The organism is Sphingopyxis sp. YR583 (genome assembly GCF_900108295.1).
Lineage (GTDB): Bacteria > Pseudomonadota > Alphaproteobacteria > Sphingomonadales > Sphingomonadaceae > Sphingopyxis.
The window spans coordinates 2,161,160-2,597,850 of the sequence record NZ_FNWK01000001.1 but is presented as its reverse complement, the minus strand read 5'-3'; the positions used below and the strand labels follow the sequence as shown (position 1 = coordinate 2,597,850).

Here is a 436,691-nt window from a genome sequence, read left to right as displayed (position 1 = left end):
GTAAAGGGCCTCGTCGAAAAACCGCCGGTCGCCGAAGCACCGTCGAACCTGATCATTTCGGGCCGCTATATCCTGCAACCCGAAGTGATGCGCGTCCTCGAAAAGCAGGAAAAGGGCGCGGGCGGGGAAATTCAACTGACCGATGCGATGGCGACGATGATCGGCACCCAGCCCTTTCACGCCGTCACCTTCGACGGTGCGCGTTACGACTGCGGATCGAAGGCCGGATATATTCAGGCCAATCTGGCGGTCGCGCTCGGACGGCCCGACATGGCGGACGAAGTTCGCGCCTTCGCGGTCGATCTGCTGAAATAAGGCCGGCGGAGGCTCCACGCCCCCGCCGGATCGGCGATTATTCGCCCTCGATATTCGGTTTCGGGAAGGTGTCGGCGCCCAGGCTCTTGTACAATAGCCCGCCGACTGCGCCGCCGATCAACGGCGCGACCCAGAACAGCCACAATTGCTGGAGCGCGAGTCCTCCGACAACCAGTGCAGGGCCCGTGCTGCGCGCCGGGTTGACGGAGGTGTTGGTCACCGGAATCGAGATGAGATGGATCAGCGTCAGCGCCAGACCGATCGCGATCGGGGCAAATCCGGCCGGCGCCCGCCCGTCGGTCGATCCCATGATGATCCACAGGAAGAAGGCGGTGAGCAATATCTCGATCAGGACGCCCGACCAGATATCGTACCCGCCCGGCGACCCCTCGCCGAACCCGTTGGCGGCAAGGCCATTGGTCGCGAGGTCATAGGCGGGATTGCCGCTGGCGATATAGAAAAGCAGAAAGGCGGCGACGATCGCGCCGAGCACCTGTGCGACGACATAGAGCGGAATATCGCGCGCTTCGAAGCGTCCGCCCGCCCACAGCCCCACCGTGACCGCCGGATTGAGGTGACAGCCCGAAATATGGCCGATCGCATAGGCCATGGTGACAACCGTCAAACCGAAAGCAAGCGATACGCCGAGCAATCCGATGCCGACGTCGGGGAATGCCGCAGCGAGGACCGCGCTGCCGCAGCCGCCGAACACAAGCCAGAATGTGCCGATAAACTCGGCCAAACCCTTTTGGATATTCGTCATGATGACCCTCCTCCCCACCGGTGGCCTCAGACGCCTCCGGCGCGGGTCCATCCTATCAGGGTTGCGCGGTCGGGCAAGCCCTTGTCCGGGCGTGACGAATCAGGCCGCAGCGACCGTTTCGACGAAGTCACGCGCGCGCTGATGCAGCGAGAGCGCGGCCTCGGTCAGCCCCGCGGACAATTGGCCCAGCGACTGCGCGCCGTCGCCAACAGCGCTCGCGCCATGCCCGATCTCGCGAACGCGCGCGTCGATCTCGCGGCCGGCAAAAACCGCCTGTTCGACATAGCTCGCGATCGTCAGCGTCGTCGCGCTCTGTCCGTCGACCGCGCGGTCGATCGCGTCGGAAAAACCGTTGTTCGCGTCGATCGCCGTCTCGACCTCGACAAAGCCAGCGGCGACCTGTTCCACGATGTCGCGGATGCTGTCGACATATTGAGTGATGTCGCCCGCTGCGACACGCGTCTGGCTGGCGAGTGTCTTCACCTCCGACGCGACCACCGCAAAGCCGCGGCCGGCATCACCGGCGCGCGCCGCCTCGATTCCCGCGTTGAGCGCGAGCATGTTGGTGCGGCTCGCCATGTCGATGATCAATGCGAGCATCTGTTCGATCGACTGGCTCGCCGATTTCAACGCGATGGCCCGTTCACTGGCAAATTTGATCTTGCGATGCGCGTCGCCGCGAACCGCGCGCGCGCGCGATCCGTCGTCGACGATCCGCGCCATCGTCGCAGCGAGCGCATGGCCCCGATCGCCAAGATCCTGCAGTCCGGCAAGCGTCTGCGCCGTCGCGCCCGCAACGGTGACCGCGTCGCGTCCCGTCTGCTGCGCACGCTCGGACAAGGTGCCGGCGACCGCCTCGACCTTGCGCGCCATGTCGGACAGCTTCGCGGTAAGCGCGGTAATGTCCTGCTGAAACCGCCGTCCGGCATCGTCGATATGCGTTGCGCGCGATGCCCGTTCCTGCGCCAGTTCGACGTCGCGCAGCATCGCGAGCTTTGCGAGTTGCCCGCTGTCGAGCGTCTCGACAAACCGCCCCGCCCTGACGAGAATCAATTCCTGCTGCCCGGGCGACTGCGCCGCGATCCGCAGCAGATCGGTGGTCGATCGTGCGACATCGGCGACAGGGCATTGTTCGATCATCGAGGCAATCGAACCGCCGATCGTCGGGTTCTGCATCAGCGAAAACCAGAACGGACAGAAGAGCAGTTCGCGGACGCGCTGTTCACGAATGATGCCCACGGGTCGATCCTCGCCATCGACCACCGCGAGCGCGCGGAGCTGAGGATTACCGCGAAACAGGTCGATTACCTGCGACATATGCGCATCGGCGCCGATCGCGGACGCGTGGCCCGACGCTGGCGTAAAGGCATATGTCATAGCGTTCATTCGACTCTCTTCATTTGCGACCGTTCGCACTGGCCCTAGAGTCGCTTGGTAAACATGAATTTAACCATTTATTTCAGTGATGTGACACATGGCCGAAACCTGCCGTCACCCTGTCGCAATATCCTGTTCAGATCGAAAGGATTATGCGATTGCGCGGCGTTGGCGAGGAGAAGGAAATGCGCGCTATACTCATTGCGGCGATGGCCGCGCCCTTGCTCGCGGGCTGCGTCAGCGCAGTGAAAACGGTGGTCACCGCGCCGGTGAAAGCCGTCGGACAGGTCGCCGACTGGTCGACGACAAGCCAGGACGAAGCCGACCGCAACCGCGGACGCGAAATGCGCAAGCGCGAGGAGCAAATGGGCAAACTTTCGCGCCAGCGTGACAAGGCGGCCGAAAAGTGTCGCGACGGCAAAGAAGATCAGTGCCAGCGCGCCGAAGTCCTCGACCATGAGATCGAAGCGCTGATGGCGGCGCCGCGCTGAGTATCGAGCGCGCAGGCGAAAAGGATCATCGCACCCGGCGGCCCGTCCACACGACGCGTCCGACCAGTTGCACCGATCCCATCGGAAGGTCGTCCCAACTGCGATAGTGCGAATTGTCGCTGATCACCGAGATCCGCCCTTGCCCCGGCGCACGCGCGACACGCTTCACCATCAACACATCGTCCATGCGCAGCACATAGATGCCGTCGCGCAACCGCGCCGCGGCGTCGCCCCCGTCGACCAATATATCGTCGCCATCGTTCAGCGTCGGCGCCATCGAATCGCCCTCGACGCGAATGATGGTGAGCGCGCGCGGGTCGGCACCGAGGTCGCGCAGCCATTTGGGATCAAACGCGACCTCGCCCTCCACCGGTTCACCATCGACGCTCGCCCCCGCGCCCGCCGACGCACCGATCGCAAGCTTCGGCACCAGGATCATTCCGGGGCCGCGGACGCGCGCCGGAGTCGCGACGCGTTGCGACGGCCCGCCCAGCAAAGCCTCCGAAACCCCAAGATAGGCGGCGATGCGCGCACGATCCTGTTCGGCGAGCCGCCGTGGCGAACCGCGTTTTATATATTGCTGGATATAGGCGGAGTTGCGCCCGATCACCTGCGACAGGCGCGCATAATCGATGCCCTTTTCGGTCAAGAGGCGATCGAGCGCGGCGCGCGGATCCTGAACATAGTCGGCCATAGGTCGCTTTGGGCTGGTCCTTCCTATTTCGTTCCTAGCAAGAGGATTTTTCCTAGACAAGTAGGAAATGCAGCATCAAATAGGAAATATCCTATCGGGTGAGTCGCCCGATTTTGGGCGCAATCGGGAGGACATGATGGAGCGCAACCTGCTGCAACGGATCGAGACTTTTCTGAAGGAATCCGCGATGCCGCCGAGTGTGTTCGGCCGCGCCGCAGCGCGCGACCCGCGTCTCGTCAGCGACCTGCGTGGCGGGCGCGAACCCGGCCGCGATCTGATATGTCGCGTGGAACATTTCATGAACAAATGGCGCGCAGACCGCCGGGCGGGCCATGTCGCGCCACGCGGCGATCGACGCACGCGTGCCGGTCGCCGGATCGAGACGGGAGCAATGGCATGATGCGCTGGTCTCCCGCACAACCGGCACGCCCCGGATGCCCGCACCGGCGGCTTCGCAGCCTCCTCATACGCGAATTGCCGAATGGCGTAACGCCTGGCGCCTCAACCTTTCGTCCGTGGGCAAGTGCTAGCTTCGTCGGGGCGCGTCACATATTCCCCTGCACGCTCGAGACGGGCGATATCGAGACATTGCGGCGCGCGCTGCACGAGCGGCTCAGTACGATCGAATGGTCGCTGCCGGGGCACATCGTCGCCGATACCGCGGTCGAATGCGATACGAATCCGGATATGCTGCGGATCGAAATCCTGACGGTGGAGGATTAGGGCCTTAGCCGACCGATTGGCGCGTCATGCGCTGAAGCGTGCTGAGCGCGGCCTCGAGCGCAAAATCGATTTCGGGTTCCTCGGCGTTCGCGGCGTCGGGCACGGGGATCGCTGCCGTCGAAGGCGGCGCAGCTTGCCGGCGTCGCGTGAGCCCCGCCTCGAAACGCGCAACCATCGCGCCGAGCGATTTGTCGGCGGGATCGGGCATCGGCGGCGGCGACGTCATCTCGGCGGGCTGCAGCCATGGCGCCTCGCCGTCGAATTCCTCTTCGGGTGCCAGATCGGCGAGAACCAGTTCGTCTTCGGCTTCGGCCGCTTCGTTCGCGATCCAGGGATCGAGTTCGGCCACCTCATCATGGGTGCCGGTCGATCGCACCGGTCCCAGCCCACCCGCGGGCAAGTCGCGGCCCGCGCGGATCGGCGGGCGCGGCGGGTCGTCGGGATGCAGGTCGACACGGCGGCGCGTCAGTACGGGTTCGTCCTCATCCACCGCCATCGAAGCACGGCGGAAGGGATTGCGCAGCGGGGACAGTCCCGCCGTTTCGGGCTTTGCGATCAACAGTGCGACGAGGCCCGCGATCACCGCGGCAACCGCCGACATGCTGAACGCCAGCGCGAGTCGTCCGCCATTGCCGATCGGCTGGACGAAAAGATCGGAGAGTCGGTCGAGATAAAGGTTCCAGCTGATCGCCGAGACCCACGAAAAAGGCATCACGGCTGCGAACAGGAAGGTCAGCGCCGCAGCGCCAATCACCGCCGGAATCGCGGGCTGGAGCGCGCGCAGCAGCGCGATCGCTGTCTTCTTCGCCCGGTTCTCGCTCGTCTCTTCCATATCGTTCCAAATCCATCGGTCCGGTGGACCATTCATTCTCGCTTGCAGTCGCCGGCTCAGGCGCCCCGCAGCAATCGCTGGTAAACCGGCTCGTAACGTAAAATGTTTGATGACCAGTTACGATGACTTTCGACAAAAATACGTGCCGTTCGCCGTCGCTCTGGCCACATCGCTTTATTTTCCAGCAGTTTGGCAAGCGCTGCTGCAATCGCGGCGGGGTCGTCGGGCGCGAACAAGGTACCCGTGACGCCATCCTCGATCAACTCGCGGTGGCCGCCGACATCGGACGCCGCCACCAGCTTGCCCTGCGCCATCGCCTCGAGCGGTTTCAGCGGCGTGACAAGGTCGGTCAGCCGCATCTTCTTGCGCGGATAGGCGAGGATATCGATCAGCGAATAATAACGTTCGACTTCCTGGTGCGGCACGCGGCCGACGAAGTGGATATGCGTCACGGCGGGCGACGCCGCAGCCTGCGCCTTCAGCGCCCCCTCCATTGGCCCGCCGCCGACGAGCAGCAGCCGTGCCTTGGGCTGCGCCGCGACGAGCGCGGGCATGGCGGCGATCAGGTCGTCGATCCCCTCATAGTCGTAGAAGCTGCCGATATAGCCGATAACTGCGTCATCGACGGAAAGGCCCAGCCTGCCGGCAAGCGCATCGTCGCGCGGCGGCGGATCGCCGAACAGGTCGAGATCGACGCCGTTCGGCGAGACGGTAATTTTGTCAGGGTCGATCCCGCGCGCGATCAAATCGCCGCGCAGCCCTTCGCAGATCACGGCAACCGCATCGGCCGATTTCACCGCATGGGTTTCGAGTTGCTTGGTCAGCCAGTAACGCAGACTTCCTTCGCGACCGGTGCCATTGCCCACCGACGCATCCTCCCAGAAAGCGCGGATTTCATAGATGACCGGAATGCCGAGCTTCTTACCGACGCGTAGCGCTGCGAGCCCGTCGAGCACCGGCGAATGCGCGTGCAGAACGTCGGGTTTCCATTCCTTCGACAGCGCCTCGACGCGCTGCGCCAGCGCGCCAATCTCGCGCCATTCGCGGATCGGCGCACGCGCGGGCGCGATCGGCGGGGTGCGATAGAAGGTGAGCCCGTCGACCGTTTCCCCATCGGGCCCGGCTTCCGGGTGCCGCACGCCGGTGACCCCCGCGACCTCCCATCCCTTTGCGACCTGCGCCTTCATCAGCGCGCGCGTGCGAAAGGTGTAGCCGCTGTGCGCGGGCAAGCTATGATCGAGGACGTGCAGGATGCGGGTCATGGGCCAGCGCATTGACATACAAGCCTTAACGCGGCGTCAACCCCGATCGCGTAGCGGGAGCGGACATGGTCGACAATTTCTCCATTGCCTTGACGCACGTCCTGCTGGCGATCGCGCTCTGGCGCCTGCTTCACCGCGCCGACCTCGATCTCGAGGTGAGCCCGCGCGACGCATGGAAACGGCAGCGCGATGCAGAGGCTCGGGCGAGGGATTCATCGCCCGATGCGTGACCTCGCGTTCGTCGCCTTCCTGTTCGCCTTCATCGGGATCGGCTTTCGCAAGCCATTCCTGTTCGTGCTGTGCTTTTGCTACATCGACATCGTGGCGCCGCAGCGTCTGAGCTATTTCCTGATCAACTCGATCCCGATTTCGCTGATCGTCTTTGGCCTGGCGGTTGTCGGCTGGCTTGTCGCCGACGACAAGCGCGATACGCGCTGGTCGGGCCGACAAACGCTGCTGGTGGCACTCCTGTTTTATTGCTGGATGACGACGGTCAACGCCGACTTTCCGGTGGAAGCAGCCGATAAATGGAGCTGGGTATGGAAGGCGCTCGTCTGGGCGATCTTCCTGCCCCTGACCTTGCGAACCAAGCTGCGGATCGAGGCGCTGGCGCTGGTCCTGCTGCTCTCGGCCGCGTCGATCGCGATCGCAGGCGGAATCAAGACCGCTGCGGGCGGCGGCGGCTATGGCTCGCTGCAATTGCTGCTCAATGAAAATTACGGCCTGTACGAAGGCAGCACCATGTCGACCGTTGCCGTTTCGATCATCCCGCTGATCCTGTGGTACCGGCGGCACGGAACGATTTTTCCGCCCGACTGGACGGTCTCGCTCTTCTGCTTCGCGCTCGTCTTCGCCTGCGCGCTGCTGCCCGTCGGCACGCAGACGCGAACCGGGCTCATTTGCCTTGTCATTCTCGCGATGTTGTCGCTCCGCGCGGTGAAGCACCGCTTTCTCTATATAGCCGGCGCGGGATTGCTCGCCGTCGCCGCTATTCCCTTTCTGCCGCAAAGCTATACGGAGCGGATGGAAACGATCCGCGGCTACAAGTCCGACCAGTCCGCCTCCACCCGCGTTGCGGTTTGGGCGTGGACTTGGGAATATGCGAAGGAAAACCCCTTCGGCGGCGGTTTCAACGCTTACCTGCAAAACCATGTGCGCGTCGAAAAGGAAGCGGGCGCCAACGAGGACAGCGCGAGCGTTTATGAAGAAAAATCGCGCGCCTATCATTCGAGCTATTTCGAGATGCTGGGCGAGCAGGGCTATCCCGGCACCGCTCTCTGGCTGATCCTCCATCTCAGCGGACTTGCGCAGATGGAACGCATCCGGCGACGATATCTGAAGACGCGCCGAGGCGAAGAACAATGGATCGCGCCGTTGGCGACGGCGCTCCAGCACGGCCATATCGTCTATCTGATCGGGTCGCTCTTCGTCGCCATCGCCTTCCAGCCCTTCATTTACATGATGCTGGCGCTCGAAATCGGACTGACGACCTATTGTCGTCGCCGCGAGAAAGAAACCGGATGGCGGCCGCTGACGATGCAGCCGATGGCGCGAGCATGACCGCGGCCGTCCCCCCCGGGCGGATGCTGCCGACCCTCACCGGGCTGCGCGGTTTCGCGGCGCTCGCGGTGCTCCTTTATCATATCCGCGGCGGAATGACGGGCTTCCTGCCCGATCGGGTCATTTCGGTGTTGGCGCAGGGCTATCTGGCGGTCGATCTGTTTTTCGTCCTGTCGGGTTTCGTCCTGTGGTGGACCTATGGGGGCGAATTTCGCGATAGGGGCATGCGCGCCGCGCCGCAGTTCATCGTCCGGCGATTTGCCCGCATCTTCCCGCTGCACCTCGCGATCCTGTCGGCGATGGTCCTTTTCGCCGCGGCGCTGATCGTCAGCGGCCGCGACCCGGGCGAGCATTACAGCTTCGCCGAACTTCCCGCCCATTATCTGCTCGTCCAGAATTGGGGGTTCAGCGACCGCCTGGCGTGGAACGATCCCGCCTGGTCGATCTCGACCGAATGGGCGGCCTATCTGCTGCTGGCGATCACGGGCGGCTGGATGTCGCGGCTGCCGCGCGGCGCGTGGAGCTTTCCGTTGCTGATCGTCGCGATGGCAGCCGGTCTCGGATGGTGGTTCGCGGCGGGCGGCCACGCGAGCATCGGCGACGATATTCCCGCGACCGGGCTGCTGCGCTGCCTCGTCGAATTCGGCATCGGCATCCTTCTTTGCCAATGGTGGACGGCGCAGCGCGAAAGACCCGGTGGCACGGCAATCATCTACGGCACTGCGCTCGCCCTCTCCGGCATCGCCGCGCTTCTGTTCGGCATGGCGGGATCGCAGCCTGCGGCCATACCACTGATAATGACCGCTATCGTCATCCTCGCGCTGCAAGCCTCGACGACGGCGCGGCCGATGCTTTCGGGCCGGTTCGCGCAATGGTTGGGCGACATCAGCTATGCCGTCTACCTGTCGCACTTCTTCCTTTGGATCCTCTTCAAGCTCTTTTTCGTCGATGATCCGGCGCTGGTCCATCCAGCCAAGATAGCCGGCTTTGTCGTCCTGACGCTGGCGGCTTCGCATCTTTTGCACATCGCGCTGGAGGTGCCGGCCCGGCGCATGACGCAGCGGCTCGGCGACCGTCTGCTCGCCGCGCCGCGCAGGTTCTTCGCAGCAAGCCGCAGCGAGACCTGACCAACCGATATCCGGCCTGCGGGAACCATCGGCGGCGGAAAGGCGCTATGGTTCCATGTCCGCACCGCGCCTTGTCCATGTCGACGACAGCCTGCCCGGTATAAGCCGGAGGCGCTCGGGCGTCGGCTGGCTCTACCGCGACGCCAAGGGGAAGGTCATCCGCGACCGCGACGAGATCGACCGTCTCAACGCGATCGCCCTGCCCCCGGCCTATGAGGATGCGTGGTTCTGCCCCGCGCCGAACGGCCATATTCTCGCGACCGGCTATGATGCGCGCGGGCGCAAGCAATATCGCTACCACCCCGATTTCCGTATGGCGCGCGAGGCGGACAAATATGATCGCTGCGCCGCTTTCGGTCACGCGTTACCCTTGCTGCGCGCGCGCCTCGAAGGCGATCTGAATCGCCGGACGTTGTGTTCCGAGCGCGTCGTCGCTGCGGTCGTTCGGCTGCTCGATCTCGCCGCGCTTCGCGTCGGCAACGAGCAATATGTCGCCGCGAACAAAAGCTTCGGCGCGACGACGCTCCGCCAGCGCCACGCCAAACTGTCGGGCAAGACGCTGCGCCTCAAATATACCGCGAAGGGCGGCGCTAAGCGCGAGGTGACGATCAGCGACCGCAGACTGACGACGCTCGTTCGACGGCTTCAGGATCTTCCCGGCCAGAGGCTCTTTCAATATGAAGATGGCGGCGATCTGTGCGCCGTCGCGTCGGAAGATGTGAACACCTATATCCGTGAGGCGATGGGCGGCGATTTCAGCGCGAAGCATTTCCGTACATGGTCGGCGAGCGTCGAGGCTTTCGCCTTTCTCTACGATGCCCCCGCACCGCCGACTTTGAAGGCGATGCTGCAACATGTCGCCGACCGCCTCGGCAACACCCCGGCGATCGCGCGCAAGGCCTATGTCCACCCCGCGATGCTCGCCGCGGCGCAGGCGCGCGAAGACTTCGCGTCCGAGGTCGGCCACCTGCCACGCGCCACGCGCTATCTTTCGCGTTACGAACGCGGATTTTTGACCTATCTGGAGCAGGCGCCCGCGGCCGCGGTGCTGCTTCAATCCGCCTGATCCGAGACAAAAGGACCCGACGTGACTTTCTCCATCCTCGCCGCCGCGACCACCGCCGCCCCGAAAGCTGCGCCCACAAAGGCGGCCGCGACCGACCCGCTAGCCGACCTCCAGCGCTATTGGGACCTCAGCGTCGCGTGGGTGAACAGCCACTGGCTGCAGATCGGCATCGCGATCGGCGCAGGCCTGCTCATCTATTTCATCCTGTCGATGGCCCGCAGCTTCGCGCTCAAGCATGCGCAATCGGCCGAGGGCGAGATGACGCTGACGCACATCGCCGGGCGTGTGATCCACAAGACCAAGTCATCGGTGCTCGCGATCGTCGCGATCCGCATGGTCGCCGCCTATGCGCAACCGCCCGCGGTGATCATGCAACTGATCCAGTTCGTCTTCACCGTCGCGGTCGTGCTGCAGGTCGCGATCTGGGCGCGCGAGATCGTCCTCGGGCTGATCCAGCGCCGCGCCGCGGAAGGGAACAACGAAACGCTCAGCAACGCGATGGGGATCATCCGCCTGCTGATCAGCATCGCCTTGTTCGCGATCGCCGCGATCGTCATCCTCGACAATATGGGGGTCAATGTCACCGGCCTCATCGCGGGCCTCGGCATCGGCGGCATCGCGATCGGCCTCGCCGCACAGGGCATTTTCTCCGACCTCTTCGCCTCGCTGTCGATCATCTTCGACCGCCCGTTCCGCGTCGGCGAGACGATCAAATATGACACGAGCACCGCGACGGTCGAGCGCATCGGGCTTAAGAGCACACGCCTCCGCTCATTGAACGGCGAGTTGCTCGTCATCTCGAACACCAATTTGCTGAGCAAGGAGATCACCAATTTCGCGCATCTCCACCGCCGCCGTATCACCTTCCAGATTGGCGTCATCTATCAAACGACACCCGAAATGCTGCGTGATCTGCCCGCCCTGCTCGAGGAACAGGTTGTTGCCGGGGGCCATGAATTCATTCGCTCGAGCTTCCTGACCTTCGGCCCGTCGAGCCTCGATTTCGAGTTGCTCTTTGACGTTTTCAGCGACGAATTCGACAAGGTAGCTGCGGCGCGCACCGATGTCGCGATCCGGCTGTTCGAGGCGATGGCAAAGTCAGGATATGAATTCGCCTATCCGACGCAAACTACCTTTACCGCGGCGCCCGACGGGACGATGATCATGCCCTATCCCGAGTCTCCAAAGCCCAGGGCATCGGCGGCAAAGGCAGCCAAGGCCACCTGACGCTACGGCGCCGCGGCCGAGGGCGTTGGCCCTTGTGCAACGCCGCAAGAGAGGCCTAGAACGCGCCCCGAACCAGCTATTGAGGGGATGAACATGGCCACCATCACGCCGCAGGAACTGCAGACCAAGGTCGGCGAGCATCTGGGCACGTCCGAATGGGTGCTCGTCGATCAGGAGATGATCAACAAGTTCGCCGACGCGACGGGCGATCATCAGTTCATTCATATCGACGAGGAAAAGGCGAAGCTGACGCCGTTCGGCGGCACGATCGCGCACGGCTTCCTCACCCTGTCGCTGTTGCCGATGCTCGGCGCGAGCACCGACGGCCCCAAGGTCGGCGGCGTCAAGATGGGCGTCAACTACGGCTGCAACAAGGTCCGTTTCCTGTCGCCCGTCCGTTCGGGCAGGCGCGTCCGCAGCCATGTGAAGCTGCTCGAGCTCGAGGAAAAGCGCCCGGGTCAGTGGCAGCAGATGAACGAAGTGACCGTCGAGATCGAGGGCGAGGAAAAGCCCGCGCTGATCGCCGAATGGATCAGCCAGTTCTTCGTCTAAAGCATAGCTTTGCCGGCGGACCTCCCCCGTTAAGATAACCGGAACCAGAAAGAAGGACTCCCAACATGCGTGACGCAGTCATCGTCTCCACCGCCCGTACCCCGCTCACCAAGGCGGCACGCGGCTCGTTCAACAACACCCTCGCCCCGACGCTCGGCGCCCATGCCGTCCGCGCCGCAGTCGAGCGCGCCGGCATCGAAGGCGGCGAGATCGACGACGTTCTGTTCGGCGCCGCGATGCAGCAGGGGTCGCAGACGATGAACGTCGCGCGCCTGATCGCGCTGCGTGCCGGCCTGCCCGTCACTGTCCCCGGCATGTCGATCGACCGCCAGTGCTCGTCGGGCCTGATGACCATCGCGACCGCCGCGAAGCAGATCATCGTCGACCGTCAGGACATCGCGGTCGCTGGCGGCATCGAGTCGATCTCGAAAGTCAGCGGCAGCGGCAAGGTCTTCATCGAGACCGACGCCGAACTGATCGCGATGCACAAGGACACCTATATGCCGATGATCGGCACCGCAGAGGTCGTCGCGAAGCGCTACAACATCAGCCGCGAGCTGCAGGACGAATATTCCCTCCAGTCGCAGCAGCGCACCGCAGCCGCGCAGGCCGCGGGCAAATATGACGACGAGATCGTCGCCTGCCCCGCCACCATGGCGGTCGTGAACAAGGAAACGAAGGAAGTCACCTTCAAGGACGTTGTCGCCGACAAGGATGAGTGCAACCGTCCCGACACGACGCTCGAAGGGCTTTCGAGCCTGAAGCCGGTGATGGGCGAAGGTTTCTCGATCACCGCAGGCAACGCCAGCCAGCTCGCCGACGGTGCATCGGCCTGCGTCGTCATGGAAGCCAAGGTCGCCGAGAAGAAGGGCCTTCAGCCGCTTGGCCGTTATGTCGGCATGGCCGTCGCGGGCACCGAGCCCGACGAAATGGGCATCGGCCCCGTGTTCGCGATCCCGAAGCTGCTCGAACGCTTCGACCTCAAGATGGACGACATCGGCCTTTGGGAACTCAACGAAGCCTTTGCCGTGCAGGTTCTCTATTGCCGCGACCAGCTCGGCATCCCGAACGAGCTGCTCAACGTTAACGGCGGCTCGATCTCGATCGGCCACCCGTTCGGCATGACTGGCGCGCGCTGCGTCGGCCACGCGCTGATCGAAGGCAAGCGCCGCGGCGTCAAATATGCCGTCGTCACCATGTGCATCGGCGGCGGCCAAGGCGCGGCGGGCCTGTTCGAGGTCTTCTGATTTGCGTTTGAACGCTCCGCGTATCGAGCCGGTCGACTTGGGCCGGCTCGATGCCGACCAGCGCGCCGCGCTTGAACCCTTCCTTGCCCCAGATACCGGTGTGGTTGGGGGCAAGGTCGGGGGCGGCAAGATTCTCAACATCTTCCGCACCCTTGCCCACGCGCCCAAGGCGCTCACCGCCTTCCTCGGCTGGGGCAACTATATCCTTTCGAAGCGCAATGCGCTTTCGCCCCGCGACCGCGAACTCGTCATTCTGCGCACCGGCTATAATTGCCGTTCGGGCTATGAGTGGACGCAGCACAAACGGATCGGCCTAGACTGCGGGCTCACCGAAGACGAGATCGCGCGCATCAAGGCCGGGCCCGACGCCGACGGCTGGAACGACCTCGACCGCGCGATGCTCCGCGCCACCGACGATCTGACCGGCAATCATTTCATCACCGACGCAAGCTGGGCGGCGCTGGCGCCAATCGGCGACAAGGGCCGCATGGACCTGGTGATGACCGTCGGCCAATACACGCAAGTATCGATGATTTTGAACAGCTTCGGCATTCAGGTCGAGGACGGCTGGACCGTCGACCCCGACCTCAAAGCCTGAAATTTAGGAGAGAGACATGAGTGGTATCGGTGTGATCGCAACGCTGCGCGTCCTGCCCGGCAAGGAAGCCGAATTCGAAGGCGTCTTCGCCGAGCTCGCTCCTGCGGTGGCCGCGAACGAGCCGGGCAACAGCTATTACAAGCTGTTCCGCACCGCCGAGACCGGCGTGTACAAGGTGCTCGAATGCTATGACGACGACGCGGCGGTCGAAGCGCACCGCGCCTCCGACCATTTCCGCACCCTCGGCGCAAAGCTCGGCCCCTGCCTCGCCGGCGCGCCGGAGATCGAGCGGCTGTCTGCTGTCTGATTGTCTGTTGAAGGCAGGACGGCCGGTAACGACCGTTGCTGACGGTAGGCCTCCTACACCTCGTCATTCCCGCGAAAGCGGGAACCCAGCGATAGGCCAGCCGACGGCCGCTCTGGGTTCCCGCTTTCGCGGGAATGACGAAGGTGGGAACGTCCGCTTCCCAACCCTAAGCAGCGCGTATCACCTGACCTCGGCAATCTCCCCCGACCGGTCGCCCAGCACATAGCGCGGCCCCGCCCCGCGCTGCGCGGCTTTGTCCTCTCGATTGTAGAGCCCGCATTTTTTCAGCGACAGGCATCCGCAGCCGATGCAATTGCCGAGCAGTTCGCGCGTGCGTTCGAGCGATGCGATCTGCGCGTCGATCCGCGCGCGGAGGCCGGTGCTGATCCGCGTCCAGTCGGCCCCATTCGGCGTCCGCCCCGCAGGGAGCCGCGCCAGCTCAGCGGCAATTTCCTCAAGACTCAGCCCCAATTGCTGCGCGATCAGGATGAACGACACGCGGCGAATGTCCGCGCGCAGGAAACGCCGCTGGCCTCCCCCGGTCCGCAAGGCCTCGATCAGCCCCTTCGCCTCGTAAAAGCGGATCGCGGATACCGCGACCCCGGTGCGCGCGGCGAGTTCCCCGATAGCGATCAGGTCCGTCCGGTGCACAATCTTCGCTCCTGCTTTTCGCTTGATCTAAACCTGACTTGAGCTTTCATAAGCCGGGCGTCAACGCGAATCAGGAGAAACAAGGTGACGCACCCTTTCATTGAGCATGTAAATCTGACGGTCAGCGATCCCGACCGCACCGCTGGCATTCTTTCGGCGATCTTCGGCTGGCACGAACGGTGGCGCGGCCCCGCGCGCGATGGCGGGCGGACGATCCATCTCGGCAGCGACGCCGCCTATGTCGCGCTCTACACTGGTCCCGACGGCGAGCATGCCGATGCACGTTACCCCAAGGGCGCGCCGCTCAACCATGTCGGGGTGCAGGTCGACGATCTCGATATGATCGAGATGCGCGTGAAAGCAGTCGGGCTGACGCCGTTCAACCACGGCGACTATGAACCCGGTCGCCGCTTCTATTTCTTCGATCCCGACGGCATCGAATATGAGGTCGTCAGCTATGCCGAGGCACGTCTACGCTGAGCCGCGCAACATCGGGCGCCCTGCCGCGTTGATCGATCATCGGGGGGCATGAAGGAGCCTTTCGATGAGCGACGACATCAAGAAACAATTTTGGAAAGCCCTGGCCGACAGCCCCTATGTCATGCTCGGTGCAACCGGCGAGCGCGAACATCATATCCCGATGAACGCGCAGCTCGACAAGGATGCAAACAGCGCCTTCTGGTTCTTCACCGCGACCGACAACCGCCTCGCGGGCGGCGGCCCGGCGATGGCGCAGTTTTCGGCAAAGGGCCACGACCTGTTCGCCTGCATCTCGGGCACACTGGTCCGCGAAAGCGACCGCACGGTGCTCGACAAGCTATGGAACAACAGCATTGCGGCCTGGTATGAAGGCGGCAAGGATGATCCCAAGCTCGTCCTGCTGCGCTTCGATCTCGACAACGCCGAAATCTGGACCGCCGACCCGAGCATCAAGGGCCTGCTCAAGCTGGCGACGGGCATGACGATGAAGGAAGGCGAACTCGGCAAGCATGCCGAAGTGGCCCTCTAGATTCCGATCCGGCCTTCGCGATATTCGAACCCGCCCTCGCGGTCGCGCTCCAGCAGGGCGGGACCGTCGAGGTCGACCCAGCGCGCACGCTGCGCCAGCACGAACGCCGGCGCGATCGCGAGGCTGGTCGAGAGCATACAGCCGACCATGATCGACAGTCCCGCCGCGTCGGCCGCATCGGCGATCTTTAGCGCCTCGGTCAACCCTCCTGCCTTGTCGAGCTTGATGTTCACCCCGTCGTAGAAGGGACCTATGCGCGCCACGTCGGCGGCTGTCTGGCAACTTTCGTCGGCGATGAAGGGTAAGGGCGAGTAGATCGGATCGAGCAAGGCGTCGGCGCCGACTGGAACCGGCTGCTCGATCATCTCGACCCCCATATCGGCAAGCGCCTCGGTCTCGCTCAATATATCGACCCCACCCCAACTTTCGTTCGCATCGACGATCAGCCGCGCTTCGGGTGCGCCCTTTCGCACCCCGGCGACGCGAAGCCGGTCGCCCTCTCCGGTCAGCTTGATCTTGAGCAATCGATAACCGTCGGCCGCCGCGGTTGCGGCCTGTTCGGCCATGGCACCCGGCGTTCCAAGCGAGATGGTATAGGCGGTGACGCGCGATGTCGGCGCGCCGTCGCATCCCGCGACCTGCCAGAGCCGAAGACCGCGCTGCCGCGCTTCGAGATCCCAAAGCGCGCAATCGAGCGCGTTCCGCGCCGCGCCTGGCGCCATCATCTCCTGCACCGCCGCGCGGGCATCGGCGGCGCCCATCTCGGCGATATGCGGCGCGGTGCGCAATATCTGGTCGCGGCATGTCGCGGCGTCCTCGCCCAGATAATAGACCGGCGTGCCCTCGCCGCGCCCGTAGGCCCCGTCTCCCGCGACCTCGGCGACGACGACATCGACATGCGTCTTCGATCCGCGGCTGATCACGAACGCCCCCGCGACCGGCCAGCGTTCAACACGTGCGCTTTTCAGTTGGATAGCCATGCGGGGACAGTAATGAGGGAAGCGATGACCGGCAAATCCCTTTCCGAACGCATCGGCGATCTCGGCCACCGTCTCGCGGTCGAGGCGCACGCCGCCTGGCTCGCCGCGCGCGACACGCGCGTGCCGATGCTCGCGCGCATCCTCGCAGTCGCGGTCGCGGCCTATGCGCTGTCTCCGATCGACCTGATCCCCGATTTTATTCCCGTGCTGGGCTGGCTCGACGACCTTGTCATCGTACCACTCGGCCTGCTCGTCATCCGCCGGCTGATCCCCGCCGCGCTCTGGAGCGAACTCCACGCGGCGGCCGAGGCCGCCAGCGCGCGTCCGTCGAGTCGCGCCGGCATGATTTTCATTCTGCTGCTCTGGGCCGGGCTGCTCTATATCGTCTATTGGTCGGTGCGGACGTCCCCATGGCATTGAAGGGCTGACAGAATCCGGTGCGAACCGCCGTGCGGCTCAGGGTGCGGGGTTGGAGAGGTTCAACTGCGCCGCCCGTTCGAAGATTTGCGTCAGCACGGGCTCGGTATCGGCGACGCGCATGGCGACGTGGAATTCAACCGGCGCGAGCGCGGGCATCGCATCGATCTGTACCAGCGTCCCCGCCGCCACCTCGCCCTGCACCATCGGCTGCGGAAAGATACCGATTCCGCCGCCCGCCTTTGCAATGTCGATCATCGTCCGCGCGTTATTGCAGAGGTTGAGCGACTTTTGCGCGATACGCGACGCCTCGATCGCTTCGCGCATCCTGCCGTGGATCGGCGAATGGCTGGCGAGCGACCAGACGGGAAGCGTGGTGTCAGCCGTTGCGAACATCGATGCGACTGCGGGGCTGGCGAGCCAGACCAGTTCGACCTCACCGATCGGGCTGGTCTTGAGTGCCGGGTGCGCGATCGGCCCCGCGGCGAAAGCCATGTCGGTCCGGCCGGTCAAAAGCTGCTGGATCAGGTTGGCAGTGAGGTCGATTTCGATTTCGAGCCCGACATGGGGCATATCGGCCTTGAGCCCCGCCACAAACGCAGGGAGGCAGCTTGCGGCCGCGATTTCGCCCGCACCGATGCGGACGACACCGCTCGCCTCGCCATAGCCCCCGCTGCCGAGCAACGCGACCTGCATGTCCCGGAGCAGCGGGTCGCAATCGCGCACCAGCTTGCGCCCAGCCGCGGTGAGCGACATTGCACGGCCTTCGCGGCGGAAGAGCGCTGTTCCTAGGCGCTGTTCGAGTTCGCGCATCCGTGCCGACACCGTCGGCTGCGTCGTATTGAGCCGCTCGGCCGCGGCCGAAAAGGTACCGAGCCGGTCGATCCAGAGCAGGGTTTCGAGATGATAGAGAGAGACGCGATTGATAGACATCGTCTATGTATAATCCAAAAATCGAACAATTAGAATTAATGGATCAAATGCGCCAATGTCAGCGCGAAACCATTCAGGAGAGCCGTCCCATGGGGAAAAAGCAATATCCCGACGCCGCCGCCGCCCTCGAAGGATTGCTCTTTGACGGTATGCAGATTTGCGCAGGCGGATTCGGCCTTTGCGGCATACCCGAACGGCTGATCGATGCGATTCGCGACGCGGGAACCAAGGATCTGACAATCGCGAGCAACAATGCCGGGATCGACGGCGAAGGGCTCGGCAAGCTGCTCCGCACGAAGCAGGTCAAGAAGATGATCAGCAGCTACGTCGGCGAGAACAAGGAGTTCGAGCGGCAGTATCTGGCGGGCGAGCTCGAGGTCGAATTCTGCCCGCAAGGGACCCTCGCCGAACGTTGCCGCGCGGGCGGCGCAGGCATTCCCGGCTTCTATACCAAGACGGGCGTCGGCACGCTGGTTGCTGAGGGCAAGGAAGTGAAGAATTTCGACGGGCAGGATTATATCCTCGAACGCGGCATCTTCGCCGACCTTGCGATCGTCAAGGGGTGGAAGGCCGACGAGAGCGGCAACCTGATTTTCCGCAAGACCGCGCGCAACTTCAACCAGCCGATGGCGACCGCCGCGAAGATCTGCGTCGCCGAGGTCGAGGAAATCGTGCCGACCGGCAGCCTCGATCCCGACAGCATCCACCTGCCCGGCATCTATGTGAAGCGCCTCGTCCTCGGCGCGCCTTACGACAAGAAGATCGAATTCCGCACGACGCGCCCGCGCGAGACCGCGTGATGCGCAGCTTCGCCCTTACCGCCGCGCTGCTCCTTGCCGGGTGCGCGAGCGCGCCGGCAGAGGTGGCGACGGCTCCGGCTCCGCCGCCCGCCCCCCTGCCGGCACCTGCTCCGGCGGAAGCCGCCAAGCCGCCGGTGGCGCTGCAATATCTCTATGGTTCGCCCGAAGCCGCTGTTGCAGTGCGCGCGACCAATGCACGGATCGCCGATTATGGCGTTTGGCGGGTGAAGCTGCGGCCAAAGGATAGCGTCGTTCTTGCTTCCGGCGCGGCGATGGACGCGCCAACGTTCGAGCCGTGCGGCAACAAGCCGTTTGCGGCAGTGTTCGACGCCGACGAGACGTTGATCTGGAACCTCGGGCCGATGCGCTACTTCGCTGAGAAGGGCACCGCCTTCGACGTCAAGGTCTGGGACCAGTGGGAAAAGACCGGCGCGGGCAAAGCCGTCGCGATGCCGGGCACCGTCGAGATGGTGAACGCCCTGCGCGCGGCAGGGATCACCGTGATCGCCAACACCAACCGCAGCGCCGCCAATGCCAAGGGCAGCGAGGATACGCTCCGCGCCGCAGGGCTCGGCGAATTCAAGCATGGCGAGACCTTGTTCCTGATGGGCGACGATGCCAGCGGATCGAGCAAGGACGGGCGCCGCGCCACGATCTCCTCCAAATATTGCGTCATCATCCTTGGCGGCGACCAACTCGGCGACTTCAGCCAGCAGTTCAACGTCAAGGACCTGCCCGCCGCACAGCGCATGGCGCTGGCGACGAGCACCGGCGCCGCCACACTCTGGGACAAGGGCTGGTTCCTGTTCCCCAACCCCGTCTACGGCCCGTGGGAAAAACTGGGCTGGGACGACGCCTTCCCCTCCGACAAGAAATGGGAGCCTAACTGACATGGCCTGGACGCGTGATGACATGGCGGCGCGCGCCGCGAAGGAACTGCAGGACGGCTATTACGTCAACCTCGGCATCGGCATCCCGACTTTGGTCGCGAACCACATTCCTGCGGGGATGACGGTCACGCTGCAGTCGGAAAACGGCATGCTCGGCATCGGCCCCTTCCCCTATGAGGGCGAAGAGGACGCCGACCTGATCAACGCGGGCAAACAGACGATCAGCGAGCTGCCGCAATCGGCCTATTTCAGCTCGGCGGACAGCTTCGCGATGATCCGCGGCGGGCATATCGACCTGACCGTGCTCGGTGCGATGGAGATTGCCGAAAATGGCGACATCGCGAACTGGATGATCCCGGGCAAGATGATCAAGGGCATGGGCGGCGCGATGGACCTCGTCGCCGGCGTGAAGAAGATCATCGTCGTGATGGAACATAATGCCAAGGACGGCAGCCCGAAATTCATTCCGGCGTGCACGCTGCCGCTGACCGGCAAGAATGTCGTCGATATGATCGTCACCGACCTGGCAGTATTCAAGCGCGACGACCATGACAGCCCGTTCAGGCTGATCGAATTGGCGCCGGACGTCACCGCCGAGGAAGTCGCCGAAAAAACGACAGCGCATTATATTGCATAATGTCGCGGCCAATCCCGGCACCGCCTGGCTGATTGTCGGCGGGTGGCTGTCGGTTCTGGCCGCGCTGCTGCATATCGCCTGCATCTTCGGCGGCCCCGACTGGTATCGGTTTTTCGGCGCGGGCGAAGGCATGGCACGCGCGGCGGCGCGCGGCGACCTGCGACCCACGCTGATTACACTCGCGATCGGCGCGGTTCTGATGGTCTGGGCCGCTTATGCCTTTTCGGGCGCCGGTTCGATCCCGCGCCTGCCGCTGCTGCGGACGGGGCTGGTCGTCATCTCCGCCATCTATCTGCTTCGCGGGCTCATTTTCGTGCCGCTCCATATCTGGCGCCCGCAACATAGCGACAGTTTTGCGATATGGTCTTCGCTGATCGTCCTTGTCTATGGCGCGGCTTACGCCGCCGGGACGTTCAAAGCGTGGCGCCATCTTGCGCCCTGAGGGGTGACGACAGAGGAAGTCGCGGCTAAGACGGCGGCCAATCATGAGGTCGCAGTTTAAAAAGAAATCGAAAAAGCCAGTGTTCACCTATCTCGTCGCGATCATCGCGCTGGGGTTGGCAGGCTGGTTCGGTGTTCACGCGCTTGGCGGAAAGCACCCGCTTGCGAGCGTCGCAATCCCCATCAAGGCACCCGAAAACCTGCCCGACACGCCCGACGAATGGCGCGGCCGCATCGACTATCGCGCGCTCGACCGGCAACTCGCCGAGCTGTCGCAGCGGCCAGAGATGGCCGGGCTGGCGGTGGCGGTGGTCGAAGACGGCAAGCTCAGCTTTGTGCGTACCTATGGGGTCGCCGACAAGTCGACCGGGGCGCGCGTGACGCCGCAAACGCTGTTCCGCTGGGCCTCGGTTTCCAAAACCGCGACGGGCGTGCTCGCGGCCGCACTGGCGACGGACGGCACGATCGATCTCGACCGTCCGGTCGCCGCTCTCGGCACGTCGCTACGCTTGCCGGGGGGCGCCGAGGCGCGGGTCACGCTGGACCAGCTACTCGCCCAACGTTCGGGCCTCACCAAAAACGCCTATGACGAAAAGCTGGAGGAAGGGCAGGATCCCGCCGCGCTGCGCGCCAGCCTCGCCGGCGCGCCGCTGCAATGCGACCCCGGAACCTGTCACACCTACCAGAATGTCGCCTTCGACGCCGCGAGCGAAATATTGGCGCGCGCGGCTAACGAGCCGTTCGGCGACGCGGTCGAGGACCGGTTTTTCCGCCCGCTCGGCATGGTGAGCGCGGGCTACGGCCGCGATCGGCTGACGAGCGCCAAGGATTGGGCGAAGCCGCATCGCGGTGCGCAGATCCGTCCGATCAAGGAGGCCTATTGGCGTGTTCCCGCTGCCGCAGGCGTCGAAAGCGATATCGTCGATTTCGCGACATGGATGCAGGCGATGATGGGGAAGCGCCCCGATGTGCTACCGGGTCCGGTGCTACAGCTTGCCCATCGTCCGCGCGTCGGCACCGGGCGGCTGTATGGCGGCCCCTTGCGCGCTGCCATGGGCGACGCGTCATACGGCCTTGGCTGGCGGAGCTTCACCTATGGCGGCAGCAGGCTCGAAGGGCATTCGGGTGCGGTCGAGGGCTATCGCGCGACGATGATTTTTGAACCGTCGACGCAAACCGGCGTGGTCGCACTATGGAACAGCGATTGGGGATTTCCGTTCCGCATCCCGTTCACGGTGATCGACAGCTATCACCGGCGCGCCGATGCGGGCTGGCTCGACCTCAGCGAATTGCCCCCGCCGGCCGCCGGCGCCACCAAGCCCAAACCGGTCGCCGCAAATCCGAAAGGCTAACCGCCTTTCCCCCTGTCCGCGGCCTGTGTATGAAGCGCCCGGACGAGATCGGGAGGAGATTGATCGATGCGCGTACTGCTGACCGGATCGTCGGGTTGGCTGGGGCGCTATCTGGCTCCGCTGCTCACCCAAAAGGGGCATGAGGTCACCGGACTCGACGTTGTGCCGGGAGCACACACACAGGTGATCGGCACGGTTGCCGACCGTCCATTGATCGACCAAACGATGGGCGAGCACGGGATCGAAGCCATCATCCACGGCGGCGCGCTGCACAAGCCCGACATCATACGTTATCCGCGGCAGGCATTTGTCGATGTCAATGTGACGGGGACGCTGAACCTGATCGAAGCGGCGGTCGCCGCGGGCAATGACCGCTTTCTCTTCACCTCGACAACGTCGCTGATGATCCGCAGCGACGTGCGCGCGGGCGCGGGCAAGGCTGGCGCATGGTGGATGGATGAGGATTTCGGTCCGATCGAGCCGCGCAATATTTACGGCATCACCAAGCTGGCGGCCGAGCAGGCCGTGAAACTGGTCCATCGCGAACATGGCATCAACGTCGCGATCCTGCGTACCGGCCGCTTCTTTCCCGAGGACGACGATACGCATGCCGTGCCGAACGGCCCAAACCTGAAAGCAAACGAATTGCTCAATCGCCGCCTGACGGTCGAAGATGCTGCCGCGGCGCATCTCGCGGCGCTCGAGGCGGCACCGCAGATCGGCTGCGACACCTTCATCCTTTCGGCGCCGCCGTCCTTCACGCGCGACGACGCCGAAGAACTGGCCAGCGACGCACGCGCGGTGATCGCGCGCCTCCATCCCGACGCGGCCGGACTCTATGCTGCCAACGGCTGGGTGCTGCCCGAGACGATCGACCGCGTCTACGACCCGTCGCGTGCCGAGCGCCGGTTCGGCTGGCGCGCGAAGAGCGACTTCGGCAGCGTGCTCACGGCGCTCCGCGACGGTACCGGCCTGCCTTTCGCGCACGACCCCGATTACACCTCCCCCATCATCGCACAGGAGCGCGAAGCATGTATGTGCTGATCACCGCCAACCGCAATTATTCGAGCTGGTCGCTGCGGCCGTGGATGCTGATGCGTGCGCTGGGGATCGCGTTCGAGGACCAGATCGAGCCCTTCACCAACCCGATCAACTATGACGAGTTTCGCAGTTTCTCACCGACCGGACAGGTGCCCGCGCTGCTCGATGAAGGGCGGACTGTTTATGATTCGCTCGGCATAACGCTCTATCTTGCCGACCGGCACGAGGGCGTCTGGCCGACAGACCCAGATGCGCGCACTTGGGCGCAATGCGCGGCCGCCGAAATGCACAGCGGTTTTTCAGCGCTGCGCAACGACTGCACGATGAACGTCGGCGTGCGCGTGACACCGAAACCGCCATCGGGTGCGCTACGGCTCGACGTCGCGCGGATCCGCGAGTTGTTCGCCGAAGGCCTGTCACGCTTCGGCGGCCCTTTCCTTGCGGGCGACCGCTTCACCGCGGTCGACGCCTTCTTCGCCCCCGTCGCTTTCCGCATCCGCACCTATGGTCTCGACGTTGGAGTCGGACAGGCGTGGGTCGACCATATGCTCGCGCAGCCCGCGATGCAGGATTGGGAACGGCAGGCGCTCGCCGAAAGCTGGCGCGAGGAGAGCCATGAAGCCGAATTGAAGGCGGCCGGCGCGATCACCGCCGACTATCGCACCGCCTGATCGGCAAGCGCCTCGCGCACCACAGCGATTCCGGCGTCGCGCTGCGCCCTCAGTTCCGCCTTCAGTTTCGCCGGATCGCGCGCGAGGACAAACCCGAAGCTGACACCGCCTTCCTTGCCGATCGTCGCATGGTGGAGCTTGTGCGCCTGCACCAGCCGCTTTGCATAGCCGCGCCGCGGCACCCAGCGAAAATAGCGCTGGTGGACCAGCCCGTCGTGTACGAGCGTGTAGATGATGCCGTAGAAGAGGATACCAAGCCCGATCCATGTCCCCGGCTCCCAGGCATCCATGCCCATGATCATCGGGCTGCCGACCGCGAACATCGAAATGCTCATCGCCGCACCGACGAGACCGAACAGATCGTTCTTTTCCAACATCTTGTCATGCGGCTCGTGATGGTCGCGGTGCCACGCCCAGCCAAAGCCGTGCATGATATATTTGTGGCTCGCCCAAGCGACGCATTCCATCGCCACGACGGTGGCAAGGATCAGAGCAATGATGGCGAGCGTCGACATGGACGCATTATAGGCCCGTTGCTGAAGCGAGGCCACCTAGATCCGGGATGGCAAAGAGGTGAGAGATGGGAGAGACCTCGCGACCGAAAATTGCGTTTTCGATCGCCACTCGCTTGCATTGTTGTTCCACAAGCGTAAGTGAACCCGCATGACTCGGCCCCGCACCCTTTATGAGAAAATATGGGACGCGCATGTCGTCGAACAGCGCCCCGATGGCACCGCCTTGATCTTCATCGACCGTCACCTCGTCCATGAAGTCACCAGCCCGCAGGCGTTTGCGGGGCTTCGCGCGACCGGCCGCACGGTACGCCGTCCCGACCTGACGCTCGCGGTGCCCGATCACAATGTACCGACCACGGCTCGGCTCGATGCGAACGGCAACAAGCTGCCGATCGCCGACCCCGAAAGCGCGGCGCAGCTCGCGGCGCTCGAAAAGAACGCCCCCGAATTCGGCATCCGCTACATCGACGCGGTCGCACCCGAACAGGGCATCGTCCATGTCGTCGGTCCCGAGCAGGGCTTTTCGCTGCCCGGCACGACGATCGTCTGCGGTGACAGCCACACCGCGTGCCACGGTGGCATCGGCGCGCTCGCCTTCGGCATCGGGACGAGCGAGGTCGAACATGTGCTCGCGACGCAGACCCTGCTGCTCCAGCCGTCGAAAACGATGGAAGTGCGCGTCGAGGGCGAAGTCGGCCCCGGCATCAGCGCGAAGGACATCATCCTCCACATCACCGGCGTCATCGGCGCCGCGGGCGGCACCGGCCATGTCATCGAATATACCGGCAGCGCGATCCGCGCGCTGTCGATCGAGGGCCGCCTGACCGTCAGCAACATGGCGATCGAGGGCGGCGCGCGCGCGGGCCTGATCGCGCCCGATGAGACGACCTTCGCCTATATCAAGGGCCGTCCTTATGCACCGAAGGGCGCCGACTGGGACGCTGCGGTGGTTTACTGGACAAGCCTCGCGACCGATCCCGGCGCGACCTATGACAAGACCGTCATCATCGACGCGGCCGACATCGCGCCGAGCGTCACCTGGGGCACCAGCCCCGAGGATGTCGTGCCGATCACCGGGGTGGTCCCTGCCCCCGACAGCTTCGCCGATCCGTCGAAGCAGACCGCGGCCGCCAAATCGCTGGCGTATATGGGTCTCGAACCGGGCACGCGGATGCAGGACGTGCCAATCGAGAATATCTTCATCGGCAGTTGCACCAACAGCCGCATCGAGGATCTGCGTGCCGCCGCTGCGGTGATCAAGGGGCGCCACAAGGCCGACAATGTCCGCTGGGCGATCGTCGTCCCGGGATCGGGACTCGTGAAGGCGCAGGCCGAGGCCGAGGGTCTCGACCGCATCTTCACCGACGCGGGGCTTGAGTGGCGCGAGCCCGGCTGCTCGGCATGCCTTGCAATGAACCCCGACAAGGTGCCCGCAGGCGAACGCTGCGCATCGACGAGCAACCGCAATTTCGTCGGGCGTCAGGGCCCCGGCGCACGCACGCACCTCGTCAGCCCCGCGATGGCGGCGGCGGCGGCGGTGACGGGCAAGCTTACAGACGTCAGGGAGCTCATGGCATGACCCCGCTCGACAAGGTCGAAGGCCGCGCGATTCCGTTCGGGCTCAAGAATATCGACACCGACGTCATCATCCCTGCGCACTGGCTGAAGACAACGACGCGCGAGGGCATGGGCCGCGGCGCGTTCGAGGCGATCCGCAAAGACCCCGACAATCTGTTCGACAGCGCCGAATATAAGGGCGCGCCGATCCTGATCGCGGGCGACAATTTCGGTTGCGGGTCGAGCCGCGAGCATGCCGCATGGGCGCTCGGCGACCTTGGCATCCGCGTTGTGATCGCGCCCTCTTATTCGGATATATTCTCGGGCAATGCGGTCAAGAACGGCATCCTGCCCGTTGTCTTGCCGCAGGCGGCGATCGACCGGCTGATGGAGGTCGCGGCGACCGATCCGGTGTTCGTCGACCTCGAGCATCAGACCGTGACGACGCAGTTTCAGGACCGCTTCACCTTCGAGATCGATCCGTTCCGCAAGATGTGCCTGCTCGAGGGGCTCGACGAGATTTCGCTGACCGAAAAGAGCGACGCGGCAATCGGTGCCTACGAACGGCAGCTCGACGCCGATCGGCCGTGGATGCGCCCCGCTGCATAGGGCTTATAGAACACCATAGAGGAGAAGATGATGAAGGCTCTCTTGTCGACCGCAACCGGCGGCCCCGAAACGCTCCAACTGGGCGAGCTGCCGCGTCCGACCGCAGGCAAGGGCCAGATCGTGATCGATGTGAAGGCCTGCGCGGTCAACTTTCCCGACGTGTTGATCATCGAGGATAAATATCAGTTCCGCCCCGAACGCCCGTTCGCGCCGGGCGGTGAAGTCGCTGGGCTCGTTGCCGAAGTTGGCGAAGGTGTCACGGAGTTCAAGGTCGGCGACCGGGTGATTGCGGGCTGCGGCAACGGTGGAATGTCCGAAGCGGTCGCGGTTTCCGTGCACAATGTCTACCACCTTCCCGAAGCGCATGGCTTCGCGGAAGGTGCCTCGTTGCTGATGACCTATGGCACCAGCATCCACGCGCTGGTCGATCGCGGGCATATCGAGGAAGGCGACACCTTGCTCGTCCTCGGCGCCTCGGGCGGTGTCGGCATCGCGGCGGTCGAACTCGGCAAGGCGTTCGGTGCGCGCGTCGTCGCCGGCGTGTCGAGCGAGGAAAAGGGCGAAATCGCCCGTCAGGCGGGTGCAGACGAGGTTGTCGTCTATGGCCGCCAGCCGTTCGACAAGGACCAGTCGAAAGAACTCGCCAACAAGTTCAAGGAAGCCGTCGGTCCCAATGGCGCCAATGTGATCTATGACGCGGTCGGGGGCGATTATGCCGAGCCTGCGCTGCGTTCGATCGCATGGGAAGGCCGCTACCTCGTCGTCGGTTTCCCCGCCGGCATTCCGCGCCTGCCGCTCAACCTGACCTTGCTCAAGAGCTGCGACGTCGCGGGCGTGTTCTGGGGCGCGTTCGTGATGCGCGAACCCGCGCGCAACCGCGCCAATATCGCGCGCCTGTTCCAGCTTTGGGAGCAGGGCAAGATCCAGCCGCGCGTCACCGAAAGTTTCCGCCTGGAGGATGGCGGCAAGGCGATTGCCAAGCTTGGCGACCGGACGGCGGTCGGCAAGCTGGTCATCACCATCTGAAATATCGCCCCGACCCTGCGCTGAGCGGAGCGCTACGCGCGCTCGCCGCGACCGGGCGGGTCGAGGTGCGCGTGACGCCCGGCGCGCGGCGCGAAGACATCCGCGTCGAGAACGGCTCCATACAGGTTCGCGTCACCGCGCCGCCCGCCGACGGCGCCGCGAACGAAGCCGTGCTACGCCTGCTTGCCGCGGCGCTCGGCCGTCCGCCGCGCGATCTGACGCTGCTTCGCGGGGCATCCTCCCGCATCAAATTGATCGGAATTGCGACGAGTCGATAGCGCGGAGTTAACCAATTGGCAGGGGCACGGCGCTATAGATGGAGGCTGGACTAGCTGGGGCCAAGGTGGAGCTATGGCGAAACGCCGACCGAAACGCGAAGAAGGTGACGCGAGTATCGCGAATATTTCGCGTACCCGCCGTGCTCAGCTCGTCGCCGAATTCGAGGGCGAATTGGGCATCGACCACAAGGCGCGCGCCAAGGCGGCCGAGGCCGAACGCCGCTGGATCGCCCGCAAGACCTTCATCGTGTGGACGATCGCCGTGATGTTCTTTGCCATCGCGTGCCAGAAATTGTGGCTCATGGGCCAGGACGTCGACGTGCCCTTTTCCGACATCAACCCCGTACACAGCCTGTTCGGCGAATAACGCGAAGACAAAAAAAGGGGCCGCGATCGCTCGCGACCCCCGCTTGTTCCGCAAAGCCGATCAGTAAACGCGCGCCTTCGGCTTGATATATTCGACATCGTCCGAGAGCGTATATTCGTGGACCGGGCGATAATCGAGGCGAACGCCGCCGCCCTTGCCGCCCCAGCCGTCGAACCATGCGACTGTGTGCTTCATCCACGTCGCATCGTCGCGATTCGGGAAATCCTCGTGCGCGTGGGCGCCGCGGCTTTCCTTGCGGTTGAACGCCGAATGCATCGTCACCGTCGCCTGGCTGATCAGATTGTCGAGCTCGAGCGTTTCGATGAGGTCGGTATTCCAGATCAGGCTGCGGTCGGTGACGTGAACGTCGTTCATCCGCTGATAGGTTTTGGTGAGCTTTTCCCTGCCCTCCGCCATCAGTTCGTCGGTGCGGAACACCGCGGCGTGCTGCGACATGGCGCGCTGCATCTCGGTGCGGATTTCCGCCGTCGGCGAGCCGCCGTTCGCATTGCGGAAATGGTCGAGACGCGCGAGCGCGATGTCGGCGCTGTCCTTGGGCAAGGCGGCCTGCGCGGCGCCGGGCTTGAGGATTTCCTTGAGGCGGTGCCCCGTCGCGCGGCCAAAGACCACGAGATCGATCAGGCTGTTCGAACCGAGGCGGTTCGCGCCATGGACCGACACGCATGCCGCTTCGCCGACCGCGAACAGACCTGGGACGACCGTGTCAGGGCCATCCTTGCCGAGCGTGACGACTTCGCCATGATAGTTACAGGGAATGCCGCCCATATTGTAATGGACCGTCGGCACGACGGGGAGCGGCTGGCGCGTCAGATCGACGCCCGCGAAAATCTTGCCGCTCTCGGTGATCCCCGGCAGGCGCTCGGCGAGCACCGCGGGATCGATATGGTCGAGGTGCAGGTAGATATGGTCGTTGTGCGGACCGACGCCGCGGCCTTCGCGGATTTCGAGTGCCATCGAACGCGAAACAACGTCGCGCGACGCCAGATCCTTTGCCGAGGGGGCGTAGCGTTCCATGAAACGCTCGCCTTCGGAGTTCGTCAGATATCCGCCCTCGCCGCGCGCGCCCTCGGTGATGAGGACGCCGGCGCCGTAGATGCCGGTCGGGTGGAACTGGACGAATTCCATATCCTGAAGCGGCAAGCCGGCGCGCAGCACCATGCCGCCACCGTCGCCGGTGCAGGTGTGCGCCGAGGTCGCGGTGAAATAGCAACGGCCATAGCCGCCGGTCGCGAGCACGACGGCTTGGCTGCGGAAGCGGTGGATGCTGCCATCTTCCATGCACAGTGCGATGACGCCGCGGCATACCTTGCCGTCGGGGCCGTCTTCCATGATCAGGTCGAGCGCGAAATATTCGATGAAGAAGTCCGCGTCATATTTCAGCGACTGCTGATAGAGCGCATGGAGCATCGCGTGGCCGGTGCGGTCCGCCGCGGCGCAGGTGCGCTGCACCGGCGGGCCTTCGCCCATATTCTGCATATGGCCGCCGAACGGGCGCTGATAGATGGTGCCGTCCTGGTTACGCGAAAACGGCACGCCGGCGTGCTCAAGTTCGTAAACCGCATTCGGGGCTTCGCGGACCATATATTCGATCGCGTCCTGGTCGCCGAGCCAGTCGGAGCCCTTGACGGTGTCGTACATGTGCCACTGCCAATGGTCGGGCGAATTGTTGCCGAGCGAGGCGGCAATACCGCCCTGCGCCGCGACGGTGTGGCTGCGCGTCGGGAACACCTTGGTGATGCAGGCGGTCTTCAGTCCCGCTTCGGCGCTGCCCATCGTGGCGCGAAGGCCCGAGCCGCCGGCGCCGACGACGACGGTGTCATAGATATGGTCGATGATCTTGTAGGCGTCGGTCATCTTACATGCCCCCCGGAGCAAGCCCGGCGGCGGGCGCAAGCGCGATGCGGATGATGGCGAAGATGCCGTAAGCGGCGCCGCCGATCGCGTAGAAATTCAAAAGGACGAGCGACAGGATCCTGGTCGCTTCGCCGTGGACATAATCCTCGATCATCACCTGCAGCCCGAGCTTCAGGTGCCAGAAGACGCTGGCGGTCAGCAGGATCAGTGCGAGCGCGACCGTCGGGTTCGACGCCCAGCGCAGCACCGCAGCATGATCGCCGAGCGGCAGACGGAACATCGAGACGACGAACCAGACGACAAGCAGGATATTGGCGAGCGCGGTCAGGCGCTGCTGGATCCAGTGGTGCGAGCCATGGTGCGACGAACCAAGTCCGCGCACGCGGCCGAGACGCGTTCCGTTACCCATTGAGCGCCTCCGCAGTTGCATAGAGCCATACCGCGGCGGTCGCGGTGATCGATCCGATGAAGATCAGCGTCGACCAGAGCTTGTTGGTCTTGAGCTCATAACCCGCGCCGGTGTCGAGCACGAAGTGGCGCAGACCCGAGAAGAGATGCTGAAAAAAGGCCCAGGTCAGCCCGATCAGCACGACCTTGCCAAGGAGATTGGTGATCTGGTGGACGGTGCCGATTTCGGGGCTGGGGTCGTGCCACACGCACGCAATGAACGCCGCATAGGCCTCCGGGCCCGCAGCAAGCGCGCCCAGCCAGCCGAGGAACATCAGGCCGCCGACGATCGCGAGACCATCGCCACTGACGCGGTGGAAGATGGAGACCGCCATTGCGGGGGTCCATTTATACACCTGTAGGTGCGGAGAGCGCGGACGCGCACTCGGTTGATTGCCAGCCATATCAGCCCTGTCCTGACTCTAAACGGTCGATGCGGTGCCGGTAAGCCTTCCCGCCGCGATATGCAATTGCTTAGGAGCGTAGGGGATTAATTCGGGTGATTTCGTGGGGCGCGAGCGATGTCGACCGATAGCTGCCACCATCAAGTTCGTCATCCCGGCGAAGGCCGGGATCTCAACCTCTCGGATTTACACGCCGGCGAGATCCCGGCCTTCGCCGGGATGACAGATGGGGGAACGGCAGTTCTCCACCCCTAAGCAGACGCGTCTCCAAAAAAGGGCGGCACACGGCCGCCCTCTGGAGTCCGGTCATTCCCGGAATGACGCATTGATTTGCCCTACGCTTTCAGCGCGGGGAAATGCGTCACTTGATCTTGCCGCGGTTCGCGTAAAGTAACGCCGCGATCACCGCCGCCGAGCCGATGCCGAGCCCCGCGGCAGCAGCGGTTTTCCAGCCGCGCTTGCCCTTACCCGCGTCCTGATCCGCAGCCTGCGCCGCTTCGGCGGCTTCGCGTTGCTGCTGGCGCTCGCGCGCCGCGCGCAGGACTTCGTTTTCTTCTTCCGGTTCGCCGTCTTGGGGCGGCGGGGGAGGTGCCACTGGGTCGGTCATCGTCTCTCTATGTCCTTTTGTCTTTTGTCAGGCGAGCGCCTGTTCGACAGGCACATAATCGGTTCCGACCGCTTCGGCTACGGCCTCGAACGTCACCTTACCATTCCAAACGTTCAAACCCTGCGCAAGATGCACGTCGCGTTTCAAAGCGTCTTTCCAGCCGAGATCGGCGATACGCAGCGCGTGCGGCAGCGTGACGTTGTTGAGCGCATAGGTGCTGGTGCGCGCGACCGCGCCCGGCATGTTCGCGACCGCATAATGGACGATGCCGTCGACCACATAGGTCGGGTCGGCGTGGGTCGTCGCATGGCTCGTCTCGAAGCAGCCGCCCTGATCGATCGCGACGTCGACGAGTACCGAGCCCGGACGCATCGTGCCGAGCATCTCGCGCGTGACGAGCTTCGGCGCTTCGGCACCCGGGATCAGCACCGCGCCGATCACAAGGTCGGCCTCTGCGACGCACTCGGCGAGGTTGGCGCGGTTCGAGAAGCGCGTCTTGGCGCGCGCTTCGAAGAAGGTGCCGACGCGTTCGAGCACTTCGGGATCGCGGTCGAGGATGGTGACGTCGGCGCCAAGGCCGGCGGCCATCTGCGCGGCGTTGAAGCCGACGACGCCGCCGCCGATCACGCAGACCTTGCCCGGCGCGACGCCGGGGACGCCGCCGAGGAGCACGCCGCGGCCGCCGTGCGCCTTTTCGAGCGCGGTCGCGCCGGCCTGAATCGACATGCGGCCCGCGACCTGGCTCATCGGCTTCAGCAGCGGCAACCCGCCGTGCGGGCTGGTGACGGTTTCATAGGCGATGCAGACCGCGCCCGATGCCATCAGGTCGCGCGTCTGGTCGGGGTCGGGCGCGAGGTGGAGATAGGTGTAGAGGATCTGATCGGGGCGCAGCATCGCGCGCTCGACCGGCTGGGGTTCCTTGACCTTCACGACCATCTCGCAGGTCGCGAAAATCTCTTCGGCGGTCTGGACGATCTCGGCCCCCGCTTCGACATAATAGCGGTCGTGCGCACCGATGCCTTCGCCGGCGCCGGTCTGAACGAGGACGCGGTGGCCGTGGACGACGAGTTCGCGCGCGCTTTCGGGGGTCAGGCCGACGCGATATTCGTGATTCTTGATTTCCTTGGGGGTGCCGATGATCATGGTCGCTCTCCGATTTTGGATGTCGTCGTCGATCGACTGCGGCCGCCGAAAACTTGTCGGCGTTTTTAGCAGAAATGGCTCGCGAGGTGCTTGCATATCCTACGCATATTCGCGACATGTTTGCACGATTTTGGCGTGAAATGGATCGATGACGCACAATGATTGATCGGATCGACGTGAAGTTGCTCGACTTGCTTCAACGCGGCGGCCCGCGGCCCGCGGCGGAGCTGGGCGAAGCGGTCGGGCTGTCGGCGTCGGCATGCCACAGGCGGATACGGGCGCTGGAGGCTGCGGGGATCATCACCGGCTATACCGCGCGGCTGAATCCCGAGAGCATCGGCCTGGGGCTCGACGTGTTCGTCGATATCAGCCTGACGTCGCAGAGCGAGGAGGCGCTGACCGCGTTCGAGAGCGCCGTGAAAAGTTTCGACGAGATTCTCGAATGCCAGCTTTTGTCCGGGGCGTCCGATTACCGGCTGCGCGTCGCAGCGCGCAACGTCGCCGATTTCGACCGGCTGCACCGCCATTGCCTGTCGCGCCTGCCGGGCGTCGCGGCGATGCATAGCGCCTTTGCGTTGCGCACGATCAAGGCGTTCGAGGGTTATCCTGTTTCCTCCCCTTCGACCGGCGCCGAGGGCAAGACGTCGCTGCCGGGTTAAGGTCGCCTTTACCATTTCATCGCATATCCCGTTCACCAGTTTCGCACGATGCATGCGAGCGACAGACTCGCGCCAGTTGGGATGGATCAGGGAAGCCAAGACGATGGTGAAGGAAAATCCGATTCACAAGCAGCAGATCGATCCCGTGCCGATGGCCGATCGCTTCCCCTATTATGATCTCGACGGGGGCCTTGCCGCCAATGCCGCCGAGATCCACGCGATCATCGCCGGACGCGAGGATGCGGTCGCACGGGCCTATTGGGACGCATTCAATGCGCTGCCCGGCGTCGATCGCAAGGTCGAGGGCGAGCTTCTCGATTCCTATATCCGCGGCAGCGCGCGTCACACCTTCACCAAATATGCCGATGCCGCCGGGCAGGAGGTCGCGACGATCGCGTGCCAGAACGCCCATATGGCGCGGCGCGTGAAGCTCCCCCTTGCTTCGGTGATGTCGTGCATCGCCGAAAGCCAGCGGCTGACGATCGAATATGTCGTCGAGGCCTGCTTCGGCGACGCCGAACGGCTGGCGCGGCTGACGAGCGCGGTGAACCGCCTCGCCCTGCTCGAATTCGATATCATGCAGCGCTATGCCAACAAGCTGGATCGCGCGGTGTTTTCGAGCGAGCGACAGGCGCTCGCTGGCGATTTCGACCGCTCGATCGCCTCGCTGGTGCAGGACACCGACGGCGTGCGCGATCAGCTCGCACGGCAGGCAGCCTCTGCCGATCAGGCGGCGAAAGGCATGATCGCGAAGACGAGCGAAGTCGCCGCGGCCTCCGAACAATCGGCGATGGCGATGCGCGAAGCGGCGTCGACCGCCGCCGGCCTGATCCGCGCGATCGAGGATGCACGCAGCGAAGTCGAGGCTTCGGCCAGCGTCGCGACGCGTGCGTCCGAGCAGGCGGGCGAAGCGGTCGCCATGTCCGAAACGCTGTCACACCACGCCGAATCGATCGAATCCATCCTCGGCCTGATCCGCGAGATTGCGGGCCAGACCAACCTCCTTGCCCTCAACGCCACGATCGAAGCGGCGCGCGCGGGCGAATCGGGCCGCGGCTTTGCCGTCGTCGCGCAGGAGGTAAAGAGCCTCGCCAACGAAACGGCACGCGCGACCGACGATATCGCGGGCAAGATAACCGCGATCCAGCAGGCGACGCGCGGGTCGGTTTCGGCCAACCAGTCGATCCGGCAGACGATCGTCGAAGTGCAGCATTCGGCGCAGCGCATTCGCGACGCGATGGACGCGCAGGCACAGACGGTCACATCGATTACCGCTGCGGTCGACGAAACCGCGCTTGCCGCCGACAGCATGTCGTCGACGATCGCGAGCATCCGCAACGATTCGGGGATGGTCGCGAACGAGATCAGCGTGCTGAGCGACGAATTCGCCAAGATGGGCGGCCGCCTGCAGCAGCTCGAACGGGCCGCGAGCGAATTCAGCCGCCGCGTGGCGTAAGAGAGCCGCCTCACCCGCTTGGCAAGCCCCGCGCCGCTGCTTAAGGCGGGCGCATGACGACGCATATCCTGATTACCGGCGCGAGCCGCGGCATTGGCGCCGCAATCGCCGAAGCGCTGACCACCGACGCGACCAAGGTCGTCGCCTTGTCGAGCGGCGATGGCGACCTGTCCGACCCCGCGGTGCCCGACCGGCTGTGGCAGACGAGCCTCGACCGGCTGGACGGACGCATCGATGTGCTCGTGAACAATGCCGGGGTGTTCGAGGCCAACCCCCTCGACAGCGATGACGCCGACTGGCTCGCGAACTGGAGCCGCACGATGCAGGTCAATCTGACCGCAAGCGCGCAGCTATGCCGTCATGCAGTGCTGCACTGGCAGGACGCCGGCATCCCTGGCCGCATCGTCAATATCGCCAGCCGCGCCGCCTATCGCGGCGACAGCCCCGCGCACTGGCACTATGCCGCGTCGAAATCGGGTATGGTCGCGATGACCAAGACGATCGCGCGCGCCTATGCAAAGGACGGAATCCTCGCTTTCGCCATCTGTCCTGGCTTTACGATGACAGGCATGGCCGAGGACTATCTGGCGAGCCGCGGCGGCGACAAATTGCTCGCCGACATCCCGCTCGGCCGTGTCGCCATGCCGGACGAAGTCGGCGAAATGGCGCGGTGGTGCGCACTCGACGCCCCCGCATCGATGACCGGCGCTGTGCTCGACGTCAACGGCGCAAGCTACGTCCGTTAAGCGATGAGCTGGATCGTCTCCCTACCCTGCACGCGCGCCGAGGCCGAAGCCCTGTCGGGCGAAATTCCCGAACTCGACGCGATGCCCGAAGCGCCGGTCGTGGTGACGCGCGAGATCGACGAGGATGCGGGGCTGTGGCAGCTCGACGCCTATATGGACGACAGGCCCGGCGCGGCGCTGCTCAAACTGCTCCAGTCGTTCGCGCCGAGCGCGAAAGGCAAGAAGCCGCTCGTCGAGGAGTTGCCCGAAGAAGATTGGGTGACGCTGTCGCAGCAGGGGCTCGAACCGGTGCAGGCCGGACGATTTTTCGTCCATACAAGAAGCCATGCCGACCGTGTCCCCCCCGGCACGACATCATTCCTGATCGATGCGAGCCAGGCGTTCGGAACCGGCGGGCACGACACGACAGCGGGATGCCTGGCGATGCTCGACCGGCTGGCGCGCCAAGGAGCAAGCCCGCGCAACATCGCCGACATCGGCACCGGCACCGGGCTGCTCGCCTTTGCCGCCATGTCACTGTGGCCGCGCGCGAAGACGATCGCGTCGGATATCGACCCCGCGAGCATCTTCGTGACACGCGACAATGCCGCGATCAACAACGTCTCGCTCGGCCGTGGGGGCGGGCGGTTGGCGCTCGCGATTGCGCCGGGGACCGACCATCCGGCGATCCGCCACCGCGCGCCTTATGACCTCGTCATCGCGAACATATTGGCGGGGCCGCTGATCACGCTGGCACCCGATATTGCCGCCGCGACTGCGCCCGGCGGGCATGCGATCCTTGCAGGCCTGATTGCACGCCAAATGGAACCGGTGCTCGCCGCCTATCGCGCGCAGGGTTTTCGCCTTGCCGCGCGCGGCGGCAGCGCCGAATGGCCGTGCCTGTTGCTGATCAAACGCCGCCGCTATGGCTGGCGCCGCAAGGAACGCGCGTTCCACCGCGCCAGCCCGTCAGACGCCAGTTTCGGGAGCTGGTAGGCTTAAGCTTTCGCCGTCGCATAATCCTGTGTACCGCGCGTGATCACTTCATCCTCCGGCAGGAAATCGGCGATCGGGATCGGCGGCAGCGCGGCGTTTTTCGCGTAGAGCGGCGCGAAATCGGTGTTCACCGTCGTGTCGAGCAGCTGGTCGAGGCTGTCGATGACGAAATAATTCTGCTGGAAATCGTCGATCCGGTAGTCGGTGCGCATCACCCGCCCAAGATCGAAGCCGATGCGGTTCGGACTGTCCGAATCGAGCGCGAAGACGCTTTCGGCGAAGGAGGAGACGATCCCCGCGCCATAGATGCGCAGCCCGCCCGCTTCACGGATCAGGCCGAATTCGACCGTATACCAGTAAAGGCGCGCAAGCTGCTTCAGCGCGTCGAATTTCAGGCTTCGCAGGCCACCCTCGCCGTACGCGACCATATAGTCCGCGAACACCGGGTCGGCGAGCATCGGGACATGGCCGAAGACGTCGTGGAAGACGTCGGGTTCTTGCAGATAGTCGAGCTGTTCGGGCGTGCGGATGAAATTGCCCGCGGGAAAACGGCGGTTCGCCAGATGATCGAAAAACACATCGTCGGGGACGAGCCCCGGAACGGCGATCACCTGCCACCCCGTAGCGGCCATCAACCGCGCGTTGAGTTCGCGATAATCGGGGATGCCCGGCTTTTCGAGGCGCAGCACGTCGATCCCGCGCAGGAACGCGTCGGCGGCACGGCCGGGCAGCATATCCGACTGGCGCGCGAAAAGGCGATCCCACATCGCATGTTCGTCGGCGGTGAAGGCGTCCCAATTCTGCGAAATTGTCCAATCGGCCGCGGCACCCGGCGGCGGCGTGTCATGGACGTGGGTAAACTGGCTTTCCATAAGCACGCTTCTATCATCAAAATGGTTTCAAGTGAAACTTTATTCGCCGAGCGCCACGACCGATGTTGCAAGCCGGTCGACCTCGGCACGGTCGTGGCTGACATAGAGGATCGGCAGTTTGAGCTCATCGCGAATCCGCTCGATCACCACCATGATATCGCCGCGCCGCGCGGCGTCGAGCGACGAGAGCGGCTCGTCCATCAGCAGGATTTCCGGGCCCGCAAGCAAGGCGCGACCGATTGCGACGCGCTGCGCCTCGCCGCCCGACAGGCTGTGCGGCCAGCGATCGAGCAGATGGGCGATACCAAGAAATTGGACCGCCTCGTCGAGGCTCAACCAGCGATTGGCGGAATCGGCGAGATCGTGCCCATAAGTCAGATTCGCGCGCACGCGGCGGTGCGGAAACAACCGGCCATCCTGAAAGACATAGCCCACGCGACGCGCCTCCGGCGGCAGATCGATCGTGCCGTCGAACAGGGTTCGCGCGCCGATGCGGATATGGCCTCGGTCGGGCTTGAGCAGTCCGGCGACCATGTTGAGGATGCTCGTCTTCCCCGCCCCCGAAGGACCGAACAGCGCAGTGAGCCCCGGCCCGGCGGTGAAGCGCGCCGCGATCGTCCGGTCACCGAGACGGCGGGCGACGTCGATATCAATCGCCATGCCGCTGCCTTTCGCCATGGGTGCGACGCACGAGCCATTCGGAGAGGATTAGCGCGCCGAGCGACAGAGCGACGGACAAGAGCGCGAGCCGCGTCACCATCGCCTCGCCGCCCGGCACCTGCAGCGCCGAATAGATGGCGAGCGGCAGCGTGCGCGTCTCGCCCGGGATGTTCGACACGAAGGTAATCGTCGCGCCGAACTCGCCGATCGACCGAGCGAAGCCAAGCACGAGCGCCGCGAGCACACCGGGGAGCGCAAGCGGCAGGCTGATCGTCCAGAAGCTGTGCCAAGGCGTTGCGCCCAGCGTGCGGGCCGCGCCCTCGAGCCGCCGGTCGATGCCCTCGATCGACAGCCGCATCGCGCGCACCATCAGCGGCAGCGCCATGATCGCGGCCGCCAGCGCGGCGCCGGTCCAGCGGAACATAAGGGTCACGCCGAACCAGCTTTCAAGCCAGCGTCCGACGGGGCCGAGCGGCCCTAAGGCGATGAGCAGCAGCCAACCGGTGACGACCGGCGGCAGGACGAGCGGCAGGTGGATGATGGCGTCGAGGACGACGCGGCCGGGGAAGCGATAACGCGCGAGGACCCACGCGAGCGCGAAGGCCACCGGAAGCGTGCCCAGCACCGCGACGCCGCCGACCTTCAGCGACAGCGCGACGATTCCCCACTCCTCGGGTGACAGCATCAGGGAGCCGAGAAGCCGTGGCGGACGAAGATGGCGCGTCCTTGTTTCGACAGCAGGAACGCGCGAAAGCCAGCGGTATCCTTGTGCCGCGACGCCTTCAGCACCGCCACCGGATAGCGGATTGGCGGATGGCTCGATGCGGGGAACGTTCCGACGATACGCACCGTTTTGGAAGCGCGTGCATCGGTCGCGTAGACGATGCCGAGCGGTGCGGCGCCGCGTTCGACAAGCGCCATCGCGGCGCGGACATTCTCTGCCGGGGCGACCTTGGCTGCGACGCCGGTCCAGACGCCGAGGTGCGTGAGCGCGGTCTTCGCATATTTGCCCGCAGGGACAGCGGCGGGATCGGCGAGCGCGAGCCGGCCGGTGCCAAGCGCTTTTGCCAGCGGGAAACCGCGCGACGGGGTCAGGCGCACCTTGCTGGCCGCGGGTGCGATCAGGACGAGCCGGTTGCCGAGCAGCGTCGTGCGCGTACCGGCGCGGAGCAGCCCGGCCTTGGCAACGGCATCCATCCATTCCTCGTCGGCCGACAGGAACAGGTTCGCAGGCGCGCCCGCAATGACCTGGCGCGCGAGCGCCGACGATGCGGCGAAGGAGATCACCGGCTTCGCATGCCCTTTGGCCGCCCAGGCATTTGCCGCCTCGGTCAATGATTCCTGCAAGCTGGCCGCCGCCAGCACCACCGGGCCGCGTTCCTGCGCGAACGCCGCAGGCGAGACGAGCAACGCGGCGAGGAGGACGAACAGGTGGATGATGCGGGTCATGCGCAACCTATAGGCGCGCCGGTGCCTTCGTCGCAACGCCAAGCCAGCGTGCGGCGCGCGGCAGGCGGGGGAGAACGAGACGCTCGGCGATCCAGAGCAGGATCAGCGAGGCGGCAAGCAAGGGCAGCAGCGCGGCGAGGATCAGGATCAGCGCCGCGACGCCCTTGAGCTTCGCGGGGTCACGCGCGGCCGGCGGCGCGCCCAGCGCATCCTCGGGCTTGCGGCGCCGCCACATCAGGAAACCCGAAATCGCGAGCGTGAACAGCGCAAGCGCGGTGGCGACGCCGATCAGCTGGTTGGCGAGGCCGAAGAGCTGCCCCTCGTGCCACGCGATGCCATAGCCGACGGCGCGGTCGATCGCGTGTTTCTCGGCAAAGCCGCTGCGCGCGACTTCGAGGCTCGTTTCGGGGTCGTAGCTGACCTTGCGCACCAGCGGCCGGTTCTGGGTCAGCGTGGTCAGCGTCCAGACATTGCCGTTGGGCGGGCCGAAGGCGTTGGGCGCGCCGGGCGGCTGGATGATCGCGGGCGCGGGCATCTGTTCGCTGCGGGCGCGGAGCAGGATATAGTCGAGACGCGCGCGCGGCGGTGGCCCGGTGGGCGCCGCCGCTGCCATCGCATGATGATCGTGCGCGGCGTGCGGGTTGGCACCGCCCTTCCAGTCCTGCACTCCCGATACCCAGCCCATTTCGGCGCGGAGGGTGCGAAAGCCGCTCGCCCAGACCTCGGTCCATGGCAGCGCGGTGAAAAGCAGGACGAGCGCGAGGCCCGAGACCCAGAAGCCGGTGACGGCGTGCAGATCGCGCAGCGCCGCGCGGCCGCCGAGCGAGAACCGCGGCCAGAGCACGCCCGCCGCGCCGCGTCCGCTTGGCCACCAGAGGTAGAGGCCGGTCAGGATCATCACGATCGCCCAGCTCGCGGCGAGCTCGACGAGCAGGCGGCCGGTGCGGCCGATCAGCAGCGTGCCGTGGATGCGCGAGAGCCAGGCGGAGATGCGCTGATCGGGGTCGGCCGCACCGATCACGCGGCCCTGCGGCGAGACGGCGACATCGCGCATTCCGCCGCTTCGCAGGCCGATATGGACCACCGCCGCGTCGCCGGGTGCTTCGGGGAGGCGGTAATAATGGAAGCTCGCACCCGGATTGGCCGCGAGCGCGGCGGCGACCTGCGCATCGGCATCGACCGCGCCCGCAGTCGGCAGACCGCGCCATGCGCGCTCCTCCCACCGGTCGATCTGCGGTTTGAACAGATAGGCCGCGCCCGTCGCCGACAGGATCAGGATGAAGGGGATGACGAACAGCCCGGCATAGAAATGCCAGCGCCAGATCGTGCGATAAAGCGGAATCCGGTTGATGTCGGTCATCCCCTTTCCTCCCCTCTAGAAGCGCGCGCGGATACCGGCGGAGACCGCGCGGCGCTCGACCGGATAATAGATTGCCGATGCCGCCGATGTTGTATTCGACGGCGACGTGGCGGCGATCACGGCGCTGATGTCGCCGATCGCCTTCTTGCCGGTGATATTGCGCACATCGACAAAGGCGTCGACCCCCTCGGCAATCCGGGCGCCGCCGGTCACACCCAGCAAGGCATAGCCCGGCGTGCGGACCTGATTGCGATAATCGGCGAACGGACCGTTGGGCACCCACTCGACGTTCGGCGCGATGTGCAGCGCATCGCTTCCGATCCGTGCCTCGGCGCGATAGACGTGACGCGGCACCACGGGGAGGCGATTGTCGCCGAACTCCGCATCGTGGCGGAATCGGAAGTCGCTGTAGGTATAGACCTGCCGCAACCGTAGCCAGTCGGCCGGCGCGATTTCCAGCGCGGCCTCGACTCCCTGATGCAAGGTGCGGTCGGCGTTGAACGTCGCCGCCGGAATGCTGGCGTTGGTCGTGAATTGGAGCATTTCGCCCTTCAGCGTCGAGCGGTAAAGTGCAAGATCCCAGCTGACGATCCCGGTCTTGCCGCGCGTCCCGACCTCGGCCGTCCACGCGCGCTGCGGACGGATCGTCGAGACGACCTGGCTGACCGGCGGGGTGCCGATATTCTGGAACACTTCGCCGAAGCCCGGAAATTCCGCCGAGCGGCTGTAGTTGGCGAAGAACTGCACCGTTTCGCTCGGTTCGAACAACAGGCCGAATTTGGGCGAAAAGGCGTTGAAGTCGATCCCGCCGTCGAGCGAAGTCGACAATTTGACGTCACGCTTGCGATAGCCGTCGGCATAGACCCCGCCCGCGATCAGCGTCAGCTGCTCGATCGGCCGCACGCGCACCTCGCCGTAAAGATTCGCGGTGCGCGCACGCTGGTCGGCGTCGAACAGCAGCGCGCCGGTGCGCCCCGCGATATTGACGAACTGACGCGCGCGCGTCTTGCCGCGGCGCAACTCGCCGCCCAGCGTGACCTCGACCGGCCCGCTCGCATAGTCGGCGCGGAAAAAACCGCCGAGATCGAGCGAGTCCTGATCGATCACCTGAAAGATCGGGTGATAGAGCGACTTGGCGTTGACGAAGCCGCCGACGTCGAGCTTGAACGCGCCCCAGTCGAACGACGTGCGGTTCTGGAGCCGCAGCGACACGATGTCGCGCGCCTGATCGCCCGCCACCGCCGCCGCACTCGCCGCGCGCGGGGTGGTCAGCGCCTGATTATAGGTCAGCGCGCCGGGGATTTCCTGCTTGATGTCGTTATAGCTGGCATAGAAGCGCGTCGATACGACATCGCTCAGCTTCAACCCGACATTGCCGTGGAATCGAAAGCTGCGGCGCTGCACATGGTCGCGGTCGCCGTTCGAGGTGTCGGCGCTGATCGCGCCCCACGCATCGACCCGGTCGCCCGCGACACCCGCCGACACCAGCCCGCGATAGCTGTCGAAGCTACCGACGTCGCCGCGCAGGTAGAAGCCCTCCGCCGTGCGCCCGGTCGGGGTCACGCCATTGACCGCACCGCCGAGCGTTCCCGCACCGAAGCGCAGCGCATTGGCGCCGCGATACACCTCGAGATGGTCGAAGAAGATCGGTTCCAGCTCCTGGAAATCGCCATTGTCGTCGGCGAGGTTGATCGGCACCCCGTCCTGAAGGAGCGTGAGCCCGCGCATATGGAAGCCGCGCGAGAGGCCCGAGCCGCGGATCGAGATGCGCACCTCCTGCCCGTAGCGCGGCTGGAGATAGACGCCGGGCGAGAAAGCGAGCGTGTCGCGCAGGCTGACGACCGATTTGTCGGCATAATCCTTGTAAGACACGACGTCGGTACCGCCGGGCGTTTCCGCTGCGCGCGCTTCGGCGGCGTCGGTGGCGGTGGGTGCGGTGACGATGATGGTGGAATCGGCGTCCTCGGCATGAGCCGGCGCGGCGACGAGACAGGTCGCGAGCGCCAGCAACGGCGCCGCCCCTTGGATACGGGTTTTCATGTTTATTCCTTCGCTGAATGCAGTTACGGGCCGCGCCGCGCGAGAGCGCGGGCAGCCGGTCAGGCTGGATCAGGCGAAGGCGGGTGGTCCGGTACTCGGCGGCAGCGGCGACGCAATGCCCGGCGCAAAGCCGAGCGAACGGACCGCGACGGGGACGGGTTCAACCGCGGTCGGCGCGGCGGCGAGGATGGGCACGTCGGGCACGATCGGCGCATTGGCGAGCGCGCCCCAAGGGCAATGCTGCTGCGCCTCGCCCGCATCGTGGCTGCCGGCCTTTTCGCCAGTCTTTTCAAACTCGATGGTCATCGTGCCGCCGGGGTTGGCGGGGTCCGAACAGATGCGAACGGTGATCGAGCCGCCGGCATCGCTCTCGATCATCCAGCCCGGTGCGACGAGCACCCGCGCGGCGAGCGCGAGGAGCAGCGGCACGAGCAGCAGGATGCCGGGACGGCGAAAGACAGCGAGCAGGCTCACGCTGCACGCCTTATGGCGCGCGCCCGATGCTGGCAAGCGGACAGATTGCCCTACTACCCCAAATTATTCGGCCGGCGTCTCGTCGGTCTTCTTGCCCGTGCGCGTCCACGGATAGAGGAACTGGCCCCAATAGCTGCGCGGCACATCCTCGGGGATGCCGTAATTTTCGGGCCAGCGGTCCTTGGGCAGATGGAAGGTGCCGAAGAGCTTGTCGATCCACGGGAAATGGATCGCGAAATTGACGTCGAACGCCTCACGCTCGAGCCCATGATGCCAGTGGTGGAAGCGCGGCGTCGCGATCCAGTGGCCGAGCCGGTTGAAATTGCCGCCGACATTGGCGTGGAGCAGCGACGACCACACATAGACGAAGCCGATATAGGCCTGCATCACCGACGGCGCGAAGCCGAGCGTGAACAGCGGCAGCGAGGTGATCGAGCGGAGCAGGATGATTTCGACGAAATGCATCCGCGATCCCGCGAGCCAGTCCATCGATTTCGCGCTGTGGTGCACCGCGTGGAAGCCCCAGAGGAAGGGGTAGCGGTGGAAGGTGCGGTGGAAGAAATATTGCGCCAGATCCGATGCCACGACGACGATCAGGAATTGCACGATCCACGGCAGCGACGCGACGGTGGCGCGAAACGCCTCCCAATTGCTCGTATTCTCGTTGATGATCGTCGAGGGTGCGAGCGCGAGGAAGCCCAGCACCTGCACGAACATCGTGCTGACGAGATAATAGAAAAGATCCTCGCGCCATTCGGTGCGGAACAGGCGCTGCGTCCGGCGGTGCGGGAAGGCGCGCTCCAAGGGCGCGAACATGAAGCCGGTGACCAGCAGGTTCACGACGAAAAAGTCGAGCCCGAAGAAAATGCCCCAGTCGCGCGTTTCCTGCGGCTGGACGTTCGAGCCACCGACAAGGATCGCGGCAAGCCCGATCATCAGCGCGGTGAGGCCGAGCACCTTGCGCGGGCGCAGCAGCAGGCTGAGCAAGGAGAGGCCGTAGCTGACGAGCAACGTGGCGTGAACGACGCCGCGAAAGCCGCCCCAATCCTTGAGGATTTCGAGCTCGGGGGTCGCGAACCAGTCGGGGAAGCGCAGCGCGATCACCATGAAGAAGCCGGCGATTGCAAAGAGCAGCCCGAAAAAGCCCGAAAGCCATCCGCTGCCGAACCGCCGCACCTCGGTATGCGATTCGAGATCGCGCATCAGATTCTGAAGATAATCACGCTTTGCCATGTAGTCCCCTCACAGCATTTCCGCCGCGCCGTCCGTGATGGCGCGCACGGCTCTATATCACCGGAATTTCGTCTTCGTCATGCCGGACTTGATCCGGCATCCATTACGGCACCGGCGCCATGGACCCCGGATCAAGTCCGGGGTGACGAGCGTGCTATTGTTCATCCCGCCGCGGCGACAATCTCCGCCCATTCGGCTTCGTCGATCACGCGGATACCGAGGGCACTCGCCTGTTTGAGCTTCGATCCCGCACCCGGTCCTGCGACGACAAGATCGGTCTTCGCGCTCACGCTACCTGCAGCCTTGGCGCCGAGCGCTTCGGCCTGTGCCTTCGCTTCGTCGCGGCTCATCGTTTCAAGCTTGCCGGTGAAGACCACCGTCATTCCCGACACCTCGCTTTCGCGCGTCTCGACCACATAAGGTGGCGGCGAAACCTCGCTGAAAAGATCGTCCCACAATTCCCGGTTGTGCGGCTCGTGGAAAAAATCGCCCAGCGCCTCGGCCACTGCCGGCCCGATGCCGTCGGCACGCACTTCGAGAATGGCCTTGATCGCCTCCATCTTGCGCGTGACAAACTTGCCGTCCGACTCGCCTTCGGCCTGCGGATTGGCGTCGAGATAGGCCTGAATTCCGGCCGCCTTTTCGGGCAACAGCGCGATATCGCCGAGCCCCTTCAGCAAGTCGCGCGCGGTCACCGCGCCGATATGACGGATGCCGAGACCGAAGAGTAGCCGCGCCGCGTCGGGCTGCCGCTTCGCCTCGATCGCGGCGAAAAGATTGTCGACCGACTTTTCTTTCCAGCCCTCGCGCCCGAGCAGGTCGGCGCGATGGGCCTTCAAGCGGAAGATGTCGGCGGGGCCCTTGTCGAGCCAGCCGAGGTCGAGGAACTCCTGGATGCTCTTCTCGCCCAGCCCCTCGATATCGAGCGCGCCGCGGCTGACGAAATGGCGCAGGCGCTCGAACTTCTGCGCGTTGCAGATCAGGCCGCCGGTGCAGCGCACATCGACTTCGCCCTCCTCGGCAACCGCCTCGCTGTTACAGACGGGGCAATGGTCGGGAAAAATGAACGGCGGGCGGTCCTCATCGCGGGTGAGGTTTTCGACGACCTGCGGGATGACATCGCCGGCGCGCTGGATGACGACGCGGTCGCCGGGGCGTACTCCCAATCTGCCGATCTCGTCGCGATTGTGGAGCGTGACGTTCGACACGACGACGCCGCCGACGGTGACGGGGGTGAGGCGCCCGACGGGCGTCAGCTTGCCGGTGCGGCCGACCTGGACATCGATCGCTTCCAAGGTGGTCTGCGCGCGTTCGGCGGGGAATTTATGCGCGATGGCCCAGCGCGGTGCCTTGGCGACGAAGCCGAGACGCGCCTGCCAGTCGAGCCGGTCGACCTTGTAGACGACGCCGTCGATATCATAATCCATCTCGGCGCGGCGGCGCTCGATCCCGGCATAATGCGCGAGGATATCCGCGACGCTGTCATAACGTTTGAGGAGCGGCGAGACCGGCACACCCCAGCGTTCGATCGTCTTCATCACGTCAAACTGGGTTTCGGCGGGAAGCGCGCTGACCTCGCCCCAGCCGTGCGCGAGGAAACGCAAGGGACGCGATGCCGTGACGCTGGCATCCTTCTGGCGCAGCGAGCCTGCCGCGGCGTTGCGCGGATTGGCGAACTGGCGGACGGTGGCGGGATCGAACGCCTGCTCGCGCTGGGCGGCAAGCGCCCGCCCCTCCTCCATCAGGCGTTCGTTGAGCGCCGTGAAATCGGCCTTTGCAATATAGACCTCGCCGCGAATCTCGAAGACGTCGGGCGCGGCGCCGTTCAGTTCCTGCGGGATGTCGGCGATATGGCGGACATTGGCGGTGACATCCTCGCCGACGCTGCCATCGCCGCGCGTCGCGGCCTGCACCAGCCTGCCCTTTTCATAGCGTAGCGAGCAGGAGAGGCCATCAATCTTGTCCTCTGCGGTCATCGCGACCGTCGCGTCGGCGGGGAGGTTCAGAAAGCGGCGCACACGCGCGGCGAATTCCTCGACATCCTCACCCGAAAAGGCATTGTCGAGGCTCATCATCCGCTGCGCATGCGTGACCTTGGCGAGCGGCGAGCCTTCGACGGCGGCGCCGACCGCGTTGTTCGGGCTGTCCGCACGGATCAGCGCCGGAAATGCCGCTTCGAGTTCGTTGTTGCGGCGGACGAGCGCGTCATAATCGGCGTCCGAAATCTCGGGCGCATCCTCGGCATGATAGCGTTTGCTGTGATAGGCGATCTGTTTCGCCAGCCGCATCAATTCATTGGCGGCGTCGGCCTGCGACAGGGATTCGATTTCGGTCATGCACGGGTCTTTGCCACCGGCTTGAACTCGGCGCGAGTACCAAATCCCGCAATAAGCGGACGCCCCTTTGCGATCGCCTCCCGAACCGCCGGCAGCTGCAGCGAGGCGGCGTGCGCCTCTTTGGTTTCCCACAGCTCGAAGATCCAGATCGCATCGGGGTTGGCACTGTCCTCACCGATCAGATAGGCCATGTTGCCGGGCATCGCGCCCGTTCTCTCGGAGAGGATCGCGACCAAAGCGGCGCGCTGCCCCGGCTGCGCCATCATCTGCCCGATCAGGCCATATTGGGGAACAAGCTCTTCCATTCGCGCCTCCAGCGCCTTGAGTTGACCCGCCGGCAGCAGCGCGGTTGCCATCGCCAGCATCGCTGCGAGATGTTCGCGGCGCGTTGAAACTTGACGAGACATGCCGATGCTCCTCATCCATCCGGCAACCGTGCACATTTGCGATTGCGGATAGTGAATGCTTGGCGCTGTGGACTATTGCCGGGCGTATATGCCATTTTGCACGATGCTCTTTTTCCATCGGCGAAGACCACCATCAACTCGCCCTCTGCCGCTTTTTCTCGCCACTTCGCCCAATAGGCGCCATCGAGATTCTTCATCAACTTGGCGGAACCGCCGTTGAGGGTGATCCGGCCATCAATAATGGGCTCGTCGATAGCCACGCTGAACATCGGCGGCATACCGCACCCCGCGAGCAACGCCGCCAGCGCGGCGAGCTGATCACATCGGTCCATCATTTCGCGATCGCCAGCACATGCACCTCCCGGCGAATGCGGAAACCGAGCGATTCATAGAGCGCAATCGCGCCGGCATTGTCGGCATAGCTGTGCAGAAAGGGTGTTTCGCCGCGCGCGACCATCTGGCGCATGACATGCCCGATCAGCGTCCGCGCGAGCCCGCGTCCGCGGCAATCCTCCCATGTTGCGACGCCGCTGACCTCCGCCATGCCGGGCACGAGAATGCGCTGCCCCGCCATCGCGAGCAGGCGGCCATGTTCACGGATGCCGAAGAAGGGGCCGTAACGATGCGTCTTCGTGCCCCAGGGCCCGGGCTTCGCATGGTCGGCGAGCGAGGCCATTTCGGCGGCGTCATCGTCGCCCAGCGGGACGATTGCGGGTTCGCCGGCACGCGGCGGCGGCGCTCCTTCGGCGACCATCTGGGCGAGCACCGCACGTTTCACTTCGCGCGTTCCGGGGGGCAGCGGCCAGGGCTCGGGCTCGACGATCCAGATTTCGTCGGTATCCGGAACGAGGGCGGCAAGCGCAGCCTGTGCTTCAGCGTCGGTGTCGGCAGCCGCGCCGAAGACGCCATAACCGCGATCGATCCGTACCGCCTGGCCATCGCCCTCGGCCAGATGCGCTTGCCGGCCGGTGAGCATGGTCCAGACCGGACGATCGAGCGGATGCGATGCGGTCATTCCGCCGTTTCCAGCAGCCTTTCGGCCTGTGCTCGCGCCTCGGCGGTCACTTCGGCGCCCGAGAGCATGCGCGCGATTTCTTCGCGGCGGCCCGCTTCGTCAAGCTGATGGACGCTGGTCCGCGTCACCGTGTCTTCGCTCGACTTGGCGATGATGAAATGCGCGGCGCCTTTCGCCGCGACCTGCGGGCTGTGCGTCACCGCGAGCAATTGCTTGCCCGCTCCCGCCAGCCTTGCCAGCCGTTCGCCGATCGCACTCGCGACCGCACCGCCGACGCCGCGGTCGATTTCGTCGAAGATGATCGTGTCGGCGCCGCCCTCTTCGGCGAGCGCGACTTTCAGCGCGAGAATGAAACGCGAGAGTTCGCCGCCCGACGCGATCTTGGCGAGCGGCGCAAAGGGTGCGCCGGGGTTGGTCGAGATAAGAAACTCGACGCGGTCCATGCCTTCCGGGCCCCAGCGCTCGGCGGGGAGGCGCTCGACGAGCGTCTGGAAGCGCGCGGCATCGAGCTTCAACGGCACGAGTTCGCCCGCGACCGCGGCGTCGAGGCGCGTTGCTGCCTTGCTGCGCTGATCCGAGAGCGCGGTCGCCGCGTGGGTGTAGGCCGCAGCGGTTTCGGCGACTGCGGTTTCGAGCTTCGCGAGCCCCGCGCTGCCGCCCTCGATCGCATCGAGCCGCGCGGCGAGCGTGCCGGTCAGTTCGGCGAGCTCGTCGGGCTGGACGTTATGTTTGCGTGCCATCGCGCGGAGTTCGAACAGCCGCGTTTCGGTCGCCTCGAGCCGTTCGGGATCATATTCCATCGCGCGCGCGGCTTCGTGCAGCTTCGTCTCGGCCTCGTCCGCCTCGATGATCGCGCGGTCGAGCGCGGCCAGCGCCTCGGCGAGCAAGGGATGATCGCCCGCAAGCCGGTCGAGCCGCCGCGCAGCGCCGCGAAGCTGTGCGGGCCCGCTGTCGCTGCCCTCGAACGCCTCCATGATCGCGCCAAGGTCGCCGGCGACCTTTTCACCCTTTTGCATCGCCGCGCGCGCTTCGGAGAGTTCGGCGTCCTCGCCGGGTTGCGGCGCCAGCGCCTGCAATTCGGCGACGCAATGTTCGAGCCATTCGCGATCGCGTTCCGCCTCTGAAATCGCCATGCGCGCGGCGGAAAGCCTGTCCTCGGCGCTGCGCCATGCGGCGTGGGCGGCGGCGACACCGCGCGTATCGGCGCGGGCATAGGCGTCGAGCAGCGCGCGATGCCCGGCGGGCGCGAGCAGGCCCCGGTCGTCGTGCTGGCCGTGAATTTCGACGAGATGGCTGCCGACCTCGCGCAGCAGCGCCGCCGAACAGGGCTGGTCGTTCAAATAGGCGCGGCTGCCGCCATCGGCCTTCAGTGTGCGGCGGATCAGCAGGGGCTCTCCGCCTTCCATCGCAATTTCATTTTCGGCGAGCAGCGCGGCGAGCGCGGTGCCGGAGGCGGGCGCGACGAAGCTCGCCGTCACCTGCGCCTTGTCGCTCCCCCGCCGCACGAGCGCGTTGTCGGCGCGCGCGCCGAGCGCGAGGCCCAGCGCGTCGAGCAGGATCGATTTACCCGCGCCCGTCTCGCCCGTCAGCACGCCCAGCCCGGCCTCGAAATCGAGATCGAGCCGTTCGATCAGAACGATGTTGGCGATGGAAAGCGCCGTCAGCATGCCCTGCCCATACCGCAGAACAAAGGCAGAATCTATGCGCTCGGCGCGTTCTTCTGCATCAGCTTGTAGGCGCGCTGATACCATTCGTTGCCCGGATAGTTGGCACCGAGCACCGCGGCCGACTTCTTCGCCTCGGCGGGGATGCCGAGCGACAGATAGCATTCGGTCAGGCGATAGAGCGCCTCGGGTGCGTGGCTGGTCGTCTGATATTTGTCGATGACCTCGCGGAAACGGATCGATGCGGCGAGCCAGTTCGAGCTGCGCTGATAGAAACGGCCGATTTCCATTTCCTTGCCGGCAAGATGATCCTGCACCAGATCGACCTTCAGGCGCGCATCGGCCGCGTAGCGGCTGTCGGGATAGCGGCGGATCACTTCGCCGAGCGCGTTCGACGCCTGCTGCGTGATCTTCTGGTCGCGGGTGACGTCGCTGATCTGCTCATAATAGCTGAGCCCGATCAGATAATAGGCGTAGGGCGCGTCCTTGTTGCCCGGGTGAATCGCGAGAAAGCGCTGCGCGGCCTCGATCGCCGGGGTATATTCGCGGTCCATATAATAGCTGAACGAGCTCATCAGCTGCGCGCGGCGCGCCCAGGGCGAATAGGGGTGCTGGCGCTCGACCTCGTCGAACAGCGCGGCGGCAAGCCCGTACTGGCGGCGCTCGAGCCGGTCCTGTGCCGCGCGGTACAGCGTGTTAACGTCGCGCGCGACGTAGCGCGTATCCTTCTTGACCCCGCCGCCTCCGGCACAGGCCGCCAGCATGGGCGTAATCACGAATGCGGCGGCGAGCAGGCGCATGGTCGCGCGCGAAGGGGTCTTGTGAGTCATGCGCGCGGTATAGACACAGCGCGGATGAACGCAAAATAAATGATGGGGGTCCGGCTGAGCTTTACGGCGTCTTGACGACACAGCCTTGCGGAGCGCCGGCCGGCGCGGGCACGCGGCGCGCAGTCTTGATCGTCACTTGCGGGTCGAGCATCTGACCGACCATCACCCCTTCGCCCGCGGTCGGCGAGATAGGGGCATTGAAGATCGCCTCGGCGATGTCGGCGCCGGCAACGATTTCGCCGAACACCGCGAAGCCGACGCCGTCGCCACCCGGCGCATCGCTGTCGAAGCCCTTGATGTCGGAAAGGAGCAGGAAAAAATCGGTCGTGGCGTCGCCGGGATTGAGCCGCGCCATCGACAGCGCGCCCTTGCAATTCGTCAGGCCGGTGGTTTTCGTCGGCTCGTGCGCGATCGGAGGGAAATTTTTGCGCGCGTCGCCGCGATTGCCAGCCTGGATCAGCTGGTTTGCCGGGCCCCAGCTTTTCGTCGAGCGATAGAATTTGAAGCCGTCCATCCGCTTGGCGTCGACATAGCGAAGGAAATTCCCGGCGGTGACCGGCGCGCGCTTGTTCTCGATCCGCACGGTGATGGTGCCCATGTCGGTGACGAGCGCGACATAGGGCCGCGTATCGGCCTCGATCACCGGGGTAACGGGCGCGGGCACCGGCGGCAGCGTCGCGGGCGGCAATTGCGTCGCCTGCGGAGGGACGGGGGTCGATTGGGCGGCAAGCGCGAGCGCGGCGATAAGGGTCAGCATGGCGCCGATCATAAACGCAAGTGCGCGGCCGACGCGAGCGGTTTCAGACGAGCTGGCGCCGGCGGCGGAGCCAAAGCCTGATTCCGCTGAGGCAGAGCCAGAGCGTCACGACGCCACCCGCAAACACCAGCAACCGACCGGCAAGGCCAAATGCCTTTCCCGAGTGGAGCGGATACTGCCATGCAAAAAACGCGTCGCCCGCCGTCGTGCCGTTATCGTGCCGTGTACCGACGATCCGGCCGTCGTTCATCGCGACATAATGCCAGAGCCGTCCCTGATCGTCGCGGTCACGGGTATCGAAGGTGCGCACGGCATAGACGCCATGATCGGGGAAGATGCGGACGCTGTGAACGGGCTCCCCGCTTTTGCCGACGACACGCGCAATCGCGGCGTCGACATCGATTGCCGGAGCGGTTTCGGGAATATCGGCCATGCCTTCATGCAGGCGCCCGGTGATCGGCGAGACGAGCGCAACCGCTTCGCGGCTGTCGTCGGGCCAGGCGAGCGTGACGCCGGTAACGGCGAGCACCAGCGTCACCGGCAGGAACCAGAGCCCCCATGCACGGTGCGAATCGAACAGGCGCTTCAGGCTGCCGGGGCGCCCGCCGGTGCGAAAGGCGCGCAGCCAGTGCATGCCTTTGGGAAAGGAGAGCGCGACCGCGACGCCATGGTCGATCACCCACAGCAGCGAGACGAGCCCGAAAAACCACATCATCCACGGTCCCGCGAGCAGGTCGATATGGAGGCCATAAATGATGTCCATCACGTGCCGCCGGTCGAACTTGATCGCGCCGCTTTCGCGCCAGCCGAGGATCGATCCGTCGCGTGGATCGGCAAAGACCTGTATCGGGCGCGGTGCGCCGTCGATGGGCGCGCGGCCCATCATCCACAGGCTGTCGCCGGCATGGCCCGGCATTTCGATCATGTTTGGCGCGAAACCCGGCAACGCGCGCTCGGCCGCCTTTATGGCAAGGTCGACGGGCGCGACGCGGTCCGACGCGGGGACCGTCCGCCAGTCGGCGTTGAGTGCGCTATCGAGCTCGTCGTAGAAGGTGACCGCGATGCCGGTCGCGGCCAGCAAGGCCAGCCACAGCGCGGCGATCAGCCCGAACCAGCGATGCCACAGCTTGAGGGCGTGGCGCGGCCGCCGACGGACAGCCGCGCCGGCCATCAGAAGCGGATAGACGCGGTCAGGCGGACGTTGCGGCCCGGTTCGGGGAGGCCCGACACGATTGCATAGTCGGGCAATCCGAGCTGGCCGTAATCGGCGACGCTGGCGTGCGCGATGTAGCGCTTGTCGAACAGATTATAGACCGCCGCCTGCAGTTCGAGCCGGTCGGTGCCGAACGGGCGCCAGCTACCGAACAGGTCGACGGTCGTATAGCCGGGCTTGTCGATGAACTGCGTTTCCGAAATGTCGGCGGGATAGAGTTGCACTTCGCGGAACAGCACCTCGATATTATTGAGGTCTTCATAGCGCGTCAGCCCCGCGCGGAAGTTGAAATAGTCGCTCGGCTGGAAACCGGCGGTCACCGCCCAGTTATCGCCCATCGAGTTGCCGAGCGCGATATGCTCATACCCCTCGATCCGGTTGCCGTTGAGGCGCGAATCATAATGGTTGTAATAGGCGTCGATGCTGAAAGGTCCGGTGCGATATCCGGCGCGAAGTTCGACACCCTTTGATTTGAACTTGCCGACATTCTCGTAATAGACCGCGTCCTGTGCAGGCTGCGAAGCATCGCGGCCGAGCTGGTCGAGAATGACATTCTTGATCGTCATTTCATAATAAACCGCCGACGCGGTGAAGCCGCCGAGGTCGTATTTCACGCCGCCCTCGAGATTGTCGACGCGTTCGGGCCGCAGCGTCGGCGACAGCGACAGGCGGCCCGGGCGCTTTTCGAGCGTGAAGGCGTCGCCGATTTCCTCGCCGCGGAACGCCTCGGCGAAACCGGCATTCAGGCTGAGACCGGGGACGATTTCGAATTCGGCGCCGATATTGAAGCTGAGGCCGTCGCTCTTGGTGCCGGTGCGATAGGTTTTCTGATCGAGGTCATAGGCATCGTAACGCGCGCCGAAGCTGATCAGCAGCGGGTCGGCGAGGCGCCAGTGATCCTGGACGTAAACGCCCATCAGCGATCCCTTTTCGGTGAAGCTGCCGATATTGGGATCCCATGCCCAAGGCTGCCACATCGCGGGCGCGCCGAGATATTCGCTCGTCACCGCGTCGCGGCGATGCTCGGCGCCGACGGTGATGTCGTGGTTCGCAATGGCCAGCTTCGCACGCACGTCGAAGCCGTAGGTTTCGATCTCGGCGCCATAGAGGCCCCAGCGGTCGAAGCGATCCTGCGAGAAATTGGTGCGCGTCCAATAACCCGTCGCCTCGACGCCGACGCCGCTGTCGCCCTGGAAGCCATAGTTCAAAATGGCGGTCTGGCGCTTGCCCTTCGCGTCGAACAGGCGATCACCCGCGAGTACCGGCCAGTTCGGGCGCTGGCCGAAGCTGCCGCGTTCGCGGCGCTGTTCATAGCTGGCGGTGATCCGGTGGCCGCCGCCGAGTTCGCCGCCGACCTTGACGAAGCCGAGATTCTGCTCGGCCCCGGTCGCAAGCTGGCGCACGCCGTCGCCATCCTTGTACGGGTCGCGGTTCACATGGACGTAGGAGGCGAGGATGCCGATATCGCCCGCAATGCGGCCATAGACCGTGCCGCTGAGCTTGTATCCGTCGTTGCTGAACCAGCCTGCCTTGGCGATGCCGCCAATGTTGCGGCCGTCCTGCAGCATGTCGACGGCGTTGCGCGTGCGGAAGCGGATCGCACCGCCAACCGCGCCGAAGCCCGCGGTCGCCTCGCCCGGGCCCGCCTGCACATCGACGGTTTCGAGGATTTCGGGCTCGATCGTCACGCGTCCGATATGGTGGAACAAAGTGCCGCGCTGCGGCGCGCCGTCGATCGTGACGTTGAGCAGAGAATCCTCAAGCCCGCGGACATAGATTTTCTGGGCAAGCCCAACGCCGCCGCCGACCGATACCGACGGGACATTGCGGAACAGATCGACGAGATCGTTCGCCTGCGTGACCTCGATCTCCTTACGATCGATCTCCACGTCCGTCAGGGCGCCGACGACGACGATATCGCCGACGAACTCGCCTTCACCTTCCTGTGCATAGGCGGCGTGACTTGCGAGCGAGAGCATCGCTGCGGTGCTGGTCAGGATCGTCGTGCGAATTGTCATTTATGCCCCCGCAAGTTGAATGTTCGGGGCGTCTTAATCGCTATTGCGAAACAATGTCAATAATTCGCCCGCCGCGAAAAATGGGCAGGGCGCGGCCGACGCGCGCTCCGGGCTTCCGCTTTCGCGGGAATGGCGCTCAGCGAATGGGAGCTTCCCACCAAAACAAAAAAGGGGCCGCCCTTCGGCAGCCCCTCCTCTGTTCGGTCAACGGAAGGACTTAGTCCTTCAGGAAGTCGGGCACATGGCCCTGATCTTCCGGACCGTCTTCCGAGCGCTCGCGGCGCGGGCCGCGGTCGCCGCGGCCTTCACCGTCGCGACGCGGACCGCGGTCGCGGCCACCCCGGCCACGGTCGCCGCCGTCGCGGCGCGGGCCACGGTCGCCGCGCGGTTCGCGGGGTTCGCGTGCCGGGCGGGTGTCTTCGAGTTCCTCGCCGGTTTCCTGATCGACGACGCGCATCGACAGGCGAACCTTGCCGCGCTGGTCGATCTCGAGCACCTTGACCTTGACTTCCTGGCCTTCGCTCAGGACGTCGGCAACCTTCTCGACGCGCTCATTCTTGATTTCGCTGACGTGGACGAGACCGTCCTTGCCGCCCATGAAGTTCACGAACGCCCCGAAATCGACGAGGTTGACGACCTTGCCGTCATAGATCTTGCCGACTTCGGCTTCCTCGACGATGCCGCTGATCCACTTGCGGGCCGCCTCGATCTGGTCGAGGTCGCTCGACGAGATCTTGATCAAGCCTTCGTCGTCGATGTCGACCTTGGCGCCGGTGGTCGCGACGATCTCGCGGATCACCTTGCCGCCGGTGCCGATGATGTCGCGGATCTTCGACTTGTCGATCTGCATCGTCTCGATACGCGGTGCGTGTGCCGACAATTCGCTGCGGGTTTCGCCGAGCGCCTTGTTCATCTCACCGAGGATGTGAGCGCGGCCTTCCTTGGCCTGGTTGAGTGCAGCTTCGAAGATCTCGCGCGTGATGCCCGCGATCTTGATGTCCATCTGCATCGTGGTGATGCCTTCGGACGTGCCCGCAACCTTGAAGTCCATGTCGCCGAGGTGATCCTCGTCACCCAGGATGTCGCTGAGGATCGCATAATCCTTGCCTTCGAGGATCAGACCCATCGCGATGCCCGAGACGGGACGCTTGATCGGCACGCCGGCGTCCATCATCGCGAGCGAACCGCCGCAAACCGACGCCATCGACGACGAGCCGTTCGACTCGGTGATGTCGCTGGTGAGGCGGATCGTGTAGGGGAACTCGTCCTTCGTCGGCAGCACGGGGTGCAGCGCGCGCCAGGCGAGCTTGCCATGACCGACTTCGCGGCGGCCCGGCGCACCGAAGCGGCCGACTTCACCGACCGAATAGGGCGGGAAGTTATAGTGGAGCATGAAGTTCTGGTACGACAGGCCGTTGAGGCCATCGACCATCTGTTCGCTTTCCTTGGTCCCGAGCGTTGCCGTAGCAATGGTCTGCGTTTCACCGCGGGTGAACAGCGCCGAACCATGCGCGCGGGGCAGGAAGTGCGTTTCGGCGACGATCGGACGGATCTGCGTCGTCGTGCGGCCGTCGATGCGCTTGCCGTCCTTCAGGATGGCGCCGCGAACGATTTCGGCTTCGAGCTTCTTGGTCAGCTTGATGCCGGCCATGACTTCCTGCGGGCTGAGGCCATCGGCAGCGAAGCTTTCCTTCGCCTTCGCGCGCGCTTCGTTGAGCGCGTTCGAACGGGCCGACTTGTCGGTCAGCTTGTAGGCGGCGGCGATGTCCTTGCCGATCAGCTTCTTGAGCTTGTCCTTGATCGCGGCATTGTCGTCGCCGGCGGCGACTTCCCACGGATCCTTGGCAGCCTGTTCGGCGAGCTTGACGATCGCCTTGACGACTTCCTTGCACGCGTCATGCGCGAACAGGACGGCGCCGAGCATGATTTCTTCCGACAGCTCGTTCGCTTCGGATTCGACCATCATCACCGCGTCGTAGGTGGCGGCGACGACGAGGTCGAGGTCGCCTTCGGCAACCTGTTCGTCGGTCGGGTTCAGGATATATTCGCCATCGACATAACCGACGCGCGCGGCGCCGATCGGGCCCATGAAGGGCACGCCCGAAATGGTGAGCGCGGCCGAAGCGGCGACCATCGCGAGGATGTCGGGTTCGTTGTGGCCGTCATAGCTCAGAACCTGAGCGATGGCGTTGATCTCGTTATAGAAGCCTTCGGGGAAGAGCGGGCGGATCGGACGGTCGATCAGGCGGCTGACGAGCGTTTCCTTTTCGGTCGCTCCGCGTTCACGCTTGAAGAAGCCGCCCGGGATGCGGCCGGCGGCCGAATATTTTTCCTGATAGTGGACGGTGAGCGGGAAGAAATCCTGCCCGTCCTTCACCGACTTCGCGGCGGTCACGGCGCACAAAACGACCGTTTCGCCCAGCGTCGCCATCACGGCGCCGTCGGCCTGGCGGGCAACCTTGCCCGTTTCGAGCGTCAGCGTTTCACCGCCCCACTCGATCGATACTTTTTTCACGTCAAACATGTGGTTTCCTTCGCCCGCCGGGCCCTATGCCGGGCGGGGCCTCTGATTCCGGGCAATCCGGCCCGGGGCGGTCTAGGGCGTCCGTCTGCCCCGATGGCGGTCCCGCCGGATGCGGGAGCGGCCCTGCGGTCCCGCACTTTGCACGGGACCAATATGACAGCGGCCCCGGAAATCCGGGGCCGCCAGAAATTCTTATTTGCGGAGACCCAGCTTCGCGATGAGAGCCTGATAGCGACCCTCGTCCTTCTTCTTCAGATAGTCGAGGAGGCTGCGGCGCTTGTTGACCATCATCAGAAGGCCGCGGCGGCTGTGGTTGTCCTTGTGATTCGCCTTGAAGTGATCGGTCAGGTTGTTGATGCGGTCGGTGAGGATCGCAACCTGGACTTCCGGCGAACCGGTATCGCCCTTTTCGCGGGCATTGTCCTTGATGACTTCGGCTTTGCGCTCGGCGGTAATCGACATATTCAAAACTTCCTTCGAACATCCTTGCTTAAACGTTGAAGCCCCGGATGACTTTCAGCGTTCCCGCCAAAGCCTCGATCAGGGCGACGGGACGCATATCGCTGTCCCTTCCCCAATAGAGCCCGTCATCCGTGCACCCCCCGGTCCAGACGCGACCCTGACGGATCGCCCCTGCCGCTTCCGGGGAAAGGTTCAGAGCCGGGATGTCGACCAGCCCTGCCTCGAGCGGCAGAATTACTTCTGATTGCGCGGCCCCTTGGCCGAATGCGTTCAATTTGTCCAGCGAAATCGCCTGTTCGAGCGCGAACGGCCCGGCCCTGGTGCGGCGGAGCATCGTGACATGCCCGACGCTGCCGACGGCGTGCGCGATGTCGCGCGCGAGGGAGCGGATATAGGTGCCCTTCGAGACATGGGCGGTGAGGGTGATTGCATCGAGCCCCTCCCCCGCCCCACCGTCGTCACCCCGGCGAAGGCCGGGGTCTCCCCGGCTCGGGTTTGCGCCGTCAATGGTGAGATCCCGGCCTTCGCCGGGATGACGAATGGAGAGCGAATGCACAGTGACGCTGCGCGCCTTCATCTCGACCGCTTCGCCCTTGCGCGCGCGGTCATAGGCGCGCTGGCCGTCGATCTTGATCGCCGAGTAGGCGGGCGGAATTTGCTCGATCGGTCCGGTGAAGCGCGGCAGCACCGCCTCGATCTCGGCCAGTGTCGGACGGACGTCGTTCGTCGCGACGATCTCGCCCTCGGCGTCGAGCCCCGCCGTTTCGGTCCCGAACGCGATAGTGAAATCGTAAATCTTGCTCGCGTCGAGCATCCGGCCGCAAAGCTTGGTCGCCTCGCCGAGCGCGATCGGGAGCACCCCCGACGCCAGCGGATCGAGCGTGCCACCATGACCGACCTTGACCTTGCCCAGCCCCGCCTCGCGGCACACGCGCTTCACCGCGCCGACCGCCTGTGTCGAACCGAGGCCCACGGGTTTGTCGAGAATGATCCAGCCGTTCATCCCGCGCCGCTACGGCGCGGGCCAATGCCTGTCAATTTTGCGTGGCCTTTTCAGCCTTGCGCTCGGCCTTCGAGGGCGGCGGCGGCGAGGTCACGAAGGAGGAGAGCTGGCAGCGTTCGCCGCGGACGACGATCGACGAAAATTTGTCGAGCCGTCCGGCACCACGCGTTTCAAAGCCGATCGCCTGCGCGAAATCGAGATCGCGGCAGAAGCCGGCGAAGGTGCCATAATACCAGTCGTTACCGCGGCCCCGAATCCAGATGCCGCGGTCGCGGTCGGCCTGCCAGTTGCGGATCGTGCTGTCGCTCGGAAAAACGATGCTCGATTCGACGCCGAGCGCGCGCGGTTCGGCTGCCGGCTCGGTGGCCGCCGCTGCCGAAAGGGGGAGCAGCATGGCAGCCAGGGAGAGTGCGAGATTCGGTTTCATATTCTGTCTTTCGGTCGGTGTAACCCTTCCCGATGCGCGGGATAGCAACGCCAACCTGAACCGGCACTGACCCGAAGGCACCCGCTCGACAAACCCGGCCCAGCTCGACCGAGCTCTCGCGCACCAATCGGACGTCAGGAGAAAATATCCCGTATCGCGTCGGCCCGGGGCTCGGCGGGCCGCGCTCGCCGCCGGCGATACTGGATGATGGCAGCCAGCATCGCGATCGCGCCACCGCTACCGCCCATTACCACGGTGCCGTAGAGATTGATCCGGTCGTCAAAGGCGAGAAGGCCGAAAAACCACAACCCCGTCGCCAGGATCGAAGCGATAATCGTCGCTCGAATGATCCCGTCGTCCGATCCCCCAAAACTCGCGCGCCGGCGATCGATAAGCCATCCAATCGCAAAAATGGCGAGGCCGTTCGCTGCCGTGACTGCAATGTTGAGCAGGATCTGGATGCCGGTCACATCTTCCCCTGCGTCCATTCGCTGGCGAGCAGCGACCAGAGGCCGGTGTCGCGGATATAGCCGGTCCAGGTGATCCGTTCCGACCGCAGCACGCCTTCCTTGGTAGCGCCGAGCTTGGCGACCGCAGCCTGCGACCTTTTGTTGCGCTCGTCGATGCGGAATTCGATGCGGCGGATGCCGACCGCGAACGCATGATCGAGCATCAGGCGCTTGACCCGACCGTTGAGGCCGGTGCCGCGTACCGCAGGGTGGATGAAGCTGTTGCCGACCTCGACTGTCTGTGCCGTCATATCGGGGCGCAGCCAGGCGGTCATCCCGACGAGCGTGTCGCCGTCCATGATCGCATAAGGCATGCGACCGACGCCGCCCGTCAGCACGTCGAAGCTCTTGTCGAAATGGTCGGGATCGAAGCTCGATGAATAGATCGGCCAGATGTCGGCATCGGCGGCGCAAGCGATACGCAGCGCCTCACGATGCGCTTCCGTCAGCTTGACCAGCCTGAGATCGCCATCGGCGAGGTCGACGTAGAGCCCGTCAAGCATCGGCGAGCACCGCGGCGGCTTCGCGCCGCTTCGCCATGAAATGCCGCCGGCACATTGCGACATAGCGGTCGTTGCCACCGATCTCGGTCTGCGCGCCCTCGACCACCGCGCGGCCGCTTTCGTCGACGCGCAGGTTCATCGTCGCCTTGCGCCCGCACTCGCACACCGCCTTCAATTCGACGAGCGCGTCGGCGATCCCGAGCAGCGTCGCCGAGCCGGGGAAGAGCTCGGCCGAAAAATCGGTGCGGAGGCCATAGCAGAGCACGGGAATATTCATCTCGTCGGCGAGCCTTGCGAGCTGCAGCACCTGCTCGCGCGACAGGAATTGCGCCTCGTCGACAAGCAGGCAAGCGAGCGGGCGTTCGGCGTTTTCGGCGTTCACAGCGGCCCAGAGGTCGCTGTCAGGATCGAATTTATGCGCCTCAGCCATCAGCCCGATCCGGCTCGTCACCTGCCCCACCCCGTAACGGTCGTCGAGTGCCGCGGTCCACAGCATGGTTTCCATCCCGCGCTCGCGATAGTTGAAATCCGCCTGCAACAGCGTCGTCGATTTGCCGGCATTCATGCTGGCATAATAGAAATAGAGCTTGGCCATGGACGCCGCGATACCGCGCCGATGCGTCGCCGTCATCCGAAGAGTCGGCGCATCGCTTGACTCCCCCCTCGCCGCTGTCATGCTGCGCACAATAATGCAGCACAATCAGTGGGGGAGAGCTGCCGATGCGCCTGATGCCGATCAGCGATGCGATGTTCCTGGTGGGCGAAAGCCGCGAGATGCCGATGCACATCGGCGGGATCAATCTCTACACCCTGCCCGACGACGTCGACGAGACCGACTGGCTCAACGAACAGCTCACGCTGCTGCGCCAGTCGGAAGGACTCCGGCGCCCGTTCAGCGAGGTGCTGAAGCTGACTCCGCTCGGCCAGTACGGGCCGATCCGGCTCGAACCCGACCGCGACATCGACATGCATTACCATGTCCGCGCGTCGGCGCTGCCGAAGCCCGGGCGCTACCGCGAGATGTTCGAGCTCGCGTCGCGGCTCCATTCGGGGCTACTCGACCGGACGCGCCCCTTGTGGGAAATCACCCTGATCTCGGGCCTGCCGAACCGCCAGATCGCGACCTTCAAGAAAATCCACCACGCGCTGATGGACGGCGCCGCCAGCATCCATTTCTATAATTCGATGCTGTCGCCCGATCCGAAGGAGCGCCGCAGCGCCTCGCCGCTCTCGGTCGAGGCCTATGAGGCGTACAAGCGCAAATTCCCGGCACCCAAAAAAGCGCCGCGGCCGAGCCTGACCGATATCGCGGCGATCGGCGAGTTTCTGAAGGAGCAATGGGGCAACAGCGTCGGGGTGACCAAGGCGCTCAACCAATATGTCGCGGCAATGTTCGGTCTCGGCGGCGAAGGGCTCGTTACCCCTTTCGCGGGCGTGCCGCGCACCAGCTTCAACCGCAACATCACCGGCGCGCGGCGCTTCGTCGCGCAAAGCTGGTCGCTGGAACGCGTGCGCCGCGTCGGAAAAGCCTATGACGGGACGATCAACGACGCGGTGCTCGGTATGTGCGCGGGGGCGATGCGCAAATATCTGCAGTCGCTGAACGAGCTGCCCGACAAGCCATTGAAAGCCATGGCGCCGGTGTCGATCCGGCCCAAGGACGATATCGATTCGGGCAATTCGGTCGCGTCGGTGACCGCCAATCTCGCGACGCATATCGACGATCCGGCGACGCGCATGGCGGCGATCCAGGAATCGATGAATTCGGCGAAGGCGCAGCTGCGCGCGATGACCGCGGCGCAGATCCAGCTTTATACCGCGATCACCAGCTTTCCGATGATGCTCACCGCGCTGACGCGCACCGCCGACAAATTCCCGGCCTATTCGGTGACGATCTCGAACGTCCCCGGCCCGCGCGAACAGATGTACTGGAACGGCGCGCGATTGGACGGCATGTATCCCGCGAGCATCCCCGTCGACGGCATGGCGATGAACATCACCCAGGTATCGAACTTCGAGAATATCGACTTCGGCATCACCGCCTGCCGCCGCAGCGTACCGCATGCGCAGCGAATGATCGACTATCTGGAAGAAGCGCTGGTCGAACTGGAGGCCGCGGCGGGGATCAAGAAGGGAAAATAGGGCGCCGACCTTCCGAAACCGTGGGTCCGGACGATATCAAGCCTCGTCGCCCTCACCGCTCGCCAGGTCGCGCGCCACCTTCGGATCGCGCAGCAATTTTTCGATGTGGCTCGCCTCATCGAAGCTTTCGTCCGCGAGGAATTTCAGCTTCGCGGCGTATTTCATCCGCACCTTCGACGCGACGGTCTTTTGCAGATAGGCGGTGTTGGTGCGCAGCGCCTTGAGCACCGCGTCCTCATCCTTGCCGAGCAGCGGCTTCACGAACACGGTCGCGTGGCGCAGGTCGGGCGACATGCGGACTTCGGTGATGCTGACCGGATGGGTCGCGAGAACATCGTCATGGACGTCGCCGCGCGCGAGGATTTCGGAGAGAAGGTGGCGCACCTGTTCGCCGACGCGCAGTACGCGAACCGACGGGCCGCTATCGTTTTTCCGGTCCTTTTCGCTTTTCATCGCCTAACCCCTTGCCTCTTCATCCAGTTTCGCGATGATCCGCGCGATCGAGCGCATATTGCGCGCAGTGCCCTTGTGGCCAAGCCGGCGTTCGATCAGGCGCGGATGCAGTTTGCTGTCCGCCGCCCCGTCGCCGAAATCGATGTGGAGTGCCCGGTCGCCGAGCGCGAGACGCTCGTTCGGCCGGACGCGGTGGTCGGTCGCCAACGACTCGAACTGCTCGCCCGTCGGCTGCCCATCGAGGAACATCGTGTGGACGATCCTGTCCTCGTTGGTGCCCGCGAACGGGTTGTCGGCAATGGCCGCCGCCAGCTCGTCGCGGCTGCGGACCAGCGCCGCGCTCGTCATGTCGAAGCGATCCTCGACCATCATCGACAATTTCTCCTCGAGCCCGCGCGTCGGCCGCGCGTCATGGTCGAACAGCACATTGCCGCTCGCCACGACGGTCTCGACATTGCGAAAGCCCTCGGCCTCGAACGCCGCGCGCAGGTCGGCCATCGTTAGCCGGTTGCCACCGACGTTGATGCTGCCGAACAGGGCGACGTAGCGCGCCATGGTGCCGCCCTTCCCGCTATGCGGAGCGGAAGCCCGTCAGAGCGTCCGGTCGCGCAGCTCGACTTCGAAGACTTCGAGATTGTCGCCCGCCTTGATGTCGTTGGTATCCGACAGCACGACACCGCATTCGAGGCCGGCGCGCACTTCGGCGACGTCGTCCTTGAAACGGCGGAGCGACGCGATGGTCGTCGCCGACACGATGACGTCGTCGCGCGTGAGGCGTGCATGGAGCCCCTTGCGAATGACACCTTCGAGCACGAGCAGGCCCGCGGCCTTGTCGCGCTTGCCGGCGGGGAAGACTTCCTTGACCTCGGCACGCCCGACGACGGTTTCGATCCGCTCCGGACCCAGCTCGCCCGCCATCTCTTTGCGGACCTCGTCGGTCAGGTGATAGATGACGTCATGATACATGAAGCGTACCTTTTCGCGCTTCGCGATATCGCGCGCCTTGGCGTTCGGGCGGACGTTGAAGCCGATGATCGGCGCCCCCGTTGCCGCCGCCAACGTCACATCGCCTTCGGTGATCGCCCCGGCGCCCGACTGGAGCACACGGACCTTGATCTCGTCGGTCGATATCTTGTTCAGCGCGTTGACGATCGCCTCGACGCTGCCCTGCACATCGCCCTTGATGACCACCGGATACTGAATGACGTTCGCCTTGTCGGCGAGTGCCTCGAACATGCCTTCGAGGCTGACCGGCGCCTGGACGGTGCGCTTGCGCGTCGCCTGTTCCTGACGATAGGCAGCCACTTCACGGGCGCGCGCCTCATTTTCGACGACGGTCAGCGTGTCGCCCGCCATCGGCACACCGCCGAGACCGAGGACTTCGACCGGCATCGACGGCGTCGCTTCCTTGATTTGCTTGCCATGATCGTCGACGAGCGCACGAACGCGGCCGCTTTCGGCGCCGCAGACGAAGATGTCGCCGACCTTCAGCGTGCCGCGGCGGACGAGGATCGTCGCGACCGGGCCGCGGCCCTTGTCGAGCTTGGCCTCGATCACCGTGCCTTCGGCGGCGCGGTCCGGGTTCGCCTTCAGTTCCATGATCTCGGCCTGCACCGCGATCGCGTCGAGCAGCTTGTCGAGACCGGTCTTCTTGAGCGCCGAGACTTCGACATTCTGGACGTCGCCGCCCATTTCCTCGACCACCAGCTCATGTTCGAGCAGGCGTTCGCGGACGCGCTGCGGGTTCGCGCCTTCCTTGTCGACCTTGTTGATCGCGACGATGATCGGCACGCCGGCCGCCTTCGCATGGTTGATCGCCTCGATCGACTGCGGCTTCAGCCCGTCGTCGGCGGCGACCACGAGGATGACGATGTCGGTGACATTCGCACCGCGCTGGCGCATCTCGGTAAAGGCTTCGTGGCCCGGCGTATCGAGGAAGGTGATGACGCTGCCGTCCTTTGCCTTCACCTGATAGGCGCCGATATGCTGCGTAATGCCGCCGGCTTCGCCCGCCTGCACATTCGCGCCGCGCAGCGCGTCGAGCAGCGACGTCTTACCGTGATCGACATGACCCATGATCGTGACGACCGGCGCGCGCGGCTTCAGATGCGCGGCATCGTCGACATCTTCATCGTGACGGATGTCGATGTCGCCTTCGCTGACGCGCTTGATCTCGTGCCCGAATTCGGTGACGAGCAGTTCAGCCGTATCCTGGTCGATTACCTGGTTGATCGTGACGGGCATGCCCATCTTGAACAGCGCCTTCACCAGGTCGCTGCCCTTTTCGGCCATGCGGTTCGCCAGTTCCTGCACCGTGATGCTTTCAGGCACGACGACTTCGCGGACCTGCTTTTCGCGCGGACCCGACGAGGTCATGTGCGAACGCTTTTCCTTTTCGCGGGCGCGCTTCAGCGCCGCGAGGCTGCGCGCCCGTGCGCCCTCGTCATCGTTGAGCGCGCGCGTGACGGTCAGCTTGCCAGACTGGCGGCGGTTGTCGGTGCCGCGGTTCGCTTTCGGTTCGGGACGCTTGGGTTCGGGGCGCTTCGGCGCTTCGACCGGCGTAAAGCGGCGCGGCGCCGGAGCGGCGCTGGTCGTCGCCGGTCGCGGCGCAGCCGGAGCCGCTTCGCCCTGCGGCTCGGCAGCGGCGGCTGCAGCGGGTGCTTCGACGGCAGCCGGTTCAGCGGCAACGGGCGCCGCGGGGGCCGGCTCGGCCGCCTTGGCGGCAGCCTGCTCGACGCGCGCTTCGGCGCGGGCCTTTTCTTCTTCGGCAGCGCGCGCACGCGCGGCTTCGTCGCGGCGGCGATTTTCCTCGAGCGCCGCCATGCGCGCTTCTTCGGCTTCGCGCAGAAGCTGCGCCTGACGTTCCTGACGCGACATCAGGCTGTCATTCTCGCTGGCGCGGGGCGCGGCAGGCTTCGGCGCGGGCGCAGGTGCCGGAGCAGGTGCGGGCGCCGGGGCGGCCTCGACCTCTTCGACCTCGGGGGCCGGGGCGGCTTCGCCCGGACGACCGAGCACGCGGCGGCGCTTCACCTCGACCACCACCGTATTGCGGCGGCCGTGGCTGAATTGCTGCTGCACCTGTCCGGCCTCGACCGTCCGCTTCAGCCCCAGCGGCTTGCGGGTAAGGGTCGGCTTGTCCTGTTCGTCGCTCATCTAAACTCTATTTTCCTTCAATACGCGCCCGACGCGTCGGAAACCGTATCGGAATCCGTGGACGCCATCTCCTCACCCACTTTGCGGGGATCCGTGTCCCCCGCGGAGCGGGAATCCTCAGGTGAAACGCGGTTGGCCGCGTCCCTACTCCATCCGGTGAAAAACTGCCAGCGGCTCAAATGCGCCAGCACCCGGTCGGCGGCGCGGGCGTCTACAATCGCCAGATGCACCGCATTCTCTCGCCCCAATGCCATAGATAGGGATTGCCGGTCCACCGGCAAGATCATCCCTTCGCGGCCGGAGCCTTCGTCCTCTTCGCCGACCCGCCACGCCTGCGCCAGTTTCTTGCGGCCGTCCTCGCCCGCGTCGCTGGCATGCAGCAGCAGGCGAACTTGCCCGCGGCGCGCCGCCTGCTCGATCTTTTCATTGCCGCTGATCAGCGTGCCCGAACGCGATTCAAGTCCCAACCGGTCAAGCGTCGCACGCATCAACTGCGCCTCGATCCGTTCGCCGAGGTCGTCGGGGATGGAAATATTGCCTTCGTGAAGCGCGCGGGCAAGCCCGCCCTTCAGCTTGCCCTTGGCCTGCGCGGCTTCGAGCGCGACGCGGTCGACGCCGATCCACGCGCCGCGTCCCGGCGCCTTGGCATGGACGTCGGGGGCAATGCTGTTGTCGGGGCCAAGCGCCAGGCGCACGAGCTGCTCCGCCGGCGAAACCTCACCGGTTACGACACAGCGCCGCTCGGGCACATGCTGGCCGCGCCCCTTTGCGCGGTCGGTTTCGGTCAGCTGATCATTGCGCGGGGTCCGCATCGGCGGCCTCCCCGTTTTGCGGCTCCGCCGCAGTTTCCGGTTCATCGTCGAACCAGTGCGCACGCGCCGCCATGATGATCTCGTTGCCCTGCTCTTCGCTCAGGCCATATTCGCCGAGCACGCCGCCCTTGTCCTCGGCGCGCTCGCTGCGCGCCGGGCCACGACGGTTGTCGGTGCGCTTCTTGGCGATCAGTTCGTCGGTCGCGAGGTCGGCGAGATCGTCGAGCGTCTTGATCCCCGCCTTGCCGAGGATGACGAGCATCGCTTCGGTCAGGTGCGGGATGTCGGCGAGCGCATCTTCGACGCCAAGTTCACGGCGCTGGGCGCGCGAGGCCTCCTCGCGGCGCTCAAGCCCTTCGGCGGCGCGGCTCTGCAGTTCCTGTGCGAGTTCGTCGTCGAAGCCTTCGATGCTAGCCAGTTCGTCGATCGAGACATAGGCGACTTCTTCGAGTTCGCCGAAACCTTCGGCGACGAGCAGCTGTGCGAGCGTTTCGTCGACATCGAGCTCTTCCTGGAACATCGTCGAACGCTCGACGAATTCGCGCTGGCGCTTCTCGCTGGCGTCGGCCTCGGTCATGATGTCGATCTGGCTGCCGGTGAGCTGGCTGGCGAGACGAACATTCTGGCCGCGGCGGCCGATGGCAAGGCTGAGCTGGTCATCGGGAACGACGACTTCGATACGGCTGTCATCCTCGTCGATGACGACGCGCTGCACCGTTGCAGGCTGGAGCGCGTTGACGACGAAGGTCGCGGTGTCTTCGGACCAGGGAATGATGTCGATCTTTTCGCCCTGCATTTCCTGGACGACCGCCTGGACGCGGCTGCCCTTCATGCCGACGCATGCGCCGACGGGGTCGATCGAACCGTCATAGCTGATCACGCCGATCTTCGCGCGCGAACCCGGATCACGGGCGGCGGCCTTGATCTCGATGATGCCGTCGTAGATTTCGGGGACTTCCTGCGCGAACAGCTTCTTCATGAAGTCGGGGTGCGCGCGGCTGAGGAAAATCTGCGGGCCGCGCGTTTCGCTGCGCACCGACAGGATCAGCGCGCGGACGCGGTCGCCGACGCGCATCAGTTCGCGCGGGATCTGCTGGTCGCGGCGGATGACGCCTTCGGCGCGGCCGAGGTTGACGACGATGTGGCCGAATTCGACCGACTTCACGACGCCGGTGATGATCTCACCCGCGCGGTCCTTGAATTCGGCGTACTGGCGCTCGCGATCGGCTTCGCGGACCTTCTGGAAGATCACCTGCTTCGCCGACTGGGCGTCGATGCGGCCAAGGTCGACCGCCGGCAGCGGGTCGACGATGAAGTCGCCGATCTTGGCGTCCTTCTGCAGCTTCTGGCCGGCAGCCAGATCGACCTGCTTGAAATAATCCTCGACCTGTTCGACCACTTCCACGACGCGCCACAAGCGAAGGTCGCCGGTCTGCGCATCGAGCTTCGCACGAATGTCGTTCTCGGCGCCGTAACGGGCGCGCGCGGCGCGCTGGATCGCTTCCTCGATGGCCTCGATGACGATGCCCTTGTCGATCATCTTCTCGCTGGCGACGCTGTTGGCAATCGCGAGGAGTTCGGCCTTGTTGGCGGAAATGGCAGTGGCCATCAGTCCTGTCCTTCTTCTTCCATTTCGTCGGCGCCCTCGATCGAGAGCGGGACGGTTGCGGCAATCAATTTGTCGGTGAGAACCAGCTTTGCGGTGTCGATCGCGTCGAACGGCAGCTTGTGCTCCACACCTTCCTTATCCGAAATCGTGACGACATCGCCGTCGATACCGATCAGCTCGCCGTTGAAGCGCTGGCGACCGTCGCGCTTTTCCTTGAGCGCGATCTTCGCCTCGTGCCCCGCCCAGTCTGCGAAGTCGGCGCGGCGCGTCAGCGGCCGGTCGATGCCGGGCGACGAGACTTCGAGCCGGTAGGCGGCATCGATCGGATCCTTGCCCGCTTCCTCAAGCGCGTCGAGCCGATCCGAGATGCGGCGCGACAGGTCGGCGCAATCGTCGATCGTCAGCTGGCGCGTTTCGGGCCGCTCGGCCATCACCTGCAGCGTCGGGTCGCTCTCGCCGCCAAAAAAGGCGACGCGCACGAGCGCAAGGCCCATCGCCTCGGCTTCGGGCGCGATGATCGCATTGAGGGTGTCGAAATCGACCAAGCTATGTTTCCAATCCGGATGACCGGAAAGCATGTGGGTATAGCCGTCGCGGCCCGCGGCCCCGACGTCCCAACTGGCTAACCATGTCAAGAAGTAGGGCGCATATAGGCTTTGGCTCGTGAGTCGGCAAGGGGAGAATGGAAGATCGGGAACGACGCCGGCGCTTGCCCCGCGCCGCGAGCTGGGCAAAAGGGCGGGCATGACGGAAACCACCACGCCGCCGCAGCCGCCCGCCGCGGCATCTCCTGCCGAAGCCTTGCTTTCGATCGCCAATGTTCGCGTCATGGCGGACGACGCATGTATCCTGGACCTTCCGGCGCTGACCATCGGCGCGGGCGAAAGTGCCGCCATCCTGGGCGCCAACGGATCGGGCAAGTCGACGCTGGTCAAGCTGATCACGCGCCAGCTCTATCCGGCCTATGGCGCCGACGTCCGGATTTTCGGGCAGGATAGCTGGAATGTTTTCGACCTTCGCAAACTGCTCGGGATCGTATCCACGACCGAACAGCTCGATTTCGATGCCGACCCGCCGCTCGAAGCGCTCGACTGCGTCGTCTCCGGCTTTTTCGCCTCGCGCGGCCTCTGGGCGCATCAGCATTATACGCGCGAGATGGTCGACGCATCGCTCGCCGCGTTGGAGGATGCCGGTGCCAGCCACCTGATCGGACGCAGCATGGCGAGCCTTTCAACGGGCGAAGCCCGCCGCGTCCTCATCGCCCGCGCGCTTGCGCACCGGCCGCACGCGCTGCTGCTCGACGAGCCATGCGCCGGACTCGACCCCGCAGCGCGGCATCACTTCCTCGACATGCTGCGCGGGATCGCACGCACGGGCATCACGCTGCTGCTCATCACGCACCATATCGAGGAAATCCTGCCGGAGATCGACCGCATCATCATGCTGCGCGGCGGGCGGCTCGACCGCGACGGCGCGAAAGGAGAGCTCTTGACGAGCGAAACGCTGACCGGCCTTTTCGGCCTGCCGATCGAGGTCACGTCGCGAGGCGACTGGTACGACGCCGCCATCCGTCACTTGCCATAATTTTTCCATCGGATAGGCAGGCGTCCATGTCGTTCGATAGCGAAATAGAGGCGCTGGCCCACGACCATGTCTTCCTTGGCAAACGCCATGACGAAAATGCCCGCCGCACTTTGTGGGTGGTTGCGCTTACTGCGGTGATGATGGTCGGCGAGATCGCCGCGGGCCTTGCATTCAACTCGATGGCGCTGCTTGCCGACGGCTTCCATATGGCGACACACGCGGGCGCGCTCGGTATTGCCGCGATCGCCTATGCCTATGCGAAGCGCCACGCCCACGGCCGCCGCTACAGCTTTGGCACCGGCAAGGTCGGCGACCTCGCGGGCTTTGCCTCGGCGCTCGTGCTCGGCATCGTCGCACTCGGCATCGCGTATGAATCGGCCATCCGTCTCGTCAATCCCAGCCCGGTCGAGTTCGGCGAGGCAACGGTCATCGCGGTGATCGGCCTCGGCGTGAATATCGTCAGCGCCTTGCTGCTCGGCCATGGTCACGATCACGGGCACGGACATGCGCACAGCCATGAGCACGACCATCATGGTCATGCGCACGATCACGCCCATGAGAAGGACAATAATCTCCGCTCGGCCTATCTGCACGTCGTCGCCGACGCGCTGACCTCGGTGCTCGCGATCGCCGCATTGCTCGGCGGGCGCTATCTTGGGTGGGTTTGGCTCGATCCTGCGATGGGCGTCGTGGGGGCGATCGTGATCGCGGTCTGGTCCTGGTCGCTGATACGCGACACCGGCGCGGTGCTCCTCGACGCGACCGACACAAAGCTGGAGGACGAAATCCGCGCGCTTGTCGAAGCACCCGGCGACGTGAAGATCATCGACCTGCATGTCTGGCGGGTTGGCCCCGGTGCGCATTCGGCGATCATCAGCGTCGTCGGCGCGACGCGCGATGCGATCTGTGCCCGGGTCAAACAGGTCCATGAAATCGAACATCTGACGGTCGAGATCCGCTGACGCGGCGCCGGCCGCCGACGCCTAATCGACCCGCTCGACCTCGATATGCGGCCAGCGTGCCGCGAGGCGTTCCGCCCAGCGCTCGTAAGGCCACGGGATCACTTCCTGATCGAACCAGAAGAGCCGCGCCCCTTCCAGATCATAGAGATGAACCTCGTCGTCGCTTTCGTCCTGCCGGACGATACGAAGCTTGCCGATACGCGACGGGTGAATACGCCCCTCGTCGCCGCCGCTCGCGCCGATGCGTCCCTGCCACCAGACAAGGTCGCCCGTCGCAGGGTCGATGAAACTGCCGCGGTTCGGGTTGGCGAGCATCTTGAGACCCGCGCCGAGCGCGACCAGCGCCCCGATGGCCTGCGCCAGCGGCACCAGCCAAGGCGCGCACTCGCGCCCGTCGTCGCTGCAATTGTCGGCCGGATCGATCGTCGAACCCGCCCAGAAAAAGAAAAGACCGAAGGTGAGCAGCAGCCACATCCGAAAATCGGTCCGCGCGCTGCGCCGATAGGATGGAACGGTGTCGGTCATCACCGCCGATTTAACGCGAGAACCTCAACGCTTGGCTAATGGGCCCATGCCTTGTCGATGCGGCGGACGAGGATGAAACATTTTGTTGGCGTTTCAGCGTATAAGGCAAATCGACCCCGCGACCGCGAATCGCGCGCGACGGGGATGGAATTTGACACACGCATGAAGCCCGAACTGTCCTTGACCGCCCGCTCGACGTGGCGTGACCCCGTGCCGGAAAAGCCGGCGGGGCCGGGGCGCGCCTTTTGGGCGGCGATCATCGCGGTGGTTTCGGTCGCCTGTCTCGCCTTCGTGCTGACGAGCGGACCGTTTCGCGCTCCCCGATTCTTCGGTCCCTACAGCGTATCGGTGCCGTTGAGCTTCAAAGCCTATGATCCCGAACGCTGGGCGATCATGAATGCCGAGGATTACGCCGAAGCGCTGAAGATCGACCCGACTTTGCCTAACCCCGACAGCGTCGGTTATGGCGACGCTGCGGCGATGCCGCCGACCGACCCCGCCATGCTGCGCGACGAGGCTTTCGTGGGGCCGCCCGCGAAACCCTATGTTTTCCAAGGGGTCACCGCGCTCGACCGCGAGCGTGCGCATTACTGCCTGACCGCCGCCATATATTATGAAGCGGCGTCGGAAACCGACGACGGGATGCGCGGGGTCGCGCAGACGGTGATCAACCGCGTGCGCCACCCGAGTTTCCCGAACACCGTGTGCGGGGTCGTTTTCCAGGGCTCGCAGCGCGCGGGCGTGTGCCAGTTCACTTTCAGCTGCGACGGCGCGATGGCGCGCACGCCCGAACGGCGCAACTGGCTGCGCGCCAGCCGCATCGCCTCGGCGGCGCTCGGCGGCTATGTCTTCCCCAAGGTCGGGCTCGCGACCCATTATCATACGCAGGCGATCTGGCCGCGCTGGGGCAAGAGCCTGGTGATGACCAATATCGTCGGCGCGCATATCTTCCACCGCTGGCGCGGCCGCTGGGGCATGCCCGACGCATTTCGCGCGCTCTATCTGGGCCGCGAGCCCGTTCCCGGCCCCTATCTGCCGCTCGCGCAGCAGCTCGCGATCCTCAAGGGTCAGGGCCTTCCACCCGGAGCAGGCCCCGCGCCGATGCTCACGGGCACCGGCGCGCCGCTTCCCGACGTCGCGCCGGCGCCGTTACCCGGTACGCTCACGCCCGCCGCACCAACCACCACCCCATCGGCCGCCCCGCCCGTGGCAGCGCCGTCTTACACCGATCCGCGGCTCAACCAGTCGGGGCAGATCCGCGAGGAATTCAGCAAAAGCGGGGAGTGGAAAGGCTGAGCCTTTCGGCTTAGGCTGTCCCAATCATAACGGGAGGCCAGCATGGGACATGTCAAAGGCATCGGCGGATTGTTTTTCCGGGCGCGCGATCCCGAGGCGCTCAGCGCCTGGTACCGCGAACGGCTGGGTGTCGGCGGCGGATGCAGCGCCGACGACAGCGTGCCGCCTAACCAATGGGTCTGGAATGTCACGGCGGGACCGCTGGTTTTCGCGCCCTTCAAGGCCGACACCGATTATTTCCCTGCCGACAGACAGCATATGCTGAACCTGCGCGTCGACGATCTCGACGCCGCGCTGGCGCCGTTCCGCGAGGCGGGTGACGAGATCATCACCAAGGACGAATGGGACGATCCGGCGACCGGGCGATTTGCGCGCGTCCACGACCCCGAAGGCAATCCGATCGAGCTTTGGGAGCCGCCGACGAGTTGAATCCTCTATCCGCTGAGGCGGACGCGGCACCGGCCCGCTCCCCCACCCGGCCCCCCACAGAGTATCCTGTAATGGGAGGCCGGGTGGGGGAGCGGGCCGGTGCCGCGTCCGCCGTCAGGCGAAGATAATCAACGTCCCTGGCTGCGCCAGCGCTTGACGACGCGTTCGAGGATTTCGGCTTCGCCGCCGGTTTCGCGCCACAGCTTCGAGAAGAGCGGATCGCTTGACGCGGGCCGCTTTTCTTCCTCGAGCGTGTCGAGATAGACGCGGATCGGGATCGACACGCCTTCGCCGCAGACGATGCATTCGCGGTTGCGCAGCGCCGGGATCGAATCGATGAAGCCGCGCGCGCCTTCGGGCATCGCAGCCTTCACGAAATGCTGGTCGCGTTCGTTGTTGAGACGCATCGAGATGATCGTGCCGCACTGCGAAAGCACACCTTCGGCAAGATCCGACGGACGCTGGGTGATGAGGCCCAGCGACACGCCATATTTACGGCCTTCCTTCGCGATCCGCTCAAGGATCTTGCGAACCGCCTGTCCCTGCCCGGTGTCCTTCGACGGAATATAGCGATGCGCCTCTTCGCAGACGAGCAGGATCGGGCGCTGCGGCTCGCCGCGCGACCAGATCGCATAGTCGAAGATCAGGCGCGACAGCACCGCGACGACCACGCCGGTAATATCGGACGGAACGCCCGACACGTCGATGATCGAGATCGGCCGGCCGTCCGACGGCAGGCGGAAGATCTTGCCGAGAAAACCCGCCATCGTGTCGGCGACGAGCATGCCCGAGAACATGAAATTATAGCGCGGATCGGCGCGCATTTCCTCGATCTTGCCCTTGATGCGCATGAACGGCGCGGACGAGGTCGCCTTGTCGAGCTTGCCCATCTCGTTCTGCAGGATGTTGAGCAGGTCCGAAAGCAGATAGGGGATCGGCGAATCGACCGTGATCTTCGTCATGCCCTCGGCGAGCCGGTTCTTCGTTCGCGCCTGGAGCAGGCAGCGCGCGAGAACATCGCAGTCGGCCTGACGGTCGCGGCCTTCGGCGGTGACGAACACTTCGCAATGTTCTTCGAAATTCATCAGCCAATAGGGCATGGCGAGATTGTCGACGTCGAACAGCGCGCCGGTGCCCTTGAAAGCAGCCGAATATTCGCCGTGCGGGTCGACCATCACGATATGGCCCTGCGGCGCGAGTTCGCAAATCTTGTGCAGGATCAGCGCGGCGCTGGTCGATTTACCCGTACCGGTCGAGCCGAGCAGCGCGAAATGCTTGCCGAGCATCGCATCGACATAGAGCGATCCGCGAATATCCTTGGTCGGGTAGACGGTACCGATTTCGACATGCGCGCGCTCGTCGGCGGCGTATATCTGCTTGAGATCGGCGCTGGTCGCGGCAAAGACCTGGCTACCCGGGATCGGGTAGCGCGTCACACCGCGCCGGAAATTGTGGATGCGACCCGTAATCTTTTCTTCTTCGCCTTCGCCGAGGAAGTCGATCGTCGCAACGATCAGCCCTTCGCCGCGCTCGTGCAGTTGCTGGTCGCGGATGCTGGCGATCAGCCAGATATTGCCGACACGCACCTTGACCTGTGCCCCGACCTGCCCCGCCATTGCGACCGCGGCATCGCTGGACGACGACAATTTGCCGATCACCGTTGCATCGAGAAGGATGCGCGACGCCGACCCCGAAATATCGACGACTTCGCCGATCATCAGATCGTCGCGATGATGGTTTGCGACTGGCGCCACCGGCGCTGCCACACCGCCGCCCGCGAGCCTGACGTGCTGCGCCGCCGTCAAATCACCGGCGCTGAATCCGCCGCCCTGCATATCCATGTATCCGCCCCGCCTGTTATGATCCCGGGCCGGGTATCGCAGCAGAGGGTAAATAGGCCGTGAATGATGGCTAGCGGCGACGGAAAATAGCCGACGCGCCGTAACCGAGCACCAGCGACAGGAACACCGCGGAAAGGCCGTAGAGAAAGCCGTGCTGCTGCGCCGCGAGAGCGACGAAGCGTTCGAAACCAGCCTTGCGGATCTGGACGTCGCGCGATGCGACGGCGAGCACCCGCCCGCGGCTGATCAGATAGGTTTCGGCGCGATAGGTCCCCACCGGGACGCGGGCAGGCACAGGGATGCGCGCACGATAGAGTACGCCTTCGGTGATTTCGACCGCCGAGGGGTTTTCGACGAACAGACCCGAGCGGCGATAGAGGTCGGTCAGGCCCGCCTCGAAGCGTTCAAGCTTCTTTGCCTCCGAAAATCCGCTGGGCGACATCGACAGATTGGCGAGGCCGAGTTCGAAGATCGCCGCGGTGCGCTCGTCGACCAGCTTGTCGATCGGGCGCGACGATCCGATCGCGTAGAACCCCGGTGAGGTCCGCAGTCGAATGCTGCTGGCGTTGACCCAGATCCCCGCAACACGCCGCTTTTCGCGCAACACGATCGGCCGCACGGGTCCTTTCAGCACGACGACGATGTCGGCGCGGTCGTCGGGCAGCCGCTGACCCGGATAGAGAATCGCACCGAACAACAGCAATTCCTCACCGGTGAAGCTGTACTGGATATCGATCGCGCGGCTCGACACGTCGGGCACCAGCCGCGGATCGGCGGCATGCGCGTGCGCTGGCAGCAACAGAGCTGCGAGAGCGACGAGCAAGGCGCGCAGCGCGATCATTGCACCGTGTAGATTTCTTCGGGGCGGATGAAGAGGTCGACCCCCATGCGCAGCGCGACGAGCAGCACGATCGCCGCGAGCGCCATACGCAGATATTCGGGCTTCACCTTTTGCGCGAAACGCGCACCGATCTGTGCGCCGACGACGCTTCCGAGCAGCAGCAACCCCGCCAGCACGATGTCGACCGCGCCGGTCGTCATGGCGTGGACCATTGTCGTCGCGATCGTCACGAACAAGATCTGGTACAGCGACGTGCCAACGACGACCTGCGTGCCCATGCCGAGAAGATAGAGCATCGCGGGCACCATGATGAATCCGCCGCCGACGCCGAGCAGCATCGTCAGCACCCCCCCGATGATGCCGAGCAGAAGCGGCGCAAGCGGCGAGATATAAAGGCCCGAGCGATAGAAGCGCCAGCGGAGCGGCAGGTTCGCGACCATCGGATGATGGCGCCGCTTGCGCGCCGGCGCAGGCAGCCCGTCCTGCGCGGCGCGAAAGCTGCCCCAGGCTTCGCGCCCCATGAACGTACCCACGGTCCCGAGCAGCGCGACATACAGGATGTTGATCACCGTATCGATCTGGCCCCAGGAGGTGAGCAGTTCGAACAGCCCGGCACCGATCAGCGAGCCGATAAGGCCGCCCGCGACAAGCACGCCGCCCATCCTCAGATCGACCCCGCCGCGCTCGAGATGCGCCATCACCCCCGACACGCTTGCGCCGGTCACCTGCGTCGCCGCCGATGCCGCCGCGACCGTCGGCGGGATGCCGTAAAAGATCAGCAGCGGCGTTGTCAGGAACCCGCCGCCAACGCCGAACATGCCCGACAGGAAACCCACCCCGCCACCCAGCAGGATGATCACCAGCGCATTGACCGAAAGATTGGCGACTGGGAGGTAAAGATCCATGGGCCCCGAAAGCGTATCAGCGGCGTAAAACTGCGCCGAGTCCCGCGACCCTAGAGCATTTTATCGCGGCGGGGAATCGGCTGGGGCGGCTATTTTTACCTGCGATCAGAAGTCGCTCGCCAGCGTCAGCGCCAGACCGCTTTCCGGACGCGCATCGCCCGCGACGCGCTGGCGCCAGTCGAGCGCAATCCGGCTGCCTTCGCCGACCTCGGGCAGGCGCAGCGTCAGCCGCGGTCCGACATCGACCCGCGCCGCGCCCGGCTGCACGGCACCAGCCGCAAGTGCGCCGAGGCGAAGCGGAGATGTGTCATCGGGACCAAGGCGGCGATCGACGACGATGGCGCCGTCGGCAAAACCGTCGCGCCGCCGCGCCCCGACGATGCCCGCCTGCGCATAGGCGTCGAGCCGGAAACCGGCGGGAAGCGCAATCTCCGATACGCCGCCGCTCGCCATCATGGCCAACGCGGTGCGCCCCTCTTTTCCTGCGGCAATTCGCTGCTCGATCGCGACATCGACCGGCACATGCGCAAGCGGAGCCAGAGCAAGGCCAAATGCGATCTCGCGCTGCTGCGGCCGCTGGATAGCCATCGTCGCGCGGCCATAGGCGCGAACGCGCCCGCCATCGCCAAAGCCATAGCCCAGCCGAAGGCCCGCCTGACTTCCGCCAAGCTGGCTTGCCGCGCCGAGGGGGCCGGGGGCGGACCCGGACCCCTCGCGCAAATAGACCCAGCCGGCGAGCGCCCAGCCCCCGAGCTGCCGCTGGATCCAGAAAGGCTTGCCCTGCCCCGGATCGGAATGTTCGGCGCGCGCGAGGGGAAACCATAGCGCGCTGCGCACCGGGGCGGCGGAGCGGGTGGAATCGACCGGCAAAGATGGCAGCAGCCGTGCGATCAGCGAAAGGCGAAGAGCATGACGGTCGGCGCCTGTGCTACCGCCAACGGGCCCGCCTTCGGCCAGCGCCGGCATTGGTGTCCGCCGCGCGGGGACCGCCGCGACGACGGGTGACACGCTCACTCGCCGATATGTCGAGGCCTGCTGCCCATCGGGGCGCGCCACGAGCGGGCTCCCCAGTGTCGCGTCATTCGCCGCAAAAGGCGACGGCGGCGACCACGGCGCCTCGGCGTTGTCGAGCGCAAAGGAGGTGGCGGGGTTCCACAGCATCATGATCCGCAACACAATCCAGCCCCCGACGCACAGGAGCAGGAAGCGCAGCGCCGGCGCGTCGCGGCGCACATCGGGGGATCTCGCGCTCATCGCGCCGGCATCTTTGCAAAGCCGTCTTCGTGCGCGGCTTCGTAATCGGGATGTTCAGTCTTGTCCCAGACGACTTCGCCCGACCGTAACATCCGCCAGTAGAGGCCGACCGCGCGGCGCGCGGCGAGCATCGCGACCACATTCGCGAAAAAGGCACGCGGCAGCGAAACCATCGCCTCGCGCAGACCGTACCAACCGGCCGTAAAATGCCCGCGCATGCCGATCCGCCAGCATAGCATCACGGCATTGAACGCCAGCAACAGCCGCATGCCGTCACTCAGCTCGACCGCCTGCCACCCCATCAGAAACTGCCCTGCCCAGCCCGCGACCGTCAGAACCAGTCCCGCATAAGCGGCAAGCAGGACAAGCGCGGAAAGCGGGGCGCGGCGGTCGCGCCACAGCATCCAGCGCGCGATCCACGCGCGGCCGGGACCGGAGCCGGCATCGGTGGCGGGGCGCCCTGGTCCGAGCCAGCCAAGATGGTCCCATCCCGCAAGCGCGATCCCCGCGATCCAGCGCGATTTCTGCCGCACGGCCTTTTCGATTTCTCCCGGAAATGCGCCGCGCGAGACGATCCGGTCACCCGCGGGTCCGACCGCGTCGACAAAGCGCGTTGAAAGGCCATAGGCACCGATAAGCATGCCGATCTCATAATCTTCGGTCAGGCTGTCGCGGCGGAAAGGATCGCCGCCGCGTTCGAGCGCAAGCAACGCCAGTGCGGTACGGGTCAGCGCGCAGCCGACTCCCGCCGATGGTAGCGGCAGGCCGAGGCGCGAACGAACGACCAGTTCCTTCCCGTGCGCTTCGGCAAACTCATCGCCATAATGCCCGCCGATCCAGCGTTCGCTTCGCGTGATCAGGGGCACGACGGGAATCTGCACCATCGCATTTTCCCCGAGATAGCGGCGATAGAGCGCGAGCTCGCCCGGATGAACATGATCTTCGCAATCATGCAGGACGATGGCGGCGAAACGCATGCCGTCGGCACGTTCATCTTCGCCGAGCGCCGCCCACAAGCAATTGAGATTGTCGCCCTTGGTCGTTGGCCCTTCGCGGCCGCCGACGACAAGCCGAAGCCGACGGTCGCGGGCGATGATCGGCGATATCGCAAAAAGCGTCGCGGCATCGTTGGGATAGCAGCCGACGTAGATCCGGAAATCCTCGCCTTCCCATGCTGCGAGCGTGCGATGCAGCATCGCGGGCAGCGCCTTGGCTTCATCCCACGCGGGCACGAAGACTGCGAAGCGCCCCTCGATCGGCGGCGCGGCCGGGACGAGCGACGATCTGCGGCGGCGGGTAGCCATCCACAATGCATCGAACAGCAGGTCGTCGAGCCCGAACAACAGGATTCCGACCGACGCGAAAAGCATCAGTTCGTAGCCAGTGCCCAGCACCAGCCATTCCAGCCATGCGGTCGACAGCTCCAATGTGCTAGCCCCGCCCCCACCGATGGCCTAATGCCATCAATATCCATAGTGCTAGTGAAGAGAGCAGATTTGTAAAGGCGCGCCGCTGCCCGCCTCTAATCGTCAATTTTTCTGACAAAATAAGGAAATAGCTTACCGATGACCCGCAGTTTTCCGCCACGTTCAGCATTGCGTGAGTTCCTCGCGAGTGAAAGCGCGGGCGGAATGCTTCTTATTTTCGCAGCCATTTTGGCGATGATTATAGCCAATTCACCGCTGGCAACACTTTATCACGGTGCGATTCACATGGTGACCGGGCCGGTACTGACCGACAAGCTCGGGCCGATGACGGTCCATCTGTGGATCAACGACGGACTGATGGCGATCTTCTTCCTGCTCGTCGGGCTGGAGATAAAGCGCGAATTCGTCGACGGACGACTAGCCAGCTGGGATCGGCGGCGGTTGCCGTTCATCGCGGCAGCGGCCGGAATGGCCGTGCCGGCGGTCATTTATATCCTCTTTGCGGGAGGCACGCCGGGGCTCGCACAAGGCTGGGCGATCCCGGCCGCGACCGACATCGCATTTGCGATGGGCGTGCTCGCCCTGCTAGGCAAGCGCGCGCCGACCTCGCTCAAGCTGTTCCTCGTCACCGTCGCGATCGTCGACGACATGGGCGCGGTGGCGATCATCGCGCTTTTCTATACCGCGAAGATCAACCTGCTCGCGCTCGGCGCGGCGGCGGTCATCCTCGGCCTCATGTTCGCGATGGGGCGCCTGCGCGTAAAAAGCCTGCCGCTCTACCTGCTGATGTTCGCTTTCCTCTGGTACGCGATGTTGCTTTCGGGTGTCCACGCCACGATCGCGGGAGTGCTGGCGGCCATGGCGATCCCGTTCGAGCACACCCCGGGCGCCCCCGACAGCGCGCATTCGCCGCTTCACAAGCTCGAACACGCTTTGCACCCGTGGGTCGCCTTTGCGATCGTGCCGCTTTTCGGTTTTGCCAACGCGGGGGTCGATGTCCGCGGGCTGGGTGTCGATCAGCTATTCGCGCCGCTGCCGCTCGGGATCGCGGCGGGGCTGTTCCTTGGAAAACAGATCGGCATCTTCGGCAGCGTCTGGCTGGCGGTGAAATTGGGGATCGCGGGCCGGCTACGCGGCGCGACCTGGCTTCAGGTCTATGGCGTCGCGATGCTGTGCGGCATCGGCTTTACGATGAGCCTGTTCATCGGCGGGCTCGCCTTTCCGGGCGATGCGTTGCTGGTCGAGGAAGCGAAGATCGGCATATTGATGGGGTCGCTGTTCGCGGCACTCGCGGGTTACGCCGTCTTGCGCTTCGCACCGCTCCATCCCGATCATGACGCGACCGAAAGCCGGTCGGACGCCGAAATCGCCGCCGACGGCGATGTGCGTGACACGAGCGAAAGCAGCGGTATAGCCGCGTAATGCGTAAATTCATCGCCCTGTCGCTGGTCGCCCTCCTGTCGGGTTGTGCCGCGAACGAGACCCGCCCCTCCGCGACCAAGCCCGATCTAGCATCGCTCGACGTCCGCCGCACACCGGCTTCGACCAAGGCGCTCGACGAGATCGCATCCGCCTATCTGCGGCTCAGCCTCGAAATCGGAACGCACGAGCCCGGCTATATCGACGCCTATTATGGCCCGCCGGAGCTTCAGAAGGCGGCCGAGGCGGCCCCGCGCGACAAGCCGACGTTGCTCGCCGCGACGCGCGACCTGATGGCTGAGGTTGACGTTGCGGCACGGCGGCTGTCCGATCCGCTCGCCAAGCGCCGTGCCCATTTTCTACGCGCGCAGCTTCGCGCCGCCGAAACGCGATTGCAGATGATGCAGGGCACGCGCTTTACCTTCGCCGAGGAGGCCGAACGGTTGTTCGGGGTGCGGCCGCGGTTGAAGCCCCTCGCCAGCTACGACGCCGAGCTCGCGAAGATCGAAGCCCTCGTCCCTGGCGAAGGCGCGCTCGCCGACCGCGTCGAAGCCTATCTCGATGCCTTCACCATCCCGAAGGAACGGCTGCAAAAGACCTTCGACGCCGCGATCGCGCGTTGCCGCGGACGCAGCATGGCGCATATCCCGATGCCCGAAGGCGAAAGCTTTCGCCTCGAATTCGTCACCGGCAAGAGCTGGAGCGGCTACAATTATTATCAGGGCGGCTACCACAGCCTGATCCAGGTCAACACCGACCTGCCGATCCGCCTGTCGCGCGCGCTCGACCTCGGCTGCCACGAGGGGTATCCGGGGCATCACCTGCTCAACATGAAGCTTGAAGAGAAATTGGTGAAGGAGCGCGGCTGGGCCGAGTTCAGCGTTTACCCCCTCTACAGCCCGCAAAGCCTGATCGCCGAGGGCAGCGCCAATTACGGCATCGACCTCGCCTTCCCCGAAAGCAGCAAGGCCGACACCGAGCGCGACGTCCTGATGCCGATTGCCGAAATCGCGGTGCCGTCCGATGATCGTTACTGGCAGCTTTTGGCCGCGATCAAACGCGCGTCGGGCGCGCGGCTGACGATCGCGCAGCAATATCTCGATGGCGTGATCGACCGACCGACGGCTGTGGCGCTAACCCAGAAATATCTGCTCGTCTCCCCTAAGCGCGCCGAGCAGTCGGTGAGCTTCACCGATCAGTATCGCAGCTATGTGATCAACTACGGTCTCGGCGAGACGATGGTGCGCGCCTATGTCGAACGCGGCAGACCCAGCCGCGACGAGATGTGGCGGCGCATGGCAAAGATCGTCAGCGAACCGACCTTGCCTTCGGATCTGCTCGCACGCTGAGCCGCTAGATATCGAGGATAATCTTGCCGAAATGCGCGTTCGACACTTGATGGCGAAATGCGTCGGCAAGATTTTCGAGCGGAAAGTGCCGGTCGAGGACCGGACGAATGCCGTTCGCCTCGACCCCCGCGATCATCGCGAGTTGCTGTGCGCGGCTGCCGACGGTCAGCCCCTGCACGCGCAAATTCTTGCTCATCAGCAGCGCGGTCTTCACCGGCCCGACAATCCCCGCCAGCACCCCGATCAGTGCAACATGCCCGCCAACACGCGCCGCGAGCATCGACTGGTCGAGAGTGCCCGCCCCGCCGATCTCGACCACCGTATCGACCCCGCGCCCGCCCGTCAGTTCGAGCGCCCGGGCGCCCCACGTCGGCACCTCCTTGTAATTGATCAGCTCGTCGGCGCCGAGCGCCTTCAATCGTTCGAGCTTCGCGTCGGACGAACTTGTCGCGATCACGCGCGCGCCCGCTGCCTTGGCAAATTGCAGCGCGAAGACCGATACCCCGCCGCTGCCCTGAATCAGCACGGTCGAGCCCGGCTGGGTGACGCCGTCGACGAACAGCGCGCGCCATGCGGTCAGCCCGGCGCAGGTGAGCGTCGCCGCCTCGGCCGCCGACCAGCCCTCGGGAGCACGCGTGAACCAATGCCCGGGCGTCACCACCACTTCGCGCGCATAGCCGTCGATGCCATCGCCGGGAACTTGCGTGAAGGCGCTCGCCGGCGGCGCGCCGTCGGCCCAATAGGGAAAGAAGAGCGACACGACGCTGTCACCGACTTTATGGTCGGTCACGCCCTCACCCACCGCCTCGACCGTCCCTGCGCCATCGGACATCGGGATACGGTTTTCGGCGGTCGGGATCATCCCGGCGACGACCGCAAAATCATGGAAATTGAGCGACGATGCGGCCAGCCGCACCCGAATCTCGCCCGGCCCCGGATCACCGGGGTCGGGAAGATCGGCCAGCGTCAGATTATCGAGGGAAGCGGGGGCGCGAAGCTGGACCGCCCGCATCACTCGGCCGCCATCGCCATTTCGACGCGCTGCGGGCCGCGGATCACGCCGCCGGGGGTCGGGCCCTGCATTGCGCCATCCTTGAACGTGACGACGCCGGACTTGATCGTCGCGACATAGCCGTCGGCCTTTTGCAGCAGGCGCTTGCCCCCTGCAGGCAGGTCGAAGGCGAGCCAGGGTTTGCCGAGCTTGATCGCGTCCATGTCGATGACGTTGAGATCGGCGAGATAGCCCGGCGCAAGCACGCCGCGATCTTCGAGCCCATAGAGCATTGCGGTATCGCGGCACTGGCGCTTCACGGCCTGTTCGAGCGCGATGCGATGGCCTTTGCGATCGCGCACCCAATGCTGGAGCATGAAGGTCGGCGAAGCGGCGTCGCAGATCGTCCCGCAATGCGCGCCGCCGTCGGACAGGCTGTTCACCGTGTCGTCCGACGCCTGCAGATCCTCGAGGAAATTGAGGTTGCCGTCGCGATAGTTGAGGATGGGGAAATAGATGAAGCCCTTGCCGTCATCCTTCATCAGCAGATCATAGGCATATTCGGAGGCACTGACACCCGCCCCCGCAGCGCGATGGGCGATGCTCTCATCCATCCGCGGTTCGTAGTTGAAATCGGGGTCCATTTCGAATTGGACCGGCCAGCCTTCGGCGACGACCTTCAGGAAGTCGAGAATGTCACTTTCGGGCCAGATATTGGGCTCGTCGATCATCCGCTTCCTGAACCCTGGATCTTTCAGATGCGCGAGTTGCTGGTCCCACGGCAGGTCGATGATCTCGTTCCATGCCGGCTTGAAGCGGAACGGATGCACCGTCCCCTGCCACGCCATGATCACCCCGTTGCCGCGCAGCGCGATCTGCGCGACGATGTTCGCGCCGGTCGCGTTCTGTTTGCGCATTTCCGAAATCTGCTCTTCGAGCGGCAATTCCTTGGCGATCGACTGGAGCGCGGCGAAAGTCACCGGCAGGCCCGTTTCGCGGCTGAGATCCCCCATCCACTGAAACTCGTTCCACTCGCGTTTCATGTCGCTCGCCATTTCGAACACGCCGTAACCGACGCGGCCCATTGCGCGACCGATCGCGACCAGTTCTTCAGCCGTAGCCGTGGTGCCGGGGACGAGTTCGCCGTCGATCGATTTATGCAGCACCGTGCGGCTGGTCGAGAAGCCGAGCGCCCCTGCCCGCACGCCTTCCTCGACGATGCGCGACATTTCGGCGATGTCCGCGTCGGTCGGGATCGCGCCGGGCTTTTCGCGGTCGCCAAGCACATAGGCGCGGACGGCGCCGTGCGGCACATGGCACGCGACGTCGACGGTGCGCGGCAGCTTTTCGAGCGCATCCATATATTCGGGGAAGGTTTCCCAGTCCCACGACATGCCTTCGGCGAGCGCGGTGCCGGGGATATCCTCGACGCCTTCCATCAGCGAAATCAGCCATTCGTGGCGGTCGGGCTTGGCGGGGGCGAAGCCGACGCCGCAATTGCCCATGACAACAGTGGTGACGCCGTGCCAGCTCGACGGCGCCATTTCGGCATCCCACGTCGCCTGTCCGTCATAATGGGTGTGGACATCGACAAAGCCGGGGGTGACGATCTTGCCGCTGGCGTCGATCTCCTCACGCCCCGCGCCGAGCTTTTCGCCGACCGCGACAATGCGGTCGCCGTCGATCGCGACATCCGCGACAAAGGGCACTCCGCCCGAACCATCGACGACGGTGCCGCCACGAATCACCAGATCATGCATGTCCGCTCTCCCAAGCTTTTTGGCCATATTTTTTAGTTTCACCAAGAAACCTATCATCAAAATCGGGATATGCAAATAAGTGCGCGGACGGCGCAGGGAAGCGCTATGGTGGCGCAACAAAATCATTGGGAGTCGATGCCATGATCCGCCCGCTTACCCTTGCTATCCTGCTCGCCGTTTCAGCAACTCCGCTCGCCGCCAAAGACGCCGGCCCAAACTATAAGAGCGCCCTCGCCGATCCGGCGCGTCCCGCGGCCGACCGCGAACGCGACACCGCGCGCAAGCCCGCCGAACTGCTCGCGTTCGCCCAGATCGCACCGGGCGAGAAGGTCGGCGACTATGTGATGGGCGGCGGTTATGTTACCCGCCTGCTCGCAGCCGCGGTCGGCCCGACCGGCAAGGTCTATGCCTTCCAGCCTTCCGAATTCATCGCCTTCAAGAAACAATATGGCGACGATCAGGCGGCGGTCGATGCCGCCTATGACAATGTCGATGCCGTCGCCGGACCGTTTGCGGCGCCCGCATTTGCCACACCGCTCGACACGATCATCACGGTGCAGAATTTCCACGACCTCTATCTGAAGCCCTTCCCCGCCGGGACGGGCGACAAGGCGAGCGCCGCACTGTTCGCGGCGCTGAAGCCCGGCGGGACGCTGGTCGTCGTCGACCATAGCGCCGCCGAGGGCAGCGGAACGACGCTGTCGGACAGCCTGCACCGCATCGACAAGGCGGCGGTGGTCGCGGTACTGACCAAGGCGGGTTTCAAGCTGGAGGCCGAAAGCGACCTCTATAAACGCACCGACGATCCGCGTACCGCGAACGTCTTCGACAAGGAAATTCGTGGCAAAACCGACCAGTTTGCGCTGCGTTTCCGCAAACCGGGATAACAGAATGACCAGCGACGACGAAGATTATGTCTATGACGAGGCAAGCGGCGAATGGCTGTCCGCCGGCGAAGCTCGCGAGCGGGCGGCGGCGGCATCCGCCGGTCCCGAGGTGCGCGACGCCGTCGGCAACTTGCTGAGCGATGGCGACTCGGTCGTGCTGGTCAAGGATCTGACCGTCAAAGGCGCGGGGCAGACGCTGAAGGTCGGCACGGTGATAAAGTCGATCCGCCTGACCGGCGACGATCAGGAAATCGACTGCCGCCACGATGGCATCAAGGGCCTCGTCCTGCGCGCCGAATTTGTCCGCAAGCGCTAGAGGGTCTCAACGTTGCAATATCTCTATCTCGGCATCGCAATCGTCGCCGAAGTGATCGCTACCTCATTCCTCAAGCAAGCCGACGGTTTCCGGAACCTCGGCCCGTCGCTGATCATGGCGGCGGGCTATATCGTCGCCTTCTATTTCCTGTCGTTGGCGCTGCGCGATATCCCGACGGGCATCGCCTATGCGATCTGGTCAGGGGTCGGCATCGTCCTGATCACCACCGTCGCCTGGATATTTCAGGGCCAGCGCCTCGACGCCCCCGCGATGATCGGCATGGCGCTGATCGTCGCGGGAGTGGCGGTTATGAACATCTGGTCGAAGACGGCCGCCCACTGACGGACGGCCGCTCCGGCGTTCAGGAAAACAGGCCCTTGCGCGGCCCCAGATAGCCGAACAGATAGGCCGCGACCTTGCGCATCTGGATTTCTTCGGCCCCCTCGGTGATGCGATAGCGGCGGTGGTGGCGATAGATATGCTCGAACGGCTTGTGCCGCGAGTAGCCGATGCCGCCATGCACCTGCATCGCGCGGTCGGCGGCTTCGCAGACGAGCCGGTTCGCCCAATAGTTGCACATGCTCACCTTGTCGGAGAGGGTGCGCTCGACCTCCTTGTGCGGGGTGTTGTCCATGTCCCAAGCGGTCTTGCGGATCAGCAGGCGCAGCATCTCTGCCTGTGTCGCGAGCTCGACGAGCGGGAACTGGATCGCCTGATTCTTCGCCAGCGCCTCACCGAAGGGCTTGCGCTCGCGCGCATATTTCACGCTCTCCTCGATGCAGAAGACCGCGGCGCCGAGCGATGACGCCGCCTGCCGGATGCGGTTCTGGTGGACGAAGCTCTGCGCGATCGACAGCCCGCCGCCCTCGGGACCGAGCCGCGCGTCGTCGGGCACCCACACATCGGTGAAGGTCATGCGCGGGTGGTCGGTCGGCATGTTGAAGGTCCACATATATTCGTCGACCGTCATGCCTTCGGTCCCGGTGGGAACGAGCAGGCAGGTGATGCCCTTCGCATCGCCATCCTCGCCGCTGGTGCGGCAGAAGGTCGCGCAATGCGTCGCGACATGCATGCCGGTGATCCACATCTTGCGGCCGTTGATCAGCCATCCGTCGACGCCATCGCGGGTCTCGCGAACGGCACGCGTTTCCATATGTGTCGCGTCGGATCCATGGTCGGGTTCGGTCAGCCCGAATGCGGTGCGGCGCTTGCCCTCGAACCCGCCGAGGATGAATTCCTGCTTCTGCTCGTCGCTCGTGCCGAACTGCTCGAACATCTCGACGAAGGGGAAGTTGCCGACGATGCTATGCTCGTTCTGCAAATCGTTGTGGAGGCCGAGCCCTTTCGCGGCGAAATGTTCGCGGATCACCGCCATCCACAGGTTCGACCCGTCCTTGCCGCCATATTTCTTGGGGGCCGAAAAGCGCCAGTGGCCCGCGGCATCGGCCTTGCGCGTCGCCTTTTTCAGCAGCTCTTCCCAATCGTGGCGCGGCAGACCCTGATTGTCCCAGTCGGTGCGGCTGTGTTCGCGGCGATGATCGAAGAAGCGGATATTGTCGTCGGCCAGCTCGAGCGGCTTGATCTCGGCGTCGATAAACGCGTCAAGCTCGTCCAGATACGCCTGCAGGTCGGCGGGCATTGCAAAATCCATGTCTCTCTCCCTTATCCTATTATCCCCGCCATTCGGCGCGCGCCGCGGCCAGCGCGGCATATTTCGGGCTGTCGATCGCGCATTTGTCGAGCATATCGCGACGCAACCTTGCGAGCAGACCGGGTTCGGCAAGCGTCGAGGCTCCCGACAGCATGGCTTCCGCCAGAATCTTGTCCTCCGCCCGCACGCCGGCATCGAGATCGCGCATCACGATGCCGAGCGCGTTCATGGCGACCACCGCTTCGAATTTCGCATGGCCTTGCGTCTGCGGCTTGATCGATTCCTCGATCCAGTCGCGCACCGCCTGCACGATTTCGCGGTTCGTCGGCTCGCCGTCCGGCGTCGGAGTGGCTGCGGGCGATGGCGGCAGCGCCCTGTCCCGTTCGTTCCCCGGCGCTTCTTCTTCGAGCAGCAGTATCAGATCGAGTTCCTGCTCCGCTGTACGCCGGCCGATGACGACGCGCTCGACCGTCGGGTCGGCGCCACTGCGCCACGCCTGTCCCATCTGCAAACAGCCGAGCGCCCACCACAGGGTCCGGTAGACGAGCCAGAAGCGGAAGCGGGCACGGTCGACCTTACCCCCGCCAGCCGCTTCATAAGCGGTGAAATAATCGTCGAGGCTGCCGACCCCGAACGCCGGCGTGTCGAGCCGCCCGAACCGCCACACGGTCATGCAGCCAAAGGCCAGATCCTCATGCGCGTCGCCGCGGTGTGCAAGTTCCCAGTCGAGTACGGCCGCGAGGCCGTCTGCATCGACCATGACATTGCCCATCCGATAATCGCCATGAACGAGCACGGGGTTCGCGGGTTCGGGCAGATGATCCTCGCACCAGCGGATCGCGAGGGCGATCACGGGCCGATCGCCGCCATAGGACAGGAAGCGCGCCTTCAGTTCCGCGAGCGCCTCCGCCGTGTCCATCAGCGGGATCGCCGCCGGGATCGTAGCGGAAGGAATCGCGTGGATGCGCGCCAGTTCGCGGCCGAGGTCGGCGAGCAGCGACGGCGGCGGGTCGGCGAGAATTTTCGCCGGGTTCACCTCGGCGATCACGCGCCGCATCACATAGCCGGTGCCCATGCCGTCGCCGGCTTCGAGCACGCCGACGACTTCGGGCGCCTTCACCCCAGCATCATGCGCCGCGATGACCAGCGCCGCCTCGTCGGCGTGGCCATAGGGTCGCCCCGCCATATAGTCCGCCGACGGCGCGCGGCGCAGAACATAGCTGCTTCCGGCCCAGTCGAACGCCCAGCTTTCCATATTCGCGCCGCCCGACAGGCGAGCGAGCGCGGAAAGTTCGCCGGGATGGGCGACGCGGGCCATAAAGGCGGACAGCAGTTCGGCGAGGTCGTTCATTACTTCCCCTTGCTAAGTATTTTCGGGTGCTGCAACCCCGTAATCCCGCTAGGGCGAGGCCGCCGCAAGAAAGCGCAATTTTCGCCGCAATGCACGGCGAACCCGAAATGGCCGGCATCAGCCCGCGTGTTCGCGGCCCCGCTCGATCACCGCCAGCCGGCGCGACTCGACCTCTTCGGCGCGAACCCCGCGGTTTGCCGCGGTCGAGCGTTCCTGTTCGAGTGCGAGTCCTTCCGCAAAGGCCAGCGCATAACCGTCATCGATAAGGCGCTTATATCCGCGGACCATGGCCGGGTCGGCGGTTGCGATGTCCCGGGCGAGCGCCTGCGCAGCCGGCAGCAGTGCTTCGGGCGCTACGACGCGGTTCACCAAGCCCCAGTCCCGTGCTGCCTCGGCCCCCAGAAAATTGCCGGTCAGCGACAATTCCTTCGCGCGGCCAATGCCGATCAGGCGCGACAGTTTCTGCGACAGGCCCCATCCCGGCATCACGCCGACGCGGGCATGCGTGTCGGCGAAGCGCGCGTTGGTCGAGGCGATCAAAATGTCGCACGCCAGCGCGACTTCGAACCCGCCAGTGATCGCCACCCCGTTGATCGCACCGATCACCGGCTGCGGACAGAGTTCGATCGCCTTTACCGGATTTTCGTCCGCATCGGTCGCATTGGCGGCGCCAAGGTTGCTTGTGTCGGCGCCCAATTCCTTGAGATCAAGCCCGGCAGTAAAGGCTCGCTCGCCAGCACCGGTCAGGACGATTGCGCGAATGCTTTCATCGGCCGCCAATTCCCGCATTGCCCCGGCCAGCTCGCCACGCAGCGCCCGCGATAATGCATTCATCGCCTCGGGACGGTTAAGCGTAACGGTGGCAACGGCGTCGTCGCGTGCGACAAGAACCAGAGACATCAGGCAATTTCTCCCCAGGATCGATAATCGTCGACATGGGTATTGGACCGGCGAAAGCTTGTGAAGCTCATGCTTGCCGACAGGTCGAGCGCCTCGACCTGATGCCACCAGCCGACGGGAAGGAAAATCGCTTCGCCCGGACCGATGATCGCCTCCAGCACCGGCGGCGTCGCGGCATCGCCCTCGCCTGCCGGCAGCGCCTCATTGCCCCAGCCGGAAAAACAGTGCCGGCTGTTCTTCATGCGATCGAACGCCCACGGCGGCGCCATGCGCACGCGCTTGCGCCCCATGACCTGCACGAGCAGATTGTTGGTGAGGTCGTGATGCCAGGGGGTCAGCGTCCCCTTGGGGCCCAGCCAGAAAAAGCCGTCGCGGTCGCGGGGTTCGAGCAACGCGATCGGCGCCATATCGTCCCACAAGGGTGCCAGCGCTGCCGCGTTGGTGCCGCTGTTATAGGCGGTAAGATAGATGTCGTTGCTGGCTTCGTCCTTGCGAAGCCAGTCGATCAGTTCGGCGAAGCGGACAAGGCGTCGGTGGTCGTCCTTCGCCAGCTCATAATCGGGGCTGCGGTCGCGTTCGACCTGCGCTTCGACGACGGCACCGCCCGCAACCGCCGCAAAATGGTCGAGCGACCAACGGGTTAGCGCCGACCAGTGCCCGATCAGGCCGGTGAGCTTCGCGGGGCGGTTCGCTTCATAATGATGGCGATAGAAAGTGTCGGGATCGGGCGCGTCGAGCGTATCGAGCGCGAAGCCGCCTTCGGCCTCGCGCGCCAGCCGATCCTGATTGGCGAGCAGCCAGCGCTGTTTCGCCATGCGCGCCGCCTGCCGGCGCAGCATCGCCGCCATCGGATCCTTGGCGAGCCGGTCGATTTCATATTTGGCGGCAGCAGGCGACACGCCCCCGGCGACAAGCCGCGCGTGCAGGGCGACATCTTCCTCGCCAGCGGCGAGACCTTCGGCAAGCAGGGTGCGTTTGTCGGGTTGGGACATGCAAAAACTCCTCGGCCCGCTCAAGGACATCGGCATGACAAAAAGATGACAGCCTAATCCCCTGCCGGCCCCTTATAATCGGGCCCATAGACCGCTGCACGGAAATCGCGATGCAGCGTGCCGTCATAGGGCATCTTCTGGACGAAGAAGACCGCGGTAAGCCTGTTCGCCGGGTCGACCCAGAAGAGCGTCGAGGCTGCGCCGTCCCAGAAAAATTCGCCGACTGCGCCGCGATTTTCGGCCGGGATTTGGGGAGGCGATTTGCGGACCGCGAAATCGAAACCGAAACCGACCGCCCCCTTGCCGGGGAGCCATGCGCGTTTGGTGATCGCCGGATCAAGCTGGTCGGTCGCCATCAGCTTTACGGTCGAGGATTTAAGGATGCGCACGCCGTCGAGTTCACCCCGGTTCAGGAGCATGCGCGCGAAACGCTGGTAATCGTCGAGCGTCGACGCGAGGCCGAAGCCGCCGGGGGTTAGCGCATGATCTTCGAAATTGAGCTTGCGGGCGGCGGCAGCGTCCTGCTGAACGAGCTTGCCCTCCTTCATCACATTCATCGCGGCAAAGCGGGGCAACCGCGCGTCGGGCTGGCGCCAGGCGGTTTCGGTCATCTTCAGCGGCAAGAAGATATGCTCACGCACATAGTCGGCGAACGGCTGTCCCGAGAGTTTTTCGACAAGTGCGGCCTGAACGTCGACCGCGATGCTATATTCCCACTGCGTGCCCGGCTGATAAAGCAACGGCACGGCGGCGAGGCGCTTGCTCGCTTCCGACAGCGGGATCGTCAGCGCGAGCGGGTCGGCCGCGACATAGGCATCATGCGCGGGGGTCGGTCCGGCGCCATAGACGAAGCCCGCGGTGTGGCGCAGGATGTCGCGAACGGTTATCGGACGTTCGGCGGGCACGTAGAGCGGTTGGCCCGCCGCATCCTTGCCCGCATAAACGCGCATATCGGCATATTCAGGGAGATATTCGGAAAGCGGATCGTCGAGACGGAACTTGCCCTGTTCCCAAAGCTGCATCAGCGCGACGCCGGTCACCGGCTTAGTCATCGAATAGATTTGCGCGATCGTGTCGCGGCGCATCGGGCGCTTCGCTTCGCGGTCGGCCATGCCGGCGCTACCGAAATAGACCTCGCGCCCATCCTGCCAGATCAGCGCCGATGTCCCCACGGCGCGCTCATCGGCGATCATCGCCTTCAGCGCCGCATCGATTCGCGCCTTGTCGATTTTCAATGTTTCGGCGGGGGCGGCTTGCGCGTGCAACGGAGAGAAGGGCGCCACCGATGCCGCACATGCCAGCATCATCGCCAGTGCCAGTCGCTTGCCGCGCATATCGCCTCCCCTGTCCCGACCCGTCACCGCGAATCCATACACATCACATGAGATCGGGCGCGGCAGGTCAATCCGAATAGGTCTGCGAAAACTATTCGGTCGCGGTTGCTTCTGCCGCTGTCAGGCTGCCGTTCTGGATCAACCATTGTGGATAGTCCACCTGCACCGATGCCATGATCCGGTCGATCGCGGCGGAAACCTGTTCGCCCTCGGCATCGCGGTCGCGCTGGACGATCACGCGGCGCGCCTGTCCATCGATCAATACGCGATCGCGCGGCAGCAATTCTCCGACGGTCAGGCCCGCAAGAATCGCACGGCTTTCCTCTTCGCGCTGTTCGAGCGTCGTAATGCGGCGATTGAGCTGTTCCTCCACCTGCACAGCGGCATTGGTCTGTTGCCGGAGTTGGACGATATTGACGCGCACCTCGCGATCGAGTTCGGTGCCGATTTTCGCCGCGAGCTCTTTGTCGAGTTGCCCGGCATAGCGATCGACGAGCACGACGCCGTCGACGGCAACTGCATCGCTTTCCATGCGGACGTTAAGACTGTCGACCCGGTCGCTTTCGCCTAGGAGCGCCCGCAGTTCAGTCTGCACGACCGACCGGGCGCGCACTTCGCCGGCAAGACTGTTGAGGGTCAGCGCGAGCGGAATCGACAATATGCCAAGCGTCGCGACGATCCCTGCGACCTGCAGCGCGGTATGCTGCGGGGTCAGCGATGGGCCGAAATGGTTGAGCCGAGCGACGATCGTCGCGGCAAAGGCAATCGCCAGCGTATTGGTAAGGAACAGCAGCGCCGCTCCCATGGCAAAGTCGAACCGGCCGGTGACGAGCCCAAAGCCGACCGTCGACAGCGGCGGCACCAGCGCGGTCGCGATGGCTACGCCGACCATCACGCCCGAGAGTTTGCGCATGATCGCGTAAACACCCGCGATCCCGCCGACGACCGCGACGCCGAGGTCGAGCAGCGTGGGCTGCGTCCGCGCGCGCAATTCGGGCGTCACGTCGCGGATCGGCGACAGCCAGATGATCAGCATCGCGACGAGCACGGCAACCGCCATCCCGGCGGCCAGCGTCACCAATGAACGGCGGATCAGATTGCTTTCGAGCGTCGCGAGGCCGAAGCCGACGCCCATGATCGGACCCATCAGCGGCGACACGAGCATTGCACCGATCACGACGGCGGTCGAGCTTTGCAGCAGCCCGAGCGTCGCGATCATCGCCGCGAGGATGATGAGCAGGAGGAATTTCTTGTCGAGCCGCGCGTCGCGCGCGACGCTCGCCAGAATCAACGAGCGGTCGAGGGCGTCGTCGCCCTCGACCGCGTCGTCGTGATGATCGTCGTTCCGGGCTGCCCGCCGGCCGCCCGCATTGAACGGGGCATCGCCGAGACCGGGCACTCCGGGGTGATCGCCGGTCACGGCGGATCAGATCTTCGCCGTCAGGTCCGGAACAGCGCTGAAAAGATCGGCGACGAGGCCGAAGTCGGCGACCTGGAAGATCGGGGCGTCTTCGTCCTTGTTGATCGCGACGATCGTCTTCGAATCCTTCATGCCGGCGAGATGCTGGATCGCGCCCGAGATGCCGATTGCGAAATAGACCTGCGGCGCGACGATCTTGCCGGTCTGGCCGACCTGATAATCGTTGGGGACATAGCCCGCATCGACCGCAGCGCGCGAAGCACCGAGCGCGGCGCCGAGCTTGTCGGCGAGCGGGACGATGACTTCTTCGTACTTCTCGCTCGAACCCAGCGCACGGCCGCCCGACACGATGATCTTGGCCGATGTGAGTTCGGGGCGATCCTGCTTGGCGATTTCGGCACCGACGAAGCTCGAGATGCCGGCGTCGCTGCCGCCGCCGACGGCTTCGATCGTCCCCGAACCGCCCGAGGTCGCGGCCTTGTCGAACGCGGTACCGCGCACGGTCAGGACCAGCTTGGCGTCCGACGATTCGACGGTCGCGATCGCGTTGCCGGCATAGATCGGGCGGGTGAAGGTCTTCGGACCCTCGACCGACAGGATTTCCGAAATCTGCATCACGTCGAGCAAGGCAGCGACGCGCGGCGCGATATTCTTGCCGGTGGTCGTCGCAGGCGCGAGGAACGCATCGTGACTGCCCATCAGGTCGGCGATCAGCGGCGCGATATTTTCGGGAAGGTTGTTCGCAAAGGCGGCGTTGTCGGCGACATGCACCTTGCCGACGCCGGCGATGCCAGCGGCTTCCTTGGCGACGGCATCGACGCCAGCACCTGCGACGAGCAGATGGACTTCGCCGAGCTTCGATGCGGCGGTGACCACAGCAAGCGTGGCGTCCTTGACGGCCTTGCCGTCATGTTCGACCCAAACCAGAGTTTTCATGAGTGCACTCCCAGCGCTTTCAGCTTGGCAACCAGTTCATCGACATCGGCGACCTTGATGCCGGCCGAGCGGGCGGCGGGTTCGCTGACCTTGACCACCGTCACGCGCGGAGCGGTATCGACGCCGTAATCGGCGGGGGCCTTGGTATCGAGCGGCTTCGATTTCGCCTTCATAATGTTCGGCAGCGAAGCATAGCGCGGCTCGTTCAGGCGAAGGTCGGTGGTGACGATCGCGGGAAGCTTCAGCTTCACCGTTTCGAGGCCGCCGTCCACTTCGCGCGTCACATTGACGCTGTCGCCATCGACAGCGACCGCGCTGGCGAAGGTGCCCTGCGCCCAGCCGGTCAGCGCTGCGAGCATCTGGCCGGTCTGGTTGTTGTCATCGTCGATCGCCTGCTTGCCGAGGATGACAAGGCCGGGCTGTTCGGCGTCGGCGATGGCTTTCAGAATCTTGGCGATCGCGAGCGGCTCGACGGCGTCGTCGGTCTGCACGAGGATCGCGCGGTCGGCGCCCATGGCAAGCGCGGTGCGCAGCGTTTCCTGTGCCTTTGCCGGGCCGACGGAGACCGCGACGATCTCGGTCGCGACGCCCTTTTCCTTGAGGCGGATCGCCTCTTCGACGCCGATCTCGTCGAACGGATTCATCGACATTTTGACATTGGCCAGATCAACGCCCGTGCCGTCGGCTTTGACCCGCGGCTTCACGTTGTAATCGAGTACCCGCTTCACGGGGACGAGGATTTTCATAGCTTCAAAAGCTCCTCTCGAAAAATTGTGCACTGCGCCATAATTGGCGTTTACGTAAACGTCAACTAGCAGTCCCCGAAACCCCTTCTCCCTTGAGGGGAGAAGGATAGGGAGCCTTATCGCCGCAGGCGATTAGGCAGACTTGGATGAGGGTGGCCGGCGCCTTGCGCCGCGCGAGCTTGCGGCTCGCAACCCCTCACCCAGCTTCGACTAGGCGGCAAGCCGCCAAGTCTCCGCATCCCTCTCCCACAAGGGGAGAGGGGGGAATCTTATCACGCGACCGCGCGAACTTCCGCGACGATCTTCTTTGCCGCGTCGCCGAGATCGTTGGCCGCAACGATCGGCAGACCCGAGTTGGCGAGGATATCCTTGCCCTCCTGGACGTTCGTGCCTTCGAGGCGGACGACGAGCGGAACCGAGAGGTTCACTTCCTTCGCGGCGGCGACGATGCCGTCGGCGATGATGTCGCACTTCATGATGCCGCCGAAGATGTTGACGAGGATGCCCTTCACGGCGGGGTCCTTGAGGATGATCTTGAACGCCGCAGTGACCTTTTCCTTCGAAGCGCCGCCGCCGACGTCGAGGAAGTTGGCGGGGAATTCGCCGTTCAGCTTGATGATGTCCATCGTCGACATCGCGAGGCCGGCGCCATTGACCATGCAGCCGATGTTGCCGTCGAGCTTGATGTAGGCGAGGTCATATTCCGACGCCTCGACCTCGGCCGGGTCTTCTTCGGTCAGGTCGCGCAGCTCGGCGAGATCCTTGTGACGGAACATGGCATTGCCGTCGAACGCCACCTTGGCATCGAGCACGAGCAGCTCGTCGCCGTTCGCGCCTTCGCAGACGGCAAGCGGGTTGATTTCGATCTGTTCGGCATCGGTGCCGAGGAACGCGGCGTAAAGACCGCCGAGGACCTTCGCGGCCTGCTTCGCAAGATCGCCTTCCAGCCCGAGCGCTGCGGCGACGCTGCGGCCGTGGTGCGGCTGGATGCCCGTTGCGGGGTCGATGGTGATGGTGTGGATCTTTTCCGGCGTGTCGTGCGCGACGGTTTCGATGTCCATGCCGCCCTCGGTCGAGGCGACGACCGCGATGCGGCTGGTGGCGCGGTCGACGAGCAGCGCGAGGTAGAATTCCTGCTTAATGTCGGCGCCGTCGGTGATGTAGAGGCGGTTGACCTGCTTGCCAGCTTCGCCGGTCTGGATCGTCACCAGCGTGTTACCGAGCATGTCCTTGGCATGCGCTTCGACTTCCTCGATGCTCTTGGCAAGGCGAACGCCGCCCTTCGCATCGGGGCCCAGTTCCTTGAACTTGCCCTTGCCGCGGCCACCCGCGTGGATCTGCGACTTCACGACATAGAGCGGCCCGGGGAGCTGCTTCGCCGCGGCGACTGCTTCCTCGACGCTCATCGCGGCGATGCCCTTGGGGACAGCGACGCCAAATTTCGCGAGCAGTTCTTTTGCCTGATATTCGTGGATGTTCATGAGGTCTGCCGGGCCTTTCGACTCTGGAGCGGGGAGAAGTTTGGCGCCGCATAAGCACAAGTTCGCCCGTAACGCTACCCCCGCGCCCCCCAGATATTCTTGTGCGCCGCAAAGGCTGTCGACGAGCCGGTCCGTCTTCGGGATAACGGCGCGCGCACGAGTCGATGATGGCCCGAGCTGACAATCGGGCGGCGCTGCCGATCGGGATGAGGGAGCCGAAGATGCAGATAAAACTTCCGCTTTTGGCGTTTCTGGCATTCGGCGGCCCCGGTGCGGCATCGGCGCAGACCAGTCAGGCGCTCGATATTCGGGTCACCGAGGCGCCGGATATCGTCCGCGTCGGCGCCGCCGATCAACTCGTCTACGAACTGCATCTTACCAATTTTGCCAGCCTGCCGCTGCGGCTCGACCGGCTTGTCGTGAAAAGCGGTGAGAAGGGAATACCGCTCAAGACCTATGCCGACGACGAACTGGCGAAGGCAATCGGGCTCGTCGGCCCCGCCGAGGCCGATGCGCGAGTCCTTCCGCCCGGCCGCCGCGCGGTTCTCTATATCAATGCGCCCGTCGCGGCCGGACTGACGCGCGGCAGCATTTCGCACGAACTGACGCTGGGCAAGGTCGGGGCCGACAGCGCCAGTTTCACGATTTCGGGCGGCACGGCATCGCCAGCCACCGCGCCCCTCCCCTGCCTGTCGTCGCCGCTGCGCGGCGGGCCATGGGTCGCGGTGTATGACCCGGGGATGGAGCGCGGCCACCGCCGTGTCTTCTACGCCACCGAAGGAACCGCCACCCTGCCCGGCCGCTTCGCGATCGATTTCATGAAGGTCGACAGCGGCGGAAAATTATCGTCGGGCGACGCCAATATCCCGGCGAACCATCATGGCTTCGGCGCCGAGGTGCTCGCGGTCGCCGATGGACGGGTCGTTGCGGTGCGCGACGATGTGCCCGATCCTCCGTCGGTCAAGGGCCGCGAGAACCCGGCGATCGCCGACGCGAGCGGCAATTATCTCATGCTCGATATCGGTGGCGGGCGCATCGCGACCTATGAGCATCTGAAGCAAGGCGCGCCGGTCAAGGCGGGAGATCGGGTTAAGGCGGGTCAGGTCGTCGGCTTCCTCGGCTTCACCGGACAGGCGAGCGCGCCGCACCTGCATTTCCATCTCGCCGACCGGGCATCGATCCTGGGCGCCGAAGGCCAGCCTTATGTCTTCGCATCTCTGACGCGTCTGGGACAATATGCGGCGATCGACGATTTGTTCCGCGGCGAGGCATGGCCGCCCGCCGAGCCCCCGGAGACGGTACGAAACAGCTTCCCGCCGCCGAACCTCGTCGTCCGCTTTCCGGGCGACTGATCGCCTAGCGCAGCGCGCAGAGCGCCGCCGAGCTGGTCGAGACGGTCAGGATTTCGGGATCCTTGAGCGCGCGGACCTTGCGGAAGAACTGGTCGAGCGTCAGGTCGGTGACATGCTTGTCCTTGAGGCTGCCGAGCGCCGACAGACGGCGGAGCTGGAGCAAGGACAGCCGGTCGACCATGCGTTCGGCCATGCACGCTGACATCGCTTTCGACAGGCCGGCGTTATTGAGGCCGGTGCGCAGCCGTGTCTCGGGCGTCGCACAGCCTGCGAGCGCGAGCGAAAGCAGGACCAGCGGCAGGACAGCAAGTTTCATCGGCGATTACTTTCCGTGATATTCGGCGACGGCGGACGAGACCGACTGCATCAGCGCCATGCGCGCAGGGATGCTTGCAGTGGTGCTGCCCATCATCACGACGATCGCATAGCGGGTGCCATCGGGCGCGGTCGCGATGCCGATATCATTATAGCCCGCGGTCATCCCGCCGAGATTCTGGCCGGTCCCGGTCTTGTGCATGAATTGCCAGCCCGGCGGCAGCCCGGCCTTCAGGCGCCTCGGCCCGCTCTTCGTGCGGCCGAGCACGCCTTGCAGATATTCGGTGGACTTCGGCGACAGCAGGGTTCCCCGCGCCAGCCGCGTCAGCGCGCTCGCGATCGCGGACGGGCTCGCACCGTCGACCGGGTTCGCGAGATAATTGTTCATCGCCGCCTGGCGCGTCGCGGCGGGCAGTGCGGCGCGCGCGCCTTCGAAATTGCGGCCGACCGAATAGCTTTGCTGCCAGGTCAGCCCTGCGGTGCCAGCCTGCAACAGGCGCTCGCCGGGACCGAAACGGATCGATCCGAGATCCTTTTTCGTAATGAAGGCGCGCACCGCATTGGGGCCGCCGACGGTGCGCAGCAGGCTGTCGTTCGCAAGATTGTCGCTGTGCGTGATCGCGGTTTCGATCAGATCGCGGACGCTCATCGTGACCGAACCCTCGGACCGCACACGCGCCGCGAGCGGCTGATGAAAGACCACCAGATCCTCGGGACCGATGCGGACGCGCTGATCCAGCGTCATCCGGCCCTGATCGACTGCATCGAGCACCGACAAGGTGACCCAGAGTTTCGAAACGCTCTGCTGGGGAAAAAGCTCGGCGCCGCGCTGCGAGAGCGACCATTCGCCATCGATGCGCTGCACCGCGATACCCGTCTTGCCCGGAAAGGCGCGCCACAGTTCGAAAATGCGATCGTTGAGACCAGCGGGAGCACGGCCAAACCCGGGATCGACAGGCCCCGAGGGACGCGGCATCTGCGACCGCACCGGCTGTCCGATCGGAACGGTGACCGCCCCCGCGGGGCCGCGCACCGCTTGTTGCTGTTGTTGCTGCGCGCGCGGCTGCGGAACGATCGCGGCGCTACTGACGCAGCCCGCGAGTACCGTGGCTCCCATCGACACGGCGAGGAGCGGCCTGCCGGAAAAGCTGAACTTCATTCTAACCCCGCACCTGCGACTTTATATATCCGTTGCCCGACCCCTCTCGGGCCCCTTCCTCGTCTCGCAGGCGCCCGGGGCGGGCCAGCGATTTGCGGTGAATGATTCTTCTGCCGCGACCAATGGCGGGAACCGGACCAAGTTCAGGGCGCGGGCCGCGCCCGCACCATGTCGGGATAAAGCCGCTTCAGCGCCGCCAGTTTCGGCGCGTCCCAGCGGAGGATATAGCCGTTCGACGGGTTGCGGCGCATGAAATCCTGGTGATTGGGCTCGGCGGGATAGAAGCGCTTATACGCCTCGACCGGCACGACGATCGGCTTGGCGAAATATTTGCCGCGGCCGATTTGCGAGAGATAGGCGGTCGCGACCTGCCGCTGGCCGGCGTCGAGCGGGACGATTGCAGCGCGATATTGCGTGCCGCTGTCGGGGCCCTGACGATTTTTCAGCGTGGGATCGGCAACGACCGAAAAGAGAATACGAAGCAGGCTGCCATAGCTGACCTGCGTCGGGTCATAGACGATGCGAACAGCCTCCGCATGGCCCGACTTGCCATCATGGGTGAGTTCGTATCGGGCGGTGGCGGCGCTGCCGCCATGATAGCCCGATTCAACCGAAATCACGCCCTTTACGTTGGAAAAGACGCCCTCGACGCCCCAGAAGCAACCGCCCGCGAGCACCGCTGTCGCGCGCTTCGCGTTGACGGCGGGGTCGACCAGCGCCGCGGGCAGCTTGACGACGCTTTCGGCCTGGGCGGGGGCGCATTGCGCGACGATCGCGCCTGCGACCAGCGCCGTGACGGCGCGAAGCGAAAGGCTGCGCCGCAGCGGCGTCACGCCGGGATCGGAAGCGCCGGCTGGTTGAGAATGATGTAGGTCGCGCCAATCGCGAAACCAGCGAGCATGGTCAGAAACCAGTCGGAGCGGAGCATGGAGAGCATGGTGGCCTCTTTTTTTCATATCTGTCGATTCGCGGTCAGGACCGCTTTGGTTACACCGACGATATGGAGCGCCCCGACCAGCCGTGCAGTGCTGACAGTCACCCTTAAAGGAAATGACTTACTATCCGGTGAACCGGGCGGTTAACCGCCGTTCATGTGCAGATAGGCCCGGCGTCAGCGATTACAAGACCGATCGGTACAAAATAATCTTGCGCAGATCATTTTGTACCGGAGGCACGTCAGCTGAGCGCGGCACACGCCTGCTGGATGCGCACGCACGCTTCCTTCAGCACCGCTTCCGACGTCGCATAGGAAACGCGGAATGCCGGCGACAGGCCAAAGGCGCCGCCATGCACAGCCGCGACCTTGGCGCTGTCGAGGAAATAGTCGATCAGCGCTTCGTCGCTGTCGATCAGCTTGCCGTCGGGGGTCTTCTTGCCGATGCAGCCCGACGCGTCGGGATAGACATAGAAAGCGCCGTCGGGGACGGGGCAGTCGAGCCCCGGCGCGTCGTTGAGCATCGCGACGACCATGTCGCGGCGCTTCTTGAACGCGGCGTTGCGATCGTCGAGAAACTGCTGCGGTCCGCCGAGCGCGGCGGCGGCGGCCGCCTGCGCGATCGAACAGGGGTTCGACGTCGACTGCGACTGGAGCTTGCCCATCGCCTTGATGATCCAGGCGGGACCGCCGGCATAACCGATGCGCCAGCCGGTCATCGCATAGGCTTTCGAACAGCCGTTGACCGTCAGGACGCGGTCGATCAGGTCGGGGCAGCGCTGTGCGAAGGTCGTGAATTCGAAATCGGCGTACCAGACATGCTCGTACATGTCGTCGGTCATCACCATCACATGCGGATGGCGGCGGATCACTTCGCCGATCGCGTCGAGCTCTTCGCCCGAATAGGCGGCGCCCGACGGGTTCGACGGCGAGTTGAACATCACCCAGCGCGTCTTCGGCGTGATCGCGGCGTCAAGCTGCGCGGGCGTGATCTTGTAGTTCTGCGCCGCGGTGCCTTCGATGATCACCGGCGTGCCGCCCGCAAAGGCGACGATGTCGGGATAGCTGACCCAATAGGGCGCGGGGATGATGACCTCGTCGCCCGGATCGACCGTCGCGACGAGCGCGTTGAACAAAGTATGCTTGCCGCCGACATTGACCGAAATCTGGTCGAGGCCATATTCGAGGCCGTTATCGCGGCGGAACTTGCCGCGGATCGCTTCCTTCAGCGCCACGGTGCCGTCGACGAGCGTATATTTGGTCTGTCCGTTGCGGATCGCCTCGATCGCCGCTTCCTTGACGAAGTCGGGTGTATCGAAATCGGGCTCGCCGGCGCTGAGGCCAATCACATCGACACCCGCGGCTTTCAGCGCCGATACGCGCGCGGTCATCGCGAGCGTTGCCGACGGCTGGATGCGGTTGAGGGCGGCGGAGACATGGGGCTTCAGCGACATGACGATATCTTCCGTGGCTTGCGCGGTCGGGCTGCAAAAGGACAGGAAATTGCGCGCGGCCGCGCCTAAAGCGTCTAACCGATATTCGCAAGCGTGCAGCTTGATAATTTACCTATGCAGCAGGCAGGTCAGCCTATCGGGGATGCCGCAGCGTCGGCTAGCCGTGCCGGGATCAATCCGCGCAGCGAATTGCCGATGAAGAATCCGCTCTCCAGATCCGCGAGCCGCAGGTGCGATTCGACCGCGCGCCCCTTGTCGATCAGTTCGGCGCGCAGCACGCCCGGGAGCAGTCCGAGCGCAAGCGGCGGGGTGAGCAACTGCCCCCCGCGTTCGACGAAGATATTGCTCCAGCTTCCTTCGGTGACGAACCCCGGCTCGTCGACGAAGACGACTTCGGCCGCGCCGCTCTCGTGCCGCGCGTGGTCATAGGCGGCGCGCAGGCTGGTCTTGTGCGTCAGCCGGAAATCGTCCGCACTCAAAGGCGCCGACCGCACCGCCACCGGAACCGGCAGTTCGGCAAGCCGCGGCAGCGGCGACGCCTCGATCGCGAGCGCACCCGACGGCGCGAGCCGCATCCGCACCCGCGCGGCATGGCGCAGGCGAAAAGTCGCCGACTGCAAGCTGTTGCGCGCGCCATGGCGGTCGAACACGAAGCCGAGCGACGCCGCGCTCGCCTTCATCCGCGCCAAATGCCCCTCGAGCCGCTGGACCCCGTCCACGGGGTCGAAAAACATTGTTTCGATGAGGTCGAAGCTTTCCCCCGCTGCGCCCACAAATTCCCCCTTGGCCAGACATTCGCGCCACTCTTCAGCCGGTTCGCTATCGGCGACGATTCCGGAACCCAGCCCCAGCGTGGCGCAAGGCGGACCTTCCCGCAAGCCGCTTTGCGGTAACATGGCGGGAAAGACGAGCGTCCTTATCGCGACATTGAACGCCGCGTCGCCCCCCGGCTCGATGAAACCGATCGATCCGGTATAGATATCGCGCGGCCCCTCTTCGAGTTCATCGATAATCTCCATCGCGCGCACCTTCGGCGCGCCGGTGATCGACCCGCAAGGAAACGCCGCGCGCAGCACGTCGACCGCCCCGGCGCCCGCGGGCAGCCGCGCGCTGACATCCGACACAAGCTGATGGACCGTCGGAAAGCTTTCGACGCGAAACAGATCGGGCACCGCGACCGATCCCGGCACCGCGACGCGCGACAGATCGTTCCGGATCAGGTCGACGATCATCAGATTTTCGGCGCGCTGTTTGGGGTCTTGGGCAAGCTCGCGCGCCGCGCGCCGGTCGGCCTCGGGATCGGCGAGCCGGGTCGCCGTACCCTTCATCGGCCGCGCCACCACATCGCGTCCGCGCAGCGCGAAAAACAGTTCCGGCGACAGCGAGGCGATCGCCTGGTTGCCGGTCCAGATGAAACCGCCATACCCTGCGCGCGCCGTTTGCCGTAGCCGCGCATAGACGGCGAGCGGATTGCCGAGCACGGGGACATCGGTGCGAAAGGTCAGGTTGGCCTGATAAATGTCACCGGCGCGAATATAAGCCAGCACTGCTTCGACCGCCGCCATATAGCCGGTGCGGGTGACACCCGGTTTCGGGCGGCCCACCCATGCCGACGCGGGGTTGGGGAGCAGGCCGGGTACCGCGTCGGCGTCGATCCGCTGCAGCCCGGCGAACAGCCCGAACCACCCCAGCGGAGCGGCCGCGGCCCCGTCACCAACTGGCCCGCGCCATGCTGGCGCCAGTCCCTTGCCCGCCTCATACGCCAGGTAGCCTGCGGCATAGAGCCCTCGCGCCTCCGCAGCTTCGAGCGCCGACAACAAGGTCGGCATGTCGGCCGCCGAATGGACGGTGAGAATCTCGACCGGGTCGACAAACAGCCGCGCCGCCACGGCGCCGTGCATGCGCGCGTCATCGAGCAGCACGAAAGGCGCGCAGTCCGGACCCGGAAGAGGAATTGCATCACCGCCCGTCATCGCTATCTCGCCATCTCTAATTCAGGGCAGCCGATCGTGCGCGAGCCGCGATCAGCGGTCGCGCTTCATGCGGATTGAGCGACCGCCCTCGATCGTAGCAAAATAGCTACCCATCGACGCGACCTTGATCTTCACTTTCTGCCCCGGCTTGGGCTGGCGCGGCAGATTGGCCGATTCGATCTGCACCCATATGGTGCCGTCCTCCATCGCCAGCCGATATTTGCCCGACTGGTCGGTGCTGACGCTGCGGATCACGGTATCGATTTCCTTGATCTCGTCTTCGTCACCGCCGAAAACCCCTCCAAGCTTGGGGAAGGAAAAACCGAACAGCCCGCGGCGCGTCTTCTGTGCGGTCTCGCGATCGGTGAAGGTGATTTCGCCCGCCGCTTCGGCCGCTGCAAGTTCACCCACCTCGCGGTCGAAACAGGCTAGACGCCCGGCGGCATCGACAACGCCGCGGCAGGCATAAAGCTCGCGGATTTGTATCGGTTGCGAGCGCAAATCCTTGTCCTTGACCATCGCAGCCGTAGCAGCAGCTGCGCAAGCAAGAAGAATGAATAACACTGCAAAGCGTTGAAATTGCGGCATAATGCCCCCCTTCGATAACATGCCGCCGTGACTAACCGCCCGGCCGCCCCGCCGCAAGATAGCGGTAACGACGGCTATGTCACTCGGAGGCGCTTCGCCGGGCGATGCGGGAGCGGACCATGCGACCGGCCGCGCGGTTCTTCGCCAACCGCCACGGGATGGCGCGCCGCTTAGCGCTCGCGGCGCACGCGGATCGAAGGCCGTCCCTCGAGGCTGAGGAAATAGGTGCCGAAGGACGCGGTCTTGATCTCGATCTTCTGCCCGGGGCGCGGCGCCAGCGGCATCCGCTTGTTGTCGATCTGCACCCAGACCGAACCGTCCGCCATCGCAATGCGGTAACCGCCGTCCTTCGTCATCGATGCCGAGGTGACGGTGGTTTCGACGCTCTTGACCTTCTCTTCCTCGTCATCGCCGCCGAAAAGACCGAAGTCAGGGAGGTCGAACCCGAACAGGCCGCGCCGCGTCTTCTTCACCGTTTCCTTGTCGGCAAAGCTGATTTCGCGGTTCGTATCGGCTGCCTGCAATTCGCCGACCTCGCGGTCGAAGCAGGCAAGGCGCGCGGAGGCGTCCGCGATGTCGCGGCAGTTATAAAGTTCCTGTATCTGTGCCGGGCGCGGGGGCGGCGCCTTGTCCTTTGCCGCAACGGGAATCGCGAAGCCGAGGAGGACCAGCGCGCCGGTCAGGCGCAAAGACAAATGCAGCATGCGATCCTCCAGAACAAAGACGGCCTTGCCTAGCCGCCGCGCCGCAGCGCCGCAAGCGAGCCGGTTGCAAATCGATGCTTGCTGACCCTAGTGTAAAGAAGCCCCGAAATATTGAGAGGATTCCAGCCCCCGATGGACAGCCGCTTTTCCTGGTCGACCGATTATCGCCACCCCACGGCCTGGGATCAGGAGTTTGCGCCGCTGTCGCTGCCCGACATGCTCGCCGCCAGTGTCGCGCGAAAGGGCAATGCCCCGATGCTCGACTTCCTCGGCCGCCAGTTCGGCTATGCCGAGGTTGCAAGCGGCGTCGCCCGCGTCGCGCGGGGGCTGCAACAGCGCGGTATCGGCAAAGGGAGCCGGGTCGGCCTGTTTCTGCCCAACGTCCCCCATTATGTCGCGGCCTATTATGGCGCGCTTGCCGCGGGGGCGACGGTGGTCAATTTCTCGCCGCTCTACACGGTCGCCGAGCTTGAAGCGCAGGTCGAGGATTCGGGCACCGAGATGCTGTTCACAATCAGCGCCGCAGCGCTGCTGCCCACCGCGCTCCGGGTGCTCGACGGATCGAGCCTCAAGCAGCTCGTCGTCGGTTCGGTCGCCGGCGGATTGCCGACCGCCAAATCGATCCTGTATCGCCTGTTCAAGCGCAGCGAAGTCGCAGCCCTGCCAGAAGATCCCCGCGCCATCCGCTTTTCCGAGCTCACCGACAATGACGGCAAACCCGATCCCGTGGCGATCGACGCCGAAAAGGACGTCGCACTGATCCAGTATACGGGCGGCACGACCGGCACGCCCAAGGGCGCCAAGCTGACCCACCAAAATCTGACCGCCAACGCGCGGCAGGTGAATACGATCGATCCCGACCATGGCGCCGAGGATCGTATCCTCGGTGTGCTTCCCTTCTTTCACGTCTTCGCCAGCACCTGCGTCCTCAACCGAACGGTGCTGAACGGCGGCACGATCACGATGCTGCCGCGTTTCGACGCAAAGCAGGCGCTGGAGGCGATCACGCGGACGAAGACGACCGCGTTGCCCGGCGTGCCGACGATGTATCAGGCGCTGCTCGATCATCCCGACCTAGCGAAAACCGACTTCTCCTCGCTGCGCGTCTGCATATCGGGCGGTGCGCCGATGTCTGCCGAGCTGCGCGAAAAATTCGTCGCAGCCACCGGCGCCTCGCTGGTCGAAGGCTATGGCCTCACCGAAAGCTCGGGCGTCGTTGCGACCAATCCCTATGCAGGCCCCGTCCGGCCGGGCACGATCGGCCAGCCGATACCCGCAACGCACATCCGCCTGCTCGACAAGGAAGACCCGTCGAAGCACGCCCCTGATGGCGAACCCGGCGAACTCGCGGTCAAGGGACCGCAGATCATGCAGGGCTATTGGAACCGTCCCGACGCGGACAAGGACAGCTTCACCGACGACGGCTGGCTGCGCACCGGCGACGTCGCGGTGGTCGAGGAGGACGGCTATATCCGCATCGTCGACCGGCTGAAGGACATGATCGCGGTCGGCGGCTTCAAAGTCTATCCGAGCGTGATCGAGGCGCATCTCTACGAACATCCCGCGGTGAAGGAAGCGATCGTGCTGGGCGTCCCCGACGCCTATCGCGGCGAAGCACCCAAGGCCTTCGTCACACTGGAAGACGGATTCGATGTCAGCGGCGAGGCGCTCGCCGCCTGGCTCAATCCGCAGCTTGGCAAGCATGAACGGGTGAAGGCCGTCGAAGTCCGGCTGAACCTACCCAAGACGATGATCGGCAAGCTCGACCGGAAGGCGTTGCGCGCGGAAGAAGGCGCGTAGCTGCATCCCGCTGATGCGACAAAAGGCAGCAATGTTATGTTGTAACCTTTGTCATGTTATGCCATATCAAGTGCCACAGTTGGACCAACGGAGAATCGGGTGACCCATGTCGCCAGCCATGCCCCTGTACTGACGCGCCTCGGCGCGGTGGTCCGGGCTGCGCGCGATTCGCGGCCGCTGACCTCGCTCAGCGGCGACCAGCTCGCGATGGGCCTGTCGGGCCTCTGCCTCGTGCACTGCCTTGCGACGACGGTTTTCTTTGCCTCGATCGCCTCGGTCGGCGGGGTTTTTCTCGAAAATCACCTGTTCCATGAGATCGGGCTGATCGTTGCGATCGGTTTTGCGCTGATCACCCTCGTCTCGGGCGTGCTCAGCCATGGCTATATGATGCCCTTCGCGGTCGGCAGCTTCGGGCTTGGCATGATGGCGGGCGCGCTGTCGCGGCCGCATGACGGCAGCGAAGTGATCGCGACGATGATCGGCGTCGCCGTCGTCGCGCTCGGCCACGACCTCAACCGCCGCGCGCGGCACTGATCCCACCGCATCGGAGATGTCCGCAACTTGCGGGCGCGCCCCAAACAGCCTACATTGCTGCGATAGTTAGCGCGGGATTTCCCACGCTCCGAGGAAACCCCAATGGGCAAGCATGATCATCCGCACGTCGAGGCCAGCGGCGCCTCGCTCGCCAAGGCCGCGCAGACTGCGCTCGAAGGCGCGGGCGAAGCGTGGACCGATATGCGCGCCGAGATTTTCGACGCCGTCGCGGAAATCGGCAAGCCGGCGAGCGCCTATGAAATCGCCGACATCGTCTCGCAGAAACGCGGCAAGCGCGTTGCGCCGAACAGCGTCTATCGCATCCTCGACCTGTTCGTCGCGAACAACCTCGTCCGCCGGGTCGAGAGCGCCAACGCCTTTGTCGCGAACAGCCATCCCGGCTGCCTGCATGACTGCATCTTCCTGATCTGCGACAGTTGCGGCACCGCGGTGCATGTCGACAACGACAAGATTTCGGGCGGCGTCCGCGCCGCGGCCGAGGCCACGGGCTTCGCCGCCGAACGCCCGGTGATCGAGGTGCGCGGCAAATGCGCCGAGTGCCAATAAGGTGAGCCGCCGCGCTCCACCGGACACGTAGGACGTGATCGGGGGGCTTCAGCATTGGATCGAAGCACAGCGGGCCCGGCCGCCGGCACCGACGCGTGCCTGGGCGTGGACGCTGGCGCTTGGCATCGCGACTCTGCTCTTCGGCCTCTATCTGGGGCAGGTCTTTCCGCAAACAGGGCATGACATCGCGCCCGGCTATGGCGCCCCAGTGCTCGCGTTCGAATTTGCGGGCGGTCAGGCCGATCTCGAGGCGATCTTCGGTTTTTACACCGACCCCGAACAGGTGACGCGCCTCGCCGCGATGCGGACGGGGAACGAACGCGACTATCTCTACATGCTGCTCTACGCGAGCTTTCTCGCCAGTGGCTGCATCGCACTCTGGCGCGAACTCCGCGTCCGTGCGCTCCTTGCCGCCGCCGTGCTGCCGGTCGCGGCGGCGCTCAGCGATGCGTATGAAAACTGGCTGCTCTTCGACATCCAGGCCGCTTTCACCCTCGGCGACTATTCGCCCGCGATGGCGAGCCTGCCCTATCCCGTTGCCGCCAAGTTCCTGTTGCTTGCTTCGACGAATGTCGTGATCGGCGCGGCGGCGACGCAGATCGGACGCTGGTGGGCGCTGTTCGGCACCATTGCGATCCTCGCCACGATCCCGACCGCGATGGCGATCATCACCCCTGCTGCCTTCGCCTGGGCGCTGATCCCGTCGGCGGCGGGCGGCTGGATTCTGCTCCTTGCGCTGGCTGCGGCGGGCAGATGGAAGGCGGTCGTCCGCAAACGCCCGCTTGTCGACTTGGGCGCCTCCGCGCCCGTCCCCGGCGAACCGCGAGCCGCTTCGCCCACCCGCCACATGTTCGGCCGCCGCCGCACCTGACCCCTTGTCCACCCCGGCAATGCGGGTCTAGGGAGGCGGCGAATCCCGAAAAAAGGGCGAAAGGCTGCACATGAACACCGTCATCATCCGCGAAGACGATCTGATCGAAACGATCGCCGACGCGCTCCAGTACATCAGCTATTTCCATCCGATGGACTATATCCGTGCGCTCGGCGCCGCCTATGAACGCGAAGTCTCGCCCGCGGCGAAGGACGCGATGGCGCAGATCCTGTCGAACAGCCGCATGTGCGCCGAGGGACACCGGCCGATCTGCCAGGACACCGGCATCGTCACCGTCTTCATCAAATGGGGCATGGACTGCCGCCTCGACAGCCCGCGCAGCCTGCAACAGGTGGTCGATGAGGGCGTGCGCAAGGCCTATCTCCACCCCGAAAACAAGCTCCGCGCCTCGATCCTCGCCGACCCGGCGTTCAGCCGCGTCAACACCAAGGACAACACGCCCTCGGTGCTCAACGTCGAAATGGTCCCCGGCAACAAGGTCGTGATCGACGTCGCCGCAAAGGGCGGCGGCAGCGAGAATAAGTCGAAGTTCAAGATGATGAACCCGTCCGACAGCATCGTCGACTGGGTGCTCGAAATGGTACCGCAGATGGGCGCCGGCTGGTGCCCGCCCGGCATGCTCGGCATCGGCATCGGCGGCACCGCCGAAAAGGCGATGCTGCTCGCGAAACAGTCGCTGATGGACCCGATCGACATGACCGAGCTGCTGGCGCGCGGCCCGAGCAACCCGACCGAGGAACTGCGCATCGAGCTCTATGAAAAGGTCAACGCGCTCGGCATCGGTGCACAGGGGCTCGGCGGCCTCGCGACCGTGCTCGACGTCAAGATCGCCGACTGGCCGACGCACGCCGCGTCGAAGCCCGTCGCGATGATCCCGAACTGCGCCGCGACAAGACATGCCCACGTGACGCTCGATGGCAGCGGCCCCGCCTTCCTCGAACCGCCGGTGCTCGCCGACTATCCGCAAATCGACTGGGCGCCCGACAAGGCGGCGATCCGCGTCGACCTCGACAATCTGACCCCCGAAGTGGTGGCGAGCTGGAAGCAGGGCGACCGCATCCTGCTCAACGGCAAGATGCTGACGGGCCGCGACGCCGCGCACAAGCGGATCGCCGACATGCTGGCGAAGGGCGAAGAACTCCCCGTCGAGTTCAAGGGCCGCGTCATCTACTACGTCGGCCCCGTCGATCCCGTCGGCGAGGAAATTGTCGGCCCTGCTGGCCCGACGACCGCGACGCGCATGGACAAGTTCATGGACATGATGCTCGACCAGGGCCTGCTCGCCTGCGTCGGCAAGGCCGAACGCGGCCCTGCTGCAACGCAATCGATCGCGAAGCACAAGAGCGCCTATCTTATGGCCGTCGGCGGCGCCGCCTATCTTGTCTCGCGCGCGATCAAGGGCAGCAAGGTCGTCGGTTTCGCCGACCTCGGCATGGAAGCGATCTACGAGTTCGAAGTGAGCGACTTCCCCGTCACCGTCGCGGTCGACAGCGAAGGCCAGAATGTCCACGTTAATGCGCCCAAGCTGTGGCAGAAACGGATCGCGGACGAAGGGTTGCTGGAGAAGGCGTGACCCTGCCCTTGTAAGACGCGCGGTTACAAGGTGACGGCGGTAACAGCCGCAGAATCTAGTCCTATGAGGTTGATCCCACTGAAAGGATCAACCCCATGGACGAAGATAATGAAGCAGCGATACTGAAAGCCCGATCGCGGCGAAACCGCGAACAACGCCTTCAAAATTATCCGTCACCCCGGCGAAGGCCGGGGTCTCGCCCTCTCGACCTGAAACCTCCGCAACGGAGAGATCCCGGCCTTCGCCGGGATGACGATATATGGAGCCAGCATCCATGTCGAACCACGAACCGATCGACCTCTACGCTCCCCATTCGCCCGAACAGATCGCGCGCACGCTCAAACGGATCATGGACGACCCGATGCCGGACGCGAAAGCGCGCGTGTTCGGCAAGGGCAGCGAGCGCGAGATGACGCTGCGCTATCGCCAGCGCAATATGCGCACCAATATGGAACCGACACTCGACGCGGTGATGGAATCATATCAGGGCGGCACGCGGATCACCGGCACTTTCGGCACGCCCCCCGAAGCGCGCTATTTCCCTTATATGTGGGTCGGCTTTCTCTCGCTGTTCGTGATCGGCGGCGTCCTCGCCTTTCTCTATATCCCGGATGCCGGGCTGTTCGCGACCATCTTTGCCGGTATCCCGCTTCTGATGATCTTTGCTGGCCTCGCCGCATTCCGCGCGCAGTCCGACCCGGCGGAAGACAAGGCTAAAATCCTCGCCTTCCTCGCACGCGAAATCGACGCCCGTCCGCTCATGTAACGGCCGGGTAACGGCTAATACCCGGCACGCGCTTGCCTTTCCCGACTGATCGGGCACAGTGCTTCGTATACGAAGCAGGCAGGGGACGCAGGATGGATTTCCGCAATTTCGAACGAATGAACCGCCGCGACATGCTGCGCGGTACCGCGATGCTGGGTGCAGGCGCCGCGTTCATGCAGCCCTTGCCGCTTTGGGCGCAGTCCGGGTCCATGGCGGACATCCGCAAGGCGGCCGAGGCGGGCAAGGACGCTTCGATCAAGCGCATCCGCGACTGGATCGCCCTGCCCTCGATTGCCGCCGAAAACCGCAGCATGCCCGAGGGCGCGGCCTATATGGCCGAGCTTGCGAAGGATGCGGGCTTCACCAATGTCGAGATCGTGCCGACCGACGGCCATCCCGGGGTGTTCGGGACGATCGACGTCGGCGCCAAGCGCACGCTCGGCATCTATTTCATGTACGACGTCAAACAGTTCGACCCCGCCGAATGGTCGTCGCCGCCGCTGGAGGGCAAGATGGTCGATCGCCCCGGTTTCGGGCAGGCGATCATGGGCCGCGGCGCGGTGAACCAGAAGGGCCCCGAGGCGACCTTCCTCGCCGCGCTCCACGCGATCCGTGCGGCGGGACGCAAGCTGCCCGTCAACATCGTGCTGGTGTGCGAGGGCGAGGAAGAAATCGGCTCGCCGCACTTCCGCCAGATCGCGACCAAGCCCCACATCCTCGCGGCGCTCAAGAAGTGCGAAGGCATTTTCATCCCCTTCGCGTCACAGGGCAAAACCGGCAACGTTACCGTCAACCTCGGATCGAAGGGCATCATCGAACTCGAACTGATCGCGAGCGGCGAAAAATGGGGCCGCGGGCCGAAAGGCGACGTCCATTCGAGCCTCAAGGCTATGGTCGACTCGCCCGCCTGGCGCCTCGTGCAGGCGCTCCAGACACTCGTCACCCCCGATGGCAACAAGCCCGCGATCGAGGGCTGGTACGAGAATGTCCGCCCGCTGACCGACCGCGAGAAATCGCTGATCCGCGAAGCCGCGAAGGCGGGCGACGAAGCCGCACAAAAACAGGCGCTCGGCATCACGCACTGGATCGACAATCTCTCCTATCCCGACGCGCTTACCCGCCTTGCGCAGGAGCCCACCGTCAATATCGAGGGGCTTGTCGCGGGCTACACCGGCCCCGGCGGCAAGACCGTGTTGCCGGGCAAGGCGGTCGCGAAGCTCGACCTCCGCCTCGTCCCGAACCAGACGCGCGCCGAAGCCGAAAAGAAGCTGCGCGCGCATCTCGACAAGCATGGTTTCACCGACGTCGAGGTCAATGTTTCGGGGGGCTATGATCCGACCGAGGTCGCCGAGGACAGCCGCCTCGTCCGCTCCGAACTCGCGACCTACAAAAAACTCGGCATCGCGACGAGCATCAACCCGCGCATGGCCGGAAGCTGGCCGGGCTCGACCTTCACGGCTCCGCCGGTGTCGATCCCCGCGGCACATTTCGGCATCGGCCACGGGTCGGGCGCGCACGCCCCCGACGAATATTTCCTTATCGATTCGACCAACCCCAAGGTCGCGGGCCTCGTCGACGCAACGATGGGCTTTGCCGAATTCCTCTATGTGCTGGCGGCGATCAAATAGGAGGCTGGGCGAGGATTTTAGAAACCATACACCAGGGTAAAGCGCGTCTGGGTGTCGACGCTTTCGATGCCCGGCGGCGGGCTGGTGTCGATTTGCGCCGAATAGGCGACGCGTGCCGACAGTGCGCCGGTCAGCTTGGCGCTGAGCGCGGTCTGCGAGCTGGTCGAGCCGTTGGCCTCTCCGATGATCGTCGATGCGACCTGCGTCAGCCGCAAGGTCGGCGATATCTGCCAGCCGAAATCGAGGCCCGCGAGCGCGGTCAATTCGGTGTCGCTTGCGCCGGTTACGAAATCGGTCTGACGGAACGCCGGCCCGCCTTTCAGGCTGAGCGTCATCTTCTTGGTGTCGACCACCTTGTAACCGAGCCCGCCCGACAGGTTCCAGCGCGTGTCATAGCCAAGGATCCGGTCATGCTCCCAGCGGCCGAGGCCATAGGCAAAGGTACGGTCGTTGATCCGGTATTGCGGTTCCAGCTCCGCCAGATAGCGTTCGACCGACGTCTGGCCGTTGGTGCGCTGATAATCGGCCTGCGCGCGCATCTTGTGCGTCCAGTCGATTCCCTTGCGCGCCAGCGCCAGGCCGGCGCTCAGCCCGACGGACTCGGTGTTGCCGCTGCTCTGCGACGCGCCGATCTGGCCCTCGCCCTTCCAGCGCTCCCAGAATTTTGCCGCCGCCAGCTTCGCGCGTTCGGCCGCCGCCGCCTCGTCGCGTAGCCGCTTGCGTTCGGCACGATAGGCGAGCAGCCGCTCCTCGATCTCCGCCGCATTTTCGGGGTTGGTTTCCTTCGCCAGCTTGCCGACCGCCTCGACATCGGCGTCCTTGGCGCTCGCTATTGCCGCCGCGAGCATATTGCCTATCGGGTCGGGCGGCGTTTCCGGCGGATGCCCGCTGCGGTAATAGGCGAGCAGCGCGTCGATCTCGCCGATATTGGCGGGATTGGTCCGCCGGGCGAATTTGGCCACCGCCTCGACATCGTCATTGTCGCCGCTCGCAAAGGCGGCGTCGATCATCGCGCGCACCGCGACCGGCAGTTCGGGATCGAGCGGCACGAGCGCAGTCGGGATCGGATTGGCGAGCACTGGATCGACGAGCAAGGGGTTCGGCTGGATCGAATCGTCCGGATCCTGCGTCGCGTGCGCCGACGGAACGACAAGCGCAAAGGGCAGGCAAAGCGCGGCCAGTCGGGGGAGAGCTGTCACCGAAGACGTCCTTCTCTGGGGGCAGAAGCCGGGTTCGTTCGATCGTCCGCGCGGGGCCAGTGCGCGAGCGGTGCGCCCCTATAACCCGAATGTTGCTGGCATTTCCACCCCGCCTGCCCCATTTGCAAATCTATGGTCATCGCGCTCATCGCCATTTTCTGCGCCGGGGTCGGCAATTTCGCAATGCATCGCGCCTTCATGGAAAGCGACGATCCGCTGATCCAGCAGATGGTGAAACCGCTCGCGGACAAGGTCGGGCCGAACATCACCTATGTCTTCGAATTCCTGTTGCTGGTCGGCGCGATGGCGATCGCGACGCGGAACTGGTTCACCGCGCTGATGCTCTATGGCCTCTACACGATCTTCAACGCGATGGCGTTCAGCTGGATCATGCAAAGACCGAGATAAACCGTGGCTACCAGGCAGGCCCGCTGATCGGCAGGCCTTGCGCCTCGAGCTGGTCGAGCACGCCCTCCTCTTCGGCAAGGATGCGCAGAGGAACGACCGCCAGCGTGGCGCCGGGTTGCACCGTCGCGTCGCGGATCGCCGCGACCCATGTCTGGCGCAGCTCGGGGCCGAAGCTGTCGTTCGTCCACGGCCAGCAACGCCCAAGCGCCTCTTCGAGCGGGTTCGCCATCACCGCGGGCACGTCGAATTCGGTCCAGGCGCGGCCGCGGTCGGTCACGACATCGCCGCCCGCCTCAGCCGCCGCCATCGCGGCTTCGAGACAAGGGATATGCGTCTCGGGCGCCGCGGCGAACAGATTGTCGAGCATATCCTCGCCGCGTACTTCGCCGACCGGCCGGGTCTGGATCTTCGATTGCCGCGCCGCCTTGCGCACGACATCGGAGGCGTCGTCGGCGCTGTCCTTGTTGAAGGCGAGGCGCTTCGACAGCAGGTCGAAGGCCGTCATCAGGAAGTTCGAGCGCGCATAATCCTGACCGAAGCGCGTTTCGAGCGCGCGAAGCCGCTTCATCTGATCGCTGTTCAGATAATCGGCGGCGACGCGGCCCTTGGGCAATTTGGTGAGTCCGCCACCCTTGAAGATCAGCCGCAAGATATCGCCGGGCGATACCTTCGCCTTGGTGCCGAGAATGACGCGCTGTGCCCGGTCGGTCGCACCTTCGAGCCGCTCCGGACGCCATGGCGTCGCTTTCGGCACAGACGCGATCTCGCCGACGAGGATGACGACGCCGGTGCGCGTCTGGATCGTCCACATCGGCGCACCCGAACGGCGCGCGGTGACGACGATTTCGTCATTGGCCTGATCGGTGAGCACCGGCTCGCTTGCCGAAACGGGGATCGGCATCGCGGCGATCGCGACGCCCAACCAGAAGCCGAACCGTATCACGCTATCCCGTGATACCACCACACGCCATCACGGTCCTCGCGCTTCACGCGGCCCTCGACTTCGAGCCGCTTCAGATGCGCAAGCGCCTCACCGGTTGCGAGGCCCTGATTATGCTCGCCGATCGGGCGGTTGAAGAGAAGAGGAAAGCTGTCGACCGCGCGCATCGGTGCCTTCGCCGCGGCTTCGGCCAGATTGTAGAGCCGCATGCGATGTTCGTCGCGCAGCGCCATCAGGCGGACGTGCAGCCCCTTGAACGGCTCGCCATGCGCCGGACAGGTGACGACATCGGCGGGCACGGTCGCGAGCAGCTTGTCGATCGACGCCAGCCATTCGCCCAGCGGATCGGCATCGGGTTCGGTGATGTTGACCGACACGTTCGAACTGATCCGCGGCAGCACCTGGTCGCCCGACACGAGCACGCCCTCTTTCTCGTTCCACAGACACGCATGTTCGGGGCTGTGCCCCGATCCGGTGACAACGCGCCACTGGTGCCCGCCCATGTCGAGCCGTTCGCCATCCTCGATCCGCACATAGGAACGCGGTAGCGTGAAGATCATGCGCTGGAACATGTTCCAGCCGCGCGAGCGCTGCGTCTCGATTGCGGCCTCATCCCACCCTGCGGCGCGCGACTGCGTCAGCACCTCGTCGGGTGCCGTATCTGATGAATCGGCGACGATCGCGCGCGCGGTGAGCATCTCGCCGCGCGTCATCCACAGCTTCACATCTTGCTTCTTCGCGATCCAGCCCGCGAGGCCGATATGGTCGGGGTGCAGGTGCGTGCCGATGACGCGCGTGATCCGCTTGTCCTTCAGCGCGCCGGCGTAGAGCGCCTTCCATGCGTCCGAGCACATCGTCAGGCAGATGCCGGTATCGACCACGGCAACACCGTCGCCATCATCCAGAAGCCAGCTGTTTATATGGCCGAGCGACCCCGGCATCGGGATGCGCGCCCAGCTGATCCCGTTGGCGATACGGATCGTCTCGCCCGGTCCGGGCGCAGCCTCGCCCCACGGATAGGTCAGGCCCGCATGGCTCGTCGCGGTAAAGCTGTCGTCCTGGGTCAACGAGGCGTCCGGCGAGCCGCTGGCCGCCGGAATATTATCCTCGTCCGTCCCCGCCATGCGTCAGGCTTCGCCGTCGGTTTCGGCTTCCTCGGCGGCACGCGCTTCGGCAGCCGCGGTGCGTTCGGCGCGCAGTTCCTCGAGCAGCGCTTCGCGGTCGCCTTCGAAACGGCTGTCTTCGGGGGCCTTGATGCCTGCCTTCTTTGCCGCCTTGGCGACGAGCGCGTCGAGTTCGCGCTGCGAGCAGAGGCCGAGCGTCACCGGATCCTTGGCGACGATGTTCGCGCTGTTCCAGTGGCTGCGGTCGCGGATCGCGCCGATGGTGTTGCGTGTGGTGCCGATCAGCTTGCCGATCGCGCCATCCGACACTTCGGGGTGGTTCTTCAGGATCCACGCGATGCCGTCGGGCTTGTCCTGACGCTTGCTGACCGGGGTGTAGCGCGGACCGCGGGTACGACGAATCGTGTCCTGCGCCTGCTTGCTCATCTTGAGCTTGTAATTGGGATCCTTCTGGCCCTTGTCGATCTCTTCCATCGACAGTTCGTGCGCACGGACGGGGTCGCGGCCGGTATATTTGGTCGCGGCGGTCTCGTCGGCGATCGCCTGCACTTCAAGGATATGGATACCGCAATATTCGGCGATCTGGGCAAAGGTCAGGCCGGTGTTGTCGACCAGCCAGGCGGCGGTCGCGTGCGGCATCAGCGGGGTGGCGTCGGCAGTGGCCATGACGAAAAGTCTCCAAGCGGAAATAATAAGGGCCGCCCCTCGCGGGGCGGCCGTTCGGCGGCTGATGTAGACCTGTTTGGCCGATGGAGCAAGTGGACGCTTGCTCGACGAGTTTTTCGGTAACGGCCGTTAGCGAACCTACTGCTTGTCGGCTGCCCCTGCCGCGGCGGGCTGCCCGTCATTCTCCGCAGCAGCAGCAGCGGCAGTTGCGGCATGGGAGACCTGAACGACCGCTTTCATGATCTCCGGCAGATGCGCCAGTTCCTTTTCGGTGAGCGCAATCGATGTCTCGCGCAGCTCGGCCATCTCTGCGGCATATTCCGCCCTGTCCTTGAACACGCCGTTATAATACATCATGCAATTGACGAAGGCGCCGGTCCGGTAAAAGTCCAACCCCTGCGAGCGCCGGCTCAACTGCATCAGCGCGGTCTGCAAGGTGCTGCTGAATTCGACTTTCGTTTCTTTCTGGGCCGCCGATGCCGCGGTTTGTGAATAGACCGCTTCGGCAACGTCAGGCGAAGGCTCGGCACAGATTTTTTCTTCGCCGAAGACCAGTATCGTGCGTCGATCCGCACGCGAGGTCAGGACGGACATCTTCTGTTCGCCGGAATCGCCCATACGCACTCGATCCTCGATCAGGGGATTGGTCGATCGCGAAGAAAAATGGCGACTGCCGCAACCACCGACAACCAACAAGATCGCCGAGGCCAATAAGAGTTTGCGCGCAAGAGAATGATCCATGTCTTCGCCCCTCCCGATATTTTTCGATAGACCCATTCTAAAGGAGATATCGATATCGGCGCGACGACAACATCGTCTGTTCCAGCGCCACAACGGCGCGAAATTCCAGTAGGGCGCTACGCCCCCATCGCCACAAAACCCGGCTCGGCCTCAACCCGCGCGATCCAGCGCTGCACCGCCGGATAGTCGGCCAACGCGAACATCCCGCCCTCTTCGGCGACATGCGTGTAGGCATAGAGCGATATATCGGCGAGCGAGAGGTCCTGCCCCGCCAGCCAGTCGTGCGCCGCAAGATGCTCGTCCATCAGCTTCAGCGCCGCCGCACCCGCCGCTTGTTTTGCCGGCACCTGCGCGCGCTGGAAGTCGGTAAAATTCGCCTCACCGATCCATTTCATCCAGAAGCGCAACGTCGCGACATTCGGCTCGTGATTATATTGCTCGAAGAACATCCAGCGCAGCATGTCGGCGCGCTCGAACCGGTCATAGGGGATCAGGTGCGTGCCATCGGCAAGCCAGAAACAGGCGGCATTGCTCTCGGGAAGGAAGCGATCGCCAACCTGCAGCACCGGGATGCGGCCATTGGCGTTGACCTTGGCCAGGAAGTCGGGCGTCCGCGTCTCGCCTTTCATAATATCATATTCGCGCCGTTCGATCGGATATTCGAGCAGCGCAGCAGTCAGGCGGATCTTGTAGCAATTGCCGCTCGCGGCATATTCGTGAAGGATCGGCCTGTCGCCCATATCAGCCCCCAAATCGATGAATCGCCGCTGTCCCCCGACACTGCGGCGATGCCTCTATGCGGTGCGCACGCGATGCCCGCAAGCGGCGGTTACGGACCGCAACGCCACAGCCCGGCGAAGACGCGCTGCGCACCGTCGGCGCGGTCGGCGGTCAGCGTCGCCGGCCGCGGGGGCGATTCGCCACCACCCTCTGCCGGTCCGACCAGCGCGACGCGCAGTTGCAGCCCCTTGGCAAAGAATTTGGTGCCCTTGACCATCGCATCGAAGCCGCCGTTCGCCGACACGGCTTCGATCGTATCGCCGACCTTCACGATCCCGCGCGACGGATCGGCCGAGCCGACATCGCCCTGTGCCAGCAAGATCGGCGGCGCAGCCGCTTCGGCGGCGAAGCTGCACGCAAGTTCGCCCTTTAGCTTCGCTCCGCCGACATCGGCTTCGGTCAGCGCGGTCAATTCGATCGGCGACCCGTCGCCGCCGCGCGTCGGGATATCCGTCGGCTTGATCGCGGGCACCGCGGGTTCCGCTGCCTTCCCTTCGGGTGCGACGTCGCCGTCATAGGAGGCGGTCGGTGCCTTTTCGGTTTCGGCGGGCTGCGAGCAGGCTGCCAGGGCAAGCGCGATAGTGGCGGCGGGAAGGAACGGGTGACGCATATTCATCGGGGGAGACTATCCTCTTTTGACGTGCCCCCCGATCCTCCAACCGCTGATCGATATCGAATGTTCCCTCGCTTCACCCGACCGTCAGCACGATCTTCCCCACATGTTCGCCCGCCTGCATCCGCGCGTGCGCGGCGCTGGCATGGGCGAGCGGGAAGGCCTGATCCATCGCGGGCTTCCACCCACCTTCGGCGAGACGCGGCCAGAGTGTGCGATGAATCTCGTCGGCGAGCAGCGCCTTGAAGTCGTCGCTACGCGCACGAAGCGTCGATCCGGTCAGCGTCAGCCGGCGGCGCATCACATGCGCGATGTCGATTTCGACCATCATCCCGCGCTGGAAGGCGATCGTGACATGACGCCCATCCTCGTCGAGGCAGGCGAGGTTGCGCGGCAGATAGTCGCCGCCGACCATGTCGAGCACGACGTTGACGCCCTTGCCGCCGGTAAACGCCTTCACTGCTTCGACATAATCCTCGGCCGAATAGTCGATCGCGAGATCGGCACCGAGCGCAGTCGCCGCGGCGCATTTGTCCGCGCTGCCGCAGGTCACGATGATCTTGATGTCGAACAGCTTGCAAAGGCCGATCGCGGTCGTCCCGATGCCGCTGGTGCCCCCATGGACGAGCACCGTCTCGCCGTCGCGCACATAGCCGCGCTCGAAAAGATTATGCCAGACGGTGAAGACCGTTTCGGGCAGCGCCGCCGCCTCTTCCATAGAAAAGCCCTTCGGTACCGGCAGGCAGCTTCCGACCGGCGCGACGCAATATTCGGCATAGCCGCCGCCCGCGACAAGCGCGCACACCGCCTGCCCAAGGAGTTCGGGATCGCCGCCCGGTCCGATCGCGGCGACCGTGCCCGCAATCTCCAGCCCCGGCAGCTCCGATGCGCCCGGCGGCGGCGGATAATAACCCATGCGCTGCAGCACGTCGGGACGGTTCACCCCTGCCGCCGCGACGCGGATCAGCAGTTCGCCGGCTCCGGGCTGCGGCACCGGCCGCGTTTCAGGCTGCAGGACTTCGGGCCCGCCCGGCTCGCGAATGGCGATGGCGGTCATTTCAACTGGCACGCTCGTCACTTGGTAAAATCCCCCACTGGTCCGATCATTCCCGCACCCCTGCCCCGCCTTATTGACAGTGCGGCGACACGGGTCAACAGTCGCGCGCCTTTTCAACTTCAGGGACCAGGAGGATGCGCCATGGACGATGACGACCTTCCCCGCCGCCGCGACGATGTGCTCGCGGCGCTGACCAGACAGCCCCTCGATCCGCTGTCGGTCGACGAACTGGGCGAACGGATCGAAATTCTGGAAGCCGAAATCGAACGAGTAAAGGCGCATCGGAGCGCCGCGACCAGCCACAAGGCGGTCGCCGAAGCCTTGTTCAAAAAGAACTGAAAAGGATCGCCGACGCTCCCGCGAAATCGAGTGGGAGGAGCGCCGGCGCCTTCGCCCCTTACGCGACCTCTGCGTAACGAAGCAGGTCGATCATCCGGAAGTCGTCGCCCTTCTTCGATGCGTCGACCGTCGGCAGGAAGGGCTGCCATTCGGGATCTTGCGAGAGATAGGATCCCTTGTCGCCTTGCAGTAACCCAAGGAACACCTCGGTGACGATCCGTGCGCCGACCGGCCCCAGCCGCTCGCCGTTCTGCGTCACCTGCGCCTCGCGCAAGATATAGAACCAGAGTGGCGTCCGGTCGTCGAAGCCGTGCGGTTTCAGGTCCGACAAATCGCCCTTCGACAATTCGGGCAGCTTCATCGCGCGCGCCACCCGCTGTCCCGAAGGCAGCGAGAAGGTCAGGTGGCGCAGCAGGTTGCGCTGTGCGAGCGAGGCCGGGTTCGATTTCGGATCGGGGTTGGGGACCACCGATCCCGGAAGGCGGAACAGCGACGTCGACAGGGTGGAGTCGATCTTCTTGTTCGGCCGGACATTGCCGTCGCTGAAATCGAAGAAGGTCGGCCAGTCGACAAAGCGCCGCGGCGCGCGGCAGCCGCCCGACAGATCGTCGGGGTCGTTCGGGTCCGACGGGGTTGGCGTAAAGATCATCGCGAAAAAGGGATTGCCCCCGTTGCCGGTGAAATTCGCGCGGTACGACGGGCGCACCTGACTGTGCCCGAACCGGTAGGCCGCGACCGAAAATTCGACCGGGATGTAAGGCTCGTTGTGCCAGCTATAAAATTTGCGGCCGTTGGTCAGCACATCGTCGACCACCGCATCGCCGCACGTCTTGCGCAGGAATTCGTGGACGATGATCCACTGATAATGCCAGCGCACGATCCGCTGCGCCTCGGCGAAAATCTCGTCCGATCCGGTCAGCTTGATCTTGGTCTTCACATATTCGACGACCTGGTTGTGGAACTTCAGGAAGGCGACCTGAAGCTGGCTGATGATCAGATTTTCGTCGTCGCGCGGGTCACCGATCAGCGCGACCTTCTGGCTGTTGCGCGGCACGTCGAACTTGTTCGCGGTGCCGGTCGGTTCCAGCAGGAACTTGCCGCCCTTGCCGCCCCCCGTATCGTACAGATGCGGACTGCCGCCCGGCCCCGCACCGTAAACATTGTCGAGCCCGAGGCTGGGGGTGCGGAAATTGGCGATCTGTTCGGGATCGACCTGCCGCTCGAGGCTGGAGGTCGGGTCGAACGTCATATCGTGGTCGAGGAACTGGCCGAGGAAGGTGAATCCCGCGGTCAGCGTTGGATTGTCGCTATTCTTCGCCGACAGCGCCGGGTTGGTGATCAACTCGGCGGGGGTCTTGGTCAGATTGTCCTTGGCATCCATGATGCCCCCGGCCTTCCCGATCTCCATCAGCGCGGCGCGCACATCGGGGGTATCGGCGGCAAAGGGCGGCAATTCGCCGAACATGCGGCCAAAGCGGCCGGTGTCGGAATATTTGGAGCGCGGCGGAACGATGTCGCGCGGATATACGCCGTGACGAGGCATGGCAGTCTCTCCTGTTGGTCAACTATGTTTTTAGGTTTTCGGGACGATCCGCCTCCCAAGGCTGGGGCTGGCATCCGCTGTTTTAGGTGCGACACCTGACGCGAATATCTGCACCCCGGCGCGCGCGGCCCCAAGATTTTAGATGACTAATTCTGAGTTAACATGCCGGGTCGCGGCGAAACTGCGACGGGACGAGACGTAACCGCCTTATTCGGCTTCGGTGCTGAGTCCGAGTTCGGGAATGCCGATCGAGCGCCGGCCGCCGAAATCGGCGCGGACAACGATAACGCCCTGCTTTTCCATATATTCGACCAGCCGCCGGATGCGTCCCGGCGAGCGACTGCCATAGGCGCGGCCGAGGATTTCGTCGTCGGGGCAGGGTTCGCCGTCCATCGCGGCGCGCGCGATCTGCAGGAACGGCGCGAACATGTCGTGCGGCAGCCGGTCGGCAACAGCGAGCATCTCGCGCCAGCGCGGCTCGGACGGATCGAACACCCCGCCCTTGGCGAGCGCGAAGCGGCGACGGAAGGCGGCGAGGTCGAGCGGAACCTTCTTCAGCTTCTGCATCCGGCAGCGCACCGAAAAATCCTGATAGAGGAAGGATTCGGGCTGGAACGCGCAATCGGGGTCCGCCAGCATCTCCTGCAACGTGTCGATCACCACCGCGTCGCTCTGCTCGGCTTCCTCGACCGCCTCGAGGATATCGAGCACGGGCGGCGCATCGAGATCTTCGTGCAGCCCCTCGCTTGCCGCGATCCGCTCCAGCACTTCGCTCGCCGCGACCGGCTCGGGTTCGGGCGCAAAGAAACGCGGCTGCGCGGGCGCTTCCAGTTCGGTGAACAGCATCGAGCGCATATCCTCGCCCCCTGCCGACGGCAGCGGCATCAGCCCGTGCGTGCCAAGCCGCGTCGAGGTCTGCGTCGACCCGATGCGCACCGCGATCGGCCGCCGCGAGATGGCGGGGCCGAGCCCGAGGAAATGCCCGCGTTCGAGGTCTCGGATCGCCTCGGCCTGCCGCCGCTCCATGCCCAGCAGGTCGGCGGCACGCGCCATGTCGATGTCGAGGAAGGTGCGCCCCATCAGGAAATTGCTCGCCTCGGCGGCGACATTCTTCGCGAGCTTCGCCAGCCGCTGCGTCGCGATCGCGCCGGCAAGGCCGCGCTTGCGCCCGCGGCACATCAGGTTCGTCATCGCCGACAGGCTCGCGCGGCGGACATTGTCGGCGACGTCGCCCGCGACGCTCGGCGCGAACATCTGCGCCTCGTCGACCACGACCAGCGCGGGGAACCAATGCTCGCGCGGCGCATCGAACAATGCGTTCAGGAACGCCGCGGCGCAAGTCATCTGCGCCTCGATATCGAGCGACTCCAGGCTGAGGATGATCGATGCGCGATGCTCGCGGATGCGCGCACCCATCGCCGCGATCTCGCGCTCGTTATAGTCGCCGCCGTTGATCACGACATGGCTGTACGCGTCGGCAAGCGTCACGAAATCGCCCTCGGGATCGATCACGATCTGCTGCACCAGCTCGGCGCTTTCCTCGAGGATGCGGCGCAAAAGGTGCGACTTGCCCGACCCCGAATTGCCCTGCACGAGCAGGCGCGTCGCGAGCAGTTCCTGCACGTCGATGCGCACGCCCTGCCCGGTGCTGTCGGTCCCGATGTCGATGCTGGTCTTCACAGCCGCCGCCCTATCGGGCGCCCTCGCGAAAGACAACCGGGCGGGTCTTCGGATCGCCGGATTTTGCCTGACCACCTTGCCAAGCGGCGCGAACCAGCCAAAAGGGCGGCATGGATTTCGACGACCAGCTCCGCCGCTATTTCGGCACCGCCGACTTGGCCGCCATCCACCCCGAGGCGCACGCTGCGGGCACCGAACGCATGCGCGTCGATTTCGGCCTCGAGACAAACCCCGGCCGCCGCTTCGCGCTGTGGGCGCTGATGTATATGCTCGGCGTCGCTCCCGATCTGGACGTTGCGTTCAAGGATGAGGACGAGCGCAACTCGGCGCGCGACTTCATGGATATGGTGGATCGGCAGCTCAGTGCTGATCCGCCAGCATAGGAAGAGCCTGCCTTGAGTCGCCGCGAACTTCTCTTGATGCTGGCCGCATGGGCCATAGTTTCGGCTCTGATTTTCACTCTTGGTATGGGTTTCGCGGGCGGATTGGAAAGTGTCATCTCGCCTCCATCGGGAGATCCGGTTTCGATCGTCCTCGCGGCGATCGTCTGGGTTTTCATCCTATTCCCGGTGGTGGCTATTCCGCTGGTCCTTATGCGCGGGCCGAAATAGCGAGAGGCAATCCGGCATGCGCGAAGAGCAAATCCTCAACGTCCCGTTAACCATACCGCAACCCCCGTCATCGTAATTTCACAAAGCCGACCGCTTTTCCCTTGCGGTGGGGCGGCGGCATCGCCACGTTGCATTTCTAAGGGGGCCGCCATCTCCCCGGCCTGGTCCCCGCAAGGAGATGAATGACCATGCCGTCTTTTTCGGAAAGCCTCGAAAAGACCCTCCATAACGCGCTAAAGGCCGCTTCGGAGCGCCACCACGAATATGCGACGCTCGAGCATCTGCTCTACGCGCTGATCGACGACGATCATGCCGCCGAAGTGATGCGCGCCTGCGGCGTCGCGCTCGACGACCTGCAATCGGCCGTCGTCCACTATCTCGATACCGAACTCGACAGCCTGAAGGTCGAGGGCCACAGCGATCCGTCGCCGACGTCGGGCTTCCAGCGCGTCGTCCAGCGTGCGATCCTGCATGTCCAGTCGTCGGGCAAGGATGAGGTGACGGGCGCCAACGTCCTCGTCGCGCTCTTCTCCGAACGCGAAAGCTATGCCGTCTATTTCCTGCAGCAGCAGGATCTGACGCGTCTCGACGCGGTCTCCTACCTCAGCCACGGGGTCGGCAAGGGCGGCAAGCCCTCGCCGCAGGCCGAGCCCGAGGAGAAAGAAGAAGCGAAGGAAAAGGCCGACGGCAAGTCGAAGAAGGAAACCGCGCTCGACCAGTTCACCGTCAACCTCAACGAGAAAGCCAAGGTCGGCAAGGTCGACCCGCTGATTGGCCGTAGCGCCGAAGTCGATCGCACGATCCAGATCCTCTGCCGCCGCAGCAAGAACAACCCGCTCTATGTGGGCGATCCCGGCGTCGGCAAGACCGCGATCGCCGAAGGCCTCGCGCGCAAGATCATTGAGGGCGACGTGCCCGAGGTGCTGCTGCCCGCGGTCATCTATTCGCTCGACATGGGCGCGCTGCTCGCCGGGACTCGTTACCGCGGCGATTTCGAGGAACGGCTGAAACAGGTCGTGACCGAACTCGAAGGCCTGCCGCACGCGATCCTGTTCATCGACGAGATCCACACCGTCATCGGTGCGGGTGCGACGAGCGGCGGCGCGATGGACGCGTCGAACCTCCTGAAACCCGCCTTGTCGGGCGGCGTGATCCGCTGCATCGGCTCGACGACGTACAAGGAGTTCCGCAATCATTTCGAAAAGGACCGCGCCCTGCTCCGCCGGTTCCAGAAGATCGACGTGATCGAACCGAGCCTCGAGGATACGAAAAAGATCCTCGCCGGTCTGCGCAGCGCGTTCGAGGCACATCACCAAGTGCGTTATACGCAGGAAGCGATCAATGCTGCGGTCGACCTGTCGGCGCGCTACATCAACGACCGGAAATTGCCCGACAAGGCGATCGACGTGATCGACGAAGTCGGCGCGATGCAGATGCTGGTCGCCCCGTCGAAGCGCAAGAAGACGATCACCGCCAAGGAGATCGAGGCCGTGATCGCGACGATGGCGCGCATTCCGCCCAAGTCGGTGTCGACCGACGACAAGGCGACGCTCGCCAGCCTCGAAACCGACCTCAAGCGCGTCGTCTTCGGCCAGAATACCGCGATCGAGGTACTCTCGTCGGCGATCAAGCTGAGCCGTGCGGGCCTGCGCGATCCCGACAAGCCGATCGGCAACTATCTGTTCAGCGGCCCGACCGGCGTCGGCAAGACCGAGGTCGCCAAGCAGCTCGCGTCGATCATGGGCATCCCGCTCCAGCGTTTCGACATGTCCGAATATATGGAACGCCATTCGGTCAGCCGCCTGATCGGCGCGCCTCCGGGCTATGTCGGTTACGATCAGGGCGGCCTGCTCACCGATGCGATCGACCAGAACCCGCATTGCGTGCTGCTGCTCGACGAAATCGAAAAGGCGCATCCCGACCTGTTCAACATCTTGTTGCAGGTCATGGATCATGGCCGCCTGACCGATCATCACGGCAAGACGGTCGACTTCCGCAACGTCATCCTGATCATGACGACCAATGCGGGCGCGAGCGACATGGCGCGCGAGGGCATCGGTTTCGGTGCGTTCACGCGCGAGGATGTGCAGGAGGAAGCGGTGAAGAATCTCTTCACCCCCGAATTCCGCAACCGCCTCGATGCGATCGTGCCCTTCGGCTATCTGCCGCCCGAAGTGGTCGCGCGCGTCGTCGACAAGTTCATCCTGCAGCTCGAACTGCAGCTTGCCGACCGCAACGTCCACATCCAGCTCGACGATGCGGCGCGTGAATGGCTGACCGGCAAGGGCTATGACAAGCTCTATGGCGCGCGTCCGATGGGCCGCCTGATCCAGGAAAAGATCAAGCAGCCGCTCGCCGAGGAACTGCTCTTCGGCAAGCTGGTCCATGGCGGCGAGGTCAAGGTGAAGATGAAGACGGGCGAGGATGCCAAGGTCGGCAATCCGCTCACCTTCGAAATCACCCCCGCCGCGCCAAAGGCCGGCAAGGGCAAAGCCAAGGGCAAGGCCGAGAAGGCCGCGGAATAACCAACCTGCTCCCCTCCCGCTTGCGGGAGGGGCAGTGAGGCTTGCGGGCTTGCCCGCTAGCCGCAGCGGGGAGGGCTCGGCGACGCTACAGCCCCTCCCCAAACCCCTCCCGCAAGCGGGAGGGGCTTACTGCCCTCGCAATTTGGCGCCACATCGCCTATATCGCTCTTATGTACGACTATGTCTCCGTAACCGCCGCCGACGCTGCGGCCCCCGCCCGCGTTCGCGACGGCACGATCAAGCTCCACGACGAGGCGGGCTTTGCCGGCATGCGCAAGGCCGGCCGCCTGTCGGCCGAAATCCTCGACGCGCTCGTTCCCTTCGTCCAGCCGGGCGTGACGACGGCGGCGATCGACGACCTCGTCCGCACGATGATGCTCGATGGCGGCGGCATCCCCGCGACATTGGGCTACCGCGGCTTCACGCACAGTTGCTGCACCAGCATCAACCATGTCGTCTGCCATGGGATTCCCGACGACAAGCCGGTGCGCGAGGGCGATATCGTCAACATCGACGTCACCAGCATCGTCGACGGCTGGCACGGCGACACCAGCCGCATGTATCTGGTCGGCGACGTGCCGATCAAGGCGAAGCGCCTCGTCGAAGTCACTTACGAGTGCCTGATGCTCGGAATCGAGCAGGCGAAGCCCGGCAACCGCATGGGCGACGTCGCACACGCGATCCAGCAGCATGCCGAGCGCCACCGCTATTCGGTCGTCCGCGATTTCTGCGGCCACGGCCTCGGCCAGATGTTCCACGACGCCCCCGAAGTGGTCCACGCCGGCCGCCCCGGCACCGGTCCCGAACTTCGCCCCGGCATGTTCTTCACGATCGAGCCGATGATCAACACCGGCAAATATGCGGTGAAGATGCTCGCCGACGGCTGGACCGCGGTGACGCGCGACCGCTCGCTCTCGGCGCAGTTCGAACACAGCATCGGCATCACCGAAACCGGCTGCGAAATCTTCACCGCCAGCCCCAAGGGTCTGAACGCGCCGCCTTGGGCCTGATCGACACCGCGGTTTGTATTTCGTCATCCCGGACTTGATCCGGGATCGATGATTTCCCGCGCCGCGCTGATCTTCGTGGACCCCGGATCAAGTCCGGGGCGATGACGGGGAGAGCCCCTCACCGCTCCCCCCATTTTCCCGCTTGCACCTCTGCGTCTTCGCGCGCAGTCTTGACGTTAACGTCAACGATAGGCGTCGGGAGAGAATGGGATGGCGAAACGGGTCTTTACGGCCGCGCTGCTGGGCTGCGCTGCTTTGGCATTGGCTTCATGCAATGCGTCGAAGAATGACAGTATCTCGGGCGGCGGATCGCTCGACGAGGCCGAAAAGGCCAGCGAGACCTTGCTCAAGACCGGCGGCAACGGCGATAACTGGGCCGGCATCGGCTACAGCTATGACGAGCAACGCTTCAGCCCGCTGACCGACATTAACGACAAGAATGTGGGCGAGCTCGGCATCGCCTGGACCGCCGACCTCGACGATGCGCGCGGGCAGGAAGCGACCCCCGTGGTCGTCGACGGCGTGATGTATGTAACCCATGCCTGGTCGAAGGTCAGCGCATGGGATGCTGCGACCGGCAAAGAGCTGTGGAAATTCGATCCCAAGGTTCCAGGCGAACGCGCGGTTTCGGCCTGCTGCGACGTCGTCAACCGCGGCGTCGCGGTGTGGGGCGACAAGGTCTTTGTCGGCGCGCTCGACGGCCGCCTGATCGCGCTCGACAAAAAGACGGGCAAGGAATTGTGGTCGACGCAGACCTTCGACACCTCGAAACCCTACACGATCACCGGCGCCCCGCGCGTCGTGAAGGACATGGTGCTGATCGGCAACGGCGGCGCCGAATTCGGCGTGCGCGGCTATGTCACCGCCTATGACGCCGACACCGGCAAGGAGCGCTGGCGCTTCTACACCGCGCCCAATCCGAAGAAGGAAAAGGATGGCGCAGCGTCGGACGACATCTTCGCGAGCAAGGCCAACGCGACCTGGTCCGACAAGGGCGAGTGGCAGACCTCGGGCGGCGGCGGCACCGTGTGGGACGCGATCGTCTACGACAAGGATCTCGACCAGATCTATCTCGGCGTCGGCAACGGCAATCCGTGGAACCACGGCACGCGCTCGAACGGCGAAGGCGACAACTGGTTCCTCTCGTCCGTCGTGGCGCTCGATGCGACGACCGGCAAATATAAGTGGCACTATCAGGAGACCCCGGCGGAGACGTGGGACTATACCGCGACCCAGCCGATCATCCTCGCCGAGCAGGCGGTGAACGGCAAACCCGTCAAAGTGCTGTACCACGCGCCGAAAAACGGCTTTTTCTTCACCATCGACCGGTCGAACGGCAAGCTGATCGACGCAAAGCCGTTCGTCGACGGGATCAACTGGGCGACGGGCTATGATCTCGCCACCGGTCGCCCGATCGAAAATCCCGAGGCCCGCTTCTACAAGACCGGCAAGCCCTTCATCGCGATCCCCGGCGCGCTTGGCGCGCACAACTGGCATCCGATGAGCTACAACCCCGCGACGGGCCTGGTCTATATCCCCGCGCAGCAGATCCCGCAGGGCTATCTCGCCGACATGGACGAACTCGACAAGCGCAAGGTGCTGGGCTTCAACGTCGGCACCTCGCTCAACAAGACGATGCTGCCCGACGACAAGGCCGCGTTCCGCGCCGCCATCGCCGCGACCACCGGCCGCCTCGTCGCCTTCGATCCGCGCACGGGCAAGGTCGCGTGGAGCGTCGATCATCCCGCCGCATGGAACGGCGGCACGATGACCACTGCGGGCAATCTCGTCTTCCAGGGCACCAGCCTCGGCCGCTTCCGCGCCTATGCCGCCGATACGGGCAAGCAACTGCTCGACCTCGACATGCAGTCGGGGATCGTCAGCGCGCCCTCGACCTTCCGCGTCGGCGGCGTCCAGTATATCGCCTTCCAGACGAGCAAGGGCGGCGCCTTCCCACTCGTCGCCGGGGTTGCGGGCGGCGCGACGCGCAAGATCCCGAACATCCCGCGCCTGATCGTCATGAAGATCGGCGGCACCGTGAAACTCCCCGCCCCACCTGCTTCGGCGGCGCTCGCATGGAACCCGCCGCCGATGACCGCATCGCCCACGCAGGTCGCGGCGGGCAAGGCGCATTTCGGGCGCTATTGCATCGTCTGTCATGGCGACAGCGCGATCGGCAACGGCTTTACCCCTGACCTTCGCGTCTCGGGCACACTCGCCAACGCCGATGCGTGGAAGGGCGTCGTGATCGGCGGCGCGCTGAAAGACCGCGGCATGGTGAGCTTCGCCAATGTGCTGACCGCGCAAGATGCCGAGGCGATTCGCGCCTATGTCATCGAGCGATCGAACTGGACCAAGGCGAACCTGCCCGACGCATCGGCCCCGATGGGACGCTGACTGCTCAAAATTTAGGCAGCTAGAGAACGCCGTTGCCCACCCCTTGGGCAGCGGCGTTCTTTCGTTTCAAATTTCTTACCGAAAGCGCGCGATTCGCCAATTGGCACGGCTTTTGATTGGTGCAAGATGGCGGGACATCGCACCGACTCGACGGCAGACCGGACCAGGCACGCCTGATCCGGCTTGACGCGCAAGGAGCGGCGGCCAGCCCAAAGGGGGACGAAAAGCGTGAAGAAGATTGAGGCGATCATCAAGCCGTTCAAGCTCGACGAAGTGAAGGAAGCGCTGCACGAAGTGGGTGTCAGCGGGATCACCGTCACCGAGGCCAAGGGGTTCGGACGGCAGAAGGGTCACACCGAACTGTACCGCGGCGCCGAATATGTCGTCGACTTTCTGCCCAAGGTGAAGCTCGAAGTCATCGTCGAAGATTCGATGGCCGAACGTGTGGTGGAGGCAATCGCCGCCGCCGCGCAGACCGGCCGGATCGGCGATGGCAAGATCTTCGTCATTCCGGTCGAAACCGCGCTCCGCATTCGCACCGGCGAACGCAACGAGGACGCGCTTTAATCTTTCGCATTTTTCGAAAACCCGACAACCCCCGGCACGCCGGACCATTTCGCAAGAAGGAAGCATAGACGATGGCTACGAAGCCCAAGGATATCATCGCGCGGATCAAGGAAAACGACATCGAGTGGGTCGACCTGCGCTTCACCGACCCCAAGGGCAAGTGGCAGCACCTGACCATGGTCGCCTCGATCCTCGGCGAGGACGAACTCGAAGACGGCCTGATGTTCGACGGTTCGTCGATCGAAGGCTGGAAAGCGATCAACGAGTCGGACATGATCCTGAAGCCCGACCTCGACGCCGTTTATGACGACCCCTTCTCGGCCACCCCGATGCTCGTGATCTTCTGCGACATCGTCGAGCCGTCGACCGGCGAAGGCTATGCCCGCGACCCGCGCACGACCGCGAAGCGCGCCGAGGCCTATGTCGCCTCGACCGGCGTCGGCGACACCGTCTATGTCGGCCCCGAAGCCGAATTCTTCATGTTCGACGACGTCCGTTTCGAAACCGGCTACAACAAGTCGGGTTTCGAGATCGACGATATCGAACTGCCGACGAACACCGGCCGCAGCTATGAAGGCGGCAACCTCGCGCACCGTCCGCGCGCCAAGGGCGGCTATTTCCCTGTCGCGCCGGTCGACAGCGCCGTCGACATCCGCGCCGAAATGGTTTCGACGATGCTCGAAATGGGCCTGCCCTGCGACAAGCATCACCATGAAGTCGCCGCCGCGCAGCACGAACTCGGCCTCACGTTCGGCACGCTGACCGAAACCGCCGACCGCATGCAGATCTACAAATATGTCGTGCACCAGGTCGCCCATGCCTATGGCAAGACCGCGACCTTCATGCCGAAGCCGATCAAGGACGACAACGGCAGCGGCATGCACACCCACATCTCGATCTGGGAAAAGGGCAAGCCGCTCTTCGCCGGCAACGGCTATGCGGGCCTCAGCGACATGTGCCTCTATTTCATCGGCGGCGTCGTGAAGCATGCCAAGGCGCTCAATGCTTTCACCAACCCGACGACGAACAGCTACAAGCGTCTCGTCCCCGGCTTCGAAGCGCCGGTGCTGCTCGCTTACTCGAGCCGCAACCGTTCGGCCTCGTGCCGCATCCCCTATGGTGCTGGCGCGAAGTCGAAGCGCGTCGAGTTCCGTTTCCCCGACGCGATGGCGAACCCCTATCTCTGCTATTCGGCACTGCTGATGGCGGGCCTCGACGGCATCCAGAACAAGATCCACCCCGGCGACGCGATGGACAAGAATCTGTACGATCTGCCGCCCGAGGAACTGAGCGAAGTTCCGACCGTCTGCGGCAGCTTGCGCGAAGCGCTCGACAGCCTGCTCGCCGACCACGACTTCCTGCTCAAGGGCGACGTGTTCAGCAAGGATCAGATCGAAGCCTATGTCGAGCTGAAGTGGGACGAAGTCTATCGCTTCGAACAGACGCCGAGCCCGGTCGAATTCGACATGTACTACAGCGCCTGACCACTGGGGGCATGTAGAAGGGCGTCCGGTTCGGGGGAACCGGGCGCCCTTTTCCTTTTTTCGCGCCACGCGGCAGATTTGGTAAATCGGCGGGGTTGCGGTCCACAGCAACGAATGGCAGGTTGCATCCAAGGTGGGCTATGGCTGAAAAAGGCTGTTTTTCTATGCGGATGCGTGTCTTACTTGCCCTCACTCCCTTGGCTCTGGCTTCATGCGGCGGCGGTGGCAGCGGCGGAACCCCGCCCGCTACCAACGCTCCACCCACCTTCACCTCGCTCCAGACCGCCAGCGTCGCGGAAAACACGACCGCCGCCTATCAGGCGACCGCAAGCGATCCCGATGGCAATGCGTTGACCTTCGCGATCGATGGCGGCGCCGACGCGGCCCGCTTCTCGATCACCACGGCAGGGGCGCTCCGCTTCAACGACGCCCCCGATTACGACCTGCCCGGCGATGCCAATGGCGACAATGTCTATACCGTGCAGCTACGTGTCAGCGATGCGCGCGCCAGCGCGACGCAAACGGTGAATATCACCGTCACCAACAGTCGCGAGGGCATATCGGTCGCGCGCGTCGGCACCGGCTTCAGCCAGCCCACCTATGTGCTTGGCATCCCAGGCAGCAACGACGTCTATGTGCTGGAAAAGGCCGGCCGCGTTTACCGGCTCACCCCCTCGACCGGCGTCAAGACGTTGCTCTTCACGGTCGGCGACCTGTCGACCGACGGCGAGGGCGGGTTGCTCAGCATGGCGCTGCTGCCCAACCCGGCGAATTCCGACCGCTTCATGATCTATTGCACCAATGCCGCAGGCGACATTGAAATTCGTGAATATGGAACCCTATCCGGAACACCGCGCGTGTTGGCGAGGCTGACGATACCGCATCCGGGAGCGAGCAATCATAACGGCGGCTCGATGGTCTTTGGTCCCGACGGCTTTCTCTATGTCGGCACGGGCGACGGCGGCGGCGCGGGCGACCCCGGCAACAATGCCCAGAACCCCAATTCGCAGCTCGGCAAGATCTTGCGCATATTCGTCGTGCCCGATCCCTATGCCGGGGCCTCGGTTCCGTCGGACCGCGATTTCTTGAGGCCTGCCCCCGGCAATCCCTATATCGGCGGCGGCGGCGATCCCTATATTTATGCGATTGGCCTCCGCAATCCGTTCCGCACCTCCTTCTCGGGCACGTCACTGATCATCGGCGATGTCGGACAGGGCGCGGTCGAAGAGATCGACCTTGTCACGACGACGCAGTCCGGGCTCAACTTCGGCTGGCGCTTCAAGGAAGGGACGCAGCCCTACACCGGCACCGCGCCGGGCGGTCTTACCGATCCCGTCGCCGAATATGGCCATGGCAGCGGTCCGCGACAGGGCAATTCGATCACGGGCGGCTACGTCTATCGCGGTCCGGTGACATCGCTCGCCGGCCAATATGTCTTCGCCGATTTCGTGTCGGGCAATATCTGGTCGGTGCCCTTCTCCAGCTTCGTACCCGGGCAGACGCTCGCGTCGTCGCGCTTCGCGCGGCGGAACGAGGATTTCGCGCCGGACGCCGGCACGGTCAGCTCGATCGCCTCTTTCGGTGAAGACAGTTCGGGCAATCTGTTCCTTGTCAGCATCAACGGGGACATTTTCATGGTGCGTCCGGGCTAAGCGCTTGCGGCCCATCGAGGGGCGAGGCAGAAGGAAGCGATCCCAGAGGAGCCCTCCATGAAATCAATGCCTTTTGCCGCTCTCGTCGCCCTCCAGCTCGCGTGCGCTCCGGCCGTGCAGGCCAAGCTGTCGAAAGCCGAAAGCGCAATGACGAAGACGGTCGACGCCGAGCAGGCGCGGAGCCTCGCCCTGCTCGAAAAGCTCGTCAACCAGAACAGCGGTTCGCAAAATCTAGAGGGCGTCGAAAAGGTCGGCGCGATGATGCGCGCCGAACTCGAACCGCTCGGCTTCAAGGTCGAATGGAAAGACATGCGCGACACCGGCCGCGCCGGGCACCTGATCGCGACGCACACCGGCAAATCCGATGCCAAGCGCCTGCTCCTCATCGCGCATCTCGACACGGTGTTCGAACCCGACTCACCCTTTCAGAAATTCGTCCGCAAGGGCGATATGGGTGAAGGCCCCGGTGCGGGCGACGACAAGGGCGGGATGGTCGTCATCGTCGCGGCGCTGCGCGCGATGAAGGCCGCCGGCACCCTCAAGGACGCCAATATCGAAATCCACATGACCGGGGACGAAGAGGATTCGGGCACCCCGATCGAAAAGGCGCGTGCCGACCTGATAGCCGCCGGCAAACGCAGCGACGTTGCGCTCGATTTCGAAGGTCTCGTCCGCGACAATGGCGCCGACATGGGATCGATCGCGCGCCGTTCGTCGGATAGCTGGACGGTCACCGCGACAGGCAAGAGCGCGCACAGCTCGGGCATCTTCAGCGCCGCGGCGGGCGACGGTGCGATCTATGAACTCACGCGCATCATCCAGCGTTTTCGTACCGAGCTTCCCGAGCAGAACCTGACCTTCAACGTCGGGCTGATCGCCGGCGGGCAGCAGGCCGAACTCGACGCCGGCGGCATCCGCGCCACCGTCAATGGCAAGACCAATATCATCGCACCGATTGCGGTCGCGCGCGGCGACCTCCGCGCGCTGTCGCCCGAACAGATCGAGCGGGTGAAAGCAAAAATGGCAACGATCGTCGCCGAACACGCTCCCGGCACCGATGCGAAACTCAGCTTCGATCCCGGCGGCTATCCCTCGATGGCGCCGACCGACGGCAACCGCGCCTTGCTCGCGAAACTCAACGGCGTGAACCGCGACCTCGGGCTCGCCGAAATGGCGCCGCTCGATCCGCTCAAGCGCGGCGCGGGCGACATCAGCTTCGTCGCCGCCGACGTCGACGGGCTTGCGGGACTGGGGCCGTACAGCACCGGCGACCATGCGCCGGGCGAAGCCGTCGATATCCCGAGCATCGCCCGCCAGGCGACGCGCGCCGCCATATTGATGTCACGCCTTTCTGCTGAAAAACGTTAAACTGCCGCCTTTGGCAGTTGGCCGCGCTTGATTCATCGGGCACAGTGATTAGGTAGCAATCCAAGACGGAATTGACCGCCGATGGGAGAAGAATGATGAGCACCGAAACGCACCTCAAACAGAATTACATCGGCGGCCGCTGGGTCGACAGCAAGGGCGGCAAGCTCCACGACGTCATCAACCCAGCGACCGAAGAGGCGGCCTCAACCGTCGTGCTCGGGACCGCCGCCGACGTCGACGACGCCGTCGCCGCCGCGAAGGAAGCCTTCAAGAGCTTCTCGCAGACGACGCGCGAAGAGCGCCTCGACCTGCTGAACCGCATCGTCGAAGAGTACAAGAAGCGCGCACCCGACCTCGCCAAATCGATGGCCTCGGAAATGGGTGCGCCGGTCAGCTTCGCGGGCACCGCGCAGGTCGGCGCCGGCATCGGCGGCTTCCTCGGCACGATCGCCGCGCTGAAAGACTTCAGCTTCACCGAAAAATATGCCGCGGGCATGATCGCCTATGAACCGATCGGCGTCGTCGGCATGATCACCCCCTGGAACTGGCCGCTCAACCAGATCGCGCTGAAGGTCGCCCCCGCGCTCGCCGCCGGCAACACGATGGTGCTGAAGCCGTCGGAAGAATGCCCCGGCAACGCGGTGATCTTCGCCGAAATCCTCGAAGCCGCGGGCGTTCCCGCCGGCGTCTTCAACCTCGTGCAGGGCGACGGCCCGACCGTCGGCAACGCGATCAGCGCACACCCCGGCATCGAAATGGTGAGCTTCACCGGCTCGACCCGCGCCGGCATCCTCGTCGCCAAAGCGGCGGCCGACACCGTCAAGCGCGTCCATCAGGAACTCGGCGGCAAGTCGCCGAACATCGTCCTGCCCGACGCCGATTTCGCCGCCGTGCTGCCCCCGACGGTGCAGGGCGTGCTCGTCAACACCGGCCAGAGCTGCATCGCGCCGACGCGCATCCTCGTCCAGAAGGACCGCGAGGCCGAAGCCGTCGGCGTCATCAAGGCAATGTTCGACGGCACGCAGGTCGGCGACCCGCAGGCCGAGGGCGGCCACATCGGCCCCGTCGTGAACAAGGCACAATATGACAAGATTCAGGGGCTGATCCAGTCGGCGATCGACGAGGGCGCGACGCTCGAGACCGGCGGCACCGGCCTGCCCTCGAACGTCAACCGCGGCTATTATATCAAGCCGACCGTCTTCTCGGGCGTGACGCGCGACATGCGCATCGCCAATGAAGAGATCTTCGGCCCCGTCGCAACGATCATGGCCTATGGCGACCTCGACGAAGCCGTCGATATCGCCAACGACACCGAATATGGCCTGTCGGCGGTGGTTTCGGGCGATCCCGCCAAGGCAGCCGAAATCGCGCCGAAGCTGCGCGCCGGCATGGTCGCCGTCAACGCATGGGGGCCCGGCCCGGGCGCGGCATTCGGCGGTTACAAGGCATCGGGCAACGGCCGCGAAGGCGGCGTGTTCGGCCTCAAGGACTTTATGGAAGTAAAGTCGATCAGCGGCATTCCGGCCTGATCTACGCCACAGCCTGATTGACGTCGGGGGCGTAGCGGTTAAGCGGGCGGGATGACCACCCGCTCACCGCTCGCCCCCGACTCATTTCCGGCCCTCCCCGACATCGCCGGGGTCACGCGCCGCGTCGCGCGCGCGCATTACAAGAATTGGGACCGCTGCGACCTCACCTATGTCGAGCTTGCACCCGGCACGACCGTCGCGGGCGTCTTCACGCGCAATATCTGCTGCTCGTCCGAGGTCGAACTCGGCCGTGAGCAGGTCAAGGGCGGCAAGGGCCGCGCGCTGATCGTCAACGCGGGCAACAGCAACGCCTTTACCGGCTATCGCGGGCGTGAGGCGGTCGAACAGATCATGCAACAGGTCGCGGGCCACCTCGGCTGCGACGCGAACGAAGTCTTCGTCAGCTCGACCGGCGTCATCGGCGTGCCGCTGCCCAAGGACAAGGCGCGGGCCGGGGTCGAGGCCGCGCTCACCGCACAGCCCTGCTCGTGGGAAGCCGTCGCCGAAACGATCGGAACAACCGACACCTTCGCCAAGGGATCCGCCGCCAGCGCGATCGTCGGCGGCACGACGGTGCAGGTCGCCGGCGTGGTCAAGGGATCGGGCATGATCGCCCCCGACATGGCGACGATGCTCGGCTATATCTTCACCGACGCCGCGGTCGCACCCGCGCTGTTGCAGGAGATGCTGAGCGAGGCGACGGGCGGCAGCTTCAACAGCATCACCGTCGACAGCGATACTTCGACCAGCGATACGGTGCTGCTCTTCGCGACCGGACAGGCGGGCAATACGCCGCTCACGACCCGCGACGATCCCGGTGCCGACGCGCTCTACGCGGCGATCCGCGAAGTCGCGCTCGACCTTGCGCATCAAGTGGTGCGCGACGGCGAAGGCGCGTCGAAATTCATCGAAATTCAGGTCACCGGTGCGACCAGCGACGACAGCGCGAAGCGCGTCGCGCTAGCCATCGCCAATTCGCCGCTGGTCAAGACCGCGATCGCGGGCGAAGACGCCAATTGGGGCCGCGTCGTGATGGCGGTGGGCAAGGCCGGCGAACCCGCCGACCGCGACCGGCTCGCGATCCGTTTCGGCGACCATTGGGTCGCGAAGGACGGCCTGCCCGTCGATGGCTATGACGAAGCGCCGGTCGCGGCGCATCTGAAGGGCCAGGACATCCGCGTTGGCGCCGACCTCGGCCTTGGCGAAGGCCGCGCGACCGTGTGGACCTGCGACCTCACCCACGGTTACATCAGCATCAACGCCGACTATCGGAGCTGACAGCATCCTGTTACGGGGCCTGCGCGCAATACAGCGCGCAAGCCACAGGAGGCCGTCATGGTACGCAAAAAAGACTTCGCCGACCTGCCCTGCTTTCGAGACCAGCTCGAAACGGCGTAAGGGTTACCCTTCCGAAACGCAGGTCAAGCGGGGACACCGCTTCGTCCACGGCGACAAGGAACTCATCGAAAAACTCGGCCGCAAGGATCCATGCCCGTGCGGATCAGGGCAGAGGTTTCCGCAACTGCTGCCTGACATCGGGCCGGTTTCGACGGTTCCGGGCGCCATGACTATTGGCGCGACTGACCGATAAAAAGCAAACCCCGGCGCCGGTTATCCGGCGTCGGGGCCTTCGCTTACAGCGCGCCTTCGAGCCAACCCTTGAGCGCGCTCTTCGGCGCCGCGCCGACCTTGGTGTCGGCGATCTCGCCATTTTTGAACAGGATCATCGTCGGAATGCCGCGCACGCCATATTTGCCCGGCGCATCGGGATTTTCGTCGATGTTGATCTTGGCGATCACGACCTTGCCCGCGAGTTCGTCGGAGATTTCCTCGAGCGACGGGCCGATCATCTTGCACGGACCGCACCATTCGGCCCAGAAATCGACGAGCACCGGCGTGTCGCTGTCGAGCACGTCCGACTGAAAGCTCGCGTCGGTGATGGCTTTGGTACCCATAGTCTGAACTCCTGAAATATCGTTGGTCCCAAACTAGGGCGTCGGCGCGTCGGGCTCAAGGGTTGAACCCGGCAAATTCGCCTTGGTTGCGAGCAAGCCCGGCTTGTAGGCGTCGAGCAAGGCATTGCCGAGCAGGATCAGCCGGGGCGCCGCCGTATAGAGTAACGCAGCCTCCACCCGCTTTCCGGCGAAAACCACGCGAAGCGCATCGCGGTATGCCGCCATCTGACGCAGATAGGCGGGCGCGACCTCCGCGACGGTCGCGGGCACATGGCGCCCGGTCTTGTAATCGATCACGGTCACTACATCCTCGGTCACCAGCAGCCGGTCGACGATCCCCGCGACGACCACGCCATCGACGACCGCCGATAGCGGAACTTCGGCGAGGCTCCCCGGCCCGAACAAGGCGGCGTGCGCCGGATCGGCAAGCACGGCCAGCACCTCGTCGACCATCGCCATGCGTGCGCCATCATCGAGCGTCGTCGCCTGCGCCGAAAGCCAATGCAACGCCGCGGGACGCCGACGGTCGGGCGAAACGGGCGGCAGCCGCTCGAACAGCGCGTGCAGCAACAGGCCCCGCTCGACCGCTGCGGTTCGTTCGCCCCCCTGCGGCGGCGTCGCGACATCGTCCGCGCCCAATGCCGATGGCGCGAGCGGCCGCGGCGGGCGCGCTTCCTCGGGCGCCGGCATCAGCGCCCAGCCGGGAATCGCGACAGGGGGCGCTACCTGTTTCGCCTTGTCCTTCGGCGGGCGCGCCCATTTCTTCGGCTGCACCGCATGGACGCGGCGCTGTCCCCAGCGCGGCCCGGCGTCCTGCCATTCGGCGCCCATGCCCGCCATCACCGCCTCGACCGCGCTATGCCAGTTGTTCGCGGGCAGTTCGTCGGATTTCCGGGTGCCCGTAACGACCAGCAACTCCTCGGCGCGCGTCATCGCGACATAGAGCAGCCGCCAATGTTCCTGCAGCTCGGCGCGCTGCTTCGCGTCATGCGCCTCGGCGACGGGGCCGTGCCGTTCCTCCTTGCCCAGCCCGAACGCGGGCAATTTGTCCCACTGGCGCAGCGACAGGTCGAAGCTCGTCCGCTTCGACTGCGGATCGTCGGTCGCATCGGCGAGGATGACGATCGGCGCTTGCAGCCCCTTCGACCCGTGGACCGTCATCACGCGCACCACGTCGCTCCGTCCCTCGGTCTGGCGCTTGATGTCGGCGGTGCTCGCGTCGATCCGCGTCAGGAAGCCGAGCAGCGAGGGCACCTCCAGCCGCTCGAACGCCAGCGCCTGCGACAATAGTTCGTCGATCGGATCGCGCGCCTCGCGCCCCAGCCGGCGGTAGAGTTTGCGCCTCCCGTCGATCGGTCCCGACAATATGCGCTCGAGGAAACGGAAGGGCGTGGTGAAATCGGCCATGCCGAGCAGGTCGCGCAGCCCCGTCAGCGTCTCCTCCGGCGTATCGGCGCCCGGCGCGCGTAGCGCCTCCCACAGCGATCCGGACCGTGCATGGGCCAATCCGAACAAACGCTCCTGATCCCATCCGAACAGCGGCGAGACGAGCAGCGAGGCCAGATTGAGGTCGTCGAGCGGCTGCACCGCAAAGCGCATCGCCGCGAGCAGATCCTGCACGGCAAGCGGCTGGGTCAGTGCAAAGCGGTCGACCCCCGCAACCGGGACATGCAGCGATTGCAACCGCGCAACGATCCGCGCCGCAAGGTCGCGGCGGCGACGGACGAGGATCAGGATGTCGCCCGGCGCGACGCTGCGCCCATCCTTGCCGTTCGCGATCCAGTCCTGCACCTCGTCCGCGATCGCGCGCGACAGGCGCAGGCTCGCGGGGTCGTTCGCCGCGGCGAGTGGGTCGCGCGCGGGCGCATCGTCGCCATCCTCGCCGACGTCTTCTTCCACCGCGTCGGCATCCAGCGCCTTGCCCACCGGCAGCGGCTGCCACAGCTCGACGCGCCCCGGCCGGTCGCGATGGAAATCGGCGGGAAAGTGCGGCGGCTCGTCGCTGTCGAGCCCCATATGCTGCGCCGCATCGCCCGCAATCCACGCGTCGACAACGTCGAGCACCGCGGGGCTCGATCGGTAATTGGTGACGAGGTCGACGTCCTCGAACGGCCGTCCGCTTTCCTCGGCGCGCTGCCCAAAACGCAGCCGCGCCGCCTCGAAAGCGGCCGGCTCGGTCCCCTGAAAGCCGAAGATCGCCTGTTTGCGGTCGCCGACGGTGAACATCGTGCGGATGCGATCGTCCTTCGCGCCCTGCCCGGCGAAAAACTCCTCGGCGAGCGACAGGATGATCGCCCATTGCCGCGCGTTGGTGTCCTGCGCCTCATCGACCAGAATATGGTCGGTGCGCTGGTCGAGCTTGAAGCGCACCCATTCGCCGAAATCGCCCTGATGCAGCAGGCCGCTTGCCAGACTGATCAGATCTTCGAAATCGGCAAGCCCCGCCTCGCGCTTGGCGAGCGCATAGGCTTCGGCGAACCGGCTCCCCAAATCCCACGCCGCCGCCAGATCGTCAGCAACCCCCATCGCGATCGCGGTGGCGAGCAAGGGCTGGGCTGCTGCGACGATCCGCGATGCGGCGCCGAGGCAATCGTTCATCCGCCCGTTTTCCTTGGCGAAGTCGGCGCGAATGTCGCCCGTTCCCGTGACGAAACAGCCGAGCAACGCGCCCAGCATCACCGTCCGCGCCGCGCCGTCGGCCGCCAGCCAGTCGCCCATCAGTTCGGCGCGCGCCGTGCCGGTCTTCGTTCCCCACGCCCGTCCGCTCGCCGCCACGTCGGCAACATCGGCGTCGGCGATCATACCTCCGGCAAGCATTGCCGCCTGCCAGTCTCGCGCTTCCCCTTGCGGCAGGCCGAGCGCATCGCGCACATCGGCTCGCTTCGGTGCCAGCCGCGGCATATGGACCGCGCCAAAGCTGCTCGCGCAGCGCGCGAGAAAGGCGATGGCCGCATCCTGCCCCATGCGCCGTGCCAGCATCGCCGCGACGGCGCGCATCGCGTCGCCGTCGGCATCGGACTTCGCGAGCAGCTTGCCCAGCACGTCGCGCTGCAATGCGCTCGCCTCACTATCCTCGAGCGCACGAAATCCCGGCAATATCTTCGCCTCGAGCGGAAAGCCCGCGAGCAGGGTCTGGCAGAAGGCGTGGATCGTCTGGACGCGGATCGCACCGGACGCGCTGTCGATCACAGTCGCGAACAGCGACCGCGCGCGGTCGAGAATGCCCGGCTGATGCACATCGGCGCCGAGCGCCTGCAAATCGGCGCGCAGATCGAAATCATTCGCACGCACCCACAAAGCCAGCCGCTCGTGGATGCGGTGCGCCATTTCGGCCGCGCCCGCCTTGGTAAAGGTGATGCACAGAATCGCCTCGGGCGACACGCCGCCGAGCATCAGCCGCAGCACGCGCGCCGACAGCACCTGCGTCTTGCCCGTCCCCGCGGAGGCGCCGAGCCAGACATGATCCTCGGGATGCGCAGCGGCGGCCTGCCCCTCGTCGAGCGTCTTCAGAAGCTTGGCGGGATCGATCATGCCGCGTCCCCCTCGCCCAAATCGCGGTCGCCGCGCCCGAACCATTCGTCGCGGCGCATCAGCTGGTCGAAATCGCTGTAGCGCGACCCCGGATCGCCCGGCGTAAAGGGTTCGGAACCAAGCAGGAAGCGCGTGCTGAGATCGGCGAGCGCGTCGGCGGCGCGCGCGATCGCGTCTTCCGCGGTCTTGAGTTCGCGGCGGCTGCCATGCGTTGCCGATATCTTGCCCTCGGCGCCCTTCGCCCGGTCGCGCTTGAGGCTCCAATATTCGAGCGCACCGACCGCCGCGGCGTCGATCCCTTCGACCTGCCCCGCTTCGGCAATCAACCCCAGCAGACCGAGCTGGTTGTCGAGCCCTTCCGCCGCCGCACGGCCCGATGGCGCCGCGCCGCTTTTGTAATCGACGATCGCAAGGCCCCCGTCGGCCATCCGGTCAACGCGGTCGGCCTTACCGTGCAGGCGGATACCGCCCGTCACCACCGCGCCGCGCGCCTCGGTCGCGACCGGCCAGCGCTCGTCGCGCGCCACCCACACTGTCTCCGCCGCCCAGCGCAAGGACGGAACGATGCGCGGCAACCAGAAGGCGCGCGCGAGGGCGTCGAGCGCAGGATCGGCTTCGAGTGCCGTCAGTTCCTTTTCCAGCGCCGCTTCGGTCATCCCCGCACGCTGCCAATCCTCGAGCAGGCGGTGAATGCGCGTGCCGAACCATTTGGCGTCGGGCCCGCTGCTCAGCGGATCGAGTTCGGACAACCGCAGGATCTTCGCGGCGTAAAAGGCGAAGGGATCGCGCGCGAGCTGATCGACTCCGGTGACGCTGATCGCATCGGGACGGGCATCGGCGGGCGGCGCGGGATGCGGTTTGGCGGCGGGTTCGCTTGCGCCCGGCGGCACATCCAGCATTGCGGCAAGCGCCGTCACCGGCTGCCCGTCGATTTCGGCTTCGGGAAGGTCGCCCGCGAGCGCGCCAAGTCGCAGCCAGAAACGCGAAGCGACCGCAGGGTCGCCACCGCTCCGCTGCGCGCGCGTCACGACGACCTCGCGCGCTGCAAGCGCGCCCACGAAATCATGCGCCGCCGCGCCCTGCTGCCGCTCTGGCGCGGGCAGCCCGAGCAGGCGGCGGATGCCCGGCGCCAACCAGGCGTCGGGGTTCGTCGCCTGCGGCCAGCGCCCTTCATCGAGCCCGCCCAGGATCATCAGGTCGGCGCGCTGCAACCGTGCTTCGAGCAGACCCCAGATGAATAATCGCGGATGCCCGCCATAGGGCGGCCGCACATTTTCGCTGCCGATGAGGTCCGTCAGCATCGCGGGGAAATCCTCGGCCGCGATCAGCGCGGGGCCGTCGCTGCGCGCCAGCGACCAGCGATCGAACAGGTCGGCGAGCTGCCGCCCCGCCGGCCCGGCCCACACCGCCTCGCCGGTCAACCAGCCGAGTGCCGCCTGCAGCGCCGCGAGCAAGGTTCCGGGCGGAGCCGGCGCGCCATTGCCGAACGGCGCGAGCAATGTACCGAGCCCGTCGGCCACTGCCGTCCACCAGTCGGCAAATTCCGCCGCATCTTCCTTTCGCGCCGCCAGCGCCGCGACACGCGTTGATACGCCGTCCCATCCCGGCGTCAGCCCGGGCTCCCGCAGCAGCAGGTCGAGCCGGCGCACCCGATCGAGCCACGCAAGCCGCCCGTCGCCCTTGCGCACGAGCGGATGGCCCAGCACCGCGAGCAGCCGCACCGGATCGAAGCGCGCAGCCAGGTTCGCGAGCGACAGCAACAACGTGCCCGGCGGCAATTGGCCGAGCGGGCGCCCCGCGCTGTCGTCGACCTCGATGCCCCAACGCAGCAGCGCGCTCGCGACACGCTCGGCGAGCCCACGATCGGGGGTCACCAGCGCCGCGGTGCGCGTCGGCGTCTCCAGCGCATGGCGCATCATCAGTGCGATTCCCTGCGCCTCCTGACCGTCGTCGGCGAAGGTAGCGGCGCGGATCCCCGAAATCCCGGGGCTCAGATCGCCCGCCTGCTGCCACCGCGCGGTATAGGCGGCGGGCGCGAAGAGCAGCGAAGTGAACGCGCCGCGCGCCTCGGGACCGTCGAAGGTCGACGCCGCTTCCCACGCCTGCACCTCGCCGCGCGACACGCCCATGCGCCCCAGCAGCAGCTTCAGATGATATTGCGGGTGCGTCTCGAGCGGGCGCTCGTGGGGCTTTTCGGGATCGGCCTTCACCGGCCCGAGCGCCTCCCACTCCTCGTCCGCCATGCCAAGGTCGAGCCCCGGCAGCACGACCATGCCGTCGTCCAGATCGGCAACCGTTCGCAGCAACCGTGCGATCGCGGGCGCAGCGGTGGTAACGCCGGCCGCGACGACGAAGCGCGCGGGCGGCGCCAGCCGCCAGCCGCGGGTTACCCGATCGAGCAGGCGGTTGCGCCGGTCGGCGCGGTCGATCTGCCCGGTCGAGACGAGCATCGCCGGCCATTTTTCGACGAGCAACGACAGCCGCCGCCACGATGCCTGCCAATGCCCCGCAAGATCGCCGAGCGCGCTTTCGATATCGGCGAGCCGCGCGGGCGCGATCTCTTCATAATATAGCTGGTCGATCACCCGCCCCAGCCCCTCGGCGAGCTGGAACGCGGCCGCGCCGGTGATCGGATCTTCGCCGGCAGGATTATGTTTTTCGATCAGCCCCGCGAGCATCAGCCGCCGCTTCAGCGCGTCGATCGCGGGCGGAATCGCATCGCTCTCGTCGATCGGATCGAGCGCGAGGGCAACGCTTTCATCGAGGTCGGCGTCGCCGATCACTGCAAGCCGCGGCATCAGCAGCCCGGCGGCGCCCGCGCGCACGAACGCCGACTGCACCGCACTCCGCGCGCGGTTGCTCGGCAGCACGATCAAGCCCTGTGCAAGCCCGAGCGCGCCATCGGCATAACGGTCGATCAACCCCGCCGCGAGCGCATCGGCGAAGGCCCGCTGGACCGGAATGGAAAAGACGGTCGGTTTGGCGTCAGCCATCCGTCAGCGCGGCTTCGGTCGGCGCGATGCTCGCCGGGGTGCCGACATCGAACCACTGGCCCATGTGCGACAGGCCGTACAGCCGTCCCGCCGCGATCGCGCGATCCCACAATATGTTGGTCGAAAACGCCCCCTCGGGCGCACCGTCGAGCAGCCGCGGCGAAATGAGCTGTATGCCCGTATAGACGAAAGGCGCGATCCGTCCCGGCTTGCGGCGCGACAGCTTGCCGTCGCCATCCATATGAAAATCGCCGCGCCCGCCATGCCCCGTGGCGCTCGCCTGCCGGATCAGCAGCAACAGCGCGTCCATCCGCTCGCCATCCCAATGGCGCGCGAGATGCTTGATGCTGTCCTCGGGCCCGTCGGTCCAGATATTGTCGCTGTTGACGATCAGAATCGGGTCGCCGGTCAGTTGCGGCAGCGCCTTCACCATCCCGCCACCCGTTTCGAGCAATTCCCCGCGCTCGTCCGAAACCGCGATCGTGAAGCTGCGCTTTTGCGCCGCCAGATGCGCTTCGAGTGCATCGGCGAGATAATGGACGTTGACGACGACATGCTCGACCCCCGCCGCCTCGATCCGGTCGAGGCTGTGGTCGATCAGCGCCTTGCCCGCGACGCGCACCAGCGGCTTCGGACGCGTCGCGGTCAGCGGGCGCATGCGCTTCCCGATGCCCGCCGCCATCACCATCGCGCTTTCGATCTTCACGCTCACGACCAGGCCTCCGCTCGTTTCGAAGCGGGGACATTGGCGTCGAACCATTGCCGAACGGGGACAAGCGCCGGATGTGCCAGATCGCGTTCGAGCAGCCCCCACATCCGCGGCTGGAAACTCCGGTAATGCGGCTTGTTGTCGCGCTTCCACAGGCGAACGAAGACGCCCAGGATGCGCGTGTTGCGCTGCGCCGCCAGCGCCCAATAGGCGCGCTCGATATCCTGTCCGGTGGCCGCCTGATAACGCGCGAGCATCGCCGCCTCGACCGCCGGGCTCACGTCGCGCCGCGCATCCTCGAGCACCGAAGCGAGGTCATAGGCCGGGTGTCCGACCAGCGCGTCCTGGAAATCGAGCAGGCCGTAATGCGCGATGCCGTCCTTGCCGCGCACCAGCATGATATTTTCGGCGTGATAGTCGCGCAGCACGGTGACACGCGGCAGGCCGTCGGTTTCGACCGGCGTCAGCACTTCGGCCCATGCGGCGCGGAAGGCATCGCGGTCGACCTCGATGTCGAGCGCCGGGCAATACCAGTCGCTGAACAGCATGACCTCGTCGAGCCATTGATCGAGGCCATGCACGGGCAGCCCGGCCATCGGCGGTCGCGCATGGAGATGGACGAGCAGGTCGGTCACGCCCGCATAATAGTCAGCCTCGGTATGCGGCGCCGCGTCGACCGTTTCGCGCAGCCGCACATCGCCGAAATCGTCGATCAGCAACAGGCCCCGCTCCAGATCGCGCGCGAGGATCGTCGGCGCGGTCAGCCCCTGTTCGCACAGAAATTCGGCGACCGCGATGAACGGCCGCGGGTCTTCGTGCGGCGGCGGCGCGTCCATCAACACCGCCTGCCGGTCGCCATCGACGACGCGGAAATAGCGGCGGAACGACGCATCGCCGGCGAGCGGCAAAATCTGGGCATCGCCCCAGCCGTGCGCGGCGAGAAAGGCGGGCGCATGAGGGGGCGGAATCATCGGAACGGCCATCTTGCTCCCCAAGCCGCAGGCACATCGGCTGTCAAGACGCGCGCGTCGCCCTCACCCGAAATCCTCAAGCGCAGCGCCCCCGGCCAGACGTCGCCGCCCAACCGCTCGGGCCATTCGATCAGCAGCGCGCCGTCGTACAGATAATCGTCGAGCCCGAGCTCGATCAGCTCGTCTTCGTCCTCGATGCGATAGAGATCGACATGCGCCACGGCCAAATCGACCTCGGGCGGCGCATAAGGCTGGACGATCGCAAAGGTCGGGCTTGGCGCCTCGCCCACAAGCCCGCGCGCCTTCAGCATCGCGCGCGCCAGCGTCGTCTTGCCCGCGCCAAGATCGCCCGACAGCAGCACGACATCGCCCGCCGCCAGCGCCGCTCCGATCGCCGCACCGATCCGCTCGGCTTCGACCAGATCATATTGCATCGAAAAATCCGTCATGCGCCGCGCGGAAGGCTGATCCGCACGAGCGTGCCCTGTCCCTGCTCGCTGACCACTTCCATCGTCCCGCCGTGTGCCGCGACGAGCTGGCGCGCAAGCGCAAGGCCGATGCCCCCCGTCGCCGTGCCCGCCTGTTGCCCCTTGGCGACCGCAACGGCCGCCTCGGGCATGCCGGGGCCATTGTCGGATACGATGATATCGACGCCGCGCGCATCGCCATCGGCATGCAACAGCACGCGTCCGCCGTTTTTTCGCAATGGCGCGGTGAAGCGCACCGCATTGTCGAGCAGCCCGGCGACCAGGCGCGACAAACGCGGCGCATCGCCATCGATCTGCCCGAGGTTCGCGGAAATATTGCCGACAAGCTCGACCTTCTCGCTATCGGCAAAGGCCTTGGCATCGTCGAGCGCGGCTTTAAGCAGCACGCCGATCTCGACCGGCGCGCGCTCGATCGCCAGCGTACCCGCCTCGCCCTGCGCCAGGTCAAGCACATTGTCGATCTGGCGCGAAAGCACCGCGACCGAATCCATGATCGCGTCGATATAGGCGCGCTGCTGATCGCCGAGCTTGCCGGCATATCCGGCTTGCAACATTTCGCCGAAACCGCCGATCGAGGTCAGCGGCGTCCGCAGTTCATAGCTCATCCGCGACAGGAAGGCGGTCTTCGACTTGTCGGCCGCCTCCAGCGCTTCGTTGCGCTCGCGCAGCGCCCCCTCCATCTTCCGGCTCGCGGTGATGTCGAGCATGATGAGCAGCGCGTTGCCGTCGGGCAGCGGGATCGACGCAAAATCGAAATGCCGCCCGTCGGCGAAACGAACCTCGCCGACGCGCTGCTGCCGTTCGAGGGTCGCGGCGCGGATGACTTCCTGCACGATACTGATCTGGTTCGGTTTCGCAAGCCGGTCGGCAAGCCCGCCCATCAACGCATCGACCCGCGGATGCGCCGCGAGCGTCGGCTCGTCGATACCCCACAGGCGACGGAAACGCTGGTTCCACAAATGCAGTCGCCCGTCGGGTGCAAAGACCGCCACCGCCTCGAACAGATTGTCGAACGTCGCGGTCCGCACGCGCAGCAACGTGTCTCGCGCCCCGGCCAATTGGACCTGCTCGGTCTTGTCCTCGGCGATCAGCAGCAACCCGCCATCGGGTGTGGGCTGCGCAACGACGTGCAAATGCGTGCCATCGCGCAGCAGCCAATCCTCTTCGCTCGCTTCGGCTTTAGCGAACCAGTCGACATGCGCCTGACGCCATTCGGGATAGTTACGCACCTCGGGCGTCCGTCCGCTCTCGCGCCAGGCATCGAGCAATCGCGCGAACGGCAGCGCCTCGGCGACATCGTCGGCCTCCAGCCCGAACAGGCGGCGGAACGGCAGATTGGCAAAACTGAGCCCCTGATCGGGCCCGAACTGCGCGACCGCCGCCGACAATCGATCGAGCAATTCGCGCTGGGTATCGACAAAGCGGCGATGCGCCCCGCGCTCGGTTTCCAGTTCCTGAATGTCGATCGCATATCCGGCGACGCCGATCACGCGCGCCCCCTCGGGCGCCAACGGCACATCGACGACGCGCATGATCCGCCGTTCGCCCTGGATGGTCACGGGTATCGTGCGCATTTGCGCCGAACCCGCGATGCGCGCTTCGTCGGCGGCTTCGGCGGCGCTGATGCCCGCAACGGTCTCGCACAGCTCGATCCCGCCATCGATCACCGCGACCGCGCTCTTCGCTTCGACCGCGCGGACATAGGCGTTGTTCACCAAGGCGAGGTTGAGGTCAGTGTCGCGGAACCACATCGGAAAGGGGGCCGCCTCGATCAGCCCCGACAGCGCCTCGAACGCCGCCATCGCCTCGTCGCGCTCGCTGCGTGCATGCGCCAGCGCCTGCTGCCCATCGGTCGCATCGCTCAGCCACAGCAGCACGCCGCCGGGTCCGCCGACCGCCTGCGGCGCGGCGGCGCCATGGACGATGATCGTGCGGCTGCTTCCGTCGGGTTTCAGGCTCAGCGAAAACGGCTTGGCACCGCGCTGCGCGCCGAGGATCGCCTGCCGCAGCGCGTCGTGGCCGACGGCATCGAGCCCGCTGCCCAACCCGCGCAGTTCGTCGAAATTCCGGGGTCCGCGGTCCAGTCCCAGCCAGCGCCCAAGCCGTTCGCTCGCCTCGATCCGCCAGTCGGCGCGCACGATGACGGGAAGCTGGGGTGACGCCTCGACCAGGCTGGCGAGCCGTTCGGCCTGTCCCGCCACGAACGCCGAGCGCCGCTGCATCGCAATCCCGCGCACCGTCGCCCACACACCGGCGATAAACCACAGCGCCGCGAACAGACCGAGGGCGAACGTCAGCTCCGGGGAAAGCGATCCGCTCATCCCGCTTCAGGTCCATGTTTGTCCGGATATCCCGCGCGCATGATCGCCTGCCCTAAAGACGATGGAGTCATGTTTCAATCGCATGTCATACGGATCGGCGCGCCGCATCATCCGATGGGCGCGCCGTCCACAGTTTTCTGACCGTTTCGGCCGGTGTCGTCTTCGCCGTCAGGCGAAGAAATCAATAGCGGTAATGATCGGGCTTGAACGGGCCTTCGACCGGAACACCGATATAGTCGGCCTGCTTCTGCGTCAGCTGCGACAGATGCACGCCCAGCTTTTCGAGGTGCAGCGCCGCAACCTTTTCGTCGAGATGCTTGGGCAGGACATAGACATCGTTCTTATACTGCTCGCTGCGCGTCCACAGCTCGATCTGCGCGAGCGTCTGGTTGGTGAAGCTCGCCGACATCACGAACGACGGGTGGCCGGTCGCGTTGCCAAGGTTCACGAGGCGCCCCTTCGACAGGATGATGATCTGCTTGCCGTCGGGGAATTCGACCAGGTCGACCTGCGGCTTCACTTCGGTCCACTTGTAGTTCGCGAGCGCCGCGATCTGGATCTCGCTGTCGAAGTGACCGATGTTGCAGACGATCGCCATATTCTTCATGCCCGCCATATGTTCGGCGGTGATAACGTCGGCGTTGCCGGTCGCGGTGACGAAGATGTCCGACCGCTTCACGGCTTCGTCCATCGACACGACCTCGAAGCCTTCCATCGCCGCCTGCAGCGCGCAGATCGGGTCGATTTCGGTGACGAGGACACGCGCGCCGCCGTTGCGGAGCGACTGGGCCGAGCCCTTGCCGACGTCACCAAAGCCGGCCACCGTGGCGACCTTGCCTGCGAGCATCACATCGGTGCCGCGACGGATCGCGTCGACCAGCGACTCTTTACAGCCATAAAGATTGTCGAACTTCGACTTGGTGACGCTGTCGTTGACGTTGATCGCGGGGAAGGGCAGCTCGCCCTTCTTGGCGATGTGGTACAGGCGGTGGACGCCGGTCGTCGTTTCTTCCGACACGCCCTTGATCGCCTTGACGGTCTTGGTCAGGTAGCCGGGGTTCGCGGCAACGAACTCCTTCAGCGCGCGCTGCATCTCGATCTCTTCTTCATTCTCGGGGGCCGGCATCGTTTCGCCGGCTTCGAGCTTCGCGCCCCACAGCGCGAACATCGTGGCGTCGCCGCCGTCGTCGAGGATCAGGTTGCAGGTCGTGCCGTCTTCCACACCCCAGTCGAAGATGCGGCCGACATAGTCCCAATAATCGGCCAGGCTTTCGCCCTTCACCGCGAACACGGGGACGCCCGACGCGGCGATCGCGGCGGCGGCATGGTCCTGCGTCGAGAAGATGTTGCACGTCGCCCAGCGCACTTCGGCGCCGAGCGCGGTCAGCGTCTCGATCAGCACCGCGGTCTGGATCGTCATGTGCAGCGAACCGGTGATGCGCGCGCCCTTCAGCGGCTGCGCCGCGCCATATTCGGCGCGCAGCGCCATCAGGCCCGGCATTTCGGTTTCGGCGATGTTGATTTCCTTGCGCCCGAAATCGGCGAGGGCGATGTCGGCTACGACATAATCGCGGGCGTCGGCGGCGAGAGTGGCCACGGGGATTCTCCATATTGGCAATACGACCGCAGGCGAGCGGCCACGAAATTATCTTGCGCGCCCTAGCCGAAACGCCGCTCGCGATCAAATATAAACTTTTCTTTATATCGCATGCGAAACACCGTCCGGCGCCGAACAACGGCCGAACGAATCGGCGCGCAAAATGCACGTCGCTCGTGAAAAAATTTTTGCAGGCCGCAATTGTGACAATCCGCGCCTCCCAATTGTGACACGGAGTCGCAAAGCCCAAGATTCTGAAAATCCTGACTTATAATGCGCCTTGCGTTCAGCTTAATTCCTGATTGTGACAAAAGTGTTACAAACCCCCGGAAATATTGACTTTTCCTGCGTTGCACGAGAAAATCGGCTCAAGTTTTCGGGGAGATACGAAAGATGAAAAAAATTCTGCTGCCGCTGATCGCTCTGGCCATTTCGAGCCCCGCCGCGGCGCAATCGATCGTCGTCGTCACGGCACCGCAGGCCGATTCGGACACGCTTCCGGTTGCCTTTGCCGAACTGAAGGCGGGCGAAAACCGCGCGGTGGTCGACAAGCTGACGGGCGACACCACGCTCGATGCGCGCGATCCCTCGCGCCTGATCAATCTCGGGACCGCTTACGCTCGTCTGGGTCGCACCGCCGAAGCCGCCGCCGCCTTTGACAATGCAATCGGCAGCCCGATCCGCTACGATGTCGAACTGGCCAATGGCGACTATGTCGACTCGCGCTGGGCGGCGCGCACTGCGCTCGCGAACCTCAATCAGGGCAAGCCGCTCCTCGCGCTGGCGCGCTGATAGTCGAGGTTAGGCCTCGCCGCCTTCCGTCGTAAGCAAGCGGGCGTCCACTCCCGCTTCGGCAAACGCCGCCTGCCACCGTTCGGCGGGCGGCGTTTCGAACAACAGGGCATCGCTGCCCGGCGTCACATGCCAGCCATGGCGAACCATCTCGCCTTCGAGCTGCCCCGACGACCAGCCCGCATAACCGAGTGCGACCAGCCAGCGCGACGGCCCGCGCCCTTCGCCGATCGCGCGCAATATGTCGTGCGAGCTCGACACCATCCAGCGGTCGCTGACCTGCACCGCGGCCTCGCCGCCCCAATCCCGGCTATGCAAGACAAAGCCGCGCGAGGGTTCGACCGGCCCGCCAAGGAACACGGGTTGCTCCAGCGGGCGATCATGCTCGATCTCAAGCTGGTCGAGCACCGCACCGACCGTCATGCCGTCGATCGGTTCATCGATGCCGATGCCCATCGCGCCTTCTTCGTCATGGCTGATCATCGCGATCACCGAATGCTCGAAACGGGGATCGCCGATTCCGGGCAGCGCAAGCAGCAGCTGGCCGGTGAACCAGGTGGGGTCTGTGTCCATACGCGACATCATGCCCCGTTGCGGCGGCCCGGTCCAGCCCTTCGCGCAACCATCCCGCCGCGCTTGACTTGGCGACCCGCGCACCCGATGTCACCGCCACCATATCCCCTCGAGTGAAAGGATGCCGACCATGACGATCCAGACCGGAGACAAGCTCCCCGACGCGACCTTCGTAAAGGTCACCGAGAACGGCCCCGAACAGGTGACGACCGCCGACTATTTCAAGGGCCGCAAGGTCGCGCTCTTCTCGGTTCCCGGCGCCTTCACCCCGACCTGTTCGGCCAAGCATCTGCCGGGCTTCGTCGACAAGGCCGGCGAACTCAAGGCCAAGGGCGTCGATGAAATCGTCTGCACCGCGGTCAACGACGCCTTCGTGATGGGCGCATGGGGCAAGAGCGCCAGCGCCGGCGACAGCGTCACCATGCTCGCCGACGGCAATGGCGCCTTCGCCGACGCGGTCGGGCTCACCATGGACGGCACCGCCTTCGGCATGGGCAAGCGCGGCCAGCGCTTCTCGATGATCGTCAACGACGGCGTCGTCGAACAGCTCAACGTCGAAGCACCCGGCGAATTCAAGGTGTCGAGCGCCGACCATATGCTCGAACAGCTTTAAGGAAATCGGGGGCGGTCCGGCACCGGGCCACCCCTCTTCCCTTTTGTCATATTTTCGTGCAACAGCGTCGCGATGACAGTGAACTCATCGCAAGAAACCACCGATCCCGCCGCCCTCGTTGAAGGGATCATCGCCGAGCTTCAGGACAAGTTCCGCACCTCGGTCACCAATCTCAAATCCGCCATCGCCGACTATGTCCGCGACCGCACTTTGCCGCCGGCCGACGCCGCGGCGAAGGGACTGTTCGACTATCCCGCGATCCGCCTCACCACCACCGGCGAGCAACGCGAGGGGCAGACCGCGCACAATCTCGCCTTCGGCCAATTCGAACGCGCAGGCACCTTCGTCACGACAGTGACCCGCCCCGATCTGTTCGCCGACTATCTCCGCGAACAGCTCACCCTGCTCGCGGAGCATTATGACATCACGCTCGAAGTCACCCGCACCGGGCAACAGATCCCCTTCCCTTATGTGCTCGACGCCAGCGACGGGTCGGACATGGGCGGCGTCACCCCGCTCGAACTCGCGCGCCACTTCCCGACGACCGAGCTCGCGGACATCGGCGACGAGCTTGCCGACGGCCTGTTCGGCGCCGACCCCGCCGCGTCGCAGCCGCTTGCGCTGTTCGACGCGCTGCGCACCGACTTCAGCCTCGCGCGCCTCCGCCACTATACCGGCACCGCGCCCGAGCATTTCCAGCGCTACATCCTGTTCACCAACTATCACCGCTACGTCGACGAATTCGTCGCCTGGGCGGGGGCGCAGGTCGGACAAGGCCGCTACACCGCACTCGCAGGCGCCGCAGGCCTCTATGTCGACCAGCCCGGCGTCAACGCCAGCGCGCTCGTCGCCGACAGCGCGTGGCGACGGCACCAGATGCCCGCCTATCACCTGATCGCGCCCGACGGCGGCGGCATCACGCTCGTCAACATCGGCGTCGGCCCGTCGAACGCCAAGACGATCTGCGACCATCTCGCGGTGCTGCGTCCCGAGGCATGGCTGATGATCGGCCACTGCGGCGGGCTCCGCCCCAGCCAGCGCATCGGCGACTATGTCCTCGCCCACGCGTATCTGCGCGACGATCATATCCTCGACGCGGTGCTGCCGGTCGCCATTCCGATCCCGCCGATCGCTGAAGTGCAACAGGCATTGGCAAGCGCCGCCGAGGCGGTCTCGGGCGCGACCGGCGCCGACCTCAAGAAACGCATGCGCACCGGCACGGTCGTCACCACCGACGACCGCAACTGGGAACTGCGCTACACCGACAGCGCGCTGCGCTTCTCGCAGTCGCGCGCAATCGGCATCGACATGGAAAGCGCAACGATCTCGGCGCAGGGCTACCGCTTCCGCGTGCCCTACGGCACCTTGCTCTGCGTCAGCGACAAGCCGCTCCACGGCGAACTCAAGCTGCCCGGACAGGCGAACCGCTTTTACGAGGAAGCGATCGCCGCGCACCTCCAGATCGGCATCCGCGCGTGCGAGACGATGCGCGACGAGGGCGCCAAGCTCCACAGCCGCAAACTCCGCGCCTTCAACGAACCGCCCTTCCGTTGAGCGCGGCGCCGGACCGTTCGCGCTCCATCGCCGGCCGCGTCGCGATCGTCACCGGTGCCGCGAGCGGCATGGGCCGCGCGACCGCGCTGCTCCTTGCCAGCGAAGGCGCGAAGGTAGCGGTCACCGATCTCGACCTCACCGCCTGCCAAGCCGTGGCTGATGAAGCCGGACCGAGCGCCAAGGCCTTCGCGCTCGACGTCGCCGACGGTGAGGCGATCAAACGCACCGTCACCGCAATCGCCGAACATCTCGGCGGCATCGATATCCTGATCAACAACGCCGGCGTCTCCAGCTTCGCCCCGCTCGACGCCGAGGATGAATATGAGGCGATCTGGCACCGCGCGCTCGCGGTGATGCTGACCGCGCACCAGCGCATGGTCCGCGCCGCGCTGCCTTACCTTCGCAAGAGCGACGCGCCGCGCATCGTCAACATCGCCTCGACCGAAGGGCTCGGCGCGACCCCCGGCGATACGCCCTATGTCGCCGCCAAGACCGGCGTCACCGGCCTGACCCGTGGCCTCGCGGTCGACCTTGGCAAAGAGGGCATCACCGTCAACTGCATTTGTCCCGGCCCGATCCGCACCGGCATGACCGACAAGGTGCCCGAGGAGGACAAGGCCGTTTTTGCGAAACGCCGCACCGCGCTCCGCCGCTATGGCGAACCCGAAGAGGTCGCGCATGTGACGCTCAGCCTCGTGCTGCCCGCGGCGAGCTACATCACCGGCGCGGTGATTCCCGTCGACGGCGGGCTGATGGCGCGGAATGCGTAAGGGGCTGCTTTGGGGTGGGGAGCTGCCATCTCTATCTTCGTCATTCCCGCGAAAGCGGGAACCTAGAGCGGCCGTCGGCGGGCCTATCGCTGGGTTCCCGCTTTCGCGGGAATGACGAAGTATAGGAGGCCGAACGTCCGCAATCGGTCGCCAACCGCCATTACTTCCAGATCAGCTGTGATCAATCGAACCGGGGTGGCGCAATGCCGTTTCCAACGCTCATTCTTCCTCGACAGGCCCGGGCTCCAGAAAGCCCCGCTTGCATATCGGGCTGTCGTCGCCTGCCAGGCAATCCGACCAGCGATATAGTTTCTCGATACGAAGCACGGGGCCGTCCGCCCCGCCGCCGCCCATCCCGATATATTGCTTGCCGGTGACCCGGCCGATGATCGTGACATTGGTGTGCGCCTGCACAAGCTCGGGGTCGTAACCGCCCGATCCGCAGGCGACGAACGCCTGATAGGTCGGTTCGGCGGTCCAGCGCGGCTCGCCATGATCGCCGCTGCGTGCGAAGAGGATCGTCAGACAGCGCCCGTCGATGCCATAAATCGCGCCGGCCCAGCGTACCAATTTGCCGACATGCCGTTTGTCCAGCGCCTCGTCGGGCACCAGCGGCGTAACTTCGACCGCGCGGAGCGTTTCGATTTCGCGCGAAGCTTCGTCCTGCTCGTCGCTGGCCGCCGGCGCCGCCTCTACAGGCTGGCTCCTTGCGGCTACCGACGCGCCGAACGGCGCCAACATCAGGGCCACGAGCGCTATCGCCGGCTTCCATTGCATGCCTGGCACGTCCCGCGGCCCGTTATTTGCCCGCCTTGTCGCTAACCGCCTTGATCACCAGCGCCTTGTCATCGACCAGATAGCGCTTCGCGAGTGCCTGCAGCTCAGCCGGCGTCGCCGCCTCGACCTCGCCAATCCCCTTTCGGCTACGGTCGAGGCGATCGGCGTGGCTCGCCGCTTCCGAAACATAGTTGAGCCAATAGCTGTTCTCGCGCCGCGATTTCACCATCGCTTCGAGCAGCGGCTTGCGCGCGCGGTCGAGCAGGTCGGGATCGACGGGCTTGTCGCGCAATTCTCCCGCGATCGCGAAGATCGCCGCGCGCGTCGTTGCCAGATCCTTGTAATCGACATTGCTCGCCGCAAAGAGGTGACCATAGCCCGGAAACTCGTCGGACAGGCTCGCGGCCGCGCCGGGGCTATAGCTTTCGCCAAGCTTCTCGCGCAGTTCCTCGGTCAGCATCAGTTGCATCACGCGCGACAACAGGGTGAGCTGCATCGCCTCGGCAAGGTCGCTGTCGTCGCGCGCCGGCCAATAGACGCGCAGTTCCGCCTGTTCGGTAGGCCCCTTGTGGATCAGCGTGCGTTCGCTGCGGTCGGCCGCATATTGCCGAACACGCGCGTCGACGCGCGGATCGAAGGCCGCACGCCGCTCGGGCAGCGCGCCAAAGGTCGCGGCAATGGCGTCGATAGCCGACTGTTCGCCGATATCGCCGACGACGCCGATCTCGATCGCGCCATGCGCGAAACTGTCGGCGATGACGGGCTTCAGTTGCGCCCAGTCGAGCGCCATCACCTTTTCGAGCGGCGGCGTCTGCGCGCGCGGATCGTCATTCGCGAGAATGCCGCCGACGTCGCGGCCGAGCACCGCCGCCGGAGTCGCGTCGTTCGCGGCATATTGCTGCGGCAACACGCGGCGGATCAGCGCGAGTCCGTCGGCGCGATAGCCGGGGTGGGTCAGGTACGCCGCCATCAGCTTGGCCTGCAACGCGAAATCCTCGGGCGAGGTCAGCGCCGACCCGCCAAAGGCATCAGTCGAGTTGCCGAACACCGGGCTGATCGTCTTGCCGGCAAGGATCGAGCGCAGATCGTCGAGGCTGTGCGCCTCGAGCCCGCCGAGCATCAGCGAGCCCGCGAGCGATACCCTGGTCGGATCGTCGCGCGTCGCGAGCAGAGTGCCGCCGTCGACGCGCAGCGACAGCATGACCTTGTCCTTCTGGAAATCGGTCGTCTTGATGTTAAGCATCACATTGTTCGCGAACCGGATGCGGCGGATGCCCAGATCCTCGACGCGTTCGTCGCTGACGATTTTCCCGGGCGTGCCGAAACTGTCATAGGCGAAGGCGGCGTTGGCCGCCTCGGTCGGCGCGGCGACCGCGACCGTTGTCGACGCCTGTAGATCGGCGAGGATCGCGGCCGTACCGCCCTCGATCGGTTTTTTCGCCGAGACGCGCGCGAGCGGCGCGCTCAGCCCTTCCATCCGTTTGCGAAAGGCCGCGCTGACCGCCGCCGCGGTCAGCGAAGGCGCGGTCGCCTCGAACAAAATCTGCGAGGTTTCGGGGCGAACGAAGACGAAATCCCCATCGGCCGCCGCGATCAGCGTGTCGGCCAGACCGTCGCTGCGCCGCGTCGTGACCCCCGCGACGGCATTTTTGAGCGCGGTGCGGCGGTTCGCGACCTGCTCGTCGACTTCGGCCTGCGTGAAGCCATGCTCGACGGCACGGCGCTGTTCCTGCTCGACGAGCGCGAGCGCCTCTTTCCAAGCGCCCTCCTTGGCGACCGCGCCGATGGTGACCTGATCGAATTTCTTCCAGCCCTCGGCATCGCTGAAATAGCCGGTCAGGATCGGCGAATCCTCGTTCAGCGCGATCTTCGCAAGACGGCGGCTGATGATCGCTTCGCCGACATCTTCGGCGAGCTTGCGCGCGCGCTTCGCCTTGGTGTCGGACTCGTCGACCCAGGGTTTGAAGCTCGCAATCGTCACCGAATCCTGGATTGCGGGATCGATGAAATCGTCCGCGGCGGCGGCGCGCTTATAATCGACATTGCCGATATCGGGGTCGGGACCGGCGGGGCCGCGCCCCTTCCAGTCGGCAAAGCGCGCCTTGATCTTCGCCTCGACCGTCGCGGGATCGAAATCGCCGACCATCACCAGCGTCGCGCGCTCGGGACGGTAATAGCGGTCGTAAAGGTCGCGGATGCGCGACGCAGGGGCGGTCTTGATCACCTCTTCGGTGCCGACCGGGATGCGGTTCGCGACGTTCATCCCCTGCATCTGGAAATCGAGCTGGTCGATCAGGTTGCGCAGCTGATAGGTGTCGCGCGCGCGCCGCTCGGACAGGATGATCCCGCGTTCGCGGTCGACCGCGGCGGGATCGATGGTCAGATTGCCGCCCGTCTCGCGCATCAGCATCAGCCCGGTGTCGATCAGGTCGTCCGACGCATTGGGCAAGTCGAGCTTGTAGACCGTCTCGTCGAAACCGGTCGAGGCGTTGGTGTCGGCGCCGAATGCCAGCCCCTTGCGTTCGAGTAGCTTGATCATTTCACCCTCGGGCACATTGGTCGATCCGTTGAACGCCATATGCTCGAGAAAATGGGCAAGCCCGCGCTGGTCCTCGGCCTCGGCAAAGCTGCCGACCGCGAAGCGCATGCGCAGCACGACGCTGTCCTTCGGCGTCGAGTTTTTCAGCAGCGCATATTTCATCCCGTTGGGTAGCACGCCGAAGACGATGTTCGGATCGACCGACACGTCGCTCGCCGCGAAGTTCCACGCCTTGGCCGCCTCGCTCTGCGGATTGGCTGCGACCGGCACCGCCGCTTTGACAGGCGCTTCCTTCGCATAGGCGGGAGCGGTGCTGGCGATGAGGAAGACGAGGGGCGACAGCGCGGTCGAAGCGCGCCGGACAAGGGATTTGGTCATGCACCAGATGTGGCCACCGCCCTTCGGGCGGTCAAGCGCCTGTTACGCGACCCGGCCGATGCTTTCGACAGACGACGTCTTCGCACGATCGGCGGCTTTCGCCGCATAGAGCGCGCGGTCGGCGACTTCGAGCAATTTGCGCGCGCTGTCGCCATGCTCGGGCCAGTTCGCGGTGCCGATGCCGGCGCCGACACCGATTGATCGGCCGCCGATGCGATAAGGCGCGGCAAGCGCGGCGAGAACATGGTCGGCGAGCGAGGTTTTGAGCAGGATCGAACCGGCGGGCACGAGGATCGCGAACTCATCGCCCCCCTGCCGCGCGACGACCGCATGGTCGCCGCACGCGCGGCGGAGGCGCTCGGCCAGCTCGCACAACACACCGTCGCCGATGGCGTGGCCGTGCTGGTCGTTGATCGGCTTGAAGCCGTTGAGGTCGAGCAACGCGATCGCGAACGGGTTTGCCGCATCGCCTTTCGCAATTTCCTCGTCGAGCCGCATGTCGAACTCGCGGCGGTTGGCGAGGCCGGTGAGCGGATCGGTGTGTGCGAGGTCGCGCATCTGGTGCTGGAGCTGGAGCAGGTCGATCAACTGGTCGTGCTGCTGCAGGATCATGCGGAGCAGGAAGATCGTCGCGACGACGAGGCTTGTTCCCGCCGCAATTTCGGGCGGGTTGCCCGAGGTCAGCATCAGGAACGAGATCGGCACCAGCCCGATGAGCAGGTTGATGAAGGTCGCAAGGCGGATCGACGACAGGCAATAAGCGGTCGCCAGCGAGCCCATCGCCATGATCATCGCATAGTAACTGTGCGTCGCGGGCGGCGCGGCGAGCCAGTTGATCACCGTCCATGCGCTGCACATCGCGCCCGTCGTCCCCGACAGCCACATCGATTCCTTGATCATCCGCCGCGCGCGGCGGAGGCTCATCCGCCGGCCGCGGTTGTGGATCAGGAAGACGAAGCCGAGCAGGCCGACGATCGCGAGCGTGACCGGGAAACCGATGCGGACGATCGGGTGAACCGTGTCGACCCCGGCATAGATGGCGGTCGGCGTCGTCGCCGCCAGCATCAGGAACAGCATCGGGGTCAGCGTTTCGACGCGATTGGCGCGCAGCAAGGCGACATCGTCCCGAATCGCGTCCGGAATCGGCGGAAAGAAGCGCGTGCGCAGCCAGTGATAGACCCCCGTCATGGAGGGGGGATAGCAATGCCGGGTAAAACAGAAGTTAAGGAATGAAAACCTGTCTTATCACTCACCTAACGGCTCCACACGATTGCGTGGCTTGCGAAATATTAACCATGTTTGGCGATAGCGACCGCCATATTTTTCGTGCCCGACGGGAGCCACACCATGTCCTATCCGATGTCGCCGCTGATTTCGCCCACCGCTTCGTCGACCGTGCCGATGCCCGCGGCCGACCCGACGCTTCCGCAGAATGATACGCCGGCGCAGCAGGCGGCGCGCGCGGCACAGCTCACCGCGACGCAGGCCGTCTATACATGGACGACCGACGTCCCGACCCTGCCCGGCGTCCCGCTCGCCACCAGCGTGCCAAAGAATGACGAGCCGACGATCGCCTGGTTCGTCATCCTGATCGGCGTCGGGCTCGACATCGTGCGCAACGCGCTGACGGTAAAGCTCGGCGGGGTCGACAAGGGCGAACTGACCAACCCGCGCGCCGAATATGAGGCCGCCCTGGTCGAATGCGACGCGATCGAAGCATCGGCGGCAAAGATCGCGGCCGAGCATGGCGTCCACACGGGCGGCAATATCTTTGAGCGCATCGTGGGCGATGTCGAGAATGCGGTCGCCGCAGCCGAACGCGATGTGCATGTCGCCTTGCTCAAGGGTTATAAGGACCGCCTCGAAGATCTGATGAAAGTCGAGGATGCCGACGGTCTCGGCAGCAAGACGGTGCGCAGCATCGAAGCCTATCGCGCGCTGTTCGCGACGCTGCCCGTTCCGGGCGTCAGCTATATGTTCCAGGACGACAGCGAGTTCGCGCGCCTGCGCGTACAGGGTCCGAACTGCATGTTGATCACCGCGGTGGGCGACGCCCTGCCCGCCAACTTCCCGTTGAGCGCAGCGAAATATAGCGCGGTGGTGAACGGCGATACGCTGAGCGCCGCGCTCGCCGATGGACGCCTCTTCATGCTCGACTATGCCCCGCTCGCCCTGATCGACCCCGGCACCTATGGGACCGAAGCAAAATATATCTGGCAGCCGATGGCCTTGTTCGCCGTGCCGCCGGGCGGTTCGTCGCTCGTTCCCGTCGCCATCCAGTGCGGACAGGATCCGATCGACTTTGCGATTTTCACCCCCTCGCCCGTCGCCGACAAGATATGGGGATGGGAGATGGCGAAGTTCGTCGTGCAGGTCGCCGACGGCAATTATCACGAGCTGTTCGCGCATCTCGCGCGCACCCATCTGGTGATCGAAGCCTTCGCGGTCGCGACGCACCGCCATCTGGCCGAGGTGCATCCGGTGTGGGCGCTGCTCGTCCCGCATTTCGAGGGCACGTTGTTCATCAACGAACAGGCGGCAACCTCGCTGATCGCGGCGAACGGTCCGATCGACCATATTTTCGCGGGCACGATCGCGTCGAGCCAGCTCGCCGCGGTCGATGCGCGTCTCGCGTTCGATTTCTACGGCAAGATCCCGCGCGCCGACTTTGCCGCGCGCGGCGTCGATGTCGATTCAGCCCTCGCCGACTATCCCTATCGCGACGACGCCCTGCTCGTCTGGGACGCAATTCACGAATGGGCGCGGCAATATGTCGGTCTATATTATGCGCATGACGCCGATGTCGTCGCCGACACCGAGCTGACTGCTTGGGCGACGTGTCTCGCGGGCGAGGCCAAGATCAAAGGCTTCGGCACGATCTCGACGCGCGCGCAGCTTGCCGAAATCTGTACGATGGTGATGTTCACCGCGAGCGCGCAGCATGCCGCGGTCAACTTCCCGCAAAAGGATATCATGGCCTTTGCCCCCGCCGTCACCGGCGCGGGCTGGCAGGCGGCCCCGAACGGCCAGCGCGGACACGACAAGACGGGGTGGCTCGCAATGATGCCGCCGATGGCGCTTGCGCTCGAACAATTGAACGTGCTCGAACTGCTGGGATCGGTGCATTATCGCCCGCTCGGCGACTATCGCAGCAACGCCTTTCCCTATCCGGCCTGGTTTCAGGATTCGCGCGTCACGGGCACCGAAGGGCCGCTGGCGTGGTTTCAGGCGGCGCTCAAAGACGTCGAGGCGGAAATCGTCGCGCGCAATGCCGAGCGGATGCAGCCCTATCCCTATCTGCAACCGAGCCTGATCCCGACCAGCATCAATATCTGACGCAAAAAAGAACCCCGGCGAAAGCCGGGGTTCGTACGTTCGGTAATGAGGGCATCCGGCCTTCGCCGGATCAGCTGCCCTTTTTCTTCCGGTGGCTTTCGAGGTCGAGCACCGCATTCTCGCTGCCCTCGGGCAGCAGGCCCAGTCGGCGCGCGACTTCCTGATAGGCTTCGACTTCGCCGCCGAGGTCGCGGCGGAAACGGTCCTTGTCGAGCTTTTCGTTCGTCGTCATGTCCCACAAACGGCAGCCGTCGGGGCTGATCTCGTCGGCGAGGATGATGCGGCTGAAATCGCCTTCATACAGCCGCCCGAATTCGAGCTTGAAGTCGACGAGGCGGATGCCGACCGCGGCGAACATGCCCGACATGAAGTCGTTGATGCGGATCGCCATGTCCTGGATGTCGTGAAGCTCGTCCTGGCTGCACCAGTTGAAGCAGGCGATATGCTCTTCAGCCACCAGCGGATCGCCGAGCGCGTCGTCCTTGTAGCAATATTCGATCAGCGTGCGGGGAAGCTGCGTGCCTTCCTCGATGCCGAGGCGCTTCGACAGCGTGCCCGCGGCGACGTTGCGCACGATCACTTCGATCGGCACAATCTCGACCTGCCGGATCAGCTGCTCGCGCATGTTGAGGCGGCGGATGAAATGGGTGGGCACGCCGATATTGCCGAGCAGCGTGAAGACATGCTCCGAAATCCGGTTGTTGAGCACGCCCTTGCCGCTGATCGTGCCCTTTTTCTGGGCGTTGAACGCGGTCGCATCATCCTTGAAATACTGGATCAGCGTGCCCGGTTCGGGGCCCTCATAGAGGATCTTCGCTTTGCCTTCGTAAATCTGGCGGCGACGGGACATGGGCGCAAACTTTCTGTCGGAACCAAATGAATGGCCCCGGCAAAGCGACTCAGCAGGAGGCGCGCCGCCGGGGCGATGGGGCGCCTATAGCGACAAAGGTCGGGCGCGTCATCCCCGCCATGACACCCTTTGCCTTACGTTTACGTAAAGTGCTTGCTTTGGACGCCATCGCTTGCAACGCTGCGCCGGAAACCAAGGAGAGAGATGGATGAGCTTCGACCAGATTCGCCTCGACCGCCACGAGGGCATCGCACTGCTGACGCTGCACCGGCCCGACCGGATGAACGCCTTCACCACCGAAATGATGATGGAGATCGTCGCCGCGCTCGACGAATGCGACGCGGACGACGGCGTGCGCGCGGTGATCTTCACCGGATCGGGCGACCGCGCCTATTGCGCCGGCGCCGACCTCGGTCAGGGCGCGGCGACCTTCGATTATGACAAGCGTACCGACAAGCAGGCGATCCTGCCCGACGGCATGTCGGCGAGCCCGGTCGCCGAAGATGGCACGATCGACTGGTCGCACCCGCTGATCCGCGATTCGGGCGGCCGCGTGTCGATGCGCATCTTCGACTGCAAAAAACCGGTCCTGGGCGCGATCAACGGCGCCGCGGTCGGCATCGGCGCGACGATGACGCTGTCGATGGACGCACGCCTCGCGAGTGAGACCGCACGCTACGGCTTCGTCTTCGCGCGTCGCGGCATCGTCCCCGAGGCGGCGTCGAGCTGGTTCCTGCCGCGGCTTGTCGGCATCCAGAATGCCGTCGATTGGTGCTATTCGGGCCGCCTGATCGATGCCGCCGAAGCGCATGAAAAGGGCCTCGTGCAATCGGTCCACGCCCCCGGAGATCTCGTCGACGCCGCGATCGCCAAAGCGCGCGAACTCACCGAGCATAGCGCCCCGGTCTCGGTCGCGCTCACCCGCCACATGCTGTGGCGGATGCTCGGCGCACCGCATCCGATGAGCGCGCACCGCTGGGACAGCCGCGTGATCTTCGCACGCGGACGCAGCGCCGATGCCGCCGAGGGCGTGTCGAGCTTCCTCGAAAAGCGACCCGCCAACTTCACCGTCAGCGTCGCGGACGACTACCCGTGGTTCGCCGAGTTCGAGGATACGCCGCCCTATAGCTGAGACCGCGACCGCGATCAGGCGGCGTTATAAACGCGCCGCCCGCGCTCCGCGGTCATGCTGTGCGTGCCCTTCAACGCCAGCGAACGCGCGCGGATCGTTTCGACGCTATGCCAGTTCGCCGTCACCCGCTCGGGCGAGAATTGCACGGTCACATAGCCGCGATCGGCGGTATTCGCCCATTTGAGCTGCGGCGAGGAGCGGCGGAGCGCGGTGACGCGCGCCTCATCGGAAACGCCGCGAATATAGCTTTCATATCCGGGCGAGGTCACGCTCTGCCCGGCGATTTCGATCCCCGCCGGGCGGCCGTCCTCGGCGAGGTCGAAAGCCCAGGCGTTGTGCGTGTCGCCGGTCAGCGTGACCAGATCGGCGTCGGCGCGCTGCGCCGCGGCCAGCAGGCGGCTGCGCGCAGCGGGATATCCGTCCCACGCGTCGAGGTTGAGCGGCAGCCCGGCCTTGGCTGCGAGTTGCCCCGCCTCGACCCGGCGACGGACATAATCGGGCTGTTCGCCGCCAAACCAGTCGCGCGTTTCGGGCGGGGTAAACAGCGTACCCATCACCACCTGCTGCGCGCAGACCTGCCAGCGCGTTCCGGCTTTTGTCGACGCGGCGAAGCCGTCGAACAGCCACTTTTCCTGTTCGGTGCCAAGCATCTGGCGCGCAGGGTCGCGATAGCCGGTTTCGGCGAAGGTCTTGAGCTTCGCTGCGGCGTCGCCGCCGCCAGCAACAATCTCATCGACCTCGAACTGGCGATCGCGCGCCGTCACGCGCGTTTCGGGAAGGAAGATCGTCGCGAGATCGCCAACCTGATATTGGCGCCAGCGCTTGTCGGCGACGGGCATCCACTCGTAATAGGCGCGCTCGGCAGCGGCCATGCGCGCGGACCATTCGCCCTCGCCCTCATTGTGATTTTCGGCACCGCCCTTCCAGACGTCGTTCGCGAATTCATGATCGTCCCATTGCGCGATCATGGGAAAAAGCTGGTGCAGCTTCTGCAGGTCGGGATCGGTGCGATAGGCGGCATAGCGCAGCCGATAGTCGGCGAGCACGACGATCTCGTGCGCGGGCTGGATCTCGCGCCCCGGAAGGGCGTCCTTGGCCGAGGGATAGTCGCCGACCTTATATTCATAGAGATAGTCGCCGACATGCGCGACGAGGTCGATGTCGCCGCGCGCCGCGGCATGGCCATAGGCGGTGAACCAGCCGAACGGCATGTTCGAGCAGGAAAAGAGCGCCAGATTGAACGCCTTGGTCGATCCCTGCGGCAAGGTACGCGTGCGGCCGGTCACCGACTTGCTGCCATCGGGAGCGACGAAACGGTAATGATACCAGCGGCCGGGCTTCAGCCCGTCGACGACCAGCTTCGCGGTATGGTCGCGCTCGCCTGTCGCGACGACGCTTCCGCCAGCCACGACCTTCGAAAAATCCTCGCGCTCTGAAACTTCGGCGGTCAGCGTCACATCGTTCGCCGCCGCATAGCGCGTCCACAGCAGCACCGAATGTGGCCCGGGTTCGCCGCTCGCGACGCCATGGGTAAAGCCCTGCGCCATCATCGCGCGCGCCGCACCGGGCAGCGACAGCGCGGCGAGGCCCGCTGTGCCGAGCTTGATGAGCAAACGGCGATCGATTTCGTTCCACAGCTGATGCATCGCATATCCTCCCGCGTCGCCGGGTCTGTGGCCGGTCTTTGTTACAGCTTCGCGCCTATCCGCTGATCCCCAGTGCCAACAACAGCAGCATGAACCAGATAACCGAAAACAAGCTGAAAAACAGAAGCAGCGCCGCGCGCACGAGCGATCCGAATCGCGACGAACGATAAGCGCCGCGAAGCTGGCGATACATGTGAAACGGCACGTACAGCATCGCGAAGAAGGTCGCGATATCGCCAAAGATCGTCAGGTTCAGCAGTCGCACCGCAACGAACAGGAGCAGCATGAAGCTGATCGAATAAGTGACGAAGACGAAATGGTCGTAGGTGTGAAAGCGGCGGCTGAACGGAAAGAGCAGCCACATGAAAGGCAGCGACAGCGGGATCAGCGCCCAGGCGAATTTATAGGCGTTCGCCTGCAATTTATAGAGGACGAGCGCCGGGTTCGCGAACGCCTTTTGCAGCCCGTGATCGATAAAAGCGACGCCGGTATCGATCTTGTTTTGCGAAATGAAATCGGCGCTCGTCCGCACCTGCGCGACGGGGCTATCGAGGACCGGCGGCCCTGCAGCGCGGTCGGCTGCGCGCTCGGTCTTGCTGCGGCTGCGCGCAACGCCGAGATAGTCGGCACTTTTCTGAAGCACCTCACGTTCGGCCTCCAACTCGCGGCGTTGATCGGCCGGCAGATTCTTTCTGACAAGCTGGGCGTCGATCCGGTCGACTTCGGCCTGCATGCTGTCCTTGATCGCGGTCGTTCGCGTTTGTTCGGCGACGGCTTCATCGAAACCCATGCCGTTGTTCAAGCCTCTGCCGAAATCGCCGCTGCCCACCATCGCGAGCACCGCATAGGTCAGGAAGACCGCAAACAGGAACAGCGCGAGCGGTGATATGAAGCGCGCGCGCTCGCCATGGATATAACGCCGCGTCAGGTCGCCGGGGCGCCACGACAGCAGCGGCAATGTGTTCCAGATCTTGCCCTCGAAATGGAAGATCGCATGGACCAGGTCGTGGCCGATCGCCCCGAAACTGCGGTGTACGTCGGCGCGCTGCCCGCAATGGTGGCAATGCGAGCCCTGAAGGCTCGTACCGCAATTGAGGCAGCGCAGCGGCGCATGACCATGGTCGGCGCCGCCGTGTCGCGGCTCGACCGCATGCCCTGCCAAACCGGCAGTCACCGCCGCCCCGATGCCTTCGATATCCCCGCTCATGGCGCCCTGCCTAAAGCCGCGTGCGACAGCGCGCAACGGGGCTTTCGAGAGTCACGGAAAACGTGATAGTGGCCGCGCCATGAACGCCGAAGCCCTGACCGCCCCGCCGATGCCCGGCGACGCCGCCGCCCTGATCGCCGACATGGGCGCGCGCGCGCGCATCGCATCGAAGGCGCTCGCGCTCGCGCCGACGGCGGACAAGGCGGCCGGACTGGTTGCGGCGGCGGCGCAAATCCGCGCGCGTGCCGCCGACATCCTCGCCGCCAATGCCGAAGATATGGCCGCCGGACAAAAGAACGGCCTGTCGGGTGCGATGCTCGACCGGCTGCGGCTCGACGACGGGCGGCTCGCCGCGATCGCCGATGCGATCGACGATGTCGCGGCGCTGCCCGATCCCTCGGGTGCCGAAATCGACCGTGTGAGGCGCCCCAACGGCCTCGTGCTCAGCCGGGTGCGCGTGCCGCTCGGCGTCGTCGGCATCATCTATGAAAGCCGGCCGAATGTGACCGCCGACGCCGCGGCGCTCGGGCTGATGTCGGGCAATGCCGTGATCCTGCGCGGCGGCAGCGAAGCGGTGCATTCGAACCGTGAGATCCACGCGGCCTTCGCTGCGGGGCTGGTCGAGGCCGGACTGCCCGCCGACGCGGTGCAACTCGTGCCGACGCAGGACCGCGCCGCGGTCGGGGCGATGCTCCGCGCGCAGGGCCTGATCGACATCATCATCCCGCGCGGCGGCAAGGGTCTCGTCGCACGCGTGCAGGACGAGGCGCGCGTCCCCGTCCTCGCGCACCTCGACGGGATCAATCATCTTTATATCGACGGCGCCGCCGATCCGGCGAAAGCCGTCGAACTGGCGGTCAACGCCAAGATGCGCCGCACCGGCGTCTGCGGCGCGACCGAGACGATCCTGATCGACCGCGCCTACCCCGCGCCGCTCGCCATCGTCGACGCGCTGGTCAAGGCGGGCTGCGAAGTGCGCGGCGACAAGGCGGTTGCGGCGCTCAGCCCGCACGTCGACCCCGCATCGACAGGCGATTGGGACACCGAATATCTCGACGCGATCGTCTCGATCGCCATGGTCGACGGCCTCGCCGGCGCGCTCGCGCATATCGACACGCATTCGAGCAGACACACCGACGCGATCGTCACCGAGGACGCCGCGACCGCCGAGCGTTTCCTGACCGGCGTCGACAGCGCGATCGTCATGCACAATGCCTCGACGCAATTCGCCGACGGCGGCGAATTCGGCCTCGGCGCCGAAATCGGTATCGCCACCGGCCGCCTCCACGCGCGCGGCCCCGTCGCGCTCGAAGGGCTGACCACCTATAAATGGCTGGTGCGCGGCACGGGACAGGTCCGGCCCTGACGCGCCGAATCCCCACCGGCCTCCTCGGCGGCAGCTTCAATCCCGCGCATGGCGGGCACCGCGCGATCAGCTTGAACGCGATCGACGCGCTCGGGCTCGATGAGCTCTGGTGGCTCGTCTCGCCCGGCAACCCGCTGAAGCCCAAGGCCGGCATGGCCTCGCTGCCCGCCCGCCTCGGTTCCGCCCAACGCGCCGCGCGGCGGTCGCCGATTCGCGCGACCGCGATCGAGGCCGAACTCGGCACGCGCTACACGATCGATACGCTCAAAAAGCTCGTCGGCCGCTACCCGAACCGGCAGTTCATCTGGATCATGGGCGCCGACAATCTGGTCCAGCTGCCCGAATGGCGCGACTGGCGGGAAATCGCGCGATTGATGCCGATTGCGGTTATCGCGCGTCCGGGCTATAATGGCCGGGCCCATGCCGCGCAGGCGATGGGTTGGCTTCGGCGCTTCGTCCGGCCCGCGGACCAGAAACTTCACTGGACGGACTGGAGACCGCCTGCCCTCGTGTTCCTGCGTTTTTCGCCCGATGTGCGATCCGCAACTGCAATACGGCAGGCCAACCCCCGCTGGTTCGAACGCTATGCTGGCCGCGCGCTGCGCGACCCGCTGACGCATTCGCGGCTAGTGGATTCGAACAGGAAAGGACGCATTTGATCTCCGCCACCCAGGATGCCGCCAAGGGCGCCGCATCCGCCAACGACAATGTGGACGCGCTCCACGCTCTGATCCTTCACCAGCTGGACGAGGATCAGGCCCAGGAAACCATTTCCATCCCGCTTGCCGGCAAGAGCAGCATCGCCGATCATATGGTGATTGCGAGCGGCCGGTCGACGCGCCATGTCTCGGCGATTGCCGAGAAACTGGCGCAGCGGATCAAGCAGGAAGCGGGCCGCCAGGTTCGCGTCGAAGGCTTGCCCAACGCCGATTGGGTGCTGCTCGACGCGGGCGACGTCATCGTCCACCTGTTCCGCCCCGAGGTGCGTAGCTTCTACAACCTCGAGCGCATGTGGTCGTTCGGCGACGCGCCCCCGGTTGCAGCAGCGAATTGACGTGACCGCCGCCTGAAGGTTAGGCGGCGGATATGTTGCTGCACATCATCGCGCGCGGGCGCATCGGGCGCGGGCCCGAGGCCGAGCTGGTCGAGCGCTATATGAAGCGCGTGACTTGGGCGCAGAAGATTTCGGAGCTTCCCGATACGGGCGGTCGCATGCCCGCCGCGGCAGAGAATAGCCGTACCATCCTGCTCGACGAGGGCGGCGACCAGATGTCGTCGCTCGAATTTGCCAAATTGCTCGAAAAATGGCGCGACGGCGGCGTGCGCGAAGCGCGCTTCTGCCTTGGCGCCGCCGACGGTTTCACCCCCGAGGAACGCGAGGGCGCCGACAAGGTCATCGCCTTTGGCCGTGCGACCTGGCCGCATCTGATGGCGCGTGCGATGCTCGCCGAACAATTGTGGCGCGCGACCAGCATCGTCGCGAACCACCCCTATCACCGCGAAGGTCGCCAGTGAGGCGCGCGCTTTCCGCCATCGCGATCGCGGCCGTTTTTGCGGGCGGCGCGCTCGCGCTGGCGCAGAGCGACATCTTCGATCCGCAGGCGATCGCCGCGCGCGAACGCAGCCAGTTACTCGCCGCCAAGCAGCAATCGGCGGCGGCGATGGCGCGCAGCGCGCTGCTCGAAAAACAGGCGGTGGCCGCAGTCAGCGAGGCCGACCGGCTCAAGAAACGCAGCGCAGCGCTCGCGGCGCGCATCCAGTCGGCCGAAGCCGACATCAGCGCCGGCGAAGCGCGCGTCGCGCTCGTCACGCGCCGCCTCTCGGCGCAGCGCGCACGGCTTGCGCAGCAGCAGCAGCCTTTGCTCGAACTTGCCGCCTCGCTCCAGCAATTGAGCCGCCAGCCGCCGGTCAGCGTGCTCGCGCAGCCGGGATCGCTGACCGACATGGTGCATGCGCGCGCGGTGATCGACGCCGCCATGCCGGTGATCGAGCGCCGTACCGCCGGGGCGCGACGCGAACTCGCCGCGCTGCAGACGATGCGGCAGCAACAGGCGGTGGCGCTGCGGGCGCTTTCGACGAGCAAGACACAACTCGCAGCACGGCGCGACGCGCTGACGCGACTCGAGAATGAGGGCCGGCTGCGCTCGCGCGAATTGATGAGCAGCGCGCAGCTCGAGGCCGACCGCGCATTGGGGCTCGGTGAGAAAGCGCGCGATATCGTCGATCTGATGGACAGCCTCGAAGCCGACAGCGCGGTGCGCGCCGAGCTTGCCCAGCTCGCCGGGCCGCTGCCGCGCCCGCGCAATCCCGAGGGTAGCGTTATGAGCGCCGCCCCGCCCGCAGCCGCCGCCGAGGCCGAACTGACGCAGGGCGCCTATCGCCTGCCCGTCGTCGGGCGGATCGTCGCGGGGCTGGGCGAGGTCAATGAAAGCGGCGTGCGGTCGCGCGGGGTGACGATCGCGGCGCGCCCGGGCGGCCAGGTCGTCGCGCCCGCCCCCGGCCGCGTCGGCTTTGCCGGCGATTATCGCGGCTATGGCAAGATCGTCATCATCGACCATGGCGGCGGCTGGGTCTCGTTGCTCACCGGCATGATCGCGCTTTCGGTCGGGGTCGGCGACACGCTCGACGCCGGGGCGCCGGTCGGTCGCGCGGGATCGGACGACAGCCGCATCACCGTCGAGCTGCGCCGCGCCGGACGCCCGGTCGATATCGTCGCGATGATCGGCTGATCGCCCCCGGTTAATCGCCCGTTAGACCGGCGTGCCGCATACGGATGCCACGCTTGACGCCCGCAGATTTGCTTAGGAGGATGGCGTACCGGGGATTATAAGGCGGGATTGCTCTCGCGTGACTGAAAGACGCCCATGACCGAATCGACCAAGACCACCGCGTCCGGAACCCCTGCATCGCCTCGCCGCCGCTTCGCCTTGTGGCAGGGCGCGGCCGCGCTTTCGACGCTGGCGCTCGTACCGCTCGCGACCGGTGCGATGGCGACCGTCGATTCGAAGACGCAGGAAGAAATTTCGCGCTTCATGGACGTCTATCTCGAGGTCAAATCCAACTATGTCGAACAGGTCGACGATTCGAAGCTGATCGAAGGCGCGATCAACGGCATGCTCGCCAGCCTCGATCCGCATTCGGGCTATCTCGACGCGCGCGGTTTCTCGAACCTCAGAACCCAGACCGACGGCGAATATGGCGGGCTGGGCCTGTCGGTGACGATGGAAGACGGCGTCGTGAAGGTGATCGCACCGACCGCCGACACCCCGGCGGACAAGGCCGGGATCAAGGCCGGCGACTATATCACGCATATCAACAAGGAACTGATCTTCGGCCTGACGCTCGACGAAGCGGTCGAACAGATGCGCGGTAAACCCGGCACCAAGATCGACATCACCGTCGTGCGCGAAGGGCAGGACAAGCCGATGGAGCTTTCGCTGACGCGCGAGATCATCGACCTGAAGCCCGTCAAATGGGAAGTCAGCGGCGACGTCGGCGTGCTCACCGTCACCAGCTTCTCGGCCGACGCGACGACCGACCTCAAGGCCGCGATGTTCGCGGTGGAAAAATCGCTCGGCAAGAAACCGCGCGGCTGGATCCTCGATCTGCGCTCGAACCCGGGCGGGCTGCTCGACGAGGCCGTCGGGATCAGCGACCTGTTCCTCGAACGCGGCGAGATCGTCTCGCAGCGCGGACGGAAAAAGGGCGACATCGAACGCTATTTCGCCGAACCCGGCGATCTCGCTGGCGGTGCGCCCGTCGTCGTTCTGATCGACTCGGGATCGGCTTCGGCTTCGGAGATCGTCGCGGGCGCGCTGCAGGACCAGCACCGCGCGGTCGTGATGGGCGAACGCAGTTTCGGCAAGGGATCGGTGCAGACCGTCCTGCCGCTGACCGACACCACGGCGCTGCGCCTGACCACCGCGCGTTACTATACGCCGTCGGGCCGCAGCGTACAGGAAGGCGGGATCGAACCCGACATCCGCGTGCCGCAGATTTCGGATCCCGATTATGCCTCGCGGCCGAAGTTCCGCGAAAGCGACCTGCGCCGTCACCTCGTCAACGAAAAGAAGGTCGACAACGGCCTGCTCGAAAAGGACGAAAAGGCCGATCCGCGCTTCACCGCGACCGCTGCCGAGCTCAAGGAAAAGGGCATCGAGGACTTCCAGCTTCACTATGCGCTGCAGACGATCGGGCGGATCAACCCGGGGGCGCCGCGGATGGCGCAAAGCGGCAAGCCGCCGGTGAAGCCCGCCAAGCCCACCGCGCGCAACTAAGAGGACGCGGCACATGCTGAACTCGCGCCTCGCCGCGCCCGTCGTCGCGTTCCTCGCGCCGCTGCTCCTCTATGGCGGCGCGCTGGTGTCGCAATATGGCTTCGGCCTCCACCCGTGCGAGATGTGTTACTGGCAACGCTGGCCGCATCAGGCGGCGATCCTGCTCGCGCTGCTCGCGCTGCTGCTTCGCCGGAACGACAAGGCGATGCGCACGCTGACCCTGCTCGCGGCGATCGCAATTGGCATCAGCGGCGCGATCGGCGTCTTTCACGCCGGGGTCGAATATGGCTTTTGGGAAGGCATCACGACCTGCGCGACCGGCGGCGCCGGCCCGGTGTCGCTCGACGCGATTATGAACGCGCCGCTGATCCGCTGCGACACCGCGCAATGGACATTGTTCGGCGTGTCGCTCGCGGGTTTCAACGCGATCTTCTCCCTCGGCGCGGCGGCGTTCGTCTTGACCTTGCTGCGCCGGAAGACCACATCGGCGACATGAGCAAAGCTGGTAAAAACGCATCGATGATCCGCGTCGACCAGGCGGGCGAATATGGCGCGACGCGCATCTATGCCGGCCAGCTCGCGGTGATGGGCGACCGCCATCCGATGGCGCGCGAGATCGCGCATATGGCCGAGCAGGAAGAGCGTCACCGCAAATTCTTCGACGACATGATTGCCAAGCGCGGCGTTCGCCCGACCGCGCTACAGCCCTTCTGGAACGTCGCGGGTTTTGCCCTCGGTGCCGTGACCGCCGCCATGGGCCCGCGCGCCGCAATGGCGTGCACCGCGGCGGTCGAGACCGAGATCGATCGCCATTACAGCGACCAGCTCGACGAACTCGGCGACAGCGACCCCGAACTCAGCGCCGCGGTCGAAGATTTCCGCGCCGAGGAACTCGAGCATAAGGAAGCCGCACTCGCGGCGGGCGCCGAAAGCGCGCCGGGCTACCCGATCTTGAGCTTCGCTATCCGCGCGGGTTGCCGTGCAGCCATCGCGCTGTCGAAACGTATCTGATACACTATCGCACGCACCGTTCATGGCGGATGCAGGGTCGCGGTGCCAAGCCGCACCAAATTGACAAAGGATGATCGAGATGACCCGCCTCCCCCTGTTCGCGCTGATCCTCGCCGGCAGCGCCGCCGCCATGCCCGCCGCGGCCCAGCAGCAGACGGTCGATGCCGAAAAGATCAATCAGGTCATCGTTTACGGCAATGACAAATGCGAACAGTCGAGCCCCGACGAGATCGTCGTCTGTAACCGCCTGCCCGAAACCGAGCGCTATCGCGTTCCCGAGATGCTGCGCGGCAACCCCCTCGACGTGCGAAACGAAGCCTGGGCGAACAAGGTCGTCGCGCTCGAACGCGTCGGCCGCTTCGGCACCGACAGTTGCTCGCCGACCGGGCTCGGTGGCTTTACCGGCTGTACGCAGGCGCTGGTCGCGGGTGCGAAGGCCGAACGTCAGGCCGCGAACAAGACCGACTGGCAGGCGATGATCGCCGACGAACGCGCGAAGCGCATCGCCGGCATCGACGCTGCGGCGGACGAAGTCGAGGCCGCCGTCGTCGCCGAGGAACGCGCACTCGCCGAACGGCAGAAGGCGGCAGAAGAACTCGAACGTCAGGCCAGCGGCCAGGCCCCCGCGCCGACCGCACCCGACGAGGCGGACGCACAGCCGCTTCCGACCCCGCCGAAGCACTAATCCGCCTCCCTTCCGAAAACCCCTTTTTCCGCCTCCAAAAGGCGGCACATCCTGCCAAAATTGCAGCATTTTTGCGGCCTAGCGCGATTCAGTTGCGAATCCGCGCCGAACCGAGTGCAAAAATTAACGAATCGCTGGCAGAGTGTCTTGACTTGGGAATTTTTGGGGCAAAACGTGCGGTTCTGGGAATCGCCAGCCTAAGGGGGCTGTAACATGGCATCAACATTTGGACCGCGCCTGTGGAGGCGCACGACCGTCAGCGTGCCGCCGGCACGGAGTCTTGGTCGCCGGATGACATGGCATGCCGCTGCCGCCCTCCTCGCTTTTGCCGCCCTTCAGATCTGGCTCGTGATGGGCGCGGTCGCCGCGGGAGCGCCGTCGGCCTTCATCGTCGTCGCGCTGATCATGTTGCTCGCGCTGGCGCTTCCCGTCGCGCGCTCGACCGAACGGCATTGGTATAAGCTCAGCCGCCAGGCGCTCGCCAGCTGGGGTCTTCATGCCCGCTTCCGCCGCGACGTCCGCCGCCTGTGGGTCGCCGCGCTGACGCTGCCCTTCCTGTGGATCAGCAGCGCCACCGTCGCAACCGACGCGATCGCCGCGATCATCAAGTAAGCCGTCCTGGCCGGGTTTGACGCTGACCCGCGTGCCGTATAGGGCGCGGGGATGCTGACCGTTTCCGAAGCCCTCGACCGCGCGCAGATGCTGTGCGACGCCGCGACCAAGGCTGGCGCCGATGCCGCCGACGCGCTCTATTATTGCAATGCCGCGACCTCGGTCTCGATGCGGCTTGGCGCGCTCGAGGATGTCGAGCGGTCGGAGGGGCAGGATATTTCGCTCCGCGTCTTCGTCGGCCAGCGCAGCGCGAGCGTGTCGACTGCCGACATGGACGCGGGCGAACTCGCCAAGCTGGTCGAACGCTGCGTCGCGATGGCGCGCGAGGCGCCCGAGGATCCCTATGCCGGCCTCGCCCCCGAAGAGCTGCTGTCCAAGGGACCAATTCCCGATTTCGACCTCGACGATGGAAGCGAAGCCGATCCCGCCGCACTGCGCGAGGCCGCGCTGGCGGTCGAGGAAGCCGCGCGCGCCGTCGCGGGGGTTACCAACAGCGAAGGCGGCAGCGCGAGCCACAGCCGTACCCGCTTCGCGCTCGCGACCAGCCACGGCTTTGCGGGCGGCTATGGTTCGAGCGGCCACAGCCTGTCGGCGAGCGTCATCGCGGGCGAAGGCGCGAACATGCAGCGCGACTATGGCTGGCACAGCGCACATCATTTCTCCGACCTCGAAAGCACGGGCGAGATCGGTGCGCGCGCCGGCACCCGCGCGGTCGCGCGCCTCAATCCCGGCAAGGCGCCGAACGGCAAGCTTCCCGTCATCCTCGACCCGCGGATCAGCGGCGGCATCATCGGCCACCTGCTCGGCGCGATCGCCGGACCCGCGATCGCGCGCGGGACGAGCTTCCTGCTCGGCAAGGAAGACCAGATGCTGTTCGACAGCAGCATCGTCATCCGCGACGAACCCCACCGTCTGCGCGGCCTGCGCAGCCGCGCTTTCGACGGCGAGGGCCTGCCGACCGCGGCACGCGACATCGTTGCCGATGGCAAGATCACCGGCTGGCTTCTCGACACCGCATCGGCCAAACAGCTCGGCCTGACCCCGACTGGCCACGCCAGCCGCGGCGGCGGCGCATCGGGCGTCGGCGCCAGCAACCTGCATCTCGCGGCAGGCAGCGCGACGCCCGCGGCGCTGATGGAAGGCATCACCGTCGGCGTCTACATCACCGAACTAATAGGCCACGGCGTCAACCCGGTCACCGGCGATTACAGCCGCGGCGCCTCGGGCTTCCTGATCCGTCACGGTGCGCTCGCCGGGCCGATCGCGGAATTCACGATCGCCGGCAATCTGGTCGATATGTTCGCCGCGCTGATCCCTGCGAACAATCTGGAATTCCGGCACGGCACCAACGCGCCGACGCTGCGCATCGACGGTATGACCGTCGCGTCGAGCTAGGACCACGGCAATGCTCGGCCGCAACCTCGAAGCCGCGATCGCTGCGACGCGCGAAGTCGGCGACATGGCGATGGCGCGCTGGCGCGGCGAGGGGCAAGCGGTCAATGTCTGGAACAAGTCGCACGACAATCCCGTTAGCGACGTCGATCTCGCGGTCGATGCACGGCTGAAGGCCGTGCTCGGCGCGATGGCGCCCGAAGCTGGGTGGCTCTCCGAAGAGACCGCGGACAATGAGGCTCGCCTGTCGTGCCGCGCGATGTGGTGCGTCGACCCGATCGACGGAACCCGCGACTTCATTCGCGGCCGCCCCGGCTGGTGCGTGTCGGTCGCGCTGGTGATCGACGGCACGCCCGAGTTCGGTATCCTCTACGCGCCCGCGCTCGACGAATTATGGGTAGCGCAAAAGGGCCAGGGCGCACTGCTCAACGGCGAGACCCTTCGCGCGAGCCAGCGCACACAGTTTCCGGGATCGCGCGTTCCAGCCGATGCGCTGCCAAAGGTCGATAACGATCTGGTCGTCGTGACCAAGCCGAACAGCATCGCGCTCCGCATGGCGCTCGTCGCCGACGACCGCGCCGACCTCGTCGCGACGTTGCGATGGGGATTCGAATGGGACGTCGCCGCCGCCGCGCTCATCGCAAGTGAGGCGGGGGCGACCGTTACCGACGCCTTCGGTGATGCGCTGAAGTTCAATACGCCTCGCGCGCAGGCCTTTGGCGTCATCGCCTGCGCGCCGGGGATTCATGCGGCGGTCGTCGACCGCTTGCGCGATCGCGCGGTCGCACTTACATCGCATTCGTGACCAGCCGTTCCGACACGCAATCCACCGCAGTTCGCTTGACTTTCGGGGCGACTCACCCTAACTGCGCGAGCATTCCGACAGCCTGACCGGACGGCGAAGCGCTCGCATGCGCATCGTGGTCCGTTTTTTGCGTTGGAAATTCAGACGCTTTGAGATGGGGCCGTTTGCCTGCGGCCCTGTGGAGCAGGAGAAAGTTACCAATGGCACGTATCGCGGGCGTCAACTTGCCCACCAACAAGCGCGTGATCATCGCGCTCACCTATATCCACGGCATCGGCCGCAAGAGCGCGATCGACATCGCCGACAAGCTCGGCATCGACCACACGCGCCGCGTTCAGGATCTTTCGGATGCCGAAATCCTGCAGATCCGTGAAACGCTCGACGCCGACCACACGGTCGAGGGTGATCTTCGCCGCAACACGGCGATGAACATCAAGCGCCTGATGGACCTCGCCTGCTATCGCGGCCTGCGTCATCGCAAGGGCCTTCCGGTCCGTGGCCAGCGCACGCACACCAATGCGCGCACCCGCAAGGGCAAGGCCAAGGCGATCGCCGGCAAGAAGAAATAAGGTCTGAGCGCGTCCATCCGGGCGCGCTTCCTTATTTCCCCAGCCGGGGCAGCGGCCAACGCCCGCCACCGGCCATTCAGGATTAGGACAGGATTATATCATGGCTCGTGAACCGCAGCGCCTTCGTCGGCGCGAACGCAAGAACATCTCGTCGGGCGTCGCCCACGTCAACGCGACCTTCAACAACACGATGATCACCATCACCGACGCACAGGGCAATGCGATTGCCTGGTCGAGCGCCGGCATGATGGGCTTCAAGGGAAGCCGCAAGTCGACCCCGTATGCCGCGCAGGTTTGCGCCGAAGACGCGGGCAAGAAGGCCGCCGAACATGGCGTCCGCACGCTCGAAGTCGAAGTCAAGGGCCCCGGCGCTGGCCGTGAATCGGCTCTGCGCGCCCTGCAGGCGGTCGGTTTCCACATCACGTCGATCCGCGACGTGACGCCGATCCCGCACAATGGCGTCCGCCCGGCCAAGCGCCGCCGCGTCTGACGACATTTTCGGACGCGCCCCACTATCGGGGCGCCGTCCGCGCAAAAATCCTCGCTGGACTGGCAAGCCGACCCCTGCCCGTCCCGCCCAAAGCAAAGGGAAGTCTATGACTGTCAATATCCGGAACTGGCAGGAATTGAAGAAGCCCAGCAACCTGGAAATCAAGGCTGGCAGCGACGGCAAGCGCAAGGCGACCTTCGTCGCCGAACCGCTCGAGCGCGGCTTTGGCCTGACGCTCGGCAACGCGCTGCGTCGCGTATTGCTCTCGTCGCTCCAGGGTGCGGCTATCACGTCGATCAAGATCGAGAACGTGCTCCACGAATTCTCGAGCCTCGCCGGCGTGCGTGAAGATGTCACCGACATCGTCCTCAACGTGAAGCAGATCGCGCTCAAGATGGAAGGCGAAGGCCCGAAGCGTCTTCAGCTTTCGGCGACCGGTCCCGCGACCGTCAAGGCCGGCGACATCATGGTGTCGGGAGACATCAAGGTGATGAACCCGAACCACGTCATCTGCCACCTCGACGATGGTGCGACGCTGAACATGGAACTCGTTGCCGACACCGGCAAGGGCTATGTTCCCGCGACCGCAAACCGTCCGATCGACGCGCCGATCGGCCTGATCCCGGTCGACTCGCTTTACTCGCCCGTGCGTCAGGTCGCCTACAAGGTCGACAATGCCCGCATCGGTCAGGAACTGGACTATGACAAGCTGAACCTGACCGTCGAAACCGACGGCACGGTGACCCCGGAAGACGCCGTCGCTTACGCCGCGCGCATCCTCCAGGACCAGCTCCAGGTCTTCGTCCACTTCGAAGAAGCGATGAACGACAGCGGCATGATCGGCATGGCGGCTCCATCGACCACCGCCGACGAGTCGGACGTCAATCAGCTCAACCGCTTCCTTCTCAAGAAGGTCGACGAGCTCGAACTGTCGGTCCGCTCGGCGAACTGCCTCAAGAACGACAACATCATCTATATCGGTGATCTCGTTCAGAAGACCGAAGCCGAAATGCTTCGCACGCCAAACTTCGGCCGCAAGTCCTTGAACGAAATCAAGGAAGTGCTGTCGTCAATGGGCCTGCGCCTCGGCATGGACATCCCCGGCTGGCCGCCGGAAAACATCGAGGAAATGGCCAAGAAGCTCGAACAGGAACTTCTCGGCTGATCTTGCGCCCCGGCTTCGGCCGGGGCCACCAACGGGAATGGGTCGGCCCGCAATCGACCTGGCTTGGGGTACCAGAAGGGCCCCATCAAAGTACTACTTTGATGGGAACCCGCTAAACGGCCCCTCTGACAAACGAAGGAATGGATTATGCGTCATAAATCGGGTGGCCGGAAGCTTCAGCGCACGAGCGCGCATCGCACGGCCCTGTTCCGCAACATGTCGGCTTCGCTCATCAAGCATGAGCAGATCACGACGACCGTCGCCAAGGCGAAGGAACTGCGTCCCTATGTCGAAAAGCTGGTGACCCTCGCCAAGCGCGGTGGCCTCGCCAACCGCCGCCTCGCGAACAGCCGCCTGCTCGACGACACGCAGCTCAAGAAGCTGTTCGACGTCCTCGCCGAACGTTACAAGGACCGCAACGGCGGCTACACCCGCATCATCAAGGCCGGCATCCGCGCCTCGGACGCGGCTCCGATGGCCGTCATCGAATTCGTCGATCGCGACGTCGATGCCAAGGGCCAGGATTCGGGCCCGGTCGAACAGTATGACGACGAGGTCGAAGCCGCATAAGCGCGCTTTCAGCGACACAGGATCAAGGGCGGCGTCCGAAAGGATGGCCGCCCTTTTTCATTTTGTCGTCATCACTGGAAATAAGGCGGAACAGGATCCGACGGCGATGGCGCGACACCTTGTGCGCTCACGATCAATCCGCGGCTGATCATGTAGTCTACCCGTGTCCGGCCCTGAAAGCCGGTAAAAGGAAGCGGCACCCCTTGGACGCCATCGGGTATCAGCACGACACCATATGTGCCTCGATCCTGAGAAAACACGTAATCCTTGGGGACATAGGCCGGACACCGAGGAATGGTGATGGCATAACGCATTTCGACGCGCTCGCCGACTGCCATATCACCTCTGTAAACATGCAGGATGCGAAGCGTACCGATACCCTGCTTCGCCGTCGTGATCGAACGCTCGACCACAGCATAAACGATCGCCTTTGCACCGCCTACCTGTGCCCGGAAATCCTCCTCGCGTTGCGCAACTGCTTTGGGGTGCACGTTAAGCGGCGGACAGGCCAGAGCCGCAGTCGGCGCGGCCAGCAATGACAGAATGATCAATCGTTTCATCGGCCTTCCCCGGAGACGAAGATAGCGCGCGATCATCAACATCTCGTAAAGGCGACTCCTCCGAGATGATCGAGGCGATTGACACAGGATCCGTTATATCCGATATTTCTGTTATGACAGAAATTACCGAACATACATCGAAACTGTCACCCGCCGCGACCGAGTTCATTCTCCATTGGGGCAATCTCGGCGGCCAGTGGGGCGTCAACCGGTCGGTGGCGCAGATCCATGCGCTGCTCTTCATTTCCGACCATCCGCTCCCTGCCGAAGACATCGCAGAGATGCTCGGGCTTGCACGTTCGAACGTGTCCAATTCGATCAAGGAGCTGCTCGGCTGGCGGCTGATCGAACGAGTCCCCTTGCTCGGCGACCGGCGCGACCATTTCACCGCCGAAAAGGACATATGGGAAATGGTCACGCGGATCGCCGCAGGTCGCAAGGCCCGCGAGATCGATCCCGCCGAGGCGGCATTGAAGGCATGTGTCGCGCGCGCGGCAGGCGATCCGCAATTGAGCGGCGAGGCCAAGGCACGCCTCGCCGATATGCTCGACTTCGTCACCACGATGGGTCGCTGGCACGACGAGATGCTGAACGTGCCCAAACCCGCACTGATGCGGCTGATCAAGCTCGGCGCCGGGGTGACGAAGCTGATCAACTGGCGCCCGGGCAAGAGCAAGGACGCCGGATAGGAGGTCAATGATGCGGGGCGTAGCAAAGCGCGTAGCCGACACCGAGGGCATTCCCGCGCACGAAAGCGACGATGCGACCACCGACGATCGCTTCCGCCGCCTTGTCGCGCGCGCCGCTTGGGACGCGCTTCCCGAAGACGTCCGTCGCCGCTTCGCCAAGCCCCTCTCCGGAACGGCGGTTGCCACCTATCGCGGGGAAATTGTGTGGACGCGCCTGTCTCGCGCGGGGTGGCTGCTCGCGCAACTCTGCCGCCTGTTCGGTGCGCCCCTGCCGACGAGCGAAAGCGGCCCCGCACCAGCCGCCGTCGCGGTCAGCGCAGACCGCAAAAGCGGTGGGCAATGCTGGACGCGGCTTTATGGCCGTGTGCGCGGCCATCCGCAGGTGATCCACAGCGTCAAGAGTTTTGCGGGACCATCGGGACTCGAAGAGCATATCGGCGCGGGGTTCGGCATGGCGCTCACCGTGACGGCAGAGGCCGATGCGCTGATCTTCACCTCCGACCATTATTTCTGGCAGGCGGCAGCGGTGCGGCTCCGCATTCCGCGCTGGCTCTCCCCCGGCACCACGGTCGTGACGCACCAGCATCTGGGCAGCGGCCGGTTCGCCTTCGACCTAAAGGTCACGCATCCGCTGCTTGGCGAGTTGCTCAATCAGCACGGGCTGTTCCGCGATGCCTGACGGACCGATCATCCTGTTCGACGCCGAATGCGTGCTATGTTCGGTCAATGCGCAGTTCGTGCTGCGGCACGACAAGGCCGCGCGCTTTCACCTCGCGTCGATCCAGGGCGAAGCGGGCGGGCTGTTGTGCCGCGAACATGGCCTCGACCCGAGCGATCCGACGACGATTCTGGTGATAGACGGCGCGCGCGTCCGGCGCGACAGCGATGCGGTACTGGCGATCTACGAAGTTCTCGGCTGGCCGTGGCGGCTGGCTTCGTCCTTCCGCCTCGTTCCCGCATTTCTTCGCGACCCGGTTTACCGGTGGGTCGCCCGCAACCGCTACCGCCTGTTCGGAAAGCGCGCGACCTGTTGGGTGGCGCCACCGGAGTATCGCAGCAGGATATTGGCATGAAGATTTTGATTCTCGGCGGCTATGGCGTGTTCGGCGGTCGCCTCGCCGAACTGCTCGCCGATATGCCGGGCCTCGATCTCTACATCTGTGGTCGTGATCTTGGCCGTGCCGAACGTTTCTGCGCCGCTTATCGCGGTGTTGCGCGCGTCCATCCGCATCTGCTCGACCGGCGCGATATCGGCCCGGCGCTCGCCGACCTCCGGCCCGACCTCGTCGTCGACGCATCGGGACCGTTTCAGGACTATGGCGCCGACGGTTATCGAGTGGTTGAGGCATGCATCGCGGCGAAGGTCGATTATCTCGACCTTGCCGACGGCGCCGATTTCGTTTTCGGCATCGACCGCTTCGATGCGGCGGCGAAAGCGGCAGGCATTTTTATCCTGTCGGGCGTCAGCAGCTTCCCCGCGCTCACCGGCGCGGTGCTGCGCGAGATGGCAAAGACGATGGACATCCGCAGCGTCGAAGGCGGGATCGCACCTTCGCCTTTTGCGGGCATCGGGCTCAACGTGATGCGCGCGGTCGTCGGCTATGCCGGCGCGCCGGTAAAGTTGCGGCGCGGCGGCAAGGACGGCCACGGTATCGGTCTCGCCGAGAGCCTGCGCTATACCGTCGCAGTGCCCGGCCGTTTGCCGCTGAGGAACATCCATTTCTCGCTTGTCGATGTCCCCGACCTCCAGCTCATCCCGCGCGCGCGCCCCGCGCTTACCGATATCTGGATGGGTGCTGGGCCGGTGCCCGAAATCCTTCACCGCATTCTGAACCTGCTCGCCAAGGCCCGCGCGCTCTTTCACCTGCCATCGCTCGAACCCTTATCGCGCCTCTTTTATGCGGTGCTCAACCGCATGCGCTTCGGCGAGCATCGCGGCGGCATGTTCATCCGCGCGCGCGGCCTCGACGGAGGAAATATGGTCGAGCGGAGCTGGCATCTTTTGGCCGAAGGCGATGACGGACCCTATATTCCATCGATGGCGATCGAGGCGATCGTCCGCAAATTGCGGGCCGGCGACCGGCCGGCGGCGGGCGCGCGGTCGAGCGTCGATGCGCTCACCCTTGCCGATTATGACGCGCTGTTCGACGGCCGCTCGATCCACACCGGCTTCCGCAGCGAGGAGCCAGGCGCCCCGCTCTATCGCCAAATCCTCGGAACCGCCTTCGACGCACTACCGCAGCAACTCCGGTTGCTTCACGGCAGCGGAACCGAACGCCGATGGCAGGGTCATGCCGAGGTGCGCCGCGGTACGGGTCTGCTCGCGCGTCTGGCCGCCGCGATCGTCGGCTTTCCCAAAGCCGCCGACCGCGTGCCGGTGACGGTCGTCTTCACCCCCGAAAAACATGGCGAGCGCTGGACCCGCGACTTCGGTGGCAGGCGCTTTGCTTCGCTGCAGTCGCGCGGCACCGGGCGGAACGACTATCTGCTCGTCGAACGCTTTGGTCCGCTATGCTTCGCCATGGCGCTCGTAGTCGAGGACGGGCGCCTCCATCTCGTCCCGCGCCGCTGGTCGGCGTTCGGCATCCCGATGCCGCGCTGGCTGATGCCCGACGGCGCCAGCTTCGAAACCGAGGTCGATGGCGCCTTTCGGTTCGACGTGGAAATCGCGGCGCCGCTCGTCGGGTTGATCGTCGCCTATCGCGGATCGCTCGCGTCCGCCTGACGAAGATCAAATCCCCTTGTCCGCTTCTTGCCGATGCTTACATACCGGCGCACGATAATTTCCCCCACAGAAAATGAGGATCGCCTTGCCATGTCCCGTAAAGCCCTGTCCGCGCCGCTGGCGCTGGTTGCCCTGACGATGCTTCCGGGTGCGGCACAGGCGGCCGATGCCGCGGCGACCTCTGCGACGGCCAAGGCCCTCGCCTATCCCGACACGGCACGCGGCGACACGGTCGATCCCCAGTTCGGGGTGAACGTCGCCGATCCCTATCGCTGGCTCGAGGACGATGTGCGCGTCAATCCGAAGGTCGCCGACTGGGTTGCGGCGCAGAACAAGGTGACCGACGCCTATCTGGACACGCTGCCCGGGCGCGACACCTTCAAGAAGCGGATGACCGAGCTTTATAATTACGAACGCTTCGGTCTGCCGACCAAGGCCGGGACGCGCTATTTCTACAGCCGCAACGACGGGCTTCAGCCGCAGTCGGTCCTGTACGTCCGCGAAGGGCTGAAGGGCGAAGGCCGGGTCCTGATCGATCCCAACGCATGGGCGAAGGACGGCGCAACCGCGCTCGGCGAATGGAACCCGTCGGAGGATGGCAAGCATCTCCTCTATTCGGTACAGGATGGCGGCACCGACTGGCGCATCGTGCGCGTCAAGGATGTCGCCACGGGCCAGGATCTGTCCGACGAGGTTCGGTGGGTCAAATTCTCCGCGCTCGACTGGGCAAAGGACGGAAGCGGCTTTTATTATTCGCGCTTCCCCGAACCCAAGGAAGGCGAAGCCTTTCAGTCGCTCAACGAGAATCACAGCGTCTATTTCCACAAGCTCGGGACGCCGCAGAGCGCCGACGTGCTGATCCATGCCACGCCCGACAAGCCCAAGCTCAACAACAGCGCTGTCGTTACCGACGATGGCAAATATCTGCTCGTCGTCGGCTCCGAAGGGACCGACGAACGTTATGGCCTGACGCTTTATCCTATCGGCAAGACCCGCGGAAAGCCGATCACCCTCGTCGACGATTTCGCGAACAATTGGGAATATGTGACCAACGAGGGCACACGCTTCACCTTCCTGACGAACAAGGGCGCGCCGCGCCAGCGGCTGGTGTCGATGGACATCAAAAAGCCCGCGCAGCTGACCCAGCTCGTTGCCGAGAGCGAGGACACGCTGGTCGGCGCGTCGCGCGTCGGCACCCGCATCATTCTCTCCTACCTCGGCGACGCCAAGTCGGAAGCGCGCATGGTCGCGCTCGACGGCAAGCCCGTCGCCAACATCAAATTGTCCGATATCGGATCGGCTTCGGGCTTCGGGGGCAAGTCCAGCGACTCCGAAACCTTCTATGCCTTTTCCAGCTACGCGCGGCCGACGACGATCTACCGCTTCGATACGCAGACCGGAAAGAGCGAGATTTTCGCCGAGCCGAAGCTGACCTTCAAACCCGACGACTTCACCGTCGAACAGCGCTTCTACAAGTCGAAGGACGGCACCGAAGTGCCGATGTTCGTCGTGATGAAAAAGGGCCTCGACCGCAGCAAGGGGTCGCCGACGCTGCTCTATGGCTATGGCGGGTTCAACGTCTCGATGACCCCCGGCTTCTCGCCCACGCGGCTTGCCTGGGTCGACAAGGGCGGGGTGCTCGCGATCGCCAACCTCCGCGGCGGCGGCGAATATGGCAAGGCGTGGCACGATGCCGGCCGGCTCGACAAGAAGCAGAATGTCTTCGACGATTTCATCGCGGCGGGCGAATATCTGATCGCCGAAGGTCTTGCCGGCAAGGGCCAGATCGCGATCGAGGGCGGATCGAACGGCGGGCTGCTCGTCGGCGCGGTGACCAATCAGCGCCCCGACCTGTTCGCCGCGGCACTGCCTGCGGTCGGCGTGATGGACATGCTGCGCTTCGACCGCTTTACCGCCGGCCGCTATTGGGTCGACGACTATGGCTATCCGTCGAAAGAAGGCGATTTCAAGAATCTGCTCGCCTATTCGCCCTACCATAATATCAAGGACGGCCGCGCCTATCCGGCGGTTCTGGTGACCACCGCCGACACCGACGACCGCGTCGTGCCGGGGCACAGCTTCAAATATACGGCGGCGCTCCAGCACGCGAAAGCAGGCGACAAACCGCACCTGATCCGCGTCGAAACCCGCGCCGGTCACGGTAGTGGCAAGCCGACCGACAAGATCATCGCCGAGGCGGCGGACAAATATGCCTTTGCGGCGAAGTGGACGGGGCTCAGCGTCGAATAATGAGCTACGCCCTCTCCTTCTCCGCGACCGATCCCGCCGCGCTGTGGGCGGAGGCAGGCGATGCCGCCGCCGCACTCGTCGCGGGCGAGCGCGATGGCATCGCCAATATGGCGAATGTCGCGGCGCTGATCTGGCAGGCGATCCCCGACCTCAACTGGGCCGGCTTCTATCGCTTCGACGGGACCGAGCTCGTCCTCGGCCCGTTTCAGGGCAAGGCGGCGTGCATCCGGATAGCGCTCGACAAGGGCGTTTGCGGTGCCGCCGCGCGGCTGCGCGCGACTCAGCGCGTCGAGGATGTCCACGCCTTTCCCGGCCATATCGCGTGCGATGCCGACAGCCGCAGCGAACTCGTCGTGCCGGTGATCGCGAACGATCGACTCGTCGGGGTGCTCGACCTCGACAGTCCGCTTCCAGCGCGCTTTACGGCGGCCGATCAGGCCGGTGCCGAGGCGCTGGTCGCGCGGATCGCCGCCGCGCTCGCCACCTAGGCCCTGACCCAAAACGGGACGCATTCTTCAGGGTTAACGGATTCGCGACGAATCGCTAATTTTGCTAACAAACTGTTAACCAATCGGTTCGGTCCGAGGGAACAGGGAGTTTGGCATGCGTACGATCGTGTTGTTGGGAATGGCCGCAGGGTCGTTGTTGCTGGCGGGACGCGCCGGCGCCGAACAGCCCGCGCTCGACTATGGTGTTCCCGCCGATCCCGACGTCCGCGTCTACACCGGCTATCCCGACCGCGTGCCGAGTGAAGTCGAATATCGCCGCGTCTCGGGCTATGATGCCGAGGGTCGCTGGACCGGCACCTGGGACGGCACTTACGAGACATCCGACGGCCGCCGCTACGAAGGCCGTTATGAAGGCACGGTCGAAGGCCATGGCGCCGGCTATCCGCCGCCGCCCGCTTACGATCCCACTTATCAGGGTGGCTATGACCCCCGTTACGACGAAGAGATGGAACGCCGCTGTGGCCGGGGGGGTACAGTGGGCGGCGCGGTTGTCGGCGGGCTCGTGGGGGGCGTCGCCGGCAACCGCATAGCCGGACGTGGCGATCGCACCACCGGCACGCTGATCGGCGCCGGGGTCGGCGCCCTCGCCGGCTCGGCAATCGGCAACGCGTCGGACAAGAAGAAGTGCGACGAATATTGGTCCAGCCGCACTGTCCGCTATCGCCATGACGGTGGCCATTATCAGGGCGGATATTATCCCGGCGGATATTCGACGAGCTATCAATATGGCGGCTATGGCTATTACACGCCCGGCGTCGTGGTCACGACGATCATCAACGGCGCGCCGGTCGTAACCGAAACGGTCGAAACGTCGACCCGCACCTATTATGAAAATGTGCCGGTGCGGAAACGCTATGTCGCGAAGAAAAAGTGGAAGCCGAAACCCAAGGCCGCCCCGCGCTGCGTCTGCTGAAATTACCAATAGGTCTGGTCACCTATACTGGTCCCAAGGCCCGTCGTCCTAACAGACGGCGGGCTTTTTCCATGCCGGACTCGGCTCGCCGCGCGCTAGCCACGGTTCAGCGGCGCGAAAGCATCGCCGACGTAGAACGCCGACATTGCGGGCCGGACCGTCCGGGGCCCCTGCAGGGAGTTTCCCTCGATGCGTAGACTGACCAGTTTCACCACCGCAGCCGCGATCGTCCTGACCTCTGTCGGGCTGAGCGCCGTTCCTGCCGAAGCGCGCGGGCGCCATCATGGCGGCTGGGGCTATCGCGACCGCGACAATATCAGCACCGGCGATGTGCTCGGCGGGCTGCTTATTATCGGTACGATTGCGGCGATCGCGAGCTCGGTCGGCAAGGACAAGCGCGAGCGCGCGCCCGATTACCGGTACGAGCCGCCCTATCGCGGCGATGACGATCGGCAGGAGGTTCCGCGTTACGAACCCGATGCGCAGAACGACACCACCCCTGGCGCCTATGGCCGCGGCGAAGCTGAGGGCCGTGCCGCCGACGCGTGCAGTTGGGCGGTCGAAGCCGAGATGGGCGACGACGCCCGCGTCGACAGCATCACCGGGACCGAGGCCTCGGGCGGCGGCTGGTACGTCACCGGCACCGCCTCGCGCCTCGGCGGCGAGGTGAAGAGCTTTGGCTGCAGCTATCGGAACGGCCGCGTCGTCGACGTCAATTTCGGCTGACCCGAACGCAATAGCGGCAAAAGGCCTCTCGCCCCGCGGCGAGGGGCCTTTCCTTTATGAACGCCAGCGAAACCAAGGCTGAACGCCAGATAAGCGTCGGGTTCAGCACGGCGTCACGGCCCCTGCGGTACACCATCCTCAACAGGCCGCGAAACGCCGCCTGCGCTTTTGAGGAGACCGAACCATGGCTATCAAGACCAATCTGACCAGGGCCGCAATTGGTGCGGCCACCGCCGGCGCGATGCTGATGAGCGCCGCCCCTGCCGCCGCGCGCGATCGCTATGACCGCGACGGCATCAGCGCAGGCGAAATCATCGCCGGCGCCGTCGTGATCGGTGGCCTCGCGGCGATCCTGTCGAGCGGCAACAACGACCGTTACGACCGCGACAGCCGTTATGACGATCGTTATCGCGGCCGCTACGACAACGATGCCCGTTACGGTTATGGCTATGATTATAACCGCTATGGCAACAGCCGCAGCGCGGTCAGCCAGTGCGTCAACTCGGTCGAGCGCGGCAGCCGCCGTTATGGCCGCACCGACGTTACCGAAGTGACGAGCATCGATCGCAAGCGCGATGGCTATCGCGTCAAGGGCCGCGTCATCGTCCGCGATGGTTACGGCGGACGCTGGGGTCGCGGCGGATCCTATGACAAGGGCAAGTTCACCTGTGACATCCGCTATGGCCGCGTCCAGGACATCCGCTTCTCGGGCCTCGGCTAACCTGCCCTTCCCCGATCAATCGGCCCGCCCGTGTTCCAGCACGCGGCGGGCCTTTTTGGCGACATCTCGCCATATCACGCCGTCCGTTTTGCCGGACCAGAGCAAAATCGCCATGCCATCCGCCGGCCTCTCTCGCCCAAATAACCTGTCGATATTATCAAACACGCTATACGAAAATTTACCTTCCTCGTTTAGGACTCGTACCGGGACCAATCAGTTAACCGTCCGAGGTGGGAATCGGGCGGCAGTTGTTGAGTCGCGCATGTCGAATCCCGAGGCCTCCCCTGCCTCACCGTCACCGGATGAAAAACGCCAGCCACGGCAGTCGCGGCTGGTCAAGGCGGCGCTCGGCTGTCAGCGGTTGGGCCGGTTCGACGTCACGCTTCGCAACGTCTCGCTGACGGGAATCGGCGGACAGGGCCCACATATTCTTCAGATCGGCGAACGAATGACGGTGTTCATGCCGGGGCATGAGCCGATGATGGGAACCGTGCGCTGGGTCGCGGGAACCCGCTTTGGCATCCAGACCGACCGCGAAATCGAGACCATTCGCTTGCGCGTCGCACATAACGACCAGATCGTTGCCGCCGACAGCCGCGCCGATTTCCAGATCATCCCGCCGCCGCGCGTCGACACATGGCGCCCCGGACTCACGCGCGCTACAAACCTGCCGGGACAATTTGGGCGGAAGCGCTGACAAGGGTCCGTTTAGGGGTGGAAAGCGGGCGTTTCCGCGTTCCACCTTCGTCATCCCGGACTTGATCCGGGATCCACTGCAGCGCTGAAGTCATGGACCCCGGATCAAGTCCGGGGTGACGAGGATGGAGGGCCGCAATCGGCGGTCAACCGACACTGGATCAGCGCCGACAAATCACGCCGCGAAGAAAATCTAAATTGCAAATGACTCGCAGTAACATATAAGCCCGTCAGCCGCCGCCTATTGGGCGCGCTGGAAAGGGATATGATGTACGCCTTTGTCGACCGGCCAGTGGAAAGTCTCTGCAATGGCGGGCGCTTCCTGCTGTGGGCGATGCGCGGCTGGGTTTCGGCGTCCGAGCGCGGTCGGTGTCCGCCGCAGATGCTGTTTCGCGGTTTTGCTGCGGTCGATGCCGCTGCGGCGCTTCCCGATTTCCATATTGCAATGGCGCTGCTAGCGGGCGACGCGGTCGAAACGCTGGCGCTCGCACCGATGCCATGCCTCCAGATTTCAGAGGATGAAGCAATTCTGCTTGGACTCTGGCGCGATTTTTCGCTTGGGGATCCTGCAAATGCTCGCACGACGCTGGCCTTGCTGGCCGAGGGAGACAGCGTCGGCCCGATCGCCAAAGCGATGGGCGCAGCGATCGACAGGCTGATTGCGGCGGGATTCGATATGTCGGCCCTCGCAGCCGGCACCATGACACATCAGGAAAGTTCAAAGTGATGAGTGACCGTATTGCCGAAGCCGCCAAGCTGGCCCCCTCCGCCTCGCTGACCGTCGAGGAGGTGCGTTCGGTGCGCCACTGGAACGAGCATCTGTTCAGCTTCACGATCACCCGCCCGCCGAGCTTTCGCTTCCGCTCGGGCGAATTCGTGATGATCGGCCTGCCGGGCGAAGGCCGCCCGCTGCTCCGCGCTTATTCGATCGCCAGCCCCGCCTATGCCGACGAACTGGAATTCCTGTCGATCAAGGTGCCCGATGGCCCGCTGACCTCACGGCTTCAGCTGATCCAGCCGGGCGATCCGGTCTATCTTGGCCGCAAGCCGACGGGGACGCTCGTTGCCGACGCGCTGACGCCCGGGCGGCGGTTGTTCATGCTTTCGACCGGCACCGGCCTCGCGCCCTTCCTCAGCCTGGCGCGCGATCCCGATATCTACGATCGCTTCAATCAGATCGTGATCGTCCATTGCGTGCGGCAGGTCAGCGACCTTGCGTTCCGCGAAGAGCTGGAAAGCCAGCTTGCGGGCGACCCGCTGGTGCAGGATCAGGCGCTGCTGCAGTTCCACTATCTGCCGACGGTGACGCGCGAGCCCTTCCACACGACGGGCCGTATCGATGCGCTGATCGAGGATGGCTCGCTCTTCGGTCACCCGCTGACCGGGCCGACCGAGTTTGATCCCGCCACCGACCGCATCATGATGTGCGGCAGCATGGCGATGATCCGCGACCTGCAGGCCCGCTTCGAGGAACTGGGGTTCAAGGAAGGATCGAACGCCGCGCCCGGCGACTTCGTCATCGAGCGCGCATTCGTCGGCTAAGGCCCAATCCTGTCAGGGCTTGTCGGCGTAAGCCTTCACCAGATCGAACATATAGTCGCGTCCGACATAGACCGAGCGCACTTCCATGCGCTCGTTGAGGCCGTGCGCGCCATTGCCGTCGGGGTCGCCCCACATGCCGGGAATGCCATAGGTCGGGATGCCGGCCGCGCCGAGGAAAGTCGCGTCGGTATAGCCATTGGCCATCGACGGGATGACCTTCAGCCCCGGCCAATATTTGTCGACGAGCTTTTGCATCGGCCCGATGATCTTCGGGTCGAGCGGCGGCGCCGGCGGCGCGGGGCGTTTCGGCGGCAACTGGGTGATGGTGACGCCGGGATCGCCGATCACACGTCCGAGTTCTTCCTTGATCGATTCGATGCTGTGCCCGGGAAAGATGCGACAATTGATGTTCGCACCCGCGCGCTGCGGCAACGCGTTCCGGGCGTGCCCGCCGTCGAGCAAGGTCGCAACACAGGTCGTGCGCAAATTGCTGTGGAGGAAGGGATCCTTGTTGACGATGGCTTCGGCCGCCTTGTCGGCCGGGTTCTTCGCCAGCGCGACCATCGCCTTGCCCGTCTCGTCGCCGCGCGCAGCGCCGGCTTCGGCGAAGAAGCGCCGCGTCGTGTCGGTCATTTCGACCGGGAAGTCGTAATCGTCGATCTTCGTCAGCGCGCGCGCGAGTTCGTAGATCGCGTTATCGGGGACCGGGGCCGAGCTGTGCCCGCCGGGGTTGCGCGTTTCGAGGCGGAAATTGGCGAAGGTCTTTTCGCCGACCTGCACCGACTGGCCGATGACCTTGCCTTTGCCGTCGCTGTCGCCGCCGCCGCCCTCGTTGAGCGCGAATTCGGCGTCGATCAGGTCGCGCTTGTTCGCGGCGAGCCATTCGATGCCGTTGAACGCGCCATTGGTCTCCTCGCCGCAGGTCAGCGCCATTTTGACGGTGCGCTTCGGCTTGTACCCCGCCTGCTGGAACCGGATCAGCGTGTCGACCCACACCGCCGCTTGCGACTTCACGTCAGCGGTGCCGCGGCCATAAAAATAGCCATTTTCTTCGACCATCACGAAGGGGTCGCGCTCCCAATCTTCGCGCTTCGCCTCGACCACGTCGATATGGGCGATCAGCAGGATGGGTTTCGCGGTTTTGGACGTGCCCGGATAAACGGCGACGAGGCCGCCCTCCTTCGGCTTGTCGGGGGTCGCGAACAAAGTGAGCTGGCTTTCGGGAATGCCCGCCGCCTTCAGCCGCGCCGCCATCCGCTCGGCGGCGAGCGTACAGCTGCCCGACGACAGCGTCGTGTTCGTTTCGACCAGCTCCTTATAAATGTCGCGGAAGGCGAGCTGGTCGGGCCGCGGCGCCGTATCGGCAGCCATCGCGGGCGCCACGACGAACAAGGTGGACGCCAGCAGCGCCGACAGCTTTTTGATCATTATTTCCCCCGTTTCGATTGCCTTGAAGGGAGCAGAAAGCGCGTGCGACTGCAAGCCGCGATGCGCAGCCCCTTGCGCCGTGAGGCGCTTTCGCGCAATCGGGTGTGCGTGGGGGACAGGAGCCAGCGTGACGAAACTAGATGACCACCCGCCCGGGCTGGTGGCGCGCGGCGTGCGCCGATTGCTGCTTTTGCTATACCGGCTGCGCGGCTGGAAGGCCGTGGGAAGCGTGCCGGAACCGCGGCGCTTCGTGCTGATCGCCGCGCCGCACACGAGCAACTGGGATTTCGTCAATTTCCTTGGCCTTGCGGCCGACCTGAAAATGAAACCGCGTTTCATGGGGAAATTGTCGCTGTTCCGCTGGCCGCTCGCGGGGTTCATGAAGCAGATGGGCGGTATTCCGGTCGATCGACGCGGCGGCACCAACGTCGTGCAACAGATGGTCGACGAGTTCGCCCGCCGCGCCGAGTTCATCCTGACCGTCGCGCCCGAGGGAACGCGCGGCAAGACAAAGAAATGGCGCACCGGATTTTACCAGATCGCGCTTGCGGCGAAGGTACCGCTCGTTGTCGGCTTCATGGATTACAGCAAGAAAACGGGCGGCCTCGGCCCCCTGATCTGGCCGACCGGCGACTTCCGCGCCGACATGTTGAAGCTGCTGGAAACCTATAAAAATTGCATTCCCAAATTTCCCGAGCGCGCGGTCCAGTCGATCGATGATATAGTCGGCACCGACGAGGAACCGGATATGCGCGCATGATCGATGCCCTTTTGCTGCTGGCGATGAATTTCGCGGGATTGCTCGGCGTGATCCTGATCCTGTGGGGCATTTCGGTCATCATCCGCGACGTGTCGTTCATCGACGCCTTCTGGGCCTTCGGAATGGTGCTGCTCGCATGGGGCACATGGTGGCAAGTCGGGGCCGAGGCGCCGCACGCGAAGCTGCTGCTCGGCCTTACGACGCTATGGGGCCTGCGGCTCGCGATCCACCTGACGATCCGGTGGGCCGGCCACGGCGAAGATCCGCGCTACAAGAAAATTCTCGCGTACACGGGGGAAAAACGGAAGTGGAGCTGGGCAAAGACCGCGCTCGTCATGGTTTTCCTGACGCAGGCGCCGTTACTGTTCATCACCTGCCTGCCCGCACAGCTCGGCATATGGGCAAGCGCGAACGACCCGCAAGCGATCGGCATCGCCGGATGGATCGGCGCTGCAGCGGCGCTGGCCGGCATTGCGTTCGAGAGCATCGGCGATGCGCAGCTTGACGCATTTCGCAAAAATCCGGCGAACAAGGGCAAGGTACTCGATACCGGATTGTGGCGTTATACGCGGCATCCCAATTATTTCGGCGACGCGCTGACCTGGTGGGGCATCTGGCTCGTCACGCTCGACCTCGGCTGGGGAACGGCGCTCGCCAGCTTGATCGGGCCGGTTTTCCTGACCTTCACCCTCACGCGTTGGTCGGGCAAGGCCCTGCTCGAGAAGGGCCTGCACAAGACGCGGCCCGATTATGCCGCTTATGTCGCCCGCACCTCCGGATTCATTCCGTGGCCGCCAAAGACCAGGGCCTAGGCGGCGACGAAACCGCGGCCGACGTCAGCGCGCTCGGCGATGCGCCACGTATTCGTGCCATTCTGATTGCTGCGGCGCGTGAAGGGCGCAGCGTCAGCTATTCCGAGCTTCTTGGCGATCTGGGCTTTCGTTTCACCCGGCCCAAGATGCGCGCAGTGTGCCGGACGCTCGAAGAGGTCGATCGGCTGAGCGCGCTCGACGGCGAACCCGACCTCGCGGTGCTGGTCGTGCGCGAAAGCGACCGTCTGCCGGGACAGGGCTGGTGGGTCGGCGGAACCGCGCTGCTGCTCGGTTACGATGGCCCATGGGAGGGCGCCGCGGCGGCACGTTTCATCCGCGAACAGCAGCAGGCGGCGTTCGATTTTTGGGAGGGCCGATAACGGCCCTTCCTATACGCGGCATCGGCGCGCAGGGCGCGTTACGCCCGCGACCGGGTCAGCCGATGGACGGGGCCAAATTGCGCGATTGCGGCGCCGACAAATGGCAGCGCGACGAGCCAGAGACGCACGCCCGTCACGCCGAGCGGGCTTGCGATGCTGATCGCGGCGGTGGCGCCGAGCCCGGCGCAAATGAGGAGCAGCCCGACGATCAGCCGCCAGTGCGGTACCTCGCCGCTGTCCTTGCTCGCGCGTTCATGCCGCGCGAAGAGCATGATCAGCGGAAAGAGCGCGGCGATATAGAGAATGAACCAGACCGGACGCGCGAGCCACCATGACGCGCTTCCCGGCTGCACATCGAGCCCGACGCCGCCGAGCAGCCAGGCCGCGACCATGACAAGGACAAAGGCGGTGAGGTGCCAGAGGTAGATCGTCATGATCATGCCGTTGACGAGCACGACAGCCGTCCAGATACGCAGATTGTCGAGCATCCGCCGTCCCGCGGGTTCGAGCGCGAGCGCAAAACCCGCCTGCGCAGTGCCGAGCGCGAGCAGCGCGAGCGTCGGCGGCATCGAATTGCTGAGGCCAGCGCCGGGCACGCCGATCATCGCGACCGGATAGGGTCCGAAGCCCACCAGCAGCCCAAGCGCAGCCAGCCCGCCGATGCCCCAAAGAAGCGCTCTGCCCGGTGCCAGTCGTCCCTCGCTCCACGCAAAGCCGAGCTGGTGGATCGCGAGCCAGACGAAGGCGAAGTTGAGGAAATTGACGTAAGGTATGTGGAAGTGCAGCGCCGCGACATCGATCGCGACCGCGCCCGCAACAAACGCCCAGAAGGAGCCGAAGCCCCAACGCTTCCACACCCTCCATGTTAGCGGCACGACTGCGGCGACCATCAGATAGACCGACAGGAACCAAACGGGGATCAGTGCAAGCTGCGCCGCCATCGCGACGATGCCGCGATCGATTCCCGCGAGCGTCCCGAACATCGCGACGAGCGTCCAGATCAGGAACAGCGGCAGCACCGGATTGATCAGCCGCTGGAGCCGCCCGCTGTACCAGCTTTCATAGCTTCCGCCTTTGCGCTGCGTCGCAGCCCACGACATGCCGTTCGAAAAGCCGCCGACGAGGAAGAAGAGCGGCATGACCTGAAAGCCCCAGGTCAGCCACTGCGTCCACGGCAATATGCCGAGCAAATGCCCGCCCTCGACCGCGCCGTCCTTCATATAGGGAGCGGCGACGAGCCAATGGCCGACGACGACCGCAAGAATCGATAGCGCACGAAGGAAATCGACGTAGCGGTTGCGCTCGGGCGGAGCCTGCCCGGCCATCTCGCTTGCGCGCGACCAGATGCTTTTGCGAATGGTGCCAGTGGTTTCGCTCAAGATACCGTCCCTCTCCCGGTGAATATCCCAAGCTAGTGACGCGCCGCGCCAACGCAAGCCTTTGCCTTGGCGCGCCAGCCTTGCTATCGGCTCTGCGCAATGGCCAGTACCACCGACGATCCCGACAATAACGAACCCGTCCCCGGCATGATCGATACCCCGTTCGACAGCGCGCTGTCCGAACGCTATCTCGTCTATGCGCTGTCGACGATCACCGCGCGCTCGCTGCCCGATCTGCGCGACGGATTGAAGCCGGTCCACCGGCGCCTGCTGTGGGCGATGCGCGCGATGCGGCTCGACCCGAGCCAAGGCTACAAGAAATCGGCGCGCGTCGTCGGCGACGTCATCGGCAAATTCCATCCGCATGGCGACACTGCCGTTTACGACGCGATGGTCCGCCTCGCGCAGGATTTCTCGCTCCGTTATCCGCTCGTCGACGGCCAGGGCAATTTCGGCAATATCGACGGCGATAACGCCGCGGCGTACCGCTATACCGAGGCGCGGCTGACGCGCGTCGCGATCGACCTGATGCAGGGGCTCGACGAAGGTACGGTCGATTTCCGGCCGACCTATAATGGCGAAGATGAAGAGCCCGAGATCATGCCGGGGCTGTTCCCGAACCTGCTCGCCAACGGCGCGAGCGGGATCGCGGTCGGCATGGCGACGAACATTCCGCCGCACAACGCTGCCGAAGTGATCGGTGCGGCGCTGGTGCTGATCGAAAATCCGCGCGCCGAGCTTTCCGAGCTGCTCGAACATGTCAAAGGCCCCGATTTCCCGACCGGCGGCATCGTCGTCGACAGCCCGGAGACGATCGCGCACGCCTATGAAACCGGGCGCGGCGGTTTCCGCGTCCGCGCGCGCTTCTCGACCGGCAAGCTGGAGACCGGCGGCTGGGAAGAGAGCGGGATCGAAAAGCAGTCGGGCGGAACCTGGCAACTCGTCATCAGCGAGATTCCTTACGGGGTCGCCAAAGGCAAGCTGATCGAACAGATCGCGCAGCTCATCGCCGACAAGAAGCTCCCGATCCTCGAGGATGTCCGCGACGAAAGCGCTGAAGATCTGCGCATCGTGCTCGAACCGAAGAGCCGGAATGTCGATCCTGACGTGCTCAAGGACAGCCTGTTCCGGCTGACCGACCTCGAAAGCCGTTTCGCGCTCAATCTCAACGTCCTCGACGCGACGCGCACGCCGAAGGTGATGGGGCTGAAGCAGCTGCTCACCGAATGGCTGCAGCATCAGATCATCGTCCTCGTCCGCCGCGCACAGCATCGGATTGCGAAGATCGACGACCGGCTGGAGCTGGTCGCGGGCTATATCATCGCCTTTTTGAACCTCGACCGGATCATCGAGATCATCCGCACCGAGGACGAGCCGAAGCCGGTGATGATCGCCGAATTCATCCTGACCGACCGGCAGGCCGAAGCGATCCTCAACATGCGACTGCGCTCTTTGCGCAAGCTTGAGGAGATGGAACTGAAGCGCGAGCAGGCCGACCTGACCGCCGAGCGCGAGGAGCTGGCCAAGCTGATCGAAAGCCCCGCGCGGCAAAAGACGCGGCTGCGCAAGGATCTGGAAAAGCTGCGCGACGTCTATGGCCTCGAAACGCTGCTCGGTGCGCGGCGCACGACGATCGCCGAAGCCGCTCCGACGCGCGAAATCCCGCTCGATGCGATGATCGAGAAGGAGCCGGTGACGGTGATCCTGTCGAAACGCGGCTGGATCCGCGCCCAGCGCGGCCATGTCGCGGCCGATCAGTGGAGCGAATTCAAATTCAAGGAAGGCGACGAGCTGCTGTTCGCAGCGCACGCGCAAACGACCGACAAGCTGCTGGTCGCGGCGAGCGACGGGCGTTTCTTCACCGTCGGCGCCGACAAATTGCCCGGCGGGCGCGGATTCGGCGAGCCGCTCCGGCTGATGGTCGACATCGATCCCGAGGCGCGGATCGTCGCGATGATCCCGGCGAGCGCCGACGGTCGGTTGCTGCTTGCGTCGACGAGCGGCCATGGCTTCGTCGCCCAGATGGCCGAGGTCGTCGCCGAAACGCGCAAAGGCCGCAATGTCGTCAATCTGAAACCCAAGGCGGTGCTTGCCGTCGTCCACAAGATCGCGGCGAGCGACGACAGCGTCGCCGCGGTCGGAGAGAATCGCAAGCTGGTCGTCTTCCCGCTCGCCGAGGTGCCGGTGATGGCGCGCGGTCAGGGCGTGATGCTGCAACGCTATCGCGACGGCGGGCTGTCGGATGCGGTGAGCTTTGCGTTCGCCGACGGGCTGAGCTGGGCGATGGGCGGTGAAACCGGCCGCACGCGGACCGAAACCGACCTTGCGCCCTGGCGCGTTGCGCGCGGAGCCGCCGGCCGGATGCCGCCGACCGGTTTTCCAAGGAACAATCGCTTCGGCTGACCGCAATTCCGGGTAGCCGTAAATCCCTTCTTTACTTCCCGTGACCTAGGCAATGGTCAATGGGGAAAGGTCGCACAAAACCCTCTGTTATGCCTATCGATAGAACCGGCGAAGACCGGCCTTTGTTGTTCGTCGGCTGGATCGACGCGTTGCCCGTTCCGGCCGCGTTGATCCGACCGATGGCGCGCGGCAATTTCCGGCTCCACGCGAGCAATGCGGCCTTCGACCGGCTGAACCTGTCGCCCGCAGGGGCCGAGGCGCCGATCGAATTGCTGCGCGCGATCGAACGGGCCTCGCAATTTTCCGAAGAATCGCAGGAATTTTCGTGCCAGCTCGGCGACGGTCCGGCGGCACGCGACCTGCGCGGATCGATCGGGCCGCTGCCGACCGAATCGGGCGACGACGGGCTGTTCCTGCTGACCCTGATCGACCGGACGCAGGAAATGATGACCGAGCGCAATTTGCGCCGCGAACTCGTGTCCGACAGCCTGACCGGCCTCCCCAACCGCGCGGGGTTCGAGGAACTGGTCGAGCAGCGCGCGCGTACCGAGGGCCCCGGTGCCGACCATGCGATCCTCCTGCTCGACCTCGCACGGTTCAGCCGCATCAACGAACATATCGGTCCGATGGCGGGCGACGAGCTGATCATCACCGTCGCCCGGCGGCTGAAATCGAGCCTGCGCAGCGGCGACATATTGGCGCGCACCGGCGGCGACGAATTCGCGATATCGACCCGCGTCGCGGGCGGGCGCGCCGATGTGCGCGAAATGGCACGGCGTATCCGCGGCTGTTTCGACCACCCCTTTCGCATCGGCGAACTCAAGGTCAGCGTCGACTGTGCGCTCGGCTGTGCGATTCAGCCGGAAATTGACACCGATATCGCGGACCAGATCCGCCATGCGCAGATCGCGCTCAAGCGCGCGAAACAGACCGACCGCATCGAAATCTATGAACCCGAAGCCGCGATGCTGTCGGACAACCGCTTCGGGCTTGAGACCGAGTTGCGCAACGCGATCGAGGAGGACCGGCTCCACCTCGCCTTCCAGCCGCTGATCGAACTGTCGAGCGGCCGCGTCGCCGGGTTCGAGGCGCTCGCGCGCTGGGACAACAGCAGCGGCCATTCGGTCTCGCCGACCGAATTCATTCCCATTGCGGAGGATTCAGGCCTGATCGTCCCTCTAGGTCAATGGGCGATCGGCAAGGCCGCGGCCATACTTGCCGACTGGGACCGGCAGAATGGCGGCGCGGTCGTCGACGCCTATTTCTCGGTCAACGTCTCGGCGATCCAGCTGGTGCGCGACGATGTCGCCGCAGTGGTGCGCGAGGCGCTGGAACGCGAAAAGATCGGCGGCGAACGGCTGATGATCGAACTCACCGAAAGCGCGATCATCGGCGACCCTGACCTTGCGCTGTCGGTACTCAGCGAGCTGAAGGCGCTCGACGCGCGCGTCGCGATGGACGATTTCGGCACTGGCTATTCGAATCTCGCCTATCTGCAGCGCCTGCCGATCGACGTGCTCAAGATCGACCGCAGCTTTGTCGAACATATGGTCGACGACCGCGACAAGGTCGCGATCGTCCGCACGATCCAGAGCCTCGCCGAAGTACTGGGGATGAAGACCACCGCCGAAGGCGTCGAGACCGCCGACCAGGCGCGGCTGTTGTCGGCGCTCGGATGCGATTTCGGGCAGGGGTTCCTGTTCGCGCGGCCGATGGATGGTCAGGCAGCGCTCGATTACTGGCGTCAGTCCCTGGTGCGGCCGATCTTCTGATCGACAAGCTCCGCGACGCGCGTGGCGTCGGGGAAATCCTCCGCAACCCATTCGGCCTCGACCGCTTTCAGGATGCGCGCAACCTCCGGGCCCGCAGCAACCCCGCGCGCGACGATATCGCCGCCCTTCAGCGGCATCTCGGGGACGGTCCAGTCCGACAGCGCTTCGACAGCTGCCCTCGCCGCATCCACATCGTCGGCTAACAGATGCACATCGCGCGCGGCGTCGACACCGATCGCATGGGCGAGTTGCCGGACCGGACGCCTATTGTCGGCGCGATGCCTGCCGAGCAAAGCGAGATGCTTGCGCTGCCGCGTCGACAGGCGGAGCCGGCTCGCAACCTGTTCGGCGATGGCGGCGTCGGCGGGAAGCAGCGCCGCGAGACGCCGCAAAGGTGCGGCGGTGGCGTTCGATGCGCCCTCATTCGCGACCAGACGATCGAATGCCGCCGCGAAATCCGCGTCGAGTTCGGGCAACAGCACCGCGAAAATGCCGTCCGTCGCCATTTGCCCGACGATGCCGCGTGGATCGGCGAGCGACAATATCTTGAGCAGCTCGTCGGCGATGCGCTCGCGCGACAGGCTCTTGAGCGACTGCCGAGCGGTCACGACCGCGGCGTGGCTGACCGGGTCGAGCGCGCCGCGCCCGAAACGCGCCGCAAAGCGATAGAAGCGCAGAATCCGCAGATGGTCCTCGGCGATGCGCGTCGCCGCGTCGCCGATGAAGGCGACGCGTCCCGTTTCGAGATCGGCGAGACCGCCGAACCAGTCGTCGATCGTACCGCTATCGATATCGGCGTAGAGCGCATTGATCGTGAAGTCGCGCCGCGCCGCATCGTCGCGCCAGTCGTCGGCGAAGGCGACCGTCGCACGGCGACCGTCGGTTTCGACGTCGCGGCGCAACGTCGTGATCTCGTGATGATCGCCGCTCGCGATCGCGGTGACGGTGCCATGCGCGATGCCGGTCGGAATGACCTTGATCCCGGCCGCTTCGAGCCGCTGCGTCACCTGTTCCGGCAGAAGCGGGGTCGCAAGGTCGATATCGGCGACAGCGAGGCCGAGCAGCGTATCGCGCACGGCGCCGCCGACCGCCTTGACCGCGCCGCCGTCGGCGGTGAGCGCGGCGACGATGCGGCGAAGCCCCGGGCGCTCGCGCCACTCGGCGACGGGCAGCATGGTCACCGGTGCCACCCTGCGGGCAAGCGCCGCGCCAGATTGATGATGATTCCCGCCGTCACGCCCCAGATCCGCCGTCCCTGCCAGTCCATGTCGTAATAATGGCGGTCGTGTCCCTGCCAGTTCGCATGCTGGCGCGCATAATTGTCGGGATCGAACAGGATGTCGAGCGGCACCTCGAACCAATCCTCGACCTCGTCGGGATTGGGGTCGAGCGGAAGGTCCGGAGGGATGACGCCAAGCACCGGGGTGATCAGATAGCCGCTGCCCGACCGATAGGCTTCGGTCGCACCCGCGACCATGACGTCGCGGCGGTGGAGCCCGATCTCCTCCTCGGCCTCGCGGAGCGCGGCGTCGATCGCGTCGCGATCGCCCGGGTCGATCTTGCCGCCCGGGAAGGCGACCTGTCCTGCATGGCTGCGCAGCCATTGCGGTCGCTGGGTCAGGATGACGCCGGGGTCGGGGCGATCGGTGAACGCGATCAGCACCGCGGCGTCGCGCAGCGTCGGCATACCGAGATAGCTCTCGTCCTCGCCCGCATCGGGCAGCAGATTGTCGAGCGCCACGCGCAGCTTTTCGGAGAGCATCAGGCGTCGACCAATGGAAAGCGCGCGCCGTTCGACCATATCGCTGGCGGATCGCCCTCGGCCAGCGCGATTTCGACGATCTCGTAATAGAGCGCACGGTCGATGCGGGCTTCCAGCCCATTGCCGATCGTGCCGCGGACGTGGAGCCGCGGATCGGGGCTGTCGGGATCGCGGCCAAAGCTCAGCACATGGTCGGGCCCGGCCATGACCAGATCGTCGGTATCGAGGCGAAAGACGAGCTTGCGCGTGCGACCCTCACCTTCGCTCTTCATCTCGACGGCCCGGAAGGGCGTATCCTCGACCGCGATGCGGAGCTTCTCGGCAGGAGTGACGAGCACATGGCTGCCGTCGGGTTCGCGGCGAAGAATTGTCGAGAAGAGCTTTACCATCGCGTGGCGGTTGATCCGGCCGCCTTCGTGATACCAGCTACCGTCAGCGCGGATTTCCATCGCGCTGTCGCCCTCGCGCTCGGGGTGCCACCGATCGACGGGGGGCAGTTTGCGCGCAGCGAGCAGTTCGGCCGCCTCGGTCAGCGAAAGCTGCGAGAAGTCCTTGGGAAGCGAGGGAGCCGGAGTGACCATCCACCCGACATAGGCGGAAGGGCGGCGGGCGCAACCCCGCGGGATCAGCGCGGGCCGATCATCCCGGCTCCGCGAGGCAGATCGTGGCCGTTGACCGCCCGCGCGAGCAGGCGCCGTCGCTCGAACGGCCCCGGCAAATCCCATTCAGCCGTCGCATCGGCGTCGAAACCGAAGAAGCGACCATAATATTCGGGGTCGCCGATCATCATCAACGCGCTGTCGGCGCGGGCCTCCGCGGCGTCCAGCATATGCGCCATCAACGCGCGGCCATGCCCGCCGCGCTGGACGTCGGGACGCACTGCCACGGGGCCGACCATCACCAGAGGCGTCGCGGTGCCGTCGCCCGCACGATGCGCGACGGGCCAGCACTGGATCGTCCCGATCAGCGCGCCGTCCTCGACCGCAGCGAAGCTCAGTGCCGGAACCGCATCCATGCCGTCGCGGATGCGGTAGGCGGTTCGTCCAAAGCGATCCGCTCCGAAAGCAGCATCGAGGAGATTCTCGACCGCCTGCGGCTCGATATCGGACAATGGAAGTAACTCGACCAACGCGTACCCTTTCGCTAATGCGGCGGCGCTTTAGGGTCGCGGGTCGGCAATGGAAAGCCGAATATCGCGCTCGCTCGACAGGAAATTCTTGTGACCGATACATTGTGGCTGGAAGTGACCGGGCTGACCGCCCAAGTGCTGACCGGCATCTATTCTGAAGAAACGCACCTGCCGCAGCCGCTGCGCATCTCGGTGCGCGCGAAGCTGGCGATGGCGGATCATTATGAGCCGACGACGCCGCTCAGCCGCTCGAAAAATTATATGCACCTGAAATTCGCCGCGACCGAAGGCATCCCCAAGGATGTGCATTTCGTCCTGATCGAAAGCGTCGCCGACCATATCATCGACACGCTGTTCCTGCAGGACGAGAAGGTCGAGGAGGTCGAGGTGAAGATCGTCAAGCTCGCCATCGCCGAGGAAGGCGAAGAGATTGGCATCACGATGCGGCGGGTACGGGAATGACCCAAAAGCTCGCTCTCGTCACGGGCGGGCTCCACCGCGTCGGCGCCGCCATCTCGGCGCGGCTCGCGCGCGAGGGCTATGCGCTGGCGATCCACAAGCGCAGCCCGGGCGATGCCGACCCGGTGCTGGCGGACGCGCTCGCCGAGACTGGCGCGCTGAGTCACCGCTTTGCCGCCGACCTCGCCGATCCGGCCGCGGTCGACGCGCTGATCCCCGCAGTGATCGAAAAATTCGGTCGCGCCCCCGACCTGCTCGTCAACAATGCCGCGCTGTTCGCCGAGGGCGAATGGCCCGACCTGTCGGCCGCAACGCTCGCTGAAATGATGCAGGTCAATCACCATGCGCCGGTGGTGCTCGCAAAGGCGCTGGTTGCGGCGAGCGCGGGCCAGCGCCCCGCGATCGTCAATATCGTCGACCAGCGCGTCGCCCATCCGGTGCCCGACCAAATCGCCTACAGCCTGTCGAAATCGGCGCTGTGGCAGGCAACGGCGACGCTTGCGGTCGCCTTCGGGGGCCGCGCGCGCGTCAACGCCGTCGCGCCCGGGCTGACGATGGCGACCGACGATTATTCGGCGGCGCAGGTCGAGCGGCTGGCGACGCTGATGCCGCTGGGCGCGCTGCCGACGCCCGCGCAGATCGCCGACGCGGTCGTCTATCTGGCACGCGCCGAGGCGGTGACGGGGCAGACGATTTTCGTCGACGGCGGCGCACATCTCGCGCCGATGGCGCGCGACTTCGTGGCACTGGAGCGCGACTAGCTCAATAAATATGCACCGCCTTGGTGACGAGATAGCCGTCGAGCCCTTCGGGGCCGCTCTCGCTGCCGAAGCCCGATTCCTTGATCCCGCCGAACGGCATGTCGTTCGCCGAGATCACGAAGCTGTTGATGCCGACCATCCCGCTTTCGATCCCGTCGGCGACGCGATTGATGCGGCGGCCATTCTCGGTAAAGGCGAAGGCGGCGAGGCCATAGGGCAGCCGGTTCGCCTGTTCGAGCGCCTCTTCCTCGGTGCCGAACGGGCGGATCAGCGCCATCGGACCAAAGGGTTCGTTGTTCATCGCGTCGGCGTCAAGCGGCACATCGGCGATCGCGGTCGGCTGGAAGAAATAGCCGTCGCCCGTCGCCTCGCCGCCCGCGATCACGCGCGCCCCCTTTGCAGTCGCGTCGGCAACCAGCGCTTCGAGCGCCGGGATACGGCGCGCATTGGCGAGCGGGCCCATCTGCGTATCGGCGTCGAGCCCGCTGCCGATCTTCACCTTCTTCGTGCGCTCGGCAAAGCCCTTCACAAACGCGTCGTAGATCCCCTCCTGCACATAAAAGCGTGTCGGCGACACGCAGACCTGGCCGGCGTTGCGGAACTTCTGCATCACAACGCGGTCGAGCGTCGCTTCGAGGTCACAATCGTCGAAGATCAGCACCGGCGCGTGACCGCCAAGCTCCATCGTGATCCGCTGCACGCGGTCGGCGGCGAGTTTCATCAGATGCTTGCCGACCGCGGTCGAACCGGTGAAGCTGACCTTGCGGATCACCTCGCTGCCGAGCAAGTGGCGGCTGATCATGTCGGGGTTGCCGTAGACAAGCTGGACGACGTCACCCGGAATGCCCGCATCGGCGAGGCAGCGCATGATCGCGCTGGTGCAGCCGGGCGTTTCCTCGGGCGCCTTGGCGATCACGACGCAGCCCGCGGCGAGCGCGGGCGCGATCTTCTTGACCATCAGATTGACCGGAAAGTTCCACGGGCTGAACGCCGCAACCGGACCCACCGGCTGGCGAAGCACCATTGCGCGCTGGCCCGCCGGACGCGGCGCGACGCGGCCAGAGATGCGCTTTCCTTCTTCGGCGAAATATTCGAGCAGCGACGAGGCCGACAGCACCTCGCCGCGCGCCTCGGCGATCGGCTTGCCCTGTTCGAGCGTCAGCAGCGTCGCGATATGGTCGGCGCGCTCGCGGATGATCCCCGCGGCCTTGCGCATCAGCACGGCGCGCTCGTCGGGCGTTTTCGCACGCCACACCGGCCAGCCGCGTGCAGCGGCGGCGAGCGCCTCGTCGAGGTCGGCCGCGGTTGCAACCGGCAATTCGGCGATCGTGCCCGCTGTTGCCGGATTATAGACCGGCCGCGCCTCGCGTCCCTCGCCGCTTCGCCAGGCACCATTGATAAAGAGCTGGAGGTCGGCGTCGTAGGTCGCGGTCATAGTAGATCCTTGGTCGAGGAAATGGGGGATGGCGGCGATATAGGATGTCTCAGCGATAGTTAAAGCTGATGCTGATCCGTTCGCCCTTGCCCGAATGCGGCATGACCTCGTGACGCAGCCAACTTTCCCATAGGAAGACGCGGCCTGCCGCGGGCTCGGCATAGACGAAGGGCAAAAGATACTCGGGCGCCTCGTCGGTGCGTCCCGGCGCCGCCATCAGCATCGCAAGCCGCGGATCCTCCAGCTTGAGCGCACCCGACCCCGGAGGGACGGCGACATAGAAAGTGCCCGACACGATGCTGTGCGGGTGGATATGGCCGCTGTGCGTGCCGCCGGGTTTCAATATATTGACCCACAGGCTGTCGAGCTTGAGCGGCTTCGCAAGATCGAAGTGGCACGCCTTGGCAAAGGCCTTCACTTCCTTGTCGAGCAGGCGTTTCAAATCGTGGAACGCGGGGTCGCGCTCGGGCAGATCACCAAGCGAAGCATAGCTCGTATAGCCCTTATAGCCATGATCGCGGCTCCAGCGTCGTCCCGCGCCATCCTCCTCGGCAAACAGGCGGCTGCTTTCCTCCAGCTCCTCGAGCAGGTCGGGCGTGCCGATATCGGACTCGTAAAAATTGGTGGCGAAGAGCGTGCGAACGGGCATGATGCGCGCAAAGCACAGCCAATGTGCAAGAGCAAGGGAGACGAGGATGGCCGAGTTTGAACTGATCGCCGACGGATTGCGCTTTCCCGAGGCACCGGTGGTGATGGACGACGGCAGCGTCATCGTCGTCGAGATCGAGGCAAAGCGCATCACGCGCTGCTGGCCGGGCGGACGGAAAGAGGTGATCGCGACCCCCGGCGGCGGCCCCAATGGCCTTGCAATCGGCCCCGACGGCAAGCTTTACTGCTGCAACAACGGCGGGTTCAACTATGTCGAATCGAACGGCTATCTGGCGCCGCACGGCATCGCCGACGATTATTCGGGCGGGCGGATCGAGCGCATCGATATCGACACCGGCGAAGTCGAGATATTGTACAAATCGGGCGACAATGGCGTCACGCTGCGCGGCCCGAACGACATCATGTTCGACGCGCATGGCGGCTTCTGGTTCACCGATCATGGCAAGGTCGATTATGAAAAGCGCTGCCACGACATCGTCGGCATCTTCTATGCCAAGGCCGACGGCAGCTTTATCGAGGAAGTCATTTTTCCGTCGAACAATCCCAACGGTGTAGGACTCTCGCCTGACGGCAACACACTTTATGCCGCCGAAACATACACTTGCCGCCTGATGAAGTTCAACATCACGGCACCCGGCAAGGTCGACGACGCCGCGGGCCCCGGCGGCCCCGGCATCCCGCTCTATCGCCCCGCGGGTTATAAATTCTTCGACAGCCTCGCGATGGAGGCGAATGGCAATATCTGCGTCGCGACGATCGGCGAGTGCGGCATTTCGGTCGTCGGCCCCGACGGGTCGCTCGTCGAATTTTTCGCGACCGACGACATCTTCACCACCAACATCGCCTTCGGCGGGCCCGACCGGCAGGATGCCTATATCACCCTGTCGGGGACGGGCCGGCTCGTGAAGACGCGCTGGGCCAGGCCGGGGCTGCAACTGCAGTACTGACCCCGCGCCCCATTGGGGAGGCGAGGATGAGAATGATCTGGGTGGCGGCGCTGCTGATCGCGGCGCCAGCCCATGCGCAGGGACTGAATGCCGAACAGGCCGATGCGATCGTCAAGGGCTGCGCCGCGCATGCGCGTGCCAAGGGACAGGGCCATGCGATCGCGGTCGTCGACCTCGGCGGCCATCCGGTCGCGATGTGGCGGATGGACGGCAATGCGTTCGGCATGATGGACTTCTCGCTCGAAAAGGCGCGCGCGGTCGCTGCCTGGGGTTTCCCGACGAGCGGAATGGAGGAGGCAGCGAAGGGCACCCCGGGATTCGCCGACGCGCCGCATGTCGTCACGGTGCTGGGCGGCGTACCCGTTTTCAGCGCCGACGGCCGCACCCGGCTCGGCGGCGTCGGAGCGTCGGGCGAAGCGCCAGCCGACGATGCCGCTTGCGCCGCCGCCGGGATCGCGGCAGCAGGACTGAAGTCGGAGCGCGCCCGCTGACCCTCGTGGCGCGCTCTCCGCAACAGGGAGCGCCGCGATGCATGAGGAAACCCACGCCGTCACGCGGATCGGCTGGCTGCGCGCCGCGATCCTCGGCGCCAACGACGGCATCGTCTCGACCGCCAGCCTGATTGCGGGGGTCGCAGCCGCTGGCGTGTCGCAATCCTCGATTCTCGTCACAGGCACCGCGGGCCTCGTTGCTGGCGCGATGTCGATGGCGGCTGGCGAATATGTGTCGGTAAGTTCGCAAGGCGACGCCGAAAAAGCCGACGTCGAGCTGGAGAAGCGCCATCTCGCGGCCGACCCCGAATATGAGCTCGAGGAGCTGACCCAAATCTATCAGGAGCGCGGGCTCGATCGCACCCTCGCCGAACAGGTCGCGGTGCAACTCACCGCGCACAATGCGCTCGACACCCATTTGCGCGACGAGCTGGGCATGACCGACGCGATGGCCGCGCGGCCGGTGCAGGCGGCGGCGGCTTCGGCGGCAAGTTTTGCGATCGGCGCTGCGTTGCCCCTCGCAACCGTCTTCGTCGATCAGGGCACGTCATTGCCATGGACCGTGTCGGCGGCGTCGCTCGTCTTCCTCGCGATCCTCGGCGCGCTCGGAGCCAAAGCGGGCAATGCGCCGATGCTGCGCCCGGTAGTCCGCGTCACTTTCTGGGGCGCGATGGCGATGGCGGCAACGATCGCGATCGGATCGCTGCTCGGGACGACGGTGGGTTAGCGCCGCTCCAGCCACTCTCGAAGCGCGACGGCATTGTTCCGCTCCTCGCTCTTCGCGGCATAGAGCAAGGTCACCGGGCCCGCCTGCGCCGCCGCGTCGAGTGTAAAGAGCGCAGCCTTCACCTCCTCGCCGCCCGCATCGAGTTCTGCGAAATAGTCGCGCCGGAACGCATCCCACGCCTCGTCCGAATCGGCGGTCTCGCCGTGGAATTGCTTGCGTAGCCTGTCGCTCGGCGACAGCGGCTTGAGCCACGCCGCCAGCGCCGCCTTTTCCTTCGACACACCGCGCGGCCACAGCCGATCGACGAGGAAGCGCGTGCCGTCACCGGGACCGGCCGGTTCGTGAATGCGTTTGACCGCGATTGTCAGGGACGATGCCATCTGTATGACTATCGGTCATCCCGCAGCCGCGGGCAAGCCAATCGGAGGGGTCCGGACATGAGCAGAGCTGGCTGGGCGATCGACATCGATCGCGACGATATCACGCAGGCAAATTTGGTCGATGATCCGGATGCGTCGCTCGCGCCGGGACAGGTGCGCGTGCATCTCGACAGCTATGCGATGACCGCAAACAACATCACCTACGCCGTGTTCGGCAAACCCGCCGGCCTGTTCGGAAACGACCAGGGCTATTGGGATTTCTTTGCCGAGCAGGGCGTGCCGGGCCGCCTGCCGGTGTGGGGCTTCGCGACAGTGACCGAAAGCAATGCAGACGGTGTCGCGGTCGGCGACCGCTTCTACGGCTATTATCCGATGGCGGAGACCGCCGTGCTCACCGTCGGCAAGGCGGGGGCCGGCGGCTTCACCGATGTGACGGCGCGGCGAACCACCCTTCCCCCCATTTACAATAATTATCAGCGGATCGAGGCGCTGCCCGATTATCGCGCCGCCGACCATGATTATTGGCCCGTCTTTCGTCCACTCTTCCTCACCGGCTGGCTGATCGCCGACCAGTTCGAGGATGAGGGCGATTATGGCGCCGACCAGATCCTGATCGCGAGCGCATCGAGCAAGACCGCGATCGGGCTCGGCTTTTCGCTCGCGCAGCGCAAAGGCCACCGCCCCGAAACGATCGGCCTGACCAGCAAGGCGAATGTCGCCGACCTCGACGCGCAGCGCATCTACGACCGCGTCATCGCCTATGACGATATCCTGACGCTCAATCCCGGCACCGCGTCGGCGCTTGTCGACATGGCGGGCAATGGCGCGGTGACGCGCGCGGTGCACAGCCATTTCGGAAACAGTCTCAAGGCCTCGATCATCGTCGGCAAGTCGCACTGGGACGCCGACGCTGGACAGGCCGCACTCCCCGGCCCCGAACGACAGGGCTTTTTCGCGCCCGGCCGCAGCCAGAAGCGTATCGCCGACTGGGGCGGCCCAGCGTTCGGGCAGAAGATCGCCCAGGCGTGGCTCGCTTTCATGGACGTTGCGCCGCGGCTGACTTCGGTCGATAAACGCAGCGGCGGCGATGCGGCGCTCGCTGCCTATCGGGAGATGCTCTCGGGACAGGCCGACCCCAAAAAGGGGATCGTCGTCGTTCCATGAGGGTCGCATGAGCAGTCCCTTTCCCCGCCGCACGAAAGGATGGACCATGCTTCGCACCCTCGTCTTCGCTGCCTCGCTCGCGCTCCTGCTCCCGGCGGGAGCGGCGCTGGCCGAAACGCCCAAGGCCGCACCCGCGCACAAACCCGACCTCGCCGACCGCGTCGCGGGCACCTATAAGGGCGACATCATCTCCGACGCGCGCGGCTCGTCGAAAAGCGGCGTGACGATCACCGTCACGCGCACAGGGCCGAACAAGGTCGAGATCAAGTCAAGCCACGCGCGCATCCCGACCGTCACCATCCCGCTCGAAAAGGCGATGGACGCGATCCTCGCCGCGAGTGGACCTTCGGTGTTCCTGCTCGACACGGTGCGCTCGCCCGACAAGCTCGATCTGACGATCGACGACGCGAGCTGGTCGGGTAACCGCGTTGCAACGCCGGTAAAGAAATAAGGATTGCCTCTCTCATATGACTTACACGACCGTTATTTTCGACTTCGGCGGCGTCATCACCGCGTCGCCTTTCGAAGCCTTCAATCGTCTTGAGGACGAACGCGGCCTGCCGCGCGATTTCGTCCGCCGCGTCAACGCGGCCAACCCCGACGGCAATGCCTGGGCGAAGTTCGAGCGCGCCGAGATCGACGCCGCGGCCTTCGACACCTTGTTCGCCGAAGAGGCGCGCGCGCTGGGACATGAACTGGAAGGCGAAGCCGTGCTTGCGGTGATCGCAGGCGCCGTGCGGCCGGCGATGGTCGCGACGCTTGATACGTTGAAGGCGCGCGGCTTCACCATCGCATGCATCACGAACAATGTACCGGGCGGCAAGATGGGTATCCGCGGCGCAGGGATGACGCGCAGCGAAGAGGCGGCGATCGAGGTCGCCGATATCATGGCGCGCTTTGCGCATGTGATCGAATCGAGCAAGGCGGGCGTACGCAAGCCCGATCCGCGGATTTACGAAATGATGTGCGAAAAACTCGGCGTCGTGCCCGCCGAATGCATCTATCTCGACGACCTCGGCATCAACTGCAAACCCGCGGCGCAGCTCGGCATGCACGCAATAAAGGTGACAAGCGGAGAACAGGCGCTTGCCGATCTGTCGGCAGCATTGGGAATGGAATTGCCCTGACGATCGGCCTTACATCGCACCCCGGTGACAGTTTGGGGTGGCGAAGTACGGCCGCTCTCGGCTGTCACCCGCCGTTGCTACGGATCCATTTCTCGACGACGGGAGCGATCTCCTCGCGCCATTTGCGGCCGTTGAAGATGCCATAATGACCGACGCTCTTCGCCATCAGATATTTCTTCTTTTCGGCGGGGAGCGCCTTCGCGATCGTCAACGCCGCCTTGGTCTGGCCGATCCCTGAAATATCGTCGCGCTCGCCCTCGATCGCGAGGATCGCGATATCCTCGATCGCGCCGACATCGACCGGCTGCCCGCGATGCATCATCTCGCCCTTTGGCAACAGGTGGCGCTGGAAGACGATATCGACCGTCTGGAGGTAGAATTCGGCGGTCATGTCGCACACCGCGCGATATTCGTCATAGAATTCCTTGGTCTTGTCCGCGCTCTCGCCGTCGCCGTCGACCAGATGTTTGAACATCTCCCAATGGCTCATCATGTGATTGCCAAGGTTCATCGACATAAAGCCCGCGAGTTGCAGGAAACCCGGATAGACGCGGCGTCCGGCGCCCGCATACCAGGCGGGCACGGTCGCTATCACATTTTCCTGGAACCAGGCATAGGGCCGCGTCGTCGCATGTTCGTTGACTGCCGTCGGCGCCTTGCGCGTGTCGATCGGCCCGCCCATCATCGTCAGCGTCTTTGGCCGGCACGCATGCTTGTTTGCCGCCATGATGGCAGCCGCGGCGAGGCTCGGCACCGACGGCTGGCAGACCGCCAGCATATGCGCACCCGGCCCGATATGCTCGAGCCATGAAATCAGGTAATCGACATAATCGTCGAGGTCGAACTTGCCCGCCTCCAGCGGCACGTTGCGCGCGTCGCGCCAGTCGGTGATCCACACGTCGTGGCCGGGCAGCATGCGCTCGACAGTGCCGCGCAGCAGCGTCGCATAATGGCCCGACATCGGCGCAACGATCAGCAGCTTGGGTGCGTCTTTCGATCCCTTGTGCTTGAAATGCTTGAGCTGGCCGAAGGGCTTGCGCGCCTCGATCGCCTCGGCGACGCGCACCGTCTCGCCATTCACGACAGTCTCGTACAGCTCGAAACCCGGTTTGCCGCGCGGAGCGGCGGCATGCGCGAACACTTCGAGCGCCGAGGCGAACATCGGGCTGCCGCTGAAATAGCCGAGCGGATTCGCCGGGTGCTGCATCGCCTGCGCCCCCGCCGTCGCGAGCGCACTCGCCCCGGCAAGCCAGTTTTTCTGCATGTCAAACGCGTGATAAAGCATGTTCAGATCGTTCCTTGCGTGACCCCGGCGGCGCTCTTCGGCGCCTGCGCGTTGGTTAGCAGTCTAGGGGCTCGATCTCATTGTGCAATGCATCAAAATCATTGCGGGGCGTGCCGAATGCGAATATTTGGCGTGAAGCGGCGCAAGGTGCGCCGATGGAGTGACTATGTCTGAGATTGCGGGCAACCGCTAACATCCCGGCGAAAACGGGATGTGCGCTGCGTGCCGACCCCCGGTCGGTGCGCTGTTGTTGCATGCAAAATCCGGACATATCCCATGAACATCTCGAAAGCGGAGCAGCGTATGCTCCATGTGCTGGCGCAAGGCGGCATGATCCGTCATCGCCGCGACGAAAGCGGCCATATCATCGAGGCGCTGTGCTTCACCCGTGACGGGCATGTGCTCGCCAATACCGGCCTGTCGCTGTTCAGCCGCCTGCGGCGGCGCGGCTTCATCGGGTCGCAGGGCGGCGCGCCGTACCGCATCACGCAGGCGGGACTGCGCGCCGTGCGCGCGCAGCTCGATAACCGCTGACAAAGGGGGAGCGCGGCGGCGGCCGCCGCGCTCCCTTACAGCGCTGCTTCAAAGCGCTTGAAGCAGGGGCGCATTCTGCGTCGTTGAGCGCGGCCACGCGCGCTGCTAGGGCCGATGCGATGGCCAGCCAACCCGATCTGTCCGCTGAAAAAGCGACCGCCGAACCCCGCCGCAAACTCGGCAGCCTGCGCATGGTGTGGCACTACGCCAGCCGCTATCCGCTCCAGCTGGTCATCGCGGCGATCGCGCTCGGGATCGCTGCCCTCGCGACGCTCGCCATTCCCTATCAATTCAAGGAAATGATCGACAGCGGCTTCATCGCCGGCGGAGGAAACGTCGCGCCGCATTTCCGGCTTTTCTACGCCATCTGCGTCGCGCTCGCGGTCGCGACCGCGCTTCGTTTCTATTTCGTGAGCTGGCTCGGCGAACGCACCGTCGCCGACATTCGGCAGGCGGTGCAGCAGAACCTGCTACGCCTCGCCCCCGGCTTTTTCGAGGAAAACCGCCCGTCCGAAATCGCCTCGCGCATGACGTCGGATACCGCGATCATCGAACAGGTCGTCGGCACCACCGTCTCGGTGGCGCTCCGCAACATGGTGATGGGCATCGGCGGCATCATCTATCTGTTCAGCCTTTCGCCCAAACTCACTGCGGGCATCTTGCTCGGTATCCCCGTCATCATCCTGCCGATCGTTCTCCTCGGCCGCCGGCTCCAGAAGGTCTCACGAACCAGCCAGGACCGCGTTGCCGACATCGGCGCGACTACCGCCGAGCAGATGGGGGCGATGAAGATCGTCCAGGCATTCGGTCAGGAAGCGCGCGAAGCCGATCGCTTCTCGATCGCGGTCGAAGCGAATTTCGCGACCGCCAAGCGTCGCATCCGCCTGCGCGCGATCATCACCGCGACGGTGATCGGCCTGCTGTTCGGCGCAATCACCACGTTGCTCTGGTACGGCGCCGAAGGTGTCGCCGCCGGCACGATCACCGGCGGCACGATCGCCGCTTTCGTTCTGACCGGGGGGCTCGTCGCAGGGGCATTCGGTGCACTCACCGAAGTCTATGGCGATCTGCTCCGCGCTGCGGGCGCTGCCGAGCGGCTGAGCGAACTGCTCAATGCCGAAGCCAGTATCGCGCCGCCCACGAACCCCAGCCGCTTTCCCGAACCGCCCGTCGGCACGCTCGAATTCGCAAATGTCGAATTCCACTATCCGACCCGGCCCGACGCACCGGCGCTCCATGATTTCAGTCTCGCGATCCGCCCGCGCGAAACCGTCGCGATCGTCGGTCCCTCGGGCGCCGGCAAGTCGACGCTCTTCCAGCTCGCCGAGCGTTTCTACGATCCGCAGCGCGGCCAGATCCTGCTCGACGGCGTGCCGCTGATCGACGCCGACCCTGCCGATATCCGCGCCCGTCTCGCGATGGTGCCCCAGGAAACCGTGATCTTCGCTGCCTCGGCGCGTGACAACCTGCGTTACGGCAATTGGACCGCAAGCGACGACGAGCTCTGGGAAGCTGCGCGCGCTGCCAATGCCGAGGAATTCCTGCGCAAGCTGCCGCAGGGGCTCGACACCTTCATGGGCGAAGGCGGCGCGCGGCTTTCGGGCGGCCAGCGCCAGCGCGTCGCGATCGCGCGCGCCCTCCTCCGCCGGGCACCGCTTCTTCTCCTCGACGAAGCGACCTCGGCGCTCGACGCCGAATCCGAAAAACTGGTGCAGGATGCACTCGAAACGCTGATGGCCGACCGCACGACGATCGTGATCGCGCACCGGCTCGCGACCGTGCGCGCAGCCGACCGCATCGTCGTCATGGACGACGGCCGCATCGTCGAAGAGGGCAAACATGACGAGCTCGTCGCCGCCGACGGCCTCTACGCCCGGCTTGCCCGGCTCCAGTTTCAGGACAAGCTCGCAGCCGCCTGAGATAATTGCAACCGACCGAAGGAATGACGATGCTCTACGATCTGACCGTACCGGCCTTTCAGAATGGCCTGAAGGCCCTGTCGGGAGAATTGGCGAAGGCGAGCGCATGGGGCGCCGCCAACGGCATCGGCGAATTGCAGTTCGCGGTGGCGCGGCTTGCCCCCGACATGTTCCCTCTCGCCTCGCAGGTCCGCTTTACCTGTATACAGGCACTGCAACCGCTCAACCGGCTCGGCGGCGTCGCGATCCCTGAGCTTTCCGAGGATGCGACCGACTTTGCCGGGATGCAGGATCAGATCGCCGCTACACTCGCTTTTCTCGATACCGTCGACCCCAGCTCGCTCGGGCAGGATGGCGACAGGCCAGTCAGCTTCGACCTGCCGAACGGCATGGTCTTCGACATGAGCGCATTCGACTATATCCGTGACTGGGCGGCGCCCCAGTTCGCATTCCACCGTGTCGCCGCCTATGCCGTCCTGCGCCATATGGGCGTGCCGCTCGGCAAGGCCGATTATGTCGGCTATATGATGCGTTATCTGCGGCCCGGAACGGCGCCCGCCGCCTGAAGGACAGCGAGCGCCAAAAAACTCAGATCAGACCGGAATAATTCTGAATTCCGGGAAAACCGAGCTTGGTTCCGCCATTGCGCCGAATTGCGCCGATGGCTTCATCGACACGAAGGTAACGCGCCCGTGCGTCGGGTTCGAGCAGGATAGCCGCCGGTTCCGACCGGTCGGCGGCCTCTTTGACCAGCATGCCCAGTTGAGCCAGGTCGACGGCCTCATTGTTCCAGCGGATCACGTCGGCCGTATCGATCGTCACGCGGTTTTCGTCGAGAACCTCGGCGTGCTCAGGCGGCTTTCCCGGCAGCGTCAAGTCGACACTGTGCGTCGGCGGCGGGATGGTGATGATGAACATCACCAGCATTACCAGCATAACGTCGATCAGCGGCGTCGTGTTGATATCGGGATCCCCATTGGGATCGGCGCGAAAAATGCTGCGATGGAACATGCTGCGGCGTTTGCGCATCGTCTCTCTCCCGCTCGGGGAAAGTGCGCCGCGAATGACGGGCGCCCACCCCCGCATCAAGGGCCGAACCATTCCGCGCCCCATACGTAATGGTATATCATAAAACTTCACGGGCAAGCAGAATATTGGCGCTGAAAAGCCACCGCCACACAAAGCACGCATAAAGAAAGGGCGGCACCTTTCGGTACCGCCCCTCTTTTCTTCCAGTCCCTGTCGGGAGCGGAAACCAGTCTTACATGCCCGAGTTCGGACCGTAAGTGATTTCCACGCGACGGTTCTGGTCGTTGCGGACGCCGTCGGCGGTCGCAACGGCCGGACGGGTTTCGCCGAACGCCTGCGCGCTGATCGAGCCATCCGAGATACCGCGAGCGGTGAGATAGCTGCGAACCGCGGTGTTGCGGCGTTCCGACAGGCCGACGTTGTACTTGGCCGAACCCGAACGGTCAGCGTGACCGGCGAGCATGACCTGCGTACCCGTGCAACCACGGTTGTAGGCGCTGATCGCGTTGTCGAGCGTCGAAGCCGCTTCCGGCGTGATGTTCGACTGATCCCAGTCGAAGTACACGATGTACGGTCCGGGTGCGCATTCCACGACCGGCGGCGGCGGCGGAGGCGGCGGGGGCGGCGGGGGCGGCGGGGGCGGGGGCGGCGGAGCCGGTTCCACCGGAGCCGGAGCGCCACCGAAGTTGAACGTCAGCGTGCCGAGGATCGAGTGCGAACGGAAGCGCGTCGAAACGTCGCGACCGAGCTGGTCGACCAGATCAAGGTTGTCGGCATTGAAGAAACGATACTTCAGGCCAACGTCGATCTTGTCGCTCAGCGGAGCGCGGACGCCCGCGATTGCCTGCCAGGCAAAGCCCGTGTCCGAATCGTCAAGGAAGTTACCGGCATAAACCGGCTCGACCGAAACGCGGGCAACACCGGCACCACCGCCGATAAAGCCCTGAAGGCCGTCGTCGTCACCGAAGTCGAGCAGGCCGTTGACCATGAAGCTCAGAGCGTTCGAATCGCCGGCGAGCGGAACCGAACCGGTTGCGAGGCCGCCGGTGCCGTTCACGGTCTGCGGGATGCCGGGAGCCGTGAAGCGGCCCGACTTGATGTCGGCTTCACGATAGCCGACTTCGACTTCCGCGCGGAAACCGCCGAAGTCATAACCGACGGTGCCTTCGAAATCATAACCCGCACGATGATCGAGCGTACCGGCATTGTTGAAGGTGCCGATATCGAGGTCCAGATCCTCGACGAGCATTGCGCCTGCACCAACACCAACATACCAGGAGTTGTCGCGCGCCAGAACGGGCGACGCCAGGGTGGTGGAGGCCAACGCCAGAGCGACGGCAAGCTTCCTCATAGTAATTCCCCTTTCAAATTGAGATATACGTCTCGGCAGACGTCCTACTCGCCGCTTTGGTTCCGTGCAAGCTAACAAATCGTCAATATGTTGCCAAAAAGTCGCACTTGTTATGCCAATGATCCCAAATTCAGCCTGAAATCAGAAGACCCTGCGCGGCGAGGTGGAGGATCAATGTGGAGATTACGCCACGCGCTTCGGAATCGACTATCACCCCGCCGGATGGCGCCCCCATAGTCGCCGGCGGCAGCCATGTTCCGCCATCGAACCGAAGCTGCGCGCCATCGGCCAGCCGTGTCGCTCTCATCCCTTCGCGGGGCGGTGCAAATCGCCATCCGCCCCCCGTATGAATTGCAATCCTGTTCCCCTGGCCTGCCCACGCGCCCGTCGCTGCCGTCCCGACGATCCAGCATTGCCCCTCGGTGGGATCTTCGGGTGGCGCATCAACCGGTCCGGCCTCGACGGCCGCATGGACCAGCGCGTCAAGCAGGGTCAGGGCCTCGTTATGCGTTATCTCTTTCTGCGCCTGTCCTGCCGCAAGTAACGGTAACGAGAAGCGGGGCGTCGTCGGATTCGTCATAATTCATCCTTTTACGTCAACGACAAAGACAAAGGCGGCGAAAGCGCGAAATCCCCCACCTGGCGAATATCGATCGCGCAACCGGGCGGCATCATCGCCAGCTCGTCGGCATTGATATGCAGGGTCGGGGATGGGCTTTGCCACGGACCGACGCCCGGGACGGATGGCGACAGCGCGATGCGCCACTCCTCGCGGCTTTCGCCGAGCGGCTGATCGACATGATCGCGCCACCCCGCATCCACGCGGCCGCGCCGGACCCAGCTGACGACAACGCCATCCGCACCATCTGCGCGGACCCGGCCGTGCGTGGGCGCTGGCGGTTGCAGCGCCCGACCGGAGGCGGGTACAGCGACTTCACTCAAAATTGTGCTGCCCCGCGGCGTCCACTGAAGAATTGCGCCACCCCCCTCCGCCAATCCCGCGATCGGCTCGGGCAACATCAATAGCGCCGGATCGTCGAGCAGGACAAAGGACGATCCCGCGAGATGCAGCATGTCGCATTCGGTTCCGGCGCGCCCGCGCAGCAATCGCGACAAGCGCCAACGCCCGGGTTCGACGATGTCGGCGACACCGAACTGCAGCAATTCTCCACCCACCATTGCCCGGTTCGCTCCGCCCAGCAGCGCCATATCGTCGACCGATTCCAGCACCATCGACGGATTGACCAGCTGGACCTCGACACTGTTGGAAAGGTCGAACAGATAATCGCTTCCCGGGCCCAGCGGCGCGGCAAGATGCCCCAGGGCGCTGACCGGTCGCACCGTGCCGACGGGGATCGGCTCGGCACCCGCCGATGCCACGAACCAACAATCCGCGCCGCGCCAGCCGTCGTTGCTGCCCGCCGCGGCAATCAACAGCCGCGGCGCCGACGCGGCCGGGCTCCCGATATTGGGAAGATCGAACAGGCAGACCGCCCCGATCGCATCGGGCCAGTCGGGCGCGCTCACCGGAATCCCGGGCGTTGCCGGAAGATCGGCCAACGGAAGCGGCTCGTGGCGCCTCAATTCCAGCAAGATTTCGTTCCCGCGCACGGCCCTGCCCGCCAGCCGCCAGCGGCTGCCATCGGCCATTTCGACGATATGCCCAACCGTGAGCGCAAGCGCCGCAAGGTCGGCGCGGCATATCAATGTTTCGCGCCCGTCTGCGGCGGCCGCCGCCAGCCGCTGCGCCAGCGCCCGCGCCGAAGCCGCGGGCAGCACGGCAGGCAAGTCGATCCGTTCCTCGCGAACGCCGCCGCCCGCCACCTGGCTCGTCTGCTGGCCAAGTTGATAATCGCGTCCGGGCTCATAATGCCGCAGCCGGATGCATCCGGGCAGCACCGACAAGGGCGCGCGACGATGCTCGATCCGCTCGTCTTGCGCATTACTCCGCCCGGCCTCGCAAAAATCGGCGAGCGCGAGCGGTTCGCCGACGGATGCCGACGGCGCCAGCGCCCAGTCGCCGGGCCCGTTCATCACACGAACGCCATCGACCTCGAACAGCGGCGCCAGCGCGTCGCGCAAGCGGTCGCCCGATGCCGCATAACCTGCAAAGCGCCATTCACCGTCGCATCGCGCGCTTTCGCCAGACAATATGTTACCGACCTGTCCGGCGTCGATGTCCCCGACATCGGCTTCGACCTCGAAGGTCAGCGACGGAATGCGGTTGCCGAACGCACCCAGCTCCAGCTCCTCGAACACCGCATAGGCACAGCCCCGAAACGCGCTCGCCGACGCGATGCCCAGCGCGGACGCGATCAGCGGATCGACCGGCTGATCCTCGCTTCCATTGTGCCAGCGAAAGGTGCAGCGCTCCTGAAATGTCCCGCTCGACCCGCGCAACAGATTGCCGTCCGCCCATATGCGCCCGATACCCCCGATCGGCCGCGACGACAGCGCGACCGCGATCGATACCGCATAGCTGTACTCGGTCGTCGACGGCCGCCCTTTCCCTCCGCCGCGCTTGTTTCGCCGTTCGATCAGGTCGGTCGCCCATATCACATTTCCCGCGACGCGCATCGTCCCGAACAATTGCGGAATCTGCTGACCATAGGTCGACGCCTGAACCTTCAGATCGGCCAGACGCGGCCCTTCGCGCCCCTTGGGCCTGAAAACCTGTGCGTCGACCTGCTGGCCCACCGCAGCACCGATCGCGGCGCCCACCGGGCCTCCGACAATCCCGCCGACCACCGTCAGCACCAGCGTTGCCATAATGCGCTCCCCGCAAATTGATTACCGTGTCTCCAGCCGCCAGCACGCCGCCTCGCCGATCGCATCGAGCGGCGTCTCGACCACCCGCCGCAAACCCGCATGAGCGTGGACGAAGCTGGCGCTCCCGAGGATCGCGAGATGAAGCTGCCCCGCAGGATAGGCGATCAGCGCGACATCGCCCTCGCGCCGCTTTCCAGCCGCCGGAACGAAGCCCGCATCACCCAATCCCGCTTCGACCCAATCGCGCGACCAGCCGCGCAGCGGATAGCCTCGCGGCCGCTCCAGCACGCATCCCGCCGCCGTATACGCCGCCCACACCAGCCCGACGCAGTCGAGCCCCGTCGCCGGGTCGCTCCCCTGCGGCCGAAACCGCGCGCCCGCCATTCGGCGCGCCGCCGCAAAGGCACGCACGCCTGCCTCATCCACCGGGATAACGCGTCAGCAGATCATTGCCTGGAAGATGCGCCTCGCCGCGAAAATTGACGGCGTTGGCAAAGCGATCGCGGCACGTCGCAAGCTGCTTGTCGCATCCCTGGGTGATCCGCACGCGCATCGGCCCCGGAACCGCAAAAGCGGGCGCCTCGGCCAAATGCAGCACCGCCGCCTCGACCGCGATCACCGGGCTGGACAATCCGCTGTTGGCGCCCTCCATCCACATGAGCTCGCCGAAGGCCATCCCGGGCGCGGCGATATCGAGCGTCGCCATGCGCCCGTCGACCGCCACGACACGCCTCGCCTGCGTCAACGGCGCCAGGTCGACCCGGCACGCGCGGTCGCCCATCATCGCACGGCACGACGGCGATGTGGCGGGACACACCGGCTGGTCGAGCAGCCGCGTCACGCCCTGTAGTTCGGCAGCGAAGGCAGGCCCGCGCCGCTCGATCGCGCCCAGCGATCCGCGCGCGACCGTAACCGGGGCCGTTTCGGGCGCGCTCCAGTCGGTCACGAACAGCTCCAGCTCCGCTCCGTCCCAGCGCCCGGCGTCCAGATCGCGCGCAGCGATCGCGTCGCTCGTGACGGCCCCCTCCAGGTCCATCGTCGCGACATCGAGGCTGTCATTCGTATCGAGCGCCGACGGCTTCATTCCCGGCGCCGCCCGATAGGGGATTCCGCCCACGATCAGGTCGCGGTCGTGCGAGGTCAGCCCGACGACCACCCCGTCGCGGCGCGCCAGCCGCCAGCACCATGCCAGCGTCACCAGCTCTTCGCGCAGCCACCCCGGCGCCGCGCGCATCACGTCGGGCATCACCATGGCGCGCGCACCTCGACCAGCGGCACGCTCGCGATCTCGCCGGCAAGGAAGGTCGCACGGCTCACCTCCAGCCGGTCCTCGGCAAAGCGCACCGGCACGTCGAACCGGAACCCCGCACGCACCGTCACCCCGACCGCCGGCGCAATGTCGAACAGCACCTCGCCCGCATCGGTCATCAGAAACGCCGCCGTCTCCAGCCCGTCGACCGACACCCGCACGCTGCCATCGACCGGCAACCGGATGCCGCGCACCTGTCCTGCGTCGCCGGATCCGTACCGCTTCACCAGCGCGAACTGCCGCCGCAACCCGTCGCCCGTCCCGAGCATCTGATCGTCCGGTCCCGGCAATCCGCCGTCGGCAGCCGAGCTGCAATCGAACGGATCGCGAAAGCGGAACGCGCGCGCCGCACCGCGCCGCGCACGGAAAAAATCGACGAGCGTCCGCACATCGGCCTCGGACCGGATTCCGGGCCCCGCGTCATAACGCATCCGCGCTTCCGCCCATTCGCTCGCGCGCTGCTCGTGCCCCGACGGCGAACTCACGATCTGCGTCGAAAACTCGGTCTGGGCCATCGCCTCGCGTCCGATCGAAAGCGGAAAATCCGCCGTATCGAAAGCCTGCACATCATCCTCCCCGTCGAATGTTACAAACCCGTCGCGCGCAACCTGCGGCAGCGCCCAGACAAAGCTGCGCGCGACCCCGTTTCGTCGCGCCGCGTCCGCCGCATCGGCTATCACCGCCCACTGCGCGCGATCATCCTCGCGCAACACAAATCCCGAAAAATATTGCTGTTCCGCAATCGGATAGCCGAGCCGCAGCGCCATCGCGGCGCGCGCGCTCGCGGTCTCCGCCCCGCGCCCGCCGGTGACCCAGTCATAATCCTCGAGCTGCAATATATCGAACGCCGGCGCCGCCCACCCCAAGGGCACATTGGCCCGCCGCACCGCTGGTGCCGCCGGGTCGAGCACCGTCGGCAGATAGACGAGCAGATAGCTCGTCAGCTCCGCTGCCCCCGCCTCGTCGCGCGCAGCCGCAACCAGCGCTGCGGTCGAGGTCGCGAGCAATCCGCCAAGCGCATCGAGCATCGCGAGCTGCGGCGCGCCAAGCGCCCCGCGAACATCGGCAATCGCCACGCTCGACGGCCCGAGCGCCGCAGTCGTCGCGACATCATAGGCGCAGATCCGCCCGCCGGCAGCGATCCACCACCAGGGCTCGCCGACCTGGAACTTCACCGGCAACCCCGCCGCCACCGCGACCTGCACAAACGCCCGCGCGACGAGCTGCAAATATCCCATCGCCGCCGCATTCGCGGGCGACAGCAGGGTCGACGGCGGTTCCCATCCGGTCAGCGCGGGCGAACCGTCACTTGCCCGCTGCTTCCAACCGCCCCAGCAATAGGCATCGAACAGCTCATAGGAGAGCGACCAGATCACCCCTAGCCCCGCCTCCCGGCACGCCGCCGCAAATCCCGCATGCCACGCCGCGCACGGCGCATTGAGCACGCCCCCCGCCAGGCTCGCGTGAAAATCGCCGCCCGCCGTCTCGAGCCGCATATAATGGCTCATCCCGACATAATGGACGACATCGCCGCGATAGCCCAATTGCACCATCTGCCGGACCAGCCGCGCCGGGGTCAGATGATAGCTGTCGTCATATCCGCTCGCGATGCCAAGACCCTGCTCGGGCATCACCACATCGCCGATCGCCAGCACCGAACCCGATCCCGAGCAGGCGATCTCGCTCATCTCGGCCCAGCCCGCGACCGGCGCGCCCAGCACGCCTTCGCTGCCATCATAGCTCGGCGGCACCAGCGAAATGAACATCCGGTCGATATCACCCGCCCACACGGGGTCGGCCTCGTCCGGCAACAGGAAGCCACCATCGAGCGCATCCAAATCGAGGCTGACGACGGCATCCTCGCCCGTCCCCTCGGCATAATTCCACAACCGGACATACCAGGCGCGGGGGCTCCCCGTCGCATCGCGCCCCTCGATCGTCAGCGTCGGCCCGTGCAACGCGTCGAGCGGCTTCACTCCGCCCGACCGCCAGCGAAATCTCAGTTGAACATGGCGAAAATCGCGGCGCGTCTCATAGGCGAGCAAGGGATGATCCCACCGGTCCTCCGCTTCCCATATCAGCCCCGCCAGATCCTGCTTGCGATAGAATACCGCGTCAACGCGCAGCGCCCCCGGCGTCTCGCTCGTCACGCACGCCATCATCGGCCGCGCGAAATCGACCGTCCAGAAGCGCGGGTCGAAGCGTTTCAGCCAGCCTTTGCGATGATGCGGCTCGGCGGCCGCGACAAGGGCCCAGCCCATCAATCCTCTCCGCTCGCCACCGCGCGCCGCACAGCGCGCGCCAACTGCCGTCCGGTCTGCACCAGCCGCTGCGGCTCGCTCCCCGTCTGCCCATGCACATTCACCGTGATCGCGATATTGCGCACTCCGCCATTGCCTGCGGCCTCGACCCGCCCGCTCGCGGTCGGCACGAACAGCTCGGGCCCGCGCTCGCCGACGCGATAGGCGCGCCCGGCGCTTACCGGTCCACCGGTCGCCCGCCCCGGCGCCCCGAACAGCGCCATCGCGATCGAGGTGCCGAGCGACAGCAATCCCCCACCGCTCCCGGCCGATCCGCCGCCCATCGCAGCGCCGATCCCGTTCGAAATCGCCGCGCGCGCAATGTCCGCCATGACCGACAGCGCGAGGCGCTTCAGATCTTCGAACCCCATCTTGCCGCTGACGATCGCGCGCGACAGCGCCCGCTCGATCGCGCGCCCACCGGCGTCGGCACCCGACCCCAGTGCCCCCTCCAATTCGCCGCGCAACGCCGCGATATCGCGCCGGAACGCGCCGGTGTCGGCGCGCACCGCCACCAGCATCTCATCGACCTCGTCACCCATCGGGAAACCTCTCCATCATCGCCGCCAGCGTCGCGCCGTCAAAGGGCCCTTCGGCCTCTTCTCCGGTCCAGCCTCCCAGCGCCGCGCGCACATCGGCCGGCGTCGCCGCCCAGAACTCATCGGGGCGCCACCCCGCGACGCGCGCCATCACACCCGCAAGCTTGATCGCCGCAGGCCCCAGCCGATCGCCGTCCACGTCACCGTCCCTGCAATATCTGCCCCAGCAGCATGCGCAGCGCCGGCGTCACCCCCGCCAGCCCTTGCTGGGCGATCGCCTCGCCCACCGCATCGCGCGTCAGCGTTTCGGGCCGATCCTGCACGCAATGCCAGAACAGCGCGGCAAGCTCGCCTAGCCCCAGCCGTCCTTCTGCCGCCCGCTCGACCAGCGCGAACAGCGGCCCAAGCTCGCTTTCGGCCGCGACCAGCGCGGCAAAGCTCGGGCGCAGCAGATAAGCGCGCCCACCGATGCGGAACGCGGCCTCGCCGCGCAGCGCATTCGCGGTCACAGGCTTACCACCGCGCCGCTCGATTCCAGGTTCAGCGTGTAATTGCGCTCGCCATTATAATCGCCGGCATAATCCAGTCGCGTGACCAGGAATCGCCCGCGCAATCGCTCGCCGCTTTCGAAACTCAACTCATAATCGTCGATGATGCCCGAAAGGGCATGGCCGCGCAGCCGAAGCTCGGCATCGGACCCGGTGAAAATGCCCGCCGCGCTCACCGAAACCGATCGCACCCCGGCGCCCGACAACAGCTCGCGCCAGCCGCCCGAATCCTTTGTCGTGACGTTCACCGCCTCGCCGTTCACCGACATCTGCGTGGTCCGCAGGCCCGCAACCGTGCGATAGGTCGGCGGCGCTTCGCCATCGCCGATCTTGAGCAGAAAATCGCTCCCATTTTCAATCGCCATCGTCTAATCTCCTCGGGGAAAAAACACTGCTAACGGGGAGTCGCAGGATGCTGATCACAACATTGCTTTTGGCCGCCATGGCGCAGTCGCCTTCGGCGACCGTCGACACGACGCGCGCCGCTTTCACCAAATGCCTGCGCGCCGACATGAAAAAGGCGCTCGAGGCCAAGATGGAAGAGGCCGAATTTGAAATGCAGGTGAAGTCGAACTGCGGGCCCGAACGCGACGCCTTTCGCAAGGCGGTGATCGCGCTCGGTCGATCGGGCGGCGATTCCGAAAAGGTCGCCGGCGAAGACGCCGACATGCAGATCGACGATTATCACGCCAATTTCACCGACAAGTTCAAGGACTATAAGTCGACGAACACGATGCCGGGCGAATGATGGCCTGACTCGATCCTGTCGGCGGCAAAGCGACTGGTTCGGGACCGAACGTCCCGTTTTGCCGCCGTCACGCGATTACGCCGCCAGACAGCGGCACCGCACGATGATTTCGTGACGCCAGCCACCATCGCGCGCGAAGCTGAAGCGCGTCCGTATCGTTCGGGCACCGACCACCGTCCACGCGCCGGCGGGTCCGCGCAAGGAAGCGACGACGGCTTCAACGCGCCCCGCAGCCTTGTCGTCGGCCGCGCTGCCTATCCCAATCAGGGTCAGCGTCAGGCGGATTTCGCGCCCCGCTCGATCCTTCGTCCCCCAGTCGCTGCCCTCCGTAGCTCCGATCGTCACATAGGGTGCGCTCGCACGCGGCGGTGTCCCGTCGAAGATCCCGTGCACCATCCCCGTCAGCGCATCGTCGTTCGCCAGCAACTCCAACGCCCGCCCGCGCAGCGCGATCGCCGCGCCGCCCGTCATCGCCCGCCGCCCAGCGTCAAGCGCCGCCACGGTTGCCACAGCGCCGCGATCGCCGCCGGCGGCGCAATGGCGGCGCCATCGCGCGCCTCGTGCAAATGCTGGGTCATGCGCAATATGCCCTGCCGGATCGCCTCGGGAATGGCATTCGCCCCCTCCGCGATCCCGGCACGATAAGCCACGCGCGCCCGCACCGCATTGCCCGCGCCGACCATGACGATGCGGGCCGTACCGTCGATATCGACCGACATGCGGTAATCGCCGTCGCCAAGGTCGCTTTCATCTCCATCGGGAAAGATCAACGCCACGCTTTCGATGCCCACGACCGGCCGGGCGGACGGTTGCACTGTCCCGTCTTTCGGGGGCAGGATTTCCTCCCCGATCCGGACGATCAGCCACCGACCGATAAAGGCCTCGCAGATATTCGTCGCCGCACGCACCAGCCCGGCAACCACCGCATCGTCGACCGTCGCCCCCAACCGCAGCCAGCTGCGCGCTTCGTTCAGGCTCACCGGTGCCTCGCCCGGCAACAGGCTCTCCGCCATCACCGTTCCTCCACCCGGATCGTCACCGATCGCTCGTCGATCTGACCGTCGCTCAGCGTGACACGGTTGGCGACGCGATAGACATGCCCCGCGATCCCGCCTGCAAGCGTCGCGGTCGATTGGGTCAGGTCATGCGCAGCGCCGGCCAGTGTCAGGCCGCCGTCCTCGTCCGGAACGATCGTCCACAGGCTGCCGACCACCGCCAGGCCATCGGGATAGGCGATGCTCCAGTCGAATTCGAAATCGATCCGGGAATCCGGATCCTTCACCATGATCGTCATCGATAAGTCTCCCGGTCAGGGTTTTCGAACCGTCACGCGGCGGTCGGTGCGGCGCGCGATGGGAAGCGGCGATTGGGTCGCGGCCGGTTCGGGGCCGCCCCATTCGCTGGGCATGTCGCGCCGCGTCGCGTCGCCGATCGCGCGCGACGACAGGGCCTGCCCGCCAATCATGCCCCGCCCTCCAGCATCGCGATCCGCGCTTCCTGCGCCGCGATCAGGAACAGCGTCAGCTGGTCGGGCCGGATGCCGAAACGGCTCCCGCCTTCTTCGGCCCAGGCGTCGTGGCACAGAAAGGCATAGGGTTGGTCGCACGGCGCGGCGGACGATCGATCGCACAGGCCTTCGCCGGCCATGATGTCCCAGACCGCCTGCGCGCGAACGCCGAAATGATATCGGGCGCTGTCCTCGCCCTTTGCTGCGATCGCATCATTCCATTGATAGAAACCGAGTTCGGCGACGATCCGGCGCGCGGCCGCCAGCTCGGCGCCCGTCATCGATCCGCGCCATCTTTTCTCGCGCGCATCGGAGGTGTTGATCGCACCGCTAGCCGAATAGACGACCGACCAGCGCCCCGCGCCGTTGCCCAGCGACTTGCTGTTGTCGCTCCCCGGGCGGACATCCGATGCGGTGATCGCACAGGACAGGGTGCCGGCGACCCAAAACTGCCACGACGGCCCGCCCGTCGACAGATAGGCGGCGCCCGTCATCTCGTTGACGATTTCGAACCGGTCGTCCGCCGAACCATAACCCACATAGGCCTTGCGTCCGGTCGGGTCGGAAAAGGTCAGCGAGTTCGAACCGCTGCCCCGCGCCGCCGCCGTGTCGAGGCGCAGGATTTCGCCAGAGGATTTGACGTGCAGCCGCGCCGCCGGTGCCGCTCCCGCGCCGGTGCCGATCCCCACATGGCCGCCGAGCGGGTTGAGTGCGATCGGAAAGGCGGAGCCGGTATAGCCTCCATTGTCCTGCTTGCCCTGCAGCCACAGCGCATAGCCCATCGGCGCCGGCCCGCCCCCCAATGCGAGCGCGGCGGTCGAATCGAATTTCAGCTCGGCGCCGCCGCCCGCCGCGTTGAGGGCGGGGCTGGAGGCGGCCCCCAATACCGACAGCGGCACGGGTGGATCGCTCCGCCCGATCCCGACGCGCCCGTCCGAAGTGATGCGCATCCGCTCGGCACCGCCGACGGCCAGCGCCAGCGTGTTGCTGCCCGGACGAAAGACGCCGGTGTCGAGGTCGCCGGTAAAGCTGATCGCGGGCGCCGCCGCGCTGCCGCCGGGCACCGACAATATGCCGCCGAATTGATGCAAGCCCGCCGCGCCCTGAAAGGGCAATGTCGCCAGCGGCACATTCACCCAGCCGGCCCCGCGCCGGACGGTGATCAGATCACCCGCAGCGCCCGTCGCCACTTCGGCGTGCGTCGTCGACAACGGCTGCTTGCCATCGACCGCGGCGCCCAGCGCGGTCATGCCGTCGTCGAGCGCGGCGCGCGCGCCATCGCTCGCCGCATACCAGCCGGCACCGACCGTCAGTGCAATCGTCTTGAGCCCCGGCGCGAAATCGACCGGGGCACCGCCGGCCGACGACGCGGCAACGCTGTCGCGGACCAGCCGGCCGCTCGTGTCGATATGACCCAGCCCGGTTTCCCACTGGCCGGGCTGGGCGATCCCGGCGACCGCATAATGAAATGAAACGCCGGCCGGCACGGCTCCGGCAAAGCGGCGATGGCCGGGCACTGCACCGGTGGGCGTCAGCGGCCCGGTCCCGCCTTCCTGGCACATCTCGCGCACCATATCGGCGAAAAAGGGGGTCGGCATGGCAGGGCCATCCTTTCCAATATCGATAGGAAGAAATCGGCGCCCGACCCTTCACCGAAAGGGAAGGCTGTCGGGCCGGGCGCCCCTCGCGCGCCAGCGCTATCAGCTGGCGGCGAACTTCATCAATTTGATGGCCTGCGAATCGATGATCGCACCGCCCACCCTTTTGGTTGCATAGAAATGCACAAAGGGCTTGTTGCTGAACGGATCGCGCAGGATCCGCGTCTCGCCACGGTCGGCAACCAGATAGCCGGCGCGGAAATTGCCGAAGGCGATCGACAGGCTGTTCGCGCCGACGTCGGGCATGTCCTCGGCTTCGACCACCGGATAGCCGAGCAGCGTCGCCGCCTGCCCTTCGACCATCCCCGGCTGCCAGATAAAGGCGCCATCGGTCGTCTTGAACTTGCGGATGCGCGCCAGCGTATCCGAATTCATCACCCAGCACGCGCCCTGACGGTACGGCGCCTTCAGCGAATGGACGAGCTCGACCAGCTTGTCCTGCGGGTTCGCCGCCGGAAAGGCGCCCGCGGTCCCCGTCGCCAGATATTGCAGCGACCCGAAGGCACGCACGCTGTCGACCTCGTTCGTCGCCGTATAGGTCAGGAAGCCCTTGGGTCGGTTCGTGCCGTTGCCGTTCACGAAGGCGCTGCCTTCCGCCACCGCGAACTCGCGGCCGAGCTGCTCGGCCAGCCAGTCCTCGACATTGAACATCGCGTCGTCGAGCATCGCCTGGCTCGCCGCCGGATTGGCGTAGAGCTCGCCCGATGGCGGCGCGATCTCGGCAAAGCTGCGCGTCGCGGTCTCGGGCCGCGCCGCGGTCTCGCCGACCCATCCCATACCGAACGATCCCGTCGCGACCAGCTTGCGGTATCCGCTCGTCCCCGTCTGCACGACCGTCGCGATGCTGCGGATCGGCGACAGCGTCTTCAGCGTCGCCGCGATGCTCCCGTCGATCTCGCGCGGCACCGCAAAGCCGCCCTCGCCGGCACTCGCCCCCGACAGGCTCTTCATCTCGACGCCGGCATCGATCCCGCGCCGCAGGTAGCGATCAACAAAGGCCTCGCGCGCCGGATCGGCCGCCTTCGCGCCGTCGAGCGGCAGCCGCGACGCCGCCACCGCCTGCGCGTCGACCTGCGCCTTCAGCGCCGCCACCGACGCCTTCAGTTCGTCGACCGCCTCGGCCGCCAGCACCGCATCGAACGCCCCGTCGAGCGCGTCCGCTTTCACTTCCATATCGTCCATGCGTTTCACTCCTTCACCACCTGAATCACCCGCGCCAAAGGCTGCATCGGCGCCGCCACCAGACTTACTTCGGCCAGATCGAGCGCCACCAGCTCGCGCGGGTTCACCCCGCGCGCCGCTGTCACCCGATATCCAAAGCTCAATCCCGTCAGTGCGCCACTTGCGACCAGCTTCGCCGCCGCCGGATGCGTCACCCGCGCCACGACGCGCAGCCCCCGCGCATCTTCGGCCAGCGTCTCGATCATCCCGATGCTGGCGCCCGGCCGATGCTGCCAAAGCAAGGGCACCGCGCGCGCAGCCTGCAAGCTCGCCGCAAAGGCCCCCGCGCGCACCACATCGCCGCCGCGATCGACCCGATCGAACACCGAAGCATAGCCCGCAAAGCGCACACTCATTTGAGCAGCCCCGCAAACCCCAGCTTCATCGCCAGCCCGACGACGAGCAGCGCCAGCATTCCGCGCACCGCCCAATCGACGATCGCCGCCCACACGCTCTTCTTCGCATCGCGCCACGCGCCGAGCAGCTGCCGCAAATCGCTCACATCATCGCGCGCCGCCTCGTCGGCGAGCCCCAGCCGCGCCAGCGCCCGCCGCGCGCCCAGCTCGCTCGCTTCCTCGACGACCGCGCGCAGCAAAGCCGCATCGGGCGCACTCGTCCCCGCCAGCGCGATCAGCCGCGCCAACGCCTCGTCTTCGTCCATGTCGCTATCCTCATGAAATCCCTCCCCCTTGGATGGGGGAGGGTTGCGCAGCCTTGGCAGCTTGCTGCCTAGGCGAAGCTGGGTGGGGGTGGCCCGCTACCGGCGAAAACTAACCCACGCCCAACAGCGCCTTCTTCTCGTCCGCGCTCAGCCAGTCCGCCGCCGAAACCTCGCGCCACAGCGCCATCCGGTCCTCGGCCAGCGCCGGCACCCGATCCAGATCGACGCGCAACTCGGCCCCGGGAAACCACCCCGACAACCCCTGCGCCACCGCCCCCAAAATCTTCGCGCAGAGCGGTAGCACCGTCAGCCGCCACAGCGCGCGATTGGCCTCGCGATAATTGGCATAGGTCGCATCCCCCGGCAGCCCGAGCAGCATCGGCGGCACCCCGAAAGCCATCGCAATCTCGCGCGCACTCGAATCCTTCAGCGCCAGAAAATCCATCTCGGCGGGCGAGAGCGACAGCGCCTGCCATTTCAGCCCGCCCTCGAGCAGCAACGGCCGCCCCGCATTCGCCCCGCCCGCAAAACTCTCGGCCAGTTCCTCGCGCAGCCGATCCACTTGCTCCGCCGACAAGGGCATCCCCTTGTCGCCCGGATCATGCACCAGCGCTCCCGAAGGCCGCGCCGCATTCTCGAGCAGCGCCGCGTTCCACTTGGCCGCTGCATTATGCGCCGCGATCGCCCCCGCCGCCGCGCCCAGACACCCGGCGCCATAATGATCGTCGAGCGGATGCAGCGCCTTCACATGCACCACCGCGACGCGCCCCGCGCCATCCTCGGCGGGCAACACAACGCCGCTCCCGCCTGCCCCTTGGCCACCCACCTTGTAGCGATAGGCCACCGGCCACCCGCGCGCGTCGGCCTCGACCGTCACCCGCTCGGGCCGCAGCGCGAACAGCTCGGCCGGTGCGCCCGCGCCATCGGCCAGGATCTGCACATAGCCATTGCCGTGCAGCAGCAACTGCGACGCCAAAGTCTCGACCAGCCCCTGCCCGCCCGACGCCGCCGCGACGAGCGCCGCCAGCCCCGGATCGCTCGCCACTACCGGCGCGCTGCCCGCCGCCTCGGCCACCAGCCGCACCGCCCGCTGCACGATCGCATTGGAAAGATATCCCTCGCGCACCTGCGCTTCCCAACTCATCGGCGCGGGCGCGCTCCAACTCCCATACACACGCGACAAAGCGGGCCGCGCAGGAAGCTGCGCGGCCTTGCGGCCAAACCAGTTCATGAAAGTCTCCTCCGAACACCACAATCTCGTCATTGCGAGCGTAGCGAAGCAATCCAGAGCGGCTTGTCGCACCGTGGATTGCTTCGCTACGCTCGCAAAGACGGACGAATCAAACCCGCGTTATTCCCGGCACCTTCCCCTTCCGCCGCCCCTCCAGCAAAGCCGCCAGCGCCCAAACGCACGCATCCGCCCGATCGGGCGAGCGCCCCGGCCCGGCATAAGCGCCGCCAACCTGCAACCCGCAAAGCTGGTCCTCCAGCGCCGCGAACACCGCAGCATGCACCACATCGCCGCGCTCGTAGGCGATCGCCACCGGCTCCGCGCGCCGTGCCTTGCCGACGCTCGCATGCACCGGCACCACGGGCAGCGCGCAGTCGGCCTGGCGCAGCGTGCCTTCGACCATCTCGCCGCCCATATTGCTCTCGGCCACCACCCGGTCGGCGCCCCAGCGCGCCGCTGCCGCCGCGACCGCCTGCGCCCACATGGCGGGCGGCGGCGTCTCGACGCTCGCATCCTCGACCACCGCGACCCGCCCATCGCGCAGCAACGCCGCCACCACGATCCCGCACGCATCGCCATGCGCCGTCGCTGGCGGATCGACGCCGATCACGACGCGCACCGGCTTGCCGATCTCATCGGCCCCGATCCGGCACCGCTCGATCAGCCCGCGCGTCCACAACGCACCCTCGATATCCTCCAGCAGCTCACCATCCAGCTCCTGCCGCCCCAGCCGCGTCCCGCCATAGCTTTCCAGCATCGCGCTCACGAAATAGGCCGGCAGCCACGGATTGTCGCGCGTCCTCCCCAACGTCTCAGCCAATCCCGGCGCTGCCAGCACCCGCTGCATGACCGCATTCACGCGCGGCGTTGTCGTCACCACGGCACGCGGCCGCTCGCCGAGCCGCAGCCCGAGCACCAGATTGTCCCACGCCGCCTCGCCGCGGCGCCATTTGGCCAGTTCGTCGCACCAGGCGAAATCATGTTCGGGCCCTCGCAATTCCTCGCCCGCCTCTGCCGAATAGAGCGTCGCGACCGCCCCGCTCGCGAAGCGCAGTTCGCGCCTTCCCTTCACCCAATGCGTTTCCTCTCCCGAACGCGCCACCGCGATCAAACCGCTTGGCCCATCGATCATCACGCGCTGCCCGTCGGCCTGCGTCGCGGCGACCAGCGCGATGCGCGCGTCGCCATGATTGCGTGCAATCTCGCTCACCCATTCGGACCCGGCGCGCGTCTTGCCGAATCCACGTCCCGCGCGGATCAGCCAGATGCGCCAGTCGCCCGGTGGCTCGCGCTGGCCGTCATTCTCGAACCCGTACCAGCGCGCGATCAGTTCTGCCTTTTGCCCTTCGGTCATTCCCGACAACAACAGCCGCAATTCCTCGGCGGTCATCCGTCTCGCAATGTCCAACAGGTCGCCGGAACGCCAGCGCCGCGTCGTGGCATCGGTCGCAGTCAGGTCTGCACCCGTGATCTTCATGCCGGCTCGGGTTCTCCGGAGGGACCGTCCGGAGGCAGCAGCGATGGCTGCCCGTTCGCGACACGCTGGCGTTCGATCATACGGATGCGCCTGATCAGCACCTCATCGGTTTCTTCCTGCGTTGCGATTTGGCGTGCTTGCGGCTTGCGGCCGCGCGCCTGCCCCTGCCGCACGCTTTCCCGATGCAGACCCAATATGCGGATCGCCTGATCGACGGTCATTTTTTCGACCAGCGCCACACGCTCATCCAGCGTATCGAATTGGATTTCGCCGACGGCTTCCAACGCACGCGCAACCAGCGCGGTCTCCAGCCGTTCGTAACCGATGTCGAGCGCGGCCTGCCATGCCTTGGCGAATTCGGCGTCGCGGCCGCGCAGCTTATAGGCCGACGTCGGCCACATTCCTGCCGCCGCGCTGGCGCGCCGGATATTGCAGCTCGCGGCCAATTCGGTCAGAAATATGTCGCGCTTTGCCTTGGTCCACGCGTTCGCCCGGCCCTTCTTGGCCTGCACCGGCCGATGATGCTGCGCCCCGATCTTGTCCTCCCGCTCATCCATCGCCCACCTCCAAAACGAAAGGGCCGGAATACCCTCCTGAAAACGGAAGGCGCCGGCCCGACTCGCAATTCTTCATGATGTGATACTTGTGCCATATCAGCGTGACGATGTCAATATAAAATAACCCATATGGTACATTATCGCGGAAATCGACGGTTGGGTGCCGTTCGCCTGCGCTTGTCAAAGCGCCGACGCCCAACTATCGCACGCGCCATCATTCCCCGGGGGTGCCCGACCGGCGGGCATCGTCACCAAAGATTGCTTCCGCTGAGTCCGTTCCCCGCCACGCCGCCAGCCGCGCCTCCTGCCGCACCCTATGTCGAACAACTCAACATCGGGGCGGGACGCCGCACGCTCGCCATCGGTCTTGCGATCGCGATTGCGGGACTCATGCTCCTCCTGCTGCTGTCGTGGGGCGCGGAAAAGCCGCCCGGCAAAAAGGATGAATTCGTCAGCGTGGTGAGCCTCGAAGCCACCGAAATGCCGAACGATGCGGCCGACGAAAGCCAGCCGCAGCCCGCACAAGCCGAGGAACAGGCCCCGTCGCCGGAGCCCGTCCCGGACCAACCGCAACCGCTGCAACACCCCGCACCGCTACCACCGCCGCCCGTCGTGCCAAAGGCCGCGCCGCCGATAGCGCCGCCGGCATCGCCAGCGCCTGCCAATCCCCCGATCGCGGCGCGCCCGCCGACCGGACGGGTCTATGGACCGCCCAACACCGGCGGATCGCCCGCCTCGCGCGACTCCGAACGGGTGGGAACAGCTCCCAATGGCGAGCCGCTTTATGCCGCCGCCTGGTATCGCGAGCCGAGCGACGACGAATTGCGCGGCTATCTCTCGACCGCCAGCGGCCCGGGCTGGGGGCTGATCGCCTGCCGGACGGCACCCGATTACCGCGTCGAGGATTGCGTCGGGCTCGACGAATATCCTGCCGGCTCGCAGATCGAGCGCGCGGTGCTCGCGGCCGCGTGGCAGTTCAAGGTGCGGCCACCGCGCGTCGGCGGCCGTTCGATGGTCGGCGCGTGGGTGCGCATCCGGATCGACTACGGCACCCGGCGTCGCTGACCGGACGTCGACCCGCGCCCCCCGTCAGCTCCCGATCGGGGCCAGGCCGTCCATGATTGCTGTCAGCGCCAGCGCATTCTCGCGCTCCATCGCGCTGTGCCCGGCATTGGTGACGACATAGGTTGCGGGTTCGCTCCCCGCATCGCGCAGCGCCTCGACCAGCCGCGACGCCTGCGTCAGCGGGCACACCTCGTCGAAGCGGCCGTGGACGATATGCACCGGGATCGACGCCAGCGTGGCGATATTGTCGAAGAAATGCCCTGCCGGGATGAACAGCTCGTTCGCGAAATAATGCGCCTCGATCTGCGCAAAGCTCAGCGCGAAATCGGCCTCGCCGAACTTGCCCGTGTCGGCCGTCTCGGGGATCATGTTCGAGATGACGCCTTCCCACAGCGACCAGGTCAGCGCCGCCTTGAGCTGCCGCTCCTTCTCGACCTCGTTCACGGGGACCATGTCGAAAATCGCCTTGTACGATTTCATCACGTCCTTGCGCTCGTCGATCGTCAGCACCGACAGCAGCGCGGCCCATTCGCCGGGATATTTCATATAGGCGCCAGGTTCGGTCAGCCCATAGGGGTCCGCCTCCCACGTCGCGGCATTGCCCTGGTACAGATAGAGAAGATCCTCGGGCGCGCCCAGAAAGATGCCGCGCAGGATCAGGCTCGCGGTATGTGTGGGATGCGCGATCGCATATGCCATCGCAAGCGTACTCCCCCAACTCCCCCCGAACACATGCATCGGCCCGTCGATTTCCAGCTCGCCGCGCAATTTCTCGATATCGCCGATCAGGTCGGCGGTGGTGTTCTTTGCCAGCGCGACCGCCGGGCCCGCCGACGCCACGGTCGGCTCGCTCTTCCCGCAGCCGCGCTGGTCGAACAGGATGACGCGATAGCGCTTCGGATCGAAGAAGCGCGCCATGACCGGCGCGCACGCACCGCCGGGGCCGCCGTGGAGGAACATCACCGGCTCGCCCGCCGGATTGCCATATTCTTCCCAATAGATGCGGTGCGCCGGCTCGCGGTCGACCTCGAGCCAGCCGAAGTTCAGGCACGGCGGCTGCGGATAGACCCACGCGTCGCCGATCTTGCTCGATGCCTGCAACCGCGAAAAATCCATATCCGACGCCTTATCCGGTGACTCGGCCGCCAACCGGACCGCGATGCCCGACTTAACCTGCTGCACGGCCATGTCCACCGCCGGCTTCCAGGGCGAGGTCCGCCGCTTCAACAAGTTGACCCGCTCAGGCGAAACGTACAGACCTGCCCCCTCATTCAAATAGGGGCGAATCTTCATGCGCAAACTGGCCATCCTCGGTGCAAGCCTGCTCGTACTTTCCTCGCAGCCCGGCTTTGCGCAGGAAGCGTCCGCGCCCGACGGCGAAACCGCCAGCGCCGCGCCCATGTCCGCCTCCGCCGCCGGCAGCGCGCGGCTGGCCCCCGAACGCCGCCTCACCGGCGACGACCTCTTCGACCTCTCGATCGCCGCCGATCCACAGATCAGCCCCGACGGCCGCCACATCGCCTATGTCCGCCGGTCGAACGACATTATGTCCGACCGCGCGGTCAGCTCGATCTGGCTGATCGACACCACAACGGGCGAGGAAACACCCGTTGCAGGCCGCAGCGGCGGCGCCTTTTCGCCGCGCTGGTCGCCCGACGGCAAGCGCCTCGCCTATGTCTCGACCGAGGGCGGCAGCCCGCAGCTCTGGGTGCGCTGGATGAACGGCGGCGAAGCCGTCCGCCTGACCGGCCTTCCCACCAGCCCGTCGAGCCTCGCCTGGTCGCCCGACGGCCGCTCGCTCGCCTATTCGATGCTGGTCAAGGATGCGGGACCGAAATTCGGCAGCGCGCCCGCGAACAAGCCCGAGGGTGCAAACTGGGCCGAACCGCTGGAGGTTCGCGACCTCCTCACCTATCGCGCCGACGGACAGGGCTATGTCGAACCGGGGTTCGAAAAGATCTTCCTCGTCCCCGCAACGGGCGGCTCGCCGCGCCAGCTCACCTTTGGCCCCTATCATGACGGCGGCCACCTGAGCTGGTCGCGCGACGGCCGCACGATCTATTTCGCCGCGAACCGCAAGCCTGATTGGGAAAACGACCCCGTCGAAAGCGAAATCTACGCGCTCGACGTCGCGGGCGGCACCATCACCGCACTCACCGACCGCAACGGTCCCGATGCCAACCCAATCGTCTCGCCCGACGGCGGCAAGATCGCCTACCTCGGTTTCGACGATAAATTGCGCGCTTATGAAAATACCCAGCTCTACGTGATGAACCGCGACGGGTCGGGCAAGCGCAGCCTCACCGCCAATTGGGATTATGGCGTCGATGCGATCCTATGGGCCGCCGACGGCAAGTCGCTCTACGCGCAATATGACGATCATGGCGAGACGAAGGTCGCGCGCATCGGTCTCGACGGCTCGGTCCGCACCGCCGCGACCGGCCTTTCGGGCGGCGGGCTCGACCGTCCCTATACGGGCGGCAGCTTCACCGTGTCCGACGGCGGCGCGATCGCCTTCACCGGCGGCACCGCGACGCGACCGGCCGAGGTGCAGCTTGCGCGCGGCGGCAGCACCCGCATCCTCACCGACCTCAACCGCTCGCTTCGCGAGGTCAAATCGCTCGGCGAGGTACGCAAGATCACGGTTGCCTCCAGCCACGACGGCAAGACGATCGAAGGCTGGCTGACGCTGCCGCCCGGCTATCGCGAGGGGCAGCGCGTGCCGCTGATCCTCGAAATCCACGGCGGACCGTTTCAGGCCTATGGCGGTCATTTTTCGACCGACAATCAGCTTTACGCCGCAGGCGGCTATGCCGTCCTCTCGGCGAACCCGCGCGGTTCGACCAGCTATGGCGCGGCCTTCGCGAACGAGATCGACAAGACCTATCCGGGCAACGATTATTTCGACCTCATCTCTATCGTGGATCGCGCGATCGAACTCGGCGTCGCCGATCCGAATGCGCTGTTCGTCACCGGCGGGTCGGGCGGCGGCGTGCTCACCAGCTGGATCGTGGGCAAGACCAACCGCTTCAAGGCGGCGGTAACCCAAAAACCCGTCATCAACTGGACGACGCAGGCGCTCACCGCCGACGGTTCGGCGCTGTTCGGCCCCTATTGGCTCGGCGCCCAGCCGTGGGAAAAGCCCGAACTCTTCTGGGCACGATCGCCGCTGTCGCTCGTCGGCAACGTCGAAACCCCGACGCTCGTCATCGTCGGCGCCGAGGATTATCGCACCCCGGTCAGCGAATCCGAACAATATTACACCGCGCTGCGCCTGCGCGGCGTGCCCACCGCGCTGATCAAGGTTCCCGGCGCCAGCCACGGCAGCATCGCCGCGCGCCCGTCGCAATCGGCGGCCAAGGCCTCGGCAATCCTCGCCTGGTTCGAAAAATACAAGAAGGGCTGGACCCGGCCTGCGACTGACGCAGCCGGGAAATAGCCCGGCGATCCCGCCTCCGCTTTGGGGTGGGAAGCGGACGCGATTAACTAGGCGGGCCGATCGGGCGAACGGAACACTCGAAAGCTGCAATAGCCGTTCATCTTGTTGAACTTAAAAGCAGTATCTCCGATCTCAGCCCCCGGACCGCTGTCGAACGCCTCGCGGGGCCAAACAAGCTCGGCAAGACTTGCAAGGCGATTGATTTCGCGCGAGTTTGCCGATTGAGCCGGCTCAAAGCGGTTCAGAAGCGATCGTGCTAGGATGTGCGTTTCGGGCGCACCTGAGCAGCGCTTTTCGACGATGGGAAAACGGACTTCGTAATATCGGATAATGCCCGCTTTATCAGAACCCAAAAGCGCATAGCCACGTCGCTCACCAAGCTGAAAATTGAAAACTTTCATCTTGAGCTTGAATACGTCTCCAGCTGATTCTGTGCTGACCGGCGCGTCCCATCCTTGACCAAACGACGAGGTATATCTTAGTGCCGCGTCTTCGCTGACGAATAGGCCGCCTGAATGCTCCTCCGCTGAGGCGTAGCACCACCCTGAAATCGCAATAGCGGCGAGTAAGCCTGCACCACCAATTAGCCTCACCATAACCACGGCTGCCCCTGTCAGGAATTATTACAATCTTCTGTCAATGTTTGGGCGCGTCCGCAATCGGTCGTTTCCTGCCGTTCCCATTTCCATTTCTGCCGAGCAGATCTGTGGCTGACCGTCCGCAATCGTTCGAAACCCCATTGGACGCACAACAAGCGCAAAACCACTTGCGCTAAAATTATATCGATCCGATTTCAATGGCTTAAGATTATATCGTGTACGATATAATCGGCTACGCTTGACTACACATAGCGACTCACCTAATTACATCGTACCCGATCTAAACGGATACGACTTACAACCCCGAAAGGAACCTGATCATGGCTGACAAAATTCTCTTCTCCGGTACGACCCACGTCAAAGGCGGCCCCGACGGCTACGCCCGCAGCACCACCGACATCCTCGACCTCGCGCTGCCGCAGTCGCACCCCGCCGCCGAAAACCTCTTCGCCGCCGCCTGGTCGGCTTGCTTCATCAGCGCGCTCGAGCTCGTCGCCGGACAGCGCAAGGTCAAGCTGCCCACCTCGCCCGAGGCCGACACCACGATCGACGTCGTGAGCCGCGATGGTGGCTTCGTCCTCCGCGCCCGCCTCGACATTTCGGTCCCCGGCATCGAGCGCGACGTCGCACGCGAGCTGGTCGACGCCGCGCACAAGGTCTGCCCTTATTCGAAGGCGGTCGAAGGCAATATCGACATCGAACTCAATCTCGCTTGATTGAATATTATCGATCGGGCGGCGATCTCCCCGCCGCCCGGTTGACACCCGCGAATTCCGATTTCATCGTATCCGCTTGAATTTTCGGACATTCACCAAGGAACCCCAATGACGAAATCGCCCGCCCCCGAACGGCCCAAGCTCGGCGAGTTCCTCTGCTTCGCGGTCTATTCGGCGAACCTCGCCTTCGGCCGCGCCTATCGCCCGATCCTCGAAAAGCTCGGCCTGACCTACACCCAATATATCGTGCTCGTTGCCTTGTGGGAGCGAGACGATCAGACCGTGGGCGAACTCGGCGACAAGATGTTCCTCGAATCGAACACCCTCACGCCGATCCTCAAGAAGCTCGAACAATCGGGCTTTATCGAACGCCGCCGCGATCCCGCCGACGAACGGCAGGTGCGCATCCGGCTGACACCAAAAGGCAGCGAACTGCGCAGTCACGAGATCGGCAACGAACTGTTCGATGCGACCGGCCTCGGCGACAGCTTCTTCGACGTCCAGAAATCGGTCGCCAAGCTGCGCGACAATCTGATGGCTTCGCTGGACGACTGATGCCGCTTACGCCGCGTCGTGAAAGATCACGCCCAGCGTGTGCCGCCGCCCCGACCGGATTTCGCTGACCCCGTGACGCATCGCAACGCGGTAATCGCCGCGGCTTCCCCGTACCGGCCGCACATTCACCGCGAACAGCACCGCATCGCCCTTCGCCAGCGGCACAACCGCCGCGCGCGATTGCATCCGCGGCCGTTGTTCGGTCAGCACGAATTCGCCGCCGGTATAATCTTCCCCCGGCGCCGACAGCAGCACCGCGACCTGCAATGGAAAGACATGCTCGCCATACAGATCCTGATGCAGGCAATTATAGTCGCCCGCGCCATATTGCAGCAGCAGGGGCGTCGGCCGCCGTTGTCCCGCTTCATGGCACCGCGCGAGGAATTCGGCATGATCGCCCGGAAAGCGCACCGCCATCCCCATCCGTTCGTGCCAGCGGTTCGCGATCCGCGCGAGCTCGGGATAGAGCGCGCTCCGCAGCCCGGCGACCAGCGGCGGCAGCGGATAGGCGAAGTAACGATATTCGCCCCGCCCAAAGCCGTGCCGCGCCATATGCACATGGCTGCGAAACCCCATATTCTGTGCATAAAGCGCCGCGGTCGCGTCGCATTGGGCGCCGCTCAGTAGCCGGGGCAGCACGGCCCAACCTTCGCGATCGAGCGCCGCAGCGATATTGTCGTCGATGATGTGCGTCATGCCGATGCCATCGCATCCAACGCATCGCGCCGCGCCCCGTTTCTTGCGCTCAAATCAGCAGCCGGATTTCACCGCCATCCGGGCCGGCCAGCGCAGCTCATAGGTCACCAGAAACCCGTCATGGTCCGACAATTGCGGGCCGCTATCGCCACCGTCGAACAGCGCCTCGACGCGGATCGGTCGCACCGTCACCTCTTCGCCATCGGCAAAGAATTGCAGGTCCTGCGTGTCCATCCACGGCGCGTCGCCGTCCCATGACATCTTTACCTCGCACGCCGACGCGGGATCGACGCACACTTCATGCACCAGGGTCAGCGGATGATATTCGGAAAATTCGGCCCAGCGATCCTCCGAATGGCGCATGTTGAAATCGCCCCCGAAAATCAGCGGTACCGCCAGATCCTGCGTCCGCGCGATGAAATCCGACGCCGCGATCGCCTGCCGCGCATGCGCCTCGCCGTCGCGCGCCTCGGACACCCCCGACGCGCCGCGCGAATTCATATGCGTGTTATAGATGTCGATCGGCGCGGGCACCCCCGGCATGGCAATCCGCGCCAGCATGACCCCCTTGTTCGACAGGCAGTCGAGCCCCGCGCAAGCGCGCCGGCCATAGGCGTCGAGCGCGGTCTCGACGATCGGATAGCGCGACGCGATCGCCAGTCCGCCGCCGACCAGCTTGATCCCCAACTCGCCCTTCAGCGGCTTCGCCTTGCCCGCCATCTTCTCATGGTCGGCGATATAGGGCTTCGTCGTGCGCCGCGGTCCCGGTGCAATCGCTGGATAGCCGCTCGCTTCGACCGCTCGCTTCGCCGCACCGCTGAACATCTCCTGAAACAGGATCACGTCGGGTCCGGTTCCGCCTTCGCGCATCGCCGCCAGTCGTTCTCCGATCTGTTTCAGCTCTGCCGACCGCCCCTTGCGCGCCGGCCAGCCGAGCCCCTCCAGATTATAGGTGAGCACCGACAGCGTCGCGGTCGCCGATTGCCCGTCCCCGGCCAAACTCACCGGCACGGCGGGCGCCGCATTACACGCCATCACGCGCAGCGGCGGCTTCGGCCCGCACGCGGCGAGCGCCAGCGCGCAAGCAGCGGCCAGCGGACGCCAGGAAATCGAAACGGGCAGGTTGGAAATCACCACACGCCCCTAACGCACTCGGCGGCAATCGTCACCGCCCGGCGGTTCACAATGCGCTCCATCATGCTAAGGCCCGGTTTCCAAACCCGAAAAGGGAAACCAAACCATGCCCCTCCTCGCCGCCCCCGCCCTCATGCCGCTCCTGATGCTCGCCGCCCAATCGGCCGAAGATATCGTCGATGGCGGCGATCCGCCGTGGAGGGGACAGATGCAATGCACCGTCACATGGAATGACACTGGCGGCATGGACGATGCGTGGACATTGGCGGTCGCGAGCGACACGAACAATATGAAGCTCGCGATTGCCGCCCGCGCCACCTCCGCCGACCCCAAGCCGCTGGCGAAGGACGAAACGCGCGAACTTACGCCGCGCAAGGCAAAGCTGGAAATCGCGGGCATGGGCGGCGGCGAGGTCGAAGTGACCAGCTTCGCGATCGGCGAAGATCGCATGTGGCACGACGTCCCGCTCGGCCATGTCGAAAATCTCGACAAATTCCCCGCCGACTTCGCGCTGAGCCTCACCTTCGAAAACACGAAACCGATGAAGGTGGAAATGCGCGACTTTGTCGGCGCGCGCGCCTATCTCAAACGCTGCCTCGACCGCTGATCAACGGAAAGTCCCCCATGTCCCGCTCTATCGCCGCCGCTCTCCTGCTCGCTGCCACCGCCGCTGCGCCCGCTGCGGCGCAAACGGGTATCGACGCCGCGAACCTCACGCAGACCGTCCGCACCCTCGCCTCTGACCAGTTTCAGGGCCGCGCGCCCGGCACGATCGGCGAGGAGCGCACCATCGGTTATCTGATCGGCCGGCTTCAGGCGCTGGGGCTCGAACCCGCGGGCGTGGGCGGCGGCTGGACCCAGCCCGTGCCCCTGCTCCACACGCGCGTCGGCACTCCGACGGCGCTCGGCTTCGACCGCAAGGGCACGGCGACGCCGCTGACCTTCGGCACCGACATCTATCTCTCGACGCTCCAGCCGAAGGACCAGGCGGTTGTCCAGAACGCTCCGCTCGTCTTCGTCGGTTACGGAGTCAGCGCCCCCGAACGCGGCTGGGACGATTTCAAGGGACAGGATCTGAAGGGCAAGGTCGCGGTCTTCCTCATCAACGACCCCGATTTCGTCGCGAAGAAAGGCGAGGACAGCTTCGGCAAGTTCGGCGGCCGGACGATGACCTATTATGGCCGCTGGACCTATAAATTCGAGGAAGCATCGCGCCGCGGCGCGATCGCCGCGCTGATCGTCCACGACACCGACGGCGTGGGTTACGGCTGGAACGTCGTCAAAGCCCCCGGCGGTGAAAATTACGGCCTCGTTATGCCGCCCGAAAAGGTCACGAGCCTCGCGCTTCAGGGCTGGATTTCGGGCGAAACCGCGACGAGGCTGTTTGCCAACGCCGGGCAGGATCTCGCGAAGCTGCGCACCGCCGCACGCCGCAAGGATTTTAAGCCCATCGACCTTGGTACCAACTTTAACGCCGCGCTCCCTGTTACGCAGGAGGTCGTGCAGAGCCAGAATGTCCTCGCAAAAATCCCCGGCGCCAAGCGCCCGGACGAGGTCGTGATGTACGGCGCGCACTGGGACGCCTATGGCGAAGGCGCGCCCGACGAAAAGGGCCGCATCTACCGCGCCGGCGCCAATGACGACGCGCTGGGCGTCGCGGGCCTGTTCGAAATCGCGCGGCTGTTCAAGGCGGCCCCCGCGCCCGACCGCACGATCGCCTTCGCCTTCTGGACCGCCGAGGAACGCGGGCTCCTAGGCTCCGAGGCCTACGCCCAAAACCCGATCTTCCCCGCCGAAAAGACCGTCGCCAACTTCGGCCTCGACATCCTCCAGACCGCAGGCCGCGCAAAGGACGTCGTCCTCGTGGGCAAGGGCCAGGGCAGTCTCGAGGACGATCTCGCGCGCGTTGCGGCGACGCAGGGCCGCACCGTCTCGGTGGAGAGCCTTCCAGAACGCGGACTCTTCTACCGCGCCGACCATTTCAGCCTCGCCAAGCGCGGCGTCCCCGTCCTCCTGATGATGGGCATCGCGGGTGCCTCGGACCTCGTCGAAGGCGGCAAGCCCGCCGGGCAGGCGTGGGTCGATGCCTATACCGGCAAATGCTATCATCAAGCCTGCGATGCGTGGGACGAAAGCTGGAACCTCGACGGCGCGGTGCAGGACATCTCGGTCTTCTACACGATCGGCGACGAACTCGCCCGCTCGGCCAAATGGCCGGGCTGGAAGGACGGCAGCGAATTCAAGGCCATCCGCGACCAGAGTGCCGCGTCGCGGAAATAGGCGGGACAGCGGCATAAGCCACTGAAATATTATTGCGCCCGGCCCGGCGCTGCGCAACAAGCCTGCCATTCGATAGGAGACCCCGATGCGCTTTGCCGTTGCCCTGATGCTGCTTCCCGTCCTGCCCTTCGCCCCGATGGCCGCGCCCGCCTTCGCGCAGGCGGCACCGCAAGCCGGCGCGCAGGATCAGGCACTGCTCCAGTTTCTCGATCGGGCGTTCGAAGAACGGCTCGGCCTCAGCCCCGAATCGCAGACGCAGCTCGGGCTCAAGACCAACTACAACAAGCTCGACGATTACACCGACGCCGCATCGCTGCGCGAGCAGGAGCTCGCCGAGCGCCAGCTCAAGGACATGCACGCGCGCTTCAAACCCGACCAGCTCGGCGAGAGCGCGCGCGTCAGCTACCGCCTGTTCGAATATGAGGTCGAACGCGGCCGCGAATCGCTCCGTTTCCGCAAGCTGCGCTTCCCCGTTTCGACCAACGGCAGCCCCGCGGGTGCGATCCCGGTGCTGCTCATCAACAATCACAAGATCGACAGCGTCGCCGATGCCGAGGCCTATATCGCCCGCCTGCGCGACACCGACCGCGTGATGCGCGAGGTCGCGGCGACGATGCGCGAACAGGCCGCGGCGGGGATCGTCCCCAACAAGGTCAATTTCGCCCCTGCGCGTGCCGACGCGCTCAAGGTGATCACCGGTGCACCCTTCGGCAGCGGCGCCGATTCGACGTTGCTCGCCGACTTCCGCAAAAAGGTCGATGCGCTCGATGCTCCGGCGGCGACCAAAGCGCAGTTGCTCGCCGATGCCAGCGCCGCGCTGACCGGACCGTTCAAGCACGGCTACACCACGCTGATCGCCGCGATCGACGAGATCGAGCCCCAATCGAAGGGCAATTTCGGCGCGTGGAGCCTTCCCGACGCCGCCGCCTATTATGCCGACCGACTGAAGAGCTCGACCACCACCAACCTCACCGCCGACCAGATCCACGACCTCGGCCTCGCGCAGGTCGCGGCGATCCGCGGCGAGATGGAGGCGATCAAGCGCGAGGTCGGCTTCACCGGCACGCTCGAACAATTTTTCGACCACATTCGTACCGACCCGCAGTTCAAATATCCCAACGACGAGGCCGGCCGCGAAACCTATCTCGCCGACGCCCGCGCGGTGATCGCATCGGTCATGGACGCCGCGCCGCGCTATTTCCGCGTGCTCCCCAAGGCGGCGCTCGAAGTCCGCGCGGTCGAGAAATGGCGCGAGGGGACGGCGTCGACCGCCTTCTACAACCCGCCCTCGGCCGATGGCACGCGCCCCGGCATCTATTATGTCAACCTCGTCGACATGAACCAGACGCAAAAGGTGCAGGTCGCTGGCATCGCCGCGCACGAAGGCGCGCCGGGGCATCATTTCCAGATCGCGCGCCAACAGGAACTCACCGGCATCCCCAAATTCCGCAAGTTCGGCGGTTACGGCGCCTATATGGAGGGCTGGGGACTCTATTCGGAACGGCTCGCGAACGAGATGGGCGCCTACAAGACCCCCTATGACCGCTTCGGCATGCTGTCGCTGCAGGTGTGGCGCGCGATCCGCCTCGTGCTCGACACCGGCATCCATTCGAAGCGCTGGACGCGCGAGCAGTCGATCGCCTATTTCAAGGCGAACAGCTCGGTGTCCGACACCGACATCGCGCGCGAAGTCGACCGCTATTTCAACTGGCCGGGTCAGGCGACCAGCTACATGGTCGGCCAGCTCAAGATCGCGGAGCTTCGCAAACGCGCCGAAAGCGAGCTGGGCTCCCGCTTCGACATTCGCGACTTCCACGAAGCGGTGCTCAGCGAAGGCGCGCTGCCGCTCGATATTCTCGAAGAGCAGGTAACGCGCTATATCGCGGCGAAGCAGAAATAGGATCGGCGGTTCCGGCACATGAGCGGCGAAAAGATCTTCATCAGCGCGAACGATCTGCTCGCCGACTCCTTCCGGCTCGGCATGCAGGTGCTGGACAGCGGCTTCCAGCCGACGCATCTCGTCGGCATCTGGCGCGGCGGCGCGCCGGTCGGGATCGCGGTGCAGGAACTGCTCGACTATCACGGCCAGCATTGCGACCATATCGCGATCCGCACCTCTTCCTATCACGGCATCGACAAGCAGGACGCGCACGTCAAAGTCTTCGCGCTCGGCTATCTCATCGACACGCTGAATCCGGAGGATCGCCTGCTTGTCATCGACGACGTTTTCGATAGCGGGCGCAGCATCCGCGCTTTCATCGCCGAACTGAAGGCGCGCTGCCGCCACAATATGCCGCGCGACATTCGCATCGCGACCGTCTGGTTCAAACCCGGCCGCAACGTCACCGACCTCCGCCCCGATTTCTTCGTCCACGAAACCGACCAGTGGTTGATCTTCCCGCACGAGGTCGATGGACTGACGGTCGACGAGATCCGCCAGCACAAGCCCGAGGCCATGATCATCCTGCGCGAGGAGGGCAAGTCCGATGCCTGATGGTTTTACGTCAGCGGAAGAGCGTGCCGCCTTTATCGCCGCGCTGCCCAAGGCCGAACTTCACCTTCATATCGAAGGTTCGCTCGAACCCGAGCTGATGTTCGAACTGGCACAGCGCAACAAGGTCGCGATTCCCTTCGCCAGCGTCGAGGACGTGCGCGCCGCCTACGCCTTCTCGAACCTCCAGGATTTTCTCGACATCTATTATCAAGGGATGGGCGTCCTCCACAGCGAGCGGGACTTCTATGACCTGACCGCCGCCTATCTCACGCGCGCCCACGCCGATGCCGTCCGCCACGTCGAAATCTTCTTCGATCCGCAAGGCCACACCGACCGCGGTGTCGCCTTCGGAACCGTAATTGCGGGCATCACCCGCGCGCTCGACGATGCCCGGACGAGCTACGGAATGACGTCGAAGCTCATCATGTGCTTTCTCCGTCATCTCAGCGAAGCCGAGGCCGAAAAGACGCTCGACGAAGCCCTCCCCTTCCTCGACCGCATCGATGGCGTCGGCCTCGATTCCTCCGAGGTCGGCCACCCGCCCGCCAAATTCGAACGCGTTTTCGGACGCGCCCGCAGCCTCGGCCTCAAGATCGTTGCCCACGCAGGCGAAGAAGGCCCGCCCGCCTATGTCCATGAAGCGCTCGACCTCCTGAAAGTCCACCGCATAGATCATGGCAACCGCAGCCTCGAAGACCCCGCCCTCATCGCGCGTCTCGCGGCCGAGGGCATGACGCTCACTGTCTGTCCGCTTTCCAATCTCAAGCTGTGCGTCGTGAACGACATCACCGCGCACCCACTCAAGACGATGCTGGACGCTGGCCTGAAGGCGACGATCAACAGCGACGACCCCAGCTATTTCGGCGGCTATGTGAACGCCAATTATCAGGCGGTCGCCGACGCGCTCGACCTTTCGAAGGACGACATCGTCACGCTCGCGCGCAACAGCTTTGCCGGCTCATTCCTGAACGAAACCGGCAGGGCGAAACATCTCGCTGCGATCGACGCCTACGCCGCCGCGGCCTGAAGGAACGACGGCCGGCCACTCTAAAGCGGCTGCGCACCACTGCCGGGCTATCCGGATAAAACCCCTTGCCAAGCATGCGCTACAAATGTAGCACGCTACAAATGTAGCGCATGAGGTGAGTCGTATGTTGTCCAGTCTGCCCCCACGGGAACGCGAAATCGTCGATATTCTCTATGAGCGTGGCGCATCGACCGTGACCGAGATCGGCGAGGCGCTCGCCGATGAGCTTTCAGGATCGGCGATCCGCGCGATGCTGAAACGGCTTGAGACGAAAGGCTTCGTAGCACGCGAACAATCCGACCGCGGCTTCGTCTACGCGCCGAGCGTGTCGGACAAGACCGCGCGCAAGTCGGCGCTGTCACAGGTCGTGCGCGTCTTCTTCAACGGATCGGCGACGAGTGCCGCGGCCGCCCTGCTCGGCATGCAGGACGAGATGAGCAATAGCGAACTCGACGAACTCGAACAGATGATCGCCAAAGCGCGCGAAGGGAGAGGGTGATGCTGATCACCGCCATATTGCTGAGCCTAGCCTGGAAATCCGTCGTCGTAGCGGGGCTGACGCTCGGCCTGCTCCGCCTCGCGCGGTGGCGTTCGGCCGGTGAGCGATCGATGATCGCGCATGCGGGTCTCGTTGCCTTGCTCGCATTGCCTGCCGCGATCCTGTTGCTGCCGCAATGGGCCCCGCTCCCGGCCAGCTGGTCGTTCGAACAAGCCGTTCCGATCGCGCAGACTGCAACAACAGGGGGATCGGCGATCGATCCGGCACCCGCCGCGACGTCAGTCCCTGTCGCGGTCGATAGTGCCGGATCGACGCCGATTGTCTTTTCGTGGAGCGAGCTTGCCCCCTTTCTCTATCTTGCCCCGCTCCTGCTGCTATCTGGAGTGATGGCACTCGCGGTGGTGCGACTGTTCGCGATGCGCGGACGCGCTGAGATACTGGTCGAGGGGTCGTGGCTGTCGGCGCTGGCCGAGGCACAGCGGCGCATGGGGTTCAAACATGGCACCGCACTGTTGGTCAGCAAGGAATTGCGCTCGCCAATCAGCTGGGGCGTACTGCGCCCGACGATCGTGCTGAGCCCGAAGGCGGTCGCCGCGTCGGATGAGGCCGAGGCGATCATCGCGCACGAACTGGCGCATGTCGCGCGGCTCGACTGGGCGAAGCTGCTCGGCGCGCGCATCGCCTGCGCGGTTTTCTGGTTCAATCCGTTCGTATGGATGCTGGCGCGCGAAAGCCATCAACTGCGCGAAGAAGCCGCCGACGACGCGGTGCTGATGGCAGACATCGACGGACCCGATTATGCGACGCTGCTCGTCGGCGCGGCGCGACACGACAATCAGGGCACGCTGCTTGCCGCGCATGGCGTCGCGCCCGGCAAAGACAGTCTGAAGCGCCGGATCACCCGCGTCCTCGACGGCAGCCTGAAGCGTGGGCCGGCGAGTGCAAGCTGGATGTTGATGAGCCTTGTCGTGCTCGCAGGCATCACTGCGCCGCTCGCCGCATTTTCGGCGACGGCCAAGCCAGAGGCGACCGAAGCAAGCCGCACGTCTGTCGCATCGACCACCCGAGCAGCGACAATCACCTCTTCCTCCTCGGCCGCCGCGACCAAGGGTGCGAATGATACGGCCGCAGTGGCGAAACCGTTGAGCGCCGAGGAACTGGTGAGCATGCGCGCCGTCGGCGTGACGCCCGAATATGTCGCGGAGATGCGCGAACATAAGCCGGCAATAACCGCCGACGAAATTATCGGCGCTAAGGCGGCCGGGGTCGATCCCGCCTATATCAAAACGATGCGCGGCATCTTTCCTGGGACCGATATTGACGAGTTGGTCGGCGCGGCCGCGCTGCATATCGAGCCGCGCTTTGCGCGCGACATGAAAAGCCATTTTCCCGATATCAGTATCGATGACGTGATCGCCCTGCGGGCCATGGGCATCGACTGCGACTTTGTAACCGATATGCAGAAGGCTGGCGTGAAGATGCGCAGCGCCGACGACGCAATCGAACTGCGTGCGACGAGCGGATTCCGACCGGTTGCAAAGCCTCGCCCCGCAGCGACACCGCGCCCGGTGGCGAAAGCGGTACAGAACGGCAATGTTGCGATCGTCGATCTGGAACGCGGCGTAATCGAGGCACGCCGAGCCGACGGCCGAACCGCGCGGATCGAATTCCCGCAGGCGCCCGAACCACCCAAGCCGCCCGTTCGCGACTGACGCCCGGACATTCGTCCGCAGCGACCGACGATTAATCGAAACCTGATTCAAAATTGCCGCTGCGGCGGCGAGCGATGACGCTCGCCCGGCGCACGGAGGGAGGAGTGCACCCGATGAAAGCCCTGTATCTTGCTGGCGCCGCCGCGCTGACCTCGATCCTTGCCTGTTCGGCACCGACCGCCGCCGCCAACCCGCTCGTACTGAACGACATCAGTTGGGTCGCCGAGTCCGCGGGCGGAAAAAAGGGCGCCCCGCGCGTCCGGATCCAGCACAGGAAGTCCAGCAGCGACCAAAGCCTTGACGGATCGCGCCCCTATTTCACACCAGCCGAGGCAGCGCTGGGGCGGACGACGCAAGGACCGGTCAGCTTTACCGTGATGCATGATGCTGGAACCTTGTCGTGCACCGGCATATTGAACCGCGCTTTCGAAGGAAGGGGGGAGTGTCGCTTCACGTCCGATCCCGCGTTCGAGCATGCACTCAGCGAACGCGGCCTGTCACCCGATCATCGTTCCACCCTGCTCGCGATGTTGCTCGTCGATGCGACGATCGAACTGGCCGACGGGCTCACAAACGAGGGGGTACGGCCAAAGGACGCCGACGACCTGATCGCGGCGGCGGCGCTCGACGTGCGGCCTGAATATGTGCGCGATCTGAAGTCAGAGGCGCTGGTGCTCACCGACGTCGAGGATGCGATCGCATGCAAGGCACTCGGCGTCGACGGCGCCTATGTGCGCGGGCTGGCCGCGGCGGGTTACAGAAAGCTTAGCGCCGACGAGGTCGTCGGCATGAAGGCGATGGGCGTGACCGGCGAATATGCGCAGGCGATGAACCGCGCGACGGGGGGACTGTCCAAGTGAAACGACGGATCAGTCTGATCGCGGTTGCGGCCACGCTGTCTACGCCCGCGCTGGCGCAGGAGGCCGCGGCTCCGACCGGCAACACCCCCCCGCCCGCATCCACCGAAGTGCCCGCTGGCGGGATCAGCAACGCGGCGCGGCAGGTCTATACGCCCGCCGACTTCGCGCGCTACGCACCGAACAACGCCTATGACATGCTAATCCAGGTGCCGAGCTTCCAGATCCGCGACAACGAGAATCTCCGCGGACTGGGGCAGGCGACCGGCAATGTGCTGTTCAACGGCGAGCGGCCGTCGAACAAGGCCGACGACATGTACACCCAGCTGTCGCGTATCCCCGCCAGCAATGTCGAGCGGATCGAGATCGTCGACGGCGCGACGCTCAATATTCCCGGCCTGTCGGGACAGGTCGCCAATATCGTATATCGCGCCGACGCCTTTTCCGGGCAATTCTCGTGGAAGCCTGAATTCCGCGCGCATTATACCGATCCGCTGTTTACCCGTGCCGATGTGTCGGTGCGCGGCCGCACCGGGACGATCGAATATGAGGTGGCGCTGAACAATGACGATTCGGCGCGCAGCGGTGCGGGCGGGCCGACCCTGATCTATGACGGCGCGGGCAATATCACCGAACGGCGCAAGGATATCTGGAACACCCATTACGACACGCCAAAGCTGTCGGGGCGGATCACCTGGGATCCGGTGGGCGACACCGTTGCGAACCTCGGCGGCCATTATCAGCGGAAATATGACCGCTATTATGAGGATGGCGTGCGCATAGGCTCGGGCCTGCCCGACCGTGTCCGCACAGTATATGAAAATGCCGACAGCTGGAATTATGAGGTCAGCGGCGACTATCAGTTCGGCGTCGGGCCCGGGAAGCTGAAGCTGATCGGGCTCCGCCGGTTCAGCCACGAGCCCTACCGGCAGGAAATCGTCACCACCACCGAAGGTGGCGTCGCTACGGGCGACCGTTTTGCACAGACCGGCGACATTGGGGAGACGATCGGGCGCGGCGAATATCAGTGGAAGATGTTCGGCGGCGACTGGCAGCTCTCGGGCGAAGCGGCGTTCAACACGCTCGACAATGTCGCATCGATCGCGGTGCTGGGTCCAACGGGGACGTGGGTCGACCAGCCGTTCGACGGCGGCACCGGCGGCGTGAGTGAGGATCGCTACGAAGGGCTGCTGAGCTTCGGGCGCAAGCTGACCGACAAGCTGAACTTCCAGATCATCGCGGGAGCCGAACATTCGACAATCACGCAGACGGGCATGAACGGCCTGACGCGCAGCTTTTTCCGGCCCAAGGGATCGGTCTCGCTTGCCTGGACACCGTCGCCCGATTTCGACGTTTCGGTGAAGCTGCGGCGGCGCGTGTTGCAACTATCCTTTTATGACTTCCTCGCGCGCGCCTTCCTGAATGACGGGAACCAGAATGAGAGTAACAACGACCTTCGGCCGCAGCAGGACTGGACCTATGAGGCCGAGATCAACAAAAAATTTGGTGCGTGGGGCTCGACCAAGGTTATATTGATCTACCGCGACGTCGAGGACCGCGTCGATGTGATCCCGATTGGCGCCAATGGTGAGGCGGTCGGCAATATTGCAAAGGCAAAAGCGGGCGCGATCGACTGGACGGCAACGATCAATCTCGACCCGGCCGGGATCAAGGGAATGCGGCTCGAGCCCCGGATGCTGCTGCAGAAAAGTTCGCTTCGCGACCCCTTTACCGGAGAGAAGAGGCAGTGGAATGGCTTTACCGACACGGTGATCAGCCTCGGCCTGCGCCACGATATGCCGGCGAGCGACTGGGCATGGGGTGGTGACGTAGAATATTCGCATTACCAGCCCAATTACCGGCGTAACCAGGTCGACAAGGTATGGGAGGGGCCGGTCTGGGCGTCGGTCTTTGTCGAGCATAAGGATGTGCTCGGCCTGACGGTACGGGCGTCGGTCCGCAATATCGCCAACGCGCGCTCGAAACGCGACCGGACGGCCTATACCGGCGTTCGCGGGGAAAGCCCCGTCAGCTTCGTCGAGGAACGCGACCGGCTGATCGGGCCGATCTTTTCCTTTTCTGTACGCGGCAAGTTTTGACCGGCTAAGGGAGTTCGATGGTGGCGCGCCGGATCAAAATCTATTTCGACGGCGGGTGCAGGCCCAATCCGGGGCGGATGGAAACCGCCGTGGTGACAGGGGGAGCGGCAACGGTCGTGCGCGACGCCGGGATCGGTAGCAGCATGGATGCCGAGTGGCTGGCGCTGATCGCAGCGCTGCGGTTGGCGTATAATCTGGAGCTGACGAACTTCGTCCTGCTCGGTGATGCCGCGGCAGTGGTGGAACAGGCCAACGGTATCGTGCGGGCGCGGGGAGAGGCAGCGAACCATCTCGCCACTTTCCATGCACTCGTGGGAAACGGGCCGGCGCCGATCGTGCGCCATATCAAGCGGACGCAGAATCTGGCGGGAATCGCCCTCGCGCGAGGGAAATAGAGCGCGGAGGATTGTCAATCGACATCACGAGTTGTTAAGCGCCGCGCGCCTATCCTGGCTGCCCCGATGGAAGACCGGCGCGTTGAAGCAAACCTATCCCTTACCCGTGCATCATAGCTGGCCGCTCTATGAGCGCGATCGGTTTTTCGAGCTTGGGCAGTTGCACGGCGACGAGATGCTCGATCCGGTCCCCGATCTGGACGACATCGTGGCACCGATGCGGCCGGCCCGGCTGGGCCGTTGGGAATGCGATCTGACCGACAATAACCGGCTGAGCTGGACCAAAGAGGTCCATGATATTTTCGGCATTCCGCGCGGCGCGACTGTCAAACGCGAAGAGAGCGTCGCGCTCTACTCCGAAGGGTCACGCGCGGCGATGGAGAAGCTGCGCGCCTATGCGATCAAGCATCGCCGTGGCTTCACGCTCGATGTCGAAATCAGGCCGGCGCAGGCGCCGCGTCGATGGATGCGACTGATCGCAGCACCGGTGTGCGCGGGTGACGAGGTGATCCGGCTGCAGGGCCTGAAATTCATCGTGCCGGGTTCGAACGGTCCCGAATTTTGAACCGGTCGAGCAGCCGGGCCTGAGAAACCACCGTTCTGACAGTATTGATGGCAGCTTTCGTTGACGCGGCCGCGCGTGCGGCGCAGTCGATATGTGACAGTCGTTGAAGGCGCCAATGGGCCAGCACGCCTGATTCTTCCGTTCCTTCCCGAAGGCTTTTGCCCCGCATATGAAGTTTTTTAATCGGTTTGCGTCGGCCGCGCACAATATGGCCATCGACCTGGGTACCGTGAACACCGTGGTTTATGTGCGCGACAAGGGCATCGTCCTCAACGAACCGTCGGTCGTTGCGCTGGAAACACGCGACGGCGTGCGGCGGGTCAAGGTTGTCGGCGACGAGGCGAAGCCGATGATGGGCAAGACCCCCGACAATATCCAGGCGATCCGTCCCCTGCGCGACGGCGTGATCGCCGACATCGACGTCGCCGAACAGATGTTGAAGCATTTCATGGACAAGGCGCAGGGCGGTGCGAGCCGTTTCATGCAGCGCAGCCATGTCGTCATCTGCGTGCCGTCGGGTTCGACGATGGTCGAACGCCGCGCGATCCGTGACGCCGCGAGCAATGCCGGCGCGGTGTCGGTGCAACTGATCGAGGAATCGCTTGCCGCCGCGATTGGTGCGGGACTGCATGTCACCGAACCGCGCGGGGCCATGGTCGTCGATATCGGCGGCGGTACCACCGAGGTCGCGGTGCTGTCGCTGAGCGGCATCGCCTACAGCAATTCGGTGCGCGTCGGCGGCGACAAGATGGACGAGATGATCTCGTCGTCGATCCGCCGCAGGCACAATCTGATGGTCGGCGAAATGACCGCCGAGCGGGTGAAGTTGACGATCGGCTGCGCGACGCCGCCCGTCGGCGACGGAATGGTCATGGGCGTGAAGGGCCGCGACCTCGTAACCGGCCGCCCTGCCGAGGTGCAGGTGACAGAGGCCGAGATCGCCGAAGCGCTCGCCGAACCGGTCGGCCAGATCGTCAGCGCGGTGCGTGCCGCGCTCGAACAGACACCGCCCGAGCTGTCGGCCGACATCATCGACGAAGGGATCACGCTGACCGGCGGGGGAGCATTGCTGCGCCGGATGGACGACGCGATCGCACGCGCCACGGGGTTGCCGGTCGTCGTCGCCGACGATGCGTTGATCTGCGTCGCGATGGGCGCTGGCCGCGCGTTCGAGGATCGTGCCTATCATGGTGTTCTGATCGCCGCCTGATCTACGTTTTCCGACGGACCGCGCGAAAGTCCTGTTCGCAACCGGAGCCAGAGACAGCTAAGGCTACCCTGTCGATGGGATCGGCTGTCGCTGGGAACCCACGACGGCTGCAACCGGCCTGAGACCGCCTTTGCAAGCTTCGGCGCTTTCCTATTTTACCCGCCGCCCTATATCCTGCGCAGTCTATGACCCGCGCCCGCGTCCTCCTTCTCACCGCCGCCCTCGGACCGCTCGACTATCGCGTCCCGCGCGAGAGCGAAGCCCCGCTCGGCAGCGTCGTCGTCGCGCCGCTCGGTCCACGGCGCCTCGGCGGCGTGGTGTGGGAGGATGCCAGCTTCGGCGCGCCCGAAGCGGTCGGCGACAATCGCTTGCGCAATCTCTACGAAGTCGTGCCCGTGCCGCCGATCGCGGCGCCGCTGCGCCGTCTCGTCGAATGGACCAGCGACTATTATCTCGCGCCGCCGGGCTCGGTGCTGCGCATGGTGTTGCCGGGTGTCGCCTTCGCCGATGCGCGGCGACCGATCGTCGAATATCGCGCCACGGGCGAATTACCCTTCCGGATGACGGCGCAGCGAACGGTGGCGCTCGAGGCGATCGGCGAACGGCAGGGCATGGTGCGCGAACTGGCCGCGCTCGCCGAGGTCAGCGACGCGGTGATCCGCGGGCTCATCAATACCGGCGCGCTCGAGGCGGTGGCCGTGTCAGCCGATCAGCCCTATCCCGAACCCGACAGCAGCTTCGCGCGCCCCGATCTCTCTGACGAACAGAGTGTCGCCGCCGCGCAGCTTAAGGACGCGGTGCACGCCGGGAAATTCGATACGCTGCTGCTCGACGGCGTCACGGGGTCGGGCAAAACCGAAGTCTATATGGAAGCGATCGCCGCAGCGATCGATGCGGGCAGGCAGGCGCTCGTCCTGCTCCCCGAAATCGCGCTGACCGAACCGATGCTGACGCGCTTTACCGCGCGCTTCGGCTGCGAGCCCGTTGCCTGGCACTCGGGGCTGCGCTCGGCCGAGCGTCGGCGTGCCTGGCACGCGATCGCATCGGGCGACGCGCGCATCGTCATCGGTGCGCGTTCGGCGCTCTTTCTCCCCTACGCCAATCTCGGCGTCATCGTCGTCGACGAGGCGCATGAGACGAGCTTCAAGCAGGAGGATGGCGTCCATTATCACGCGCGCGACGTCGCGGTGATGCGCGGGCATTTCGAGGGGCTGCCGGTCATCCTCGCGAGCGCGACCCCCGCGCTCGAAAGCCTCGCGATGGTCGAGGCGGGGCGTTATCGCCATATCCAGCTCCCTGCGCGCTTCGGCGGCGCGACCCTACCGGATCTTTCCGCGATCGACATGCGGCAGGATCCGCCCGACCGCGGCCGCTGGCTTGCACCGCCGCTCGTCGACGCGCTCGCCGACCGGCTCCAGAAGGGCGAGCAAAGCCTGCTGTTCCTCAATCGCCGCGGTTTCGCTCCGCTCACGCTCTGCCGGACCTGCGGCCACCGCATCCAGTGCCCGAACTGCACCGCATGGATGGTCGAGCACCGCCTCGTCCATCGCCTCGCCTGCCACCATTGCGGCCATGTCATGCCGCCGCCGCGGCTCTGCCCTGAATGTGAGGACGAGGACAGCCTCGTCGCCTGCGGCCCCGGGGTCGAGCGCGTCGCCGACGAGGTCGCGCTGCGCTTTCCCGAGGCAAGGACAGCGATCGTCACGTCGGATACGCTCTGGTCGCCTGCAAAGGCGGCCGAATTCGTCGACAATGTCGAGGGCGGGTTGGTCGATATCATCATCGGCACCCAGCTCGTCACCAAGGGCTATCATTTCCCGAACCTCACGCTCGTCGGCGTCGTCGATGCCGATCTAGGGCTCGACGGCGGCGACCTCCGCGCGTCCGAGCGCACCTTCCAGCAGATCGCGCAGGTTGCGGGGCGCGCCGGGCGCGGCGTGAAGCCGGGTGAGGTGCTGATCCAGACGCGCGTCCCCGAGGCGCCGGTGATGGCCGCGCTCGTCGCGAATGACCGCGACGGCTTCTATTCGGCCGAAGCCGCGGCACGGAAATTTGCGGGCGCGCCGCCCTACGGCCGCTTTGCCGCGCTCGTCATCTCTTCGGAAGATATCGAGGTTGCGCGCGGGCAGGCCCAGCGCTTGGGACAGAAGGCGCCCGTCGCCGAAGGCCTTGCCGTCTATGGCCCCGCCCCCGCGCCGCTCGCGATGCTCCGCGGCCGCCACCGCTTTCGCCTTCTCCTCCACGCGCCGCGCAGTTTCGACCTGCAGGGCACGATCCGCGATTGGGTGGGCAGCATCGATTGGCCATCGAAGGCGCGGCTCGCGATCGACATCGATCCCTACAGCTTTGTCTAACCCGCAGGTGGGTTTACAGTCTGCCGACGCGCTGGCAGCATCGACGAAAGAGCTGGGGGAGCTTTTTCATGATCAGAATATGGGCAATGGCCGCGGCGATAGCGGCGGCGCTGGTTGCAACAACGGCCGAGGCACGCTGGCTGCGCGCCGAAACCGACAGCTTCATCATTTACAGCGAGGGTAGCGACAAATCGCTGCGCGAATTCGCCTCGACGCTTCAGCGGTTCGATGTGGCGCTCCGCATCCTGCTCGACGTCAAGGACCGGGGCGAGACGAACCGATTGCCCATCTACCTGCTCGTTTCGACCGGAGAGGTCGCGAAACTCTACACCGGTTCGCGTGAGTCCTCTTTCGTCGGATTCTACCGAACGGGGCGTGAGGGCAGCTTCGCGGTGTCGCATCGCGAAAATGGCGGTCGCTCGCGCGGCACCTCGGCGTCGCAGGAAACATTGTTCCATGAATATGCGCATCATTTCATGAAGCGCTATCGGACCGGCGCGTTTCCGGCGTGGATCATCGAAGGTTTCGCCGAATATTATTCGACCGTGGATTTCAACAAGGATGGCAAGGCACTGATCGGCAAGCCCGCTTATGGGCGGGGTTACGGGCTTGTCCAATTGCCCCAGATCCCGGTTGAGGTCCTTCTCAACACCGACCCCAATTCGCTGAAAACGACGGGTCAGGTCGATGTCTATTACGGGCGTGCCTGGCTCTTGACGCATATGCTGTTCCACAACCCTGAGCGCGAAGGGCAGTTGAGCGCCTATGTCCGCGCGATCAACGCGGGCGTCGAAGCCCGTGAGGCGGCACGCGTCGCCTTTGGCGATCTCAAACAGCTCGACAGGGATCTGGCGATCTACCTCCGTCGTCCGCTCAGCTATCGCGAGACCAGGGATGCGATCCCCCTTCCTACGCAGGTCTCCGTGACCGCGCTTTCACCCGGCGAAGATGCTGTCATTCCGCTGAGGCTCGCACGACTGAACAGCCGCGGCGAAGACGGCAGCCCGATCCGCGACAGCTTGCGCGCCCTTACCGCCACGCACGCCAATGATGCCGCCGTTTGGTTCGAATATGCCGCCGCAGAATGGGCGCTCGACGAGGAGGTTCGCGACCTCGCCACGGTTCGCAGCGCCGTCGATCGCGCCCTCGCGATCAAGCCCGACCATGTTCGGGCCAACGTCCTGCTAGGCGAGTTGCGGATGCATGAACTTGAAAAGAAGGGCGATTATGAAGATACGAGCTGGCGCACCGCACGCGAACCGATAGCGCTCGCGAACAGGACCGATCCCGACGACCCGCTACCGCTCTATCTCTATTTCCAGAGCTTCCTCGCGCAGGGCAAATCGCCACCCGTCATTGCCATCGAGGGTCTCGAGCGGGCATTCCAGCTCGCCCCCGAAAATATCGAGATGCGGGTCGCCTATGCTTTTGCGCTCGCCAATCGCGGCCAATTCACATCGGCCATCAAGCTGGCGCAATCGATCGCATTCGACCCGCATATCGGCGCACAGGCCCGGCCGTTTCTCGAACAATTGCTTCGGATGCGCCAGGAGCGCCAAGGCATGGCTCCCCTTGTCGCAACCGAATCACCCGATCAATAGTCGGGCTCGTCGCCCGCCATCACCTGCGCCGCCTGCCCGGCCAGCCAAGCCATCGCCGCCGCCCAGGGCTGGTGCCCATGGCTGATCCGCGCAACGCCCAGCTCCGCCAGTTCCTTGTGCGTCGGCCCGCCTTTGCCGCGCAGGATGTTAACCGGCAGCGGCGATGCGTCACAGATCGCGCCGATGCATTTCGGGTCGAGCAGGAAAGGTACGAACAGCGACCCCGCGCCGGCATTGGCATAGGCGCGCGCGCGTTCGAGCGTCGCTGCGACAAGCCTGCCGCCGTCTTTCGCAGCATCCTGTCCGCGAAATGTGTCGCAGCGCGCATTGACGAAGATGCCGGTATCGGCGGCGGCGCGATAACGCCGGCCGGCCTCGGTCATGGAAAGCAGGTCGGTCGCGCCCGGCAGCCGGTCTTCCATGTTGATCCCCGCCGCGCCCGCGGCCCGCGCGCGCGCGACGGAAACGCCCACCGTGGCAGGATCGGCGCCATAGCCCGCCTCCATGTCGATCGTGACGGGCAGGTCGGTGACCGACAGGATGCGGTCGAGATTCTCGAACACCTCCTCAAGCGGAAAATCCTCGCCGTCGGCGCGCCCTTGGGCGCCGGCGACGCCGAAACTGCCCGTCGCGATTGCTTTCGCTCCCGCCGCGGCGACCGCCTTTGCGCTCCCCGCGTCCCAGATATTGACGAGAATCAGCGGGTCGCCGGGGATGTGCAGCGCGCGAAAGGCGGCAATCTTGTCGGTCATTTCTTCATCTCCTCATCAAATACATCTGCGGGAACAGGACAGATAAACGGCAAAACTTCAGACGGTTGATGCCGCGGTCCGGCTTGATATAGTCGCCTCGCGAAAATTTACCGGGGAAAACAAATGATCGCATTTCTGAAAACCGCGCTGCGCGGCGGCCTTGCCGTTGCGCTGCTTGCCTTGAGCAGCACGGCCCACGCCGAATGGTGGGAAGCCGAAACAAGTCATTTCATCATCACGTCCTAAAGCACGAAGGAGGATGTCGAGCGCTTTGCAACGCGCCTTGAACGGTTCGACAACGCGCTGCGATACATGCAGGGGCTTCCGATACCGGGGCCCGACATCGGTCAATCGAACAAGGTTCGTGTCTATCGCTTCGGCGGCATCGACGACATCGGCCGCCTCGCCGGTAGCGCCGGCGTCGCGGGTTTTTACATTCCGCGTGCGGGAGCAGCCGTTTCCTTCGTTCCGGCGGTCGAGGAACAACGCGACCGTTTCAGTCGCCATCTGGACCAGCGCGAGATCAACCAGAAAACCGCGCTGACCGCCGAAGGCATATTGTTCCACGAATATGTGCATCACTTCATGCTGCAGAAATTCAGCACCGCCTATCCGCATTGGTATGTCGAAGGCTTTGCCGAACTCTATGGCACGCTTGAACTGCTCGACAATGGGGCCTTCCGGGTCGGCAACGTCCCGCAGCACCGCGGCGACGACCTGTTCGAACTGCCGGGCATCCGGCTGACGCGCTTGTTCGATCACAAAAAGCGGCTCGACGGGCAGGAATATTTCCAGTCCTACTCGTTCGGCTGGATGATCGCGCACTATCTGAATTTCAACAAGCCGCGGCAGGGACAACTCGCACAATATCTGAAAGCGCTGAATGCGGGTGAAGACAGCCTGACGGCGGCGCAGCGCGTATTCGGCGACCTCGACAAGCTGCAAAGCGAACTTCGCAAATATAAGAGCGGGCCCTTTCCGACGCTCGACGTCAAGCCGGTCAATTATGTCGCGCCGAAAGTCGATATCCGGCGGCTGACGCCCGCCGAGGAAGCCGTCATCAAGGCGCATATCCGCACCCAGCGCGGAGTCTCCGAACGCCAGGCGCGCACCGTGGCGAACGAGGTGAACGGCATGGATACGAAATATCCCGACAGTCTGGGCGTGCAACTGGCGGTCGGCGAAGCCTATGTCGATGCAAAGGAATTCGCAAAAGCCGAAACGGCTCTGAAACAGGCGCTTGTTCTCGAACCACAATCGCAGGACGCACAGATATTGATGGGCGGCCTGTTCATGACCCGCGCCAAGGAGGAAAAGAATCCGGCCCTCTACGCCACGGCGCGCAAGTGGTTTGCCGAGGCATATCGGCTCGATCCCAAAGATCCGCGCGCGGCGATCGGCTATTATATGTCCTACTACGAGGCGAAGGAGCCCATTCCGGAACCGGCAATCATCGCACTGGAAAGCGTGTTCGAATATTCGTCCTATGACGATGGCTATCGCATGGTCCTCGCACGCCAGCTGCTCAACGAAAACAAGGGCAAGCTGGCCCGGTCGGTGCTCGCTCCACTCGCCTTTTCGAGCCACAAGCAGGAAAAGGCGAACAAGGTCGCCAAGGTGGTCGATGAAATCGACGCCGGACAGATCGACGCGGCTCGCTCCACCATGGCGAGCATCTTTGCCGATCAGGAAAAAGAGGACAGCTGACCGCATCGCGTTGTCACCGAAAGGCGCCGGACGGTATTTCGCGACGTCCGGCGCCATTTTCGCATCAACGCCCTTCGCGTTTCAGCAATTCTTCCTTGATCGGCAGGCCATAGGCATAGCCGCCGAGCGTCCCGTCGCTGCGCACGACGCGGTGGCACGGAATCAGCACCGCAACATTGTTCGCACCATTGGCGCTGCCCGCCGCGCGCACCGCCTTCGGCTTGCCCACGGCGGCGGCAATATCGGCATAGCTGCGCGTCTCGCCTGCCGGGATCTTGCGCAATTCACGCCACACCGCTTCTTGAAAGGCGGTTCCCTTCACGTCGATCGGGATATGGTCGAAGCCGTTCACCGGTGCCTCGACCGCCGCGATCACTTGCTTCAGCAAGGCCTCGAACTCTTCGCCACCCTCGATCAGGCTTGCCGCCGGAAAACGCTCCTCGAGCGCCTCCCGACCTTCGTCGAACGATAGACGGCACACCCCCTTCTCCGTCGCTGCGACGAGCATGTCGCCTAGGCTCGTCGGCACAACCGCCCAATGGATCGTCGTGCCCTTGCCGCCGTTCACCCACGCCGACGCGGTCATGCCCATGCGTCCTTCCATATTCTCATAGAAACGCGACGGCCCCGAAAAACCTGCATCGTAGATCGCGTCGGTCACCCGGCGGCCGTCGCTCAGCGCCTGCCGCGCACGTTCCTCGCGCAACGCGCGCGCATAGGCCGCGGGCGAAAGCCCGGTTTGGCGGGTAAAGACGCGCTGGAAATGCGTCGGCGAATAGCCCGTGCGCGCGGCAAGATCGCCGAGTGCGAGCGGCTCCTCGCTCGTCTTGATCGCCTGGATCGCCGCGAGTACCGCACCTTCGTCGCGCGCGACATCATCGGGCAGGCAGCGCTTGCACGGGCGCAACCCCGTTTCGCGCGCCGTCGCGCCGTCTGCGAAGAAGCGGACATTGTCGCGTAACGGATGCCGCGCGGCGCAGCTCGGCCGGCAATAGATACCCGTCGTCAGCACGCCGGTCACGAAACGCCCGTCCAGCGCGCGGTCGCGGCGCTGCACCGCCGCCCAGCGATCGTCGTCGGTCATCAGGTCGGCGCTCATGCTGCGTCCCTTTCGATTCGCGCGGCGAAACAGCCATGCGCGGCGTTATGGGCATCGATATAGGAAATGCCCATGTCGGCGAACAGATCGCGGATCGCACCATCGACCTCGCCCGGTCCCGCGAGCCGGGCGCTCTGCAACATGCCCCCGGCATCGAAGGCGCGGAGCGCGAGCGGGCGCCCTTCGAACACTGGCGGCAGTTCGTCGCGATAGCTCGCCGCCCCGACATCCGGACGCACATAGATCGCATAGGCGCTGCGATAGGGCGTTTCGACGTCGTGGCTGGTGTGGTGGAGCAGAATCAACGCCTCCCCCGCCCGCGCATCTTCGAGGCTGATACGGCATGGAAAACCGCGATCGGCTGTAGCCGTCACCCGGCGCGCGTTGATCGCAGCAAGGCCGGCATCGTCGAGCGCGAAAAGCGGTGCGAAGAGGTCGGGGTCCAGCCCCCGGATCGCATAGGTCATCGGAACATCCTTTCTCGGCTGTTGGACATTCCTGCCACGGCACGATTCCTGCTGCGTCCCGATGCTTGCGTTCAAACATTACGGCGCAAGTGTATTACTGTATTATATCATTGACTCACCATGATGAAAAGCGCACGCTCCCGCGACAAATTGGGGAACCCGCATGGCCACCATCGACGCATCGATAACCTCCGCACGCTCTGCGCGCCGCATCGATTGGCTCGGGCGCAGCGCGACTTTTTGCTATCTCGCCATTGCAGCGGGCCAATTGCTCTTCGTCGCCTTCATCCTGCTCTATTATTATCCCCCGACGCTGGCCGGCAATTTTGCCGCGTGGAATGAAAAGCCGATCATCAAGGGCTTTGTGGCGGGCGACACGGCGGGCAATCTCTTCTTTGCGGTGCATGTTCTGCTTGCGGCAGTCATCACCTTTGGCGGCCTCGTGCAACTCGTCCCCGCGATACGGAACCGCCGGCCCGCGCTCCATCGCTGGAACGGCCGGCTCTATATGCTGTGCGCGCTGGCGCTCGCGATCGGCGGGCTATGGATGACATGGGGTCGCGGCACCTGGCTCAACACTATCGGTGCTATCGGCATCACGCTCGACGCGCTGCTGATCACGGGCTTTACCGCACTCGCTTGGCAGGCCGCACGCCACCGGCAGTTCGCCGACCATCGCCGCTGGGCGACCCGCCTGTTCGCCGTCGCAAGCGCAGTCTGGTTCATGCGCGTCGGCTATATGGCATGGGGACTCGCGACCGGCGGCGCGGGGATCGGCAAGGCGATGGACGGTCCGTTCGACCTGTTCCTCGCCTTCGCCAATTCACTGCTGCCACTCGCGATCGCCGAAATCTATCTGCGCGCCGGCGCACGCGGGACGCCGCTCGCGCGGCAGGCGACCGCCGCGCTGCTCGGCGTCAGCGGTCTTGTCATCCTCGCGGGCAGCGCCGGGGCGTGGATGGTGATGTGGGGACCATATATCTAGCCGCCCTTGCCTTCGCTTCCGGGCTGGCTAGTGTGCGCGCCATGACCCGCCTCCTCGCGCTGCTGCTCGCCCTCTTCGCCCTCTCGCCGTCACTGTCTGTCCCGGCCCGCGCCGCCGACGATATCAGCGCCGCGTCGCGCAGCGTCGTGCGCGTCGTCACCGTTGCGATGGTCGATGGCGAGGTCGTCGGCTTCGGCCACGGCAGCGGCATCGCGATTTCGCCGACGCGTATCGTCACCAATGCGCATGTCGTCGAATCGGCCGCCAAATATCCGGGCAATGTCGCCCTGGGTGTCGTCCCGTCCGAAGGACAGAAGAGCTTCGCCGGCAAGCTGATCGCGATCGATACCGCGCGCGACCTCGCATTGATCGAGATTACCGAGGGCCGCCTGCCCGCCGCCGCGATCTACACCGGCCCGCTCGATTCGGGTGCCGACGTCGTCGCCTTGGGCTATCCGGGCAACGTCGACCTCGCCACCGCGCGCAGCGCCAATGACTATATAACTCCGCGGACCCCGACGCGGAGCGAAGGCAATATGTCGAACATGCAGTCGGTCGACGGGGTCGCGATGCTGATCCACACGGCCAAGATTTCGCGCGGCAATTCGGGCGGGCCGCTCGTCGACCAGTGCGGCCGGATCACCGGGATCAACACCGCAATCACGCGCGCCGACGACGGCGACTCGCCCTTCGCCTTTGCGATCGCCGGTCGCGAACTCATGCGCTTCCTCGCCGACGCGAACCAGCCCTATACGAGCGTTGGCACAACCTGCGTCTCGATGGCCGAAGCCGACGCCCGCGACCGCGCCGCGATCGACGCCGAAGCGCGCGCGAGCGCCGAGGCGAACGCTGCCAAAGAAGCCGCCGCCAAACTCGACCGCGATCTCAAGCAGGCGCGCGCCGAGGAAGACGCGCTCGCGTCGCGCGAGAATCGCATCGCACTCGCCGGCGTCTTCTTCGTCATCGGCGCGCTCGCCGCCGGTGCCGGCCTGATGTTCTATAACCAGAAGAATCTGCGCAACGCGAAGATCGCGGGCGGTGCAGGCGCGGTGCTGATTCTCGGCGCGGCGGTGCTGTTCGTCACGCGCCCCGACGCACATGCCGAGATTGCAGAGGAAACGGCCGCCGTCGCGGCGACCGGTGCACCCAAGCTCGCGCAGGGCAATTTCCTCTGCACGATCCGCCCCGACCGCAGCCGCATCACCGTGTCGGCGACGACCGACGTTCCGATCGCGATCGGCAAGGGCGGCTGCGTCAACGGCCGTACCCAATATACGCAGGGCGCAGACGACCGCTGGCAGCGCATCCTCGTGCCGAACGACGAGGCGACCGTGACCGTCGCGTCGATCGATGCAACGGGGCGCGACTATCGCGTCGACCGCTATCTGCTCGATGCCGAGACGATGACGAAGGCGCGTGAGACGCGCGCGGCAATTACCTTGAAGAGCTGCACTGCCAATCCCGACGAGCTTGCGGGGCTTGCGGCGCAACAGGATGCGATCCGCAGCGCGCTGCCAGCCAGCCCGAACGAGCGGCTCGTCTATCGCTGCCAGCCCGCGAGCGGCGCGGCGGTCAAGCCGGCGGCCGCGCCTTGAGCCGATAGCCGGCGTTCGCGCCGACCCAGATATAATTGCTCATCATCTCGCCGGCGAATTGACCGTCGACCGTGCCGACCTCGAGGTGCAGCGGATCGCCCGGCTTCGCATAGGCGTAAGCGCAGGTCTTTCGGTTCCACAAAGTCGCGACGAGCTCGTTGCGATACAAGATCGCATAACGCTTGTTATCGGCCGCCGGATAGGGAGCCCGGCCGCTGACGATGCGAAAGCCCGCCATATAGGCATCGTTGACGACGCCGCAGAGCGCGTCGCCCTCGCGCGTCGCGGTCATGCGCAGTTCGGCGGCAAGCGAAGGGCTGTCGCTGAGCGCGGTGAGCTGGCGCACCTGCACCTTGCCCCCGGCGCCTTCGTTGAGCCAGGTCATGATTCGGCAGGTGCGTGCGGCCGTGTCGGGATCGTGGCACTGGACCTTGCCCGCACGCGCATCGGCGAGCGAGTCCTTCACCGGCTTGTACGCCGGATCGATGTCGAAATCGGTCGCCGAAACCAGCAACAACATGGCAAGCAAAGACATGGCGGTCCTCCCCGAAGAAAGGATGCGGCCGAGAGGTTGAAATCGCGTTAGCTCGTCAGGGCAGCGCATCCACCCAGCGCGTCAGCAACGCCTGTGCGGTTGCCGTGTAGGCCAGTTCGTGCCCGATCCCCGCGACACGCGCCACCGTCGCATCGGGGCTCGCCCGCGCCAGCCGGTCCAGATTGTCGGGCTTCACCAGCGTGTCGGCATCGCCGTGCATCAGATAGACGGGCGCTTTCACGCCCGCCAATTTCGCGGCATTGTCGAACCGGTCGCGCACCAGCCAGCGCGGGATGATCGACACCTGACTCTGTACCACCGAAGGCAGATCCGAAAAGCCCGACACGAGGATCAGCGCCGCAATATCGTTCCGCTGCGCGACTTCGGTCGCCGGACCCGATCCGATCGAATTGCCCACGACGACGATATCGCGTCGCGGTACGCCCGCATCGGCGAGCAAGCGCATCGCCGCCTCGCCGTCCCGATAGAGGCCATCCTCGTTCGGCGAACCGGGATTGCCGCCATAGCCGCGATATTCGACGAGCATCAGCCCGTGCCCCGCCGCCGCCGGCCCGCGCGTCGCCTCGATCGCGCCCAGCATATTGTCGCCATTGCCATGGAAGAAGAGGATCGTCTTCCGGCCCGCCGCCGCGGGGCGAGAGAGGGCCGAGAGCCGCAAGCCGTCATCGGTGCTTGTATGGATGAGCCGAAACCCCGCAGGCGCCGTCTGCGGGTATTGGGATGGCGCGGGAAAGAGGATGCGGCGCTGTTGCGTGTAGAGCAGCGCCGTCGCGACGAGCGCGAAGACGAGCAGCGCGATGGAAAGGTTCAGGGCCAGTTTCATTGCCCGCTCAGCGCGCGCGCCACGCGACGCGTATCTCCCTTATCCGCTCCTTCGCGGCGGCATCGGCCGCCGCCTTGCCGCTTTGCGTCGTGACCTTTTCGTGAAGGTCGTTCAGCGCAATGGCGTCATCCTGCGAACAGACGTTGTCGGCCGGCCCGCCGCCCTTCAGATGATAGCCTTCGGTCACGCACTGGCCGTCCAACGTCGCGAAGCAGGACCCCCCGGCCGTGATCGCAAAGTCCATCGGCGGCATCGGCGTCGCCTTCAGCCCCTTTCGCTCATCGTCATAAGCGAAATTGCACCGCTCGTCGGTGTCGTCGTTCATCAGGCACATGCAGCGGGCATCGGCCAGGCCGCGAAGGCGGGCAATCTTCGACTGCTGGTCCTCGAATGGCTGTTGCTCGCCAGCTCCGCCGCCACAACCGGACAACAGCAGCATCGAAAGCGCAGCGAAGGCGATACTCGACCTCACGCCGCGCACGCCTTGAACAGCATCAGCGTCCGCTCGCGCGCCAGATCCGCGCTCGCCTCGTGATAATCCTTGCGCCGGTCGCTGTTGAAGCCATGCCCCGCTTCATAGACGAAAATCTGCGCGGTCGGGTGATCCTTTGCGATCAGCGCCTCGACCCCCTCCATCGGAATGCCGTCGTCGAAGCGGCCGAAATGCGCGATCGCTGCGCATCGGGGCGCCTCGTCCTTGAACATCGTCGGGACGAGGCTCCCGTAAAAGGCCGAGGACGCCGCGAGGTCGAGGCTGATCTGCGCCATCCGCCAAGCGACCGACCCGCCATAGCAATAGCCGGTGATGAACACCGGTCCTTTCCCTTTTAATGCGTCGATGCACGTCTGCGCATCCTTCAAGCTCTGCTCGAACGGATGCAGTTCGCGCGCCAGCTCAACCGCACGCTGGAACTGCGGCCCCGAATAGTCGCTCTCGAACCCCGCATGCTCACGGTCGAACAGCGCGGGCGACAGCACCTCATAACCTTCTGCTGCATATTCGTCGCACATCTCGCGGATATGGTCGGTGACTCCGAAGATTTCCTGGATCAGCACCAGCCCGCCGCGCCGCTCGCCCGTGGGCTGGGCGTGATAGACCGCGATCTCGGCTCCATCGTCCATCGTCATCCGGATCATCTCGCCCATCTTGTACCTTCCTTCGACGTCATATTTTTTGGTTAGCCCGTCCCTATCGCACGAAGGTGCAAAAGCAATCGCCCGCCCGCCTTGCATTGCAACAAAATCGTTGCTAGGCGCGCCGCGACTTCGCGTGGGGGGCATTCGACGAATCTCCCCCCGGAAAAGCGCGACCCATCCCCCACGGGATAGCAACAAAGGACTTTCACGCGTGGAGAATTCCGGCGGCATTCAGGGCAACATCACCGCGGGCCTCGCGGGCCGTTACGCAGTTGCTTTGTTCGATCTGGCGCGCGAATCGAACGCGATCGACGCGGTCGCCAAGAGCCTCGACCTTCTGCGCAGTGGCCTTGCCGAATCGGCCGACCTGTCGGCGCTGATCGCCAGCCCGGTCGTCGGCCGCGCCGATGCCGCGAACGCCATCGCCGCGGTCGCCAAGTCGCTGAAGCTCGATTCGCTGACCGCAAAGTTCCTCGGCGTCCTCGCCGAGAATCGCCGCCTCGCCGATCTGCCCAAGATGATCGACGCGTTCGACGCGATCGTCGCCGACCACCGCGGCGAAGTGACCGCAAAGGTCACCAGCGCGCACCCGCTTTCGGCCGCGCAGCTCAAGGAGCTGACCGCGAACCTCAAATCCCGTGTCGGGCGCGACGTCACCGTCGACACGACCGTCGATCCCGCCATCCTTGGCGGCCTCGTCGTCCAGCTGGGCAGCCAGCTGATCGACGGCAGCATCCGTACCCGTCTCAATAGCTTCGCACAGGCGATGAAAGGCTAAACCATGGAAATCCGCGCCGCTGAAATCAGCAAGGTCATCAAGGACCAGATCGCCAATTTCGGCACCGACGCAACGGTCAGCGAAATCGGTCAGGTTCTGTCGGTCGGCGACGGCATCGCCCGCGTCCACGGCCTCGACAACGTCCAGGCCGGTGAAATGGTCGAGTTCGCCAACGGCGTGCAGGGCATGGCGCTCAACCTCGAAGCCGACAACGTCGGCATCGTGATCTTCGGCAGCGACGCCGAGATCAAGGAAGGCGACACCGTCAAGCGCACCGGCACGATCGTCGACGTTCCCGTCGGCAAGGGCCTGCTCGGCCGCGTCGTCGATGGCCTCGGCAACCCGATCGACGGCAAGGGCCCGATCAAGGCCGAGAAGCGCATGCGCGTCGAAGTGAAGGCGCCGGGCATCATCCCGCGTACCTCGGTTCACGAACCCGTCCAGACCGGTCTCAAGGCGCTCGACGCGCTCGTCCCCGTCGGCCGCGGCCAGCGCGAACTGATCATCGGCGATCGCCAGACCGGCAAGACCGCCGTCGCGATCGACACCTTCATCAACCAGAAGGAAGCCAACGCCGGCGATGACGAGAGCAAGAAGCTCTATTGCATCTATGTCGCGATCGGCCAGAAGCGCTCGACCGTCGCGCAGATCGTCCGCCAGCTCGAAGAAAATGGCGCGATGGAATATTCGATCGTCGTCGCCGCGACCGCGTCGGAGCCCGCTCCGCTGCAGTTCCTCGCACCCTACACCGGCTGCACGATGGGCGAATATTTCCGCGACAACGGCATGCACGCCGTGATCGTCTATGACGATCTGTCGAAGCAGGCCGTCGCTTACCGCCAGATGTCGTTGCTGCTCCGCCGCCCGCCGGGCCGCGAAGCCTATCCGGGCGACGTATTCTATCTGCACAGCCGCCTGCTCGAGCGTTCGGCCAAGATGAACGCCGACAATGGTTCGGGCTCGCTCACCGCGCTGCCGATCATCGAAACGCAGGCGGGCGACGTTTCGGCATACATCCCGACCAACGTGATTTCGATCACCGACGGCCAGATCTTCCTCGAAACCAACCTGTTCAACGCGGGTATCCGCCCCGCGATCAACGTGGGTCTGTCGGTGTCGCGCGTCGGCTCGGCCGCGCAGACCAAGGCGATGAAGAAGGTGTCGGGCTCGATCAAGCTCGAGCTCGCGCAGTATCGCGAAATGGAAGCCTTCGCGCAGTTCGGTTCGGACCTCGACGCGTCGACGCAGAAGCTGCTCAACCGCGGCGCGCGCCTGACGCAGCTGCTGAAGCAGCCGCAGTTCCAGCCGATGCCGTTCGAAGAGCAGACCGCGTCGATCTTTGCCGGTACCAACGGCTATCTCGACAATGTCGCGACCACCGACGTGTCGCGCTACGAAGGCGCGATGCTCGCCTATCTGCGCAGCGATCATGCCGACGTGCTGAAGACGATCCGCGACACCAAGGACCTTGGCGACGACGCCAAAAAGGGTCTGGTCGCGGCGCTCGACGCCTTCGCCAAGATCTTCGCTTAATCGCTTTCCGCATCCCGGCCCGGCCGGGACGCAAAGAGGGGCTTAAATGGCTTCGTTGAAGGAACTCAAAGGGCGCATCGTCTCGGTCAAGTCGACCCAGAAGATCACCAAGGCCAAGAAAATGGTCGCGGCTGCCAAGCTTCGCAAGGCGCAGGCCGCGGCCGAGGCCGCGCGCCCCTATGCCGAGCGTCTCGAAGGCGTCGTCGCCAGCCTGGCGTCGAAGGTCGGAGGGTCGGATTCGGCGCCGCAGCTGCTCGCCGGCACCGGCAAGAGCGACACGCATCTGCTCGTCGTACTCAACAGCGACCGCGGCCTCGCCGGCGCGTTCAACTCGAACATCGTCAAGGCCGCGCGCGACAAGGCGCTCGATCTGCAGGCGCAGGGCAAGAAGGTCATCTTCTACCTGATCGGCCGCAAGGGCCGTCCGGTGATCGCGCGCCTGTTCGCCGGCCAGATCGTCGAGCTCTACGAGACGACCGGCATCCGCGACATCGGCTTCGATCAGGCGCACGAGATTTCGGCGAAGGTGATGGAGATGTACGAAGCGGGCGTCTTCGACGTCGCGCATCTCTTCTACTCGAAGTTCCGTTCGGCGCTCCTTCAGGAAGCGACCGGTCAGCAGCTGATCCCCGTTCCCGCCCCTGTCGATGTTCCGGCATCGAGCGGCGCGGCGGTCGAATATGAACCCGACGAGGAAGCGATCCTCGCCGACCTGCTGCCGCGCAACATCACGATCCAGATCTTCAAGGGCCTCCTTGAAAACGCCGCATCCGAACAGGGTGCGTCGATGACCGCGATGGACAATGCAACGCGCAACGCGGGCGATCTGATCAACAAGCTGACCATCGTTTACAACCGCACGCGTCAGGCGGCGATCACCACCGAACTCATCGAAATCATTGCCGGCGCCGAAGCGCTGTAAGCTATCCAAGCAAGGAAGAAACCAATGGCTACCGCTCCCGCTGAAAAGAAGGCTCCTGCCAAGAAGGCCGCCGCGCCCAAGGCTGCTGCGCCGAAGAAGGCTGCCGCTCCCAAGGCTGCAAGCACCGGCACCGCCACGGGCCGCATCGCTCAGGTTATCGGCGCCGTCGTCGACGTCCAGTTCACCGGCCAGCTCCCCGCGATTCTGAACGCGCTCGAAACCGACAACAACGGCAACCGCCTTGTCCTCGAAGTCGCGCAGCACCTCGGCGAGAACACCGTTCGCACCATCGCGATGGACGCGACCGACGGCCTGACCCGCGGCCAGCCCGTCGTCGACACCGGCGCGCAGATCTCTGTCCCCGTCGGTCCGCAGACGCTCGGCCGCATTCTCAACGTCATCGGCGACCCGATCGACGAACGCGGCCCGGTGAACGCCACCGCCACCGCGCCGATCCACGCAAAGGCCCCGGAATTCGTCGACCAGTCGACCGAAACGAGCATCCTCGTCACCGGCATCAAGGTCATCGACCTCATCGCGCCTTACGCAAAGGGCGGCAAGATCGGCCTGTTCGGCGGCGCGGGCGTCGGCAAGACCGTTCTCATTCAGGAACTGATCAACAACATCGCCAAGGGCCATGGTGGTACGTCGGTGTTCGCGGGCGTCGGTGAACGCACCCGCGAAGGCAACGACCTCTATCACGAGTTCCTCGACGCCGGCGTTATCGCCAAGGACGCCGACGGCAACCCGACCCCCGAAGGTTCCAAGGTTGCGCTGGTGTTCGGCCAGATGAACGAACCCCCGGGCGCCCGTGCCCGCGTTGCGCTCTCGGGTCTGACGATCGCCGAATATTTCCGCGATCAGGAAGGCCAGGACGTGCTCTTCTTCGTCGACAACATCTTCCGCTTCACGCAGGCAGGTTCGGAAGTGTCGGCACTGCTCGGCCGTATTCCTTCGGCCGTGGGTTATCAGCCGACCCTGTCGACCGACATGGGTGCGCTGCAGGAACGCATCACCTCGACCAACAAGGGCTCGATCACCTCGGTGCAGGCCATCTACGTTCCCGCGGATGACTTGACCGACCCTGCTCCGGCAACCTCGTTCGCCCACTTGGACGCAACGACGACGCTGAACCGCGCGATTTCGGAACTCGGCATCTATCCGGCGGTCGATCCGCTCGATTCGACCAGCCGCGTTCTGACCGCCGCGATCGTCGGGCAGGAGCATTACGAAACCGCTCGCCGCGTTCAGGAAACGCTGCAGAAGTACAAGTCGCTGCAGGACATCATCGCGATTCTCGGGATGGACGAGCTTTCGGAAGAAGATAAGCTGGTCGTCGCCCGCGCGCGCAAGATCCAGCGCTTCCTGTCGCAGCCGTTCCACGTCGCCGAAGTCTTCACCAACATCCCCGGCAAGTTCGTAGCGATCGAAGACACGGTGAAGTCGTTCAAGGCAGTAGTCGACGGCGAATATGATCACCTGCCCGAAGCGGCCTTCTACATGGTCGGCGGCATCGACGAAGCGGTCGCCAAGGCCGCGAAGCTCGCCGAAGACGCGTAACACACCTACACCCCTCCCCATGCGGGAGGGGTTTAAGGACATATCATGGCTCTGAAGTTCGAACTCGTCACCCCCGCCCGCCTTGAGCGGACCGCCGACGTCCATATGGTCACCGTCCCGGGGACCGAGGGCGATTTCTCGGTGCTCGAAGGCCACGCGCCTTTCATGGCGACGCTCCGCAACGGGCCGCTGACCATCTATGCAACCGCCGGCGCCGCGCCCGAGGTGATCGAGGTCGAAGGCGGCTTTGCCGAGGTTAACGAAGCGGGCCTCACCGTCCTTGCCGAGCATATCGCAAGCTGATTGCTTCCGCCGTCCACGGCGATCAAAAGCCCGCATCCGCGCCGGATGCGGGCTTTTTTTGCGCCCACGCCAAATCGCGCCGGGCATTAGGACAATTTCAAAGTTTCCGATTTATTCACCGTGTCGGATGGGGGTTCGCCTGCACTGGCAGCGACGCTCCCGAAGATATGGAAGCAGGATAAACCGATGAGTGCATTCGGACGCCGCCCCGGAACCGCTGGCCGCCCCGCCTTTGGCGTAGCGAAGCCGATGCAGACTGGTCCCGGCGTGCCCGGCGGAACGCAGTTCCCCGCGATCGACACCCCGGTCGATATCCCGCAGATGCCGTCCAACATGACGCCCGAAGAAGAGGCGATGGAGCGGCTAAACCAGCGGTCGACCGCCGAAGCGATGGAACCCGAAAAGGCGCAAGGGTTCGAAGCCAGCGTCCACAAGATCAAGGAACAGGTTCTGCCTCGGCTGCTCGAGCGCGTCGATCCGGAAGCGGCCGCGACGCTCAACAAGGACGAGCTGACCGAGGAATTCCGCCCGATCATCCTCGAAGTGCTAGCTGAACTGCGCATCACCTTGAACCGCCGCGAGCAGTTCGCGCTCGAAAAGGTGCTCGTCGACGAACTGCTCGGCTTCGGCCCGCTCGAGGAATTGCTCGCCGATCCAGACATTTCCGACATCATGGTCAACGGACCGTACCAGACCTATATCGAAAAGAAGGGCCAGCTGGTCATCGCGCCGATCCAGTTCCGCGACGAACAGCATCTGTTCCAGATTGCCCAGCGCATCTGTAACCTCGTCGGCCGCCGCGTCGACCAGACCACGCCGCTCGCCGACGCCCGCCTCAAGGACGGCAGCCGCGTCAACGTGATCGTGCCCCCGCTTTCGCTGCGCGGCACCGCGATCTCGATTCGTAAATTCTCGGCCAAGCCGATCACGCTCGACATGCTCTGCCAATGGGGCGCGATGAGCCAGAAGATGTGTACCGCGCTGAAGATCGCGGGCGCCAGCCGCTTCAACATCGTCATCTCGGGCGGTACGGGCTCGGGCAAGACGACGATGCTCAACGCCCTCTCCAAGATGATCGACCCCGGCGAACGCGTGCTGACCATCGAGGACGCCGCCGAACTTCGCCTGCAGCAGCCGCATTGGCTGCCGCTCGAAACGCGGCCCGCGAACCTCGAGGGCAATGGCGCGATCCACATGGGCGACCTCGTGAAGAACGCGCTGCGTATGCGTCCGGACCGCATCATCATGGGCGAAGTCCGCGGCGCGGAGTGTTTCGACCTCCTCGCCGCGATGAACACGGGTCACGATGGCTCGATGTGTACACTCCACAGCAACAGCCCGCGCGAATGCCTCGGCCGTATGGAGAACATGGTTCTCATGGGCGACATCAAGATCCCGAAGGAAGCGATCTCGAAGCAGATCGCCGACTCGGTCGACCTGATCGTCCAGATCAAGCGCCTGCGCGATGGTTCGCGCCGTGTCACCAACGTCACCGAAGTGATCGGTATGGAAGGCGACGTCATCGTCACGCAGGAACTGTTCAAGTTCGAATATCTGGACGAGGACAAGGACGGCAAGATCGTCGGCGAATATCGCGCGATGGGCCTGCGCCCCTATACGCTGGAAAAAGCGCGCCAATATGGCTTCGACCAGCCCTATCTCGAGGCTTGCCTGTAAGGCTTAGCGGCCACTCAGCCAGAACGCCGTCGCGAACAGCGCGACGGCGGCCGACGCAAGCGCGATCCCGCGCCAGGGCATGAAGCCCACCTGCTCGACATCGCGGCGGTTGTTGCGGCGCCAGCTCGCGACCTCCGCGACGCCGAACAGCACCGCGGCACCAATGCCAACCAGCATGGACACTTGCATTGCCGCGCATCCCTTCGCAAACAGGGGCCTTCCCCTGGAGAGAGGTGCCCATATGCGTTCCCTATTGTTGCTTGCAAGTGCCGCCGCCCTGATCGCCGTTACCGCAACCGCGATGCAGCATGGCGGGCATGACGCTCACGCCGCGCACAAGGCGCAGGACGCGATCGCGGCTGCGGTCGCCGCCCCCACCCGCTCGGCAACGAATACGCCGCGCGACACATATCGCCACCCCGCCGAAACGCTTGCCTTCTTCGGCGTGAAGCCCGGCGACACGGTCGTCGAACTATGGCCCGGCGGCGGCTGGTACACCGAAATCCTCGCCCCGCTCGCCAAGTCGGGCGGCGGTACGCTCTATGTCGCGGCACCGTGGGAACGCGGTCTTAACAGGATCAAGGAAAAGCAGGCGGCCGACGCGGCCACCTATGGCGCGGTCAAGCTCGCCGAGTTTCCCGCCACCGGCGCCGGCGACAAGGTTCCCGACGGCAGCGCCGATGCCGTGCTGACCTTCCGCAACGTCCACAACTGGCGTTTCGGCGGCGCCGACAAGACCGCCGATGCGTTCAAACAGATTTTCGCGATGCTGAAGCCCGGCGGCACGCTTGGGGTTGTCGAGCATCGGCTCGATGAAAGCGACGATAGCGCGAAGGAAGAAAAGTCGGGCTATATGAAGAAAAGCTCGATCGTCGCCTTTGCCGAGGCGGCGGGCTTCAAGCTCGCGGGCGAGAGCGAGATCAACGCCAATCCCAAGGACACCAAGGATTATCCCAAGGGCGTCTGGACGCTGCCGCCGAATCTGACCGAGGGCGAAACCGACCGCGCAAAATATATCGCAATCGGCGAATCGGACCGCATGACGCTGAAATTCGTAAAGCCGGCGAGCTGAAACACTTCGAGTCCATAGACCCGGCGCTGCTACTCAGCGCCTATGCGCAGGGCATTTTCCCGATGGCCGACGGGGCGGACGACCCGTCGGTCCATTGGGTCGAACCGCGGCTGCGCGCAATCCTGCCGCTGGACGGCTTTCACCTGTCGCACAGCCTGAAGAAAGTCCTCGTCTCCGATCGCTTCCGCGTCACTACCGACACCGCCTTTGCCGACATGGTCGCGCTCTGTGCGCATCCCGCGGACGACCGCCCTACGACGTGGATCAACCCCGTCATCAAGGCGAGCTACGACCGGCTGTTCCAGATCGGCCATGCACACAGCGTCGAATGCTGGCAGGGCGGCGAGCTGGTGGGCGGGCTCTATGGCGTGACGCTCGGCCGCGCCTTTTTCGGCGAGTCGATGGTCAGCCGCGCGCGCGACGCGTCCAAGGTCGCGCTGGCACATCTCGTCGCGCGGCTCATCACCGGCGGCTGGAAATTGCTCGACTGCCAGTTCATCACGCCGCACCTCGCCAGCCTCGGCGCGATCGAAATCCGCCAGGCCGACTATCTCGCGCGGCTCTATTCGGTGTTGGCGGGGGGCGACGGCGCAGCCTTGGGTGCCGGAACAACGGGCGGCGCCACCGGCGCTGCGGTGCCCTCGCCGCCATTCGTCGCCGGCGACTGGGGCGCGCTCGATGCCTTGGGCGCGGCAGCGGCGCCCGATTTGGGTGCCGACCGCGCGACGGGTTCGCCGCCGGGATATGTCATCGCGCAGCTTTTGACGAACACGTCATAGATCGGATGCTGGATCACGTTGCGGTCAGGCCGCTCGCGGAAAATCCAGCCCGAGAAGACGCGGCGCCATTTGTCGTCGCGCTGATCCTGTACCGTCAGTTGGACGAACGCGCCCGTCTCGGGCGGGTCTTCCCACGGCGCGGTCTGTTCGCAAGCACGCAGTCGCACGATCGCGCGGCCCACCCGTGCAGATTCGCCAGGCTTCATCTCGAGATCGCGGACCAGTCCGTTGCGTTTGTTGAGCAGGCCAACGACGGCGACGCGTTCGGCCATCGGCGTGGCGCCCTCGATTCCGCCGACTTCCTGCGGCACGCGTTCCGATTTTGCGACCGTCGGAACGGTGGCGCTGCTGCCAGCTTTCGACGGTGTCCGGTCGCAAGCGGTCAGCGCGGTCGCAGCCAGAAGCGCGATCAGCGCGGTCGAAATCTGGCGCGGCACGCTGGGCTTCACTCGGCGCCGGGCCGCCAGGCCTCATAGTCGCCGGTCGCGGCAGCGCGCTGCCCCCCGCGTTCGAGCGCACCTGCGGGGCGGTAAGCGCTCGTGCTGCCGGTCAGATTCGCGGTCGGCTCCTTTTCCCACGCACGCGGAGCGGGCAGGACGTCGGTCGGCAATTCGTCGAACGTGCCGTGCAGCCAGCCGTGCCATTCGGGCGGCACGCGGCTCGCGTCGTTCGATCCATTATAGATCACCCAGCGGCGGCCGCCCTTTTTCGCGCGAAAATAGCGGTTGCCGAGGCTGTCCTCGCCCACCTTCGTGCCGGTGCTCCAGCTGTTCAGCAGCGTGCCGACGGTCGCACCGTCCCACCAGGTAAAAATTTTGCCCAAGATGCTCATGGCGTGGCGTTTACAGGCAAGGCGGCGCGGTCCGCAAGCCGCAAACCGCGCGCGCTGGCGCTATTTCGTATCTTTCCATGTGATCTTGGCACTCTCATCGATACCCAGCTTCGCCGCGGTGCCGCCCGCCAGTTCAAGCACCGCCGAAACCTCGCCGCCGCTCACCACCGGTTCGAGCGATTCGGGGATCGTATTCTCGGCGATCCGGTCGATGCTGCCGTCGGCGCGAATGAAGAACATATCGAGCGGAATCAGCGTGTTCTTCATCCAGAAACTACCGATTCGCGGCTTCGCAAAAGGAAAGATCATGCCGCCGTCCGCAGGCAGGCTCGTTCGGAACATCAGCCCGCGATCCTGTTCTTCGTCGGTGCGCGCGACCTCGACGTTGAATTTATGGTCCTGTCCCTTTGACGTGATCGTCACGGGGATCGTTGCGACACTCTCTTCTTCGCTCGCATCCCCGCTGCACGCCGCCATCGGCAGCGCGAGCGACAAAGCAAGGGCGGTCAATATGGCGCGCATTGGCGTATCCTCGTCCCGACTGAATTTCGCCCGACCTAATCGAGCCCCGCTTCGTCGTCCAGCGCCGCCAGCGCCGCGTCGTCTCCGGGCGGGACGGCAAGGATACGCCGCGCGATCGTCATGCTGTGCCCCGCCCGCAAAAAGGCGGCGATCTGCCGCTCACGCAGCTTGGGATCGTCGATCGCGCGGACGGCAAAGGGTCCGAACCGCCGTCGCCGCGCAAAGCCGACCGCCGCGGCCACCACAGCCCCCTCAGCCGTCTCGATCGCCTCGCCGCTGTCCTCTTCGGCGATCCCGTCGACAAAGAGCTGCGCCTTGACCCGCCGCACGCCCAGCCCGCGCCGCGTCATCGCACCCGCGCGCATTGCGGCATATTGGCGGTCGTCGAGATAGCGCAAACGCTCCATCCGGTCGGCGATAGCCTCGCACGCCGTCATGGCGTCAATTTCGTCTACCCATTCGGATTCACGGACTTTTCTGGCCAGATAGCGCGTCAACTTCGCCCGGCTCGTCGCGAATCGCGCGACATAGGCGAGCGCCAGCTCGTCGAGTTTTGCTGCGCCGAGAGGCCTTTTCGATCGGTCGGGCGGGGCGCGATGCTTGGGCATGTGCCATGTTTGTGCCACAGTCGGGCCCGATTGAGAACGATCAACACCGCCATATCGGGCCATAACGCCCGGAAATGGGCGATTGTTCTAAACAACACAGGGCTCGCGCACGGTACTATGGCTTCAAAAGATGACATGCTTGTTGCCGCGCGGCCCGTTTCACGGGATGTCGCACCCCTTATGACCGATATGATCGCAACACAGGCGGACGAACTGACGTCGACGCCGACGCTCTGCGCCCAGCCGCGCCGCTTTTCGGACTTCGCCACCGTCGGCGAAGCACTCGACTATGCCGCTGCCGGCACGCGTGGCCTCAATTTCCACGATCCGCGCGGCAAGCTCGTGCGACCCTATCCGTACAGCGAGCTCAAGGCCGACGCGCTGCTGGCTGCCTATCGCCTGATCGCGGCGGGGGTGAAGCCCGGCGACCGCATCGCGCTGATCGCCGAGACGGGCGCCGAATTCGCCGCGCTGTTTTTCGGTACGATCTACGCCGGTGCCTGGCCGGTGCCATTGCCGCTGCCCACAAGCTTCGGCGGCCGCGATTCCTACGTCGGCCAGCTCGTCGTCCAGCTTTCGAGTTGCGACCCGACGATGCTCTTCTTTCCGCCCGAAATCGCCGCGATGGCGGCCGAAGCGGCTGAAAAGGAAGGCGTCCAGCCCGTCGACTGGAGCGAATTCGAAAAGAAGCCTGCACCCGTCACCACGCTCCCCGAGCAGAAGAGCGACGAAACCTGCTATCTTCAGTACAGCAGCGGCTCGACGCGCTTTCCGCACGGCGTCGCAGTCACCCACGCAGCGCTGCTGAACAATCTCGCCGCGCACAGCCACGGCATGGAAGTGCGTGACAGCGACCGCTGCATTTCGTGGCTTCCCTGGTATCACGATATGGGCCTCGTCGGCTGCCTGCTCTCGCCCGTCGCCAACCAGGTGTCGGTCGATTATCTCAAGACCGAGGATTTCGCGCGTCGTCCGCTCGCGTGGCTCGACCTGATCAGCCGCAATGAGGGCACGACGCTCAGCTATTCGCCGACATTCGGCTACGACATCTGCGCGCGCCGCGTGTCGAGCCAGACGCATGTCGCCGACCGCTTCGACCTGTCGCGCTGGCGCGTCGCGGGGAACGGCGCCGACATGATCCGCCCTGACGTGATGCAAAGCTTCGTCGACGCTTTCGCCGACGCCGGGTTCAAGGCGAGCGCCTTCCTGCCGAGCTATGGCCTTGCCGAAGCGACGCTGGCGGTCAGCATCATGCCCCCAGGTGAAGGCATCGTCGTCGAACTGGTCGAGGAAACCGAACTGTCGGGCGCCGCCAATGATTCGGGCCGCCCGACGCGTTACCGCGCGATCGTTAACTGCGGCCGCGCCGCGCGCGACATGGTGATCGAAGTCCGCGACGAGGCGGGCAACGCCCTGCCCGACCAGACCGTCGGCAAGGTGTGGTGCACCGGCCCGTCGCTGATGACCGGCTATTTCCGCGACCCCGAATCGACCGCCGCCTGCATGAAGGACGGCTGGCTCGACACCGGGGACATGGGTTATTTGTCAGACGGTTACATCTATATCGTCGGCCGCGCCAAGGACATGATCATCATCAACGGCAAGAACCATTGGCCGCAGGATATCGAGTGGGCGGTTGAGCAGCTTCCGGGCTTCAAATCGGGCGACATCGCGGCCTTCGCGATCACTGCGCCCGGCGGCGAGGAAACCCCCGCAGTGCTCGTCCAGTGCCGCACCAGCGACGAGGCCGAGCGCCTTGCGCTGCGTGAGACGATTCGCGACCGCGTCCGCGCAATCACCGGCATGAATTGCCTCATCGAACTGATCCCGCCGCGCACGCTGCCGCGCACCAGTTCGGGCAAGCTCAGCCGGTCGAAGGCGCGCGCGCAATATCTGGCTGGCGAAATCCAGCCTTTCGCGATCGCTGCCTGATCAACTCGCTGAACCGTCACGTTTTTCCTGTCCCGGCAAGGGACAGAAAACGATGCTTTGACGGGGGCCTTGGTTACCTTCGGGTAATACCCGCGCGCTAAACCTGCGGGCGTGAAAAGCCTGCTGACCGATCCAATTGCTGCCGAAGTCATTCCTGCGCGGACCCTGTTGGGGCTGGGGCCGCGCGACCAGGACATCGGCAACCTTCGCCAGCTCCAGCTCGCGCCGCTCCGCGGCCGCGGGTCGCTGCGCCTGTTAATGGGCATGGGCATGGCGCTTGTGGCCGCTTTCACCATGATCCTCAGCGTGCCTTTGCCCGTCGCGGCCGGGTGGCTGGGCGGCGCGCTGGTTTTCGGCCTGTGGTCGTACAGCAGGTTTCGGAACCTTCCGCTTGGCGACCCAAAGCTTTCGGGCGTGGCCGAATACCGGCTGTGTACGCGCCACGCGCTCTATTCGGCGGTCCTCTGGGGATCGCCCTTCTGGTTGCAAGGCATGACGCCGACGCTCGACCATGTCCTGTCGATGTGGACGATAGCCGTGCTGATGATGGTGACGCTCTCGATCGTCGCGCACAGCGTGCCGCTGGCTTGCGTGCTGTTCATCGCGCCCGTCACCCTTTCGGCAGCCGCCGCACTGGTGCGCGCAGGGGCGCCGCAATTGGCGGCCGTCGCACTCGTCGCGGGGCTGTTGCTCTGCGCCTTCTGCGTGCGTTTTGCACAAAGCCATATCCGCTTCCGCCGCGCCGAAGAGACGCTGCACGAAAAGACCGAAACGGTCAGCTTGCTGCTGCGCGAATTCGAGGAAACCTCGGCCGACTGGTTGTGGCAGACCGATAACAGCCGCCGCCTCGTCCACGTCTCGCCGCGCCTCGCCTATGCGCTCGGCGGCACCGCCGAGACGCTCGAGGGCGTCCCGCTCCTGCAGGCGCTGTCGGGCGATGCTTGGGAAACCGGCCTGTTTCCGAAAAGCCTGCACGACATGGCCGAACGGATGAAGCGGCGCGAAAGTTTTTCGAACCTGATCGTCCCCGTAACGATCGGCGGCCTGCCGCGCTGGTGGGAATTGTCCGCCTCGCCGCGCCTCGACGAAGCGGGCAAATTCCTCGGCTTTCGCGGCGTCGGATCCGACGTTACCGAAAAACGCGCAACCGCCGAACAGATCGCCAAGATGGCGCGCTTCGACAATCTGACCGGCCTGCCCAATCGCCTCAGCCTGAACGAAGATCTGGCGCGCGCGCTGGCCCACGCCGTCGATGCCAAATCCCGCTGCGCCCTGCTGATGATCGACCTCGACCGGTTCAAGGCGGTCAACGATACGCTGGGTCACCCGGTCGGCGACAAATTGCTCGCGCAGGTGGCGGCCCGGCTCAAGGGGTTGATGGAACGCGGGATGACGTGCGGGCGTCTCGGCGGCGACGAGTTCGCTGTCGTGCTCCACAATCTCGCCTCCGCCGACAGCGCCGAAGATCTTGCACGGCGGATCATCACGACGATCAGCCGCCCCTATGTGGTCGATAATCACCAGCTGTTCGTCGGCGCCAGCGTCGGCTTCGCGATCGGGCCGACCGACGGCGCAACAGTCGAGACGCTGACCCGCAACGCCGACCTTGCGCTCTATAAGTCCAAGGACAAGGGCGGCAATGTCGTCGCCGCCTATGTCGCTTCCTTGCACGCACAAGCCGAGGAACGGCGCGTGATGGAGCAGGAATTGCGCGGCGCGCTCGAACGCGGCGAATTCGAACTCTATTACCAGCCTGTGGTGACCGCAGCCGACGGCACGCTGAACGGTTTCGAGGCGCTGATCCGCTGGAACAACCAGAAGCTCGGCAATGTCTCGCCCGGCCGCTTCATCCCGCTCGCCGAAGATGCACGCCTGATCTCGCCGATCGGCGAATGGGTGCTGCGCACCGCGTGCCGCGAAGCGATGAAATGGCCATCGAACCTGAAGGTCGCGATCAACGTTTCGGCCGACCAGCTCACCGATCCCAGCTTCGCCTCGGTGGTCGTCTCGGCGCTCGCGCAGAGCGGGCTATCGCCGCAACGGCTCGAGATCGAGGTCACCGAAAGCGTGTTCCTGCGCGACGGCGGCGGTGCGGCGCAGCTTCTCGACCAGCTGATCGGACTCGGCATCCGACTGTCGCTCGACGATTTCGGTACCGGCTATTCGTCGCTCGGTTATCTGCGCAAGACGCAATTCTCGACGATCAAGGTCGACCGCAGCTTCGTCGTCGGCGCCGCGAAAGGCAGCATCGAATCGATCGCGATCATCCGCGCCGTCGTCGCGCTCGCCGACAGTCTCGGCATGTCGACGACCGCCGAGGGGGCCGAGACCGAGCTGGAGGTCGAAACGCTCCGCGCCTTTGGCTGCAGCAACATCCAGGGCTATTATTATGGCCGCCCGATGCCGGCGAGCGACGTGCTGACCCTGTTCCGGGCGCCCGAATCCGCGGACAGCGCGGCTGCCTGACGGCGACAGACTGAGAAGCACGCGGGTCCGGGAGCGACAAGCCGAACCGCCCGCACGACGAATTGAACGTCTTAACAAAAGGTTCCCCCATCCACCGCATCGACGGCGCAACTCGTCGCTATGCGGTTGGTAGGCTGTCCAAGCCATTGCAAAGACCCTGCAACGCTTGAAGACAAGCCTCGGGGGTCGCATTTCATGCTCTATCGTCGTTACCTGGCAGCCGCCATCGCGTCTGTGATGACCGTCACCGGCCTGCTCGCAAGCGTTCCGGCTGCTGCCCGCGACTATCTGCAGTGCGTTCCATTTGCCCGCGCCGAATCGGGCGTCGAAATCCGCGGCAATGCCAAGACCTGGTGGTCGCAGGCCGCCGGCACCTATCAGCGCGGCGAAGAGCCCCGCAAAGGCGCCGTGATGGCCTTTGCAGGCACCAGCGGCATGCCGATGGGCCATGTCGCCGTCGTCAAGAAGATCGTCAGCGACCGCGAAATCCTGATCGACCATGCCAATTGGTCACCGATCAACGGACGCCGCGGCCAGATCGAACGCAACGTCCGCGTCGTCGACGTCAGCGGCGCCGGCGACTGGAGCATGGTCCGCGTCTGGTATGCCCCGATCGGCGACCTTGGCCTGCGCGCCAACCCGGTGCAGGGCTTCATCTACGCCGACGGCGCACCGAACGAAGCGCCGAGCTTCAAGGCACCCGTCTGGGCCCAGAACGACTGGAAACCCGGCAACGGCCTCGAAACCGTCGCCGCCTCGCTCGGTCAGTAAGCCCGAACGACCTTCAATCCGTCGCCTTTGCGCACATAAAGAAAGCCCCGGATCGCTCCGGGGCTTTCTTTATGTGCCGTGATGCCGGGTTATTCAGGCTTCTTCGTCGCCTTCGCCCGCGGCAGCATCTTCGAACCAGGCTTCGACCTCACCCGACAGCTTGATCGTCATCGGCTGGCCAAAGCGGTCCTTCGACTTGCCCGCAGCGACGCGGATCCAGCCTTCGGAGATCGAATATTCCTCGACGTCGGTACGCTCCTTGCCCTTGAAGCGGATTCCGATGCCGCGCTGCAGCACCTCCATGTCGAAATGGGGCGAGCGCGGATTGGTCGACATGCGGTCGGGGGGCGTATCGGTCATAGCTATATTTCCCAAAAAATGATGGCGCGGCCCTAGCTGGACCGCGCCATCATCGTCAATCGTTGAGAAGCGGCACCGAGGGACCGGTGCCGCGACCTCAAACCTAGAACCCGGCCTTCAGCGTCACGAAGAACTGCTGCGGCGCGCCGGTCAGCAACGTCTGGCTGTCGCCGCGGTTGGCAAAGCCGTTGGTGCCGATCGTCGAGACATATTCCTTGTCGAACAGGTTCGTCGCATTGGCCTGGATCGAGATGCGGTCGTTCAGCCGGTATCCGATGCTGGCGTCGACGATCACGAACCCGCCGACCTCGGCGTCATTCTCATAGGAATAATAGCGTTTCGACGTGTAGTTGGCACCGACGCGCGCGAAGAAACTGCCGTTGTCCCAAGTGATCTCACCCTTGCCGAGATGGCGCGGCGAGTTGACCACCGTCTTGCCCGCGGTCGCCGCAACCACCGCGCCCGCGGCGTTGACGACGTCGTCCTGATATTCGGAGTCGTTGTACGCATAGGAAGCGAAGAGCGAGAGTTCGGGAGTGACGCGGAACGTCCCTGCCGCCTCGACGCCCCACGAGCGGACATCGCCGACATTGCTGAGAATCGCCGGATTGCCCTGAATGCCCGAACCATTGGCGAAGGCGATGATGCGATCCTTGAAGTCGACATAATAGCCGGCGATCACACCCTGGAAGCGCGGCGACTTGGTACGGAAACCGAGTTCATAGGTCGTCGAGGTCTCGGGCTTGAGGTCGAGCGCGTCGAAGCCTGCCTGCGTCGTGGCGAAGGGACCGCCCGTCGCCGACGATTCATAGGCGCGGATATTCTCGGTATAGCTCGCGAACAATTCATTATCGCCGTTCAGGCGATAGAGCAGACCCGCCTGCGGCAGGAACCAGTCCTTCGCCTCGGTCTTCCCCGACGCCAGCCCGCCGCTGACGACGGGAGTCGCACGGTTGGTGACGCGCAGCCCCTTCCAGCCCGCATTGATCTGGAAGCTGCCGAGGTCGAGCGTGTCCTGAACATGATATTGCAGCGTCTGGGTGTTGAAATCGAACTCCCACTGCGTCGCCAGCGGATCCTTCGGGAATTTCAGGCTGCTGCGGTCCGGAGCTCCGGTCGTATTCCCGAGGCCATAGAAACGCCGCGCCTGATTGAAGGCATTATCCTCGTACCACATGCCGATTTCGAACTTGTTGTCGCCGACCTCGAACAGACTGGAGGTGACGATGCCATAGCGTTCGATGTCATATTCGGTGGTGCGGATCGTCATCGGCGCGCCGCCCGGCGTGGTCACATAGGGCGTGAACCACAGGCCGCGGCCCTTGTTGCCGTGGTAATAGCCCATCGCCTTCAGCGTCCAATATTCGCCGAGCGGTGCCTCGACGCCGACACCGGCCAGCCAGTCCTTGCGCAGGCCGGCAGCGTCATAATAGGCGTCGTCGACCGTCCCGACCGGCGCCGGGAACGCCTGACCTACGCCGGCATAGGGCGCGGTGAACGGCGTGCCGAGCGGCAGGCTGCCGCTCGCGACCGCCGCGTCATAGGCGGCGCGGGCGACCTGATTCTGATAGACTTTGGCGACCTGGAGCGCGAGGTCCCAGTCCTTCGCGAAATTATCCCACTGATAGCCGAGGCGGCCGATCATGTCGGCGGAGAGATCCTGATAGTCATTCTCGCGGCGGTTCGAATAGTTGACGAAGCCGAAGAACTGGCCGTCGCCGACCGGCTGGACGATGCGGAAATTGACCTGATCCTGGCGCTGGACGCCATTGCCTTTCCATTTGTCGGCGTCCTGCCAGGCATAGCTCAGCGACAGGCGCGGTCCGCCGGGGGCGATTTCGCCGCTGTCGATCCGCGCGAACAGGCGCTTGGTGTCGTCGCTGCCATAGGTGGCCGACGCCTCGATGCCGAGTTCCTCGGCCGGTGCGCGCGAGAAGAATTCGATCGTGCCGCCAAGGTTGCTCGTCGATGCCGCTGCCAGCGAACCCGCGCCCTGCGCGACTTCGACGCGGCCGACATTTTCGCTGATGATCGCGCGGCTGATGTGCAGGCCATTGTGGTTGCCATAATTCATGTCGCCGAGCGGAACGCCATCGAGCGTGAAGCCGAGCTGGTTCTGGCTGAACCCGCGGATCGAGATGCGCGCCGACCATTCATAGGCGCCGAACGGGTCGGCCGCCTGGAAATTGACCCCCGGCAGCTTGTCGATGGCCTTGAGCGGGCTGATCCCCGAAACTTCGAGCGCGATGTCGGCAGCGCCGAGTTCCTGCACCTGCCGCGCCTGCCCCTGACCGAGCACGACAATCTCTTCGACATCGCCGCCTTCGGCGGCGGCGTCGACCGCGGCCTCTTCGGCGAAGGCCGGCGTCGCGGCCAGTATGGCAAGCGCAGCGATCGAAGCGGCCCCGGCCCGCAGGCGGTTCCTGAACTGAATGGTCATCGATGGATCCCCTTTTCCCGGTCGCGAAATGGCGCCTGGGTCGCGGGGGCATTAGGCGGGCGATATTGCGGCGCTGCGGCGAAGGCATGACAGCGCGATGACGGAAAGAAGAAGGATCGGCGGCAGTCGCGTCGTCCGGCCGGCGGGAACCTTCGGAATAAGTCGATGCGTGAAAAGTTCGTCTCGCAATGGACCATATATCGACATGGAAAAATCATCACCAAGAACTTACTAAAGAAAAATTTTAGTTAACTCTTTTGAACCGACTGTAAGAGATTCCGCGTTATCCAGATAAGTTACTGGTTTAGATAGTTAGTTAATGGCAATTAATTTCAACAACAAAGGGAACTTTTCAGTTCGTTCGAGAATCTGGGGGCTAGGGACCAGACCATGTACGGAAGGGGATATATTATGCCTTTGTCCTGTCTTGAATTCCGCCCAGCCCATCTCATCCTAATCCCGGCGTGCTTCGCGCTCGCGGCGTGCGAGTCATCGGGCAGTTACCGCGTGGGTAGCGTCGGTAGCGGCGGCACCTCTGGCACGGTCGGCCCGACGGGCGCTGCCGGGCCGACCGGCGCAACCGGCCCGGCGGGTCCGGCAGGCCCGGCCGGTAGCGGTCTTGGCCTTGGCGATGCCGGCGCACTCGCCGTTGGCGGCCTTGTCGGCCCGAGCGGCATTGCGGGAACCGGCCTTCTCGCCAACACCGGCGATCCCGCCGCCACCAATCCGGTGATCGGCAATGTGCTCGTGAAGACGGGCGGTCTCGTCAATGTCATCGCCGACAAGGGCCTGTTGCTCGCGAGCGCGGTCGATGGCAAAGTTCCCGGCAACACCAATCTGGTCGGCACCGTCGTCGGCGTCGTCAAAAGCACCGGCGTCGCACTCGTCCAGACGGGCAGCGGCCAGCAATATCTGGTCGACGGGCTCGCGGCTGCGCCGGGCCAGCTGATCACCGCGACGATCGGCAAAGCCACCGCAATCGGCAGCCCCAATGCCTCGCCGCTGATCGGCGCGAGCATATTGTCGCCCGGGCAGCAGAATGGCAGCCTGCTCACCGTCGGCGTCGGATCGGCGGGCCAGCTCGTCACGCTCCAGCCCGGAGCAGGCGGCAACCTGCTCGGCGGCGTCACCGGAGGCTTGACCGGCGGCACAACGGGTAGCCCGACCGGAACACCCATCACGCTCGTCAGCAACGTCGTCACCACAGCGACCGGCGCGCTTGCACAAGTGGGCGGCGGCGTCACCGGTGGCACAGCGGGCGGCGGCACGGCGGTCGATCCCGTCACCGGGCTCGTTACCGGCGTGACCGGCACCGTCGGGGGCGTCCTCGGCGGCCTGAAACCGAAACGCGGCAACTGAAGCCGCACCCGATGCGCCCATTGCGCAACGCCTGCATCGCGGCGGTGGCGGGAGCCCTGCTCCTCCCCGTCGCGGCGCTCGCGGCCCAACCCGCGGCGACGCCGCTCGACGGCCGCCCGCCCCTCGCCCCCGATCGCAGCCGCGACCCGCTTCCCGATCCCGAGGCAAAGCCTCTTTCGCTCGGCAAGGTCGAACTCGGCGCGCGACCCGATATCACCATCCGCGAAATCCGCTTCGTCGGCGCCGGCGTGCCCGCCAATGTCGGCCGCGCGGCGCAGCGCTTTGTCGGCAAGCCCGCATCGGCCGACAATCTGGCGAAACTCGCCGCGGCGATGACGCGCGCATATAACCGCTCCAGCGTCGCGCTTTTCACGCTCGTCATTCCCGAACAGGATCTGTCGGGCGGCGTCGTCACCGTCGCATCGGCCGAAGGCTATATCGGATCGGTGACGCTGAGCGGCGAGCGTGAGAGCGGCCCCGCCCCCCTCGTCGGGAAAATGGCCGGTGGGCTCGTGGGGCAGCGCCCGCTCCCGCGCGCCCGCTTCGAACGCGCGCTCGGCAACATCGCCGACATTCCCGGCGTCACCGTCACCCCTTCCCTGGCGCTCGGCGGCGCGCAGGGTGCTGTCGCGCTCGACCTCGCGGTTGACGCGAAGAAATCGACGATCGGGCTCGGCTTCACGACGCGCACCAGCCAATTCGTCAACGACGGCATCGTCGAGGCGAATGCCCGCGGTTCCAGCCTCATCCGCAGCGGCGACGAAACGCGGCTCACCGGCGCTGCGGCGGTAAACCTCAAATCCCTGCTCTATCTTGCCGCCAGCCATTCGACCCCGATCGGTGCCAGCGGCACACGCGCCGAACTGTCGGCCGCGGCGCTCCGCACCCGCCCCAAAGGGCTCGCGATCGATGGCGAGGCGTGGAGCGCGGGCTTCGGCGTCACCCATCCGCTGATCCGCGCGTCCCGGCGCAACCTGCTGGCCTCGGCGCGCATCGACTATCTCGATTCGAAAAACGCGCTCTTCGGTTCGACGATCGCGGCCGAAAAGACATGGACCGCAAGCGGGAGTCTCGCCTTCCGGCTCAGCGAGGAGCGCACCGTTGTCGGCGCGCGCGTCGGCGGCGCAAAAGGCCTCGACATCGCGGGTGCGCGCGTCGATCCCAGCGTCGGGGAGACCGGTTTTGCCTATGCCGACGCCAGCCTCGAGGCGAATCAGGTGATCGGCAAGGCGTTTGTCGCACGCGCCGCCGCAACGGGGCGCTGGACGCGCGACCGCCTGCCCGCCGCGCAGCGGTTCAGTGTCGGGGGCGCCACCTTCGGCCGCGCGTTCGAGGACGGGCTGGTCAACGGCGACCGGGGCTATGCGGCGTTCGGCGAACTGGCGTTGCGCCCGCTACGCCGCGGCAAGCTGGCGAAGAGCGAGATATACGGCTTCGTCGACTATGCCGACGTCACTTTGCTCGCGCGCACGGCAGTCCCGCGCACCGGTTTCGAACTCGGCAGTTGGGGCGGCGGCGTGCGTCTGGCCTATGCCGAAAACGCGACGATCGGCCTCGAACTCGCCGATCCGTGGAAACAGCCGGTTCCCGGATATGATCAGGATCTGCGCGTCGCGCTCAGCTGGAAATTGTCGCTTCGCCCATGATCAGGGGATCGAGCGTCGCGGTGGCGGCATGAAGCCTGTCGGCGAGGGGATAAAGCTCCCGCTCCTCGCGCTCGACCCGCGTCGCCAGCGCGCCGAATATCGCGATCGTTTCGCGGCAGAATTCCTCCCAGCGCGCCGCGACGCGCTCCGCGGTCCAAAGGTCGTCATAAGCGACATATTCTGCCGCAAGATCGCCCATTTCCAGTTCGAATTCCCGCGTGATGTGCATCAGGTCCGGGTCACCGGTCGCCCGCAGTCGTGGATAGAGGATCCAGTCCTCGCATTTCAGGTGGCGCACCAGCGTCTCGCGAAGCATGCCGCGCGCCGATGCCAGTTCGGTCAACTGCGCGGGACCGGGCGCTTGGAGCAAGTCTGTCACAATCCGCGCAAGCGCGATCAGTGCCGAATGTTCGGCGCGCAGTCGCTCCATTTCGCGGCTCAGAGGCATGATTGCTCCAGCGATACGAGCGGTCCCTCGATACCATTTTGAGGGCAGTCCGGATGGAATGCAAATCGATATTGAGAAAATCCGGAACATGCGAAGGCGTCCGTGCCGCGAGCGCGCTGGCCCGTATCAAGGTGTAGCTGGCCCGATCGATGGGATCGGCGCCGTGAACCGCCTTGTCAAAAGGGGGAGCACGCCATAGGACCGATCTTGAGAATTCATCGCAATAACAGCGGCCCATCATATGCAGCGATCGACCATCCGCGCATGGTTCCTCGTCCACAAATGGACGAGCATCATCTCCACCGCCTTCCTCCTGATGCTATGCGTCACCGGCCTGCCGCTGATCTTTCACGACGAAATCGACGCGCTGACCGAAGCGGCGCCGCAATATGGCCTGCCCGGGGTCGGCTCCTCGAGCGAAGCGCCGGGCCTCAGACCGCTCGACGAAATGCTGGCGAAGGCACTCGCCGCGCGACCGGGTGAGGTTCCGGTCTTCATGGCGTTCGACAACGACAATCCGTCGATGACCATCACCACCGCCCCCCGCCCCGGCTCGCCCGACAGCGAGATGACCATCCAGCTATGGGACCGCTCGACGGGCCTCGCGACCGGCGCGGTCGACGAAAGCGGCGTCATGCACTTCATTCTCCAGCTTCATACCGACATGTTTCTCGGCCTGCCGGGAATGCTCTTCCTCGGGCTGATGGGGCTGCTCTTCGTGATCGCGATCGTGTCGGGGATCGTGCTTTATACCCCCTTTATGCGCAAGCTCGACTTCGGCACCCTGCGCACCTCGCGCAGCCGCCGCGTCAAATGGCTCGACTATCACAATCTGCTCGGCATCGTCGCGCTCGCCTGGATGACCGTCGTCGGCGCGACCGGGGTGATCAACGCCTTCGCGACCCCGATCTTCGCGCAGTGGCAGACGACCGAACTCGCCGACATGGTGCGCGCCTATGATGGCAAGGGCGCGGTTCCGCCGTCGCGCTATGGCTCGATCGACAGGGCGATGGCGGCGGCGCGCCGGGCGGTCCCCGGCAACAACCCGCAGTTCATCGCCTTTCCCGGCGGGAACTTCAGCAGCAAGCATCATGTCGCCATCTTCTTTCAGGGCGCGACGCCGCTGACCGAGCGGTTGCTCACTCCGGCGCTCGTCGATGCCGAGACGGGCGAATTCACCGCCGCGCGCTCGATGCCCTGGTATGCGCAGGCGCTGTTCGTGTCGCAGCCGCTCCACTTCGGCGACTATGGCGGGCTGCCGCTGAAGATCCTGTGGGCTATCCTGACGCTCTTCACGATCATCGTCCTTGGCTCGGGCCTCTATCTCTGGCTAGGCAAACGCCGCGCCGGCACCGATGCGCTGGTGCGCGAGGTCGAGAGCGGCGGCCTGATAGCGCCCGCCGAATGAGAAAGCCGCATAGCCTGCGCCGGATTTTCGCCGTCCCGTTGACGCTGGCGCTGCTCAGCGTCGGCGGCCTCGTCATCGCGCTCACCGGCGACGGCTGGCGCGACGGCGCGGCATGGCTCGCGCTCGGCGTCCCGGTGCTCGCGGTCGGCTGGGCGATGAAGACGCGCCGCCGCTAGACGCAAAAAAGGGCCGCGAGGCTTGCCCCGCGACCCTTGATGATCCCGTGGACCGGGATCAGAAGCGCTTCGTCACCGTCGCGATGATCCGGCGCCCTTCGGCGAAGAAGCAATTGGCAAGGCCCGTGCAGCGGCCCGCATAACGCTTGTCGAAGAGATTGCTGCCGTTGACCGCAAAGCGCCAGCCCGGAAGGTCATAGTGCAGCGTCGCGTCGAACAGCGTCACCGCGGGGCTGGTGAAGGTCGCCGGAATGACGATCCCGCTCGGCGTCGTCACCGTCGCCCCCGGCAGCGCGACGACGCCGTTGCTGTTGCTGAGATGGCGCACGCCGACGCCGCCGCCTGCGCCGCTGCGATGCGTGTAGTCGACGAACAGCGACGCCTTGTGCCGCGGCTGCGCGGCAAGGCGTCCGCCGACTTCGGCCGGATTGTTGCTCTCGGTGACCTTCGCGTCGAGATAGGTGTAGGACGCGTTGATCGACAGCTGCTGGCGGATGCGCGCGACGACTTCGAGCTCCAGCCCCTTCGATGTGACTTCGCCCGTCTGGACCGAGAAGCCCGGATTGACCGTGTCCTGCGTCAGCACATTGCTCTGCCTGATGCGATAGATCGCGCCGGTCGCGAAGATCTTGAAATCATCGCTCATGTTGCGGCCGTCGAACTTGACCCCGGCCTCGATCTGCTTGCCCTCGCTCGGATCGAAGGCGCCGCCGCCGAACGTCTGGCCGACAAGCGGCTGGAACGAGGTGGCGTAGCTGATGTACGGCGCGATGCCGCTGTCGGTCACATAGGTCGCACCCGCGCGCCAGGTGAATTTCTTTTCCTTAACCTCGGGGAAGGCGGCGCCGGTCGCATAATTGTTGATCGTCATCCAGTCATGACGCCCCGACAGCGTCAGGATCAGATTGCCGATATGCGCCTGGTCCTGCAGATAGACGCCGGTCTGTTTCAGTCGCTGGTTGGTGAAATCGAACAGCGAGGTCGGCGCCGGGATCGGCGTGCTGCTGTACACCGGATTGAACAGGTCGATGCTCGTCGCCCCGAGGAAGGCGAACGCCGACTGCTCACGATAATTGCGATAGTCGAGACCCGCGAGGATATGATGCTCGATCGCACCGGTGCCGACCTCGGCATCGAAGCGCGAATCGACCGCGAATTGCTGCACATCGTCGGCGAAGGGGAAGTTCGACCGCGTCACGGTGCGGTTGTCGGCCGCCAGCCCGTTCGCATAAATGATCTGCTGATATTCGCTGTAATCGCTCCAGCGGGCGTTCTGTGTGAAGCGCAGCGCCGACGAGAAACGATGCGTGAACTCGTAGCCGAGGCTCCACTGCTCGCGGCGATAGAAGTTGTAATCGGGCTCACCGAGGTTGACCCCGCGCGGAACCTTGCCGAGCGGATTGGGCACGAGCACGCCGACCGCCGGAAGGAAGCCGTTGGTGTCGCCTTCGACGCGGTCCCACTGATAATAGCCGAGCGCGGTGATCTTGGTGTCGGGGCCGATGTCGAACGCCACCGCGGGCGCGACATAGGCGCGGCGCGCGGTCACGAAATCGGTCTGGCCGTCGCGGTCGCGGTACAGGCCCGTCAATCGCGCGGTGAGGCCGTTCGCCAGCTCGCCGGTGATCGTGCCTGCGGCCTGCTTGAAATCGTCGGTGCCATATTTCAGCTGGATTTCGCCGCTGGTGCGCGACGAGGGGCGGCGGCTGGTGAGGTTATAGATGCCGCCCGGCGGGGTCGTGCCGTACAGGACGCCTGCGGGCCCTTTCAAAATGTCGATCGCCTCGAAGCCATAGAGATCGACACCGACGTTCGAGATCGTCGAGCTGACCGGCGCCTGCAGCCCGTCGACATATTGGACGGGGATGAAGCCGCGCAGCGTCAGGAAGTCGAAACGCAGATCGGGGCCGTAATTTTCGCCGACGATGCCCGCAGTGTAACGCACCGCCTGCTGCACATCGACGAAGTTGAGCATGTCTATCTGGTCGCGCGAGATCACCGACACCGATTGGGGCGTCTCGATCAGCGGCGCGGTCGTCTTGCTCGCGGTGATCGCGCCCGAGGGGACGAAGCGGCGGGCAGTGACGACGATCGCCCCGTCGTCCTGCTTCACCGCCTCGACGCCGCCCTCTTCGGCAACTTCGGCTTCGGCGGCTGCGTCTTGCGCCCATGCAGCCGACGGCGCCCACGCGGCCCCGGCCATCAGCAACGCACAAGTGCGAAGGGCAAGCCCGGTGAATCTGCGCATTTCCATACCCCTTAAACTTGATCGGTCCTTTCGTTGCGGCTAAGGCAAATGCGAGTGATTTGCAATAAGCCTGCGATGAAGCAGCCCATCATTCAGGCCAAAAACCCGATTGATCGGGCCACGGCGGTGCAAAAAGCGAAGGGAAACGGGCGATGAGCGACATCGATAACATCGCGGGCCTCGAGGCTATTCTTGGCAAGGCACCCCCGGCGGTGAGTCTCAAGGTCATCGATCATGTCGATGCCACGGCGCGGCGCTGGCTTGCCGCGTCGCTGCTCATGTTCGCCGGGTTTGGCGACAGCGACGACATCGCGATCACACTCGGCGGCGGCGACGCGGGTTTCGCGGCGGCCGATGCTGCGACGCTGTCGGTGCCGCTCACGGCGCTCGACGATCCGGCGCTCGCGGTGCCGGGGACCAGCTTCGGCTCGCTCTTCCTTGTTCCCGGCATCGGCGAGACGCTGCGCATCAATGGCCGCGTCGCCGCCATCGACGGCGGTGCCGCGAAAATCGCGGTCGAGGAATGCTATGTTCACTGCGCCAAGGCACTGATCCGGTCAGGTTTCTGGTCTGCCACGCCGACGAACGCCGCCCCCGACGCTCCCCATGCTTTTGCCGCCGAAGCCTGCTTCATGGCGCTGGCGACGATGGATGCCGCGTGTAACGCCGACCTCAGCCCAAAGGGCGACCCTGCGGGCGCGATGGCGCATGTCACCGGCGACCAGCTCTGGTTCGCGGACCGCCCCGGCAACCGCCGCACCGACAGCTTCCGCAATCTCATCGTCCAGCCGCGCATCGCGGCGGCGATGCTGATTCCCGGTGCGTCGGCGGTCGCGATCGTGCGCGGTGCGGCGATGCTCACCGACGATGAAACCGCGCGCGCCAGCTTCGCGGTGCAGGGAAAGATACCGCTGCTCGCGACGCGCGTCGACAATGTAGACATCGCGATCCGCCCGAGCGCCGCACTCGCGCGCGCAAAGCTCTGGCCCGCCGCGGCCGCGCCGGCCGATATCAAACCCGCAAAAATGTTCGCCGAGCATGTCCGGCTCAACAAGGACAAGGGGATCGGCGCGCGCCTCGCCGGCGCCTTCGTCTCGGTGCCCGGGCTGATGCAGCGCGGGCTCGACAAGGATTACAAGGACAACCTCTACTGAGGGATCCTTGACGGACGCCCGCGCCCGCTCTCGACATTCGGCGTCGGAACATCGGACGCGCGGACGATCGACGATACCAAAGAGCTGATATCCCGCGCCGTCCGTTCCGGGCTCAGTGCCAGAGCCTGCTAGCGAGCCGCTACCCGGCGTCTTGCCCGCTCGCGCCGTCTTTCCGCCTTGCGGTCTGATCCCGCGGATGGGCGAACGCGCGCGCCTTTCATTACGATACCAATTAGATACCAAAATATTCCGTCTCCGAGATTTATCGCCCATTTATTGCGTAAAATGGCGCTTGACGTTTAAATTGGTATGTCTAATGTCCCCTAAAAATCAGAGCAATAATTGATTTTGGCATTTTTGGAGGGAGAATTAACATGACCAATGCAAGATATCTGCTTGCCTCGGCCAGCATTGGTACATTGCTTTTTGCCGCCAGCGCAGCCCACGCGCAGGCGCCAGCCCCGGCCGCCGCCGATACGGCGGAGAGCGAAATCGTCGTCACCGGCATCCGCGGGTCGCTCCGCGAAGCGATCGACGCGAAGCGCGATCTCGCGGTCATCGCCGATGTCGTCACCGCCGAAGATGTCGGCAAATTCCCCGACAAGAATGTCGCCGAGGCGCTCCAGCGCGTCCCCGGCATCGTCGTCAATCGCGAGTTCGGCGAGGGCGAGCGCGTCTCGCTCCGCGGCACCGCGCCGAACCTCACCAAGACCCTCCTCAACGGCCACAGCGTCGCGACCGCCGACTGGTTCATCCTCGATCAGGTCGCCTCGACGCGCAGCTTCAACTATCTGACCCTGCCCGCCGAAATCATCGGCCGCCTCGAAGTCTACAAAAGCCCGCAGGCCGATGTCGAGGAAGGCGGGGTCGGCGGCACGATCAACGTCATCACGCGCAATCCGCTCGACCTCGACCCGCTCACCCTCTCGGCCTCGGCACAGGCCGCCTATTCGGACCTGTCGGGTAAGGTCGACCCGCAGGTCTCGGGCCTCATCAGTTGGAAAAATGCAGACGAAACCTTCGGTGTCCTCGTCGGCGCCATCTATCAGAAGCGCCGCACGCGCCGCGACGGCCTCGAAATCTTCGGCTACCGCTCCTTCCCCGTCGGCGGCGGGCAGAGCGCGCTCGTCCCGACGCTGATCGGCTCGACGATGTTCGAACAGGACCGCGAGCGCTACGGCGCCAATGTCGGTATCCAGTTCCGTCCGTCGGACGAGCTCGAAATCAACATCACCGGCCTCTATTCGCGCTTCAACGCCGACAACTTCAACCAGAATTATATCGCCTGGGGCGAGCAGGCGCTCGCCGGCGGCGGCACGATCAGCAACGCCGTGGTCCGTGACGGCGTCGCGGTCTCGGGCAATATCGCTTCGGCGACCGGCGGCACGACGGGTTTCGGCGTCGTCTATGACGCGATCGACCGGCAGGCGGTCGCCAAGACCGTCTCGGCCGATTTCGACCTGACTTACCGACCGACCGACAGCCTCTCGGTCCATTTCAAGGCCGGCTGGACCAAGGCGAACGGCGACACGAGCAACGAGAATTTCATCGAATTCGCCGGCCCCGGCGCGTTCAGCTACGACCTCACCAGCGGCCGTCCCGAAGTCAGCTTCTCCAACCCCAACCCGCTCAACCCCTTGGGCATCCGTCCCGACTTCGCACGCATCCAGTCGGTGACTAACGACGATGAGGAGAAATATTTCTATCTCGACGTCGAAAAACAGGTCGAATGGGGTCCGCTCACCGCACTCAAATTCGGGGTCAAATATACCGACCATGATCGCGTCGCCGAACGTTTCGCGACCAACGGCGGCGTCTTCACCCCCGGCCTCCGCTGCAATGGCGCGCCGTGCACCTCGGCCGATTTCGCGACCGGCAGCGGCATGCCCGGCGACTTCCTCGACAATATCGCATCGCCCGGCACGCTCACCGACTACTGGCGCGTCGATCCCGCGAAGCTGCGCGCGATCTATGCCGCGTCGACCTCGCCGAGCAACGACCGCTTCCTCGTTCCCGGCAACACCTATTCGATCAACGAAAAGGCGTGGGGCGGCTACGGCCTCGCCAAATTCGGCGGCGAGGGCTGGCGCGGCAATGTCGGCGTGCGCGTGATCACCACCGACCAGACGTCGGACGGCTATATCATCGGCGGCGCCAACCCCGAGTTCACCAACCCGTTCGGGGGCTTCACCCCGTCGACCGCTAAGCGGTCGTACACCGACATCCTGCCCAGCGCGAACCTCTCGGTCGACCTCTCGCCGCAAGTCGTGCTGCGCTTCGCCGCGGGCAAGACGGTGACGCGCCCCGACTTCGTCGATATCACCCCCGGCGTCGACCTCAACGGCACGTTGCTCACCGGCCGCGGCGGCGATCCGAACCTCGACCCTTACCGCGCCAACCAGTATGACCTGTCGATCGAATGGTATCCCGACCGCGAGACGATCGTTGCGCTCGCCGCTTTCTACAAGGATATCCAGTCGTACATCGTCAACACGACCTCGACCGAAACCCTGCCGGGCGTGTTCGTGCCGGGGTCGCAGCCCGCAGGCTGCGTCGCGGCGGGCGGCGGCAATCCGAACCTGTTCAATTGCCCCTATCAGATCAACCGTCGCAGCAACGGCGACGGCGGACGCAACCAGGGCTTCGAATTCCAGGTGTCGCGCCCGATCTGGGGTGGCTTCGGCGCGGTGGTCAACTACACCTATTCGGACGCCAAGGCGAACAATGGCGACCCGATCCCGGGCAATTCGAAGCACTCGCTCAACCTGACGGGCTATTATGAGAATGACCTCGTCAGCGCACGACTCTCTTACAACTACCGGTCGAAATTCTTCATCGATATCGACCGCGCGGCACCGCTCAATCAGGCTGCGCTCTCGTCGCTCGATGCGTCGGTCAGCGTCAATATCACCGACAATATCGCGCTCACCGCCGACGCGATCAACCTGACCAACGAGAAGATCGAGCAATATTCGGGCACCCGCGACCGCCCGCGCGCGATCTATGACAATGGCCGCCAATTCTATGTCGGCGCGCGCCTCAAGTTCTAACGCGCCGAACCGCCCGCGCTATCGTGCTGCGGCACGATAGCGCGACGGCGGCACCCCGAAGCGCCGCGCAAAGGCGGTCGCGAAATGGCTTGGCGAGGCAAAGCCCGTCGCCAGCGCCACCTCGGTCATCGATTCCCCACCATACCACAGCCGCCGCGCCGCCTCGTCAAGACGCGCGCGCATCACATATTGCCAGGGCGACACGCCGAATGCGTTGCGAAAGGCGCCGGTGAAGCCCCGCTCATCCATCCCGACCAGCGCCGAAAGCGTGGCAAGGCTATGCTCCGCATCGAGCTGCCCGCGGATCGCGTCGACCAGCCGGTTGCGATCCGATGCCGACAACGCCCGCCGCACGGGCTGTGGATCGCGATGCCCATATCGATGAAACAGATGTCGCTCAAGCGCATCGCCGACCTCATGCGACGCCATCCGCGCCAGATCGTCATCCGTTTCGCGTAACAGCTCGAACAGCCGCGTCGCCGCGCCGAAGAGAAAATCGTCGCGATGCTGCACCCGCGCCACCAGTGGCGCATCGGCAAGCAGCGCCGTCGGAATGCTGAGTTCGACAAACTCCGCCCGCTCGCCCTGCGCGAGCGCGGCATAGCGGCATGCCGCCGGGATTATCCACACATCGCCGCGTGTCGGCAGCACCGGCCCCGACGGACCGACCGAAAATTCGCACTCCATCCGGTCTAGCTGCCCACCGAGATGGACGACGATCACATGATGATCTTCCTCGAAGGCCCAGTCGGTCGGCGAAGCCAGATTCTCGGTGGCGGCAAGCACGCCGAACCGGCCGATATGCGCCTGATGTCGCGCGACGACGTCGCGCCCCGATCGCGGTCTGATGCCATCCCAGACGGTTACGGCTTCGGTCAATCGCCCACCTTGCGAGCCCCACGACTCGTCCTGACAATTTTTGAAGGCTGCGCCGGAATTTGAAAGCGGACAAGCCGAAAGCGCCTTAGCCTTGGATAAACAACGACCAAGGAGACCAAATATGGCCGATCACAGCATCAAGGGTAAGACCGTCCTCATCGCGGGCGGGGGCAAGAATCTGGGGGGACTGGTCGCGCGCGACCTCGCCGAACAGGGCGCCAGGGCGATCGTCATCCATTACAACAGCGCCGCCTCGGCGGCCGAGACCGAGGAAACGCTCGCCGCAGTCCGCGCCGCGGGCGCCGAAGCCGTCGCCTTCCAGGCCGATCTCACGTCGGCCGCGTCCATGGAAAAGCTTTTTGCCGACACCATCGCCGCAATCGGCCGCCCCGATATCGCGATCAATACCGTCGGCAAGGTGCTGAAAAAGCCCTTCACCGAAATCAGCGAGGCCGAATATGACGAGATGACCGCCGTCAATTCGAAGACCGCCTTCTTCTTCCTGAAAGAGGCGGGCAAGCATGTGAACGACAATGGCAAGGTCTGCACGCTCGTCACATCCCTGCTCGGCGCCTACACGCCCTTTTATGCCGCCTATGCGGGGACCAAGGCGCCGGTCGAACATTTCACCCGCGCCGCATCGAAGGAGTTCGGCGCGCGCGGCATTTCGGTGACCGCGATCGGCCCGGGTCCGATGGACACGCCCTTCTTCTATCCCGCTGAAGAAGCCGATGCGCAGGCCTATCACAAGTCGGCCGCGGCGCTGTCCGCCTTCACGAAGACCGGGCTGACCGACATTCAGGATATCGTCCCGTGGATCCGCATGCTGGTGTCCGACGGCTGGTGGATGACCGGCCAGACGATCCTCGTCAACGGCGGCTACACGACCAAGTGACCCCTCCCCCGGTGGCCGTCCCTCCGGCCGCCGGGACAGCCGGGCGGACGGCGCACCGCCGCGCCGTCCGCTCCTCTTTTCGGGCATCACGGCCGCGGCTAGACTGGCGGCCATTTCACAGGGGATTCGATCATGCACATGCTGTTGGTCATCACAGGCGGCGCGGTGCTGCTCGGCCTATTCCTGCTCTTTGGCCATCTGTGGGGCGGGACCCGCCCCGATCTCGCGCTGGCGGCCAAATATTTCATACCCGTCTGGTTGGCGGTCGCCGCGCTCAACATGTGGGTGGGCGTCACCAAGGCGGGCTATTCGGTGCGCGAGGAGACGCCGATCCTGTTCATCGTCTTCCTGATCCCTGCCGCGCTGGCCGCCATCGCGATCTGGCGTTTTTCGCGATGACGGCGACCCGCCGGTCCATTTTGCGCAACCGCGACGGGCATCATGCCCGCGTCACCTATGAAGAATTATTCTTCGATCTGGTCTATGTCTTCGCGGTCACCCAGCTCAGCCACCTGCTCCTCCATCATCTGAGCCCCGTCGGCGCGCTCGAAACGCTGATCCTGTGGTTCGCGGTGTGGCTCGGCTGGCAATATACCTGCTGGGTCACCAACTGGTTCGATCCCGAAAATCCCCGACTGCGCGGCGTCCTCTTCGTCCTGATGCTGCTCGCGCTGATGATGGCCGCCGCGATTCCCGAAGCGTTCGGCGACCGGGGACTGGTGTTCGCGGCCTGTTATGTCACGCTCCAACTCGGCCGAACGCTGTTTGTCATCTTCCACCTCGACCGCGGCACGCCGCTCGCCGCCAACTATCGCCGGATGGCGGCGTGGTTCACGCTCTCGGGCTGTTTCTGGATCGCGGGCGCATTCGCCGGCCACGAGGGGCGGCTCGCGCTCTGGGGGATCGCGGTCCTGCTCGAATATGTCGCGCCGATGACCGGCTTCGCCTTTCCCGGCCTCGGGCGATCGCAAACGAGCGAATGGACGATCGAGGGCGGCCACCTTGCCGAACGTTGCCAGCTGTTCGTCATCGTCGCGCTTGGCGAGACGCTGCTCGCGACCGGCGCAACGCTTGGGCGCGACCAGAGTTGGAGCACGCCGATCCTCTCGGCCCTCGGCGCGACCTTCCTCGGCACGCTCGCGCTCTGGTGGCTCTATTTCGGTACCTCGAGCAAGGACGCGACGGCGAAGATCACGACGTCGGACGATCCCGGCCGCATCGGCGCCTGGTTCAACTATGTCCACGCGATCCTCGTCGGGGGCATCATCGTCTGCGCGGTCGGCAACGACCTTGCGATGGAACATCCGGGCGGCCACGCCAGCCTGCCGCAGGTGCTGGTGATCGCGGCCGGCCCCATCCTCTATCTGGCGGGCAGCGCAATCTATCGCCGTGTCGTCTATGGCCGCGTCCCGGCGTCCCACCTCGCGGGAATCCTGGCAGCCTTGGCGCTCGCCCCGATCGGACTCAACGCCAATCTGCTCACCATGGGGTGGTGTACGACCCTGCTTCTCGCCGCGGTCGCGATCTGGGAAAGCCAAACACGGCGCACCGCGCCAGCGATCGCGGGGCGCTGACCGCTCGCCGCGGCAGCGCCCTCCCCGATCAGAAGCGGCCTTCGAAGGTCAGGCCGATCATCCGCGGCTCGCCGAGCAGCGCCTGCAGGCGCCCGGCATTTTCATATTCATAGTCGAAATATTTGTCGTTGAAGAGGTTCGTCGCGACCAGATAGGCGCCGAAATTGTCGTTGCTATATCCGATCTTGGCGTTGACCAGCGTGCGCGCCGGCACGTCGCGCCCCTGATCCTGTTCGATCACGCCCTGATATTGGGCGCCGCGATAATTGGCGTTGACGTTGACCGACACGCCGCTCGCGTGGCGCCAGTCGAACCCGATCGCGGCGGTCCATTTCGGCGCGCCAGAAAAGGCGTTGCCCGACAGATCCTGCGCCTGACCATTTTGCACGGTGAAGTCGAGGAACTTGCTGTTCGCATAACCGACCGAGCCATAGATGTTCAGCGCATCGGTGACGTCGAAATCGCTCTCGACCTCGAAACCCCAGACGCGCGACTTGCCCGCATTCTGCGTTTCATAATCATATTGGTTTTCGGACAATTGCACCGTCACCTGCTGGTCCGACCAGTCGATGTAGAACGCGTTGGCGTTCAGCGTCAGCCGCCGGTCGAGCCACTGGGTGCGCAGCGACATTTCGTAATTCCACGTATATTCGGGATCATAGGTAAAGGCATAGGCCTGCCCGGGATTGATGCCCGCGCCGCCCGAACGATAGCCGCGCTGCGCGATCACGCTCAGCGTCTTGTTGGGCGCGACCTCCCACGACACGCCGCCCTTCGGCAGGAATGCCTTATAGATCGTCGTCTGCTGCGGGCCCGAGCTGTTGGCGTTCTGAACGTCCGAAAGCAGCAGCCCGTTCACCGTCTGCACGACCAGGCCGAACAGCGGATTAACCTGACCGTAAAAGGCGGGGTCGGGCAGCACCGTGTTCAGTGTCACCGCATTCTCGTTGCGCACCGTCTGCTTTTCGCGGTCATAGCGGAAGCCCGCGAGCAGTTTGAGCCCCGGGGTGATTTCCCAGCTCGCATCGCCGAACAAGGCCTGCGTCTCGATGTTGAACGGATAGAGCTGCTCGGACGAGATGAAGACACGCTGGGGATAGAGCGCGCGCACGGCCTGCGCGGTCGCGAGCGCGGTGGCAGGATCCATCCCGGCGCCCCCCTGCGCGGGCGGCAGAGCGAGGAATTGCGCGACGCGGCTCGTCAGCCCCAGATTGACGTCGAGATCGAGGCTGAAGGTGCTGTTCGCCAGATAGTCGGGATTCTTGTGCTTAGAATAATAGGCGCCGATCAGCCCCTGAAGATTGCCGGTGTCGAAAGTCAGCCGGACCTCCTGGCTGAAAATCTTCTGGTTCGTCGAATAGTCGCCATAGGCCTCGTCCTCGCGGCGCAGGTCGCCGTCATAGGTCGAAAAGGTCTTGAGGTGATTGTAGCTGCTGATCGACGACAGCGTGAAGACGTCGCCGAGCGGCAACGACACGTCGAGCGTGAACAGGTCGGTGCTCGTCTTCGAATAGGTCGGCCGGTTCGCTTCGACCGTGCGGCGCTTCCAACTGTTCGGCAGGTCGGTGAACGTATAACCGCGCCCGTCGTTGCCGTAATGCCGGTCATAGAGATACGACCCGACGATCCGCAGCCCGTCCGCGCCAAATGGGGTAAACAGCAATTTGGTGCGCACCACTTCGCTGTTCGACTTCGCATAATCGCCGCCGGTGACGCTGTTCTTGATCAACCCGTCGCCGCGCGCGAGTTCGCCCGCCACACGAAACGCCAGCACGTCGGGGACGATCGGCCCGCCCACCGCGGCGGCGAGGCGATATTCGCCGTCGGCGTCGGTGATCATCGCGCGCGCCTTGCCCTTCCACTCGAAGCTCGGGTCGGTGGTCTTGAGGATGATCGCGCCCGCCAGCGCGTTGCGCCCCTGCAGCGTCGACTGCGGCCCGCGCAGGATTTCCACCTGATCGAGATCCCAGAGGTCGAGCGGCCCGCCGCCGCTCGCTTCGCGCGGCAACGGCGATCCGTCGAGATAGACGGTGGCGAGGTCGCCGAAACCGGTGCCCGACACATTGGTGCTCGAAATGCCGCGAATGTTGAACCCGGACTCGGCAAAGGTCGACGCGACGTTCGCGGTGCGATCGATCAGGTCATAGACCGAAATCAGATTCTGCCGGTCGATCTCTTCCGCGGTGAACACCTTGACGCTCGTCGGCGTATCCTGAAGCGAGCGATCGAATTTCAGGCCCGTCACAACGATCTCGTTGCTTTCGCCCGCAACGCCCGCGTCCGCGGCGGCCGACTCCATCGCCGCTTCGTCAGCATAGGCCGGCATCGCCGCGCTCGCCAGCATCAGGGCCAGAACCGGCCGGAAAGAGTTGGTCATTGTCTTTAGCTCCCCGCTTGGCTATCGCAGGGCCGCTATTGCTATTGCGAATGAGAGTCAATAGTTAGGCCGGAACGATACAGGGGGACATATGGACGACAGTTCGGCGCTTTTGCCGGCGCTGCTGATTGCCGTGGCGGCGGGTGCGGGCACCTGGCTGTTGCGCCGCTCGTGGCGCGGCAAGGATCAACAGACCGGGCTTGTCGTCGCCGGCTGGCTGCTGATCGCTGCCGCGACGATCCTTCCGGCCTGGGCGCTCGGCCCCGCGCGCGGGCCTTTTGTGGCGCTCGCGATCGTCTCGACCGCCGCGCTCGGCATGGTCGCCGCAAATTACACCGTCCGTCAGGCCAAGGCGCGCACCGCACGCGAAAGCCTCGCCCCCGAACCCTCCGACCGCGCAACGACCAAGGGACGCGAGACGCTTCGCTGGTTGCTGGCCGGGCCGATCGGCATGGTCGCCGCGATGGGCGTCGGCATCGCCTGGGCCGCGCTCGTCCCCGGCGAACAGCAGACGCGCCTCGTCGTCGGCGGGCTCATCGTCCCCGTCGCGTGGGGCGCCTGCATGGCATGGACGCTCGCCGACAACCGCATCCTCCGCGCGACCGCCGTGCTCACCGGCGTCGCGCTCGTCAGCTTCACCGCCGCCATCGTGAAGGGCTTCGCATGACCGCCGCTCCCAAGCCCGCAAGGCCCGCCAAGAAAAAGGATCTGATGTCGCGCATCCCGGCGGGCTTCGTCCGCGCGGTGCTCCGCGGGCACAGCAGCCTCGGCCTCGCCTTCGCCGCGCTCATCTATCTCATCTGCCTGTCGGGCAGCATCGCGGTCTTCGCGCACGAGTTCCAGCGTTGGGAGAGCGCGACCGCGCCGCAGCTCACCGAGGCCTCACCCGAAGCCGTGCAGACCGCGTTCGAAGGCGCCATCGCCGCGGGCGGCCCGGGGGTCGAGCATGTTTATATCACGCTCCCCACCGCCGACTTCCCGCGCCTCCTCCTCCATGTCGATGCCGACGCGGACCGCGAGTTCGTCGCCGACGCCGCGGGCAAGCTCGCCCCGTCGACCGAGTTCGCGTGGACCGAGTTCATCACGCGCCTCCACATCAACCTCCACCTGCCGCGCACGTGGGGCGGCTTCCTCGTCGGGTTGATCGGCGTCGCTTTGCTCTCCTCGCTCATCTCGGGCATCCTCGCGCACCCGCGCATCTTCCGCGACGCCTTCCACCTCCGGCTCGGCGGATCGAAGCGGTTGCAGGAGGCCGACCTTCACAACCGGCTCGGCGTCTGGGCGCTGCCCTTTCACATCATCATCTCGCTGACCGGCGCCTTCCTCGGCCTCACGACGATCATCGTCGGGGTGCTCGGCATGGCGATGTTCAACGGCGATGTGGGCAAGGTCTATGCGCTCTTCATCCCTGCACCGCCGGTCGACGATCCGCGCCCCGCGCCGGTGCTCGACCTTCGCCCCATGTATGCCAAGCTGCCGCAGGACGGCGGCCGCCTCACCTATATCTTCACCGAACATCCGACCGAGCAGGGCGGCGCGGCGCTGTTCAACGTCAAGCAGCCGAACCGCATGGCGGGCACCGACAGCTATGCCTTCCGCCGCGACGCGACGATCTACAATCAGCAAAAGGCGACCGACAACAACCTCGGCGAGGATCTGCTCGGCGGCATGGGACAGGTTCATTTCGGCTGGTTCGGCGGCGGGATCGTCAAGATCGTCTATTCCGCGCTCGGGCTCGGCCTCACTTATCTGGCCGCGAGCGGGGTCCACATCTGGCTCGCGCGCCGCCGCGACAAGGGCCGCCCCGCGCCCGCGTGGGAACGCGCATGGGCCGCGACCGTCTGGGGCCAGCCCGCGGGCATCGCCGCCGCCGCGGTCGCGGGCCTCGCCATCGCGAGCGCGCCCGCCGCGATTGCCGCATGGCTCGCCGTCAGCCTGATCTTCCTGATCGCCGCGATCCGCCTTCCCGCGACAAGCCTCTCGACGCTCGGCCGCCTCGCGACCGGCGCGCTCACTCTCGCTGCCGCCGCGACCCATTTGGCGCTGCGCGGCGGCATCGGCGCGGCCGACGGCATGGCGTGGATCGTCAACGCGTCGCTGATCGCGGGCGGGCTGTTCCTGCTCCTGTGGAAGCGGCGCGGCGCCGCCACCGCGACAAAGCCCGAACCCGCGACCGCGCCGGCCTGACCGGAGCGGCTCCGGCTCGGCCCCCTATTCGCAGCAGCGGTCGGGGTCGTCCGACGCGTCGAGCGCGACGAGCAGGCCGATGCCCGCCAGCAGCGCGAGCCCGCCGACGACCGCCGCCACGGTCCCCGCGTCCGACATGTTGCTGCGCCCCTTCGCCGGGGTCGCGCCGCCGGGGGCATAGCGCAGCCCTGCCGCGCCCGGCCCCGTCAGCCGCTGCCCGCCGATCGAGAGTTGCGGGGTCGCGCCACCCTCGGCAAAGCCGAACTCCAGCCCCTCGCCGATCCGCCAGGCGGGCCCGCGCAGCCCCGTCCCGTCGCTCCGCTGCATCGGCGCGACGGTCAGCCCGACGCGCATTTTCCGGCGCTCGTCACTGCGCGTTTCGCCGAGCGGGATGCGCAGCCGCGCGCCGACGAAGCCGCCCGTCGCGACCGGCCCTGCGCCGCCGCGATAGCCGCCGTCCTGATAGGGATTCACCGTCTGCGCCTGAAGCGGCGCGGCGCAGCACGCCAGCAGCGCGAGCGATACAGTCATTGGTCTGTTCGTCATCGATAACCCCTCCCGTCCGGCCCATGCATCGCGCCAAATCTTGGCCGAAAAATGGCTTCGGGCACGCGCATATTCGCACGATGCCGCACCGGTCATGCAGGGGACGGCGCGGGCGGCCCGCATGGATGCATGGACCGCCGGTTTTTGTTCGGGTCCGATGTCGCAGGCGCGATCGACCGCCCGCACCAATGCCTATCGCCCCGCCCCGTCGCGCTTCGCACGGCGATGGCGCGAGGGACGTTTGCGGACCTCGGCAATCCCGTCGCCCTCGGGTGGACGGGCGGGCAGCGGCACCGCCGGCGTCCGTTCGCCGCGCGCCTCGGCCCCCTCGATCCATTCGCGATAGCCCTCGGGAATATCGCCGCCCGCCTCGACCCAGTCGGCCTCGCCCGCAAAGCGCTGCACCGGATCGGCGTCGGCCAGCCCCTCATGCACCTGCAGCGGCCCGTAAAAGGGAATGCCCGTCTCGCCCAGCCGCACCAGCCCGACCCCGGGATCGTCGATCTGCGCCGCAATCGCCTCGACCCCGCCCTCGTCGGCCGCAGCGATCAGCGCGCGTTGCCGCTCGGCGAGCGCGAGCAGCGCCGCGCCGATCTCGGCCTCGGCTTGCCGGTCGAGCGCCACCCCCTCGAACCCCTCGATCAGCCCCGCCGCCGCATCCTGCGCGGCCGCTGGCTCGCCCGTCCCCGCGCCGCCGTGGATCACCGTCCGCACCGTCGTCGTCGAAGCCTCCGCCATTGCGCCCGCCGCCGCTCCATTCCCGTTCGTGTCGAGCGCAGTCGAGACGCCCATCGCACCAGCGCCGCCACCCGAAGCCCCGGCCACTGCAACAGCCCCGGCGCGCGTCGAGAAATAGTTGATCGTCGTCCGCTTGCCGCCCGCATCCTGCCCGTAATGGCGAAGGCAGAACATCAGCAGCGCGTCATTATGCTTGCGGCGAAACCCCATCAGCTTGCCCGCGACAAAGACGGGCACTAGATAGCCGTCGATCGCGCGTTCGAACGCGATATCCTTCAGCCGCGCGACCCCGAAATCGAGCGCCGCCTCCCACGCCCGCCGAAAGCCCTCCGCCCCATCGGCGCGCCGCAGCGTATAGCAGTTCGTCTGCGCCATATTGACCATCGCCGCCGCGCGGCTGACCGACCCCGTATCGGCGAGCGCCGCGATAAACGCCCGTTGCCGCTCGGGCGTCCACCCGTCGTGCCGGTATTTGCGCGGCACCGGCGTAAAGTCGGGAAGCGGCGGCCGAGCCTCCGCCGCGATCGGTGTCCGGTTCTGCATGATATGCCCTCCTGTCTGCCAAACCGGACAGGATATGACCGGGCGGAGGAATGTAGGAAAGGGTTTTGTTTATGGTTTGTTCTTGTTGGTCATCAGCCCAGCACGCCACAAAACGCAGAAATTCAGACAATTTTCCCGAATCTTTACCCCAGGGATGATATTTGGCAAATGTTTCGTTGACAAATAATGTCCCTGGGGTATTTATCCCTCACACCTGGGGCGACCACCGCAAAATGATCCGCCCGACAGGTGAGCTATGAAGGAGAATTATTGTGTACCCCAAAGTTGACGATCTTCCTACCCCCATTCGTGGCCTCCAAAGCCTAGACACCCTTGATGCCCTGTCGGATTCCGGCGACATCAACGAGACGCCGTTCAATGTTTTCATTGGACATAATCTTGGCCATCGCGTTTTCACCATGTCGGTTCCGTTCCGCAAATTTGCAGACATTTCGGACGTCGCGAACAACCGCGAAGCCGGACCCGTTGCGCAGCGTCAGCTTGACGAGAACCATGCCAAAAAGCTCGCGATCTACATGACGAAGGGCCTGGTTTCAGCCGCAAGACTGCGTCGCGAAGCAGCAGGAAAGCCGGTTCCGGAAGCCTTTAATACGGTGCTGCGCCAACTTGGCGAACAGCCCTATTTTTCGCTCCAGCCGCTCGTCTGCAATATCCGGGACATTCCCCCCGGCGGCAATGGAACCGGCGGAATCCGGGGCTTCCGGCTGGAAACCACAAGTGGAGAGACGGCAGCGTTTCGAGTATTTATTTCCGAGCGTCACATCCTCTGGGTTGTTGATGGCCAGCATCGCCGCCACGCCGCTGACATGACCATGACGTTTCTCGACCAGGTTCGTCAGATCGGAAAGTACCCTGGCAAGGGCGCCGTTCTTTTTGCCGAGAAGGGCCGCGTGGTCACGGAAGAGGAGATGCTCGTCTGGAATGAGGCCTACGAGGCAGCACGTGCGTACGCCACGCTTACCGTGGAAGTTCACCTTGGCCTGAACATCGAGCAGGAAAGGCAGCTTTTCCACGATCTCAATCGGCTGGGAAAGAAGGTCGATGCATCGTTGGCATTCCAGTTTGACGGATCGAATCCGATTACGCACTTCATCAAACGCAATCTAGCTGCTGATCTTGGTATTGCTGTCACCGAAGCTGAGGCAAAAGATTGGGCGGACGACACGGGCGCGCTGGTGCTGAAAGACCTCGTCGGCGTGAACGCGATCGCCTTTTTGAATAAGGGCAACATCGCAGGTGCGACGCCAGCTGTTGTTGAACCGCGCGAAGCTCCGATCATGGAATTGTGGAGCCGGATCGTCGAAATTCCTAACTTCGCGTCTAATCGCGCGAAGGAAAAAACCGTCGCTGCTCAACCGGTTGTTTTGAAGGCGCTGGCGAAGCTCGCCTACGATTTGAACTTCAGCAATCGCAAACCCGACAATGCAGATGAACTCTATCAGAAATTGCTGGCCGGGATTCCTGAAATCGACTTTTCACATAGCAATCCGATGTGGAATTATTACGGCCTTACGGATGGCGAACGCCTCGATGCCGATTTGACCGGCCTTGCGGCTTATCTGCCAGAAGAAACCGGAGGCAATCGCGATATTGGGTCGATGCAGGGCGAATACATGCGCTTCGGCGCAAAGCACAACGACATCTTCCCGATTCTGGCCGATATGATCCGTTGGTCGCTCAAACTGCCGAGCCGCCGAGAGGTAATCGCAGCGGCGGAATAATAAAGCTCCGGGCCCCGTCAATTTACGCATTGGCGGGGCCGTTGCCTGGCTACTCTGTAACTAGGTTGGCCGGTATATAGGTTCGCAGCCCTCACCCAACCTCTCGCCATTCCCCCAACCCCAGTTCCCCAATCTCCCACCCCCCGATCCGCCAGCGGACCAGCCGCAGCGTCGGATAGCCGACCGCGGCGGTCATGCGGCGGACCTGGCGGTTGCGGCCTTCGGTGATCGTCAGTTCGATCCATCTATCGGGCACGCTCTTGCGGTATCGCACCGGCGGCTCGCGGTCCCACAGCGTCGGGGGGTCGATTAGGCACACGGTCGCGGGGCGCGTCGGGCCGTCGTTCAGCGTGACGCCGCGGCGCAGCGCCTCCAGCGCGGCTTCGTCGGGCTCGCCCTCGACCTGCGCCAGATAGGTTTTGGGGGTCTTGTGCTTCGGCGACGAAATCCGCGCCTGCAGCGCGCCGTCGTCGGTCAGGATCAGCAGGCCCTCGCTATCCCGATCGAGCCGCCCCGCCGGATAGACGCCGGGGACGTCGATATAGTCGGACAGCGTCGCGCGCGGGCCATCCGCGCTTGCGGTCATGCTCTTGTCGGTGAATTGCGACAGCACGCCCCACGGCTTGTTGAACAGGATCGTCGTCATGGCATCAGGCTCGCATCAGACTTCGGGCGACCGCCTCGGCGACCTTGATGCCGTCGACCGCCGCCGACAAGATGCCGCCAGCATAGCCCGCACCCTCGCCCGCGGGGAACAGCCCGGCGGTGTTCAGGCTCTGAAAATCCTCGCCGCGGGTAAAGCGCACCGGCGACGAGGTGCGCGTCTCGACCCCCGTCATCACGACGTCGGGATGGTCGTACCCCGCGATCTGGCGCCCGAACACCGGGATCGCCTCGCGCATCGCCTCGACCGCGAAATCGGGCAGGCACCCTGCAAGGTCGGTCGGCGTGACTCCGGGGCGATAGGAGGGGACGACGCTGCCGAGCGCGGTCGACGGACGCCCCTTCAGGAAGTCGCCGACGCGCTGCGCGGGCGCCTTATAGTTCGATCCGCCCGCGACGAAGGCGAGCGATTCCCAGTGCCGCTGGAACGCGATGCCGGCGAGCGGGTCGCCGGGATAGTCGCGCGCGGGGTCGATCGCGACGACGAAGCCCGAATTGGCGTTGCGTTCGTTGCGCGAATATTGGCTCATGCCGTTGGTCGCGACGCGCCCCTCCTCGGACGTCGCGGCGACGACGGTGCCGCCGGGGCACATGCAGAAGCTGTAGACGGTGCGGCCATTCTTGCAGTGGTGCGAGATATGATATTCGGCGGCGCCGAGGATCGGGTTGCCCGCATCGGCGCCAAAGCGCGAGGTATCGATCCACGATTGCGGATGCTCGATGCGGACGCCGATCGAAAAGGGCTTCGCCTCGACATGGACTCCGGCCGCGTGGAGCATCGCGAAAGTGTCGCGCGCGCTATGCCCGACCGCGAGCACGACGCGGTCGGCCTCCAGATACTCGCCATTGCTCAGGTGCAGCCCCTGGACGCGGCGCGCACCGGCGCCGTCACCGGCGATATCGAGCCCGTCGACCTTGTGCTGCCAGCGATATTCGCCGCCCAGCCCCTCGATCGTCTCGCGCAGGCTTTCGACCATCGTCACCAGCCGGAAGGTGCCGATATGCGGGTGCGCCTCGGTCAATATTTCGGGCGGCGCGCCCGCCTTGACGAACTCGGTCAGCACCTTGCGGTCGAGGTGCCGCGGGTCCTTGATCCGGCTGTAGAGTTTGCCGTCGGAGAAGGTGCCCGCGCCGCCCTCGCCGAACTGGACGTTCGATTCGGGGTGGAGCACGCTGCGCCGCCACAAATCCCATGTGTCCTTGGTGCGTTCGCGCACGACCTTGCCGCGGTCGAGGATGATCGGGCGGAACCCCATCTGGGCGAGGATCAGCCCGACGAACAGCCCGCACGGCCCCGCGCCGACGACGACCGGCCGCTTGATCCCCTTCGGCGCCTGCGTGATGAATTTATACGCGGTGTTCGGCGTCTGCTGGACGTTGCGGTCCTTGCGGAAGCGCGCGAGCACCGCGCCCTCGTCCTTCAAATTGACGTCGACCGAATAGATCAGCTTGATGTTCGTCTTGTCGCGCGCATCTTTCGCGCGGCGCGCGACGACGTAGCGGATCAGCTCGCGCGGGCTGATCCGCAGCCGCTTGCAGATCGCGGCGGGCAATTCCTCGTCCGCATGGTGCAGCGACAATGTGAGTTCGGTCAGGCGAAGCATCGGACGCCTGTAATGCGCAAGCCCGCCGGGGGGAACGCTGTTCGAAAAGAAAAGGGGACGGTCATCGCAGACCGTCCCCCTGATCTTTAGGCCGCTTCCTTCTTGCGCGACGCTTTCTTGCGCTCGTGCGGATCGAGCAGCGCCTTGCGGATGCGGATATTCTTCGGGGTCACTTCGACCATCTCGTCGTCGTCGATATAGGCGATCGCCTGCTCCAGCGTCATGCGCTTCGGCGGGGTCAGACGGATCGCGTCGTCCTTGCCCGTCGAACGGAAGTTCGTGAGCTGCTTCGACTTCATCGGGTTGACCTCGAGGTCGTCGGGCTTCGCATTCTCGCCGATGATCATGCCCTCATAGAGCGCTTCGCCGGGCGAGACGAACAGGATGCCGCGCTCTTCGAGCGGGCCAAGGGCGTAGGCAACCGCTTCGCCATTGCCGTTCGAGATGAGGACGCCATTCTTGCGGCCTTCGATCGGGCCCTTGTGCGGGCCGTACTTTTCGAACAGGCGGTTCATGATCCCGGTGCCGCGCGTGTCGGACAGGAATTCGCCATGATAGCCGATCAGGCCGCGCGACGGGCCCGAGAAGGTGATGCGCGTCTTGCCACCGCCCGACGGACGCATGTCGGTGAGGTCGGCCTTGCGGATCTGCATCTTCTCGACGACCGTGCCGCTATGTTCGTCGTCGACGTCGATGACGACGGTTTCATAAGGCTCGGTGCGCTTGCCGGCTTCGTCTTCGCCGAACAGCACTTTCGGGCGGCTGATGCCGAGCTCGAAGCCTTCGCGGCGCATCGTTTCGATGAGCACGCCGAGCTGAAGCTCGCCGCGGCCCGCGACGTCGAAGCTGTCCTTGTCGGCGCTTTCGGTGATGCGGATAGCAACGTTGGTTTCGGCTTCGCGGAGCAGGCGGTCGCGGATCATGCGGCTCGTGACCTTGCTGCCTTCGCGGCCCGCCATCGGGCTGTCGTTCACGGCAAAGCGCATCGACAGCGTCGGCGGGTCGATCGGCTGCGCGGCGATCGGTTCGCTCACGCCGGTGTCGGCGATCGTGTTCGCGACGGTCGCCTGGGTCAGGCCCGCGATCGCGACGATGTCGCCCGCTTTCGCTTCCTCGACGGGAACGCGGTCGAGCCCGCGGAACGCCAGCAGCTTCGACGCGCGGCCGACTTCGATCACCTTGCCGTCCATGTCGAGCGCGTGGATCGGCTGGTTGACCTTGACCGTGCCCGACTGGACGCGGCCGGTCAGGATGCGGCCAATGAAGTTATCGCGGTCGAGCAGCGTCGCGAGGAAGGTGAAGGGCGCGTCAACGGGCAGGCCCGGCTCGGGCACATGGCTGACGATCGTCTTGAACAGCGGCTCGAGTGTGCCTTCGCGCGCTTCGGGGCTTTCCGAGGCATAGCCGCCGCGGCCCGAGGCGTAGAGGATCGGGAAGTCGAGCTGTTCGTCATTGGCTTCGAGCGCGAGGAAGAGTTCGAACACTTCGTCGAGCACTTCGGCGGCGCGCGCGTCGCTGCGGTCGATCTTGTTGACGACGACGATCGGCTTCAGGCCGAGCGCCAGCGCCTTGCCGGTGACGAACTTGGTCTGCGGCATCGGGCCTTCGGCCGCGTCGACGAGCAGGATGACGCCGTCGACCATGCTGAGGATGCGCTCGACCTCGCCGCCGAAATCGGCGTGGCCGGGGGTGTCGACGATGTTGATGCGCGTCTGGTCGGCGCCTTCGCCCCATTCGACCGAGGTGCACTTCGCAAGGATGGTGATCCCGCGTTCCTTTTCCAAGTCATTGGAATCCATGGCGCGCTCTTCAACGCGCTGGTTGTCGCGGAAGGTGCCCGACTGGCGGAACAGCTGGTCGACGAGGGTCGTCTTGCCATGGTCGACGTGTGCGATAATCGCAATATTGCGCAAAGACATGCGGAAAGAGCCTTGATGGAAGGGGGCAGCGCGCAGAGCGCCGCGAAACGCCGCGCCCCTAACAGAAGTGGTGCTGCGGCGCAACATGATTGCCGATAGCGCGAAGCGTCAGGCGCAGGGCGAGGTCGAACCCCGATAGTCGGCGCCCCAGCGGCGATATCCCGCCGTATCGATGTGGAAGCGCGTGATCTTATAGATACCGAGCCCGACGGCGAAACGCGCGCCGTTCCGTGCATGAAGCGGGCAAAGCGCCGAGATCAGATCCTCTCGCGTCAAAGGCCGCTGCGGCACCAGGTCGAGCGCGGCAAAATGCAGGTGACGGCTCGCCTTCGCACCCTTGAAACAGCGATTTGCAACCGGATCTCGATAGCCCGAGACCACGCGCACCGGACCGACCGCCGGAACCACTTCATCGCGGATATAACGCAGCGTCGGCACCATCGCGGGCCAGGTCGACCGCGGCGGAACCGCAAAAGGCTGCGCGTTCGGGCAACGGCGCCAGCGCGCATCGCTCCGCAATATATCGCCGAGCGGCAGCACCTCGCCAACGCCTTCGCGGGCAAGATAAGCCTCGATCGCGTTCACATCGTGCTTCGCCTTGCCTGCCCGCCAACCAGCGAACAGATCGCCGTCGGCCATACGGAAACTATGGCGGATCGGCGTCGCCAGCAGGAAGGTCAGCACGAGCGCTACCAAACCGACCACCAGCCAGTGTTTCATTCCCGCGCCAGCGCGTTGCGAAGTTGCGCTGCATCATACAGCGACCGGCCCTCGCCGCGGCGCAGCTTCTGCGCCAGTCCCCTGTCGAAGCCATGCTTCCAGCGCTGCAGCGCGGGCAAGCCTCGGTTGCCGTCGCCCAGCGCCTGCAACGCGCGTGAGGCCGACAGCAGTTCGCGACGGTTCCCCGGATATCGCTCGGCGATCAGGCCCAGCTGGTGCCGCATCGCAGCGATCGACAGGAGGACGCCCGCATGGTCGCCGCGTTCGAACATCAGGACCGCACTTGTCATTCCGTCGTCGATGGCGCGCAACTGGTCGCCCACGCCCCGCCCCATCAGCGTGTCGGGGCTACATTGTCCGATCGCACGAACATAGGCCGCTAGGGCGCCGAGCATGGCCGGGGTTGGCTCCTCACCGCCGAATTCCTCGACGATCAGATTGCGGATGAAGGGTTCGAGCGCGCCAGCCTTCGCATCGCGCGACACCTTGCCGGGCATCGCGAGATCGGGGATTGCGACCGGATCGAAGCGACCATTACCCCGCGCCGCGCTGAAGAAGCTGTTCGTGACGTCGGCGGTCCCGGGGGCGGCCGACACGCCGAAAAGCAGGAAGTGGGGATTGCCGCGGCCGTTGATGTGGCAGCTCGCACAGCTCAGCCCCGCCTTCGCGGCCTGCCCACCGAGCAGCGTCGGCGCGCCGAACAGCGCACGGCCGCTGCGAACGTGCGGCCCTTCGCCCGCAAGACAGGCCGATGGCTGTTTCGACAACAGCGCATATTCCGCGCCGGGTTCGGTCCAGCGCAATTGCTCGAACGCCGGCGGCGGATCGGCGCGCGTCGCACCGAGGCAAAGGACCAGCGCGGCGAGCGCGATCAGCTGACGGATGACCGCCCCTCCGCGATCCAGCGCTTGAGCTCGTCGACCTCGTGGCAGCCGAACCCGCAGATATCTTCAAGCTTGGCGAGATGCAGCTTCGCCCCCGCGACATCGCCCCGTTCGAGCTTCAACTCGCCATAATATTCGAGCGCGCCGCGATGCGACGGGGCGATGGCGAGCGCCTCGCGATAATAGGTCTCTGCCGCATCGTAACGCTTGAGCTTGCGGTTCGCGAAACCCAGATAGGTCAGCACATCGGGGTGCGGGCCCGCCGCCCACAGCGCCGCGTCGAGCTTGGCAATCGCCGCTTCATAACGATGCTCGTTGATCAGGCTCACCGCCGCAACATAAGTCGCATCGAGCGTTTCGGCCGATACCAGCCGCACCTCGGGCTCGACTGCACTTTGCGCCTGCGGCCCCGCGGCCACGGCGGCCTCCAGTTTCGCGATCGCGTCGGTGAGCTTCGCCGAATCGGCGCACGTCCCCGCGCAGCCTTCCTGCATTGCCTTCAGCGCGCCGAGCTGCTCGTCGGCCTTTTCGGCCTTGCCCAGCTTTGCCTGTGCGATGCCGAGGTCGCGCCGCGCATCAACCATCTTTTCGTCATAGCGCAGCGCGGTTTCGAGCGGCTTCACCGCGCGCGAAAAGTCGCCCTGTGCCATGTAGCTCGCGCCAAGCAGATAATTGGCCTGGGGATTCTTCGGCACCGCCGATACGACCTTTTTGAAAGCTTTTGCCGCTTCGTCATATTTGCCTGAAGCGTACGCGTCGGCGCCCTTCTGATAATCAATCGTCGGGTCATAGCTGCTCTGGCTTGGCGGCGCGCTGGTTCCGCCGCCGCCGCCACCCGCCGCGAGAGCAATCGGCGCAACAAAAGCCGCACAGGCGGCGAGCATGGCGAATGAAGACCGGTACCGCATCGCGAGTCTCTCCCTCGGTCGTTGCCGCGCCAGCCTATCACAAGCGCCGTGCGCACGGAACGGGTCAGATCATCTCGACCAGCCGTTCAACCTCACGCGCCGCGACGTTCGCCGCGCGGACGAGATTGGCGTGAAAGTCGCCGGCGCTGTCGTTGTTCGCCTCGTCGGTCACGGCCTTGATCGCGGCCCAAGGCTTGCCGAGCCGCGCTGCGACCTGCGCAACCGCACCGACCTCCATATCGACCAAAGTCGCGCCGAGACTGGCGAGATCGGCAGCTGCATCGGGACAGGCAACGAAGCTGTCACCGCTCGCGATCCGCGCGTGCGGTAGGCCAAGCCCGGGATCAGTCATCGCCGAAAAATGCGCCTCTCCTGCTGCCCCGATCGGCCATTCCCCCGCCCGGTAACGGTGAAAGAGGCCCGGCTGATTGGCGCCATAATCATGCTGCAACGCTTCGGCGAGCCAATAAGCGCCCGGCACCGCGCCCAGCGAGCCGCACGTTCCCGTCATCAGCACAATATCGGCGTCGCCTGCCAGCGTTCCTGCACACAACGCAGCGTTGACCTTGCCGAGCCCGCAGGTCGCGATAGCGAGACTGTGCCCGGCGACCGCCAACCGCCGTTCGGCGAACAGTCCGCCGACGCGCTCGCCGGTGCCTGGGAACAGCGCATCCGCCTCTTCGGGCAGCGCGGCGAGGATCATTATATGGGCCATGGCGCCTCTCTATCGTCTCGCGCGGCCTTGCCAAGCGCGCGCCGCGCCGTCATCGCTCGTATCAATGTTCTCCCGCATCTTCCCCGACCGTTTCGTCCCCGTGCTGTTCGCGACGATCCTGCTCGCCAGCCTGCTTCCGGTACGCGGCGCCGCGGTGCCGATTGCGGCAGGACTGTCGACCGCGGCAATCGTTTTCCTCTTCTTCCTCAACGGCGTGCGCCTGCCGCGCGACGAGGTGCTTCACGGTATCCGCAACTGGAAGCTGCAGGGCAGCGCGCTCGCCTTCTGCTTCGGCTTCATGGCGCTGCTCGGCCTTGCGGCGCAGGCTGCGACCGCGCCCCTGCTCCCCGCAACGCTCGCGCTCGGCTTCATCTTCCTCGGCATCCTGCCCTCGACCGTCCAGTCGGCGACGGCAGCGAGCAGCCTTGCGGGCGGCAATGTCGCGGCCAGTGTCGTCGCGGCGGCGTTGCTCAACCTCAGTGGGGTCGCACTGTCGCCCATCCTGTTCGCACTGCTCGCGGGCGCCGAAGGCGAGATTCATGGCGAAGCGGTGCTCCGCATCGTCTCGATCCTGCTTGTACCCTTCATCGCGGGACAACTAGTCCAGCGCTGGCTGCGGCCGTGGGTGCTGGCGCACCGCGGGCTTACGACGTTCATGGATCGCACGGCAATTGCGCTCGCGGTCTATGTCGCCTTCTCGGCCGCGGTTGTCGCGGGGATATGGAACCTGCTCGACGGGCGCGAGATCGCGATCGTGTTCGTGGCCGTCGCGGCACTGCTCGCGCTCTCCTTCGGGGGCGCCTGGGCGGTCGGCGGGCTGCTGAAGCTCGCGCGGCCCGACCGCATCACGCTTCTATTTTCAGGCGCACAGAAGAGCATCGCGGTCGGCGCCCCGCTCGCCGCGACGCTTTTCCCGCCCGCCATCGCCGGCATGGTGCTCGTTCCGATCCTCGTCTATCATATGGCGCAACTGATCCTGTCCGCCTGGATCGCTCCGGCGCTGAAGGCGGAAAATGGTGTAGTGCTTGAATAACACAGGACCGCATGCCATATTGGCTTGCGGGCCCATTGGCTGACTTGGGTGGCTGGAAGGAAGACGAATGAGCGAAGTGACTGCGACGGCAACCGCGACCGACGAGCTGAAGCTGACCCCGCCCGACCCCGTACCGTCGGTTTCCCCCGAAAAGGCGGCAGGCCTCGTCCCGCTATCGACGGACCAGAAATCAAAACTCGGCGAACGCGTCGACGGCTTCATCGAAGATCTTGTCGCGCAGGACGTCAATTCGCCTGCCTTTGGACAAAAAGTCGACCAGATCACCAATATGGGCCGCAAGGAAATGCTGGAGGCGGCGAGCCATTCGAACCGCTTCCTCGACCGGCCGATCCGCGCGATGGACCGCGACACCGACATCGGCCAGAATCTGATCGAACTGCGCACCACCGTCGAACGGCTCGACCCGTCGGCGAACGGCAAGCTCATCTCGAAGCGCGGTTTCCTCGACAAGATCTTCGGCGGAAAGATCAACAATTATTTCGCGCAATACCGCAGCGCCCAGACGCATATCGGCGGCATCCTGACCGCCCTTGCCAATGGCAAGGACGAGCTGTTGATGGACAATGCGGCGATCGACGTCGAGCGCCGCAAGATGTGGGAATCGATGGGCAAGCTGGAGCAGATGGTCCACATCGCCCAGACGCTCGACGAAAAACTCGAAGCCAAGGCGAACGAACTCGACGGCGTCGACCCCGCCAAGGCGAAGGTGCTGCGCGAGAATGCGCTCTTCTACGCGCGCCAGCGGACGCAGGATCTGCTCACGCAAATGGCTGTGACGGTGCAGGGCTATCTCGCGCTCGACCTCGTCAAAAAGAATAATGTCGAGCTGGTGAAGGGCGTCGATCGCGCAAGCACGACGACCGTCGGTGCGCTCAAGACCGCGATCACCGTCGCGCAGGCGATGACGAACCAGAAGCTGGTGCTCGAACAGATCACCGCGCTCAACACGACGACCGCGAACATCATCGACGGCACGTCGAAGATGCTGAAGGACAACACCGCGCGCATCCACGAACAGGCGGCGTCGAGCACGATCCCGATGGAAACGCTCCAGCGCGCCTTCCAGAATATCTATGACACGATGGACGCGATAGACACCTTCAAGCTCAAGGCGCTCGACAGCATGAAGACGACGGTCAACACGCTTGAGGGCGAGGTCGCGAAGTCGAAGGGTTATATCGCGCGCGCCGAGGGTGCCAGTCAGGCACAGGCGAGCGTCGGCGGCGCCGACAGTCCGCTCGCGGCGCTCGAAGGCTAAGGCGAAGATGAGCATGAGCGAAGTCGACAAGGTCCGGCTGTCGGCGGCATCGGCGATCGAACGGTCGCGCGAACGGCGGCGGCCGATCGGCACCAAGAGCGTCGCGCTGCGCCGCCAGCATCTTTATAAAAAGCTGGGCCGCGTGCTGATCGCAGGCGGCATCGTACTGATCGGCGCAGCAGTGTTCGGCGCCCTGATCCAGCCGCTCGGCTTCACCGGCCTGCTCGCGCTATTCATCCTCGTGATCGGGGTTGCGGTGCTGTTCGGCCGCTCACCCTTTCCCGAACCGCGTCAGGCCGACCTGCCCAAAACCGATTTGAAACAGCTCGCGGGCCGTACCGAAATCTGGCTCGAGGCGCAGCGTCCCGCCCTCCCCGCCCCCGCGCGCCAGCTCGTCGACGGCATCGGCGTCCAGCTCGACCTGCTCGCGCCGCAGCTCCAGACGCTCGATGCCGCGAGTCCAGCCGCCGCAAATATCCGCAAACTCGTCGGCGAGGATCTGCCCGAGCTGGTCGCGGGCTATCAGCGCATCCCCGCGGGCCTGCGCACCGAGGCGCACGCCGGGCGCACCCCCGACGAAACGCTGGTCGGCGGATTGAAGATGCTCGAAAGCGAGATCGGCAACGCCGCGCGCAGCCTCGCTGCGGGCGAGCTCGACAAGCTGGCAACGCGCGAACGCTATCTTCAGCTCAAATATCAGGGACTTGAGGGCGAAGACGCAGCCTGATGCTCGACCAGTTTCTCGCTCCCGAAAATATCGTCTTCAGCTCGGCGTTGCTGCTCATGCTGCTGATCGGCGTCGTGCAGGCGATCGGGCTCGCGGGCGATATCGATGCCGATATGCACAGCGATACCGACGGCGATATCGGTTTTGCCGATACGCTGCTCGCCTGGGCCGGCATCGGCCGCGTGCCGTTCCTGATGTGGCTGGTGATCTTCCTTGCGCTGTTCGGCGCACTCGGACTCGGACTCCAGCAGTTGATGACGGCGCTGACCGGCGGGCCCGGCACGAACCTGCTGATGGTTCCGCTGACCGCGCTCGCCGCGCTTCCAGTGGCGGGCGGCGCGGCACGCATCGTCGCGCGCATCGTGCCCGGGCTCGAAACCACCGCGATCGAACGCGACGAACTGGTCGGCCTCTATGCAGAGATCAGCATCGGAACCGCCCGCGTCGGCAACCCCGCACGCGCGCGTGTGACCGATCCGCATGGTCAGCCGCATCAGATCATGGTCGAACCCGACAGCGCCGATCAGGTTTTCCAGACCGGTGAGAGCGTGCTGCTCGTAAAGCGCGAAGGCGATATATTCAAAGGCTTTACCCGCGGCGATTTCTATTTACCCCGGCTCGACTGACCCTAATATCCATCCGGGGGCTTCCAATCACGGAGGCGCGAATCGACAGCAACGGGTGAGTCATGATTGAAATTGCTATTTACGCCGGCATCGGGCTTGCCGCGCTTCTGATATTGGGATTGATTGTCACGCGGCTTTATCATCGCGCGACCAAGGAAATTGCCTTCGTCCGCACCGGATTTCGCGGCGAACGCGTGATCATGAACGGCGGCGCGCTTGTCCTGCCCGTGCTCCACGAAACGATGCCGGTGAACATGAACACCGTCCGGCTCGCCGTCGAGCGCAAGAATGTCGACGCGCTGATCACGCTCGATCGCCTCCGCATCGACGTGAAGGCCGAATTCTACGTCCGCGTCCGCCCCGATGCCGGGTCGATCGCGATGGCCGCCCAGACGCTCGGCCTGCGCACGATGAACCCCGAAGCGCTGAAGGATCTGGTCGAAGGCAAGTTCGTCGACGCACTGCGTTCGGTCGCGGCCGGCATGACGATGAACCAGCTTCACGAACAACGCGCCGACTTCGTCCAGAAGGTGCAGCAGGTCAGCTCGAACGACCTGTCGATGAACGGGCTCGAGCTGGAATCGGTGTCGCTCACTGGGCTCGACCAGACGTCGATCGAACATTTCAACGCCAACAACGCGTTCGACGCCGAGGGCCTGACCAAGCTGACCGAGCAGATCGAACTGCGTAAAAAGGCGCGCAACGACATCGAGCAGGACACGCGCGTCCAGATCGAGACCAAGAATCTCGAAGCCGACAAGCGCAGCTTCGAAATCGCGCGCGACAACGAGTTTGCGAAGCTCGGCCAGCAGCGCGAGATCGAAATTCGCCGCGCCGAGCAGGCGGCCGAGGTCGCGCGCGAACAGGCACAGCGCAATCAGGAAGCCGAGAATGCGCGCATCCAAGCGAAGCAGCTGGTCGATGCCAAGCAGATCGAGGCCGACCGCGCGATCGAGGAAGCACGCATCGCGCAGGAGCAGGCGATCGAACTGGCGCGGCAGGAGCAGCAGATCCTGATCCAGAACAAGAGCCGCGAGGAAAGTCAGGCGCGCGGCGAAGCGGATGCGGCACGCGCCGTCGCTGTCGCCGCCGAAGAACAGGTTGCTACCGCACGCGAAACCGAAGTCGCGGAACGTTCGAAGCGCATCGAATTGATCGAAGCGGCCAAGGAGGCCGAACGGCAGGCGATTTCGGTAAAGGTACAGGCCGAGGCAGAAAAAGAGGCCGCAGCGAACCGTGCCGCAGCGCTGCGGCTCGAAGCCGAGGGCGAGTCCGAAGCCGAAAAGCTGCGCGCCGAAGCCGCGCGCATCCGTTTCGAGGTCGAGGCCGCGGGCCAGCGCGCGATCAACGAGGCGGCGAACCTGCTGTCGTCGAACCAGATCTCGCTACAGACCAAAATGGCGCTGCTCAAGGTGCTGCCAGAGGTGGTGCGCGAAGCCGCCAAGCCGATAGAAGCGATCGATTCGATCAAGATCATCCAGGTCGACGGGATCAACCAGACCGGCGGCAGCGCCCCGAACGCTGGCGCAAATGGCGAAAGCGGCAACCTCGCCAGCAACGCAGTGTCGGCGGCGCTCGCCTATCGCGCGCAGGCGCCGGTGATCGACAGCCTGATGAAGGAACTTGGTTTCGACGGCGGATCGCTCGATGCGCTGGTCAAGGGCGCCGCGGCGGTCGAGCCGATCGCGCAACCCGCAATCCGGGAGACGCCGCGCGGGCGCAAGCCACGTCAGAACGCGGTCGTCGCGGACGCCGACGATAGCGAGGAAGAAGCCTGATCGGGCGTAGCGCCGGCGCCAGCTAGGCCTGGCGCCAGCGTTGCGTCCCGAACCACAATAGCAGGACGAGGAGCAAAGGCGGCGCGAGCCCCCAATGCGTCGTTCCCGCCAGCGGCGCGAGTGATGGTGCCGACGACAGCAGCCACAACGCAGCGAGCAGCGCACCCACAGCAAGCGCCTCGAAGGCGAAGCTGCGCCAGAAGCGCCGACGCGCGCGCGCATAGGCCGCCTGCGCATCGATCGCACGCGACACCCCCGCCGCGAAACCGCGGTCGCCCGGCCCTTCGGGCGGTGCCAGCATGGCAGCCAGCATCGCGTCGACATCCTGATGGCCCGGCGTCGTCATGCCTCCGTTCCTTCGTCGATCATCTTCTGCGCCTTTGCGCGCCCGCGCAAGACGAGCGATTTGAGCGTGCCCAATGGCACCCCCATGATTTCGGCCGCCTCGCCATGCGACCAGCCATGACCGAAGCATAAGGTGAGCGCGGCACGCTCCTGCGGCGACAGCGCAGCAAGCAGGCGGCCGGCGTCGATCGCGGCATCGCTCGCCCAGCGCGGATCGGTCGATGTCGCGGCCTCCTCTCCCGCCGCAAGTCCCTCGCGCCGCCGCGCGGTGCGCCGCTGGTCGAGGAACAGCCGCCAGCCGATCCCCATGACCCATGCCGCATAGCTCCCTTGCCCCCGAAAATCTCCCGCGCGCTGCCAGGCACGAACAAAGGCCTCCTGCGCCAGATCGTCGGCGTCGCACCCTGCGGTGCGGGACAGAAAGGCACGCAATCGCCCTTCGTGACGCAATACGAGGAGCTGGAAAGCGGCGCGATCTCCCCCGGCAACGCGCTGGTTGAGGGCCCAATCTTCCTCATCACGCAGCGGGGCGCTCCCCGGCATCGGCGCGCGCAAGGCGGCGACGGACAAGAAGTGCGACACCGACAAAAGCCGGGAACAGGGCCGCACCGACCGCGACGCGGATCAGTTCCTCATGGCCCTGAAGCAATCCGAACCCCGCCATCGCGAGGCCGATCGCGATCAGCACCAGCGCGTTCCGATCGTCGCCCGGCGCGTCCGCGCTCGGCACTCCGATATGCTCATAGGGCTTGTTGAGCTTGTCGATCAGCGGGCCGACCGCGTCCGACTTGCCTTCGAGCGCACGGCGGATCGAGCGATGGAGCATCCACGCGTGCAACAGCCGCGCGAGGAGGAAAAAGCCGACGACGAACAGCGCCACCATCGTGATATTTTCGATCAGATGGAAAAAGTGGGTGCTGATCGCGACCAACTCGGTGGTCGGTGGAGGCGCCGGCAGAAAGGCGGCGATGTCGCGCGGGTCGATATAGGCCGCAACGTCCGCCGGATTGATCATCTGCGGCGGCAACGTCACCGGCGCCGCGGCGACCGCTTGCGGAACGACGGCGGGTGGCGGGGCTGCGGCGGCGGCCACGGTGGCAATCAACTGATCCAAATTCTCTCACTCCTTCACACCGCGCAGGGCTGGTGAAACCATAGGCGGCGATACCGGGCAAGCGCGGATGGTCCGCACCGGGGAGGACCGATCAGCCGCCGCGCGCTATCGCCGCCGGGACCGGCGCAATGACCGGTCATCGTCTGGACGGCATGAAGGACGTCGCCGGATGCACGGCATGAAAGTTTTTTTGGCGTCGGCGCCTAGAGTCCTTCGCCGCCGGTCCAGTGCGCGTTGACGAGGCGGCGCGCTAGCGCGCTGACCTGGCTGCGGATATCGGGAACCGCAACGACTTCCCACAGATCGCCGCGCGTCATCGGGCCGATCGCCAGAATATGTTCGGACGACTTTCCCGACGCATCGACGACATGCCCGTCGCGATCGATATCGAGCCCGAGGCGCAGCGTATCGGGACGGATGCGCCGCGCACCGAGTAGGCGCTTGACCAGCGGATCGGACGAACGCAGCAGGTCGCCTTGCGGTCCGGTGCAATTGATCATTCGCACGGCGCGGGTAGTTACCAATTCCGTTTCGCCGCGCGGCAGCCACGACACCGCAAGCGCATCGGGTTCGACCGCAACACTTGCGATCTTGCCCGCACGGAAATGTAACCGCCCCGAAGCGATCAGGGCATCGATCCGGCCGGCAACCTCGGGGGCGAGCCGGTGCCGATGGACGTCCCAGAAGGGACGCAAATGGCGCAGGAAGCGCGCACGCTTGTCGGCATCGGCGGCCGACCACATCATCTGGGTGATCGGACGGATCGAATCGACGACAAGCCGCCAGTCGCGATCCTGCGCCTCGTCCCGCGCCCAGCGCACGAGTTCCGAGAGTTCCGGCGCAGGTTTGGCGAGCACCGGCTTGGGGCGCGGCAACCCGTCAATGTGGCGATGCGGCCGCAGCCCGCGGCGCGACAGCGCGGTGATTGGCCCTTCGTGACCCTGCGCGGCGAGCCGCAGGATCACGTCGACCGCAGTCAGCCCGGTGCCGACGACGAGCACCGGCGCCTGCTTGTCGAGCCCGTCCTCGAACGCGCTCGCCCACGGATCGCCGATATAGCGATGCGACGGCAGATGTGCGCCCTCGATTGCGGGCGGATCGTGCGGCGGCAGATTGCCGATCGCAAGCACCGCGCGGTCGGCTTCGATCAAGCCGCCGTTGACGAGCCCGAGCGTAACCTGTCCGCGCTTTTCCTCGATATCGAGCACTTCGTCGTCGACGAGCTTCAGCCGCCGGCCATATTTCTCCATCGCCTGACCGAGCGTCTCGCGCAGATAACGGCCATAGGTCGCGCGCGTCACAAACGCCGCCTCGCAGCCGAGCCCCCGCGCCGCAACCCATTCACAGAAATGATCGGGCCGGTCGGCAAAGGCGCTCATATTGCCCGCGCGAACATTGAGCAGGTGCGAGGTTTCGGTGCTGCTGTACGCAACCCCGGCGCCCATCCGGTGCCGGTCGCGTTCGATCAGTAAAACCTCTACGTCGGGCTGCTCGAGCAGATTGATCGCGAGCAAGGTTCCCGAGAAACCCGCACCGACGATCGCCACGCGGGTCGCGGTGCGAAAGCGCGGGCGCGGAGAATGAACCTGGGCTTCGATCATCCTCATCGGGTTACCACATCGCCCGACACGGTGACACGTTCGAGTGCGCGATATTCGGGCCAGTAATCGCCGACGGCATAATGTTGGGTCGACCGATTGTCCCAGATGCCGATCGCGTTCGGGGTCCAGCGGAAGCGGACCTGATACTCGGGCACCTTGATCCGGTCGAAGAGCAGGCGGAGCAGGCTGTCACTCTCCTCTTCGCTCACCCCGACGATGCGACTGGTGAAGGTGTAATTGACGTAGAGGATCTTCTCGCCTGTTTCAGGGTGCGAGCGCACTACCGGATGGCGTACCGGGGGAAAGTCGCGCGCGAGTTGCGCCTTTTTCTCCTCGGTCACGCGGCCGCCGAAGCTGCGCACGATGTCATGCTCGGCCTCGAGCCCTTCGATGCGGTCCTTCACCGGCTGCGGCAGCCCCGCATAGGCGGCGACGGTGTCGGCCCACATCGTATCGCCGCCCAGCGGCGGCAGGTGCCGCGCGCGCAGGACCGACGCGATCGACGGCCGTTCGCGAAAGGTCACGTCGGTGTGCCATTTATTATACGCCTGAAACGGCGCGAGCGTCTCGGCGGTCAGCTGTACGCCCTCGACGCCTTCGATCTTCAGAATCTCGGGATAGCCCTCGACCGACGGAATCACCGGATGACCTTCGAGATCGCCGAACAGCTCGCCCAGCCGGACATGGCTTTCGTGGCTGATGTCCTGATCGCGGAAGAAGACGACCTTGAAACGCAGCCACGCCGTACGCAGAAAATCGGCCTCTGCGGACGACAGCGAGCGGTCTAGATCGAGCCCGCCGATCTCCGCGCCGATCGTCGGGGTCGAGGGCGAAATCGACACGCCGAGCGATCGCGCGGTCTCGAACAGGTCGGGGGTGTTCAGCTGCGTGGCCATGAGCGATCCTTTCGATTCGGAATACGTCTGGGAGCAGCAAAAGTAACTCAACTTATATGATTGACAAGGCCTGACGCGTCAAAGTGCATGATATGCGCGACCTATGGCCGATATGGGATGGAATCGGGCAGGATCACGCCGACATCCTGCGCATAACGATCCCACGCCGCCGCAAGGTCGGCCTTACGGTCAGGGTGGGCGAGCGACAGGTCCCGCGTCTCGCCCGGATCGCGTGCAATGTCGAACAATCGCCAGATGCCGTCGCCGATATCGGTCAGCTTCCAGTCGCCGCGGCGATAGGCGCGCGATCCGAACAACTCCGCCCCCACGCCGTCGTTCGCACCATAGACACGCGCATCGGCGTTCTTGAGCCAGGCGGCCCACGACCGACCGGTGATCGGCACGACCTTGCGCCCCGCGAATTCGGTTGCCTGTGCATCGGCGCCCGCGAGGTCGAGCAAGGTCGGCGCAATGTCTGCGACCGACAGATATTGGGTGTCGGCGCCTTTTCGCGCCGCGATGCCCGCACCGCTGATGAACGCGACCGCCCGCGTACCGCCCTCGCTGTTATAGCCCTTGGTCAGCCATGAGGGCGCGGTCGCCGCCTGTGCCCAGCCCGCGCCATAGGTGAGATAAGACGACGCCGTACCGCGATTGGCGAAACTGTTGTCGGCGTCTTTCAGCGAGCTTGCCAGCATCTGCGCGCCGGTGGTTTCGACGTCGAGCGCCTCGGCACCATTGTCGGCGAGGAAGACGATCACCGTGTTGTCGAGTTCGCCCGACGCGCGCAGCGTCTCGATCACGCGCCCGACATTCTGATCGAGCCGGTCGACCATCGCAGCATAGATTTCCATGTTGCGCGCGGCGAGCCGCTGCTGGTCGGCGGTCAAGCTATCCCAGCTGCCGTCACGGTTGCGCGGCGTATGCGCCGTCACGTCGGGCGCGAGAATGCCGAGCTCACGCTGCCGTGCGACGCGGCGTTCGCGCAGCACATCGAAGCCTTCGTCATAGCGCCCCTTGTAGCGCGCAATGTCCTCCGCCGGCGCTTGCAGCGGCCAATGCGGCGCGGTGAAGGCGAGATAGGCGAAGAAAGGCCGTTCTGCCTTCCCCCTCGCGGGTCGTTCGCCAAGGAAATCGATCAGCCGCGTCGCGAAATAGTCGCTCGAATAGAATCCCTTGGGCAAGCGCACGATGACCTTGCCATTTTCGCGATAGGTCGCGATCCCGCGCGTACCGGGAGTGGCTTCGGGTTTGATGTCGGTGCCATAATGATTGTGTCCACCCTGCAGCAACGCAAAGCTGCGCTCGAACCCGCGCGCATGCGGGTCCTGCTCGGCGGTCAGCCCCAAATGCCATTTGCCCGACAGCAAGGTGCGATAGCCATTCGCCCCCAGCCGCTCGGAGAGCGTCGCGACGTCGCTGCGCAAATAGCCCTCATACCCCGGCTTGCCCTGCTGGTTCGGCCGGATCATCTCGGCCATCGTGCCAAGCCCGGCGCGGTGATTGTCGGTGCCCGACAGCAGCATCGATCGCGTCGGCGAACAGGTCGGCGCGGTGTGGAAGCCCGCAAGCCGGATGCCGGCGAGCGCGAGCTTGTCGAGATTCGGCGTGCGGATCTCGCCCCCGAACGCGCCAAGATCTGAATAGCCAAGATCGTCGGCGACGATGACGAGCAGGTTCGGCCGCCATTCCTTCGCCTGCACCGGCGCGACCGATGCGGCGCCGATCAGCGCGGCAAAAAGCAAACGGGCGAAACGCGAACCATAGGTCATCGGATGATCCTTCGAAGGCAAAAGGTCGGCGCGCCCGGGCGAATGGAACCGGGGCGCGCCGCAGACAGGGCCGGCGCAGTCACAGGAAGGGAGAGGAGAACCACAGGCGCCGGCCGATTTCGTCAGGCGGGTTCGTATTGAACCGCCTTTTCCTTACGCACCGTGCGGCTGCGGCGTCCGTCGATGCCGACCGGAACCTCGCCCGAAATCGTCGCGCGGCGGAGCGTCCGGCGCTGCAGTCCGAAGTCGGCGGTCGCGCGGTGCTGGGTCGACTGATTGTCCCAGATCGCCACGTCGCCTTCGCGCCAGCGCCAGCGCACGACATTCTCGGGCTTGGTGATATGATCCTGCAGCGTCTGGAACAGCCGCGCGCTGTCGGTAGCGTTCAGGCCCACGAACTGCTTGACGAAATGGCCAAGCAGCAGGCTGCGCTGCCCGCTTACCGGATGCACGCGCACCACCGGATGTTCGGTTTCATAGACCGTCGACGCGAAGACGCTCCGATGCTCCTTGATCCGCTTCGCCGCGCTTTCGCCGTCGGGCGCAGATTGCAGGATCGCCGCATAATCATAAAGGTTGGTGTGCGTCGCCCACAGATTGTTAACGAGCTGGCGCAGCACTTCGGGCAGGCCCTCATAAGCGGTTTCGCCGTTCGCCCACTGCGTGTCACCGCCGGCTTCGGGGATCGTGAGCGCGCGCAGGATCGATGCCTTGGGATAGGCATCGACGAAGGTCACGTCGGTGTGCCAGCTTGACGCCGCATAGCCTTCCTTGCTGTCGAGTTCGAGCAGGTAGCGCGAACCCTCGGCAACCGGCACCGTCGGATGCGCGACCGGATCCCCGAGCAGCGCCGCGAAATCCTCATGCTCCTGATCGGTCAGATGCTGCTGGTCGCGGAAGAACAGCACCTTGTGCCGTACCAGCGCGGCCTGGATGGCCTGCACCACCGGCGCAGGCAAGTCGCCCGACAGCTCGACACCATGGACGATGGCGCCGATCGTGCCGGTCACCGGCGTGATTTCGAGCGGAATATTCTTGTCGCGCGCATTGGCATAGCTGTTGTGAAGGTCCGTCATATCAGTCTCCTTTGGGGGTTGGACGGCGGGGGTATCCGGCAAGGGCCTCTGCGGGCGGTCGTCGAATGGGGTGGGCGCGTGGCGCACGCGCAGATGGGGTGGACGCCGCCATCACAGCTTCGTCCGCATCGTCGCGCCGATCGTGCGCGGTTCGCCGATCAGCGAGGTCACAATGCCGGTGTTCTGCGCCGACAAGGTCTGGAAATAATCCTTGTCGAACAGGTTGCGCGCCCAGAGCGACAGGTCGAACAATCCGTCGTCGGTACGGATGCCGATGCGCGCATTGGCGATGCCATAGGCCGTTACGTCGGCGTAGCGGCTGTCGCTCGACGAGGTATTGAAGGTCGACCGATGCGAATAATCGGCGTGCCCGTAGAGCGACAGGTCGCGCCCGCCGAGATTGCCGAGCGGCGCCGACACGTCGCCGCCAAGCGTATAGGTGAGCTTGGGAACACCGGGCAGTTGCTCGCCCGTCAGGTCCTGGATCCCGCCCTGGTTGAGCCGTTCGGGCGCCTGCGGCGCGGTACGGTAGTCGCTGTATGTCGTGTCGGCATAAGCGATCGACGCATAGAAGCTCGCACGGTCGCTCGGCGCATAGCTCAGGTCGCCCTCGACCCCGCGCGATCGCACCCCCGGAATGTTCGCGATATATTGGCGGACGTTGACCGTGTTGGGCACCTGCTCGGTGATCGCGGTCTGGTAATCGCTGATCTCGGTCCAGTATCCCGCAACGTTGAGCGTCACGGCCTTGTCGAACCATTGCGACTTGATGCCGAGTTCGTAGCTGTCGACCTTTTCCGGCGCGACGTCGGGATCGATCCCGGCGGGAAGGTTGGTGAGGTTGAGGCCGCCCGACTTGTTGCCACGCGAATAGGTCGCGTAAGCGAGCGCGTTATCGCTGAACTGCCACGAGAGCGTCGCGAGCCCCGACACGCTGTTATCGGTGAAGCCGGTTGAGTAGCTGGTGACCGGGTTGAACTGCGCACGGAGCGCCGCCGCCTGTGCCGCCAACCCCGCCGGGAGGGTTGCCAGATTCGTCCCCGCGACATGGATCTGCGTGAACGAACCGCTCTTCTTCTCGTGCGTGTAGCGCAGCCCCGCCGTGAGCGTCAGCCGGTCGGTGAATTTCCAGTCGAGTTGGCCGAACAGTGCATAGCTTTTGGTCCGCGGGTCCGAGGTAGAATTCGCCTCGAACCCATTGAGCGCGGCGTCCCATGCAGTGAGCGGGATCGGCGAGGTCGCGGGACGATTCCACAATCCGGCGGCGGGGCCATAGGCGCTCGCCCCCTTGCCGCGAATGATCTGCCAGAAATAATAGGCGCCGACGACATAATCGATCGGGCCATCGGTGTCGGAAGCAAGCCGGATTTCCTGACTGAACTGGCGCTGGCGGTTCGCCTGCTGCGCTTTGACGATCACGGGAAGCGAGGTCGAATCGCCGTCATTGGACGGGTTCCAGTCCCACCAACGATAGGCGGTGATCGAGGTCAGCTTGACCGCGCCGACGTCCCAGTCGAGCTGGCCCGACACGCCATAGCCATCCATGTTGGACTGATAATGGCTGTCGGCCTCACCGCGCCGCGCGAAGGGATCGATCGTCGGAAAGCTGTAACCGGGAAAGCGCGCCGCGCGCTCGGCAAAGCTGTTCGGAATCGCCGCGCCATTCTCGTACGTCCCGAAATAATCGGCGAAGACATTAAGGACGTGGTTCTGCTTCTGGCGCGAAAAATCGCCGATGATGCGCGCCTCGAGATTGGGCGTCGGGGTGAACAGCAGCTGCCCGCGTACGCTCCAGTTCGAATAGTCCTGCGCGCGCTCTTTCTGCGTATCATTGTAGAGGAACCCGCGGCGTTCGGTGGACGATCCGCTGATGCGGATGGCGAGCAGGTCGTCGATGATCGCGCCCGATGCCGAAGCGCGCAGCTGGTAATAGCCATAGTCGCCGACGCTCGCCTCGCCCGAAAATTCGGGGTTGAAGCTCGGCTTGCGCGAGGTGATGTTGATCGCGCCCGAGGTGGTGTTCTTGCCGAACAGCGTGCCCTGCGGTCCGCGCAGCACCTCGATCTGTTGCAGGTCGACCAGATCGAACTGCGATTGGCCGGGCCGCCCGTAATAGACATTGTCGACATAGAAGCCGACGCCATTTTCCAACCCGTCGTTGGTCAGCGCGACATTGCTGCCGAGCCCGCGAATGTTGATATTGGTGTTGCGCGGGTTGAAGCTGAACACTTGCAGGCTCGGGACGATCTGCTGGATCTGGGTCAGCGAATAATTGCCCGTCGCCTCGAGCTGCGAGGCGCCGACGACCGACAGTGCGATCGGGACGTCCTGCGCGCTTTCGTCGCGGCGGCGCGCCGACACGATGATTTCGGCGCCGTCGTAGGACGCGGCGGACGCAGCCGCTACCGCAGCGCCAGCGGCGCTTTCGTCCGCGGTGCTATCGGCAGCCCCACTGGATTCTTCGGCGGCGGTTTCAGCCGCAAAGGCCGGCCCGGCAGGCAGCAACAGCGCCGCGCCGAGCAAAAGCTTCAGGTGATGATCGGGAGAGAAACGGTTCATTAGATATGGTCCCCGGGCGTTGATCCCGCCCCCTTTTTGATGTGATGAATGGTGGCGCGGTGCGCCGCGCCGCATCGGGCAGCCGCCAGCTCCGCCCCCCACAGCGCACGGGCGGCGCTGCGCAGGGACGCAGGATAGCGAGCCAGATCCGACAGGTCGGATTGGGTCAGCAAAGGCATGATGTTTCCCCGCGCCGGCGCTCGGGCGCCGGACGTCAGGCCGCAAACGTCTCGCGTGAGGAGGCGCGGCTGGAGATTATGGAAGGCCGCTGGGCGCGAAGGGCGCGGTCGGTCCGCTACCCCGCGAGACGCGCGGCGATGATCTAGTTGATGCTGTTACACATACGCATCGCAATACCCCTTCTGGGGGGAACGCAATGCCTGGCGATGTCGCCCGAGCATCACGCGCTTTAGCCGTTGGTAACGCGGAGCAAGCTGCTTCCCGGTCAAAAGCCGCGGGTCGAGGGGGAGAGCCCGTCATTCGTCTCGACCAGTCCCGAATGACAATGTCAACTTAATCGATTGATTTTAGATTCGTCAACGCCGGAGGCCGATTTTTGCGACGAAGAAAATCTATCGGCGGACAAGCCGAGGCTAATCCGCCGATGATGATAAGCGGCGAGAAGCGCTATTTGCGCGGGCCCGTGGCGGGCGTGGTCAGGATCGTATCATTGGTATCGACTACGAATACGGCGAGTAAGGTCGCCGGCTCGGTCTGGCTCGCATTCGCGCTGATATTGTGAAAATCGCCTGGTAGTTCGGTGAAATTCTCGCCCTTGCGAAAGGTACGGACCGGCCCGCCGTTGATCTGGTTGAGCACCGCGCCGTCCAGCACCGTCGCATAGATCAGCGCCGACGGCGCGTGGACGTGCGATGGATTGACCGCGCCCGGGCCATATTCGACGAGCACGCCCTTGACGCTCTTACCCGGAACATTGGGCAGTTCGTGCTGATACACGAGCGTGATCTTCGGGTTTATGGCGGGCGCGTCGTGCCCGGAATGCCCGGTTTGCGCAGTGGCGGGCACGACGGCCAGAAACGTGGTCAAGGCGAAAGCGGCAATTGCGGTCTTCATCGTCGGTCTCCAGATCGAGCGGGTAGCGGCCGCATACTAGCCGGTTCGCACCTGCTGCTGGAGAACCGAGGCTCGGCAAAACACCTGTACCATATCCAGGAAGCCTCAAGACAGGCGGAGTGCCAGCGCGAGCGCGCCCAGAAGGCCCGCATCATGACCCAACGCAGGCGCGACGATCACCTCCGCGGGATCGCCGACGAAATAGCCGGCACCTGCCTCGGCAGTCCTGGCGCGAACCCGGTCGAGCAATCCCTGCGTTTCCATCACGCCGCCGCCGAAAATCATCCGCGACGGTGACAGGATGGCCTGAAAACTCAACGCAGCCTGGGCGAGATACCAGGCGATGATTTCATGGCCGGGATGGCCCCCGGGAAGATCGGACAGCGAAGCACCCCAGCGGGCGATGATCGAAGGGCCTGCGGCGAGACCTTCGAGGCAATCGCCATGAAAAGGGCAATGCCCGTCGAAACCGGCATCGTCCGGATGGCGGGGCATGCGAATATGGCCCATCTCGGGATGGCTGAGCCCGTGGATCAGCCGCCCGCCGACCACTGCGCCGCCGCCGACACCGGTCCCGACGGTCAGATAGAGCGCCGAATTCGCCCCTTCCCCCGCGCCCCACGTCCATTCGGCCAGCGCGGCGCCGTTGACGTCGGTGTCGATCGCAACCGGGCAGTCGAACGCGCGCGCAAAGGGGCCGGCGACATCGGCATCGCTCCAGTGCGGCTTGGCCGTGCGGGTGATATGGCCCCATGTTGCCGAAGCTGGATCGAGGTCGAGCGGGCCAAAGCTGGCGATGCCAACCGCCGTATAGCCGCCGCCCTGCGCGCGCAGCCAGTCGATTGCGGCAGGGATCGTCTCCTCGGGACGCGTCGTGTCGATGCGAGTGCGCGCATGAATCCGCCGCGAGGCATCCCCGACTCCGACGATAAATTTGGTTCCGCCAGCTTCGATCAGCGCAATTTTTTCGTCCATATCCTCTCCCCTTGCGCCAGTCTTACAGGACAGACGCGCCGGCGGGGGGCGCGTTCGACCATGATAAGCGGCTTGTTACCCGCCGGAGTGCGATAGCGCGTTTCGATATGATCGACCACGGCGCCCACGGCATCCGTCTCGACCAGCGCGACGACCGCCCCACGAAACCCCCGCCGGTCTTGCGCGCGGCGGTACGCGACGGGGTCGAGGTCGGCACGCGCGGCTTTCCATCCGGCCTGGCGTCACATCGCGGAGCGCAGACGCGCCGAGTCGACGGGCGACGGCTTCGAATTGCGACCGCCGTTCATTGTAATGCCCCTCGACGAGCCCGCGGCTGATCCCCGAATAGACGATCAGAATGGGGATTCCAAATGGCAGGCCGACTGAACGCACGGCGAGGCTCCGGCCGTCAATCAGCGGCGCATGATCGGGGAACCCATATGCCGAGGAGCATCGCGAGCCGGTCAGCCGACCAGCGCAGCAAGTCCGGCGCGATCGATTGCATTCCAAATCGCCTCGCGTGCGGCGAAACGGTCAGCGGTTTCGCCATGCACGGGCGACGACGGGGTTTCCATGACGAGCAGTTGGACAATTTCCGGTCGACTCGTGTCGAAATAGGCGGGATTGAGTTCGACCAGCACGTCGGCCGCGCGGCAGTCGCGTACAAGTGCGCCGGTCGTCCTCAAGAGACATGCCGGGGCAGCGCGGGCGGCTGACTCCATATCGGCCAGTTCGGATTCCAGCCGGCGTCGCTCGGTCGACCCTTCATATTCGACCGCCATCTTGCGCCGCAAATAGCGGCCGGTCGATATGGGGATGAGCAATGGTGCCCGGCCGTGCGTGAAGGCGATGCTGTCGCGAATCTCTATGACGCGCCGCGCGCCGATCGACGCATCGCGGACGAGCCACCAGTCGCCTTCCCCTTCTCCGCGGCGCATCAACGCCTGCTGGGGATCAAGCAGCAAAGACAGGCTGTTAAGCCGGAAGATTACACCGGTCGCGGTCATTCGGTGACATTTTCCGCCCTCGAATTTGAAGGGGTTCATCACGCCAACTTCGGCGCCAAGCACGCCGTGCGGCGGCGCGAGTTCGATCCAGGTTTTGATCCGGTGACAGACCGGGACCGGCGGCGCGTTCACCTGCGGCATGGCGGCGAGCATTGCGACAAGTGCATCCGACGATCGACGGAATTTCCTGACCGCCTCGACCGGAAAGGGCGGTACGCTCACCTTCGGATCGAGCTGGCTCTCGAACCGGCCGTCAGCGCCCTTGACGACGATGGGGGTTTCCTGGGCCGGAGCGGCGGCACCACAGCAAAGCGCGGCGACGAACAAAGGGATGAGACGCATTGGTAATTCTTTCGAATGGGGATGAGGATGATCCGGCAATCAATAAATCTCGTGCCAGTTCTCGATCTCCGACGACCGATTGGCGAGGCCGAAGCAAATGAGCCCGGGGCGACTGGCCGAGGCGCCCGCCTTCTCCAGCCTATATTCGAGGCGTCGGCACCGGAAGCCCTCGACCTGTTCCTCGCGCGCAATGGTCAGCGTGCCTTTCGAGGCCCTGCCCTGCCAGCGGTGGACATGGCCGAGCGGCCAGCTGCCGACACGCTTGGCCCGCTCGCCATATTGCCCGCTGAACTGATCGTAGGAAAATTTCGGGCGCCCATCGAAGTCGATACCGCCTTCGCAATCATTGCAGCTGACTTCGCCGAACTTGTTATAGCTCGCCTTCTGCGCCTCGATATCCGGCGCCACGCGCAGGTCGTCGATATAGCCGGCCTTCCCGGCCGTCGCGCGAACGGGTGCCGCAGGCGCTGGCTGCGTCATATTCGTTTCGCCGCCCCCTTCCGCATCGGAAGTCGGCTCCTCCGGCACCGGGTCTCTACCGCCCGCGCCACCACGAAGACCGCTCGAGATGGTATCCCGCACGGCCGTTTCGGCTTCCTGCTCGACCTGCTGCGTCGCGCGGTCGACAAGACGTTTCAACAAACCTTGGGCCTGCACCGCTTCGGCTGTGCCGAAGAGCGCCAAGCTCACGAAAATCGTGCGGAAAACCTGTCGCATGATGCGCTCCTGATTGTCGTGATGGTGATATTGGGGAGGGTCAACCGAGATCGGTCGTCAGCGTGGCGGTCAGCCGACGCGGCATATTATAGAGATAGATGCCCGACGCCCCGTTCGCCCAACCGAATTTATTGCCGACATTCGCCATCTGCACGCGAAGCGTCGCAGGCGCCTTGCCGATTTTGAAGCGATAGCGCCCGCCGACCGACGCGATCGCGCGCGCGGGGATGACCAGCTTCCCGTCGGTGCTGGCCACCCGATCCGACGTGCTTTCGATGACCAGATCGACGGAGACGGCGGGCGCGAAGGTCGGCCGGTAATCGAGCACAGCAGTCGACAGGCGGCCAAAACTCGCGAGCGGCTTCTTGCCGAGCAGCCCGCTGTCGACGGCATTGCCCGACAAGGTCGCGTCGATCAGCGCTGTCCCCGCGATCGCGGTCAACCCGGGGGCGATTTGCCCGGACAGCGAGAATTCGGCACCGCGATGGCGGACGTCGCCAAGCTGGCGGAACAGACGTGCGCCATCGATCGAGTAGAAGGGTTTCGTTACCTCGAACACACCGGCGACAAGGCGGATGGCGGGGGTAATCGTCCAGCGCAGACCGGCGTCGATCTGGCGCGTGCGGATCGCGGGCGGCGCCTCGTCGCGGTTGATCGCGTGACCGGGCGCAACCGGGCTTTCTTCCAGCCCCTCGGTATAGCTCCCATAGACGGCAAGCGACGGTGAAGCATGCACGGCCACGGTCGCATTGAGTAGCAACGGCGCGTCATCGGTTGCGATCACCGGCGCGCCGGGACCGAACACGCGCTTCCGATAATCGGTCTTCTGCACGCCGATGCCGATTTCGCCGACGTCTTTCCACCGCCCTTCATAAGCGATACCCGCAGTCCATTGGCGCACTGTGTCGCGTGTCTGCGGCCCGAAGACCGACGCCGGTTCGGGGAAAACGACGGGATCCTCGATCGGATGGTTGCCAATGAAAATCTCGCGTCCGCCGCCATAGCTGCGCGAGCGGTCGCGCCCCTTCAGCGACAGGTGCAACGTGTGGAGGCGCGGTCCATCGACAAAACGGCGCGACAGGCGCAACTCACCGCTGGTCGAGGCCGAACGCCGGCCGGGTTCGGCGATCACCACCTCGTCGGCGGTGCCGTCTGGCCGGACGTTGAGGAACAACTGTGTGTGCGAGCGATCGAGGTCGAGGATCGAGCGGAAAGCGCCGGCCTTGAACGTCCAGTCGCCGCGCCGCACCGTGGAGACGAGACCGGCGTTGACGGTCTCGCCATGGTTGGCCGCCCATTTCTGGCCGATGCGCGTCACCCGATTTAGCCGCGGCGGCAGATAGTCGCCTGCGGTCAGCAACAGCGGCGGCAGTTCCTCATCGGCGATCCCGATGCGGCTCCAGAAGGGAGTGATTTCGACTCCATCGACCGGCTGCCACCGCGCGATCAGGGCCGCGGTGCGGAATTTGGCGGCGCCGCCGGTATGGTTACGGTCGGCGAACAGGCCATAGCCGGCGCCAACCGCCAGCCGGTCGGTAACCGGAAGCTGGCCGTCGAGTTCCAGCACTTTCGATCCGAAGGGGCCGAGACGTCCGCTGACGCTGAGCAGCCTCCGATCGCCGGGCTTGCGCAATTCATAGTCGGCGATGCCGGTCGGCGCGGGAAACGGATAACCCTGAGCCGACAGGCCGACGCGCATTTGCAATCCCGCGATCGCACGATCGGTGAAGGTCGCCTGCTGGTCTATATAGAGGCCGTCGAGACGGATGTTGCCCGCCTCCTGCGCCGAAAAGCCGCGCACATAGCCGGGATTGTAGATGCCGATCTGTTCACCGCCGATCGACGTCCCGAAGGCATCCTCGGCACTGGTGGTCGCATTGTCGTCGGCACGCTGCGCGAGCGCTGCAGCGGGGGCTGCGGCGAGCGCAAACGCGATCGTGGTCGAACAGGCGCGGCGCATCACTTCACCTCCTTCATACGGCGTTGGACATCTTCCCAGTCGGTCATGAACATCGCGGCGGCGAGCCGCGCGGCGGGCCGTTCGGGGTTCAGCCGATCGCTGCGCAGGTCGTCATTTTCGTGCGAATAGCTCGACATATGGACGAGCAGCGGATGCACGCCCGCCGATCCCGGCTGATACCAGCTGCGGTCGTGCTGCAGTTGCAGCGCTAGCGGGCGCGGTCCCCAGGCATATTCGGCATCGGCATCATATTCGGGGAGCCTGTCGGCGACATAGAGGCCGTAAGCGGAGCCGGTGCGGATCTGAAAGCCGCCGCGCTGTATTCCTTCGCCCTGCACCTGGCGGCGCGCCATCATGTCATAGGGGTTGAGGAAGACGCTCAGCACCGCGCCCTCTTCGGAGGGGGTTACATACCGACCGTCGCGCTGGATCGTGTCGGGCTTGCCCTCGATCACACTCTTGGCGCGAAGCGTGAAGGTCGCGCCGACCAGCCGGACCCCGTCGAGCGTTGGCACGACCGAGATGTTGATATCGGCCTGCAAGCTCGTTCCGCGCACGTCGCGCAGCGAGGGTTGCCGCATCAGTGCGTCGAATGCGACCAGCGCGCGGCGGCGCAACAGGTCGACCTCGGCGATCGGAATGGGCGAGCGCGTCCGCGGCTGATGCACATGAATGTCGGGCACCTTCGAATACCAACCCGGCAGGCCCGTGCCGGGGGCCGGCGTGCCGACCGCCCAGCGCTCCATAAGTTTCTTCGGCGCACGATTGTCGCCGGGCGCGGCGAGCGCTGCAGGCGCAGCCGGCGCCACTGCAAAAAGCCCGAGAATGGCGAGCTTCAACAAGGATAATTTCATCGTTCCAGCTTTCTGAAGGAGGAGGCTGCGGCGCTCAGCCCGGCAGTCCGAGCGCCCCGCCGATCCCGCGCAGGAGGCCGCGCTTCTTTTTCGGCTTGCCCTCACCCGCCGCGTCATCGGCATCACCGTCGCCTCCGCCGGCCATCATCGAGGCAAGATCGACACCCAGCAGGCTCATATGCGTCGCCCGCGTGCGAAGTTTGACGGCCCAGCCGGCGGGCGCTTCGCGCGGCGAGCCGTAATTTCCTTCGGGACCATATGCCGTCATCATCAGCATCGACGATTCCGCCGCCTTGGCGACCGCGGCCGGGACGATACATTCGGTCGCTTCGGGCGCGAGCAGCACGCGCTGCTGGACAAGGCGCGCGATATCGCCCTGTTCGAGATAGTCGGGCAGCGCCATCGCCGGCATACGCACTGCGCTCGACGTCCACATGAAGACGGTGCCGTCGGCCTTCGCGCCGGTAACCGACAGCAAGTAGCCGCGCGCATTGGTCAGCGCGGACCAGTGAACCCTGACCGCTCCCGAAGCGAGCGCCGCGTTGCGCGGAGCGAGCGGCGCAAGGAAATCATTCCCTGCGGCAACGGCAAAGCGCATCTCGGGCGAATAATTGCCCTGCACGACATGGTCGCCGACCAGCGAGGCGGCGCGGGGAACGCGGGTTCCGTTCCGGCCGTTTGGCCACTCGCCATAGGTCGCGTGACTGGTCGTCGAAGGCGGCGTCATGCCGCGCACATTGGGCACCGTGCCAAAAGGCGATGGCGCACCAGGCTTCATCGCTGCAAGGTCGATAACGACGGGTTGGCCAACTGGCGCCTGTTCGCCGCATCCCCAGTAAAGTTCGATCCGACCCTTGGGGCCGTCGGGCGTGCCGGGCCGGAAATCGGGCTTGCCATCGGCCTTGGGGGTCGCCGGCGCCGGTGTGACGAGCGGCAAGCGATCGCCGGCGCGCAACGCCTGCGGCGGCAGATGGTCGGCGCTCGGCGCCGGATTGCGGCGCACTGAGCCGAGTTGGAGCATCAGATTTTTCTCGATGCCCGTGGGTTGGCCAGTGGCCATGCCCGATACGGTTTCGGCGGAGAGCCAATAGACCGCGTCGACCTTGGGTTTGGACGCCTGCTGTGCCGTGGCGCCGGTCGCCGCATAGGCGAGCACGCCGAGCGCGCCCGCGGTCAGGATCATCTTCATGACGAGGCTTTCTTTTCAGGGTTTCGGGGCGACAGGCGGCGAAATGTGGAGGCGCAGGCCCGGATGGTCGATCACGAAGCGCCGGTCGGCGAACATGTCGATGCCCAGGATCACCGCGGGCTGATCGAGGCTGAATCCCAGAACCTTGAACACGGGCAGGTCGGCGATGCGCACCTTGCGGCCCGCGACCTTCGCGTCGCCGATCGACAGCATATCGATGACTGCTTCGACGCTGGGCATAGCGTGGTTGGTCGCACCCTTGATGTCCGTCGCCTTGACGACACCCGGGCTCTCGGAGGTGATCCCGATCGCCTTGGCAGCCGCCCAGTTGAGAATCGTCCCGCGCGCGCCCGTGTCCAGGATCGCGGGCACTTCAACGCCATTGAGGCGGATATTGAGACGCGGCGCGCGCATGTCGTCGAGTGCGAAGGGAACCGACGCCGGGGCGCCTTCCAGCATCCCCGCTGCGACCCTGGGCGTCATGCGCCAGCGGCGGCCGGGGATGTCGAGCTCCACGACGAAATCGGCGATGATGTCCGCGCCCAATATCCCGTCTACACCCAGATGATCGGTCGGCCCGGGCGGCAGCAACATCAGTTCGGGCGAGCGGAAGACGTGACCCGCGACCTCGACCTGCTTGACGACGGCCGTTTCGACATCGCTTCGCCCCGCCGCACCGTCAAGCGGGTCGTCCGACAGCTTCGCGATCAGACCGGGCATTTCGGCGCGCAGCTTCGGCATGATCGTGGTCGAGCTGGCAGCGGTATCGATGACGAAACGCTTCGGCGCGCCACCATCGATGCTGACGAGGACAACGGGATGTCCCGAAGGCAGGATTTCGAGCGGCTGCGCAAGCGCCGCGTCGGGGGCCGCTGCAATCGGTACAGGCTCGGCGGCCGTTGCGCGCGCTTCCGCTATAATGAGCGCGCCAAGCAATCCGAAGGCGGCAAGGCTCATGCGATAACGATATGCCATAGCGTGTGTCTCCTTGGCGGCGCAGCGCCGCGAATGGAGGTCGGCTATCGGTCGGGAGGATCGCCTTCCACAGGCCTGCGACCAAGGCGGATCGCAGAATTGCAGGGCCCGAACCGTCGCGACGAAGGCAGACGCTGATGCGACGAGCAAGGACGTCAGCCGCGCCCCCTTCCCTTATGCTGGGCGCAAACTACACAATGGAACCGCCATGTCGCTGAAGCCCGAACATCGTCAGACCATCGCGCTGGTCATTGCGACCTGGACCTTGTCCGGTATTCTGTACATCATTCCCTATCATATCTTCAGCGGCGCCAGCACCTATGTCACCGTGTCGGTGACCAACATCTGCGTGATGGGAATGCTGCTGTCGTGGGGCGTCTGGTGGACCGTCCGTCGGACTCGCCACCGCAACATGGCGGTGCGCCTCGCCGCAATGGGTCTCGCCGTGTGCCTCGCGTCAGGTCTGTTGGCGCTGATCGACGCGGCAACGGGCGAATGGATCGGGCGACTTGTCGTATCGAAGCAGATGGCCGCCCCCTTCGGCCTGCGTGCGACCAACAATTTCATCGCGCTGGTGTGGCAGTTTGCGCTACTCGGCGCCGCCTTTACCGTAATCGAGGCGAACAAGTTGACGCGCGAGCGCGAGCTGGAACTCGCGGCAGCGCGTGAGATAGCGAGCCGCGCAGAGGCAGCCGCGAGCGCTGCAAGCCTTGCCGCACTTCGCTATCAGCTCAACCCGCATTTCCTGTTCAACACGCTCAACGCCATCTCGTCGCTGATCGTGACCAAGGAATATGCGACGGCCGATGCGATGCTCGCCAAACTTTCGGAATTCCTGCGCGCGACGCTGTCGTCCGAACCCGATGCGCTGCTGCCGCTCGAGGACGAGCTGGCGACGCTGCAACATTATTTGGAGATCGAGAGCGTCCGTTTTGGCGAGCGGCTCGCGGTCGAATTCGTTTGCCCGCCGGCCCTCAACGGCGCCCTTGTTCCAAGCTTTCTGCTCCAGCCGCTTATCGAGAACGCGATCAAATATGCGCTCGCGCCGTCAGCCGTTCCGGTAACGATCCGGGTCGAGGCGTCGAGCGAAGGCGACACACTGACGATCGCGGTCGAGGACGACGGAACGGGGAAGGAAAAGGACAGGAAGCCGGGGACCGGCGTCGGCATTGCAAACGTACGTCAACGCCTCGAAACGCTTTATGGCGCGCGGGGCAGCATCGAGACACGGAAACGCGAGCGCGGCTTCGTCGCGATTGCGCGCCTGCCGCTCGACCGGCGAGAGGCCGCGGCATGAGTGCGCTACGCGTCCTGCTTGTCGATGACGAGCCGCTGGCGCTTCGTCGCCTCGAAACGCTGTTTGGCGATATCGACGACGTCGAAGTGATCGGCACCGCGTCAACCGGAGACGAGGCGGAGGCGAAGATCGCAACACTGCGCCCCGACCTCGTCATGCTCGACATTTCGATGCCGCAAAAAAGCGGGATTCGCGTTGCCGCGGACCTCGCCTCCGATCCGCGCCCCGAAATCATCTTCGTCACCGCCTTCGAACAATATGCCCCCGACGCGTTCGAGGTCGACGCCGCCGACTATCTGCTTAAACCCGTCCGCTTCGACCGCCTCCGCCAGGCTGTCGAGCGGGCACGCCGACGCCGGACGATGCGCGATGCCATCGACCGGTTGGCCGGAACGCCAGCCGGAACCCGCGAGGAGGCGATCTGGGTGCAGATTGCCACCGGCAATTTGCGCCTTCCCATCGCTCAGATCGAATGGGTCGAAGCGGCGCGCGACTATGTGCTGTTTCACACCTCGACGCGAAGCTACATCCACCGCATCTCGATGGCGGCGCTCGAACAATTGTTCGATCCGCAACAATTGATGCGAGTGCACCGTTCGACCTTCATCCGGCCCGCGTTGGTGAATGGCGTCCAGCGCCTCGGCAAAGGCCTGATCGCGCTCGAGATGGAAGATGGCGCAGTCGTGCAGGTGGGGCCAAGCTATGTCAAAATCGTGCTGGACCGGCTCAGCCTCGCCTGACGACTTCGTCGCACCGGTGTCCGCCTTCATCGATGCGGCGGCGCCCTGATCGCATCGCGATCCGGTTTCGAAGCAAGCGCCACGCGCCAGCGTCCGCCCTCCCATAGCGTAAGGTTTGCGGCATCGAGCCGCGAGCAGGGATGACCGGTCCGTCCCGCGCCACCTCCGGCGAGCGACCGCCATCCCTGCTCTACTTCACCGACGATGGAGAAACATGATGAGCAAACTCCCCTTCCTCGCCGCCGCGATCGCCCTCGGCCTTCCGATACCCGCGCTGGCGAAAGCCGAAGCCAAGCCCGAGGCGCACGCCAAGGCAGAGGCCAAGCCCGAAGCACGCGCGAAAGCCGAAGCCAAGCCCGAAGCTCGCGCAAAGGCCGAAGCGAAACCCGAGGCGCGTGCAAAGGCAGAAGCCAAGCCCGAGGCCTGATCGGAACGGTTGGCGGAGTGCTGGCGGGATAACGTCCTCACCGGCACTCCTCCGCCCTCTTCAACACATCATTCGCTTTCAGCAACCATCGGCCGTAGGGAGACCCTACATCGACGATGCGCCCCGATGCCGTCATCCCCCACCGGGATATCGATCTACGAACGCTCGAAGGGCGCGAACAATTGAACGACAGGATCGATAGGGTGGCGCTGGAACTCTGCTCCGACGAATGGAGGCTGGGCGCGCATTTCAACCGCTTCAATCCCGCCTGGTGTGCCCGGCCGACATAAAAGGCCGATCCACGCGGCCGGATGCGCCGCTGGGCCGTTAGTTTTACCCGCACCCGGCATCGTAGAAATATTCGCTCAAGTGGAGCCCAAGGGCCGAAGGCTGGAACGAAGTCTACTGCCCCTGCCTGACAAGGACATTCCGATGAAAATTTCGCGCACCTTGCCGGCGCTGACACTTGCCCTGATGCTGTCCGGCGCCGCGGCCCCCGTAGCGGCGGCCGCCGCGGCGCAATGCGACAGCGGATGGGCCGGAACCATAAGCTATTCGCGGCACCAGTCGAACAGCAATTCAAAGACCGAAAAACGGGTTTCGGGCAAGGGTACCGAGACTTCCGACTGGGGCATGACCTATGACTATAAAGCGCAGGTCGTGGTTCGCGCGACGGAGAACCCCGACCTCAGCACCGGCCTTGCGAACATCAGCCTGAATTCGGTGTCGACCGAGACCAAATCGGCGAACGAACGCTTCATCTGTCCGCACGAACGCACGCCGCGCGAGATGTCGGGAAATTTCGTCTACAAGAGTGAGACGCGCGCTAACGAAAGCGGGCTGGAAGCCGGGGTCAACATCTCGCTGGACACCAGCGGCACCTATAGTGTCAGCATCGGACTGCCCGATGTGAAGGGCATGGTGTCGGGGTCGAACTCGGCAAGTTACAGTGGCCAGTGCAAGGCCAAGGAAAGCGTAAACCAAAGCCTCGGCGACATGCCGACGACTGTCGATGGCGTGCGCTTCGGCAGCAGTGGCGAGGACCGCTACCAGCTTTCCGATCCCAATCGCCTATCGGGCAGCCATTCGGTCTCGCTACTCGGAACCACCGAAATGCTGACCTGGAACCTCCGTCGCTGCGGCGGCGACCTGCGGCTGGTCGACGTCAAATTCGAGGACATGCGCTTTCCCGAATGGGGGGCGTGGAAAGACATTGTCGAGCAGGTGGGCACGATCGACGGGAACCTCGTACGCCTGACCGCGATCGTCGCCAACGACGGCCCGGACGAGAAAGCAGCGACCGTAAAATTCCGCGACACCTACAAGGGCGACAAATGGGATGGCGCAAAACCCGACGGGCTGCTCGGCGAATTATCGGTCAGCGTTCCCGGCGGCGAACAGCGGGAGGTGCAATTCGAATGGGACAGCTCGGGCTTCTCCTGGTTCGACGACGGCCGGCCGCGCCTGGTCCAGCGCATCAAGGCCGAAGTCGAGGACAGGGGCAAAAAGATCGACGATATGACGCGCAACCTGAAGGTCGCGCCGAAACCAATCGTCCTTGTTCACGGCCTGTGGTCGAACTGGCGCGCTTGGGAGACGTGGCAGAATATCCTCACCACCAGTCACAGCTACGACTGGAAAGCGTTTCCGGTCGGCGAACGGCCCGAGCACGGTCGGATGAATACCGGCGAGGAGCTAGGAAATTTCGGCCCTACCAACACGATCGCCCAAAATGCCGTCGAGCTGGGCAACTATGTCCGTTACGCGCAGAAGGATCGCAATGCCTGGCACGTGGATCTGGTCGCCCACTCGATGGGCGGGCTGATCAGCCGGCGCTACATCCATGCGACGATGCCGACCTATCCGGACGGCAAGCCGCAGGTGTCGCATCTTGTCATGCTCGGAACACCCAATATGGGTAGCCGCTGCGCCGACCTGCTCAGCGTGCCACTCGAAACCGCCGGCCGGTCGATGGACGCGCTGCGTGAATTGCGGCCGAGCGTGGTCGAAGGGTTCAACGCCGAAAACAGCAACCGCAAGGGCGTGCCTTTCTCGATCCTCGTCGGCAATCCGCTGCCACCGGCCTGCTATATGCTGAGCCTCAACGACGGCGTGGTTGCGGTGCCCTCGGCCAAATGGACGATCACGGACAGCGAGACGCAGGCGATTCTTCACACGAGCATGACGGGAACGGGGCCCTTCTCGTCTTTCGTCCAGCCACGCGTAGCACTCGGACCGGGCAAGCAGGCGTCAGGCGATCAGTCCGCACGCGCTGCGGCAACGTCGGCCCGCGCGCCTGCGCGGATCATGATAACGGGTGTCGAGGGGGATAAGTCGGCGGCCCCTTCCGATTTCTCGAAAGTGCTGATGCTCGCCCCGGGCCAGACACTCGATGTTTCGATCCCCGTCAAAAACGCTTCGAACTTTGGCCTGACCTTCGTGGCGGCGAACACCGTGTCCGCAACGTTGATCGACGACACAGGCGCCGTCGCTGGAGCCAACCTGACCGATACGCCCGAAGCGAACCAGATTTTCCGATCTTTGATCGTGAACCGGACGATCGCGCAGGGCAACTGGATCCTGAAGTTGCACAGCAAGGACCGTGCGGATCGTGAAATCATCCTGTCGACCTGGTCAAATGCCCCATGAAGTGCCGGATCGACACTCCGCCGTCAGAAATCAGGATTATAGCACCTGTGCCCGACGATGGTTTCGTGGATCGAGCCAGATTTCGGCTCGGCCATATCCGCTCCGCCGACGTCGTCGGGATTCGACCGCTCTTCCAGCTGGCGTCCGCTTGCTTTGTCATAGACGATCATCCGCAGCGCGCGGATCGTCCCGTGCCGGCAGTCGATCTTGAAATACCAGTTCGAGGGTGAATAGACTTTGGTGGCACCTGGCGGCAGGTCGGAACGCGCCCACACATATACATGATCGCCCTCCAGCCTATCCGCCTGCCTGTCCATCTGCCAGCGCCAGCCATGTTCATCATTTCCGATGACCACCCATTCGCGCGCGCTGGCCGCCGAAGGGACGAGCGCCACGGCGGCGGCGGCGAGCAGCATTAATTTCATGATTCCCCCCATTCCCCGAAAGAATAGCCGCGAGACGTTGCACGCTCAAGACACGACGCCTTCGCACGCTCGATCACCGCTTTTCCTCCATCCCTTTTTGGCGTTGCGGTACAATTCCAGTGCCGCAAGCGAAGCTATCTGCCCCCTGCGACCCAGGAGAGTTCTTCCTTTCAGGAAACACGGCTCTTCATCTTACGCCCGTCCGGTCTTGATCGGACGGGCGTTCTTTTTTCTTGGTCATATCGGTGTTCGGTAGCCTCTACGGCCGAAAGCAACCTGTCAGGTTTCGAACCCTAAGCCGCAAAGCCGGCCCGCTTGGCTTCAGCCTACACATCTCTCGGATTGGCGGCATTGCCATTTCCGCGTCCCGAAGACTAGCCACATCTGGTTCACGTGCCGTAACGGGTTCTACGTTGCCGAATGGTGCGCCTAGGGAACGGCGCAAAAAAGTTAAGACGGCCTCGGCAACAGCTTCTGGCGTGGTGGTGTGCGCAGTCATGACCGAACCCGTCTCAAGATCGGATTTCCCTGTTTCACGTTAGTTCGCAGGGAGTATTCCGAATTGAGGCTGTCGCGAGCATATTTTGATCGCGAAAAACCGCGCAAATCCGCCACGGGTCAATCCAAATTCCCTAAATTCAGAACAGGGAATTTTCATAACCCGAACAGGGAATGTCTTTCGCATTCAGGCTATCGATCAGCGAACGCAAATTCCCGTCGCAAGCGCCCGATAAAGCTCTTTGAGTTCATGTCTCTGCCGCGTATAAGCGCAGGGTCTTTTTGACGCAGAATGCTTGGGCCAAGCCCCGAGCGCAGCACGAAAAAGGGCAACATTTATCGGCCTCGCGCAAGCAGGCAAGTTGTCTGTTGCCCCGCTGCCCCTGCGTCAACTGCTCACCCTGTTTCTCTTGCTGGCCAAGTTGGAGAACAGACATGAAGCTTAAACCTACCGCAGCGCAAACACGCCCATCATCGCGCGTCAATTTCGATCAAAGGCTCGGGCTGATCGAATATCGTTCGCCGGCGTCGTTGACGCCCTACATCAACGACCCGCCCAAACATCCTGAGAAGAAGATCGTTAAGCTGATGGCTTCGATAGACCAATTTGGCTTCGCCGCGCCTGTCCTGGTCGACGTCCACAGCACGATCATCGCGGGTCATGCGCGGATTGAAGCGGCTCGGCCTCGCCGAGATCCCCGTTCTCGTCGCTGACAAATGGACCAACGCCGAAGTCCGCGCTTATCGCCTTGCGGATAACAGGGTTGGCGGAACTGTCGTCGTGGGACGATAATATCTTGGCCATCGAACTCGCCGACATCTTCTACAACAACCGTCATGTGAAGCACCCGATCTTCCAGTGGCTCGACTTCACGGTCGACGACTATGGCGGCTTCGTTCGCGCGGTCGATGATCGCACGTTCGGCAGCGTCCGCAACCGGCTGATCGTCGGCGCTAATATCCAGGCGGGCACGATCGACACCGAACAGTTCGTGAATTTGCCGGGTGCGGTCAAAGGCGCGCTTGTCGCCTCGATGGCCGACAAGTCGAAGAATATCTCCTTCTATGCCGAGGATTCGCTCTTCGTGCGCCCCGACCTCGCGCTAATCGCCGGCGTGCAATATCTTCACGCGACCCGCGACCGGCGCGATCGCTTCCTGTCCAACGGCGACCAGTCGGGCAAGGCTAGCTACGATCTCTGGAGCCCGCGCTTCGGCATTCTCTGGGATGCGACGCCCGACGTCCAGCTCTTCGGCAATGTGTCGCGCAGCGTCGAGATACCGAGCTACGACGCCAATATCTTCGCGACACCGACAAGCGGCCTCAAGGCGCAGCACGCGACGACGTTCGAGATCGGGACGCGCGGGCGCAGCGGCGCGATCGGCTGGGATCTGTCGCTCTATCGCTCGGAGATCGAGAATGAGCTACAGTGCCTCACCACCGGCCCGTTCAGCGCCTGCAGCATCGTCAATGCGGGCAAGACGGTGCACCAGGGGTTCGAGGCGGGCATCGATGCCGCCGTTCCGCTGTCGGATGCGGGCGACACGCTCGCGATCAACGCCGCCTATACCTACAGCGATTTCTTCTTCGACAATGACCCGCGCTATGGCGACAATGAGCTGCCGGGCGTGCCGCGACATTATCTGCGCGCCGAGGCGCTCTACAAGCATCGCTCGGGCTTTTACGCCGGACCCAACATCGAATGGGCGCCCGGCCATTATTTTGCCGACAACGCCAACAGCCTGACCGTCGATCCCTATGCGCTGCTGAACCTCAAGGCTGGCTACGACCCCGGCAAGCGCTGGTCGATCTATGTCGAGGGCCGCAACCTGACGGGCAAAAACTATATCTCGACCGTCGCTGTCGCGGGGACCGCAAGCCCGACCGCAGAGCTCTTCAATCCCGGGATCGGCCGAGCTGTCTACGTCGGCGTGCGCGTCCGTTGGTGAGAACGGGAAGAGGAGACGGGCTAAGCCGATGGAATCCAGCTGACTGTTTCAAAACTGGCCGAGTACGGTCAGGCCGCTTCGTGTTGGAAATTAAGCCAAGCGGACAATCGCGGGGTGTCAGTAAGCTACGACGGCTGACGGCAGACTGCTGACGTTTTGCTACGGTCCCATCTAAAAAATCAGAATCTGGTGTTGGCACCCAAGGTCAATGATTGTCTTTTCGACAGGAGCCGAAAATACTGCTGTTGTGGCGACAAGCTAGGCAAGCGAAAACCGTCAATGGGGGGGAATGTAATGGACCTGTCACGCAGGATGATGATCGCTTCGGGATTGATGGCAGCGACCATGCCATGTGCTGCAACCGCAAGAGCAGATGACGGGGTTCCATCAGCAGACAAAGAGCTCCGCGTGCCAGTCACGGGCGGCGATCTATACGTCAGGGTCAACGGCAATCTCGAGAGCGGGCGGCCGCCGCTGATCATGGTGCACGGTGGCCCCGGCGGTGCACTGTGGCAACTTTTCCCTGCCCTGCCACTTTCCGTTGATCGAGCGATCATACTTTACGATCAGCTCGACAGTGGGCGCTCGGACGCACCGGGAGACAAGGCGAACTGGACCGTGGATCGTTATGTGTCCGAAATCGCTGCGATCCGCGATGCTCTCAAACTCGAAGCCTTCCATCTTTATGGGCATAGCTGGGGCGGCATCCTCGCCAATCGCTACGCCTCTCGACGGCCCGCGGGGCTCAAAAGCCTTATATTGCAGGGAACGCCCTTGTCTGCGGCGCGCCTCGATGCGAGCGTCCGGAGCCTGTACGGCGCGCTACCAAATGGTGTCGCGGCGGTCATCGAACGGAATGAGCGCGCCGGGACATTTGACGATCCGGCCTATGGTGAAGCGATGACCGCGTTCATGCGCAAGCATCTCAACCGGACGAGCACCCGGGCGGTTGCCATGCCATATATGGCGTCTCTCCCTGCCGATCGGGGGGACGCGCTCGCCCTCGCCATGACGGGTGGGGCCTTGGCGCCGTTCGGCGGTGCACTAAAAGATTTCAACGACGAGAATCTGCTGGGCGAAATTGCGGTACCTACACTCCTCCTTTGCGGGGAGTTCGATATTATGACACCGACGGCCACCCGGGCGATGTTGCCATTGCTGAAGCATGGATCGTTCCTGGAAATCATCGGCGCAGGCCATATGGCGCAGTTTGACCAGCCCGAAGCATGGCGAACCGCAATCTCGAACTTCCTGACGGCATCGAAAGGGCGTGACGGCCTCAAGCAGTGACCGAGGCCTACAGAGCATTGTCAGTGTTGGCCGGCAACGGACTGGCCCCTTTTGGGGCTTCGGTACCCAATAGCGGACGTCCTTTAACTTCGCGAACGCGAAAAACCCCGCCGGGGTCGAACCGAGCAGGCGTTGTCGGCTGGCGCCGCATTGCTCACGCCCCGATCAGCGGCTATCTGATTGCAGACCGGCGGGGGGCGGATGGCGATGAAGAGATTGTGCGGACATCTTGCGGCGATCGCCTGTGCGATCAGTCCCGTACCTGCGACCCGCGCGCAGTCGCCTCAAGTGCAGGACGACGCGCGGAAAGCTGATTTCGACAAGCGCATGACAGACCTCAAGCGACGCCAGAGCGCAATTCCGTACAGCGAAAAAGCCGCGCGCATCGCCCTGCTCGCCGAACGCGCCAAGTTGATTGCCGAATATCATGGCGACGACAGTGTCCCGCACGCCGACGCCCTCCAGCTTCTGGCTTTTGAATATTATTCTGAGAAGCGCTGGACTGAAGATGCAGCGCTCCGTTCACGCGCGCTTGCTATTCGCAGGAAGCTGCAGGGCGATCGATCGAGCGACACGCTCTATGCCGTGCGCGCGCTCGCCCACTCACTCGCGGAAGATGGCCGAAGCGCAGAGGCCACAAAGATATTGGCGGAGGTACTGGGCGCCTGGCAGGGCGGTTCCACCCTGACCGACGTAGCCGAGCAGACGGTGCCGCGCGGCCGCACGGTCGAGGGCAAGGCGCTCGGCATGGCCGCGGCTGCGCATGCAAGGCTCGCCCTCGATAATGGCGACGCGGCCTCCGCCCTCGCCTCGTCGCGTATTGCCGCAGCATCTTCGCTTGCCTATCGGCGCGGCTTCGGCACGGGTGTGCTCGACGAGCAATTGGTCGAACTTGCAGAGAAGGACCCGTCCACCCACACCGGTGAGGAAATGTTTGCAGAGTGGTCGCGTCTCCACGCCGACGTGCTTTGGGAAGCGGGCCCGAAGAGCCCGTCGGCCAAGTCCGACGCCCTCCTCATTCTCCAGGACATCATGGCGGGCCGAACCTCGCGCGCGTTGGCGCGTTCGGCAGCGACGCGCGCCGCCGCTGCGTCGGGAGCCGCCGGACTTGCCGCCGAGCGAGATGCAAAGGCGGCGGAACTCGGCGCGCTTTTCGCGAGGAGCGAAAGCACGAAGGCCGGCAGCGACGCGGATCGGGCGCTGTGGCAGGAAATCGGCACGGCCAACGCCGCGCTCGAGGCGATCGATTCCCGGCTGGCCGCCGCAACGCCAGGCTATTTCGAACTGGTGAAGCCGGCGCTCTTGGACGAGCCCGCTGCCAAAACACTATTGGCCGCCGACGAGGCATTTTTGATGATCGTGCCCACGCCGCGCGGTACGCACAGTCTTGTCGTGACGCGCGGTGGCGTCGAGTGGCATCGATCTGCCATGACCGAAGCCGAACTCACGAGGCATGTACGCCGTCTGCTCTGGGATGTCGGCGCGAACATCGATGTGACGCCAGAAGAAGACGAGCGCTGGTCCGCCGAAGGCGAAGGCGACTTTCCGTTCGATCGCGGCACGGCGTACCGTCTCTACGAGGAGCTGGTTGCGCCCGTCAGTGGAGCGCTGGCGGGCAAGCGGCACCTTTTCACCTCTGCGGCAGGATCGATCTCCTCGCTGCCTCTCGGCATCCTCGTGACCGAAAAGCCGACAGGCACCGACGGCGACCCTGCAGCGTTACGGGCGACATCCTGGTTCGCCGACAAGGCGGCGATCGTCCAGCTGCCGTCGCTCCAGTCGCTTCAGCTTCTCCGCGCGGTTGCGGGCGCAAACATCCCCACAGGAAGCAGCATGATAGGCTTCGGAGACCCCTTGCTCGAGGGCAATGCCGCGACGCGCGGCGTCGAAGGCCGGAACCGGACGGCACGCGGCGGCGGCACGCCGCTTGCCAGCAATATCTGGCGTGCGGCGAGCGGCGAGACCGAACTTGCAGATCCCTCGGCCCTCCGCCGGCTTGCCCGGCTTCCCGGGACGGAGAAAGAGTTGAAAGCGATGGAGGGGCTCGTCGGCGCCGGGAATACGAAGCTTTTCCTGGCAGGCGAAGCGACGGAAGCGAAGCTGAAGGCAGCCGACCTTTCTTCATCGTCGATATTGTTCCTCGCGACGCACGGACTTGTCGCGGGCGAGATCGCCGACCTCGGCGAACCGGGTCTCGTCTTTACGCCGCCCGCAGCTGCCAGCCCCGCCGACGATGGCTTGCTGACCGCGAGCGAAGTGGCGGCACTCCGCATCGGCGCGGGGTGGGTCATCCTGTCCGCCTGCAATACAGCAGCCGGCGACGGCCGTGCCGGGGCGCCCGGCCTTTCCGGCCTCGCACGCGCCTTCTTCTTCGCGGGCGCGGAAAGCCTGCTCGCATCGCACTGGCCGGTCCGCGACGATGTCGCGGCCGTCCTCACCGTCCGCCTGTTCGAGATCTTACGCGCGGATTCGAAACTGTCGCGCGCCGAAGCCCTGCAGCAGGTAGAGCGCGAAATTCGCAATGACACACGCGACGACCCCTATCTTAGGAGCTGGTCGCACCCGAGCGCCTGGGCGCCCTTTTCGCTGATCGGAGACATCAGCGACTGACGTGACCGCGACCAACCGTCGGTCGCACGGATTCTATAACCGGATCGATCGGAGCTTCATTGGATGAGCCAGGCGGCGATGTTCGCCCGGCTCACCCGCCGATTATTTCCGATATTGCCACTGATACTCCGGGATATTGTCCTTCCGCAGGAAAGCGGCGGTCCAGAAGTTGATCTTCAAGCCGGGCTTGCCCCCGTAGGCAGCCGACTGCACGAAGGCATGGCTTGGGCAGGCCATGGTATCCGAACGCACCGTGTCGATGAGTTCGAGGCATTGCCCGACGAAGCGCGCCGACTTGGGCCCTGTCGATTCCACGCCGGTGATCCGCGCAATGACGGTGCCCGCGGGCGCCGAAATCTTCTTGAGATAGGGATCGGCGGTCTCATTCTCGACGATCGTCACAACGCCGTTCGCGACAGACAGCTTGATCTTGTGGTCGACGGCGTACCAGTCGCCATCGATCGCCTTGACCGAATTGGCCGGCAGGTCCGGTATGGTTTGAGCCTGCGCAGGCACGGTCGCCAACGCCAGCGCGATGAATGCTGTTCGCATATATTCCCCCCCAGTTGAAGGTGATGACGCTGCCGCATTTCGCCCGATCCCGCAATAAGGCAATCGCGAACGGAATGACCGCTGTCGTCCCGCCTCTATCCTATTAGTTGCGCATTATGCCGGCGAGAGAGCGGCGAGCCGTTCGTCGCACAAACGGCTATTTGGTAAGTTTTTGTTAACCTCAAAACCGCATTTTCGCAGTGGGGGGCACAGAAGCGGCAACGACCGCGCGAATGGAGTGTTCGCAGTGCTCGAATTTACGACGCGGCCGACTTCGGTCGCAGGTCCGGTCGGGCCGCTCACGATGGACGATCTGCCGTCACCGACGGCTGCCTATTGGGTTGCGCGCCGCAAGGCGGAGCTGCTTGCCGCGATCGATGGCGGACTGATCGGGCTCGATGAGGCCTGCAAACGGTATCGCCTCAGCGGCGAGGAATTGGAGGCTTGGCGCCGGACCATCCGACGCGCGGGGATACCTGGCCTTCGTGTGACGAAGGCGCGACGCGGGCCAGAGCGGACTTCAGGATAGACATTTCTCACCGGGCGCTCCCCCACAGCGCACGGTGGCATGAGGACGGCGCGAGCAGACTGGTCCCTCTCGCGCCGTCCTTTCAGTTCAACGGCATTTGAGTTCGCCGCGATCGATTGCCCGTCCGAGCAGACCGCCGCCTGCCGCGCCGATGATCGTCCCGACCGTGCGGTCGCGGCCGCCATCGAGTTCGCGCCCGACGAGCGCCCCGACGGCAGCGCCGATGATGAGCCCGGTCGTGCCATTCTCGCGGCGGCAATGGTAACGGCCATCCTTGCTCCGCCAGATGCGATCGCCGTGCGAAAGCCGCCTGGGCTCATAGTAGCGCCCATTTCCGTCGTAGAGGCCGCGATCCTTGGCGCGCTTGCCGTGCGCGGGCGCCCACGGCGGCGGGTCGGCGAGCGCCGGACCAGCGGGTACGGCGAGCGCGGCAAGGACCGCGGCGGCAATATATTTCTTCATGGCGCGTCTCCTTCTATCCTGGACCGTAAATATAGTTGAATAACCAAACCACGGATGAACGGCCGCCCGAGAATGATTTTTGCGCGAGATATCGCGCGGCTGGCCGAAGGAGATGCAGCCGCTGCGAGCGGCGAAACGCAAGAGCCCCGCCGTCCCAGAGGACGACGGGGCCGCGACAACGCGCCCTGGATCAGATTTGCGCGAAGCCCCCGTCGACGAACAATTCGGCGCCGTTGACGTAGCTCGAGGCATCCGATGCGAGGAACACCGCAACCTTCCCGATTTCGCGCGGATCGGCGAGGCGCCCGAGCGGGACGCCCGCGGCGAGACCGCCTTCGAGGCTTTTCCATTCTTCTTCCGTCGCAGTCAGACCCTTGAGTCCGGGCGTTTCGGTCGCGCCGGGTGCGATCACATTGACGCGGATCTTGCGATCCTTGAGGTCGAGGATCCAGTGGCGCGCGAAGTTGCGGATCGCCGCTTTCGTCGCGCCATAGACACTGAACGCAGGCAGCGCCTTGATCGCACTCGTCGAGCCGGTGAGGATGATCGACGCCCCGTCACGGAGCAGCGCCAGCGCCTTCTGCACCGTGAACAGCGTCGCCTTCACATTCAGGCCAAAGGTGCGGTCGAACTCTTCCTCGGTGATTTCGCCGAGCGGCTGGAACGCGCCACCGCCGGCGTTGGCGACGAGGATGTCGATCGGCGCGCCATGCTGCTGGACGACGTCATAGAGGCGGTCGAGGTCTTCGAAGCGGGTGACGTCGCCCTGGACGCCAATGGCGCCATGGCCGATCGCCTTGACCGCGGCGTCGAGCTCTTCTTGACGGCGGCCGGTCACGAACACCTTGGCGCCCTGTTCGGCCAGTTCCTGCGCGATACCGAGGCCGATACCACTGTTCCCACCGGTGACGACGGCGACTTTATTGTTGAGGTCATAGGTCATTGTCATTCTCCTTTTCGTGGGCGGCGAACCGTTCGCCGTCCGATGAGAATGAGATAAATTCGCAACGCTGATCGCTGTAGTCGGCAATATTGACACTTATCGTTCCATTGATAGAACGATTCTATGCAGGACCTCAACGATCTGCGCTATTTCGACGCGGTGGTGACAAACGGCGGCTTCGCTCCCGCGGGCCGTGCGCTGCGCCTTCCCAAGTCGAAGCTCAGCCGCCGCATCGCCGCACTCGAAGAGCGGTTGGGCGCGCGCCTGATCGAACGCTCGTCGCGACGCTTTCGAGTCACCGACATCGGCCTCGCCTTCCACGCGCAGGCCCAACTCGCAGTCGCCGCTGCCGAGCGCGCCGAGGCGCTGGTCGAGGCGAGCCTGTCCGAACCGCGCGGCACCGTCCGCATGTCGTGCCCGACCGGGCTGGTATCGATCGTCGCCGACCTCCTCCCCGATTTCCTCGCGCTCTATCCGAAGGGGCACGTCCGGATCGTTGCCGCCGACCGCCCGGTCGACATCATCGCCGAGCGGATCGACGTCGCGCTGCGCGTTCGCGTCAAGCTCGACAGCGACGCCGCGCTGACGATGCGTACGCTGGCGCACAGCCGCCGCATCCTGATCGCCAGTCCCGCGCTCGCGAACCGCATCGCCGGACGCGGAATCGAAGTGCTGGGGAACCTGCCCACGCTCAGCTCGTCGGGCGAGGACGGCGAAGTCACCTGGCGGCTCGAAGGGCCCGAGGGCGCGATCGAGAATATCCGCCACACCCCGCGCCTCAGCTGCGGTGACTTCACCGCAATCCGCGCGGCCGCGCTCGCGGGGCTCGGCATCGCGATGCTGCCCGACCACGCCTGCGCCGCCGAACTGCGCGCGGGCACGCTCGTCCATGTGTTGCCCGAATGGCGCAGCGAGGACGGCATCGTCCACCTCGTCTTCACCACGCGCACCGGCCTGCCGCCGCTCGTCCGCGCGTGGATCGATCATCTTGCGAAGGGATTCAAGAATCCCGAGCTGTTCGCCGAGCGCTGATGGCCGTTTGGAGACGGTCGGCTTTCGGGGGGCAAACAGAGAGAGCGGACGTTCCGCCACGAGCTAGAACGCTCGCTCTCTAGGATGCCGCGATTTTGGTTAGACTTCGATGCCTTCCGCCAAGGTCAACGCATCTTCAACATCGACGCCAAGGTATCGCACCGTATTTTCAATCTTTGTATGACCGAGCAGAATCTGTACTGCACGCAAATTCCCGGTCGCCTTGTAAATGATCGACGCCTTTGTTCTGCGCAACGAATGCGTCCCGTAGTCTTCACTTCGGAGTCCGACCGCGGTGACCCATTCGTCGACGAGACGCGCATATTGTCGCGTGCTCATATGCGCTGAGTGATCGATGCGGCTCGGGAACGCGTAGTCCTCTATCGATCCGCCGCGACGTTCGAGCCAAGCGAGGAGACTCCCGCGAGCATCCGACATGATTTCGAACTGAACGGGTCGATTGGTCTTCTGCTGGATCACCATCGCTCGCGTTCTCAACTCACCGCCGGCGACGAGGTCGCCGATCTTTATCTTCACCAGATCGCAGCCTCTCAGTTTGCTGTCGATCGCAAGATCGAAAAGCGCCCTGTCTCGAAGCCGATGCTCTCGATCCAAGTGAAAGCGAATTGCCCATATCTGCCGTGGTTTTAACGGCCGCTTTGCACCAACCTTTCGACCGGCATTCCACGCCGGTCGTGGAGGCAAATAGTCGAATTCTGACCTACCCATGATCGTTCTCCTGCGGCCAAAATGGCCAAAAAGGGAAACGCGTGGGTCAAGCCGATTGGCCGATTTCAGACCGTCGGCTCTTGGATTTGCATTTGCGAAAGCCGACGTTTTCAGCACCGCGTACAATACGGTCTTTGGGGGAGTGCACTGGTATCCGCCAACAGCCTGACGCCTCCGGGAGCATGTGAGGAAAAGCTAGGCTCGGGAGTCCTGGGCCTAGCCCGTAAGCGACGCTTCGGACCGCAAGATGCGCGCGATGTAGCCGAAGAACCGGCCGGCCAAGCTCTGGCCCTCGGCCTCGATCCGCACCTCGCCCGCGATCGGTTGCATCGGTCCCGCGCCTCGCGCGGCGATCAGGCGGATGCGGTACAGCGCTTCGTGCGGTTTCAGCGCCTTGGACGGGTCCTCGTCGACCGCAATCGGTCCGCCCTGCGTGGACGCCAGGATCGGCTGGTCCATCCACTGCACCGCGCTGGCCGACCGCTCGAGGAGTTTGGCGGGGCGCGAGGCCATCAGCGGGTCGTTCGGAACGAAACGCGCGAGCGCGCCGTCCGCGACGCGGCCGACATCGTCCTCGGCGATAAAGGCCTGCACGTCATAGCTGTCCGGTGTGACGATCCGCGCGATCGTCTCCGCCCCGCCCAACCAGCGCCCCGGATGGATATCGGCTTCCAGATCGGCCACCTCGCCCGCGAAGGGCGCGCGCAGGACCAGCCGCGTCTGGCGGCGTTCCAGCCCGCGCAGCGCATTGGTTTCTGTCGCCAGCTGGCGTTCGATCACCGCGCGGTCGGACAGGTCCTTTTCATCGGCGCCGCCGCGATCGAGCTGTGCCTGCAACTGCGCGATGCGGACGCGGCTTTGCGCTGCAGCGCTGATCAGGTCGGGGGCGCTGAGTTCGACCAGCACCGTGCCGGCTTTGACCCCGTCGCCGTTCCGCACGAGCACGCGCTCGACCCGCGCCGGATCGCCCGCCACCACCGGCGCGGCACCGATCGGCGACAGCACCGCCGGCGCGGTCACATGCCGGTCGAGCGGCAACAATGTGAGTAAAAGCAGGATCGCCGTTCCAACAATGATGATCCGTCCGCGTCGCGACGCCAGGATCGCATCGCGGCGTTCGCTCCATTGTTTCAGCTCGGCCATCACAGGACGCATCACAAACACCCCCATTTCGACGACGAACAATATGATCCCCAGCAGTTTGAAGAAAATGTGATAGACGAGCAACGCGATGCCGATGAACAGCACCAGCCGGTACAGCCATGTTGCCCAGGCATAGACGATGAGCGTCCGGCGGAGCGTGTCGGGCATTTCCTCCGGCACCGGTTCGCCCAGCCCGAACAGCAATTCGCGCATCCGCCAGCGCCCGAGCGCAAACGCGCGGGGCTGGAGATTGGGGACGCCCAGCATGTCGGACAGGATATAATAGCCGTCGAAGCGCATGAAAGGGTTGAGGTTGATGCCAAGGCTCATCACCCAACTGCTCGTCGCGGTAATGAACGCGATGCTGCGCAGGCTGCCGTCCGGCAACATTACCCACAGCATCGTCGCAACGCTGGCGACCATCAGTTCCGCCGCGACGCCTGCGCAATCGATCATCAACCGCTGCCGCCGCGATGTCAGCCGCCAGGCGGCGGTAGTATCCGTGTAGAGCACTGGCATCATGACGAGAAAACTGACGCCCATCGTCGGCACGCGGCATCCGAAACGTGTCGCGGTATAGGCGTGGCCAAGTTCATGAATGACCTTCACCGCCGACAGGCCGATGCCATAGGCGATCAGCCCCTGCCAGCTGAAGAAAAAGAGGAACGACGCCATGAAAGCGTCCCATTGCCGTGACACTAGGATCAGTCCGGCGGCCGCCAGAATGGCAAAGCTCCACAGTATCAGCGGCGACCAGATGGGCGCGACGCGCGGCAATGTGCGTTCGAGGAAGGCGGCGGGGCGGACGAGCGGGAGGCGGAAGAACAGATAATTGTCCATCATCCACTTCCACCACGCCTTGCGCTGGGCATTGCGCGCGCTGTTAAAGCTAGCGACCGTGTCACGCATTGGCAGCACGGTCAGATTGTTCGCCAGCGAAAATTCGACGACGCGGCCGACCGCTTCACCCGCTTCCTCGGCATCCAGCCCGTCGTCCGCCAGCCGGTCGCGAATGTCGTCGAGCGCACCGTTCGCCCACGCCGAGAATATCCGGAACTCGATCCGCCCGAGTTGGAAAAAGGCGTGCTTGATCGGGTCAAACAACGTCCAGCTGGGCGCGCCGTTGACCAGCGGTGCGCCGGGTTCGATCCGTAATTCCTGCCGCAGCGGCGGGATCGACACCTCTGAGGGAGGAACGACGGCGGCGACCGCAGTCATAGGCCCAGATATTGACGCAGACTGGAGATCGGCCGCCTTAACAGGACATAGCTGAGCGGCGCCCAGCGGCCATAGACCTTGGCCGTCCCACGCGACCCAATCCGCGGCTTGGCACCGATCGGCTTGGCAGTCACGGTAAAGGCCAGCACGCCGCTCGCCGTCTGGCGCGACTGATAGCTGACATTCTCCAGTCGCGCGTCGATCGACCACAAGGGCTGGGCATCGAGCCATGCCTTGACTTGGTTGCCGGGCGCGAGTTCCATCTGTTCTTTGGTCGGCAAATCGATGCGCAGTTCGATATCCTCAGGGTTCACAATCTGGAGGATCGGGTCGCCGACGTTGACGGCGCGCCCCTCCCAATCGCGGCGGTCGCTATATAGCGCAACGCCCGCGCGCGGCGCGACGATATGCGAGCGCGACAGCATGTCGCGTGCATAGGCGTAATCGGCCTCTGCCACGTCATATTCGGCGCGCATGATGGTTATGTCGCGGGTTTCGTCGTCGGGTTCGAAGGCGGCGCTGGTCGACCGCTCAACCCGTGCGCGCGCGACCTGCAGCTTTTCGGCCGCCTGCTCCAGCTCGTTGCGCACCTTGGTGTCGTCGAGCGTCAGCACGGGCTGCCCGGCCTTGACCGCCGCATTGGGCGCAACGTCGATGCTCTTGATCACCCCCGAAAACGGCGCGGCGACAACGAAAGGACGTGCCGACACGACCTCGACCGGCGCCAGCGCCGTCATCTGCACCGGAAACAGAGCGATCCCGGTCAGCAACACGACGAGCCCCTTGCGTTCGCGTGGGCCGAATTTGCGGACGCGGCGCACGGGAACTCCGCCTGCCAGCGCGCGCCAGGCATGACCCGCGGTTTCGCCGAGCCGATCGAGCCGGATTGCCTCCCCTTCGCGCATCGGCGTCGCACGCGCGACGATGAGCCCAGCAAAGGCCGCGCCATTGGCATCATGCAGGGGCTGCCAATACCATGCACCAAAGGGATAGTCGGCGAGCGCCGCATCCTGATGCAATATATTGGAAGCGAAGGCACGCGGCTGGTCGATCGTTGCGTCGGCCGCCAGCGCTGCGATCGTCTTCTCGACCGCCTGGATCAGCGGCGCGTTGCGATCGATCGTCGCCAGGCTCGACGCCGCGATAACCTGAAATCCCTCGCCGATCCGGGCGTGGCGCAGGACGAACATCTGGTCATAAGCGATGATCCGCCGCGTTTCATTGGCGATGTGATACACGAGTTCGGGCACCGTCGGCCAACGGCGCAGTTCGCCCTCAAACTGCAACAACGCCGCAAGGCTGCCCTGATCGGGCGGGATCGCCCGATGAATTTGCGGCGGAGCCTGAAATTCAGGATGATTTTGCATCGGCCACCGGGGCTTTTAGTGGAGCAGTGGCCGCCGCGTTTTCCGCCTGAGGGAACAACGCCGACCCGCTCATGCCCGGCAGCACCAGGCCTGATTGTTCGGTGATATCGGCGGTGACCCTTATCGTCTTGCTGACCGCATCGACCGACGCACCGAAGCGCGTCACGACGCCGGCGGCTTCCTGACCCGTTTCGTCGATCTTGAACCGGAACGCGGCGCCCGGCTTCAACCAAGTCAGCCAGCGGCTGGGGACTATCAGTTCGATTTCCAGATTGCCGCCGCTCTGGATCTTGAGCAGCGGCTGGCCGCTGGCGGCGACTTCACGGGCATGCGCGATTTCCTCGACCACCGTGCCCGCAAAGGGCGCATAGACCGCGCAATCGGTCAACTGCGCCGACACCGCGGCGGCCTCGGCGACCGCCTTGTTCATATTGGCCTGCGACACCGCGACCTCATTCTTGCCAACCGCCTCATATTGGTCGAGTTCGGCGTTGGTTTCATAGGTTTTGCGATATGCAGCGGCGGCGGCATTTGCTGCGTTGAGCTGCGCTTTCGTCTGCGAACAGTCGAAACTGGCGAGCAGCGCGCCTTTGCCAAAGGATTTGCCCTCGCCATAGGGCATCGACGTGATCCGCGCGGTAATACGCGAGGCGATGACCGCTTCGTTCTTCGCCTTGACGATGCCGCGAACCTCGCCGACCGGCTCCGCCACCTTGGCGACCGCGGCCGGCGCAGCGGCCGCCTGCGCGGCTGGCGCCTTGGCGACGCGGCCGTCGTCGGACCATTGCACCTTGCGGTCGAAGGCGCCGCTTTGCGACACGGCGAATACACCGACGAGCAATATGGCGGCACCGGCGATATAATAGTTCCGGCGCTTTCCGCTTGTCGCGGGAGCCTGATAATCTCGATCTTCGGTCATGATGTCACTCCTTTCAGTCGAGCTTGAGCGCGGTTTCGCGGTCCTGCCAGAGTCGTTTGAGTGATGAGGAAAGTGCCGCGACATCCTCCGTGCCGCTGATGTCGGGGCCGAAATCATCGATGCCCATCGACCCGAAAAGATTGGCGTAAGCGTTCTGGGCCGCCGCATAGGCTATATCATATTTCACCTCGCTCACGAGGGTATTCATTTCTTCGCGCAGCAGCGTCTGCTGGCTGATCGCGCCCGCTTTGAAGCCAGATCGGATCTGGTACATGATCTTTTCCTGCACCCGATATTGATGGTCGGCGGACCCCAGCTCTTCGGACAGATGGCCAAAGCGTGCGCGCGACACATTGACTTGGGTGATCACTGCCATCGTCAGCGCCATTTCGCGCTGTTGCAACAGGTCCTGCTGTGCCTGCACGGCCTTTTTTTGCGCCGGCACCTTGAACAGGTTCAGCACGTTCCAGCTCGCGCGCGCGCCGACGTTCAACCAGTCGTTGTTATAAAGGAAATCGTTCGAGTCATAATTGACCCCCAGCACCGCCTTGAAATTCGGAAGCGCGCGGAGCAGCACCGCGTCCAGCTCCTTCGCCGTGATGCGCTGGCGATAGCTGACCTCGCGCAGTTCGGAGCGATTGCGCAGCGCGGTCATCATCATGTCCTCGCCGCTGAGCTTGATGTCCGGCAGCTTTTCCGCACGGTCGGGCAGGACCAGCGTGAATGGCGTTCCCGGTTTCAGGTTCATCAGCGCTGCCAGCTGCGCCTTTGCGATCACCAGTTCACGTTGCAGCTGGCGGATCTGGATCTGGATATCGACCAGCTCGCGCTGATAGGTCAGCGCGGTCAAAGGCGCCGACAGCCGCCGCTCGGCCAGCCGCTCCGAATTGCCCAGCGTGGTCGTCACCGACGTTTCCAACTCGCCGAGCTTAGTCAGCAACCGTTCGGCGCTGACCGCGCGCCAATAAGAGGTGCGGACATCCTCGATGATCCGGTTCGCGACCTTGCGCCGCGCCTCCATCGAGATGAGAACCTCGTCTGCCTTTTGCTGTGCGCGAACATAGGAAAGGCCAAAGTCGAGCACGTCCCAGCTCAGCCCTAGGTCGGCGGTGAAAACATTCTTTTCGGACGAGGTCGACGGTTCCAGCGACTGGCGGCCCGACAGCAGCGACAGCGAACTGGCGCCCGAATAATTGCTGCGGCCGGCGTAGCCCGAACTCGCGACGAGCTGCGGCAGCATGTCGAAGCGCGCGGAATCGAGCTCGCGACCCTTCAGCGCCTCCTGCGCCATCTCGACCTTGTAATCGAGGTTGTATTTGAGTGCGCGGGCCATCGCTTCATACAGGTCGATCGGACCCGAAACCGGTTCCTGGTTGGCGTCGACGGCCTGGATGTTGCGATCTGCGGTGGTCGCGATCTCGCTGGCCGTCAGCGGTTTCGGGGTGACGGTGCACCCCGTGAGCAGTGCCGCCATCGACACGCTGGCAATGAACAAGACATTCTTCATCGTTAAACCCCGTTGAAAGACGAACGAAGACGAAACTTCCGAAAATAGCCGATGCCAATCCTACCCCCCAAAGGCCGACAAGAGTTTTTCGGTTTCTGACAAACTGGAAGTGCTGGCTTTCGCCATGATATCCCCCAGCGGAGCGGCAGCGCCGATCTCGCGCTTGGCGACCGGGGCATCGAGCTGGATTTCCCCCGTTGCGCCCTGGATGAGCACCGGTATTTCAATGCGATGTCCGTCGGCACGAATGCCGATTGCCACCAGTCGCAATTCGTCGGCGTCGGCAGGACGCTCGATGATCGCCAGCCCGCGCGCGTCGAAGCTGATCCAGTCGGGAAGCGGTTTTCCGTCGCGGGTGCGTAGCTGATATTCGGTGATCGGCGGTGTGCCGCCTCCCGCCTCGTCACGCAGCTCGAGATAGATCACATGGCTGCGGACGATCGATTCCAGCACCATCTGATGATCGTCTGTGGTCAGCGTCCGGACAGAGAAGCCTTCGGGACGCTGGATGTCGGTCGCATCGAAACGGTTTTCGAACATCCGGTCGATATCGGACTTCATGATCGTGAAGCGATCGAGGTAGCGCACCACGCTGTTGATCGGGTGGGCCGTATCGGTCAGCGACCGGGTGCCGTTCAGCGCATCGATGCCGTTCACCGCGGCGAGCACCGGAGCCCTTGTGTCGAGAAGGGGCGTCCCGTTGAGCGACCGCACGCCGTTGACCGCATCAAGGATGATGGGCCGCGCGCGGAATTCGGCTTCGTCGGACGGACGGACGACCTCGACCCGCTCCAGATCGTTACCCACGCCGCTGCCGAGCAGCGCGTTCACATCGACGCCCGCATTGACCACGGTCACGACGATCTGCGACTCCACTTCGCCGCCGCGTCCGTCGGACACGGTGTAGGTGATGACCGCCGTCCCGGCGAAGCCGGGCGGGGGCACGAATGTGATCGTACCATCGGCGTTGATCGTAACGCTGCCCACCGAGGCGCTGGCGGCGATGACCGTCAACGGATCGCCGTCGGCATCGGCGGCATTGTCCAGCACCGGCACGGTAACCGGCGTGTCCTGCGGCACGGTCACGCTCTCATCCCCGTCGGTCGGGGCGGTATTCGCCGGGCCCACGGTCACCGGTACGACGATGAGGACCGATCCCCCGCGCCCGTCGCTGACCCGCACCGAAAAGCTGTCGCTTCCCAAAAAGCCGGGCTTCGGCGTGTAGACATAGCTACCATCGGGATTGACGGTCACGACGCCCTGTGTCGGCGGGAAGGCCACGATATAAGTCAGCGTATCGCCATCAACATCGGATCCGACGACCTGGCCGGTAAAGGGTGTTCCTTCGAACACATTCGCGGGCGGAGCCGAAGCGGTCGGCGCGTCGTTGACAGGGGTCACGGTGACGGGGACAGTCACCAGCACTGTGCCGCCATTGCCGTCGCTGACTGTCACGGTAAAGCTGTCGCTGCCGTTGAAATTGGCGTTCGGCGTGTAGGTATAGCTGCCGTTCGCATTGATCGTGACGCTGCCGTTGGCGGGCGCTGTGCTCACGGTATAGGTGAGCGGATCGCCGTCGCCATCCGACGCGGTGATCTGGCCGCTCACCGGTGTATCTTCGGCGGTCGTCGCGGGCGGCGCAGAGGCCGTCGGCACGTCGTTGACCGATGCAACCGTGATCGGGACGGTCACCAGCACGGTGCCGCCATTTCCGTCGCTGACCGTCACGGTGAAGCTGTCGCTCCCGTTAAAATTGGCGTCGGGCGCATAGGTGTAGCTGCCGTCGGGGTTGAGCGTCAGGACCCCATGGGTCGGCGGGATCGACACGGCATAGGTCAGTGGATCGCCATCGGGGTCCGACGCGGTGATCTGGCCGCTGAACGGCGTGTCTTCGGACACCGATGCCGGCGGCGCCGATGCTGTCGGCGCATCATTTACCGGCGTGATGGTCACCGGGATCGTCACCAGCACCGTGCCGCCATTGCCGTCGCTGACCGTCACGGTGAAGCTGTCGCTGCCGCTGAAATTGGCGTTCGGTGTGTATGTATAGGTCCCGTTCGCGTTGATCGTCACGCTGCCGTTGGTGGGCGCGGTGCTAACGGTGTAACTCAGCGGGTCGCCCTCGACATCGGATGCCGCAATCTGGCCCGAAACGGGCGTGTCTTCGCTGGTCGATGCTGGGGGTGACGACGCCGTGGGGGCATCGTTTACCGGCGATACCGTGATCGCAACCGCCACCTGCAGGGTGCCGCCGTTGCCGTCGCTGACCGTGACGATGAAGCTGTCATTGCCGCTGAAATTGGCGTTGGGGGTATAGGTATAGCTGCCGTCCGGATTGACAACGGCCGTGCCGTTCGCGGGCGCGGTCGTGATGGCATATCCGAGCGGATCGCCATTGGGATCGGCGGCGGTGATCTTGCCGTTCACCGGCGTGTCTTCGGCGGTCGTCACGGGCGGTGCGCTTCCGGCCGGTGCATTGTTGACCAGCACGATGGTGACCGGAACCGCTACCGTGGTGGTACCGCCATTGCCGTCGCTGACCGTGACCGTGAAGCTGTCGCTGCCGACAAATCCGGTCTTGGGCGTATAGGTATAGCTGCCGTTCGGGTTGATCGTGATCGTGCCGTTGGCGGGCGCGGTGGTGACGGTATAGGTCAGCGGATCGCCGTCGGCATCCGATGCGATGATCTGACCATTGACCGGCGTATTCTGCGCCGTGGTGGGCGGCAGGGCCGAGGCGACGGGCGCATCGTTGACGGGGGTGACGGTGACCGGGATCGTCACCAGCACCGTGCCGCCATTGCCATCGCTGACGGTGACCGTGAAGCTGTCGGCACCATCGAAATTGGCGTCGGGGGTATAGGTATAGCTGCCGTCGGCGCCGACGACGACCGTGCCGTGGGCCGGCGCAATCGTGACAGCATAGCTCAGCGGATCGCCATCGGGATCCGATGCGGTGATCTGGCCGCTGACCGGAGTATCTTCGGGCGTCGAGGCTGGAGGTGCGGAGGCAGTCGGCGCATCGTTGACGGACGCAACGGTGACCGGGATCGTGACCAGCGTCGTGCCGCCATTGCCGTCGCTTACCGTGACCACGAAACTGTCGCTACCGCTGAAATTGGCGTTCGGCGTATAGGTATAGCCGCCGCTCGCATTGACTGTGACACTACCATTCGCCGGCGCCGTGGTGACCGCATAGGTCAGCGGGTCGCCGTCGGCATCGAATGCCGCGATCTGGCCGCTGACCGGCGTATCTTCGGTCGTCGCTGCGGGCGGGGCCGAGGCGCTGGGCACGTCGTTGACCGAGACCACCGTCACCGGCATGGCTACCAGCACCGTGCCACCATTACCGTCGCTGACGCTGACCGTGAAGCTGTCGCTGCCGTTGAAATCGGCGTTGGGCGTGTAGGTGTAGCTACCGTCCGCATTCACGATCAGCACGCCATTGGTCGGCGCCGTGACGACGGTGAAGGTGAGCGGATCACCATCGGCGTCCGACGCCGCGATCTGACCGCTGACCGGCGTGTCTTCGGCCGTCGTCGCGGGCGGAGCCGAGGCCACTGGCGCGTCGTTGACCGGCGTCACGGCGATCGGAATCGTGACCAGCGCCGTCCCGCCATTGCCGTCGCTGACGGTGACAGTGAAGCTGTCGCTGCCGTTGAAATTGGCGTTGGGTGTGTAGGTGTAGCTGCCGTCCGGATTGACCGTGACACTGCCATTGGCGGGTGCGGTTGTGACCGCGAAGGTTAGCGGATCGCCATCGGAGTCAGACGAGGTGATGATGCCGCTCACCGGCGTATCTTCGACCGCCGTTTCGGGCGGCGAAGACGCGACGGGCGCGTCGTTGACCGGAGTCACGGTAACCGGGATCGTCACCAATGTCGTCCCGCCATTGCCGTCGCTGACACTCACCGCAAAGCTGTCGGTGCCGTTGAAATTGGCGTTCGGCGTGTAGGTGTAGCTGCCGTCCGTGTTGACCGTGACGATGCCGTTCGCCGGTGCGGTGGTGACGGTATAGCCAAGCGTATCGCCATCGACGTCCGATGCGACAATCTGCCCGCTGACGGGGGTATCTTCGGCCGTCGTCGCCGGCGGCGCCGATGCGGCCGGCGCGTCGTTGACCGGCGTGACGACGCCCTGCACCGTCGCGGTATTCGACAGCTGACCGTCGGACACGGTGTAGGTGAATTGCGGCGCACCATTGTAATTGGCGTTCGGCGTAAAGGTCAGCGTGCCGTCGGGATTGAGCGTCACACTACCGCCCACGACCGACACGCTTTGGTTCGCGGCAATCGCCGTCCCGTCGATGGCGGTGACCGTCAGCGACGGACCGTCGTCGTCGATATCGTTCGCCCGCACATCGAAGGTGACGGGCGTGTCCTCGGCGGTGACGAAATTGTCGTTCACCGCCACCGGGCCGTCGTTCACCGGCGTCACCGTCAGGGTCACGGTCGCCACCGCAGTGCCGCCATTGCCGTCATCGACGCGATAGGTGAAGGCGTCGGTGCCGTTGAAATCGGTGTTGGGGGTATAGGTATAGCGCCCGTCGGGGAAGAAGATCAGCGTGCCGTTCGCGGGCTGATCGACGACGCTATAGCTGAGCGGGTCATTATCGGGGCCGGTGTCGCTGTCGTTCGTCGCGACCGAGCCCGAGAAGGGCGTATCTTCGGCGGTTGAGCCGCTATCGTCGGCCGCCACCGGCGGCAAATTGGCGACCGACAGGGTAAAGCCCGCCGATGCCGAAACACCGCTGGTGTCGGTGGCGATGACGGTGATCGCATAGGGGCCTGCCTGGCTTGCCCCGCTGGCCAACGTTCCGACGATCTCGCCCGTGACTGGATCGATCGACAGCCCCGGCGGCAGACCGGTCGCGGTAAAGACCAGAGTATCGCTGCCATCGCTGTCGCTGAACGCCGCAGCTGTAGGAATCTGGACCGTTGCGCCGTCGTTCGACGCCTGTGCCGGCAGGGTGCCGGCGACCGGCGCGTCGTTAGTCCCGGTCACAGTCACCGTCACGGTGGCGGTGCTCGTCCCGCCCTGCCCGTCGCTGATGGTGTATGTCACCGATGTCGTGCGCGTTTGACCGGCGCCCAGATCGTCGAATGCGGTGCCGGGGTCGAAACCATAGCTGCCGTCGGCGGCGATGGTGAAGTTGCCGCCAGCCGATCCAGCCACCGCGGCGCCGACATTTGCCGCCACACCATTGACCGCGCTCACGGTCAGCGGATCGCCGTCGGGATCGCTGTCCTGTCCCGCGGTGCCGGGCGTCACATCACCGCTGCCCAGTGCATTTTCCGAAACCGTCAGCACATCGTCGACCGCTGTCGGGGCCGGATTGACGACGGTCCAGGCAAAGCTCTGCTGCGTTATGGCGCCGCCATCGTCGGTCGCGGTGACCGTGACATTATAGGGTCCGCCAACGCTCGCCGACCGGTCGATGATGCCGGAAACAACGCCCGTCGCGGGATCGATCGCCAGCCCCGGTGGCAGGCCGGTCGCGGCGAAGGTCAGCGTGCCATCGGCGTCGGCAAAATTGCCCGAGACGTCGAGACTGACCACCGCGGCATCGCTGCCCGACTGCGCCGCGATCGGCGTCGAGGTAGGCGCGTCGTTGACCGGCGTCACCGCGATCGTGGCAACTGCCGCTGCCGAGGTCGCACCCTGTGCATCGGTCACGGTGAAAGTCAGACTGCGGTCTCCGGCGGTCGGATCCTCGCTGCGGTTTTCATATTGCAGCGCGCGGATCAGCGCCGTGACATCGTCGCGCGATATGGGCGTCCCTGCCCCGGCCGCATTTTCGATATGGAGCAAACCCGCGCCGTCATAGTTGTAGCTGAAGGTCGCGGCGCCAAAGGTGACCGTTCCGGTCGACGGCGTACCGGCGACGAAATCGATCCGCCCGTTCAGGTGGATGATCTCTTGCCCCGCATCGACAAAACCGGCGAGCGCGATATCGAGGCTGACGATCTCGTCCTCGACATCGAACGCCGACCCGTCTGCGGTCACGATCGAAACGGGCGCATCGCCCTCGGCAAAACCGACGCCGCGGTCCACACCGGCGCCGGCACCGTTCAGATCGACGGTCGGCGTATCGTTGCGGGGGTCGACATTGATCGTGATCACCGCCTGTGCGGTTCCGCCATTGCCATCCGACACGGTATAGGTGATCGTCACCGGGCCGTTGAAATCGGCAATGGGAACAAAGGTCAGCGTCCCGTCGGGGTTCATCGACAGCACGCCCGACGGCAGGCTGACGGGCGATCCCGGCGCGATCGGCTGACCACCCGCGACGGTGACGACCGTCAGCGTATCGCCATCGGGATCGACATCGGCACCGGCCGCGCCGCTGACCGTGCCTACGCCGGTGATCGGATCGAAGGTGACGCTGCCGTCCTCGGCGACCGAGACGATATCGTTTGCCGCGACCGGGGGTGGGTTTGTCACCGTGAAGTCAAAGCTTTGCGTGACCGTCGCCCCGAACGGATCGCGTGCAACGATCGTCACGCTATAAACTCCGCCGACGCCGCCCTGGCTGGCATTGGCCGCGATCGTGCCGCTGACCAGCCCCGTTTCGGCGTCATAGGTCAGTCCCGGCGGAAGCCCGGTGATGTCGTAATCGAGGTCATCGCCGTCGATGTCGCTGAAGTAGGAGGAAATATCGAAGCTGACGCTGGCGCTGTCGGGCTGGGTGCGGTCGGGCGCCGGGCTGGCGGCGACGGGCGTATCGTTGGTCGCGGCGACGTTGATGCTGACCACCGCATCGTCGAACCCGCCATTGCCGTCGCCGATCGCATAGCTGAACGTCGTGGTGCCGTTGAAATCGGGATTGGGCACGAAGCGCAGCATCCGGACCCCGCCGACGTCGACGAGGGTGACCGTTCCGTCGGTGACTGTCACCGGCACGCCGAGCGTCAGGGTGACGTTGTTGACGCGGATGACCGCGACGCCGTCGCCGTCGGGATCGCTGTCGTTGGCCAGCACGGCGATGTTGACCGCCGTGTCTTCGTTGGTCACCGCGCTGTCGGCGTTGGCAATCGGCGCGATATTGACCGCGGTCAGGGTGAAGGTGACCGACGTGGTGCCGCCATTGCCATCATTCGCGGTGATCTGGACGCTATAGTCCGACCGTCCGGTCGGCCCTGAGGCGCCCGACACGATCGTGCCCGAGATGACCCCGGTCACCGGGTCGAGGGTCAGCCCCTGCGGCAGTCCGGTGACCGTATAGCTGAGCGTGTCGCCGTCGATGTCGGAGAAATAACCCGACACATTGATCGACACCGACGCGCCGTCGTTGCGTTCGGTATTGGGGATCGGCGTTCCGACCGGCGCGTCATTGACGACCCCGACATTGACGTTGACCACCCCGGTGCTGAACCCGCCCTGCCCGTCGCTGAGGCGATAGATGATCGTGTCGATGCCGTTGTAATCGGAGTTCGGGACATAATGCAGCGTCCCGTCTGGGTTGATTGTGACCGTGCCGTTGGCGGCGATCGGCGGGAACGTCGGGTCGACGACCAAGGTGTCGCCGTCGGGATCGGTGTCGTTTGCGAGCACGTCGATATCGATCGCGGTGTCCTCGACCGTCGTCGTGAGGTCGTTGACCGCAGTCGGCGCCGGATTGGCGACGCTATATTCGAAGCTCTGCGTCGTCGTCGTGCGACCGTCGCTGGCCGTGACCACGACCGTATAGGGGCCGTTGACCGAAGCATTGGCGGCAATGATACCGGTGATCCGTCCGGCGCTATCCATCGACAGCCCCGGCGGCAGGCCCGTCGCGCTGAACGTCAGGGCGTCGCCCTCTACATCGCTGAAAAAGCTCGCCACATCGATCGGGTTGGCGGTCACCGACTGGCTGTCGGCGCCGGCAATATCGGGAATGACCGCGGCGACCGGCGCATCGTTGGTGCCGTCGACGGTGACGGTGATAAAGCCGGTGTCGAAACCGCCGTCGGTATCGTCGAGCAAATAGGTGATCACCGTCGTGCGCGATTCACCGACCTGCAGATCGCCGAAGTCCGAGCCGGGATCGAAGGTATAGGTTCCGTCGGCGTTGACGATGAACGTCCCGCCGTTCGAACCGGTCACCGGCTGGCCAACGCCCGCGGGATCGCCGTTGATCGCTGCGACGACTTTACCGTCGCCATCGGGATCGACATCATTGTCGAGCACATTGGTGCCGCTAGTCGGACCTGCATCTTCGGACAGGCGCAGCGTGTCGGCAAAGGCCTGCGGCGGCAGGTTCTGGATATTCCAGGTCAGCGTCGTCTGGACCGTCCCGCCATTGCCGTCGTCGGCGGTGATGATCATGACATAGGGCGTATTCGCCGAGGCGTCGTTGGTCAGCGTGCCGCTGATCCGGCCGGTTTCGGCGTCGAAGCTGAGCCCGGGGGGCAAGGTGCCGGTGAATGAGAAGTCGAGATCGGTGCCGGCATCGACGTCGCTGAAATAGCTTCCCACGTCGAAATCGATGACCGCGTCGTCGCTGGTCGTGATCGCGGGAATGGGCGTCACGGTCGGCGCGTCGTTGACCGCGCTGACAGTGACGGTCACCGTCGCGCTTGACGTTCCGCCATTGCCGTCGTCGATCGTATAGATGATCGTGTCGGTGCCGTTGAAATCGGCATTGGGCGTGTAGGACAAGGTGCCGTCGGCGTTGATCGTCACCAAGCCGTTCGCGGCCAATGCGCTGGTCACGGTCAGCGGATCGCCGTCGGGATCGACGTCGTTGCCCAGCACATTGACGACCAGCGGCGTGTCTTCGGCCGTGGTGACCGTGTCATTGTTTGCCGTCGGCCCGGGGTTGGTGGTTGTGAGCGTGAAGCTGCGCGTCTGCGAAAGCCCCGTCGCGCCGGGCCGGTCATAGGCGGTGACCGTGACGGTATAGATGCCGTTCCCTGCCGGGCCGCCCTGGCTGGCATTTTTGTCGATCGTTCCGGAGATCACGCCGGTCGCGGGATTCATCGTCAGCCCGACCGGCAAGCCGGTCACGACGAAGTTGAGCGTGTCGCCATCGGGATCGCTGAAGAAATCGCCCATGTCATAATCGAAGGTCTGGCCATCGGCGCGGACGCGATCGGGGATCGGCTGCTGCGAGATCGGACCGTCGTTGACCGGCAGGACGTTGACCGTGACGACCGCGGTGTTGATGCCGCTGTTTCCGTCGTCGATCGTGTAAGTGAAGGATTCGGTGCCATTATAATCGGCATCGGGGGTGAAACGGAGCATCGTCACGCCGCCGACGTTGACCAGTTGGACGCTGCCATTCGCGGTGTCGACCGCGGGACCGCCAACGGTCAGCGACTGGTTGTTGACGCGGACGATGAAGGTCGCATCGCCGTCTGGATCGACGTCATTCGCGAGCACTGCGATATCGACCGAGGTGTCCTCATTGGTCGTCGCGCTGTCGTCATTGGCGTTCGGCGCGATATTCACCACCGTGTTGCGATAGGTGATCGACGACTGGCCGCCATTGCCGTCGTTCGCGGTGACGGTGATGGTATAGACGGTCGAACCGGTCGAGCCCGAAGCGCCGGCCGTGATCGTGCCGGATATCACTCCGGTCACCGGATCGATGCTCAGCCCCGGCGGCAGACCCGTCGCCGAATAGGTCAGCGTATTGCCGTCGACGTCGCTGAAGAAGGTCGCGGCGTTGAATGAAACCGTGTCGCCGTCATTCCGCAGCCGGTCGGGGATCGGGGTCGTCGAAGGCGCGTCGTTGACCGGTGTCACCGTCACCGTCACCACCGCCTGCGCGGTGCCGCCATTGCCGTCCGAAATCGTATAAACGATCGTGTCGGTGCCGTTGAAATTGGCGTTGGGCGTATAGGTGACCGCACCATTCGCGCCAATCGTCACGGTGCCATTGCTCGCGGTAGCGGAGGTAATGGTCAGCGGATCCCCGTCGGTGTCGCTGTCGGGCGTACCGCCGCTGGCCGACCCGTCGAGCAGGTTGAGGGTGACGGCGGTGTCCTCCGCGGTGGTCACCGCGTCGTCTACGGCCACCGGCGCCGGGTTGGTTACAGTGAAGGTGAAGGTATCGCTGACCGTACCACCATTGCCGTCGCTGGCCGTGACGACGACGGTGTAGACGCCCCCTACCCCGCCCTGGCTGGCCGCCGGGTCGATCGTCCCGCTGATCAGACCCGCGGCATTGATTGTCAGACCGGCGGGCAGGCCCATCGCGCTGAAGCTCAACGCGTCGCCATCGGCCAGATCGGCAAAGAAGGTCGAGGTGTCGAAACTGACGCTCGCGCCATCAGGCCGCGTGCGGTCAGGGATCGGGCTGGTCACCACCGGGGCATCGTTGACCGGCGTGACGGTGATCGTCACCTGCCGCTCGACCGTCCCGCCATTGCCGTCGTCGACGATGAAGGAGAAGATGTCCGTGCCGTTGAAATCGGCCGCAGGCGTATAGCTGTAGGTGCCGTCGGGATTGATCGTCACTATGCCATGCGCGGGTGTCGTCGAACCCGCGCGATAGGTCGCGATATCGCCGTCGGCGTCGGTGTAGCCCGGCAGCGTGCCGTTCAGCACATTGTCTTCGACAATCGTCACCGCCAGGTCGCTGGAAACCGGCGCATCATTGATGTTGGCGACGGTGAAGCTGATTGTGTTGGGCGACTGGTCGGTGTCGATCCCGCCATTCGCCGTGCCGCCATTGTCGCGGACCTGGAACGTGAAACTGCCGAGCCCGGCACCATTGGCATCTGCGGCGGGCGTCCAGACAAGCTGTCCCGCCGCGATCTGCGCCGCGGTGACAAAGCTGTTCGCGGTGACGGCGACACCGTTCAGCGTCAGGACGCCATTCGCGGGCAGCGTCGTGATGACGACGCCGGCAAAGCCATCGCCCTCCGCCGCGTCGCTGAAACCGAAATTGCCGGCGGTGAACACAAAGGGCGTGTCTTCGGTGGCGTTCAGCACCGCATCGGTGCCCGCCGGTGCGTCGTTCACCGGGATGATCGTAACCGTCGCGCGCGCGGACGCCGAACTGAGCGCGCCGTCGCTGACGGTGACATCGATCGTGCGCGCGGCAGAGGCGGGGCTATCCGACGTCGAGGCATAGCGCACCGCATCGAGCGCGGCCTTGTATGCCGCGGGCGCCGCCGCGCCCGACAGGGTCAGCGTGAAGGTCGACGGATCATAACTGGCGGTAATCCCGGCCGGGAGCGCACCGACGATCGACAAAATATCGCCCGCCGATCCGTTGGCGATCACTACCGTCGCGCTGGTCAGCGCCGCGCTGTCGATGTCGGCGACGATGCCGCCGGGCGCGATGATCGCGGTGCCCGCGCCATTTTCGGTATAGCTGGTCGCATAGCCGGTGCCGCCCGCCGCGCCGTCGAGGTCGAGTGTCGGGGCGTCGTTCACCGCAGTCACATTGACCGTCACCGTTGCGGTTTCGGTCACGCCGCCCGCTGTGACCGTATAGGTGAAACTGGTCGTGCCGTTGAAATCGGCGGGCGGTGTATAGATGATCGCCCCGTTCGCGGCGAAGGTCACGCTGCCCTGTCCGGCGGGCGGCTGGGTCACCGAGGTGACGACGCGCCCTGTATCCTCGAAATTGTCGGGCGACGCGCCATTCGATCCCGTCAGCACGTTGAAGCTGATTGGCGTGTCCTCGGTCGTCGTCACGGTGTCGGCAACGATATCGGCAACCGGCGTCAGGGTAATCGCGATAACGTCGGTATCGACCGCGCCGTCGGGCGCGCGGCTGGTGGTCATGCTGATCTGCGCCGGGCCGTTATAATCTGGATTGGGCTGGAACCGCAGGCCGTCGAGCGCGGCATTGATCGCCGCGGCCGATCCGCTGAACGTCATCGTCGTATCGAGCGTGCCGTCGCCGCCGGTAAAGGTCAGCCCGGCCACCGTCGACAGCGACAAAAGCCCATTCGTGCCGGTCAAGGTTACCGTCAGCGTGCCATTGTCGGGGTCGCTGACCGAGACGATCTGCCCATTGGCGGTGCTGAACTGGATAACCGTATCTTCGGCCCCGGTCACCGTCGCGGGGACAGTGTTGACAACCGGATCGGCCACGGGCGTAACCGTTCCGGTCACCGTCGCGGTCGATGTCGCGCCATTTTCATCGCGCACGGTATAAGTGAAAGAGGTCGGGCCGTTATAATTAGCCGTCGGCGTAAACACGAGGCGCCCCTGGCCGTCGAGCGTCACCGTGCCGCCGGTCACCGCCACACCCGGCCCGCCCGCAACGATCGCCGCGCCGTTGACCGCAGCCACCGTCAGCACCGCGCCCGCATCGACGTCGATATCATTGGCACGCACATCGATCGTCGCCGGCGTATCTTCGGCAATTGTAAAGCTGTCGTTGACCGCCACCGGCGCATCGTTGACCGCAGCGACGTTGAAGCTGATCGCGTTCGGGCTCTGGTCGGTATCGACCCCGCCATTCGCGGTGCCGCCATTGTCGCGGACCTGGAAAGTGAAGCTACCCAATCCATTGCCATTCGCGTCGGCGGCCGGGGTCCAGACAAGCCCGCCCGTAGCAATCTGCGCCGCGGTAACGAAGCTTCCCGCCGTGACCGGCGCGCCATTCAACGTCAGCGTGCCATTGGCTGGCAGGGTCGAAATGACAAGGCCGGCAAAGGCGTTACCATCGGCAGGGTCGCTGAATCCGAAATTGCCTGCGGTAAACACGAACGGCGTATCTTCGGTCGCATTCAGCACTGCATCGGTGCCGGCGGGCGCGTCGTTCACCGGGGTGACGTTGAAATTGATCCGGTTGGCGCTCTGGTCGGTGTCGACCCCGCCGTTCGCGGTGCCGCCGTTATCGCGGACCTGGAAGGTGAAGCTGCCCAGGCCCGTGCCGTTATCGTTCGCGGCGGGCGTGAAAGTGAGCAGGCCCGCGGCAAGCTGCGCCGCGGTGACGAAGGTCCCCGGGCTGATCGGCGCGCCGCCCAGCAGCATCGTACCATTGGCGGGCAGCGTGGTGATCAGGACACCGGTAAAGCTGTTTCCGTCGAGCACGTCGCTGAAGCCGAAATTGGCGACGGTAAAGACATGGGTCGCGTCTTCGGTCAGAGTCAGTGTCGCGTCGGTGCCGCTGGGCGCATGGTTGATCGCTCCGACCTCGCCGAACACCGTGGCGGTCGCAGTCAGGGATCCGTCGGAAATCGTATAGGTGAACGACGGCGAGCCGCTGAATCCCGTCGTCGGGGTAAAGGTGAGCGTGCCATTCGCGTTGAGTAGCACGCTGCCGCCGGTCACCGCGACGCTGCCGCCGGGAACGATCGCGGTGCCGTTGATCTGGGTAATCGTCAGCGTCGGCGAGTCGATATCGCTGTCGTTGCCGAGCACGGCAAAGGTCACCGGCGCATTTTCGGTCGTCGCAAAGCTGTCGTTGACCGCAACCGGCGCGTCGTTGACCGGAGCGATCGCGATCACCGTGGTTGCGGTCGCCTGTTCGCTGTTCGCGTCGCCCGACGTGCCGGGGTCGATCCCGCTGTTCCCCTGATCGTTGATCGTCGTCGTGAGCGTGACCGGGCCGTTGGCGTTCGCCGCTGGCGTATAGCTCAGCGCCGACGCCATGCCGGCGTTGATCGCGGCGATCGTGCCGGTCAGCGTGACCGTGCCCGTGCCATTGCCGCTGACCGCGACGCCGGGTACCGCGGCCCAGTTGAGCACGCCGGCCAGCACGCTCAGCGTAACGCGCACCGCGCCGCTACCCGCATCGACATCGCCGAAACTGATGCCGGTGATCGTCACCGGCGTATCTTCATTGGTCGCGATATTGGCGGGCACGGTCAGTGTCGGCGTGTCGTTGACGGCATTGACCGTGACGACGACATTGGCGGTCTCGACCACCCCGCCCGATGTGACGCTATAGCTGAAGGTCGAGGTGCCGTTGAAATTGGCAGCAGGCGTGAAGATCAGCTGGTTCGATGCGTTGAGCGTGACAGTACCGTTCGGCACATTGACCGTCCCGCCTGGCGCGATCGCCTGCCCCCCAACCGCCGTAATCTGCGGCGCCGCATTTTCGAAACTGTCGTTCGCCAGCGGAGAGATCGTCACCGCATTGTCTTCGTTGACCGTCGCGGTGTCGGCGACGATGTCGGCCACTGCGGTGATGGTGATCGTCGACGTGTCGGTCGTCGCGCCGCCCGAACCCGTATTGCCATTGTCGTTCGACACCATGGCAAGCTGGATCGAACCGTTGAAATCGCCGACCGCCTGACGGAAAACCGGCTGTGTCGCGGCATTCGCCAGATAGGCGTTGATGTCGCTGATCGTGCCGCTCAGTACGATGCTGTTGGTGCCCGAATTGGCAATGGTGACACCCCCAGCCGACGCGGCGGTGATCGTCCCTGTGCCCGCCGGGACCGACAATGTGACCGAAATCGTTCCGTTTCCAGCGTCAGCGTCGCTGACCGACAGGCCCGACAATGTCAGCGCGCCATCTTCGGCCACCGTATAGCTGCGGATCGTGTTGACGATCGGATCGTTGAACGCCGTCACATTGATCGTCGTCGTCGCGATCGCCGAGCTGAGCCCCGCGGAATCGGTGACGGTGCCGTTGATCGTGCGCGCAGTCGTGGCCGGAGTGTCGGACGTCGTCGCATAGCGGATCTGCGCCACCGCCGCTGCATAGCTGGCGGACGATGCCACCCCACTGAGCGTCAGCGTGTAGGTCGCCGGATTATAGCTCGCGACAATACCCGCGGGCAGCGCGCCCGCGATCGACAGCACATCGCCCGCCGACCCGTTGGTAATGACGATGGATGCCGACTGCATATTGACGCTGTCGACGTCGGAGACACCGACCGTCGGCGCCGCAATCGCCACCGCGGCGCCATCTTCGGTATAGGCAGCCGTGTAATTATTGCCGGCTGCCGCGCCGTTCAGGTCGAGCACCGGGGCGTCGTTAACCGCCGCGACGTTGAAACTGATGGTGTTGGGCGATTGATCGGTATCGACCCCGCCATTCGCGGTGCCGCCGTTGTCACGAACCTGGAAGGTAAAGCTGCCCAGCCCATTGCCATTCGCGTTCGCCGCACCCTGCCAGACCAGCTGACCCGCCGCGAGCTGCGCCGCCGTAACAAAGGTTCCGGCGGTCACTGGAACGCCGTTCAGCAACATGGTGCCATTGGCCGGCAAAGTGGTGATGACGACGCCCGCAAAGACATCGCCGTCGATGGCATCGGTGAAGCCGAAATTGCCTGCGGAAAAGACAAAGGGCGTGTCTTCGGTGGCGCTGAGCACCGCGTCGGTGCCCGACGGTGGGTCGTTGACCGGGGTGACGTTGAAACTGATCGTGTTGGGGCTTTGATCGGTATCGACCCCGCCATTGGCGGTGCCGCCATTGTCGCGGACCTGGAAGGTAAAGCTGCCCAAGCCGCTGCCGTTCGCGTTCGCCGCGCCCTGCCAGGTCAGCTGGCCTGCCGCGATCTGCGCGGCGGTGACGAAGGTTCCAGCAGTCACCGGAACGCCGTTCAGCAGCATCGTGCCGTTGGCAGGCACGGTGGTGATGACCACACCGGCGAAAGCATTGCCCTCGACAGCATCGCTGAACCCGAAGTTCGCTGCGGTGAAGGCGAAGGGCGCATCTTCAATCGCGGTCAGCACCGCGTCGGTGCCCGACGGCGCATCGTTGACCGGCGTGACGTTAAAACTGATCGTGTTGGGGCTCTGGTCGGTGTCGATCCCGCCATTCGAGGTGCCGCCATTGTCACGGACCTGGAAGGTGAAGCTGCCCAGCCCGTTGCCGTTCGCGTTCGCCGCACCCTGCCAGGTCAGCTGGCCGGCGGCGATCTGCGCTGCGGTGACGAATGTGCCGGCGGTGACCGCAACCCCGTTCAGCCGAAGCGTGCCATTCGCGGGCAAGGTCGTGATCAGCACACCGGCGAAGGCGTTGCCATCGATGGCGTCGGCAAAACCAAAATTCGCCGCAGTGAAGGCGTAAGGCGTATCTTCGATCGCGGTCAGCACCGCATCGGCACCGGCGGGCGCGTCGTTGACCGCGGTGACGTTAAAGCTGATCGTGTTCGGCGATTGATCGGTATCGATCCCGCCATTCGCCGTCCCGCCATTGTCGCGGACTTGGAAGGTAAAGCTGCCCAAGCCGCTGCCATTCGCGTTCGCCGCACCCTGCCAGGTCAACTGGCCGGCAGCGAGCTGTGCCGCGGTAACGAAGGTACCGGCCGTGACCGGAACGCCGTTCAGCAACATCGTCCCGTTCGCGGGCACGGTGGTGATGACCACCCCGGCAAAAGCGTTGCCCTCGACCGGATCGCTGAAACCGAAATTGGCTGCCGAAAAAGCGAACGGCGTGTCTTCGATCGCCGTCAGCACTGCATCGGTGCCGGAAGGCGCATCGTTGACCGCCGCGACGTTGAAGTTGATCGTATTGGGGCTCTGGTCGGTGTCCTGCCCACCGTTCGCGGTGCCGCCATTATCGCGGACCTGGAAGGTGAAGCTGCCAAGCCCGTTGCCATTCGCGTTCGCTGCGCCCTGCCAGGTCAGCTGGCCGGCAGCAATCTGCGCTGCGGTGACGAATGTGCCGGCGGTGACCGCGACACCGTTCAGCCGAAGTATGCCATTGGCAGGCAATGTGCTGATCACCACCCCGGCAAAGGCATTGCCTTCGACCGGATCGCTGAATCCGAAGTTCGCCGTAGCGAAAGTATAGGGCGTATCTTCGGTGGCGGTCAGCGTTGCGTCGGTGCCCGATGGCGCATCATTCACCGCGTTCACGGTGACGACGATATTCGCCGTTTCGGTCACCCCGCCCGAGGTGACGGTATAGCTGAAAGTTGACGTCCCATTGAAATTCGCCGCGGACGTGAAGGTCAGCTGGTTCGAGCCGTTGAGCGTGACCGTACCATTGGGCACCGCCACCGATCCGCCGGGCAAGATGGCGATACCCGCCACCGCGGTGATCTGTGCCGTTGCACTTTCAAAACTGTCGTTCGCCAACGGCGAAATCAGCAGGACGGTGTCCTCATTCACGCTGGGCGCATCGGCCACGATATCGGCAACCGGGGTGATCGAAATCGTGACGCTGTCGGTGTCGCTCTGCGCTCCGCCCGTACCGTTGTTTCCGCCGTCATTGGTCGTCATCGTCAGCGTGACGGCGCCGTTGAAATCGGCGACCTGCGTATAGGTGGGACGCGATGCGCCCGCGAGGAAGGCGTTGATGTTCGCCTGCGTACCCGTCAGCACGATGCTGTTCGTGCCCGAACCCGTGACGCCGACGCCGCCCGCGCCGGTGGCGTTCAGAACACCGCTTCCGACCGGGACCGACAGTGTGACGGTCAAGCTGCCGCTGTTCGCATCGATGTCGGCAATCGACAGGCCGGTCAGCGCCAATACACCGCTATCCTCGGCGATCGTATAGCCTGCCGCCGGCATGCTATTGACCGGTGCGTCGTTGACCGGCGTCACGCTGATCGTCGTGACCGCGGTATTGGAATTGGTAATGCCGTCGTTGACGGTGACGTTGATGACGCGCGACGTGCTGCCCGGATTGTCCGACGTCGATTCAAAAAAGACCGACTCGATCGTGTCGGCGTAGACCGCCTTGGTCGCCGAGCCGGTCAACTGGATCGTGATCGTGCTGCCGGTATCGACGACGGTATAAGTCAGGCCGTTGATCGTTCCGGTCGATCCATTGGACAGGATCGTGCCCGCGACTCCGCCTATGCGGAAACGGTCGCCCGCCTGCTCGTTCGTCAGCACGATCGCCGCCGACTGCATATTCGCATTGTCGCCGTCGGTGATCGACGCATCGGTGTCGGCGATCGATACCGGCGTGCCGTTTTCGGTGTAGCTGGCGGTCCAGTCGCGCCCACTGGTCGTATCGGTCAGCGAATTGAGCCGGACATTGTCGATGGCGAAGTCAGAGCCGCCGCCATTGCTGTTGAAGCGATAGGTCAACGCGGCGCTGTTTGCGATGCCGGTCGGCAGGTTGATCGTGATGTCGCTAAAGCCGGTGGTCGAGCTCGACTGGTTGCCGGCGATCGTCGTGTTCGGTCCCGATGCGCCGTTCAGATATGTGACGGTACCGACTAACCCGCCCGATGGGCCGCCCGTGGTGATCCGGGCATAGGTGATGCCGCCAACGACGATGTCGAGCGTCGCCGCTTGACCCGCGCCATTGACGAGATTGCTCGAATTGTTCCAGGCAATCGATGTCACAAGCTGCGTGCCGCCACCGGGCCCCGAGCCGGGGCCGGCAAAGCCGGTAACCGTTTGCGACACGTCGCGGTTGCCCGCCGCGTCGATCGTCCACCGGATAGACTCGCTGCCGTAAGTCGAATTGGCGTCGCTGCGCGTCCAGCCACCGCCCGCCGCAAAGGGATCGGTCGTGAAATTGGCGTTGGCGACGTTATTGGTCAGAGACGGCGTAGAATTGAGATCGAGCACCGGCACGTCGTTGACGAGAATTTGAACCGTCGCGGTGCTGGTGCCGCCATTCGCGTCAGACGTGGTATAGGTAAAGCTCTGCGTACCGAACGATCCGGCGTTCGGCACAAAGGTGAACGCACCGGTAGTAGCGTTCGTGATTGTCAGCGTTCCATTCGCAAGCGCGATCGCAGATCCGACAGTATAGGTGGCGCCGTTGATCTGGGTGATCGTCAGCGTGTCGTTGCGGACATCGCTGTCGGCGCCATTGCCATTGTCGGCATACAGGCTGCCGGTCAGACTGGTGGTGCCACGGTTGATCGTGAAATTGTCGTTTTGGGCTGTCGGCGCTCGGTCGATGATCGCACTGAGTTCAAACCCGTCCGCGGCGGCGCCGGAGATGGTGAAGGTCAGCGATGTGAAGGTGCCGTTGACCAGTACGCTGCCCGCGGCGGTACCGGCGCTATTGGTTAGGCTCGATTCTGCACCTGTCGTGGCAACGAGTTGCTGGCGCACGATGCTCGTCGAACCCACGACCAGATGGCCCGATCCCGACAGCTTGGTCAGCGTGGCACCGGCGGTCGCCAATGTCAGCGTCGCACTATTGCTCAGGCCCGTACCGGCCACACCGCCCAGCCGGTCGATATTGATGATCGGATTGGTCACCGCTTCGCTGAACGTGATGGTGATCGTGCCGGTGACCCCCGCCGCAGCCGCGCTGTTGAAAGTTGTGACGATGTCTTGCGTGCCCTGCGCGCCGTTGGCGAAGGCCGCGATATTGTTCAGCGTATCGTTGGTAAGGGCGGTAAAGGCGTTGGTGCCCGTGAATGTCATCGTCACCGTAACGCCGTCGATCGTCGTGCTCGCGCTGTTCCCGGCGATCGTCCACGCCGACGAGGGATTGGTCAGCTGCAACAGGTCGTTATAGCGTTCGGACGTCAGCACATAGGCGGTGACCTCGCCACTGCGCGATTCCAGCACCCAATCCCCACCCTTCGCCGCCGCGCCCGTCGGGTCCGACGAGGCTGCGACATCCGCTCCGGTTTTTGCAGCGATCGTGTCGATGAAGCTCTTGCCGGCATCATCGACACTGACGTTGCAGCCATAGATCAATATGTCGCCATCGGCGTTCAGCTTGGTGCCGATCGCACGAAATGCTTCTGCAAGCTCGCCCTGAACAGCGCCGATGTCGATGCTGGTGGTTCCCAGCATGAAGCGATTTTCAGTCCCGTGGCTCACGATATGGATGGCATCCAGCCCCGATCGCCCGGCAAGCGCCGCCATCATCTGGTCGATACCATCGCGGCCAGAATCAATCAGGACGACCTCGCCCTTGCCCGACCACTCGTTCACCAGTTCAGCGTAGTTTTCGACAGCGGTATCGATGAAGATGATGTTGGTCGGCATTGCTGCCGCCGCCTCGGCGACATCACCATCCGAAAACGCGCGCACGGCGCGCTCGCTCCAACTCTCGGGCCCGTGACGATAGCTTTCCTCGGGGCCGCTCGCATCTTGACGTGCGTCGCTATCTTGCCATTGCCGGGCTGAATGGTTGTGCGAAAGGCCGTGGGGCACGTCCACCGGAACGCGACTTGTATCTTGCGGGGCATCGGGTGCGTCCGTTGCCGCGACCGTCGCAGCAGCCGTAACAACGGCTGCGCCGTCGAACATCATCCGCGGCTCGAGCGCAAGCAGATGACCTTGAGGTTTTATTTTACTACGCGACCTTTTGTCGCGCCCTGTTGGATGCATTCTCTCGCTTGGCATAGACAACACCTCTAAGAAAAAATTATCTTGAGATGATGAACAAGTCACTAAGCGAATTTAACGATTCATCGTAGATATTTTCAGCTCATCGCAAAAACTATTACCTGAAATGCGATATAGATTACTTAATACCACAGGAAATAGGCCCGATTATTACAGGCCAATTGCTTCAATTTTTCATAGCGGAAAAAGCGCCCCGCCATATACCCGGCGCACCCGCAAGGGTTCCGATATGAGGAAAGACGACCGAACTTGCCGATTTGTTCCATCGGTTTAGCAATTTTTCGGCGTGAATGTGTCGGTCAGTTCTGATCGCATTTCCCCAACTCTTCATCGCTCACTGTCGAAACCGCCCACTCGACGCATCAGGTCGGTTGGGATGAGTTTGGCCGATTGGAGACTGGCGGGTTTTGGGGGGCCTTGCGGCTATAGCTGCCGTTCCTCCCCATCTTAGTGAGTCAGCAGTCCGACATCACCGACATTTGGTCCTGGGCGGTACACGCTAGCACGAAATTTCGGTGGGGTAGCTAACGGCCGTCGTGTTCACTTTGCGTTCTCGCTTTGTAGGTGACGTTCGTTCGGCTATTGTCGCGACAGAGGGAGCCCCGCGCGCGCATGACAACACTGAATCTCCGAGCGAAACAGGACTTTCTCGAACGCGATGCGGCGACCCGCGACCCCATCCGCGCGATTGCAGAGTTCGTCTGGAACGCGCTCGACGCTGACGCGAGCAAAATCGAGGTGACGCTGGAGCGCAATGACCTCGATGGTCTCGACGCGATCCGCGTCATCGACGACGGCTCGGGGATATCTGCGTCGAGCGCCGAGCACGACTTCGGCAACTTGGGCGACAGCTGGAAACGCGACAGCCACCGTACCGGGCTCGGCCGCGCCATCCATGGCAAGGAGGGCCGCGGCCGCCTACGTTTTTATTCGCTAGCCCAGCGGGCGCGATGGTTCACGACAACTCAGTCCGAACATGGCTTGTCGTCACGAACCCTAGAGATCCACGCGAAGTCGCTCGAGCGCTGCGAGGTGGTCGAAGCCGAGGCGCCGGCGGCGGAGCATACAGGTACGACTGTGCTCCTCACCCAGCTGAAGGACACGTTCGACGCGCTGTCGACGCCCGACGCCTACCGACACTTCAGCACGCTGTTCGCGCCATATGTCCTGCAGTATCCGAACGCCGAGATTTGGTTCAACGGCTTCAAAGTCGATCCCGACATCACCATCCACCGCTGGCAGGACCTTCCGCCGATGGTGGTGCAGCTGCCTGACCGCACGATCGACGATCTCAAGGTCAAAGTCATCGAGTGGAAATCGGCGAGCGAGACGCGCCAGATCCATTTTGGCGGCGAGGACGGCATCGTTCTCGGCTCGCAGCCAGCCCACGTCACTGCACCGGGCTTCGAGTTCTCGGCCTACGCCTACAGCGCCTTTTTCCAAGAGGTCGCAGACGACAATCTGCTCGAACTCGACAATCTCGGCGAGCCGACCTTTTTGGCAGTTGTCGGTCACATTCGCGAGGCGCTCAACGACTATTTTCGATCGCGAATGAGCGAGCAGTCGCTCGGCGTCATCCAGCAGCTGAAGGACCAAGGTGCCTATCCCTACGAGGGTGAGCCGCGCGACGAGATCGAGCGGCGCGAGCGACAGGTCTTCGATATTGCAACTTATGCCATCAATTCACACTCACGCGATTTTTCGCGGGCGGAGACCTCGCTCAAGCGCATGACGCTGACCCTCCTCAAGGAGGCGATCAAACACAATCCCGACGACCTCTCGACAATTCTTCAGGCCGTAGTGAATCTTGGCAAGGCGAAGCAATCGGAGTTCTCGGCGCTTCTCAAGAAGACCCAGCTCGGCAACATCATTGGCGCCTCGAGCCTCATTTCCGACCGCGTGACGACGCTCGAGGTGCTAAAGGGGATGGTCTTCGATCCGAAGTTCCGGAGGACGGTTAAGGAGCGCGGGGAGCTCGACGCGTTGGTCCGCGACAATACTTGGCTCTTCGGAGAACGGTTCCACATTACCATGGCCGAGAGCGGCCTCACAAAGGTAATGAACCGGGTCGCCGAGGATCTGGGCGCCAAACGGAGGGGCGGACGCCGAGTCAAGAAGCTCGACGGCACCAGCGGGCGAGTAGACTGTTTCCTCGGCCGATCAGTGCCACATTCCGACGAGAGCAAGCGCGAATATCTGCTGATCGAGCTCAAGCGCCCACTTCTCAAGCTCGGCCGCAAGGAATTGGACCAAGTCGAGGACTACGTGAACGCGATCCGCGAGGAGGTAGAATTCACTCACACCGATACCAGCTGGAACTTCGTCCTTGTCGCCAGCGAGTTCGAAACCGAGATTCACAGCCGAATTTATCAGAAGGACCGACCCCACGGCCTTTTCCTCCATGGCGACAATTTTCGTTTCTGGATTAAGACTTGGGCCGAAGTCGTGCGCGAGAACGAGGCCCGGCTGCAGTTTGTCCAGAAGAAGCTGCAGGTCGAAGTTTCCGACGAGGAGATCGAACAGCGCATCGCGGACCTCCGACAACTTGTCGTGTGATCAGCTGAAGCTTTGAAGGGTATTCGTGACCAATTGGGCAAAGATGTTCGAAGACGATGCGATCGCGCGGGCGATCCTGAACCCTGAGCGGCTTCACCGTGCTGATGAGGTCGCGACGGCAGCTCCGCGCAAGCCGGGGCTCTATGGCTGGTACTTCGATGTAATCCCGGCCGGAATCGACGCCACCGATTGCCACCGGCGTGATGCCTGGACATTGCTTTACTGCGGAATATCCCCGAAGAAACCGCCGACCAATGGGCGGCCGCCGAGCCGATCTCATGTCCATCAGCGCCTGCGCACGCATTTCGGCGGGAACGCCGCCGGCTCGACACTGCGACTGACGCTGGGGTGCCTGCTTGAAGCGAAGATCGGTACGATTCTGCGAAGGGTTGGGACAACCGGCCGCCTCACCTTCACCAACCCTGGCGAACAGTTGCTCGACCAATGGCTTCATGCCCATGCCCAGGTAACGTGGGTCGAGCATCCGGCCCCTTGGGAAGCAGAACAGGCGCTATTGGCAAGCGGCATGCCGTTGCCCCTCAATATCGATGGCAATCCATGCGCAGCCCTAAAGGCGCCGCTTTCAAACCTTCGCAGCGCCGCCAAGCGCAGGGCAGAAGGCTTGCCTCTGATCAGTGACAGCGGCGGCCCTCGCCGCGCGCCAAGGCTGGTGTGCGGATGAGTAGTGACACCTTCTGCTGCTACGATTGCGTCGGCGACGCATTCCTGAAGGCAAAAATCCAAGCTGAAGGCCAGCTCGAGACATGCGAGCAGTGCGGTAAAAAGCGGGAATCCGTGTCGGAATTCGAACTCGGGCAATGGATCGAGGAGGCACTGGAAGCTCATTTTGAGCCCGGCAATGGTGACGACATTACCTCGATTATCGAAGATATCGCGGGATTGCGGCCCGAGTTCGCACAGCAGATGGCAGACGAGCTCGCCTCACTTGCCGGCTATATCGCGAGCGGAGGCGAGACCTTTTATGATTGTGACGATGGCTACGTGGTCACCCAGAATCCATCGGGTGTTCGCGACCGACAGTGGGAGTCGTTCACGCAATCGGTGAGATCGCAGGCCCGCTTCTTCAACCTTCATGCCGAGGAATGGCTAGCCAAGATTTTCGGGGCACTTGCGGAGGATCGGACTTGGGGCGGACAAGCAGTCATCGAGACCTGCGACGTAGGCACGGGCTTTTATCGCGCGCGCCATGTTCCTACCGAAGCAAAAGCATTTGAAATCCTGCGGTCACCCGCCGCACAGCTGGGGCCGTTGCCAAACGGGACTGGCTCAGCCGGGCGCATGAACGCTGCTGGAGTATCCGTTTTTTACGGTGCATTTGATGTTGAAACGTGCGTCGCGGAGATCCGGCCGCCGGTTGGCTCGGTGGTCGTTTCGGCACGCTTTGAACTTAGGAGACCACTACGTCTTCTCAATTTCGATCTGCTCGAGATGGTGGTGTCCAAGGCCAGTCATTTCGATCCGGACTATGCAATGAAGATGGAGCGTGCGCTATTCCTTCGTGCATTCGGTCGGCGTATCGCAGAGCCAGTGATGCCGGGCGAAGAGGCGTTCGGCTATCTGGCAACCCAGATCGTGGCGGACTATCTTGCGCAGCGCGCCCAGCCTCCGATGGACGGTTTGATCTATCGTTCAACCCAAACAGGGGGCAAGGGCCGTAACGTCGTCCTATTCAACCATGCCTCAAGAGTCATCGGCGATCCTGAACCTGCGCCCACCCCAGGGCCCGTCGAGGTAGATCCACGGCCGGCAACGCTGACGCTGGTGCCGGGGAGCATGGAGATTACTGATATCCGGGCGGTCAGCTACGATCAGCCGCGTCGATCGGTTGAGATTTGGGAAATTGAGCTGGAGGAGCGGTATCATCCGGACTGACTCCGACAGATAACGATATCGAAGCGGTTCAATTGAGCGGATAGATGTTTTTCAGCCCAACTCCGCTGCGGCTGTTACCGTCCAGCTCAATGACGCTAAGGGGGCGCACTGGCCCTCCGACCGTCTCAACGGCGTCTATGCAGGCAAATTTCTCGATTAGATGACGCGCCAGAGCCCGGCTCGATGTGGTGATGACGAGGTTCACCGAGCGGCTTTCCTCAAGCACGGTGGCGCGTAGAATGTCGAGCAGCCCCACACGATTGAGGTCGTCAAGATGCGCCACGGGCTCATCGAGGAAGAACGTCCCGCCGAGGCTGCGCGCACGCGCCAAGAATAGGGCAAGCGCAAGGTCTTGGCGCTGTCCTTGGCTGAAGTCCTTGCCCGGATCGAGCTGTGCGTCGCCAGCATGCGCAAGCCAATGCAGGAATTCGCTGTCCTCACCGAGATTGATGCGATCATAGACCCGGTTGGCGTGCATGCGCGCGAAGAGCGGGTTCACGACCTTGGCAAGATCTTGGACCTGCCGCTTGCTGATCTTGGTGTACGTATCTTGAAACGTCGCCTGCGCGCGTGTCGCAGCAGCAATACGCGCGGTCATCCGCGACTGCTGGTCCAGCGCGGGTTTAATGGCGGCTCGTAGCGAGACTAGTTGCGTGCGGCGCGCTTCAGCCGTCCACGCGGCTCGCGCGGCTTCGATATGCGCTTCCGCGCGGGCGAGTTCGTCCTGCTCCTTCGTCAGCTCGGTCTTAAGCTGTGCAAACGCCGCCTCGCTCCACGACTGCTCTGGTGCGGCGATATCCCACAACGCCTGCAGTTCGGCCAGCTCGCTTCCCTTCGCCGCCAACTGCTCGCGGCAGTCCCGCAAACGTTGCTGGATTCCGGCATATTCCGCGCGCAGCCGATCGCGCAGGGTTGTCGCTTCCTCGCTGTTGCGGACCAGTCCCGCCAGTTGAAGCTGCAACACATGATCGCGTGCGCCGATCTGAGCCGAGACGCGTTCGACCAAGTCGGATAGCGGTATCTGGTCCGGGAGCAACTGCGCCAATTCGGCCGAAACCATGGGACGCGCGACCGCAATCTCTTCGTCCAGCACGGCGAGCGCGTCAGCAATGTCGAGGCGCACGCGCTGCAGGTCCAGTTCGCCAGCAGAAACCGCCGCCGGCAACCCGACATTCCGCAGCGAAAGCCCGCGGCGTTCTGCGGCATCCGAAAGCGTTGCACGCTCGCGATCCAGCGTTGCGAGCCTGGCATTTGCCGCGTGCGCGGCTTTTAGCCTCTCGGTCGCTATCCGAGCCGCCTCTGTAGCAGTCTGCGCTGCGGCTTCGGCCTGAGTTGCAAGCTCGGGGACAGTCGCGAGCGCCGCCGTGATCGCGGCGCGAAGCGCGTCCGCTGTCTGCCAGTCATGGGCGCATACCGGACAGCTGCTCGCCGCATGGCTATGGTCATGCGCGAGCAGGTCGCGTGCCGCAGATTGAAGCCTGGACAACGGAGCCGCCGCGGCGTCGCGCCGCTGATTCGCCGCAGCCGCCCGTCGTTCCGCATCGGCAGCCTCGGCCCGTAGAACAGCGAACGCCGCTTCGGAGACCGTGGCGGCACTGGCAACCTCGCGCTCGACGTCGAGTAGACGCAGCCGTTCTGCCTCGCGATCGGCCTGTTCCAATCCGGCAGAAAGGTCAGTCAACAATGCGCGGCGCTCGGCACGCGCATCGCTGGTCCATCCGGTCTCGGGCAGACCGGCGCGCAGAGCGCCAAGCGTGGCGGGTACAGGATCGAACACTAGAGCCCGGTGTATGGTTGAGAGCATCGCGGCGGCCCGCCGCGCCAACCGGTCGCCAGCCGCCGCAAGCGCCTGGCTCGCCGCGGTGATGCTCTGGCGTTCGGATTCGCTCGCAGCGGCCTTGGCAGCCGCCGCCTGGCCATTCTTGCCAATCTCAGCAAGTTCGGCATCAAGCTTGAGCTCTGTTGCCTTTGCCCCGGCAACAGCCTGCTCCAGCGCGGCACGGCTGGTGCGGCGAACCTCGACCGCGCCCAATGCGTTGCGCCGGCGCTCGTTCTCATGCTGGCCGCGCCGTTGCAGCGCCGTCAATGCCTCCAGCCGATCGGGAAAAGGTGCATCGGAAGGGGGTATATCGGCAGCCGCTGCTCTGAGCAGAATCTCGGCTTGCGCGACCTCGCCGGTCGCCGACGCCGCCGTCGTAGCCGGCGACATATTGCGGTCGAGTTCTTTCTCGATTGCATCTGCCTCGGCCGCGCGTTGTTGGGTTAGCTGAACCTGGGCGCGCAGCCGCGACGAAAGCTCGGCCGCGTATTTCTCGAACTGCCGTTCGGCATCGAGCAGATGCCGAATTCCCAAAAGGTCGGCAAAGACCTGCGTCCGCCGCTCGATCGTCTCATCGTCGGTATCGACGAGGGCCGCCAGTGCCTCCGCGCTTAGAAACCGGGTGCCCTTGAGCCAGCGCTGGCGCAGGCTGATCGCGGTCAGGTGATGGGCTTCATTGGCAGCGGCGGCTGGCGCCAGCAGCGCAAGGAGATCGTTCGGCCGTTGCGGCACTGCGAGCCCGTCGATCTCGAACGCGGCCGGGGATTGGCTGCCCTCGGCGATGCGCGAAAGTTGATAGGCCGTTCCGCCGACCTGGACATTCGCAGCTACGTGCGGCTTTTGCTCAGGCCCGGTGAACTTCGAGCGCAACACCTCGGCGTCGAAATCCTTCTTGTCCTTCAACCGGTCGACCTGACCGGTCAGCAGCCACTCCGCCGCTTCGCACATCGTTGTCTTGCCGGTCCCGTTAGGCGCGAACACCAGCGTCAGCGGTGCGCGCAGATCGAACTCGAGGACCTCGCCGATTCCGCGAAACGCACCGACTGTGAGCGACGAAAGGCGGACGCCGCGCGTCATGCTGTTTCGTCCTGGATCAGCGTCGCCGACAAGCCAAGTGCGGCGAGGTCATCCCACACCGCTTGGGCTTCACTGTCGATCTTCGGCCATACCAGCTCGCCACCGCTCGACGGCATCGTTTCGGGTAAACCGACCACGGTCACGTCGGCCACGCGCAGCCAGGTACCTGCAGCCTCCTCGGTATCAGCTTCACCCGCTGGCCAGATCAAGTGCTTGCGGCAAACCTGCGACGATAGTTCGAGGCGCCGAACGTCCTCGCTAGCATCCGCTGCCGGTGCGGCCGGCAACGCAAGGACAAGATAGCCGTCGATAGGCCCACGCGACTGCGCCTCGCTGCTTACGAGCATCTCGTCGAACCAGCCTTGTCCCTCGCGGGCGGCGGCAATCACGCCGGCAGCGTCGCTCGCACCGCACGGCCACAGGACAAGTCGAGCATAGCTTGAGGTCCACAGTGTCGTCCCCACAGGGACCGCATGCTTGCCCGCCGCGACGGGCAACCCCGCTTGCTGCAGCCCAACCTTCGCGCAAAGCTCATCAACCTGCGCCACCGCGAGGTCGAGATTGCTGGCGGCAGGTTGCATATCCGTCATTTCGCACCATCCTCGGCAAAACATGCTTCGATCTGCCCGAGCAACGTCGCGACCCGCTCGGCATCGGCGTCGTCCTCGAAATCGGCGTAGACATCCGCTACGTTGGCTAGACCGAGACCCGCAACCCGCCGCAAGCTTCGCGCCGCAGTGAAGTCATCCTCGCGCGCGGCGAGCGATCCGCCTGCGGCCAGTTCAGCGCCAGACGAAGGCGCCGTGCTGATATCGTCGCGCCGATCCTGCGGAATCTCGCCCTCGATCAGATCGCCGTTCGGTCCTGCGCCTAGCACGATTAGATCAGGATGTTGACCGCCGGGCAGCATGCGCCACGCGGCAAGATCGCGCCGCATCGCCAATCGCGACTTGTCGGGCGAACGCCATACCAGCAGATGCTTCGCATTCGCCAGCTGCAGTTGACCAGTCAGCTTGGGATTGGCCTGCCAAGATATTCCGTCGATCGACTTAAGTGTGGCGACGGCGTGGATGCCCGCCTTGAATGCGACGCTCGTCTCCGCGACGTGCAGTCTGTCAGGATCCTGCGGCCGTGCGGGGGCAACCCCACTCAACGTCGCGTCGAGAAGCACCGCCGGCGTCGGCGCTGCAGCTGCTTGGAGCTGCTCAACGACCATGTTGAGACCAAGCTGAAGGCGCGGCGCTGCCGTGGCGACCGGCGGATAACGGCGCAGGAAACGCGCGATCTCGCCCGCCGCAGGCGGCGGTGTCGGGGCGGTAAGTTTGGCAAGCCCGGCGTTGCCGATCGGGCAACTCATATTGCCGCGCCAAGCGAACTTGCCCTTCACCGGCGTGAACGGTCCCCAAGTAACATGACCGGTGGTCGCGCAGGCTTCTGTAACCCGGACAACACCGCCCGCGATGCCCACATCATTGAGCGCACGTACTGCCGGCAGATCGTCCTGTCCCTTGGGCAATGCATCGAACGGAACGTAAAGACCGCTCAAACTGCGCCATTTGTCATGTGCCTCATCAGCCTTCGGCGCATCCGCAGCTATATTGCACAATGCGACTGCTCCTGGGCGCCCGGCGAGTACCGTGTTGAGCAGCGAGTTCACCGCGGCGACCCAGTTGACATTGTATCCGCTCTGCAGCAGCGATCCGACCACCAGCGCAGGTCGATCAGCGGCAGTCTCTTCAAGTGCGTGCAGAATCCGCGCTTGCGGCGAGCTTGCATCCTGTGCAGCTGGCTGCAACAGGTCCGCGCAAATCAGCGGAAAGATATCGACGTCGCCAAAAGCGAGATGGAGTATGGCGCGGCCTTCCTGAAGATCGGGCAGGTTTACCGCTTCGACCGACTGCTCCAGCACATTCTTGAGATAGGCAATGCAGTGAGTGGCTTCGCCTGGCGCATGGAGCCAGCACCATCCGCCATTGACCCGCTGGATATCGCTGATTGCGCCATCAGCTTCGCGCCACCCGAGGTGGCGTTGCGTGGCGTCGCCAGCGCCAGCGGCCTGCCAATCGAGCACCGATTGCCCGATCGTCGCGCCGAAACCGGCCAGTAGGATGATCGGGCGCGCCGTCGCTTGAACCAGCTCATCGATCTCGGTCCAATCGCCCGACCCAAATGTATATTCTGGAGCGATGATCAAAACCGGATCCCCGCCGGGGATCATACGCTGCAACGCGGGCACCGCGTGGTCCGGGCCTCCAACCAACAGATCGCGCACCGCGCCGATCGCCAGAGGCCGGGGATGATCGCCGTCGACGGAGGCTGCCGATGACGGCAATTGCAGCAGACAAATTCCGAGACGGCTGGCTGCCAACAGCGAAGCTGCGACATCTACCCGCGTGACGCGTTCGGAAAAATGAAAAGTCACGTCGGGCACGTAGTGGCACTACTCACATTTGAGGGACAGTAACCGTAGCGTGAACTACATGCCGCGTCATGCTTCATCGCGCGTGGTTATGCGAAAGTTAGATGCGCTGGACCCGCACAACCGTGATCCAGCTGAAAAATTCGTAGAGCAAACTGCGCCGTTCAGCGGCACGCGCGCACAGCATCATCCTGCAACACAGAGCCAGCCTTGGGGCGTGCTTTCATACACTTGGCCATAGCCGGTGCCGAGGCCGACGCCGTGCTGGTTGAAACAGCGGGCGCAGATATTGGCCCAGCAAGGACCGATATCGCAGTTGACCATGAAGCGGAGCGGCGGGAACGGGTGCTCACAGACATCGCAAGTGTCGAGATCGCCCATCCAGTAGGACTGCTCCTCCTGCGCGGGCGCATCAGCGATCAGCTCGGCCAAGCGACGCTCTGCCAGCGGCATGTCATTGTTGAGGAACGCCTGGATCGTCTGCGCAAACCCCTGATCGATGCGCATGAACGGCGCGACGATCTGGTGGACCTCCTCGACATGCGCATCGATGAGATGGTTGATTGAACGAATCTCGCCCTTGACCGGCACGATGATCGAACCCTGTACTCGGATGCGTTCGGGACCTGTCCTAGTCTCTCGGAAGACCGAATAGCGCAGGCCGAGATCGGTCATAATATCGCGATTCATCGTGCGGTTCTCGCCAAAATGGCAGGCGAGGAAATAGGAGAAGTCGTCGCCGGCGAAATGCTGGGCGATCACTCTAGCGAAATCGGGCTTGGTGCCGTCCCATTCGGGCAGGCCGATGAACCGCTCGGTCTCGCCGTCATGGAAGATGTCGAGGCGGAAGGTCGGCACATATCCGGGAAAGCCGAACGCCGAACTGGCGATCGCGCGTAGGATATCCTCGGGGCTATAAGCGATCAGGTCGATTGTCGCAGGTCCCGACTTGCGCTCGGCGTAGCGGATCAGCTGCAACACAGTGCCCAGCCAAGCCTCGTTGTAGAAAAAGACATTCTCGACCCGGCTGGTCAGCGCGCGCATCAGCGACGCGGAATTGGTCCGGGCGGTGAAGCGAAGCCGGAAATCAGACTCGCCGCCATCGCCTCTGATCTCGGTGAGAATCGTCTCGTCGCTGATCATCGGATCGTCGAGACGGCCAAAGCGGTGCACGCGGACATCGTCCTGTGCGCCCTCCGCGAACACTCGCGCGCCTTTTTCCGGGTTGGCGATCTCAGCGGTATCAGACCCAATTTGATACCGTCCGGGCGCGCCCTGCGGCATCAACCAGGCCATATCGGCCGCTTCGGCGACCCGGTCCTCAAGCTCGGAATAACCCGAAATCTCGGCGAAGAATTCGTCATAGGCCTCCTCGTCGAGATGGGCCTCGATCAGCGCGAGATACTCGTCGAGCCGTAGCTCGCGCTGCGCGAAATAGAGGAAGGATCGCCCTTCGAGGCTGGGGCTGGTCGGTCGCGATTGGACGAGCACGAAGTCGGTGAGGCCAGTGCGCTGAATATGTGCGGCAAGGCGCGGAACCGCGGCGCTAGCGCTGGCATCATCGACAAAGCCCCAGAGGAAATGCCGAACCGCAAGCTTGCGGTGCGCCGCGAGCGCGATCGGTTCGACACGATTGATCTTGACCGGCAAGCCTTCGGGACCGCGCACGATCTCGCCGGCCCAGATCTCGTAAGGTGCTGAGGGCGCGAATTCGGAATAGGGCACCAGCAGTTCGTGCCATTCGACCGACAGCAGTATCAGCCGATATTCGGTCTCCTTGAGCAAATATTTCTCGCGCAACAGCGCGGCATATTTGTAAAGTTCTTGGATCGCTTCGCGTGCCGCTGAATTGGTGCGCTTGATCTCGATGATGACTAGCTGCCCATCGGCAGCGCGAGCGAAGATATCGAGAAACCCCGACGCGCCATTCGGATTGGCGAGATGAAATTCAGTTTTGACCAAGTTCAGGCCCGGCTCAATTATATCGAGATGCTCGACGAGAAAATCGCGGAGCGCCGCCTCGTTGGGCACTCTCTTCATGCGCCGGTTCCGTCGTCGTCCGGCCAGGCCGTGACGCTGACCCGCCGTTCAGGCCGATCGTAATCGACCGCGCGGACGATATTCACCGCGATGGTTTCGGGCGCGAGGCGAAGGGTCAAGGGCCGGTCATCGTCGAGATCAGGCTGCGCGAAGGTCTCGGGCAAGTGCTCGGGCACGGGCGGCGGCGTGCCGCCCAGCCCAGCAAGCGGATCGGGCGGCGCTATCGCGCCGACCTCCTTGACCGAGAGGCTGATGCTGTCGTCGAAATCCTCGGAATCGACATCGATCTCGCGGATATAGGCGTCGATATAATGGCTGTGGTGCGGAAAGGGCGCGACCCGTGCCGAGCGGTTGAACAGCATGACGTTGCCGAGCGCCGATCCGCGCTGTGTCGATTTGTAGAGGATTCCGTCGATCGCGGGGACGATCCGCTCGGCGAGATATTCAGCAACGACTTGGGTCGCAACATAGCCCTGGACCTCGTCGCCGGGCAGCACCGGGCGGGCGATCTGGTCGCTGAACGTGCGCAGGAAATGCGCCGAATCCCGTTTTGCGACGAAATCCGGATCGAATGGGCTGGCGTGCACTGCCAATCTGTCGAGAGCTTCGCAGTCGAGGAGCCGCAATGGCCGTAGCACATCGAACCGCGCGACCACGACATGCGCGCCGACTGGCGGACGGATTTCGGCGATGCAGGTGGTTACATTGACCGCGCCGTAGAACACCGAAATGCCCGGCGCGTTCAGTCGACCGCCACTACCTTGGCCGGGCGGCAGCGGGCCGATCTGCTTGACCGGTTCCAGCAAGATTCGGCGCAGCTCGGTCTCGTTGGCGGCGATGCGTGCTCGGTAGAACTGACCGCCGGGCGTGCCCGGTTCGACTATCGTGATGACCGGTTTGGCGTCATAGGTCAGGTGGCCGCCGAGATCGGCGAATACTTCATCGAGCCAAGCCAGAGCTTCGCCGTTGATATGGCGAGCCTTCTTCCTGAGCGAATCGCAAAAACGCTGCCAGCGCCGGTCCTGCCAGAACATCGGCGTACGCCCCGGCGAGAAGCCGGTCGAATAGTCGTAGAAATTCTGGCTATCGTGGAACGAAGCAAGCTCCTCATGAACCTCGCGCAGATGCTCCTCGATCCGCTGCGCGAGATCGTGGTCGATGTCAGCAATGCGCGTGAAAATCTCCGCGGCGCTGGGGCTCTGTTCGTACGGCGTCAGCTCGAAATGCGGCTCGAAAGCCTCGTGAATCTGCTCGGCAAGGCCTGCAAGGGTGATCGCCGGTCCGGTCTCGCCGCATTCCTCGCAAACCGCTACGGCCGCGTCGGCCAGGAGCCGCTCGCGCAGATGCAAATTGCCGATGCACTCGAGACAAATCGGATTCTTCATGGTCTCGCTCATGCCAGATGCTCGCGCACGCGTCACGGTCCGCCGCTACCCGCGCTTAACGGCAGCGTCTCGGCGCGCGGCTTCGCCGCGCTGCGACCGTCATCCGTCATTGGCTTCCAAGAAGCTGGCTGCCTTCAATCGGCCAAGCTTGTCCATCCAGACCGGGGTGTGGGAACTCCCTCAAGGCCCGGTCTTATCGAATGTGGCTCTGTCATTTGACCTGCGAACGAAGGCCTCTTCCCAAACTCGGTCGTTCTAGACCACACTCGCGCCGGTAACCGAACGACCGGTTTCAGGTCTTCCGAAATTCACCGCGAATTACCGATATGAGGCGCATAGCGGCCAAAAAAATTGGCGGCCCCGAGAGGCCGCCAGTTAAATGAATGGAAATAGGATATCCACTCGGGTCGCGGTGGGCGACGACTGACGCCCAATAATGCGAACAAGAGTGGTGTGCGATGGGGCCACGTCCTACCCGAGAGCTGATACTCACAACGATGCAGAAAGTGACGATCCACCGGGACCGCGTGATTATCGAATATATCGGCTGCGACGACCCGGTCGTCATTCCGGCAACATTGGTCCGCTGCAGCGGCGAGAAGCGCAAACTATCTCCATCCCCGTCCGATGCGGCTTTGATCAAATTGATCGTACGGGCTCACCAAGCTAATCGCGCATTAGCTGATCCGACGAACCCTACGGTCGAGGCCACCGCAACCTCCATGGCAGTATCGACGCGCTATTTTTGCTCTTTGCTCCGGCTCGCGCATCTCACGCCCGATATCACGACCGCAATCCTCGACGGCCGACAACCTGCCCACCTCAATCGGCAGTTCCTTGCGCGTATCAACAACCTGCCGATCGACTGGCAAGGCCCGCGCGAGATGCTCGGGTTCGCCTAAACCCACCTCCAAATTCCGAAGGGACAAGATGCGCATCTTTCGTGCAACGCATCCTTCGACCGCCGAATCCTCGATCAGAGATATCGCGTCCGATCGCGACAAGTTCAGGTGTCGAAGGCGTCTCTACGTCGACGACATGCACAGTCAAATTGAACCTAAACCTCTAAGAAGTCGTGATACTACTTCAAAATCCCTGCCATCGTCGCGAAGGTAGCCGTTGGGTAATCACGGCGTGGTGGGCGCTGACGGGCTCGAACCGCCGACCCTCTCGGTGTAAACGAGATGCTCTACCAACTGAGCTAAGCGCCCCCGAATGTCGCCATATGCGGGAGGTGCGCCCCTGCCATAAGCCGCGCGCGCTGGCAAGCGATCCGTCGCATGTTCAAAGCCAGCCAATCCGCTTGAAACGCAGATACAGCATCAGGCAGATACTGCCCATGCCACCCACGATCAGCGGATAGCCGAAAGCCCAACGCAGTTCGGGCATATGGTCGAAGTTCATACCGTAGATACCGGCAATCGCGGTCGGCACCGCCAGGATCGCGGCCCACGCCGCCAACTGGCGGGTGATCACGCCTTGGCGCTGCTGTTCGAGCATGCCGTTGGTCTCGATCACCGACGCCGCGATATCGCGCAGTCCATTGAGCCGATATTCGGCGCGCTGCACATGGTCCCAGATGTCGCGATAGAAAGGACGCACCACGGGGTCGATATTGGGCAGGTCGTCGTCGGTCGCGAGGCGTCCGGCAACTTCCTTCATCATTCCGACGAGACGCTGAAAGCGGATGATCTCATGCCGCTGCTTGTAGAGATGACGAATTTCGCCGGCATCAAGCGGCGTGTCCATGACGCTGTCCTCGACCCCCAGCATCCGCTCCTCGATCGCATCGATCACGGGGAAATAGCCGTCGACGATGAAATCGAGCACGGCGTAGAGAACATAATCGGGCCCATGCGCGAGCTTTGCCGGCAGGCTTTCGAGCCTCGCACGAACGTCGGTGTGCGTGCGCGCCGACCCATGGCGGACGCTGACGAAGAAATGCGGTCCGATGAAAAAAGCCGTTTCGCCGGGCTGAATCGTATCGCCATCGAGGTTGGCGGTGCGCGTGATGAGGAACAGCTGATCGCCATAGGTTTCGACCTTGGGCAATTGATTCGCCTTCAGCGCGTCCTCAACCGCGAGCGGATGAAGTCCGAAACGCTTGGCAATACCCGCAAGTTCTTCCGGTGTCGGCTCGTAAAGGCCCAGCCAGAAGAAATCGCCCGGATCACAATCTTCGGGAATCGCTTCGTCCGGACCCAATTCGCGAACAAGCTTGCCGTCATGATAAACGCGGGCGGCCATGATTGGCATAGGCAGAAACTCCATTGGATGGCGCTTACATAGTGCGGCCGGCCGTGAAGGGAAATGCACCCCGCAGCGGGCTAGATATCCCGGCTGTCGTAAGCCCATTGCAGCAGCGCCTGCCGCTGTTTCGGCCGGCAAAAGGGATCGCCCGGTTCGCAATTCTTGCGTACTTGCGCAGCATGGCGCCGGAACGCGCGCCACCGCGCAATCTGGCGATGATCCTCGCCCGGCATCCGCCGTCCCGAATAATAGCGGCAATACCATTGGAACCAGCCGCGCGGGTCGTCGGGATGAATCCACCCTTTCTGGACCCATACACGCAAGGAAACACTCGCACGGATGCCGAAATAGTTGAGCGAGCAATCGGCCTTTTCGGGCGCAAGCTTGGCATGTTTGAACCAGGTCGCCGGAAACTCGGCGGTACAATCGGTCATATATTTGCCGCAGAACACGCCGAGCTCCAGCATCTCGGCAGGCGTGAGTTCGGGTTCGAAATCGGGATCGAACGCCTTCCCCATCGGGGCCGTGCGCATATAGCGATACCCCTGCTGCATTCGGTCGTGCACGACCACTTCGACGGCATTCTTCATGCCCGGAATCTAGCCGCGCCGTTCGGTAAGAACCAAGCCTATTCTTCGCCTACTCCTCAAGCGCCTCGAAATATCGGGCGAGCGCGTCATAGGCGCCTTCCGCCAGCGCGATAAAAATGCGGCGACCGTCATGCGGATCGTCTTCGCGCATGAACAGGCCCGCGTCCGTCATCGTCTTGATCCAGCGCAGCGCCGTCGTCGCGGGAACCGCAGCGGCGATGCACAGGCTCGACACCGACACCGGCTGGCGTTCGAGGCGCGCGGCATAAAGGTCGAGCAACATGTCCCATGCCGGATCGGCGAACAGGTCAGCGGGGAAATATTGCTCGCGTATCCGCCGTTGGCGCAACATCCGCCGTACCGCCTTGGCCCGCTGTCGGTCGAGCGTTCGCTCTTCAGGAACGAAGCTGCGCGGTATCGCAGCGAAGTCGCGCGCTGGCGCGCGGACTTGTCCCATATGATCGGCCAGTTCTTCGCCTCCACGCGGCGCAAAGCCCACAGGAGTGCCCGGAAGGCCGTCCCTCTGGCTGGCGAGATCGCCCAGCAGACGCGAAATGCGCGCCACCTCTTCCTGCAGCCGGTCGATCCGTTCCATCGCATCGTCGCGCGCAATGTCATGGAGCACGCCGTGCCGCATACGCCGCGCCGCCGCCAGAGCGACGAGCCGGTCCGTCGGATCGGGATCGACGAGGAACTGGATTTCAAGCGCTGCTGGTATAGCCGCCACGATCCGATCGAGCGCGGCCAGCCCGGTTTCGCATATAAGATTGCAATCCTGTTCGCTCGCCGCCGCGCATATGTCGTTGAACGTTTCGCTTGCGATCGTCTCCGCCGCACCGAGCCAGACTATGTCCAGTGTCGCATTCTTCCGAATGTAATCCGCCGCGTGCAACGGCGAGAGCGTTCGGACGCGGCGCACTTCGGCTATCGGCGCTGCATCGGGCCAATCGGCATCCGTCCCCACGAACAAGAGTCGCGACGCAATATAGGCGGGGAGCCCTCCGCCGATCTTCTCGGGCGGCCCGGCATCTCCTGCACCGAAACCGCCCGGCGCGATTGCCGATCTCTCCAGCGTCCGCATCATATGGCTCATCATGCTACCTGTCCCCCATCGCTCCACCATGGCGTAAGCATGCCGTCATTTCGGTGATATTCACCTTTTGTTCGCTCCCGTTTGCCGCCAATCCGGACCCAAGCTTGATATCGGCATGAGTCGGCGCGCGTCGGCCGTCCGGGAATATGTCCATATTGGACATGATTTGTTCTCATCGTCAATCCATGATTCACCCCTTGCCAAGCGCCAGCCGTCCAGTCAGGCGGAACTCATGGTTTCAGGCTCATTCTCGCCCGCGCGACTGCGCTGGCGGCGGCGTTTTCGGTCGCTGCTCGCGTTGCTGTTACTCGGCGGGCTCGCCTTCATCGCATGGATGTGGTCGCCGGCGCCCGCGCTGACCGTACCGCTCGTTCATATAATCGATGGCGACAGCCTGACGGTACGGCAGGGTGACACCCCGCTGACGATCCGCCTGAACGGCATCGACGCGGTCGAATATCGGCAGGATTGCGCGCGCGGCGCCGTCCGCTGGCCTTGCGGGCAGGACGCACGCGCCGCGCTTGAGAGACTGGCAGGACGAGGACCGCTTCATTGCGAAGTCGCGGCAAAGGATCGGTATGATCGCACGCTCGCCGCGTGCCGCACCGCCCCCTACCCCGACGGCATCGATCTCGGCGCCGAAATGACGCGGCTCGGCTGGGCGGTGGCAACGAGCGATGCCTATTTGGTGGAAGAGGCCGAGGCGCAGGCGAAAAGCCGGGGCATCTGGCAAGGCGACTTCGTCCGTCCCGAAAACTGGCGCGCGACGCACGAACGCCCGGCCACTGCGCTGGCGCCGCCCGACGCCTAGAAATGGCCCGCTATGCCTCGCGCCCGTTTCGGGCTAGGGCGAGCGCATGAACAGCCTGTTTCCCGTCATGATCGGCGGCGCGATCGGCGCCGGGGCCCGCCATCTGGTCGGGCAGGCGATGCTCGCGCGGCTCGGCCCAGGTTTCCCCTGGTGGACGCTGTCGATCAATGTCATCGGCGGCCTGTTGATGGGGCTACTGATCGGCGCGCTCGCGCGCAGCAGCGACGGCGGCGAAACCGCCCGCCTTTTTATCGGCGTCGGCGTCCTCGGCGGCTTCACCACTTTCTCCTCTTTCAGCATGGAATTCTGGATGCTTTTCGAACGCGGCCAAAACGCGCAAGCCGCCGCCTATGTCCTCGCGTCGGTCATCGGCGCCATCGCCGCCTGCGGGCTCGGCCTCTTCATCATGCGGCAGGTGCCGGCATGAGCGAACCCAAAGCAAAGCTCGACGGCGCCATCATCGCCGAGGAGGATGACGGCATCCGGCTCGATCGCTGGTTCAAGCGTCACCGCGAGGGCACGCCGCACGCGCTGCTCGCGCGCTGGGCGCGTTCCGGGCAACTGACGCTCGACGGGAAAAAGGCCGATGTCTCTGACCGCATCGCGACGGGGCAGAAGCTGATCATGCCGACCCCGCCGGTCGAGACCGAAGCGCGTCCGGCACGCAAGGGCCGTCCGCTCACCGACGCCGATATCGAGCTCGCAACCGGCATGGTGATCCACCGCGACGCCAGCGCGATCGTGCTCAACAAGCTGCCCGGCCTCGCGACACAGGGCGGCACGAAGACCGAACAACATGTCGACGGCCTGCTCGACGCGCTCAAATATGATGCGCCGGTACGACCGAAACTGGTGCATCGGCTCGACAAGGATACGTCGGGCGCCCTTCTGATCGCACGCACCCCGCGCGCCGCGGCTTATTTCGCCAAGAGCTTTTCGAACCGCAGCGCACGCAAGACCTATTGGGCGCTGATCGTCGGCGTTCCCGACATCCAGCAGGGCGAAATCGACCTGCCGCTCGCCAAGCAGCCCGGATCGGGCGGTGAGAAGATGCACGTTCACGACAGCGGCCTCGCGTCAAAGACGCGCTATCGTGTGATCGAGCGCGCGGGAAACAGCGCCGCGTGGGTCGAACTGCAGCCCTTGACCGGGCGCACCCACCAGCTCCGCGTCCATATGGCTGCGATCGGCCATCCGATTGTCGGCGACGGAAAATATGGCGGCAAGGGCGCGTTTCTGACCGGGACGATCAGCCGCAAGATGCATCTGCACAGCCGCCGGCTGCGCATCGACCATCCCGACGGCGGCGCAATCGATATCAGCGCCGAAGTGCCCGAGCATTTCGCCGCCAGTCTCGACGCGCTCGGCTTCGACCTGCTCCTCGGCGAAATCGGGATCGACGATGTTGCCAAGGGTCCGCCACCTAAAGCCGCACTGAAGGCGCAGGCCAAGGCGCACAGCAAGCAGATTCGCAAGGCCCGGCGCGGCGAGCGGCGCGGCCGCACCGCCGACAGCAAGCCGACCGACTTTGTCGGCAAGCCGAAGCCCAAGGCAAAAACGAAACCGGGCAAGCCCGGCAAGCCGGCAACGGGAAAACCCGCAGGCAAGAAGCCGAGCGCGAAGAAGCATCCGGCGCGCCCGCCCAAGGCGAGCTGATGCACCCGAACTCCGCCTTCCGCCCGCGGCAGGACGACCTCGCCGAATTGCTCGTCCGCGAAATCGGTTTTGCCGCGATCTTTGCTAACACCCCCGACGGGCCACGCGTGGCGCATGCGCCGGTGGTGCTGAGCGACGACCGGGCAACGCTGCAGTTCCACCTTGCGCGCGGCAATGCGCTCACCCGGCACTTGGGCGGCGCAACCGCGCTCGCCGTTGTGCAGGGCCCCGACGCCTATGTCAGCGCGAGCTGGTACGCCGACGCCGATCAGGTGCCGACATGGAATTATGTCGCGATCGAAATGGAAGGCGTGGCGCGCAAGCTGGACGACGCCGAACTGGTTGCACAGCTCGACACATTGTCTGCTCAACATGAGGCGCGCGTCGGCGCCAACCCACCATGGACGCGCGACAAGATGAATTCGGCACTGTTCAGCAAGATGACCGGCGCCATCGTCGGTTTCGAAATGCGGATCACCGCGTGGCGCCCAACGGTCAAATTGTCGCAGAACAAACCCACCGATGAGCGCGACCGCGTGATCGCCGGGATCGAAACGACCGGTCATGGCGCGCTCGCGCAGTTGATGCGCCATCTCGGCGGCGATAGGGAGGGCGCATGAACCGGCCCGACGACAGCCTCGTTAAAAAACGTTTCTTCGCCATCTCTGCGATGCGCCTGATGGGCGCGGCCTTTGTAATGATTGGCTTCATCCTGATCAGCGGCGGCTTTTCGCTCGCGGGCCAACCGACGGATCGCTGGATCGGCGTTGCGATCGTGCTCGTGGGCGCGTTCGATTTCGCAGTGATGCCAATGATCCTCGCGCGCCGCTGGCGATCGCCCAAAGAGCTATGAAGCGTTTCTGGAAGGAGGTCGCCGTCGCACCCGAAGGCGACGGCTGGGGTATCGCGCTCGACGGTCGTCCGGTCCGCACGCCGCAGCGCGCTCCGCTTGCCGTCGCCAGCCCGGCGCTCGCTGACGCCATCGCCGCCGAATGGCGCGATGTGGGCGAGACGATCGATCCCGCCGCCATGCCGATGACGGGCCTGACCAACGCCGCGATCGATCTGGCGACACCTGACCTCGCCGCCTTTGCCGCGCCGGTCGCGGCGTATGCCGAGAGCGACCTCTTCTGCTATCGCGACGCGCGCGACGCGGCGCTGCAGGCCGAACAGGCGGCGATATGGAACCCGCTGCTCGCCTGGGCAGAGGCGCGATACGGCATCGAATTTATACTGACGCGGGGCGTCCTGCCCGTCGACCAGCCCGACGCTACCATTGCCGCATTGCAAGGCGCCGTTCTCGCGCAGGATCGCTGGCGGATTACCGCACTGACGCCGATCGTGACCATCGGAGGATCGCTCGTCGCCGGGCTCGCGCTGATCGACGGCGCCTTCGACGCCGCGCTACTGTGGGACGCGGCCAGCCTCGACGATCTCTATCAGGAACGCCGCTGGGGCGCTGACAGCGAAGCGCAAAAGGCGCGCGCAGCACACAAGCGCGACTGGGACAATGCCGCGCGCTTCCTGAGCCTGCTCTAGTCGACGAAGTCCGGCTTCCGCTTCTGCATCCCCGCCATCACCGCCTCCATCTGATTCGGGGTGCGGATGACCTTCACCTGCTCGTCGCTTTCGGCCTGCAATATTTCGGCGTCGCTCGCATCGGCGAGCATGTTGCACAGCCGCTTCGCCCCACGGATCGCGTGCGGGTTCTTGTCGGCGATCACCTCGGCAAGCTCCATCGCACGCGCCAGTGGATCGTCGGACACATGCGTCGCAAAGCCAAGCAGCTTCGCTTCCGATCCGTTGAACTCGCGATTGGTATAGATCAGCTCGCGCAGCACATCGTCGGCGACCTGCGTGCGCCACAGCGCCATGCCCGCGACGTCGGGAACAAGACCCCAGCGCATTTCCATGATCGCGATGCGCGTATCGGGATGGACGATACGGATGTCGGCTGCGGCCATGATCTGGCTGCCAGCGCCAAAAGCGACGCCGTGTACCGCCGCGATCACGGGTACCGGAAGCTCGCGCCAGCCCCATGCGGCATATTGGGCATTGTTCACGATGCCGCGCGTCCGATCGGACAGGCTGCCCCCCGCGCTGCTCGCACCCGGATCGCGATCATTGCTGAGGCTCGACAGATCGAGCCCCGCGCAAAAGGCGCGGCCTTCGCCCGACAACACAACGACACGAAGGCCCGCGGTCGCCTTGAGCTGGTCGATTGCCTCGGCGAGCGCCTCCCACATCGCACCGTCGAGCGCGTTCATCTTGTCGGTGCGGATCAACCGGACGTCGGCAATACCGCCATCAAGCATGGTGATCGAAATACGGTCTTTCACGGGAGAGTCCTTTTCATCCTTTGAGTGCGGCTTCGACGAGCGGAAGCTGGTCGTTACCGAAATACATATCGTCGCCGTCGACAAAGATCGTCGGCGAACCATAGCCGCCGCGCGCGATGACTTCATCGGTATTCGCCCGCAACCGCGCTTTCACCGCGTCGCTGCCGGCCGCTGCGGCGATCGTTGCACCGTCCAGCCCCTCGGCATTTGCGACGGCAACGAGCACAGCGGGATCATCGAGATTTTCCTGCCGGTCGAAATAGCTGGCAAAGGCGCCGCGCGCGAAACGGACAAGCGCCGCCTGATCTTCTTCGAGCGCGCAGCAGAAGCGCATCGCGGCGATGCTTTTTGCCGGATGCCACTCTGACGGAAAATTCATCGGCACGCCCGCCAGCCGCGCCCAGTCCTTCAGCACCTTCCAGCTATGCTGCAACCGCCGGTTGTCGGCCTGCTCGCGCGCCGCGTAGACCGCCGGGTTCACCGCATTGAACACCCCGCCCACAAGGATCGGCCGATAGATCGCCGTCGCGGCCGTCCGTTCGAGTACGCCAGCCAGATTGTGGAACGCAAGACAGGTCCACGGGCTCGACAGATCGAAGAAAAACTCGACGCGCGCGCTCATCGGATCAGGCCTCCGCCTTCGCCTTCTCCCAATATTGATCGCGGAGCAGGCGCTTGTAGAGCTTGCCGGTATCGTGACGCGGCAGCGCTTCGAGGAAGTCGATGCGGCGCGGGATCTTCACCCCCGACAATTTTTCGCGTGCATAGGTCAGCAACTCGGCGCGGAAGGTATCGGTCGCGTCGGCCATGTCGGCAGGCTGAATCACCGCGATCACTTCCTCGCCCATCTCGTCATGCGGTCCGCCGACAACCGCGACATCGGCGACCTTCGGATGCGTGACGAGATGATTCTCGATCTCCTGGGGATAGATGTTCACGCCGCCCGAGATGATCATGAAGCTTTTGCGGTCGGTGAGGTAGAGGAAGCCATCTTCATCAACTTTGCCCACATCGCCAAGGGTCGACCAGCCTTTCGAATTGCGGCTGGAGGCGGTTTTTTCGTTATCTCCATGATATTCGAAGACATTTTCGCTTTCGAAGAAAACGGCGCCTTCCTCGTTCGGACCGAGCTCGGTTTCATTATCCTCGCCCATGATGTGCACGGCGCCGAGGATCGGGCGGCCGACGCTGCCCTTGTGCGTGAGCCAGTCGGGGCTGGAAATGAAGGTCATGCCATTGCCTTCGGAACCGGCATAATATTCGAAAAGCACGGGCCCCCACCAGTCGATCATCGCCTGCTTGACCGGCACCGGGCACGGCGCTGCGGCATGGATCGCGACCTTCAATGAAGAGGTGTCGTAGCGGGCGCGGACGTCGCCGGGCAGTTTCAGCATCCGAACGAAATGCGTCGGCACCCACTGGCTGCTGTTCACCCGATATTTTTCGATGTGCGAGAGCGCCGCCTCGGGATCGAATTTCTTCATCAGCACAACCGTGCCCCCAAGCCGATGGACGGTCATCGACCAGCGCAGGGGCGCCGCGTGATAGAGCGGCGCGGGCGAGAGATAGACGCTGTCCGCGTTGATCTGGAACACCGCCGAGGCGAGCATGACGAGGCTGTTCGTCGCATCGATCGCCGGATCCTCGGGGAGCGGCACGCGCACGCCCTTGGGGCGCCCGGTGGTGCCCGACGAATAGAGCATGTCGACCCCGGCGCGCTCATCGGCGATGGGTGTCGCGGGCATCGCAGCGACGGCATCTTCCCAGCTTTCATAGCCCGGGATCGCCCCGCCCATTGCGAAACGCTTGATCCCGGTGGTGAGCTGCTGCGCCGCGCTCGCGAGGCTTGCCGACACGACGAGGATCTGCGCACCCGAATTTTCGAGGATATAGTCGGTCTCGTCCTGCGTCAGCCGCGACGAAATGCAGACATAGCGGAGGCCAGCGCGCTGCGCGCCCCAGGTGAGGCCGTAATAATGCGGCGTGTTGTCGAGCATGAAGGCCACGACATCCTCGTGCCCCAGGCCATGCGCGCGAAACAGCTGCGCGGCGCGGTTAGAGGCGGCGTCGAGTTCGCCATAGCTGATCGAATCGCCCGTCTCGGCGACGATGATCGCGGCTTTGTCAGGGTTATTACGCGCGTGGACTGAGGGGTGCATCGGGCATCATCTCCGGGAATCATTGCTTTCTTTATGTCGAAGATCAGTAGCAACCTGAAACTTTCGGTCAAGCAAGCTGGAGCAGATGACAGGTTCGCGATCAAGAAGCGGCAAATTGCGCCGCAAGATCGGGCGATGCGGGACCTAGTCCCGCCGCGACCGCAGCGCGTAACCCATGCCCTTCACCGTGTGCAGCATCGGCCAGTCGAACCCCCGGTCAACCTTGGCGCGCAGTCGCGACATATGCACCTCGACCCGGTTGGTGCCGGGATCGAAATCGAGGCGCACACTGCGCGGAGCAACGCGTCGCGCGACAGTGGCCGGTCGGGGACGCGCGCGAGATTCGCGAGCAGGTCGAATTCGCGCAGCGGCAGGCGGATGAGCCGCCCCGCACGCTCGACACGCCGGTCGATCAGGTCGATGCGCAGATCGCCGGCACCGAGTTGCCCGGCGGCGATGCGACTGCGCCGGAGCAGGCTGGCGATCCGCGCAAGCACTTCGGGCAAATTGTTGGTCCAGCCGACCGCGTCGTCGGCGCCCGCGTCGAGCGCGACCATCCGGTCGTCGAGCGAATCGCGGTCGGAAAGCACGATGAGCGGCCGACGGCCAATCGCCGACCGTGCCAGCCGGACAAATTCGAAAGGCTCCTGCCAGTCGAGAAAGGGGTTAACGACCAGCAGGTCGAAACAGCCGTCGACCCAGTGACGGAGGCCGTTCACATGCGGGGGCAGGAACATGACCTCCATGTCCGTCGCCTCCACCGCCGCCCCCAGCGCATCGGCCCGCTCCACGACCGGATGATAAACGGCGACCAGCAATTTCCGGTCGCCCGCCCCGGCCTTGTCCGATGATGCCATCCGCATCCCCCGTCGTCGACGCAACATACTGTCGCTCCGCCGCCCCACCGGCATTGCACCGCCTTTCGGCTGTGCTAGTCCATAGGAATGACCAGTATCGAAATGCTTGACGGCGACTTCGCCACCCTGCCCGACCTTGTCCGTGCCCATGCGGCGGAACGTCCCGATGCCGTAGCGGCTGCCGACGCCGTGCGGCGGCTGAGCTGGTCCGAACTGGACCAATTGACCGACCGAATCGCCGCCCGGTTGCAGCAGGACGGATTCGCCAAGGGAGAGCGCACGGCGATCGCCGGCCTGAACAGCGTCGAGCAGATGGCAGTGATCCTCGGCACGCTGCGCGCCGGCGGGGTCGCCGGCCTCGTCACCAACAGCGCGACGGGCGAACAGATGGCGGCGATGATCGCCGATACCGGCGCGCGCCACCTGTTCCTCGACAGCGCGGCGAAGGCGAGCCTGGAGGGTCAGGTCATTACCGCAAGCGACCTGATCGCGATGGACGGCAGTGAAGCGGGAACGCCGCTCGACGCCTGGCTATCGCTTGCGGGCGCGAAGCCTACGCCGGTTGATATCCAGCCCGGCGACGGCTTCAATATCATCTATTCGTCGGGGACCACAGGCACACCCAAAGGCATCGTCCACAGTCACGCGATGCGCTGGCAGCATATCCAGCGCGGCAAGCCCGCCTATGGGCCTGCCGCAGTGACGGTCCTGTCGACCCCGCTCTATTCGAACACGACGATGGCGAGCTTCCTGCCCACTGTCGGATCGGGCGGACAGGTTGTGCTGATGAAAAAATTCGACGCGCGCGGCTTCCTCGAACTCGCCGTGCGCGAGCGCGCGACGAACACGATGCTGGTGCCGGTGCAATATCGCCGCATCATGGCGCTGGAGGATTTCGGCGACTTCGACCTTTCCAGCTTCGTCGTCAAATATTGCACCTCGGCGCCCTTCCCGGCGACGCTGAAGGCCGATGTGCTGCAACGCTGGCCGGGCGGGCTCGTCGAAATTTACGGGATGACCGAAGGCGGCGCGGCGTTCATCCTCGAAGCGCATCAATTCCCCGACAAGCTGCATACCGTCGGCAAACCGGCGCCCGGCCATATCGCGAAGGTGATCGACGAGGAGGGCAACGAACTGCCGCAGGGGTCGGTCGGCGAAGTCGTCGGCCGCAGCCCCGCGATGATGACGGGATATAATAATCGCCCCGACGCGACCAAGGCGATGCACTGGTATGATGCCGAAGGAAATCTCTTCTACAAGCATGGCGACATCGGTCGCATCGACGAGGACGGGTTCCTGACGCTGATGGACCGCGCCAAGGACATGATCATCTCGGGCGGGTTCAATATTTTCCCGAGCGACCTCGAAGCCATATTGATCGCCGACGAGCGTGTCGTCGAGGCTGCGGTGGTCGGCATGCCGAGCGAGGAATGGGGCGAAACGCCGGTTGCGTTTGTCGTGCTGAAACCCGGCGCCGATGCGGAAAGCGTCCGCGCCGACTGCAACGCCAAGGTCGGCAAGACGCAGCGGCTGAGCGCGATTACCGTCGTCGAGGAATTGCCGCGCAGCCCGATCGGCAAGGTACTGAAACGCGAATTGCGGGATGCCTACGCGCGGTGAGGCGAACTGTCGGCTAACGACCGATTGCAGACGTTAATCCTCCCTGTGGCGTAGCCATGGGGAGGTGGCAGCGCGGAGCGCTGACGGAGGGGTAATGACGCGCCGTTGCGGCCCCTCCACCACCGCCTGCGGCGGCGGTCCCCCTCCCCATCGCTGCGCGACAGGGAGGATAAGGCACTCCCGTCACCCCGGACTTGATCCGGGGTCCATGATTTCCAGCGCCACTGTGGATCCCGGGTCAAGCCCGGGATGCCGGAAGAGCGAACGTTCGCTGCCCCACCCCTAAGCAGCCGTCACCCCAGAAGGCTTTTCGACGCCTGCTCGGTGACGTCACGCGACAGCCCCGGTTGTGCGAGAATGCGCTCCAGTTCGGCGCGCATCAGCGCCTGGCGCGCGTCATCGAAACGTTTCCAGCGGCCGAGCGGCGGGATCATCTTTGCCGCGGTCTGCGGGTTCTTCGGGTCGAGCGCGATGACCAGATCGGCAATCAGCCTGTACCCCGCGCCATCAGCCTGATGGAATGCCGCCTGATTGCCCGTCAATGCACCGTAGAGCGAGCGCACGCGGTTGGGGTTCGCCAGCGTGAAATCGGGGTGGTTCGCAAGGTCCCTCACCGCGTCGACCGTATCGGGACGCAGCGACCACGCCTGCACCTGGAACCATTTGTCGAGCACGAGCGGATTGTCGCGATAACGTTGATAGAAGATGTCGAGCGCGTGGGCGCGCTCGTCGCTGTCGCCATGTGCGAGCGTCGCCAGCGCTGCCTGCCGTTCGGTCATGCCATCGGCTTCGGAGAAGATGCGGAAGGCGAGCGCGGATGCGTCCTCTGCCCCGGTCGCCGAAAGATAGGCGAGCGCGACACCGCGCAGGCGGCGACCGCCCTTGGCCTTGCGCGACAGGTCGGTCGCGGGCGGCGCCTTGCCCGCGAGGATCGTGCGCCATTCACTTTCGAGCGCGCTGCCGATCGCGGCCTGCAACGCCAGTCGCTCGCGGCGGATCGCGTCGGGGTCGACGGTGACCATCTGGTCGCCGATAAAGGCTTCGCTGGGCAGCAGCACTGCTTCGGCAACGAACGCCGGATCGTTTGCCGCACTGGCAAGCGTTTGACCCACCGCGTCGATCACGGCCCGATCATCGCCGGTCTTGCCCGATACCGATGCAACAAGCGTGTCGAGCATCAATTGCTGCAATGCCTCGTAGCGCGCGAACGGGTCATCGTCATGCGCCGCCAGCCACGCGAGTTCGCCTGGGCCGCGCTCGAAATCGACGATGATCGGCGCGGAGAAACCACGGTTGACCGATAGTGCCGGACGCGCAGTGAAGTTGCCGAGCGCGACGCGCTGTGTCGACCCGGTCACCGTGACGAGCGTGTCGGCGAGCGCGGCGCCGCTGCCGTCCATGGCAAAAGCCGCGAGGCGTAGCGGCATCATCATCGGCAGCTTCTCTGGCTGACCCGGCGTTGGCGGCACCGTCTGCACGATATCGAGCGACCAGTGACCGGCTTCTTCGGTCAGCGACAGCTTGAGCCGCGGCGTTCCCGCCTGCTCGTACCAGCGACGGAATTGCGCAAGGCCGATGCCCGCGCCTTCCTCGATCGCGCGGACGAAATCCTCGCACGTCGCGGCTTCGCCGTCGTGGCGATCGAAATAGAGATCGGTGCCTTTGCGGAAGCGTTCGGGGCCGACCATCGTCGCCATCATGCGGATGATCTCTGCACCCTTGTTATAGATGGTCGCGGTGTAGAAGTTCGAGATTTCCTGAAAGCTATCGGGACGGATCGGATGCGCGAGCGGCCCCGCATCCTCGGGGAATTGCGCGGCACGGAGCAGGCGGACATCTTCGATCCGCTTGACCGGCGGCGATCCCATGTCGGCGGAGAAATTCTGGTCGCGAAAGACGGTGAAGCCTTCCTTCAGCGAGAGCTGGAACCAGTCGCGGCAGGTGACGCGGTTGCCCGACCAGTTGTGGAAATATTCATGCGCAACGACACCCTCGACCCCGTCATAGTCGACGTCGGTCGCGGTGTCGGGATCGGCGAGAATATAGCGGGTGTTGAAGATGTTCAGCCCCTTGTTCTCCATCGCCCCCATGTTGAAATCGCTGACCGCGACGATGTTGAACAGGTCGAGGTCATATTCGCGGCCATAGACCTCCTCGTCCCATTTCATGCTGTCCTTGAGCGCCTGCATCGCGTGGCCGGTGCGATCCTGATCGCCGCGGCGCACCCAGATGCCAAGTTCGACCTCGCGCCCCGACATCGTCGTGAAGCTGTCGCTGTTGACGACCAGTTCGCCGGCGACGAGCGCGAACAGATAGGAAGGCTTGGGCCACGGATCTTCCCACAGCGCCCAATGATCGCTCCCCTCTTCGCCCTGTTCGATGCAATTGCCGTTCGACAGCAGGATCGGGAACGCCGTCTTGTCGCCCTGCATCCGCACCTTGTAGCGGCTGAGCACGTCAGGCCGGTCAGGATGGAAGGTGATACGGCGAAAACCCTCGGCCTCGCACTGCGTGCAGAGCAAGCCGCCCGACGCATAAAGCCCGGAGAGCTGGGTATTCGAGGCGGGGTCGATGACCGTATCGACCTCGACCATCGCCGCGGTGCGTTCGCCCAGATCGACGATCAGGTCGCTGCCGTCCATTCGCCAGTCGTTCCAGACCTCGCCGTCGACGCGCACCGCCGCCGGGGCCAGCCCGTCGCCGCGCAGCAGCAGCGGCGCCGGCGCATCGGCGTCGCGGATGACCGACAAGGCGGAGCGCACCTTCGTCGCGTTGATCCCGAGCGCAAAATCGAGCGCGATGTCGGGGATCGACCATTCGGGCGCGCGATAGTCGCTGCGATAGATGGTGACGGGGATAGCGGGCGTGGAGGAGGCGTCGGTCATTCAATCGATCTAGGCATCGCGGCGCACACGCGCAATAAGGCGCGCGATGGGACAGATGCTGATTTTCGGGATGGGTTATGCCGCGAGCCAACTTGCCGGGCGGCTGCGCGCGCGTGGCTGGGAGGTGGCGGGAACGACGCGCGACGGACGGGGGGACAGCATCGCGTTCGACAACGAGATCGCCGTGCGGACAGCGATGCGCGAGGCGACACATATTTTGTCGTCGGTGCCGCCCGTCGATGGTGTCGATCCCGTTCTCGCCCGTTATGGCGAGGCTATCGCGCTGTCCGCGTCGATCTGGACGGGCTATCTCTCCTCGACCGGCGTCTATGGCGACACGCGCGGCGCATGGGTCGACGAAAGCGCGCCGGTCAAGGGCCGCCGCGCGGATCGCAATGCGGCCGACGCGGCGTGGCAGGGCCTGCGCAGCGACATGCGCATATTTCGCCTTCCCGGCATCTATGGCCCCGGCCGCTCGATCCTCGATCGCATCGCGCAAGGGCGGGCGCATCGCATCGACCTGCCCGGACAGGTGTTCAGCCGTATCCACATTGACGATATCGCAAGCGGCGTCATGGCGTCGTTCCGCCGCCCGGCGGGGATCTACAACCTCGCCGACGACGAACCCTGTCACCAGAACCGCCTCGTCGAATGGGGTTGCGCGATGGCCAGATCACCGCTGCCGCCGCTACAGACCCTCGACGAAGCCGGGCTGTCCCCCGCAGCGCGCGCTTTCTATGCCGAGAACCGCCGCGTGGCGAATGGCAAGGCGAAGCGGCTGCTGGACTGGACGCCGCGTTATCCGACGTTTCGCGAAGGGCTGGCAGCGAGCGCCTAGAGCAGCACGTCGACGGTGTGGATCAGCACGCCGACGAGACCGCCCACCAACGTGCCGTTGATGCGGATATATTGCAAATCGTCGCCGACGGCATTTTCGAGCCGGTCGGTGATCGTCTTCGCGTCCCAGCTGCGGATCGTGTCGGACACCAGCTTGAGCGCGGTTTCGCCATAGCTGTCGACCATGCCGACCACGGCGCGGCGCGCGTAGCGGTTGAGCGTGCGTTTGATCCCGGCATCTTCGCCCAGCATCGCGCCGAACTGCGTGACGAGCTCGCCGATCCGCCCCGCAAGCATCGTGTCGGGATTGCGCGCGGCCTTGAGCAGCGCGGTGCGCCCCTGTTCCCACAGGCCGTCGAGCCAGCGCTTGACCGCCTTGTTCTCAAGCAACTCGTCGCGAACCTTTGCGACCTTCACCTTCACCTCGGGGTCGTGCTGCAGGTCCAGCGCCATCTTGGCGAGACCTTCCTCGACGCGGATGCGCAGCGGGTGCGTCTCGTCGACCGCCATCTCGCTGAGTAGTTTCGAGAGGCCCGCGACGATGCGGTTCGAGATGCTTTCGTCAAGCCCGGTAAAACGCACGATCGCGTTCGAATTGTCGTGCACCATCTGGTGGATCAGATGCTCGTTGAGTTCGAGCGTCTTCGATCCCCATTTGACCATCGCGTCGAGCAGCGGCTGGTGCCGCCCCTCCGCCAGCGCCGCCTGCAATGCCTGCCCAAGCAGTGGCGCGACGTCGAGTTCGCGCAGCCGATCGGCGATCGCCGATTTGACCATCCCGCCGAGCCGCTGCTGATCGAGCGCGCCGAGCCCGTCGGCGATGATGCGCGATGCGCCGAGCCGGAGCCGCCCGCCGCCCTCGCCCGGTTCGGACAGGAATTTGCCGACCGCGCCCGCGACATCGACCGTCTGCATCTTGCGCGCGATCAGGCGCGGCAACAGGAAATTGGTGAGCAGGAAGCGCGCGAGCGTGTCGCCGATGCGGTTCTTGTTGCGCGGCACGATGGCGGTGTGCGGGATCGGCAAGCCCATCGGATGACGGAACAGCGCGGTGACCGCGAACCAGTCGGCAAGCCCGCCGACCATCGCCGCCTCGGCGAAGGCGCGGACGAAGCCGATCGCGGGGTGGACGTCCTGAAAATATTTGGCGCCAATGAAGACGAACGCCATGACGACGAGCAAACCCGTCGCAACGACGCGGATATTCGATCCCCGCGCCGGAATGGCGACGCCAATCGGCCGGGAGAGCGTGTGGTCGGTCATAAAAACCAAATGGCGAAATGCAGCAAAGGTTGCAACCGGCGCAGTGGCTTACCGCGCCGGCCGATCCCCCTTACTCCGCCGGTTCGGGCGATGGCGCGCCGTGCGGCTTGGTATCGTCGCCCTTCTTGTAGGTGAGCAGGTTGCTCGAGAAGAAGCGGCCGAGGCGCTTTTCGATGCTGTCGGCAAGGCTGAAGCCCGCGGGCACGATCACCAGCGTCAGCAGCGTCGACAGGATCAGGCCGCCGATCACGACGACGCCCATCGGCGCGCGCCATGCACCGTCGCCCGAGAGCGAGAGCGCAGTCGGCACCATGCCAGCGACCATCGCGACCGTCGTCATCACGATCGGCTGCGCGCGCTTGCGTCCGGCGTCGAGCAAGGCGGCGCGCTTTTCGACGCCATGATCCATCTCTTCGATCGCGAAATCGACGAGCAGGATCGAGTTTTTGGCGACGATTCCGAGCAGCATCAACAGGCCGATATAGACTGGCATCGAGATTTCCATGCCGGTGATCCACAGCCCGAGCAGACCGCCTAAGGGCGCGAGCAGCAACGAGGACATGTTGACCAGCGGCGACAGGAAGCGGCGATAGAGCAGCACCAGCGTCGAGAAGACGAGGAGCAGGCCCGACACGACCGCGATCATGAAGTTCATGATCAGTTCGGCCTGCCACTTGGCGTCGCCCTGGATGACCTTGCGGACACCCTGCGGCATCGTCTTGACCGCAGGCAGCGCATCGATCTTTTTCTGCGCCTCGCCCGTGACCAGACCCGGCGCGAGGTCGGCGCCGATCACGATACGCCGCGTCTGGTTATAGCGGCGCAGTTCGGTCGGCCCGGCGCCGAAACCGATCGTCGCCACCGACTTCAGCGGCACGGTCGTTCCGCTAGCGGTCGGCACCGGCAGATTTTCGATCGTGGCGAGCGCGCGGCGCGAATCTTCGGACAGCAGCACGCGGATCGGGATCTGACGATCGGACAGCGAGAATTTCGCCGCATTCTGATCGATGTCACCCAGCGTCGCGATACGGATCGTCTGGCTGAGCGCCGAGGTCGTCACGCCGAGTTCGGCGGCAAGGTCGAGCCGCGGGGTCACGATGATCTCGGGACGCGGAATGTCGCCCTCGATTCGTGAGCCGCGCAGTTCCTTGAGCTTTTCCATCTGCGACACGATCAGGCGCGCGTGCTTTTCGAGCGCGACCGGATCGTCACCGCCGATGACGAAAGTGATGTCGCGGCCCGAGAAACCGCCCGACTGGCTCTGGAAATTGACGCGCGCGTCGGGGATCGCCGCCAGTTGCGACTGCAGGCTGCGTTCCCAATCGACGCTCTTGATCTCACGCTTTTTCTTCAGCGTGATGTAGACGCCGCCGTCGCCGACATTGACCTCGTAAAAGGCATTTTCGACATTCTTGTCTTTCGACAGGATCGCGCTGATCTGGTTCGAGATATGCTCGCTCTGCGCCAGCGTCGATCCCGGCGGCAGTTCGTAGCGTATCTGACTATAATCGCTGTTGATCGTCGGCTGGAACTGCTGCGGCAGGACCATCAGCAGGATGACGCTCATCGCAAGCGATGCGGCGCCGATCCCGACGATCCAGACGCGATGGTCGAACAGGCGCGCCCATACGCGCTGAACCATGAACTTCGCCCAGTTGGTGAACCCCGCTCCGCGCACCCCGATCAGCCAGGCAAGCGCTCCGAGCACGATGGCGAGCAACGCCACCCCCAAGTAAGTGAGGATCGCGTCGACCGGCGTCTTCAGCAGGAAATACATCGCCGTGTTGGGCTTGTCCTGCCCGATCGGCACCGGCTGAAAATAGGCGTAGATCGCATAAATGACCGAGAGACCGGCGAGGATCAGCGGCACCGCGAGATAGGCCAGTTTCGTCGGGTGCGCCTGATAACGCGCGCGCACCGCCTGATGCTTGCTGTTGTCGAGCGTCCACGCAAGCAGGCGCTCGTAACGATCGACCCACGGCCCCGAAGCATGGTCCTGCTCACCCTGTGCCGACAGGAAATAGGCCGCGATCATCGGCGTGATCATGCGTGCGACGGCAAGGCTGACAAGCACCGCGAACACGACGGTCAGGCCGAACTGGATGAAGAACTGTCCCGACACCCCCGGCATCAGCGCGACTGGCAGGAAGACCGCGACGATCGACATCGTCGTCGCGACGACCGCAAGGCCGATTTCGTCGGCGGCGTCGATCGACGCCTGATAGGCGGTCTTGCCCATGCGCATGTGCCGGACGATATTCTCGATCTCCACGATCGCATCGTCGACGAGCACCCCCGCGACAAGGCTCAATGCGAGCAGCGACAGGCTGTTCAGCGAAAAGCCCATCATGTCCATGAACCAGAAGGTCGGGATCGCCGACAGCGGGATTGCGAGCGCGCTGATCAGCGTCGCGCGCCAGTCGCGCAGGAACAGGAAGACGACGACGACTGCGAGCACCGCGCCCTCGATCATCGCGAGCATCGAGCTGCGATATTGCTCCTTCGTATATTCGGTGCGCGTGAAGAGGATCTTGAATTCGACCTGCGGGTTCGCCTTCTTGATCTCGGCGAGCTTCTTCATCGTCTCGTCCTGGATCGTGACGTCCGACGAGCCCTTCGCCTTTTCGATCGAGAAGGAGAGCACCTGCTTGCCGTTGATCTTCGCAAGGTTACGCTGTTCGGCATAGCCGTCGGTCACCGTCGCAACGTCGGCAAGGCGGATCGTGCGACCATTGCCGATCGAGATGCGCGTTTCGCCAAGCTGAAAGGCGTTGTCGGCGTTACCGAGTACGCGCACGGCCTGTTCCGATCCGGCGATTTCGGTGCGCCCGCCCGCGGCGTTGACGTTCACCTGCCGAAGCTGCTGGTTCACCTGGCTTGCCGTCAGGCCATAGCTTTGCATGCGCGCGGGATCGAGGATGACGCGAATTTCGCGATTCACACCGCCCGAACGACTGACCTTCGCCATGCCCGGGATTGAAAGCAACTCCTTGGCGACCGTATTGTCGACGAACCAGCTCAATTGTTCGAGCGTCATGTCCGACGTTTCGACCGCGAAAAAGGTGATCGGTCCACCCGCGGCGTCGACACGCACGATCTGCGGCTCGAGAATGCCGTCGGGAAGGTCGCTGCGGATCTGCTGCACCGCCTGGTTGACGTCGTTATAGGCGCGGTCGATCGGGGTTCCGATCGCGAACTGCACCATCGTGCGGCTGTTGCCCTCGCCCACATAGGAAGAAAGCTCATCCACGCCGCTGACCGCGCGCACCGCGGCCTCGATGCGCTGGGTGACCTGCGTTTCGAGTTCGGACGGCGCCGCACCGGGCTGGATCACGACGACCTGCACCATCGGGAATTCGACGTCGGGGTTGTCGTTGACGTCCATCCGGTTGAAGCTGACCACCCCTGCAAGAAGCAGGAGGATGAACATCACGATCGGCGGCACCGGATTGCGGATGCACCAGGCGGAAATGTTGCGAAAGCTCATGATCAAACGCCCTTGTGCACTAAAATTCTACGCGTGCCGTCCGGCCGGTTATTGCGCGGACTTCTGGACCACCGGCTTCACCTTGTCGCCGGGGTTGAGGAAGGCACCCGCCAGCGCCACGACCTTTTCGGTGCCCGTCAGGCCCGACGCGATCGATACGCCGCTGTCGGTCACGGTGCCGACCTTCACCGGCTGCCGCTTGATCGTGTTGTTCGCATCGACGATCAGCACGAAATTGCCCTCGGGGCTGCTCTGTACCGCGCTTTCGGGAAGCAGCGGCGCTTCGGCCGTGCCGGCGACCAGGCGCGCGTCGGCGAAGCCGCCCGGACGCAATGCCTCGCTGTAGGGAACCGCGATGCGGACCGTGCCCTGACGCGTATCCATGTTGATGACCGGCGACTTCTGCCAGACCTGCCCGGCGATCCGGGCGTCGGTGCCGACCGGCGTCACGGTCGCCCGCGTGCCGACCTTGACGCGGGCCAGATCGGCCTCGGCCATTTGCGCCAGCATCTCCATTTCGCCGCCGCGCGCCATGCGGAACAGCACGCCGCTTCCGGCGCCGACGATCTGGCCCGGCTCGACCTGGCGCGTCAGCACCAGACCCGCGGCGGGCGCGACGATGTTCAGGCGATCATTGCGGGCCGTGGCCTCACCATATTGCGCCTGCGCGACGCGGACGCGGGCATTGGCGGCATCGCGCGTCGCGCGCTTGCGGTCCATGTCGGCCTTTGAAATAAATCCGCGTCCGACAAGCGCCTGCGCGCGTTCGAGTTCGGCCTGCGCCAGATTGGCGTCGGCCTGCGCGACGCGGATCGATGCCGCAAGGCTTGCCGCCTGCTGCGCCTGCACCGAACGGTCGATGACCGCCAGTGTCTGCCCCGCACCGACCCACTGGCCGGGCTCGACGAGCACACGAACGACCTGCCCGCCCTCGCCCGCGACGCCGACCGGCATTTCGCGGCGCGCGGCAATCGTGCCGTTGGCCGAAATCGCGGCTTCGACCGAAACGCGGCCGGGGATGACCACGGTGACATTGGGGATCGTCGCGGCGCCCTGCCCTTCGGCGTCGGCAGCGCCCTTGCCGTGCGTGAAAGCGTAATAGGTGGCGGCGAGCGCGAGCGCGATCAGCACCAGCGCAACGATCAGAAACGTCCGCTTGCGGCGGCCGTCATCGGCTTCCTGATAATAGCTCTGCGTGCCCGCCAGGCTGTCCATCGCATCCACTTTCCGCTCGTAGTTCACGCCTAATCCTCCCTGTCTCGCGCGGCATACCGGCGTGGCAGGCGCGACAGCGCCTGCCCCCTCAACCCCGCACGACAGGATCAAATCCCGTATGAGGTGTATTACCTAATTAAATCACCACTGGCAAGAGGCGAAACTTCGCCATATCCCCGCGCCCCGGATCGCGGCCAATAGGCCCATCTCGGTGCGATTTCCAGTGTTTACGGGCATGAAAAAGGGCGGCGCGCCTTGCGGCGGCCGCCCCTTTCTTCGCGCCGGTCCCGTGACGGACCGGCGGTTGCGATCAGCGGACCCTGCCGCGCTTTACCAGGTTGACGATGGCGAGCAGAATGACCGCACCGATGAAGGCGGTAAGCAAGGTCATCGGGTCGAAAGCGTCGCCGCGCAAATGGCCTCCGCCCAGGAAGCTGCCGAATAGGAAGCGGCCGAGGATAGACCCGACGCAACCGACGACGATGTTGAGGAAGATGCCTTGCTGAGCGTCGGTGCGCATCACGATACTGGCCAGCCAGCCGATGATCCCGCCCATGATGATTGCAATAATCCAAGTCATAAATGACCCCCTACGATCGATGTTGGCGCCTGACCCTGCAGGCATGACGTTGTTAACCCAAATATCTGATATCGCCTAGCAGAATGGCGGAGAGCGATGGCTCGTCCGCCAACCGCTCAGCGGACGCGGCCGCGGCGGAAAAGGTTGATGATGCCCAGCAGCACCACCGCGCCGATGAACGCCCAGAGCAGACCCACCGGGCTGAAGGCGTCGAGGCTTGCGCCCATGCCGAAAAAGCTGCCGAGGAAGTTGCCGAGAAACGCGCCGACGATGCCGACGACGACATTCAGGATGATGCCCTGCTGCGCATCGGTGCGCATGACGATGCTCGCGAGCCAGCCGATGATGCCGCCGACGATCAATGTGATGATCAGACCCATGGTTTTCCCTTCCCTGAACCGGCCGGACGCATGCTGTGGGCCGGCAGTTATCGAAACGTCCGGTCGCAGCCGGACACCGCCTGAGCGATATCGAAACAATGCGGATCGAAAGCGAAAGGTTCCCGGCCGGCCCGCCTGGGCTCGGCCGGGAAAGGGGGATCGGTTCCTGATCGGGAACGTCTCCGGGTCGCAAGACGGCACTAAGCAGCCGCGTTTGACGCTGGTGTGACGAAAGTCACAGGGATGAAAATAAATGGGGTCGCGGTTGAAGCGCGGGGGCGCAGCGCGGCGCTGGATCGACGGCGCATGCTAAATGGGGGCCGACATCGCTGCCAACCCCCACTATCCGGCTTTGCCCCACGCACTCCGCCTCACTTCATCCCGGTCCGCTTCTCTTGCGATCGGCAGCCCGCAAAACGATGCGTTGCGGCGCACGCCGGAACAGTCCGGCGACGGTTTGGTCGGCCCCCTTTCGGGGGCCGGCCGCACCTGGAAAGCCCTTCATCATCTCTTCTTGCGTCTGCCGAAGCAGTCGCTGTCCAAGCGATGGACTGCATTTCCTGTATCCGGTCGGGTTCGCATCAACTCGTGGGAATCGCTACGTTCCGTGACCAGACTATCAGTAGATTTCCTCGTCAATCCGTCCGTTCTCTTCCGGCTAGTCTTGCAACTACCCTTGATGTCCCGGTGGTCTGTCGTCTCCGTCTTCCGATGATTTGAAGCTGACATGAAGCGCTCGGGGCGCCAACAAAAAATGCACGGAAACCCGCCTCAAACCACCCGCGCTTGTGGATAAGTCCGGCATTAGCAACAAGCGGATTCCCTGCAGCATTTTTGTAACAGCGCTGCAGCATTTTCGGATTCAATTGGTGCAATGCAACAGGTCGAATCGACCGCGCGACTCGCCCTTGCGGAACCGGATCGATCGGTGATGCGCGACTCAGGCCCGGCCGAGATCGCCCTTGCCGACGGTGCCCGATGCCATTTCGAGCATCCGGTCGAGGCTCTTGCGCGCGGCGAGGCGGAGGCCTTCCTCCATCTCGATCTGCGGCTTGAGGTCGCGCAGCGCGATGTAGAGCTTTTCCATCGTGTTCAGCGCCATGTACGGGCAGATATTGCAGTTGCAATTGCCGTCGGCGCCCGGCGCGCCGATGAAAGTCTTCTCCGGCAGCGCCAGCTCCATCTGGTGGATGATATGCGGCTCGGTCGCGACGATCAGCGTGTCGCCCGGGAAATTCTTGGCGAATTGCAAGATGCCGCTGGTCGATCCGACATAGTCGGCATGATCGACGATGTGCGGCGGGCATTCGGGGTGCGCCGCGACCGGCGCGCCCGGATGCTGCGCCTTCAATTTGATCAGCTCGGTTTCGCTGAACGCCTCATGGACGATGCACACGCCGGGCCACAACAGCATCTCACGCCCGAACTTGCGGTTGAGATAGCCACCGAGATGACGGTCGGGACCGAAGATGATCGGCTGGCTTTCGGGGATCTGGCTGATGATCGTCTCGGCGCTCGACGAAGTGACGATGATGTCGCTCAAGGCCTTCACGGCCGCCGAGCAGTTGATGTAGGTCAGCGCGATATGGTTCGGATGCGCCTCGCGGAAGCGTTTGAACTGTTCGGGCGGGCAACTATCCTCGAGGCTGCATCCGGCGTCCATGTCAGGCAGGATGACGGTCTTTTCGGGTGACAGAATCTTTGCGGTCTCCGCCATGAATTTCACGCCGCAGAAGGCGATCACATCGGCGTCGGTGTCGGCCGCCTTGCGCGACAGTTCGAGCGAATCGCCGACGAAATCGGCGAGATCCTGAATCTCGGGCTTCTGGTAATAATGCGCGAGGATGACGGCGTTGCGTTCCTTGCGCAGGCGCTCGATTTCGGCGCGCAGGTCGAGGCCCGAGAGATTCTCGCGAACGGGAGCAGTCATCGCTTTTCCTTATATGGCTTCAGCCTTGGCGCACCCCCTACACCGCTGCCCGCGGCAGGGCAATTCGGCTATGCGCCGGCAAGCCGCTCCGCGAGCGCAATGACGGGGGGCATCATCGCCAGCAGATAGATGGTGACGCGCACCGCGATGACAATCGCCGCGACCGCCTTTGTCGCCGGATGGACACGCCCAAGCGTGCGCCGGTCATAGAGCGCGACGATCCCGACAACACCAAGCTGGATCAGCCCGATCGGAATGTCCGACCAGCCGATCATCAGCGGCATCGGCAGGATGCGCCCGAGCGCAGGTTCGAGGATGACGATCGTCGCGCCGATCATCAGCCGCCGATGCCATGCGGTCGTATGGCGCCGGCGTACCGCCGCCCAGACCATCAGCCCGAAGACCAGCGACTCCACCACCGTCAGCGCGAGGAAATAGGGCGGCGGAAAAAAAGGCGGAAAGCGGTTCAATACCAGCGATGCGACGCCGGTGAAGATGCCAAGGCAGGTGATGAGGATCGCGAGCGCCGCCCCCGCCCAGCCGAGTTTGCGGTGGAGCGCCAGATTGTCGCGCGACACAAGCGTCGGCTGGACGATCAGCAGCGCCAGCCACGATAGCATCGCGACGCCGTGGACATGCACCCAGAAAGGCGCGGCAACCGGGTCGACGAAGCCCCTCAGCGCGAATTGCAGAAAACCGACGACGATGAAGATCGCGAGGCCGATCGCCATACGATGCCAGAAAAGCTCGGCGCGCGCGGCGCCCCCTGCGGTGCTAGCCATGCCTGTTCCCCTGCCCTGTCGGGGGCGAGGATAACAAAGCGACGGAGGACCGGAAAGCCGGGATTTACCCAGTCGGCACGCCCGCAAAGCGCGCGGTTACCTTCGCATCGATCCCCGCCGCCTTCAGCGGCATGGCAAAGCTCTGTTCGACCGCGGTGCGCGCTGCGCCCTGCGCCAGCCGCATCGGCGTCGCGCCCTTCGCCTGCGCGATCAGTTCCTCCTGCGCGCGCTTGCGGTTGGCGGCGTCGAGCGTGCGCTCCGCATCGGTCAGCGTCAGCAGGATTTCGCCGTCGCGATATTCGCTGATCGCGTCGATATCGATCTCCGGCCCCGCGAGCCGCAGCGGCGGCAGGGTGACGGTGAGCGCATTGGTCGCCGCATCCCAGACGAGATCGGATTGCCTCAATTTGCCAAGATCGAGTTCGTAACGCACCGTGCCCGGCATGATCAGCGTCTTCTTGGCCGTGAGGCCGAGGCGGCTCTGCGTCGAGGTCACCACCGCGACGTAGCGCGCTGTGAACGGCACCAGCACATTCTGTTCCTGCAATCCCTGCAGGCTCGCGGCAACGACGGTCTCGGGATCATAGCCGCGCTGCCAGTCCTGCCACGCCGACACCGCCCACCAGGCAGCCAGCGCGAGAAGGGCGGCAGCGGCGAGAAGGATGAGGCGCGGCAACAGGCGCGGAGCGGGCGAGGAAAAATTCTGGGTCATGGTGTCGTATAATCCGAACAATCGGGCAGCGGGCGATCCAGTTCATAGCGCGATGTCGCAGGGTCATAGCGCAGAACCCGATCATAGGTGCAGGCGGGGTCCTGTGCGCGAACGAGATCGGCGCGCTTGAGCGTCGTGGCGCCATTGTCTTCCGAGCGACGCGACGTGCGCGGAAAAGCGGTCGCGACGGCACGATAGCTGAGCGTCGGAAAAACGGCCGCGCTGCCCGGCGCTGCGGCTATTGTGGCGCCGAAATCATATTCGTCGTGGCACGCCTCGAGCCGGTCCTTCATGTCCTTTTCCGAAAAGCAGGCGCGGATCAGCAAGGATCCGGTCCACGGCACCACAAGTGCCTCGCCGCCGAGCCTCGGCGCTTTGGGTGCGGCATCGAGTTCGATCAGGTGGAGCTGCGACGCCGATCCCCCGCCGCCCGAATACATGCTCGTTTGCCCGGTAAGGATACCGACGAGATAGCGGTCGGGATCGCCCTTTGCGCGGATCAGCCGGGGCCAAAGCGCGACCGACTGCGCCTCGTCAAATTCCGGCAGGGTCAGCGAAACAGCCTCGGCACCCGGCGACGAAACGCGCAGGACGGCTCCCGCCCCGCCACCCTCTTCGGTCGGCGGGACGTCAAGGCACAGACTGCGATCAGGCAGGCACCGGCTTTTTCCTTCCTCCCCCGTCAGCGCCGCAACAGGGCCGGAGGCGAGCGCGGCAACCCCGGCAGCGGCGGCCCAAAGCAGCGAAACGATCATGCCAGTTCCCATTCTTCCTGCCCGATCTCGCCGGGGCGGGCGCGGACGACCCCCCGCGCTTTCAGGTCGAGCAGGTGGGCCAGAACCGACCGGCCGGCCGCACCCGTCAGGCGCGGATCGAGCCCCTTGTACATGTGGCTGACCATCACCGGGATAACAGCCGTCCCTTTTTCGAGTTCCCGCAAAATCTGCCGCTCGCGCTGCTTACGGTGGCCGAGCATACCGCGCACCAGTTGCCGCGGCTTGGTCACCGCGGGGCCATGCGCCGGATAATAGACACGGTCTTCACGCTCATAGAGTTTCGACAAGCTCGCCATATAGGCCGCCATGTCGCCGTCGGGCGGGCTGACAACGCTGGTCGACCACGCCATGACGTGGTCGCCGGTGAACAGCGCGCCGCTTTCAATCAGCCCAAAACAGAGATGGTTCGACGTATGCCCGGGGGTCGCTACCGCTTCCAGCGTCCAGCCGTCGCCAGAAATCCGCTCGCCGTCGGTGAGGATGCGGTCGGGCGCATAGTCGGTGTCGAACGCCGAGTCCGCACGCGGCCCGTCGTCGGACAGGGCGAGCGGCGCACAGCCGATAATCGGCGCGCCGGTCGCTTCCTTCAGCGGCGCGGCGGCGGGACTATGGTCGCGGTGCGTGTGGGTACAAAGGATTGCCACAACGCGCTGCCCCTCGACCGCGCGCAGGATCGCGTCGACATGACCGGTCCCATTGATATCGGCGGGATCCCCGATGCTCAGTCCCGATCCCGTCGGGCCCGGATCGATCACCGCGACGTCGCTGCCCGCCCCGACGATCCATGTCTGGGTGCCGGTAAAGGTATAGGGGGACGGGTTCGGCGCCAATACGCGCCGCACCAACGGCTCATGCTGTTCGCACCCGCCGGCGCGGATGCTGTCAGGCCAGGGCTTTTCTTCGCTCATGCCGCCCATGTGGCATCGCGCGCGGCGAAGGAAAAGACGTGCCGGTCAAAAAGAACGGACACGAAAAAGGGAGCGACATGCGCCGCCCCCTTCCCCGCCTCTGCCGCCGGTCCCACCGGGGAGCGGAGACCGGCGTAGAAGCTGCTCGGGCCTAATGGTCCGAATTCTCCATCTCGGCGATCGCCTTGTCGATGTCGGCTGCGATCTTGGCGCGCATGTTTTCCGACAGATTGCTGTCGCTCCCGAGGAAGCTCTCGCGCGCCTTCCTGAGTGCCGACAGGCGTTGCGCCTTTGCCTCGGGACCGTCGGCGCACGCGATCATCACATAGCGGCTGCGCGTACTGCCATTGATTTCCTCGCGATCGACCGTCGGCGCCGCCTTGCCAGCCCCGCAGCGAGCAACCGCTACCGCATGCCCTTGCGACGGGGCCCAGGCGACGGGCGGCCGGGGCGCCTTGGGCGGCAGCGGCGGCATCGGCGCCAGCGCGGTACGAAGCCGTTCGCTGCGCTTCGCTTCCAGCTTGTCGGCAATGGCTTCGGCCCGCTTACCGCTGATCCCCTGCTCTTTCAGCGTCGCGAGCACATCGTCACGCGACAGATTGCCAAGGGTCCGCACTTCGATTTGACGGACCTTGGGTGCCTTGCCGTCGGCCGGAGCGAACACCACGGTCTTCGCCTTCTCGTCATCGCCGTCGCGGCGGATGACGATCCGGTGCACTTCACGCCTTTTGCCGTCGTCGGATGTCGTAACGCTTTCGGTCACATCCTCGCCGGTCGAGGTGAAGACCATCGTCCCCGGCGCCGGTGGCGCTTCAGGCGGAAGCGGCGCATCGACGGATGGCGGAGCCGGCGGTTCGGGCACCTCGCCAATCTGTGCGCTGGCGCTCGCTACGCCGGCAGGAACGAGCGTCGCGGTTGTCGCCAGCATCGCAAGGGTCGCGCCGCCGATTAACAGCCGGCCGGTCAGGCTGCGACTTTCGGAAATATCCTCTTGCGTCAACATCGTCAGCCGCTCCTGCAGATTGTCATGGACCGCCATCGGCGCGGCGAGCGACAGACGCGGCCCGACCGCGGCCTTGACGATCGCCGTTGCGTAGCGCGCGGTGCGTTCCTGCCGCTCGTCCCGGTGCGCCATCGTCAGCACGCGCGCATCGCACGCCGCCTCCTGATCGAAACGAAAAGCGCGGATCGCACGCCAGGCGAAAGGATTGAACCATTGGACGGCGAGCAGCACGAGCGCAGCGCTGTTCGCCCAGAGATCGCCATGGCGATGATGCGACAGCTCGTGATCGATCGCCAGCGCCCGCTCTTCGGCCACGTAGCGGGCGAAAAAGTCGTGCGGCACGGCAACATGGCGCTGCCAAAGGCCAAAGGCGACGGGGCCATCGACCGCGTCGGACATTACAAGCCGGATCTTGCCGATCGGTTCGAGTTCGACCGACTCACCCAAAACCGAACGGCGAAATCGCATGTGCGAGATCATCGCGGCGGCCAGCACCGCGATCACACCCGCGACCCACAGCCCGAAAAGAACGGGGATCATCTCGGCGAGCGACCAGAAAGATTCGGCGGCCGGCGCCGGTGCTGCGACCGACAGGCCGACGGGGGCGTCGACCATCGCCGGAACTGTTGGTTCGGACATCACAATCACCGGATCTGCAAACGGCAAAGGCGGGAGCATGAGCCGCAGCCCGGGCACAGCCCACAGCGCATAGGTCAACCGCGGACCGAAATGCCGCGCGAAGGGCTTGCGGACGAGGAGCACCAGCAGGACAAGAACGCCCGTCGTGACCAGCGTGTCGGCCCATGCCTGAAGCAGCATCGCGGCGCTCACGACTTGAGCCTTTTCAAAAGCGCCTCGATCTCGGCGATATCGGTGTCGCTCAGCGCCTCGCGGTCGGCGAGATGCGCGATCAGCGGGCTGACACGGCCCCCGAACAGGCGATCAACGAAACGCTGCGATTCTTCACCGACGGCGTCGGCGCGCTCGACTGCCGGACTATAGAGATAGCGCCGACCGTCGGCCTCTGCCGTGACCGCACCTTTCTGCACCAGCCGCGCGAGCAAGGTCTTCACCGTCGCTTGCGTCCAGCCGTTGATCTTGCCGATGCGCGAAGTCAGGTCGGCCGCGCTCTGGGGAGCATCCTCCCACAGCGCCGACAGCACCTGCATCTCCGACTCGCTTGCTCGTTCTGCCATTCGGACCCCTCCATCGGCACCGTCGATACGATGCGACTACAAATGTAGTCAATGGGCTGAACGCTTGCTGAACAAATCTGAACGGCAGAGTGTCGGGATTTTTGACACCGGCGGATGCCGGTAAGGAATTGCTAACCAGCGTCTCCCGCCGGAAACCTCGAAGGCCGCAAACTGGCACGGCAATTGTATAGTATCAGATGTTCCCGAGTGTTCCGCTCAATGGAGCGGTGGGGGGCATCAGTCTGGTCCCTGATGTCCCCTGCCCCCACCCGGGAAAACCCCACTTGCCCCCGATGCTGACCGGGGGGCGGAGCGGCCGAAAGGCCCCGCCCCCCGGAAGCTTTTTCAGCCGAACGAAAAAAGGCGGACCGCACGGGCGGCCCGTCCAGATATGGTCGCCGCAAAGGGCGGCCACCCCATTTGGTCTATTCGGCTTCCTGCTGATCGGCCGTTTTCTTGAGCTGCCCCTTGGTCATGCCGGTCACGAGGACGTCGCCCGAGCCGGCGAAGCTGGCCGCAGGCAGCGTCGCGACACGGTCGCCGACTTCGACGGTCACAGCCTGCACGACACCGCTGCCGGTCTGACGCAATTCCTGGACGTAGCCGATCACCTTGCCCCGCGCGTCGGTCACCGCCATGCCGGGTTCGACTGCGAACATACCGGCGCCCGTCGCCGCGCCGCTACCCGCGGCGGCGAGTTGACCGAGGCTGCCCTGGAAGCTGCCCGCGACCGACCCGGCACCGCCGGCGCTGCCTGAGACGTTCGACAGTGCGGCGCCCGTCCGGTCACGGGCAGTCCCGACCGCACCGCGCGCGGTGTCGGTTGCGGTCGAAGCCGTTCCGGTTGCCGTGCCAACCGCGCCGCGCGCGGTGCTGCCGACGAAATCGGTCCCGACGACCTGCGCGTCGAGGCTGCCGCCACCCGAAGCGCTGCCCCCGCCTTGGGCGTTTCCACCGATATTGTTGCCGAGCAGATTGCCGGTCCCATTGGCCGAACCCTTGCCGCTCGCGTCGGCATTGCCCTTGCCCTGCACGCGTCCCGAACGACGATCGACATGCGCGTCGCCGCGGCCCGAACCGGCAAGTTCACCCGCCGATCCCAGCGTCCCGCCGATGGGGCCGGTCGGATTGCCGAGCGTCCCGCCCAGCGTGCCGCCGAGGTTGCCGCCCAAGCCGCCGCTACCGCCAAGCAACTGTGCGGTGGCCGGCGCTGAAAAAGCCATGGTCGACGCGGCGAACGCGATGGCCGAAATGAAGATGCGATTTGCCATTGTCCTACTCCTGAGTTTGCGGCCCGGAGGGGGTGGGCCTGTGGAGAGAACGATGGCGCGTTCGATTTTATTCCGGAAAATTTTGCAAGAATAGAGTCAGCGGCCGCCGCAAGCCCCGCAAATCAGGCCGTGACCATAGATTTTGTCACGCCCCTTCCTGCCCAGATCCTGCGCCTCCATGACGAGCGCCGTGACCGCAGGTTCGATGTGATCGATCGCGGGGACGGGATAGCGAAGCGCCAGCCGTCCGGCGACGAGCGGAGCGGCAAAGGACGTCCCGCGCAGCCGGTCGCTGCTGCCCGCCCCCGTTGCCGCCAGCACCGCGTCGCCGGGCGCCGCGAAATCGACGTGCAGCGCGCGGCCGGCCTCCGGCAACGCACGGCCTTTCGCGTCCACCCCGGTGACGGCGAATACGCCTTTATAGGAAGCGGGATAGGCGGGAGGCGCTGCCGGACCGTCATTGCCCACCGCAGCGACGATCAACATGCCGCGCTGCTGTGCGCGACTGACCGCCGCGGCAAGCAGTTTGTTATCGGGGCCGACGAGGCTGATCGTCGTCACCGCCGCGCCGCTCTGCACGAGCCAGCCCAGCGCGCGCGCGATCGCGCTGGCATTGCCGCCTGCGGGATCGGTCCCATAGACATCGGCCGCGAGCAGGCGCTGGCCGGGCGCCGCACCGCGCACCGCGCCGCTGCCGACGAGCAGCGAAGCCACCGCCGTGCCGTGACGGCTTGCCGATGGCGCGCCTTTCGCAAAGCCGCGCTGCTCGACGCGTCCCGCAACCGACGGGTGCGCCGCGACACCTCCGTCGATCAGGCCCAGGCTCGCCTTGCCGCTGCCCTCCGCCGTCGCGAGTGCCGCACCCGTGAGTGCCCCGCCCGGCCCGCTAGGGAAATAGAGATTGTCGGCATCGACTTCGGCGCCCGGCAACAGCTTTGCGAGCTGCTTCCGCGCGCGCGCCAGGCTGCGTCCATCGGGCACCTGGAAACGCGCGATATCGAGGTCGAGCCCTTCGATGCGCTCGCGATCGATCAGCGCAAAGCCCCCCTTGCCCGCCCGAGCGACCATCGCCGCATCGACCCCGCTCGCAACGAGCGCTCCCCGCACGGCGGGTTCGCCGCGCTCGTCGAGCTCAATCCTGTCACGGTTGCCGCGAACCAGCGCAGTGATGCGATCGAGCCGCAACTGCGTCAGATTGTCCCCCATCACGACGACGCGGCCAATCTCGACCTCCGGCAGCAGCGGTCCGCCGGTGCCGGGAAGCTGGACTTGCGGCAGCGCGACCTGCGCCGCGACGCGCGCATCGGCCCCGCCGAGCAGAAGGCAGAACATTGCCAATGATGTCGTCCAATGTCGCATTGCAAGTCTCACACGGGTCGGCACGGCGGCCGGTTCCCGAAAAAATTTAGCATGGTGCGGAAGAAACGATAGAAGCCAGTCGTTTCTTCCTCACACAATCGAAAGGCGAAAATGCGCTTCGAAGAGGAACTGGTTGAATTGCTGCCGCGTCTGCGCCGTTTTGCGCGCGGGCTGACGCGCGACGCCAGCGATGCCGACGATTTATGTCAGGCGGCGATCGAACGCGCGTTGAAATCGCAGGGGCAGTGGCAACAGGGAACGAGACTGGATAGCTGGATGTACCGTATTACCCGCAACCTCTGGATCGACGAGCGCCGTGCCGCGGGCCGGCGCGGCGTCCATGCCCCCATCGACGATGCGGTGACGCAAGTCGCAGGCGACGGCGCTGCGGAAGTCGAGGCCGGAACGCTGCGCGGCGATGTCGATGGCGCGATGGCCCGCCTTCCCGACGAGCAGCGCGAGGTGGTGATGCTCGTCCTCGTCGAAGGCTATGCGTATCGCGAAGCCGCCGACATATTGGACGTCCCGATCGGCACGGTCACCTCACGCCTCGCGCGCGGACGCGAAACACTGATGCATTTGCTGGGAGAAGCCGCATGAGTTTCGATCCCGCCACTGTCGCCGCCTTCGTCGACGGCGAACTTGACGATCTGACAGCACGCCGAATTGAGCGCGAAGCCGAAAGCGATCCCGCGCTGGCTGCCGAGATCGCCCGCCATCGCGCGCTGAGGGCCCAACTGGCGGCACATTACGCCCCGGTTGCCGAAGAAGCGGTACCCGAGCGACTGCGTGCGCTGCTGGTGCCCGATCAGTCGGTCGACACCAGCATCGCCGCGCGCCGCGAGGCAAAGCGCGCGCGCGTTACGGCGGTTCATTGGGGCGCGATTGCGGCTTCGCTCGTGCTCGGGCTCACGCTGGGACTGCGGCCATGGATGCCGGCCCCCAGCCTTGCTGAGGCGAATGGCGCGGTCGTCGCCGCCGGCCCCCTAGCCGAGGCGCTCGACACGCAGCTTGCCTCGAACCAGCCGTCCAGTGCGACGGTACGGATCGGGCTCAGCTTTCAGGACAGGGCCGGGCGCTATTGCCGCAGCTTTCAGAGCGCGTCGCTGGATGGCATCGGCTGCCAAGACGACGGACACTGGCATCTTGAGCGCACGATGCGGGGACAGGCGGGCACCGACTATCGTCAGGCGTCGTCGGGCGAACTCGCCGCCGCCGCGGCCGCGATGATGGCAGGCGATCCGCTCGACGCCGCACGTGAGCAGCAGGCGCGCGACAAGGGCTGGCCGCGCCGCTGACCTGTCAGGCGCGCGCGGGTTCGTCGAGCCCGAACAGCGCAGCGAAATTCGCGCGCTTGCCGAGCAGGTCGGCAAGGCTGTAGCCGTCGAGCACCTTCATAAATGCCGCCAGCGCCTCGGCGAGCGCGCCGGTCAGCCCGCACGCCGGCGCGATCACGCAGCTTCCGCATTCGACAAGGTCGAACCCTTCCTCGGTATGGCGCACCACCACGCCGACATTGATCTCGGCGGCCGGCTTCGCCAGCCGGATCCCGCCGAACCGCCCGCGCACGCTTTCCAGATAGCCCGCGTTTACCAGGTCGTTGACGACCTTCATCAGATGGTTCTGCGAAATGCCATAGGCGCGCGAAATCTCCGAGATCGGGCTTAGCCGCGCGTCATCCTGCGCCCCCACATAGAGGAGCACGCGCATCGCATAGTCGGTGTAGCGCGTCAGGCGCATCTTGGTCCTTCGAAATTGCCGGCCGCCGTATAATATGTATTTTTGTTGCATGTTTCAAACTTCGATCATACATGCACATCAAATACATGATTGGAGCGAGTCGTGAAACAAGACGACCATATCGATGAAGCCGCGCTGGAGTGCCTGATCCCGGCCTTTTACGACCGCGTGCGCGCCGACGCCGATATCGGACCGCTGTTCAACGCGGCAGTGCACGACTGGCCGGATCATCTCGAAAGGCTCGTCGCCTTCTGGTCGTCGGTGATGCTGACGAGCGGACGCTACAAGGGCAGTCCGATGGCAGCGCACCTCAAGCATAAGGACGCGATCACACCCGCGATGTTCGACCGCTGGCTACAAATCTGGGCCGACACCACGAACGAGCTGCTGACCCCATCCGCCGCAACCGCCCTACAGGCAAAGGCCGCACGTATCGCCGAAAGCTTGCAGCTTTCCCTGTTTTTTCGTTTGGGCGACCCCGGTCGCCAGGCCGCCTGATCATCCGAAGGAGAAGACTCATGTCCGACGCCCCCTTTGTCGACCTCAACGTCCACCACCGTCCGGCCGATTTCTCCGACCGCATCGCGTTCGGCTTCACCAAGATGCTGCGCCTTGCCGCCGACACCTTCTTTGCCAAACGCTACGGCCACCGCGCGATCGTCCTCGAAACGGTCGCGGCGGTCCCCGGCATGGTCGGCGCGACGCTGGTCCACCTCAAGAGCCTGCGCCGCATGGAAGATGACAGGGGCTGGATCCGCACGCTGATGGAAGAGGCCGAAAATGAGCGGATGCACCTGATGACCTTCATCGAGGTTGCGAAGCCGACGCTGTTCGAGCGCCTTGTGATCCTGGGCGTCCAGTGGGTCTTCTACCTCGCCTTCTTTGCGCTCTACCTGATCAGCGCGAAGACCGCGCACCGCGTCGTCGGCTATTTCGAGGAAGAGGCCGTGATCAGCTACACGCTCTACCTTCAGGAAATAGACGAAGGACGCAGTCCCAATCTGCCCGCGCCCGCAATCGCGCGCCATTATTGGAAGCTCGCCGACGATGCGACGCTGCGCGATGTGGTGCTCGTCGTCCGTGCCGATGAAGCGCACCACCGCGATGTCAACCATGGCTTCGCCAGCGAACTCGCCGGGATCGAACCCGCGGCGCACGTCGCACCCTACCCCGAACATGCCGACGAACTTCGCATCGCGGCCTGAACACCATCTATCTCAAGGACAGGACATCAAAATGCGCACCGCCTCCGCCCACGCCATGACCATCGTCAAAGCCACCGCCCCGGCGCTCGAAAAACATGGCCTTGCGATCACCACCGCGATGTATGCCCGGCTGTTCGAGAACAAGGACATCGAGGCGATGTTCGACCGCGCCGCGCAGACGAGCGGCGAACAACCGAAGCGCCTCGCCGCCGCGATCCTCGCCTATGCGAAGAATATCGACAAGCTTCAGAACCTCGGCACCGCGGTATCGCGCATGGTTGCGCGCCACATCGATACCGGGGTGAAGGCGGAGCATTATCCCTATGTCGCCGACGCGCTGCTGCCCGCGATCCGCGACGTGCTGGGCGAAGAGATCGCAACCGACGACGTGCTCGGCGCGTGGGGCGAGGCCTATTGGATGCTCGCAGACATCCTCATTTCGGCCGAAGCACAGGCTTATGAAGATGCCGAGGCCGCCTGAAACGCAGCGACGGCTGTCGACCGATTGCTGCCATTCTTCTCCCCTCCCTGAAAGGGAGGGGAATGTCTCAAATCCACCCCAAAGTCGACATTCCGCGATGAGCTAAGGCAGCTCCGCCGCCGCGATTGCCGCAAGCGCGCTCGCCAGACGCGCGTCGCCCTCGCCCTCGACCCACGCCCATTTCAGCTTGCGGCGGTCGAGTTCGCTGATCGCGACCTCCATGAACTGCACGCGCGCGAGTTCGCTGCCGAACAGGCGGGTGCCATCCTCTTCCCACGGCAGGTCCATCGCGGGGACCAGATAAAGGTCGGCAACCTCGTCCCACAGGTCGATTTCGGGCAGGCGGCGGCCGAGCAGCATGATCGCCCACGCCTGCGTCATCAGCGGGTCGGTATCGGACACCAGCCATTCGGGGCGCTGCGCGAGCGCTGCGCGCGTCGCCGCGAGGTGGCCGTCGAAGATCGCGAGCAGGTCGACCTCGTCGAGATTGGTGCCGTTCGCCTCGGCATAGGTGCGGCCATATTCGGGGACGACGAGCCCGCCGAGCTGGAGCGCGAGGCGCGGCGCGAGCGTCGATTTTCCGGTGCTTTCGGCGCCGTGGAGGCAGATATGGCGTGTCATGGCGCCACCCTGCCCGTTGCCGCCGCCCGGCGCCACTGGAGCAGGCCGTCGATCGACAGGCCGAGCAGCACGACATAGACTGCGCTGGTCGCATAAAGGCCGCGCCAGGCGAATAACGGCACCGCGATCAGGTCGACCGCGATCCACAACCACCAGCTTTCGACCCTGCGCCGCGCGAGCAGCCATTGCGCGGTGATACTGAGCATCGCGATCGCGCCGTCGACCCATGGCGCGATGGCGTCGGTGTGGCGGTCCATCGCGAAGCTCCACGCGACCCAGGCAATGATCGTTCCGAGCGCGAAGCCTTGTCGCGCGCGGCCCGTCATCCAGCCAACGGGAATCCCGCTGTCTTCACGCGCTCGCACCCAGGCCGCCCAGCCGTACAGGTTGAGCGCGAAGAAAAAGCCCTGGAGCAGCATGTCGCTGTACAGCTTCGCTTCGAAGAAGACGAAGGCGTAGAGCGTCACGGCGACGAGCGCGAAGGGATAGTTCCACACGCTGCGCAGCGCGACGAGCGCGACATTGGTCAGCACGAACGCCGCCGCGATCCATTCGAGATAGCTCATGCCGCACCCTC

At 64.7% G+C, this 436,691-nt stretch carries 406 protein-coding genes, 1 tRNA gene and 1 pseudogene (1 of these 408 cut by a window edge); 193 read left to right on the top strand and 215 right to left on the bottom strand.

All coding sequences use genetic code 11. The features are described from left to right. On the top strand, window positions 1-315 hold a 315-nt coding region (locus BLW56_RS12010), incomplete at its 5' end, for a sugar phosphate nucleotidyltransferase (RefSeq protein WP_256203402.1). Between the two features lie 37 nt (window positions 316-352). Here the strand turns inward: BLW56_RS12010 and aqpZ are convergent. Further along, the gene (gene aqpZ / locus BLW56_RS12005; protein WP_093510692.1) at window positions 353-1,078 is read right to left on the bottom strand and encodes an aquaporin Z; all 726 of its coding nucleotides are present in this window, start codon (window positions 1,076-1,078) and stop codon (window positions 353-355) included. Between the two features lie 99 nt (window positions 1,079-1,177). Beyond that, window positions 1,178-2,464, bottom strand: coding sequence for a methyl-accepting chemotaxis protein (locus tag BLW56_RS12000; RefSeq protein ID WP_256203401.1), 1,287 nt, complete (start codon window positions 2,462-2,464; stop codon window positions 1,178-1,180). Window positions 2,465-2,640: 176 nt separating this feature from the next. Here BLW56_RS12000 and BLW56_RS11995 point away from each other — a divergent pair, with 176 nt between their 5' ends. Continuing rightward, window positions 2,641-2,946: a hypothetical protein gene (locus tag BLW56_RS11995; RefSeq protein WP_093510950.1), complete on the top strand. Its 306-nt coding sequence runs from the start codon at window positions 2,641-2,643 to the stop codon at window positions 2,944-2,946. A 25-nt stretch (window positions 2,947-2,971) separates the two neighbouring features. On the opposite strand, the gene BLW56_RS11990 is transcribed toward BLW56_RS11995, so the two are convergent. Next, on the bottom strand, window positions 2,972-3,640 hold the full coding sequence (locus BLW56_RS11990) for a S24 family peptidase (protein WP_093510691.1): 669 nt from the start codon (window positions 3,638-3,640) through the stop codon (window positions 2,972-2,974). Between the two features lie 136 nt (window positions 3,641-3,776). Here BLW56_RS11990 and BLW56_RS11985 point away from each other — a divergent pair, with 136 nt between their 5' ends. Next, a complete protein-coding gene (locus tag BLW56_RS11985) occupies window positions 3,777-4,040 on the top strand; it encodes a hypothetical protein (protein ID WP_093510690.1) in 264 nt (87 codons plus the stop codon). Beyond that, window positions 4,037-4,363, top strand: a complete 327-nt coding sequence (locus BLW56_RS11980; protein ID WP_256203400.1) for a hypothetical protein — start codon at window positions 4,037-4,039, stop codon at window positions 4,361-4,363. Before BLW56_RS11985 ends, BLW56_RS11980 begins: the two co-directional genes overlap by 4 nt. Before the next feature lie 4 nt (window positions 4,364-4,367). On the opposite strand, the gene BLW56_RS11975 is transcribed toward BLW56_RS11980, so the two are convergent. Beyond that, a complete protein-coding gene (locus BLW56_RS11975) occupies window positions 4,368-5,195 on the bottom strand; it encodes a hypothetical protein (protein WP_093510689.1) in 828 nt (275 codons plus the stop codon). A gap of 56 nt (window positions 5,196-5,251) precedes the next feature. Then, window positions 5,252-6,457 (bottom strand): TIGR04063 family PEP-CTERM/XrtA system glycosyltransferase, encoded by a 1,206-nt coding sequence (locus tag BLW56_RS11970; RefSeq protein ID WP_093510948.1) that lies wholly within the window; start codon window positions 6,455-6,457, stop codon window positions 5,252-5,254. A 65-nt stretch (window positions 6,458-6,522) separates the two neighbouring features. On the opposite strand from BLW56_RS11970, the gene BLW56_RS20635 reads away from it, so the two are divergent. From BLW56_RS20635 to BLW56_RS11930, 9 genes are all read left to right on the top strand, one after another. Further along, window positions 6,523-6,687 (top strand): hypothetical protein, encoded by a 165-nt coding sequence (locus BLW56_RS20635; RefSeq protein ID WP_177175926.1) that lies wholly within the window; start codon window positions 6,523-6,525, stop codon window positions 6,685-6,687. Then, on the top strand, window positions 6,680-8,017 hold the full coding sequence (locus BLW56_RS11965) for a putative O-glycosylation ligase, exosortase A system-associated (protein WP_093510688.1): 1,338 nt from the start codon (window positions 6,680-6,682) through the stop codon (window positions 8,015-8,017). The genes BLW56_RS20635 and BLW56_RS11965 overlap by 8 nt, the downstream gene beginning before the upstream one ends. Continuing rightward, on the top strand, window positions 8,014-9,144 hold the full coding sequence (locus BLW56_RS11960; RefSeq protein ID WP_177175925.1) for an acyltransferase family protein: 1,131 nt from the start codon (window positions 8,014-8,016) through the stop codon (window positions 9,142-9,144). Before BLW56_RS11965 ends, BLW56_RS11960 begins: the two co-directional genes overlap by 4 nt. A gap of 55 nt (window positions 9,145-9,199) precedes the next feature. Further along, window positions 9,200-10,210, top strand: coding sequence for a DNA topoisomerase IB (locus BLW56_RS11955; protein WP_093510686.1), 1,011 nt, complete (start codon window positions 9,200-9,202; stop codon window positions 10,208-10,210). Between the two features lie 21 nt (window positions 10,211-10,231). Continuing rightward, complete coding sequence (locus BLW56_RS11950; protein WP_093510685.1) at window positions 10,232-11,437, top strand: mechanosensitive ion channel family protein; 1,206 nt, start codon at window positions 10,232-10,234, stop codon at window positions 11,435-11,437. 93 nt (window positions 11,438-11,530) lie between these two features. After that, window positions 11,531-11,989, top strand: coding sequence for a MaoC family dehydratase (locus tag BLW56_RS11945; RefSeq protein ID WP_093510947.1), 459 nt, complete (start codon window positions 11,531-11,533; stop codon window positions 11,987-11,989). A 65-nt stretch (window positions 11,990-12,054) separates the two neighbouring features. Beyond that, window positions 12,055-13,236, top strand: a complete 1,182-nt coding sequence (locus BLW56_RS11940) for an acetyl-CoA C-acyltransferase (protein WP_093510684.1) — start codon at window positions 12,055-12,057, stop codon at window positions 13,234-13,236. Between the two features lies 1 nt (window position 13,237). After that, a complete protein-coding gene (locus BLW56_RS11935; protein ID WP_093510683.1) occupies window positions 13,238-13,834 on the top strand; it encodes a carboxymuconolactone decarboxylase family protein in 597 nt (198 codons plus the stop codon). A 16-nt stretch (window positions 13,835-13,850) separates the two neighbouring features. Beyond that, a complete protein-coding gene (locus BLW56_RS11930) occupies window positions 13,851-14,141 on the top strand; it encodes a putative quinol monooxygenase (RefSeq protein ID WP_093510682.1) in 291 nt (96 codons plus the stop codon). Window positions 14,142-14,321: 180 nt separating this feature from the next. Here the strand turns inward: BLW56_RS11930 and soxR are convergent, their stop codons facing one another. After that, window positions 14,322-14,792 carry a redox-sensitive transcriptional activator SoxR gene (gene soxR, locus BLW56_RS11925; protein ID WP_093510681.1) on the bottom strand — a complete coding sequence of 157 codons (471 nt, stop codon included), beginning with the start codon at window positions 14,790-14,792 and terminating at the stop codon, window positions 14,322-14,324. Between the two features lie 84 nt (window positions 14,793-14,876). Between soxR and BLW56_RS11920 the strand changes: the two genes are divergently transcribed. Both BLW56_RS11920 and BLW56_RS11915 read left to right on the top strand, forming a co-directional pair. After that, complete coding sequence (locus BLW56_RS11920) at window positions 14,877-15,272, top strand: VOC family protein (protein ID WP_093510680.1); 396 nt, start codon at window positions 14,877-14,879, stop codon at window positions 15,270-15,272. Window positions 15,273-15,336: 64 nt separating this feature from the next. Beyond that, window positions 15,337-15,801, top strand: coding sequence for a pyridoxamine 5'-phosphate oxidase family protein (locus tag BLW56_RS11915; RefSeq protein WP_093510679.1), 465 nt, complete (start codon window positions 15,337-15,339; stop codon window positions 15,799-15,801). Here the strand turns inward: BLW56_RS11915 and BLW56_RS11910 are convergent. Further along, complete coding sequence (locus BLW56_RS11910; protein WP_093510678.1) at window positions 15,798-16,781, bottom strand: dipeptide epimerase; 984 nt, start codon at window positions 16,779-16,781, stop codon at window positions 15,798-15,800. The two genes, BLW56_RS11915 and BLW56_RS11910, sit on opposite strands and share 4 nt — an antisense overlap. A 24-nt stretch (window positions 16,782-16,805) precedes the next feature. Between BLW56_RS11910 and BLW56_RS11905 the strand changes: the two genes are divergently transcribed. After that, entirely contained in the window at window positions 16,806-17,201 is a 396-nt protein-coding gene (locus BLW56_RS11905; RefSeq protein WP_093510946.1) for a YkvA family protein, read from the top strand. A 36-nt stretch (window positions 17,202-17,237) separates the two neighbouring features. On the opposite strand, the gene BLW56_RS11900 is transcribed toward BLW56_RS11905, so the two are convergent. After that, complete coding sequence (locus tag BLW56_RS11900) at window positions 17,238-18,131, bottom strand: LysR family transcriptional regulator (protein WP_093510677.1); 894 nt, start codon at window positions 18,129-18,131, stop codon at window positions 17,238-17,240. A gap of 89 nt (window positions 18,132-18,220) precedes the next feature. Between BLW56_RS11900 and BLW56_RS11895 the strand changes: the two genes are divergently transcribed. The 7 genes from BLW56_RS11895 (at window position 18,221) to BLW56_RS11865 (ending at window position 23,963) form a co-directional block, all read left to right on the top strand. After that, window positions 18,221-18,931: a CoA transferase subunit A gene (locus tag BLW56_RS11895; protein WP_093510676.1), complete on the top strand. Its 711-nt coding sequence runs from the start codon at window positions 18,221-18,223 to the stop codon at window positions 18,929-18,931. After that, window positions 18,931-19,821 carry an HAD family acid phosphatase gene (locus BLW56_RS11890; RefSeq protein ID WP_093510675.1) on the top strand — a complete coding sequence of 297 codons (891 nt, stop codon included), beginning with the start codon at window positions 18,931-18,933 and terminating at the stop codon, window positions 19,819-19,821. The genes BLW56_RS11895 and BLW56_RS11890 overlap by 1 nt, the downstream gene beginning before the upstream one ends. Window position 19,822: 1 nt before the next feature. After that, entirely contained in the window at window positions 19,823-20,458 is a 636-nt protein-coding gene (locus BLW56_RS11885) for a CoA transferase subunit B (protein WP_093510674.1), read from the top strand. Further along, on the top strand, window positions 20,451-20,900 hold the full coding sequence (locus BLW56_RS11880; RefSeq protein WP_093510673.1) for a hypothetical protein: 450 nt from the start codon (window positions 20,451-20,453) through the stop codon (window positions 20,898-20,900). Before BLW56_RS11885 ends, BLW56_RS11880 begins: the two co-directional genes overlap by 8 nt. Window positions 20,901-20,943: 43 nt before the next feature. Continuing rightward, entirely contained in the window at window positions 20,944-22,251 is a 1,308-nt protein-coding gene (locus BLW56_RS11875) for a serine hydrolase domain-containing protein (RefSeq protein WP_093510672.1), read from the top strand. A 66-nt stretch (window positions 22,252-22,317) separates the two neighbouring features. Next, complete coding sequence (locus BLW56_RS11870) at window positions 22,318-23,295, top strand: NAD-dependent epimerase/dehydratase family protein (RefSeq protein WP_093510671.1); 978 nt, start codon at window positions 22,318-22,320, stop codon at window positions 23,293-23,295. Then, window positions 23,283-23,963: a glutathione S-transferase family protein gene (locus BLW56_RS11865; protein WP_093510670.1), complete on the top strand. Its 681-nt coding sequence runs from the start codon at window positions 23,283-23,285 to the stop codon at window positions 23,961-23,963. The genes BLW56_RS11870 and BLW56_RS11865 overlap by 13 nt, the downstream gene beginning before the upstream one ends. Here BLW56_RS11865 and BLW56_RS11860 read toward each other — a convergent pair. Continuing rightward, complete coding sequence (locus BLW56_RS11860; protein WP_093510669.1) at window positions 23,948-24,478, bottom strand: sterol desaturase family protein; 531 nt, start codon at window positions 24,476-24,478, stop codon at window positions 23,948-23,950. The two genes, BLW56_RS11865 and BLW56_RS11860, sit on opposite strands and share 16 nt — an antisense overlap. A gap of 148 nt (window positions 24,479-24,626) precedes the next feature. Between BLW56_RS11860 and leuC the strand changes: the two genes are divergently transcribed. The 5 genes from leuC to BLW56_RS11835 all read left to right on the top strand — a co-directional run bounded on the left by leuC (window position 24,627) and on the right by BLW56_RS11835 (window position 28,315). After that, window positions 24,627-26,057 carry a 3-isopropylmalate dehydratase large subunit gene (gene leuC, locus BLW56_RS11855; protein ID WP_093510668.1) on the top strand — a complete coding sequence of 477 codons (1,431 nt, stop codon included), beginning with the start codon at window positions 24,627-24,629 and terminating at the stop codon, window positions 26,055-26,057. Continuing rightward, window positions 26,054-26,644, top strand: a complete 591-nt coding sequence (gene leuD, locus BLW56_RS11850) for a 3-isopropylmalate dehydratase small subunit (RefSeq protein ID WP_093510667.1) — start codon at window positions 26,054-26,056, stop codon at window positions 26,642-26,644. Before leuC ends, leuD begins: the two co-directional genes overlap by 4 nt. A gap of 30 nt (window positions 26,645-26,674) precedes the next feature. Next, window positions 26,675-27,670 (top strand): NADPH:quinone oxidoreductase family protein, encoded by a 996-nt coding sequence (locus BLW56_RS11845; protein ID WP_093510666.1) that lies wholly within the window; start codon window positions 26,675-26,677, stop codon window positions 27,668-27,670. A 65-nt stretch (window positions 27,671-27,735) separates the two neighbouring features. Beyond that, a complete protein-coding gene (locus tag BLW56_RS11840) occupies window positions 27,736-27,948 on the top strand; it encodes a DUF167 domain-containing protein (RefSeq protein ID WP_371262227.1) in 213 nt (70 codons plus the stop codon). Window positions 27,949-28,021: 73 nt separating this feature from the next. Further along, a complete protein-coding gene (locus tag BLW56_RS11835) occupies window positions 28,022-28,315 on the top strand; it encodes a hypothetical protein (protein ID WP_093510665.1) in 294 nt (97 codons plus the stop codon). 60 nt (window positions 28,316-28,375) lie between these two features. Here BLW56_RS11835 and sdhA read toward each other — a convergent pair whose 3' ends face one another. From sdhA to ald, 5 genes are all read right to left on the bottom strand, one after another. Continuing rightward, entirely contained in the window at window positions 28,376-30,190 is a 1,815-nt protein-coding gene (gene sdhA, locus BLW56_RS11830; protein ID WP_093510664.1) for a succinate dehydrogenase flavoprotein subunit, read from the bottom strand. Window position 30,191: 1 nt separating this feature from the next. Then, the gene (sdhD, locus tag BLW56_RS11825; protein ID WP_093510663.1) at window positions 30,192-30,599 is read right to left on the bottom strand and encodes a succinate dehydrogenase, hydrophobic membrane anchor protein; all 408 of its coding nucleotides are present in this window, start codon (window positions 30,597-30,599) and stop codon (window positions 30,192-30,194) included. After that, the gene (gene sdhC, locus BLW56_RS11820; RefSeq protein WP_093510662.1) at window positions 30,592-31,041 is read right to left on the bottom strand and encodes a succinate dehydrogenase, cytochrome b556 subunit; all 450 of its coding nucleotides are present in this window, start codon (window positions 31,039-31,041) and stop codon (window positions 30,592-30,594) included. The genes sdhD and sdhC overlap by 8 nt, the downstream gene beginning before the upstream one ends. Window positions 31,042-31,402: 361 nt before the next feature. After that, a complete protein-coding gene (locus BLW56_RS11815; protein WP_093510661.1) occupies window positions 31,403-31,648 on the bottom strand; it encodes a hypothetical protein in 246 nt (81 codons plus the stop codon). 27 nt (window positions 31,649-31,675) lie between these two features. After that, complete coding sequence (ald, locus tag BLW56_RS11810) at window positions 31,676-32,791, bottom strand: alanine dehydrogenase (protein ID WP_093510660.1); 1,116 nt, start codon at window positions 32,789-32,791, stop codon at window positions 31,676-31,678. A gap of 158 nt (window positions 32,792-32,949) precedes the next feature. Here ald and BLW56_RS11805 point away from each other — a divergent pair, with 158 nt between their 5' ends. The 4 genes from BLW56_RS11805 to BLW56_RS11790 are packed head-to-tail and all read left to right on the top strand — an operon-like array spanning window position 32,950 to window position 36,627. Continuing rightward, window positions 32,950-33,450 (top strand): Lrp/AsnC family transcriptional regulator, encoded by a 501-nt coding sequence (locus tag BLW56_RS11805; RefSeq protein ID WP_177175924.1) that lies wholly within the window; start codon window positions 32,950-32,952, stop codon window positions 33,448-33,450. Between the two features lie 52 nt (window positions 33,451-33,502). Then, window positions 33,503-34,906 carry a methyl-accepting chemotaxis protein gene (locus BLW56_RS11800; protein ID WP_371262226.1) on the top strand — a complete coding sequence of 468 codons (1,404 nt, stop codon included), beginning with the start codon at window positions 33,503-33,505 and terminating at the stop codon, window positions 34,904-34,906. A 53-nt stretch (window positions 34,907-34,959) separates the two neighbouring features. Further along, window positions 34,960-35,652: an SDR family NAD(P)-dependent oxidoreductase gene (locus tag BLW56_RS11795; RefSeq protein ID WP_093510659.1), complete on the top strand. Its 693-nt coding sequence runs from the start codon at window positions 34,960-34,962 to the stop codon at window positions 35,650-35,652. Window positions 35,653-35,655: 3 nt separating this feature from the next. Further along, complete coding sequence (locus BLW56_RS11790) at window positions 35,656-36,627, top strand: 50S ribosomal protein L11 methyltransferase (protein WP_093510658.1); 972 nt, start codon at window positions 35,656-35,658, stop codon at window positions 36,625-36,627. A 2-nt stretch (window positions 36,628-36,629) separates the two neighbouring features. On the opposite strand, the gene phhA is transcribed toward BLW56_RS11790, so the two are convergent. The 24 genes from phhA to BLW56_RS11670 all read right to left on the bottom strand — a co-directional run bounded on the left by phhA (window position 36,630) and on the right by BLW56_RS11670 (window position 60,978). After that, window positions 36,630-37,499 carry a phenylalanine 4-monooxygenase gene (gene phhA / locus BLW56_RS11785; protein WP_093510657.1) on the bottom strand — a complete coding sequence of 290 codons (870 nt, stop codon included), beginning with the start codon at window positions 37,497-37,499 and terminating at the stop codon, window positions 36,630-36,632. 39 nt (window positions 37,500-37,538) lie between these two features. Next, window positions 37,539-38,159 carry a molybdenum ABC transporter ATP-binding protein gene (locus BLW56_RS11780; protein WP_093510942.1) on the bottom strand — a complete coding sequence of 207 codons (621 nt, stop codon included), beginning with the start codon at window positions 38,157-38,159 and terminating at the stop codon, window positions 37,539-37,541. Continuing rightward, entirely contained in the window at window positions 38,149-38,844 is a 696-nt protein-coding gene (modB, locus tag BLW56_RS11775; protein ID WP_093510656.1) for a molybdate ABC transporter permease subunit, read from the bottom strand. The genes BLW56_RS11780 and modB overlap by 11 nt, the downstream gene beginning before the upstream one ends. After that, window positions 38,844-39,608 carry a molybdate ABC transporter substrate-binding protein gene (gene modA, locus BLW56_RS11770; protein ID WP_093510941.1) on the bottom strand — a complete coding sequence of 255 codons (765 nt, stop codon included), beginning with the start codon at window positions 39,606-39,608 and terminating at the stop codon, window positions 38,844-38,846. Before modA ends, modB begins: the two co-directional genes overlap by 1 nt. A 7-nt stretch (window positions 39,609-39,615) precedes the next feature. Next, window positions 39,616-40,968, bottom strand: coding sequence for a PepSY-associated TM helix domain-containing protein (locus tag BLW56_RS11765; protein WP_093510655.1), 1,353 nt, complete (start codon window positions 40,966-40,968; stop codon window positions 39,616-39,618). 15 nt (window positions 40,969-40,983) lie between these two features. Further along, window positions 40,984-43,008: a TonB-dependent receptor family protein gene (locus BLW56_RS11760; RefSeq protein WP_093510654.1), complete on the bottom strand. Its 2,025-nt coding sequence runs from the start codon at window positions 43,006-43,008 to the stop codon at window positions 40,984-40,986. A 69-nt stretch (window positions 43,009-43,077) separates the two neighbouring features. Beyond that, complete coding sequence (locus BLW56_RS11755) at window positions 43,078-43,482, bottom strand: DUF2946 family protein (protein WP_143043441.1); 405 nt, start codon at window positions 43,480-43,482, stop codon at window positions 43,078-43,080. A gap of 63 nt (window positions 43,483-43,545) precedes the next feature. Next, window positions 43,546-44,715, bottom strand: coding sequence for a sterol desaturase family protein (locus tag BLW56_RS11750; RefSeq protein ID WP_093510652.1), 1,170 nt, complete (start codon window positions 44,713-44,715; stop codon window positions 43,546-43,548). A gap of 161 nt (window positions 44,716-44,876) precedes the next feature. Continuing rightward, window positions 44,877-47,051: an NAD-dependent DNA ligase LigA gene (ligA, locus tag BLW56_RS11745; protein WP_093510651.1), complete on the bottom strand. Its 2,175-nt coding sequence runs from the start codon at window positions 47,049-47,051 to the stop codon at window positions 44,877-44,879. Next, window positions 47,048-47,458: a putative quinol monooxygenase gene (locus BLW56_RS11740; protein ID WP_256203399.1), complete on the bottom strand. Its 411-nt coding sequence runs from the start codon at window positions 47,456-47,458 to the stop codon at window positions 47,048-47,050. The genes ligA and BLW56_RS11740 overlap by 4 nt, the downstream gene beginning before the upstream one ends. A gap of 11 nt (window positions 47,459-47,469) precedes the next feature. Then, window positions 47,470-47,790 (bottom strand): hypothetical protein, encoded by a 321-nt coding sequence (locus BLW56_RS11735; RefSeq protein ID WP_177175923.1) that lies wholly within the window; start codon window positions 47,788-47,790, stop codon window positions 47,470-47,472. Further along, entirely contained in the window at window positions 47,790-48,473 is a 684-nt protein-coding gene (locus BLW56_RS11730) for a GNAT family N-acetyltransferase (protein WP_093510648.1), read from the bottom strand. The genes BLW56_RS11735 and BLW56_RS11730 overlap by 1 nt, the downstream gene beginning before the upstream one ends. Further along, on the bottom strand, window positions 48,470-50,140 hold the full coding sequence (gene recN / locus BLW56_RS11725; protein ID WP_093510647.1) for a DNA repair protein RecN: 1,671 nt from the start codon (window positions 50,138-50,140) through the stop codon (window positions 48,470-48,472). Before recN ends, BLW56_RS11730 begins: the two co-directional genes overlap by 4 nt. Window positions 50,141-50,172: 32 nt before the next feature. Continuing rightward, entirely contained in the window at window positions 50,173-50,967 is a 795-nt protein-coding gene (locus BLW56_RS11720) for an outer membrane protein assembly factor BamD (RefSeq protein ID WP_093510646.1), read from the bottom strand. Between the two features lie 61 nt (window positions 50,968-51,028). Continuing rightward, window positions 51,029-51,724 carry a peptidylprolyl isomerase gene (locus tag BLW56_RS11715; protein ID WP_256203398.1) on the bottom strand — a complete coding sequence of 232 codons (696 nt, stop codon included), beginning with the start codon at window positions 51,722-51,724 and terminating at the stop codon, window positions 51,029-51,031. Between the two features lie 43 nt (window positions 51,725-51,767). Continuing rightward, entirely contained in the window at window positions 51,768-52,895 is a 1,128-nt protein-coding gene (locus tag BLW56_RS11710; RefSeq protein WP_093510644.1) for a PepSY-associated TM helix domain-containing protein, read from the bottom strand. Further along, window positions 52,895-54,955, bottom strand: coding sequence for a TonB-dependent receptor domain-containing protein (locus tag BLW56_RS11705; protein ID WP_093510643.1), 2,061 nt, complete (start codon window positions 54,953-54,955; stop codon window positions 52,895-52,897). The genes BLW56_RS11710 and BLW56_RS11705 overlap by 1 nt, the downstream gene beginning before the upstream one ends. Before the next feature lie 217 nt (window positions 54,956-55,172). Continuing rightward, window positions 55,173-57,479, bottom strand: a complete 2,307-nt coding sequence (gene pnp / locus BLW56_RS11700) for a polyribonucleotide nucleotidyltransferase (protein ID WP_093510642.1) — start codon at window positions 57,477-57,479, stop codon at window positions 55,173-55,175. Window positions 57,480-57,671: 192 nt separating this feature from the next. After that, the gene (rpsO, locus tag BLW56_RS11695) at window positions 57,672-57,941 is read right to left on the bottom strand and encodes a 30S ribosomal protein S15 (protein ID WP_093510641.1); all 270 of its coding nucleotides are present in this window, start codon (window positions 57,939-57,941) and stop codon (window positions 57,672-57,674) included. A gap of 28 nt (window positions 57,942-57,969) precedes the next feature. Beyond that, window positions 57,970-58,944 carry a tRNA pseudouridine(55) synthase TruB gene (gene truB, locus BLW56_RS11690; RefSeq protein WP_093510640.1) on the bottom strand — a complete coding sequence of 325 codons (975 nt, stop codon included), beginning with the start codon at window positions 58,942-58,944 and terminating at the stop codon, window positions 57,970-57,972. 31 nt (window positions 58,945-58,975) lie between these two features. Continuing rightward, window positions 58,976-59,371 (bottom strand): DUF6491 family protein, encoded by a 396-nt coding sequence (locus tag BLW56_RS11685; protein ID WP_256203397.1) that lies wholly within the window; start codon window positions 59,369-59,371, stop codon window positions 58,976-58,978. 134 nt (window positions 59,372-59,505) lie between these two features. Then, window positions 59,506-59,841: a hypothetical protein gene (locus tag BLW56_RS11680; protein WP_093510638.1), complete on the bottom strand. Its 336-nt coding sequence runs from the start codon at window positions 59,839-59,841 to the stop codon at window positions 59,506-59,508. Then, window positions 59,838-60,383: a GNAT family N-acetyltransferase gene (locus BLW56_RS11675; protein ID WP_093510637.1), complete on the bottom strand. Its 546-nt coding sequence runs from the start codon at window positions 60,381-60,383 to the stop codon at window positions 59,838-59,840. The genes BLW56_RS11680 and BLW56_RS11675 overlap by 4 nt, the downstream gene beginning before the upstream one ends. Further along, window positions 60,376-60,978 (bottom strand): thymidine kinase, encoded by a 603-nt coding sequence (locus tag BLW56_RS11670; protein WP_093510940.1) that lies wholly within the window; start codon window positions 60,976-60,978, stop codon window positions 60,376-60,378. Before BLW56_RS11670 ends, BLW56_RS11675 begins: the two co-directional genes overlap by 8 nt. Before the next feature lie 125 nt (window positions 60,979-61,103). Between BLW56_RS11670 and BLW56_RS11665 the strand changes: the two genes are divergently transcribed. Further along, the gene (locus BLW56_RS11665; protein WP_093510636.1) at window positions 61,104-62,525 is read left to right on the top strand and encodes a WS/DGAT/MGAT family O-acyltransferase; all 1,422 of its coding nucleotides are present in this window, start codon (window positions 61,104-61,106) and stop codon (window positions 62,523-62,525) included. A 36-nt stretch (window positions 62,526-62,561) separates the two neighbouring features. Here the strand turns inward: BLW56_RS11665 and rbfA are convergent, their stop codons facing one another. From rbfA to rimP, 6 genes are read right to left on the bottom strand one after another with little or no spacing between them, the layout of a single operon-like run. Then, window positions 62,562-62,978: a 30S ribosome-binding factor RbfA gene (gene rbfA / locus BLW56_RS11660; protein ID WP_093510635.1), complete on the bottom strand. Its 417-nt coding sequence runs from the start codon at window positions 62,976-62,978 to the stop codon at window positions 62,562-62,564. A gap of 3 nt (window positions 62,979-62,981) precedes the next feature. Continuing rightward, window positions 62,982-63,533, bottom strand: a complete 552-nt coding sequence (locus tag BLW56_RS11655) for a DUF1697 domain-containing protein (protein ID WP_093510634.1) — start codon at window positions 63,531-63,533, stop codon at window positions 62,982-62,984. Window positions 63,534-63,569: 36 nt separating this feature from the next. Continuing rightward, the gene (gene infB, locus BLW56_RS11650) at window positions 63,570-66,131 is read right to left on the bottom strand and encodes a translation initiation factor IF-2 (protein WP_093510633.1); all 2,562 of its coding nucleotides are present in this window, start codon (window positions 66,129-66,131) and stop codon (window positions 63,570-63,572) included. Between the two features lie 17 nt (window positions 66,132-66,148). After that, window positions 66,149-66,943 (bottom strand): DUF448 domain-containing protein, encoded by a 795-nt coding sequence (locus BLW56_RS11645; protein WP_093510632.1) that lies wholly within the window; start codon window positions 66,941-66,943, stop codon window positions 66,149-66,151. After that, a complete protein-coding gene (gene nusA, locus BLW56_RS11640) occupies window positions 66,924-68,552 on the bottom strand; it encodes a transcription termination factor NusA (RefSeq protein ID WP_093510631.1) in 1,629 nt (542 codons plus the stop codon). The genes BLW56_RS11645 and nusA overlap by 20 nt, the downstream gene beginning before the upstream one ends. After that, entirely contained in the window at window positions 68,552-69,097 is a 546-nt protein-coding gene (rimP, locus tag BLW56_RS11635) for a ribosome maturation protein RimP (protein ID WP_093510630.1), read from the bottom strand. The genes nusA and rimP overlap by 1 nt, the downstream gene beginning before the upstream one ends. Before the next feature lie 199 nt (window positions 69,098-69,296). On the opposite strand from rimP, the gene BLW56_RS11630 reads away from it, so the two are divergent. Both BLW56_RS11630 and dmeF read left to right on the top strand, forming a co-directional pair. Next, the gene (locus BLW56_RS11630; protein WP_093510629.1) at window positions 69,297-70,136 is read left to right on the top strand and encodes an ABC transporter ATP-binding protein; all 840 of its coding nucleotides are present in this window, start codon (window positions 69,297-69,299) and stop codon (window positions 70,134-70,136) included. Window positions 70,137-70,162: 26 nt separating this feature from the next. After that, window positions 70,163-71,098, top strand: coding sequence for a CDF family Co(II)/Ni(II) efflux transporter DmeF (dmeF, locus tag BLW56_RS11625; RefSeq protein ID WP_093510628.1), 936 nt, complete (start codon window positions 70,163-70,165; stop codon window positions 71,096-71,098). 21 nt (window positions 71,099-71,119) lie between these two features. Here the strand turns inward: dmeF and BLW56_RS11620 are convergent, their stop codons facing one another. Continuing rightward, window positions 71,120-71,626: a hypothetical protein gene (locus BLW56_RS11620; protein WP_218140507.1), complete on the bottom strand. Its 507-nt coding sequence runs from the start codon at window positions 71,624-71,626 to the stop codon at window positions 71,120-71,122. Between the two features lie 159 nt (window positions 71,627-71,785). Between BLW56_RS11620 and BLW56_RS11615 the strand changes: the two genes are divergently transcribed. Further along, entirely contained in the window at window positions 71,786-72,919 is a 1,134-nt protein-coding gene (locus BLW56_RS11615; protein WP_093510939.1) for a cell wall hydrolase, read from the top strand. Window positions 72,920-72,961: 42 nt separating this feature from the next. Next, window positions 72,962-73,348: a VOC family protein gene (locus tag BLW56_RS11610; protein WP_093510626.1), complete on the top strand. Its 387-nt coding sequence runs from the start codon at window positions 72,962-72,964 to the stop codon at window positions 73,346-73,348. A gap of 128 nt (window positions 73,349-73,476) precedes the next feature. On the opposite strand, the gene BLW56_RS11605 is transcribed toward BLW56_RS11610, so the two are convergent. The 5 genes from BLW56_RS11605 to BLW56_RS11585 form a co-directional block, all read right to left on the bottom strand. Next, window positions 73,477-75,189 carry an ATP-binding protein gene (locus tag BLW56_RS11605; protein ID WP_177175922.1) on the bottom strand — a complete coding sequence of 571 codons (1,713 nt, stop codon included), beginning with the start codon at window positions 75,187-75,189 and terminating at the stop codon, window positions 73,477-73,479. Between the two features lie 70 nt (window positions 75,190-75,259). Further along, window positions 75,260-76,030 (bottom strand): TIGR02186 family protein, encoded by a 771-nt coding sequence (locus BLW56_RS11600; RefSeq protein WP_093510625.1) that lies wholly within the window; start codon window positions 76,028-76,030, stop codon window positions 75,260-75,262. Further along, window positions 76,027-76,935 carry a sulfite exporter TauE/SafE family protein gene (locus BLW56_RS11595; RefSeq protein WP_093510624.1) on the bottom strand — a complete coding sequence of 303 codons (909 nt, stop codon included), beginning with the start codon at window positions 76,933-76,935 and terminating at the stop codon, window positions 76,027-76,029. Before BLW56_RS11595 ends, BLW56_RS11600 begins: the two co-directional genes overlap by 4 nt. 105 nt (window positions 76,936-77,040) lie before the next feature. Further along, window positions 77,041-78,189 (bottom strand): hypothetical protein, encoded by a 1,149-nt coding sequence (locus tag BLW56_RS11590; RefSeq protein ID WP_093510623.1) that lies wholly within the window; start codon window positions 78,187-78,189, stop codon window positions 77,041-77,043. After that, the gene (locus BLW56_RS11585) at window positions 78,186-79,616 is read right to left on the bottom strand and encodes a glycosyl transferase family protein (RefSeq protein ID WP_093510622.1); all 1,431 of its coding nucleotides are present in this window, start codon (window positions 79,614-79,616) and stop codon (window positions 78,186-78,188) included. The genes BLW56_RS11590 and BLW56_RS11585 overlap by 4 nt, the downstream gene beginning before the upstream one ends. A 138-nt stretch (window positions 79,617-79,754) precedes the next feature. Here BLW56_RS11585 and nhaA point away from each other — a divergent pair, with 138 nt between their 5' ends. Both nhaA and BLW56_RS11575 read left to right on the top strand, forming a co-directional pair. Continuing rightward, window positions 79,755-81,038 (top strand): Na+/H+ antiporter NhaA, encoded by a 1,284-nt coding sequence (nhaA, locus tag BLW56_RS11580; protein WP_093510621.1) that lies wholly within the window; start codon window positions 79,755-79,757, stop codon window positions 81,036-81,038. After that, entirely contained in the window at window positions 81,038-82,384 is a 1,347-nt protein-coding gene (locus BLW56_RS11575) for a hypothetical protein (protein WP_093510620.1), read from the top strand. Before nhaA ends, BLW56_RS11575 begins: the two co-directional genes overlap by 1 nt. A 4-nt stretch (window positions 82,385-82,388) precedes the next feature. Here the strand turns inward: BLW56_RS11575 and BLW56_RS11570 are convergent, their stop codons facing one another. Together BLW56_RS11570 and BLW56_RS11565 are read right to left on the bottom strand one after the other, a co-directional pair. Beyond that, on the bottom strand, window positions 82,389-83,396 hold the full coding sequence (locus BLW56_RS11570) for a zinc-dependent alcohol dehydrogenase family protein (RefSeq protein ID WP_093510619.1): 1,008 nt from the start codon (window positions 83,394-83,396) through the stop codon (window positions 82,389-82,391). Beyond that, window positions 83,396-85,135 carry an N-acyl-D-amino-acid deacylase family protein gene (locus BLW56_RS11565; RefSeq protein WP_093510618.1) on the bottom strand — a complete coding sequence of 580 codons (1,740 nt, stop codon included), beginning with the start codon at window positions 85,133-85,135 and terminating at the stop codon, window positions 83,396-83,398. Before BLW56_RS11565 ends, BLW56_RS11570 begins: the two co-directional genes overlap by 1 nt. Window positions 85,136-85,275: 140 nt before the next feature. On the opposite strand from BLW56_RS11565, the gene BLW56_RS11560 reads away from it, so the two are divergent. From BLW56_RS11560 to BLW56_RS11550, 3 genes are read left to right on the top strand one after another with little or no spacing between them, the layout of a single operon-like run. Next, window positions 85,276-86,022, top strand: a complete 747-nt coding sequence (locus BLW56_RS11560) for a class I SAM-dependent methyltransferase (protein ID WP_093510617.1) — start codon at window positions 85,276-85,278, stop codon at window positions 86,020-86,022. Between the two features lie 4 nt (window positions 86,023-86,026). Then, window positions 86,027-86,338 carry an alkylphosphonate utilization protein gene (locus tag BLW56_RS11555; RefSeq protein ID WP_093510616.1) on the top strand — a complete coding sequence of 104 codons (312 nt, stop codon included), beginning with the start codon at window positions 86,027-86,029 and terminating at the stop codon, window positions 86,336-86,338. Window positions 86,339-86,350: 12 nt separating this feature from the next. Continuing rightward, window positions 86,351-86,680 (top strand): DMT family transporter, encoded by a 330-nt coding sequence (locus tag BLW56_RS11550; RefSeq protein ID WP_093510615.1) that lies wholly within the window; start codon window positions 86,351-86,353, stop codon window positions 86,678-86,680. A gap of 19 nt (window positions 86,681-86,699) precedes the next feature. On the opposite strand, the gene BLW56_RS11545 is transcribed toward BLW56_RS11550, so the two are convergent. The 9 genes from BLW56_RS11545 to sucC form a co-directional block, all read right to left on the bottom strand. After that, on the bottom strand, window positions 86,700-87,989 hold the full coding sequence (locus BLW56_RS11545; RefSeq protein ID WP_093510614.1) for an acyl-CoA dehydrogenase family protein: 1,290 nt from the start codon (window positions 87,987-87,989) through the stop codon (window positions 86,700-86,702). A gap of 19 nt (window positions 87,990-88,008) precedes the next feature. After that, window positions 88,009-89,340, bottom strand: a complete 1,332-nt coding sequence (locus tag BLW56_RS11540; protein WP_093510613.1) for a phosphotransferase family protein — start codon at window positions 89,338-89,340, stop codon at window positions 88,009-88,011. A gap of 117 nt (window positions 89,341-89,457) precedes the next feature. Continuing rightward, window positions 89,458-90,240 (bottom strand): enoyl-CoA hydratase, encoded by a 783-nt coding sequence (locus BLW56_RS11535; protein ID WP_093510612.1) that lies wholly within the window; start codon window positions 90,238-90,240, stop codon window positions 89,458-89,460. Next, complete coding sequence (locus BLW56_RS11530; protein ID WP_177175921.1) at window positions 90,240-91,232, bottom strand: cupin-like domain-containing protein; 993 nt, start codon at window positions 91,230-91,232, stop codon at window positions 90,240-90,242. The genes BLW56_RS11535 and BLW56_RS11530 overlap by 1 nt, the downstream gene beginning before the upstream one ends. A 53-nt stretch (window positions 91,233-91,285) precedes the next feature. Then, window positions 91,286-92,566, bottom strand: a complete 1,281-nt coding sequence (locus BLW56_RS11525; protein WP_093510610.1) for a serine hydrolase domain-containing protein — start codon at window positions 92,564-92,566, stop codon at window positions 91,286-91,288. A 91-nt stretch (window positions 92,567-92,657) separates the two neighbouring features. Beyond that, a complete protein-coding gene (locus BLW56_RS11520; RefSeq protein ID WP_093510609.1) occupies window positions 92,658-93,986 on the bottom strand; it encodes a DUF389 domain-containing protein in 1,329 nt (442 codons plus the stop codon). Window positions 93,987-93,992: 6 nt separating this feature from the next. Next, complete coding sequence (locus BLW56_RS11515; protein WP_093510608.1) at window positions 93,993-94,922, bottom strand: electron transfer flavoprotein subunit alpha/FixB family protein; 930 nt, start codon at window positions 94,920-94,922, stop codon at window positions 93,993-93,995. Then, a complete protein-coding gene (locus BLW56_RS11510; RefSeq protein WP_093510607.1) occupies window positions 94,919-95,668 on the bottom strand; it encodes an electron transfer flavoprotein subunit beta/FixA family protein in 750 nt (249 codons plus the stop codon). Before BLW56_RS11510 ends, BLW56_RS11515 begins: the two co-directional genes overlap by 4 nt. 272 nt (window positions 95,669-95,940) lie before the next feature. Continuing rightward, window positions 95,941-97,149: an ADP-forming succinate--CoA ligase subunit beta gene (gene sucC / locus BLW56_RS11505; RefSeq protein ID WP_093510606.1), complete on the bottom strand. Its 1,209-nt coding sequence runs from the start codon at window positions 97,147-97,149 to the stop codon at window positions 95,941-95,943. Between the two features lie 221 nt (window positions 97,150-97,370). Between sucC and BLW56_RS21000 the strand changes: the two genes are divergently transcribed. After that, entirely contained in the window at window positions 97,371-98,501 is a 1,131-nt protein-coding gene (locus tag BLW56_RS21000) for a M23 family metallopeptidase (RefSeq protein WP_177175920.1), read from the top strand. A 4-nt stretch (window positions 98,502-98,505) separates the two neighbouring features. On the opposite strand, the gene BLW56_RS11495 is transcribed toward BLW56_RS21000, so the two are convergent. From BLW56_RS11495 to BLW56_RS11465, 7 genes are all read right to left on the bottom strand, one after another. Beyond that, on the bottom strand, window positions 98,506-98,817 hold the full coding sequence (locus BLW56_RS11495) for a hypothetical protein (RefSeq protein ID WP_093510604.1): 312 nt from the start codon (window positions 98,815-98,817) through the stop codon (window positions 98,506-98,508). Between the two features lie 6 nt (window positions 98,818-98,823). Further along, window positions 98,824-99,975 (bottom strand): serine hydrolase, encoded by a 1,152-nt coding sequence (locus BLW56_RS11490; protein ID WP_093510603.1) that lies wholly within the window; start codon window positions 99,973-99,975, stop codon window positions 98,824-98,826. Between the two features lie 143 nt (window positions 99,976-100,118). Further along, window positions 100,119-100,799 (bottom strand): peptide-methionine (S)-S-oxide reductase MsrA, encoded by a 681-nt coding sequence (gene msrA, locus BLW56_RS11485; protein ID WP_256203428.1) that lies wholly within the window; start codon window positions 100,797-100,799, stop codon window positions 100,119-100,121. Between the two features lie 352 nt (window positions 100,800-101,151). Then, window positions 101,152-102,363: a pyridoxal phosphate-dependent aminotransferase gene (locus tag BLW56_RS11480; RefSeq protein ID WP_093510601.1), complete on the bottom strand. Its 1,212-nt coding sequence runs from the start codon at window positions 102,361-102,363 to the stop codon at window positions 101,152-101,154. A 128-nt stretch (window positions 102,364-102,491) separates the two neighbouring features. After that, window positions 102,492-104,336 (bottom strand): aminodeoxychorismate synthase component I, encoded by a 1,845-nt coding sequence (gene pabB, locus BLW56_RS11475; protein WP_177175919.1) that lies wholly within the window; start codon window positions 104,334-104,336, stop codon window positions 102,492-102,494. 51 nt (window positions 104,337-104,387) lie between these two features. Further along, window positions 104,388-104,837: a hypothetical protein gene (locus BLW56_RS11470; protein ID WP_256203396.1), complete on the bottom strand. Its 450-nt coding sequence runs from the start codon at window positions 104,835-104,837 to the stop codon at window positions 104,388-104,390. Between the two features lie 257 nt (window positions 104,838-105,094). After that, the gene (locus BLW56_RS11465; protein WP_093510599.1) at window positions 105,095-105,628 is read right to left on the bottom strand and encodes a hypothetical protein; all 534 of its coding nucleotides are present in this window, start codon (window positions 105,626-105,628) and stop codon (window positions 105,095-105,097) included. 132 nt (window positions 105,629-105,760) lie between these two features. Here BLW56_RS11465 and BLW56_RS11460 point away from each other — a divergent pair, with 132 nt between their 5' ends. The 7 genes from BLW56_RS11460 to BLW56_RS11430 all read left to right on the top strand — a co-directional run bounded on the left by BLW56_RS11460 (window position 105,761) and on the right by BLW56_RS11430 (window position 113,388). Continuing rightward, a complete protein-coding gene (locus BLW56_RS11460) occupies window positions 105,761-107,428 on the top strand; it encodes an AMP-binding protein (protein WP_093510598.1) in 1,668 nt (555 codons plus the stop codon). A 99-nt stretch (window positions 107,429-107,527) separates the two neighbouring features. Continuing rightward, window positions 107,528-107,962 carry a MerC domain-containing protein gene (locus BLW56_RS11455; RefSeq protein ID WP_177175918.1) on the top strand — a complete coding sequence of 145 codons (435 nt, stop codon included), beginning with the start codon at window positions 107,528-107,530 and terminating at the stop codon, window positions 107,960-107,962. 102 nt (window positions 107,963-108,064) lie between these two features. After that, window positions 108,065-108,529 carry a Fur family transcriptional regulator gene (locus BLW56_RS11450; RefSeq protein WP_093510597.1) on the top strand — a complete coding sequence of 155 codons (465 nt, stop codon included), beginning with the start codon at window positions 108,065-108,067 and terminating at the stop codon, window positions 108,527-108,529. Window positions 108,530-108,563: 34 nt separating this feature from the next. Further along, on the top strand, window positions 108,564-109,400 hold the full coding sequence (locus tag BLW56_RS11445; protein ID WP_177175917.1) for a hypothetical protein: 837 nt from the start codon (window positions 108,564-108,566) through the stop codon (window positions 109,398-109,400). 70 nt (window positions 109,401-109,470) lie between these two features. Further along, window positions 109,471-110,994 (top strand): fumarate hydratase, encoded by a 1,524-nt coding sequence (locus tag BLW56_RS11440; RefSeq protein WP_093510596.1) that lies wholly within the window; start codon window positions 109,471-109,473, stop codon window positions 110,992-110,994. Window positions 110,995-111,268: 274 nt separating this feature from the next. Further along, window positions 111,269-111,760 (top strand): hypothetical protein, encoded by a 492-nt coding sequence (locus tag BLW56_RS11435; RefSeq protein WP_093510595.1) that lies wholly within the window; start codon window positions 111,269-111,271, stop codon window positions 111,758-111,760. Between the two features lie 92 nt (window positions 111,761-111,852). Continuing rightward, window positions 111,853-113,388, top strand: a complete 1,536-nt coding sequence (locus BLW56_RS11430; protein ID WP_093510594.1) for a M20/M25/M40 family metallo-hydrolase — start codon at window positions 111,853-111,855, stop codon at window positions 113,386-113,388. Window positions 113,389-113,405: 17 nt separating this feature from the next. Here the strand turns inward: BLW56_RS11430 and BLW56_RS11425 are convergent, their stop codons facing one another. Beyond that, window positions 113,406-114,587, bottom strand: coding sequence for a DUF481 domain-containing protein (locus BLW56_RS11425; RefSeq protein ID WP_256203395.1), 1,182 nt, complete (start codon window positions 114,585-114,587; stop codon window positions 113,406-113,408). A 132-nt stretch (window positions 114,588-114,719) separates the two neighbouring features. On the opposite strand from BLW56_RS11425, the gene BLW56_RS11420 reads away from it, so the two are divergent. Further along, window positions 114,720-114,995: a hypothetical protein gene (locus tag BLW56_RS11420; RefSeq protein WP_037518141.1), complete on the top strand. Its 276-nt coding sequence runs from the start codon at window positions 114,720-114,722 to the stop codon at window positions 114,993-114,995. Window positions 114,996-115,002: 7 nt separating this feature from the next. On the opposite strand, the gene BLW56_RS11415 is transcribed toward BLW56_RS11420, so the two are convergent. The 7 genes from BLW56_RS11415 to BLW56_RS11385 form a co-directional block, all read right to left on the bottom strand. Then, window positions 115,003-115,938, bottom strand: coding sequence for a TraB/GumN family protein (locus BLW56_RS11415; RefSeq protein WP_256203394.1), 936 nt, complete (start codon window positions 115,936-115,938; stop codon window positions 115,003-115,005). Further along, window positions 115,935-117,059 (bottom strand): MBL fold metallo-hydrolase, encoded by a 1,125-nt coding sequence (locus BLW56_RS11410; RefSeq protein ID WP_093510593.1) that lies wholly within the window; start codon window positions 117,057-117,059, stop codon window positions 115,935-115,937. Before BLW56_RS11410 ends, BLW56_RS11415 begins: the two co-directional genes overlap by 4 nt. A 3-nt stretch (window positions 117,060-117,062) precedes the next feature. Further along, entirely contained in the window at window positions 117,063-117,698 is a 636-nt protein-coding gene (locus BLW56_RS11405) for a DUF1013 domain-containing protein (RefSeq protein ID WP_093510933.1), read from the bottom strand. Window positions 117,699-117,863: 165 nt separating this feature from the next. Then, complete coding sequence (locus BLW56_RS11400) at window positions 117,864-118,466, bottom strand: hypothetical protein (protein ID WP_093510592.1); 603 nt, start codon at window positions 118,464-118,466, stop codon at window positions 117,864-117,866. A 116-nt stretch (window positions 118,467-118,582) separates the two neighbouring features. Then, the gene (locus BLW56_RS11395; protein ID WP_093510591.1) at window positions 118,583-119,206 is read right to left on the bottom strand and encodes a glutathione S-transferase family protein; all 624 of its coding nucleotides are present in this window, start codon (window positions 119,204-119,206) and stop codon (window positions 118,583-118,585) included. Between the two features lie 89 nt (window positions 119,207-119,295). Further along, window positions 119,296-119,862 (bottom strand): hypothetical protein, encoded by a 567-nt coding sequence (locus BLW56_RS11390; protein WP_093510590.1) that lies wholly within the window; start codon window positions 119,860-119,862, stop codon window positions 119,296-119,298. A 73-nt stretch (window positions 119,863-119,935) separates the two neighbouring features. Continuing rightward, on the bottom strand, window positions 119,936-120,916 hold the full coding sequence (locus tag BLW56_RS11385; RefSeq protein ID WP_177175916.1) for an NAD(P)H-quinone oxidoreductase: 981 nt from the start codon (window positions 120,914-120,916) through the stop codon (window positions 119,936-119,938). Window positions 120,917-121,057: 141 nt separating this feature from the next. Here BLW56_RS11385 and BLW56_RS11380 point away from each other — a divergent pair, with 141 nt between their 5' ends. Then, complete coding sequence (locus tag BLW56_RS11380; protein ID WP_093510588.1) at window positions 121,058-121,255, top strand: DUF1192 domain-containing protein; 198 nt, start codon at window positions 121,058-121,060, stop codon at window positions 121,253-121,255. 58 nt (window positions 121,256-121,313) lie between these two features. Here the strand turns inward: BLW56_RS11380 and BLW56_RS11375 are convergent, their stop codons facing one another. Continuing rightward, a complete protein-coding gene (locus tag BLW56_RS11375; RefSeq protein WP_093510587.1) occupies window positions 121,314-122,798 on the bottom strand; it encodes a peroxidase family protein in 1,485 nt (494 codons plus the stop codon). Window positions 122,799-123,005: 207 nt separating this feature from the next. After that, the gene (locus tag BLW56_RS11370; protein WP_093510586.1) at window positions 123,006-124,478 is read right to left on the bottom strand and encodes an ATP-binding protein; all 1,473 of its coding nucleotides are present in this window, start codon (window positions 124,476-124,478) and stop codon (window positions 123,006-123,008) included. Between the two features lie 110 nt (window positions 124,479-124,588). On the opposite strand from BLW56_RS11370, the gene BLW56_RS11365 reads away from it, so the two are divergent. The 12 genes from BLW56_RS11365 (at window position 124,589) to BLW56_RS21065 (ending at window position 139,212) form a co-directional block, all read left to right on the top strand. Then, the gene (locus tag BLW56_RS11365; RefSeq protein ID WP_093510585.1) at window positions 124,589-124,861 is read left to right on the top strand and encodes a hypothetical protein; all 273 of its coding nucleotides are present in this window, start codon (window positions 124,589-124,591) and stop codon (window positions 124,859-124,861) included. Window positions 124,862-124,873: 12 nt separating this feature from the next. Further along, window positions 124,874-125,089 (top strand): hypothetical protein, encoded by a 216-nt coding sequence (locus BLW56_RS20400; RefSeq protein WP_143043440.1) that lies wholly within the window; start codon window positions 124,874-124,876, stop codon window positions 125,087-125,089. 188 nt (window positions 125,090-125,277) lie between these two features. Then, window positions 125,278-127,614: an ATP-dependent Clp protease ATP-binding subunit ClpA gene (gene clpA / locus BLW56_RS11360; protein WP_093510932.1), complete on the top strand. Its 2,337-nt coding sequence runs from the start codon at window positions 125,278-125,280 to the stop codon at window positions 127,612-127,614. A 170-nt stretch (window positions 127,615-127,784) separates the two neighbouring features. Next, entirely contained in the window at window positions 127,785-128,624 is an 840-nt protein-coding gene (gene map, locus BLW56_RS11355) for a type I methionyl aminopeptidase (protein ID WP_093510584.1), read from the top strand. Window positions 128,625-128,834: 210 nt separating this feature from the next. Beyond that, window positions 128,835-131,021 carry a PQQ-dependent dehydrogenase, methanol/ethanol family gene (locus BLW56_RS11350; RefSeq protein WP_093510583.1) on the top strand — a complete coding sequence of 729 codons (2,187 nt, stop codon included), beginning with the start codon at window positions 128,835-128,837 and terminating at the stop codon, window positions 131,019-131,021. A gap of 228 nt (window positions 131,022-131,249) precedes the next feature. Continuing rightward, window positions 131,250-131,588, top strand: coding sequence for a P-II family nitrogen regulator (locus BLW56_RS11345; protein ID WP_037518110.1), 339 nt, complete (start codon window positions 131,250-131,252; stop codon window positions 131,586-131,588). Between the two features lie 71 nt (window positions 131,589-131,659). Further along, window positions 131,660-133,072 (top strand): type I glutamate--ammonia ligase, encoded by a 1,413-nt coding sequence (glnA, locus tag BLW56_RS11340; protein ID WP_093510582.1) that lies wholly within the window; start codon window positions 131,660-131,662, stop codon window positions 133,070-133,072. A gap of 197 nt (window positions 133,073-133,269) precedes the next feature. Beyond that, the gene (locus BLW56_RS11335) at window positions 133,270-134,724 is read left to right on the top strand and encodes a PQQ-dependent sugar dehydrogenase (protein WP_177175915.1); all 1,455 of its coding nucleotides are present in this window, start codon (window positions 133,270-133,272) and stop codon (window positions 134,722-134,724) included. Window positions 134,725-134,790: 66 nt separating this feature from the next. Beyond that, the gene (locus BLW56_RS11330) at window positions 134,791-136,092 is read left to right on the top strand and encodes a M20/M25/M40 family metallo-hydrolase (RefSeq protein WP_177175943.1); all 1,302 of its coding nucleotides are present in this window, start codon (window positions 134,791-134,793) and stop codon (window positions 136,090-136,092) included. Between the two features lie 95 nt (window positions 136,093-136,187). After that, entirely contained in the window at window positions 136,188-137,621 is a 1,434-nt protein-coding gene (locus BLW56_RS11325; protein WP_093510931.1) for an aldehyde dehydrogenase family protein, read from the top strand. Between the two features lie 51 nt (window positions 137,622-137,672). Next, the gene (argJ, locus tag BLW56_RS11320) at window positions 137,673-138,899 is read left to right on the top strand and encodes a bifunctional glutamate N-acetyltransferase/amino-acid acetyltransferase ArgJ (protein WP_093510579.1); all 1,227 of its coding nucleotides are present in this window, start codon (window positions 137,673-137,675) and stop codon (window positions 138,897-138,899) included. Continuing rightward, window positions 138,802-139,212: an SEC-C metal-binding domain-containing protein gene (locus tag BLW56_RS21065; RefSeq protein WP_371262225.1), complete on the top strand. Its 411-nt coding sequence runs from the start codon at window positions 138,802-138,804 to the stop codon at window positions 139,210-139,212. Before argJ ends, BLW56_RS21065 begins: the two co-directional genes overlap by 98 nt. Before the next feature lie 43 nt (window positions 139,213-139,255). Here the strand turns inward: BLW56_RS21065 and trxA are convergent, their stop codons facing one another. The 8 genes from trxA to ahcY form a co-directional block, all read right to left on the bottom strand. Further along, window positions 139,256-139,576, bottom strand: a complete 321-nt coding sequence (trxA, locus tag BLW56_RS11310) for a thioredoxin TrxA (RefSeq protein WP_093510578.1) — start codon at window positions 139,574-139,576, stop codon at window positions 139,256-139,258. 33 nt (window positions 139,577-139,609) lie between these two features. Further along, window positions 139,610-143,107 carry a double-strand break repair helicase AddA gene (addA, locus tag BLW56_RS11305; protein WP_093510577.1) on the bottom strand — a complete coding sequence of 1,166 codons (3,498 nt, stop codon included), beginning with the start codon at window positions 143,105-143,107 and terminating at the stop codon, window positions 139,610-139,612. Beyond that, window positions 143,104-146,100 carry a double-strand break repair protein AddB gene (gene addB / locus BLW56_RS11300; RefSeq protein ID WP_093510576.1) on the bottom strand — a complete coding sequence of 999 codons (2,997 nt, stop codon included), beginning with the start codon at window positions 146,098-146,100 and terminating at the stop codon, window positions 143,104-143,106. Before addB ends, addA begins: the two co-directional genes overlap by 4 nt. Further along, a complete protein-coding gene (locus BLW56_RS11295; protein ID WP_256203393.1) occupies window positions 146,093-146,812 on the bottom strand; it encodes a nucleotidyltransferase family protein in 720 nt (239 codons plus the stop codon). The genes addB and BLW56_RS11295 overlap by 8 nt, the downstream gene beginning before the upstream one ends. Further along, window positions 146,809-147,780, bottom strand: a complete 972-nt coding sequence (locus tag BLW56_RS11290; RefSeq protein WP_093510929.1) for an aminoglycoside phosphotransferase family protein — start codon at window positions 147,778-147,780, stop codon at window positions 146,809-146,811. Before BLW56_RS11290 ends, BLW56_RS11295 begins: the two co-directional genes overlap by 4 nt. Further along, the gene (gene tsaE, locus BLW56_RS11285; RefSeq protein ID WP_371262231.1) at window positions 147,777-148,214 is read right to left on the bottom strand and encodes a tRNA (adenosine(37)-N6)-threonylcarbamoyltransferase complex ATPase subunit type 1 TsaE; all 438 of its coding nucleotides are present in this window, start codon (window positions 148,212-148,214) and stop codon (window positions 147,777-147,779) included. The genes BLW56_RS11290 and tsaE overlap by 4 nt, the downstream gene beginning before the upstream one ends. Before the next feature lie 11 nt (window positions 148,215-148,225). Next, window positions 148,226-150,589 carry a PAS domain-containing sensor histidine kinase gene (locus BLW56_RS11280; protein WP_093510573.1) on the bottom strand — a complete coding sequence of 788 codons (2,364 nt, stop codon included), beginning with the start codon at window positions 150,587-150,589 and terminating at the stop codon, window positions 148,226-148,228. Window positions 150,590-150,770: 181 nt separating this feature from the next. Further along, entirely contained in the window at window positions 150,771-152,186 is a 1,416-nt protein-coding gene (ahcY, locus tag BLW56_RS11275; RefSeq protein WP_093510572.1) for an adenosylhomocysteinase, read from the bottom strand. Between the two features lie 393 nt (window positions 152,187-152,579). On the opposite strand from ahcY, the gene BLW56_RS11270 reads away from it, so the two are divergent. Next, window positions 152,580-152,978 (top strand): hypothetical protein, encoded by a 399-nt coding sequence (locus tag BLW56_RS11270; protein ID WP_093510571.1) that lies wholly within the window; start codon window positions 152,580-152,582, stop codon window positions 152,976-152,978. Between the two features lie 9 nt (window positions 152,979-152,987). Here BLW56_RS11270 and BLW56_RS11265 read toward each other — a convergent pair whose 3' ends face one another. After that, the gene (locus tag BLW56_RS11265; protein ID WP_093510570.1) at window positions 152,988-153,551 is read right to left on the bottom strand and encodes a YqgE/AlgH family protein; all 564 of its coding nucleotides are present in this window, start codon (window positions 153,549-153,551) and stop codon (window positions 152,988-152,990) included. Window positions 153,552-153,681: 130 nt separating this feature from the next. On the opposite strand from BLW56_RS11265, the gene BLW56_RS11260 reads away from it, so the two are divergent. The 3 genes from BLW56_RS11260 to BLW56_RS11250 all read left to right on the top strand — a co-directional run bounded on the left by BLW56_RS11260 (window position 153,682) and on the right by BLW56_RS11250 (window position 156,488). Beyond that, the gene (locus BLW56_RS11260; RefSeq protein WP_093510928.1) at window positions 153,682-154,164 is read left to right on the top strand and encodes a peroxiredoxin; all 483 of its coding nucleotides are present in this window, start codon (window positions 153,682-153,684) and stop codon (window positions 154,162-154,164) included. A 72-nt stretch (window positions 154,165-154,236) separates the two neighbouring features. Continuing rightward, entirely contained in the window at window positions 154,237-155,718 is a 1,482-nt protein-coding gene (locus BLW56_RS11255; RefSeq protein WP_093510569.1) for an AMP nucleosidase, read from the top strand. After that, a complete protein-coding gene (locus BLW56_RS11250) occupies window positions 155,715-156,488 on the top strand; it encodes an SDR family NAD(P)-dependent oxidoreductase (RefSeq protein ID WP_093510568.1) in 774 nt (257 codons plus the stop codon). The genes BLW56_RS11255 and BLW56_RS11250 overlap by 4 nt, the downstream gene beginning before the upstream one ends. Before the next feature lie 219 nt (window positions 156,489-156,707). Here the strand turns inward: BLW56_RS11250 and BLW56_RS11245 are convergent, their stop codons facing one another. From BLW56_RS11245 to BLW56_RS11235, 3 genes are read right to left on the bottom strand one after another with little or no spacing between them, the layout of a single operon-like run. Next, window positions 156,708-157,229, bottom strand: coding sequence for a Slp family lipoprotein (locus BLW56_RS11245; RefSeq protein ID WP_256203427.1), 522 nt, complete (start codon window positions 157,227-157,229; stop codon window positions 156,708-156,710). Window positions 157,230-157,287: 58 nt separating this feature from the next. Further along, window positions 157,288-160,182: a M16 family metallopeptidase gene (locus tag BLW56_RS11240; protein WP_093510566.1), complete on the bottom strand. Its 2,895-nt coding sequence runs from the start codon at window positions 160,180-160,182 to the stop codon at window positions 157,288-157,290. A 42-nt stretch (window positions 160,183-160,224) separates the two neighbouring features. Continuing rightward, a complete protein-coding gene (locus BLW56_RS11235) occupies window positions 160,225-161,370 on the bottom strand; it encodes a GGDEF domain-containing protein (RefSeq protein WP_256203392.1) in 1,146 nt (381 codons plus the stop codon). Between the two features lie 159 nt (window positions 161,371-161,529). Here BLW56_RS11235 and BLW56_RS11230 point away from each other — a divergent pair, with 159 nt between their 5' ends. Further along, window positions 161,530-163,518 (top strand): lipoxygenase family protein, encoded by a 1,989-nt coding sequence (locus BLW56_RS11230; protein WP_093510926.1) that lies wholly within the window; start codon window positions 161,530-161,532, stop codon window positions 163,516-163,518. 70 nt (window positions 163,519-163,588) lie between these two features. Here BLW56_RS11230 and purC read toward each other — a convergent pair whose 3' ends face one another. Next, window positions 163,589-164,368, bottom strand: a complete 780-nt coding sequence (gene purC / locus BLW56_RS11225; protein WP_093510565.1) for a phosphoribosylaminoimidazolesuccinocarboxamide synthase — start codon at window positions 164,366-164,368, stop codon at window positions 163,589-163,591. Between the two features lie 208 nt (window positions 164,369-164,576). Here purC and BLW56_RS11220 point away from each other — a divergent pair, with 208 nt between their 5' ends. Beyond that, window positions 164,577-165,500 carry a crotonase/enoyl-CoA hydratase family protein gene (locus BLW56_RS11220; RefSeq protein ID WP_093510564.1) on the top strand — a complete coding sequence of 308 codons (924 nt, stop codon included), beginning with the start codon at window positions 164,577-164,579 and terminating at the stop codon, window positions 165,498-165,500. A 14-nt stretch (window positions 165,501-165,514) separates the two neighbouring features. Here BLW56_RS11220 and BLW56_RS11215 read toward each other — a convergent pair whose 3' ends face one another. Continuing rightward, window positions 165,515-167,146 (bottom strand): alkaline phosphatase D family protein, encoded by a 1,632-nt coding sequence (locus BLW56_RS11215; RefSeq protein ID WP_177175913.1) that lies wholly within the window; start codon window positions 167,144-167,146, stop codon window positions 165,515-165,517. A 55-nt stretch (window positions 167,147-167,201) separates the two neighbouring features. After that, window positions 167,202-168,353 carry a DUF3667 domain-containing protein gene (locus BLW56_RS11210; RefSeq protein ID WP_093510563.1) on the bottom strand — a complete coding sequence of 384 codons (1,152 nt, stop codon included), beginning with the start codon at window positions 168,351-168,353 and terminating at the stop codon, window positions 167,202-167,204. Between the two features lie 79 nt (window positions 168,354-168,432). Between BLW56_RS11210 and BLW56_RS11205 the strand changes: the two genes are divergently transcribed. From BLW56_RS11205 to rplQ, 16 genes are all read left to right on the top strand, one after another. Beyond that, entirely contained in the window at window positions 168,433-169,719 is a 1,287-nt protein-coding gene (locus tag BLW56_RS11205; protein ID WP_093510562.1) for a glutamate-5-semialdehyde dehydrogenase, read from the top strand. Further along, window positions 169,683-170,378, top strand: coding sequence for a nicotinate-nucleotide adenylyltransferase (locus tag BLW56_RS11200; protein ID WP_093510561.1), 696 nt, complete (start codon window positions 169,683-169,685; stop codon window positions 170,376-170,378). Before BLW56_RS11205 ends, BLW56_RS11200 begins: the two co-directional genes overlap by 37 nt. Continuing rightward, a complete protein-coding gene (gene rsfS, locus BLW56_RS11195; protein ID WP_093510560.1) occupies window positions 170,375-170,773 on the top strand; it encodes a ribosome silencing factor in 399 nt (132 codons plus the stop codon). Before BLW56_RS11200 ends, rsfS begins: the two co-directional genes overlap by 4 nt. 32 nt (window positions 170,774-170,805) lie before the next feature. Beyond that, window positions 170,806-171,234, top strand: a complete 429-nt coding sequence (locus BLW56_RS11190) for a 23S rRNA (pseudouridine(1915)-N(3))-methyltransferase RlmH (RefSeq protein WP_037513908.1) — start codon at window positions 170,806-170,808, stop codon at window positions 171,232-171,234. Continuing rightward, the gene (locus BLW56_RS11185) at window positions 171,231-172,448 is read left to right on the top strand and encodes a murein hydrolase activator EnvC family protein (protein ID WP_093510559.1); all 1,218 of its coding nucleotides are present in this window, start codon (window positions 171,231-171,233) and stop codon (window positions 172,446-172,448) included. Before BLW56_RS11190 ends, BLW56_RS11185 begins: the two co-directional genes overlap by 4 nt. 258 nt (window positions 172,449-172,706) lie before the next feature. Further along, on the top strand, window positions 172,707-173,996 hold the full coding sequence (locus tag BLW56_RS11180; RefSeq protein ID WP_256203426.1) for a S41 family peptidase: 1,290 nt from the start codon (window positions 172,707-172,709) through the stop codon (window positions 173,994-173,996). Window positions 173,997-174,009: 13 nt separating this feature from the next. Next, window positions 174,010-174,492 carry a disulfide bond formation protein B gene (locus tag BLW56_RS11175; protein ID WP_093510558.1) on the top strand — a complete coding sequence of 161 codons (483 nt, stop codon included), beginning with the start codon at window positions 174,010-174,012 and terminating at the stop codon, window positions 174,490-174,492. Continuing rightward, window positions 174,489-175,007 carry a demethoxyubiquinone hydroxylase family protein gene (locus tag BLW56_RS11170; RefSeq protein ID WP_093510557.1) on the top strand — a complete coding sequence of 173 codons (519 nt, stop codon included), beginning with the start codon at window positions 174,489-174,491 and terminating at the stop codon, window positions 175,005-175,007. The genes BLW56_RS11175 and BLW56_RS11170 overlap by 4 nt, the downstream gene beginning before the upstream one ends. Window positions 175,008-175,086: 79 nt before the next feature. Beyond that, window positions 175,087-175,692, top strand: coding sequence for a hypothetical protein (locus tag BLW56_RS11165; RefSeq protein ID WP_093510923.1), 606 nt, complete (start codon window positions 175,087-175,089; stop codon window positions 175,690-175,692). A gap of 213 nt (window positions 175,693-175,905) precedes the next feature. Beyond that, on the top strand, window positions 175,906-176,304 hold the full coding sequence (locus BLW56_RS11160; protein ID WP_093510556.1) for a hypothetical protein: 399 nt from the start codon (window positions 175,906-175,908) through the stop codon (window positions 176,302-176,304). 51 nt (window positions 176,305-176,355) lie between these two features. Continuing rightward, entirely contained in the window at window positions 176,356-177,699 is a 1,344-nt protein-coding gene (locus BLW56_RS11155) for a TldD/PmbA family protein (protein ID WP_093510555.1), read from the top strand. A 10-nt stretch (window positions 177,700-177,709) separates the two neighbouring features. Then, a complete protein-coding gene (locus tag BLW56_RS11150; protein ID WP_093510554.1) occupies window positions 177,710-178,501 on the top strand; it encodes an inositol monophosphatase family protein in 792 nt (263 codons plus the stop codon). A gap of 200 nt (window positions 178,502-178,701) precedes the next feature. Beyond that, on the top strand, window positions 178,702-179,070 hold the full coding sequence (gene rpsM / locus BLW56_RS11145) for a 30S ribosomal protein S13 (RefSeq protein WP_093510553.1): 369 nt from the start codon (window positions 178,702-178,704) through the stop codon (window positions 179,068-179,070). Window positions 179,071-179,170: 100 nt separating this feature from the next. Then, window positions 179,171-179,560 (top strand): 30S ribosomal protein S11, encoded by a 390-nt coding sequence (gene rpsK, locus BLW56_RS11140; protein WP_003040416.1) that lies wholly within the window; start codon window positions 179,171-179,173, stop codon window positions 179,558-179,560. Window positions 179,561-179,666: 106 nt separating this feature from the next. Further along, window positions 179,667-180,725, top strand: coding sequence for a DNA-directed RNA polymerase subunit alpha (locus BLW56_RS11135; RefSeq protein ID WP_093510552.1), 1,059 nt, complete (start codon window positions 179,667-179,669; stop codon window positions 180,723-180,725). 147 nt (window positions 180,726-180,872) lie between these two features. Next, the gene (gene rplQ, locus BLW56_RS11130; RefSeq protein ID WP_062176961.1) at window positions 180,873-181,295 is read left to right on the top strand and encodes a 50S ribosomal protein L17; all 423 of its coding nucleotides are present in this window, start codon (window positions 180,873-180,875) and stop codon (window positions 181,293-181,295) included. 71 nt (window positions 181,296-181,366) lie between these two features. Here rplQ and BLW56_RS11125 read toward each other — a convergent pair whose 3' ends face one another. Beyond that, complete coding sequence (locus BLW56_RS11125; protein ID WP_143043439.1) at window positions 181,367-181,855, bottom strand: hypothetical protein; 489 nt, start codon at window positions 181,853-181,855, stop codon at window positions 181,367-181,369. A gap of 113 nt (window positions 181,856-181,968) precedes the next feature. On the opposite strand from BLW56_RS11125, the gene BLW56_RS11120 reads away from it, so the two are divergent. The 12 genes from BLW56_RS11120 (at window position 181,969) to BLW56_RS11065 (ending at window position 192,626) form a co-directional block, all read left to right on the top strand. Then, window positions 181,969-182,544 carry a GbsR/MarR family transcriptional regulator gene (locus BLW56_RS11120; protein ID WP_093510550.1) on the top strand — a complete coding sequence of 192 codons (576 nt, stop codon included), beginning with the start codon at window positions 181,969-181,971 and terminating at the stop codon, window positions 182,542-182,544. Between the two features lie 10 nt (window positions 182,545-182,554). Next, complete coding sequence (locus BLW56_RS11115) at window positions 182,555-183,223, top strand: DUF4166 domain-containing protein (RefSeq protein ID WP_093510549.1); 669 nt, start codon at window positions 182,555-182,557, stop codon at window positions 183,221-183,223. Then, a complete protein-coding gene (locus BLW56_RS11110) occupies window positions 183,216-183,617 on the top strand; it encodes a thiol-disulfide oxidoreductase DCC family protein (RefSeq protein WP_093510548.1) in 402 nt (133 codons plus the stop codon). The genes BLW56_RS11115 and BLW56_RS11110 overlap by 8 nt, the downstream gene beginning before the upstream one ends. Next, entirely contained in the window at window positions 183,614-185,269 is a 1,656-nt protein-coding gene (locus BLW56_RS11105; RefSeq protein WP_093510547.1) for an SDR family oxidoreductase, read from the top strand. Before BLW56_RS11110 ends, BLW56_RS11105 begins: the two co-directional genes overlap by 4 nt. Before the next feature lie 90 nt (window positions 185,270-185,359). Next, window positions 185,360-187,519: a prolyl oligopeptidase family serine peptidase gene (locus BLW56_RS11100; RefSeq protein WP_093510546.1), complete on the top strand. Its 2,160-nt coding sequence runs from the start codon at window positions 185,360-185,362 to the stop codon at window positions 187,517-187,519. Continuing rightward, window positions 187,519-188,007: a GAF domain-containing protein gene (locus BLW56_RS11095; RefSeq protein ID WP_256203391.1), complete on the top strand. Its 489-nt coding sequence runs from the start codon at window positions 187,519-187,521 to the stop codon at window positions 188,005-188,007. The genes BLW56_RS11100 and BLW56_RS11095 overlap by 1 nt, the downstream gene beginning before the upstream one ends. Before the next feature lie 115 nt (window positions 188,008-188,122). Then, a complete protein-coding gene (locus BLW56_RS11090) occupies window positions 188,123-188,941 on the top strand; it encodes a glycine zipper 2TM domain-containing protein (RefSeq protein WP_093510545.1) in 819 nt (272 codons plus the stop codon). Between the two features lie 189 nt (window positions 188,942-189,130). Then, a complete protein-coding gene (locus BLW56_RS11085) occupies window positions 189,131-189,667 on the top strand; it encodes a hypothetical protein (RefSeq protein ID WP_093510544.1) in 537 nt (178 codons plus the stop codon). A 184-nt stretch (window positions 189,668-189,851) separates the two neighbouring features. After that, on the top strand, window positions 189,852-190,388 hold the full coding sequence (locus BLW56_RS11080) for a hypothetical protein (RefSeq protein ID WP_093510543.1): 537 nt from the start codon (window positions 189,852-189,854) through the stop codon (window positions 190,386-190,388). Window positions 190,389-190,650: 262 nt separating this feature from the next. Further along, window positions 190,651-191,085, top strand: coding sequence for a PilZ domain-containing protein (locus BLW56_RS11075; RefSeq protein WP_093510542.1), 435 nt, complete (start codon window positions 190,651-190,653; stop codon window positions 191,083-191,085). A 264-nt stretch (window positions 191,086-191,349) separates the two neighbouring features. Then, on the top strand, window positions 191,350-191,811 hold the full coding sequence (locus tag BLW56_RS11070; RefSeq protein WP_143043438.1) for a hypothetical protein: 462 nt from the start codon (window positions 191,350-191,352) through the stop codon (window positions 191,809-191,811). Then, the gene (locus BLW56_RS11065) at window positions 191,811-192,626 is read left to right on the top strand and encodes a ferredoxin--NADP reductase (RefSeq protein ID WP_093510540.1); all 816 of its coding nucleotides are present in this window, start codon (window positions 191,811-191,813) and stop codon (window positions 192,624-192,626) included. Before BLW56_RS11070 ends, BLW56_RS11065 begins: the two co-directional genes overlap by 1 nt. Before the next feature lie 12 nt (window positions 192,627-192,638). On the opposite strand, the gene BLW56_RS11060 is transcribed toward BLW56_RS11065, so the two are convergent. Beyond that, window positions 192,639-194,054: a M20/M25/M40 family metallo-hydrolase gene (locus BLW56_RS11060; protein WP_093510539.1), complete on the bottom strand. Its 1,416-nt coding sequence runs from the start codon at window positions 194,052-194,054 to the stop codon at window positions 192,639-192,641. A 127-nt stretch (window positions 194,055-194,181) separates the two neighbouring features. On the opposite strand from BLW56_RS11060, the gene BLW56_RS11055 reads away from it, so the two are divergent. Genes BLW56_RS11055 through BLW56_RS11045 form a run of 3 tightly spaced genes read left to right on the top strand, consistent with a single transcriptional unit; the run spans window position 194,182 to window position 196,006 of the window. Then, a complete protein-coding gene (locus tag BLW56_RS11055; RefSeq protein ID WP_093510538.1) occupies window positions 194,182-194,814 on the top strand; it encodes a lysophospholipid acyltransferase family protein in 633 nt (210 codons plus the stop codon). Beyond that, a complete protein-coding gene (locus BLW56_RS11050) occupies window positions 194,811-195,626 on the top strand; it encodes a DUF1295 domain-containing protein (RefSeq protein ID WP_093510537.1) in 816 nt (271 codons plus the stop codon). Before BLW56_RS11055 ends, BLW56_RS11050 begins: the two co-directional genes overlap by 4 nt. Continuing rightward, the gene (locus BLW56_RS11045; protein WP_093510536.1) at window positions 195,602-196,006 is read left to right on the top strand and encodes a ribose-phosphate pyrophosphokinase; all 405 of its coding nucleotides are present in this window, start codon (window positions 195,602-195,604) and stop codon (window positions 196,004-196,006) included. The genes BLW56_RS11050 and BLW56_RS11045 overlap by 25 nt, the downstream gene beginning before the upstream one ends. Window positions 196,007-196,044: 38 nt before the next feature. Here the strand turns inward: BLW56_RS11045 and BLW56_RS11040 are convergent, their stop codons facing one another. Beyond that, window positions 196,045-197,385, bottom strand: a complete 1,341-nt coding sequence (locus tag BLW56_RS11040; protein ID WP_093510535.1) for an acyltransferase family protein — start codon at window positions 197,383-197,385, stop codon at window positions 196,045-196,047. A gap of 99 nt (window positions 197,386-197,484) precedes the next feature. Here BLW56_RS11040 and parC point away from each other — a divergent pair, with 99 nt between their 5' ends. Together parC and BLW56_RS11030 are read left to right on the top strand one after the other, a co-directional pair. Then, a complete protein-coding gene (gene parC / locus BLW56_RS11035) occupies window positions 197,485-199,788 on the top strand; it encodes a DNA topoisomerase IV subunit A (protein ID WP_093510534.1) in 2,304 nt (767 codons plus the stop codon). Between the two features lie 89 nt (window positions 199,789-199,877). Continuing rightward, window positions 199,878-201,560, top strand: coding sequence for a putative bifunctional diguanylate cyclase/phosphodiesterase (locus tag BLW56_RS11030; RefSeq protein ID WP_256203390.1), 1,683 nt, complete (start codon window positions 199,878-199,880; stop codon window positions 201,558-201,560). Here the strand turns inward: BLW56_RS11030 and BLW56_RS11025 are convergent. From BLW56_RS11025 to BLW56_RS11010, 4 genes are read right to left on the bottom strand one after another with little or no spacing between them, the layout of a single operon-like run. Beyond that, window positions 201,533-202,735, bottom strand: a complete 1,203-nt coding sequence (locus BLW56_RS11025) for a CCA tRNA nucleotidyltransferase (protein ID WP_093510921.1) — start codon at window positions 202,733-202,735, stop codon at window positions 201,533-201,535. The two genes, BLW56_RS11030 and BLW56_RS11025, sit on opposite strands and share 28 nt — an antisense overlap. A 2-nt stretch (window positions 202,736-202,737) precedes the next feature. Then, on the bottom strand, window positions 202,738-203,322 hold the full coding sequence (locus tag BLW56_RS11020; protein ID WP_093510532.1) for a CoA pyrophosphatase: 585 nt from the start codon (window positions 203,320-203,322) through the stop codon (window positions 202,738-202,740). Beyond that, a complete protein-coding gene (locus BLW56_RS11015) occupies window positions 203,322-203,903 on the bottom strand; it encodes a DUF1285 domain-containing protein (protein WP_093510531.1) in 582 nt (193 codons plus the stop codon). Before BLW56_RS11015 ends, BLW56_RS11020 begins: the two co-directional genes overlap by 1 nt. A 44-nt stretch (window positions 203,904-203,947) precedes the next feature. Then, window positions 203,948-204,451: a GNAT family N-acetyltransferase gene (locus BLW56_RS11010; RefSeq protein WP_093510530.1), complete on the bottom strand. Its 504-nt coding sequence runs from the start codon at window positions 204,449-204,451 to the stop codon at window positions 203,948-203,950. Window positions 204,452-204,541: 90 nt separating this feature from the next. On the opposite strand from BLW56_RS11010, the gene BLW56_RS11005 reads away from it, so the two are divergent. Both BLW56_RS11005 and BLW56_RS11000 read left to right on the top strand, forming a co-directional pair. Then, complete coding sequence (locus BLW56_RS11005) at window positions 204,542-204,913, top strand: dihydroneopterin aldolase (RefSeq protein WP_093510529.1); 372 nt, start codon at window positions 204,542-204,544, stop codon at window positions 204,911-204,913. Beyond that, the gene (locus BLW56_RS11000) at window positions 204,910-205,671 is read left to right on the top strand and encodes an SDR family oxidoreductase (RefSeq protein WP_093510528.1); all 762 of its coding nucleotides are present in this window, start codon (window positions 204,910-204,912) and stop codon (window positions 205,669-205,671) included. The genes BLW56_RS11005 and BLW56_RS11000 overlap by 4 nt, the downstream gene beginning before the upstream one ends. A 1-nt stretch (window position 205,672) precedes the next feature. Here the strand turns inward: BLW56_RS11000 and BLW56_RS10995 are convergent, their stop codons facing one another. Next, complete coding sequence (locus tag BLW56_RS10995; protein ID WP_093510527.1) at window positions 205,673-207,106, bottom strand: NAD-dependent succinate-semialdehyde dehydrogenase; 1,434 nt, start codon at window positions 207,104-207,106, stop codon at window positions 205,673-205,675. 49 nt (window positions 207,107-207,155) lie between these two features. Then, on the bottom strand, window positions 207,156-207,755 hold the full coding sequence (locus BLW56_RS10990) for a TIGR02466 family protein (protein WP_093510526.1): 600 nt from the start codon (window positions 207,753-207,755) through the stop codon (window positions 207,156-207,158). 46 nt (window positions 207,756-207,801) lie between these two features. Here BLW56_RS10990 and BLW56_RS10985 point away from each other — a divergent pair, with 46 nt between their 5' ends. The 3 genes from BLW56_RS10985 to BLW56_RS10975 are packed head-to-tail and all read left to right on the top strand — an operon-like array spanning window position 207,802 to window position 209,940. Further along, window positions 207,802-208,722: an SMP-30/gluconolactonase/LRE family protein gene (locus BLW56_RS10985; RefSeq protein ID WP_093510525.1), complete on the top strand. Its 921-nt coding sequence runs from the start codon at window positions 207,802-207,804 to the stop codon at window positions 208,720-208,722. A 26-nt stretch (window positions 208,723-208,748) separates the two neighbouring features. Next, a complete protein-coding gene (locus tag BLW56_RS10980) occupies window positions 208,749-209,213 on the top strand; it encodes a GlcG/HbpS family heme-binding protein (protein ID WP_093510524.1) in 465 nt (154 codons plus the stop codon). Between the two features lie 37 nt (window positions 209,214-209,250). Further along, complete coding sequence (locus BLW56_RS10975) at window positions 209,251-209,940, top strand: VIT1/CCC1 transporter family protein (protein WP_093510523.1); 690 nt, start codon at window positions 209,251-209,253, stop codon at window positions 209,938-209,940. Here BLW56_RS10975 and BLW56_RS10970 read toward each other — a convergent pair. Further along, a complete protein-coding gene (locus BLW56_RS10970; protein ID WP_093510522.1) occupies window positions 209,937-210,320 on the bottom strand; it encodes a DUF488 domain-containing protein in 384 nt (127 codons plus the stop codon). The two genes, BLW56_RS10975 and BLW56_RS10970, sit on opposite strands and share 4 nt — an antisense overlap. A gap of 57 nt (window positions 210,321-210,377) precedes the next feature. Between BLW56_RS10970 and BLW56_RS10965 the strand changes: the two genes are divergently transcribed. Genes BLW56_RS10965 through BLW56_RS10955 form a run of 3 tightly spaced genes read left to right on the top strand, consistent with a single transcriptional unit; the run spans window position 210,378 to window position 212,611 of the window. Beyond that, window positions 210,378-211,484, top strand: coding sequence for a DUF2855 family protein (locus tag BLW56_RS10965; RefSeq protein WP_093510521.1), 1,107 nt, complete (start codon window positions 210,378-210,380; stop codon window positions 211,482-211,484). Between the two features lie 46 nt (window positions 211,485-211,530). Beyond that, a complete protein-coding gene (locus BLW56_RS10960) occupies window positions 211,531-211,935 on the top strand; it encodes a hypothetical protein (RefSeq protein ID WP_093510520.1) in 405 nt (134 codons plus the stop codon). 16 nt (window positions 211,936-211,951) lie between these two features. Then, window positions 211,952-212,611 (top strand): HAD-IA family hydrolase, encoded by a 660-nt coding sequence (locus BLW56_RS10955; protein WP_093510519.1) that lies wholly within the window; start codon window positions 211,952-211,954, stop codon window positions 212,609-212,611. A gap of 64 nt (window positions 212,612-212,675) precedes the next feature. Here the strand turns inward: BLW56_RS10955 and BLW56_RS10950 are convergent, their stop codons facing one another. Next, window positions 212,676-213,896, bottom strand: coding sequence for a polyhydroxyalkanoate depolymerase (locus BLW56_RS10950; RefSeq protein WP_093510518.1), 1,221 nt, complete (start codon window positions 213,894-213,896; stop codon window positions 212,676-212,678). A gap of 276 nt (window positions 213,897-214,172) precedes the next feature. Between BLW56_RS10950 and BLW56_RS10945 the strand changes: the two genes are divergently transcribed. From BLW56_RS10945 to BLW56_RS10935, 3 genes are all read left to right on the top strand, one after another. Further along, entirely contained in the window at window positions 214,173-214,430 is a 258-nt protein-coding gene (locus BLW56_RS10945; protein WP_062176477.1) for a YjhX family toxin, read from the top strand. 119 nt (window positions 214,431-214,549) lie between these two features. Then, a complete protein-coding gene (locus BLW56_RS10940; RefSeq protein ID WP_093510517.1) occupies window positions 214,550-216,349 on the top strand; it encodes an ABC transporter transmembrane domain-containing protein in 1,800 nt (599 codons plus the stop codon). Window positions 216,350-216,378: 29 nt separating this feature from the next. Next, window positions 216,379-216,915, top strand: a complete 537-nt coding sequence (locus tag BLW56_RS10935; protein WP_093510920.1) for a DUF1993 domain-containing protein — start codon at window positions 216,379-216,381, stop codon at window positions 216,913-216,915. 22 nt (window positions 216,916-216,937) lie between these two features. Here the strand turns inward: BLW56_RS10935 and BLW56_RS10930 are convergent, their stop codons facing one another. From BLW56_RS10930 to BLW56_RS10880, 11 genes are all read right to left on the bottom strand, one after another. Beyond that, window positions 216,938-217,378 carry an ExbD/TolR family protein gene (locus tag BLW56_RS10930; RefSeq protein WP_093510516.1) on the bottom strand — a complete coding sequence of 147 codons (441 nt, stop codon included), beginning with the start codon at window positions 217,376-217,378 and terminating at the stop codon, window positions 216,938-216,940. Window positions 217,379-217,610: 232 nt separating this feature from the next. Further along, on the bottom strand, window positions 217,611-218,729 hold the full coding sequence (locus tag BLW56_RS10925) for an OmpA family protein (protein ID WP_093510515.1): 1,119 nt from the start codon (window positions 218,727-218,729) through the stop codon (window positions 217,611-217,613). A 130-nt stretch (window positions 218,730-218,859) separates the two neighbouring features. Continuing rightward, window positions 218,860-219,309: a DUF2793 domain-containing protein gene (locus BLW56_RS10920; RefSeq protein ID WP_093510514.1), complete on the bottom strand. Its 450-nt coding sequence runs from the start codon at window positions 219,307-219,309 to the stop codon at window positions 218,860-218,862. Between the two features lie 11 nt (window positions 219,310-219,320). Beyond that, complete coding sequence (locus BLW56_RS10915) at window positions 219,321-221,498, bottom strand: phage tail protein (RefSeq protein WP_093510513.1); 2,178 nt, start codon at window positions 221,496-221,498, stop codon at window positions 219,321-219,323. A 21-nt stretch (window positions 221,499-221,519) separates the two neighbouring features. Beyond that, the gene (locus tag BLW56_RS10910; RefSeq protein ID WP_256203389.1) at window positions 221,520-221,909 is read right to left on the bottom strand and encodes a C40 family peptidase; all 390 of its coding nucleotides are present in this window, start codon (window positions 221,907-221,909) and stop codon (window positions 221,520-221,522) included. A 7-nt stretch (window positions 221,910-221,916) separates the two neighbouring features. After that, a complete protein-coding gene (locus BLW56_RS10905) occupies window positions 221,917-222,750 on the bottom strand; it encodes a DUF2163 domain-containing protein (RefSeq protein WP_093510511.1) in 834 nt (277 codons plus the stop codon). Further along, window positions 222,744-225,068: a DUF2460 domain-containing protein gene (locus tag BLW56_RS10900; RefSeq protein ID WP_093510510.1), complete on the bottom strand. Its 2,325-nt coding sequence runs from the start codon at window positions 225,066-225,068 to the stop codon at window positions 222,744-222,746. Before BLW56_RS10900 ends, BLW56_RS10905 begins: the two co-directional genes overlap by 7 nt. Further along, on the bottom strand, window positions 225,068-225,649 hold the full coding sequence (locus BLW56_RS10895; protein ID WP_093510509.1) for a tail tape measure protein: 582 nt from the start codon (window positions 225,647-225,649) through the stop codon (window positions 225,068-225,070). Before BLW56_RS10895 ends, BLW56_RS10900 begins: the two co-directional genes overlap by 1 nt. Then, complete coding sequence (locus tag BLW56_RS10890; protein ID WP_256203388.1) at window positions 225,642-225,845, bottom strand: phage tail assembly chaperone; 204 nt, start codon at window positions 225,843-225,845, stop codon at window positions 225,642-225,644. The genes BLW56_RS10895 and BLW56_RS10890 overlap by 8 nt, the downstream gene beginning before the upstream one ends. 1 nt (window position 225,846) lies before the next feature. Beyond that, window positions 225,847-226,155 carry a gene transfer agent family protein gene (locus tag BLW56_RS10885; RefSeq protein WP_093510508.1) on the bottom strand — a complete coding sequence of 103 codons (309 nt, stop codon included), beginning with the start codon at window positions 226,153-226,155 and terminating at the stop codon, window positions 225,847-225,849. Further along, window positions 226,152-226,559 (bottom strand): phage major tail protein, TP901-1 family, encoded by a 408-nt coding sequence (locus BLW56_RS10880; protein ID WP_093510507.1) that lies wholly within the window; start codon window positions 226,557-226,559, stop codon window positions 226,152-226,154. The genes BLW56_RS10885 and BLW56_RS10880 overlap by 4 nt, the downstream gene beginning before the upstream one ends. Window positions 226,560-226,606: 47 nt before the next feature. On the opposite strand from BLW56_RS10880, the gene BLW56_RS10875 reads away from it, so the two are divergent. Next, the gene (locus BLW56_RS10875) at window positions 226,607-226,942 is read left to right on the top strand and encodes a hypothetical protein (RefSeq protein ID WP_093510506.1); all 336 of its coding nucleotides are present in this window, start codon (window positions 226,607-226,609) and stop codon (window positions 226,940-226,942) included. A 75-nt stretch (window positions 226,943-227,017) separates the two neighbouring features. Here the strand turns inward: BLW56_RS10875 and BLW56_RS10870 are convergent, their stop codons facing one another. From BLW56_RS10870 to BLW56_RS10825, 11 genes are all read right to left on the bottom strand, one after another. Continuing rightward, a complete protein-coding gene (locus BLW56_RS10870; RefSeq protein WP_143043437.1) occupies window positions 227,018-227,413 on the bottom strand; it encodes a DUF3168 domain-containing protein in 396 nt (131 codons plus the stop codon). After that, window positions 227,410-227,955, bottom strand: a complete 546-nt coding sequence (locus BLW56_RS10865; protein WP_093510504.1) for a head-tail connector protein — start codon at window positions 227,953-227,955, stop codon at window positions 227,410-227,412. Before BLW56_RS10865 ends, BLW56_RS10870 begins: the two co-directional genes overlap by 4 nt. Further along, window positions 227,955-228,236, bottom strand: a complete 282-nt coding sequence (locus tag BLW56_RS10860; RefSeq protein WP_093510503.1) for a phage fiber-tail adaptor protein — start codon at window positions 228,234-228,236, stop codon at window positions 227,955-227,957. The genes BLW56_RS10865 and BLW56_RS10860 overlap by 1 nt, the downstream gene beginning before the upstream one ends. A 15-nt stretch (window positions 228,237-228,251) precedes the next feature. Then, window positions 228,252-228,407, bottom strand: coding sequence for a hypothetical protein (locus tag BLW56_RS20630; protein ID WP_177175911.1), 156 nt, complete (start codon window positions 228,405-228,407; stop codon window positions 228,252-228,254). After that, window positions 228,404-230,047, bottom strand: coding sequence for a tail fiber domain-containing protein (locus BLW56_RS10855; RefSeq protein ID WP_093510502.1), 1,644 nt, complete (start codon window positions 230,045-230,047; stop codon window positions 228,404-228,406). The genes BLW56_RS20630 and BLW56_RS10855 overlap by 4 nt, the downstream gene beginning before the upstream one ends. Window positions 230,048-230,149: 102 nt before the next feature. Continuing rightward, entirely contained in the window at window positions 230,150-231,289 is a 1,140-nt protein-coding gene (locus tag BLW56_RS10850; RefSeq protein WP_093510501.1) for a phage major capsid protein, read from the bottom strand. A gap of 5 nt (window positions 231,290-231,294) precedes the next feature. Further along, window positions 231,295-231,684: an HK97 family phage prohead protease gene (locus BLW56_RS10845; RefSeq protein WP_093510500.1), complete on the bottom strand. Its 390-nt coding sequence runs from the start codon at window positions 231,682-231,684 to the stop codon at window positions 231,295-231,297. Beyond that, window positions 231,681-231,989 carry a DUF6127 family protein gene (locus BLW56_RS10840; protein ID WP_093510499.1) on the bottom strand — a complete coding sequence of 103 codons (309 nt, stop codon included), beginning with the start codon at window positions 231,987-231,989 and terminating at the stop codon, window positions 231,681-231,683. The genes BLW56_RS10845 and BLW56_RS10840 overlap by 4 nt, the downstream gene beginning before the upstream one ends. Window positions 231,990-232,098: 109 nt before the next feature. After that, complete coding sequence (locus BLW56_RS10835; RefSeq protein WP_093510498.1) at window positions 232,099-233,220, bottom strand: phage portal protein; 1,122 nt, start codon at window positions 233,218-233,220, stop codon at window positions 232,099-232,101. Window positions 233,221-233,329: 109 nt separating this feature from the next. After that, complete coding sequence (locus tag BLW56_RS10830; RefSeq protein ID WP_093510497.1) at window positions 233,330-234,697, bottom strand: phage terminase large subunit family protein; 1,368 nt, start codon at window positions 234,695-234,697, stop codon at window positions 233,330-233,332. After that, window positions 234,694-235,254, bottom strand: coding sequence for a hypothetical protein (locus BLW56_RS10825; protein WP_093510496.1), 561 nt, complete (start codon window positions 235,252-235,254; stop codon window positions 234,694-234,696). Before BLW56_RS10825 ends, BLW56_RS10830 begins: the two co-directional genes overlap by 4 nt. A 258-nt stretch (window positions 235,255-235,512) precedes the next feature. Here BLW56_RS10825 and BLW56_RS10820 point away from each other — a divergent pair, with 258 nt between their 5' ends. Further along, the gene (locus BLW56_RS10820; protein WP_256203387.1) at window positions 235,513-236,319 is read left to right on the top strand and encodes a hypothetical protein; all 807 of its coding nucleotides are present in this window, start codon (window positions 235,513-235,515) and stop codon (window positions 236,317-236,319) included. Window positions 236,320-236,343: 24 nt separating this feature from the next. Here the strand turns inward: BLW56_RS10820 and pip are convergent, their stop codons facing one another. Beyond that, window positions 236,344-237,435 (bottom strand): prolyl aminopeptidase, encoded by a 1,092-nt coding sequence (pip, locus tag BLW56_RS10815; RefSeq protein WP_093510917.1) that lies wholly within the window; start codon window positions 237,433-237,435, stop codon window positions 236,344-236,346. A gap of 175 nt (window positions 237,436-237,610) precedes the next feature. Here pip and BLW56_RS10810 point away from each other — a divergent pair, with 175 nt between their 5' ends. Beyond that, on the top strand, window positions 237,611-239,758 hold the full coding sequence (locus BLW56_RS10810) for a S9 family peptidase (protein ID WP_093510495.1): 2,148 nt from the start codon (window positions 237,611-237,613) through the stop codon (window positions 239,756-239,758). Window positions 239,759-239,805: 47 nt separating this feature from the next. On the opposite strand, the gene BLW56_RS20395 is transcribed toward BLW56_RS10810, so the two are convergent. Continuing rightward, on the bottom strand, window positions 239,806-240,354 hold the full coding sequence (locus tag BLW56_RS20395) for a hypothetical protein (RefSeq protein WP_143043436.1): 549 nt from the start codon (window positions 240,352-240,354) through the stop codon (window positions 239,806-239,808). Between the two features lie 323 nt (window positions 240,355-240,677). On the opposite strand from BLW56_RS20395, the gene BLW56_RS10800 reads away from it, so the two are divergent. Next, the gene (locus tag BLW56_RS10800; RefSeq protein WP_093510493.1) at window positions 240,678-241,073 is read left to right on the top strand and encodes an Ohr family peroxiredoxin; all 396 of its coding nucleotides are present in this window, start codon (window positions 240,678-240,680) and stop codon (window positions 241,071-241,073) included. 108 nt (window positions 241,074-241,181) lie between these two features. Next, window positions 241,182-241,628, top strand: a complete 447-nt coding sequence (locus tag BLW56_RS10795; RefSeq protein ID WP_093510492.1) for a MarR family winged helix-turn-helix transcriptional regulator — start codon at window positions 241,182-241,184, stop codon at window positions 241,626-241,628. Window positions 241,629-241,634: 6 nt separating this feature from the next. Here the strand turns inward: BLW56_RS10795 and BLW56_RS10790 are convergent, their stop codons facing one another. Then, complete coding sequence (locus BLW56_RS10790) at window positions 241,635-242,324, bottom strand: 2OG-Fe(II) oxygenase (RefSeq protein ID WP_093510491.1); 690 nt, start codon at window positions 242,322-242,324, stop codon at window positions 241,635-241,637. Between the two features lie 54 nt (window positions 242,325-242,378). Next, the gene (locus BLW56_RS10785) at window positions 242,379-243,458 is read right to left on the bottom strand and encodes an endonuclease/exonuclease/phosphatase family protein (protein ID WP_256203386.1); all 1,080 of its coding nucleotides are present in this window, start codon (window positions 243,456-243,458) and stop codon (window positions 242,379-242,381) included. A 106-nt stretch (window positions 243,459-243,564) separates the two neighbouring features. Between BLW56_RS10785 and BLW56_RS10780 the strand changes: the two genes are divergently transcribed. The 14 genes from BLW56_RS10780 to BLW56_RS10715 all read left to right on the top strand — a co-directional run bounded on the left by BLW56_RS10780 (window position 243,565) and on the right by BLW56_RS10715 (window position 260,551). After that, entirely contained in the window at window positions 243,565-244,065 is a 501-nt protein-coding gene (locus tag BLW56_RS10780) for a hypothetical protein (protein ID WP_093510490.1), read from the top strand. Between the two features lie 17 nt (window positions 244,066-244,082). Beyond that, window positions 244,083-245,738 carry a M20/M25/M40 family metallo-hydrolase gene (locus BLW56_RS10775; protein ID WP_093510489.1) on the top strand — a complete coding sequence of 552 codons (1,656 nt, stop codon included), beginning with the start codon at window positions 244,083-244,085 and terminating at the stop codon, window positions 245,736-245,738. A gap of 85 nt (window positions 245,739-245,823) precedes the next feature. Next, a complete protein-coding gene (locus tag BLW56_RS10770) occupies window positions 245,824-247,638 on the top strand; it encodes a DUF885 domain-containing protein (protein ID WP_093510488.1) in 1,815 nt (604 codons plus the stop codon). 18 nt (window positions 247,639-247,656) lie between these two features. After that, window positions 247,657-248,232: a phosphoribosyltransferase gene (locus tag BLW56_RS10765; RefSeq protein WP_093510487.1), complete on the top strand. Its 576-nt coding sequence runs from the start codon at window positions 247,657-247,659 to the stop codon at window positions 248,230-248,232. Next, window positions 248,225-249,259 (top strand): adenosine deaminase, encoded by a 1,035-nt coding sequence (locus BLW56_RS10760; RefSeq protein ID WP_093510486.1) that lies wholly within the window; start codon window positions 248,225-248,227, stop codon window positions 249,257-249,259. Before BLW56_RS10765 ends, BLW56_RS10760 begins: the two co-directional genes overlap by 8 nt. A gap of 124 nt (window positions 249,260-249,383) precedes the next feature. Then, window positions 249,384-249,758, top strand: a complete 375-nt coding sequence (locus BLW56_RS10755; protein ID WP_093510485.1) for a BlaI/MecI/CopY family transcriptional regulator — start codon at window positions 249,384-249,386, stop codon at window positions 249,756-249,758. Then, entirely contained in the window at window positions 249,758-251,470 is a 1,713-nt protein-coding gene (locus BLW56_RS10750; protein ID WP_093510484.1) for a M56 family metallopeptidase, read from the top strand. Before BLW56_RS10755 ends, BLW56_RS10750 begins: the two co-directional genes overlap by 1 nt. Before the next feature lie 113 nt (window positions 251,471-251,583). Beyond that, on the top strand, window positions 251,584-252,330 hold the full coding sequence (locus tag BLW56_RS10745) for a hypothetical protein (RefSeq protein ID WP_143043435.1): 747 nt from the start codon (window positions 251,584-251,586) through the stop codon (window positions 252,328-252,330). Next, entirely contained in the window at window positions 252,327-254,426 is a 2,100-nt protein-coding gene (locus tag BLW56_RS10740; protein WP_177175910.1) for a TonB-dependent receptor plug domain-containing protein, read from the top strand. Before BLW56_RS10745 ends, BLW56_RS10740 begins: the two co-directional genes overlap by 4 nt. 17 nt (window positions 254,427-254,443) lie before the next feature. Further along, a complete protein-coding gene (locus BLW56_RS10735; protein ID WP_177175909.1) occupies window positions 254,444-254,821 on the top strand; it encodes a reverse transcriptase-like protein in 378 nt (125 codons plus the stop codon). A gap of 82 nt (window positions 254,822-254,903) precedes the next feature. Beyond that, window positions 254,904-255,386 (top strand): hypothetical protein, encoded by a 483-nt coding sequence (locus BLW56_RS10730; protein ID WP_093510482.1) that lies wholly within the window; start codon window positions 254,904-254,906, stop codon window positions 255,384-255,386. 169 nt (window positions 255,387-255,555) lie between these two features. Further along, window positions 255,556-256,596 carry a rod shape-determining protein gene (locus BLW56_RS10725; RefSeq protein WP_093510481.1) on the top strand — a complete coding sequence of 347 codons (1,041 nt, stop codon included), beginning with the start codon at window positions 255,556-255,558 and terminating at the stop codon, window positions 256,594-256,596. A 185-nt stretch (window positions 256,597-256,781) separates the two neighbouring features. Next, window positions 256,782-258,950: a primosomal protein N' gene (locus BLW56_RS10720; RefSeq protein ID WP_093510480.1), complete on the top strand. Its 2,169-nt coding sequence runs from the start codon at window positions 256,782-256,784 to the stop codon at window positions 258,948-258,950. Between the two features lie 68 nt (window positions 258,951-259,018). Next, complete coding sequence (locus BLW56_RS10715; protein ID WP_143043434.1) at window positions 259,019-260,551, top strand: hypothetical protein; 1,533 nt, start codon at window positions 259,019-259,021, stop codon at window positions 260,549-260,551. On the opposite strand, the gene BLW56_RS10710 is transcribed toward BLW56_RS10715, so the two are convergent. After that, window positions 260,545-261,303 (bottom strand): isocitrate lyase/PEP mutase family protein, encoded by a 759-nt coding sequence (locus BLW56_RS10710; protein ID WP_093510478.1) that lies wholly within the window; start codon window positions 261,301-261,303, stop codon window positions 260,545-260,547. The two genes, BLW56_RS10715 and BLW56_RS10710, sit on opposite strands and share 7 nt — an antisense overlap. A 123-nt stretch (window positions 261,304-261,426) precedes the next feature. Between BLW56_RS10710 and BLW56_RS20870 the strand changes: the two genes are divergently transcribed. Both BLW56_RS20870 and BLW56_RS10705 read left to right on the top strand, forming a co-directional pair. Beyond that, window positions 261,427-261,549, top strand: coding sequence for a hypothetical protein (locus BLW56_RS20870; RefSeq protein ID WP_256203385.1), 123 nt, complete (start codon window positions 261,427-261,429; stop codon window positions 261,547-261,549). A 66-nt stretch (window positions 261,550-261,615) separates the two neighbouring features. Further along, window positions 261,616-263,010 (top strand): tetratricopeptide repeat protein, encoded by a 1,395-nt coding sequence (locus tag BLW56_RS10705; RefSeq protein ID WP_093510477.1) that lies wholly within the window; start codon window positions 261,616-261,618, stop codon window positions 263,008-263,010. 64 nt (window positions 263,011-263,074) lie between these two features. Here the strand turns inward: BLW56_RS10705 and ada are convergent, their stop codons facing one another. Next, entirely contained in the window at window positions 263,075-264,109 is a 1,035-nt protein-coding gene (ada, locus tag BLW56_RS10700; RefSeq protein WP_093510476.1) for a bifunctional DNA-binding transcriptional regulator/O6-methylguanine-DNA methyltransferase Ada, read from the bottom strand. Then, on the bottom strand, window positions 264,106-264,576 hold the full coding sequence (locus BLW56_RS10695; protein ID WP_093510475.1) for a DUF1203 domain-containing protein: 471 nt from the start codon (window positions 264,574-264,576) through the stop codon (window positions 264,106-264,108). Before BLW56_RS10695 ends, ada begins: the two co-directional genes overlap by 4 nt. Window positions 264,577-264,739: 163 nt before the next feature. Between BLW56_RS10695 and BLW56_RS10690 the strand changes: the two genes are divergently transcribed. Both BLW56_RS10690 and BLW56_RS10685 read left to right on the top strand, forming a co-directional pair. Continuing rightward, a complete protein-coding gene (locus BLW56_RS10690; RefSeq protein ID WP_093510474.1) occupies window positions 264,740-265,561 on the top strand; it encodes a DUF2306 domain-containing protein in 822 nt (273 codons plus the stop codon). A 41-nt stretch (window positions 265,562-265,602) separates the two neighbouring features. Continuing rightward, window positions 265,603-267,156 carry a S1C family serine protease gene (locus BLW56_RS10685; RefSeq protein WP_093510473.1) on the top strand — a complete coding sequence of 518 codons (1,554 nt, stop codon included), beginning with the start codon at window positions 265,603-265,605 and terminating at the stop codon, window positions 267,154-267,156. Here BLW56_RS10685 and BLW56_RS10680 read toward each other — a convergent pair. The 4 genes from BLW56_RS10680 to BLW56_RS10665 are packed head-to-tail and all read right to left on the bottom strand — an operon-like array spanning window position 267,134 to window position 269,681. Then, complete coding sequence (locus tag BLW56_RS10680) at window positions 267,134-267,691, bottom strand: hypothetical protein (protein WP_143043433.1); 558 nt, start codon at window positions 267,689-267,691, stop codon at window positions 267,134-267,136. The two genes, BLW56_RS10685 and BLW56_RS10680, sit on opposite strands and share 23 nt — an antisense overlap. A gap of 55 nt (window positions 267,692-267,746) precedes the next feature. Continuing rightward, complete coding sequence (locus BLW56_RS10675) at window positions 267,747-268,535, bottom strand: alpha/beta hydrolase (protein ID WP_093510471.1); 789 nt, start codon at window positions 268,533-268,535, stop codon at window positions 267,747-267,749. A 7-nt stretch (window positions 268,536-268,542) separates the two neighbouring features. Beyond that, complete coding sequence (locus BLW56_RS10670; RefSeq protein WP_143043432.1) at window positions 268,543-269,007, bottom strand: hypothetical protein; 465 nt, start codon at window positions 269,005-269,007, stop codon at window positions 268,543-268,545. Then, complete coding sequence (locus tag BLW56_RS10665; RefSeq protein WP_093510469.1) at window positions 269,004-269,681, bottom strand: dienelactone hydrolase family protein; 678 nt, start codon at window positions 269,679-269,681, stop codon at window positions 269,004-269,006. The genes BLW56_RS10670 and BLW56_RS10665 overlap by 4 nt, the downstream gene beginning before the upstream one ends. A 202-nt stretch (window positions 269,682-269,883) precedes the next feature. Between BLW56_RS10665 and BLW56_RS10660 the strand changes: the two genes are divergently transcribed. From BLW56_RS10660 to BLW56_RS10635, 6 genes are all read left to right on the top strand, one after another. Then, window positions 269,884-270,450, top strand: coding sequence for a F0F1 ATP synthase subunit delta (locus BLW56_RS10660; RefSeq protein WP_093510468.1), 567 nt, complete (start codon window positions 269,884-269,886; stop codon window positions 270,448-270,450). A 3-nt stretch (window positions 270,451-270,453) separates the two neighbouring features. Then, window positions 270,454-271,983 (top strand): F0F1 ATP synthase subunit alpha, encoded by a 1,530-nt coding sequence (gene atpA / locus BLW56_RS10655; RefSeq protein ID WP_093510467.1) that lies wholly within the window; start codon window positions 270,454-270,456, stop codon window positions 271,981-271,983. Window positions 271,984-272,029: 46 nt separating this feature from the next. Continuing rightward, window positions 272,030-272,905, top strand: a complete 876-nt coding sequence (locus BLW56_RS10650; RefSeq protein ID WP_093510466.1) for a F0F1 ATP synthase subunit gamma — start codon at window positions 272,030-272,032, stop codon at window positions 272,903-272,905. Window positions 272,906-272,929: 24 nt separating this feature from the next. Beyond that, window positions 272,930-274,465 (top strand): F0F1 ATP synthase subunit beta, encoded by a 1,536-nt coding sequence (gene atpD, locus BLW56_RS10645; protein WP_256203384.1) that lies wholly within the window; start codon window positions 272,930-272,932, stop codon window positions 274,463-274,465. A gap of 45 nt (window positions 274,466-274,510) precedes the next feature. Beyond that, a complete protein-coding gene (locus tag BLW56_RS10640) occupies window positions 274,511-274,768 on the top strand; it encodes an ATP synthase F1 subunit epsilon (RefSeq protein ID WP_037513563.1) in 258 nt (85 codons plus the stop codon). Between the two features lie 186 nt (window positions 274,769-274,954). Next, entirely contained in the window at window positions 274,955-276,445 is a 1,491-nt protein-coding gene (locus BLW56_RS10635) for a CpaF family protein (protein WP_093510465.1), read from the top strand. A 3-nt stretch (window positions 276,446-276,448) separates the two neighbouring features. Here the strand turns inward: BLW56_RS10635 and BLW56_RS20390 are convergent, their stop codons facing one another. Next, the gene (locus tag BLW56_RS20390) at window positions 276,449-276,622 is read right to left on the bottom strand and encodes a hypothetical protein (RefSeq protein WP_256203383.1); all 174 of its coding nucleotides are present in this window, start codon (window positions 276,620-276,622) and stop codon (window positions 276,449-276,451) included. Between the two features lie 64 nt (window positions 276,623-276,686). Here BLW56_RS20390 and BLW56_RS10630 point away from each other — a divergent pair, with 64 nt between their 5' ends. Then, window positions 276,687-277,517 carry a class I SAM-dependent methyltransferase gene (locus tag BLW56_RS10630; RefSeq protein WP_093510464.1) on the top strand — a complete coding sequence of 277 codons (831 nt, stop codon included), beginning with the start codon at window positions 276,687-276,689 and terminating at the stop codon, window positions 277,515-277,517. After that, window positions 277,514-278,296 carry a leucyl/phenylalanyl-tRNA--protein transferase gene (gene aat / locus BLW56_RS10625; RefSeq protein WP_256203425.1) on the top strand — a complete coding sequence of 261 codons (783 nt, stop codon included), beginning with the start codon at window positions 277,514-277,516 and terminating at the stop codon, window positions 278,294-278,296. The genes BLW56_RS10630 and aat overlap by 4 nt, the downstream gene beginning before the upstream one ends. 35 nt (window positions 278,297-278,331) lie before the next feature. Here aat and BLW56_RS20865 read toward each other — a convergent pair. The 4 genes and pseudogenes from BLW56_RS20865 to BLW56_RS10605 form a co-directional block, all read right to left on the bottom strand. Beyond that, window positions 278,332-278,502 (bottom strand): annotated as a pseudogene (locus tag BLW56_RS20865) (DUF2155 domain-containing protein); the annotation flags it as partial. A 239-nt stretch (window positions 278,503-278,741) separates the two neighbouring features. Next, the gene (locus BLW56_RS10615) at window positions 278,742-279,128 is read right to left on the bottom strand and encodes an NADH:ubiquinone oxidoreductase subunit NDUFA12 (RefSeq protein WP_093510462.1); all 387 of its coding nucleotides are present in this window, start codon (window positions 279,126-279,128) and stop codon (window positions 278,742-278,744) included. Between the two features lie 60 nt (window positions 279,129-279,188). Next, the gene (locus tag BLW56_RS10610; RefSeq protein ID WP_093510461.1) at window positions 279,189-279,650 is read right to left on the bottom strand and encodes a DUF192 domain-containing protein; all 462 of its coding nucleotides are present in this window, start codon (window positions 279,648-279,650) and stop codon (window positions 279,189-279,191) included. 35 nt (window positions 279,651-279,685) lie between these two features. Next, window positions 279,686-280,258, bottom strand: a complete 573-nt coding sequence (locus tag BLW56_RS10605; protein ID WP_093510460.1) for a RecX family transcriptional regulator — start codon at window positions 280,256-280,258, stop codon at window positions 279,686-279,688. Between the two features lie 180 nt (window positions 280,259-280,438). Here BLW56_RS10605 and BLW56_RS10600 point away from each other — a divergent pair, with 180 nt between their 5' ends. From BLW56_RS10600 to BLW56_RS10590, 3 genes are all read left to right on the top strand, one after another. Beyond that, window positions 280,439-282,190 (top strand): fatty acyl-AMP ligase, encoded by a 1,752-nt coding sequence (locus tag BLW56_RS10600; protein WP_093510459.1) that lies wholly within the window; start codon window positions 280,439-280,441, stop codon window positions 282,188-282,190. Between the two features lie 111 nt (window positions 282,191-282,301). Continuing rightward, entirely contained in the window at window positions 282,302-284,656 is a 2,355-nt protein-coding gene (locus BLW56_RS10595) for a putative bifunctional diguanylate cyclase/phosphodiesterase (protein WP_093510458.1), read from the top strand. A gap of 195 nt (window positions 284,657-284,851) precedes the next feature. Further along, window positions 284,852-285,427: a CHAP domain-containing protein gene (locus BLW56_RS10590; RefSeq protein WP_093510457.1), complete on the top strand. Its 576-nt coding sequence runs from the start codon at window positions 284,852-284,854 to the stop codon at window positions 285,425-285,427. 93 nt (window positions 285,428-285,520) lie between these two features. Here BLW56_RS10590 and BLW56_RS10585 read toward each other — a convergent pair whose 3' ends face one another. Together BLW56_RS10585 and BLW56_RS10580 are read right to left on the bottom strand one after the other, a co-directional pair. Beyond that, a complete protein-coding gene (locus BLW56_RS10585; protein ID WP_093510456.1) occupies window positions 285,521-285,787 on the bottom strand; it encodes a DUF3297 family protein in 267 nt (88 codons plus the stop codon). Window positions 285,788-285,890: 103 nt separating this feature from the next. After that, the gene (locus tag BLW56_RS10580; protein WP_093510455.1) at window positions 285,891-288,227 is read right to left on the bottom strand and encodes a TonB-dependent receptor; all 2,337 of its coding nucleotides are present in this window, start codon (window positions 288,225-288,227) and stop codon (window positions 285,891-285,893) included. A gap of 411 nt (window positions 288,228-288,638) precedes the next feature. Here BLW56_RS10580 and BLW56_RS10575 point away from each other — a divergent pair, with 411 nt between their 5' ends. Both BLW56_RS10575 and BLW56_RS10570 read left to right on the top strand, forming a co-directional pair. Further along, complete coding sequence (locus BLW56_RS10575) at window positions 288,639-289,586, top strand: hypothetical protein (RefSeq protein ID WP_143043430.1); 948 nt, start codon at window positions 288,639-288,641, stop codon at window positions 289,584-289,586. Window positions 289,587-289,597: 11 nt separating this feature from the next. Further along, window positions 289,598-291,232, top strand: coding sequence for a ShlB/FhaC/HecB family hemolysin secretion/activation protein (locus BLW56_RS10570; RefSeq protein ID WP_143043429.1), 1,635 nt, complete (start codon window positions 289,598-289,600; stop codon window positions 291,230-291,232). On the opposite strand, the gene BLW56_RS10565 is transcribed toward BLW56_RS10570, so the two are convergent. Then, the gene (locus tag BLW56_RS10565; protein ID WP_177175908.1) at window positions 291,204-291,680 is read right to left on the bottom strand and encodes a hemerythrin domain-containing protein; all 477 of its coding nucleotides are present in this window, start codon (window positions 291,678-291,680) and stop codon (window positions 291,204-291,206) included. The genes BLW56_RS10570 and BLW56_RS10565 overlap by 29 nt on opposite strands. A gap of 241 nt (window positions 291,681-291,921) precedes the next feature. Between BLW56_RS10565 and BLW56_RS10560 the strand changes: the two genes are divergently transcribed. Both BLW56_RS10560 and BLW56_RS10555 read left to right on the top strand, forming a co-directional pair. Further along, window positions 291,922-293,088: a PepSY-associated TM helix domain-containing protein gene (locus tag BLW56_RS10560; protein WP_093510451.1), complete on the top strand. Its 1,167-nt coding sequence runs from the start codon at window positions 291,922-291,924 to the stop codon at window positions 293,086-293,088. Then, window positions 293,085-293,264 carry a hypothetical protein gene (locus BLW56_RS10555; RefSeq protein ID WP_093510450.1) on the top strand — a complete coding sequence of 60 codons (180 nt, stop codon included), beginning with the start codon at window positions 293,085-293,087 and terminating at the stop codon, window positions 293,262-293,264. The genes BLW56_RS10560 and BLW56_RS10555 overlap by 4 nt, the downstream gene beginning before the upstream one ends. A gap of 58 nt (window positions 293,265-293,322) precedes the next feature. Here the strand turns inward: BLW56_RS10555 and BLW56_RS10550 are convergent, their stop codons facing one another. After that, complete coding sequence (locus BLW56_RS10550; protein WP_256203382.1) at window positions 293,323-295,512, bottom strand: TonB-dependent siderophore receptor; 2,190 nt, start codon at window positions 295,510-295,512, stop codon at window positions 293,323-293,325. Window positions 295,513-295,664: 152 nt separating this feature from the next. Here BLW56_RS10550 and BLW56_RS10545 point away from each other — a divergent pair, with 152 nt between their 5' ends. Further along, complete coding sequence (locus tag BLW56_RS10545) at window positions 295,665-296,666, top strand: pyridoxamine 5-phosphate oxidase (RefSeq protein WP_093510448.1); 1,002 nt, start codon at window positions 295,665-295,667, stop codon at window positions 296,664-296,666. A gap of 374 nt (window positions 296,667-297,040) precedes the next feature. Then, window positions 297,041-299,716, top strand: coding sequence for a TonB-dependent receptor (locus tag BLW56_RS10540; RefSeq protein WP_093510447.1), 2,676 nt, complete (start codon window positions 297,041-297,043; stop codon window positions 299,714-299,716). Between the two features lie 18 nt (window positions 299,717-299,734). Here the strand turns inward: BLW56_RS10540 and BLW56_RS10535 are convergent, their stop codons facing one another. After that, complete coding sequence (locus BLW56_RS10535) at window positions 299,735-300,595, bottom strand: helix-turn-helix domain-containing protein (protein WP_093510446.1); 861 nt, start codon at window positions 300,593-300,595, stop codon at window positions 299,735-299,737. Between the two features lie 121 nt (window positions 300,596-300,716). Here BLW56_RS10535 and BLW56_RS10530 point away from each other — a divergent pair, with 121 nt between their 5' ends. The 3 genes from BLW56_RS10530 to BLW56_RS10520 all read left to right on the top strand — a co-directional run bounded on the left by BLW56_RS10530 (window position 300,717) and on the right by BLW56_RS10520 (window position 303,064). Beyond that, window positions 300,717-301,490 (top strand): SDR family oxidoreductase, encoded by a 774-nt coding sequence (locus BLW56_RS10530; RefSeq protein WP_093510445.1) that lies wholly within the window; start codon window positions 300,717-300,719, stop codon window positions 301,488-301,490. A 132-nt stretch (window positions 301,491-301,622) separates the two neighbouring features. Beyond that, entirely contained in the window at window positions 301,623-301,889 is a 267-nt protein-coding gene (locus BLW56_RS10525; RefSeq protein WP_093510444.1) for a hypothetical protein, read from the top strand. Continuing rightward, complete coding sequence (locus BLW56_RS10520) at window positions 301,886-303,064, top strand: low temperature requirement protein A (RefSeq protein ID WP_093510443.1); 1,179 nt, start codon at window positions 301,886-301,888, stop codon at window positions 303,062-303,064. Before BLW56_RS10525 ends, BLW56_RS10520 begins: the two co-directional genes overlap by 4 nt. Before the next feature lie 28 nt (window positions 303,065-303,092). Here the strand turns inward: BLW56_RS10520 and BLW56_RS10515 are convergent, their stop codons facing one another. After that, window positions 303,093-305,441, bottom strand: coding sequence for a TonB-dependent receptor (locus BLW56_RS10515; RefSeq protein ID WP_093510442.1), 2,349 nt, complete (start codon window positions 305,439-305,441; stop codon window positions 303,093-303,095). 91 nt (window positions 305,442-305,532) lie between these two features. On the opposite strand from BLW56_RS10515, the gene BLW56_RS10510 reads away from it, so the two are divergent. Then, entirely contained in the window at window positions 305,533-306,108 is a 576-nt protein-coding gene (locus tag BLW56_RS10510) for a hypothetical protein (RefSeq protein WP_093510441.1), read from the top strand. Continuing rightward, window positions 306,105-307,628 carry a PepSY-associated TM helix domain-containing protein gene (locus BLW56_RS10505; protein WP_256203381.1) on the top strand — a complete coding sequence of 508 codons (1,524 nt, stop codon included), beginning with the start codon at window positions 306,105-306,107 and terminating at the stop codon, window positions 307,626-307,628. The genes BLW56_RS10510 and BLW56_RS10505 overlap by 4 nt, the downstream gene beginning before the upstream one ends. A 24-nt stretch (window positions 307,629-307,652) precedes the next feature. On the opposite strand, the gene BLW56_RS10500 is transcribed toward BLW56_RS10505, so the two are convergent. Together BLW56_RS10500 and BLW56_RS10495 are read right to left on the bottom strand one after the other, a co-directional pair. Then, window positions 307,653-308,174, bottom strand: a complete 522-nt coding sequence (locus BLW56_RS10500) for a hypothetical protein (RefSeq protein WP_177175907.1) — start codon at window positions 308,172-308,174, stop codon at window positions 307,653-307,655. A gap of 192 nt (window positions 308,175-308,366) precedes the next feature. Then, window positions 308,367-309,455 (bottom strand): hypothetical protein, encoded by a 1,089-nt coding sequence (locus BLW56_RS10495; protein ID WP_177175906.1) that lies wholly within the window; start codon window positions 309,453-309,455, stop codon window positions 308,367-308,369. 272 nt (window positions 309,456-309,727) lie between these two features. Between BLW56_RS10495 and BLW56_RS10490 the strand changes: the two genes are divergently transcribed. Beyond that, window positions 309,728-311,197, top strand: a complete 1,470-nt coding sequence (locus BLW56_RS10490; protein ID WP_093510439.1) for a DNA sulfur modification protein DndB — start codon at window positions 309,728-309,730, stop codon at window positions 311,195-311,197. A 91-nt stretch (window positions 311,198-311,288) separates the two neighbouring features. On the opposite strand, the gene BLW56_RS10485 is transcribed toward BLW56_RS10490, so the two are convergent. From BLW56_RS10485 to BLW56_RS10455, 7 genes are all read right to left on the bottom strand, one after another. After that, window positions 311,289-311,843 carry a pseudouridine synthase gene (locus BLW56_RS10485; protein WP_093510438.1) on the bottom strand — a complete coding sequence of 185 codons (555 nt, stop codon included), beginning with the start codon at window positions 311,841-311,843 and terminating at the stop codon, window positions 311,289-311,291. A 4-nt stretch (window positions 311,844-311,847) separates the two neighbouring features. Continuing rightward, a complete protein-coding gene (locus BLW56_RS10480) occupies window positions 311,848-313,464 on the bottom strand; it encodes an NAD(P)/FAD-dependent oxidoreductase (RefSeq protein WP_093510437.1) in 1,617 nt (538 codons plus the stop codon). A gap of 86 nt (window positions 313,465-313,550) precedes the next feature. After that, window positions 313,551-315,383: a translational GTPase TypA gene (typA, locus tag BLW56_RS10475; protein WP_093510436.1), complete on the bottom strand. Its 1,833-nt coding sequence runs from the start codon at window positions 315,381-315,383 to the stop codon at window positions 313,551-313,553. 108 nt (window positions 315,384-315,491) lie between these two features. Next, window positions 315,492-316,103 carry a D-Ala-D-Ala carboxypeptidase family metallohydrolase gene (locus tag BLW56_RS10470; protein ID WP_093510435.1) on the bottom strand — a complete coding sequence of 204 codons (612 nt, stop codon included), beginning with the start codon at window positions 316,101-316,103 and terminating at the stop codon, window positions 315,492-315,494. Further along, the gene (locus tag BLW56_RS10465; protein WP_093510434.1) at window positions 316,100-316,906 is read right to left on the bottom strand and encodes a hypothetical protein; all 807 of its coding nucleotides are present in this window, start codon (window positions 316,904-316,906) and stop codon (window positions 316,100-316,102) included. The genes BLW56_RS10470 and BLW56_RS10465 overlap by 4 nt, the downstream gene beginning before the upstream one ends. Before the next feature lie 68 nt (window positions 316,907-316,974). Then, entirely contained in the window at window positions 316,975-317,895 is a 921-nt protein-coding gene (locus tag BLW56_RS10460) for a tetratricopeptide repeat protein (protein WP_093510433.1), read from the bottom strand. 64 nt (window positions 317,896-317,959) lie between these two features. After that, the gene (locus BLW56_RS10455) at window positions 317,960-318,610 is read right to left on the bottom strand and encodes a 5'-methylthioadenosine/S-adenosylhomocysteine nucleosidase family protein (protein ID WP_093510432.1); all 651 of its coding nucleotides are present in this window, start codon (window positions 318,608-318,610) and stop codon (window positions 317,960-317,962) included. Between the two features lie 64 nt (window positions 318,611-318,674). Between BLW56_RS10455 and BLW56_RS10450 the strand changes: the two genes are divergently transcribed. From BLW56_RS10450 to BLW56_RS10430, 5 genes are all read left to right on the top strand, one after another. Next, window positions 318,675-319,643, top strand: a complete 969-nt coding sequence (locus tag BLW56_RS10450; protein WP_093510431.1) for a bile acid:sodium symporter family protein — start codon at window positions 318,675-318,677, stop codon at window positions 319,641-319,643. 67 nt (window positions 319,644-319,710) lie between these two features. Next, window positions 319,711-320,922: a toxic anion resistance protein gene (locus tag BLW56_RS10445; protein ID WP_093510430.1), complete on the top strand. Its 1,212-nt coding sequence runs from the start codon at window positions 319,711-319,713 to the stop codon at window positions 320,920-320,922. A gap of 13 nt (window positions 320,923-320,935) precedes the next feature. Further along, window positions 320,936-321,649, top strand: coding sequence for a hypothetical protein (locus BLW56_RS10440; RefSeq protein ID WP_256203380.1), 714 nt, complete (start codon window positions 320,936-320,938; stop codon window positions 321,647-321,649). Further along, window positions 321,649-322,275, top strand: a complete 627-nt coding sequence (locus BLW56_RS10435; protein WP_093510428.1) for a YqiJ family protein — start codon at window positions 321,649-321,651, stop codon at window positions 322,273-322,275. The genes BLW56_RS10440 and BLW56_RS10435 overlap by 1 nt, the downstream gene beginning before the upstream one ends. Before the next feature lie 62 nt (window positions 322,276-322,337). Further along, entirely contained in the window at window positions 322,338-324,053 is a 1,716-nt protein-coding gene (locus BLW56_RS10430) for a flotillin family protein (RefSeq protein WP_093510427.1), read from the top strand. Window positions 324,054-324,075: 22 nt separating this feature from the next. Here the strand turns inward: BLW56_RS10430 and BLW56_RS10425 are convergent, their stop codons facing one another. From BLW56_RS10425 to BLW56_RS10350, 16 genes are all read right to left on the bottom strand, one after another. Beyond that, entirely contained in the window at window positions 324,076-324,399 is a 324-nt protein-coding gene (locus BLW56_RS10425; protein ID WP_093510426.1) for a hypothetical protein, read from the bottom strand. After that, entirely contained in the window at window positions 324,396-324,941 is a 546-nt protein-coding gene (locus tag BLW56_RS10420) for an RNA polymerase sigma factor (RefSeq protein WP_093510911.1), read from the bottom strand. The genes BLW56_RS10425 and BLW56_RS10420 overlap by 4 nt, the downstream gene beginning before the upstream one ends. Continuing rightward, window positions 324,916-325,512 (bottom strand): hypothetical protein, encoded by a 597-nt coding sequence (locus tag BLW56_RS10415; protein WP_093510425.1) that lies wholly within the window; start codon window positions 325,510-325,512, stop codon window positions 324,916-324,918. The genes BLW56_RS10420 and BLW56_RS10415 overlap by 26 nt, the downstream gene beginning before the upstream one ends. Window positions 325,513-325,715: 203 nt before the next feature. After that, the gene (locus tag BLW56_RS10410; RefSeq protein WP_256203379.1) at window positions 325,716-327,119 is read right to left on the bottom strand and encodes an FAD/NAD(P)-binding protein; all 1,404 of its coding nucleotides are present in this window, start codon (window positions 327,117-327,119) and stop codon (window positions 325,716-325,718) included. Then, entirely contained in the window at window positions 327,116-328,009 is an 894-nt protein-coding gene (locus tag BLW56_RS10405; protein WP_093510423.1) for a TauD/TfdA dioxygenase family protein, read from the bottom strand. Before BLW56_RS10405 ends, BLW56_RS10410 begins: the two co-directional genes overlap by 4 nt. A gap of 101 nt (window positions 328,010-328,110) precedes the next feature. After that, on the bottom strand, window positions 328,111-329,781 hold the full coding sequence (locus BLW56_RS10400; protein WP_093510422.1) for an arylsulfatase: 1,671 nt from the start codon (window positions 329,779-329,781) through the stop codon (window positions 328,111-328,113). 122 nt (window positions 329,782-329,903) lie between these two features. Continuing rightward, complete coding sequence (locus tag BLW56_RS10395; RefSeq protein WP_093510421.1) at window positions 329,904-330,857, bottom strand: TauD/TfdA dioxygenase family protein; 954 nt, start codon at window positions 330,855-330,857, stop codon at window positions 329,904-329,906. A 111-nt stretch (window positions 330,858-330,968) separates the two neighbouring features. After that, window positions 330,969-333,416 carry a TonB-dependent receptor gene (locus BLW56_RS10390; RefSeq protein ID WP_093510420.1) on the bottom strand — a complete coding sequence of 816 codons (2,448 nt, stop codon included), beginning with the start codon at window positions 333,414-333,416 and terminating at the stop codon, window positions 330,969-330,971. A gap of 627 nt (window positions 333,417-334,043) precedes the next feature. Further along, window positions 334,044-334,463: a cupin domain-containing protein gene (locus BLW56_RS10385; protein WP_218140504.1), complete on the bottom strand. Its 420-nt coding sequence runs from the start codon at window positions 334,461-334,463 to the stop codon at window positions 334,044-334,046. Between the two features lie 132 nt (window positions 334,464-334,595). Further along, window positions 334,596-335,465, bottom strand: coding sequence for an ROK family protein (locus BLW56_RS10380; protein WP_093510418.1), 870 nt, complete (start codon window positions 335,463-335,465; stop codon window positions 334,596-334,598). A gap of 464 nt (window positions 335,466-335,929) precedes the next feature. Next, window positions 335,930-336,814, bottom strand: coding sequence for a hypothetical protein (locus BLW56_RS10375; protein WP_093510417.1), 885 nt, complete (start codon window positions 336,812-336,814; stop codon window positions 335,930-335,932). Between the two features lie 39 nt (window positions 336,815-336,853). Beyond that, a complete protein-coding gene (locus tag BLW56_RS10370) occupies window positions 336,854-337,531 on the bottom strand; it encodes a hypothetical protein (protein WP_093510416.1) in 678 nt (225 codons plus the stop codon). Window positions 337,532-337,571: 40 nt separating this feature from the next. Beyond that, window positions 337,572-339,491 carry a TonB-dependent receptor domain-containing protein gene (locus BLW56_RS10365; protein ID WP_093510415.1) on the bottom strand — a complete coding sequence of 640 codons (1,920 nt, stop codon included), beginning with the start codon at window positions 339,489-339,491 and terminating at the stop codon, window positions 337,572-337,574. Then, window positions 339,491-340,345 (bottom strand): hypothetical protein, encoded by an 855-nt coding sequence (locus tag BLW56_RS10360; protein ID WP_143043427.1) that lies wholly within the window; start codon window positions 340,343-340,345, stop codon window positions 339,491-339,493. Before BLW56_RS10360 ends, BLW56_RS10365 begins: the two co-directional genes overlap by 1 nt. Window positions 340,346-340,379: 34 nt before the next feature. Beyond that, window positions 340,380-341,534 carry a hypothetical protein gene (locus BLW56_RS10355; RefSeq protein ID WP_093510413.1) on the bottom strand — a complete coding sequence of 385 codons (1,155 nt, stop codon included), beginning with the start codon at window positions 341,532-341,534 and terminating at the stop codon, window positions 340,380-340,382. A gap of 15 nt (window positions 341,535-341,549) precedes the next feature. Then, window positions 341,550-342,509, bottom strand: coding sequence for an aspartyl protease family protein (locus BLW56_RS10350; protein ID WP_093510412.1), 960 nt, complete (start codon window positions 342,507-342,509; stop codon window positions 341,550-341,552). A gap of 208 nt (window positions 342,510-342,717) precedes the next feature. Here BLW56_RS10350 and BLW56_RS10345 point away from each other — a divergent pair, with 208 nt between their 5' ends. The 5 genes from BLW56_RS10345 to BLW56_RS10325 all read left to right on the top strand — a co-directional run bounded on the left by BLW56_RS10345 (window position 342,718) and on the right by BLW56_RS10325 (window position 347,622). Beyond that, entirely contained in the window at window positions 342,718-343,806 is a 1,089-nt protein-coding gene (locus tag BLW56_RS10345; protein ID WP_093510411.1) for a sensor histidine kinase, read from the top strand. Continuing rightward, the gene (locus BLW56_RS10340) at window positions 343,803-344,546 is read left to right on the top strand and encodes a LytR/AlgR family response regulator transcription factor (RefSeq protein WP_093510410.1); all 744 of its coding nucleotides are present in this window, start codon (window positions 343,803-343,805) and stop codon (window positions 344,544-344,546) included. The genes BLW56_RS10345 and BLW56_RS10340 overlap by 4 nt, the downstream gene beginning before the upstream one ends. A gap of 217 nt (window positions 344,547-344,763) precedes the next feature. Next, complete coding sequence (locus BLW56_RS10335; RefSeq protein WP_143043426.1) at window positions 344,764-344,973, top strand: hypothetical protein; 210 nt, start codon at window positions 344,764-344,766, stop codon at window positions 344,971-344,973. A 116-nt stretch (window positions 344,974-345,089) separates the two neighbouring features. Beyond that, window positions 345,090-345,263, top strand: a complete 174-nt coding sequence (locus tag BLW56_RS10330) for a UrcA family protein (protein ID WP_093510408.1) — start codon at window positions 345,090-345,092, stop codon at window positions 345,261-345,263. A 142-nt stretch (window positions 345,264-345,405) separates the two neighbouring features. After that, a complete protein-coding gene (locus BLW56_RS10325; RefSeq protein WP_093510407.1) occupies window positions 345,406-347,622 on the top strand; it encodes an esterase/lipase family protein in 2,217 nt (738 codons plus the stop codon). A gap of 23 nt (window positions 347,623-347,645) precedes the next feature. On the opposite strand, the gene BLW56_RS10320 is transcribed toward BLW56_RS10325, so the two are convergent. Next, window positions 347,646-348,038, bottom strand: coding sequence for a surface-adhesin E family protein (locus BLW56_RS10320; protein WP_093510406.1), 393 nt, complete (start codon window positions 348,036-348,038; stop codon window positions 347,646-347,648). Window positions 348,039-348,980: 942 nt separating this feature from the next. Here BLW56_RS10320 and BLW56_RS10315 point away from each other — a divergent pair. From BLW56_RS10315 to BLW56_RS10300, 4 genes are all read left to right on the top strand, one after another. Continuing rightward, on the top strand, window positions 348,981-349,259 hold the full coding sequence (locus tag BLW56_RS10315) for a ParB N-terminal domain-containing protein (protein ID WP_093510405.1): 279 nt from the start codon (window positions 348,981-348,983) through the stop codon (window positions 349,257-349,259). A 50-nt stretch (window positions 349,260-349,309) separates the two neighbouring features. After that, window positions 349,310-350,494 carry a TonB-dependent receptor family protein gene (locus BLW56_RS10310; protein ID WP_256203378.1) on the top strand — a complete coding sequence of 395 codons (1,185 nt, stop codon included), beginning with the start codon at window positions 349,310-349,312 and terminating at the stop codon, window positions 350,492-350,494. Between the two features lie 294 nt (window positions 350,495-350,788). Next, window positions 350,789-351,784, top strand: coding sequence for a proline iminopeptidase-family hydrolase (locus BLW56_RS10305; protein WP_177175905.1), 996 nt, complete (start codon window positions 350,789-350,791; stop codon window positions 351,782-351,784). 327 nt (window positions 351,785-352,111) lie between these two features. After that, complete coding sequence (locus BLW56_RS10300; protein WP_177175904.1) at window positions 352,112-354,394, top strand: CHAT domain-containing protein; 2,283 nt, start codon at window positions 352,112-352,114, stop codon at window positions 354,392-354,394. 102 nt (window positions 354,395-354,496) lie between these two features. On the opposite strand, the gene BLW56_RS10295 is transcribed toward BLW56_RS10300, so the two are convergent. Then, the gene (locus tag BLW56_RS10295; RefSeq protein WP_093510401.1) at window positions 354,497-354,946 is read right to left on the bottom strand and encodes a hypothetical protein; all 450 of its coding nucleotides are present in this window, start codon (window positions 354,944-354,946) and stop codon (window positions 354,497-354,499) included. 247 nt (window positions 354,947-355,193) lie between these two features. Between BLW56_RS10295 and BLW56_RS10290 the strand changes: the two genes are divergently transcribed. Next, window positions 355,194-355,475 carry a CtrA inhibitor SciP gene (locus BLW56_RS10290; protein ID WP_093510910.1) on the top strand — a complete coding sequence of 94 codons (282 nt, stop codon included), beginning with the start codon at window positions 355,194-355,196 and terminating at the stop codon, window positions 355,473-355,475. Window positions 355,476-355,562: 87 nt separating this feature from the next. Here BLW56_RS10290 and BLW56_RS10285 read toward each other — a convergent pair whose 3' ends face one another. After that, window positions 355,563-355,937 (bottom strand): glycine zipper 2TM domain-containing protein, encoded by a 375-nt coding sequence (locus tag BLW56_RS10285; RefSeq protein WP_093510400.1) that lies wholly within the window; start codon window positions 355,935-355,937, stop codon window positions 355,563-355,565. A 190-nt stretch (window positions 355,938-356,127) separates the two neighbouring features. Continuing rightward, complete coding sequence (locus BLW56_RS10280; protein ID WP_093510399.1) at window positions 356,128-356,880, bottom strand: SDR family NAD(P)-dependent oxidoreductase; 753 nt, start codon at window positions 356,878-356,880, stop codon at window positions 356,128-356,130. A 123-nt stretch (window positions 356,881-357,003) separates the two neighbouring features. Between BLW56_RS10280 and BLW56_RS10275 the strand changes: the two genes are divergently transcribed. Next, on the top strand, window positions 357,004-357,912 hold the full coding sequence (locus BLW56_RS10275; protein ID WP_093510398.1) for a LysR family transcriptional regulator: 909 nt from the start codon (window positions 357,004-357,006) through the stop codon (window positions 357,910-357,912). A gap of 99 nt (window positions 357,913-358,011) precedes the next feature. Here the strand turns inward: BLW56_RS10275 and BLW56_RS10270 are convergent, their stop codons facing one another. The 6 genes from BLW56_RS10270 to BLW56_RS10245 form a co-directional block, all read right to left on the bottom strand. Beyond that, window positions 358,012-358,641, bottom strand: coding sequence for a tyrosine-type recombinase/integrase (locus BLW56_RS10270; protein WP_093510397.1), 630 nt, complete (start codon window positions 358,639-358,641; stop codon window positions 358,012-358,014). 216 nt (window positions 358,642-358,857) lie between these two features. Then, the gene (locus tag BLW56_RS10265) at window positions 358,858-361,002 is read right to left on the bottom strand and encodes an HlyD family efflux transporter periplasmic adaptor subunit (protein WP_177175903.1); all 2,145 of its coding nucleotides are present in this window, start codon (window positions 361,000-361,002) and stop codon (window positions 358,858-358,860) included. Further along, window positions 360,999-362,369 carry an efflux RND transporter periplasmic adaptor subunit gene (locus BLW56_RS10260; RefSeq protein WP_093510395.1) on the bottom strand — a complete coding sequence of 457 codons (1,371 nt, stop codon included), beginning with the start codon at window positions 362,367-362,369 and terminating at the stop codon, window positions 360,999-361,001. Before BLW56_RS10260 ends, BLW56_RS10265 begins: the two co-directional genes overlap by 4 nt. After that, a complete protein-coding gene (locus BLW56_RS10255; protein WP_177175902.1) occupies window positions 362,353-363,288 on the bottom strand; it encodes an efflux RND transporter periplasmic adaptor subunit in 936 nt (311 codons plus the stop codon). Before BLW56_RS10255 ends, BLW56_RS10260 begins: the two co-directional genes overlap by 17 nt. Window positions 363,289-363,301: 13 nt before the next feature. Further along, complete coding sequence (locus BLW56_RS10250) at window positions 363,302-364,795, bottom strand: TolC family protein (RefSeq protein ID WP_093510393.1); 1,494 nt, start codon at window positions 364,793-364,795, stop codon at window positions 363,302-363,304. Window positions 364,796-364,855: 60 nt separating this feature from the next. Next, window positions 364,856-384,601, bottom strand: coding sequence for an Ig-like domain-containing protein (locus BLW56_RS10245; RefSeq protein WP_177175901.1), 19,746 nt, complete (start codon window positions 384,599-384,601; stop codon window positions 364,856-364,858). Between the two features lie 930 nt (window positions 384,602-385,531). On the opposite strand from BLW56_RS10245, the gene BLW56_RS10240 reads away from it, so the two are divergent. The 3 genes from BLW56_RS10240 to BLW56_RS10230 are packed head-to-tail and all read left to right on the top strand — an operon-like array spanning window position 385,532 to window position 389,368. Next, on the top strand, window positions 385,532-387,475 hold the full coding sequence (locus BLW56_RS10240) for an ATP-binding protein (RefSeq protein ID WP_093510391.1): 1,944 nt from the start codon (window positions 385,532-385,534) through the stop codon (window positions 387,473-387,475). Window positions 387,476-387,518: 43 nt separating this feature from the next. Continuing rightward, window positions 387,519-388,157 (top strand): GIY-YIG nuclease family protein, encoded by a 639-nt coding sequence (locus BLW56_RS10235; RefSeq protein ID WP_093510390.1) that lies wholly within the window; start codon window positions 387,519-387,521, stop codon window positions 388,155-388,157. Then, the gene (locus BLW56_RS10230; protein WP_143043424.1) at window positions 388,154-389,368 is read left to right on the top strand and encodes an RES family NAD+ phosphorylase; all 1,215 of its coding nucleotides are present in this window, start codon (window positions 388,154-388,156) and stop codon (window positions 389,366-389,368) included. The genes BLW56_RS10235 and BLW56_RS10230 overlap by 4 nt, the downstream gene beginning before the upstream one ends. Before the next feature lie 28 nt (window positions 389,369-389,396). Here the strand turns inward: BLW56_RS10230 and BLW56_RS10225 are convergent, their stop codons facing one another. The 5 genes from BLW56_RS10225 to BLW56_RS10205 form a co-directional block, all read right to left on the bottom strand. Continuing rightward, window positions 389,397-392,264 (bottom strand): ATP-binding protein, encoded by a 2,868-nt coding sequence (locus tag BLW56_RS10225; protein ID WP_093510388.1) that lies wholly within the window; start codon window positions 392,262-392,264, stop codon window positions 389,397-389,399. Beyond that, complete coding sequence (locus tag BLW56_RS10220) at window positions 392,261-392,854, bottom strand: hypothetical protein (protein WP_093510387.1); 594 nt, start codon at window positions 392,852-392,854, stop codon at window positions 392,261-392,263. Before BLW56_RS10220 ends, BLW56_RS10225 begins: the two co-directional genes overlap by 4 nt. Continuing rightward, the gene (locus tag BLW56_RS10215) at window positions 392,851-394,695 is read right to left on the bottom strand and encodes an ABC-three component system protein (protein ID WP_143043423.1); all 1,845 of its coding nucleotides are present in this window, start codon (window positions 394,693-394,695) and stop codon (window positions 392,851-392,853) included. The genes BLW56_RS10220 and BLW56_RS10215 overlap by 4 nt, the downstream gene beginning before the upstream one ends. 174 nt (window positions 394,696-394,869) lie before the next feature. Next, a complete protein-coding gene (locus BLW56_RS10210; protein ID WP_093510385.1) occupies window positions 394,870-396,723 on the bottom strand; it encodes an endonuclease NucS domain-containing protein in 1,854 nt (617 codons plus the stop codon). Next, window positions 396,720-398,108 carry an RES family NAD+ phosphorylase gene (locus tag BLW56_RS10205; protein ID WP_177175900.1) on the bottom strand — a complete coding sequence of 463 codons (1,389 nt, stop codon included), beginning with the start codon at window positions 398,106-398,108 and terminating at the stop codon, window positions 396,720-396,722. Before BLW56_RS10205 ends, BLW56_RS10210 begins: the two co-directional genes overlap by 4 nt. A 497-nt stretch (window positions 398,109-398,605) precedes the next feature. Between BLW56_RS10205 and BLW56_RS10200 the strand changes: the two genes are divergently transcribed. Continuing rightward, window positions 398,606-399,010: a hypothetical protein gene (locus BLW56_RS10200; protein WP_256203377.1), complete on the top strand. Its 405-nt coding sequence runs from the start codon at window positions 398,606-398,608 to the stop codon at window positions 399,008-399,010. A gap of 233 nt (window positions 399,011-399,243) precedes the next feature. Here BLW56_RS10200 and BLW56_RS10195 read toward each other — a convergent pair. The 4 genes from BLW56_RS10195 to BLW56_RS10180 form a co-directional block, all read right to left on the bottom strand. Beyond that, a tRNA-Val gene (locus BLW56_RS10195) sits at window positions 399,244-399,319 on the bottom strand. A gap of 73 nt (window positions 399,320-399,392) precedes the next feature. Next, a complete protein-coding gene (locus BLW56_RS10190) occupies window positions 399,393-400,364 on the bottom strand; it encodes a magnesium and cobalt transport protein CorA (RefSeq protein ID WP_093510383.1) in 972 nt (323 codons plus the stop codon). Between the two features lie 71 nt (window positions 400,365-400,435). Next, window positions 400,436-400,948, bottom strand: coding sequence for a hypothetical protein (locus BLW56_RS10185; RefSeq protein WP_218140503.1), 513 nt, complete (start codon window positions 400,946-400,948; stop codon window positions 400,436-400,438). A 49-nt stretch (window positions 400,949-400,997) separates the two neighbouring features. Further along, window positions 400,998-402,041 (bottom strand): winged helix DNA-binding protein, encoded by a 1,044-nt coding sequence (locus BLW56_RS10180; RefSeq protein WP_177175899.1) that lies wholly within the window; start codon window positions 402,039-402,041, stop codon window positions 400,998-401,000. A gap of 232 nt (window positions 402,042-402,273) precedes the next feature. On the opposite strand from BLW56_RS10180, the gene BLW56_RS10175 reads away from it, so the two are divergent. The 6 genes from BLW56_RS10175 to BLW56_RS10150 are packed head-to-tail and all read left to right on the top strand — an operon-like array spanning window position 402,274 to window position 406,047. Beyond that, window positions 402,274-402,852 carry a thermonuclease family protein gene (locus BLW56_RS10175; RefSeq protein ID WP_218140502.1) on the top strand — a complete coding sequence of 193 codons (579 nt, stop codon included), beginning with the start codon at window positions 402,274-402,276 and terminating at the stop codon, window positions 402,850-402,852. A gap of 46 nt (window positions 402,853-402,898) precedes the next feature. Further along, window positions 402,899-403,279 carry a fluoride efflux transporter CrcB gene (crcB, locus tag BLW56_RS10170; protein ID WP_093510382.1) on the top strand — a complete coding sequence of 127 codons (381 nt, stop codon included), beginning with the start codon at window positions 402,899-402,901 and terminating at the stop codon, window positions 403,277-403,279. Next, the gene (locus BLW56_RS10165) at window positions 403,276-404,508 is read left to right on the top strand and encodes an RluA family pseudouridine synthase (RefSeq protein WP_093510381.1); all 1,233 of its coding nucleotides are present in this window, start codon (window positions 403,276-403,278) and stop codon (window positions 404,506-404,508) included. The genes crcB and BLW56_RS10165 overlap by 4 nt, the downstream gene beginning before the upstream one ends. Then, window positions 404,508-405,128, top strand: coding sequence for an FMN-binding negative transcriptional regulator (locus BLW56_RS10160; protein ID WP_093510380.1), 621 nt, complete (start codon window positions 404,508-404,510; stop codon window positions 405,126-405,128). The genes BLW56_RS10165 and BLW56_RS10160 overlap by 1 nt, the downstream gene beginning before the upstream one ends. Further along, on the top strand, window positions 405,125-405,361 hold the full coding sequence (locus tag BLW56_RS10155) for a hypothetical protein (RefSeq protein WP_093510379.1): 237 nt from the start codon (window positions 405,125-405,127) through the stop codon (window positions 405,359-405,361). The genes BLW56_RS10160 and BLW56_RS10155 overlap by 4 nt, the downstream gene beginning before the upstream one ends. Then, a complete protein-coding gene (locus tag BLW56_RS10150) occupies window positions 405,358-406,047 on the top strand; it encodes an ATP12 family chaperone protein (protein ID WP_093510378.1) in 690 nt (229 codons plus the stop codon). Before BLW56_RS10155 ends, BLW56_RS10150 begins: the two co-directional genes overlap by 4 nt. Here BLW56_RS10150 and BLW56_RS10145 read toward each other — a convergent pair. The 4 genes from BLW56_RS10145 to BLW56_RS20860 all read right to left on the bottom strand — a co-directional run bounded on the left by BLW56_RS10145 (window position 406,044) and on the right by BLW56_RS20860 (window position 409,249). Then, window positions 406,044-406,847: a crotonase/enoyl-CoA hydratase family protein gene (locus BLW56_RS10145; protein WP_093510377.1), complete on the bottom strand. Its 804-nt coding sequence runs from the start codon at window positions 406,845-406,847 to the stop codon at window positions 406,044-406,046. The genes BLW56_RS10150 and BLW56_RS10145 overlap by 4 nt on opposite strands. Before the next feature lie 13 nt (window positions 406,848-406,860). Continuing rightward, the gene (locus tag BLW56_RS10140; protein ID WP_093510376.1) at window positions 406,861-407,469 is read right to left on the bottom strand and encodes a 2-hydroxychromene-2-carboxylate isomerase; all 609 of its coding nucleotides are present in this window, start codon (window positions 407,467-407,469) and stop codon (window positions 406,861-406,863) included. Between the two features lie 4 nt (window positions 407,470-407,473). Next, on the bottom strand, window positions 407,474-409,006 hold the full coding sequence (locus BLW56_RS10135; RefSeq protein WP_093510375.1) for an acyl-CoA synthetase: 1,533 nt from the start codon (window positions 409,004-409,006) through the stop codon (window positions 407,474-407,476). A gap of 144 nt (window positions 409,007-409,150) precedes the next feature. Continuing rightward, window positions 409,151-409,249, bottom strand: a complete 99-nt coding sequence (locus BLW56_RS20860) for a helix-turn-helix domain-containing protein (RefSeq protein ID WP_256203376.1) — start codon at window positions 409,247-409,249, stop codon at window positions 409,151-409,153. A gap of 701 nt (window positions 409,250-409,950) precedes the next feature. On the opposite strand from BLW56_RS20860, the gene BLW56_RS10125 reads away from it, so the two are divergent. Continuing rightward, window positions 409,951-411,483, top strand: a complete 1,533-nt coding sequence (locus BLW56_RS10125) for a class I adenylate-forming enzyme family protein (protein WP_093510374.1) — start codon at window positions 409,951-409,953, stop codon at window positions 411,481-411,483. A 293-nt stretch (window positions 411,484-411,776) separates the two neighbouring features. Here BLW56_RS10125 and pepN read toward each other — a convergent pair whose 3' ends face one another. Further along, window positions 411,777-414,368, bottom strand: coding sequence for an aminopeptidase N (gene pepN, locus BLW56_RS10120; protein ID WP_093510373.1), 2,592 nt, complete (start codon window positions 414,366-414,368; stop codon window positions 411,777-411,779). Between the two features lie 46 nt (window positions 414,369-414,414). On the opposite strand from pepN, the gene BLW56_RS10115 reads away from it, so the two are divergent. Further along, window positions 414,415-415,206, top strand: coding sequence for an NAD(P)-dependent oxidoreductase (locus BLW56_RS10115; RefSeq protein WP_093510372.1), 792 nt, complete (start codon window positions 414,415-414,417; stop codon window positions 415,204-415,206). Here BLW56_RS10115 and BLW56_RS10110 read toward each other — a convergent pair. The 14 genes from BLW56_RS10110 to BLW56_RS10045 form a co-directional block, all read right to left on the bottom strand. Next, entirely contained in the window at window positions 415,203-416,468 is a 1,266-nt protein-coding gene (locus BLW56_RS10110) for a DUF445 domain-containing protein (protein WP_093510371.1), read from the bottom strand. The two genes, BLW56_RS10115 and BLW56_RS10110, sit on opposite strands and share 4 nt — an antisense overlap. Before the next feature lie 70 nt (window positions 416,469-416,538). After that, window positions 416,539-419,955 carry an efflux RND transporter permease subunit gene (locus tag BLW56_RS10105; RefSeq protein ID WP_093510370.1) on the bottom strand — a complete coding sequence of 1,139 codons (3,417 nt, stop codon included), beginning with the start codon at window positions 419,953-419,955 and terminating at the stop codon, window positions 416,539-416,541. A 48-nt stretch (window positions 419,956-420,003) separates the two neighbouring features. Beyond that, the gene (locus BLW56_RS10100) at window positions 420,004-421,170 is read right to left on the bottom strand and encodes an efflux RND transporter periplasmic adaptor subunit (RefSeq protein WP_093510369.1); all 1,167 of its coding nucleotides are present in this window, start codon (window positions 421,168-421,170) and stop codon (window positions 420,004-420,006) included. Window positions 421,171-421,480: 310 nt separating this feature from the next. After that, on the bottom strand, window positions 421,481-421,750 hold the full coding sequence (locus BLW56_RS10095) for a GlsB/YeaQ/YmgE family stress response membrane protein (protein WP_093510368.1): 270 nt from the start codon (window positions 421,748-421,750) through the stop codon (window positions 421,481-421,483). 116 nt (window positions 421,751-421,866) lie between these two features. After that, window positions 421,867-422,130 (bottom strand): GlsB/YeaQ/YmgE family stress response membrane protein, encoded by a 264-nt coding sequence (locus BLW56_RS10090; RefSeq protein ID WP_093510367.1) that lies wholly within the window; start codon window positions 422,128-422,130, stop codon window positions 421,867-421,869. A 940-nt stretch (window positions 422,131-423,070) separates the two neighbouring features. Continuing rightward, window positions 423,071-424,060 carry a quinolinate synthase NadA gene (nadA, locus tag BLW56_RS10085; RefSeq protein WP_093510366.1) on the bottom strand — a complete coding sequence of 330 codons (990 nt, stop codon included), beginning with the start codon at window positions 424,058-424,060 and terminating at the stop codon, window positions 423,071-423,073. A 68-nt stretch (window positions 424,061-424,128) separates the two neighbouring features. Beyond that, window positions 424,129-424,842 (bottom strand): adenylate cyclase, encoded by a 714-nt coding sequence (locus tag BLW56_RS10080; protein WP_093510365.1) that lies wholly within the window; start codon window positions 424,840-424,842, stop codon window positions 424,129-424,131. Between the two features lie 64 nt (window positions 424,843-424,906). Beyond that, entirely contained in the window at window positions 424,907-425,554 is a 648-nt protein-coding gene (locus BLW56_RS10075) for a DUF4230 domain-containing protein (RefSeq protein ID WP_093510364.1), read from the bottom strand. After that, complete coding sequence (locus tag BLW56_RS10070) at window positions 425,551-426,309, bottom strand: hypothetical protein (RefSeq protein ID WP_093510363.1); 759 nt, start codon at window positions 426,307-426,309, stop codon at window positions 425,551-425,553. Before BLW56_RS10070 ends, BLW56_RS10075 begins: the two co-directional genes overlap by 4 nt. Next, window positions 426,306-427,238, bottom strand: coding sequence for an MBL fold metallo-hydrolase (locus tag BLW56_RS10065; protein ID WP_093510906.1), 933 nt, complete (start codon window positions 427,236-427,238; stop codon window positions 426,306-426,308). The genes BLW56_RS10070 and BLW56_RS10065 overlap by 4 nt, the downstream gene beginning before the upstream one ends. A gap of 151 nt (window positions 427,239-427,389) precedes the next feature. After that, window positions 427,390-429,072, bottom strand: a complete 1,683-nt coding sequence (locus tag BLW56_RS10060; RefSeq protein WP_093510362.1) for a M56 family metallopeptidase — start codon at window positions 429,070-429,072, stop codon at window positions 427,390-427,392. Continuing rightward, window positions 429,069-429,437, bottom strand: a complete 369-nt coding sequence (locus BLW56_RS10055) for a BlaI/MecI/CopY family transcriptional regulator (protein ID WP_093510361.1) — start codon at window positions 429,435-429,437, stop codon at window positions 429,069-429,071. The genes BLW56_RS10060 and BLW56_RS10055 overlap by 4 nt, the downstream gene beginning before the upstream one ends. Window positions 429,438-429,862: 425 nt before the next feature. Next, window positions 429,863-430,708, bottom strand: a complete 846-nt coding sequence (locus BLW56_RS10050) for a hypothetical protein (protein WP_093510360.1) — start codon at window positions 430,706-430,708, stop codon at window positions 429,863-429,865. 96 nt (window positions 430,709-430,804) lie between these two features. Beyond that, window positions 430,805-432,040, bottom strand: coding sequence for a S8 family serine peptidase (locus BLW56_RS10045; protein ID WP_256203375.1), 1,236 nt, complete (start codon window positions 432,038-432,040; stop codon window positions 430,805-430,807). 138 nt (window positions 432,041-432,178) lie between these two features. Between BLW56_RS10045 and BLW56_RS10040 the strand changes: the two genes are divergently transcribed. Together BLW56_RS10040 and BLW56_RS10035 are read left to right on the top strand one after the other, a co-directional pair. After that, window positions 432,179-432,667: an RNA polymerase sigma factor gene (locus BLW56_RS10040; protein ID WP_093510358.1), complete on the top strand. Its 489-nt coding sequence runs from the start codon at window positions 432,179-432,181 to the stop codon at window positions 432,665-432,667. Then, complete coding sequence (locus tag BLW56_RS10035) at window positions 432,664-433,365, top strand: anti-sigma factor (protein ID WP_093510357.1); 702 nt, start codon at window positions 432,664-432,666, stop codon at window positions 433,363-433,365. Before BLW56_RS10040 ends, BLW56_RS10035 begins: the two co-directional genes overlap by 4 nt. Window positions 433,366-433,369: 4 nt before the next feature. On the opposite strand, the gene BLW56_RS10030 is transcribed toward BLW56_RS10035, so the two are convergent. Continuing rightward, window positions 433,370-433,807, bottom strand: a complete 438-nt coding sequence (locus BLW56_RS10030; RefSeq protein ID WP_093510356.1) for an Rrf2 family transcriptional regulator — start codon at window positions 433,805-433,807, stop codon at window positions 433,370-433,372. 102 nt (window positions 433,808-433,909) lie between these two features. On the opposite strand from BLW56_RS10030, the gene BLW56_RS10025 reads away from it, so the two are divergent. The 3 genes from BLW56_RS10025 to BLW56_RS10015 are packed head-to-tail and all read left to right on the top strand — an operon-like array spanning window position 433,910 to window position 435,493. Next, entirely contained in the window at window positions 433,910-434,305 is a 396-nt protein-coding gene (locus tag BLW56_RS10025) for a group III truncated hemoglobin (RefSeq protein ID WP_093510355.1), read from the top strand. A gap of 20 nt (window positions 434,306-434,325) precedes the next feature. Then, a complete protein-coding gene (locus BLW56_RS10020; protein WP_093510354.1) occupies window positions 434,326-435,012 on the top strand; it encodes an alternative oxidase in 687 nt (228 codons plus the stop codon). 31 nt (window positions 435,013-435,043) lie between these two features. Then, window positions 435,044-435,493, top strand: a complete 450-nt coding sequence (locus BLW56_RS10015) for a globin domain-containing protein (RefSeq protein WP_093510353.1) — start codon at window positions 435,044-435,046, stop codon at window positions 435,491-435,493. 102 nt (window positions 435,494-435,595) lie between these two features. On the opposite strand, the gene BLW56_RS10010 is transcribed toward BLW56_RS10015, so the two are convergent. The 3 genes in view from BLW56_RS10010 to BLW56_RS10000 are tightly spaced (each overlapping or abutting the next) and all read right to left on the bottom strand, a layout consistent with a single transcriptional unit that may run on beyond the window. Continuing rightward, on the bottom strand, window positions 435,596-436,114 hold the full coding sequence (locus BLW56_RS10010; protein ID WP_093510905.1) for an AAA family ATPase: 519 nt from the start codon (window positions 436,112-436,114) through the stop codon (window positions 435,596-435,598). Next, window positions 436,111-436,680, bottom strand: coding sequence for a nicotinamide riboside transporter PnuC (gene pnuC / locus BLW56_RS10005; protein WP_093510352.1), 570 nt, complete (start codon window positions 436,678-436,680; stop codon window positions 436,111-436,113). The genes BLW56_RS10010 and pnuC overlap by 4 nt, the downstream gene beginning before the upstream one ends. Continuing rightward, window positions 436,677-436,691 carry the final stretch of a phytoene/squalene synthase family protein gene (locus tag BLW56_RS10000; protein ID WP_093510351.1) on the bottom strand. Its footprint extends 960 nt past the window's final position, so only the last 15 of its 975 coding nucleotides appear in the window; its start codon lies beyond the right edge, outside the window — the gene reads right to left on this strand; it ends in the stop codon at window positions 436,677-436,679. Before BLW56_RS10000 ends, pnuC begins: the two co-directional genes overlap by 4 nt.

Bases quoted from the DNA above. Each gene is read 5' to 3' on its own strand.
- BLW56_RS10100 (WP_093510369.1), bottom strand. From the start codon at position 421,170: ATGGACAGCCTGGCGGGCACGCAGAGCTATTATCAGGAAGCCGATGAC.
- BLW56_RS11805 (WP_177175924.1), top strand. From the start codon at position 32,950: ATGATTGATCGGATCGACGTGAAGTTGCTCGACTTGCTTCAACGCGGC.
- BLW56_RS10495 (WP_177175906.1), bottom strand. From the start codon at position 309,455: ATGCAGAACCGGACACCGATCGCGGCGGAGGCTCGGCCGCCGCTTCCC.
- BLW56_RS11710 (WP_093510644.1), bottom strand. From the start codon at position 52,895: ATGGCCGGCGCGGCTGTCCGTCGGCGGCCGCGCCACGCCCTCAAGCTG.
- BLW56_RS10855 (WP_093510502.1), bottom strand. From the start codon at position 230,047: ATGCCGACCCCCTTTTTCGCCGATATGGTGCGCGAGATGTGCCAGGAA.
- BLW56_RS11795 (WP_093510659.1), top strand. From the start codon at position 34,960: ATGACGACGCATATCCTGATTACCGGCGCGAGCCGCGGCATTGGCGCC.
- BLW56_RS11080 (WP_093510543.1), top strand. From the start codon at position 189,852: ATGGCTATCAAGACCAATCTGACCAGGGCCGCAATTGGTGCGGCCACC.
- BLW56_RS10440 (WP_256203380.1), top strand. From the start codon at position 320,936: ATGAGCGAAGTCGACAAGGTCCGGCTGTCGGCGGCATCGGCGATCGAA.
- BLW56_RS10875 (WP_093510506.1), top strand. From the start codon at position 226,607: ATGCTGATCACAACATTGCTTTTGGCCGCCATGGCGCAGTCGCCTTCG.
- BLW56_RS10020 (WP_093510354.1), top strand. From the start codon at position 434,326: ATGTCCGACGCCCCCTTTGTCGACCTCAACGTCCACCACCGTCCGGCC.
- BLW56_RS10065 (WP_093510906.1), bottom strand. From the start codon at position 427,238: ATGAGCGAAGAAAAGCCCTGGCCTGACAGCATCCGCGCCGGCGGGTGC.
- BLW56_RS11460 (WP_093510598.1), top strand. From the start codon at position 105,761: ATGGACAGCCGCTTTTCCTGGTCGACCGATTATCGCCACCCCACGGCC.
- BLW56_RS11730 (WP_093510648.1), bottom strand. From the start codon at position 48,473: ATGACCGCATCGCATCCGCTCGATCGTCCGGTCTGGACCATGCTCACC.
- BLW56_RS11190 (WP_037513908.1), top strand. From the start codon at position 170,806: ATGTTGCTGCACATCATCGCGCGCGGGCGCATCGGGCGCGGGCCCGAG.
- BLW56_RS10260 (WP_093510395.1), bottom strand. From the start codon at position 362,369: ATGCAAAATCATCCTGAATTTCAGGCTCCGCCGCAAATTCATCGGGCG.
- BLW56_RS10225 (WP_093510388.1), bottom strand. From the start codon at position 392,264: ATGACGCGCGGCGTCCGCCTTTCGTCGCTCACAGTCGGTGCGTTTCGC.
- BLW56_RS11885 (WP_093510674.1), top strand. From the start codon at position 19,823: ATGGCCTGGACGCGTGATGACATGGCGGCGCGCGCCGCGAAGGAACTG.
- BLW56_RS10055 (WP_093510361.1), bottom strand. From the start codon at position 429,437: ATGGCAGAACGAGCAAGCGAGTCGGAGATGCAGGTGCTGTCGGCGCTG.
- BLW56_RS11895 (WP_093510676.1), top strand. From the start codon at position 18,221: ATGGGGAAAAAGCAATATCCCGACGCCGCCGCCGCCCTCGAAGGATTG.
- BLW56_RS11980 (WP_256203400.1), top strand. From the start codon at position 4,037: ATGATGCGCTGGTCTCCCGCACAACCGGCACGCCCCGGATGCCCGCAC.
- BLW56_RS11105 (WP_093510547.1), top strand. From the start codon at position 183,614: ATGAAGATTTTGATTCTCGGCGGCTATGGCGTGTTCGGCGGTCGCCTC.
- BLW56_RS11085 (WP_093510544.1), top strand. From the start codon at position 189,131: ATGCGTAGACTGACCAGTTTCACCACCGCAGCCGCGATCGTCCTGACC.
- sdhD (WP_093510663.1), bottom strand. From the start codon at position 30,599: ATGGGTAACGGAACGCGTCTCGGCCGCGTGCGCGGACTTGGTTCGTCG.
- phhA (WP_093510657.1), bottom strand. From the start codon at position 37,499: ATGGAAAGCCAGTTTACCCACGTCCATGACACGCCGCCGCCGGGTGCC.
- BLW56_RS11685 (WP_256203397.1), bottom strand. From the start codon at position 59,371: ATGAAACCGAATCTCGCACTCTCCCTGGCTGCCATGCTGCTCCCCCTT.
- BLW56_RS10865 (WP_093510504.1), bottom strand. From the start codon at position 227,955: ATGGCGGAGAGCCTGTTGCCGGGCGAGGCACCGGTGAGCCTGAACGAA.
- BLW56_RS11350 (WP_093510583.1), top strand. From the start codon at position 128,835: ATGGCGAAACGGGTCTTTACGGCCGCGCTGCTGGGCTGCGCTGCTTTG.
- BLW56_RS10070 (WP_093510363.1), bottom strand. From the start codon at position 426,309: ATGATCGTTTCGCTGCTTTGGGCCGCCGCTGCCGGGGTTGCCGCGCTC.
- BLW56_RS11200 (WP_093510561.1), top strand. From the start codon at position 169,683: ATGGCTGGTGCGCGGCACGGGACAGGTCCGGCCCTGACGCGCCGAATC.
- BLW56_RS10930 (WP_093510516.1), bottom strand. From the start codon at position 217,378: ATGCGCAAACGCCGCAGCATGTTCCATCGCAGCATTTTTCGCGCCGAT.
- BLW56_RS11960 (WP_177175925.1), top strand. From the start codon at position 8,014: ATGACCGCGGCCGTCCCCCCCGGGCGGATGCTGCCGACCCTCACCGGG.
- addB (WP_093510576.1), bottom strand. From the start codon at position 146,100: ATGGCTGACGCCAAACCGACCGTCTTTTCCATTCCGGTCCAGCGGGCC.
- BLW56_RS11435 (WP_093510595.1), top strand. From the start codon at position 111,269: ATGTCGAACCACGAACCGATCGACCTCTACGCTCCCCATTCGCCCGAA.
- BLW56_RS11020 (WP_093510532.1), bottom strand. From the start codon at position 203,322: ATGCTCTCCGAAAAGCTGCGCGTGGCGCTCGACAATCTGCTGCCCGAT.
- BLW56_RS10870 (WP_143043437.1), bottom strand. From the start codon at position 227,413: ATGACGGGCGGCGCGGCGATCGCGCTGCGCGGGCGGGCGTTGGAGTTG.
- BLW56_RS10550 (WP_256203382.1), bottom strand. From the start codon at position 295,512: ATGCGCAGATTCACCGGGCTTGCCCTTCGCACTTGTGCGTTGCTGATG.
- BLW56_RS10015 (WP_093510353.1), top strand. From the start codon at position 435,044: ATGCGCACCGCCTCCGCCCACGCCATGACCATCGTCAAAGCCACCGCC.
- BLW56_RS10110 (WP_093510371.1), bottom strand. From the start codon at position 416,468: ATGACCGACCACACGCTCTCCCGGCCGATTGGCGTCGCCATTCCGGCG.
- BLW56_RS10370 (WP_093510416.1), bottom strand. From the start codon at position 337,531: ATGCGACAGGTTTTCCGCACGATTTTCGTGAGCTTGGCGCTCTTCGGC.
- BLW56_RS11945 (WP_093510947.1), top strand. From the start codon at position 11,531: ATGGCCACCATCACGCCGCAGGAACTGCAGACCAAGGTCGGCGAGCAT.
- BLW56_RS10155 (WP_093510379.1), top strand. From the start codon at position 405,125: ATGAACCGGCCCGACGACAGCCTCGTTAAAAAACGTTTCTTCGCCATC.
- BLW56_RS10185 (WP_218140503.1), bottom strand. From the start codon at position 400,948: ATGAAGAATGCCGTCGAAGTGGTCGTGCACGACCGAATGCAGCAGGGG.
- BLW56_RS11440 (WP_093510596.1), top strand. From the start codon at position 109,471: ATGAACACCGTCATCATCCGCGAAGACGATCTGATCGAAACGATCGCC.
- BLW56_RS10680 (WP_143043433.1), bottom strand. From the start codon at position 267,691: ATGTCTTTGCTTGCCATGTTGTTGCTGGTTTCGGCGACCGATTTCGAC.
- BLW56_RS10745 (WP_143043435.1), top strand. From the start codon at position 251,584: ATGAAAGCCCTGTATCTTGCTGGCGCCGCCGCGCTGACCTCGATCCTT.
- BLW56_RS10445 (WP_093510430.1), top strand. From the start codon at position 319,711: ATGAGCGAAGTGACTGCGACGGCAACCGCGACCGACGAGCTGAAGCTG.
- BLW56_RS11510 (WP_093510607.1), bottom strand. From the start codon at position 95,668: ATGAAAATCCTCGTCCCCGTGAAGCGGGTACTCGATTACAACGTGAAG.
- BLW56_RS10990 (WP_093510526.1), bottom strand. From the start codon at position 207,755: ATGCCCGTTCGCACGCTCTTCGCCACCAATTTTTACGAGTCCGATATC.
- BLW56_RS10045 (WP_256203375.1), bottom strand. From the start codon at position 432,040: ATGTTCTGCCTTCTGCTCGGCGGGGCCGATGCGCGCGTCGCGGCGCAG.
- ald (WP_093510660.1), bottom strand. From the start codon at position 32,791: ATGATCATCGGCACCCCCAAGGAAATCAAGAATCACGAATATCGCGTC.
- BLW56_RS10715 (WP_143043434.1), top strand. From the start codon at position 259,019: ATGATCAGAATATGGGCAATGGCCGCGGCGATAGCGGCGGCGCTGGTT.
- BLW56_RS10405 (WP_093510423.1), bottom strand. From the start codon at position 328,009: ATGGCCACGCAGCTGAACACCCCCGACCTGTTCGAGACCGCGCGATCG.
- pnuC (WP_093510352.1), bottom strand. From the start codon at position 436,680: ATGAGCTATCTCGAATGGATCGCGGCGGCGTTCGTGCTGACCAATGTC.
- BLW56_RS11780 (WP_093510942.1), bottom strand. From the start codon at position 38,159: ATGGCGATTGATATCGACGTCGCCCGCCGTCTCGGTGACCGGACGATC.
- BLW56_RS10710 (WP_093510478.1), bottom strand. From the start codon at position 261,303: ATGACCGACAAGATTGCCGCCTTTCGCGCGCTGCACATCCCCGGCGAC.
- sdhC (WP_093510662.1), bottom strand. From the start codon at position 31,041: ATGGCTGGCAATCAACCGAGTGCGCGTCCGCGCTCTCCGCACCTACAG.
- BLW56_RS20630 (WP_177175911.1), bottom strand. From the start codon at position 228,407: ATGATTGGCGGGCAGGCCCTGTCGTCGCGCGCGATCGGCGACGCGACG.
- BLW56_RS11365 (WP_093510585.1), top strand. From the start codon at position 124,589: ATGGATTTCGACGACCAGCTCCGCCGCTATTTCGGCACCGCCGACTTG.
- BLW56_RS10975 (WP_093510523.1), top strand. From the start codon at position 209,251: ATGCATGAGGAAACCCACGCCGTCACGCGGATCGGCTGGCTGCGCGCC.
- BLW56_RS11955 (WP_093510686.1), top strand. From the start codon at position 9,200: ATGTCCGCACCGCGCCTTGTCCATGTCGACGACAGCCTGCCCGGTATA.
- BLW56_RS10360 (WP_143043427.1), bottom strand. From the start codon at position 340,345: ATGAAATTATCCTTGTTGAAGCTCGCCATTCTCGGGCTTTTTGCAGTG.
- BLW56_RS11205 (WP_093510562.1), top strand. From the start codon at position 168,433: ATGAACGCCGAAGCCCTGACCGCCCCGCCGATGCCCGGCGACGCCGCC.
- crcB (WP_093510382.1), top strand. From the start codon at position 402,899: ATGAACAGCCTGTTTCCCGTCATGATCGGCGGCGCGATCGGCGCCGGG.
- BLW56_RS11180 (WP_256203426.1), top strand. From the start codon at position 172,707: ATGGCGACCGTCGATTCGAAGACGCAGGAAGAAATTTCGCGCTTCATG.
- BLW56_RS11290 (WP_093510929.1), bottom strand. From the start codon at position 147,780: ATGATTCCGCCCCCTCATGCGCCCGCCTTTCTCGCCGCGCACGGCTGG.
- BLW56_RS11870 (WP_093510671.1), top strand. From the start codon at position 22,318: ATGCGCGTACTGCTGACCGGATCGTCGGGTTGGCTGGGGCGCTATCTG.
- BLW56_RS10800 (WP_093510493.1), top strand. From the start codon at position 240,678: ATGGCTGACAAAATTCTCTTCTCCGGTACGACCCACGTCAAAGGCGGC.
- BLW56_RS10390 (WP_093510420.1), bottom strand. From the start codon at position 333,416: ATGAACCGTTTCTCTCCCGATCATCACCTGAAGCTTTTGCTCGGCGCG.
- tsaE (WP_371262231.1), bottom strand. From the start codon at position 148,214: ATGCAATATGATCTGGTCGAAGCCGAGCGGATCGGTGCGGCGATCGGA.
- BLW56_RS10555 (WP_093510450.1), top strand. From the start codon at position 293,085: ATGAGAAAGCCGCATAGCCTGCGCCGGATTTTCGCCGTCCCGTTGACG.
- BLW56_RS11235 (WP_256203392.1), bottom strand. From the start codon at position 161,370: ATGACGGGGGTCTATCACTGGCTGCGCACGCGCTTCTTTCCGCCGATT.
- BLW56_RS11170 (WP_093510557.1), top strand. From the start codon at position 174,489: ATGAGCAAAGCTGGTAAAAACGCATCGATGATCCGCGTCGACCAGGCG.
- BLW56_RS11390 (WP_093510590.1), bottom strand. From the start codon at position 119,862: ATGAATATGCGTCACCCGTTCCTTCCCGCCGCCACTATCGCGCTTGCC.
- BLW56_RS10685 (WP_093510473.1), top strand. From the start codon at position 265,603: ATGACCCGCCTCCTCGCGCTGCTGCTCGCCCTCTTCGCCCTCTCGCCG.
- rpsK (WP_003040416.1), top strand. From the start codon at position 179,171: ATGGCTCGTGAACCGCAGCGCCTTCGTCGGCGCGAACGCAAGAACATC.
- BLW56_RS11790 (WP_093510658.1), top strand. From the start codon at position 35,656: ATGAGCTGGATCGTCTCCCTACCCTGCACGCGCGCCGAGGCCGAAGCC.
- BLW56_RS11530 (WP_177175921.1), bottom strand. From the start codon at position 91,232: ATGTCCCAACCCGACAAACGCACCCTGCTTGCCGAAGGTCTCGCCGCT.
- parC (WP_093510534.1), top strand. From the start codon at position 197,485: ATGGCCAGTACCACCGACGATCCCGACAATAACGAACCCGTCCCCGGC.
- BLW56_RS10970 (WP_093510522.1), bottom strand. From the start codon at position 210,320: ATGGCATCGTCCCTGACAATCGCGGTCAAACGCATTCACGAACCGGCC.
- BLW56_RS11400 (WP_093510592.1), bottom strand. From the start codon at position 118,466: ATGGATCATTCTCTTGCGCGCAAACTCTTATTGGCCTCGGCGATCTTG.
- BLW56_RS11575 (WP_093510620.1), top strand. From the start codon at position 81,038: ATGCGTAAATTCATCGCCCTGTCGCTGGTCGCCCTCCTGTCGGGTTGT.
- BLW56_RS10295 (WP_093510401.1), bottom strand. From the start codon at position 354,946: ATGCGAACAGCATTCATCGCGCTGGCGTTGGCGACCGTGCCTGCGCAG.
- rpsO (WP_093510641.1), bottom strand. From the start codon at position 57,941: ATGTCGATTACCGCCGAGCGCAAAGCCGAAGTCATCAAGGACAATGCC.
- BLW56_RS10995 (WP_093510527.1), bottom strand. From the start codon at position 207,106: ATGACCGCGACCTACGACGCCGACCTCCAGCTCTTTATCAATGGTGCC.
- BLW56_RS10395 (WP_093510421.1), bottom strand. From the start codon at position 330,857: ATGACGGACCTTCACAACAGCTATGCCAATGCGCGCGACAAGAATATT.
- BLW56_RS20860 (WP_256203376.1), bottom strand. From the start codon at position 409,249: ATGTCGCGACTGCGCGCCAAGGTTGACCGGGGGTTCGACTGGCCGATG.
- rbfA (WP_093510635.1), bottom strand. From the start codon at position 62,978: ATGAAAAGCGAAAAGGACCGGAAAAACGATAGCGGCCCGTCGGTTCGC.
- BLW56_RS10880 (WP_093510507.1), bottom strand. From the start codon at position 226,559: ATGGCGATTGAAAATGGGAGCGATTTTCTGCTCAAGATCGGCGATGGC.
- modB (WP_093510656.1), bottom strand. From the start codon at position 38,844: ATGCTGTCACCCGAGGAGTGGGGAATCGTCGCGCTGTCGCTGAAGGTC.
- BLW56_RS11705 (WP_093510643.1), bottom strand. From the start codon at position 54,955: ATGACAATTCGCACGACGATCCTGACCAGCACCGCAGCGATGCTCTCG.
- BLW56_RS10795 (WP_093510492.1), top strand. From the start codon at position 241,182: ATGACGAAATCGCCCGCCCCCGAACGGCCCAAGCTCGGCGAGTTCCTC.
- BLW56_RS10210 (WP_093510385.1), bottom strand. From the start codon at position 396,723: ATGAAGAGAGTGCCCAACGAGGCGGCGCTCCGCGATTTTCTCGTCGAG.
- BLW56_RS10905 (WP_093510511.1), bottom strand. From the start codon at position 222,750: ATGGTGATGCCCGACGTGATGCGCGCGGCGCCGGGGTGGCTGCGCGAA.
- BLW56_RS10915 (WP_093510513.1), bottom strand. From the start codon at position 221,498: ATGGCAACGCTGGTGCTGACGGTGGTCGGCGGGATTGTCGGAGGCCCG.
- leuC (WP_093510668.1), top strand. From the start codon at position 24,627: ATGACTCGGCCCCGCACCCTTTATGAGAAAATATGGGACGCGCATGTC.
- aqpZ (WP_093510692.1), bottom strand. From the start codon at position 1,078: ATGACGAATATCCAAAAGGGTTTGGCCGAGTTTATCGGCACATTCTGG.
- BLW56_RS11545 (WP_093510614.1), bottom strand. From the start codon at position 87,989: ATGGATTTTGCAATGCCCGCCGACCTGCAGGCGTATCTGGACGAGCTT.
- BLW56_RS10190 (WP_093510383.1), bottom strand. From the start codon at position 400,364: ATGCCAATCATGGCCGCCCGCGTTTATCATGACGGCAAGCTTGTTCGC.
- BLW56_RS21000 (WP_177175920.1), top strand. From the start codon at position 97,371: ATGCAGATAAAACTTCCGCTTTTGGCGTTTCTGGCATTCGGCGGCCCC.
- BLW56_RS20395 (WP_143043436.1), bottom strand. From the start codon at position 240,354: ATGGTGAGGCTAATTGGTGGTGCAGGCTTACTCGCCGCTATTGCGATT.
- atpD (WP_256203384.1), top strand. From the start codon at position 272,930: ATGGCTACCGCTCCCGCTGAAAAGAAGGCTCCTGCCAAGAAGGCCGCC.
- BLW56_RS10750 (WP_093510484.1), top strand. From the start codon at position 249,758: ATGCTGATCACCGCCATATTGCTGAGCCTAGCCTGGAAATCCGTCGTC.
- BLW56_RS10850 (WP_093510501.1), bottom strand. From the start codon at position 231,289: ATGGACGATATGGAAGTGAAAGCGGACGCGCTCGACGGGGCGTTCGAT.
- BLW56_RS11845 (WP_093510666.1), top strand. From the start codon at position 26,675: ATGAAGGCTCTCTTGTCGACCGCAACCGGCGGCCCCGAAACGCTCCAA.
- BLW56_RS10765 (WP_093510487.1), top strand. From the start codon at position 247,657: ATGAGCGGCGAAAAGATCTTCATCAGCGCGAACGATCTGCTCGCCGAC.
- BLW56_RS11915 (WP_093510679.1), top strand. From the start codon at position 15,337: ATGAGCGACGACATCAAGAAACAATTTTGGAAAGCCCTGGCCGACAGC.
- BLW56_RS10590 (WP_093510457.1), top strand. From the start codon at position 284,852: ATGCTCTATCGTCGTTACCTGGCAGCCGCCATCGCGTCTGTGATGACC.
- argJ (WP_093510579.1), top strand. From the start codon at position 137,673: ATGACCACCCGCTCACCGCTCGCCCCCGACTCATTTCCGGCCCTCCCC.
- nhaA (WP_093510621.1), top strand. From the start codon at position 79,755: ATGACCCGCAGTTTTCCGCCACGTTCAGCATTGCGTGAGTTCCTCGCG.
- BLW56_RS10350 (WP_093510412.1), bottom strand. From the start codon at position 342,509: ATGGCATATCGTTATCGCATGAGCCTTGCCGCCTTCGGATTGCTTGGC.
- BLW56_RS10835 (WP_093510498.1), bottom strand. From the start codon at position 233,220: ATGAACTGGTTTGGCCGCAAGGCCGCGCAGCTTCCTGCGCGGCCCGCT.
- BLW56_RS20390 (WP_256203383.1), bottom strand. From the start codon at position 276,622: ATGCTGGTTGGCATTGGTGCCGCGGTGCTGTTCGGCGTCGCGGAGGTC.
- BLW56_RS10500 (WP_177175907.1), bottom strand. From the start codon at position 308,174: ATGACGAACAGACCAATGACTGTATCGCTCGCGCTGCTGGCGTGCTGC.
- BLW56_RS10410 (WP_256203379.1), bottom strand. From the start codon at position 327,119: ATGAGGATGATCGAAGCCCAGGTTCATTCTCCGCGCCCGCGCTTTCGC.
- BLW56_RS10525 (WP_093510444.1), top strand. From the start codon at position 301,623: ATGCACATGCTGTTGGTCATCACAGGCGGCGCGGTGCTGCTCGGCCTA.
- BLW56_RS10840 (WP_093510499.1), bottom strand. From the start codon at position 231,989: ATGGACGAAGACGAGGCGTTGGCGCGGCTGATCGCGCTGGCGGGGACG.
- BLW56_RS11645 (WP_093510632.1), bottom strand. From the start codon at position 66,943: ATGCGGACCCCGCGCAATGATCAGCTGACCGAAACCGACCGCGCAAAG.
- BLW56_RS11860 (WP_093510669.1), bottom strand. From the start codon at position 24,478: ATGTCGACGCTCGCCATCATTGCTCTGATCCTTGCCACCGTCGTGGCG.
- BLW56_RS10335 (WP_143043426.1), top strand. From the start codon at position 344,764: ATGAGCAAACTCCCCTTCCTCGCCGCCGCGATCGCCCTCGGCCTTCCG.
- BLW56_RS10635 (WP_093510465.1), top strand. From the start codon at position 274,955: ATGAGTGCATTCGGACGCCGCCCCGGAACCGCTGGCCGCCCCGCCTTT.
- BLW56_RS10510 (WP_093510441.1), top strand. From the start codon at position 305,533: ATGGACGACAGTTCGGCGCTTTTGCCGGCGCTGCTGATTGCCGTGGCG.
- BLW56_RS11675 (WP_093510637.1), bottom strand. From the start codon at position 60,383: ATGCTTGACGGGCTCTACGTCGACCTCGCCGATGGCGATCTCAGGCTG.
- BLW56_RS11605 (WP_177175922.1), bottom strand. From the start codon at position 75,189: ATGGATATGCAGGGCGGCGGATTCAGCGCCGGTGATTTGACGGCGGCG.
- BLW56_RS10400 (WP_093510422.1), bottom strand. From the start codon at position 329,781: ATGACCTATGGTTCGCGTTTCGCCCGTTTGCTTTTTGCCGCGCTGATC.
- BLW56_RS11940 (WP_093510684.1), top strand. From the start codon at position 12,055: ATGCGTGACGCAGTCATCGTCTCCACCGCCCGTACCCCGCTCACCAAG.
- BLW56_RS10320 (WP_093510406.1), bottom strand. From the start codon at position 348,038: ATGCTGCTCGCCGCCGCCGCCGTGGCGCTCGTCCCTTCGGCGGCCAGC.
- BLW56_RS11715 (WP_256203398.1), bottom strand. From the start codon at position 51,724: ATGCTGACCCTTATCGCCGCGCTCGCGCTTGCCGCCCAATCGACCCCC.
- BLW56_RS11740 (WP_256203399.1), bottom strand. From the start codon at position 47,458: ATGTCTCGTCAAGTTTCAACGCGCCGCGAACATCTCGCAGCGATGCTG.
- sucC (WP_093510606.1), bottom strand. From the start codon at position 97,149: ATGAACATCCACGAATATCAGGCAAAAGAACTGCTCGCGAAATTTGGC.
- BLW56_RS10285 (WP_093510400.1), bottom strand. From the start codon at position 355,937: ATGAAGAAATATATTGCCGCCGCGGTCCTTGCCGCGCTCGCCGTACCC.
- BLW56_RS10650 (WP_093510466.1), top strand. From the start codon at position 272,030: ATGGCTTCGTTGAAGGAACTCAAAGGGCGCATCGTCTCGGTCAAGTCG.
- BLW56_RS11115 (WP_093510549.1), top strand. From the start codon at position 182,555: ATGCGGGGCGTAGCAAAGCGCGTAGCCGACACCGAGGGCATTCCCGCG.
- pepN (WP_093510373.1), bottom strand. From the start codon at position 414,368: ATGACCGACGCCTCCTCCACGCCCGCTATCCCCGTCACCATCTATCGC.
- BLW56_RS10845 (WP_093510500.1), bottom strand. From the start codon at position 231,684: ATGAGTGTGCGCTTTGCGGGCTATGCTTCGGTGTTCGATCGGGTCGAT.
- BLW56_RS10435 (WP_093510428.1), top strand. From the start codon at position 321,649: ATGCTCGACCAGTTTCTCGCTCCCGAAAATATCGTCTTCAGCTCGGCG.
- infB (WP_093510633.1), bottom strand. From the start codon at position 66,131: ATGAGCGACGAACAGGACAAGCCGACCCTTACCCGCAAGCCGCTGGGG.
- BLW56_RS11165 (WP_093510923.1), top strand. From the start codon at position 175,087: ATGACCCGCCTCCCCCTGTTCGCGCTGATCCTCGCCGGCAGCGCCGCC.
- BLW56_RS11330 (WP_177175943.1), top strand. From the start codon at position 134,791: ATGCCTTTTGCCGCTCTCGTCGCCCTCCAGCTCGCGTGCGCTCCGGCC.
- BLW56_RS11490 (WP_093510603.1), bottom strand. From the start codon at position 99,975: ATGAAGTTCAGCTTTTCCGGCAGGCCGCTCCTCGCCGTGTCGATGGGA.
- BLW56_RS10985 (WP_093510525.1), top strand. From the start codon at position 207,802: ATGGCCGAGTTTGAACTGATCGCCGACGGATTGCGCTTTCCCGAGGCA.
- BLW56_RS11240 (WP_093510566.1), bottom strand. From the start codon at position 160,182: ATGACCAAATCCCTTGTCCGGCGCGCTTCGACCGCGCTGTCGCCCCTC.
- BLW56_RS11090 (WP_093510545.1), top strand. From the start codon at position 188,123: ATGCGTACGATCGTGTTGTTGGGAATGGCCGCAGGGTCGTTGTTGCTG.
- modA (WP_093510941.1), bottom strand. From the start codon at position 39,608: ATGACCCGCATCATCCACCTGTTCGTCCTCCTCGCCGCGTTGCTCGTC.
- BLW56_RS10450 (WP_093510431.1), top strand. From the start codon at position 318,675: ATGTTCTCCCGCATCTTCCCCGACCGTTTCGTCCCCGTGCTGTTCGCG.
- BLW56_RS11655 (WP_093510634.1), bottom strand. From the start codon at position 63,533: ATGGCGCGCTACGTCGCCCTGTTCGGCAGCATCAACGTCGGTGGCAAC.
- dmeF (WP_093510628.1), top strand. From the start codon at position 70,163: ATGTCGTTCGATAGCGAAATAGAGGCGCTGGCCCACGACCATGTCTTC.
- BLW56_RS10600 (WP_093510459.1), top strand. From the start codon at position 280,439: ATGACCGATATGATCGCAACACAGGCGGACGAACTGACGTCGACGCCG.
- BLW56_RS11120 (WP_093510550.1), top strand. From the start codon at position 181,969: ATGACAGAAATTACCGAACATACATCGAAACTGTCACCCGCCGCGACC.
- BLW56_RS11430 (WP_093510594.1), top strand. From the start codon at position 111,853: ATGGATTTCCGCAATTTCGAACGAATGAACCGCCGCGACATGCTGCGC.
- BLW56_RS10205 (WP_177175900.1), bottom strand. From the start codon at position 398,108: ATGAAGAATCCGATTTGTCTCGAGTGCATCGGCAATTTGCATCTGCGC.
- BLW56_RS10950 (WP_093510518.1), bottom strand. From the start codon at position 213,896: ATGCTTTATCACGCGTTTGACATGCAGAAAAACTGGCTTGCCGGGGCG.
- BLW56_RS11175 (WP_093510558.1), top strand. From the start codon at position 174,010: ATGCTGAACTCGCGCCTCGCCGCGCCCGTCGTCGCGTTCCTCGCGCCG.
- BLW56_RS10265 (WP_177175903.1), bottom strand. From the start codon at position 361,002: ATGACTGCGGTCGCCGCCGTCGTTCCTCCCTCAGAGGTGTCGATCCCG.
- BLW56_RS11480 (WP_093510601.1), bottom strand. From the start codon at position 102,363: ATGTCGCTGAAGCCCCATGTCTCCGCCGCCCTCAACCGCATCCAGCCG.
- BLW56_RS11015 (WP_093510531.1), bottom strand. From the start codon at position 203,903: ATGGTCACTCCGGCTCCCTCGCTTCCCAAGGACTTCTCGCAGCTTTCG.
- BLW56_RS10705 (WP_093510477.1), top strand. From the start codon at position 261,616: ATGCAGGGGCTTCCGATACCGGGGCCCGACATCGGTCAATCGAACAAG.
- BLW56_RS10175 (WP_218140502.1), top strand. From the start codon at position 402,274: ATGGTTTCAGGCTCATTCTCGCCCGCGCGACTGCGCTGGCGGCGGCGT.
- BLW56_RS10250 (WP_093510393.1), bottom strand. From the start codon at position 364,795: ATGAAGAATGTCTTGTTCATTGCCAGCGTGTCGATGGCGGCACTGCTC.
- BLW56_RS11890 (WP_093510675.1), top strand. From the start codon at position 18,931: ATGCGCAGCTTCGCCCTTACCGCCGCGCTGCTCCTTGCCGGGTGCGCG.
- BLW56_RS11800 (WP_371262226.1), top strand. From the start codon at position 33,503: ATGCGAGCGACAGACTCGCGCCAGTTGGGATGGATCAGGGAAGCCAAG.
- BLW56_RS11210 (WP_093510563.1), bottom strand. From the start codon at position 168,353: ATGAGCGGGGATATCGAAGGCATCGGGGCGGCGGTGACTGCCGGTTTG.
- BLW56_RS10810 (WP_093510495.1), top strand. From the start codon at position 237,611: ATGCGCAAACTGGCCATCCTCGGTGCAAGCCTGCTCGTACTTTCCTCG.
- BLW56_RS11905 (WP_093510946.1), top strand. From the start codon at position 16,806: ATGACCGGCAAATCCCTTTCCGAACGCATCGGCGATCTCGGCCACCGT.
- typA (WP_093510436.1), bottom strand. From the start codon at position 315,383: ATGTCTTTGCGCAATATTGCGATTATCGCACACGTCGACCATGGCAAG.
- BLW56_RS11150 (WP_093510554.1), top strand. From the start codon at position 177,710: ATGCTCGGCCGCAACCTCGAAGCCGCGATCGCTGCGACGCGCGAAGTC.
- BLW56_RS10050 (WP_093510360.1), bottom strand. From the start codon at position 430,708: ATGGCAAATCGCATCTTCATTTCGGCCATCGCGTTCGCCGCGTCGACC.
- atpA (WP_093510467.1), top strand. From the start codon at position 270,454: ATGGAAATCCGCGCCGCTGAAATCAGCAAGGTCATCAAGGACCAGATC.
- BLW56_RS11985 (WP_093510690.1), top strand. From the start codon at position 3,777: ATGGAGCGCAACCTGCTGCAACGGATCGAGACTTTTCTGAAGGAATCC.
- ligA (WP_093510651.1), bottom strand. From the start codon at position 47,051: ATGACCGAAATCGAATCCCTGTCGCAGGCCGACGCCGCCAATGAATTG.
- rplQ (WP_062176961.1), top strand. From the start codon at position 180,873: ATGCGTCATAAATCGGGTGGCCGGAAGCTTCAGCGCACGAGCGCGCAT.
- BLW56_RS11065 (WP_093510540.1), top strand. From the start codon at position 191,811: ATGAGTGACCGTATTGCCGAAGCCGCCAAGCTGGCCCCCTCCGCCTCG.
- BLW56_RS11495 (WP_093510604.1), bottom strand. From the start codon at position 98,817: ATGAAACTTGCTGTCCTGCCGCTGGTCCTGCTTTCGCTCGCGCTCGCA.
- BLW56_RS10530 (WP_093510445.1), top strand. From the start codon at position 300,717: ATGGCCGATCACAGCATCAAGGGTAAGACCGTCCTCATCGCGGGCGGG.
- BLW56_RS11515 (WP_093510608.1), bottom strand. From the start codon at position 94,922: ATGAAAACTCTGGTTTGGGTCGAACATGACGGCAAGGCCGTCAAGGAC.
- BLW56_RS10040 (WP_093510358.1), top strand. From the start codon at position 432,179: ATGCGCTTCGAAGAGGAACTGGTTGAATTGCTGCCGCGTCTGCGCCGT.
- pip (WP_093510917.1), bottom strand. From the start codon at position 237,435: ATGGATTTTTCGCGGTTGCAGGCATCGAGCAAGATCGGCGACGCGTGG.
- BLW56_RS10965 (WP_093510521.1), top strand. From the start codon at position 210,378: ATGAGCAGAGCTGGCTGGGCGATCGACATCGATCGCGACGATATCACG.
- BLW56_RS11540 (WP_093510613.1), bottom strand. From the start codon at position 89,340: ATGAACGACCTCGCCGAACTGCTGTCCGCCTTTATGGCCCGCGTCGCC.
- BLW56_RS10920 (WP_093510514.1), bottom strand. From the start codon at position 219,309: ATGACGAATCCGACGACGCCCCGCTTCTCGTTACCGTTACTTGCGGCA.
- BLW56_RS10760 (WP_093510486.1), top strand. From the start codon at position 248,225: ATGCCTGATGGTTTTACGTCAGCGGAAGAGCGTGCCGCCTTTATCGCC.
- addA (WP_093510577.1), bottom strand. From the start codon at position 143,107: ATGATCGATCCCGCCAAGCTTCTGAAGACGCTCGACGAGGGGCAGGCC.
- ada (WP_093510476.1), bottom strand. From the start codon at position 264,109: ATGAGCGCCGACCTGATGACCGACGACGATCGCTGGGCGGCGGTGCAG.
- BLW56_RS10180 (WP_177175899.1), bottom strand. From the start codon at position 402,041: ATGAGCCATATGATGCGGACGCTGGAGAGATCGGCAATCGCGCCGGGC.
- BLW56_RS10430 (WP_093510427.1), top strand. From the start codon at position 322,338: ATGATTGAAATTGCTATTTACGCCGGCATCGGGCTTGCCGCGCTTCTG.
- clpA (WP_093510932.1), top strand. From the start codon at position 125,278: ATGCCGTCTTTTTCGGAAAGCCTCGAAAAGACCCTCCATAACGCGCTA.
- BLW56_RS11600 (WP_093510625.1), bottom strand. From the start codon at position 76,030: ATGATCGCGCTGCGCGCCTTGCTCGTCGCTCTCGCAGCTCTGTTGCTG.
- BLW56_RS11610 (WP_093510626.1), top strand. From the start codon at position 72,962: ATGGGACATGTCAAAGGCATCGGCGGATTGTTTTTCCGGGCGCGCGAT.
- BLW56_RS10300 (WP_177175904.1), top strand. From the start codon at position 352,112: ATGACAGACCTCAAGCGACGCCAGAGCGCAATTCCGTACAGCGAAAAA.
- BLW56_RS10345 (WP_093510411.1), top strand. From the start codon at position 342,718: ATGTCGCTGAAGCCCGAACATCGTCAGACCATCGCGCTGGTCATTGCG.
- BLW56_RS10695 (WP_093510475.1), bottom strand. From the start codon at position 264,576: ATGACCTATGCGATCCGGGGGCTGGACCCCGACCTCTTCGCACCGCTT.
- BLW56_RS10075 (WP_093510364.1), bottom strand. From the start codon at position 425,554: ATGACCCAGAATTTTTCCTCGCCCGCTCCGCGCCTGTTGCCGCGCCTC.
- BLW56_RS11465 (WP_093510599.1), bottom strand. From the start codon at position 105,628: ATGCTGCATTTGTCTTTGCGCCTGACCGGCGCGCTGGTCCTCCTCGGC.
- BLW56_RS10280 (WP_093510399.1), bottom strand. From the start codon at position 356,880: ATGACCTATGACCTCAACAATAAAGTCGCCGTCGTCACCGGTGGGAAC.
- BLW56_RS11325 (WP_093510931.1), top strand. From the start codon at position 136,188: ATGAGCACCGAAACGCACCTCAAACAGAATTACATCGGCGGCCGCTGG.
- BLW56_RS10720 (WP_093510480.1), top strand. From the start codon at position 256,782: ATGACCCGCGCCCGCGTCCTCCTTCTCACCGCCGCCCTCGGACCGCTC.
- BLW56_RS10935 (WP_093510920.1), top strand. From the start codon at position 216,379: ATGCTCTACGATCTGACCGTACCGGCCTTTCAGAATGGCCTGAAGGCC.
- BLW56_RS10460 (WP_093510433.1), bottom strand. From the start codon at position 317,895: ATGCGGTACCGGTCTTCATTCGCCATGCTCGCCGCCTGTGCGGCTTTT.
- BLW56_RS11720 (WP_093510646.1), bottom strand. From the start codon at position 50,967: ATGACTCACAAGACCCCTTCGCGCGCGACCATGCGCCTGCTCGCCGCC.
- BLW56_RS11380 (WP_093510588.1), top strand. From the start codon at position 121,058: ATGGACGATGACGACCTTCCCCGCCGCCGCGACGATGTGCTCGCGGCG.
- BLW56_RS11405 (WP_093510933.1), bottom strand. From the start codon at position 117,698: ATGCCGCACGCGACCGCCGCCTGGCTGGTCGACAACACCGGCCTGACC.
- BLW56_RS11525 (WP_093510610.1), bottom strand. From the start codon at position 92,566: ATGCGCGGCAAGCGACTGGCACTGGCGATGATGCTGGCATGTGCGGCA.
- BLW56_RS11815 (WP_093510661.1), bottom strand. From the start codon at position 31,648: ATGACCGACCCAGTGGCACCTCCCCCGCCGCCCCAAGACGGCGAACCG.
- BLW56_RS10560 (WP_093510451.1), top strand. From the start codon at position 291,922: ATGCAGCGATCGACCATCCGCGCATGGTTCCTCGTCCACAAATGGACG.
- BLW56_RS10115 (WP_093510372.1), top strand. From the start codon at position 414,415: ATGGGACAGATGCTGATTTTCGGGATGGGTTATGCCGCGAGCCAACTT.
- BLW56_RS11760 (WP_093510654.1), bottom strand. From the start codon at position 43,008: ATGAAAACCCGTATCCAAGGGGCGGCGCCGTTGCTGGCGCTCGCGACC.
- recN (WP_093510647.1), bottom strand. From the start codon at position 50,140: ATGCTGACGGCGCTTTCCATCGCCAACATCGTTCTGATCGAACGGCTC.
- BLW56_RS10825 (WP_093510496.1), bottom strand. From the start codon at position 235,254: ATGGATGAGCGGGAGGACAAGATCGGGGCGCAGCATCATCGGCCGGTG.
- BLW56_RS11160 (WP_093510556.1), top strand. From the start codon at position 175,906: ATGGCATCAACATTTGGACCGCGCCTGTGGAGGCGCACGACCGTCAGC.
- BLW56_RS10200 (WP_256203377.1), top strand. From the start codon at position 398,606: ATGCAGAAAGTGACGATCCACCGGGACCGCGTGATTATCGAATATATC.
- BLW56_RS11670 (WP_093510940.1), bottom strand. From the start codon at position 60,978: ATGGCCAAGCTCTATTTCTATTATGCCAGCATGAATGCCGGCAAATCG.
- nadA (WP_093510366.1), bottom strand. From the start codon at position 424,060: ATGACTGCTCCCGTTCGCGAGAATCTCTCGGGCCTCGACCTGCGCGCC.
- BLW56_RS11615 (WP_093510939.1), top strand. From the start codon at position 71,786: ATGAAGCCCGAACTGTCCTTGACCGCCCGCTCGACGTGGCGTGACCCC.
- BLW56_RS11385 (WP_177175916.1), bottom strand. From the start codon at position 120,916: ATGACCGCCATCGCCATTCGCGAGCCGGGCGGGCCCGAAGTCCTGCAG.
- BLW56_RS10505 (WP_256203381.1), top strand. From the start codon at position 306,105: ATGACCGCCGCTCCCAAGCCCGCAAGGCCCGCCAAGAAAAAGGATCTG.
- BLW56_RS10900 (WP_093510510.1), bottom strand. From the start codon at position 225,068: ATGGGCTGGGCCCTTGTCGCGGCCGCCGAGCCGCATCATCGCAAAGGC.
- BLW56_RS11255 (WP_093510569.1), top strand. From the start codon at position 154,237: ATGACAGTGAACTCATCGCAAGAAACCACCGATCCCGCCGCCCTCGTT.
- BLW56_RS10755 (WP_093510485.1), top strand. From the start codon at position 249,384: ATGTTGTCCAGTCTGCCCCCACGGGAACGCGAAATCGTCGATATTCTC.
- BLW56_RS10235 (WP_093510390.1), top strand. From the start codon at position 387,519: ATGTTCGAAGACGATGCGATCGCGCGGGCGATCCTGAACCCTGAGCGG.
- BLW56_RS11410 (WP_093510593.1), bottom strand. From the start codon at position 117,059: ATGGCGGGGACGGACGAGGATAATATTCCGGCGGCCAGCGGCTCGCCG.
- BLW56_RS11075 (WP_093510542.1), top strand. From the start codon at position 190,651: ATGTCGAATCCCGAGGCCTCCCCTGCCTCACCGTCACCGGATGAAAAA.
- BLW56_RS11280 (WP_093510573.1), bottom strand. From the start codon at position 150,589: ATGAGCGGATCGCTTTCCCCGGAGCTGACGTTCGCCCTCGGTCTGTTC.
- BLW56_RS11995 (WP_093510950.1), top strand. From the start codon at position 2,641: ATGCGCGCTATACTCATTGCGGCGATGGCCGCGCCCTTGCTCGCGGGC.
- BLW56_RS10365 (WP_093510415.1), bottom strand. From the start codon at position 339,491: ATGCGCCGCGCCTGTTCGACCACGATCGCGTTTGCGCTCGCCGCAGCC.
- BLW56_RS11100 (WP_093510546.1), top strand. From the start codon at position 185,360: ATGTCCCGTAAAGCCCTGTCCGCGCCGCTGGCGCTGGTTGCCCTGACG.
- BLW56_RS11050 (WP_093510537.1), top strand. From the start codon at position 194,811: ATGATCGATGCCCTTTTGCTGCTGGCGATGAATTTCGCGGGATTGCTC.
- BLW56_RS10035 (WP_093510357.1), top strand. From the start codon at position 432,664: ATGAGTTTCGATCCCGCCACTGTCGCCGCCTTCGTCGACGGCGAACTT.
- BLW56_RS10945 (WP_062176477.1), top strand. From the start codon at position 214,173: ATGAACATCTCGAAAGCGGAGCAGCGTATGCTCCATGTGCTGGCGCAA.
- BLW56_RS20635 (WP_177175926.1), top strand. From the start codon at position 6,523: ATGGTCGACAATTTCTCCATTGCCTTGACGCACGTCCTGCTGGCGATC.
- BLW56_RS11630 (WP_093510629.1), top strand. From the start codon at position 69,297: ATGACGGAAACCACCACGCCGCCGCAGCCGCCCGCCGCGGCATCTCCT.
- BLW56_RS10165 (WP_093510381.1), top strand. From the start codon at position 403,276: ATGAGCGAACCCAAAGCAAAGCTCGACGGCGCCATCATCGCCGAGGAG.
- BLW56_RS10030 (WP_093510356.1), bottom strand. From the start codon at position 433,807: ATGCGCCTGACGCGCTACACCGACTATGCGATGCGCGTGCTCCTCTAT.
- BLW56_RS10860 (WP_093510503.1), bottom strand. From the start codon at position 228,236: ATGACGATCATGGTGAAGGATCCGGATTCCCGGATCGATTTCGAATTC.
- BLW56_RS10955 (WP_093510519.1), top strand. From the start codon at position 211,952: ATGACTTACACGACCGTTATTTTCGACTTCGGCGGCGTCATCACCGCG.
- BLW56_RS10980 (WP_093510524.1), top strand. From the start codon at position 208,749: ATGAGAATGATCTGGGTGGCGGCGCTGCTGATCGCGGCGCCAGCCCAT.
- BLW56_RS11865 (WP_093510670.1), top strand. From the start codon at position 23,283: ATGTATGTGCTGATCACCGCCAACCGCAATTATTCGAGCTGGTCGCTG.
- BLW56_RS10240 (WP_093510391.1), top strand. From the start codon at position 385,532: ATGACAACACTGAATCTCCGAGCGAAACAGGACTTTCTCGAACGCGAT.
- BLW56_RS10255 (WP_177175902.1), bottom strand. From the start codon at position 363,288: ATGACCGAAGATCGAGATTATCAGGCTCCCGCGACAAGCGGAAAGCGC.
- BLW56_RS10425 (WP_093510426.1), bottom strand. From the start codon at position 324,399: ATGACGACGCCGGGCCATCAGGATGTCGACGCGATGCTGGCTGCCATG.
- BLW56_RS10355 (WP_093510413.1), bottom strand. From the start codon at position 341,534: ATGAAGATGATCCTGACCGCGGGCGCGCTCGGCGTGCTCGCCTATGCG.
- BLW56_RS10470 (WP_093510435.1), bottom strand. From the start codon at position 316,103: ATGAAACACTGGCTGGTGGTCGGTTTGGTAGCGCTCGTGCTGACCTTC.
- BLW56_RS10420 (WP_093510911.1), bottom strand. From the start codon at position 324,941: ATGCCGGGGAGCGCCCCGCTGCGTGATGAGGAAGATTGGGCCCTCAAC.
- BLW56_RS11750 (WP_093510652.1), bottom strand. From the start codon at position 44,715: ATGGCAAAGCGTGATTATCTTCAGAATCTGATGCGCGATCTCGAATCG.
- map (WP_093510584.1), top strand. From the start codon at position 127,785: ATGTACGACTATGTCTCCGTAACCGCCGCCGACGCTGCGGCCCCCGCC.
- BLW56_RS11125 (WP_143043439.1), bottom strand. From the start codon at position 181,855: ATGAAACGATTGATCATTCTGTCATTGCTGGCCGCGCCGACTGCGGCT.
- BLW56_RS10515 (WP_093510442.1), bottom strand. From the start codon at position 305,441: ATGACCAACTCTTTCCGGCCGGTTCTGGCCCTGATGCTGGCGAGCGCG.
- BLW56_RS10230 (WP_143043424.1), top strand. From the start codon at position 388,154: ATGAGTAGTGACACCTTCTGCTGCTACGATTGCGTCGGCGACGCATTC.
- BLW56_RS10675 (WP_093510471.1), bottom strand. From the start codon at position 268,535: ATGAAACTGGCCCTGAACCTTTCCATCGCGCTGCTCGTCTTCGCGCTC.
- BLW56_RS11215 (WP_177175913.1), bottom strand. From the start codon at position 167,146: ATGCATCAGCTGTGGAACGAAATCGATCGCCGTTTGCTCATCAAGCTC.
- BLW56_RS11595 (WP_093510624.1), bottom strand. From the start codon at position 76,935: ATGGATCTTTACCTCCCAGTCGCCAATCTTTCGGTCAATGCGCTGGTG.
- BLW56_RS10220 (WP_093510387.1), bottom strand. From the start codon at position 392,854: ATGACGGATATGCAACCTGCCGCCAGCAATCTCGACCTCGCGGTGGCG.
- BLW56_RS10575 (WP_143043430.1), top strand. From the start codon at position 288,639: ATGCCTTTGTCCTGTCTTGAATTCCGCCCAGCCCATCTCATCCTAATC.
- BLW56_RS10480 (WP_093510437.1), bottom strand. From the start codon at position 313,464: ATGCTTCGCCTGACCGAACTCACATTGTCGCTGCACCATGCGGACGAG.
- BLW56_RS11910 (WP_093510678.1), bottom strand. From the start codon at position 16,781: ATGGCTATCCAACTGAAAAGCGCACGTGTTGAACGCTGGCCGGTCGCG.
- BLW56_RS11230 (WP_093510926.1), top strand. From the start codon at position 161,530: ATGTCCTATCCGATGTCGCCGCTGATTTCGCCCACCGCTTCGTCGACC.
- BLW56_RS11265 (WP_093510570.1), bottom strand. From the start codon at position 153,551: ATGGACACAGACCCCACCTGGTTCACCGGCCAGCTGCTGCTTGCGCTG.
- BLW56_RS11270 (WP_093510571.1), top strand. From the start codon at position 152,580: ATGAAAAAAATTCTGCTGCCGCTGATCGCTCTGGCCATTTCGAGCCCC.
- BLW56_RS11095 (WP_256203391.1), top strand. From the start codon at position 187,519: ATGAGCTACGCCCTCTCCTTCTCCGCGACCGATCCCGCCGCGCTGTGG.
- BLW56_RS11025 (WP_093510921.1), bottom strand. From the start codon at position 202,735: ATGCTGCCCGTCGCCGAGTGGCGCGAGCGCCCGGGGCTTCGCCGCATC.
- BLW56_RS10315 (WP_093510405.1), top strand. From the start codon at position 348,981: ATGAAGCTTAAACCTACCGCAGCGCAAACACGCCCATCATCGCGCGTC.
- BLW56_RS10565 (WP_177175908.1), bottom strand. From the start codon at position 291,680: ATGCCTCTGAGCCGCGAAATGGAGCGACTGCGCGCCGAACATTCGGCA.
- BLW56_RS10610 (WP_093510461.1), bottom strand. From the start codon at position 279,650: ATGCGCGCCATATTGACCGCCCTTGCTTTGTCGCTCGCGCTGCCGATG.
- BLW56_RS11965 (WP_093510688.1), top strand. From the start codon at position 6,680: ATGCGTGACCTCGCGTTCGTCGCCTTCCTGTTCGCCTTCATCGGGATC.
- BLW56_RS11070 (WP_143043438.1), top strand. From the start codon at position 191,350: ATGATGTACGCCTTTGTCGACCGGCCAGTGGAAAGTCTCTGCAATGGC.
- BLW56_RS11930 (WP_093510682.1), top strand. From the start codon at position 13,851: ATGAGTGGTATCGGTGTGATCGCAACGCTGCGCGTCCTGCCCGGCAAG.
- BLW56_RS10545 (WP_093510448.1), top strand. From the start codon at position 295,665: ATGAGCGACATCGATAACATCGCGGGCCTCGAGGCTATTCTTGGCAAG.
- BLW56_RS10775 (WP_093510489.1), top strand. From the start codon at position 244,083: ATGTCCCGCTCTATCGCCGCCGCTCTCCTGCTCGCTGCCACCGCCGCT.
- BLW56_RS11565 (WP_093510618.1), bottom strand. From the start codon at position 85,135: ATGCATGATCTGGTGATTCGTGGCGGCACCGTCGTCGATGGTTCGGGC.
- purC (WP_093510565.1), bottom strand. From the start codon at position 164,368: ATGTCCCGTCGCCGCCAGATTTACGAAGGCAAAGCGAAGATCCTCTAT.
- truB (WP_093510640.1), bottom strand. From the start codon at position 58,944: ATGAACGGCTGGATCATTCTCGACAAACCCGTGGGCCTCGGTTCGACA.
- BLW56_RS10275 (WP_093510398.1), top strand. From the start codon at position 357,004: ATGCAGGACCTCAACGATCTGCGCTATTTCGACGCGGTGGTGACAAAC.
- BLW56_RS11555 (WP_093510616.1), top strand. From the start codon at position 86,027: ATGACCAGCGACGACGAAGATTATGTCTATGACGAGGCAAGCGGCGAA.
- rpsM (WP_093510553.1), top strand. From the start codon at position 178,702: ATGGCACGTATCGCGGGCGTCAACTTGCCCACCAACAAGCGCGTGATC.
- BLW56_RS11060 (WP_093510539.1), bottom strand. From the start codon at position 194,054: ATGATCAAAAAGCTGTCGGCGCTGCTGGCGTCCACCTTGTTCGTCGTG.
- BLW56_RS11535 (WP_093510612.1), bottom strand. From the start codon at position 90,240: ATGTCTCTGGTTCTTGTCGCACGCGACGACGCCGTTGCCACCGTTACG.
- BLW56_RS10520 (WP_093510443.1), top strand. From the start codon at position 301,886: ATGACGGCGACCCGCCGGTCCATTTTGCGCAACCGCGACGGGCATCAT.
- BLW56_RS10150 (WP_093510378.1), top strand. From the start codon at position 405,358: ATGAAGCGTTTCTGGAAGGAGGTCGCCGTCGCACCCGAAGGCGACGGC.
- BLW56_RS10375 (WP_093510417.1), bottom strand. From the start codon at position 336,814: ATGCGTCTCATCCCTTTGTTCGTCGCCGCGCTTTGCTGTGGTGCCGCC.
- BLW56_RS11990 (WP_093510691.1), bottom strand. From the start codon at position 3,640: ATGGCCGACTATGTTCAGGATCCGCGCGCCGCGCTCGATCGCCTCTTG.
- pabB (WP_177175919.1), bottom strand. From the start codon at position 104,336: ATGACGGGCGGTGATGCAATTCCTCTTCCGGGTCCGGACTGCGCGCCT.
- BLW56_RS10380 (WP_093510418.1), bottom strand. From the start codon at position 335,465: ATGGACGAAAAAATTGCGCTGATCGAAGCTGGCGGAACCAAATTTATC.
- BLW56_RS11260 (WP_093510928.1), top strand. From the start codon at position 153,682: ATGACGATCCAGACCGGAGACAAGCTCCCCGACGCGACCTTCGTAAAG.
- BLW56_RS10895 (WP_093510509.1), bottom strand. From the start codon at position 225,649: ATGGGTGACGAGGTCGATGAGATGCTGGTGGCGGTGCGCGCCGACACC.
- BLW56_RS10790 (WP_093510491.1), bottom strand. From the start codon at position 242,324: ATGACGCACATCATCGACGACAATATCGCTGCGGCGCTCGATCGCGAA.
- BLW56_RS11420 (WP_037518141.1), top strand. From the start codon at position 114,720: ATGGTCATCGCGCTCATCGCCATTTTCTGCGCCGGGGTCGGCAATTTC.
- BLW56_RS10340 (WP_093510410.1), top strand. From the start codon at position 343,803: ATGAGTGCGCTACGCGTCCTGCTTGTCGATGACGAGCCGCTGGCGCTT.
- BLW56_RS10725 (WP_093510481.1), top strand. From the start codon at position 255,556: ATGAAGTTTTTTAATCGGTTTGCGTCGGCCGCGCACAATATGGCCATC.
- BLW56_RS11220 (WP_093510564.1), top strand. From the start codon at position 164,577: ATGAGCTTCGACCAGATTCGCCTCGACCGCCACGAGGGCATCGCACTG.
- BLW56_RS10160 (WP_093510380.1), top strand. From the start codon at position 404,508: ATGCACCCGAACTCCGCCTTCCGCCCGCGGCAGGACGACCTCGCCGAA.
- BLW56_RS10780 (WP_093510490.1), top strand. From the start codon at position 243,565: ATGCCCCTCCTCGCCGCCCCCGCCCTCATGCCGCTCCTGATGCTCGCC.
- BLW56_RS10485 (WP_093510438.1), bottom strand. From the start codon at position 311,843: ATGACGACGATCCTGTTCAACAAGCCGTGGGGCGTGCTGTCGCAATTC.
- BLW56_RS10305 (WP_177175905.1), top strand. From the start codon at position 350,789: ATGGACCTGTCACGCAGGATGATGATCGCTTCGGGATTGATGGCAGCG.
- BLW56_RS10580 (WP_093510455.1), bottom strand. From the start codon at position 288,227: ATGACCATTCAGTTCAGGAACCGCCTGCGGGCCGGGGCCGCTTCGATC.
- BLW56_RS10690 (WP_093510474.1), top strand. From the start codon at position 264,740: ATGGCCACCATCGACGCATCGATAACCTCCGCACGCTCTGCGCGCCGC.
- BLW56_RS10605 (WP_093510460.1), bottom strand. From the start codon at position 280,258: ATGCCCAAGCATCGCGCCCCGCCCGACCGATCGAAAAGGCCTCTCGGC.
- BLW56_RS10615 (WP_093510462.1), bottom strand. From the start codon at position 279,128: ATGAGCATCTTGGGCAAAATTTTTACCTGGTGGGACGGTGCGACCGTC.
- BLW56_RS11975 (WP_093510689.1), bottom strand. From the start codon at position 5,195: ATGGAAGAGACGAGCGAGAACCGGGCGAAGAAGACAGCGATCGCGCTG.
- trxA (WP_093510578.1), bottom strand. From the start codon at position 139,576: ATGGGTACCAAAGCCATCACCGACGCGAGCTTTCAGTCGGACGTGCTC.
- BLW56_RS10135 (WP_093510375.1), bottom strand. From the start codon at position 409,006: ATGCACCCCTCAGTCCACGCGCGTAATAACCCTGACAAAGCCGCGATC.
- BLW56_RS10010 (WP_093510905.1), bottom strand. From the start codon at position 436,114: ATGACACGCCATATCTGCCTCCACGGCGCCGAAAGCACCGGAAAATCG.
- BLW56_RS10125 (WP_093510374.1), top strand. From the start codon at position 409,951: ATGACCAGTATCGAAATGCTTGACGGCGACTTCGCCACCCTGCCCGAC.
- BLW56_RS11560 (WP_093510617.1), top strand. From the start codon at position 85,276: ATGATCCGCCCGCTTACCCTTGCTATCCTGCTCGCCGTTTCAGCAACT.
- BLW56_RS11735 (WP_177175923.1), bottom strand. From the start codon at position 47,790: ATGGACCGATGTGATCAGCTCGCCGCGCTGGCGGCGTTGCTCGCGGGG.
- BLW56_RS12000 (WP_256203401.1), bottom strand. From the start codon at position 2,464: ATGAACGCTATGACATATGCCTTTACGCCAGCGTCGGGCCACGCGTCC.
- BLW56_RS10105 (WP_093510370.1), bottom strand. From the start codon at position 419,955: ATGAGCTTTCGCAACATTTCCGCCTGGTGCATCCGCAATCCGGTGCCG.
- BLW56_RS11135 (WP_093510552.1), top strand. From the start codon at position 179,667: ATGACTGTCAATATCCGGAACTGGCAGGAATTGAAGAAGCCCAGCAAC.
- BLW56_RS10925 (WP_093510515.1), bottom strand. From the start codon at position 218,729: ATGAGGAAGCTTGCCGTCGCTCTGGCGTTGGCCTCCACCACCCTGGCG.
- glnA (WP_093510582.1), top strand. From the start codon at position 131,660: ATGGCTACGAAGCCCAAGGATATCATCGCGCGGATCAAGGAAAACGAC.
- BLW56_RS11000 (WP_093510528.1), top strand. From the start codon at position 204,910: ATGACCCAAAAGCTCGCTCTCGTCACGGGCGGGCTCCACCGCGTCGGC.
- BLW56_RS10665 (WP_093510469.1), bottom strand. From the start codon at position 269,681: ATGGGCGAGATGATCCGGATGACGATGGACGATGGAGCCGAGATCGCG.
- BLW56_RS11245 (WP_256203427.1), bottom strand. From the start codon at position 157,229: ATGTTGGCGCCGTTCGGCGCGTCGGTAGCCGCAAGGAGCCAGCCTGTA.
- BLW56_RS11665 (WP_093510636.1), top strand. From the start codon at position 61,104: ATGCGCCTGATGCCGATCAGCGATGCGATGTTCCTGGTGGGCGAAAGC.
- sdhA (WP_093510664.1), bottom strand. From the start codon at position 30,190: ATGACCGACGCCTACAAGATCATCGACCATATCTATGACACCGTCGTC.
- BLW56_RS10330 (WP_093510408.1), top strand. From the start codon at position 345,090: ATGCGCCCCGATGCCGTCATCCCCCACCGGGATATCGATCTACGAACG.
- BLW56_RS11155 (WP_093510555.1), top strand. From the start codon at position 176,356: ATGCTGACCGTTTCCGAAGCCCTCGACCGCGCGCAGATGCTGTGCGAC.
- BLW56_RS10770 (WP_093510488.1), top strand. From the start codon at position 245,824: ATGCGCTTTGCCGTTGCCCTGATGCTGCTTCCCGTCCTGCCCTTCGCC.
- BLW56_RS10540 (WP_093510447.1), top strand. From the start codon at position 297,041: ATGACCAATGCAAGATATCTGCTTGCCTCGGCCAGCATTGGTACATTG.
- BLW56_RS10080 (WP_093510365.1), bottom strand. From the start codon at position 424,842: ATGGCTAGCACCGCAGGGGGCGCCGCGCGCGCCGAGCTTTTCTGGCAT.
- BLW56_RS10735 (WP_177175909.1), top strand. From the start codon at position 254,444: ATGGTGGCGCGCCGGATCAAAATCTATTTCGACGGCGGGTGCAGGCCC.
- BLW56_RS10570 (WP_143043429.1), top strand. From the start codon at position 289,598: ATGCGCCCATTGCGCAACGCCTGCATCGCGGCGGTGGCGGGAGCCCTG.
- BLW56_RS11030 (WP_256203390.1), top strand. From the start codon at position 199,878: ATGCCTATCGATAGAACCGGCGAAGACCGGCCTTTGTTGTTCGTCGGC.
- BLW56_RS11570 (WP_093510619.1), bottom strand. From the start codon at position 83,396: ATGCGGGCGGTCCAGCTTCGCGCCCCCGCTTCCCTCGATAATCTGACG.
- BLW56_RS10630 (WP_093510464.1), top strand. From the start codon at position 276,687: ATGCGTTCCCTATTGTTGCTTGCAAGTGCCGCCGCCCTGATCGCCGTT.
- leuD (WP_093510667.1), top strand. From the start codon at position 26,054: ATGACCCCGCTCGACAAGGTCGAAGGCCGCGCGATTCCGTTCGGGCTC.
- BLW56_RS11590 (WP_093510623.1), bottom strand. From the start codon at position 78,189: ATGAGCGCGAGATCCCCCGATGTGCGCCGCGACGCGCCGGCGCTGCGC.
- BLW56_RS10270 (WP_093510397.1), bottom strand. From the start codon at position 358,641: ATGGGTAGGTCAGAATTCGACTATTTGCCTCCACGACCGGCGTGGAAT.
- BLW56_RS10455 (WP_093510432.1), bottom strand. From the start codon at position 318,610: ATGGCCCATATAATGATCCTCGCCGCGCTGCCCGAAGAGGCGGATGCG.
- BLW56_RS10090 (WP_093510367.1), bottom strand. From the start codon at position 422,130: ATGGGTCTGATCATCACATTGATCGTCGGCGGCATCATCGGCTGGCTC.
- BLW56_RS11765 (WP_093510655.1), bottom strand. From the start codon at position 40,968: ATGACCGACATCAACCGGATTCCGCTTTATCGCACGATCTGGCGCTGG.
- BLW56_RS10940 (WP_093510517.1), top strand. From the start codon at position 214,550: ATGGCCAGCCAACCCGATCTGTCCGCTGAAAAAGCGACCGCCGAACCC.
- BLW56_RS11835 (WP_093510665.1), top strand. From the start codon at position 28,022: ATGGCGAAACGCCGACCGAAACGCGAAGAAGGTGACGCGAGTATCGCG.
- BLW56_RS11900 (WP_093510677.1), bottom strand. From the start codon at position 18,131: ATGTCTATCAATCGCGTCTCTCTCTATCATCTCGAAACCCTGCTCTGG.
- BLW56_RS11450 (WP_093510597.1), top strand. From the start codon at position 108,065: ATGGGCAAGCATGATCATCCGCACGTCGAGGCCAGCGGCGCCTCGCTC.
- BLW56_RS10830 (WP_093510497.1), bottom strand. From the start codon at position 234,697: ATGAAGATCACGGGTGCAGACCTGACTGCGACCGATGCCACGACGCGG.
- BLW56_RS10140 (WP_093510376.1), bottom strand. From the start codon at position 407,469: ATGAGCGCGCGCGTCGAGTTTTTCTTCGATCTGTCGAGCCCGTGGACC.
- BLW56_RS20870 (WP_256203385.1), top strand. From the start codon at position 261,427: ATGATCGCATTTCTGAAAACCGCGCTGCGCGGCGGCCTTGCCGTTGCG.
- BLW56_RS11875 (WP_093510672.1), top strand. From the start codon at position 20,944: ATGAGGTCGCAGTTTAAAAAGAAATCGAAAAAGCCAGTGTTCACCTAT.
- BLW56_RS10095 (WP_093510368.1), bottom strand. From the start codon at position 421,750: ATGACTTGGATTATTGCAATCATCATGGGCGGGATCATCGGCTGGCTG.
- BLW56_RS10585 (WP_093510456.1), bottom strand. From the start codon at position 285,787: ATGACCGATACGCCCCCCGACCGCATGTCGACCAATCCGCGCTCGCCC.
- BLW56_RS10960 (WP_093510520.1), top strand. From the start codon at position 211,531: ATGCTTCGCACCCTCGTCTTCGCTGCCTCGCTCGCGCTCCTGCTCCCG.
- pnp (WP_093510642.1), bottom strand. From the start codon at position 57,479: ATGTTTGACGTGAAAAAAGTATCGATCGAGTGGGGCGGTGAAACGCTG.
- BLW56_RS11970 (WP_093510948.1), bottom strand. From the start codon at position 6,457: ATGACCCGCATCCTGCACGTCCTCGATCATAGCTTGCCCGCGCACAGC.
- BLW56_RS11110 (WP_093510548.1), top strand. From the start codon at position 183,216: ATGCCTGACGGACCGATCATCCTGTTCGACGCCGAATGCGTGCTATGT.
- BLW56_RS11395 (WP_093510591.1), bottom strand. From the start codon at position 119,206: ATGGGCGACAGGCCGATCCTTCACGAATATGCCGCGAGCGGCAATTGC.
- nusA (WP_093510631.1), bottom strand. From the start codon at position 68,552: ATGGCCACTGCCATTTCCGCCAACAAGGCCGAACTCCTCGCGATTGCC.
- BLW56_RS11375 (WP_093510587.1), bottom strand. From the start codon at position 122,798: ATGCCTCGTCACGGCGTATATCCGCGCGACATCGTTCCGCCGCGCTCC.
- BLW56_RS10325 (WP_093510407.1), top strand. From the start codon at position 345,406: ATGAAAATTTCGCGCACCTTGCCGGCGCTGACACTTGCCCTGATGCTG.
- BLW56_RS10640 (WP_037513563.1), top strand. From the start codon at position 274,511: ATGGCTCTGAAGTTCGAACTCGTCACCCCCGCCCGCCTTGAGCGGACC.